The 448,864-nt window shown below is 71.9% G+C and carries 424 protein-coding genes, 2 tRNA genes, 4 pseudogenes and 3 riboswitches (2 of these 433 cut by a window edge); of the genes and pseudogenes, 232 read left to right on the forward strand and 198 right to left on the reverse strand.

All coding sequences use genetic code 11. From position 1 onward, the window contains the following. A protein-coding gene (locus ACWCSU_RS02435; RefSeq protein ID WP_449933020.1) for a class I SAM-dependent methyltransferase crosses the window boundary here: on the reverse strand, window positions 1-409 show its 5' portion. It extends 329 nt beyond the left edge of the window; only the first 409 of its 738 coding nucleotides appear in the window; its start codon is at window positions 407-409; the stop codon falls past the left edge of the window. A 34-nt stretch (window positions 410-443) separates the two neighbouring features. Between ACWCSU_RS02435 and ACWCSU_RS02440 the strand changes: the two genes are divergently transcribed. Then, window positions 444-2,267, forward strand: a complete 1,824-nt coding sequence (locus ACWCSU_RS02440) for an ArnT family glycosyltransferase (RefSeq protein ID WP_449933022.1) — start codon at window positions 444-446, stop codon at window positions 2,265-2,267. On the opposite strand, the gene ACWCSU_RS02445 is transcribed toward ACWCSU_RS02440, so the two are convergent. Then, window positions 2,210-3,457, reverse strand: a complete 1,248-nt coding sequence (locus tag ACWCSU_RS02445; protein WP_364086514.1) for an acyltransferase family protein — start codon at window positions 3,455-3,457, stop codon at window positions 2,210-2,212. The two genes, ACWCSU_RS02440 and ACWCSU_RS02445, sit on opposite strands and share 58 nt — an antisense overlap. A gap of 120 nt (window positions 3,458-3,577) precedes the next feature. Between ACWCSU_RS02445 and ACWCSU_RS02450 the strand changes: the two genes are divergently transcribed. The 6 genes from ACWCSU_RS02450 to ACWCSU_RS02475 all read left to right on the forward strand — a co-directional run bounded on the left by ACWCSU_RS02450 (window position 3,578) and on the right by ACWCSU_RS02475 (window position 9,554). Further along, window positions 3,578-4,498, forward strand: coding sequence for a DUF3068 domain-containing protein (locus ACWCSU_RS02450; protein WP_449933025.1), 921 nt, complete (start codon window positions 3,578-3,580; stop codon window positions 4,496-4,498). Further along, window positions 4,495-5,382, forward strand: coding sequence for a decaprenyl-phosphate phosphoribosyltransferase (locus ACWCSU_RS02455; RefSeq protein WP_449933027.1), 888 nt, complete (start codon window positions 4,495-4,497; stop codon window positions 5,380-5,382). The genes ACWCSU_RS02450 and ACWCSU_RS02455 overlap by 4 nt, the downstream gene beginning before the upstream one ends. Further along, the gene (locus ACWCSU_RS02460; protein WP_449933029.1) at window positions 5,379-6,728 is read left to right on the forward strand and encodes an FAD-binding protein; all 1,350 of its coding nucleotides are present in this window, start codon (window positions 5,379-5,381) and stop codon (window positions 6,726-6,728) included. Before ACWCSU_RS02455 ends, ACWCSU_RS02460 begins: the two co-directional genes overlap by 4 nt. A gap of 88 nt (window positions 6,729-6,816) precedes the next feature. Then, complete coding sequence (locus tag ACWCSU_RS02465) at window positions 6,817-7,557, forward strand: SDR family NAD(P)-dependent oxidoreductase (protein WP_364086522.1); 741 nt, start codon at window positions 6,817-6,819, stop codon at window positions 7,555-7,557. Window positions 7,558-7,646: 89 nt separating this feature from the next. Further along, a complete protein-coding gene (locus ACWCSU_RS02470; protein ID WP_357702936.1) occupies window positions 7,647-8,753 on the forward strand; it encodes an NAD(P)H-dependent flavin oxidoreductase in 1,107 nt (368 codons plus the stop codon). A 24-nt stretch (window positions 8,754-8,777) separates the two neighbouring features. Next, window positions 8,778-9,554, forward strand: coding sequence for an arginase family protein (locus tag ACWCSU_RS02475; RefSeq protein WP_449933032.1), 777 nt, complete (start codon window positions 8,778-8,780; stop codon window positions 9,552-9,554). A gap of 36 nt (window positions 9,555-9,590) precedes the next feature. Here ACWCSU_RS02475 and ACWCSU_RS02480 read toward each other — a convergent pair whose 3' ends face one another. Continuing rightward, the gene (locus ACWCSU_RS02480) at window positions 9,591-10,064 is read right to left on the reverse strand and encodes a carboxymuconolactone decarboxylase family protein (protein ID WP_357702933.1); all 474 of its coding nucleotides are present in this window, start codon (window positions 10,062-10,064) and stop codon (window positions 9,591-9,593) included. A gap of 103 nt (window positions 10,065-10,167) precedes the next feature. After that, window positions 10,168-10,977 (reverse strand): crotonase/enoyl-CoA hydratase family protein, encoded by an 810-nt coding sequence (locus tag ACWCSU_RS02485; protein WP_357702931.1) that lies wholly within the window; start codon window positions 10,975-10,977, stop codon window positions 10,168-10,170. A gap of 126 nt (window positions 10,978-11,103) precedes the next feature. Here ACWCSU_RS02485 and ACWCSU_RS02490 point away from each other — a divergent pair, with 126 nt between their 5' ends. Genes ACWCSU_RS02490 through ACWCSU_RS02510 form a run of 5 tightly spaced genes read left to right on the forward strand, consistent with a single transcriptional unit; the run spans window position 11,104 to window position 17,303 of the window. Continuing rightward, the gene (locus ACWCSU_RS02490; protein WP_357702929.1) at window positions 11,104-12,654 is read left to right on the forward strand and encodes an acyl-CoA synthetase; all 1,551 of its coding nucleotides are present in this window, start codon (window positions 11,104-11,106) and stop codon (window positions 12,652-12,654) included. Then, window positions 12,644-13,546 (forward strand): Zn-ribbon domain-containing OB-fold protein, encoded by a 903-nt coding sequence (locus tag ACWCSU_RS02495; protein WP_449933035.1) that lies wholly within the window; start codon window positions 12,644-12,646, stop codon window positions 13,544-13,546. The genes ACWCSU_RS02490 and ACWCSU_RS02495 overlap by 11 nt, the downstream gene beginning before the upstream one ends. Next, entirely contained in the window at window positions 13,543-14,562 is a 1,020-nt protein-coding gene (locus ACWCSU_RS02500) for a thiolase domain-containing protein (protein ID WP_449933037.1), read from the forward strand. Before ACWCSU_RS02495 ends, ACWCSU_RS02500 begins: the two co-directional genes overlap by 4 nt. 3 nt (window positions 14,563-14,565) lie before the next feature. After that, on the forward strand, window positions 14,566-15,714 hold the full coding sequence (locus ACWCSU_RS02505; protein WP_357702923.1) for a thiolase domain-containing protein: 1,149 nt from the start codon (window positions 14,566-14,568) through the stop codon (window positions 15,712-15,714). Beyond that, on the forward strand, window positions 15,714-17,303 hold the full coding sequence (locus tag ACWCSU_RS02510) for an acyl-CoA synthetase (RefSeq protein ID WP_449933039.1): 1,590 nt from the start codon (window positions 15,714-15,716) through the stop codon (window positions 17,301-17,303). Before ACWCSU_RS02505 ends, ACWCSU_RS02510 begins: the two co-directional genes overlap by 1 nt. A gap of 92 nt (window positions 17,304-17,395) precedes the next feature. Here the strand turns inward: ACWCSU_RS02510 and ACWCSU_RS02515 are convergent, their stop codons facing one another. From ACWCSU_RS02515 to ACWCSU_RS02525, 3 genes are all read right to left on the reverse strand, one after another. Continuing rightward, the gene (locus ACWCSU_RS02515; protein WP_449933041.1) at window positions 17,396-23,761 is read right to left on the reverse strand and encodes a hypothetical protein; all 6,366 of its coding nucleotides are present in this window, start codon (window positions 23,759-23,761) and stop codon (window positions 17,396-17,398) included. A gap of 84 nt (window positions 23,762-23,845) precedes the next feature. Then, complete coding sequence (locus ACWCSU_RS02520; RefSeq protein ID WP_449933043.1) at window positions 23,846-24,475, reverse strand: LysE family translocator; 630 nt, start codon at window positions 24,473-24,475, stop codon at window positions 23,846-23,848. A gap of 21 nt (window positions 24,476-24,496) precedes the next feature. Beyond that, window positions 24,497-25,378: a LysR family transcriptional regulator gene (locus ACWCSU_RS02525; protein ID WP_449933045.1), complete on the reverse strand. Its 882-nt coding sequence runs from the start codon at window positions 25,376-25,378 to the stop codon at window positions 24,497-24,499. Between the two features lie 117 nt (window positions 25,379-25,495). Here ACWCSU_RS02525 and ACWCSU_RS02530 point away from each other — a divergent pair, with 117 nt between their 5' ends. Then, entirely contained in the window at window positions 25,496-26,017 is a 522-nt protein-coding gene (locus ACWCSU_RS02530; RefSeq protein WP_357703067.1) for a cysteine dioxygenase family protein, read from the forward strand. Window positions 26,018-26,021: 4 nt separating this feature from the next. Here the strand turns inward: ACWCSU_RS02530 and ACWCSU_RS02535 are convergent, their stop codons facing one another. Genes ACWCSU_RS02535 through ACWCSU_RS02550 form a run of 4 tightly spaced genes read right to left on the reverse strand, consistent with a single transcriptional unit; the run spans window position 26,022 to window position 30,123 of the window. After that, a complete protein-coding gene (locus tag ACWCSU_RS02535) occupies window positions 26,022-26,588 on the reverse strand; it encodes a TetR/AcrR family transcriptional regulator (RefSeq protein ID WP_357702914.1) in 567 nt (188 codons plus the stop codon). Beyond that, on the reverse strand, window positions 26,585-28,840 hold the full coding sequence (locus ACWCSU_RS02540; protein WP_449933048.1) for a YhgE/Pip family protein: 2,256 nt from the start codon (window positions 28,838-28,840) through the stop codon (window positions 26,585-26,587). Before ACWCSU_RS02540 ends, ACWCSU_RS02535 begins: the two co-directional genes overlap by 4 nt. Further along, window positions 28,840-29,397 (reverse strand): ABC transporter ATP-binding protein, encoded by a 558-nt coding sequence (locus tag ACWCSU_RS02545; protein ID WP_449933050.1) that lies wholly within the window; start codon window positions 29,395-29,397, stop codon window positions 28,840-28,842. The genes ACWCSU_RS02540 and ACWCSU_RS02545 overlap by 1 nt, the downstream gene beginning before the upstream one ends. A 57-nt stretch (window positions 29,398-29,454) precedes the next feature. Beyond that, entirely contained in the window at window positions 29,455-30,123 is a 669-nt protein-coding gene (locus ACWCSU_RS02550) for an alpha/beta fold hydrolase (RefSeq protein ID WP_449933052.1), read from the reverse strand. A 114-nt stretch (window positions 30,124-30,237) separates the two neighbouring features. Here ACWCSU_RS02550 and ACWCSU_RS02555 point away from each other — a divergent pair, with 114 nt between their 5' ends. Continuing rightward, window positions 30,238-30,825, forward strand: a complete 588-nt coding sequence (locus ACWCSU_RS02555; RefSeq protein ID WP_357702906.1) for a winged helix-turn-helix domain-containing protein — start codon at window positions 30,238-30,240, stop codon at window positions 30,823-30,825. Between the two features lie 12 nt (window positions 30,826-30,837). Then, complete coding sequence (locus ACWCSU_RS02560) at window positions 30,838-31,041, forward strand: hypothetical protein (protein WP_449933055.1); 204 nt, start codon at window positions 30,838-30,840, stop codon at window positions 31,039-31,041. Between the two features lie 14 nt (window positions 31,042-31,055). On the opposite strand, the gene ACWCSU_RS02565 is transcribed toward ACWCSU_RS02560, so the two are convergent. Further along, entirely contained in the window at window positions 31,056-31,415 is a 360-nt protein-coding gene (locus ACWCSU_RS02565) for a phytanoyl-CoA dioxygenase family protein (RefSeq protein ID WP_449933057.1), read from the reverse strand. Window positions 31,416-31,623: 208 nt separating this feature from the next. Beyond that, window positions 31,624-32,979, reverse strand: coding sequence for a M20/M25/M40 family metallo-hydrolase (locus tag ACWCSU_RS02570; RefSeq protein ID WP_449933059.1), 1,356 nt, complete (start codon window positions 32,977-32,979; stop codon window positions 31,624-31,626). 231 nt (window positions 32,980-33,210) lie between these two features. Here ACWCSU_RS02570 and ACWCSU_RS02575 point away from each other — a divergent pair, with 231 nt between their 5' ends. Both ACWCSU_RS02575 and ald read left to right on the forward strand, forming a co-directional pair. Then, the gene (locus ACWCSU_RS02575) at window positions 33,211-34,593 is read left to right on the forward strand and encodes an aspartate aminotransferase family protein (RefSeq protein ID WP_449933061.1); all 1,383 of its coding nucleotides are present in this window, start codon (window positions 33,211-33,213) and stop codon (window positions 34,591-34,593) included. 54 nt (window positions 34,594-34,647) lie between these two features. Beyond that, on the forward strand, window positions 34,648-35,757 hold the full coding sequence (ald, locus tag ACWCSU_RS02580) for an alanine dehydrogenase (protein WP_357702896.1): 1,110 nt from the start codon (window positions 34,648-34,650) through the stop codon (window positions 35,755-35,757). Between the two features lie 34 nt (window positions 35,758-35,791). Here the strand turns inward: ald and ACWCSU_RS02585 are convergent, their stop codons facing one another. The 5 genes from ACWCSU_RS02585 to ACWCSU_RS02605 all read right to left on the reverse strand — a co-directional run bounded on the left by ACWCSU_RS02585 (window position 35,792) and on the right by ACWCSU_RS02605 (window position 39,720). Then, window positions 35,792-37,180 carry an SEL1-like repeat protein gene (locus tag ACWCSU_RS02585; RefSeq protein ID WP_357702894.1) on the reverse strand — a complete coding sequence of 463 codons (1,389 nt, stop codon included), beginning with the start codon at window positions 37,178-37,180 and terminating at the stop codon, window positions 35,792-35,794. A gap of 56 nt (window positions 37,181-37,236) precedes the next feature. After that, window positions 37,237-38,115: an urease accessory protein UreH domain-containing protein gene (locus ACWCSU_RS02590; protein WP_449933064.1), complete on the reverse strand. Its 879-nt coding sequence runs from the start codon at window positions 38,113-38,115 to the stop codon at window positions 37,237-37,239. A gap of 96 nt (window positions 38,116-38,211) precedes the next feature. Continuing rightward, entirely contained in the window at window positions 38,212-38,994 is a 783-nt protein-coding gene (locus ACWCSU_RS02595; RefSeq protein WP_449933066.1) for a class I SAM-dependent methyltransferase, read from the reverse strand. Window positions 38,995-39,052: 58 nt separating this feature from the next. Continuing rightward, window positions 39,053-39,526: a Clp protease N-terminal domain-containing protein gene (locus tag ACWCSU_RS02600; RefSeq protein WP_449933068.1), complete on the reverse strand. Its 474-nt coding sequence runs from the start codon at window positions 39,524-39,526 to the stop codon at window positions 39,053-39,055. Further along, entirely contained in the window at window positions 39,523-39,720 is a 198-nt protein-coding gene (locus tag ACWCSU_RS02605; protein WP_357703066.1) for a helix-turn-helix domain-containing protein, read from the reverse strand. The genes ACWCSU_RS02600 and ACWCSU_RS02605 overlap by 4 nt, the downstream gene beginning before the upstream one ends. Window positions 39,721-39,777: 57 nt before the next feature. Between ACWCSU_RS02605 and ACWCSU_RS02610 the strand changes: the two genes are divergently transcribed. Beyond that, a complete protein-coding gene (locus ACWCSU_RS02610) occupies window positions 39,778-41,250 on the forward strand; it encodes an FAD-dependent monooxygenase (protein WP_449933070.1) in 1,473 nt (490 codons plus the stop codon). On the opposite strand, the gene ACWCSU_RS02615 is transcribed toward ACWCSU_RS02610, so the two are convergent. After that, entirely contained in the window at window positions 41,231-41,878 is a 648-nt protein-coding gene (locus tag ACWCSU_RS02615) for a response regulator transcription factor (protein WP_357702885.1), read from the reverse strand. The genes ACWCSU_RS02610 and ACWCSU_RS02615 overlap by 20 nt on opposite strands. Next, entirely contained in the window at window positions 41,875-42,984 is a 1,110-nt protein-coding gene (locus ACWCSU_RS02620; RefSeq protein ID WP_364086570.1) for a sensor histidine kinase, read from the reverse strand. Before ACWCSU_RS02620 ends, ACWCSU_RS02615 begins: the two co-directional genes overlap by 4 nt. 104 nt (window positions 42,985-43,088) lie before the next feature. Here ACWCSU_RS02620 and ggt point away from each other — a divergent pair, with 104 nt between their 5' ends. After that, window positions 43,089-44,804, forward strand: coding sequence for a gamma-glutamyltransferase (ggt, locus tag ACWCSU_RS02625; RefSeq protein ID WP_449933073.1), 1,716 nt, complete (start codon window positions 43,089-43,091; stop codon window positions 44,802-44,804). Between the two features lie 254 nt (window positions 44,805-45,058). Next, window positions 45,059-45,730: a glycoside hydrolase family 25 protein gene (locus tag ACWCSU_RS02630; RefSeq protein ID WP_449933075.1), complete on the forward strand. Its 672-nt coding sequence runs from the start codon at window positions 45,059-45,061 to the stop codon at window positions 45,728-45,730. Between the two features lie 10 nt (window positions 45,731-45,740). On the opposite strand, the gene ACWCSU_RS02635 is transcribed toward ACWCSU_RS02630, so the two are convergent. After that, window positions 45,741-47,195 carry a flavin-containing monooxygenase gene (locus ACWCSU_RS02635; RefSeq protein WP_449933077.1) on the reverse strand — a complete coding sequence of 485 codons (1,455 nt, stop codon included), beginning with the start codon at window positions 47,193-47,195 and terminating at the stop codon, window positions 45,741-45,743. A 184-nt stretch (window positions 47,196-47,379) separates the two neighbouring features. Continuing rightward, window positions 47,380-47,553, reverse strand: a complete 174-nt coding sequence (locus ACWCSU_RS02640) for a hypothetical protein (RefSeq protein WP_357702875.1) — start codon at window positions 47,551-47,553, stop codon at window positions 47,380-47,382. A gap of 105 nt (window positions 47,554-47,658) precedes the next feature. Between ACWCSU_RS02640 and ACWCSU_RS02645 the strand changes: the two genes are divergently transcribed. Continuing rightward, entirely contained in the window at window positions 47,659-48,441 is a 783-nt protein-coding gene (locus ACWCSU_RS02645) for an SURF1 family protein (protein ID WP_357702873.1), read from the forward strand. Between the two features lie 2 nt (window positions 48,442-48,443). Further along, window positions 48,444-48,755: a DUF3817 domain-containing protein gene (locus ACWCSU_RS02650; RefSeq protein WP_357702871.1), complete on the forward strand. Its 312-nt coding sequence runs from the start codon at window positions 48,444-48,446 to the stop codon at window positions 48,753-48,755. A 28-nt stretch (window positions 48,756-48,783) separates the two neighbouring features. On the opposite strand, the gene ACWCSU_RS02655 is transcribed toward ACWCSU_RS02650, so the two are convergent. The 4 genes from ACWCSU_RS02655 to ACWCSU_RS02670 form a co-directional block, all read right to left on the reverse strand. Continuing rightward, window positions 48,784-48,975 carry a hypothetical protein gene (locus ACWCSU_RS02655; protein WP_352322643.1) on the reverse strand — a complete coding sequence of 64 codons (192 nt, stop codon included), beginning with the start codon at window positions 48,973-48,975 and terminating at the stop codon, window positions 48,784-48,786. Between the two features lie 105 nt (window positions 48,976-49,080). Then, window positions 49,081-50,505, reverse strand: a complete 1,425-nt coding sequence (locus ACWCSU_RS02660; RefSeq protein WP_449933080.1) for a glycosyltransferase family 39 protein — start codon at window positions 50,503-50,505, stop codon at window positions 49,081-49,083. Beyond that, window positions 50,502-51,569: a protein kinase domain-containing protein gene (locus ACWCSU_RS02665; protein ID WP_357702867.1), complete on the reverse strand. Its 1,068-nt coding sequence runs from the start codon at window positions 51,567-51,569 to the stop codon at window positions 50,502-50,504. The genes ACWCSU_RS02660 and ACWCSU_RS02665 overlap by 4 nt, the downstream gene beginning before the upstream one ends. 39 nt (window positions 51,570-51,608) lie before the next feature. Beyond that, the gene (locus ACWCSU_RS02670) at window positions 51,609-52,463 is read right to left on the reverse strand and encodes an arylamine N-acetyltransferase family protein (RefSeq protein ID WP_449933083.1); all 855 of its coding nucleotides are present in this window, start codon (window positions 52,461-52,463) and stop codon (window positions 51,609-51,611) included. A 72-nt stretch (window positions 52,464-52,535) separates the two neighbouring features. Between ACWCSU_RS02670 and ACWCSU_RS02675 the strand changes: the two genes are divergently transcribed. Genes ACWCSU_RS02675 through ACWCSU_RS02700 form a run of 6 tightly spaced genes read left to right on the forward strand, consistent with a single transcriptional unit; the run spans window position 52,536 to window position 60,611 of the window. Next, a complete protein-coding gene (locus ACWCSU_RS02675) occupies window positions 52,536-53,219 on the forward strand; it encodes a response regulator transcription factor (protein WP_449933085.1) in 684 nt (227 codons plus the stop codon). Beyond that, window positions 53,216-56,359 carry a DUF4153 domain-containing protein gene (locus ACWCSU_RS02680; RefSeq protein ID WP_449933087.1) on the forward strand — a complete coding sequence of 1,048 codons (3,144 nt, stop codon included), beginning with the start codon at window positions 53,216-53,218 and terminating at the stop codon, window positions 56,357-56,359. Before ACWCSU_RS02675 ends, ACWCSU_RS02680 begins: the two co-directional genes overlap by 4 nt. An 8-nt stretch (window positions 56,360-56,367) precedes the next feature. Next, window positions 56,368-57,897: an N-acyl-D-amino-acid deacylase family protein gene (locus tag ACWCSU_RS02685; RefSeq protein ID WP_449933089.1), complete on the forward strand. Its 1,530-nt coding sequence runs from the start codon at window positions 56,368-56,370 to the stop codon at window positions 57,895-57,897. A gap of 41 nt (window positions 57,898-57,938) precedes the next feature. Continuing rightward, on the forward strand, window positions 57,939-59,015 hold the full coding sequence (locus tag ACWCSU_RS02690; RefSeq protein WP_449933091.1) for an alanine racemase: 1,077 nt from the start codon (window positions 57,939-57,941) through the stop codon (window positions 59,013-59,015). A gap of 9 nt (window positions 59,016-59,024) precedes the next feature. Further along, window positions 59,025-59,405, forward strand: a complete 381-nt coding sequence (locus ACWCSU_RS02695; RefSeq protein ID WP_357702857.1) for a RidA family protein — start codon at window positions 59,025-59,027, stop codon at window positions 59,403-59,405. Window positions 59,406-59,414: 9 nt separating this feature from the next. Then, entirely contained in the window at window positions 59,415-60,611 is a 1,197-nt protein-coding gene (locus ACWCSU_RS02700; protein WP_449933093.1) for a hypothetical protein, read from the forward strand. Between the two features lie 10 nt (window positions 60,612-60,621). On the opposite strand, the gene ACWCSU_RS02705 is transcribed toward ACWCSU_RS02700, so the two are convergent. Next, window positions 60,622-61,161 (reverse strand): TetR/AcrR family transcriptional regulator, encoded by a 540-nt coding sequence (locus tag ACWCSU_RS02705; protein ID WP_357702853.1) that lies wholly within the window; start codon window positions 61,159-61,161, stop codon window positions 60,622-60,624. Window positions 61,162-61,164: 3 nt separating this feature from the next. After that, window positions 61,165-61,779 (reverse strand): LysE family translocator, encoded by a 615-nt coding sequence (locus tag ACWCSU_RS02710; RefSeq protein ID WP_449933095.1) that lies wholly within the window; start codon window positions 61,777-61,779, stop codon window positions 61,165-61,167. 102 nt (window positions 61,780-61,881) lie between these two features. Between ACWCSU_RS02710 and ACWCSU_RS02715 the strand changes: the two genes are divergently transcribed. From ACWCSU_RS02715 to ACWCSU_RS02735, 5 genes are all read left to right on the forward strand, one after another. Then, window positions 61,882-64,620 (forward strand): helix-turn-helix transcriptional regulator, encoded by a 2,739-nt coding sequence (locus ACWCSU_RS02715; protein ID WP_449933097.1) that lies wholly within the window; start codon window positions 61,882-61,884, stop codon window positions 64,618-64,620. Between the two features lie 322 nt (window positions 64,621-64,942). After that, entirely contained in the window at window positions 64,943-65,722 is a 780-nt protein-coding gene (locus ACWCSU_RS02720) for a hypothetical protein (RefSeq protein WP_449933099.1), read from the forward strand. Window positions 65,723-65,896: 174 nt separating this feature from the next. Beyond that, on the forward strand, window positions 65,897-67,189 hold the full coding sequence (locus ACWCSU_RS02725) for an ArsB/NhaD family transporter (protein WP_449933101.1): 1,293 nt from the start codon (window positions 65,897-65,899) through the stop codon (window positions 67,187-67,189). Window positions 67,190-67,246: 57 nt separating this feature from the next. Then, window positions 67,247-68,149, forward strand: coding sequence for an RNA polymerase sigma factor SigJ (gene sigJ / locus ACWCSU_RS02730; protein WP_449933103.1), 903 nt, complete (start codon window positions 67,247-67,249; stop codon window positions 68,147-68,149). Window positions 68,150-68,156: 7 nt separating this feature from the next. Further along, window positions 68,157-69,158 (forward strand): LacI family DNA-binding transcriptional regulator, encoded by a 1,002-nt coding sequence (locus ACWCSU_RS02735; RefSeq protein ID WP_449933105.1) that lies wholly within the window; start codon window positions 68,157-68,159, stop codon window positions 69,156-69,158. Here the strand turns inward: ACWCSU_RS02735 and ACWCSU_RS02740 are convergent. Further along, a complete protein-coding gene (locus ACWCSU_RS02740) occupies window positions 69,155-70,576 on the reverse strand; it encodes an MFS transporter (RefSeq protein WP_449933107.1) in 1,422 nt (473 codons plus the stop codon). The two genes, ACWCSU_RS02735 and ACWCSU_RS02740, sit on opposite strands and share 4 nt — an antisense overlap. Window positions 70,577-70,654: 78 nt before the next feature. Between ACWCSU_RS02740 and ACWCSU_RS02745 the strand changes: the two genes are divergently transcribed. Next, entirely contained in the window at window positions 70,655-71,143 is a 489-nt protein-coding gene (locus tag ACWCSU_RS02745) for a winged helix-turn-helix transcriptional regulator (protein ID WP_357702837.1), read from the forward strand. Between the two features lie 28 nt (window positions 71,144-71,171). Here ACWCSU_RS02745 and ACWCSU_RS02750 read toward each other — a convergent pair whose 3' ends face one another. Further along, complete coding sequence (locus tag ACWCSU_RS02750; RefSeq protein WP_449933110.1) at window positions 71,172-71,711, reverse strand: hypothetical protein; 540 nt, start codon at window positions 71,709-71,711, stop codon at window positions 71,172-71,174. A gap of 110 nt (window positions 71,712-71,821) precedes the next feature. Here ACWCSU_RS02750 and ACWCSU_RS02755 point away from each other — a divergent pair, with 110 nt between their 5' ends. The 20 genes from ACWCSU_RS02755 (at window position 71,822) to ACWCSU_RS02850 (ending at window position 92,760) form a co-directional block, all read left to right on the forward strand. Continuing rightward, window positions 71,822-73,162 carry a lanthionine synthetase LanC family protein gene (locus tag ACWCSU_RS02755; RefSeq protein ID WP_357702833.1) on the forward strand — a complete coding sequence of 447 codons (1,341 nt, stop codon included), beginning with the start codon at window positions 71,822-71,824 and terminating at the stop codon, window positions 73,160-73,162. A 349-nt stretch (window positions 73,163-73,511) separates the two neighbouring features. Then, complete coding sequence (locus tag ACWCSU_RS02760; RefSeq protein WP_357702831.1) at window positions 73,512-74,030, forward strand: flavin reductase family protein; 519 nt, start codon at window positions 73,512-73,514, stop codon at window positions 74,028-74,030. Further along, window positions 74,027-74,938, forward strand: coding sequence for a glutathione S-transferase C-terminal domain-containing protein (locus tag ACWCSU_RS02765; RefSeq protein ID WP_449933113.1), 912 nt, complete (start codon window positions 74,027-74,029; stop codon window positions 74,936-74,938). The genes ACWCSU_RS02760 and ACWCSU_RS02765 overlap by 4 nt, the downstream gene beginning before the upstream one ends. Next, window positions 74,935-76,257 carry an NtaA/DmoA family FMN-dependent monooxygenase gene (locus ACWCSU_RS02770; protein WP_449933115.1) on the forward strand — a complete coding sequence of 441 codons (1,323 nt, stop codon included), beginning with the start codon at window positions 74,935-74,937 and terminating at the stop codon, window positions 76,255-76,257. The genes ACWCSU_RS02765 and ACWCSU_RS02770 overlap by 4 nt, the downstream gene beginning before the upstream one ends. Further along, window positions 76,254-77,423 carry an LLM class flavin-dependent oxidoreductase gene (locus tag ACWCSU_RS02775; protein WP_357702825.1) on the forward strand — a complete coding sequence of 390 codons (1,170 nt, stop codon included), beginning with the start codon at window positions 76,254-76,256 and terminating at the stop codon, window positions 77,421-77,423. Before ACWCSU_RS02770 ends, ACWCSU_RS02775 begins: the two co-directional genes overlap by 4 nt. Beyond that, window positions 77,420-78,454, forward strand: coding sequence for an LLM class flavin-dependent oxidoreductase (locus ACWCSU_RS02780; RefSeq protein WP_449933117.1), 1,035 nt, complete (start codon window positions 77,420-77,422; stop codon window positions 78,452-78,454). The genes ACWCSU_RS02775 and ACWCSU_RS02780 overlap by 4 nt, the downstream gene beginning before the upstream one ends. Further along, a complete protein-coding gene (locus tag ACWCSU_RS02785) occupies window positions 78,451-79,539 on the forward strand; it encodes an LLM class flavin-dependent oxidoreductase (protein ID WP_397040727.1) in 1,089 nt (362 codons plus the stop codon). The genes ACWCSU_RS02780 and ACWCSU_RS02785 overlap by 4 nt, the downstream gene beginning before the upstream one ends. Continuing rightward, the gene (locus ACWCSU_RS02790; RefSeq protein ID WP_449933119.1) at window positions 79,536-81,137 is read left to right on the forward strand and encodes an ABC transporter substrate-binding protein; all 1,602 of its coding nucleotides are present in this window, start codon (window positions 79,536-79,538) and stop codon (window positions 81,135-81,137) included. Before ACWCSU_RS02785 ends, ACWCSU_RS02790 begins: the two co-directional genes overlap by 4 nt. Further along, window positions 81,134-82,039, forward strand: coding sequence for an ABC transporter permease (locus ACWCSU_RS02795; protein WP_449933121.1), 906 nt, complete (start codon window positions 81,134-81,136; stop codon window positions 82,037-82,039). Before ACWCSU_RS02790 ends, ACWCSU_RS02795 begins: the two co-directional genes overlap by 4 nt. A 6-nt stretch (window positions 82,040-82,045) precedes the next feature. Beyond that, window positions 82,046-82,903 (forward strand): ABC transporter permease, encoded by an 858-nt coding sequence (locus tag ACWCSU_RS02800; RefSeq protein WP_357702815.1) that lies wholly within the window; start codon window positions 82,046-82,048, stop codon window positions 82,901-82,903. Next, the gene (locus ACWCSU_RS02805; protein WP_449933124.1) at window positions 82,900-84,522 is read left to right on the forward strand and encodes a dipeptide ABC transporter ATP-binding protein; all 1,623 of its coding nucleotides are present in this window, start codon (window positions 82,900-82,902) and stop codon (window positions 84,520-84,522) included. The genes ACWCSU_RS02800 and ACWCSU_RS02805 overlap by 4 nt, the downstream gene beginning before the upstream one ends. A 47-nt stretch (window positions 84,523-84,569) precedes the next feature. Next, window positions 84,570-86,192 carry a TIGR04028 family ABC transporter substrate-binding protein gene (locus ACWCSU_RS02810; protein WP_364086634.1) on the forward strand — a complete coding sequence of 541 codons (1,623 nt, stop codon included), beginning with the start codon at window positions 84,570-84,572 and terminating at the stop codon, window positions 86,190-86,192. Continuing rightward, window positions 86,189-87,118, forward strand: coding sequence for an ABC transporter permease (locus ACWCSU_RS02815; protein WP_357702809.1), 930 nt, complete (start codon window positions 86,189-86,191; stop codon window positions 87,116-87,118). Before ACWCSU_RS02810 ends, ACWCSU_RS02815 begins: the two co-directional genes overlap by 4 nt. Beyond that, window positions 87,115-87,903: an ABC transporter permease gene (locus ACWCSU_RS02820; RefSeq protein ID WP_357702807.1), complete on the forward strand. Its 789-nt coding sequence runs from the start codon at window positions 87,115-87,117 to the stop codon at window positions 87,901-87,903. The genes ACWCSU_RS02815 and ACWCSU_RS02820 overlap by 4 nt, the downstream gene beginning before the upstream one ends. Beyond that, window positions 87,900-89,447, forward strand: coding sequence for a dipeptide ABC transporter ATP-binding protein (locus tag ACWCSU_RS02825; protein ID WP_449933127.1), 1,548 nt, complete (start codon window positions 87,900-87,902; stop codon window positions 89,445-89,447). Before ACWCSU_RS02820 ends, ACWCSU_RS02825 begins: the two co-directional genes overlap by 4 nt. Then, a complete protein-coding gene (locus ACWCSU_RS02830; protein ID WP_449933129.1) occupies window positions 89,444-90,436 on the forward strand; it encodes a putative FMN-dependent luciferase-like monooxygenase in 993 nt (330 codons plus the stop codon). The genes ACWCSU_RS02825 and ACWCSU_RS02830 overlap by 4 nt, the downstream gene beginning before the upstream one ends. Beyond that, window positions 90,433-91,017 (forward strand): CMD domain protein, encoded by a 585-nt coding sequence (locus tag ACWCSU_RS02835; RefSeq protein WP_449933131.1) that lies wholly within the window; start codon window positions 90,433-90,435, stop codon window positions 91,015-91,017. The genes ACWCSU_RS02830 and ACWCSU_RS02835 overlap by 4 nt, the downstream gene beginning before the upstream one ends. Further along, window positions 91,014-91,580, forward strand: a complete 567-nt coding sequence (locus ACWCSU_RS02840) for an alkylhydroperoxidase domain protein (RefSeq protein ID WP_449933132.1) — start codon at window positions 91,014-91,016, stop codon at window positions 91,578-91,580. Before ACWCSU_RS02835 ends, ACWCSU_RS02840 begins: the two co-directional genes overlap by 4 nt. Next, entirely contained in the window at window positions 91,577-92,197 is a 621-nt protein-coding gene (locus tag ACWCSU_RS02845) for a VOC family protein (protein WP_449933134.1), read from the forward strand. Before ACWCSU_RS02840 ends, ACWCSU_RS02845 begins: the two co-directional genes overlap by 4 nt. A 23-nt stretch (window positions 92,198-92,220) precedes the next feature. Next, window positions 92,221-92,760, forward strand: a complete 540-nt coding sequence (locus ACWCSU_RS02850) for an OsmC family protein (protein ID WP_449933136.1) — start codon at window positions 92,221-92,223, stop codon at window positions 92,758-92,760. Window positions 92,761-92,792: 32 nt separating this feature from the next. On the opposite strand, the gene ACWCSU_RS02855 is transcribed toward ACWCSU_RS02850, so the two are convergent. From ACWCSU_RS02855 to ACWCSU_RS02865, 3 genes are all read right to left on the reverse strand, one after another. Further along, a complete protein-coding gene (locus ACWCSU_RS02855; RefSeq protein WP_449933138.1) occupies window positions 92,793-93,884 on the reverse strand; it encodes a YeiH family protein in 1,092 nt (363 codons plus the stop codon). Continuing rightward, window positions 93,884-94,018, reverse strand: coding sequence for a hypothetical protein (locus tag ACWCSU_RS02860; protein WP_357702791.1), 135 nt, complete (start codon window positions 94,016-94,018; stop codon window positions 93,884-93,886). The genes ACWCSU_RS02855 and ACWCSU_RS02860 overlap by 1 nt, the downstream gene beginning before the upstream one ends. Before the next feature lie 172 nt (window positions 94,019-94,190). Next, window positions 94,191-95,096 (reverse strand): TauD/TfdA dioxygenase family protein, encoded by a 906-nt coding sequence (locus tag ACWCSU_RS02865; RefSeq protein ID WP_449933140.1) that lies wholly within the window; start codon window positions 95,094-95,096, stop codon window positions 94,191-94,193. Between the two features lie 122 nt (window positions 95,097-95,218). On the opposite strand from ACWCSU_RS02865, the gene ACWCSU_RS02870 reads away from it, so the two are divergent. From ACWCSU_RS02870 to ACWCSU_RS02910, 9 genes are all read left to right on the forward strand, one after another. Further along, window positions 95,219-96,391, forward strand: coding sequence for an LLM class flavin-dependent oxidoreductase (locus tag ACWCSU_RS02870; protein WP_449933142.1), 1,173 nt, complete (start codon window positions 95,219-95,221; stop codon window positions 96,389-96,391). Continuing rightward, window positions 96,378-97,250: an amino acid ABC transporter permease gene (locus ACWCSU_RS02875; RefSeq protein ID WP_449933145.1), complete on the forward strand. Its 873-nt coding sequence runs from the start codon at window positions 96,378-96,380 to the stop codon at window positions 97,248-97,250. The genes ACWCSU_RS02870 and ACWCSU_RS02875 overlap by 14 nt, the downstream gene beginning before the upstream one ends. Continuing rightward, the gene (locus tag ACWCSU_RS02880) at window positions 97,250-98,002 is read left to right on the forward strand and encodes an amino acid ABC transporter ATP-binding protein (protein ID WP_449933722.1); all 753 of its coding nucleotides are present in this window, start codon (window positions 97,250-97,252) and stop codon (window positions 98,000-98,002) included. The genes ACWCSU_RS02875 and ACWCSU_RS02880 overlap by 1 nt, the downstream gene beginning before the upstream one ends. A 15-nt stretch (window positions 98,003-98,017) precedes the next feature. Continuing rightward, a complete protein-coding gene (locus ACWCSU_RS02885) occupies window positions 98,018-98,998 on the forward strand; it encodes an ABC transporter substrate-binding protein (RefSeq protein ID WP_449933147.1) in 981 nt (326 codons plus the stop codon). Beyond that, on the forward strand, window positions 98,995-99,459 hold the full coding sequence (locus ACWCSU_RS02890; protein WP_357702779.1) for a GNAT family N-acetyltransferase: 465 nt from the start codon (window positions 98,995-98,997) through the stop codon (window positions 99,457-99,459). The genes ACWCSU_RS02885 and ACWCSU_RS02890 overlap by 4 nt, the downstream gene beginning before the upstream one ends. Window positions 99,460-99,542: 83 nt before the next feature. Next, window positions 99,543-100,607 carry an ABC transporter substrate-binding protein gene (locus ACWCSU_RS02895; protein WP_357702777.1) on the forward strand — a complete coding sequence of 355 codons (1,065 nt, stop codon included), beginning with the start codon at window positions 99,543-99,545 and terminating at the stop codon, window positions 100,605-100,607. A 12-nt stretch (window positions 100,608-100,619) separates the two neighbouring features. Further along, on the forward strand, window positions 100,620-101,426 hold the full coding sequence (locus tag ACWCSU_RS02900; RefSeq protein ID WP_357702776.1) for an ABC transporter ATP-binding protein: 807 nt from the start codon (window positions 100,620-100,622) through the stop codon (window positions 101,424-101,426). Next, entirely contained in the window at window positions 101,423-102,286 is an 864-nt protein-coding gene (locus tag ACWCSU_RS02905; RefSeq protein WP_357702775.1) for an ABC transporter permease, read from the forward strand. The genes ACWCSU_RS02900 and ACWCSU_RS02905 overlap by 4 nt, the downstream gene beginning before the upstream one ends. 13 nt (window positions 102,287-102,299) lie before the next feature. After that, entirely contained in the window at window positions 102,300-102,710 is a 411-nt protein-coding gene (locus ACWCSU_RS02910) for an RrF2 family transcriptional regulator (protein WP_357702773.1), read from the forward strand. A 16-nt stretch (window positions 102,711-102,726) separates the two neighbouring features. Here the strand turns inward: ACWCSU_RS02910 and ACWCSU_RS02915 are convergent, their stop codons facing one another. Beyond that, window positions 102,727-103,374 carry a response regulator gene (locus tag ACWCSU_RS02915; protein ID WP_449933150.1) on the reverse strand — a complete coding sequence of 216 codons (648 nt, stop codon included), beginning with the start codon at window positions 103,372-103,374 and terminating at the stop codon, window positions 102,727-102,729. Then, window positions 103,371-104,522 (reverse strand): sensor histidine kinase, encoded by a 1,152-nt coding sequence (locus tag ACWCSU_RS02920; protein WP_449933152.1) that lies wholly within the window; start codon window positions 104,520-104,522, stop codon window positions 103,371-103,373. Before ACWCSU_RS02920 ends, ACWCSU_RS02915 begins: the two co-directional genes overlap by 4 nt. A 172-nt stretch (window positions 104,523-104,694) precedes the next feature. Between ACWCSU_RS02920 and ACWCSU_RS02925 the strand changes: the two genes are divergently transcribed. From ACWCSU_RS02925 to ACWCSU_RS02935, 3 genes are all read left to right on the forward strand, one after another. Next, window positions 104,695-105,729 (forward strand): DUF418 domain-containing protein, encoded by a 1,035-nt coding sequence (locus tag ACWCSU_RS02925; protein WP_449933154.1) that lies wholly within the window; start codon window positions 104,695-104,697, stop codon window positions 105,727-105,729. Between the two features lie 82 nt (window positions 105,730-105,811). Then, entirely contained in the window at window positions 105,812-106,321 is a 510-nt protein-coding gene (locus ACWCSU_RS02930) for a SigE family RNA polymerase sigma factor (RefSeq protein WP_357702765.1), read from the forward strand. Then, entirely contained in the window at window positions 106,318-107,448 is a 1,131-nt protein-coding gene (locus ACWCSU_RS02935; protein WP_357702764.1) for a hypothetical protein, read from the forward strand. Before ACWCSU_RS02930 ends, ACWCSU_RS02935 begins: the two co-directional genes overlap by 4 nt. Here the strand turns inward: ACWCSU_RS02935 and ACWCSU_RS02940 are convergent. The 4 genes from ACWCSU_RS02940 to ACWCSU_RS02955 are packed head-to-tail and all read right to left on the reverse strand — an operon-like array spanning window position 107,443 to window position 111,359. After that, window positions 107,443-108,285 carry a sugar phosphate isomerase/epimerase family protein gene (locus ACWCSU_RS02940; RefSeq protein WP_449933157.1) on the reverse strand — a complete coding sequence of 281 codons (843 nt, stop codon included), beginning with the start codon at window positions 108,283-108,285 and terminating at the stop codon, window positions 107,443-107,445. The genes ACWCSU_RS02935 and ACWCSU_RS02940 overlap by 6 nt on opposite strands. A gap of 5 nt (window positions 108,286-108,290) precedes the next feature. Next, window positions 108,291-109,127 carry a carbohydrate ABC transporter permease gene (locus ACWCSU_RS02945; protein WP_364089505.1) on the reverse strand — a complete coding sequence of 279 codons (837 nt, stop codon included), beginning with the start codon at window positions 109,125-109,127 and terminating at the stop codon, window positions 108,291-108,293. Beyond that, entirely contained in the window at window positions 109,121-110,008 is an 888-nt protein-coding gene (locus tag ACWCSU_RS02950) for a carbohydrate ABC transporter permease (RefSeq protein WP_357702758.1), read from the reverse strand. Before ACWCSU_RS02950 ends, ACWCSU_RS02945 begins: the two co-directional genes overlap by 7 nt. 28 nt (window positions 110,009-110,036) lie before the next feature. Further along, on the reverse strand, window positions 110,037-111,359 hold the full coding sequence (locus ACWCSU_RS02955) for an ABC transporter substrate-binding protein (RefSeq protein WP_449933160.1): 1,323 nt from the start codon (window positions 111,357-111,359) through the stop codon (window positions 110,037-110,039). A 286-nt stretch (window positions 111,360-111,645) separates the two neighbouring features. Here ACWCSU_RS02955 and ACWCSU_RS02960 point away from each other — a divergent pair, with 286 nt between their 5' ends. The 3 genes from ACWCSU_RS02960 (at window position 111,646) to ACWCSU_RS02970 (ending at window position 114,738) form a co-directional block, all read left to right on the forward strand. After that, entirely contained in the window at window positions 111,646-112,647 is a 1,002-nt protein-coding gene (locus ACWCSU_RS02960; RefSeq protein ID WP_357702754.1) for an SIS domain-containing protein, read from the forward strand. A gap of 86 nt (window positions 112,648-112,733) precedes the next feature. Further along, window positions 112,734-113,606, forward strand: a complete 873-nt coding sequence (locus tag ACWCSU_RS02965) for a PfkB family carbohydrate kinase (protein WP_449933162.1) — start codon at window positions 112,734-112,736, stop codon at window positions 113,604-113,606. A gap of 43 nt (window positions 113,607-113,649) precedes the next feature. Further along, window positions 113,650-114,738: a LacI family DNA-binding transcriptional regulator gene (locus tag ACWCSU_RS02970; protein ID WP_449933164.1), complete on the forward strand. Its 1,089-nt coding sequence runs from the start codon at window positions 113,650-113,652 to the stop codon at window positions 114,736-114,738. A gap of 24 nt (window positions 114,739-114,762) precedes the next feature. On the opposite strand, the gene ACWCSU_RS02975 is transcribed toward ACWCSU_RS02970, so the two are convergent. Continuing rightward, window positions 114,763-115,050, reverse strand: coding sequence for a DUF3040 domain-containing protein (locus tag ACWCSU_RS02975; protein WP_357702748.1), 288 nt, complete (start codon window positions 115,048-115,050; stop codon window positions 114,763-114,765). Between the two features lie 358 nt (window positions 115,051-115,408). Beyond that, a complete protein-coding gene (locus tag ACWCSU_RS02980) occupies window positions 115,409-116,011 on the reverse strand; it encodes a Dps family protein (protein ID WP_357702746.1) in 603 nt (200 codons plus the stop codon). A gap of 190 nt (window positions 116,012-116,201) precedes the next feature. Here ACWCSU_RS02980 and ACWCSU_RS02985 point away from each other — a divergent pair, with 190 nt between their 5' ends. Then, window positions 116,202-116,336, forward strand: a complete 135-nt coding sequence (locus ACWCSU_RS02985) for a hypothetical protein (RefSeq protein WP_449933167.1) — start codon at window positions 116,202-116,204, stop codon at window positions 116,334-116,336. Between the two features lie 83 nt (window positions 116,337-116,419). Here ACWCSU_RS02985 and ACWCSU_RS02990 read toward each other — a convergent pair whose 3' ends face one another. Further along, window positions 116,420-116,860 carry a PPC domain-containing DNA-binding protein gene (locus tag ACWCSU_RS02990; protein WP_449933169.1) on the reverse strand — a complete coding sequence of 147 codons (441 nt, stop codon included), beginning with the start codon at window positions 116,858-116,860 and terminating at the stop codon, window positions 116,420-116,422. A 37-nt stretch (window positions 116,861-116,897) separates the two neighbouring features. After that, a complete protein-coding gene (locus ACWCSU_RS02995; RefSeq protein ID WP_357702740.1) occupies window positions 116,898-117,461 on the reverse strand; it encodes a hypothetical protein in 564 nt (187 codons plus the stop codon). A 75-nt stretch (window positions 117,462-117,536) separates the two neighbouring features. On the opposite strand from ACWCSU_RS02995, the gene ACWCSU_RS03000 reads away from it, so the two are divergent. After that, window positions 117,537-120,890, forward strand: a complete 3,354-nt coding sequence (locus ACWCSU_RS03000) for a WD40 repeat domain-containing serine/threonine-protein kinase (RefSeq protein ID WP_449933171.1) — start codon at window positions 117,537-117,539, stop codon at window positions 120,888-120,890. An 8-nt stretch (window positions 120,891-120,898) separates the two neighbouring features. Here ACWCSU_RS03000 and ACWCSU_RS03005 read toward each other — a convergent pair whose 3' ends face one another. From ACWCSU_RS03005 to ACWCSU_RS03015, 3 genes are all read right to left on the reverse strand, one after another. Continuing rightward, window positions 120,899-122,287, reverse strand: coding sequence for an FAD-dependent monooxygenase (locus tag ACWCSU_RS03005; RefSeq protein WP_449933173.1), 1,389 nt, complete (start codon window positions 122,285-122,287; stop codon window positions 120,899-120,901). Window positions 122,288-122,342: 55 nt separating this feature from the next. Continuing rightward, window positions 122,343-125,369: an nSTAND1 domain-containing NTPase gene (locus ACWCSU_RS03010; RefSeq protein ID WP_449933175.1), complete on the reverse strand. Its 3,027-nt coding sequence runs from the start codon at window positions 125,367-125,369 to the stop codon at window positions 122,343-122,345. 121 nt (window positions 125,370-125,490) lie between these two features. Next, window positions 125,491-126,273, reverse strand: coding sequence for an SAM-dependent methyltransferase (locus ACWCSU_RS03015; protein WP_357694691.1), 783 nt, complete (start codon window positions 126,271-126,273; stop codon window positions 125,491-125,493). A 98-nt stretch (window positions 126,274-126,371) separates the two neighbouring features. Here ACWCSU_RS03015 and ACWCSU_RS03020 point away from each other — a divergent pair, with 98 nt between their 5' ends. Then, window positions 126,372-126,980 (forward strand): hypothetical protein, encoded by a 609-nt coding sequence (locus ACWCSU_RS03020; RefSeq protein ID WP_357694693.1) that lies wholly within the window; start codon window positions 126,372-126,374, stop codon window positions 126,978-126,980. Between the two features lie 9 nt (window positions 126,981-126,989). Here ACWCSU_RS03020 and ACWCSU_RS03025 read toward each other — a convergent pair whose 3' ends face one another. Continuing rightward, on the reverse strand, window positions 126,990-127,589 hold the full coding sequence (locus tag ACWCSU_RS03025) for a TetR/AcrR family transcriptional regulator (RefSeq protein WP_357694695.1): 600 nt from the start codon (window positions 127,587-127,589) through the stop codon (window positions 126,990-126,992). Window positions 127,590-127,661: 72 nt separating this feature from the next. Between ACWCSU_RS03025 and ACWCSU_RS03030 the strand changes: the two genes are divergently transcribed. After that, the gene (locus ACWCSU_RS03030; protein ID WP_357694697.1) at window positions 127,662-128,465 is read left to right on the forward strand and encodes a class I SAM-dependent methyltransferase; all 804 of its coding nucleotides are present in this window, start codon (window positions 127,662-127,664) and stop codon (window positions 128,463-128,465) included. A 27-nt stretch (window positions 128,466-128,492) separates the two neighbouring features. On the opposite strand, the gene ACWCSU_RS03035 is transcribed toward ACWCSU_RS03030, so the two are convergent. The 5 genes from ACWCSU_RS03035 to ACWCSU_RS03055 form a co-directional block, all read right to left on the reverse strand. Further along, entirely contained in the window at window positions 128,493-129,932 is a 1,440-nt protein-coding gene (locus tag ACWCSU_RS03035; RefSeq protein WP_357694699.1) for a cation:proton antiporter, read from the reverse strand. 64 nt (window positions 129,933-129,996) lie between these two features. Next, window positions 129,997-131,205: an MFS transporter gene (locus tag ACWCSU_RS03040; protein WP_449933180.1), complete on the reverse strand. Its 1,209-nt coding sequence runs from the start codon at window positions 131,203-131,205 to the stop codon at window positions 129,997-129,999. A 71-nt stretch (window positions 131,206-131,276) separates the two neighbouring features. Continuing rightward, on the reverse strand, window positions 131,277-132,164 hold the full coding sequence (gene hisG, locus ACWCSU_RS03045) for an ATP phosphoribosyltransferase (RefSeq protein ID WP_357694703.1): 888 nt from the start codon (window positions 132,162-132,164) through the stop codon (window positions 131,277-131,279). 43 nt (window positions 132,165-132,207) lie between these two features. Beyond that, complete coding sequence (locus ACWCSU_RS03050) at window positions 132,208-132,912, reverse strand: SDR family oxidoreductase (RefSeq protein ID WP_357694705.1); 705 nt, start codon at window positions 132,910-132,912, stop codon at window positions 132,208-132,210. Beyond that, entirely contained in the window at window positions 132,899-133,618 is a 720-nt protein-coding gene (locus ACWCSU_RS03055; protein ID WP_357694707.1) for a phosphoribosylaminoimidazolesuccinocarboxamide synthase, read from the reverse strand. The genes ACWCSU_RS03050 and ACWCSU_RS03055 overlap by 14 nt, the downstream gene beginning before the upstream one ends. A gap of 225 nt (window positions 133,619-133,843) precedes the next feature. Here ACWCSU_RS03055 and ACWCSU_RS03060 point away from each other — a divergent pair, with 225 nt between their 5' ends. From ACWCSU_RS03060 to ACWCSU_RS03080, 5 genes are read left to right on the forward strand one after another with little or no spacing between them, the layout of a single operon-like run. Next, window positions 133,844-135,121, forward strand: coding sequence for an aminotransferase class III-fold pyridoxal phosphate-dependent enzyme (locus ACWCSU_RS03060; RefSeq protein ID WP_357694709.1), 1,278 nt, complete (start codon window positions 133,844-133,846; stop codon window positions 135,119-135,121). Beyond that, the gene (locus tag ACWCSU_RS03065) at window positions 135,114-136,169 is read left to right on the forward strand and encodes a Gfo/Idh/MocA family protein (RefSeq protein ID WP_449933184.1); all 1,056 of its coding nucleotides are present in this window, start codon (window positions 135,114-135,116) and stop codon (window positions 136,167-136,169) included. The genes ACWCSU_RS03060 and ACWCSU_RS03065 overlap by 8 nt, the downstream gene beginning before the upstream one ends. Before the next feature lie 29 nt (window positions 136,170-136,198). Continuing rightward, a complete protein-coding gene (locus tag ACWCSU_RS03070) occupies window positions 136,199-138,010 on the forward strand; it encodes an ABC transporter ATP-binding protein (protein ID WP_449933186.1) in 1,812 nt (603 codons plus the stop codon). Window positions 138,011-138,031: 21 nt separating this feature from the next. After that, window positions 138,032-139,810: an ABC transporter ATP-binding protein gene (locus ACWCSU_RS03075; RefSeq protein WP_449933188.1), complete on the forward strand. Its 1,779-nt coding sequence runs from the start codon at window positions 138,032-138,034 to the stop codon at window positions 139,808-139,810. After that, the gene (locus ACWCSU_RS03080; RefSeq protein WP_449933190.1) at window positions 139,807-140,292 is read left to right on the forward strand and encodes an NUDIX domain-containing protein; all 486 of its coding nucleotides are present in this window, start codon (window positions 139,807-139,809) and stop codon (window positions 140,290-140,292) included. Before ACWCSU_RS03075 ends, ACWCSU_RS03080 begins: the two co-directional genes overlap by 4 nt. On the opposite strand, the gene priA is transcribed toward ACWCSU_RS03080, so the two are convergent. Then, window positions 140,289-141,026, reverse strand: coding sequence for a bifunctional 1-(5-phosphoribosyl)-5-((5-phosphoribosylamino)methylideneamino)imidazole-4-carboxamide isomerase/phosphoribosylanthranilate isomerase PriA (priA, locus tag ACWCSU_RS03085; RefSeq protein WP_357694718.1), 738 nt, complete (start codon window positions 141,024-141,026; stop codon window positions 140,289-140,291). The genes ACWCSU_RS03080 and priA overlap by 4 nt on opposite strands. A 183-nt stretch (window positions 141,027-141,209) precedes the next feature. Here priA and hisG (ACWCSU_RS03090) point away from each other — a divergent pair, with 183 nt between their 5' ends. The 11 genes from hisG (ACWCSU_RS03090) to ACWCSU_RS03140 all read left to right on the forward strand — a co-directional run bounded on the left by hisG (ACWCSU_RS03090) (window position 141,210) and on the right by ACWCSU_RS03140 (window position 152,780). Then, window positions 141,210-142,076: an ATP phosphoribosyltransferase gene (gene hisG / locus ACWCSU_RS03090; protein WP_449933193.1), complete on the forward strand. Its 867-nt coding sequence runs from the start codon at window positions 141,210-141,212 to the stop codon at window positions 142,074-142,076. Further along, window positions 142,073-142,879 carry an HAD family hydrolase gene (locus tag ACWCSU_RS03095; RefSeq protein ID WP_449933195.1) on the forward strand — a complete coding sequence of 269 codons (807 nt, stop codon included), beginning with the start codon at window positions 142,073-142,075 and terminating at the stop codon, window positions 142,877-142,879. The genes hisG (ACWCSU_RS03090) and ACWCSU_RS03095 overlap by 4 nt, the downstream gene beginning before the upstream one ends. Before the next feature lie 124 nt (window positions 142,880-143,003). Further along, on the forward strand, window positions 143,004-144,059 hold the full coding sequence (locus ACWCSU_RS03100; protein WP_449933197.1) for a BMP family lipoprotein: 1,056 nt from the start codon (window positions 143,004-143,006) through the stop codon (window positions 144,057-144,059). Continuing rightward, window positions 144,056-145,147 carry an ABC transporter permease gene (locus tag ACWCSU_RS03105; protein WP_449933199.1) on the forward strand — a complete coding sequence of 364 codons (1,092 nt, stop codon included), beginning with the start codon at window positions 144,056-144,058 and terminating at the stop codon, window positions 145,145-145,147. The genes ACWCSU_RS03100 and ACWCSU_RS03105 overlap by 4 nt, the downstream gene beginning before the upstream one ends. Then, window positions 145,144-146,364 (forward strand): ABC transporter permease, encoded by a 1,221-nt coding sequence (locus tag ACWCSU_RS03110; RefSeq protein WP_449933201.1) that lies wholly within the window; start codon window positions 145,144-145,146, stop codon window positions 146,362-146,364. Before ACWCSU_RS03105 ends, ACWCSU_RS03110 begins: the two co-directional genes overlap by 4 nt. Further along, complete coding sequence (locus tag ACWCSU_RS03115) at window positions 146,364-148,457, forward strand: N,N-dimethylformamidase beta subunit family domain-containing protein (protein ID WP_449933203.1); 2,094 nt, start codon at window positions 146,364-146,366, stop codon at window positions 148,455-148,457. Before ACWCSU_RS03110 ends, ACWCSU_RS03115 begins: the two co-directional genes overlap by 1 nt. Before the next feature lie 12 nt (window positions 148,458-148,469). Then, window positions 148,470-149,381, forward strand: coding sequence for a 6-phosphogluconolactonase (locus tag ACWCSU_RS03120; protein ID WP_357694731.1), 912 nt, complete (start codon window positions 148,470-148,472; stop codon window positions 149,379-149,381). Next, window positions 149,378-150,307, forward strand: a complete 930-nt coding sequence (locus tag ACWCSU_RS03125) for a PfkB family carbohydrate kinase (protein ID WP_357694733.1) — start codon at window positions 149,378-149,380, stop codon at window positions 150,305-150,307. Before ACWCSU_RS03120 ends, ACWCSU_RS03125 begins: the two co-directional genes overlap by 4 nt. Beyond that, window positions 150,304-151,029 (forward strand): GntR family transcriptional regulator, encoded by a 726-nt coding sequence (locus ACWCSU_RS03130; RefSeq protein WP_357694735.1) that lies wholly within the window; start codon window positions 150,304-150,306, stop codon window positions 151,027-151,029. The genes ACWCSU_RS03125 and ACWCSU_RS03130 overlap by 4 nt, the downstream gene beginning before the upstream one ends. Window positions 151,030-151,104: 75 nt before the next feature. Continuing rightward, entirely contained in the window at window positions 151,105-151,800 is a 696-nt protein-coding gene (locus ACWCSU_RS03135) for a response regulator transcription factor (RefSeq protein ID WP_449933206.1), read from the forward strand. A 47-nt stretch (window positions 151,801-151,847) separates the two neighbouring features. Continuing rightward, window positions 151,848-152,780 (forward strand): isopenicillin N synthase family oxygenase, encoded by a 933-nt coding sequence (locus tag ACWCSU_RS03140; RefSeq protein ID WP_357694739.1) that lies wholly within the window; start codon window positions 151,848-151,850, stop codon window positions 152,778-152,780. A 41-nt stretch (window positions 152,781-152,821) separates the two neighbouring features. On the opposite strand, the gene ACWCSU_RS03145 is transcribed toward ACWCSU_RS03140, so the two are convergent. Then, window positions 152,822-153,544: an alpha/beta fold hydrolase gene (locus ACWCSU_RS03145; RefSeq protein WP_449933208.1), complete on the reverse strand. Its 723-nt coding sequence runs from the start codon at window positions 153,542-153,544 to the stop codon at window positions 152,822-152,824. 185 nt (window positions 153,545-153,729) lie between these two features. Here ACWCSU_RS03145 and ACWCSU_RS03150 point away from each other — a divergent pair, with 185 nt between their 5' ends. Together ACWCSU_RS03150 and ACWCSU_RS03155 are read left to right on the forward strand one after the other, a co-directional pair. After that, window positions 153,730-154,683, forward strand: a complete 954-nt coding sequence (locus ACWCSU_RS03150) for an alpha/beta hydrolase (protein WP_449933210.1) — start codon at window positions 153,730-153,732, stop codon at window positions 154,681-154,683. An 11-nt stretch (window positions 154,684-154,694) separates the two neighbouring features. After that, window positions 154,695-155,369, forward strand: a complete 675-nt coding sequence (locus tag ACWCSU_RS03155) for a prolyl oligopeptidase family serine peptidase (protein WP_449933212.1) — start codon at window positions 154,695-154,697, stop codon at window positions 155,367-155,369. Between the two features lie 21 nt (window positions 155,370-155,390). Here ACWCSU_RS03155 and ACWCSU_RS03160 read toward each other — a convergent pair whose 3' ends face one another. Beyond that, window positions 155,391-157,676 carry an ATP-binding protein gene (locus ACWCSU_RS03160; protein ID WP_449933214.1) on the reverse strand — a complete coding sequence of 762 codons (2,286 nt, stop codon included), beginning with the start codon at window positions 157,674-157,676 and terminating at the stop codon, window positions 155,391-155,393. A gap of 341 nt (window positions 157,677-158,017) precedes the next feature. On the opposite strand from ACWCSU_RS03160, the gene ACWCSU_RS03165 reads away from it, so the two are divergent. From ACWCSU_RS03165 to ACWCSU_RS03180, 4 genes are all read left to right on the forward strand, one after another. Next, window positions 158,018-158,350 (forward strand): YciI family protein, encoded by a 333-nt coding sequence (locus tag ACWCSU_RS03165; protein ID WP_449933724.1) that lies wholly within the window; start codon window positions 158,018-158,020, stop codon window positions 158,348-158,350. 33 nt (window positions 158,351-158,383) lie between these two features. Further along, window positions 158,384-159,628 (forward strand): RNA polymerase sigma factor, encoded by a 1,245-nt coding sequence (locus ACWCSU_RS03170; protein ID WP_449933216.1) that lies wholly within the window; start codon window positions 158,384-158,386, stop codon window positions 159,626-159,628. A 30-nt stretch (window positions 159,629-159,658) separates the two neighbouring features. Beyond that, the gene (locus ACWCSU_RS03175) at window positions 159,659-161,473 is read left to right on the forward strand and encodes a glycoside hydrolase family 15 protein (RefSeq protein WP_449933218.1); all 1,815 of its coding nucleotides are present in this window, start codon (window positions 159,659-159,661) and stop codon (window positions 161,471-161,473) included. A gap of 77 nt (window positions 161,474-161,550) precedes the next feature. Continuing rightward, complete coding sequence (locus ACWCSU_RS03180) at window positions 161,551-162,435, forward strand: alpha/beta fold hydrolase (RefSeq protein ID WP_449933220.1); 885 nt, start codon at window positions 161,551-161,553, stop codon at window positions 162,433-162,435. A gap of 12 nt (window positions 162,436-162,447) precedes the next feature. Here the strand turns inward: ACWCSU_RS03180 and ACWCSU_RS03185 are convergent, their stop codons facing one another. Then, entirely contained in the window at window positions 162,448-163,023 is a 576-nt protein-coding gene (locus ACWCSU_RS03185; protein WP_449933222.1) for a YbhB/YbcL family Raf kinase inhibitor-like protein, read from the reverse strand. A 267-nt stretch (window positions 163,024-163,290) separates the two neighbouring features. Between ACWCSU_RS03185 and ACWCSU_RS03190 the strand changes: the two genes are divergently transcribed. The 3 genes from ACWCSU_RS03190 (at window position 163,291) to helR (ending at window position 167,181) form a co-directional block, all read left to right on the forward strand. Next, window positions 163,291-163,563 (forward strand): GlsB/YeaQ/YmgE family stress response membrane protein, encoded by a 273-nt coding sequence (locus ACWCSU_RS03190; RefSeq protein WP_357694757.1) that lies wholly within the window; start codon window positions 163,291-163,293, stop codon window positions 163,561-163,563. A 180-nt stretch (window positions 163,564-163,743) separates the two neighbouring features. Beyond that, window positions 163,744-164,733, forward strand: coding sequence for a sporulation protein (locus ACWCSU_RS03195; RefSeq protein WP_357694758.1), 990 nt, complete (start codon window positions 163,744-163,746; stop codon window positions 164,731-164,733). A gap of 285 nt (window positions 164,734-165,018) precedes the next feature. Next, window positions 165,019-167,181, forward strand: a complete 2,163-nt coding sequence (helR, locus tag ACWCSU_RS03200) for an RNA polymerase recycling motor ATPase HelR (protein ID WP_449933224.1) — start codon at window positions 165,019-165,021, stop codon at window positions 167,179-167,181. Between the two features lie 98 nt (window positions 167,182-167,279). Here helR and ACWCSU_RS03205 read toward each other — a convergent pair whose 3' ends face one another. After that, window positions 167,280-168,500 carry an NAD(P)/FAD-dependent oxidoreductase gene (locus ACWCSU_RS03205; RefSeq protein ID WP_449933226.1) on the reverse strand — a complete coding sequence of 407 codons (1,221 nt, stop codon included), beginning with the start codon at window positions 168,498-168,500 and terminating at the stop codon, window positions 167,280-167,282. Between the two features lie 91 nt (window positions 168,501-168,591). Beyond that, window positions 168,592-169,539: an RNA polymerase sigma factor SigJ gene (sigJ, locus tag ACWCSU_RS03210; RefSeq protein ID WP_357694764.1), complete on the reverse strand. Its 948-nt coding sequence runs from the start codon at window positions 169,537-169,539 to the stop codon at window positions 168,592-168,594. Between the two features lie 126 nt (window positions 169,540-169,665). Between sigJ (ACWCSU_RS03210) and ACWCSU_RS03215 the strand changes: the two genes are divergently transcribed. After that, window positions 169,666-170,526, forward strand: a complete 861-nt coding sequence (locus ACWCSU_RS03215) for an alpha/beta fold hydrolase (protein ID WP_449933228.1) — start codon at window positions 169,666-169,668, stop codon at window positions 170,524-170,526. Window positions 170,527-170,571: 45 nt separating this feature from the next. On the opposite strand, the gene ACWCSU_RS03220 is transcribed toward ACWCSU_RS03215, so the two are convergent. Then, the gene (locus ACWCSU_RS03220; RefSeq protein WP_449933230.1) at window positions 170,572-173,688 is read right to left on the reverse strand and encodes a BTAD domain-containing putative transcriptional regulator; all 3,117 of its coding nucleotides are present in this window, start codon (window positions 173,686-173,688) and stop codon (window positions 170,572-170,574) included. A gap of 109 nt (window positions 173,689-173,797) precedes the next feature. Here ACWCSU_RS03220 and ACWCSU_RS03225 point away from each other — a divergent pair, with 109 nt between their 5' ends. Next, window positions 173,798-174,136: a transposase gene (locus tag ACWCSU_RS03225; protein ID WP_449933232.1), complete on the forward strand. Its 339-nt coding sequence runs from the start codon at window positions 173,798-173,800 to the stop codon at window positions 174,134-174,136. Between the two features lie 584 nt (window positions 174,137-174,720). Here the strand turns inward: ACWCSU_RS03225 and ACWCSU_RS03230 are convergent. Beyond that, a tRNA-Arg gene (locus ACWCSU_RS03230) sits at window positions 174,721-174,792 on the reverse strand. 114 nt (window positions 174,793-174,906) lie between these two features. Here ACWCSU_RS03230 and ACWCSU_RS03235 point away from each other — a divergent pair. The 4 genes from ACWCSU_RS03235 (at window position 174,907) to ACWCSU_RS03250 (ending at window position 177,137) form a co-directional block, all read left to right on the forward strand. After that, on the forward strand, window positions 174,907-175,293 hold the full coding sequence (locus ACWCSU_RS03235) for a response regulator transcription factor (protein WP_352349704.1): 387 nt from the start codon (window positions 174,907-174,909) through the stop codon (window positions 175,291-175,293). 121 nt (window positions 175,294-175,414) lie between these two features. Further along, window positions 175,415-176,080, forward strand: coding sequence for an AIM24 family protein (locus ACWCSU_RS03240; protein ID WP_357694780.1), 666 nt, complete (start codon window positions 175,415-175,417; stop codon window positions 176,078-176,080). A 255-nt stretch (window positions 176,081-176,335) separates the two neighbouring features. After that, window positions 176,336-176,635 (forward strand): ArsR/SmtB family transcription factor, encoded by a 300-nt coding sequence (locus tag ACWCSU_RS03245; protein WP_357694782.1) that lies wholly within the window; start codon window positions 176,336-176,338, stop codon window positions 176,633-176,635. Next, window positions 176,625-177,137: a YbaK/prolyl-tRNA synthetase associated domain-containing protein gene (locus ACWCSU_RS03250; protein ID WP_449933234.1), complete on the forward strand. Its 513-nt coding sequence runs from the start codon at window positions 176,625-176,627 to the stop codon at window positions 177,135-177,137. The genes ACWCSU_RS03245 and ACWCSU_RS03250 overlap by 11 nt, the downstream gene beginning before the upstream one ends. Before the next feature lie 63 nt (window positions 177,138-177,200). Here ACWCSU_RS03250 and ACWCSU_RS03255 read toward each other — a convergent pair whose 3' ends face one another. Both ACWCSU_RS03255 and ACWCSU_RS03260 read right to left on the reverse strand, forming a co-directional pair. Then, the gene (locus ACWCSU_RS03255; protein WP_449933236.1) at window positions 177,201-177,656 is read right to left on the reverse strand and encodes a cellulose binding domain-containing protein; all 456 of its coding nucleotides are present in this window, start codon (window positions 177,654-177,656) and stop codon (window positions 177,201-177,203) included. A gap of 49 nt (window positions 177,657-177,705) precedes the next feature. Then, a pseudogene (locus tag ACWCSU_RS03260) lies at window positions 177,706-177,807 on the reverse strand (hypothetical protein); the annotation flags it as partial. Window positions 177,808-177,866: 59 nt separating this feature from the next. Between ACWCSU_RS03260 and ACWCSU_RS03265 the strand changes: the two are divergent. After that, the gene (locus ACWCSU_RS03265) at window positions 177,867-177,995 is read left to right on the forward strand and encodes a hypothetical protein (protein WP_449933238.1); all 129 of its coding nucleotides are present in this window, start codon (window positions 177,867-177,869) and stop codon (window positions 177,993-177,995) included. A gap of 47 nt (window positions 177,996-178,042) precedes the next feature. Here the strand turns inward: ACWCSU_RS03265 and ACWCSU_RS03270 are convergent, their stop codons facing one another. Then, a complete protein-coding gene (locus ACWCSU_RS03270) occupies window positions 178,043-178,879 on the reverse strand; it encodes a universal stress protein (protein WP_357694788.1) in 837 nt (278 codons plus the stop codon). Window positions 178,880-178,881: 2 nt separating this feature from the next. Then, the gene (locus tag ACWCSU_RS03275; RefSeq protein ID WP_397039923.1) at window positions 178,882-179,232 is read right to left on the reverse strand and encodes a hypothetical protein; all 351 of its coding nucleotides are present in this window, start codon (window positions 179,230-179,232) and stop codon (window positions 178,882-178,884) included. A 59-nt stretch (window positions 179,233-179,291) separates the two neighbouring features. On the opposite strand from ACWCSU_RS03275, the gene ACWCSU_RS03280 reads away from it, so the two are divergent. Continuing rightward, entirely contained in the window at window positions 179,292-181,535 is a 2,244-nt protein-coding gene (locus ACWCSU_RS03280; protein ID WP_449933241.1) for a glycoside hydrolase family 95 protein, read from the forward strand. Here ACWCSU_RS03280 and ACWCSU_RS03285 read toward each other — a convergent pair. Next, window positions 181,495-182,115, reverse strand: a complete 621-nt coding sequence (locus ACWCSU_RS03285) for a class I SAM-dependent methyltransferase (RefSeq protein ID WP_449933243.1) — start codon at window positions 182,113-182,115, stop codon at window positions 181,495-181,497. The two genes, ACWCSU_RS03280 and ACWCSU_RS03285, sit on opposite strands and share 41 nt — an antisense overlap. A 35-nt stretch (window positions 182,116-182,150) precedes the next feature. Then, a riboswitch (TPP riboswitch) is annotated at window positions 182,151-182,263 on the forward strand. Between ACWCSU_RS03285 and thiC the strand changes: the two genes are divergently transcribed. Then, entirely contained in the window at window positions 182,256-183,734 is a 1,479-nt protein-coding gene (thiC, locus tag ACWCSU_RS03290) for a phosphomethylpyrimidine synthase ThiC (RefSeq protein WP_449933245.1), read from the forward strand. It overlaps the preceding riboswitch by 8 nt. A 10-nt stretch (window positions 183,735-183,744) precedes the next feature. Here thiC and ACWCSU_RS03295 read toward each other — a convergent pair whose 3' ends face one another. Next, window positions 183,745-184,596: an SDR family oxidoreductase gene (locus tag ACWCSU_RS03295; protein WP_449933247.1), complete on the reverse strand. Its 852-nt coding sequence runs from the start codon at window positions 184,594-184,596 to the stop codon at window positions 183,745-183,747. 52 nt (window positions 184,597-184,648) lie between these two features. Continuing rightward, on the reverse strand, window positions 184,649-187,033 hold the full coding sequence (locus ACWCSU_RS03300; protein ID WP_449933249.1) for a hypothetical protein: 2,385 nt from the start codon (window positions 187,031-187,033) through the stop codon (window positions 184,649-184,651). A 124-nt stretch (window positions 187,034-187,157) separates the two neighbouring features. Here ACWCSU_RS03300 and ACWCSU_RS03305 point away from each other — a divergent pair, with 124 nt between their 5' ends. The 6 genes from ACWCSU_RS03305 to ACWCSU_RS03330 all read left to right on the forward strand — a co-directional run bounded on the left by ACWCSU_RS03305 (window position 187,158) and on the right by ACWCSU_RS03330 (window position 192,193). Beyond that, window positions 187,158-188,321 (forward strand): hypothetical protein, encoded by a 1,164-nt coding sequence (locus ACWCSU_RS03305; protein ID WP_449933251.1) that lies wholly within the window; start codon window positions 187,158-187,160, stop codon window positions 188,319-188,321. A gap of 100 nt (window positions 188,322-188,421) precedes the next feature. Then, window positions 188,422-188,754: a hypothetical protein gene (locus tag ACWCSU_RS03310; RefSeq protein WP_449933253.1), complete on the forward strand. Its 333-nt coding sequence runs from the start codon at window positions 188,422-188,424 to the stop codon at window positions 188,752-188,754. A gap of 12 nt (window positions 188,755-188,766) precedes the next feature. After that, on the forward strand, window positions 188,767-190,164 hold the full coding sequence (locus ACWCSU_RS03315) for a sensor histidine kinase (protein ID WP_397039933.1): 1,398 nt from the start codon (window positions 188,767-188,769) through the stop codon (window positions 190,162-190,164). Next, complete coding sequence (locus ACWCSU_RS03320; RefSeq protein WP_357694807.1) at window positions 190,161-190,823, forward strand: response regulator transcription factor; 663 nt, start codon at window positions 190,161-190,163, stop codon at window positions 190,821-190,823. Before ACWCSU_RS03315 ends, ACWCSU_RS03320 begins: the two co-directional genes overlap by 4 nt. 87 nt (window positions 190,824-190,910) lie before the next feature. Further along, entirely contained in the window at window positions 190,911-191,441 is a 531-nt protein-coding gene (locus ACWCSU_RS03325; RefSeq protein WP_449933726.1) for a DUF4956 domain-containing protein, read from the forward strand. Beyond that, the gene (locus ACWCSU_RS03330; RefSeq protein ID WP_449933256.1) at window positions 191,438-192,193 is read left to right on the forward strand and encodes a polyphosphate polymerase domain-containing protein; all 756 of its coding nucleotides are present in this window, start codon (window positions 191,438-191,440) and stop codon (window positions 192,191-192,193) included. Before ACWCSU_RS03325 ends, ACWCSU_RS03330 begins: the two co-directional genes overlap by 4 nt. Here ACWCSU_RS03330 and ACWCSU_RS03335 read toward each other — a convergent pair. After that, window positions 192,188-193,411, reverse strand: a complete 1,224-nt coding sequence (locus ACWCSU_RS03335; RefSeq protein WP_449933258.1) for an acyl-CoA dehydrogenase family protein — start codon at window positions 193,409-193,411, stop codon at window positions 192,188-192,190. The genes ACWCSU_RS03330 and ACWCSU_RS03335 overlap by 6 nt on opposite strands. A 68-nt stretch (window positions 193,412-193,479) precedes the next feature. Here ACWCSU_RS03335 and ACWCSU_RS03340 point away from each other — a divergent pair. Next, window positions 193,480-193,656: pseudogene (locus ACWCSU_RS03340) on the forward strand (TetR family transcriptional regulator); the annotation flags it as partial. Window positions 193,657-194,103: 447 nt separating this feature from the next. Here ACWCSU_RS03340 and ACWCSU_RS03345 read toward each other — a convergent pair. From ACWCSU_RS03345 to ACWCSU_RS03365, 5 genes are all read right to left on the reverse strand, one after another. Beyond that, window positions 194,104-195,099, reverse strand: a complete 996-nt coding sequence (locus tag ACWCSU_RS03345) for an acyltransferase family protein (RefSeq protein ID WP_449933260.1) — start codon at window positions 195,097-195,099, stop codon at window positions 194,104-194,106. A gap of 111 nt (window positions 195,100-195,210) precedes the next feature. Continuing rightward, the gene (locus tag ACWCSU_RS03350) at window positions 195,211-197,151 is read right to left on the reverse strand and encodes a DUF6807 family protein (protein ID WP_449933262.1); all 1,941 of its coding nucleotides are present in this window, start codon (window positions 197,149-197,151) and stop codon (window positions 195,211-195,213) included. Then, a complete protein-coding gene (locus ACWCSU_RS03355; RefSeq protein ID WP_449933264.1) occupies window positions 197,142-198,191 on the reverse strand; it encodes a mandelate racemase/muconate lactonizing enzyme family protein in 1,050 nt (349 codons plus the stop codon). Before ACWCSU_RS03355 ends, ACWCSU_RS03350 begins: the two co-directional genes overlap by 10 nt. After that, window positions 198,188-199,060, reverse strand: a complete 873-nt coding sequence (locus ACWCSU_RS03360) for a 5-dehydro-4-deoxyglucarate dehydratase (RefSeq protein WP_357694819.1) — start codon at window positions 199,058-199,060, stop codon at window positions 198,188-198,190. Before ACWCSU_RS03360 ends, ACWCSU_RS03355 begins: the two co-directional genes overlap by 4 nt. Further along, window positions 199,057-199,947: an NAD-dependent epimerase/dehydratase family protein gene (locus ACWCSU_RS03365; RefSeq protein WP_449933266.1), complete on the reverse strand. Its 891-nt coding sequence runs from the start codon at window positions 199,945-199,947 to the stop codon at window positions 199,057-199,059. Before ACWCSU_RS03365 ends, ACWCSU_RS03360 begins: the two co-directional genes overlap by 4 nt. 192 nt (window positions 199,948-200,139) lie before the next feature. Between ACWCSU_RS03365 and ACWCSU_RS03370 the strand changes: the two genes are divergently transcribed. The 5 genes from ACWCSU_RS03370 to ACWCSU_RS03390 all read left to right on the forward strand — a co-directional run bounded on the left by ACWCSU_RS03370 (window position 200,140) and on the right by ACWCSU_RS03390 (window position 205,750). After that, window positions 200,140-201,093, forward strand: coding sequence for a LacI family DNA-binding transcriptional regulator (locus tag ACWCSU_RS03370; protein WP_449933268.1), 954 nt, complete (start codon window positions 200,140-200,142; stop codon window positions 201,091-201,093). Between the two features lie 194 nt (window positions 201,094-201,287). Next, window positions 201,288-202,259, forward strand: coding sequence for a carbohydrate ABC transporter permease (locus tag ACWCSU_RS03375; protein ID WP_449933270.1), 972 nt, complete (start codon window positions 201,288-201,290; stop codon window positions 202,257-202,259). Next, a complete protein-coding gene (locus ACWCSU_RS03380) occupies window positions 202,243-203,109 on the forward strand; it encodes a carbohydrate ABC transporter permease (protein ID WP_397039945.1) in 867 nt (288 codons plus the stop codon). The genes ACWCSU_RS03375 and ACWCSU_RS03380 overlap by 17 nt, the downstream gene beginning before the upstream one ends. A gap of 45 nt (window positions 203,110-203,154) precedes the next feature. Then, a complete protein-coding gene (locus tag ACWCSU_RS03385; protein WP_449933272.1) occupies window positions 203,155-204,435 on the forward strand; it encodes an ABC transporter substrate-binding protein in 1,281 nt (426 codons plus the stop codon). A gap of 10 nt (window positions 204,436-204,445) precedes the next feature. After that, window positions 204,446-205,750, forward strand: a complete 1,305-nt coding sequence (locus tag ACWCSU_RS03390; RefSeq protein ID WP_449933274.1) for a Gfo/Idh/MocA family protein — start codon at window positions 204,446-204,448, stop codon at window positions 205,748-205,750. Window positions 205,751-205,843: 93 nt separating this feature from the next. Here ACWCSU_RS03390 and ACWCSU_RS03395 read toward each other — a convergent pair whose 3' ends face one another. The 7 genes from ACWCSU_RS03395 to ACWCSU_RS03425 all read right to left on the reverse strand — a co-directional run bounded on the left by ACWCSU_RS03395 (window position 205,844) and on the right by ACWCSU_RS03425 (window position 212,439). After that, complete coding sequence (locus ACWCSU_RS03395; RefSeq protein WP_449933276.1) at window positions 205,844-207,625, reverse strand: ABC transporter substrate-binding protein; 1,782 nt, start codon at window positions 207,623-207,625, stop codon at window positions 205,844-205,846. 17 nt (window positions 207,626-207,642) lie between these two features. Further along, complete coding sequence (locus ACWCSU_RS03400; protein ID WP_364089556.1) at window positions 207,643-207,906, reverse strand: DUF2160 family membrane protein; 264 nt, start codon at window positions 207,904-207,906, stop codon at window positions 207,643-207,645. Between the two features lie 11 nt (window positions 207,907-207,917). Beyond that, the gene (locus tag ACWCSU_RS03405; protein WP_364089320.1) at window positions 207,918-208,727 is read right to left on the reverse strand and encodes a carbohydrate ABC transporter permease; all 810 of its coding nucleotides are present in this window, start codon (window positions 208,725-208,727) and stop codon (window positions 207,918-207,920) included. 5 nt (window positions 208,728-208,732) lie between these two features. Further along, window positions 208,733-209,707 carry a carbohydrate ABC transporter permease gene (locus ACWCSU_RS03410; protein ID WP_449933279.1) on the reverse strand — a complete coding sequence of 325 codons (975 nt, stop codon included), beginning with the start codon at window positions 209,705-209,707 and terminating at the stop codon, window positions 208,733-208,735. Next, window positions 209,704-210,810 carry an ABC transporter ATP-binding protein gene (locus tag ACWCSU_RS03415; protein WP_449933281.1) on the reverse strand — a complete coding sequence of 369 codons (1,107 nt, stop codon included), beginning with the start codon at window positions 210,808-210,810 and terminating at the stop codon, window positions 209,704-209,706. The genes ACWCSU_RS03410 and ACWCSU_RS03415 overlap by 4 nt, the downstream gene beginning before the upstream one ends. Beyond that, entirely contained in the window at window positions 210,803-211,894 is a 1,092-nt protein-coding gene (locus ACWCSU_RS03420; RefSeq protein WP_449933283.1) for an ABC transporter ATP-binding protein, read from the reverse strand. The genes ACWCSU_RS03415 and ACWCSU_RS03420 overlap by 8 nt, the downstream gene beginning before the upstream one ends. A 116-nt stretch (window positions 211,895-212,010) precedes the next feature. After that, complete coding sequence (locus tag ACWCSU_RS03425) at window positions 212,011-212,439, reverse strand: MarR family winged helix-turn-helix transcriptional regulator (protein WP_357694841.1); 429 nt, start codon at window positions 212,437-212,439, stop codon at window positions 212,011-212,013. Between the two features lie 64 nt (window positions 212,440-212,503). On the opposite strand from ACWCSU_RS03425, the gene ACWCSU_RS03430 reads away from it, so the two are divergent. Beyond that, the gene (locus tag ACWCSU_RS03430; RefSeq protein ID WP_357694843.1) at window positions 212,504-212,893 is read left to right on the forward strand and encodes a VOC family protein; all 390 of its coding nucleotides are present in this window, start codon (window positions 212,504-212,506) and stop codon (window positions 212,891-212,893) included. Between the two features lie 20 nt (window positions 212,894-212,913). On the opposite strand, the gene ACWCSU_RS03435 is transcribed toward ACWCSU_RS03430, so the two are convergent. After that, window positions 212,914-213,696 carry an SDR family NAD(P)-dependent oxidoreductase gene (locus ACWCSU_RS03435; RefSeq protein WP_449933728.1) on the reverse strand — a complete coding sequence of 261 codons (783 nt, stop codon included), beginning with the start codon at window positions 213,694-213,696 and terminating at the stop codon, window positions 212,914-212,916. 106 nt (window positions 213,697-213,802) lie between these two features. Between ACWCSU_RS03435 and ACWCSU_RS03440 the strand changes: the two genes are divergently transcribed. After that, a complete protein-coding gene (locus tag ACWCSU_RS03440; RefSeq protein WP_449933286.1) occupies window positions 213,803-215,377 on the forward strand; it encodes a DUF4434 domain-containing protein in 1,575 nt (524 codons plus the stop codon). Here the strand turns inward: ACWCSU_RS03440 and ACWCSU_RS03445 are convergent. Next, entirely contained in the window at window positions 215,374-216,021 is a 648-nt protein-coding gene (locus ACWCSU_RS03445) for a TetR/AcrR family transcriptional regulator (protein ID WP_449933288.1), read from the reverse strand. The genes ACWCSU_RS03440 and ACWCSU_RS03445 overlap by 4 nt on opposite strands. Before the next feature lie 83 nt (window positions 216,022-216,104). On the opposite strand from ACWCSU_RS03445, the gene ACWCSU_RS03450 reads away from it, so the two are divergent. Next, window positions 216,105-216,533, forward strand: coding sequence for a hypothetical protein (locus ACWCSU_RS03450; RefSeq protein ID WP_449933290.1), 429 nt, complete (start codon window positions 216,105-216,107; stop codon window positions 216,531-216,533). Continuing rightward, a complete protein-coding gene (locus ACWCSU_RS03455) occupies window positions 216,530-217,066 on the forward strand; it encodes a nitroreductase/quinone reductase family protein (protein ID WP_449933292.1) in 537 nt (178 codons plus the stop codon). The genes ACWCSU_RS03450 and ACWCSU_RS03455 overlap by 4 nt, the downstream gene beginning before the upstream one ends. On the opposite strand, the gene ACWCSU_RS03460 is transcribed toward ACWCSU_RS03455, so the two are convergent. Next, complete coding sequence (locus ACWCSU_RS03460; RefSeq protein ID WP_449933294.1) at window positions 217,052-217,933, reverse strand: arginase family protein; 882 nt, start codon at window positions 217,931-217,933, stop codon at window positions 217,052-217,054. The two genes, ACWCSU_RS03455 and ACWCSU_RS03460, sit on opposite strands and share 15 nt — an antisense overlap. A 28-nt stretch (window positions 217,934-217,961) precedes the next feature. On the opposite strand from ACWCSU_RS03460, the gene ACWCSU_RS03465 reads away from it, so the two are divergent. Beyond that, complete coding sequence (locus ACWCSU_RS03465) at window positions 217,962-218,519, forward strand: CGNR zinc finger domain-containing protein (protein ID WP_449933296.1); 558 nt, start codon at window positions 217,962-217,964, stop codon at window positions 218,517-218,519. Between the two features lie 19 nt (window positions 218,520-218,538). Here the strand turns inward: ACWCSU_RS03465 and efeB are convergent, their stop codons facing one another. The 7 genes from efeB to ACWCSU_RS03500 all read right to left on the reverse strand — a co-directional run bounded on the left by efeB (window position 218,539) and on the right by ACWCSU_RS03500 (window position 226,385). After that, a complete protein-coding gene (gene efeB, locus ACWCSU_RS03470) occupies window positions 218,539-219,801 on the reverse strand; it encodes an iron uptake transporter deferrochelatase/peroxidase subunit (protein ID WP_357694857.1) in 1,263 nt (420 codons plus the stop codon). Window positions 219,802-219,816: 15 nt separating this feature from the next. Then, the gene (efeO, locus tag ACWCSU_RS03475; RefSeq protein ID WP_449933298.1) at window positions 219,817-220,956 is read right to left on the reverse strand and encodes an iron uptake system protein EfeO; all 1,140 of its coding nucleotides are present in this window, start codon (window positions 220,954-220,956) and stop codon (window positions 219,817-219,819) included. 11 nt (window positions 220,957-220,967) lie between these two features. Then, entirely contained in the window at window positions 220,968-221,801 is an 834-nt protein-coding gene (gene efeU / locus ACWCSU_RS03480; protein ID WP_449933300.1) for an iron uptake transporter permease EfeU, read from the reverse strand. Between the two features lie 123 nt (window positions 221,802-221,924). Then, window positions 221,925-223,292, reverse strand: a complete 1,368-nt coding sequence (locus ACWCSU_RS03485; RefSeq protein ID WP_357695412.1) for a glycoside hydrolase family 5 protein — start codon at window positions 223,290-223,292, stop codon at window positions 221,925-221,927. Window positions 223,293-223,294: 2 nt separating this feature from the next. Beyond that, entirely contained in the window at window positions 223,295-224,140 is an 846-nt protein-coding gene (locus ACWCSU_RS03490; RefSeq protein ID WP_357694863.1) for a carbohydrate ABC transporter permease, read from the reverse strand. Then, window positions 224,137-225,096 carry a carbohydrate ABC transporter permease gene (locus ACWCSU_RS03495; RefSeq protein WP_449933303.1) on the reverse strand — a complete coding sequence of 320 codons (960 nt, stop codon included), beginning with the start codon at window positions 225,094-225,096 and terminating at the stop codon, window positions 224,137-224,139. The genes ACWCSU_RS03490 and ACWCSU_RS03495 overlap by 4 nt, the downstream gene beginning before the upstream one ends. Further along, a complete protein-coding gene (locus tag ACWCSU_RS03500; protein ID WP_449933305.1) occupies window positions 225,093-226,385 on the reverse strand; it encodes an extracellular solute-binding protein in 1,293 nt (430 codons plus the stop codon). The genes ACWCSU_RS03495 and ACWCSU_RS03500 overlap by 4 nt, the downstream gene beginning before the upstream one ends. A 152-nt stretch (window positions 226,386-226,537) precedes the next feature. Here ACWCSU_RS03500 and ACWCSU_RS03505 point away from each other — a divergent pair, with 152 nt between their 5' ends. Continuing rightward, window positions 226,538-227,548, forward strand: coding sequence for a LacI family DNA-binding transcriptional regulator (locus ACWCSU_RS03505; protein WP_357694869.1), 1,011 nt, complete (start codon window positions 226,538-226,540; stop codon window positions 227,546-227,548). A gap of 329 nt (window positions 227,549-227,877) precedes the next feature. Here ACWCSU_RS03505 and ACWCSU_RS03510 read toward each other — a convergent pair whose 3' ends face one another. Next, the gene (locus ACWCSU_RS03510) at window positions 227,878-229,254 is read right to left on the reverse strand and encodes an FAD-binding oxidoreductase (protein WP_449933307.1); all 1,377 of its coding nucleotides are present in this window, start codon (window positions 229,252-229,254) and stop codon (window positions 227,878-227,880) included. Window positions 229,255-229,301: 47 nt separating this feature from the next. Here ACWCSU_RS03510 and ACWCSU_RS03515 point away from each other — a divergent pair, with 47 nt between their 5' ends. Next, window positions 229,302-229,655: a nucleotide pyrophosphohydrolase gene (locus ACWCSU_RS03515; protein ID WP_357694879.1), complete on the forward strand. Its 354-nt coding sequence runs from the start codon at window positions 229,302-229,304 to the stop codon at window positions 229,653-229,655. A 74-nt stretch (window positions 229,656-229,729) separates the two neighbouring features. Here ACWCSU_RS03515 and ACWCSU_RS03520 read toward each other — a convergent pair whose 3' ends face one another. Beyond that, a complete protein-coding gene (locus ACWCSU_RS03520) occupies window positions 229,730-231,208 on the reverse strand; it encodes an MFS transporter (protein WP_449933309.1) in 1,479 nt (492 codons plus the stop codon). A 109-nt stretch (window positions 231,209-231,317) separates the two neighbouring features. On the opposite strand from ACWCSU_RS03520, the gene ACWCSU_RS03525 reads away from it, so the two are divergent. Further along, a complete protein-coding gene (locus ACWCSU_RS03525; RefSeq protein ID WP_449933311.1) occupies window positions 231,318-234,443 on the forward strand; it encodes a BTAD domain-containing putative transcriptional regulator in 3,126 nt (1,041 codons plus the stop codon). Between the two features lie 3 nt (window positions 234,444-234,446). On the opposite strand, the gene ACWCSU_RS03530 is transcribed toward ACWCSU_RS03525, so the two are convergent. Both ACWCSU_RS03530 and ACWCSU_RS03535 read right to left on the reverse strand, forming a co-directional pair. Next, complete coding sequence (locus ACWCSU_RS03530) at window positions 234,447-234,899, reverse strand: SRPBCC family protein (RefSeq protein ID WP_357694885.1); 453 nt, start codon at window positions 234,897-234,899, stop codon at window positions 234,447-234,449. Window positions 234,900-234,936: 37 nt separating this feature from the next. Further along, window positions 234,937-236,112 carry an MFS transporter gene (locus ACWCSU_RS03535; protein ID WP_357694887.1) on the reverse strand — a complete coding sequence of 392 codons (1,176 nt, stop codon included), beginning with the start codon at window positions 236,110-236,112 and terminating at the stop codon, window positions 234,937-234,939. 146 nt (window positions 236,113-236,258) lie between these two features. Between ACWCSU_RS03535 and ACWCSU_RS03540 the strand changes: the two genes are divergently transcribed. From ACWCSU_RS03540 to ACWCSU_RS03550, 3 genes are read left to right on the forward strand one after another with little or no spacing between them, the layout of a single operon-like run. Then, a complete protein-coding gene (locus tag ACWCSU_RS03540; RefSeq protein ID WP_449933314.1) occupies window positions 236,259-237,473 on the forward strand; it encodes an amidohydrolase family protein in 1,215 nt (404 codons plus the stop codon). A 28-nt stretch (window positions 237,474-237,501) separates the two neighbouring features. After that, window positions 237,502-238,536: an alpha/beta hydrolase-fold protein gene (locus tag ACWCSU_RS03545; RefSeq protein ID WP_449933316.1), complete on the forward strand. Its 1,035-nt coding sequence runs from the start codon at window positions 237,502-237,504 to the stop codon at window positions 238,534-238,536. A 28-nt stretch (window positions 238,537-238,564) separates the two neighbouring features. Next, window positions 238,565-239,257 (forward strand): helix-turn-helix domain-containing protein, encoded by a 693-nt coding sequence (locus ACWCSU_RS03550; protein WP_357694893.1) that lies wholly within the window; start codon window positions 238,565-238,567, stop codon window positions 239,255-239,257. On the opposite strand, the gene ACWCSU_RS03555 is transcribed toward ACWCSU_RS03550, so the two are convergent. From ACWCSU_RS03555 to ACWCSU_RS03570, 4 genes are read right to left on the reverse strand one after another with little or no spacing between them, the layout of a single operon-like run. Then, complete coding sequence (locus tag ACWCSU_RS03555; protein WP_449933731.1) at window positions 239,229-239,873, reverse strand: alpha-ketoglutarate-dependent dioxygenase AlkB family protein; 645 nt, start codon at window positions 239,871-239,873, stop codon at window positions 239,229-239,231. The genes ACWCSU_RS03550 and ACWCSU_RS03555 overlap by 29 nt on opposite strands. Continuing rightward, complete coding sequence (locus ACWCSU_RS03560; RefSeq protein ID WP_449933318.1) at window positions 239,867-240,310, reverse strand: hypothetical protein; 444 nt, start codon at window positions 240,308-240,310, stop codon at window positions 239,867-239,869. Before ACWCSU_RS03560 ends, ACWCSU_RS03555 begins: the two co-directional genes overlap by 7 nt. Beyond that, window positions 240,307-241,014 (reverse strand): 2OG-Fe(II) oxygenase, encoded by a 708-nt coding sequence (locus ACWCSU_RS03565; protein ID WP_449933320.1) that lies wholly within the window; start codon window positions 241,012-241,014, stop codon window positions 240,307-240,309. The genes ACWCSU_RS03560 and ACWCSU_RS03565 overlap by 4 nt, the downstream gene beginning before the upstream one ends. Continuing rightward, a complete protein-coding gene (locus ACWCSU_RS03570; protein WP_449933322.1) occupies window positions 241,011-241,499 on the reverse strand; it encodes a methylated-DNA--[protein]-cysteine S-methyltransferase in 489 nt (162 codons plus the stop codon). The genes ACWCSU_RS03565 and ACWCSU_RS03570 overlap by 4 nt, the downstream gene beginning before the upstream one ends. Window positions 241,500-241,571: 72 nt before the next feature. Here ACWCSU_RS03570 and ACWCSU_RS03575 point away from each other — a divergent pair, with 72 nt between their 5' ends. After that, entirely contained in the window at window positions 241,572-242,384 is an 813-nt protein-coding gene (locus tag ACWCSU_RS03575; RefSeq protein ID WP_449933324.1) for an alpha/beta hydrolase, read from the forward strand. Window positions 242,385-242,570: 186 nt separating this feature from the next. Here the strand turns inward: ACWCSU_RS03575 and ACWCSU_RS03580 are convergent, their stop codons facing one another. Further along, window positions 242,571-242,870 (reverse strand): hypothetical protein, encoded by a 300-nt coding sequence (locus tag ACWCSU_RS03580; protein WP_357694905.1) that lies wholly within the window; start codon window positions 242,868-242,870, stop codon window positions 242,571-242,573. Window positions 242,871-243,451: 581 nt separating this feature from the next. On the opposite strand from ACWCSU_RS03580, the gene ACWCSU_RS03585 reads away from it, so the two are divergent. After that, window positions 243,452-244,039, forward strand: coding sequence for a TIGR03086 family metal-binding protein (locus ACWCSU_RS03585; protein ID WP_357694907.1), 588 nt, complete (start codon window positions 243,452-243,454; stop codon window positions 244,037-244,039). A 196-nt stretch (window positions 244,040-244,235) separates the two neighbouring features. Here ACWCSU_RS03585 and recQ read toward each other — a convergent pair whose 3' ends face one another. Together recQ and ACWCSU_RS03595 are read right to left on the reverse strand one after the other, a co-directional pair. After that, window positions 244,236-246,071: a DNA helicase RecQ gene (gene recQ, locus ACWCSU_RS03590; protein ID WP_449933327.1), complete on the reverse strand. Its 1,836-nt coding sequence runs from the start codon at window positions 246,069-246,071 to the stop codon at window positions 244,236-244,238. A gap of 64 nt (window positions 246,072-246,135) precedes the next feature. Next, the gene (locus ACWCSU_RS03595) at window positions 246,136-247,356 is read right to left on the reverse strand and encodes an MFS transporter (RefSeq protein WP_449933329.1); all 1,221 of its coding nucleotides are present in this window, start codon (window positions 247,354-247,356) and stop codon (window positions 246,136-246,138) included. A gap of 75 nt (window positions 247,357-247,431) precedes the next feature. Here ACWCSU_RS03595 and ACWCSU_RS03600 point away from each other — a divergent pair, with 75 nt between their 5' ends. From ACWCSU_RS03600 to ACWCSU_RS03610, 3 genes are all read left to right on the forward strand, one after another. Further along, a complete protein-coding gene (locus tag ACWCSU_RS03600) occupies window positions 247,432-248,193 on the forward strand; it encodes an SDR family NAD(P)-dependent oxidoreductase (protein ID WP_449933331.1) in 762 nt (253 codons plus the stop codon). A gap of 28 nt (window positions 248,194-248,221) precedes the next feature. Then, complete coding sequence (locus ACWCSU_RS03605; RefSeq protein WP_357694915.1) at window positions 248,222-248,467, forward strand: type B 50S ribosomal protein L31; 246 nt, start codon at window positions 248,222-248,224, stop codon at window positions 248,465-248,467. A gap of 154 nt (window positions 248,468-248,621) precedes the next feature. Then, window positions 248,622-248,861, forward strand: coding sequence for a DUF3040 domain-containing protein (locus ACWCSU_RS03610; protein ID WP_364089222.1), 240 nt, complete (start codon window positions 248,622-248,624; stop codon window positions 248,859-248,861). Here the strand turns inward: ACWCSU_RS03610 and ACWCSU_RS03615 are convergent. The 4 genes from ACWCSU_RS03615 to ACWCSU_RS03630 all read right to left on the reverse strand — a co-directional run bounded on the left by ACWCSU_RS03615 (window position 248,769) and on the right by ACWCSU_RS03630 (window position 251,426). Beyond that, window positions 248,769-249,098, reverse strand: coding sequence for a DUF6343 family protein (locus tag ACWCSU_RS03615; RefSeq protein ID WP_449933334.1), 330 nt, complete (start codon window positions 249,096-249,098; stop codon window positions 248,769-248,771). The genes ACWCSU_RS03610 and ACWCSU_RS03615 overlap by 93 nt on opposite strands. A gap of 12 nt (window positions 249,099-249,110) precedes the next feature. Next, on the reverse strand, window positions 249,111-249,812 hold the full coding sequence (locus tag ACWCSU_RS03620) for a maleylpyruvate isomerase family mycothiol-dependent enzyme (protein ID WP_357694921.1): 702 nt from the start codon (window positions 249,810-249,812) through the stop codon (window positions 249,111-249,113). 16 nt (window positions 249,813-249,828) lie between these two features. Further along, the gene (locus ACWCSU_RS03625; protein ID WP_449933336.1) at window positions 249,829-250,512 is read right to left on the reverse strand and encodes a DUF4344 domain-containing metallopeptidase; all 684 of its coding nucleotides are present in this window, start codon (window positions 250,510-250,512) and stop codon (window positions 249,829-249,831) included. 173 nt (window positions 250,513-250,685) lie between these two features. After that, entirely contained in the window at window positions 250,686-251,426 is a 741-nt protein-coding gene (locus ACWCSU_RS03630) for a hypothetical protein (protein ID WP_364089212.1), read from the reverse strand. Between the two features lie 190 nt (window positions 251,427-251,616). Here ACWCSU_RS03630 and ACWCSU_RS03635 point away from each other — a divergent pair, with 190 nt between their 5' ends. The 3 genes from ACWCSU_RS03635 to ACWCSU_RS03645 all read left to right on the forward strand — a co-directional run bounded on the left by ACWCSU_RS03635 (window position 251,617) and on the right by ACWCSU_RS03645 (window position 254,376). Next, entirely contained in the window at window positions 251,617-252,489 is an 873-nt protein-coding gene (locus ACWCSU_RS03635) for a sugar kinase (RefSeq protein ID WP_449933338.1), read from the forward strand. 191 nt (window positions 252,490-252,680) lie between these two features. Beyond that, window positions 252,681-253,670, forward strand: coding sequence for a LacI family DNA-binding transcriptional regulator (locus ACWCSU_RS03640; RefSeq protein WP_449933340.1), 990 nt, complete (start codon window positions 252,681-252,683; stop codon window positions 253,668-253,670). 70 nt (window positions 253,671-253,740) lie between these two features. After that, window positions 253,741-254,376, forward strand: a complete 636-nt coding sequence (locus tag ACWCSU_RS03645) for a tetratricopeptide repeat protein (protein ID WP_357694931.1) — start codon at window positions 253,741-253,743, stop codon at window positions 254,374-254,376. A gap of 44 nt (window positions 254,377-254,420) precedes the next feature. On the opposite strand, the gene ACWCSU_RS03650 is transcribed toward ACWCSU_RS03645, so the two are convergent. From ACWCSU_RS03650 to ACWCSU_RS03675, 6 genes are read right to left on the reverse strand one after another with little or no spacing between them, the layout of a single operon-like run. Then, entirely contained in the window at window positions 254,421-255,332 is a 912-nt protein-coding gene (locus ACWCSU_RS03650; RefSeq protein WP_449933343.1) for a phosphotransferase, read from the reverse strand. Continuing rightward, entirely contained in the window at window positions 255,319-256,314 is a 996-nt protein-coding gene (locus ACWCSU_RS03655) for a LacI family DNA-binding transcriptional regulator (RefSeq protein ID WP_357694935.1), read from the reverse strand. Before ACWCSU_RS03655 ends, ACWCSU_RS03650 begins: the two co-directional genes overlap by 14 nt. A gap of 32 nt (window positions 256,315-256,346) precedes the next feature. Then, window positions 256,347-257,717: a GH1 family beta-glucosidase gene (locus ACWCSU_RS03660; RefSeq protein ID WP_449933345.1), complete on the reverse strand. Its 1,371-nt coding sequence runs from the start codon at window positions 257,715-257,717 to the stop codon at window positions 256,347-256,349. Next, on the reverse strand, window positions 257,714-258,517 hold the full coding sequence (locus ACWCSU_RS03665; protein WP_357694939.1) for a carbohydrate ABC transporter permease: 804 nt from the start codon (window positions 258,515-258,517) through the stop codon (window positions 257,714-257,716). Before ACWCSU_RS03665 ends, ACWCSU_RS03660 begins: the two co-directional genes overlap by 4 nt. Further along, the gene (locus ACWCSU_RS03670) at window positions 258,514-259,473 is read right to left on the reverse strand and encodes a carbohydrate ABC transporter permease (protein ID WP_357694941.1); all 960 of its coding nucleotides are present in this window, start codon (window positions 259,471-259,473) and stop codon (window positions 258,514-258,516) included. Before ACWCSU_RS03670 ends, ACWCSU_RS03665 begins: the two co-directional genes overlap by 4 nt. Beyond that, window positions 259,470-260,765, reverse strand: coding sequence for an ABC transporter substrate-binding protein (locus ACWCSU_RS03675; RefSeq protein WP_449933348.1), 1,296 nt, complete (start codon window positions 260,763-260,765; stop codon window positions 259,470-259,472). The genes ACWCSU_RS03670 and ACWCSU_RS03675 overlap by 4 nt, the downstream gene beginning before the upstream one ends. Window positions 260,766-260,952: 187 nt before the next feature. Between ACWCSU_RS03675 and ACWCSU_RS03680 the strand changes: the two genes are divergently transcribed. Continuing rightward, complete coding sequence (locus ACWCSU_RS03680; protein WP_449933350.1) at window positions 260,953-261,915, forward strand: alpha/beta fold hydrolase; 963 nt, start codon at window positions 260,953-260,955, stop codon at window positions 261,913-261,915. Here ACWCSU_RS03680 and ACWCSU_RS03685 read toward each other — a convergent pair. Beyond that, on the reverse strand, window positions 261,899-262,795 hold the full coding sequence (locus ACWCSU_RS03685) for a serine/threonine-protein kinase (RefSeq protein ID WP_357694947.1): 897 nt from the start codon (window positions 262,793-262,795) through the stop codon (window positions 261,899-261,901). The two genes, ACWCSU_RS03680 and ACWCSU_RS03685, sit on opposite strands and share 17 nt — an antisense overlap. A 38-nt stretch (window positions 262,796-262,833) precedes the next feature. Then, window positions 262,834-264,660, reverse strand: coding sequence for an HsdM family class I SAM-dependent methyltransferase (locus tag ACWCSU_RS03690; protein WP_449933352.1), 1,827 nt, complete (start codon window positions 264,658-264,660; stop codon window positions 262,834-262,836). A 76-nt stretch (window positions 264,661-264,736) separates the two neighbouring features. Between ACWCSU_RS03690 and ACWCSU_RS03695 the strand changes: the two genes are divergently transcribed. Then, the gene (locus tag ACWCSU_RS03695; RefSeq protein ID WP_357694950.1) at window positions 264,737-265,507 is read left to right on the forward strand and encodes a PP2C family protein-serine/threonine phosphatase; all 771 of its coding nucleotides are present in this window, start codon (window positions 264,737-264,739) and stop codon (window positions 265,505-265,507) included. Window positions 265,508-265,629: 122 nt separating this feature from the next. Next, window positions 265,630-266,589 (forward strand): CHAP domain-containing protein, encoded by a 960-nt coding sequence (locus ACWCSU_RS03700; RefSeq protein ID WP_449933354.1) that lies wholly within the window; start codon window positions 265,630-265,632, stop codon window positions 266,587-266,589. Window positions 266,590-266,648: 59 nt separating this feature from the next. Here the strand turns inward: ACWCSU_RS03700 and ACWCSU_RS03705 are convergent, their stop codons facing one another. Further along, window positions 266,649-267,701 carry a glucose 1-dehydrogenase gene (locus tag ACWCSU_RS03705; RefSeq protein WP_449933356.1) on the reverse strand — a complete coding sequence of 351 codons (1,053 nt, stop codon included), beginning with the start codon at window positions 267,699-267,701 and terminating at the stop codon, window positions 266,649-266,651. Window positions 267,702-267,828: 127 nt separating this feature from the next. Between ACWCSU_RS03705 and icmF the strand changes: the two genes are divergently transcribed. Together icmF and tpx are read left to right on the forward strand one after the other, a co-directional pair. Next, window positions 267,829-271,035, forward strand: a complete 3,207-nt coding sequence (gene icmF, locus ACWCSU_RS03710; protein ID WP_364089179.1) for a fused isobutyryl-CoA mutase/GTPase IcmF — start codon at window positions 267,829-267,831, stop codon at window positions 271,033-271,035. A gap of 145 nt (window positions 271,036-271,180) precedes the next feature. After that, a complete protein-coding gene (gene tpx, locus ACWCSU_RS03715) occupies window positions 271,181-271,681 on the forward strand; it encodes a thiol peroxidase (protein ID WP_357694957.1) in 501 nt (166 codons plus the stop codon). A 33-nt stretch (window positions 271,682-271,714) separates the two neighbouring features. On the opposite strand, the gene ACWCSU_RS03720 is transcribed toward tpx, so the two are convergent. After that, complete coding sequence (locus ACWCSU_RS03720; protein WP_449933359.1) at window positions 271,715-272,614, reverse strand: TIGR03619 family F420-dependent LLM class oxidoreductase; 900 nt, start codon at window positions 272,612-272,614, stop codon at window positions 271,715-271,717. Window positions 272,615-272,623: 9 nt separating this feature from the next. Then, window positions 272,624-273,430 carry an SAM-dependent methyltransferase gene (locus ACWCSU_RS03725; RefSeq protein ID WP_449933361.1) on the reverse strand — a complete coding sequence of 269 codons (807 nt, stop codon included), beginning with the start codon at window positions 273,428-273,430 and terminating at the stop codon, window positions 272,624-272,626. A 142-nt stretch (window positions 273,431-273,572) separates the two neighbouring features. Between ACWCSU_RS03725 and ACWCSU_RS03730 the strand changes: the two genes are divergently transcribed. Next, complete coding sequence (locus ACWCSU_RS03730) at window positions 273,573-274,298, forward strand: helical backbone metal receptor (RefSeq protein WP_449933363.1); 726 nt, start codon at window positions 273,573-273,575, stop codon at window positions 274,296-274,298. On the opposite strand, the gene ACWCSU_RS03735 is transcribed toward ACWCSU_RS03730, so the two are convergent. From ACWCSU_RS03735 to ACWCSU_RS03750, 4 genes are read right to left on the reverse strand one after another with little or no spacing between them, the layout of a single operon-like run. Continuing rightward, window positions 274,299-275,447, reverse strand: coding sequence for an ROK family transcriptional regulator (locus tag ACWCSU_RS03735; protein WP_449933365.1), 1,149 nt, complete (start codon window positions 275,445-275,447; stop codon window positions 274,299-274,301). 2 nt (window positions 275,448-275,449) lie between these two features. Next, complete coding sequence (locus ACWCSU_RS03740; RefSeq protein WP_449933367.1) at window positions 275,450-276,295, reverse strand: carbohydrate ABC transporter permease; 846 nt, start codon at window positions 276,293-276,295, stop codon at window positions 275,450-275,452. Next, window positions 276,282-277,196 (reverse strand): carbohydrate ABC transporter permease, encoded by a 915-nt coding sequence (locus tag ACWCSU_RS03745; RefSeq protein WP_357694969.1) that lies wholly within the window; start codon window positions 277,194-277,196, stop codon window positions 276,282-276,284. The genes ACWCSU_RS03740 and ACWCSU_RS03745 overlap by 14 nt, the downstream gene beginning before the upstream one ends. Further along, window positions 277,193-278,563, reverse strand: coding sequence for an ABC transporter substrate-binding protein (locus ACWCSU_RS03750; protein ID WP_449933370.1), 1,371 nt, complete (start codon window positions 278,561-278,563; stop codon window positions 277,193-277,195). The genes ACWCSU_RS03745 and ACWCSU_RS03750 overlap by 4 nt, the downstream gene beginning before the upstream one ends. A 350-nt stretch (window positions 278,564-278,913) precedes the next feature. Between ACWCSU_RS03750 and ACWCSU_RS03755 the strand changes: the two genes are divergently transcribed. The 3 genes and pseudogenes from ACWCSU_RS03755 to ACWCSU_RS03765 form a co-directional block, all read left to right on the forward strand. After that, on the forward strand, window positions 278,914-279,945 hold the full coding sequence (locus tag ACWCSU_RS03755) for a zinc-dependent alcohol dehydrogenase (protein WP_449933372.1): 1,032 nt from the start codon (window positions 278,914-278,916) through the stop codon (window positions 279,943-279,945). Beyond that, window positions 279,942-280,730, forward strand: a complete 789-nt coding sequence (locus ACWCSU_RS03760; protein ID WP_449933374.1) for a sugar phosphate isomerase/epimerase family protein — start codon at window positions 279,942-279,944, stop codon at window positions 280,728-280,730. The genes ACWCSU_RS03755 and ACWCSU_RS03760 overlap by 4 nt, the downstream gene beginning before the upstream one ends. After that, window positions 280,661-281,905 (forward strand): annotated as a pseudogene (locus tag ACWCSU_RS03765) (MGH1-like glycoside hydrolase domain-containing protein); the annotation flags it as partial. The gene ACWCSU_RS03760 and the pseudogene ACWCSU_RS03765, both read left to right, overlap by 70 nt. A 9-nt stretch (window positions 281,906-281,914) precedes the next feature. On the opposite strand, the gene ACWCSU_RS03770 reads toward ACWCSU_RS03765, so the two are convergent. Both ACWCSU_RS03770 and ACWCSU_RS03775 read right to left on the reverse strand, forming a co-directional pair. Next, window positions 281,915-283,021 (reverse strand): zinc-binding dehydrogenase, encoded by a 1,107-nt coding sequence (locus ACWCSU_RS03770; RefSeq protein WP_449933376.1) that lies wholly within the window; start codon window positions 283,019-283,021, stop codon window positions 281,915-281,917. Between the two features lie 4 nt (window positions 283,022-283,025). Continuing rightward, window positions 283,026-284,108 (reverse strand): Gfo/Idh/MocA family protein, encoded by a 1,083-nt coding sequence (locus tag ACWCSU_RS03775; protein WP_357694979.1) that lies wholly within the window; start codon window positions 284,106-284,108, stop codon window positions 283,026-283,028. On the opposite strand from ACWCSU_RS03775, the gene ACWCSU_RS03780 reads away from it, so the two are divergent. Further along, window positions 284,075-285,049: a glucosyl-3-phosphoglycerate synthase gene (locus ACWCSU_RS03780; protein WP_357694981.1), complete on the forward strand. Its 975-nt coding sequence runs from the start codon at window positions 284,075-284,077 to the stop codon at window positions 285,047-285,049. The two genes, ACWCSU_RS03775 and ACWCSU_RS03780, sit on opposite strands and share 34 nt — an antisense overlap. Continuing rightward, window positions 285,046-286,167, forward strand: a complete 1,122-nt coding sequence (locus tag ACWCSU_RS03785; protein ID WP_449933379.1) for a glycosyltransferase — start codon at window positions 285,046-285,048, stop codon at window positions 286,165-286,167. Before ACWCSU_RS03780 ends, ACWCSU_RS03785 begins: the two co-directional genes overlap by 4 nt. Here the strand turns inward: ACWCSU_RS03785 and ACWCSU_RS03790 are convergent. Together ACWCSU_RS03790 and ACWCSU_RS03795 are read right to left on the reverse strand one after the other, a co-directional pair. Then, entirely contained in the window at window positions 286,156-288,492 is a 2,337-nt protein-coding gene (locus ACWCSU_RS03790; RefSeq protein WP_449933733.1) for an FtsX-like permease family protein, read from the reverse strand. The genes ACWCSU_RS03785 and ACWCSU_RS03790 overlap by 12 nt on opposite strands. Beyond that, the gene (locus ACWCSU_RS03795) at window positions 288,489-289,223 is read right to left on the reverse strand and encodes an ABC transporter ATP-binding protein (RefSeq protein ID WP_357694985.1); all 735 of its coding nucleotides are present in this window, start codon (window positions 289,221-289,223) and stop codon (window positions 288,489-288,491) included. Before ACWCSU_RS03795 ends, ACWCSU_RS03790 begins: the two co-directional genes overlap by 4 nt. A 98-nt stretch (window positions 289,224-289,321) precedes the next feature. Here ACWCSU_RS03795 and ACWCSU_RS03800 point away from each other — a divergent pair, with 98 nt between their 5' ends. Further along, window positions 289,322-289,930, forward strand: coding sequence for a response regulator transcription factor (locus ACWCSU_RS03800; protein ID WP_357694987.1), 609 nt, complete (start codon window positions 289,322-289,324; stop codon window positions 289,928-289,930). On the opposite strand, the gene ACWCSU_RS03805 is transcribed toward ACWCSU_RS03800, so the two are convergent. Continuing rightward, window positions 289,871-291,973: a sensor histidine kinase gene (locus tag ACWCSU_RS03805; protein WP_449933382.1), complete on the reverse strand. Its 2,103-nt coding sequence runs from the start codon at window positions 291,971-291,973 to the stop codon at window positions 289,871-289,873. The genes ACWCSU_RS03800 and ACWCSU_RS03805 overlap by 60 nt on opposite strands. Before the next feature lie 10 nt (window positions 291,974-291,983). Continuing rightward, window positions 291,984-292,778, reverse strand: a complete 795-nt coding sequence (locus ACWCSU_RS03810) for a universal stress protein (protein ID WP_449933384.1) — start codon at window positions 292,776-292,778, stop codon at window positions 291,984-291,986. A gap of 79 nt (window positions 292,779-292,857) precedes the next feature. Between ACWCSU_RS03810 and ACWCSU_RS03815 the strand changes: the two genes are divergently transcribed. Both ACWCSU_RS03815 and ACWCSU_RS03820 read left to right on the forward strand, forming a co-directional pair. Continuing rightward, complete coding sequence (locus tag ACWCSU_RS03815) at window positions 292,858-293,160, forward strand: hypothetical protein (protein ID WP_364089137.1); 303 nt, start codon at window positions 292,858-292,860, stop codon at window positions 293,158-293,160. 86 nt (window positions 293,161-293,246) lie between these two features. Continuing rightward, window positions 293,247-293,795, forward strand: coding sequence for a phosphatase PAP2 family protein (locus tag ACWCSU_RS03820; RefSeq protein WP_357971010.1), 549 nt, complete (start codon window positions 293,247-293,249; stop codon window positions 293,793-293,795). Here the strand turns inward: ACWCSU_RS03820 and pip are convergent. Then, window positions 293,761-294,720, reverse strand: coding sequence for a prolyl aminopeptidase (gene pip, locus ACWCSU_RS03825; protein ID WP_357694997.1), 960 nt, complete (start codon window positions 294,718-294,720; stop codon window positions 293,761-293,763). The genes ACWCSU_RS03820 and pip overlap by 35 nt on opposite strands. A 67-nt stretch (window positions 294,721-294,787) precedes the next feature. Between pip and ACWCSU_RS03830 the strand changes: the two genes are divergently transcribed. After that, window positions 294,788-295,705, forward strand: a complete 918-nt coding sequence (locus ACWCSU_RS03830) for a threonine ammonia-lyase (protein WP_449933387.1) — start codon at window positions 294,788-294,790, stop codon at window positions 295,703-295,705. On the opposite strand, the gene ACWCSU_RS03835 is transcribed toward ACWCSU_RS03830, so the two are convergent. From ACWCSU_RS03835 to ACWCSU_RS03855, 5 genes are all read right to left on the reverse strand, one after another. After that, window positions 295,696-296,274: a hypothetical protein gene (locus ACWCSU_RS03835; RefSeq protein ID WP_449933389.1), complete on the reverse strand. Its 579-nt coding sequence runs from the start codon at window positions 296,272-296,274 to the stop codon at window positions 295,696-295,698. The two genes, ACWCSU_RS03830 and ACWCSU_RS03835, sit on opposite strands and share 10 nt — an antisense overlap. Before the next feature lie 67 nt (window positions 296,275-296,341). Continuing rightward, window positions 296,342-296,761, reverse strand: a complete 420-nt coding sequence (gene mscL, locus ACWCSU_RS03840) for a large conductance mechanosensitive channel protein MscL (protein ID WP_449933391.1) — start codon at window positions 296,759-296,761, stop codon at window positions 296,342-296,344. Between the two features lie 80 nt (window positions 296,762-296,841). Further along, window positions 296,842-297,057, reverse strand: a complete 216-nt coding sequence (locus ACWCSU_RS03845) for a DUF397 domain-containing protein (RefSeq protein ID WP_397040033.1) — start codon at window positions 297,055-297,057, stop codon at window positions 296,842-296,844. Between the two features lie 162 nt (window positions 297,058-297,219). Further along, on the reverse strand, window positions 297,220-297,420 hold the full coding sequence (locus tag ACWCSU_RS03850; RefSeq protein WP_357695007.1) for a DUF397 domain-containing protein: 201 nt from the start codon (window positions 297,418-297,420) through the stop codon (window positions 297,220-297,222). A gap of 566 nt (window positions 297,421-297,986) precedes the next feature. Continuing rightward, window positions 297,987-298,826, reverse strand: a complete 840-nt coding sequence (locus tag ACWCSU_RS03855) for a helix-turn-helix domain-containing protein (protein WP_357695009.1) — start codon at window positions 298,824-298,826, stop codon at window positions 297,987-297,989. Window positions 298,827-299,476: 650 nt separating this feature from the next. Between ACWCSU_RS03855 and glgX the strand changes: the two genes are divergently transcribed. From glgX to ACWCSU_RS03875, 4 genes are all read left to right on the forward strand, one after another. Then, on the forward strand, window positions 299,477-301,570 hold the full coding sequence (glgX, locus tag ACWCSU_RS03860) for a glycogen debranching protein GlgX (protein WP_357695011.1): 2,094 nt from the start codon (window positions 299,477-299,479) through the stop codon (window positions 301,568-301,570). Continuing rightward, complete coding sequence (treY, locus tag ACWCSU_RS03865; RefSeq protein ID WP_449933395.1) at window positions 301,563-303,713, forward strand: malto-oligosyltrehalose synthase; 2,151 nt, start codon at window positions 301,563-301,565, stop codon at window positions 303,711-303,713. The genes glgX and treY overlap by 8 nt, the downstream gene beginning before the upstream one ends. Continuing rightward, window positions 303,703-305,415, forward strand: a complete 1,713-nt coding sequence (treZ, locus tag ACWCSU_RS03870; RefSeq protein WP_449933397.1) for a malto-oligosyltrehalose trehalohydrolase — start codon at window positions 303,703-303,705, stop codon at window positions 305,413-305,415. Before treY ends, treZ begins: the two co-directional genes overlap by 11 nt. A gap of 120 nt (window positions 305,416-305,535) precedes the next feature. Beyond that, window positions 305,536-306,501, forward strand: a complete 966-nt coding sequence (locus ACWCSU_RS03875; RefSeq protein WP_449933399.1) for a hypothetical protein — start codon at window positions 305,536-305,538, stop codon at window positions 306,499-306,501. 57 nt (window positions 306,502-306,558) lie between these two features. Here the strand turns inward: ACWCSU_RS03875 and ACWCSU_RS03880 are convergent, their stop codons facing one another. The 9 genes from ACWCSU_RS03880 to ACWCSU_RS03920 all read right to left on the reverse strand — a co-directional run bounded on the left by ACWCSU_RS03880 (window position 306,559) and on the right by ACWCSU_RS03920 (window position 316,455). Next, the gene (locus tag ACWCSU_RS03880; protein ID WP_449933401.1) at window positions 306,559-308,160 is read right to left on the reverse strand and encodes an FAD-dependent monooxygenase; all 1,602 of its coding nucleotides are present in this window, start codon (window positions 308,158-308,160) and stop codon (window positions 306,559-306,561) included. 481 nt (window positions 308,161-308,641) lie between these two features. Then, window positions 308,642-308,932 (reverse strand): MTH1187 family thiamine-binding protein, encoded by a 291-nt coding sequence (locus ACWCSU_RS03885; protein WP_352320345.1) that lies wholly within the window; start codon window positions 308,930-308,932, stop codon window positions 308,642-308,644. A 109-nt stretch (window positions 308,933-309,041) separates the two neighbouring features. After that, window positions 309,042-309,371: a hypothetical protein gene (locus ACWCSU_RS03890; protein WP_357695023.1), complete on the reverse strand. Its 330-nt coding sequence runs from the start codon at window positions 309,369-309,371 to the stop codon at window positions 309,042-309,044. 10 nt (window positions 309,372-309,381) lie between these two features. Beyond that, window positions 309,382-310,059: a uracil-DNA glycosylase gene (locus ACWCSU_RS03895; protein WP_364089109.1), complete on the reverse strand. Its 678-nt coding sequence runs from the start codon at window positions 310,057-310,059 to the stop codon at window positions 309,382-309,384. Between the two features lie 69 nt (window positions 310,060-310,128). Beyond that, complete coding sequence (locus ACWCSU_RS03900; protein WP_449933404.1) at window positions 310,129-311,502, reverse strand: M1 family metallopeptidase; 1,374 nt, start codon at window positions 311,500-311,502, stop codon at window positions 310,129-310,131. Window positions 311,503-311,584: 82 nt separating this feature from the next. After that, entirely contained in the window at window positions 311,585-312,484 is a 900-nt protein-coding gene (locus ACWCSU_RS03905) for a carbohydrate ABC transporter permease (protein ID WP_357695029.1), read from the reverse strand. Further along, the gene (locus ACWCSU_RS03910) at window positions 312,481-313,857 is read right to left on the reverse strand and encodes an ABC transporter permease subunit (protein ID WP_364089103.1); all 1,377 of its coding nucleotides are present in this window, start codon (window positions 313,855-313,857) and stop codon (window positions 312,481-312,483) included. The genes ACWCSU_RS03905 and ACWCSU_RS03910 overlap by 4 nt, the downstream gene beginning before the upstream one ends. Before the next feature lie 12 nt (window positions 313,858-313,869). Then, complete coding sequence (locus tag ACWCSU_RS03915; RefSeq protein WP_357695033.1) at window positions 313,870-315,198, reverse strand: ABC transporter substrate-binding protein; 1,329 nt, start codon at window positions 315,196-315,198, stop codon at window positions 313,870-313,872. A gap of 9 nt (window positions 315,199-315,207) precedes the next feature. After that, a complete protein-coding gene (locus tag ACWCSU_RS03920) occupies window positions 315,208-316,455 on the reverse strand; it encodes an ABC transporter substrate-binding protein (RefSeq protein ID WP_357695035.1) in 1,248 nt (415 codons plus the stop codon). 130 nt (window positions 316,456-316,585) lie between these two features. Between ACWCSU_RS03920 and ACWCSU_RS03925 the strand changes: the two genes are divergently transcribed. The 3 genes from ACWCSU_RS03925 (at window position 316,586) to ACWCSU_RS03935 (ending at window position 320,161) form a co-directional block, all read left to right on the forward strand. Continuing rightward, the gene (locus ACWCSU_RS03925; RefSeq protein ID WP_357695037.1) at window positions 316,586-317,092 is read left to right on the forward strand and encodes a PadR family transcriptional regulator; all 507 of its coding nucleotides are present in this window, start codon (window positions 316,586-316,588) and stop codon (window positions 317,090-317,092) included. Beyond that, entirely contained in the window at window positions 317,089-317,817 is a 729-nt protein-coding gene (locus ACWCSU_RS03930; RefSeq protein ID WP_357695039.1) for an ABC transporter ATP-binding protein, read from the forward strand. The genes ACWCSU_RS03925 and ACWCSU_RS03930 overlap by 4 nt, the downstream gene beginning before the upstream one ends. Before the next feature lie 73 nt (window positions 317,818-317,890). Continuing rightward, entirely contained in the window at window positions 317,891-320,161 is a 2,271-nt protein-coding gene (locus tag ACWCSU_RS03935; protein WP_449933408.1) for an ABC transporter permease, read from the forward strand. On the opposite strand, the gene treS is transcribed toward ACWCSU_RS03935, so the two are convergent. Beyond that, window positions 320,148-321,854 (reverse strand): maltose alpha-D-glucosyltransferase, encoded by a 1,707-nt coding sequence (gene treS / locus ACWCSU_RS03940; RefSeq protein ID WP_357695043.1) that lies wholly within the window; start codon window positions 321,852-321,854, stop codon window positions 320,148-320,150. The genes ACWCSU_RS03935 and treS overlap by 14 nt on opposite strands. A 264-nt stretch (window positions 321,855-322,118) precedes the next feature. After that, window positions 322,119-323,741 carry an asparagine synthetase B family protein gene (locus ACWCSU_RS03945; protein ID WP_364089092.1) on the reverse strand — a complete coding sequence of 541 codons (1,623 nt, stop codon included), beginning with the start codon at window positions 323,739-323,741 and terminating at the stop codon, window positions 322,119-322,121. A gap of 116 nt (window positions 323,742-323,857) precedes the next feature. Between ACWCSU_RS03945 and ACWCSU_RS03950 the strand changes: the two genes are divergently transcribed. The 4 genes from ACWCSU_RS03950 to ACWCSU_RS03965 all read left to right on the forward strand — a co-directional run bounded on the left by ACWCSU_RS03950 (window position 323,858) and on the right by ACWCSU_RS03965 (window position 329,100). Next, on the forward strand, window positions 323,858-325,669 hold the full coding sequence (locus ACWCSU_RS03950) for a hypothetical protein (RefSeq protein ID WP_449933410.1): 1,812 nt from the start codon (window positions 323,858-323,860) through the stop codon (window positions 325,667-325,669). Between the two features lie 17 nt (window positions 325,670-325,686). Then, window positions 325,687-326,310, forward strand: coding sequence for an anticodon-binding protein (locus ACWCSU_RS03955; protein ID WP_357695049.1), 624 nt, complete (start codon window positions 325,687-325,689; stop codon window positions 326,308-326,310). Window positions 326,311-326,473: 163 nt separating this feature from the next. Beyond that, window positions 326,474-327,814: a diaminopimelate decarboxylase gene (gene lysA, locus ACWCSU_RS03960; protein ID WP_357695416.1), complete on the forward strand. Its 1,341-nt coding sequence runs from the start codon at window positions 326,474-326,476 to the stop codon at window positions 327,812-327,814. Beyond that, window positions 327,811-329,100, forward strand: a complete 1,290-nt coding sequence (locus tag ACWCSU_RS03965; RefSeq protein ID WP_357695051.1) for a homoserine dehydrogenase — start codon at window positions 327,811-327,813, stop codon at window positions 329,098-329,100. The genes lysA and ACWCSU_RS03965 overlap by 4 nt, the downstream gene beginning before the upstream one ends. Before the next feature lie 20 nt (window positions 329,101-329,120). On the opposite strand, the gene ACWCSU_RS03970 is transcribed toward ACWCSU_RS03965, so the two are convergent. The 4 genes from ACWCSU_RS03970 to ACWCSU_RS03985 are packed head-to-tail and all read right to left on the reverse strand — an operon-like array spanning window position 329,121 to window position 334,823. After that, complete coding sequence (locus tag ACWCSU_RS03970) at window positions 329,121-330,809, reverse strand: glycosyltransferase (protein WP_449933413.1); 1,689 nt, start codon at window positions 330,807-330,809, stop codon at window positions 329,121-329,123. Next, the gene (locus ACWCSU_RS03975) at window positions 330,806-332,848 is read right to left on the reverse strand and encodes a glycosyltransferase (RefSeq protein ID WP_449933415.1); all 2,043 of its coding nucleotides are present in this window, start codon (window positions 332,846-332,848) and stop codon (window positions 330,806-330,808) included. Before ACWCSU_RS03975 ends, ACWCSU_RS03970 begins: the two co-directional genes overlap by 4 nt. Further along, window positions 332,845-334,389 carry a glycosyltransferase gene (locus ACWCSU_RS03980; RefSeq protein WP_449933417.1) on the reverse strand — a complete coding sequence of 515 codons (1,545 nt, stop codon included), beginning with the start codon at window positions 334,387-334,389 and terminating at the stop codon, window positions 332,845-332,847. The genes ACWCSU_RS03975 and ACWCSU_RS03980 overlap by 4 nt, the downstream gene beginning before the upstream one ends. After that, on the reverse strand, window positions 334,386-334,823 hold the full coding sequence (locus tag ACWCSU_RS03985) for a hypothetical protein (protein ID WP_357695059.1): 438 nt from the start codon (window positions 334,821-334,823) through the stop codon (window positions 334,386-334,388). The genes ACWCSU_RS03980 and ACWCSU_RS03985 overlap by 4 nt, the downstream gene beginning before the upstream one ends. A 235-nt stretch (window positions 334,824-335,058) precedes the next feature. Between ACWCSU_RS03985 and ACWCSU_RS03990 the strand changes: the two genes are divergently transcribed. Continuing rightward, the gene (locus ACWCSU_RS03990; protein ID WP_449933419.1) at window positions 335,059-336,147 is read left to right on the forward strand and encodes a glycosyltransferase family 2 protein; all 1,089 of its coding nucleotides are present in this window, start codon (window positions 335,059-335,061) and stop codon (window positions 336,145-336,147) included. 106 nt (window positions 336,148-336,253) lie between these two features. Next, complete coding sequence (locus ACWCSU_RS03995) at window positions 336,254-337,903, forward strand: glycosyltransferase family 2 protein (protein ID WP_449933421.1); 1,650 nt, start codon at window positions 336,254-336,256, stop codon at window positions 337,901-337,903. A 125-nt stretch (window positions 337,904-338,028) separates the two neighbouring features. Here the strand turns inward: ACWCSU_RS03995 and ACWCSU_RS04000 are convergent, their stop codons facing one another. Beyond that, window positions 338,029-339,417: a glycosyltransferase gene (locus tag ACWCSU_RS04000; protein ID WP_449933423.1), complete on the reverse strand. Its 1,389-nt coding sequence runs from the start codon at window positions 339,415-339,417 to the stop codon at window positions 338,029-338,031. 236 nt (window positions 339,418-339,653) lie between these two features. Between ACWCSU_RS04000 and thrC the strand changes: the two genes are divergently transcribed. The 5 genes from thrC (at window position 339,654) to ACWCSU_RS04025 (ending at window position 346,166) form a co-directional block, all read left to right on the forward strand. Further along, window positions 339,654-340,712: a threonine synthase gene (gene thrC, locus ACWCSU_RS04005; protein WP_357695067.1), complete on the forward strand. Its 1,059-nt coding sequence runs from the start codon at window positions 339,654-339,656 to the stop codon at window positions 340,710-340,712. A gap of 44 nt (window positions 340,713-340,756) precedes the next feature. Continuing rightward, window positions 340,757-341,662, forward strand: coding sequence for a homoserine kinase (gene thrB / locus ACWCSU_RS04010; protein WP_449933426.1), 906 nt, complete (start codon window positions 340,757-340,759; stop codon window positions 341,660-341,662). A gap of 454 nt (window positions 341,663-342,116) precedes the next feature. Continuing rightward, on the forward strand, window positions 342,117-344,108 hold the full coding sequence (gene rho, locus ACWCSU_RS04015; RefSeq protein WP_449933428.1) for a transcription termination factor Rho: 1,992 nt from the start codon (window positions 342,117-342,119) through the stop codon (window positions 344,106-344,108). 146 nt (window positions 344,109-344,254) lie between these two features. Continuing rightward, window positions 344,255-345,520, forward strand: a complete 1,266-nt coding sequence (locus tag ACWCSU_RS04020) for a sensor histidine kinase (protein WP_449933430.1) — start codon at window positions 344,255-344,257, stop codon at window positions 345,518-345,520. A gap of 10 nt (window positions 345,521-345,530) precedes the next feature. Then, entirely contained in the window at window positions 345,531-346,166 is a 636-nt protein-coding gene (locus ACWCSU_RS04025; RefSeq protein WP_357695075.1) for a response regulator transcription factor, read from the forward strand. 40 nt (window positions 346,167-346,206) lie between these two features. Here the strand turns inward: ACWCSU_RS04025 and ACWCSU_RS04030 are convergent, their stop codons facing one another. Next, entirely contained in the window at window positions 346,207-347,292 is a 1,086-nt protein-coding gene (locus tag ACWCSU_RS04030; RefSeq protein ID WP_449933432.1) for a hypothetical protein, read from the reverse strand. Between the two features lie 220 nt (window positions 347,293-347,512). Between ACWCSU_RS04030 and rpmE the strand changes: the two genes are divergently transcribed. The 19 genes from rpmE (at window position 347,513) to ACWCSU_RS04125 (ending at window position 364,476) form a co-directional block, all read left to right on the forward strand. Next, window positions 347,513-347,731 (forward strand): 50S ribosomal protein L31, encoded by a 219-nt coding sequence (gene rpmE, locus ACWCSU_RS04035; RefSeq protein WP_352320396.1) that lies wholly within the window; start codon window positions 347,513-347,515, stop codon window positions 347,729-347,731. Between the two features lie 86 nt (window positions 347,732-347,817). Continuing rightward, window positions 347,818-348,870 (forward strand): peptide chain release factor 1, encoded by a 1,053-nt coding sequence (gene prfA / locus ACWCSU_RS04040; protein WP_357695079.1) that lies wholly within the window; start codon window positions 347,818-347,820, stop codon window positions 348,868-348,870. Beyond that, window positions 348,867-349,721 carry a peptide chain release factor N(5)-glutamine methyltransferase gene (prmC, locus tag ACWCSU_RS04045; protein ID WP_357695081.1) on the forward strand — a complete coding sequence of 285 codons (855 nt, stop codon included), beginning with the start codon at window positions 348,867-348,869 and terminating at the stop codon, window positions 349,719-349,721. The genes prfA and prmC overlap by 4 nt, the downstream gene beginning before the upstream one ends. A gap of 1 nt (window position 349,722) precedes the next feature. Then, window positions 349,723-350,379, forward strand: coding sequence for an L-threonylcarbamoyladenylate synthase (locus ACWCSU_RS04050; protein ID WP_357695083.1), 657 nt, complete (start codon window positions 349,723-349,725; stop codon window positions 350,377-350,379). Between the two features lie 88 nt (window positions 350,380-350,467). Then, window positions 350,468-352,843 carry a hypothetical protein gene (locus tag ACWCSU_RS04055; RefSeq protein WP_449933436.1) on the forward strand — a complete coding sequence of 792 codons (2,376 nt, stop codon included), beginning with the start codon at window positions 350,468-350,470 and terminating at the stop codon, window positions 352,841-352,843. After that, window positions 352,843-353,217, forward strand: a complete 375-nt coding sequence (locus ACWCSU_RS04060) for a hypothetical protein (RefSeq protein WP_449933438.1) — start codon at window positions 352,843-352,845, stop codon at window positions 353,215-353,217. The genes ACWCSU_RS04055 and ACWCSU_RS04060 overlap by 1 nt, the downstream gene beginning before the upstream one ends. Before the next feature lie 327 nt (window positions 353,218-353,544). Next, a complete protein-coding gene (locus tag ACWCSU_RS04065; RefSeq protein ID WP_449933440.1) occupies window positions 353,545-354,810 on the forward strand; it encodes a serine hydroxymethyltransferase in 1,266 nt (421 codons plus the stop codon). 57 nt (window positions 354,811-354,867) lie between these two features. Beyond that, on the forward strand, window positions 354,868-356,157 hold the full coding sequence (locus tag ACWCSU_RS04070) for a glycosyltransferase family 4 protein (protein WP_357695091.1): 1,290 nt from the start codon (window positions 354,868-354,870) through the stop codon (window positions 356,155-356,157). 131 nt (window positions 356,158-356,288) lie between these two features. Further along, window positions 356,289-356,711: a hypothetical protein gene (locus ACWCSU_RS04075; protein WP_357695093.1), complete on the forward strand. Its 423-nt coding sequence runs from the start codon at window positions 356,289-356,291 to the stop codon at window positions 356,709-356,711. A gap of 65 nt (window positions 356,712-356,776) precedes the next feature. Beyond that, window positions 356,777-356,992, forward strand: a complete 216-nt coding sequence (locus ACWCSU_RS04080; RefSeq protein ID WP_357695095.1) for an AtpZ/AtpI family protein — start codon at window positions 356,777-356,779, stop codon at window positions 356,990-356,992. 67 nt (window positions 356,993-357,059) lie between these two features. Then, entirely contained in the window at window positions 357,060-357,857 is a 798-nt protein-coding gene (gene atpB / locus ACWCSU_RS04085; RefSeq protein WP_449933444.1) for a F0F1 ATP synthase subunit A, read from the forward strand. Between the two features lie 69 nt (window positions 357,858-357,926). After that, complete coding sequence (atpE, locus tag ACWCSU_RS04090) at window positions 357,927-358,157, forward strand: ATP synthase F0 subunit C (RefSeq protein WP_138666586.1); 231 nt, start codon at window positions 357,927-357,929, stop codon at window positions 358,155-358,157. 32 nt (window positions 358,158-358,189) lie between these two features. Next, on the forward strand, window positions 358,190-358,741 hold the full coding sequence (locus ACWCSU_RS04095) for a F0F1 ATP synthase subunit B (RefSeq protein WP_357695099.1): 552 nt from the start codon (window positions 358,190-358,192) through the stop codon (window positions 358,739-358,741). Beyond that, window positions 358,741-359,550 carry a F0F1 ATP synthase subunit delta gene (locus ACWCSU_RS04100; protein WP_397040078.1) on the forward strand — a complete coding sequence of 270 codons (810 nt, stop codon included), beginning with the start codon at window positions 358,741-358,743 and terminating at the stop codon, window positions 359,548-359,550. Before ACWCSU_RS04095 ends, ACWCSU_RS04100 begins: the two co-directional genes overlap by 1 nt. Window positions 359,551-359,590: 40 nt before the next feature. Next, window positions 359,591-361,240 (forward strand): F0F1 ATP synthase subunit alpha, encoded by a 1,650-nt coding sequence (gene atpA / locus ACWCSU_RS04105; RefSeq protein ID WP_364089026.1) that lies wholly within the window; start codon window positions 359,591-359,593, stop codon window positions 361,238-361,240. A 3-nt stretch (window positions 361,241-361,243) separates the two neighbouring features. Beyond that, window positions 361,244-362,146: a F0F1 ATP synthase subunit gamma gene (locus tag ACWCSU_RS04110; protein ID WP_357695105.1), complete on the forward strand. Its 903-nt coding sequence runs from the start codon at window positions 361,244-361,246 to the stop codon at window positions 362,144-362,146. A 1-nt stretch (window position 362,147) separates the two neighbouring features. After that, window positions 362,148-363,596, forward strand: coding sequence for a F0F1 ATP synthase subunit beta (gene atpD / locus ACWCSU_RS04115; protein WP_357695107.1), 1,449 nt, complete (start codon window positions 362,148-362,150; stop codon window positions 363,594-363,596). 68 nt (window positions 363,597-363,664) lie between these two features. Next, entirely contained in the window at window positions 363,665-364,066 is a 402-nt protein-coding gene (locus tag ACWCSU_RS04120; RefSeq protein WP_080042501.1) for a F0F1 ATP synthase subunit epsilon, read from the forward strand. Window positions 364,067-364,095: 29 nt separating this feature from the next. Then, window positions 364,096-364,476 (forward strand): DUF2550 domain-containing protein, encoded by a 381-nt coding sequence (locus ACWCSU_RS04125; RefSeq protein WP_357695110.1) that lies wholly within the window; start codon window positions 364,096-364,098, stop codon window positions 364,474-364,476. Here the strand turns inward: ACWCSU_RS04125 and ACWCSU_RS04130 are convergent. Then, window positions 364,473-365,063, reverse strand: coding sequence for a cob(I)yrinic acid a,c-diamide adenosyltransferase (locus ACWCSU_RS04130; RefSeq protein WP_357695112.1), 591 nt, complete (start codon window positions 365,061-365,063; stop codon window positions 364,473-364,475). The two genes, ACWCSU_RS04125 and ACWCSU_RS04130, sit on opposite strands and share 4 nt — an antisense overlap. Window positions 365,064-365,190: 127 nt before the next feature. On the opposite strand from ACWCSU_RS04130, the gene ACWCSU_RS04135 reads away from it, so the two are divergent. The 4 genes from ACWCSU_RS04135 (at window position 365,191) to ACWCSU_RS04150 (ending at window position 368,744) form a co-directional block, all read left to right on the forward strand. Then, complete coding sequence (locus ACWCSU_RS04135; protein ID WP_357695114.1) at window positions 365,191-366,087, forward strand: ABC transporter ATP-binding protein; 897 nt, start codon at window positions 365,191-365,193, stop codon at window positions 366,085-366,087. Further along, window positions 366,084-367,193 (forward strand): ABC transporter permease, encoded by a 1,110-nt coding sequence (locus ACWCSU_RS04140; RefSeq protein ID WP_364089017.1) that lies wholly within the window; start codon window positions 366,084-366,086, stop codon window positions 367,191-367,193. The genes ACWCSU_RS04135 and ACWCSU_RS04140 overlap by 4 nt, the downstream gene beginning before the upstream one ends. Then, complete coding sequence (locus ACWCSU_RS04145; protein ID WP_449933448.1) at window positions 367,194-368,363, forward strand: histidine kinase; 1,170 nt, start codon at window positions 367,194-367,196, stop codon at window positions 368,361-368,363. Window positions 368,364-368,426: 63 nt separating this feature from the next. Further along, a complete protein-coding gene (locus ACWCSU_RS04150; RefSeq protein ID WP_352324282.1) occupies window positions 368,427-368,744 on the forward strand; it encodes an STAS domain-containing protein in 318 nt (105 codons plus the stop codon). A gap of 169 nt (window positions 368,745-368,913) precedes the next feature. On the opposite strand, the gene ACWCSU_RS04155 is transcribed toward ACWCSU_RS04150, so the two are convergent. The 5 genes from ACWCSU_RS04155 to nucS form a co-directional block, all read right to left on the reverse strand. Beyond that, the gene (locus ACWCSU_RS04155) at window positions 368,914-369,498 is read right to left on the reverse strand and encodes a TetR/AcrR family transcriptional regulator (protein WP_357695120.1); all 585 of its coding nucleotides are present in this window, start codon (window positions 369,496-369,498) and stop codon (window positions 368,914-368,916) included. Between the two features lie 102 nt (window positions 369,499-369,600). Next, window positions 369,601-371,073 (reverse strand): aldehyde dehydrogenase family protein, encoded by a 1,473-nt coding sequence (locus ACWCSU_RS04160; RefSeq protein ID WP_449933451.1) that lies wholly within the window; start codon window positions 371,071-371,073, stop codon window positions 369,601-369,603. A gap of 32 nt (window positions 371,074-371,105) precedes the next feature. Further along, window positions 371,106-371,663, reverse strand: a complete 558-nt coding sequence (locus ACWCSU_RS04165) for a GNAT family N-acetyltransferase (protein WP_364089005.1) — start codon at window positions 371,661-371,663, stop codon at window positions 371,106-371,108. Between the two features lie 2 nt (window positions 371,664-371,665). Then, window positions 371,666-372,967 (reverse strand): carotenoid oxygenase family protein, encoded by a 1,302-nt coding sequence (locus ACWCSU_RS04170; RefSeq protein WP_449933453.1) that lies wholly within the window; start codon window positions 372,965-372,967, stop codon window positions 371,666-371,668. A gap of 105 nt (window positions 372,968-373,072) precedes the next feature. Next, entirely contained in the window at window positions 373,073-373,735 is a 663-nt protein-coding gene (nucS, locus tag ACWCSU_RS04175; protein WP_357695128.1) for an endonuclease NucS, read from the reverse strand. A 36-nt stretch (window positions 373,736-373,771) separates the two neighbouring features. Between nucS and ACWCSU_RS04180 the strand changes: the two genes are divergently transcribed. From ACWCSU_RS04180 to ACWCSU_RS04190, 3 genes are read left to right on the forward strand one after another with little or no spacing between them, the layout of a single operon-like run. Next, window positions 373,772-375,220 carry a 3-hydroxyacyl-CoA dehydrogenase family protein gene (locus ACWCSU_RS04180; RefSeq protein WP_364088998.1) on the forward strand — a complete coding sequence of 483 codons (1,449 nt, stop codon included), beginning with the start codon at window positions 373,772-373,774 and terminating at the stop codon, window positions 375,218-375,220. Continuing rightward, entirely contained in the window at window positions 375,217-375,507 is a 291-nt protein-coding gene (locus tag ACWCSU_RS04185) for an ATP/GTP-binding protein (protein ID WP_357695132.1), read from the forward strand. The genes ACWCSU_RS04180 and ACWCSU_RS04185 overlap by 4 nt, the downstream gene beginning before the upstream one ends. A gap of 10 nt (window positions 375,508-375,517) precedes the next feature. Further along, entirely contained in the window at window positions 375,518-376,222 is a 705-nt protein-coding gene (locus tag ACWCSU_RS04190) for an alpha/beta hydrolase (RefSeq protein WP_357695134.1), read from the forward strand. Here ACWCSU_RS04190 and ACWCSU_RS04195 read toward each other — a convergent pair. Both ACWCSU_RS04195 and ACWCSU_RS04200 read right to left on the reverse strand, forming a co-directional pair. Then, on the reverse strand, window positions 376,185-377,306 hold the full coding sequence (locus ACWCSU_RS04195) for a sensor histidine kinase (protein WP_449933457.1): 1,122 nt from the start codon (window positions 377,304-377,306) through the stop codon (window positions 376,185-376,187). The two genes, ACWCSU_RS04190 and ACWCSU_RS04195, sit on opposite strands and share 38 nt — an antisense overlap. Window positions 377,307-377,350: 44 nt before the next feature. Beyond that, window positions 377,351-378,001 (reverse strand): annotated as a pseudogene (locus ACWCSU_RS04200) (response regulator transcription factor); the annotation flags it as partial. Between the two features lie 112 nt (window positions 378,002-378,113). Here ACWCSU_RS04200 and ACWCSU_RS04205 point away from each other — a divergent pair. The 3 genes from ACWCSU_RS04205 to ACWCSU_RS04215 all read left to right on the forward strand — a co-directional run bounded on the left by ACWCSU_RS04205 (window position 378,114) and on the right by ACWCSU_RS04215 (window position 380,182). Next, on the forward strand, window positions 378,114-378,461 hold the full coding sequence (locus tag ACWCSU_RS04205) for a hypothetical protein (protein ID WP_449933459.1): 348 nt from the start codon (window positions 378,114-378,116) through the stop codon (window positions 378,459-378,461). 75 nt (window positions 378,462-378,536) lie between these two features. Further along, the gene (locus ACWCSU_RS04210) at window positions 378,537-379,298 is read left to right on the forward strand and encodes an SDR family NAD(P)-dependent oxidoreductase (protein WP_397040101.1); all 762 of its coding nucleotides are present in this window, start codon (window positions 378,537-378,539) and stop codon (window positions 379,296-379,298) included. Window positions 379,299-379,429: 131 nt separating this feature from the next. Then, on the forward strand, window positions 379,430-380,182 hold the full coding sequence (locus tag ACWCSU_RS04215) for an alpha/beta fold hydrolase (RefSeq protein ID WP_364088982.1): 753 nt from the start codon (window positions 379,430-379,432) through the stop codon (window positions 380,180-380,182). On the opposite strand, the gene ACWCSU_RS04220 is transcribed toward ACWCSU_RS04215, so the two are convergent. The 3 genes from ACWCSU_RS04220 to mce form a co-directional block, all read right to left on the reverse strand. Beyond that, the gene (locus tag ACWCSU_RS04220) at window positions 380,142-381,263 is read right to left on the reverse strand and encodes an AI-2E family transporter (RefSeq protein ID WP_357695144.1); all 1,122 of its coding nucleotides are present in this window, start codon (window positions 381,261-381,263) and stop codon (window positions 380,142-380,144) included. The two genes, ACWCSU_RS04215 and ACWCSU_RS04220, sit on opposite strands and share 41 nt — an antisense overlap. A gap of 144 nt (window positions 381,264-381,407) precedes the next feature. Continuing rightward, window positions 381,408-382,697: a DivIVA domain-containing protein gene (locus ACWCSU_RS04225; protein WP_357695146.1), complete on the reverse strand. Its 1,290-nt coding sequence runs from the start codon at window positions 382,695-382,697 to the stop codon at window positions 381,408-381,410. Window positions 382,698-382,888: 191 nt separating this feature from the next. Next, entirely contained in the window at window positions 382,889-383,311 is a 423-nt protein-coding gene (mce, locus tag ACWCSU_RS04230; protein WP_357695148.1) for a methylmalonyl-CoA epimerase, read from the reverse strand. An 86-nt stretch (window positions 383,312-383,397) separates the two neighbouring features. Between mce and ACWCSU_RS04235 the strand changes: the two genes are divergently transcribed. Continuing rightward, window positions 383,398-384,579: an acetyl-CoA C-acetyltransferase gene (locus ACWCSU_RS04235; RefSeq protein WP_357695150.1), complete on the forward strand. Its 1,182-nt coding sequence runs from the start codon at window positions 383,398-383,400 to the stop codon at window positions 384,577-384,579. 168 nt (window positions 384,580-384,747) lie between these two features. Here ACWCSU_RS04235 and ACWCSU_RS04240 read toward each other — a convergent pair whose 3' ends face one another. The 6 genes from ACWCSU_RS04240 to ACWCSU_RS04265 all read right to left on the reverse strand — a co-directional run bounded on the left by ACWCSU_RS04240 (window position 384,748) and on the right by ACWCSU_RS04265 (window position 388,925). Further along, window positions 384,748-385,026 carry a hypothetical protein gene (locus ACWCSU_RS04240; protein WP_357695152.1) on the reverse strand — a complete coding sequence of 93 codons (279 nt, stop codon included), beginning with the start codon at window positions 385,024-385,026 and terminating at the stop codon, window positions 384,748-384,750. Next, the gene (locus ACWCSU_RS04245; RefSeq protein ID WP_449933463.1) at window positions 385,019-385,627 is read right to left on the reverse strand and encodes an RNA polymerase sigma factor; all 609 of its coding nucleotides are present in this window, start codon (window positions 385,625-385,627) and stop codon (window positions 385,019-385,021) included. Before ACWCSU_RS04245 ends, ACWCSU_RS04240 begins: the two co-directional genes overlap by 8 nt. 145 nt (window positions 385,628-385,772) lie before the next feature. Next, window positions 385,773-386,231 (reverse strand): hypothetical protein, encoded by a 459-nt coding sequence (locus ACWCSU_RS04250; protein ID WP_449933465.1) that lies wholly within the window; start codon window positions 386,229-386,231, stop codon window positions 385,773-385,775. Between the two features lie 248 nt (window positions 386,232-386,479). Then, a complete protein-coding gene (locus ACWCSU_RS04255) occupies window positions 386,480-386,632 on the reverse strand; it encodes a hypothetical protein (RefSeq protein ID WP_352324303.1) in 153 nt (50 codons plus the stop codon). 230 nt (window positions 386,633-386,862) lie between these two features. Next, a complete protein-coding gene (locus ACWCSU_RS04260; RefSeq protein WP_357695158.1) occupies window positions 386,863-387,534 on the reverse strand; it encodes a DUF4230 domain-containing protein in 672 nt (223 codons plus the stop codon). 59 nt (window positions 387,535-387,593) lie between these two features. After that, window positions 387,594-388,925: a hypothetical protein gene (locus ACWCSU_RS04265; protein WP_357695160.1), complete on the reverse strand. Its 1,332-nt coding sequence runs from the start codon at window positions 388,923-388,925 to the stop codon at window positions 387,594-387,596. 229 nt (window positions 388,926-389,154) lie between these two features. Between ACWCSU_RS04265 and ACWCSU_RS04270 the strand changes: the two genes are divergently transcribed. From ACWCSU_RS04270 to ACWCSU_RS04285, 4 genes are read left to right on the forward strand one after another with little or no spacing between them, the layout of a single operon-like run. After that, complete coding sequence (locus tag ACWCSU_RS04270) at window positions 389,155-389,706, forward strand: MarR family winged helix-turn-helix transcriptional regulator (RefSeq protein ID WP_357695162.1); 552 nt, start codon at window positions 389,155-389,157, stop codon at window positions 389,704-389,706. After that, the gene (locus ACWCSU_RS04275; protein ID WP_357695164.1) at window positions 389,690-390,628 is read left to right on the forward strand and encodes a tetratricopeptide repeat protein; all 939 of its coding nucleotides are present in this window, start codon (window positions 389,690-389,692) and stop codon (window positions 390,626-390,628) included. The genes ACWCSU_RS04270 and ACWCSU_RS04275 overlap by 17 nt, the downstream gene beginning before the upstream one ends. Before the next feature lie 9 nt (window positions 390,629-390,637). After that, a complete protein-coding gene (locus ACWCSU_RS04280) occupies window positions 390,638-391,267 on the forward strand; it encodes a cytidylate kinase-like family protein (protein ID WP_357695165.1) in 630 nt (209 codons plus the stop codon). 56 nt (window positions 391,268-391,323) lie between these two features. Next, a complete protein-coding gene (locus ACWCSU_RS04285) occupies window positions 391,324-392,733 on the forward strand; it encodes an NAD-dependent malic enzyme (RefSeq protein ID WP_357695167.1) in 1,410 nt (469 codons plus the stop codon). Between the two features lie 171 nt (window positions 392,734-392,904). On the opposite strand, the gene ACWCSU_RS04290 is transcribed toward ACWCSU_RS04285, so the two are convergent. The 5 genes from ACWCSU_RS04290 to ACWCSU_RS04310 all read right to left on the reverse strand — a co-directional run bounded on the left by ACWCSU_RS04290 (window position 392,905) and on the right by ACWCSU_RS04310 (window position 398,577). Then, window positions 392,905-393,390 carry a hypothetical protein gene (locus tag ACWCSU_RS04290; RefSeq protein ID WP_364088959.1) on the reverse strand — a complete coding sequence of 162 codons (486 nt, stop codon included), beginning with the start codon at window positions 393,388-393,390 and terminating at the stop codon, window positions 392,905-392,907. Window positions 393,391-393,461: 71 nt separating this feature from the next. Then, window positions 393,462-394,514, reverse strand: coding sequence for a glycosyltransferase family 4 protein (locus ACWCSU_RS04295; RefSeq protein ID WP_449933470.1), 1,053 nt, complete (start codon window positions 394,512-394,514; stop codon window positions 393,462-393,464). Window positions 394,515-394,716: 202 nt separating this feature from the next. Beyond that, window positions 394,717-396,267: a glycerol-3-phosphate dehydrogenase/oxidase gene (locus ACWCSU_RS04300; protein ID WP_357695173.1), complete on the reverse strand. Its 1,551-nt coding sequence runs from the start codon at window positions 396,265-396,267 to the stop codon at window positions 394,717-394,719. Window positions 396,268-396,281: 14 nt separating this feature from the next. Further along, entirely contained in the window at window positions 396,282-397,772 is a 1,491-nt protein-coding gene (glpK, locus tag ACWCSU_RS04305) for a glycerol kinase GlpK (RefSeq protein WP_449933472.1), read from the reverse strand. A gap of 52 nt (window positions 397,773-397,824) precedes the next feature. Continuing rightward, window positions 397,825-398,577 carry an IclR family transcriptional regulator gene (locus ACWCSU_RS04310; protein ID WP_357695177.1) on the reverse strand — a complete coding sequence of 251 codons (753 nt, stop codon included), beginning with the start codon at window positions 398,575-398,577 and terminating at the stop codon, window positions 397,825-397,827. 301 nt (window positions 398,578-398,878) lie between these two features. Here ACWCSU_RS04310 and ACWCSU_RS04315 point away from each other — a divergent pair, with 301 nt between their 5' ends. Then, window positions 398,879-399,499, forward strand: a complete 621-nt coding sequence (locus tag ACWCSU_RS04315) for a TetR/AcrR family transcriptional regulator (RefSeq protein WP_357695179.1) — start codon at window positions 398,879-398,881, stop codon at window positions 399,497-399,499. Between the two features lie 16 nt (window positions 399,500-399,515). On the opposite strand, the gene ACWCSU_RS04320 is transcribed toward ACWCSU_RS04315, so the two are convergent. Continuing rightward, window positions 399,516-400,040 carry a hypothetical protein gene (locus ACWCSU_RS04320; RefSeq protein WP_357695181.1) on the reverse strand — a complete coding sequence of 175 codons (525 nt, stop codon included), beginning with the start codon at window positions 400,038-400,040 and terminating at the stop codon, window positions 399,516-399,518. Between the two features lie 122 nt (window positions 400,041-400,162). Between ACWCSU_RS04320 and ACWCSU_RS04325 the strand changes: the two genes are divergently transcribed. Continuing rightward, window positions 400,163-400,741, forward strand: coding sequence for a YqgE/AlgH family protein (locus tag ACWCSU_RS04325; RefSeq protein ID WP_357695183.1), 579 nt, complete (start codon window positions 400,163-400,165; stop codon window positions 400,739-400,741). Here the strand turns inward: ACWCSU_RS04325 and ACWCSU_RS04330 are convergent. Further along, window positions 400,738-401,364 carry a TetR family transcriptional regulator gene (locus ACWCSU_RS04330; RefSeq protein ID WP_357695185.1) on the reverse strand — a complete coding sequence of 209 codons (627 nt, stop codon included), beginning with the start codon at window positions 401,362-401,364 and terminating at the stop codon, window positions 400,738-400,740. The two genes, ACWCSU_RS04325 and ACWCSU_RS04330, sit on opposite strands and share 4 nt — an antisense overlap. 149 nt (window positions 401,365-401,513) lie before the next feature. On the opposite strand from ACWCSU_RS04330, the gene ACWCSU_RS04335 reads away from it, so the two are divergent. Continuing rightward, entirely contained in the window at window positions 401,514-403,112 is a 1,599-nt protein-coding gene (locus ACWCSU_RS04335) for an MFS transporter (RefSeq protein ID WP_357695187.1), read from the forward strand. Window positions 403,113-403,190: 78 nt separating this feature from the next. Here ACWCSU_RS04335 and ACWCSU_RS04340 read toward each other — a convergent pair whose 3' ends face one another. After that, on the reverse strand, window positions 403,191-404,597 hold the full coding sequence (locus ACWCSU_RS04340; RefSeq protein WP_449933476.1) for a cellulase family glycosylhydrolase: 1,407 nt from the start codon (window positions 404,595-404,597) through the stop codon (window positions 403,191-403,193). 68 nt (window positions 404,598-404,665) lie between these two features. Between ACWCSU_RS04340 and ACWCSU_RS04345 the strand changes: the two genes are divergently transcribed. From ACWCSU_RS04345 to ACWCSU_RS04375, 7 genes are all read left to right on the forward strand, one after another. Beyond that, window positions 404,666-405,151, forward strand: a complete 486-nt coding sequence (locus ACWCSU_RS04345; protein WP_357695191.1) for a hypothetical protein — start codon at window positions 404,666-404,668, stop codon at window positions 405,149-405,151. Then, window positions 405,148-405,408, forward strand: coding sequence for a DUF3039 domain-containing protein (locus ACWCSU_RS04350; protein WP_357695193.1), 261 nt, complete (start codon window positions 405,148-405,150; stop codon window positions 405,406-405,408). Before ACWCSU_RS04345 ends, ACWCSU_RS04350 begins: the two co-directional genes overlap by 4 nt. A 78-nt stretch (window positions 405,409-405,486) precedes the next feature. Beyond that, window positions 405,487-406,407 (forward strand): zinc metalloprotease, encoded by a 921-nt coding sequence (locus ACWCSU_RS04355; protein ID WP_449933479.1) that lies wholly within the window; start codon window positions 405,487-405,489, stop codon window positions 406,405-406,407. Between the two features lie 24 nt (window positions 406,408-406,431). Further along, window positions 406,432-407,820 (forward strand): MFS transporter, encoded by a 1,389-nt coding sequence (locus ACWCSU_RS04360; RefSeq protein WP_357695195.1) that lies wholly within the window; start codon window positions 406,432-406,434, stop codon window positions 407,818-407,820. Between the two features lie 90 nt (window positions 407,821-407,910). Then, a complete protein-coding gene (locus tag ACWCSU_RS04365; RefSeq protein ID WP_449933481.1) occupies window positions 407,911-408,735 on the forward strand; it encodes a hypothetical protein in 825 nt (274 codons plus the stop codon). A gap of 124 nt (window positions 408,736-408,859) precedes the next feature. After that, entirely contained in the window at window positions 408,860-410,614 is a 1,755-nt protein-coding gene (locus ACWCSU_RS04370; protein WP_397040123.1) for a DEAD/DEAH box helicase, read from the forward strand. 151 nt (window positions 410,615-410,765) lie between these two features. Then, the gene (locus ACWCSU_RS04375) at window positions 410,766-411,143 is read left to right on the forward strand and encodes an STAS domain-containing protein (protein ID WP_357695200.1); all 378 of its coding nucleotides are present in this window, start codon (window positions 410,766-410,768) and stop codon (window positions 411,141-411,143) included. On the opposite strand, the gene ACWCSU_RS04380 is transcribed toward ACWCSU_RS04375, so the two are convergent. From ACWCSU_RS04380 to ACWCSU_RS04390, 3 genes are all read right to left on the reverse strand, one after another. Continuing rightward, on the reverse strand, window positions 411,140-411,661 hold the full coding sequence (locus ACWCSU_RS04380; protein ID WP_357695202.1) for a hypothetical protein: 522 nt from the start codon (window positions 411,659-411,661) through the stop codon (window positions 411,140-411,142). The two genes, ACWCSU_RS04375 and ACWCSU_RS04380, sit on opposite strands and share 4 nt — an antisense overlap. A gap of 172 nt (window positions 411,662-411,833) precedes the next feature. Next, on the reverse strand, window positions 411,834-412,403 hold the full coding sequence (locus ACWCSU_RS04385; RefSeq protein WP_364088915.1) for a nicotinamidase: 570 nt from the start codon (window positions 412,401-412,403) through the stop codon (window positions 411,834-411,836). Window positions 412,404-412,417: 14 nt separating this feature from the next. Next, window positions 412,418-413,701 (reverse strand): nicotinate phosphoribosyltransferase, encoded by a 1,284-nt coding sequence (locus tag ACWCSU_RS04390; protein ID WP_449933484.1) that lies wholly within the window; start codon window positions 413,699-413,701, stop codon window positions 412,418-412,420. A 46-nt stretch (window positions 413,702-413,747) separates the two neighbouring features. Between ACWCSU_RS04390 and clpS the strand changes: the two genes are divergently transcribed. From clpS to ACWCSU_RS04415, 5 genes are all read left to right on the forward strand, one after another. After that, on the forward strand, window positions 413,748-414,041 hold the full coding sequence (gene clpS / locus ACWCSU_RS04395) for an ATP-dependent Clp protease adapter ClpS (protein ID WP_352350112.1): 294 nt from the start codon (window positions 413,748-413,750) through the stop codon (window positions 414,039-414,041). A 10-nt stretch (window positions 414,042-414,051) separates the two neighbouring features. Further along, the gene (locus tag ACWCSU_RS04400; RefSeq protein WP_449933487.1) at window positions 414,052-414,576 is read left to right on the forward strand and encodes a DUF2017 domain-containing protein; all 525 of its coding nucleotides are present in this window, start codon (window positions 414,052-414,054) and stop codon (window positions 414,574-414,576) included. A gap of 9 nt (window positions 414,577-414,585) precedes the next feature. Further along, complete coding sequence (locus tag ACWCSU_RS04405; protein WP_357695210.1) at window positions 414,586-414,987, forward strand: M67 family metallopeptidase; 402 nt, start codon at window positions 414,586-414,588, stop codon at window positions 414,985-414,987. Window positions 414,988-415,127: 140 nt separating this feature from the next. After that, complete coding sequence (locus tag ACWCSU_RS04410) at window positions 415,128-415,400, forward strand: MoaD/ThiS family protein (RefSeq protein WP_357695212.1); 273 nt, start codon at window positions 415,128-415,130, stop codon at window positions 415,398-415,400. A gap of 1 nt (window position 415,401) precedes the next feature. Beyond that, on the forward strand, window positions 415,402-416,349 hold the full coding sequence (locus ACWCSU_RS04415; RefSeq protein WP_364088906.1) for a PLP-dependent cysteine synthase family protein: 948 nt from the start codon (window positions 415,402-415,404) through the stop codon (window positions 416,347-416,349). 60 nt (window positions 416,350-416,409) lie between these two features. Here the strand turns inward: ACWCSU_RS04415 and ACWCSU_RS04420 are convergent, their stop codons facing one another. Beyond that, on the reverse strand, window positions 416,410-418,221 hold the full coding sequence (locus tag ACWCSU_RS04420; protein ID WP_449933735.1) for a DUF3352 domain-containing protein: 1,812 nt from the start codon (window positions 418,219-418,221) through the stop codon (window positions 416,410-416,412). 85 nt (window positions 418,222-418,306) lie between these two features. Further along, window positions 418,307-418,633: a hypothetical protein gene (locus ACWCSU_RS04425; protein ID WP_357695216.1), complete on the reverse strand. Its 327-nt coding sequence runs from the start codon at window positions 418,631-418,633 to the stop codon at window positions 418,307-418,309. A 136-nt stretch (window positions 418,634-418,769) separates the two neighbouring features. On the opposite strand from ACWCSU_RS04425, the gene ACWCSU_RS04430 reads away from it, so the two are divergent. The 3 genes from ACWCSU_RS04430 (at window position 418,770) to ACWCSU_RS04440 (ending at window position 421,220) form a co-directional block, all read left to right on the forward strand. Next, entirely contained in the window at window positions 418,770-419,561 is a 792-nt protein-coding gene (locus ACWCSU_RS04430; protein WP_364088903.1) for a thioesterase family protein, read from the forward strand. An 85-nt stretch (window positions 419,562-419,646) separates the two neighbouring features. Next, a complete protein-coding gene (gene murI, locus ACWCSU_RS04435; RefSeq protein ID WP_449933490.1) occupies window positions 419,647-420,471 on the forward strand; it encodes a glutamate racemase in 825 nt (274 codons plus the stop codon). Then, complete coding sequence (locus ACWCSU_RS04440; RefSeq protein WP_357695222.1) at window positions 420,468-421,220, forward strand: MBL fold metallo-hydrolase; 753 nt, start codon at window positions 420,468-420,470, stop codon at window positions 421,218-421,220. Before murI ends, ACWCSU_RS04440 begins: the two co-directional genes overlap by 4 nt. Here ACWCSU_RS04440 and ACWCSU_RS04445 read toward each other — a convergent pair. After that, entirely contained in the window at window positions 421,205-422,458 is a 1,254-nt protein-coding gene (locus tag ACWCSU_RS04445; protein WP_357695224.1) for an MFS transporter, read from the reverse strand. The two genes, ACWCSU_RS04440 and ACWCSU_RS04445, sit on opposite strands and share 16 nt — an antisense overlap. A 53-nt stretch (window positions 422,459-422,511) precedes the next feature. On the opposite strand from ACWCSU_RS04445, the gene rph reads away from it, so the two are divergent. From rph to ACWCSU_RS04470, 5 genes are all read left to right on the forward strand, one after another. Next, entirely contained in the window at window positions 422,512-423,231 is a 720-nt protein-coding gene (gene rph / locus ACWCSU_RS04450; RefSeq protein WP_357695226.1) for a ribonuclease PH, read from the forward strand. After that, complete coding sequence (gene rdgB, locus ACWCSU_RS04455) at window positions 423,228-423,818, forward strand: RdgB/HAM1 family non-canonical purine NTP pyrophosphatase (protein ID WP_357695228.1); 591 nt, start codon at window positions 423,228-423,230, stop codon at window positions 423,816-423,818. The genes rph and rdgB overlap by 4 nt, the downstream gene beginning before the upstream one ends. Window positions 423,819-423,864: 46 nt before the next feature. Next, window positions 423,865-425,625: a molybdopterin-dependent oxidoreductase gene (locus ACWCSU_RS04460; protein WP_449933494.1), complete on the forward strand. Its 1,761-nt coding sequence runs from the start codon at window positions 423,865-423,867 to the stop codon at window positions 425,623-425,625. Between the two features lie 473 nt (window positions 425,626-426,098). Further along, on the forward strand, window positions 426,099-427,505 hold the full coding sequence (locus tag ACWCSU_RS04465) for a toxin glutamine deamidase domain-containing protein (protein WP_449933497.1): 1,407 nt from the start codon (window positions 426,099-426,101) through the stop codon (window positions 427,503-427,505). Beyond that, window positions 427,502-427,771, forward strand: a complete 270-nt coding sequence (locus ACWCSU_RS04470; RefSeq protein ID WP_357695232.1) for a hypothetical protein — start codon at window positions 427,502-427,504, stop codon at window positions 427,769-427,771. The genes ACWCSU_RS04465 and ACWCSU_RS04470 overlap by 4 nt, the downstream gene beginning before the upstream one ends. A gap of 264 nt (window positions 427,772-428,035) precedes the next feature. Here the strand turns inward: ACWCSU_RS04470 and ACWCSU_RS04475 are convergent, their stop codons facing one another. From ACWCSU_RS04475 to bcp, 6 genes are all read right to left on the reverse strand, one after another. After that, window positions 428,036-430,525, reverse strand: a complete 2,490-nt coding sequence (locus ACWCSU_RS04475) for an ABC transporter permease (RefSeq protein WP_449933499.1) — start codon at window positions 430,523-430,525, stop codon at window positions 428,036-428,038. A 1-nt stretch (window position 430,526) separates the two neighbouring features. After that, window positions 430,527-431,279, reverse strand: a complete 753-nt coding sequence (locus ACWCSU_RS04480) for an ABC transporter ATP-binding protein (protein ID WP_364088883.1) — start codon at window positions 431,277-431,279, stop codon at window positions 430,527-430,529. A 107-nt stretch (window positions 431,280-431,386) separates the two neighbouring features. Continuing rightward, entirely contained in the window at window positions 431,387-432,037 is a 651-nt protein-coding gene (locus tag ACWCSU_RS04485; RefSeq protein ID WP_357695238.1) for a response regulator transcription factor, read from the reverse strand. After that, window positions 432,037-433,206, reverse strand: coding sequence for a sensor histidine kinase (locus ACWCSU_RS04490; protein WP_449933502.1), 1,170 nt, complete (start codon window positions 433,204-433,206; stop codon window positions 432,037-432,039). Before ACWCSU_RS04490 ends, ACWCSU_RS04485 begins: the two co-directional genes overlap by 1 nt. Before the next feature lie 251 nt (window positions 433,207-433,457). Continuing rightward, window positions 433,458-433,540 (reverse strand) — tRNA-Leu (locus tag ACWCSU_RS04495). 104 nt (window positions 433,541-433,644) lie between these two features. Beyond that, window positions 433,645-434,118, reverse strand: coding sequence for a thioredoxin-dependent thiol peroxidase (gene bcp / locus ACWCSU_RS04500; protein ID WP_397352161.1), 474 nt, complete (start codon window positions 434,116-434,118; stop codon window positions 433,645-433,647). Window positions 434,119-434,269: 151 nt separating this feature from the next. On the opposite strand from bcp, the gene ACWCSU_RS04505 reads away from it, so the two are divergent. Further along, complete coding sequence (locus ACWCSU_RS04505) at window positions 434,270-434,602, forward strand: DUF3618 domain-containing protein (RefSeq protein ID WP_357695242.1); 333 nt, start codon at window positions 434,270-434,272, stop codon at window positions 434,600-434,602. A gap of 28 nt (window positions 434,603-434,630) precedes the next feature. Here ACWCSU_RS04505 and ACWCSU_RS04510 read toward each other — a convergent pair whose 3' ends face one another. Beyond that, window positions 434,631-435,824 carry an amino acid deaminase/aldolase gene (locus ACWCSU_RS04510; protein ID WP_449933505.1) on the reverse strand — a complete coding sequence of 398 codons (1,194 nt, stop codon included), beginning with the start codon at window positions 435,822-435,824 and terminating at the stop codon, window positions 434,631-434,633. 212 nt (window positions 435,825-436,036) lie between these two features. Between ACWCSU_RS04510 and ACWCSU_RS04515 the strand changes: the two genes are divergently transcribed. The 3 genes from ACWCSU_RS04515 to ACWCSU_RS04525 all read left to right on the forward strand — a co-directional run bounded on the left by ACWCSU_RS04515 (window position 436,037) and on the right by ACWCSU_RS04525 (window position 437,471). Next, entirely contained in the window at window positions 436,037-436,615 is a 579-nt protein-coding gene (locus ACWCSU_RS04515) for a DUF6286 domain-containing protein (protein WP_357695245.1), read from the forward strand. After that, a complete protein-coding gene (locus ACWCSU_RS04520) occupies window positions 436,615-437,127 on the forward strand; it encodes a hypothetical protein (RefSeq protein ID WP_357695247.1) in 513 nt (170 codons plus the stop codon). The genes ACWCSU_RS04515 and ACWCSU_RS04520 overlap by 1 nt, the downstream gene beginning before the upstream one ends. A 206-nt stretch (window positions 437,128-437,333) precedes the next feature. Then, window positions 437,334-437,471 (forward strand): hypothetical protein, encoded by a 138-nt coding sequence (locus ACWCSU_RS04525; RefSeq protein ID WP_449933508.1) that lies wholly within the window; start codon window positions 437,334-437,336, stop codon window positions 437,469-437,471. 99 nt (window positions 437,472-437,570) lie between these two features. Here the strand turns inward: ACWCSU_RS04525 and ACWCSU_RS04530 are convergent, their stop codons facing one another. The 11 genes from ACWCSU_RS04530 to ACWCSU_RS04580 form a co-directional block, all read right to left on the reverse strand. Then, complete coding sequence (locus ACWCSU_RS04530; protein WP_364088866.1) at window positions 437,571-437,828, reverse strand: Txe/YoeB family addiction module toxin; 258 nt, start codon at window positions 437,826-437,828, stop codon at window positions 437,571-437,573. Continuing rightward, window positions 437,825-438,085 (reverse strand): type II toxin-antitoxin system Phd/YefM family antitoxin, encoded by a 261-nt coding sequence (locus ACWCSU_RS04535; RefSeq protein ID WP_364088863.1) that lies wholly within the window; start codon window positions 438,083-438,085, stop codon window positions 437,825-437,827. The genes ACWCSU_RS04530 and ACWCSU_RS04535 overlap by 4 nt, the downstream gene beginning before the upstream one ends. A gap of 49 nt (window positions 438,086-438,134) precedes the next feature. Further along, window positions 438,135-439,511, reverse strand: a complete 1,377-nt coding sequence (locus tag ACWCSU_RS04540) for an L-serine ammonia-lyase (protein WP_449933511.1) — start codon at window positions 439,509-439,511, stop codon at window positions 438,135-438,137. Window positions 439,512-439,570: 59 nt separating this feature from the next. Beyond that, complete coding sequence (gcvH, locus tag ACWCSU_RS04545) at window positions 439,571-439,960, reverse strand: glycine cleavage system protein GcvH (RefSeq protein ID WP_357695253.1); 390 nt, start codon at window positions 439,958-439,960, stop codon at window positions 439,571-439,573. Beyond that, window positions 439,957-441,042, reverse strand: coding sequence for a glycine cleavage system aminomethyltransferase GcvT (gene gcvT, locus ACWCSU_RS04550; protein WP_449933513.1), 1,086 nt, complete (start codon window positions 441,040-441,042; stop codon window positions 439,957-439,959). Before gcvT ends, gcvH begins: the two co-directional genes overlap by 4 nt. A gap of 34 nt (window positions 441,043-441,076) precedes the next feature. Beyond that, a riboswitch (glycine riboswitch) is annotated at window positions 441,077-441,176 on the reverse strand. 20 nt (window positions 441,177-441,196) lie between these two features. Continuing rightward, window positions 441,197-441,294: riboswitch (glycine riboswitch) on the reverse strand. A gap of 213 nt (window positions 441,295-441,507) precedes the next feature. Then, on the reverse strand, window positions 441,508-442,881 hold the full coding sequence (locus tag ACWCSU_RS04555) for a M28 family peptidase (protein ID WP_357695257.1): 1,374 nt from the start codon (window positions 442,879-442,881) through the stop codon (window positions 441,508-441,510). A gap of 80 nt (window positions 442,882-442,961) precedes the next feature. Then, window positions 442,962-445,256, reverse strand: a complete 2,295-nt coding sequence (locus ACWCSU_RS04560) for a M4 family metallopeptidase (protein WP_364088855.1) — start codon at window positions 445,254-445,256, stop codon at window positions 442,962-442,964. Between the two features lie 222 nt (window positions 445,257-445,478). Then, a complete protein-coding gene (locus tag ACWCSU_RS04565; protein ID WP_357695261.1) occupies window positions 445,479-446,168 on the reverse strand; it encodes a gamma-glutamyl-gamma-aminobutyrate hydrolase family protein in 690 nt (229 codons plus the stop codon). After that, window positions 446,165-446,929 (reverse strand): 3-oxoacyl-ACP reductase, encoded by a 765-nt coding sequence (locus ACWCSU_RS04570; protein ID WP_397040156.1) that lies wholly within the window; start codon window positions 446,927-446,929, stop codon window positions 446,165-446,167. The genes ACWCSU_RS04565 and ACWCSU_RS04570 overlap by 4 nt, the downstream gene beginning before the upstream one ends. A gap of 96 nt (window positions 446,930-447,025) precedes the next feature. Further along, window positions 447,026-448,369 carry an aldehyde dehydrogenase family protein gene (locus tag ACWCSU_RS04575; protein ID WP_449933517.1) on the reverse strand — a complete coding sequence of 448 codons (1,344 nt, stop codon included), beginning with the start codon at window positions 448,367-448,369 and terminating at the stop codon, window positions 447,026-447,028. A gap of 8 nt (window positions 448,370-448,377) precedes the next feature. Next, window positions 448,378-448,864, reverse strand: partial view of a glutamine synthetase family protein gene (locus ACWCSU_RS04580; RefSeq protein ID WP_397040314.1) — the end only. The gene runs 857 nt beyond the window's last position; 487 of the gene's 1,344 nt are visible here — the last part of the coding sequence; its start codon lies beyond the right edge, outside the window; it ends in the stop codon at window positions 448,378-448,380.

Consider the following 448,864-nt stretch of genomic DNA (forward strand, 5'->3'; position numbering starts at 1 on the left):
GGGTCACCCGGACCATCTCGGAGGCCATCCGCAGCGGGTCGGGGACGTGCTCCAGCACGTTGGAGGAGAAGCACACGTCCACCGAGCCGTCGGCGAGCGGCAGGTCGAGCGCGCTGCCGAGCACGGCGTCGCGGGGCGGCACGCCGTCGCGCAGGCGCATCTCACCGGCGTCGCAGTCGACGCACAGGGGACGCGCGCCGACCGCGCGCAGGGCGTCGGCGAAGTAGCCGGGGCCGCCGCCGATGTCGGCCACGGTCGCGCCGGCCAGGTCGGTGTAGGTCGCGAGCTGGGCCACCGTGTCCCTGGCCAGGGTGCCGTAGAAGAAGTCGGGGTCGCTCTGCTCCAGGCGGAAGGCGCGCAGCAAACGGACGGATCTGCCGAGATCCGCTCGGAACGGTTCGGTGTCCACGGCGCGGAGCTTACTGCAGTGGAGGGATACGTCCATGGCTGAAGACCTCAAGCGAGCAGAGCCCTTCCAGATCACGATCCCGGCGGTGCGCACCGGGCCGGTCATCGGCGTGGGCCTGCTGATCATCGTGGTCTCGCTGGTGTTCCGGGCGAGCCTGCTCAGCAAGGCCTACTTCGTCGAGGACGACTTCCTCTTCGTGGCCGGGGCCGGCGACAGCGGGCCGACCTGGGAGTACCTGATGAGGGTGCACAAGGGGCACCTCATGCCGGGCGCGCTCGGCCTGGTGTGGCTGCTCACGTCGGTGGCGCCGTACAGCTGGGCGCTGGTGTCGTTCGTGACCGTCGCGATCCAGGGGGCCGCCTCGGTCATGTTCCTGGTGCTGCTGCGGCGGCTGTTCGGCGACCGGGCGGCCGTGCTCGCCGCGCTGACCGTCTACGCCTTCGCGCCGCTCACCGCGCCCGCCATGAGCTGGTGGTCGGCCGCGCTCAACGCCGTGCCGTTGCAGCTCGCGCTGGTCGCGGCGCTGGCCGCGCACGTCCGGTACGTCCGCGAGGGCAAGGGCCGCTGGCGGGCCCTGGCCTGGACCGCCGTCGGGATGGCCTTCTCCACCAAGGGGGTGTTCATCCCGTTCGTGGTGCTCGGGGTGAGCAGCGCCTACCTCGGCCGGGGCCTGTGGGCCCGCGCCCTGCTCGCCGAGCTGCGCAGGCCCGTCTGGTGGGCGCACGGCCTGCTGCTGGCCGGGTACGCCCTGCTCTACTGGCTGCGCCGCGACACCGCCGGGGCCGACGCGCTGACCGGCCCGAAGGCCGAGGTGGTCCCCGGGCTGCTGCGCAGGCTGCTGGGCGAGACCTTCCCCACCGGGGCCGTCGGCGGCCCGCTGCGCTGGGGCGGCGTCACCTCGACCGGCGGGCTGGCCGACCCGGCCCCGGTCACCGTGGTCGTGGCGTGGGCGGTGCTCGCGGCGCTGGTCGTGGTGACCTGCGTGTACCGCAGGCGGGCCTGGCGGGCGTGGGCGATCCTGGCGGCCTACGTGGTGGTCGCCGACGCGGTGCCCACCGTGATCGCGCGGGCCACCGCCTGGGACCTGGTCGGCGCCGAGACCCGGTACGTCGCCGACGCCGCCGTGCTCTTCGCGCTCTGCCTGGCGCTGGCCGTCATGCCGGTGGAGGACGAGCCCGACGTCGTCCGCAGGCCGGCGCCGTCGAGCATGCCGGCCGTCGGCGCCGGGCTGACCGCCGTGTTCCTCGTCGTGTCGCTGATCTCGATCAACACCTTCGGCGACACGCTCACCGGCGACCGGGTCAGGACGTACCTGGAGAACGCCAGGACCTCGCTGGCCGCGGCGGCCGGGGACGCCGACATCTACGCCCGTCCCGTGCCGCCGGAGATCGTCCTGCCGTGGAACGGGGAGCGCCGGATGACCTCGTACGTGCTGGCGCCGCTGGTCGACGCCGAGACCCGGGAGCGCATGCGCGACCCGCGGCCGTCGTCGGAGCCGTACGTGCTGGACGACACGGGCAAGCTCGTCCTGGTGGGACGGGTGGCGCCGTTCTTCGACGCGGTCAAGGGGCGCAGGTGTTACCCGGCGGGCAAGGAGTTCCCCGTCGAGTCCTTCGGCGGGGCCGGCGTGGTGGTGGCCATGTCGTACGTCAGCCCGCGGCCCGTGCAGGTCGTGGTGGAGGTCGGCGAGGCCCAGCGGGCGGCCACGCTGCCCGCGACCGGCGCCATGGGCGCGCTGTTCTACGTGCCGCACGACGGGCCGGGCAAGGGCATGCGGATCACCGCGGCCGGGGCGCAGGGTCAGGCGTTCTGCCTCAGGGCGGTGGCCTTCGGCGAGCCGGGTCCGGCGGCGCGCTGAGGCACCAGGCGGACGAGCCGCCTGGCGGGCTCCTCGACGTAGCGGTGGGTGAGCCCGGCCATGGTGACGGTGATGGCGGTGACGGCGACCAGGTTGACCAGGAGGTTGCCGGTCCACGGCTTCTGTCCGGTGAAGTCGTACCAGAGGTAGAGGATGACGAACTGCCACAGGAAGACGCCGTAGGAGATCTGGCCCAGGTAGCTCATCACCCGTCCGCCGAGCAGCTCGCGCACCCGCGTGGACCGTCCGGGCTCCAGCGCGGCCGGGGCGACCAGGCAGAAGGCGACGAGCGTGTACAGGCCCTGCTCGTAGAACGCGGTCCAGATGCTGCCCAGGCCGACCGCGCGCGGCCCGGTGACCGGCGTCGAGGCGATGAGGTACGCCAGGCCCGCGATGACCCACAGCGTGCCCCAGGAGGAGGCCAGCGCGGCGCTCAGCCGCCGTGCGCGGCCGTCCTCGGCCCTGGCCCAGACGGTCAGCACGGCCAGCGCCATGCCGGGCACGAAGAACGTCCAGGAGCGCGGCAGCCAGATGTTCATCCAGGGCCGGTAGTCGGGGAAGTACTCGAAGACCGTGTACACGTACGACAGCGCGCCGAAGGCGGCCAGGCCGACGAGCAGCCGCCGGCCCCTGGTCCGCAGGTCGGGGTCGCCGCGCAGGGCGAACCTGCGCAGCACGGCCGCCATCAGCGGGAGCGTGAGGTAGAAGGTCAGCTCGACCGCGAGGCTCCACATCTGGCCCAGCCCCTTGGGGCCGAGGCCGTACCACCAGGGGGTGATGTCGTAGGTGTGCACGAGGAACAACATCTGCGCCCACGTCCAGGGGTCGGCCCGGTGCGCCTCGCCCCACAGCAGCAGCGCCACGGCGACCACCAGCCAGTACGCCGGCATGATCCGGAAGAAGCGTTTCCACAGGTAGCGGCGGGTGTCCGGGGCCCGGTCGCCGAGCAGCACCTGCGCCGCCCACGGCCGGTACAGCAGCAGGCCGGAGAGCGTGAAGAAGATCGGCACGCCGATCTCGCCCCTGGACAGCACGCCGCCCAGGAACCCCGGGTCCAGGGCCGTCCCCGCCTCCATGGACACGTGGAAGAGCAGGACGGCGAAGGCGGCCACGGCGCGCACGCCGTCGAGCGAGGTCTGGTGTCCTGAGACCACCGGAACCCCGCTCGAAGTAGAACCTGTTTCGGTCACGTTTCCGCATCCCTGGTGACGTCGGTCACTCATCGCAATAACATACCGGCGAGTAGGTAGTTCGTTTCAGTACTTAACCACCCAAACAGGCGTCCGTGCACCTGCACACATGGAGGGTCCATGAACCGGGTCGTCGTTGGCAGCGTCCTCATCGCCGTCGGGGCATTCCTCATCGTTCTGGCTCCCCTGGTCCGTCTCCAGGTCGCGCCCGCCTTCATGGCCGCCAAGGGCGACCAGTACAGCATCAGCAAGCTGCACGCGACGGGCGCCCAGTACTTCAGCATCCCCGACGGCAAGGTGCTGACCGCCGACCTCGACATCATCGTGACCACCCGCGGTGACGTGAAGGAGGCCAGCGACGACCGCGTCGTCTGGGACGAGTTCACCGCCGTCAACGACGTCACCAACAGCAAGCCCGGCATCAACTTCAGCGAGCGGCGCAGCGCCTTCGACAAGCGCACCGGCGTCGGGCTCAACTGCTGCGGCGTCAGCATCGACAAGGCCCCCGTGCAGCTCCAGGGGCAGATCTACAAGTTCCCGTTCGACGTGGAGAAGAAGACCTACCTGGTGTTCAACGCCAGCGCGGGCAAGGCGTTCGACGCCAAGTTCGTCGGCGAGGAGCAGGTCGACGGGCTGGCCACGTACAAGTTCGAGCAGACCGTCCCCGAGACCAGGACGCAGACCCTGAACGCCCCCGCCGCCTGGTTCGGCATGGGCACCACGGGCGACGTGCAGCTGAACCGGTTCTACTCCGGCACCGTCACCTACTGGATCGAGCCCACCACCGGCGCGCCCGTCAAGCAGGAGCAGGTCCGCAACGAGGTGCTCAAGAGCCAGGACGGCATCGAGCGCTCCAAGGCGTTCGTGGCCACCGCCAAGATGACCGACGACACGGTCAAGAGCCTGGTCGACAGCGCCGCCGACGGCAAGAGCCAGATCAACCTGATCAGGACCACGCTGCCGATCGTGCTCGGCGTGGTCGGGGTCGTCCTGCTCCTGGGCGGCCTGCTGCTCGCCCTGCGCGGCCGCCGGTCCGCATGAGCCAGGGCGTGGTCGCCCGGCCCTGGTCGCCCGCGCCCGCGCTGGCCCTGGTCAGGGCGGCCCGGCCGCGCCAGTGGCTGAAGAACCTGCTCGTCCTGGCCGCCCCCATGGCGGCCGGGGTGCTCGGGCAGCCGGGCCGGCTGCTGTCGGCGCTGCTCGTCCTGGCCGCCTTCTGCCTGGCCGCCAGCGGCTCCTACCTGCTGAACGACGCCTCCGACGTCGAGGCCGACCGGCTGCACCCGCGCAAGCGCCGCCGTCCCGTCGCCTCCGGCGCGGTGTCGGTGCGCACGGCCCGGGTGGCGGGGGTCGTCCTGCTGGTCCTCGGGCCCGCGGTCGCCGCGCTCACCGGCGGCTGGCAGCCGCCCGCGGTCGTCGCCGGGTACGTCGCCCTGACCCTGGCCTACACGACGTGGCTCAAGCACCAGGAGGTCGTGGACCTCATCGCGGTCGCCGGCTGCCACGTGATCAGGGCCTACGCCGGGGCCGTCGCCGTCGGCGTGCCGGTGACCGGCTGGTTCCTCGTGGTCGTCTCGCTGGCCGCACTCCAGCTCGTGGCCGGCAAGCGCGAGGCCGAGCTGCGGTCGCGGGGCGTGTCGGGGACGCGGGCCACGCTCGCCGCGTACCCGGCCGCCTATCTGACGCAGGTGCGGGTCATGGCGTCCGGGGCGATGATCGTCACGTACTGCCTGTGGGCGCTGAACGCGCACGAGAACCTGTTCTACGGGCTCAGCATCGTCCCGTTCCTGCTCCTGGTGCTCCGGCACAACCTGCTCGTCGAGCGGGGCGCCGGGGAGGAGCCCGAGGAGCTGGTGATCCGCGACCGGCACACCCTCGTCTTCGCCGCCGCGCTGGTCGTCCTGGTGGGGCTCGGGATCTACGCGTGAGCACGTTCCTCACCGGCTGGGGCCGCACCGCGCCCACCCCCGCCGTGCTGCGCCGCCCGCGCTCCCTGGACGAGCTGCGCGACCTGGTCGTGGCCGCGCCGGGCCGCGGCGTCGTCGCCCGCGGGCTCGGCCGCTCGTACGGCGACGCCGCCCAGAACGCCGGCGGCCTCGTCCTGGACTGCACCGGCCTGGACACGTGGAGCTTCGACGAGCACACCGGCGTCGTGACCGCGGCGGGCGGGGTCAGCCTGCACGAGGTGATGACGGCGCTCGTGCCCCAGGGCTGGTTCGTGCCCGTGAGCCCCGGGACCAGGCACGTCACGGTCGGCGGGGCCGTCGCGGCCGACGTGCACGGCAAGAACCACCACCGCGACTCCTCCTTCGGCGCCCACGTCCGCTCGCTCACCCTGGTGACCGCCGACGGCGCCGCCAGGGTGCTGCGTCCCGGCGAACCGCTCTTCCGGGCGACCGTCGGCGGCATGGGGCTGACCGGGGTGGTGGCCGAGGCGACGTTCGGCTGCGTGCCCGTGGAGACGTCCCTGATGCGGGTGGACGTCCGGCGCACCGCCGACCTGGACGAGACCCTCGACGTCATGGCCCGCACCGACGACCGCTACCGCTACACGGTCGCCTGGATCGACCTGCTCGCCCGGGGACGCCGGATGGGCCGCAGCGTGCTGACCAGGGGCGACCACGCGCCGCGCGACCCGGAGAAGCCGCCGCCGGGCTTCGCGCCCGGCGGCGAGGACGCCCTGGCCTTCGCGCCGCGCGCGCGGCTGCACGCGCCGCCGTGGGCGCCGGACGGCCTGCTCAACGGGCTCAGCGTGCGGGCGTTCAACGAGCTCTGGTACCGCAGGGCGCCGCGGAGCGCGACCGTCACGCAGGGCCTCGCGCCGTTCTTCCATCCGCTCGACTTCGTCGAGGGCTGGAACCGCATGTACGGCTCGCGCGGCTTCGTCCAGTACCAGTTCGTCGTGCCGTTCGGCGCGGAGGAGACGCTGCGCGGCATCGTCGGGGCGTTGTCGGCGCACGGGACGGTGTCGTTCCTGACCGTGCTCAAGCGGTTCGGTCCCGGTTCGGGCGGTCTGCTGTCCTTCCCCGTGCCCGGCTGGACCCTGGCCCTGGACATCCCGGCCGGTCAGCGCGGCCTGAGCGGGCTCCTGCGCGGCTTCGACGAGCGTGTCGCGCAGGCCGGGGGACGGGTGTACCTGGCCAAGGACGCCCGCCTGCGCGCCGACATGATGGCGGCGATGTACCCCGAACTGGAACGATGGCGGAGCATCAGGGACGAGGCCGACCCGGAGGGCCTGTTCCGCTCGGACCTGTCCAGGAGACTACGACTGTGACCACCGCTTCGCCCTCGACGGCCGGCGCCGCGCTCGGGAGGGCCGCCGCTTCGCGCCCCGGGACCGTCGCTTCGGGCCGGAGGGCCTTGTGAGGAACGCGCTCGGGGCCGTGGACAGTGTGCTGCTGCTGGGCGGCCGGAGCGAGATCGGCCTGGAGATGGTCAGGCTGCTGGTCGGGCTGGGCGCGACCAGGGTCGTGCTGGCCGTCCGGGGCGAGCTCGCGCCGCCGGCCGACCTCGCCGCCGAGGTGCACGTCCTGCCGTTCGACGCGCTGGACGTGGGCTCGCACGCCGCCGTCCTCGACCGGGCCGTGGAGCTGGTGGGCGACCTCGACGTGGTGATCTCCGCGTTCGGCGTGCTCGGCAGCCAGGACGACTACGACGCCGACCCGGCCGCCGCCGCCGAGGCCGTCGCGGTCAACTACGGCGGCCACGTCTCGGTGGACCTGCACGCCGCCAGGGTCCTGCGTGAGCAGGGACACGGCACTCTCGTGGTGCTCTCGTCGGTGGCCGGCGCGCGGGTGCGCAAGGCCAACTTCGTCTACGGCTCGGCCAAGGCCGGGCTCGACGGGTTCGCGCAGGGGCTCGGCGACGCGCTGCACGGGTCGGGCGCGCGCGTGCTGATCGTCCGTCCCGGCTTCGTCGTCGGCCGGATGACCAAGGGGCTGCCGCCCGCCCCCCTGTCCTCGACGCCCCGCCAGGTGGCCCTGGCCGCCGTGCGCGCGCTGCGCGAGGGCGCGTCGTCGGTGTGGGTGCCGCGGGCGCTCGGCCCGGCGTTCGGCCTTCTGCGCCTGCTTCCGAGGCCGCTCTGGCGCCGGCTGCCGCGCTAGGACGCGTTCCACGCGTGGGGGCCGACCGACCAAAGGTTCTAGAGTAGAACGCGTTGCAGTTCGGCTGCGCCGCGGCTTATCGTCGGGCCATGCGGACACGTGTCACGGACATGTTCGGAATCGAGCTCCCGATCTTCGCGTTCAGCCACTGCCGGGACGTGGTCGCCGCGGTCAGCCGCGCGGGCGGCATGGGAGTGCTCGGCGCGCTCTACTTCACCCCGGAAGAGCTCGAAATGGAGCTCAAGTGGATCGACGACCACGTCGACGGCAAACCGTACGGGGTGGACGTGGTCATGCCCGCCTCCTACGAGGGCGCCGACTTCGCCCCCGAGGAACTGGTCGGCCGCCTGCAGGCGATGATCCCCGAGGGGCACCGCGCGTTCGTCGAGAACCTGCTGGGCAAGCACGGCGTCCCGGCGCTGTCGTCCGACGCCGATCCCGGCAGGGTCCTGCTCGGCTGGACCGACGCCACCGCCCGTCCCCAGGTCGAGGTCGCGCTCCGCCATCCCATCGCCCTGCTGGCCAACGCCCTCGGCCCGCCACCGGCCGACGTCGTGGACCTGGCCCACCGGCACGGCGTCAAGGTCGCCGCCCTCGCCTCGACCCCGCGCCACGCGCTCAAGCAGGTCGAGGTCGGCGTGGACGTCGTCGTCGCCCAGGGCACCGAGGCCGGCGGCCACACCGGCGAGATCTCGACCATGGTGCTCATCCCGCAGGTGGTGGACGCCGTGGACGTCCCCGTCCTCGCGGCGGGCGGCATCGGGAACGGCCGGCAGATGGCGGCCGGCCTGGCCCTGGGCGCGGAAGGCGTCTGGACCGGCTCCCTGTGGCTCACCGTCGAGGAGGCCGACACCCCCGAGATGGCGAAGCGCCGCATCCTGGAGGCCACCTCGCGCGACACCGTGCGCTCGCGAAGCTGGACCGGCAAGCCGGCCCGCCTGCTCAGGAACGAGTGGACCGAGGCGTGGGAGTCGCAGGAGTCGCCGGGCACGCTGCCGATGCCGCTGCAGTTCATGCTGGTCTCGGACGCGCTGCGCCGGATCGGCCGGTCGGACGCCTCCGAGCTGGCCACGTTCCCCGCCGGGCAGGTCATCGGCCTCACCAACCAGGTGCGCTCGACGAAGGACGTGGTGTTCGGGCTCGTGGAGGAGTACGCGGACGCCCTGGAACGCCTCGGCCGCATCACCGAGGACTGATCGTCCGGCTGTTACCGTGGGGACGTGTCGGTCTTATACGTGCCGTACCACCTCGATGAGCACCAGCCTGATCTCAACGTCCCGCTGCCCGGCGGCGTGCCCGTCGCCGAGTTCGCCGTGGAGCTGCCCGGACCGGACGTCTGGTCGCGGCTCGGGCGGCTCTACGACGCCGTCGCCACCACAGTCGAGCGGGCCGTGCGGGCGGGGGAGAGGCCCGTCGTGGTCTCCGGCGACTGCACGGTGTCGATCGGCATGACGGCGGGCCTGCAACGAGCCGGGCTCGACCCCTCGATCGTCTGGATCGACGCCCACGGCGACCTCCAGACGCTGGAGACGACCACGTCGGGCTATCTCGGCGGCATGGCGCTGCGCTTCCTCCTCGGCTACCGCCCCCGCGACGTGGCCGACCGCCTGGCCCTGCGTCCGCCGCCCGAGGACCGCGTGCTCCTCGTCGACGCCCGCGACCTCGACCCGCCCGAGGCCGGCTACCTGGCCTCGTCGGGCGTGACCCGGGCGGGCCTCGACGAGGTGACGCCCGAGAGCCTGCCGCCGGGCCCTCTCCTGCTCAACCTGGACCTGGACGTCCTCGACCCGTCCTGCCTGCCCGGCCTGCGCTACCCGGCGGCCGGCGGGCCCGACGTCCCGGCGCTGCTGCGGGCCGTACGGGTGGTGCTGGGCAGCGGCCGGCTCGCCGCGCTCAATCTCGCCTGCACGTGGCACCCGGGCCGGGACGACCCCGGCGGCGTCCGCGAGCGCCTGGTCGCGGCGATCCTCGCCGACCTGCGGGACAGCGCGGGCTGACCCCGCAGGGCGTGCCTCCCGGCGTGAGGTTCCCCGTCAGTCGAACATGCCGGGCACGTAGTCGCCCGCGGGCTGCTGGGTGACGACGTTCACCCGGTTGAAGGCGTTGATGAGGGCGATCAGGCACACGAGCGCCCCGAGCTGCTCCTCGTCGTAGTGCTTGGCGGCGTTCGCCCAGACCTCGTCCGGGACGCCGCCGGCGGCGTCGGCGATGCGGGTGCCGTGCTCGGCCAGCTCCAGCGCGGCCCGCTCGGCCTCGGTGAACACCTTGGCCTCCCGCCAGGCGGCGACCAGGTTGAGCCGGATCGGGGTCTCCCCGGCGTGCGCGGCGTCCTTGGTGTGCATGTCGGTGCAGAAGCCGCAGCCGTTGATCTGGCTGGCCCGGATCTTCACCAGCTCCTGCGTCGCGAGGGGGAGAGCCGAGTCCATGATCACCTTGTTGGACGTGATGAGGTGCTTGAGGACCTTGGCCGTGATCTGGTTCTGGAAGAGGTTCATGCGAGCTTCCATGACGCGCTCCTTGCCGTGGCTGATTGCTTCCACCTCTCCGACGGGACAGCCCGGCCGCACGTGACAGGAATGGATGTGACGTGTGTCTCTCCGTGTGCCGGGGTCAGTGGCCCTCGTACCGGGCGGGGCGCTTCTCGCGGAACGCCCGGGTGCCCTCCTTGGCGTCCTCCGAGCCGATCACCGGCCAGCCCAGCTCGTCCGACACCTTCAGGGCCTCCGGCTCCGGCATGCCCAGCGTGTCCCGGTACGTCCGCAGAATGGCCTGCACCGCCAACGGCCCGGAACCGGCGATGTCCTCGGCCAGCTCACGAGCCGTCGCCAGCGCCTGGCCGTCCGGCACGACCCGGTTGACCAGGCCCATCGCCAGGGCCTCGGCGGCGGTGACGGAACGGCCGGTGAGCAGCAGGTCCATCGCGTGGCAGTACGGGATCTGGCGCGGCAGCCGGATCGCGCTGCCGCCCATCGGGAAGAGCGCACGTTTGGCCTCGAAGAGCCCCAGGGTGGCCGATTCCGCCACCACTCTCAGATCGGTGCCGACCAGCAACTCCGTGCCACCGGCCACCGCGTGACCCTCGACGGCGCTGATGATCGGCTTCGTCGGCAGGTCCTCCCTCAGGAGCCCCTTCCAGTGGAAATTCGGGATCTGGGCGGCCCTTGCCTGGACGTCCGGATCGGTCGAGGGTTGGCCCATGGCCTTGAGGTCGGCCCCGGCGCAGAACGTCCCCTCCGCCCCGGTCAGGATCGCGACCCGGATCGAGGGCTCGGCCGACGCGTACGCCCAGGCCGAGGCCAGTCCGATCAGCATGTCCGAGGAGAGGGCGTTGCGGGCCTCCGGCCGGTTCATCGTGACGGTCAGGACGTGGCCGTCGCGTTCCACCCGGCAGTGCGGGGTGCTGATCGGCAGAAGCTCCATGTACGCCTCCCAAGTCCCAGAAGCTACAGAATCAAGCGCTTGCTACGGACTTTACCCGCGGGATACGCTCCGCACAGCAAACGAGAACAAGTTCCTGTTTTGCTACGCCTGAGCTGAGGAGATCAGATGGGCACGCTCGGTTTCTGGAGGCTGGCGCAGGCGGATCCCGAGTGGATCGCGGCCGTCGACCCCGACGGCACGGAGCACCGCGCGGGTGACCTCCTGGCCCGCTCGAACCGCCTCGTCCACGGATTACGCGAGCTCGGCCTCCAGCCGGGCGACGGCATCTGCGGCCTGGTGCCGAACGGCGCGGACGGCCTCGTCCTCTATCTGGCCGCGCTCCAGGCGGGCTGGTACTACACGCCGATCAACTGGCACCTGACCGGCCCGGAGATCGCCTACATCGTGTCCGACAGCGAGGCCAAGGCGTTCTTCGTCCATCCCCGGTTCCTCCAGGAGGGCGCCAGGGGAGCCGAGGCGATCGAGCCGCACCGCCGCTTCCTCCTCGGGGACGGCCGGCAGGACGGCTTCCGCCCGGCGGACGACCTGACCGGCGGGCAGCCGGACACCGCGCCGCCCGACCGCACGGCCGGCGCCACCATGCACTACACCTCGGGCACCACCGGCCGGCCCAAGGGCGTCAGGCGCACGCTGAGCGGCCTCGACCCCGACGACGGCGCCGAGCTGATGACCTTCCTGCTCGGCCTGTTCGGCATCACGGCCGGACCGCCCAACGCGCACCTGGTCACCTCGCCGAGCTACCACACCGCCGTCACCCAGTTCGGCGGCAGCGCCCTGCACATGGGCCACACCCTCGTCTACATGGACAAGTGGGACGCCGAGGAGACGCTCCGGCTGTGCGAGCGCTACCGCGTCACGAACTCCCACCTGGTCCCCACGCACTTCAAGCGCCTGCTCGCGCTCCCCGAGGCCACCAGGGCCAAGTACGACCTGTCCTCGCTCAAGTGGATGATCCACGCCGCCGCCCCCTGCCCGGTCCCGGTCAAATGGGCGATGTTCGAGTGGTGGGGCGACTGCATCTACGAGTACTACGCGGCCACCGAGGGCGGCGGCACCCTGGCCACGCCCGAGGGCTGGAAGTCGCACCCGGGCACGGTCGGCTCCGCCTGGCCCATCAGCGAGCTGCTGATCGCGGACGACCAGGGCGAACCCGTCCCGACCGGCACGCCAGGGACGATCTACATGAAGATGATGGGCGTGCCCTTCGAGTACAAGGGCGACCCCGCGAAGACCGCCGCGAACCGGCTCAAGGACTACTTCACGGTCGGCGACATCGGATACCTGGACGAGGACGGCTTCCTCTTCCTCTGCGACCGCAAGGCCGACATGATCATCTCCGGCGGGACGAACATCTACCCGGCCGAGATCGAGAACGAGCTCATGGTCCATCCCAAGGTCGCGGACGTGGCCGTGTTCGGCATCCCGGACGAGGAGTGGGGCGAGCAGATCAAGGCGGTCGTCGAGCCCGCGCCGGGCGTGCCGCCGGGGCCCGGGCTCGCCGCCGAGCTGATCGCCTCACTGGAGGGCCGCCTGGCCCGGATGAAGTGGCCCAAGAGCATCGACTTCATCGCCGAGATGCCCCGCGAGCCCAACGGCAAGCTGCTCAAACGCAAGCTCCGCGCACCGTACTGGGAGGGTCACGACCGTGCCATCTGACGACCCGCTGGTCGCCCAGCATGTCCTGGAGTTCCCCGGCGGCTACACCCGGACGACCGGGCCGGTGATCGGGCGTTTCCTCACCGAGCTACGTGGCCGCCGCATCGTCGGAGTGCGTACGAAAGAGGGCAAGGTCCTCGTACCGCCCCTCGAATACGACCCCGCCACCGGCGAACCCGTCACCTCCGAGTACGTCGAGGTCGGCCCGGCCGGCACGGTCACCTCCTGGGCCTGGGTGCCCGAGCCCCTGGCGAACCACCCGCTCGACCAGCCCTTCGCCTGGGCCACGATCCTGCTGGACGGCGCCGACACCGCGCTCGTGCACGCCGTCGCCGCCGACAATCCCAAGGCGTTGTCGAAGGGCTCCCGCGTCTGGCCGGTGTGGCGCGACCTGCCCACCGGCCACATCACCGACATCGCCCACTTCGCGCCCGAGGTCACGAAGATCGTGTCCAACGTCCGCGCCGAGTACCGCCTCCAGGCGGGCGGCTCGCTCCGCGTCTTCCTGGAGGGCGTCGAGCGCGGCGTCTTCCTCGGCGGACGCTGCGAGCAGTGCGACCAGGTGTACGTGCCCTACCGGATGTCCTGCCCCCAATGCGGAGGTCTCATCCCGGAGACGCTCGAACTCCCCGATACCGGGACGATCACCACGTTCGCCATCAACAACCTGCCGGATCCGCGCGCTCCGGAAGTGCCGTTCGTCTCCGCCTACATCCTGCTCGACCACGCCGACATCCCCATGATCGCGCTCATCGGCGACGTACCCGCGCACGAGGTGCGCCAGGGCATGCGGGTCAGGGCCGTCTGGGTGCCCGAGGAGGAGCGGAGCAAGTCCATGGCGAACATCCGCTGGTTCGCCCCCACCGGCGAGCCCGACGTGGAGCTGTCATGAGAGAGGTCGCGATCGTCGCGTTCGCGCAGACCGTCCACACCGACCACGACACCGGGCTCACCGAGCCCGAGCTGATCCTGCCCGTGATCAGCGAGGTCAAGGAGCGGACCGGGCTGACCAGGTTCGGCTTCACCTGCTCGGGAAGCTGCGACTACCTGGCCGGGGCCCCGTTCTCGTTCGTCAGCGCCCTCGACGCGCTCGGCGCCTGGCCGCCCGTCTCCGAGAGCCACGTCGAGATGGACGGCGCCTGGGCCCTGTACGAGGCGTGGGTCCGCCTCCAGCACGGTGACATCGACTCGGCCCTGGTCTACGGCTTCGGCAAGTCGTCGCTCGGCGACCTCCGCACGATCATGACCCTCCAGCTCGACCCCTACTACCTGGAACCCCTCGGTCTCGACCAGCTCTCCCTGGCCGCACTCCAGGCGAACGCGCTCGACGCGGACAGGAAGCACCTCGACGAGATCGTCCGCAGGTCCAGGGCGGACGGCAGAAGCAACCCGTACGCGCTCGACCTGCCCGAACCGGACGGCGAGGACGTCGCCGTCGAACCCCTCAGAAGAACGGACGTGCCGCCCATCACGGACGGCGCGGCGGCGATCGTGCTCGCCACGGACGAACTGGCCCGGCGGCTCACCAGCCGTCCCGCCTTCATCAGGGGCATCGCCCATCGCATCGAGCCCCACTACCTGGGCATGCGGGACCTGGCCCGCTCGGCCTCCGCCGCCGACGCCGCCCGAGCCGCCGGGGTCGGCAAGGGCCCGGTCGAGGTGGCCGAACTGCACGCCCAGTTCCCCCACGAGGAGCTGATCCTCCGATCGGCGCTCGAACTGGGCGGCGACACGGTGATCAACCCCTCCGGCGGCCCGCTCGCCGCCAACCCCGTCATGGCCACGGGGCTCATCCGCATCGGCGAGGCCGCGCAGCGCATCCTGGACGGCGGCGCGAGCCGCACCGTCGGGCACGCCGCCGGCGGCCCCTGCCTTCAGCACAACCTCGTCACGGTCCTGGAGGCGTGAATCATGGGCAACCGGTGCGCGGTGATCGGGGTCGGGCAGACGCACTACACCACCAAGCGCAGGGACGTCTCCATCGCGGGCCTGGTCCGCGAGGCGGCGCTGCGGGCCCTGGAGGACGCGGGGCTGACGTTCAAGGACATCGACGCCGTCGTGGTCGGCAAGGCGCCCGACCTGTTCGAGGGCGTGATGATGCCCGAGGCGTACCTGGCCGACGCGCTCGGCGCGGCGGGCAAGCCGATGATGCGGGTGCACACCGCGGGCAGCGTCGGCGGCTCGACGGCGCTGGTCGGCGCGAGCCTCATCCAGGGCGGCGTGCACGAACGGGTGCTCGTCGTGGCCTTCGAGAAGCAGTCGGAGTCCAACGCGACCTGGGCGCTCTCCACCCACCTGCCCTTCAGCGCCTCGCTCGTGGTCGGCGCGGGCGGCTACTTCGCGCCGCACATCCGCGAGTACATGCGCAGGTCGGGCGCGCCCGGCCACGTCGGCACGCTGGTCGCCGTCAAGGACCGGCTGAACGCGCTGAAGAACCCCTACGCCCACCTCAGGATCCCCGGCATCGACCAGAAGATGGTCGAGTCCACGCCGATGCTCTGGGAGCCGATCCGCTACCTGGAGACCTGCCCGTCCAGCGACGGCGCCTGCGCGATGGTCCTGGCCGCCGAGCACAAGGTCACCGGCACCCCCGCCTGGGTGCACGGAACCGCCATGCGCTCGGAGCCCATCTTCCGGGCCGGCCGCGACACCGTCAGCCCCCAGGGCGGCAAGGACTGCGCCGCCGACGTCTACCGCCAGGCCGGCGTCACCGACCCGCGCCGCGAGATCGACGTGGCCGAGGTGTACGTGCCCTTCTCCTGGTACGAGCCGATGTGGCTGGAGAACCTCGGGTTCGCGGCGGAAGGCGAGGGCTGGAAGCTGACCGAGTCCGGCGCCACCGCCCTCGACGGCGACATCCCGTGGAACGCCTCGGGCGGCGTGCTGTCCAGCAACCCGATCGGGGCCTCGGGGCTGATCAGGTTCGCCGAGGCCGCCCTCCAGGTCCGCGGCCAGGCCGGCGAGCACCAGGTGGACGGCGCCCGCACGGCGCTCGGCCACGCCTACGGCGGCGGAGCCCAGTTCTTCGCGATGTGGATCGTCGGACGGGAGAAGCCCTGATGGAGTTCAACCACGCGGACCTGTTCGAGGCGCTCGCCGACGCGATCGGGGACCGCACCGCCGTCATCTGCGGCGCCGACCGGCGCACCTACGCCGAGCTGGACGCCGAGGCCAACCGGCTCGCCCACTACCTGACCGACCTGGGCGTCGGGCCGGGCCAGCACGTCGGGCTGCACCTGTACAACGGCGTGGAGTACCTGGCCGGGCTGCTGGCCGCGCTCAAGATCCGGGCCGTGCCGATCAACGTCAACTACCGGTACGTCGAGGCCGAGCTGCTCTACCTCTACCAGGACGCCGACCTGCGCGCGCTGGTCTACGACGTCGAGTTCGACCCGCGCGTGGCCGCCGTCGCGCACCAGGCGCCGCTGCTGGACCATCTGATCGCGGTCGGGGGCGAGTCGTCGATCGCCTCCGCGGTGCCGTACGCGGCGGCGCTGGAGCGCGGCAAGCCGGAGCGCGGCTTCGCCCCGCGCACCGGCCAGGACGTCTACATCATCTACACCGGCGGCACCACCGGCATGCCCAAGGGCGCGATGTGGCACGTCGAGGACCTGTTCATGGCCTTCGGCGGCGGCAACCCGTACGGCGACCCGCGCGCCACGCCGCAGGAGGTCGTGGACGAAGCCGTCAAGGCCGGTCCGATGGTCATGATGGCCACCTCGCCGCTCATGCACGGGGCCGCGCAGATGGCCACGTTCATCAGCTGGTGGGCGGGCGGCACGATGGTGCTCGTCCCCAGGTTCGACGCCGAGGAGGTGTGGCGGGCGGTCGAGCGCGAGCGCGTGCTCACCGTCAGCATCACGGGCGACGCCATGGCCCGGCCGCTGGCCGAGGCGCTGGAGACGGGCACGTACGACCTGTCGTCGCTGTTCGTGGTCAGCTCGACCGGCGCGATCCTGAGCGGCGCGGTCCGCGACCGGCTCCAGAGCCTGCTGCCCGGCGTCATGATCGTGGACAGCTTCGGCTCGACGGAGTCCGGCTACACCGCCTCCGCGCTGCCCGGCTCCACGCCCGAGACCGGGCTGCGCTACCAGCCCAACCCGTCGGCGAGGATCAGCGTCCTGGACGAGCGGGGACGTCCCGTTCCGGCGGGTTCGGGGCAGATGGGGACGGTGGCCAGGTCGGGACGGGTGGCATTCGGCTACTACAACGACCCGGACAAGTCGGCACGCACGTTCGTCACCGACCCCGACGGCACCCGCTGGCTGCTCACCGGCGACCTGGCGACCGTGGACGCCGACGGCACCGTGCACGTGTTCGGCCGGGGCTCGCAGTGCATCAACACCGGGGGCGAGAAGGTGTTCCCGGAGGAGGTCGAGGCCGTGCTCAAGGGGCATCCGGCCGTGTTCGACGCGGTGGTGACCGGTGTGCCGGACGACCGGTGGGGGAGCAGGGTGGCGGCCGTGGTCGAGCCGCGCCCCGGCGTCGAGCTGACCGCCGCCGAGCTGGACGTCCACTGCCGGGCGTCGTTGTCGGGGTACAAGGTGCCGCGTTCGTACGCGTTCGTGGAGGAGATGGTGCGCTCCCCGGCCGGCAAGGCCGACTACCGCTGGGCCAGACAAACCGCCGAGTCCGCCACCACCCCCTGACCACCCCTCCCTAGGGCTCGGCGCCGCCACCCGCGGCCTGTCCTTCGCCGGGCGCGGTGCCGTCGCTGTGGGCGCGTTCCGCGCGGGGGCTGCTAGGTCGCTCGTAGCTCGGCAGCCACCTGGGACGCCTCCTCGCGCCTGCCGGACTTCTCCAGAAGCCCCAGCCGGCCGCGTAGCACGTCGCGGAGCAGCTCGGTCAGCTCGCGGTTCTCGTCGTGTTCGCGACCTTCGAGGTGTCCGTCGTTCGCGCCGGTGGTGGGGTCGCCTGTGGTCAGGAGGCCGCGTAGCAGGCCGTGGGCGACCCGGAGCGCGGTGTCGGCCGCGTCGTCCCTGCCCAGTTCCTGCTGGCAGAAGCCGAGCCGGGCGTGGGCGACGGCGGCGGCCGGCTCGTCGCCGATGACCTGGGCGCCGCGATGGAAGACCAGGCTCGCCTCCAGCGCCCGTCCCGACTCCATCAGGGCGTCGCCCAGCATGAGCATCGCCCGGGAAAGGATGCCGCCGAGCAGGGGGTTCGCGGGGGCATGGCGTTCGAGCACGGCGACGGCCTCGCGCAGCGGCCCCACCGCCTCCGCCGGCTGCTCGCGGAGCCGGAGCGCGGCGGCCAGCGTGAGCCCGGCGCCCGCCCGGCTGACGTGCAGCGCCTCCGCGTTCATGCCCGTGGTCAGCAGCTCGTCGTAGATCGCGATGGCCTCGCGGGCCCGCGCCTCGGCCTCCGCCGCCGCGCCGGGCCGCAGCAGGGGCAGCAGCTCCGAGCTCTGCGCCAGCGAATCGGCCAGGATCGCCCGGTACGTCAGGTCGCCCGGTGTCCGCCTGGCCAGCCGGATCAGCTCCTCGGCCAGCACGCCCGCCTCCCGCGCCTCGCCCAGCATCATGTGGCACCTGACCAGGCGCTGGGTGGCGAGGGCGTGCCTGAGCGTGCGCGGCGGATGGCCAGTGACGGCGATCCTGGCGTACTCGGCGGCCTCCTCGGGACGCCCGGCGGCCAGCAGGTCGTCGGCGATCGTCCCGGCCACCTCGGCCGCCGCCGCGGGCCGGGCGAGCCGGACGTGGAGCCGCATGGCCTCCGTCAGGTCGGCCAGCGCCTCCTGCGTCCTGCCGGACGCGCGCAGCACCTGCCCGCGCACCTGGATCGCCTGCGCGCGCACCCCGAGCAGCCCGGCCTCACCACCCCGTCCCTGCCCGCTCTCCTCCCGCGTGGCGCGTTCCTGTTCGGCCAGGGACCAGGTCACCGCCTCCAACGCGGCCTGCGGGCGGTCCAGGGCGGCCAGCGCCGCGCCGAGCTGGGCGTACGTGACGGCGGCGACGGCGGGCTCGTCCAGCTCGTCGCAGAGGTCGGCGGCGCGTTCGGCGTGGGCCAGCGCCTCCACGGCCCGACCGGCCTCCAGCAGTCTGACGGCGTACCTGTTCAGCGTCTCGGTCAGCGCCCTCCCGTCCTCGGACAGCAGGTCGACGGCCTGCTCCAAGGTGGCCAGGTCGGCGTCGCCGAGCGCGGCCAGCGCCAGGCCCAGGGAGCGCCGGTGGCGGGGGTCGATCGCGGCCAGCCCCTTGTGGACGCGTACGGCCGGGGCCGCCGTCCCGCCGCTCAGCATCAGGCAGCGGCCGAACCGTTCGTGGAGCAGCGGGTTCTCGCTGACCGGAGCCCAGTGCTCCAACGCCTCGGCGAACGCCGTGAGCTGCGGCAGCAGCCTGACAGCCGTCCTGGCGGTGGCCGTGCGCAGGTGGGCCGACAGCTCGTCCACGACTGTCGTGAGCACGTCGGGGCGAGGCAGCGGACGTACCCGGAGAAGCTGGGCGTACAGGTCGATCCCGGCGGACGGGCCGTGTCCGGTCACGCGGAGTCTGGCCAGGCGAGCCAGGGCCTGCACGTGCACGCCGGTCAGGTCACGGGTGAGCGGGCCGTCCTCGGCCGTCAGGGCGATGCCCTTGGCCAGCTCGTCGGCGGCGAGGTCACGTTCGTCCAGGTCTGCGTGGCACAGGCCGCTGAGCTCCAGGCAGGTGGCGGTCAGCAGGCGGGTGCGCTCGGGCGGCTCCGGGACGAGGATGTCCAGGGCGCGGGTGACCGATTGGAGCGCTCCTTCCACGTTCCCGCGCGACCGGCGGAGGCCGGCGTGCAGGCGCAGCGCGCCCGCCAGCGCGATCGGGGACTCCAGGCGCTCGGCCACCAGGCCCTCGCACACCGCGACCAGCCGTTCCGCCTCGGCGTCGGCGGCGTCCAGGTGGCCGGTGCGGTCCAGCGCGACGATCTCCAGGACGAGCAGCTTCGCCAGCTCCTGCTGCACCACGAAGCTGACCTCGGCCTGCGGCCCGTACGACTCGACGGCGGCCCGCAACCACGGCAACGCCTCCCGGTGACGCCCCAGCCCCACGAGCGCCCGCCCTAGCGCCCCCGCCACCACCCCACCCACCACACTCCCGCCCACCCCCGCACCACCCGCCACCGAACCCCCCGCCGTCGGACCACCCGTCTCGGGACGGCCCATCTCGGGACCGCTCGCCTCAGAGCTGATCGCCTTCGAGTCCCCCATGGTCGGGGCGCTCGTCACCTGGCCGTCCGTCACCCGGACGTCCGCCTTCGGGGCGTACGTGACCGGCGGCGGTCGGTGCAGCAGGTCGGTGGCCTGCGTCGCGAGCAGGAACCCGTCGCGGGGGCGTCCCGTGTCGGCCCAGGCGCGGGCCAGCGCCGCCTGGGCGGCGACGTACGCGTGCACCTGCGCGATCTCCGGCCCGTCCGCGCCCTCTGCGCCCTCTGCGCCCTCCGCGCTCTCCACGGCGGCGCGGCGTTCGGCGAGGTGTCGTTCGGCTCTGGCCACGTCGGGAGGCGGGGTGATCAGGGTCAGCATCCAGGGTTGCTCGGCCTCCCCGGTGGCGGTGGCGGGGTCGTCCGTCGATTCCCGCCAGGCCCGGACCTCGTCCCGGTGCCGCCGACAGGACGGGTCATCGGCGCTCAGAACGTCATAGAACCCGGCCGCCGCCTCCATGTGGGCACGGGCGTCGGCGGGACGGTCGAGCTCGGCCAGGCAGAGGCCGAGGAGGTGCCTGGAGCGGGCCCTGGCGGCCGTGTGCCGTGGTCCGTCCAGCGCGGCGGCGAGGATCGCGGCGTCCTGGAGCGGGTCGAGCGCCTCGTGCGGGCGGCCGTCGGTCAGCAGCAGCTCGCCCAGGTCCAGGAGCTGGGCGGCCAGGGACGGGCGGTGCTCGTCGGGTTCGAGCGCGACCAGCGCGCGCAGGCTGCGCACGGCCTCGGCGGCGAACCGTTCGGCCTGGTCCAGGTCGTCCAGGTCGCGGTGGAAGCCGGCCAGCAGGCCCGCGGCCTCGGCCAGCAGCTGCCGCAGGCCCGGCTCCTCGCCCGCCAGGCCGCGCAGCCGTACGACGGCCTCGGAGGCGGGGGCGACGGCCTCGGCCGCCCTGCCGTGCTCCCCGAGCCACGCGGCCAGCAGGCACAGCCGTTGAGCCAGGTCCCGATCGGTCGGAGCCGCCCCCGCCACGGCCGCCGTGGCCGCCACGACGAGACAGGCGGCCAGTTCGGCCATCGCCTCAGCATCGGGGCCGCCGAAGTCGAGGGGCGGGATGGGGGCGGGGGCCCGCCTGACGACACCGGGCATGGTGCCTGGCCCGAGGAGGCCGGGGGCGGAGGTCTGTCCGAAGATGCGGGGCGTGGGGGACTGTCCCATGGTGCCGGATTCGGGGGACTGGTCGAGGGCGCCAGGTGTAGGGGTCCGTCCGGGCACGCCGGGCGTGGAGGGCTGCCCAATGGCGGCGGATGTGGAGGTCTGTTCGAGGGCGCCGGATGTGGGGGGCTGTTCGTGGGGGTCGGGTGTCGGGGCTCGGACGGGAGTGGGTGGCTCGGGGAGGGGGAGCGTCGGGAAGACACTCACTGTGAGGACGCCCGCCAGAGCGGCGGCGACCTCGTCGTCCCCGCCCGCCGCCGCGAACGCCTCCACCGCCTCGCCCGTCCGCCCCGAGTCCAGGAGCGCGCACGTCAGGTTGTGGTACGCCCGAGCCGCCCGCGCCGCGTACCGGGGGTCGTCCTCGGCCAGGATGCGGAACCGGGTCGCCGCCTCCTGGGCGGGCCTGAGCGCGCTGCCGGACTCGCCCGCGAGCAGCAGGCACGCGCCCAGGACGAACAGCGCCTCCGCCTGACCGGCCGCCTCCTCGTACGGGGGCGCGGCGGCGAAGATCTCCACGGCCTCGGCGGCGGCCACCACCGCCTCACCCACCCGTCCCACGGCCGCCAGCCGGGCCGACAGCCGCGACAGCGCACCCGCCAGCGCGGTCCGCCCGCCCCCCTCCCGGAAATGCCGCACGGCCAGGTCGGCCAGCGTCACATCAAGAGCCCGCAGCCCGAGCGGCGCCCCCGCCCGCGCCGCATCCGGCAGCGCGGCCACCGCCGCGCCCGGCAGTGTGGCCACGGCCGCGACCGTCGCGTGGTCGTCCGGCAGCATCGTGAGTGCGGCGTTGAGGAGGTCGCCGAGCCGGGTGGCGGGGTTCGCCGCCGCCTCCGCGACCAGCGCCCCGATCCTGGACGTCACCAGCACCCGCAGCGCCCGCCCCACCTCCTCCCGCCCCGCGCCCAGCCGGAGCACGTCGAGCAGCCGCACCAGGTGCCCCGGCGAGCGCCGCTCGTGGTCGTGCACGGCCAGGACCAGCGCGTCCAGGTCCTCGGTCTCGGCGAGCGCCTGCTCGGCGACCAGGTCGGGCCCGAGCGGGCACAGCCGGTCCACGCCGGGGAAGACGCGCCCCAGCCAGTCGGCGACGACCTCCGCGGCATGGGGATCGCCGTGCAGGGCGGGCACGGCCGACAGCAGGCCGGGCAGCTCGGCGGGGGTGGGGGCGGTGAGCGTGAGCAGGGCGACGGCCTGCCGGGCGGTGACCTCGTCCACCTGTTCGCGGCCGGCGGGCCAGACGGTGGCCCACTGGTCGCGTTCGCGGTCGAGGAAGCGGCCGAGCAGTTCCTCGCCGGAGCCGGCCAACGGACGCGTCCGGGTCCCGCCCCGGCCGCCGGGACGGAAGGCGTTCCAGGGCTCCGGCGCCGTCCGGTAGGGCGGGGCGCCGAGGCCGCCGCCCGGCAGGGTGCCGGGGACGGCGGGCGCGGGCAGGACCTCCGTCTCGCCGCCGCGCAGCCGCAGCAGGGCCGCCAGGTGGACGCGGAGTGGCAGGCCGTACTCGGGGTCGTCCAGGCGCGGGGGAGTGGGCAGCGCGGCCCGGCTCGGCGCGAACGCCTTCATGGCCGTGAACGCGTGCTCGGTGCGCTCGTTCAAAGTGAGCGGATGCTGGTTGAGCTGCACGGTCGTGGTGTTGAGCCGGCGCAGCCAGCCGCCCGCCGCCGTGTCCAGCCGCCGCCACCACTCCGCGTCGCCGGGCTCGCGGGCCCGCAACAGCACCCGTACGCGGGGGTTGTGCCCGTGTTTGGCCAGCCGCCGTATCAGCTCGCCCACCAGCGGAGCGGACGGCTCCGGCGACTCCACGACGACGAGCGAGGGCCGTACCGCCTCCAGCGGCACGCCCTCGGGCCCGGACAGGGCGGCGAGCGCGGCGTCCAGGGCCAGGAAACCGGCGTCCCAGCCCGCTTCCCGCAGCTCCTCGCACAACTCCCCTGCCAGCCGGGTACGGCCCGTGCCGCTCCGCCCGGTCACCACCGCGACCGACAGCGCGGCCGGTTCCGCGGCCCAGGCGCGCAGGGCCGCGAGCTGCCCGCCACGCCCCGCGTACGGCACCACGGCGTGCCGCGGCAGCAGCAGCCGCCAGTCGGGGCAGTCGGACGGCAACGGCTCACGCGCCGGCAGCAGCAGCCCGGACAGGACCACCCGCCCGTCACCGGCGGAAACGCTCTCCAGCGGGCCCGGTGGCGTCCCGGTGAGCGCGCGGAACCGGTCGTCGCCCAGCAGCACGCGCACGGGCACCGCGTCGAGCCGCGTCCCGGCGGGCCCGGCGGCCGAGGCGACGACGACGGCGGCGACCTGCCCGGCGGGCTCGGCCAGCACCGCGGCCCCGGTCAGACCCGCCCGCACGTCCATGGGAGGCGAGGGGCTGAGCACGTCCATGGAGAGCGTCCGCGACGCCGGACCCGCGGGGGCGTCGGCCAGGCCGGACAGCACCCGGACGTCCCTGAACCCCGCCCTCCGCCGCGCCCGCGGGAACCCCATGGCCAGGCACGGCACCCGCTCCCCGGCCAGAACGGCCCACCGGACGTGCCCGATGCCGGGGACGTCGGCCCACGGCGGTCCGGGCACCCGCAGCAGCGCCGCGCCGTGCCCGCGCCAGACCTGCTCGGCCGCCGCCCACCGGGACGACCACGGCGGGCGCACGTGACAGGGCGCTCCGGGGGCCACCACCAGGGACGAGGTCAGCACGAGCTCCGGGCCGACCACATGGCCGGTTCCGGTCACGCCGACCACGTCGTCGTGACCCGAGTAGACCTCGACGACTCGTTCGAGGCCGAGGCGGTGCGGTGGCGCGTCCATGGGTCCGCCTAGCTGCTACGTCCCGGCTTTTCGTCCCCCGATTGATCTCACTATCGCATCATGGACGCAAAATTTCCCGGCTTGTCATGCCTTCTCAGTTGTGAGCCAGGCGGCCAGCCCGAGGTACACCAGGCCGCTGCTCACGTCCAGCCGCCGCCGGGCCCGTACGGACCCGCGCAGCCGCGCGGCCAGCACCGACGACAGCAGCGCGTACATGCCGTCGCTGGCCATCCCCAGCACCAGCCACAACGCGCCGAGCAGGAGGATCTGCGGCCCCACCGGCCCTGCCGCCGGGTCGGTGAACAGCGGCAGGAAGGTCAGGAAGAACAGGGCCGTCTTCGGGTTGAGCACGTTGACCACGAACCCCTCCCAGAACAGCCGCCGCCTGGACTGCACCTTCAGCTCGACGACCTCCTCGGACTCCCCGCCGCGCTTCATCAGCTTGCGCAGGCCGAGCCAGAGCAGGTACGCCACGCCCACGTACTTGACGACCGTGAACGCGGTCGCCGAGGCCGCGATCAGCGCGCTGATGCCGAGGGCCGCCGCGCCGATGTGGACCAGCGAGCCGGTGTGCACGCCCAGCACCGAGACCATCCCGGCCGACCGGCCCTGGGAGACGCTCCGGGTGACGATGTAGAGGACCGCCGGTCCGGGGACCAGCAGCAACCCGAGTGTGGCCGCGCAGAAGAGTGCGAGATGCGTGATGTCCGGCATGTGCTCATCGTAGGGACGTCGTCAACGATTTTCCCGGGCGGGTGACAGGCTTTCCGTCAGCGCTTCGAGCAGGGCGCCGGTGGCCGGCGGATGGGGCGGCTCGCCGTAGACGGCGGCGTAGACGTGCCTGGTGGAACCGGGCACCTGGGTCGCCTCGACGTCGGGGTTGCGGTGGGCGGTGAGCGCCAGGCCGGGCAGCACGGTCAGGCCCATGCCGGCCGCCACGAGCGCCTGCACGGCCACGATGTCGTCGCTGGTGAAGGAGATGCGCGGCTCGAAACCGGCCTTGGCGCAGATGTCGAGCAGGTGGCTGCGGCAGCGGTCGCAGCCGGCGATCCAGGGGGAGTCGGCATGGTCGGCCAGCTCGCCGCCGGGCCCGATGGAGACCAGGTAGCTGGGGTCGTCGAAGAGGTGGATCAGGTGCAGGCCGGGTTCTTCGGGGGCGGTGTCGTCGTACCGGAACATGACCGCGACGTCGACGCGGCCGGCGCGCAGCAGCCTGAGGGCCTCGGGCGGCTCGGTCTCGGTGAGCTGCATGCGCAGCCCCGGATGGGCGCCCGACAGGCGGCGGACGGCGGACGGGATGAACGTGCCCAGCGCTGACGGGAAGGCGGCCAGCCGGACGCGCCCCTCGCGCAGGCCCACGTGGGCGGCCAGCTCCTCGGCCGTGGCGTCGATCCGGCCGATGATGTCGGCGGCCCGGTCGGCGAGCAGCCGGCCCGCCTCCGTCAGCCGGATGCCGCGGCCCACCCGCTGGACGAGCTTGGCGCCGGTCTCGGCCTCCAGCCGGGCCAGGTGGTGGCTGATGGAGGGCTGGGAGTAGTGGAGCTCCTTGGCGGCCGCGGTGAGCGACCCCTTGCGGGCCACCGCGACGAGGACGCGGAGCCGGGCGACGTCGAGCATTCATCAATCGTATCTATCGATGGGCCAGAAGACTTCTGTTGGACCTATCGATTCACTTGAGACACCGTAGAGAGGGAGGACAAATTGCCACATTTTCCCTAGGGGGACACCGTGAACATGGTCGCGACCACCACCAGGCCAGGGCTCGACGTGCTGGTGTCCGGCATCTCCGAGATCGTGGCCAGAAAGCTCCCCGCCCGCGAGACCGCGTTCGCCGTGGCCGACCTGCTGCGCGACCGGCTGCCCGGCATGGACGTCCTCACCCCCGAGGAGCGCCTCGGCACGCCCGACCGCTACACCTCACACCTGCTGCACGCCCAGGACGAGTTCTCGATCGTGGCCGTCGTGTGGCGTCCCGGCCAGTACACGGTGATCCACGACCACGTCTCGTGGTGCACGTTCGGCATCCTCAGCGGCATCGAGCACGAGACCCTCTACCGCGACATGGGCGACCACCTGGTGGAGATCGGACGGGCCGACAACCGGCCGGGCGAGGTCAGCGGGTTCGCCCCTCCCGGCGACATCCACATGGTCCTCAACACCAGCGACGAGGTCGGGGTGTCGCTGCACGTGTACGGCGCGGACGTGGGCAAGCTCGGCAGCAGCGTGCGCCGCGTCTACGAGCTGCCGGTGCGCTGACGCCTCACCTGATGCGGCCGTGGAGCAGCTCGACCAGGGTCTGGTGGGTCTGCTCGATCGGCCGCTCGGGGTAGAGGGCGCGGCGTTCGATGGCGACCGTCAGGACCATGCCGAACAGGGCGGTCGCCGCCGTCTCCACGTCGAGGTCGGCGCGGATCTCGCCGCTCGCCGCCGCCCTGCGCAGGACGCCCGCGTACACGCCGAGCGCGCTCTCGCGCAGCCGGGCCACCGCCTCCTGCCAGGCGGTGCGCCACATCTCGGACAGCAGCACCCGGGCGAACGGCCCGTGCTCCTCGAAGAAGCGCAGCTGGCCCAGCACGACCGAGTCAAGGGCGGCCACGCCGCTCTCCCCGGTGTCGGCGGCGGCCAGCGCGCCCGCCAGCCGCTCGATCGAGTGGTCGAGCAGCGCGGAGAACAGGCCCTCCTTGCTGCCGAAGTTGTAGAACACGGTGCCCTTGGCCACCCCGGCGCGCTCGGCGATCGCGTCGACCGTGGTGGCCGCGTAGCCCTGCTCGGCGATCAGCTCGACCGCCGCCGTGAACACCTTCGCCCGGGTGTCCTGCCTGCTCACAGCGACAGCTCGGGGTGCAGGCGCTTCATGGACCAGACGCGGCCGCGCTCCACCGCGAGGGTGGTCAGCGCGAGCCCGAGCACGAGGAATGCGGACAGCACGCCGCAAGCCTGCCACACCACGGTCAGATCGCCGCCACTGATCAGCCTGCGCAGGGCCGAGACGACCCAGCTCATCGGCAACCATGGCGAGATCGTCTGGAAGAACCCGGGCGAGGTCTCGATCGGGTACGTCCCCGCCGCCGAGGTGAGCTGGAGCATCAGCAGCGCCAGCCCCACCACCCGGCCGGGCGGCCCGAGCAGCGCGTTGACCGCCTGCACCACCGCCAGGAACGCGGCCGCCGCCAGCAGCAGCAGCCCGATCACCCCGAGCCAGTGCGCCGCCTCCAGGCCGAGCGCGAACCGCAGCACCGCTGCCAGCACCCCGACCTGGGCCGCGCCCAGCGCCACCGCGGGCAGCCAGCCCGCCAGCGCGATGCGCACCCCGCCCTGCGTCCCGGCCAGCCGCCGCTGGTTCAACGGCTTGAGCACCATGAACGTGATCATCGCGCCCACCCAGAGCGCCAGCGGCAGGAAGAACGGCGCGAAGCCGGTGCCGTAGTTGGGGACCTCGTTGTCGACCGTCTTGGCCAGCCGCACCGGGTCGCTCATCACGTCGGCGCGGGCGGCCCGCTGCCGGGCGTCGTAGTCGGGGATCTTCTCCGCGCCCTCGCCGAGCCCGCCGGCCAGGTCCTTCGATCCCTTGGCGAGCTGGTCCATGCCCTTGTCGACCTGGCCCGCGCCGTCGTGCAGCCGGTCGACCCCGGCGTACAGGGTGCCGGCGCCGTCGCTCAGCTTGACCAGGCCGCCGCCGAGCTGCCCGAGCCCGCTGGTCACCTTGGCCGAGCCGTCGTGCAGCTTGGTCGCGCCCTGGTAGAGGGTGCCCGCGCCGGTGCCGGCCTTGGCCAGGCTCGCGTCCACGGTCGCCGCGCCGGCGGCCAGCTTGGCCAGGCCGTCGTCCAGGGCGTTCACCTGGCTCCTGACCTGGTCGACCTTGGGGCCGATCTGCGGGGCCACGGCCGCGATCTTCCGGGCGTTCCTGGCCAGCTCGCGGGCCTGGGCGGACAGGGCGGAGGCGCCGCCGGAACCGCCGGTGCCCGCCGAGCCGGCCTGCTCGGCGGCGCGTTCGGCGGCGTTCGCCGCGCTGCGCAGCAGGGAGCGCAGCTCGGGGTCGGCGTCCGCGCCGAGGCGGTCGAGAGCGGCCTGGGCCTGGGAGGCGGCCTCCCGGGCGCTGCCCGCGGCGCGGGTCGCGCCGGTGCCCGTGCCGGAGCCGTCCGCGAGCCGGTCGGCGGCGTCGGCCACCTGCTCGGCGGCGTCGGCGACCTTCGGGCCCCACTCGTCCAGCACCGGTACGTACTTGTCGGCGAGCTGGTTGACCGCGCGCGTCTGGGTGTGGACCTGGTCGGCCGCCTTGCGGGTGCCCTTGCGCAGCTCGGAGGTGCCCTCGCGGCGGAGCTTGGCCAGGCCGTCCCGCAGCTCGCCGATGCCCTGCTGCGCCTTGCCGATGCCGCCGGTGACCTGCGCCGAGCCGTCCCGGAGCTTGCCGGTGGCGGTGTTGGCGCTGTTCAGGCCGACCGAGAGCTGCTGGGCGCCGTTCTCGGCGGTGCCGAGGCCGGAGTTGAGCCGGGAGACGCCGTCGCCGGCCTTGACCGCGCCGTCGTGCAGCTTGCCGGCGCCGTCGGCGGCCTCGGTGGTGGCGTCGTGGATGTCGCCGATCGAGACGAAGACCTTGTCGAAGTAGTCGTGGACGGCCGTGCGCTCGGCGGCGGCGCGCACCTCGTTGAAGACCGCGTCGGAGATGCTGCCGACGATGTAGCTGCGGCCGGTGTCCACGCGCAGGCCGAGCTGGGCGGGGGTGGGGGTCGTCGTGTCGTCGGACGGCGAGGCCAGGCGGGCGCTGAAGTCGGCGGGCACGGTGAGCGACAGGTAGTAGCTGCCGTCGGCGACCCCGTCGGCCGCCTGCCGGGGCGTGGCCTCGTGCCAGGCGAACGTCCTGCGCTCGCGCAGCTCGTCGGCCAGGTCCTGGCCCGCGTGCAGGGTCTTGCCGTCGACCGTGGCCGGACGGTCCTCCATGACCAGCGCGACCGGGACCCGGTCCAGGTTGCCCTGGGGGTCCCAGAACGACCACAGGTACAGTCCGGCGTACAGGAGCGGCAGCACGATCACCGCCGCCAGCGCAGCCCGGGTCAACCGGGACCGCAGCATGCCCTTCATCACAGCTCCACGAGGTGGTCGTAGCGGGCGGGCGGGCGCACGCAGCTCGCGACCACGGCCGTGCCGAGGCCGCGCAGGAGGTCCCACAGCTCGCCCACGCGGTCGTCGGGCAGGCCCGCGTCCACGTTGTCGGCGAGGATCAGCGCGGGCTCGTCCAGCAGGGCCAGGGCGACGCCGAGGCGCACCTGCTGCTCGCGGTCCAGCTCGCTCACCGGCGTCGTGTCCGGCGCCGCGAGCCCCGCCCGCTTCAGGACTTCCTGGTACGGCTTGCGCCTGCGCTCGCGCAGGTGCTCCTTGACCGTCAGCGCCCTGTCGAGATCCGTCACGCCGTCCACCAGCGCGAGGGCCGCCACCTTGCGGATGGCCCGCGGCCTGGCGTGCCCGGCGACGGAGAGCGTGCCCGTCGTCGGCTTCATCCGCCCGGCCAGCGTGAGCAGCAGGCTCGTACGCCCGCTGCCCGCCGGCCCGGCGACCGCCGTGAGCGTCCCGGGGCCCGCCTTCAGCGAGACCGCCGGGTACACCCCCTCGATCGACAAGCCCTCCGCGACGATCACCACAACCCCATCTCTTGAACTGACTGGTCAGTACAAAAGATTACCTCGTGATGCGGTGCGTCACACTGTGAGATACGCCTCCAACCGCTCGGCCAGCTCCTTCGGCCGCGACAGCATGACCATGTGGCTGCCCCCGATCTCGTCGGGCACGACACCGAGCCGTTCCCGGACCACCCGCCGCACGAACTCGGGCGGGAAGAACCGGTCGTCCCGGCAGAGCAGGAATTTCGTCGGCACGTCCGGCCACGCCGCGCCCGGCCACGGCTCGACGGACGACTTCTCCGCCTGTGGACGCCCCCGGGTCAGCTCCTCCGCGGCCAGCTCCGCCGGGACGTCGTGCATGAACTGGGCGATCGTGTCCAGGTCTTCGGCGCTGCGGTGGCCGGTGTTGGCCCACCACTCGCCCGGCGGCTCGCCCGGCACCGGGATCATGGCCGTGACCAGCACGAGCAGCTTGACGGGCAGGCGGTCGCAGACCAGCGGCGCGACGAAGCCGCCCCACGAGTGGGCCACCACGACCAGCTCGTCCGCCTCGCCGACGGCCCGCGCCACGGCGTCGGCGTAGTCGGCCAGGCCGGCGGACTCGTCCTCGATCGGCAGGTCGACGGCCACCGTGCGGTGGCCCCTGGCGCGCAGCTCGGCCTCGACCAGGTGCCAGTCCCATGCCGAGCTGCCGCCGCCGTGGATCAGCGCGAACGTGGCCGGACGGCCCTGGGGCGCCTCGCTCATACTCTTGCTCCCTTCGTCGGTGGTGCGGAAGTAGTTCTACGCCCCGGGGCAGACAGAAAAGCGAAGTCCGCAACTTTTATTGCGCAATTTTTCTTTCGCATCTAGGATGGAGGCATGGCAAGGCACGAGCGGCAGCGCGTCCAGGACGTCGGCACCCTCAAGGCGCTGGCGCACCCGCTGCGCATGAAGCTGTACCGCGCGCTCAAGGTGGCCGGCTCGGCGACGGCCTCGCAGCTCGCCGAGCAGGTGGACGAAGCGGTCTCCCTGGTCAGCTACCACCTGCGCAAACTCGCCTCCCACGGCCTCATCGAGGAGGCGGAGAGCGGCCGGGGCGACGGTCGGGAGCGCTGGTGGCGGACGTCCGCGGAGAGCTTCTCCACCCGCAACTCCGACTTCCGCGACAACCCAGAGGGCGCCGTGGCCCACCAGGCGATCTCGCGCCTGCACGCCCGCCAGCTCACCGAGATGTACGACGGCTACCTCGACGCCCAGTGGGCCTGGAGCGAGGACTGGCAGGATTCCTCCTTCGGCTCGGAGTTCCTGCTCACACTGACCGCCGAGGAGTTGCGCGGCCTCAGGCAGGAGATCGACGACGTGGTCCTGAGGTGGACGGCCCGCGGCAAGGCGGCCGCCGAGGCGGGTGACGCCAAGGGCCGCGAGAACGTCGCCGTGCACCTGTACGGGTTCCCGTTCACGACGTGAGGAGAGAGCAGGATGTATCCCGACTTATACCTACTTGTAGAGCAGGTACGCGGCCAGGAGTTGCGCGCCGCGGCCCGGACCCCCCGACGGGCGCGCCGTCTAAGGGGCGCCCGCTCCTGGGAACGGCGGCTCGGCTGGGCCCTCGTGGAGACCGGGCTGCGCCTGGTGTGCCGCGGCGCGGCCAAGGGCCCCCGCCTGGTGGACCGCCACGCCTGACCCTCCCGCCGGGATCAGCCGCCGTTCAGGCCCTTCAGGACCGCGCGTTCCACCGGGGTGGGGGTGGTGCCGGTGAGGTCGAGCAGGTCGGTCGGCACCAGCGGCGGCTGGGCCATGAAGCGCGGCACGCTGCCGCGATGCGGCTGGGCGGCGTGGATCAGGAACGGGTGGCACAGGTAGACGTCCCCCGCCGAGCCGGTGACGGTGACCTCCCTGCGCCCCTCGCTGAGCGGCACCGCCTCCCCGCACAGCGGGAACCATTCACGCCCTTCGTCCCCGGAACCGGCGAGCAGAGCGGGCACGTCCAGATGTGAGCCGACCCGTACCCGGGTGGGGGCGTCGTCCGGGCCGACCTCGGAGAACAGGAACAGCATGAGCAGGGCACGGCCGCGCGAGCGCAGGCTCGGCCCGGCACTGGTCGACCGTCTCCCGGGGAACCGCGCCGGGCAACCGGACGAACCCGTCCTCGACGAACGACTCGACCTGCTCTTCGGTCAACATGCGCCGCCCTTCCTGACGGACTCCGGTGAACGCCGTGCAGTCTGGCGAACCGGGCCCCGGAAGGGCAACGCGTTTACCGGCTCAGATGCCGAGCGCCGACGGCAGGCTCAGCTCCTGCAGGAACAGCGCCTCGGCGGTGGCCACGCGGCGCAGCTCGTCGAGGTCGACCCGCTCGTTCGGGGCGTGGATGGCGGCGTCCTCGTCCTCGGCGCCGAACAGCAGGATCTCGGCCGCCGGGTACTGCTTGAGCAGCGTGTTCACCAGCGGGATCGAGCCGCCCGCGCCCACGTCGCGCGGCGGGCGGCCGAAGGCGCGCTCCATCGCCCGGTTGAGCGCCGCGCGAGCCTTGCCGCCGGAGTCGGCCTGGAAGCCGGACCCGACGGTGAAGTCGCCGAACGACACCTGCACGCCCCACGGCGCCACCTGGCGCAGGAACTCCACCACGGCGTTGACCGTGGTCTTCGGGTCGCCGGACGGAGGAATCCGGACGGTCACCCTGGCCCGCGCCGCGGGCTGGACCGCGTTCACGGCGCCCGACACGCTCGGCACGTCGAGGCCCGTGACGGTGATGGCGTACGACGCCCACAGCCGGTCGGCCAGCGAGCCGGACCCGACCAGCGACACGCCGTCCGCCACGCCGGCGGTCTTCCTGAACTCCTCCTCCGACGGGCCCTGGCCGAGGAAGCTGCCGCGCGGCAGGCCGGGGACGCGGATGTCGCCGTTCTCGTCGTGCAGCGCGGTCAGCATGCGCATGAGGGCGGCCAGCGCGTCGGGGGCGGCGCCGCCGAACGAGCCGCTGTGGACGGCCTCGCGCAGCGTGCGCACCTCGATGGTGAAGGCCGCCATGCCGCGCAGCGACGTCGTGATCGCCGGGTCGCCGACGCGCGGGTTGCCGCTGTCGGCCACCACGATCGCGTCGGCGCGCAGCAGGTCGGGGTTGCGCTCGACGAAGGACTCCAGGCGCTCGCCCGCGTACTCCTCCTGGCCCTCGATGATGACCTTGATGCCCACCGGGAACCGGCCCTGGAAGGCGCGCAGGGCGGTGACGTGCGAGATGATGCCCGACTTGTCGTCCGCGCAGCCTCGGCCGTACAGCTTGCCGTCGATCAGGGTCGGCTCGAACGGCGGCGTGCGCCAGGCGGCCAGGTCGCCGGCCGGCTGCACGTCGTAGTGCGCGTAGAGCAGGACCGTGGGCGCGCCGGGAGGGGCGGGGGCCTCGCCGTAGATCGCGGGGAAGCTGCCCTCGACGGCGACCTGCTGGACGTGCGGCAGGCCGGCCGAGCGGACGAGCTCCTCCGTCACCGACGCGGCGGCGAGGACCGGCTGGTCGGGGTGTCCCGGAAAGGCCACGGAAGGAATGGCGGCGAGCCGCTTGAGCTCCTCGATGGCCTGGGGCATCGCGGCGGCGACAGCGCTCTCGATCTGGTCAGGAGTCACGGGACGGTCCCCCGGGGGTCGTTCTCGACAGTTTGGTCTCATTGGATCACAGAACGTTCCACAGTACGGAAACAGGCATGACCCGCGCGTTAATCTACCTGCGGATTTCGTTGCTGTTACACAACGGTTCTGCGGATCTCGATTTTCTTGCATAGTGCTGCGACCGATTCGCTTGGCAAACCGCAGGTGAAGATGCAGACTGTGGGGAGTTCGACACAAGGGAAGATAACCATGACGCAGCCGGAAAACGACGTCCTGAAGGCCGCGCAGGACAACCTGTGGTTGCACTTCACGAGGCACAGCGCCTACCAGAAGAACGAGATCCCGACCATCGTGCGCGGTGAGGGGTCCTACATCTACGACATTCACGGCAAGCGTTACCTCGACGGCCTGGCCGGGCTGTTCGTCGTCCAGGTCGGGCACGGGCGTGGCGAGCTGGCCGAGGCCGCCGCCAAGCAGGCGCAGGAGCTGGCCTTCTTCCCCCTGTGGTCCTACGCGCACCCCAAGGCGGCCGAGCTGGCCGCCCGCCTGGCCGCCCAGGCGCCGGGCGAGCTGAACCGGGTCTTCTTCACCACCGGCGGCGGCGAGGCCGTCGAGACCGCGTGGAAGCTGGCCAAGCAGTACTACAAGCTCGTCGGCAAGCCGCTCAAGCACAAGGTCATCAGCCGCCAGATCGCCTACCACGGCACCCCGCAGGGCGCCCTGTCGATCACCGGCATCCCGGCGTTCAAGCAGATGTTCGAGCCTCTCGTGCCCGGTTCGGTGCGCGTTCCGAACACGAACTACTACCGCGCCGACGAAATCAGCGGCGTTCCCGGCATGTCGCCCGAGGAATACGGCATCTGGGCGGCCGACCGCGTGGCCCGCGCCATCGAGATGGAGGGCCCCGACACCGTGGCCGCCGTCTTCGCCGAGCCCGTCCAGAACGCCGGCGGCTGCTTCCCGCCGCCCCCCGGCTACTTCCAGCGCCTGCGCGAGATCTGCGACGAGTACGACGTGCTGCTCGTCTCCGACGAGGTCATCTGCGCCTTCGGCCGCCTCGGCACCATGTTCGGCGGCCAGAAGTTCGACTACGTGCCCGACATCATCACCTGCGCCAAGGGCCTGACCAGCGGCTACTCGCCCATCGGTGCGATGATCGCGCACGAGCGGCTGTTCGAGCCGTTCAAGGAGGGCGACACCATGTTCGCCCACGGCTACACCTTCGGCGGCCACCCCGTGTCCGCCGCCGTGGCCCTCGCCAACCTCGACATCTTCGAGCGCGAGGACCTGCTCGGCCACGTCACCAAGAACGAACCCCTCTTCCAGGCGGCCCTCGACGACCTGCGCGACCTGCCGATCGTCGGCGACGTGCGGGGCTCGGGCTACTTCTGGGGCATCGAGCTGGTCAAGGACAAGGCCACCAAGGAGACGTTCAACGCCGAGGAGTCCGAGCGGTTGCTGCGCGGGTTCCTGTCCAAGGCGCTGTACGACGCCGGACTCTACTGCCGGGCCGACGACCGCGGAGACCCCGTGATCCAGCTCGCGCCCCCGCTGATCGCGGGGCCAAGGGAGTTCGACGAGATCGGATCCATCCTGAGGGGCGTGCTCTCGGAAGCGTGGGCGCGCCTCTAACACCCTCCCCACCCGGTACGACGAAGTGCCGCGGTCTCCGAAAGGATCCCTACGATGAAGATCGGCGTCCCTGCCGAGGTCAAGAACCACGAATACCGTGTGGCGGTCACCCCCGCCGGTGTTCACGAGCTGGTGCGGAACGGTCACGACGTCACCGTCCAGCGGGGTGCCGGCCTCGGCTCACACATCACTGACGAGGAATACCTCGCCGCGGGCGCGAAGATCCTCGACAACGCCGACGCCGTATGGGCCAGGGCGGACATGGTCCTCAAGGTCAAGGAGCCCATCGCGGAGGAGTACCACCGCCTGCGCGAGGGCCTGGTCCTGTTCACCTACCTGCACCTGGCCGCCTCACGGCCGTGCACCGACGCCCTGCTCGCCGCCAGGACGACCGGCATCGCGTACGAGACCGTGCAGGTGGGCCACACGCTGCCGCTGCTCGCCCCGATGTCGGAGGTCGCGGGCCGGCTCGCGCCGCAGGTGGGCGCCTACAACCTCATGCGCTTCAACGGCGGCCGCGGCGTCCTGCCCGGCGGCGTGCCCGGCGTGGCCCCGGCCAGGATCGTCGTCATCGGCGGCGGCGTCTCGGGCCTGAACGCCGCCCAGATCGCCGTCGGCATGGGCGCGGACGTGACCGTGCTCGACACCAACATCGACCGGCTCCGCCAGATCGACGCCATCTACCAGGGCCGGCTCAAGACCCTCGTGTCCACCTCGTACGCGATCGAGCGGGAGGTCCTCCAGGCCGACCTGGTCATCGGCGCGGTGCTGATCCCCGGCGCCAAGGCCCCGACGCTGGTCTCCAACGACCTGGTCTCACGGATGAAGCCGGGCTCGGTGCTTGTGGACATCGCCATCGACCAGGGCGGCTGCTTCGAGGACTCGCGGCCGACCACGCACGCCGAGCCGACGTACAAGGTGCACGAGTCGATCTTCTACTGCGTGGCGAACATGCCCGGTTCGGTGGCCAACACCTCCACCTACGCCCTGACCAACGCGACGCTCCCGTACGCGGTCAAGCTGGCCAACCTGGGCTGGCGTGACGCGCTGAAGGCCGACCAGGGCCTCGCGGGCGGTCTGAACACCCATGACGGCCAGCTCACCAACGAGCCGGTCGCCCAGGCGCTGGGGCTGGCGTACACGCCGGTCGCCGACGTGCTCTGAAACCTCTGAAGGGGCGCGGCACGAGGTCGCGCCCCTAACTCACTCCCAGGCGGCGACGCAGGTCGCGCGCGGTGGCCAGGACGTGGTGGATCTCGCCCGTGCCCGGCCACGGCGCGCTGCCGGGACGCAGCAGCGTGCCGCGCACCGACGCCAGGTGCTCGACCGCGCTGCGGTGCACCCCGCTCCGCTCGACCAGCCAGCCGATCACGTCGGAGTGGTCGTGCAGCGGCCTGGTCACCAGGTCCCAGGTGCCCAGGACCTCGGTCAGGTCCGGCACGGACAGCGGCACGCCGCCCCGGCGGCCCGTGGCCGCGGCCGCCAGCTCGGCGCGGGCGGCCAGCTCCGGCTCGGCGGTGCGCGCCCACGCCGGAGGCGGCGGGTCGGCCAGCCACTCCTCGGCCTCGCCCAGCTCGCCGGCGACCGTCAGCAGCCCGCCCAGCTCGACCGCCGCGCCGTGGTGGCCCGCCCGCGCGGCCTGGCGGAACCAGTGGCGGCCGCCGGCCAGGTCGCCGAACTCGGCGATCAGCAGCAGGCCGTAGTTGAAGGCCGATTCGGCGTCGCCGCCCGCAGCCGCCCTGCCGAACCAGTGGCTGGCGGCCGGGGTGTCGCCGAGCTCCACGCAGACGAACCCGGCCATGCGCTGGTCCTCCAGCCGCCCGGCCGCGGCCGCCCGCTCGTACCAGGCGCGGGCCGTGCGCAGGTCGCCGCAGGACAGGGCGATGGCGCCGAGGCGGGAGGCGGCGCCCGGGTGCTCGTTCTTGGCGGCCAGCCGGTAGTAGGCCTCGGCGCCCTCGGGATCGCGGCTGGCGTGCAGGTAGAGGCCCATGCAGTGGGCGGAGTCGGCGTGGCCGCCCCTGGCGGCGTACTCCCACCAGCGCACGGTCTCCTCGTCCTCGCCGGCGGAGTAGGCCAGGAAGCCGAGGTCGTGGGCCGAGGTCATGTCGCCCTCGTCGGCCGCCCTGCGGTGCCACTCACGGGCCACGCCGGTCTCGCCGGTGTCCTCGCACAGCAGGGCCAGGCGGCGGGCCGCGGTGCGCGACCCGGCCAGGGCCGAGCGCTCGAACCAGGCCCTGGCGGCCCCGGCGTCGCCGCGCTGTTCGAGCAGGAGCGTGGCCAGGTTGGCGGCGGCCTCGGCGTCGCCGGTGGCCGCGGCGGTCTCGTACCAGCCGACCGCCTCCTCAAGGCTGCCGTGCTTCTCGTGCCAGACGCCCAGGTTGTAGGCGCTGTCGACGTTGCCTCCCGAGGCGGCCAGCTCCCACCAGAGCCGGGCCGCCGCGCGGTCGCCGTGCTGGGCGTAGAGCTTGCCGAGCCGGTGGGCCGCCTGGGCGTCGCCCTGCCGCGCGGCCGCCAGCAGCTCCGGCTCGTCCCCCGCCCGTGGCGCCGGAACGGCCGGTGTCGCCACCTCTCCCTGCCACCAGGCCATGGCGACAGACTGGCACGTGATCATACGATCGCGAACCGTAATCGCCGACAACGGGCCTAGGAGAACCTGATGAACCCCGAATACATCCCCATCCCGCACACGTAACGCAGCGAGCCGGGGCGGTGGGGCGGCAGCCGTACGGTGGCGGGCAGGGCCACGTCGCGCCCGTCGATGGTGACCGTGCTCGTGCAGCCCGGATCGACCAGTTTGAAGATGACCTCGACCGGTACGTTCGCGCGGGCGGACACAGTGGCGGGCCGGTAGCCGTCGCGGGTGGCGAAGACCGTGACGATCTGGGTGGCGGGTCCGGCGGCGGCCGGTGCGGCGTCCCCCGTCCAGCCGCCCAGGTTGAGCCCGGCCACGACGGTCCAGAGCCCGGCGGCCATGGCGACGACCCCGGCGAGCCTGGCCAGCCTGGTGCGGGAGATCCGCCGCAGCACGTACCCGAGCAGCGCGAACGCGGGCGCGGTGCCGAGTACGAAGCCTGCCATGGCCGCCGCGCCCGACAGCGGCGAGCCGCTGGACACGGCGAGCATCTCCATGCCGAGCGTCACCCCGCAGGGCACCAGGACGGTGGCCGCGCCCAGCAGCGGCGCCTTGTAACCGGACGTCCGGACGGGCTCGGCGCAGGCGTGGCCCCCGCCGCGCAGGAGCCGGATCGCGAACCCGATCACCGCGCAGCCCGCCGCGACCAGGAGCAGGGCCCGCGCCCGCGGCGGCAGGCCGACGGCCGAGCCGAGCAGCCCGAGCAACGCCCCCACCAGCGTGTACGAGGCCAACCGCCCGCCCAGGAACCAGGCCACCAGCGCGGGGTCGCCTCCGGGACGCCGGCCGACCAGGCCCACCAGCAGCCCGCCCTGCGCGGCGGTGCAGGACGCGGTGCCGCCCACCAGCCCGGCGGCCACGCCCCCGGCGAACAGGGTGACGGCCTCCACGTCCAGCCCCTCCCGGCTCTCTCGCGAAGCTCTGGGGGAAACGTAACGCGGCACGCCGGATGCGGCCAGTGACAGTTCTTGTACCCTTAGTGACGTTTAGGTGGTTGCGCCCGCAATCACGCCCCGGACGTCGGTACGCCGGGCCTCGATGAGGAACCTGGACGAATAGGCGACGAACGGCCCTTCGGCCTCGATGAGCTCGTGCAGCTCGCGCAACTTGGCGCCGTAGCGGCCGACCGAGAAGCCCGGCACGATCCAGATCACCTTGCGCAGGAAGTAGATCACCGCGCCGATGTCGCGGAACTCCATCCGCAGCCGCTCGACCCGCAGGTCGGCCACTTCGAGCCCGGCCGCCTCCGCCTCCGCCACGGCCTGGCGCGGGTCGCGGGCCGAGCCGTCCTGCGGGCCCATGAAGAACTCGGTCAGCTCGAACACGCTGCGCGGGCCGACCTGCTGCGAGAAGTACGCGCCCCCGGGACGCAGCACCCTGGCGATCTCCGCCCACCAGGTCTCCACCGGATGGCGGCTGACCACCAGGTCGAAGACGCCGTCGCGGAACGGCAGGCGCGGCTCGTCGTCGTCGGCCACCACCCGCGCCCCGCGCGGGCGCAGCCGGGCGGCGGCCAGTGCCAGGTTGGGCGGCCACGACTCGGTCGCCACCGTCACCTTCGGCAGTGTGGGCAGCCCGGCCAGGATCTCGCCGCCGCCGGTCTGGACGTCGAGCGCCGCCTCGGCCGCCGCCATCCGCCCGGCCAGCAGGCGGGAGTAGCCCCATGAGGGTCGTTCCTCGGTGGCCCTGCCCTCCAGCCAGGAGAAGTCCCAGCCGTCCACGGACACGGTGTCGGCCTCTTCGACCAGGTCATCGTACGTACGCCGCATCCTCCGACCATGTCAGCGCCCGGGGGTGGCTTCAACCGGATTTCTCCCGTGTCGCGGATCAGGCGATGCGGGCGCGCACGGCGGCGCGGTCGACGCCGAGCTGGTCGATCAGCCCGGCCACCGGGTCGTGGCGGTCCCGCTCCAGCAGGGCGAGCAGGAGGTGCCGGGGAACCTCCTGCCTGGTCTTGCGCCGCGTGGCGCCGATGGCGGCGTTGACCACCGCGCGGGCGCTCGACGTGAGCGAGGTGCCGGGGATTGGCGGGTGCCGGCGCGGCGTCGCGCGCGGTGCCTGGCCGAGGTCGAGGCCGATCGAGCGCAGCGCCTCCCGGTCGAGCTCGTCGAGCGCGGCCCGCGCCCCCGCCAGGTCCACGCCGAGCGCCCGCGCCGGGGCGGCGGCGGGGTCGTGCAGCAGGCCGAGCAGCAGGTGCTCGGTGCCGAGCCGCCGGTCGCCGCGCTGCCTGGCCTCGTCGAGCGCCGCGCTGACGACGGCCGCGAACGGGCTCTTCTCCTTGCCGAACATGGCGATCCTCACTTTCCGTATCGGGCGTGCACGGACTGCCGCGACATGCCGAGCGCGTCGCCGATCTGCTCCCAGGTCCAGCCCTGTTCCCTGGCCAGCGCCACCGACGTCGCCTCGACCTGCTCGGCCAGCCGGTGCAGCGCGCCCACGGCCCGCAGGCCGAGGGCGGGGTCGTTCGACCTGATGCGTTGAGACAGCTCTTCCATGTCCACGCCGTCAGGCTAGATTGACAGACGGGGTTTTGTCAATCTAGCCTGACAGGCATGGACGACGTGATGATCGTGGGAGCGGGCCCGGTCGGGCTCATGCTCGCGGGCGAACTGGCCCTGGCCGGATTACGCCCGATCGTGCTGGACAAACGCCCTGAACCGAGCGAACTGCCCAAGGCGAACGGGCTCGCGGGCCAGATCGTCGAGCTGCTCGACCACCGCGGCCTGCTCGGCCCCCTCTCCGAGGGCAGCGGCTTCGCGGGCCCCGCGCCGGGGTTCCCGTTCGGGCAGGTGCCGCTGCGGTTCGCCGGGCACGACGACATGCCGCTGCGGCTGCTGCTGATCCAGCAGCCGCGGCTGGAACGGCTGCTGGCCGAGCGGGCCGGACGGCTCGGAGCCGAGATCAGGCGGGGCCACGAGGTGCTCGGGCTCGTCCAGGACGAGGAGGGCGTCACGCTGGAGCTGTCCACCGGCCGGGCCCGCGCCCGCTACGCGGTGGGCTGCGACGGCGGGCACAGCACCGTGCGCGCGCTGACGGGCATCGGCTTCCCCGGCACCACCGACGACGAGGTGCTGCGGCTCGGCCACTTCGCCTGGGACGGGCAGGGCCCGTTCGAGGCGCCGCGGGCCGAGGGCCTGGGACCGGGCTGGAACCGCACCCCCGCCGGCCGCCTGCTGCTCACCTCGCTCCGGCCCGGCGTGCTCGTCGCGGGCGTGCGCGAGCGCGGCGCGGCGCCCGAGGGCCCGGTCACGCCGGAGGACTTCCGCGCCGCCGTGCGCCGCGTGATCGGGCGGGACCTGCCGCTCGGGGAGCCGCTCTGGCTGTCCGGCACGGTCGCGCAGGCCCGGCTCGCCGACCGCTACCGGGCCGGCCGGGTGTTCCTGGCCGGGGACGCCGCCCACCTGTTCCCGGCGGGCGGGACGGCGCTCAACGTCGGCATGACGGAGGCGGTCAACCTGGCCTGGAAGCTGGCCGCCGTGCTGCTCGGACGGGTGCCCGAGGGCCTGCTGGACACCTACGAGGAGGAACGCCGTCCGGTGGCCGGGCGGGCGCTGGCGCAGACCCGGGCCCAGGCGGCGCTGGAACGGGCCCCCGGCGAGGACGGCGACGCCCTGCGCGCGCTGCTCGCCGAGCTGTTCGCCCACGAGCAGCCGCTGCGCCACCTCGCCGCGATCCTGCACGGCTCCGACACCCGCTACGCGCCCGGCCCGGAGCACCCGCATCCGCTCGTCGGCCGGTTCGTCCCCGACCTGCGGCTGAGCACGGCGGAAGGGGAGCGGCGGGTGGCCGAACTGATGCGCGCCGGGCGGCCGGTGCTCCTCGACCTCCGCGACGAGACCGGCCCGGCGTCACCCGGCGGCGGCTGGATCGACGTGGTCAGGGCGCGGTGCGCCGAGCCGCCCGCCGACGTGCTGCTGATCCGCCCCGACGGGTACGTGGCCTGGGCCGGCACCGACGGCCTGGCCGGGGCCGCGCGGGCGTGGTTCGGCGCGGAGCCGCCCGCCGTCAGAGCCACCCCGGCTTGACCAGGCCCGACTCGTAGGCGATGACCACGAGCTGCGCGCGGTCGCGGGCGTGCAGCTTCATCATGGCCCGGCTGACGTGGGTCTTGGCGGTGGCCGGCGACATGAACAGCTTGGCGGCGATCTCGTCGTTGGTCATGCCCGTGCCGACCAGGGAGAGCACCTCGCGCTCGCGGTCGGTGAGCTGGTCGAGGCCCTGCGTGGCGACCGGTTCCTTGGCGCGCGAGGCGTACTCGGCGATCAGCCGCCGGGTCACGCTCGGCGACAGCAGCGCCTCGCCCGCCGCCACCACCCGTACGGCCTGGATGAGCTCGGCCGGCTCGGTGTCCTTGACCAGGAAGCCGGACGCGCCGCCGCGCAGCGCCTCGAAGACGTACTCGTCCAGCTCGAACGTGGTCAGGATGATGATGTGCGGGCCGGGCGGCATCAGGCGGGTGGCGGTCAGGCCGTCGGTGCCGGGCATGCGGATGTCCATCAGCACGACGTCCGGGGCGTGCTCGCCGGCCAGGCGCACCGCCTCCGCGCCGTCGGCCGCCTCGGCCACCACGGTCATGTCGGGCTGGGCGTCCAGCAACGCCTTGAAGCCCGCGCGGACCAGCGCCTGGTCGTCGGCGAGCAACACTTTGATCACGTTGGGTTCTCCTCGGGTAGGGGCAGACGGGCCTCGACCTGGAAGCCGTCGCCCGACGGGCCGGCGACGAGCGTGCCGCCCAGGGCGGAGGCGCGTTCGCGCATGCCGGGGATGCCGTTGCCGCTGCCCTCCTCCGACAGCACGGCGGGGGTCGTCGCCCCCGTGTCGGCGACCACGATGACGAGCTGCGCCGCGCCGTACTCCAGGCGCACCGTCACCCGCGAGCCGGGCGCGTGGCGGGCGGCGTTGGTGAGCGACTCCTGCACGATCCGGTACGCGGCCCGCTCGACCTGCGGCGGCAGCGGCCGCGAGCCCACCCGCCTGAGCGAGACCTCCATCCCCGAACGCTGGACGAGGTCGTCGAGGCGGTCGAGCCCGGCCGTCGGGGAACGCGGAGCGCCCTCGCGCAGCACGTTGAGCACCGAGCGCATCTCGCCCAGCACCTCCTTGGACGCCGTCTTGATCGTGGCCAGGGCCGAGCGGGCCTGCTCGGGGTTGGCGTCGATGAGGTGCAACGCGGTGCTGGCCTGCACGTGGATGAGCGAGATGTTGTGCGCGAGCACGTCGTGCAGCTCCTGGGCCATGGTCAGGCGCTCCTCGCTGGCCTGCCGCCTGGCCTCCTCCTCAAGGATGCGCTCGCGCTCGGCCCGGCGTTCCCTGACGATCCTGACCAGCTCGGCCACGACCATGAACAGCAGGATGAAGGCCAGGATCGACAGGCTGTGGAACAGGTCGCGGTTGCCCACCCACCAGGCGTAGCTGAGGAGCGAGGTCACCGTCATGGTCGCCATCGTCCAGGCCATCAGCCGTCTGCCCCCGGTGACCAGGAGGAACAGCAGGACGCCCGGGCTGAGGAAGGCGGGGCCGTAGGCGTAGCCGCCGATGAGGAACAGGTCCATCGCGGCGAGCGCGACGGAGACCGTCAGCAGCGGGAACCGCCTGCGGAAGAGGATGGCCAGCGGCCCGATCAGCAGCAACGCGTACGCGTACGGGTCGAGCTGCTCCCTGAGGAGACGCTGGCCCCACGTCGCGCCTTGGGCGATCACCAACTGGGCGACCGCCACGATCAGGGCGAGATAAGGGTCGAAACCGGACTTCCTGCGCACCCCACCACGCTAGGCCACCGGCGGAGGGCAGGACATCCTCCCCTCGTGCGAGGGGGCCCTACCACGACGGGCGTAGCTGGGTCATGGTGGACACCATGCGCCGTGTGATCTATTCCGCAGCAGCAGTCCTCATCTCCCTCCTGCCCGCCGCGCCCGCGTCCGCGGGCCCCCAGCAGAAGTCCCCGGTCGCCGAGGGGTACGGAGGCGCCGTCGCCACCGTCGACCTCGACGCCAGCAAGGCCGCGCTCTCCGTGCTGAGACGCGGCGGCAACGCCGTCGACGCGGCCGTGGCCGCCGGAGCCGTGCTCGGGGTCACCGAGCCGTACTCGGCCGGCCTGACCGGCGGCGGCTTCATGGTGTTGTACGACGCCAGGCAGCGCAAGGTGTTCACCATCGACGGCCGCGAGACGGCCCCGCGCGCCATGACCGCCACCAGCTTCGAGGGCATCCCGTTCGACGAGGGCGTCACCAGCGGCCTGTCGGCGGGCGTGCCCGGCACGCTGGCCCACTGGGACCTGGCCCTGCGCCGGTTCGGCACGCTCTCGCTCGGCCAGGCGCTCCAGCCGGCCATCGAGGTGGCCTCCCGTGGCTTCGTCGTGGACCAGACGTTCCACGACCAGACGGCCGCCAACGTCGACCGCTTCAAGGACATCGCCTCCACGGCCCGGCTCTACCTCCCGAACGGCGCGCCGCCGCCGGTCGGCTCGGTGTTCAGGAACCCGGAGCTGGCGAACACCTACCGGGAACTGGCCCGGCGCGGCCCCGGCTGGCTGTACGGCGGCCGGCTCGGCCAGGAGGTCGTGGCCACCGTCAAGAAGCCGCCGGTCACCCCCGGCAGCACCCGCAACGTGCGGCCCGGCCTGATGGAGCTGTCGGACCTGCGGGACTACCGCGCCCTCCTGCGCGAGCCCACCAAGATCTCCTACAACGGCATGGACGTGTACGGCATGGCGCCGCCGTCCTCGGGCGGCTCGACCGTCGGCGAGGCGCTCAACATCCTCGAAGCCCTGCCCAAGGTGGGCCTGCACGAGTACCTGGAGGCGTCGAGGCTGTCCTTCGCCGACCGCAACGCCTACGTCGGCGACCTGCCCGGCGTGCCGCTGCGCGAGCTGCTGTCCGACGGCTTCGCCAAGGAGCGGGCCTGCCTGATCGGCGACCGGGCCCTGAGCAGCCCGGCCGCCCCCGGCAGCCCCGACGGCACGTACGGCGCCTGCGCCACCCCGACCGGCAGCGCGACCCCGATCGCGGACGAGGGGCCGGAGACCACGCACCTGGTCGTCGCCGACCGCTGGGGCAACGTGGTCGCCTACAACCTCACCATCGAGTCGACCGGCGGCAACGGCATCGTGGTGCCGGGCCGCGGCGTGCTGCTCAACAACGAGCTGACCGACTTCACCTTCGGCCCCGCCCCCGGCGACCCCAACCTGCCCGGCCCCGGCAAGCGGCCGCGCTCGTCGATGGCGCCGACGCTGGTGTTCGACCACGGCAGGCCGGTGCTGGCCGCCGGCTCGCCGGGCGGCTCGACGATCATCACGACCGTGCTGCAGATCCTGGTCAACCGGTACGAGTTCGGCATGAGCCTGCCCGACGCGCTCGCCGCGCCGCGGGCCACCCAACGCAACACCGCCCAGACGCAGGCCGAGCAGGCGTTCCTCGACAAGTACCGGACCGAGCTGGAGGCCAAGGGGCACAGCTTCGTGCTGAACCCCGAGATCGGCGCGGCCACGGCCCTGGAACTGCGCGGCCACGGCCTCGTCCAGGCCGTCGCCGAGCCCGTACGGCGGGGCGGCGGCAGCGCCCTGGTGCTCGACCCGCGCTGAAACCCGCGCTGAGCGCGCACGGCGGCGGCCCCCGGCGGGCCGCCGCCCTCGCGGGGTGACCGAGGTCACGGCTTGACTGCCGCATGAGGGAATGTTTGCGCAGGTCACAGGGTTGTAACGGGCATCGCGACGGGTCGTGGCGCCGTGCCGCCGAGCGGAATCCGCCGGCCGCACCCTCATTCAGCCGCCGTCGTTCGAGCCGGATCCCGAGAGACACCCGTGGGCTGCCCCGGCCTGCCCTCAGGAGGAACCCTGTGAACGCCAAGAAGCTGTACGCGAGCGCCCTGCTGGCCGCCACCGCCGCCGTGTCGGCCCTCGGCCTGACGTCCGCCCCGGCCCACGCCGACGGCCTCACCTACGGCCAGGACGTCTCCAGCTACCAGCCGGACCACGACTGGGCCGCCAGCGGCGCCTCGTTCGGCATCGTCAAGGCCACCGAGGGCGCCACCCACGTGGACGCCTCCTTCGCCCGCCACTGGGCCGACCTGGGCACGAAGGGCAAGGTGCGGGGCGCCTACCACTACGGGCACCCGTCCAACGACCCGGTCGCCGAGGCCGACCACTTCCTGTCCGTGGTGAACCGGCAGCCGGCCGCCAAGGGCGACCTGCTCGCGCTCGACCTGGAGACCACCGACGGCCAATCCGTGACCGCGGTCAACGCCTGGGCCAAGAAGTGGCTGGCGCACGTCCAGGCCAGGACGGGCATCACGCCGCTGTTCTACAGCGGCTGGAACTTCGCCGACGAGTACGGCCACGGCCTGCAGCAGTACCCGCTGTGGGTGGCCCGCTACGGCCAGGGCCCCGGCCAGGTGGCCGCCCCCGCCGACTGGAAGACCTGGACCATCCACCAGTACGCCGACGCGCCGGTGGACCAGAACGTCTCCGCCCTCACCCCCGTCCAGCTCAAGGCGCTGGGCCGCAGGTGACCCGCCGTCCTCAGTAGATGAGCTCGTACGCCGCCGGGCGCACCTTCCGCGTACGGGCCCAGTACTCGAAGGTGAAGCCCGGCCAGATCGTCCGGTTCACTCCGTGCTCGTCCAGGTACCAGGAGGTGCAGCCGCCCGCGTTCCACACGAGCGGGTCCAGGCGGGCGCGCAGCCGGCGGTTGAAGGCGTCCTGGACGTCCTTCCTGACGTCCACCGCCCTGGCCCCGGTCCTGGACAGCAGGCGCAGGCACTCGACGACGTGGCGCACCTGCGACTCGATCATGAAGACGACCGAGTGGTGGCCGAGGCCGGTGTTCGGGCCGAGCAGGAAGAACAGGTTGGGGAAGCCGGAGGCCGTGATGCCGAGGTAGGTCTCGATGCCGTCCTGCCAGGCGTCCTGGAGCTTCAGGCCGTTCCGGCCGGTGATGCGCTGGGTCTGGAGGGCGTCCACGACCTTGAAGCCGGTGCCGTAGACGATCACGTCCACCTCGTGCTCCTCGCCGGTCGCGGTCACGATCGAGCTGGGCCGGATCTCGGCGATGCCGTCGGTGACGAGGGTGACGTCGGGCCTGGTCAGGGCCGGGTAGTAGTCGCTGGAGACGAGCAGGCGCTTGCAGCCGATCGTGTAGTCGGGCGTCAGCTTCCTGCGCAGGTCCGGATCGGGCACCTGGGCCGCCAGGTGCCTGAGCGCCAGCGACTCGTGCGGCTTCATCAGGCGCGGGTGCACCGCGAAGCCGAGCGCCCGGCTCTCCAGCGCCCAGTAGATGCCGCCGCGCAGGGCCCGGGCCATGCCGGGCAGGCGCAGGACGCGCCGGGCGGCGGGGGAGAAGGTGAGGTCGGGCTTGGGGTGGATCCACGGCGGCGTGCGCTGGAAGACGGTCAGCTCGCGTGCCTGGGGGGCGATCCGGGGGACGAACTGCACGGCGGAGGCGCCGGTGCCGATGACCGCGACGCGCTTGCCGGTGAGATCGACCGAGTGGTCCCATTCGGCGGAGTGGAAGGAGGGGCCGGCGAAGGACTCCCTCCCCACAATTGCCGGAAATTTCGGGATATGGAGGGCGCCGATGCCGGAGACGACCGCGTTCGTCCGGATGGTGGCGCCGTCGTCCGTGGTGACCGACCAGCCTCGGTGGTCGTCGTCGTACTCCAGGGCCGTGACGTGCTTGTTGTAGCGGATGTGGGGCGTTACTCCGTACTTGTCCGCGCACGTGCGCAGGTAGTCCCAGATCTCGGCCTGCGGGGCGAACATCCGCGACCATCCGGGATTCAGCTCGTACGAGTAGGAGTACATGTGCGACGGCACGTCGCACGCGCACCCGGGGTAGGTGTTGTCCCGCCAGGTGCCCCCGAGGTCGGCGGCCTTCTCCAGGATCACGAAGTCGTGGTAGCCCGCCTCCTTGAGCTTGATCGCCATGCCGATCCCGGCGAAGCCGGTGCCGACGATCACCAATCCTGGCTCGGCCACTGAACCTCCACGACGACCGCGACCAGCGCGGTCCGATGTATTGGACGTATCGTCCAATGTAGTCGGCCGGCCACCGCCGGTCCAGGGAGGCGGTACGCCCGGCCTGTGCGGAAACGACTGTGCGGAAACGACGAAGACCCGCCACGGCGTCGGGGCGGGTGGGTGGTCCGTATGGGGTTGTGTGCTAGCGGAGCAGCAGGAAGGCGGCGACGCCGATGATCACGATCACCACGGCGACCGCCAGGATCGGCAGCAGCGGCGACTTCTTGGGAGCCGCCTCGGCTTCCTGCTCCTGGCGCTGCGCGAAGGCGCGGAACTGCTGGGTGTTGCCCGCCGGGTCGATATGCTGGTCAGACATGGCCAGCAGCCTAGCGTGATGACATGGTCCATTTGCACCCTTTGCCACTATCTATAGGCATGGGCTGATGGGGGGACCACTCCACCCGGCGGATAGCTTTGAGTCATGCTCCGGACCCTGCTCTCACCCCGCGTCGTGGGGCTGCATCTGCTGACGATCGGGGTCCTGATCGCGTTCATCCTGCTCGGCCGCTGGCAGCTCGGTGTGTTCCAGGACTCCGGCAGGCCGCACGCCGCCGTCGACCCGGCCCCCGTGGGGGTCGCCACGCTGGCTCCCGTGGGCGGGCAGATGGAGGGCGAGGCCGTCGGCCGCAGGGTCACGGCTGAGGGCACGTACGAGGCCGCGCGCCAGCTCCTGGTTGCCGACCGTCGCCCCGACGTCGACGCCCCCGGTGGCAACGTCTCGCGCGACCACGGCTACTGGGTGCTCACCCCGATCAGGCTCGACGACGGCACGCTGATGCCGGTCGTGCGCGGCTGGGCGGCCAAGGCGGACGACCCGGGCGTTTCCGTCGTGCCCGAGGGCCGGGTCGCGGTGATCGGGCGGCTGCGCGGCCAGCAGGGCACCGACAGCGTCCAGCGGCGGGTGGAGGGGCTGCCTCCCGGTCAGGTCCAGACGGTGTCCACCGGAGAGCTGATCAACCTGTGGACCGGCCAGAAGCTGCGGACCGGCTTCATGGTGGCGCAGCCGCCGTCCGGCTCGCTCGGGCAGGTGAAGATCCGGCCGCCGGAGGTCGGTGGCACACTGACCTGGCGTAATCTGGCATATGCCGCAAACTGGTGGATCTTCGCTGGATTCGCCGTCTTCATGTGGTTCCACTTCGTACGCGACGCCGTACGGGCGGATCGGGACCGCGACAAGTCCCCCGAGATGGTTCTGGAAGGTTAACGGTGGAATCGGCTCTCAAGCCCTTCCGGGTGCTCGCCTACGTGGTCGGCGTCATGCTGCTCATCCTGTGCGTCGCCATGGTGCTGCGCTACGGCTTCGGCGCCGCGGAGATGTCCAAGATCATCGCGCCCATCCACGGCGGCCTCTACATGATCTACCTCATCACCGTGATGAACCTGGGCATGAAGGCGCGCTGGAGCTGGCCCTACATGCTCGGGGTCATGCTCGGCGGCACGATCCCGTTCCTGTCGTTCTACGTGGAGCGCCGGGTGCACAGCCGGGTGCGCACCGAGCTGAGCGCGGCGAGGGCCTGACGACGGCCCCCGCCGCGGCTCGCGGGCCTCAGCCGCCGATCCCGCGCCTGCGGGCCCGCTTGAGCCGCTCGCGCTGCGACGGGTCGAGCATGAGGTAGCCGACCACCGGCGCCGCGACCGCGCCGAGGACCACCAGCAGCGTGATCCAGCCCGGCAAGAAGATCAGCGAGAGCAGAACCGCGGCGCCTGCGCCGATGACGTACTTCTGAACTGGCGACATCCCTGGCTTCCTCCGAACGCGGAGCCCGTGCCCCGCCTCTCCCACATTCTGCGTCGCCCTTCCAACGAGTGGACCCGTGCCCTGGGTTCCAGGACGCGATGTATCTCAATTGTTGCGGGACCAGAGGGTCAGGTGGATCGAGCCGTACGTGCGTGTCTGTCCTGGTACGAGCGTTCTTTTCAGGGTGCGGTAGCGCTCGTCGTCGGCGTACTTCGTCCCGATCCTGGGGGAGATGAGCCAGACCCGGTCGACGCCCTTCAGCGCCGCGTCCAGTTCGTCGGCCGTCCGCGGGCCGGGCGCGCCGGGTGCGCGGGTCAGGTCCGTCAGGCGGTCGTACGGGGTGCCGTACACGGCCACGAACAGCCGGAAGCGCTGCGGCACGAACAACACCCGGTCCCCCGGACGCTCCTCCGCGGCCAGCGTGGCGGCCAGCGTGCGCAGGTCGTCGGGACGGGCGGCGGGCTGCCTCATCGCCACCTGCGCGGGCAGGACGAGCACGGCGTACAGGGCCAGCGCGGCGACCGCCACGGGACGCCACCGCACCCCGGCCAGGCCGATCCCGGCCGGCAGAGCGAGCAGCGGGACCGCGAAGAGCACGTAACGCGGATGGTAGACCGGCTGGACCTGGGAGATCGCGAACGAGAGCGCCACCGGCGACGCCGCCCACACCGCCACCGCCGGGGCGCGTACGGCCCCCCACAGGGCGGCGGCGAACAGCACGGCCGCGCCCGCCCCCGCGACCTCGCCGGGGAAGGCGGCCAGCTCGGCCCAGCCCGGTGACCTGAGCCAGAACACCTGGGCATCCCGCTGACCGGCGGCCAGGGCGAGGAGCGGGACGAGCGCCACCCCCGCCGCCGCCACGGCGACCAGCGAGCGCACGACGGCGGGCGCCGGGTTCGCGGCGAGCGTGCGGCGGAGCACCGGCAACCAGGCGGTGAGCAGGTGGGCGGGGACGAGGAGCAGCGCGTACAGGTGCAGCCAGCCGAGCAGGGCCACGCTCGCGCCGTAGGCCACGAGGGCGGCCCGGCCGGGACGGTCGAGCAGCCTGACCAGCAGCCACGTCGCCAGCACGGCGACCGCGCTCACCAGGGCGTACGAGCGGGCCTCCTGGGCGTACCGGGCGGCCATGGGGGTGAGGGCGTACAGGAGACCGGCGTACAGACCGGCGGCGGTGCCGGCCAGGCGGCGGCCCAGGGCCGCGACCCCGTAGGCGGCGGCCACGAAGGCGAGCACCGAGGGCAGGCGGACGGCGATCTCCGGCGGCCAGGGAAGGGCGGCGAAGGGCCGCAGGAGGAGGTAGTAGAGGGCGTGGACGGCGTCGAGGTCGGCGAGGAAGCGGCGCAGCTCGTCGAACGACATGCGCGCGACCAGCGTGCTGACCGACTCGTCCCGCCACAGCGACGGCACCGGGAGCCCCCAGAACCCGGCCACCGCGGCGACGAGCGCGGGCCCGGCGGGCCACCACCGGCCGGCGCCCCGCCCGGCGGCTCCGGCCTCGGCCGGACGCGGCAGGACGGTCGCGCCGGTCATCGGCGCGGGCCCATGACCGCGAGGAGCTGCTGACGGAGGGCCTCGGGGGTGGGACGGTCGGCCGGGACGCCGGACAGGAGGCGGACCAGGACGGGAGCCAGCGCCCCCGCCCGCGCCAGCGACGCCCCCGGCGCGGGCGGCACACCTTCCACGGCCATGAAGAGCGTCGCGCCCAGGGACCACAGGTCGGCGGCCGGGCCCGCGCCCCCCTCCGGAGCCGTGTACGCCGGGACGGTGGCCGACCGCAGCGGGGGGACCAGCGTGGCCCGCCCCTGGTCGGAGATGAGGATGCCGCCCGGCTGCACCGCCCCGTGGTGGCCGCCCCTGGCCTGGAGCTGGTCGAGCACGGCGAGCCCGATCTCGGCCACCTCGGCGGGCGGGAGCGGTCCAAGGGCGTGGACGACCTGGTCGAGCGGCTGGTCCACGGCCAGCCGCTCCAGCGTCTCGCGCACCACCTCCACCGGCGGCGATCCGGCGGGATGCAACATGGCCCGGATCAGCGACCTGAGCGGGTCGGCGCCCTCGGCGGGCACCTGGCCGGGCGGGCGGCCCTCCACGGCGAAGTGCAGCGTGGCCGCCAGCGACCACAGGTCGGCCGAGGGCCGCATGCTCAGGCTCGGCACCCCGAACCCGGTGAGCACCGCCCTTCCGGTGCTGGTCAGCAGCACGTTCCCGGGGCTGACCTGCCCATGGACGATCCCGGCCGCGTGCGCGGCGTCCAGCGCCGACAACACGCAGACGCCCATCCTGGCCACCTGGACGACGGGCAGCGGCTGCCGCCCGCGTACGGCCTGCTCCAGGGACACGCCCGAGACGAACTCCATGACCAGCCACGGCACCCGGTCCTCGACCAGCACGCCGAGCACCCGGGCGATGGAGGCGTGCCGCAGCCCGGCGGCCCTGCGCGCCTCGTGCAGGGCGGACTCGCGGAGCTCGGGCGGGATGCGCAGCTCCCTGACCGCGACGTCGCGGTGTTCCGTCTCGTCGAAGGCCAGCCGTACGGACCCCGCGCCCAGGGGGTTGAGCAGCCGATAGCGCCCGGCGAGCTTCCTGGTCTCAGCCATGTCGAGTGCACGATAGCGCTCGCCCGCACTGCCCGGCCATCATGCGGTCCGGCCGGTCAGCCACGCCTCGTGGGCGTCGTTCAGCCTGCTCCAGAGCCCTTCGGCGTCGTGGGGGCCCAGGTCGTCGAAGGTCAGCCGGAACACGTCGGCGAGCGCGGCGTAGTAGTCGCGCGCCGTGTCCAGGGTGATCGAGTGGCTGCCGGCGCCGACGCGGGACAGGACGAGCCCGCGCAGCGAGTCCACACCGGAGGCGTCCCGCCGTTGGACGACGGCCGTGCGCACGAACCCCGACGACGGTGACGTCGACAAATGGTTGTGCATATCAGCGAAGGCGGACATGTCTGTGGAGGTCCGCTCGAAATCCATGCCCACGAACGAACCACTCGGATCGTGGTCGAACCGCCACCCGCCGGGCGCGACCTCCGACGGCCGCAGGGCGTACGTGAACGGCCCCTGCCGGTACGCGCCCGCGACCAGCGGCAGCGGCTCGTGCAGGCCGTCCCCGAGCCCGAGGTCGGCCAGCCACTCGCCGCCCGGGTTGTCCTCGCTCGGCAGGCCGCGCACGGTCAGCACCAGGTGGTTGCCGGTGACGCCGGGCTCGCTGCCGGGGTTCTGCACGCCGCCGACGTGCCTGGTGACGTCGTAGCCGAGGTTCCTGATCAGCTCGGAGAAGGCGCCGTTCAGGTGGTAGCAGTAGCCGCCGCGCCCCCTGATGATGCGCTCGGCGGACTCGACGGGATCAAGGGAGGTGGGACGGTTCAGCCAGATCTCCAGCGCCTCGTAGGCGACCCTCTCGACGTGCGCGACGTGGAGCGCGCGCAGGCCCTCGGCGCTCGCGGGGGCGTCGATCAGGCGGGACAGGCCCAGACGGCTGAGGTAGCCAGCGGTGTTCACCGGCCAAGTCTGCACCAGATGTGCACAAATTATGGAGTGTCGTCTGCACGGCGCACTTCTACTCTTTCGTACGTGGCAGAGCAGCGGCGCGTCCTCGTGGTCGAGGACGATGTGACGATCGCCCTGGCCGTACGGAACAGGCTGGCCGCCGAGGGCTTCGACGTCCGGGTGGCGGGCGACGGGCACGACGCCCTGGTCCAGTACGGGAAGGCGGAGCCCGACCTGGTGATCCTCGACCGGCTGTTGCCCGGTCTGGACGGGCTGGAGGTGTGCCGCAGGATGCAGGCGGCGCGCCCGGTGCCCGTCCTCATGCTGACCGCGCTCGGCGAGGAGACCGACGTGCTGGTCGGGCTGGGGGTGGGGGCCGACGACTACCTGGCCAAGCCGTTCAGCATGCGCGAGCTGGTGGCCAGGATCCACGCGCTGCTGCGCCGGGTCGAGCGGGCCGCCCAGCTCGCGGTCGAGGACACGGTGATCAGGGTGGGCGAGGTGGAGATCGACACGGCCGCGCGCCGGGTGTTCGTCCGGGGGGTCGAGGCCCAGCTCACCAGGACCGAGTTCGACCTGCTGCGACGGCTGGCCGAGCGCCCCGGGCAGGTCTTCGAGCGCGACCGGCTGCTGTCGGACGTGTGGGGCTTCTCCGAGGCCGCCGCGACCAGGACCGTGGACAGCCACGTCCGCGCGCTGCGCCGCAAGCTGGGCTCCGACGTGGTGCGCACCGTCCACGGTGTGGGCTACGCCCTGGTCCGGCAATGAGGCCGCTCGACTTCCTCGGCCGCATCAAGGTCAAGCTCGGCATCGTCATCGTGCTGGCGGTGGGCACCGCGTTCGTGGTGAACGAGGTGGGGCTCAACGCCGGGTTCACCCGGGACGTTCGCATCGTGGTCGCGGTCATCCTCGCGTTGATCATGGTCCAGGTGCTGGCCATGGGCATGACCAAGCCGCTGCGCCAGATGGCCAGGGCCGCCCAGACCATCGCCAAGGGCAGCTACGGCCTGCGGGTCAGCGCCACCTCGCGGGACGAGGTGGGCGAGCTGGCCAGGGCGTTCAACGCGATGGCCGCCGACCTCGGCGCGGTGGACCGGCAGCGGCGCGAGCTCGTCGCGAACGTCAGCCACGAGCTGCGCACCCCCATCACCGGCCTGCGCGCGGTGCTGGAGAACGTCGTGGACGGCGTCTCCGCGCCCGACCCGGTCACCATGAGGACCGCGCTCGCCCAGACCGAACGGCTCGGCCGCCTGGTCGCCCAGCTCCTCGACCTGTCCAGGCTCGACTCGGGCGTACGGCTGATCGAGCCCGAGGTCGTCGAGCTGGCGCCGCTGGTCGAGCAGGCCGTGCGGGAGGCGTCGCTGGCGCGCGAGGACGTCACGATCACGGCGTCGGCGCCCGGCGGGCCGGCGGTGCGGGCCGATCCCGACCTGCTGGCGCAGGTGCTGGCGAACCTGCTGGACAACGCCGTACGGCACAGCCCTTCCGGGGGCGTGGTGACGGTGACGTGCTCGGCCGGGCGGGACGGGGCGCGGATGGTGGTGGCCGACCAGGGGCCGGGCATCCCGGAGGCGGCCAGGGGACGGGTGTTCGAACGGTTCTCCCGGCTGGACGCGGGGCGGGCGGCCGACTCCGGGGGCGCGGGGCTGGGGCTGGCGATCGTCAAGGAGATCGTGGAGCTGCACGGGGGGTCGATCCGCATCGACGACTGCGCGGGGTGCCGCATGGTCGTCGACTTACCAGGAAGGACGACGATGACGGAGACACCGTTCGACAAGGGGGCGAACAGGGTGCACGAGGGCCGTCCGGCGGACTCGCCTCCCCTGGGCGACGCGCTCCCCGCGGCCGAGGACGGCCCGCCTCCGCCCCCCGCGTCCCTTGGCACGGCGGGCCCTGGCACGGCGACCCCGGGCAGGGCGGGCCCGCAGCCGCCCGCCGGACCGGGCGCCGCCGGGGACCCGGCGCCGCTCCCCCCGGACGCGACGGCACCAGGGGCCGGCACCCTCGTGGGGACCGGGGCGACGGCACCAGGGGCCGGCACCCTCGTGGGGACCGGGGCGACGGCAGCGGGGGGCGGCACGCTTGTGGGGGCCGGGGCGATGGCGCCGGGGGTCGGCGCGTCCGTGGGGGCCGGGGCGGGGATGCCCGCGGGGGCCCCGGTTCCGCCCGTTACCCAGGCGGGGAGCGGGGGGCTCGCCAGGATGGTCGGGGGCGGGGTGCTCGGGGTCGTGGTCGGCTTCCTGGGCGGGCTGTTCGCGGCCGTGCTGGCCTCGGTGACCGTAGGCGACGGCCTCGCGCTCGTCACGCTGGTCATGGTGACCGCGCTGGGCGGCGCGCTCGGAATGGCGCTGGGGGCGGGGTCGGGGCGCAGGGCGGCGGCGTACCAGGCCGCGTACCAGGTGGCGGGGCGGGGGCCGGGCGGGGGCGGGCCGGCGTACGTGCCGCCGCCGCTCTTCCCCAGGCCCGAGCTGCCCGTCGCGCCGCGCTGGCTGCTGCCGGCCGCCGCGGGCGCGGGCGTGTTCGCCGCCGTGGCGCTGCCCGAGGCCCAGGTGGGGCTGGGGATCGTGCTCGTGGCCATGGTGCTCGGCGCGGCGGCGCTGCCGGCCGTGCTGCGCAGGATGACCCCCTGGACGCTGGCGTTCGGGGTGACGGCGTACTGGCTGATCTCCATGGCGGCCGTGCGCGACGCGGACTGGCTGGTCGCGATCCTGCTCGTGGCGGGGGCCGGGCTGGGCGCGCTGGCGGTGTCCGGCGCGGGGGCGGGATGGCTCGGCGTGATCAGGGGCGGCGTGTCCGTGGTGCTCGCGCTCGGTCCGGTGCCGTGGTTCCTCGCCGGGCCGATCAGGAAGCTGACCGCCAGGCGGCGGATCATGCCGGTGCTCGCGGGGCTCGGCATCACGGTCGTGCTGGTGCTGGTGTTCGGGCTGCTGTTCGCCTCGGCCGACGCGGTGTTCGCCGCGTACGTCGAGCGCCTGACCAGCACCCCGGCCTGGGCCGACTCGGTGCCTTCGCGGATCTTCGTCTTCGGGTTCGTCGCCGTGCTGCTGGCCGCCACGGTGCTGGTCGCGCTGCGGCCGGTGATCGACCCGGTCGGTCCCGCGCACAAGTTCGGCGTGAGCAGGAGCGTGTGGCTGGTGCCGCTGGTCTCGGTGAACCTGCTGTTCTCGGCGTTCGTGGCAGTCCAGATCAGGGCGCTGTTCGGCGGCGCCGACTGGGTGCTGCGGACGGCCGGCCTGACCTACGCCGAGTACGCCAGGCAGGGATTCTTCCAGCTCGTGGTGGTCAGCGTGTTCGTGCTCGGCATCGTCGCGGTGGCCGGGGGGCTGCTGCGGACCGAGCGCGGCGAGCGCTGGCTGCTGGCGGTCGTGCTCGGCGTGCTGTGCGGCCTGACCATGGTGGTGCTGGCCTCGGCCCTGCACCGGATGAACCTCTACACCGACGCCTACGGCCTGTCACGGTTGCGGATCTCCGTCCAGGCGACCGTGTGGTGGCTGGGCGCGCTGTTCGCGCTCGTGCTGCTGGCCGGCGCGGTACGCCTGGCGGGCCGCGGCTCCGGCTGGCTGCCGCGCACGGTCGTCCTGGTCACCGGGCTCGGCCTGGGCGTGTTCTCGCTGGTGAACCCCGACCTCCAGGTCGCGCAGACCCAGGTCGAGGTGCGCGGCGTGACCAACATGGACTCCGACTACCTGGGCGACCTCGGCGCGGAGGCCGTGCCCGCGCTCGACCGGCTGCCCGAGCCGCAGCGCAGTTGCGTGCTCGCCGACGTGGTGCGCGCCAACGGCCTCGACCGCGCCGACCCGTGGAACGGCTGGAACCTCGCCCGCGCCCGGGCCAGGGACCTGCTGGCCGAGCGGCCCGTCGACCGCTGGTCACCGTGCCCATCGGCGTCCTCGCGCGGCTCTGATTGAATCTTGGTGTGAGGTTCGACGTAGTCATCAGCGGCGGCCGGGTGCTCGACGGCACGGGCGCGCCGCCGTACCGGGCGGATGTGGGGATCGCGGGCGACGAGGTCGCGGCGGTCGGCAGGCTGGACGGCGGGCAGGCGGAGACGGTGATCGACGCGACCGGGCGTTTCGTCGCGCCCGGCTTCGTCGACTGCCACGCCCACGGCGACGCCGCCGTGTTCGACCCGGCCGTGCAGCTCGCGGCGCTGCGGCAGGGGGTGACCACGTTCGTCCTGGGACAGGATGGTCTGTCCTTCGCGCCGGGGTCGGCCGAGACCGTCGCCTACGCCTCCCGCTACTTCGCCGCCGTCAACGGCGCCCTGCACGAGGGCCCGCTGAGCGTGGCCGAGCTGCTCGACGGCTACGACCGCGTGGTGGCGCTGAACACGGCCTACCTGCTGCCGCACGGCACGATCCGCTACGACGTCCTGGGGGCCTCGCCGGAGCAGGCCTCGCGGGCGGAGCTGGCCGCGATGGTCGAGCGGGTCGAGCGCGGCCTGTCCGAGGGCGCGGTCGGGCTGTCCAGCGGGCTGGAGTACCTGCCGGGCCGCTACGCCGACGCCGCGGAGCTGGCCGCCCTGTGCGCGCCGCTCGGCGGCCTGCCGTACGTCACCCACATGCGGGCCTACGGCGTGAACGCCGGGGTCGGCATGGCGGAGGTCGTGGACATCGCCGGGCGTTCCGGCGCGGCCGTGCACGTCTCCCATCTGCACGGGCCGGCCGACGTGCTGCTGCCGCTGGTCGGCAGGGCCCACGACGAGGGCGTCGACCTCACCTTCGACACCTACCCCTACCTGCGCGGCAGCACGATCCTGGCCATGGTGGTGCTGCCGCCGTCCGTGCCGGGCGCCGAGACCGACGCGGCGCTGGAGATGATCACCTCGCCCGAGCTGGACGACTGGTGGGCCGGGCTCGGCGACGTCTACCCCCGGCTGACCGTCTCCCACGCGCCCGGCCTGGAATGGGCCGAGGGGCTCGCCCTGCCGGACGCCGCCGCGCGGGCCGGCATGACGCCCGCCGCGTTCTGCCGCCACCTGCTGGTGGAGACGCGGCTGGAGGCCGGGTGCGTCTCCGCGCGTCCTGACGAGGGCCCCGCGGGTGAGGAGTCGGTACGCCGGATCCTGCGCCATCCGTCCCACACCGGCGGCTCCGACGGCATCTACGTGGGCGGTCATCCGCATCCGCGCGGGTTCGGGGCCTTCGCCAGGTTCCTCGGCCGGCACGTCCGCGAGCTGGGCGACTGGACGTGGGAGCAGGCGGTCGTGCACCTGGCCTCCCACCCGGCCCGGCGGTTCGGGCTCGACCGGCGCGGGCTGGTGCGCGGCGGGTGCGTCGCCGACCTGGTGGTGTTCGACCCGCTCACGGTGTCCGACCGGGCGACGTACGCCGATCCGCGCAGCCCGGCGCACGGCGTCGACGACGTGCTCGTGTCCGGCGTACGGGTGCTGGCCGGGGGCGAGCTGACCGGGGCCCGTCCGGGACGGGCACTTCGATCACGCTGATCCCGCCTGGGATAAGGTCAGACGCGGATAAAGGGGGTGTCGTGCAGGTAATCCTTGGGCAGTCGGTCCTCGACGGCGAGCTCGGCTTTCCGCTGATGATCGTGCACCGCGACGCGCTGGAGCACAACGTGGCCACGATGGCGGCGTTCGCCCGCGACCACGGCATGGAGCTGGCTCCGCACGTCAAGACCCACATGTCGCCGGAGATCTCCGCCATGCAGCTCGAAGCGGGCGCGTGGGGGCTGACGGTCGCGACGACCCGGCAGGCCAGGATCGCCCGCGGCTACGGCGGCGACCGCATCATGGTGGCCAACCAGGTCGTCGACTCCGCCGGGCTGACATGGGCCGCCGGAGAGCTCGACCGCGACCCGGCCTTCGAGTTCCTCAGCTTCGTCGACTCCGAGGCCGGGGTGGACATTCTCGCCCGGCACGCCTCGACCCGCCCGTTCCGGGTGCTCGTGGAGCTCGGGCACGAAGGCGGACGAGCCGGCTGCCGCACCCTCGACGAGCTGCTGAAGGTGGCCGCCTACGTGCAGGAGACGCCCGGCGTCGAGCTGGCCGGCGTCGCCGGGTACGAGGGGGCGCTGAAGAGCGCGGACGAGGTCCGGCGTTACCTGGCAGGGCTTCAGGAGGCCGTCGAGCACGTCCGCGTCCGCAACCCGATCCTGACGATCGGCGGCAGCCAGTGGTTCGACGTGATCGGGCGCGAGCTGGTCACCACGCACGCCCGCATCCTGCTGCGCAGCGGCGCGTACGTCACCCACGACGACGGCTACTACCGCGAGCGCACGCCGTTCAACCGGATCGAGGGCGAGCTGCGACCGGCCCTTGAGGTGTGGGCGCACGTGCTGTCCACGCCCGAGCCGGGCCTCGCGGTCGTGGGCATGGGCAAGCGCGACGCGCCCTACGACGAGGGCCTGCCGGTGCCGCGCCGGAGCGGCGTCACGATCACGAAGATGCAGGACCAGCACACCGTCGTACGGGCCGACGGGCTCAAGCCGGGCGACCTGCTGGCCTTCGGGATCTCACATCCGTGCACCGCGTTCGACAAGTGGCGCGTTCTGCCGTTGGTGGACCGGGACTACCGTGTCGTCGGCACGATACACACCGATTTCTAGGGAGATTTCGTGAAGAAAGAGCTCAAGACCACCGAGGGTGCCGCTCCGGTCGGGGCCTACTCCCAGGGGCTCGTGGTGGGCGACTTCGTCTACACCTCCGGGATGGGCCCGCTCGACCCGCACACCGGCGAGATCGTCGGCGACGACGTCGCCACCCAGACCCACCAGGTCATGAAGAACCTCGGGGCCATCCTCGCCGCCCACGGCCTGGGCTTCGACGACGTCATCAAGTCGACGGTCCACCTCCAGAACGTCAAGGAGGACTTCGCCGCCTACAACGAGGTGTACAAGTCGTACTTCACCCAGCCGTACCCGGTGCGGACGACGGTGGGCTCGCAGCTCATGAACATCCTGGTGGAGATCGACTTCGTCGCGCACAAGAGCGCGTAAGGTCTGCACGTGGACAGTTCGGTATACGTCTTCGCCGAGGACCTGCACGGTGAGGGCGTCGAGCGGGTGCTCGACAGGGTCAGCGCGTACGGTGTGGGCGGGGTCACGGTCGGCGCCGTCCACCACGCCGCGCGCGACGTCACCCCGCACGGACTGTCCAGGCTGACCGTCAGGCACGACGGCGCCCACTTCACCCCGCCGGCCGGGCTGTTCGACGGGCTCCGGCTCGCTCCCGTGCCCGGCCACGTCCACGCCCTCGACGGGCTGCGCGAGGCGTGCGCCGGACGCGGCCTGAAGCTCCACGGCTGGACGGTCTTCCTGCGCAACGCCACGCTCGGCAACGAGCACCCCGACGTGACCGTCCGCGACTGCTTCGGCGACCGCGGCTCGCTGATCGACCTGTGCCCGGCCCATCCCGACGTGCGCGAGTACTCCGTCGCGCTGGCCAGGGCGGTGGCCAGGCTGGGCGTCGACAGCGTGGTCGCCGAGGCGCTGCACTTCACGCCGGTCGAGCCGCAGCGCTCCTTCGTGCAGCTCGGGCCCATGGACACGTACCTGTTCGGGCTCTGCTTCTGCGACTACTGCATGCGCCGGGCCACCGACCTGGGCGTGAACGCCGAGGTGGCGCGTGAGGAGTGCGCGCGGATCGTGGGCGGCGTCTTCGACGGCGACCCGGCCGCGCAGGGCGAGGTGACCAGGGCGGCGCTCACCGCCTACGCCGGGCCCGAGGTGGTGGCGTACGCGCGGGCGCGCTCCGAGACCGTCACCACGCTCGTCTCCGAGGTGTCGTCGGCGGTCGCCGAAGAGGGCTCCAGGCTGGTCTTCGTCGACTCGACCGGCGCGGTGAAGGGCTACCGGGACGGCCTGCCGACCCCGGGCCTGGCCGCCCACGACGCCTGGCAGCTCGGCGTGGACCTGGTGGCGCTGGGCGACCTGGTGCCCGCCTTCGGCGTGCTGGCGTACGCGCGGGACGCGGCGCGGGTGGCCGACGACGTGGGCGCGTACCTGCGGTCGGTGGGCAAGGACCGCGAGGTGCGGGCGGTGCTGCGGCCCGGCTACCCCGACAGCGACTCGACCGACCGCCTGGTGGCCAAGGCCAGGGGGGCGAAGGCGGCGGGCGCGCTGGCGGTCGACTTCTACGCCTACGGCCTGGTGCCGCACCCGGTGCTCGACCGCATCCCGGCCGCCCTCGCCGCCGCGGGCTGACCCCGCCCGTTCAGAAGGCGTCGAGCAGGGCTGAGACGGCCTTCTTCGCGAAGCCGTCGGGCAGGGGCATCCCGCGGAGGACCGTGCGCATCCACACGGCCCCCGCCAGCAGATCCATGATCAGCAACGGATCGGCCGACCCGCTCAGCTCACCCCGCCGCACCGCCCGCTCGAACACCACACGCTCCCGCGCGAACCGGTCGGCGAAGAACCGGCGGGCGTCGAGCTCGGGATGGCGCACGGCGGCGGCCAGCGCCGCGACCGCGATGTCGCTGCCGGGCGGCTCGGTGAGCAGCCGCTCGACCTGCTCGACCAGCGCCACCAGGTCACTCCGGAACGACCCGGTGTCCGGCGGCTCGAACGCCAGCACGTCGGACTCGACCAGCGCGGCCCCGAGCAGCGCCGCCTTCGACGGCCACCACCGGTAGATCGTCGTCTTGTTGACCCCGGACCGCTCGGCGACCCCCTCGACCGTCAGCCCGTCATAGCCCTTCTCCGCGACCATCCACAGCGTCGCGTCGAAGATCTCCTGCTGCTTCCTCGGCGCCATAGGTCATTTTCTCCCGGCGAACGCCATGGCGACGCCGAGCCCCAGGTAGACGACGCCGCTGACGTACCGCATCGCCTTGGCGGCCCTGGTCAGGCGGGTGCCGAGGGTGCCGGCGGTGAGGGCGTACACGATGTCCGAGGCCAACCCCAGGAGCAGCAGCGTCAGGCCGAGCATGACGATCTGGAGCGCCGGTGAGCCGGCGCCGGGGTTCACGAACTGCGGGAGGAACGCCACGAAGAACAGCGCCACCTTGGGGTTGAGCACGTTGACCAGGACCCCTTCGAGGAACACCTTGGACAGCGGCTGCACGGGCGGCGTCCCGGCCTGCGCGTCCTTGCCGGTGAAGGCGCGCACGCCCAGGTAGACGAGGTAGCCCACGCCCGCCCACTTGACGACCGCGAACAGCGTCGCCGACCGCGAGATGACGTAGGAGAGCCCGGCGGCGGCCGCGGCGATGTGCACCAGCGTGCCGGTCTCGACGCCGAGCGCGCTGGCCAGCCCGGCGGCCCTGCCCTGGGCCAGGCCCCTGGCGGCGATGTACAGGTGGTTGGGCCCGGGGACGACCACCAGGGTGAGCGAGGCCATCACGAAGAGGACGAAAGTCGTCAAGGAGATCACGAAAGAGCAGCGTAGAGTGACTTTGGTATGACGATGAGGGCCAATTCCGCGGCGGTCGGGCGGACCAATGGAATGTCGCAGGAGCGTGGCACACTTGCTGGCGTGAACGGTCTTCTCGTCGGGCGCTCGGCCGAGCTGTCCAAGCTCGTGCGTGTGCTGGAGTCCGCGGCCGGCGGCACGGCCGGGGTCGCGCTCATCGGCGGCGACGCGGGGATCGGCAAGACGCGTCTGGCCGGTGAGCTGGTGGCCGAGGCGCGCGAGCGCGGCTTCCACGTCATGGTCGGCCAGTGCGCCGAGCTGGGCGACGCGCTGCCCTACCTGCCGCTGGCCGACGCGCTGCGCGGGGCCGAGCCCGGCGTGCGCGAGGCGGTCGCCGCCCATCCCATGCTGGGCCAGCTCCTTCCGGGCCAGGAGAGCGGGGCGCCCTCGGCCGGGCTCACCCAGCAGCGGCTGTTCGGCTCGCTGCTCGGGCTGCTGGCCGACGTCCAGCCGGTGCTGTTCGTGATCGAAGACCTCCACTGGGCCGACCGCTCCACCCGCGACCTGCTGGTCTTCCTCAGCCGCATGCTCCAGAGCGAGCGCGTCTGCGTGGCCGGCACCTACCGCACCGACGACCTCCACCGCCGCCATCCGCTGCGCGGGGTGCTGGCCGAGCTGAAGCGGCTGCCATCGGTGACGAACGTGGAGCTGGGTCCGCTGGGGTCCGGCGAGATGTCGGACTATGTCACGACCTTGGGAGAGGTGGGGGCGCAGGAGCTCGGGGTCATCGTCTCGCGCGCCGACGGCAACCCGTTCTACGCCGAAGAGCTGTTCGCGGCCATGTCCGAGGGCGACAGCCTGCCCGACGGGCTGGCCAGCCTGCTGCTGTCGCGGGTCGAGGTGCTGTCCGAGGCCGGGCAGCGGGTGCTGCGCGCCGCCGCGGTGGCCGGCCGCCGGGTGGAGGACGAGCTGCTGCGCGAGGTCTCGGGGCTGCCGCTGGCCGAGTTCGAGGAGGCGGTCAGGGAGATCGTCTCGCGCGGCCTGCTCAAGGTGCAGGGCCACGGCTACACCTTTCGTCACGCCCTGCTGCAGGAGGCGGTCTACACCGATCTGCTGCCCGGCGAGCGCACGAGGCTCCACGCCGACTTCACCCGTCTGCTCACCTCGCCCGCCGAGCTGGCCCACCACCACCTCGCCAGCCACGACCTGGCCGGTGCGCTCGCCGCCTCGGCCCAGGCGGGCCGGGACGCCGAGCGGCTGGGCGCGCCCGCCGAGGCCCACAACCACTATGACCAGGCGCTCGCCCTGTGGGACCGCGTCGAGGGCGCCGACGAGCTGGCCGGGGAGAGCCGGGTCGCGCTGGCCTTCCGCAGCGCCGTCGCGGCGGCCGACAGCGGCGACAACCACCGGGCGGTCCACCGGTTGCGGGCGCTGCCGTCGTCCTCCGAGGTCGACGAGCGGCTGGCCTACTACCTCTTCGAGACCAACGACCCGCCCGGCGCCATCGCCGCCGCCGAGCGCGCGGTCGAGGAGGCCGGAGACCAGCCGAGCCTCGCCCGCGCCCTCGCCACCCAGGCCCGCACGCTGCTGTGGACCGCGCGCCACCACGAGGTCGAGCCGCTGACCGCGCGCGCCCTGGAGACGGCCCGCGCGTGCGGCGCCGTCGACGCCGAGGTGGGCGCGCTGCTCACGCTGGCCAGCTACGTCGAGCAGCGGGGTGATGTGGCGCGGGCCCATTCGCTGGTCGAGAGCGCCTCCGCCCGGGAGACGGGCGACCTGGCGATGGACCTGCGGGCCCGCTTCCACCACGCCCGCATCCACTACGAGCAGGGCCTGCTCGCCCAGGCCGCCGAGGTGGCCGACAACGGCATCGAGCTGGCCGTCAGCACCGGCCTCAACTGGAGCACCTACGGCACCGACCTGCGCTTCCTGCGCCTGCTCATCCACTACGTCGCCGGCGAGTGGGACGCCGCGGAGGCGGTGGCCGCCGGGTTCGGCGCGCGGGTGGGCACGCTGTCGGAGGCCATCCTGTCGTCGTTCGCCCTGTTCATCGAGGTGGGGCGAGGGTTGCCGGTGGTCGAGGAGCGGCTGGGGTGGCTGCGTCCGTTCTGGCGTGATCCGCTGGCGACGTACATGTCGCGGGGCATGGCCGCCGAGCACGCCCTGTGGAACGGCGACCCGGCCGCCGCGCTCGACCACGTCCACGCGGCCATGGCCACGCTCGACGAGGGCGAGTCCGGCGCGTTGCGGCTGGCCGCCGTCGGCCTGTGGGCGATGGCCGAGCTGGGCACCACGGAGGGGGCCGACGACCTGCTGGCCCGCGCCCGGTTCGCCGCCACCAAGGGGCCGACCGGCGAAGGTGGCCACCTCGGTCCCGAGGGCCAGGCCTGGACGCTGCGGGTGGAGGCCGACTGGCACCGCCTCCACGGGCGGCTCGACGTCGAGCTGTGGCGCGAGGTGGTCGCGGCCTTCGACTTCGGCTTCGTCTACGAGGTGGCCAGGGCGCGCTGGCGGCTGGCCGAGGCGCTGCTGGCGGCCGGCGAGCGGGAGGCGGCGCAGGCGGAGTGGGCCCTGGCCAAGGAGGCGGCCGGCAGCCTGCGGGCCTCGCCGCTGGAGGCCGCGCTGCTGGAGTTCGGCAGGCGGGCCCGGTTCGGCGGCGGGCAGCCCGAGGGTGGCCTGACCGCGCGCGAGGTCGAGGTGTTGCGGCTGGTCGCCGAGGGGCTGACCAACCGGGAGATCGCCGGGCGGCTGTTCATCGCGCAGAAGACGGTGAGCGTGCACGTCTCCAACATCCTGAGCAAGCTCGACGTCTCCACCCGTACCCAGGCGGCCGCCGCCGCCCGGACGCACGGGCTCGTGTGATCGCGGCGCTGAACGAGGCCGCGCGGTGGTCGGGCGTGGTGGTCGAGTTCTCCGGCAGGGGGGCCGATGGGCTACGGCACCTGGGCCGGGCCGAGCAGGCCCGTTGGCGGGACAGGCAGGGGTGAGTCCGTACATCTGGGACGCCACGTGCGGCCATTTGGGGCGACGTTTGCGTCTCGCCTCGTAGCGTCCGAGATCGGGACCTCTCACCGGAGAGCGATGGCGGGCCCGGCCGGCGGCTCGCGTCGACCTGTCCTGTCGTGACAGGTCGGCCCATCCCGTTGTGATGCGCCGACCCGTCCTGCCTCGAAAAGGAGCAGTCATGCCCACTCTCGCCACGTCACTGCCCGCTCTGGCCGCCGCCGGGTTGACCGTCCTGGCTCCGGTCGTCGTCCCGGGGGCCGCGCACGCCGCGGCCGCGATCTCGTGCACCGTGTCCGGCAAGGCCCAGTACCTGCCGGGGGCGGGCCGGCTCTCGCAGACGGAACGTTCCGACAGGGGCGCGTGGAACTGCGTGGACCGCAGCGGCTCCGGGGTCACGGCGGCCCAGCTCCACGCCACCTTCAACGGCGTGCACTCCAACTGCGACGGGAGCAGGGCGTTCACCTCAAGAGGGCGCCCGTCCGGCGGCGGCAACGCGTTCGACCAGGTGTTCGGCACCCGCGACTACGAGCGGCGCAACCTCGCCAACCGCATCATCTACGACCGCGAGGGCCACAACCTGGCCGACCGCATCATCCACGACCGCGACGAGCGCGAGATGGCCGACCGCATCGTCTACGACCGCGAGCGCTGGGGGGCCTCCGACGGGGTCGTCCGCGACCGCGCCGCCTCCGCCGGGAGCACCGCGCCCGGGGGCATCGGCACGGTCACCATCGACTGGACCATCAGGGGCACCAAGCAGACCAGCAGGGTCAGCGCGCGCATCGTCGACGTCGTGCACGACACGGCCAAGGTGTCCGGGACGATCCAGTCCGGGCCGTTCAGGGGCAAGACGTTCACGGGCCGGTTCGGCAGCCATCTGCTCGGCGGTTCGTGCGTCTCGGGCGCGTCCGGCAGCGTGCTGAACGCGGACTTCAGGGGCGAGTTCGAGGTCGCCTGACCGCCACTCCACAGGGTGCGACCGGCGCCTGGCCCCCGTACGGGCGGCCAGTCCGCCGGTCCCGCCCGATCGCGTCTGTTTGGTAAGTTGTCGTGAGGTGTGCCGGGAAGTCTGGTCGGCGATTCTGCCGTCGATCGTGGAGTTCTCCTTGAAGGCTTTCCCAGGTGGTCCGCCGTGACCGTCACCGCGTGGCTGGCGGTCGCCGTCTTCCTCGTCTCGTACACGCTGATCGCCACCGAGAAGGTGCACCGGGTCGCCGCGGCGCTCGGCGGCGCTGGGATCATGCTGGTGCTGCACGCCACCGACGGCGGCGCGGCCTTCTTCGACGAGCACACCGGCATCGACTGGAACGTCATCTTCCTGCTGCTCGGCATGATGATCATCGTCGGCGTGCTGAAACAGACGGGCGTCTTCGAATTCCTGGCCATCTGGGCCGCCAAACGGGCCAGGGGACGCCCGTTCCGGCTCATGGTGCTGCTGATCCTGATCACGGCGGGCGCGTCGGCGCTGCTGGACAACGTGACCACCGTGCTGCTGATCGCGCCGGTGACGTTCCTGGTCTGCGAGCGGCTGGCGCTGCCGGTGGCGCCGTTCCTCATCGCCGAGGCGATGGCCTCCAACATCGGCGGCACCGCCACCCTGGTCGGCGACCCGCCCAACATCATCATCGCCAGCCGCGGCGGGCTGACCTTCAACGACTTCCTCGTGCACCTGACCCCGCTGATCGTGGTGCTGATCGTCGTCTTCATCGGGTTGTGCCGGGTGATGTTCCGCCGGTCGTTCACCTACGATCCCGGGCTGGCGGCCGAGATCATGGCGCTCGACGAGCGGGAGGCCATCGCCGACCGCAGGCTGCTGTGGCAGTCGCTGACCGTGCTCGCGCTGGTGATGGCGGCGTTCGTGCTGCATCCCGTGCTGCACTACGAGCCGTCGGTGGTGGCGCTGCTCGGCGCCGGCGTGCTGGTGGCCCTCACCAAGGTGACCACCGAGGAGGCGATCGCCGAGGTCGAGTGGCCCACGCTGGTGTTCTTCGCGGGCCTGTTCGTCATGGTCGGGGCACTGGTGGAGACCGGGGTCATCGACCGGGTCTCCCAGGCCGCCGCGCGGGCCACGCACGGTGAGCTCGGGCTGACCGCGATGGTGCTGCTGTGGGCCTCGGCGGGCCTGTCCGCCATCGTGGACAACATCCCGTACGTGGCCACCATGAGCCCGATCGTGGCCGACCTCGTCCAGGCCAACGGCGGCAACGGACCGGCGCAGGTGTTGTGGTGGGCCCTGGCGCTCGGCGCCGACCTGGGCGGCAACGCCACCGCCGTGGGCGCGGCGGCGAACGTGGTCATCCTCGGCATCGCGGCCCGCAACGGCACCCCGATCAGCTTCTGGCAGTTCACGAAGTACGGCCTGGTCGTCACGGTGACGACGGTCGCGCTCGCCACGCCGTACCTGTGGCTGCGCTACCTGGTGTGACGCGGCTCATGTCACACCAGGGGGCCGCGAACGCTCTCAGAGGACATGATGCCTGGAATGACGGACGTTTTCGCCGGCCACAGGGAGCTGCTGTTCTCCATCGTCTACAACATGCTCGGCAGCGTCTCCGACACCGAGGACGTGCTCCAGGAGACCTGGCTGTCGTGGTCGTCGAGAGATCCGGACGAGATCGGGAACCCGCGCGCCTACCTGGTGCGCATCGCGGTGAACCAGGCGCTCGCCCACCAGTCGGCGCTGCGCCGCCGCCGCGAGACCTACGTCGGGCCATGGCTGCCCGAGCCGCTGGTCACCGCGGCTGACAGAGCCGCCGACAGGGCGGCCGACGGGGCGGCCGACGGGGCGGAGGAGGTGGTGCGGGGCGAGTCGGTGTCGCTGGCGCTGCTGGTGGTGCTGGAGACGCTGACCCCGCTGGAGCGGGCCGTGTTCATCCTGCACGAGGTGTTCGCCTTCCAGCACACCGAGATCGCCGGCATGCTCGGCCGCAGCCCCGCCGCCGTACGGCAGGTCGCGCACCGGGCCCGCGAGCACGTCCAGGCCAGACGGCCGCGCAACCGGGTGGACGCGCACGTCCAGCAGGAGGTGACCGAACGGTTCGTGGCCGCGGCGTTCGGCGGCGACCTCGACGCGCTGATGGAGCTGCTGGCGCCGGAGGTGACGTTGTGGGCCGACGGCGGCGGCAAGTCGGTGGTGGGCGGCCCGCGTCCGGTCCGGGGCCGGGACAAGGTGGCCCGGCTGCTCGTCGCGCGCACCGCCCAGCCGATGGAAGGGTTGGACATCCAGTACAGAGAGACCAACGGGGACCCCTCGGCGGTGGTGTTCGTGGCGAACGCGCCGTTCGCCGTCATGGTCGTGGACCTGACCCCCGACGGGTCGCAGGTGCGCGACATCTACACGGTCGCCAACCCCGACAAGCTCTCCAGGGTGCGGAAGGAGCCATGATCTAGGCGTGAGACCTACAGCCCGCCAGGTGGCCGAACTGGCGAACGTGTCCGTGGCGACCGTCTCCTACGTGCTCAGCGGCCGGGACCGTCCCGTCGGCGCGGAGACCAGGAAACGGGTGCTCGACGCCGCCAAACAGCTCGGCTACACCCCCAACCAGGCCGCCCGCAGCCTGCGCCGGCGCAGCACGCAGCGGGTCTGCCTGGTGCTCGGCTCGCTCGGCGGGGTGCCCGCCGACGAGCGGCTGGCCGCCGACCTGCACGACATGGCCGACGCCCGCGGCTACTCGGTGGTCACGCTGGCCGTCTACTCGCCGGCCCGCGCCCGTTCCGCGGTCGACGTGCTGCTCGGCGGCATCGCCGACGGCGCGCTGTTCAACGTCACCGGCGACCATCTCACCGGCGACCTGCTGGCCGAGCTGGCCGCCGCCGGGCTGCCCATGGTGGCGCTGCGCAACGAGGAGGTGCCCGAGGGCTGCGACGTCGTGCGCACCCCCGAGACGGAGGCGTGCGCCGAGGCGGTCGAGCACCTGGTGGCCGGGGGACGGCGGCGGATCGCGTTCATGGGCCAGCGTTACGAGCTCTACCGCGACCGGCCGGTCGGCCGCCTGCTGGGCTACACCAAGGCCCTCGACCGGCACGGCGTCTCCGACCGGATCATCACCTCCGGCGCGGACGACCGGGTCTCGGCCTACCAGACCGCCGCCGAGCTGCTGCGCTCGCCCGACCGTCCCGACGCGGTCTTCGCCGCCTCCGACCGGGCCGCGATCAGCGTCATCTGGGCCGCCCGGGACGCGGGGCTGCGCGTCCCCGAGGATCTGGCGGTGGTCGGCGTCGGCAACATCGACGAGGGGCTCATCAGCAACCCGCAGCTCAGCACCGTCGGCCCGCTCAGGCACGACTACACCGACGTCGTACGCCTGCTCTTCGACCGGCTCCAGGCCGAGGAGCCGCCACCCGGCCGGGAGATCGTCCGGCCGTGGCGGTTCCTGCGCAGGGGATCGTCCTAACCGACGGTCTCGGGCACCGGGCTCTCGACGGGCGCGGCGGCGGCGCGGGCCCGCAGGCCGCACGCGGTCACCAGCACGGCCACCACCGCGGCGGCCACCGGGACGACCAGCGCGATCCGGAGCGAGTCCAGGGTCGGCGCGGTGCCCCCGCCGAGCGCGGCCACGTTCACGGCGGTCACCGCCGACAGGCCGAGCGCGGTGCCGAACTGCATCGCCGTGTAGAGCAGGCCGCCGGCCAGGCCCTGCCGGTCCTCGTCCACGCCCTCGGTCGCGGCCATGGTCAGCGGGCCGTACGTCAGCGAGAAGGCCAGGCCGAGCAGGAGCATGGTGGGCAGCATGGCGGCGTACGTCCAGTCCGGGCCGACCGGCAGGAACAGCGCGTACGCCAGCGCCGACAGCACGATGCCGCCGAACAGCACCCGGGCGTTGCCGAACCTGTTCACCAGGCGCGGCGTGAGCGTGGGGGCCAGGACCGTGTCGATGCCGATCACCAGCATGGCCAGGCCGGTCTGGAGGGTGCTCCAGCCGCGCACCTCCTGGAGGTAGAGCGTGGCCAGGAACTGGAACCCGGCGAACGAGGCCAGGAACAGCAGCGCGCCCAGGTTGGCCCGGACCAGCGGCCCCGAGCGCAGGATGTCCAGCCGGACCAGCGGGTTGGCCGAGCGGCGTTCGATCAGCACGAACAGGGCGAGCAGCAGCAGCCCGGCGGCGAACGTCGCGAGCGTGACGCCGGAGCCGTCGGCGGGTGCCTCCAGGCGGACCACGCCGTACACGAGCAGCAACATCGAGCCGGTGATGGTCAGCGCCCCGGCCAGGTCGAACGAGCCCCGCGCCCGTTCGCCGGAGTCCTTGACCAGCGGGACGGCGGCCAGCAGGATCACCGCCGACAGCACCACGGGGGCGAAGAACACCCAGCGCCAGCCGATCGAGGCCAGCAGGCCGCCGGCGACCAGGCCGAGCGAGAAGCCGCCGGCCGCGGTCCCGGCGTAGACGCCGAGGGCCTTGGTGCGCTGCGGGCCCTCGGGGAAGGTACCGGTGACCAGCGCCAGCCCGGCGGGCGCCATGAACGCGGCGGCGACCCCCGTGACGAACCGGGCGAGCAGCAACATCCACCCCTCGGTCGCCAGGCCGCCCAGGCCGGAGAAGAGCAGGAACACCGTCATCCAGGTCAGGAACATGCGGCGGTGCCCGAGCAGGTCGGCGGCCCGTCCGCCCAGCAGCATGAACCCGCCGTAGCCCAGCACGTACGCGCTGACCACGCCGCTCAGCGTGCCGGTGGACAGGCCGAGGTCGGCGCGGATCGACGGCAGCGCCACGTTCAGCATGGCCACGTCGATGCCTTCCAGGAAGACGGCCCCCGCCAGGACGAACAGCGCGCTCCACGCGCGTGCGCCCATGCGCTCGTTCGAGGGAGACATGGGAGACATGATGCATTCCTTCCACAACAGTCGGTTCCTTCTTGTAACCAGCAGCATTTTTGGTGACTATTGGGACTCATGGAAGACGGAACTTCGATGTCACCCGGTCACTGCGGGGATACCGACTACGACGTGCTGCAATGGGACCAGCGGGAGGACTGCGAGGTCAGGCAGATCCTCGACCGGATCGCCGACAAGTGGTCGCTCCAGGTGATCGCGCTGCTCGACCGGCGCAGCCTGCGCTTCACCGAGCTGCGCCGCATGATCGACGGCGTGAGCCAGCGCATGCTGACCAGGACCCTGCGTCACCTGGAACGCGACGGCCTGGTGAGCCGTACGGTCCATGCGACCGTGCCGCCCCGCGTGGACTACGCGCTGACGCCTCTGGGCGGCACGTTGCACGCCACCATCCGCGCCCTGGTCACCTGGACCGAGGAGCATCAGGGCGAGATCGCCGCCGCCCGCGCCGCCTACGACGTGCGCGTGGCGGGCGAGCAGGAGGCGGCGGCGGAGGAGGCGGCCGAACGCGACGCCGTCGCGCGCGGCGTGCTCGCGGGCATGCGCTGACGGCCGTGGCGGTCGGCAGCCGTCAGCGTCAGTGGCCGGGTGAGTGCCGGGGAGCGTGCTTGGGCGCGTGTCCCGGCGCCGCCGGGGTGGTGGTGGTGGCCGGGCCGGCGGGGGGCTGGGACGCGTTCTGCTTCACCGGCACGATCACCCGCACGGCCCCCGCGTCGCGGAAGACGAAGGTCATGGGCACGGAGGGTCCGCGTACGCCGGTGACCGTGCCGAGGGGCTGCTCGTTGGCGCCCACGGGCTGGTCGGGCCGGATGTCGGTGGCGGCGCCGGAGAGCTGCACCGAGCCGCCGCCGTCGACGGTGATCTGCTGGAGCTGGTCGGGCTTGTGGCCGTCGTTGATCAGCACGGCGTAGAGGGTCTGCTCGGAGGCGGGCGAGACGGGCGAGGCCGCCTGGCCGGAGGCGGCCCGGAGGTGGGCGTTGCGCACGTGCAGGACGCCCTTGGCGTCGGCGTTCGCGCCGTCGTTCTGCGGCAGGTGCTGCCCCGTGTCGTATCCGGTGTTCGTGCAGCCCGTGGCGAGCAGGGCCAGGAGCGCGGCACAGCTGATGGGACGCTTCACGACGCCCTCCCCGTTCGGTACACACCGTCATCGTTCCGTTACCCGTCATGATGGAGGCGAACCCTTGGCAAAACACCAATTTTCCTACCGGAAGTGTGGGAGAATGGAGCATGGGATTGGACCGGACCCGCTCGCCGAGTGAGCGCGCCGAGACTCCGCTGACCGCCGCGATCATGGCGGGCCGCTGGATCCGCACCGCCGCCGTTGACGACGGCCGAGGCCGTCACTGGCGTGCCAACCCCGACCCCCGTGGCAGGTCGGCCGCCGCCGGCGACTCCGCCTCCCTGTACGCGGGCGCGGCCGGCATCGTGCTGTTCTTCCTGGAACTGGCCGCCGCGACCGGCCACGAGGCGTACCTGGACGACGCCCGCAGGGGCGCCCGCTACCTGGCCGCCACCTGGCGCGAACGCGCCGACCTGTCCCTCTACCACGGCCTGACCGGCACCCTCGTCGCGCTCATCGAGGCCGGCTGGGCCTTCGGCGACGGCGTCTTCGAGGAGGAGGCCGTCGCGGTGGCCGACGCGATCGTCCGGGCCGCGCGCCCGCTCGACGGCGGGCCCGGCTGGACGCGGGAGCCCGCACAGCGCGGCGACGGCGGGATCGTGCTGGGGCTGCTCCAGGCGTCGGCGGCGCTCGGCGTGCCGGGCTACGCGGAGACGGCCGTGGCGGCGGGCGAGCGCATCGCCGGGCTCGCCGTGCCCGGCCACCGCTTCGGCGACTGCGCCGACCTGCCCCTCGACGCCGTCACCCCGGGCTTTCTGTCCGGCACGGCGGGCACCGCCTTCCTGCTGGCCAGGCTCTTCGGCGTCACGGGGGAGCGGCGCTTCCTGGAGGCGGCCGCCCGTGGTGCGGGCTTCGTGCGCGAGGTGAGCGCGGTGGCGGGCAGGTGCGCGGTCGTCCCCCACCACGTGCCGCAGGGGCGTGAGCTGCACTACCTGGGCTTCTGCTCGGGCTCGGCGGGCGTGGCCCGGATGTTCTACGAGCTGTACCGGGTGACCGGCGACCCCGGTCACCTCGACTGGGTCGAACGGCTCGCGCACGGCGTCGTCGAGAGCGGCGCCCCCCACCGGCAGACCGACGGCTTCTGGAACGTGGCCTGCCAGTGTTGCGGCGCGGCCGGGCTGCTCGAACTGTTCGTCGGCCTGTGGGCGGCGACCGGCGACGAGGCCCGCCTTGAGCACGCCCGGGTGCTCGCCGAGCACCTCATCGGACGCGGCGACAACCACGACGGCCAGGGGTTCCGCTGGTACCAGGCGTACCGGCGGCTGCGTCCGGGCGAGGTGAGCGCGGACACCGGGTACATGGTCGGCGCGGCCGGCATCGGGGCCGCCCTGCTGCACCTCGACGCGGCCCTGCAGTCCCGGCAGGCGCGCCGGGTCATCCTGCTGCCGGACAACCCCTTCCCGGCGATCCCGGTGCCGTCCGCCAAACTTCGCGATTCATCCCAATAGGTATTCCCTTTAAAACCAGTAGGGAATATTGACTTCCGGCTTGCGGCGGCCTAGCGTCGTGGGCATGAGCCAGGGCACTCTCCTGACCAGGCGTCCACACGTGGACTTCGGCCACGTCGCCAGCGCCCAGTGTCGTTGATCACGGACCAGCAGCCGCCCGCCTTCCCCCGAGCGCTCCAGCGTGGCCGACGCCGTCCACGCCTCCGCTGACGAATCCCCCTCTCCGTGCCCCCTTCCCGGCGCTCCCGGCCCCGCCGCCGGGAGCGGCGTGAGCACGCCCTCTCTCCCGTGAGGAGCCTTCCGTGATCGCATTCCGACCTGTCCGCCCGTCCCGAGCGAGGGCCGGCGCATGACCGACACGCTGCCCGACCAGCAGGCCGTCGGCGCGGACGTGTTCCGCCAGGCGCTCGCCGTGCACGCCAGCGGAGTGGTGGTGATCACCGCGCAGAGCGACGGCATCCCCGTCGGGCTCACGGCCACCTCGTTCTCCTCGGTCAGCCTCGATCCGCCGCTCGTCTCCTTCTACGTCGACCAGTCCTCGACCACCTGGCCGTGGCTGCGCGGAGCCGACCACTTCGCGGTCAACATCCTGGCCAGCGACCAGGCCGAGCTGGCGGCGCGGTTCGCGCGCAAGGGGGTGGACCGGTTCGCCGCGCCCACGCGATGGCGGGCCGGGCCGCTGGGCGCGCCGCTGCTCCAGGACGTCTCCGCGCACCTGATCTGCCTGCCGTACGAGACCGTCGAGGTCGGCGACCACGTGCTGGTCGTCGGCCTGGTGGCCGAGGCGGCCACGCACAACGCCGGCCGTCCGCTCCTCTACCACCAGGGCCGGTTCGGCCGCTTCCTACCCCACCAGGAGAACCTGTGACCGCCACCACCGGCACGCCGGTCTACGCCGGCCCGCTCGACCGCACCGCCTACGGCCAGTACGGCCCCGGCCGCCTGCACCTGTCGTCCGGCTGGGACCGCCCGATCTACCCCTTCCAGGACCGCGTCACCGCCGACGGGACCAGCGGCTACCGCGCCGAGCCCGGCCGCTATCACCTCTACGTCGCCTGGACCTGCCCCTACGCCCAGCGCGCCGTGATCGTCCGCAAGCTCAAGCGCCTGGAGGACGTCGTCACGCTGTCGTACGTGGACGACGAGCGCGACGGCCGCGGCTGGGCCTTCAGGGAGCGCAGGGGCCCGGACCCGGTCAACGGGTTCACCCTGCTGGAGCAGGCGTACGACGCCACCGAGAAGGGCTACCCGGGCCACATCTCGGTGCCCGTGCTCTGGGACAGGGCGCGGCGCAGGATCGTCAGCAACAACTTCCCCGACATCACGATCGACCTGGCCACCCAGTTCGAGAAGTGGGCCGACACCTCGGTCGACCTCTACCCCGAGCACCTGCGCGCCGAGATCGACAAGCTGAACGGGTGGATCTACCACGACGTCAACACCGGCGTCACGCGGGTGGCCCCCGCCGGCACCGAGGCCGCCCGCGAGGAGGAGCGCCACCGCGTCGTCTCGGCCCTGGAACGCCTGGACGAACGCCTGGCCGAGCAGCGCTTCCTGACCGGTGACACGATCACCGAGGCGGACGTGCGGCTGTGGGTGACGCTGGCCAGGTTCGACGCGCTGCACAACCGCGACCACCTCGTCAGCGAGCGCGAGCTGCCCGACTTCGAGCACCTGTGGGGCTACGCCCGCGACCTCTACCAGCGCCCGGCGTTCGGCGAGACCATCGAGGGCCTGCCCGACGCCTGGCACACGCCGCACGGGCGGGGCCGGTGACGCGCAAGAGGCAGGTGCACCTCGCCGCGCACTTCCCCGGCGTGAACAACACCACCGTGTGGGCCGATCCCCGGTCGGGGAGCCAGATCGACTTCGCCTCGTTCGTCCACCTCGCCAGGACGGCCGAGCGCGGCACGTTCGACTTCTTCTTCCTGGCCGAGGGGCTGCGGCTGCGCGAGCTCAAGGGCCGCGTCCACGATCTGGACGTCGTGGGCAGGCCCGAGGCGCTGACCGTGCTCAGCGCCCTGGCCGCGGTGACCGGACGGCTCGGGCTCGCGGGCACCGTCAACGCCACCTTCAACGAGCCGTACGAGCTGGCCAGGCGGCTGTCCACGCTCGACCACCTGAGCGAGGGCCGGGCCGCCTGGAACGTGGTGACCACCTCCGACGCCTTCACCGGCGAGAACTTCCGCCGCGGCGGCTTCCTCGACCGCGCCGACCGGTACGAGCGGGCCGCGGAGTTCGTCCGGCTGTCGCGCGAGCTGTGGGACTCCTGGCAGCCGGACGCCGTGCTCGCCGACGCGGACACGGGCCGCTTCCTGAGGGAGGGCGCGATCGGCACGGTCAGCCATCGGGGCAGGCACTTCAACGTCGAGGGCCGGTTCACGCTGCCGCGCGCCCCGCAGGGACACCCGGTGATCATCCAGGCCGGCGACTCGGACGACGGCCGCGAGTTCGCCGCCGCCCACGCCGACGTGATCTTCACCCCGCACGGCAGGCTGGAGGACGGCAGGCGCTTCTACGCCGACGTCAAGGGCCGCCTGGCCAGGTACGGCCGCGAACCCCACCAGCTCAAGATCATGCCCGGCGTGACGTTCGCGCTGGGCGACACCGAGGAGGAGGCCACCGAGAACGCGGCCCTGATCCGGCGGCAGCAGGTCGGGCCGCAGACCGCGATCGCGTTCCTGGAGCAGGTGTGGGGGCGGGACATGTCGGCCTTCGACCCCGATGGACCGTTCCCCGACGTCGAGCCGGACCTGTCCGAAGGCGTCTCCCAGGGACGGGTGCCGATCAAGGACCGTGCCGAGGTGGCGGCCAAATGGCGGGCGCTGGCCGGGGAGAAGGGGCTGAGCATCCGCGAGCTGGTGATCGAGGTGACCGGACGGCAGACGTTCGTCGGCACCCCGCAGAGCGTGGCCCGGCAGATCGACGAGCACGTGCAGGCCGAGGCGGCCGACGGCTTCATCCTCGTCCCGCACCTGACCCCCGGCGGGCTGGACGAGTTCGTGGACCGCGTGGTGCCGGTGCTGCGGGAACGCGGCGTCTTCCGCACCGAGTACACCGGGACCACCCTGCGCGAACACCTGGAGCTGTCATGACACTGCACCTGGCCGTGGCGCTGGACGGCGCGGGCTGGCACCCCGCCGCCTGGCGCGAGACCCCCGGCGAGCGGCTCTTCTCGGCCGGCCACTGGGCGGGGCTGGTCGCCGAGGCCGAGCGCGGGCTGCTCGACTTCGTCACCGTCGAGGACGCCCTCGGACCGCAGTCCACCCTGCCCGACGGCCCCGACGACCGCACCGACCAGGTGCGCGGCCGGTTCGACGCGGTGCTGCTGGCGGCCCGGCTGGCGCCGCTCACCACCCGGATCGGCCTGGTGCCGACGGCCACCACCACGCACACCGAGCCGTTCCACGTGGCCATCGGCATCGCCACGCTCGACCACGTCAGCGGCGGCCGGGCGGGCTGGCGGCCGCAGATCTCGGCGCGGGCGAGCGAGGCCGCCCACTTCGGCCGCCGCCGGTTCCCCCCGATCGACCAGGTGCTGAACCGGCCCGGCGGCGTGGACCTGTCGGCCGACCCGCACGTGCGCGCCCTGTTCGCCGAGGCCGCCGACGCGGTGGAGGTGGCCCGGCGGCTCTGGGACAGCTGGGAGGACGACGCCGAGATCCGGGACGTGGCCACCGGCCGGTTCATCGACCGGGACAAACTCCACTACATCGACTTCGAAGGCGGGTTCTTCTCCGTGAAGGGGCCGTCCATCACGCCCAGGTCGCCTCAGGGGCAGCCGGTGGTGGCCGCGCTGGCCCACGCGCGGCTGCCGTACGAGTTCGCCGCGGCGAGCGCCGACGTCGTCTTCGTCACGCCGCGTTCGGCCGAGCACGCGCGGGACATCGTCGAGGAGGTCCGGGGCCTGTCCGGCACGATCAAGATCTTCGCCGACCTGGTCGTCTTCCTGGGCCCGGACGCGGCCCGGCGCAAGGCGCGGCTCGACGAGCTGGACGGCGCCGAACTGGCCTCCGACGCGGCGATCTTCACCGGGAGCGTGGCGGAGCTGGCCGGCCTGCTGCTGGAGTGGCGGCGGGCCGGGATCGAGGGGTTCCGGCTGCGGCCGGGGGCGGTGCCGTACGACCTGGAGCGGATCAGCCGGGAGCTGACGGCCGAGCTGCGCGGGCGCGGGGCCTTCAGGAGCAGGTACGAAGCCGGGACGTTACGCGGGCTCCTCGGCCTGCCGCGCCCGGCGAGCAGGTACGCGGAGGTGTCATGAAATTTCTCGGCATCACCTTGATCGTCCATAACGACGGCAGATCACCGACGGAACGTTTCCGCGAGGTCGTCGAGAACGCCGTGCTCTTCGAGGAACTCGGCTTCGACGGCTACGGCGTGGGCGAGCGGCACGAACGGCCCTTCATCTCCTCCTCGCCCCCGGTCGTGCTCAGCCACATCGCGGCCCGGACGTCCAGGATCAGGCTGTTCACCGCGGTCACCACGCTGAGCCTGCTCGACCCGGTCCGCGCCTACGAGGACTACGCCACGCTCGACCACCTGTCCGGCGGCCGGCTCGAACTGATCGTCGGCAAGGGTAACGGCGCGGCGCAGGCCAAGCTCTTCCACGTCACCACCGAGGACCAGTGGGAGCGCAACCGCGAGTCGTACGAGCTGTTCCGCCGGCTCTGGCGGGAGGACAAGGTCACCTGGGAGGGCAGGTTCCGACCCTCGCTGACCGACGCCGAGACCTGGCCGCGTCCGCTGCAGAAGCCGATCAGGGTCTGGCACGGCAGCGCGACCAGCAAGGAGTCGGTCGACCTGGCCGCCCGCTACGGCGACCCGCTGTTCTCGGCCAACGTCACCAACCCCATCGAGCCCTACGCCGAGCTGATCGACCACTACCGCGAACGCTGGGCGCACTACGGCCACGACCCCGCCGACGCGCTGGTCGGGGCGGGCACCGCGGGCTACTACGCGGCCCGCACCTCGCAGGAGGCCGTCGCCGTCTACCGGCCGATCTACGAAGCCCGCCTGGAGACGTTCCGGCGGGTCGGCGTGGAGCCGGTCTTCCCCACCCTGGAGGACGCCATCGAGCGCAGCTCGATCCTGGTCGGCAGCCCGCAGCAGATCATCGACAAGGTGCTGCGCTACCACAAGCGGTTCGGGCACGAGGTCATGCACCTGCAGGCCGACGCCGACGGCCTCACGCCGGGGCAGCACCGGGAGACGCTGGAGCTGTTCCAGGCCGAGATCGCGCCGGCGCTGCGCAAGGAGATCCCCAGCCGTCCGTTCCCGGGGAGCGCGTCATGAGCCTGTCCATCCTCGACCTGGCCCCCATCAGCTCGGGCGGCACCGCGGGCGAGGCGCTGCGCAACACGATCGACCTCGCCCGCCGCGCGGAGGAACTCGGCTACGTCCGTTACTGGCTGGCCGAGCACCACTTCGCCCGGGGCGTGGCCGGCTCGGCCCCCGCCGTGCTGATCGGCCTGGTGGCGGCGGCCACCGCGACGATCAGGGTCGGCTCGGGCGCCGTGCAGCTCGGTCACCAGACGCCGGTGTCGGTGGTCGAGCAGTTCGGGGTCATCGACGCGCTGCATCCGGGACGGCTCGATCTGGGGATCGGGCGGTCAGGGCAGCGCAGGACCGAGCCGGCCCCCGCGCGGCCGCCCGGCCAGGAGGCCAGGGTGGTGGACGGGCTGCTCATCCCGCCGCCCTTCGACTGGTCGCGGCTGGCCAAGGTGCCCCGCCTGGCCTTCCAGGCGAGCCTGCTCCAGCAGCCCGGAGCCGTGACGCCTGACTTCGCCGACCAGATCGACGAGGTGCTGGCGCTGCTCAAGGGGACCCACGAGGCGCACGTCGTGCCGGGCGAGGGAGCCGACCTGCGGGTGTGGATCCTCGGCAGCAGCGGCGGGCAGAGCGCCCAGGTCGCGGGGGAGCGCGGGTTGCCGTTCGCGGCGAACTACCACGTCAGCCCGTCCAGCGTGCTGGAGGCCGTGGAGGCGTACCGGGAGGCGTTCAAGCCGTCGGACGAGCTGGCCGAGCCGTACGTGATCGTGTCGGCCGACGCGGTGGTGGCCGAGGACGAGGCCAGAGCGCGCGAGCTGGCCTCGCCGTACGGGCTGTGGGTGCGCAGCATCAGGACCGGGGAGGGGGCGATGCCGTACCCGACGCCGGCGGAGGCGGCCCGGCACGTCTGGACCGACGCCGACCGCGCGCTGGTCAAGGACCGGATCGACACGCAGTTCGTCGGCACGCCGGAGACGGTGGCCGAGCGGCTGCGCGTGCTGCGCCGGGTCACCGGGGCCGACGAGCTGCTGGTCACCACCATCACCCACGACCACACCGACCGCGTGCGCTCCTACGAGCTGCTCGCCGAAGCCTGGGAACGCCCGTGAAGCGCCTGCCCGCCGTCCTGCTGGCACTCGCGCTGGCCGCGTGCGGCGCCCAGCGGCCCGCCGAGCAGGCCCCCGGCACCTCCCTGACCTGGGCGATCGAGACGCAGCCGATCACCCTCAACCCCCAGCAGTGGGCCCAGAACAAGGTCCGGCTGCTGGTGTTCAACCAGTTCGACGCGCTGCTCTCGCGGGCCGAGGACGGCACCTTCCGCCCCTGGCTGGCCACCTCGTGGAAGGCGTCGGACGACGGCCTGACCTACACCCTCGACCTGCGGCAGGACGTGACCTTCCACGACGGCACGCGCTTCGACGCCGCCGCGGTGAAGGCCAACCTCGACCAGTTCCGCGTGCCCGGCTACAACCCGGCCGTCTCGGCGATCCAGTTACGCGCCTTCGACCAGGCCGAGGTGGTCTCGCCGTACACGGTCAGGATCACGCTCAAGGAGCCCGACGGGCTGTTCCTCGACTTCCTCGCCTCCCCGTACGCCGGGCAGGTCTCGCCGGCCTCGCTCAAGCACGCCAAGGACCTCAAGTTCGGCGGCACGGACCTGGTCGGAACCGGGCCGTTCATCCTCGACCGGTACGTGCCCGGCCAGGAGATCCGCTACCGCCGCAACCCCGCCTACAAGTGGCCGCCCGCCGGGGCCGCGCACCAGGGCCCCGCCTACCTCTCCGAGCTCACCTACCGGTTCCTGCCGGAGGCGGCGGTCCGGGTGGGCGCGCTCACCTCGGGGCAGGTGCAGGTCATCGAGGGCGTCCCGGCCACCGACGTCGAACTGATCAAGAAGGACCCCGACCTGGCCCTGCGCACGTCGCTCAACTCCGGCACCTCCTTCTCCTACTACTTCAACACCGGCCGTGCCCCCTTCGACGACCAGCGCGTGCGCGAGGCCTTCCGCGAGGCCGTGGACGTGGACGCCGTCCTGAGGTCGGTCTACCAGGGCACCGCCACCAGGGCGTGGAGCGTCGTCGGCGAACGCAGCCCGTTCTACGACGCCACCCTGGAGAACGCCTACGCCGGCGACCCGGCCAGGGCGAACGCGCTGCTCGACGCGGCGGGCTGGCGGCAGCGCGACGCCGAGGGCTTCCGGGTCAAGGACGGCAGGCGGCTCACCGTGCGCACGGTCGCCTCGGCGCCGTTCGTCCGCGACCGCCGCGACATCCTCGCCCAGGCCGTTCAGGCCCAGGTCAAGCAGAGCGCGGGCATCGACTTCCAGGTCAAGATCGTCGATCAGGGCAGCGCGCAGAAGGCCGTGGAGGAGAACGAGTACGAGATCTTCGAGAACTCGCGCGGCGACTCCGACGTCGGCGCGGCGCTCAACCTCATCCTGCCGGGCCAGGGCGCGATCAACCGGACCCACTTCACCGACGAGCGCGTGGACAAGTGGCTCGCGCAGGCGTCGGCCAGCTCCGACCAGGCCAGGCGCAAGGAGCTCTACGCCAAGGTCCAGCAGGCGGTGGTGCGGGAGAAGGCGATCGTGTTCCCGCTCTACGTGCCCGCCGACCAGCTCGCCGCGCGCAGGAGCGTGCAGGGGCTCGGCTTCGATCCCGCGTCCGGCACGCCGGCCGGCGCCTACGACGTACGGATCGGGACGTGATCCGACGACTCGGGACCGGGCTCGCCGTCCTGTGGGCGGCGGCCACGGCCTCCTACCTCGCGCTGCTGCTCGCCCCCGGCGACACCGTGGACATCCTGATCGGCGACGGGGCCGACACGCCGGAGATCCGGGCGCGGATCGTCCAGGAATGGGGGCTCGACCGGCCGGAGGTCGTCCAGTACCTGTCCTATCTGTGGCGGTTGCTGCACGGCGACCTCGGGCGCTCGTACCGGCTCCAGCTCGGCGTCGGCGAGGTGCTGGCCACGCAGATCCTGCCGACCGCGCAGCTCACGCTCGCGGCGGCCGGGGTCGGCGTCGCGCTCGCCGGGGTGATCGCGATCGTCACCGCCGGGCGCGGGCGGCTGCCGCGCGGTGTGGCCTCGCTGGCCGAGCTGGTGTCGGTGTCGGTGCCGCCGTTCCTGATCGGGATCGTGCTGCTGTCGGTGTTCTCGTTCACGCTCGGCTGGTTCCCGGTGTCGGGGGCGGCGGGGCCGCTCGCGCTCGTGCTGCCCGCGCTCTCGCTGGGGCTGCCGATCGCGGGCGTGCTCGGCCAGGTGCTGCGCGGCGGGCTGGAACGGGCCCTGGAGCAGCCGTTCGCGGTCACCGCCAGGGCCCGCGGGCTGACCGAGCGGGCGCTGGTGGCCAGGCACGCGCTCAGGCACGCGCTGATCCCCGCCGTGACGCTGGCCGGCTGGTTCACCGGCACGCTGCTCGGCGGGACGGTGATCACCGAGGTGCTGTTCGGGCGTCCCGGGCTCGGGCGGGTGGCCATGGAGGCCGTCACGGGGCAGGACATGCCGGTGGTGATGGCCGTCGTGCTGCTGTCGGCGATCGCGTACGTGACCATCAGCACCCTGCTCGACCTGGCCTACCGCGTCATCGACCCGCGGATGAGGGGCTGAGCGGCGATGAGCGCGCCGGTTCTCGCGCTCCCGCGCCGCCGCCCGTCCGCCGCCGCGCTCCGGACGGCGGCGCCGGTCCTGCTGCCGCTCCTGCTGCTCGCCCTGCTCGCGCTGGCCGTGCTGGCGCCGGGGCTGCTCGCCGGGGCGGACCCGCTGGCCGCCGACCCGCTCGGCGCGCTGTCCCCGCCGGGCGGCGCGCACCCGCTCGGCACCGACCATCTCGGCCGGGACGTGCTCGCCCGCGTCGTCCACGGCGCCCGGCACTCGATCAGCATCGGCGTCGGGGCCACCCTGCTCGCGGTCGTGACGGGCGCGCTGCTCGGGCTGGCCGCCGGGCTGTCGCCGAAATGGCTGGACGAGGCCCTGGCCCGCTCGTTCGACGTGCTGTCCACGCTGCCCGAGCTGCTGCTCGCGCTGCTCGTCGTGGCGATCACCGGGCCGGGCACGGTCAACGTGATCCTCGCGATCGCCGTCGCGCAGATCCCCAACTACGCCCGCGTGGTCCGCGCCCAGACCTTCGTGGTGCGCCGATCGGGGTACGTGGAGCAGGCCCGCACGTCCGGTCGCCCGCCCGCGGCGATCACGTTCGGGCACGTGCTGCCGAACGTGCTCGGGCCCGTCCCCGTGCTGGCCACGATCGGGCTCGGCACGGCGGTCATCGCGGGCTCGGGGCTCAGCTTCCTCGGCATGGGGCCGCAACCGCCGGCCGCCGAATGGGGGGCGATGCTCTCCGAGGGCCGCAACTACCTGCGCGTCGCCTGGTGGGAGGCGCTGTTCCCGGGCCTGGCGATCACGCTGACCGTGGTCTGCCTGACCGTCGTCGGACGCCGGCTGCAACGCCGTTTCGAAGGGAGGACCCCATGACCGCCGTCCGGGACGAAGGCACCGCGCCCGCCGTGGCCCGGCCCGCCGGCTCCGCGCTGGTCGCCGTGGAGGACCTGCGGGTGAGCTTCGGCGACGCCGAGGTCGTCCACGGGATCTCGTTGTCGGTCGCGGCCGGGGAGTGCGTGGCGATCGTGGGGGAGTCGGGGTCGGGCAAGAGCGTCACCGCGCGCACCCTGCTGGGGCTGACCGGGCCGGGCTCGTCCGTGACGGCCTCGGCGTTCACGGTCGCCGGGCGGGACGCGCTCGCGTTCGGCGAGCGGGAGTGGCGGCGGCTGCGCGGCCGGTTCGCCGGGCTGGTGCTCCAGGACGCGCTGGTCTCGCTCGACCCGCTGCGCACCGTCGGCGCGGAGATCGCCGAGGTGCTGGCCACGCACGACGTCGTGCCCCGCGCCCGGCGCGCGGAGCGGGTGCTCGACCTGCTGGCGGCGGTCGGCGTGCCGGAGCCCGCCCTGCGGGCCGGGCAGCGGCCGCACCAGCTCTCGGGCGGGCTGCGGCAGCGCGTGCTGATCGCCTCGGCCATCGCGGCCGACCCCGAGCTGATCATCGCCGACGAGCCCACGACGGCGCTCGACGTCACCGTGCAGGCCCAGGTCCTGCGGCTGCTGGCCGAACGCAAGGCGGCCGGCACGGCGTTGCTGCTGATCAGCCATGATCTGGCGGTCGTGTCCTCGATCGCCGACCGCGTCCTGGTGATGAAGGAGGGCCGGGTCGTCGAGGAGGGCCGGACGCGGGACGTGCTGGGCACCCCGGCCCACCCGTACACGCGCACGCTGCTGGCCGCCGTGCCGTCGGCGGCCTCCCGGGGCTCCCGGCTCACCGCCGGCCCGCCCATCGCCGTACGCGAGCCGAACCCGTATGCCCGGGTGCTGGCCGGTACGGGCCTCACCCGCGCGTACGGGCGGCGGGTGGTGGTCGACCACGTCTCCTTCACCCTGCACGAGGGCGAGACGCTGGGCGTCGTCGGCGAGTCCGGCTCCGGCAAGAGCACGCTCGCCCGGCTGGTCCTGGCCCTGCTGGAGCCCGACGCGGGCCGGGTCAGCCTGCACGGACGCCCCTGGAGCGACCTGCCGGAGAGCCGCCGCCGCCCGCTGCGGCCCCGGATCCAGCTCGTCTCGCAGGACCCGCTGGGCTCCTTCGACCCCCGCCACACCGTGGGCCGCCTGGTCGCCGAGCCGTTGCGGCTGCCGCGCGGCGAACGCCGGGCCCGCGTGCTCGACCTGCTGGCCCGGGTCGGCCTGCCGCCGGGGACGGCCGACCGCCGTCCCCGCGAGCTGTCCGGCGGCCAGCGTCAGCGCGTGGCCATCGCGCGGGCCCTGGGGCCCCGCCCCGACGTGCTGGTCTGCGACGAGCCGGTCTCCGCGCTCGACGTCTCGATCCAGGCGCAGGTGCTCGACCTGCTCGCCGGGATCCAGGCCGAGGACGGCACGGCGATGGTGTTCATCTCCCACGACCTGGGCGTCGTGCACCACGTCAGCCACCGCGTGCTGGTCATGAAGGACGGCCAGGTCGTGGAGGAGGGCGAGGTCGGAGAGGTGTTCACCCGCCCGCGTCACGCCTACACCGAGGCCCTGGTGGCTTCGGTGCCGCGTTTGCTGTAGCCTTTTCCTACTTTTTAGGTATGTTTTGTCTGAAAGGCAGTACCCCCATGTCCTCATCCAACCTGCGCACCGCAGCCGTCATGCTCGCCGTCGTTGGGCTCCTCGGCGCCTGTGGTGGTCAAGGGGGTGCTGCCGGCGCGGCGCCGTCCAGCGATCAGCCGGTCTACGGCGGCACGCTGACCTACCTGGAGCACCAGCCGCCCACCTGCCTCTACCTGCCGGCCGCCGGCTTCTATCCCAACGGCGGCATCCTCAACCAGATCACCGACAAGCTGACCTGGCAGAACCCGCAGACCCTGGAGATCGAGCCCTGGATCGCCACCAAGTGGGAGGTGAACAAGGACGCCACCGAGTACACCTTCCACCTGCGCCAGGGCGTGACCTTCAGCGACGGCAGCCCCCTCGACGCCGCCGCCGTCGCCGCCAACTTCGACGTGTACGGCCTCGGGAACACCGAGCTCAAGCTGCCGGTCGCCGAGTTCGTCAACAACTACGAGCGCAGTGAGGTCGTCGACCCGCTGACCGTCAAGTTCCACTTCAAGAAGCCCTCGCCCGGGTTCCTCCAGGGCACCTCGGTCATCGGGGCCGGGCTGGTGTCGAAGAAGACGATCTCGCTGCCGTACGAGCAGCAGTGCCAGCTCAAGAACATCGTCGGCTCGGGCCCCTTCACGCTGAAGAACCAGATCGTCGACAAGGAGGTGGACCTGGCCGCGCGCAAGGACTACGACTGGGCGCCGCCCTCCTCCAAGCACCAGGGACGGGCGTACCTGGACGAGATCAAAATCATCGTGACGCCCGAGGACAACGTCCGGGTCGGCGCGCTGACCTCCGGCCAGGCCGACTTCGTGCGCTACGTCCAGGCCTACGACGAGAAGACGGTCAAGGACGCGGGCTTCCAGATCTACGCCGAGCCGACCAGGGGCGTGAACAACGGCCTGTACCTGCGGCCGTCCAACAGCATCCTGAAGGACCTCGACGTGCGCAAGGCGCTCCAGGCGGGCACCGACGTCAAGGAGGTCGTGGACACCCTGTTCACCGCGAGCTACCCGCGCGCCACCTCCGTGCTCAGCCACCTCGCCCAGGGCTACGTCGATCTGTCGAAGGACCTGGCCTACGACCCGGTCAAGGCCGGCGAGCTGCTCGACAAGGCCGGCTGGACCAAGGGCGCCGACGGCGTGCGCGAGAAGGGCGGCGTCAAGCTGCGGCTGGGCGTCTTCGTGGCCGGGCCGCAGCCGCTGTCCAAGCAGACGCTCGAACTCGTCGGCCAGCAGTGGGCCAAGCTCGGCGTGCAACTGGAGATCCGCCCCGCCGACGCCGGCACCCAGGCCGTCGACATCAAGGACGCCGAGAAGACCGCCGTCGCGCACAGCATGGTCGGCCGCGCCGACCAGGACGTCATCAAGAGCCACTTCCACAGCCAGAACCGCGACGTCATCCTCTCCAAGGACAAGAAGCTCGACACCCTGCTGGAGGAGGAGTCCGCCGAGCCCGACAACGCCGAGCGCAACGCCAAGGTCGCCGAGATCCAGCGCTACGTGATCGACCAGGGCTACGCCATCCCCCTGTTCGAGGAGCCCCAGGTGTACGGCGGCGCGCCGTACGTCAAGGGCGTGGCCTTCGAGGCGGTCGCCCGCCCGTGGTTCTACTCGGCCTGGAAGACGCAGCAATGACCAGGTACCTCCTGACGAGGGCCGGGCAGGCGGTGCTCGTGCTGTGGGCCGCCTTCACCGCGAGCTACGTGCTGCTGCAACTGCTGCCCGGCGACTCGATCCTGATCAAGTTCCAGAACCCTGAGCTCGGCCTGTCGCCGCAGCAGATCGCCGACATCCGGGCGTACTACAGCGGCGGCTCGCCGATCGGCGAGTACCTGCGCACCCTGTCCGGCTTCCTGACCGGCGGATTCGGCTACTCGATCGACACCGGCACCCCCGTGGTCGAGCGCCTGGGCGAGGCGCTGCCCGAGACGGCCCGGCTGGCCTCGGCGGCGTTCGCGCTGGCGGTGCTGCTCGCCGTGGTGATCGCCTTCGTGGCGAGCTACAGCAGGACGTCGTGGCTGCGCGGGGCGCTGCTGTCGGTGCCGTCGCTGTTCATCTCGGTCCCGGCGTTCTGGCTGGGGATCCTGCTGATCCAGGTCTTCTCCTTCCGGCTGCGGCTGGTGCCGGTCATCGGCGGCGGCGAGCTCCAGCAGCTCGTCCTGCCGGTGGTGACGCTGGCCGTGCCGATCTCGGCGCCCATCGCGCAGGTGCTGGCGCGCGGCATCGACCAGGTGTACGCGCAGCCGTTCGTGCCGGTGATCGCGGCCAAGGGCGCCACCCGCTGGTGGATCCTGTGGCGGCACGTGGCGCGCAACGCCGTGCTGCCGACGCTGACCGTGGCGGGCCTGACGTTCGGCGAGCTGATCGCGGGCTCGGTCGTGACGGAGACCGTCTTCGGCCGCAACGGCATCGGGCGGCTCACCGAGCAGGCCGTCACCGCCCAGGACACGCCGGTGATGCTGGCCGTCGTGGTGCTCGCCGCGGCGGTGTTCGTCCTGGTCAACCTGGTCGTGGACGTGTTGTTCCCGGTGCTCGACCCGCGGCTGAAGGCGGCGTCGTGAGGGCCGGCCTGATCCTGTCCTGGACGGTGATCGCCGTGGTGCTGCTGTGGGCGGTCGTCCCTGGCCTGTTCACCGGGTACGACCCGATCGCCGGCGTGCCGGTCGAGAAGCTCCAGGCCCCGAGCGGGCAGCACCTGTTCGGCACCGACGCCGTCGGGCGTGACGTGTTCGCGCGGGTGGTGCACGGAGCCGTGAACTCGCTGTCGGGGGCGTTCGTCGCCGTCGCGGTCGGCCTGCTGCTCGGCACGCTGCTCGGGCTGCTGGCCGGCTCGCTCGGCGGGGTGACCGACGCCGCCGTCATGCGGGTCGTGGACGTGCTGCTGTCGGTCCCCGGCCTGCTCCTGGCCCTGGTCGTGATCATCCTGCTCGGCCCGGGGACGGTGAACGTGGCCGTCGCGGTCGGCGTCGGCTCGGTCGCCGCGTTCGCCCGGCTGTCGCGCTCGGAGGTCGTCCGGGTGCGCCGCACCGACTACGTGGAGGCCGCCTTCGGCAGCGGCGGCCGGTTCACCGCCGTGCTGTGGCGGCACGTGCTGCCCAACTCGCTCGGTCCCGTCGTCGCGCTGGCCGCCCTGCAGTTCGGCGTGGCCATCCTGGCCATCTCGACGCTCGGCTTCCTCGGCTACGGCGCCGAGCCGCCCACCCCCGAGTGGGGGCTGCTCATCGCCGAGGGCCGCAACTACCTGGCCACGTCCTGGTGGCTGACCACGCTGCCCGGGGCCGTGGTGGTCGCGGTCGTGCTCGCCGCCGGCCGGATCAGCCGGTCCATCGCCAAGGAGTCCTCGTGAGCCTGCTCGACGTCCGCGACCTCGCGGTCTCCTACGACGGCCGCCCGGCGGTGCACGGCGTCTCCTTCACCGTCGAGCCGGGCGAGGTCGTCGCGGTCGTCGGCGAGTCGGGGTCCGGCAAGACCACGACCGCGCACTCGATCATCGGCCTGCTGCCGGGCAACGCCTCGCTGGAGCGCGGCAGCGTGCTGCTGGGCGAGAACGACCTGGCGACCTGGTCGCCGCGGCGGATGGAGTCCGTACGCGGGGCGCAGATCGGGCTGGTGCCGCAGGATCCGTCCAACTCCCTCGATCCGGTCAAGACGGTCGGGGCGCAGATCGCCGAGGTGCTGCGCATCCACAAGCGCGGCGACCGGGCCGCCGTCCGGCGCCGGGTGGTCGAACTGCTCACCCGCGTCGGCCTGCCCGACCCCGAGACGCGGGCCCGCCAGTACCCGCACGAGCTGTCCGGCGGCATGCGCCAGCGCGTGCTGATCGCCATCGCCGTCGCGCTCGAACCCCGGCTGATCATCGCCGACGAGCCCACCAGCGCCCTGGACGTCACCGTGCAGCGGCGCATCCTGGACCTCATCGACGACCTGCGCGCCGAGTTCGGCACGGCCGTGCTGCTGGTCACCCACGACCTCGGCGTGGCCGCGAGCCGCTCGGACCGGCTGGTCGTCATGAAGGACGGCCGCGTCGAGGAACAGGGCCCGACCAGGGAGATCCTGGCGGCGCCCGGCGCGGACTACACCCGGCGGCTGCTGCACGACGCCCCCGCGTTGTCGGCCCGTCCCTTCCGCGAGCCGGTGGCCGCCGAGCCCGCGATCGTGGTGCGCGACCTGGTCAAGGAGTTCCGTTCGGGCCGGCGGGCCTTCCGGGCCGTGGACGGCGTCTCGTTCGAGGTGCCGCGCGGCACCACGCACGCCCTGGTCGGGGAGTCGGGATCGGGCAAGACCACCACCGCGCGCATGGTGGTGCGCTTCGCCGAGCCCACGTCGGGAACGGTCACCGTCACCGGGGCCCCCGACGGCCGCGGATTCCGCCGTCACGTCCAGCTCGTCCACCAGAACCCGTACGGGTCGCTGGACCCGAGGCAGTCGATCGCCGACATCGTGGAGGAGCCGTTGCGCAACTTCGGGCTCGGCGACCGGGCCGCCCGCCGAGCCCGCGTCGCGGAACTCCTCGACCGGGTGGCGCTGCCCGCCGACGTGAGCTCCCGCAGGCCGCGCGAGCTGTCGGGCGGGCAGCGGCAGCGGGTGGCCATCGCCCGCGCGCTGGCCGCCGGACCGGAGGTGCTCGTGCTCGACGAGGCCGTCTCGGCGCTGGACGTCACCGTCCAGGCGCAGATCCTCGACCTGCTCGGACAGCTCCAGCGCGACCTCGGCCTGACCTACCTCTTCATCTCGCACGACCTGGCGGTGGTGCGGCAGATCTCACACACCGTCTCCGTCATGAACAAAGGACGCATCGTGGAATCAGGATCCACCCGGCGGGTCTTCACCGACCCGGCCGACGACTACACCCGCGAGCTGCTCGCCGCCATCCCGGAGCCGGTGCGATGAGGCTCGGCTTCTTCACCCGGGTTTTGGACGAGGCGCCTCCGGCCGAGCGCTACCGGCTGGCCGCCGAGCAGATCGCGCACGCGGAGTCGCTCGGGTTCGACACCGCCTGGGTGGCCCAGCACCACTTCGACGGCGAGGAGGGCGGGCTCCCCGCGCCGTTGGTGTTCCTCGCCCACGTGGCGGCCAGGACCAGCCGCATCCGTCTCGGCACCGGCATCATCACCCTCCCGCTGGAGCAGCCCGTCCGGGTGGCCGAGGACACCGCCGTGCTCGACCTGCTCACCGGCGGGCGGCTGGAGGTCGGGGTCGGCAGCGGCGGGACGCCATCGTCGTTCGGGCCGTTCGGGCACGACAGCGGCGACCGCGCCACCCTGTACGCCGAGCACCTGTCGATCCTGCTCAGGGCCTGGTCGGGCGAGGACCTGGGCGGCGGCAACCGGCTCTACCCGCCCGCGCCCCGGCTGGCCGGCGCCGTCTGGGAGGCGACGTTCTCGGTCTCCGGGGGAGCGCGGGCCGGCCGGGCGGGCAACGGGCTGATGCTCTCGCGCACGCAGCCGCGGCCGGCCGACGACCCGCAGGCGACGCTCGCCGACCTGCAACAGCCGATCGTGGACGCCTACCACGAGAACCTGCCGGCGGGCGCCGTCCCGCGCATCGTGGCCTCGCGGACCGCGTTCGTGGCCGACAACAGGGCCGAGGCGCTGCGCCTGGCCGAAGCGGGGCTCGGCCGCCGTCCGCTGCCGTGGGAGCTGCCCGGCGGCGACCTCGACAGCCGCATCGCCGCCTTCGACGTGCACGTGGGCACCCCCCAGGACGTCATCGACAGCCTGCGCGCCGACCCGACCCTCGAAGGGGTCACCGACCTGGTCTTCCAGGTGCACTCGGTGGACCCGCCGCATCCGCTCGTCCTCCGTTCGATCGAGCTGCTGGCGACCGAGGTCGCGCCCGCGCTCGGCTGGCTCCCCTCCACCGAAATGAGCTCCACATGATCAACGACGTCATCGACCACCTGGCCGGGATAAGACCGGGCTCCCGCCTGGACAAGCTGCGCGACCTGCGGCCCGCCGCCCGCGAGCACGCCCAGCGCGGCTTCGACGCCCTCTTCGTCCCCGACGAGGAGGGCGAGGTCACCCTCGTCGAACGGGACGCGGTCGCGGCCTTCGTGGCCGGGCTGCACCGCGACGCCGTCGTCGCCGGCTTCTACGCCGACCGGCTCGCCGAGCTGGCCCCCGGCCTGCTGAAGACCGTCGAGGCGGAGGTCGAGGCGGGCGTCACCACCGGCCCGTACGGGGTCTACGCCGCGCCGCTGGCCGCCGAGAGCGACGAGGGCCTGCGCTACCGGGTACGGAACCCGGACGAGCTGGGCGTCCGGCTCGCCGCCGCGTTCGAGCACGCGCACCTGCTGGTCTTCCGGCCGCGCGAGGCGAGCCGGCAGGCCCTGGACGCGCTGGCCGCGGCGGGCTGGAGCCCGACGGGCGTGGTGACGTTGTCGCAGCTCGTCGCCTTCCTCGCCTTCCAGGTCAGGGTGGTCGGCGGGCTCCGGCTGCTCGGCCAGGAGGTGGCCGCGTGAGCACCGGATTCACCCAGGAACAGCTCGGCTGGAAGCCCTGGCTGCCGCCGCTCGCGCCGGAGGAGCTGACCGAGACCCACCACGAAGCGCTGGTGGACCGGGCGCGGGCGTCGTCGCCGTACTTCCTGCTGCTGGCCCGCGACCCCGAGATCCTGCACGCGCGCACCAAGACCGACAACGACATCTTCTACAACGCCGACGGCGGGCTGCCGCGCGCCGAGCGCGAGCTGGCCGCGACCGCCACCTCGCGGCGCAACGGCTGCGTGTTCTGCGCGTCGGTGCACGCCCGCTTCGCCGCCCACCACTCCAAGCGCCCGCAGGACGTGCAGCGCCTGCTCGACGAGGGGGTGGACGCGCCGCAGGACGACACCTGGCGGGCGGTCGTCGACGCCTCGGTCGCGCTGGCCGCCACGCCCGTCGAGTTCGGGCCCGAGCACCTCGCGGCGCTGCGCGCGGCCGGGCTCGACGACCTGGCGATCAGCGACACCATCCACGCCGCCGCCTTCTTCAACTGGGCGAACCGGCTCATGCTCTCACTCGGCGAACCGGAGGACCACCGATGACCGACCGTCACCTCGACCACCTCGTCTATGCCGTTCCCGACCTGCTCAAGGGGGTTGAGGACTTCGCCGCGCGCACCGGCGTGCGGCCCGTCCGGGGCGGCAGCCATCCCGGGGGCACCGCGAACTACCTGGTGCGTTTCGGGCCGGACGCGTACCTGGAGATCATCGGGCCGGACCCGGAGTCGGAGGTGCGGCCGAGGGCGTTCGGGCTGGAGACGCTGACCGAACCCCGCCTGGCCGCCTGGGCCGTGCATCCGCGGGACCTCGACAAGACCGTGGAGCTGGCCCGCGAGCGTGGCTACGACCCCGGTGACGTGCAGCCGCTGTCCCGGCGCACCCCGTCCGGGGAGCTGCTGGAGTGGCGGCTCACCCGGCGCGAGGACCCGGCCGCGGTCCGGCCGGTGCCCTTCCTCATCGACTGGGGCTCGACCACCCATCCGGCCGCCACGGACCTGCCGCTGGTCGGCCTGGTCTCCTTCGCCGCCGTCCACCCCGACCCCGGCGCGCTCCGCCGCGACCTGGCCGCGCTCGACGTGACGCTCGACGTCACCGAGGGGCCCGAGCCCGCCCTGCGGGCCGTCATCGACACCCCGCTCGGCCACGTGACCCTGAGCTGACCCCCTTCCGGAGAGAAAGACCCATGAGCACCCTTCGCGAGTACCTGTCGCACAAGCGCGCCGCCCTGCTGGCCCGCTGGGAGGCCCCGGCGGGCGGCCCGGTGCCGCTGCACGCCCACGTCACGGCCGAGGGCCGCAGCGGGATCCGGCGCATCAGGATCAGGGACTTCCAGATCATCAGCGACAGCGGCCCCGACTTCGCCGGCTACGACCTCGGCCCCGGCTCGCCCGAGCTCCAGGCCGGCGTCCTGGGCAGCTGCGTGACGCACATCTTCCTGATCAAGGCGGCCGAGCTGGAGGTGCCGATCGACTCCCTGGAGGTGGACGTCCGCGCCGAGTACGACCCCAAGGCCCAGCTCCCGGGCGACCAGGGCGTCCCGGTGTCCCCGCACAACTTCACCTACGAGGTGCAGATCAGCTCGCCCGCCTCCGACGAGGAGCTGGCCGGGCTGCACGCCGAGGTCGAGCGGGTGTGCCCGATCCTCAACCTGATCCGCAACCCGCAGCAGATCAGCGGCTCGATCGTGCGGGTGGCGGACCCCGCCGAGCTGCCCGTCGCCTAGCGGGACGGCCCCGCCCCCGGGGGGCGGGGCTCTCAGCCGGCCGTGAAGCCGGAGAACAGCGCCAGGGCCAGGGCCAGCGCGACGACCACGTTGACCACCGTCGCGGCGGCGAACACGGCGACCGGCCTCCATCCGGCCTCACGCAGCGCCGACACCCGGAACTCCAGCCCGATGCTGACGAACGCCAGGATCAGGAACCAGGTCCGCAGGTCGTTGGCGACCCCGATGACCGCCTTGCCCTCGCCCGCGGCGACCGTCGTCAGCCACCAGGTGGCGACCACGGACGCGGCGACGAACCCGAGCACGAACTTCGGGAAGCGCCGCCACAACTCGATCAGGCCGGGCCGTTCGGCGTCGGCCCGCCGCTCGACCCGGAAGGCGAACCAGGCGGTCAGCGCGACCACGACGACGCCGATGAGCGCGTTCTGGGTGACCTTGACGATCGTGGCGATGGCGAGGGCGTCCTCGCCCGCGATCGTCCCGGCGGCGGTGACGGCGGCGGTGGTGTCGATGTTGCCGCCGATCCAGGCCCCCGCCACCTCGGGCGGGAGCCCGAGCAGCGAGGCCAGGGCGGGCAGGACGAAGATCGACGGCAGCGCGAACGCGATCACCAGGCTGGCGCTGTAGGCGAGCTGCTCCTTCCTGGCCTGGACGGCCCCCGCCGCCGCGATGGCCGCGCTGACCCCGCAGATCGACACGGCCGACGACAGCAGCGCGCGCAGCCGGTCGTCGAGCCCGAGCCGTCCGCCGAGCCACCAGGTGAACAGGAACACCGTGCTGATCAGCACGATCGCCTGGACCACGGCCGGTCCGGCGGCGGTCACGATCACCTTGAGGTTGATGGACGCGCCGAGCAGGACCAGCCCGGTCTTGATGAAGAACTCGGTGCGGAACCCGCCGGACAGCCGCTCCCGCAGCCCGGACGCGGTGAGCAGCGCGTTGCCGAGCAGCCCGAGCGCGATCGCGTAGACCGGGAACTCGACGGCCTTGGCCAGGCCGGACCCGGGGAACCAGCCGGGGACGCCCTTCTCCAGGACACGGGTGGCGGCGGCCAGCACGAGCACGACCAGGACGCCGAGCGCTGTCCCGTGCCAGGTGGCGCGGGTGTCGGTGACGGTGCTCATCAGGGCACCAGCCCGACGGGGATGACGCCGGTGAGGACGAGGACGAGCAGGACCAGGCCGACGGCCGTGGCGGCCCAGTCCTCGTTGACCGCGACGCGGCTCTCGCGCCCGGTGGGAGATTCGTCGGTGCTCATGTGCGTGCCTTTCACATCGGGGGGTGAGACGTGAAAGGCGTGGTCAGGTGCCTTTCACATCAGGGGTGGGACGTGCGGGCGGGGCCCAGCCAACCCCGCCCGCACTGGCTTCGGCCGATCCGCGAGGCCCCGGCCACGGCGACGTTCGTGGCCGGGGCGGCCCCGGGGAGGGTCAGGCGGCGATCGGCGAGTAGGTCGCGGCGTCGCCGCTCAGTGCGGTGCTGGTCCGGCCGTCCACGCCCACCGGCAGGTCGCCGGCGATCGTGACCCGGTGCAGGCGGCGGGGACGGTCGCCGAAGTCGTGCACCACGCGGTGCTGGGTGGCCCGGTTGTCCCAGATCGCCACGTCGCCGGGCGACCAGCGCCAGCGCACGGTGTTCTCCACCTCGGTGACGTGCTCCTGGACCAGCCGGATGATCGAGCCGGACGTGTGCCCCGACAGGCCGCTCAGCCGCTTGGCGAAGTCGCCGAGCAGGATCGAGCGCTCGCCGGTCTCCGGATGCACGCGCACGACCGGGTGCTCGGTCTCGAACAGGGTGGAGGTGAACGCCTCGGCGTGCTCGCGGGCCCGCTCGTCGACGGTGGCGGCGCGGACGTAGTCGTACTGGTTGGTGTGCACGGCGCGCAGCCGGTCGAGCAGGTCGCGCAGCTCGGCGGGCAGATTGTCGTACGCGCTGACGGTGTTGGCCCACAACGTGTCGCCGCCGGCCTCCGGCACGACGACCGCGCGCAGCACCGAGGCGAGCGGCGGCCGGTCCACGAAGGTCACGTCGGTGTGCCAGCGGTCGACCTTGTGGCCGTTGCTGTAGTCGAGGTCCAGGATGTGGGCGTTGCCGTGCAGCGCGGGCACGGTCGGGTGGGCGGCGGTCGGCTCGCCGAGCAGCCGGGCGAAGCCCACCTGGCCCTGCTCGTCGAGGTGCTCCTGACCGCGCAGGAAGATCACTTTGTGGGTGAGGAGGGCCTGGCGGAGCTCGGCCACGACGTCGGGGCGCAGGTCGGGGGCGAGCCGCACACCGGTGATCTCGGCTCCTATACGGCCGGCCACGGGGGTGATGGTGAGGGATGGCAGGGATGGCATGGCGTCCTTCCTTCCGTACGCCTCCACCGTAGATAAAAACCAACTAAATTGGTAGGGCTTGACGGAATACGATCACCGTGCTGGGCTGAAAGACGTTTCACGGACGCCAGAAAGGACTCGGCATGCCTGTGGAGTTTCTCGGTATCGGCGGCACCAACGACGGCTCGGAGACCTCACCCCGCTCGGGCCCGTCCTTCGACAAGCAGTACACGCTCCGGCTCGCGCGGGCCCACCAGGAGCACGGCTGGGACCGGGTGCTGTTCGCCTACGGCTCCGGCTCGCCCGACCCGGCCCAGGTGGCCGCGTACGTCGCGAGCAGGGTCGAGGACCTGGGGATCCTGCTGGCCCACCGGCCGAACGTGTCCTACCCGACGTACGCGCTCAAGACCTTCGCCACCCTCGACCAGATCAGCGACGGCCGCCTGACCGTGCACTTCATCACCGGCGGCAACGACCACGAGCAGGGCAGGGAGGGCGACCGCCTGACCAAGGACGAGCGGTACGCCAGGACCGGGGAGTACATCCGGATCGTCAAGAAGGGGTGGACCTCCAGGGAGCCGTTCGACCACGAGGGCGCCCACTACTCCTTCAGGGACTTCGTCTCCGACGTCTTCCCGGTCCAGCGGCCGCGGCCCCAGGTCTCCTTCGGCGGCTCGTCGCCCGCGGCGTACGCGGCGGGCGGGGCCGAGGCCGACGTCTACTGCCTGTGGGGCGAGCCGCTGGCCGAGACCGCGCAGCAGATCGCCTCGGTCAAGGAGGCGGCCCGCGCGGCCGGGCGGGCCGACGTGCCGCGCATCCAGGTGGCCTTCCGGCCGATCATCGCGCCCACCGAGGAACTGGCCTGGGAGAAGGCGCACCGGATCCTGGGCGAGCTGCGCCAGGGCGGGTCGAGCCCGCGGCGGCGTCCCTCGGGCCCGCCGCAGAACGCCGGGTCGCGGCGGCTGCTGGAGGTGGCCGCCAGGGGCGAGCGGCACGACCGCGCCCTGTGGACGCCCACCGCGGCGGCCACCGGCGGCGCGGGCAACTCCACCGCCCTCGTCGGCACCCCGGAGACGGTGGCGCGGGCCCTGCTCGACTACTACGACCTGGGCGTGGAGATCCTCTCGGCGCGCGGCTACGCGATCCTGGACGACGCCGTCGACTTCGGCCGGCACGTCATCCCGCTCGTCCGCGCGGAAGTGGCCAGACGCGACGCCGAGCGCGCCGCCCGCGACCAGGCCGCGCGCACCGACCACGACGAGGCCGCGCGCACCGGCCGCGGCGAAGCCGGGCGTGCGGACCATGACGCTGCATGACACGGCCGCGGCCGTGCCCGCCGCCGGGCGGCAGGAGGCCGCGCCGAAGGTCGTGACCGCCCGCCACCCGTTACGGGCGGCGGCCGCGCTCGGCGTCCTGGTGCTGCTGGCGATGGCGGCCAACGCCCTGGTCACCAACCCGGCGTGGGATTGGGACGTCGTCGGGACGTACCTGTTCGCGCCCTCGGTCGTGCGCTCGGTGCTGCTGACGCTGGAGCTGACCGGGCTGGGCATCGGGCTCGGGTTCGGGCTCGGCACCCTGCTCGCCCTCATGCGCCTGTCGTCCAACCGGCTGCTGTCGTCGGTGGCGTGGGGGTACGTGTGGTTGTTCCGCTCGGTGCCGCTGATCCTGCAACTGCTGTTCTGGTACAACCTGGCGCTGCTGTACCCGAGGTTGTCGTTCGGGGTGCCGTTCGGGCCCGCCTTCTTCGACGTCGGCACGATGGACCTGATCGGGCCGGTCACGGCCGCCGCGCTCGGGCTGGCGCTGCACCAGGCCGCCTACGCCGCCGAGATCGTCCGCGGCGGCCTGCTGTCGGTCGATCCGGGGCAGCGCCTGGCCGCGGCGGCGCTGGGCATCCCGAGGGTCCGCCGGATGTTCCGGATCATCCTTCCGCAGGCCATGCGGACGATCGTGCCGAACGCCGGGAACGAGATCGTCGGCCTGGTCAAGGGCACCTCGGTGGTCTACATCATGGCCCTGCCCGAGCTGTTCTACCAGGTGCAGGTGATCTACAACCGCAACGGCAGGGTGATGGCGCTGCTGCTGGTCGCGACCGTCTGGTACTTCGTCCTGACCACCACGCTCTCGGTCGTCCAGCACTTCCTGGAACGCCACTACGGCAGGGGCCGCTCATGATGGTGGAACTGGCCGGGGTGCACAAGAGCTTCGGCGCGCTGCACGTCCTCAAGGGCATCGACCTGCGCGTACGGCAGGGCGAGGTGGCGGTGGTGCTCGGCCCGTCCGGCTCGGGCAAGTCCACCCTGCTCCGCGTGATCAACCACCTGGAGAAGGTGGAACGCGGGACGGTCACGGTCGACGGCGAGCTGCTGGGCTACCGGCGGGCCGGCGACAGGCTGTACGAGCTGCCCGAACGCGAGATCCTCCGCCAGCGCACCAGCATCGGCTTCGTCTTCCAGAACTTCAACCTCTTCCCGCACCTGACCGTCAGCCAGAACGTCGCCGAGGCCCCGCTGTCGGCCCGGCGCCGGCCGCGCGGCGAGGTGGCCGAGCTGACCGCCCGCCTGCTCGACCGGGTCGGGCTGGCCGACAAGGCGGCGGCCTACCCGCGCACGCTCTCCGGCGGCCAGCAGCAGCGCGTCGCCATCGCCAGGGCGCTGGCCCTGGAGCCCAAGGTGGTGCTGTTCGACGAGCCCACCTCCGCCCTCGACCCCGAGCTCGTCGGCGAGGTCCTGGAGGTCATGAAGGACCTGGCCCGCAGCGGCACCACCATGATCGTCGTCACGCACGAGGTCGGCTTCGCCCGGGAGGTGGCCGACACCGTCGTGTTCATGGACGAAGGCCGCATCGTCGAGCGGGGCCCGGCCGCGCAGGTCCTCGACGCCCCGCGCCACGCGCGCACGCGCGCCTTCCTCGGCAAGGTCCTCTGATCACAAGGAACCCTCATGCGTCTGATCGCCGTGCCCGCCCTTTTGCTGCTCCTGTCCGCCACCGTTACCGCCTGCGCCGCCGAGCCCGCGCTGGTCCCGAAGGCCGGCCCGGGGGCCGCCGCCCCCGCGGGCGCCGGCCGCGTCATCGACACCGGCCCCGACCAGAAGCGGGTGCGCACCGGCAAGGTCGCGGGCATCGCCGCCCGGGTGCCCGCCGAGATCGCCCGGGACGGCCGGCTCACCGTCGGCTTCAGCGGCCAGGGCTCGCCGCCGCTGGTCTTCCCGGCCAGTGACGACACCACGCTGATCGGCGTGGAGACCGACCTCGCCCAGCTGGTGGCCGACGTGCTCGGCCTCGAACTGGCCCCGGAGAGCTCGTCCTGGGAGAACCTGTTCCTCGGCGCCAGGTCCGGCAAGTACGAGGTCGTGCTCAACAACGTCACCGTCACCGAGGAGCGCAAGGACGTCTACGACTTCGCGACGTACCGGATCGACCAGCTCGGCTGGCAGGTGCCCGCGTCCAGTCCGATCAGGAAGATCTCCCAGCCGGCCGACGTGGCCGGGCTGCGTGTCTCGGTCGGACCGGGCACCAACCAGGAGAAGATCCTGCTCGACTGGGACGCCCGGAACCGCAGGGCAGGCCTGAAACCGGTCGAGATCCTCTACTACCAGAAGTACGGCGACGTGCTGCTCGCTCTGCGGTCGGGGCGGGTGCAGGCGTATTTCGGCCCCAATCCGTCCATCGCCTACAACATCGCGGTCAGCGGCGGTTCCAGGATCGTGGGCACCGCCTCGGGCGCCGGGCCGGGCCTGCAGGGGCTCATCGCGGCGATGACGAAGAAGGGCAACGGCCTGGTCGGGCCGGTCCACGACGCGCTGAACACGGTGATCGGGAACGGCACGTACCGGCAGGTGCTCGACCGGTGGGGGCTGGGCAACGAGGCGGTCCCCGAGTCCAGGGTCAACCCGCCTGGCCTGCCGAGGCATAACGGTTGAGCGCGCCCGCCTTCGAGGTCCGCCTGGTCGCGCCGGACGATCCCGCCGTCCGGCCGCTGCTGGCGGACCTCGCGCTGGAGTACACGAGCCGGTACGGCGTCAACGACGAGCTGAGCCGGTACCCCGCCGAGGAGTTCGCGCCGCCGGACGGGGCCTTCCTCGTCCTGGTGGTGGGCGGCGAGACCGTGGCGGGAGGCGCGTTCCGCCGCTACGACGCGCACACGGCCGAGCTGAAGCGGGTGTGGACGCATCCCGGACACCGCAGGCGCGGCCTGGGCGCGGTGGTCGTGCGCGAGCTGGAACGCGAGGCTGCCCGCCGCGGCTACCTGCGGATCCACCTGAGCACCGGCCCCCGCCAGCCCGAGGCCGTCGCCCTGTACCTGGCCGGCGGCTACACCCCGCGGTTCGACCCGGACGACCGTCCGGAGCGCGGCCCGCTGCCTTTCGTGAAGAGTCTGTGACCCAGCGTGGGATTGACGGGCGCCCTCTCTTGCTCCTATAAACACTCTAAAGCCACTAAATAAGTGGGAAATAGGGAGAAGAGATGAACGCTCGCAGGGTTCGCGTATCGGTGGCCACCCTGGCCGCCCTGGCGCTCACGACCATGGCGGCCGCCTGTGGGGGCAGCGGCAGCCCTGCGGACAGCGGCGCGAAGAGCGGGGGAGCCGGCACGACGCAGGTGCGTCTTGGCTTCTTCCCCAACATCACCCACGCCACCGCCCTGGTCGGCGTGGAGAAGGGCATCTACGCCAAGCACCTCGGCACCGCGCCCAAGACCAGCACGTTCAACGCCGGCCCGGCCGCGATCGAGGCCGTGTTCTCCGGCGCCATCGACGCCACCTACGTCGGCCCCAACCCGGCCATCAACGCCTGGTCGAAGTCGAAGGGCCAGGCCATCAAGATCGTCGCCGGCGCGGCGTCCGGCGGCGTGTTCCTCGTGGTCAAGCCCGGGATCAACTCGGTGGAGGACCTCAAGGGCAAGAAGATCGCCACCCCGCAGCTCGGCAACACCCAGGACGTCGCGCTGCGCTACTGGCTGACCGAGAAGGGCATCAAGACCGACACCAAGGGCGGTGGCGAGGTCTCGATCGTGCCCCAGGAGAACTCCCAGACCATCCAGACCTTCGCCACCGGCGACATCGACGGCGCCTGGGTGCCCGAGCCGTTCGCCAGCCGCCTGATCAAGGAGAGCGGCGGCAAGGTGCTGGTCGACGAGCGCGACCTGTGGCCGAACAAGCAGTTCGTGATCACCCACCTCATCGTCCGCCAGGAGTGGGCCAAGGAGCACCCCGACCTGCTCAAGAAGCTGATCGAGGCGCACGTCGAAGCCAACGACGTCATCGCCAAGGACCCGGCCGGCGCCGCGCAGACCGCCAACGCCGCCCTGCAGAAGCTGACCGGCAAGCCGCTCAAGCCCGAGGTGCTGGACAGCGCGTTCAAGAACATCACCTTCACCAACGACCCGATCGCCTCGTCGCTGGTGGGCAGCGCCGAGCACGCGACGAAGGTCGGCCTCCTCGACCCGGTCGACCTGAACGGCATCTACGACCTCACGGTCCTCAACGAGGTCCTCGCCGCCAAGGGCCAGCAGGCCATTTCCGACAAGTAGGAGGCGCACGCGATGTCCGCTCCGCTCACGGAGCAGGCCACCGGCCGGGTCGAGGGGCAGAGCCCCGCGGTCCGGCTGGAGGCCGTCTCCAAGCTCTACGGTCAGGGCCGGACGGCCCTGCAGGCCCTCGACCAGGTCTCGCTGTCGGTGGCCCCCGGCGAGTTCGTCTGCCTGCTCGGCGCGTCCGGGTGCGGCAAGAGCACGCTGCTGTCGCTGGTGGCCGGGCTCGACCGGGTCTCGGCCGGCCGCATCGACGTGGACGACAGCCGCGTCGCGCTGATGTTCCAGGAGCCCGCGCTGTTCCCCTGGCTGACCGTCTCGGCCAACGTCGAGATGGCGCTGCGCGCCAAGGGCGTGGGCAAGCAGGAACGCCGGGACCGGGCCGCCGAGTTCCTCGACATCGTCCACCTGGGCGGGTTCGGCAAGAAGCGGCCGCACGAGCTGTCCGGCGGCATGCGCCAGCGCGTCGCCCTGGCCAGGGCGCTCGCCCAGGACGCCGACGTGCTGCTGATGGACGAGCCCTTCGGCGCCCTGGACGCGATGACCCGCGACCTGCTGCACGACGAGCTCGAACGCATCTGGCGGGAACGCTCCCTGTCGGTCCTGTTCGTCACCCACAACGTGCGCGAGGCCGTACGGCTCGGCGACCGGGTCGTCCTGCTGTCCAGCCGGCCGGGGCGGGTGGTGGAGGACTTCCCCGTCGAGCTGCCGCGGCCCCGCCGTACCGACTCGGGCGAGGTGGCCGAGCTGGCGGGGGAGATCACCGGCCGCCTCCGCCAGGAGGTCCTGCGCCACGCCCGTCAGGAGGAGCCCGCATGACGACGACGGACACCCACGCCCAGCAGCTCGCCGGGCTCGACGCGCTGGAGCTGGGCGCCGGCCACCGCGCCGGCCTGGCCTCCCGGCTGTGGGCGGGGCTGTGGCCGATCGCCTCGGCCGTGGTCATCGTGCTGGCCGTCTGGCAGGCGGTGGTGTGGGCGGGCTGGTGGCCCGAGTACGTCTTCGCCGGCCCGGTCACCACGCTCTCCGAACTCGGGCACCGCCTCGGCGACCCCGAGTTCTACACCGCGCTGACGGTCACCATGCGCCGCGCGGTCACCGGGTTCGCCCTGGCCATCGCCGTCGGACTGGTCGTCGGCGCGCTGGTCTCGCGGATCGGGCCGCTGCGCCGCGCCACGGGCTCGCTGATCACCGGGCTCCAGACGATGCCGTCCATCGCCTGGTTCCCGCTGGCCATCCTGCTGTTCGGGCTGTCGGAGAGCGCGATCCTGTTCGTGGTGGTGCTGGGCGCGGCGCCGTCCATCGCCAACGGCCTGATCACCGGGGTGGACTACACGCCGCCGATCCTGCTGCGCGCCGGGCACATGCTCGGCTTCCGCCGGATCGCGCTCTACCGGCACGTCATCCTGCCGGCCTCGCTGCCGTCGTTCCTGGCCGGGCTCAAGCAGGGCTGGGCCTTCGCCTGGCGCTCGCTGATGGCCGGTGAGCTGCTGGTCATCATCGCCAACCAGGCTTCGCTGGGCGAGCAGCTCCACTACGCCCGCGAGCTGGCCGACTCGCCCGGCCTGCTCGCCACCATGATCGTCATCCTGGTCATCGGCATCGTGGTGGACCGCGTCTTCGGCCTGGCGGACGACGCGTTGCGCCGCCGCTGGGGCCTGCACCAGGTGAGCGCCTGAGCAGTAGACGGTCATGCGGATCTCCGCCAGAACCCAGTACGCCCTGCGTGCCGCGGCCGAGTTGGCCGCGGCGCCGCCGGGCCCCATGCCCGCCGAGAAGATCGCCACGGCCCAGGGCATCCCCCGCAAGTTCCTCGACAACATCCTGCTGCAACTGCGCCGGGCGGGGCTGCTGCACAGCCAGCGCGGCCCCGACGGCGGCTACTGGCTGGCCAGGCCCGCCGGCGAGATCACCCTCGCGGACATCGTGGTGATCGTGGAGGGCGTCTCCGAGGGCGGCGACCACGGGGGGTATCCCGGGGTCGCCAGCCCGCTCGCCGAGGTGTGGAGCGCGCTGCGCGACCACGAGGAGATGATGCTGGCCGACATCACGCTGGCCGACATCGCCCGCGCGAGCGTCCGGCTGGGCGACGAGACGCGCTGAGTGCCGTACCCCGGAGCTAGCCCGCCACCCGGTTCTCCCAGGCCCACGCGATGATCTCGACCCGGTTGCGTATGCCCAGCTTGTCCAGGACGGCCGAGATGTGGCCCTTCACCGTGCTCAGCGAGATGTGCAGGGACGAGGCGATCTCCTGGTTGGTGCGTCCGGCGGCCACGGCGCGCACCACGTCGGTCTCCCGTTCCGACAGCGGGTGCACGGCGCCCTTCGCGCGCGGCGCCCGTCCGGCCAGCCGGCCCAGCAGGCGCGGGGTGATCGACGGCGAGATCAGCGCGTCCCCGGTGCTGGCCGCCCGGACGGCCTCGGCGAGCAGGGCCGGGCCGGCGTCCTTCAGCACGAAGCCGGCCGCGCCGCCGCGCAGCGCGTCGTAGACGTACTCGTCGAGGTCGAACGTGGTGACCACGACCACGGGCAGCGGGTCGGGCACGCCGGCGCCGGCCAGGGCGCGGGTGACCGCGATGCCGTCCATGCCGGGCATGAGGATGTCCACCAGGCACACGTCGGGGCGCAGCCGCCGGGCCAGCTCCACGGCCTCCTCGCCGTCCCGGGCCTCGGCCACCACGCGGATGTCGGGCTGGTCCTCAAGGATCAGCCGCAGGCCCCGGCGGACCATCGCCTGGTCGTCGGCCAGCAGCACGCCGATCGTCATCGCCGCCTCCCGAGCGGCCCCGTGAGAGGCAGGGTCGCGTGGACCGTCCAGCCGCCCTCCGGCCGGGGGCCCGCGCGCAGGGTGCCGTCGAGGGCCTCGACGCGTTCGCGCATGCCGAGCAGGCCGTAGCCGCCGCGGTTCCGGGACGTCGTCACCGGCGGGGCGTCGTCGGCGACCTCGACCACGACCGCGCCTTCCCCGCCGGTGACCTCCACGGTGACGTCGACGGTGACCGCGCGGGCGCGGGGGGCGTGCCGGGCGACGTTGGTCAGCGACTCCTGGACGATCCGGTAGACGGTGCTGGTCACCTCCGGCGGCCAGCTCTCCGCCTCGCCGGGGCCGCGCAGGGTCACGGGCGGGCCGTCGAAGCGGCCGACCAGGTCGGTGAGACGCCCGGGCGGGCCGGGGACGTCGTCGGCGGAGTCGCGGAGCAGGCCGACGACGCGGCGCAGCGCGGCCAGGGCCCCGGTGCTCGCGTCCTCGATGTCCTCCAGGGACTCCTCCAGCGGGCCGGACCCCCTGCGGGCCAGCAGCCGGGCGGCCTGGGCCTGGAGGACGATGCCGGTCATGTGGTGCGCGGCCACGTCGTGCAGCTCCCTGGCCAGCCTGCGGCGCTCGTCGTGGCGTACGCGCTCGGCGACCGCCAGGCGGCGCCCGGCCAGCAGCCTCAGGCCGCCGCCGACGGCCAGGGCGGCCAGCCAGCCGGCCACGTTGAGCGCCACCACGGAGGAGTTGTGCGCGGCAGGCACGCTCGCGGCGGCCACCGCGAGCCCACCGGCCGCGACGGCGCACGCGGGCCGCGCGGGAAGCGTCCTGACCGCCGATCCGACCAGCACGGACAGGCCCAGCGCCATGGCCGGCCCCGGCTCGCTCGGCAGGTCGGCCCACGCTGCGGCCAGGACGGCCGCCACCGCGACCGCCAGACCGGCCGCGGCCGTCCAGGCAGGGGCGAGGCGGCGCGCCAGGGCCAGCGCGCACACCGCCGCCCCCGCCGCGCAGTCGAGCACCCAGTAGCCGCCGCCCCAGCTGTCGGCGATCAGGCCGGCCCAGAAGACCAGCACGGCGACGGCCGCGCCCCCCAGCGCGACCTCCGCCGACACGGCCGCGGCCCGTCCGCCGGGCCAGGCGGGCGCAGCCCCGTCCCGCACGTTCACACCAACCGGGCCAGGCAGGCGGGCGCAGCCTCGTTCCGCACGTTCACGACATCCAGGCTAGGGAGGCGGGTCCGCCCGGCACACCGGCCGAAAGTACGGTCGCGGCGGTCCGAACCCTGCTTTCGACCCTCCCGGCGCCCCGCCGCCCGCCGCAGGATGAGGCCCCATGCCCTACGACGACACGCGGCCCGCCCGCCCCCTGCCCCATGACGAAACACCGCCCGCCGCTCCCCGGCGGTCGCGCATCATCGCGCTCGACGTCGTGCGCGGGTTCGCCCTGTGCGGGATCCTGCTCGCCAACGTCCAGCCGATCTCGCACGTCGGCATCGAGGCGGTCACCCAGCAGGAGGTGGTGCTCGACGACACCGCCCGCTGGCTGGGCCTGCTCGTCGAGCAGCGCTTCTTCCCGATCTTCTCGCTGCTGTTCGGCGTCGGGTTCTCGCTGCTGCTGGACTCCGCCTCGGCCCGCGTCCCCCACCCGCGGGCGCTGCTGCTGCGCAGGCTCCTCCTGCTGGCCTGCATGGGCCTGGTCCACATGTTCCTGCTGTGGCGCGGCGACATCCTGACCGTCTACGCGGTCGTCGGCCTGGTGGTGCTGCTGCCCTCGACGTGGCTGCCGCGCTGGACGGTGGCGGGGCTCGCCGCCGTGCTCGTCGTCGCGGCGATGGTCGTCTTCAGCGGCGGCACGATGCTGGTCCCCGGCCTGTTCCTGCTGGGCTCGGCCCTCACCAGGTACGGCGTGATCGACCGGATCGAGAGCTCCACCCGCGTCCCGGCGCTCCTGGCCCTGCTCTTCGCCGCGGCCACCGTCCCGGCCCTGTCGTGGCAGGCGGGCGCATCGGGCGTCCCCCTGCCGATGGCCACGTCCGGCCTGCTCATGGCCGGCCTGTACGTGTGCGTCCTGCTCGTCCTGCTCAGGACCCCGGTGCGCCCGCTGCTGCGGGCCGTCTTCGCCCCGCTGGGCCGCATGGCGCTGACCAACTACCTGAGCGCCACCGCCCTGGTCCTGGTCATCGGCAAGGTGGTCGGCGGCCGGTCGGAACACTGGTCGCTGGGCACGATCGTGGGGATCGCCGCCGTCATCCTGGCCGTCCAGTGGGTGTGGTCCACCCTCTGGCTGCGCCGGTACCGCTTCGGCCCGCTGGAGTGGCTGTGGCGCTGGGCCACCTGGGGACGCCGTCCCGCCCAGCGGGCCCGGTGATTTCGCAGAAAATTCCGGGACGAACCCTGCAACCCTCCGCCCGGCCGGCCGCGTTGGGAACGGGCGAAGGGAGAACACCACATTGGACGCTCACGACGGCTTCCGCGAGTTCGTCATCGCCCGGCAACAGGCGCTGATGCGGACCGCCTACCTCCTCGTGGGCGACCCCCACCTGGCCGAGGACCTGCTCCAGAGCGTGCTGGTCAAGGTCGTGCGGCACTGGCACAAGCTGGCGCGCGAGGGCAACCCCGAGGCGTACACGCGTAAGGCGCTGGTCAACCAGTACATCTCGTGGCGGCGCCGGCCGGACCCCGAGCTGCCCAGCGCCGACCCGCCCGAGCGCGCGGTCACCTACGACGACGACGCGCTCGACCGGATCGTGCTGCGGCAGGCGCTGGGCAAGCTGACGCGCAAGCAGCGGGCGGTGATCGTCCTGCGTTTCTGGGAGGACCTCACCGAGGCCCAGACCGCCGACGTGCTCGGCTGCGCGGTCGGCACGGTGAAGAGCCAGACCCACCACGCGCTGGCGCGCCTGCGCGAACTCGCTCCCGACCTCATGGACTCGCGAATCGCTCAGGAGGCGGCCCGATGACCAGACTGCGTGACGCACTGAACGGCTTGGCCGAGGAGGCTCCCCCGGCGAACCTGGCCGACCTGGCCGACCTGGCGGTGGTCGGGTACCGGCGCAGGCGACGGTCCACGGCGACGCTGGCGGCGGTCGCGACGATCGCGGTGCTGGCCGGGGTGACGGCGACCGTGCTGATGGCCGGGCCGCGGCGGACGCCGGCCGCCGCGCCGCAGGAGGCACCAGTGCCCGTGCTGCCGGCGGGCGAGGTGGGGACGCTCAGCCACGCCTACCTGGAGACCTGCCTGCCCCCCAAGGGAAAGGACCCGCTGCCCGACTGCGTGCCGGACGAGTGGCGGGTGGTCACGAGCGCGGGCAAGACGTACCGGGTGCCCCAGGCGCTCGGGACGACCACCCGGAACCGCCGCGTGCCCGTCGCCGTCAGCCGCGACGGGCGCATGTTCGCCTACTACGACAAAGACGCGGGGGCGCACGTCGTCCGCGACATGGTGACCGGCGTGGAGACGGTCTCCGCCGCGAAGGTGAAGGAGGAACGCCTCGGCGTCGGCTCCATGCTGGTGGTCTCCGACGACGGCCGCCACCTGGCCTTCGACCCGCGCGAGGGCACCAAGGACCCCGGCCTGCTGATCGACGTGCGGACCGGCGGGACGGTGCCCGTCCCCGGCGTGTACGAGCCGGTCGCCATCAAGGACGGCGTCGCCGAGCTGGTCCGCTACCGCAGGACCGACCTGCTGTTCATGCCGGTCACCGGCGGCGGCAGGCCGGTGCGCTTCGACGGCGTCTTCATCATGTTCAGCGAGCTCGCCCCGGACGGCCGCACGGTGGTCGCCTTCGAGTTCCCGCCCGGCAAGAAGGCCCAGCCCGAGTACGTCACCCGCAGGCTCACCGTGCTCGACACCAGGACCGGCCGCACCCTGCGGAAGGTCTCCGTGAAGGGCCTGCCGAAGAGGGCGGGCATCGACGACGCGACGATCTGGCAGAGCCCGTCGGAGGTCACGCTCGCCGTCGAGGTCGGGCCGGACACCCGGGCGTACGCGGTGGACGTCCGCACCGGCCGGGCCAGGCCGGTGGCCAAGTATCCCGGCCGGTCCTGGGGACAGCTGGTCCTGCCCGGAGCCGCCGGCGGGCTATGAGGCTCCCGGGAGCGCTGCCTGTACGGAGGCCAGGCAGCGCTCCACCACGGGACGCGGGTCGAAGGCGTAGTCCCCGGCCCCGAACAGCTCGAACGTCATCGCTCCCCGGTATCCCCTGCGGTCCAGCGCCGCCAGGTACGCGGTGAGCGGCAGCTCGCCGTCGCCCCAGGCCAGGTGCCCGGTGGGGGAGCCGTCGACCAGGTGCACGTGCCTGACCCGGTCGCCGAGGGCGTCGAAGTAGTCGTCCACGCCCTCCCCGGCCGCCGCCATCGCCACGGTGTCCAGCACCGCGCCCAGGTTGGGGGCGCCCACCTCGTCGATCATGCGGGCCAGCGTGGGCGCGTCGTTGACCAGGTTGGACTCCACCCGCTGCAACGCCTCCAGCACGCATGACACGCCGAGCGTCCCGGCGTACGCGCAGATCTCGCCGATCGCGTCGGCCGAGCGCCGCCAGGCGCCGGCGACCGGCTCGTCCTCGAAGCCCCGGCCGGGGGTCAGCAGCAGCAGCTCGGCCCCCAGCTCGGCGGCCAGTTCGGCGGCCCGGCGGAACATCGCCACGCTCCCGGCCCGCAGCCGGCTGTCCGGCGAGGCCAGGTTGACGGGGTAGGCCACCTGCTCGGGCGTCAGGCAGCGGACGGTGAGCCCGCGCCCGGCGGCGCTGCGGCGGATCGCCCGCGCCTCGGCGTCGCTCAGCCACGGGACGTGCAGCTGCGGCGCGACGCCCCACAGCTCCAGCCGCTCGCGCCCCAGCGCGGCGGCGTCGTCGAGGAAGCGGTCGAAGGGCAGGTGCTGGTAGGCGAAGTTGGAACCGGTGACCTGCCGCAGTGACAAAGACATCAGACTCACTTCCCGACCCCGTCGGCGAGGCCCTTGACGATGTAGCGCTGGCCGAGGAAGAACAGCAGCACCACGGGCAGCGCCGCGATCACCATCCCGGCGAAGACGACGGGAAAGTCCGTGCCGTGCTTGCTCATCAGGCTGGTCAGGCCGACCGGCAGCGTCTGCACGCCGGCGCCGCTGGTGAAGACCATCGCGAACAGGTACTCGTTCCAGGCGAACAGGATGTGCAGCAGCACGGTCGAGGTGAGGATCGGCTTGCACATCGGCAGGATGATCCGCCAGAACGCGGTCCACCGGCCGCAGCCGTCCATCTCGGCGGCCTCGTCCACCTCGCGGGGCAGGTCGATCATGTACGCCCGGATGAGGAACGTCGTGAACGGGACGCGGAACGCGGTGTAGAGGATCAGCAGCGCCCAGAAGCTGTTGTACAGCCCCATGGCCTGGAACATCTTGACCAGCGGCACGAGCGCCACGGTCGGCGCGAGCATGAGCCCGCCCAGGATGCCCATCGTGACGAACCGGTTCAACGGGAGGTTCACCCGGGTCAGCCCGTAGGCCGCCCACGCGCTGACGAACACGGTGGCGACCGTGGAGGTGAGCGTGACCAGCACACTCGTCGTCAGGTAGTCGCTCACCCCCCGGTTCCACGCCTTCTGGTAGCTCTCGAAGCTCCAGCTCGACGGCAGCGCGAACGGGTTGCCGAACAGCTCGCTGTTGGACTTGAACCCGTTGAGCACCATCCACAGCAGGGGATAGAGCACGACCACCGCGAGACAGAGCAGGAACGCCCAGAGGAACACGCGCGCGATCACGCCGAGAAAGCCACGGCGACTCACCATTCCACCCTTCTTCTACGGGTGACCCACATCTGTCCCACGGCGATGCCGAGCGTGATGACGAAGATCACTGTCGCGATGGCGGCGGCGTAGCCGAAGTTGTTGCGCACGAAGCCGCTGCGGTAGAGCCAGGTGCCCAGGACCTGGCTGGAGTTGTCGGGGCCGCCGCTGGTCATCACCATGACCTCGTTGAACACCTGGAAGGCGCCCGAGACGGTGACCATCATCATCAGCCCGGTCATCTCGCGCACGAGCGGCACGGTCACGTGGAAGAACCGCCGGACCGGGCCGGTGCCGTCGATGGCGGCGGCGCCGTAGATCTCGCGGGGGATGCGCTGGATCGCGACGGCGAACAGCAGCGTCGAGTAGCCGAATCCCTGCCACTGGCTCATCGCGATGATCGCCGACATGGCGGTGCTCTCCTGGCCCAGCCACGCCTGGGCCAGGCCGTCCAGGCCGATCGCCCTGAGCAGGTGGTTGAGCGGGCCCAGGTTGGGCTCGTAGATGAAGTAGAAGAGCAGGCCGGCGACGGTCATGGAGATCGCCGACGGGATGAAGTAGACCGCCCGCAGGCCGCGCTGCCACCGCTCGCTGCGCACGCCCTCGATCAGCGCGGCCAGCAGCAGCGCGCCGAACACCTGGAAGACGATCGAGACCACCGCGTACAGGACGTTGTTGCCCAGCGAGGACCAGAAGACCGGGTCGTCGACCAGCTTGCGGTAGTTGTCGAGCCCGACGTACTCCTGGGTGCCGCTGTAGATGTCCCACTTGAGGGTGCTGAACTGGAAGTTCTGCACCAGCGGCAGGTAGACGAACACCACGACCAGCGCGAGCGCGGGGGCCACCCACGCCAGGCCGAGCGCCCGTTGACGTATGGCACGCACCGGCATGCTCTCCCTCCGGCCGCCCGGCCTACTTCGCCGACTCCGACGCCTCGCGGACGCTCGCCAGCACCTTGTCGGGGGTCGAGCCGCCGCTGATCAGCGCCTCGCCGCCGGCCAGCCAGGCGTCGGCGACCTCGGGCACGGTGACGGTGTCGAGCCACGCGGCCAGCCGCGGCGCCTTGTTGACCTGCTCCATGCCCTCGTAGACGGCCTTGCTGGAGGTCTCGGCGGTGACCGCGCCGACGACCGTGCTGGGCTGCCCGTACGGGGGCGCCGACAGGGTCCTGGCGTTCTGCGTGGAGGTCACGAACTTCATGAAGTCGACGGCCAGCGCGGCCCGCGGCGACCTGGCGTTGATCAGGTAACCCTCGGGAGCGCCCTCGATGGTCTTGGGGTCGCCGGCCGCGTTCCGGGGGACCGGGAGCTGGAAGATGCCGAAGTCGTCCGGCTTGAGGCCGTTCTTGTCGGTGGCGTTGTCGAACTCTAGGACCTCCTGGTAGTACATGGCCGCCTTGCCGTCGTGGAAGGCCTGCTGGGCCGAGCTGTAGAGCACGCCGTTGGTGCCCTTGCCGGTGTCGGTGCAGGTGTCGACCAGGGTCTTGAACCGGTTGAGCGCGGTCACGTAACCCGGGTTGTCGAGCTTGGCCGTCTTCGGGCTGAAGTCGGCCTGCAGGACGTCGGCCGGCACGTCGTAGGCGAAGAGCTGCTGGAGGTAGTGCAGGGCGGGCCAGCCGTCCTTGTTGCCGAAGGCGATCGGCTCGTAGCCCGCCTTGCGCAGCGCCGCGCAGCTCCCGACCAGCTCCTCGAACGTGCCGGGCACCTTGACGCCGGCCTTGTCGAAGGCGGTCTTGTTGTAGCCCATGAACTTGCCGTTGCCGTACAGCGGGATGCCGTAGTACTTGCCGTCGTAGGCGAAGGCCGACAGGGAGCCGGGGCTGAACGTGCCGCCCCACTCGGTGCCGGGGCCGATCACCTTGCTCAGGTCGGCGGCCCGGCCGCCGCGCACGAAGTTCTCCGCCCAGTTGCCGCTCCAGGTGAAGAAGACGTCGGGCAGCGCGTCGGAGGCGGTCAGCGTCTTTGTCTTGTCCTTGACGCTCTGGTCGGTCTCCTGGATGAGCTCGACCTTCACTCCCGGGTGCTTCTTCTGGTACGCCGCGGCCAGGTCCTCGAAGTACGGCTGCAGCGGGTCGCCGGCGAACTTCGTGAGGACGCTCAGCGTGCCGGAGAAGTCGGGCGTGGCGGACAGGTCGGCGGCGGGGGCCTTGGCCGCTCCGTCGCCGCCGCCGGAACAGCCGGCCAGGGCGAGCGTCCCGAGGAGCGCCGCGAACGACGTCATTGCGCGAGGGCGCATGGGCTTCCTTTCTCTCGGAGGGAGAGGGGGACCTGCCGGTCCGCGGTGGGGGTGTTGGCTGACTGTACAGATGAACTGATACCGGTACCAGAGCGCAGAGGAAGATTTTCTTTCCAGGCGGCTCCCGGCGGGCCTTTCGCCCAGATGAAACAGCAGGCTGCTTCGGGTTCTCGCAGGTGGGGTGTTGACGCGTGGCCGGATCCTGTGCCACCGTGACCTCCGCGTGATACCGGTATCAGGCCGCTGGGCGGCGCCGGCCCGCAAGCATTCCCGAAAGGACGCGAAGATGCTCGGATTCAACGAGCCGGAATTCCTGTCGCAGCTGGCCAGCACCGTGGCCCTGCGCCCCCAGATCGAGGAACTCGTCGATCGGCTCGTGGACCAGGGGTTCGACACCCTCCTGCTCGTCGGCGCCGGCGGCACGTACGCCCAGATGTGGCCCTACGAGCACCTGGCCAGGCGGAGCTCGACGCTCGACGTCCGCGCCGCCGTCGCGGCCGAGCTGGTCGTCTCCGGCGACGCCCGCCTCGGCGAGCGCACGGTCGCGATCTTCACCTCGGTCTCCGGCACCACCGAGGACAGCCTGCGCGCGATCGAGTACGTCAAGGACAAGGGCGCCTACACGGTCGGCTTCACCGGCTACCCCGACTCGCCGATCGCCAAGGCCGTGGACGCCGTGCTCGTCTCCGAGCCGAAGGCATGGCCGTTCGACCAGCAGATGTTGCTGTTCATGGGCCGCCTGCTGTCGCGCCGCGGCGAGTTCGAGGGCTACGAGAAGCTGGCCGGCGAGCTGGCCGGGCTGCCCGGCGTGCTGCTGGAGGTCGCCCGGCAGGCCGATCCGGTGGCGTCCGCCTTCGCCGAGGCACACAAGGACACCGGCTACCACTTCCTCATCGGCGGCGGGAACCTGTGGGGATTCACCTACCTGTACTCGATGTGCATCCTTGAGGAGATGCAGTGGCTGCGCACCACCAGGGTGCACAGCGCAGAGTTCTTCCACGGCTCGCTGGAGCTGCTGGAGGAGGACACGAGCGTGCTGATCTTCCAGGGCGAGGACGAGACACGCCCGCTCACCGACCGCGCGGAGGCGTTCGCCCGGCGCGTCTCCAAGGACGTCACCGTCTTCGACACCCGTGACTACCCGCTCGACGGCATCAGCCCCGAGTTCCGCGGCCTGCTCGCGCCGCTCGTGCTCGACACGGTGATGGGCCGGGTCAGCAAGCACCTGGAACGGGTCCGCGACCACTCGCTCGACCTGCGCCGCTACTACCGGGTCATGGACTACTAGGCCACCGCCACGCCGCTCCGCTCCCGCCCGCCGGGACGGGAGCGGCCACGGCCTGCCCACCCCGAACCCCCCGGCACAGGAGAAACATGAGAGTCCTCGGCTTCGGCGACAACATCGTCGACCGGTTCGTCGATCGGGGCATCGACTATCCGGGCGGCAACAGCGTGAACGTCGCCGTCTACGCGGGCCGCCTCGGCGTCGAGGCCGCCTACCTCGGGGTCTTCGGCGACGACGACCTCGGCGGCTTCCTGCGCGAGGCCGTCGCCGCGCAGGGCGTCGCCGTCGACCGTTGCGTGGTGCGTCCCGGCGAGAGCGGCGTCTCCCGGCTGCGCGTCGACGACGGCGACCGGGTCTTCCTGGGCTGGAACGGCGGCGGCGTCACCGTGCGCGAGCCGCTGTCGCTGGCCGGCGACCTGCTGGCCTACGCCGGCTCGTTCGACCTGGTGCACTCCAGCGTCTACTCCGGCAGCGAGGACGAGCTGGCCGGGCTCGCCGGCCTGCGTCCCCTGGTCAGCTTCGACCTGTCCAGCGAGGACGACTACCGCGCCCCCGCCTACCTGGACCGCGTCTGCCCGCACGCCGACCTGGTGCTGTTGTCCTGCTCCCACCTGGACGAGGCGGGCACCCGCGACCTGCTGGCCCGGGTGGTGGCGAGCGGCGCCCGCCTGGCCCTCGGCACCAGGGGCGTGGACGGCGCGATGGCCTACGACGGCCGCGACCTGGTCGCCGCCCCCGCCCGGCTGGTCGAGGACCCGGGCAAGATCGTCGACACCATGGGCTGCGGGGACGCGTTCCTGGCCGGGTTCGCCGTCTCGCTGCTGCGCGACGGCTGGCGCAAGGGCGTGGCGCCCGGCTGCGGCAGGATCGAGCGGGCGCTGCTGGCCGGTGCGGAGACCGCCTACGAGCAGTGCTTCGTCGAAGGCGCGTTCGGCTTCGGCAGGCCCGCCCCGCGCGACTAGCATGGGCGTGCCCGCGACCCCCCAGAAACGAGGAACCCGTTCGATGGCAGCCGACCGGAGCCAGTCGGGCCGGCCGACGATCTCGGAGGTGGCCGCCGAGGCCGGCGTCGGCCGCGCCACCGCGGCCCGCACCCTCGGCGGCTACGGCTACGTCAGCCCCGAGCTGCGCGAACGGGTGCTGGCGGCGGCCGAGAAGCTCGGCTACCGCGCCAACGCCCTGGCCCGCAGCATGTCCACCGGGGTCAGTCACACCCTCGGCGTGATCCTGGCCGACATCGGCAACCCGTTCTTCGCGGGCGTCCTGCGCGGCATCTCCGACGCCTCGCGCGCCCGCGGGTTCGACACGATCGTGCTGAGCACGTACGAGCGGCTCGACGAGGAGGTGGCGGCCACCGACGTGCTCATCGACAAGCGGGTCGACGGCGTGATCATCGCCTCCGCGGCCGTGGGGCGCGACGAGGTCAAGCACATCAGGGCGGCCATGGGCCGGGGCATCCCGATCGTGCTCGTCGACCGCGCGGTCACGCCGCTCGACCTCGACACGGTCGTCATCGACAACCGCGGCGCGGCCCGCGAGGCGGTCGAGGTGATGATCGCGGCCGGCCACCGGCGCATCGGGTTCGTGTGGGGGCCGTCCTCGGTCGACCCGCCCGTGACCAGGCGGGCGCTGCTGGAGAAGGCGCGCAACGTGTGGACCGACGGCGAGCGCCTGCGCGGCTACCTCGACGCGCTCGACGACGCCCGCATCCCCTTCGACCCCGAGCTGGTCATGACCGGCCCGAAGACCGAGGAGTGGGCCACCCAGGAGGTGTCCCGGATGCTGGCGCTGCCCGACCGCACCACCGCCCTGTTCTGCACCGAGACCGACGCCGTGACCGGGGCGCTGCGGGCCGTACGCGCCGCCGGGCTGTCCTACCCGGCCGACATCTCGCTCATCGGCTTCGACGACAGCGCGTGGGCGGCGGTCATGGACCCGCCGCTGACGATGATCGAGCAGCCGGTCCACCAGCTCGGCGCGAAGGCGGCGGAGGTGCTGCTCGACGTGCTCGACGGCGGCGAGCCGCGGCACGACGTGCACACGCTGCGCTCGCGGCTGGTCACCCGCGCCTCGGTCGCCCCGCCGCCGTCCTGAGCGGCCCCGCCGTCGATCACCCGCTCAATGGTGGGTGACCTGTGGCGAGGTGGTCACCACCTCGCGCGTGGGGCGCGGCGCGGGCGGGGTGCGCGGACGGCCCGCCGCCACGAACACGACCGCCGACAGCAGCGTCATCGCGACCACGATGATCAGGATGAAGGCCATCTCCCGCCGCGTCACCGGACAGCGGCGGCGGCGGGCCGGTTTGGCGTTGAGCGCGTCGATGCGGCAGGCGAAGTCGCGGTCCTGCCAGCGCAGATCCTGCTCGATCTCGGCCAGGATGCGGCGTTCGCGGTCCGACAGGCTCATGGCCGCCGCTCCCGTCCCGCGACGCCGTGTGCGGGGGCGGGCCGTGAGGTCAGCGGTTCGGTCATGTCGTTCTCCGTCGCTCCCGGTCAGAAGTAGCCCCCGTCAGGGCGGCCCGGTCGGGGCCGGCCCTGGTCAGGGGGCGTCCCGCTGGTGAGGCGCGCTTTCGTGGCGGCGCGCTCTGGCGGGTCGCCGGCGGGCCCGAGGGCCCGCGATTCCTCCCGTACCCGGGGGCGCAGGCTCGATGCGGTGCCTTACCGCGCCCGGAATGAACTGTTACGCCCGTACGGCGATGTCCACCTAAATCCAGACATTTCCTTCACCTGCGATCGAGTCCCGGCTTACCGGGCCCGGCCCCCGGTCACCTGTCCGGCTTCTCCACCAGCGGGGTGTCCACCAGGTGCTCGATCAGGAACCAGGTCTGCAGCTCGTTCGTCCTGATGACGTCGGAGACCAGCAGGTCGTTGGTGCCGTCGTCGCCCATCTCCTGCGCCCGGTTGGCCGCGTCGTGGGCGGCCACCAGGATGGTCTCGTGCGCCTCGATCAGGCGCGAGAGCATGGCCGGCACCTCCTCGCAGCCGTTCGGCGGGCGCGGGATCACGGTGATCTCGGCCACGTGGCGCGGATCGCCCACCGCGACGCCGCCGAGGGTCTGCACGCGCTCGGCCATCTCGTCCACCAGCGCGATCTGCTCCGAGGCGTGCTTGTCCAGCAGCAGGTGGAGCTGGTAGAAGGTCGGGCCGCGCATCAGCCAGTGGTGCTTCTTGTAGAGGCTGTAGAGGATCTGGGTGTCGGCCAGGATCTGGTTGAGGCGCTGGCAGGAGTACTCGCGCGCGTCGCGGGAGAGGCCGAGCGGGAACATCCGCACGGTGCCGTACTCCTGGATCTCCACGCCGTTCACGTGCAGCCACGGCTGGCTGTCGGGCTTCGACCGGGTCGGCTTGGTGGAACGTTTGGTGGGCACGTACATCTCCTCAGAAAGGCGGAACAATCGCCCGGAAACCTCCCCATGGACGCGCCAAGGGCCCCCACGAGCCTGCACAAGAGCCGGTCAACATCCGATGTCGGCGCCCGTTTGCCCGCAGGTCGGAGGGGTAGCCGGAGGGGTGGGCGCGGGGGAGCCCCGCGCCTCGTCTTCCTGAGGGGGGATGACGATGCGACGCAAAGAGTCCGAGAACCAGGAGACGCCCGCGGCCGACCTCGAAGGCCCCGAGAACGACGAGCCCTACGACGAGGAGCGCGAGCGCTTCGAACGCCTCAAGGAACTGAACCCGGACGACTTCGAGTGACCGCCGGGCCGCCCCTGGACCGGCCACTACCGGACCGGCCACCACCGGACCGGCCACCGGCCGGTGGGCCGGGTCTGCCCGGGTCAGTCCGGGTCGATGAGGGCCAGGCCGGTGGCGGGGTCGTGGCGGCGCCTGAGGTAGCGCGGTGACTGCGTGACGATCACTTCCAGCGTCGGCCACACCTCGCCGCCCAGCAGGTGGCCGCCGCGGGTCGTGCCGTCCGGCAGGCCCACGACCACATGGGCGTGCAGGTGGGGCCCCACGTCGTCGTCGGGCATGGCGAAGTCGCCGATCAGGGAGAGCACCTCGGTCTGCCGGTCCACCGGGATCGGGTCGTAGCGGAGCGCCTCGGGGTCGAAGAAGCCCAGCGTGACCCGCCGGAACCCGCCGATGCCGGTCAGGCGGGCGGCGCGGATGCCGTTGCCGGCCGCCCACTCCGTCAGGCTCCGGACCACCTCGTCGCCGGGGTCGAGGACGACCGCGTACGTCTGCTCCTCGTTGGTCGAGAGCCGCTTGCTGCGCATGACGATCTCCTGCCCGCAGGGCGCGCGGGCAACCGGGTCACCGCCAGACGGCCTTGGCCAGGATGTCCCCGAGCCCGGGGGTCTTCCACTGGTCGACGACGAGCACCTTCTCCTTGCGCAGGTACCAGATGCGCTGGGTGTAGGCCACCGAGGTCGGCTTGCTGGTCTTCGTCTGGCAGGTCAGCTTCCACTCGGTGAAGCGGGCCGGATGCCCCTTCCCCACCTGTACGGTCGCGGCGCGCGAGGGCTTCAGGGGCGCGACGCCCTCCACGTAACGTTTGTCGGGAACGCACTCCATGACCCCGCTGCTGGGGTGGTACGGCTGCCCCGCCCGGTAGGGGCCGCCCTCGGAGGCGTAGGCGATGGCCTGCCGGCCGCCGATGGAGAAACCGGGGCATTCCATCGCCTGCTTCGAGCAGGCGCCGGTGACCACGTCGAGCCCTCCGACCGGGTCCTTCTTCACCTTCCATGAGACCGGTACCTGGATGGTGAAGCCCTGGAACGACACGGATTTGGTGGCCTGCGCGGGGGTTCCGGTGAGGACGAGCGCCGCGCTGAGCGTCAAGGTCATGAGCACGGCGGCGATCTTAGGTCCTGTCATCGAGGGAATGTCAAGGCCCGATAAATCGGAAAAAATGGTCACAACTTTCCGGACGATCACCGCATCCAACCGTCCGTGAACGTGCTGACCGCCGACGATCCCCAGCGCCTGGGCGGCTACTGGCTCGCCGGACGGCTGGGCGCCGGCGGCCAGGGCGTCGTCTACGAGGCCTACGCCGAGGACGGCGTCCGGGTCGCGATCAAGGTGCTGCACGGCGACGAGGCCGGACGGCTGGCCAAGGAGGCCGAGGCGGCCGGGCGGGTCGCCTCGTTCTGCACGGCCCGCGTGCTCGCCGCCGAGCTGGACGGCCCGCGTCCCTACATCGTCAGCGAGTACGTCGCCGGGCCCAGCCTGCGCCAGGCGATCGCCGCCGGACGCCGCTTCGCGGGCGGCGACCTGCACCGACTGGCCACGGCGGTGGCGACGGCGCTCACCGCCATCCACGAGGCCGGCGTGGTGCACCGCGACCTCAAACCGGACAACGTGCTGCTGGGCCCGGACGGCCCGCGGGTCATCGACTTCGGCATCGCGCGGACGGCCGAGATGTCGCTGACCGCGACCGGTCTGGTGACCGGCACGCCGACGTACATGGCGCCCGAGGTGTTCGGCGGGCAGCGGGCCGGCGCCCCCGCGGACGTGTTCGCCTGGGGCTGCGTCGTCCTGTACGCGGCCACGGGCGCCGACCCGTTCGAGGCCGAGAGCCTGGGCGGGGTGATGCACCGGGTGCTGTCGGCCACCCCCGACCTGGCCGCGCTGCCGGACTCGCTGCGCCCGCTGGTGTCGGCGGCCCTGAGCAAGGAGCCCGGCCGGCGTCCCGAAGCCCGTCAGCTCCTGCTCGCGCTGGTCAGCGGGGACGGCGGGCTCGACACCGCGCGGCTGCTCGAACGCGGGCGACAGGCCGCCCGCGTCGCCGAGGCCGCCGCGGACCCGGCGCTCGGCACGCTGGCCGAGGACTCCTACGCGCTGCTCGCCCCGGCGGAACGGGAGCTGGCGCCCGAGGTGTTCCTGCGCCTGTTCACCGTGGACGCGCAGGGCGAGCTGGCCACCCGGAAGGCCGCCCTGGACGAGCTGGTCGCCGGCAGGCCGGCGGCCGAGACGCCGGCGGTCACCAGGATCCTGGAGGTGTTCGCGTACCTGCTGGGCCGCGACGGGCGCGAGGTCTGGCTCGCCCGTCCGGCCCTGCCGCACGCCTGGCCGCGGCTGCGCCGCTGGATCGAGGCCAACAAGGAGGGGCTGGTCGTCCACGGCCCGATCCTGGCCGCCGTCCGGCGCTGGGACGAGGGCGGCCGCAGGGACGGCGGCCTGTTCCACGGCACGATGCTCGACGACGCCCTGAGCTGGGCCGCGACCGCCCGCCGCGACATCAGGCTGTCCCAGGCCGAGCGCGAGTTCCTGGAGTCCTCGGCGCGGCTGGCCAAGCGGCGGGCCCGCCGCGCCCGGCTCCTGACGCTGAGCCTGGCGGGGCTGCTGGTCGTCGCGCTGGTCGCGGGCGGCCTGGCGATCCAGCAGAGCAGGCTCGCCGCCGCCCGCGCCGACGAGTTGCAGGACCGCCTGATGACGTCGGAGTCCACCCGCCTGGCCGCCCGCGCCGAGGCGACCGGGCGCAGCGATCCCGTGCTCGCCGGGCTGCTCGCCGTGGCCGCCTGGCGGCTGCGGCCCACGCCGCAGGCCAGGGCGGCGATGACCGCCGCGCTCGCGCAGCGCGAGCGCGGCATGTTCCGCGACCCCGCCGCCGCCCGCAGCACCCTGCGGGCGCTGGGCGCCGACGGGCACACGCTGCTCAGCGTCGGCCAGGACCAGGCGCGGCTGTGGGACGTGCGCACGGGCCGCCGCATCGCGCTGATCTCCGGCCTGGGCCTCGGCGGCGGCCCGGTGTCCGACATCGGGCTGTCCCCCTCGGGCCGCACGCTGGTCGCCGCCACCGAGAGCCGCGCCCGCGCGTGGGACGCCCGGACCGGCCGGCCGGTCGGAACCTGGCCGGTTAACCGGGTCAAGGACCTGGTCGAAGGCTGGGAGAACGCCGTCCGCCGGCACGAGGGCCGCAAGGTGATCGTCGAGCCGGACAACAGCGAGCAGTGGACCGTCGCCGACGCCGCCGACCCCGCCGCCAGGCGCGGCACGCTGAGCCCCGACGGCCGGTGGCTGGCCACGTCGGGCGACGGCACCCTGACCCTGACCCAGACGAAGGAGGGCTGGACGGAGGAGATCGGCGAGGGCACGGAAGGCGCCTGGAACAAGGGCGATCCCGTCTTCGACCGCGGCGGACGGCTGCTGGCCACCGTCACCGACGCCACCGTGCAGTTCTGGCGCCTGCCCGACAGCCACCTGCTCAGCGTCGTCCCGGTGCGCGGCGACGGCGAGGCGGGCACCCGTCCGGCCGCCGCCTTCGACGGGACGACCTTCCGCTACCTCGTCGGCGACCAGGTGTTCGCCGTGGACGTCGCCGACCTGCTGAACGAGCCGAGCGAAGGGCCGCCGTACGAGCGGGCCGACCTCGGCGAGGACGGGCTGCACCTCGTCGTGGACGGCACCCTGCGCCAGGTCCAGGGCGGCACGTCCGGCCGCCTGCCCGCCGCGCAGGCGCTCGGCTTCAGCCGCGACGGGCACGACGTCGCGCTGGCGTCCGGCCACGACGTCACCGTCCTGGACACCACGACGCGGAAGCCCGTGGGCGGCTTCCCTGCCGGTACCGGGAAGGCGCAGCCCGAGCTCGTCCGCTTCAGCCCCGACGGCGGCCGGCTCGCGCTCGTGCTCGACGGCCCCGGAAACGGCGAGGACGCGGTCGAGCTCTGGGACTGGCGGGCCCGCCGCCGCCTGTGGAGCACGCGCGTGAGAGGGGTCGTGGACCTGGCGTTCGCGCCCGACGGCGGGCGGCTAGCGGTGACCGGCCTGGACGTCCGCCTGCTGCGGGCATCGGACGGCCGGGCCGCGGGCTCGCCGTTCGGCGTCTTCGGCAAGGACGTCCTGGGCGCCTGGGTGCGCTTCACCCACGCGGGGGACGGGGTGGTCGTGTTCGACTCGCGCGGGCGGTTGAGCACGTGGGACGCGGGCGGCCGGCGGCTGGTCGAGGACACCGAGGGGTTCTCCTTCGCCGGGACGGCGGCGTACTCGCCGGTCGAGGACCTGGTCGCGGCCGACGCCGGGCAGGGCCGCGTCCGCCTGATCGACCCGAGGACCGGCGTCGACCTCGGGCTGTCCGCGGACCCGGGCGGCGGCCTCGACCGCGACGAGGGCGAGCTGCTGTCGGTCGCCTTCACCCCCGACGGGTCGCACGTCCTGACGGTGGACGCCGGCGGGACCATCGGACGCGTCCCGGCCGTCGCCGAACTGGTGGCGCGGACGGTCTGCGCCCGCGCCGGGCGGGCGCTGACCGAGCGGGAATGGCGGACGTACGTGCCCGCGCTGCCCTACCGGCCCGTCTGCGGGTGATCGCGCCGTCACACCAGCGTCAGGTAGCCGGCCAGCTCGGCGGCGGAGTCCGTGGCGATCCCGACGTGGCCGTCCGGGCGCACGAGCGTGTGCCGCACCCCGCCGTACGGCTCGGCCGGGGCGTACGCCCGCACCTCGGGCCCGCCCGGCACGCGGGGCGCCGGGTCCGGTGACAGCAGCGTGAAGTGCGGGCCGCGCAGCAGGTCGAACATGCGCGCCCGGGAGCCGTCGGCCAGCCGCAGCGGCCCGTCGGGCACCCGTTCGCCGCCCGCGCGGGCCAGCGAGCCGCCCCGGTAGCCGACCTGGAGCTGGTAGGTCTCCGCGTCCCGCTTGTACGACTTCCTGTCGTGCAGGTCCGTGCTGAGGCCGAGCACGCGGGCGGCGACCGGGCGGCGCTCCTCCTCGTAGGTGTCCAGCAGCGACGCCGGCCCGCCGGTCAGCGCGCGGGCGAGCTTCCAGCCCAGGTTGTAGGCGTCCTGGACGCCGGTGTTGAGCCCCTGGCCGCCCGCCGGGGAGTGCACGTGGGCGGCGTCCCCGGCCAGGTGGACGCGTCCGGCGCGGTAGGCGTCGGCCAGCCGGATGTTGACCCGGTAGAGGGAGGACCACAGCAGCTCGGTGATGCGGACACCATGGGCACTGCGCAGCATCGAGCGTTCGGCGAAGAGCCGCTGGAAGCCGGCCGGTGTCAGGTCCGGCGTCGCGCCCGGCCTCAGCGGCGCCATGAACTGGAAGCAGTCGGTGCCGGCCATGGGGTAGAGCGCCACCATCCCCCTGCCCGGCCGCACCCAGGCGTGGATGTGCTCCCGGTCCAGTCCCTCGACGCGCACGTCCCCGAGGGCCATGCGCTCCTCCTCGCGGGTCTCGCCGGTGAAGCCGACGCCGAGCGCCTTGCGTACCGTGCTGCGGCCGCCGTCGGCGGCGACCAGGTATCCGGCCCGCAGCGTCGCGCCGGTGCCGAGCCGGGCCGTCACGCCCTCCGCGTCCTGCGCGAAGCCGGTCAGCTCGACGCCGTGCTCGACCTCGCCGCCCAGCTCGGCCAGCCGCTCCCGCAGCACCGCCTCGGTGCGCCACTGCGGGTGCATCCGCACCATCGGGTACGGCACCTCGTCGCTCGCCGCCGCCGGCCTGTGCATGCGGCCCTGGTAGACCGGCAGCCGCCCGATCCTGACCCGGATGGGCGGGTAGGGCGTCGTCCCGGCCAGGACCCGGTCGATGATCCCGAGATCGTCGAAGATCTCCTGCGTGCGCGGTTGCAGGCCCTTGCCCTTGGAGCCCGCCGAGGGCGCCGCCGCCCGCTCGACGACGCGGTGCGCGATCCCGCGCCTGGCCAGCTCCACGGCGAGGGTGAGGCCGGTGGGCCCGGCGCCGACGATGAGCACGTCCGTCCTGTCTGTCATGCGGCGACCGTGCCAGCGGCCGCTGCCGGATCTCTGTCACCGCCCTGCCACGGGGTCACAGGCAGGGCGGACGGTAGGGCAGGTCGTCGAAGTACCGCCGCCACTCGGCCCGCGTGAGCGGCATCCCGGCGGCCTCGCAGACCACCGCCGCCACCGCCTCCGGCCGCAGGTCCCACAGCCGCAGGTCGTGGCCGGCGGCCGAGACGAGGGTGTGGTCGTCGGCGTACAGGACGGTCCCGAGGTCGGGATGGGACAGCACGGCGATCGACCGGCGGGACCGCAGGTCCCACACGCGGGTGGTACGGGAGGCGTCCGTGGTGGCCAGGGCGGCGCCGTCGGGGCTGAACCCGGCGATCCGGACGGTGTCGTCGTGCCCGCGCAGGACCGCCGGACGGGGAACGCGGCGGAGGTCGGCGATCCTCCAGACCCGGGCGGTCCGGTCGTGGCCGGTGCTGACCAGCACGTCGCCCTTGGGGCCGAAGCGCACGGCGGCCACCGCGTCGGCGTGCTCCTCGTGGTGGGCGACCTGGTCGAGGGCGCGGCGGCGCACGTCCCACAGCCGTACGCCGCGGTCGGCGCCACCGCTGGCCAGCCGGCCGCCGTCGGGGCTGAAGTCGAGCGCGCCGACGTCGCCGAAGCCGTCGCGGGCGGCCAGGCGGCGCGGGGGGCCGGTGACGTCCCAGAGCAGCAGCCGCCCGCCGTGGTCGCCCGTCGCCAGGGTGCGGCCGTCGGGGCTGAGCGCGGCGACCGCCAGGCCGCGCACCGGCAGCCGGACGTGCCGGGCCGGGCGGTAGGGGTCGCGGATGTCCCACACGGTCACGGCCACGCCGCGCTCGACGGTGGCCAGGCGGCGGGCGTCGCCGCTCAGGGCCAGACCGGCGGCCCGTGGAACGTTCCAGCGTGACAGCAGCACGCGGTGCCGGGGATCGCGGACGTCCCACAGCGCGCCGCCGCGCGCGCCGGTCGTGGCCATCAGCGTCCGGTCCCGGCTCAGGGCCAGCTCGGTCACCGGGTCGGGCACGCGTACCGGATGGCGCCACTGGTAGAAGGCGCCGGCCGCGGACCCGGTGGCCAGCGCCTGACCGTCGGCGGTGAAGGCGAGGCCGAGCACGCGGTCGGGATGCGGGAACGAGGTGACCTCCGCGCGGGTGGCCAGGCTCCACAGCCGGACCGTGCGGTCGTCGCCCGCGGCGGCCAGGACGGTGCCGTCCGGGCTGAAGGCCAGGGCGCCGGCGGGGTCGCCGTACCGGGTGGGACGGTGGCAGCGCCGAGCGTCCAGGCGGCAGAGCCAGGTGCCGCGGTCGGGGGCGGACCAGGCCAGCGCGCTGCCGTCGGGGCTGATCGCGAGCGCGGCGGGGGCGTCCTGGAGGCCGGTCGCGATCGTGTCGGCGGGGGAGGCGGGGGCCGCCGGGTCCCACAGGCGCACGCTGCCGTCGTCGTGGCCGGTGACCACCGCGTCGTCGCCGACGGCGAAGCGGGTGACCTGGGCGGACGTGCGTACCGGGGGCAGGGGGACCGGCCGGCCGGCCAGCCGCCACCGCCGGACGCCGTGCGCCGCGGCGGCGAGCACCGTGCGGCCGTCCGGGGTGAACGCGGCCGTGGACGCGCCGGGCAGGGCGGCGACGTGCCGGGGGCGGGCCGGGTCCACGACGTTCCACACCTCGACGCCGTCCCGGGTGGCCGCCAGCAGGACGCGGTCCCCGCCGGACGGGCGGAAGGCGAGCGCGCCGACCGGCCCGGCGGTGCGCGGCAGGGTGGCGAGCGGGGTGCGGCGGCGCGAGTCGGCGGCGTCCCACAGCTCGACCACGCCGTTGTCGGCGCCGGTCGCGAGCAGGGCGTGGTCCTGGCTGTAGGCGATCGCGCGCAGGCGGTCGCCGGTGGAGCGCAGCCGGGTGGCGTACGGCTCGGCGGTGTCGAGCAGCGTGCCCCGGGTGCCCGGGGTGTCGGCCAGGCCCTGGGCGGCCACCGCCACCTGCATCGCCAGCGCCGGGTCCGTCGTCCGCAGCGCCCGCGCCTGGGCGGCGGCCCGTTCGGCGAGCGCGGTGACGCGGGCGTCGCTCGCCCGGCCGCTCTTCTGCCACGCCAGCCCGGCCCCCACCCCGGCGACCACGACCAGCACCACCAACGCCACCACCAGCCCCCGCACCCTCCGCCGGACCGGACACCCCCCGCCGCGGGCGGGCGAACCAGGCACCGGACCCGACGGTTCCCCGCCCCCACCCCCCTCCAGGGCCGGGGACGCCTCCACGAGAAGGCCCTCGGTGGGCCGCGCCGTTACGGAGAGGGCGTCGTCGGCAGGCGGTGGTGGTGGTGCGGTGGTGGTGGGGCGGTAGGCGTGGCGGGTGAGGGCGTCGCCGTCGCGGTGGTGCCAGGTGGCGCGCATCGCGTGGGAGAGGCGGGGCAGCGCGTCGGCCGCCGCCGGGGCGTCGTCGCGGGCCCCCAGGTCGTGCAGGATCGTCTCGGTCAGCCCCGGCTCCAGGGACAGGCCCGCGACCCGGGCCGGTCCGATGATCGCGCGGCGCAGCTCGGCGCCGGTCATCGGGCCGAGCGGCAGCGACCGTGCCCGCAACGCCTCCACCAGCGGTGGAAACCCCAGGCACCGCTCGTAGCAGCCGGCCCGCATCCCGATCACCACCGGCAGCCCGCCCGCCGCGAGCCGGCACAGCTCCTCGACGTACGCCGCCCGCTCGCTTTCGGCCCGAGCCGTGAACAGCTCCTCGAACCGGTCGACCACCAGCAGCGCGCACGACTCCACCGGCCGCCCGCCGCCCCCGACCGGCGAGCCCGGCGTACGCCACAACACCCCGGTGCCGCCCCCCGGCAGCGCCCCTTCCAGGACGGCCGGCACCAGCCCAGCCGCCAGCACCGACGTCTTCCCGACCCCGGCCGCCCCGGTCAGCACCACGGGATGGCCGGGACGGCCGGGGTCCGAGAGCAGCCCCACCAGCTCCGACACCACCCGCTCACGCCCGAAGAGCCACCTGGCGTCCCCGGCCGTGAACGGCCCGGAGGGCCAGGGGCACGGATCCCGCGCGCACCGGTCCCGCTCGCTCCCCAGCCCCGCGCCGAACCCGTCGTCCATCCCGCACCGCATCTCGTCACCCAGCGAAGTCGATCGGGGACTCAGGGTACGCGCGCCCGCCAGGCGGCGTACGCCGGTCCGGAAGGCGGCATCCACCGGACCGGTACGAAGCCGGGGAAGATCAGCCCTTGCGGCCGACGCCCGCGTAGTAGACGGCCTCGCGGTCGGCGTACAACGTCTCGGGGACGGGACGCCAGCGCGGCAGCGCCACCACGCCCGGCTCCAGCAGCTCCAGCCCGTCGAAGAAGCTCGTGACCTCGTCCAGGGTGCGCAGCGTCATGGGCGCGCCGCCGCTCTCGTTCCAGTGGCGGACGCCCTCTTCGAGCTGCCTGCCGACGAGCCCGTGGGAGACGGCCAGATGGCTGCCCGGCGCCATCGCGGCCAGCAGTTCGGCGATGATCGAGCGGGCCTGTCCGGTGTCGGGGATGAAGTCCACGACGCCGAGCAGGGTCAGCCCGATCGGCCGGTCGAAGTCGAGATGCTCGGCGGCGGCGGCCAGGATCTTGTCGGGCTCGCGCAGGTCGGCGTCGACGAAGGCGGTCGTGCCCGCGGGGGCGGCCCGCAGCAGCGCCCGCGCGTGGGCCAGGACCATGGGGTCGTTGTCGACGTACACGACGTGGCTGTCGGGGGCGACCGCCTGGGCGACCTGGTGGGTGTTGTCGGCTGTGGGGATGCCGGTGCCGATGTCCAGGAACTGCCGGATGCCCGCCTCCCCGGCCATGTACCGCACCGCGCGGCCGAGGAACTCCCGGTTCGTACGGGCCAGCACCGGCAGGTCGGGCACGGCGGCGAGGATCTGCGCGCTCACCATGCGGTCGATCTCGTAGTTGTCCTTGCCGCCCAGCCACAGGTCGTAGATGCGGGCGGGGCTCGGAACATCGGTGTTCAGCGAACGTTCGCTCATCGCGACGCCTTCCGGACGAAAGGGGGCTATGTGGGAGATCGTAGCCCCAAGATCCTTCCGCGGGCCACGCCCGCCCGGCCGGGTCTAAGGTTCCAGGGGTGAGCCGCCCACCTCTCGCCCATGCCAGGGCCGACGTGCACGTCACCTACCACTGCCTCCTGGTCGGCGAGCCGGGCCGCGACCATCCGGGAACCGTCCCCAACGGGCTGGTCGCCGCCGCACCCGGCGCCGCCGTGATCCGGACGGGCATCCACACCGGCGTCGTGGACGTGACCGTCCGGCTGGCCGAGACCGCGCCGCCCCCCGACCCCGAGGGCTGGGACGAGACCGAGGAGGTGGAGCTCGTCACCTTCACCGGCGAGGTACGCCTGTCCGGCATGATGCACTCCCCGCCGGACGCCCTGCCCGTCCTGACGCCCCAGGGGCCGGGCCGTTACGGCATGCGTGTGCAGGCCCGCGGCCGGGACATCGCCCCCGCCGCGGTGCCGAAGGTGCCGTTCGAGTTCTACCGGGTGACCGTCTGGCCGGTGGAGACCGGGCCGGACGCGGCGGCGAGGCTCGGCGTCGGAGTCGCGGACGAGACGGGACTGCCCGACAAGTCGTCGGAGATCCAGCGGTGGGCGCGCGAGCACAACAATCCGCAGACCGAGCGCGGTCGCCTGGCCTCGGGCCGGGACCAGCGGCCCGCGTCGCCGACACCGGCGTGAGGCGGGGGGTCAGAGCAGGCGGCGTTGTACCGCGTCGGCGATGGCCGTGGTCACGATCCACTCGACGGCGGTGGCGCCGGGCGGGTCGCCCTCGCTGCCGGCGAACAGCAGGTGGCCGCTGCCGATCAGGGTGAGCGCGAGGGCGTCGACGTCGGCGTCGACCGCGATGCGGCCCATCTCGCGCTCGGCGGTCAGGTAGGCGGCGATCATGGTCGTGGCCTCGGCCAGGAGCGGGATGCCCGACGACCCTGCCTGGCGCAGGCGGGCGCGCAGGCCGTCGCGGGAGATGACGAGGCCGACGACGGCCACGGCGACCGACCCGAACAGCTCCAGCAGCGCGAGGGTGAGGTTCCCGGCGACGGTGCCGGTGCCGGCGCTCTCGCGCAGGGCGGCGGACTGGGCCTCGACGCGGCGGATGCGGTCGGTCACCAGGTCGGCGAGGAAGGCGTCGAAGTCGGCGAAGTGGCGGTGGAGCACACCCTTGGCGCAGCCCGCCTCGGTGGTGACCGCCCGGCTGGTCAGAGCGTTGGGGCCGTCTCGGAGCAGGACGCGCTCGGCGGCGTCGAAGAGCTGCTCGCGTACGTCGCGGAGGGCTACGCCTGTGGGCACCGGGCCGGTCTCCTTCGTTCGCGAATCCCGTTCAGCGTAGACGAGTGGGCACATGCCCACTAGAGTGGGCGCATGCCCACTAACAGCTCCGAGAACGAGCCGCACCGCCATCGGGGGATGGCCGAGTCCTTCGGCGCGGACGCCGACCGCTACGACCGCACCCGCCCCCGCTACCCCGAGGAGATGATCGCCGGGATCGCCGCCGCCGCCCCCGGCCCGGACGTCCTCGACGTCGGCATCGGCACCGGCATCGCGGCCCGCCAGTTCCAGGCGGCCGGCTGCCGGGTGTCCGGCGTGGACGTCGACGCCCGCATGGCCGAGCTGGCCCGGCGCGACGGCATCGAGGTGGAGGTGTCCGCCTTCGAGTCCTGGGACCCGGCCGGGCGCACGTTCGACGCGGTCGTCGCCGGCCAGACCTGGCACTGGATCGACCCGGTCGCGGGCGCGGACAAGGCGGCCCGGGTGCTGCGGCCCGGCGGCGTGCTGGCGCTGTTCTGGAACGTCTTCCAGCCCCCGGACGTCCTGCGCGACGCCTTCGCCGAGGTCTACCGCCGCATCCTGCCCGACCTGCCGGCGCTCGGCCAGGCCGGTCCGGCGGTGGACCTGTACTCGTCGCTGCTCGACAAGATCACCGACGGCGTACGCGCGGCGGACGCGTTCGGCGAGCCCGAGCGCCGGCAGTACGCATGGGAGCGCGTCTACACCCGGGACGAGTGGCTGGAGCAGGTGCCCACGCACGGCCCGGCCACCGGGTTGCCGCCGGAGCGGCGCCGCGAACTGCTGGAGGGCGTCGGGGCCGCGATCGACGCGGTCGGCGGCGCCTTCACCGTCCACTACGACGTCCTGGTGCTCACCGCAGTTCGGAGGGCCGGGTAGCCGCCGCTGCCCGGCACGGTGGCCGGTTCAGGCCGGTTGCGGCGTCCGCGGCTCGGCCCTGGCCGGGGCGTAGAGGCCGAGCCGGCGCAGGGCCGGCGCCGTCATCATGGTGGTGACCAGGGCCATCAGCACGAGCACCGTGAACGTGCCGGGCGCGATCAGCCCCATGCCGAGCCCGGTGCTCAGCACGACGATCTCGGTGACGCCGCGGGCGTTCATCAGCACGCCGAGCCCGAGCGCGAGCCGTCCCGGCATGCCGCCCGCCCAGGCGATCACCCCGGCCGCCCCCAGCTTGCCGAGGACGGCGGCCACCAGCAGCACCGCCCCGCCCAGCAGCACCGCCGGGTGGCCGAAGGCCAGATGCACGTCGGTGCGCAGCCCGATCGAGGCGAAGAACACCGGCAGCAGCATCGCGCGGTTGAGCGAGCCGAGGCGTTCGGGCACCGCGCCGAGCACGGGCGCCTCCCGGGGGAAGGCGACCCCCGCCAGCAGCGCCCCGAAGATCGCGTGCACGCCGATGGCGTCGGTCGCCGCGGCCAGGGCGAAGATCAGGCCCAGGACGAGCGCGAGCGCGGCGGGGGCGGGCAGCCGCCGGTCGGCGTGCCGGGCCGCCAGGGCGGCGAGCGCGGGACGTACGGCGAGGGTCACGGCGAGCACCAGGGCGGCGGCCAGCGCCAGCGAGGTCAGGACGCCCGCCGGGGAGCCGGCGTGGGCGAGGGCGATCACCGCGGCCAGCGCGCACCAGGCGAGCACGTCGGCCAGCCCCGCGCAGAGGATCGCCAGCGAGCCCAGCCGGGTGACGGTCAGCCCGGCCTCCTGGAGGATCCTGGCCAGCACGGGGAACGCGGTGACGCTGAGCGCGGTCCCGACGAACAGCACGAACGCCGTGCCCGACGCCGACGGCCCGGCCAGCGCGTCGGCGAACGGGAGCGCCGCGACGGTCCCCAGGGCGAAGGGCACGGCCATCATGGCCAGCGCGGCGACGCCCACGACGGTGCGCTGCCGGCCGAGGGCGGCCGGGTCGAACTCCCGTCCCACCGTGAACATGAAGATCGCCAGCCCGGTCTGGGCCAGCAGTTCGAGCTGCGGCGCCACCCAGCCGGGCAGGATCAGCGCGGACACCCCCGGCGCCAGCGAGCCCAGCGCCGACGGCCCGAGCAGCAGCCCCGCCACCATCTGCCCCACCACGGACGGCTGGCCCGCCCGGCGCGCCAGGACGCCGCCCAGCGAGGCCAGCCCGCCGATGACCGCCACCGCGAGGAACAGGCGCAGGATCGACTGGGCGGGCGGCACTCCGGCGTGCGCGGCCGGCGCCGCCGGATGCCCCGGTTCCTGCGCGCCCGGCCCGAACACGAGCAGGAGTGACACGCCGGCCACGGCGATCAGCAGCAGCGCGACCGCCAGGCCCCGGGCCGGGAGGGGCAGCAGGGCCTGTTCGGTGTCGTCGAGCGGGTCGTCTCCGCGCATGGTCGCACCTTCCTGCGTACTCCGCGATGGGCTGCCCGGCCCTTCGCCGGCTCCGGCGGCCGGCTCAGTCCGCGGCCGGGAGCGGCCCTGCCGCCCGCCGGCCGATCAGCAGCAGGGCGCCGACGGCGGCGACGATGCCGACGGCGATGACGGGGATCAGTGCCGGGTAGCCGAAGTCGCTCGCCACCAGGCCGAACAGCGGGGGGCCGAGCAGGGAGCCGAGGCTGCCGGCCTGGGCGATGACGCCGTTGCCGACGTCGGCGTGGTCGAGGCGTTCCAGGATCAGGGGGAGCGCGGCGAAGACGAGGGCGCCCAGGAAGCCGTTCTCCATGGAGATGACGCCGGCGCCGGTGAGCGCGCCCGCGGAGGAGCCGCCGGAGTACAGGATCCAGGCGGCCGGCACGACGAGGAACCCCGACAGGGCCAGCACGCCGACCCGTACGCCCCTGCGCAGCAGGACGCCCACCGCCAGCCCGCCGGCCACGCCGAGCAGTGAGATCACCGAGGTCAGCGCGCCCGCGGCGGCGGCCGAGCGGCCGTACTGCTCGATGAGCAGGGTGGGCAGGAGCACGATCACCGGGATGGTCACCAGCGCTGTCAGGCAGAAGGCCGCGGCGAGCACGCCCGGCCAGGCCAGCGCCCGCGCCCGGGGGACCGGCCCGGCGGCCTGCGCCGCCGCGCCGCGCGGCAGCCGCGCCCACGTCACCACCGCGGTCAGCAGCGTCAGCCCGGCGATCAGCCCGGTCCAGCCGCGCCACCCCAGCGCGTCGCCGGCCGCGCCGCCGGCCAGCGTGCTGGCCCCCAGCCCGACCGGGACGAACGTCGCCCACACCGACAGGGCGGTGCCCCGGTCGCGCTCCTGGGCCAGGCGCAGGATCAGCGCCGGGCAGGAGATGGTGACCAGGACGTAGCCGACGCCCTCGACGCCGCGGGCGATGAGCAGCCAGGCGAAGTCGTCGGCGGCCATGCTCGCCGCGCCCGCCGCCGCTATCAGGGCCAGCCCGGTGACCAGCGACCGCCCGGTGCCGAAGCGGCGGACGAGGTAGCCCGCCGGCAGGCCGACCGCGGCCCCGACGCCGACCACCGCCGAGATCACCCAGCCCAGCTCCGACAGCGACAGCCCGAGCTGGGCGGCCACCGCCGGTCCGACCGAGGAGAACTTGCCGAGGCTCATCGCGGCGACGACCCCGCCGACGTAGACAATGAGGATCGTCAGCCAGGGGGAGCGTGGCGGGGACGCCTCCGTGATCTTCGCCGCCGACCGGGGGTCCATGAGTCTCCTTCGCACTGCGTTCCGCGGGCCAGGGTTCCCACGTCCGATCTTCGCCATGCCGGCGGCCTCGATCAACCCGCTTCTCCCGTGGCGAGGATGCCGATGGCCGACTCGGTGACGTCGACGGCCCCGGCCGACAGCAGCGCGTCGATCGTCTCGGGCACGTCCCGCCTGGGCAGGACGCCCTGGACGACGACCATGGCGCCGTCGGCCAGGTCGGGGCCCGAGCGCCAGGACCGGCCCGGCATCGCGGGCACCACCTCGGCCAGCCGGTCGGCGGGGGCGCGGACCGTCAGCAGCACGTGGGCCGGGCCCACCCAGGCGGCGCGCAGCAGCAGGGCGACGTTCCTGATCACGTCGCGCCTGGCCGGGTCGGCGTAGGCGGCCGGGTTGGCGACGAGCTGCGCGCCGCAGGTCCGGACGGTCTCGATGACGCGCAGGTCGTTCTGGCGGAGCGAGTGGCCGGTCTCCACGACGTCCATCAGGGCGTCGGCCAGCTCGGGGATCTTGGCCTCGGTCGCGCCGTAGGACACGACCACCTCGGCCCGCCGTCCCGCCTCGCGGAAGAAGCGGCGGCCGATGTTCGGGTACTCGGTGGCCACCCTGACCCCGTCGTCCAGGTCGGCCGCGCTGCGGGCGGGGTGGCCGGACGGCACCGCGAGCACCAGCCGCCACGGCCGCTCGGTGTTCCTGGAGTAGTCGAACGACTCCACCACCTCGACCTCGGCCCCGCTCTCCTCCACCCAGTCGGCGCCGGTCAGCCCGAGGTCGAAGGTGCCGTCCCCGACGACCAGGGGGATCTCGCGCGGCTTGTAGAAGGCCACGTGCGACACGCCGGAGTGGTCCACCGTGCCGCGGTAGGAGCGTTCGGAGCGCCGCCGTACGGGGAGCCCCGCGGTCGCGAAGAGCTCCAGGGCCCGCCGCTCCAGCGACCCCTTCGGCAGGGCGAGCGAGATCATGGTTCCTCCTTGCGAGCACGGCGGCGACGAGGGGGGCGCGGGGTCACACGTGCAGCAGCCGGTCGATGCCGACGACGGGCGGCTCGGGCAGGCTGGACGGCCGCACCTCGATCTCGCCCACCACGAGGTCGTCCGGCCAGGAGCCGACGATGGTGCCCACGCAGCGGGCCACCGAGCGGGTGCTCATCTTGTGCGGCGACCCGTCGCCGTCGAGGTTGGCGATGGCGCCCGGCGAGACCAGGCAGGCCCGCACCCCGTTGCGCCGCTCCTCCAGCAACAGCGTCTCGACCAGCGCCTTCAGCCCGGCCTTGGTGGCACTGTAGGCGGCCCCGCCCTCGAAGTACCGGGTCCCGGCGTGGCTGCCCATGGCGACGAACATCCCGCGGGCGGCCCGCAACGCCGGCAGGACGGCCTTGAGCAGGTGGAAGCAGGCGCTCAGGTTGATCGCGACCAGCCGCTCCCAGTCCTCCCCGCGCAGGTCGGCGATCGGGTCGAGCACCCGGTCCACCGCGTTGGACACGCAGACGTCGAGCCGGCCCGCCGCGCCGAGCACCTGGGCGGTCGCCTCCGCGATCTGCGCGGGGTCCGACAGGTCGCACTTGTGCTCGCCGAGCCAGTCCTCGCCGGCGAGCGAGCGGTTCAGGGAGAAGACGCGGTAGCCGCGCTCGCGCAGCTCCTCGGCGATGGCCAGCCCGCTGCCTCGGTTGCTGCCGGTGACCAGCGCGGCCGGGGTCTCATGTGATGACATCGAGGACGCGGCTCCACTGGTTCACGATCTCCTCGCCCGCCACGCCGTCCCGGAACAGGTCCTTGTCCAGCGGGGAGCCGTCCTGGTGGCGCAGGCGCATGCAGTCCTGGGAGATCTCGGAGATGACGGTCAGGCCGCCGTCGGCGGTCTGCCCGAAGATGAGGCAGAAGTCCCACACCTCCAGCGGGCGCAGCCAGGACCGCAGCACGTCGTTGACGGCGAGGGACAGCTCGCGCATCTCCTCCACCGGCAGGTCGAGCGCCCGCAGGTAGTCCTCGCCGATCGGCTGGTCCTCGGGGTCGGTCCGGTAGTCGAACTTCACGACCGGGCGCGGCAGCGGGGCGCCGTCCTCGAACAGGCCGGGGTATTTGCGGGTGGTCGATCCCGTGGCCCGGTTCTTCACGATCACCTCGAACGGCGGCGCCGGGCAGTAGTCGGCCACGTACGAGTCGGCCGAGACCCGTTCCCGGAACGCGCACGGCACCCCGGCGTCGGCCAGCCGGGCCGCCGCCCTTTCGTAGAAATCGAGCCGGAGCGGCCCGGTGCGTTCGACGATTTCATCGCGGTGGTACGTGAAACTGCGCAGGCTGGGGATTATCTGCACCAGGCAGCGCCCCTCCGGCAGCAGCCACAGACGCTTACTGCGCCCGACGATATCCGGCTCTCCGCGGCCGGCCGGACTTCCCGGTTCGGTTCCGTTATCCACGTGGCCTCCATCCGCCGACAATGGCCCACACAACTTGATATTGCGGGCACCTGATTGTCAAGGCGGTGTGACCCTGGAAAAAGGAGCACTTGACGTCCGTCTCGCGGTCTTGATATGTCGTCCGACCGTGCCCGGGGTCCTGGAAGAAAGAGTACTTGACGGGGCCCGGCGACCGGACGGTACTGTCTTCTGAAATTGAGAATTCCGATCTTAATTCAAATCCCAATGGGGGGAGGATCGTTGTCGGAATATGAGCGCATAGCTCACTCGAAGATCACGCGAAAGTTCAGGTCGGCGGGGCAGCAGCTCTTGTTCTCGCGGGGGCGGCGGGGCGAGGTGTCCGACGCGAACGGCGTACCGTACATCGATTTCGTCATGGGTTATGGGCCAGTGATAATCGGCCACGCGGACGCCCAGTTCAACGAAATTCTCTGCGGTTATCTCGGCAACGGCGTCATGCTGCCGGGCTACACCACGTTCCACCAGGAATACCTGAACAGGCTGCTCGGCGAGCGGCCCGGCGACCGCGGCGCGTTCTTCAAGACCGCCTCCGAGGCCGTCACCGCCGCCTTCCGGCTGGCCGCGATGCGCACCGGCAGGCTCGGCGTCATCCGCAGCGGCTACGTCGGCTGGCACGACGCCCAGATCGCCGACTCGCTCAAGTGGCACGAGCCGCTGCACTCGCCGCTGCGGGACAAGCTCCGCTACACCGACGCCATGCGCGGCGTCGGCGACTCCGAGCCGGTGGCCAACTGGGTGGACCTGCGCCTCGAATCCCTGGCCGAGCTGCTGGAACGGCACCGCGGCCGGCTGGGCTGCTTCGTCTTCGACGCATACCTGGCCTCCTTCACCACGGCCGACGTGCTGCGCCAGGCCGTCGCCATGTGCCGCGAGGCCGGCCTGCTCACCGTCTTCGACGAGACCAAGACCGGCGGCCGGATCTCGGCACTCGGCTACGACCACGACAACGCCCTCGGCTCCGACCTGATCGTGATCGGCAAGGCGCTGGCCAACGGCGCCCCGCTGAGCATCCTGGCCGGTGACGCGGACCTGCTCGCGCTGGCCGAGAAGGCCCGGCTGAGCGGCACCTTCTCCAAGGAGATGATCGCCGTCTACGCCGCGCTGGCCACCCGCGACGTCCTGGAGAAGCCCGTCGGAGACTCGCCCGACGGCTGGACGGAGATCGGGCGGATCGGCACGCAGGTGGCCGCCGCCTTCACCGCGGGCGCCGCGGACGCCGGGGTCGAGGCCCTGGTCGGCGCCCGTCCGGTGCTCGGCGGCGGCATGTTCGAGCTGGTCTACCACGACGTGGGGCTGCTGGGCGACAAGGAGCGGCGCGAGTCGCTGCTGGCCGAGCTCGCCGGGGTCGGCATCCTGCTGCTCGAAGGGCACCCGTCCTTCGTGTGCCTGGCCCACCGCGACCTCGACTGGGACGACCTGCGCGACCGGGCGCGGCAGGCGTTCGAGGCGTGGAGCGCGCCCGCGGAGGCCGGCCGTGGCTGACCTCCTCCGGCTCGCCCTGGTCGGCTGTGGCCGCCAGATGCAGCAGAACCTCTTCCCGTTCCTGCAACGCATCCGCGGCCACCAGGTCGTGGCCTGCGTCGACCCCGACCTGTCGCTGGCCGCCGACGTGCAGTCGCTGGCCGGCGGCGCGACCTGCGTCTCGTCGGTGGACGAGCTCGACCTGGAGATGGTGGACGCCGCCGTGCTGGCCGTCCCGCCGGAGCCGTCGTACCTGCTGGTCCGGCAGCTCGCCGAGCGCGGGGTCGACTGCTTCGTCGAGAAGCCGGCCGGGCCGTCCACGCCCTCGCTCCAGGATCTGGAGCACGTGGTGCGGCGCACCGGGCGGCACGTCCAGGTGGGCTTCAACTTCCGCTACGCCGAGACGCTGCAACGGCTGCACGAGTTGAGCGAGGAGATCCGGGCCACGCCGTGCTCGGTGACCATCGACTTCTACAGCCGCCACCCGTCCGCGCCGCAGTGGGGGGTGGACACCACCCTGGAGGCGTGGATCCGGCACAACGGGGTGCACGCCCTCGACCTGGCCCGCTGGTTCGTGCCGTCGCCGGTCGTCCAGGTGGACGCGCACGCCATCGCCAGTGACGCCGACCGGTTCCAGGTCAACCTGTTCCTGCGGCACCACGACGGCTCGCTGTCCACGCTGCGCATGGGCAACCACGTCAAGCGGTTCATGGTGGGCGTCACCGTGCAGGGCATGGACGGCAGCCGGTACAGCGCGCCGTCGCTGGAGCGGGTGACGCTCGAACTGTCCGACGGTGTGCCGTACGGCCAGGAGCTGCACAGCACCCGCAACCTGGACCACGGGTGGGCGCGCAGCGGTTTCGGGCCCGAGCTCCAGGCGTTCGTGGACGTCTGCGCGCAGCGGTCGGCCGAGGCCCGAACGGGCGCACGTCCCGCGGTCAAGGGCGTGCCGTCGGTCTCCGACGCGCTGGCCGCCTCCGCCCTGTGCGACCGGGTGATGGCGGAGCTGAACTCGGCCGCGACGAACGGCTTCGGCCTGCTGACCGGCTCCGTCCGGGCCTCGGCCTAGGCGGGGGCCGTTGACGAGGAGGGGGAGGCATGACTGAACGGGCGCGACCGGCCGCGGGCGGGCGGCCGGTCGCGTCGCACGATCAGGCCGACCGGCGGACCGGCCCAGGCACGCGCGAGGGGCGGCCGGTCGCGTCACGGGGGGTGGGCCGGTGGGTGGCCGGTCATCTGGGCCGGCACCGGCTCTCGCTGCTGCTGTTCACCCTGGCGGCCGTGGCGGCGAGCCTGTGCTCGACGCTCGTGCCCGTCCAGATCGGCACGGCGTTCGCCGAGGCCACCGGCCCCCGGCACGACCTCGGCGCGGTCGGGGTGGCGGCGCTGGCGGCCGCGCTGCTGGCGGCCGGCCGGTTCGTCGCCGACCTGCTGTCGAACGGCTCGATGGAGGTCGTCGCCCAGCGCGTCAAACGGGACGTACGCGACGAGCTGTACCGCAGCCTGCTGGCCAAGCGCATGGCCTTCCACGACCAGCAGCGCATCGGCGACATCCTGGCCCGCGCGATCAACGACGCCAGGCTGGTCGACTACATGCTCAGCCCGGGGGCGGCCACCGCCGCCAACGGCGTCCTGGCCCTGCTGGTGCCGATCCTGTTCATCGCCTCGCTGGACCCGCGGCTGCTGCTGGCCCCCGGCGTGCTGGTGCTGGTGTTCGCCTACGCGCTGCGCTACCACCTGCGCCGGCTCTACCCGCTGGTCATGCGCACCCGCGAGACCTTCGCCGACCTCAACGAACGCTTCTCCGCCACGCTGTCGGGCATCGCCACCGTCAAGGCCGCCACGCAGGAGGACTTCGAGCGGCGCGCCCTGCGGTCGGCCGCCGCCGCCTACCGGGACGCCTTCGTCCGGCGCGGCCGGGCGCAGGCGGTCTACCTGCCCGCGCTGAGCTTCGCGCTGGCCATGGTGACCGGCTCCCTGCACTCCCTCTACCTCTACTCGCAGGGGGAGCTGGCGCTGTCCCAGGTGGTGACCTACCTCGGCTGGCTGCTGCTGTTCGCGCAGCCCGTCACCATGTCCGAGCAGGCCGTGCCGGTGATCCAGGAGGGCTTCGCCGCCGCCGCGCGCATGCGGGAGATCATCGACGGCGCCCCCGGCGAGCGCGAGGACACGCGCGGCACGACGGCGGACGTCGAGGGCTCGATCACCTTCGACCGGGTCTCGCTCCGCCACGAGGGCAGGGACATCCTGCGCGAGGTCTCCTTCCACCTGCCCGCCGGCCGCACCCTGGCCGTCGTCGGCCCCACCGGCAGCGGCAAGAGCATGCTGATCAAACTGGTCAACCGCATGTACGACGCCACCGAGGGCCGCGTGCTGATCGACGGGCGTGACGTGCGCGAGTGGGAGCCGGGCGCGCTGCGCCGCCAGATCGGCCACGTGGACCAGGAGATCTTCCTGTTCTCCAAGAGCGTGCTGGACAACGTCGCCTTCGGCGCGCCGCACGCCGCCGGGTACGAGGACGTCCTGCGCGTCGCCAAGCAGGCGTGCGCGGACGAGTTCGTCCAGGGGATGGCCGACGGCTACGACACCGTGCTCAACGAGGGCGGCACGACGTTGTCCGGCGGGCAGCGGCAACGGCTGGCCATCGCCAGGGCCCTGCTGACCGACCCGCGCATCCTCACCCTCGACGACGCGACCAGCGCGGTGGACGCCCGTACCGAATCGGCCATCACCGAGGCCGTCGAGCGCGCGACGGCGGGCCGCACGACGGTGCTGGTCTCGCACCGCCCCGGCCAGATCCGCCGCGCCGACGTCATCCTGCTGCTGGACGGCGGCCAGGTCGTCGACCAGGGCTCGCACGACGAACTGATGGCGCGCTGCGCGCTCTACCGGGAGATCTACAGTGGATGACGCCCAGGATCGGCGGCGGCCGTGAGCGACCTGTTCGCCGGCCTGCACGCCGACGCCTACGACCGCGTGTACGGCAACCGCCGCCTGCTGGCCCGCATCCTGCGCCAGCTGCGCGCCCACCGCGCCGGCATGATCGGCTCGGCCCTGCTCGTCGCGGGCTCGGTGCTGCTGACCGCCTCGGTGCCGGTGGTCGTCTCCCGCCTGATCGACCAGGCCGGCGGCGGCAGCGGCCCCGGCCTGCTGCTGTGCCTGTTCGTGGTCGCGGCGGCGGTGCTGGCCTGGGCGATGAACTGGGCCCGCCAGGCGATCACCGCCCGGCTGGTCGGCGGCATGGTGTACCAATTGCAGTGCGAGGCCGCCGACGCCGCGCTCGCCAAGGACGTCGCCTTCTACGACGAGAACTCGGTCGGCAAGGTGCTCAGCCGGGTCACCGGCGACACCGAGGGCTTCGGCTCGGTGCTCACCCTCACCCTGAACCTGATCAGCCAGCTCTTCCTGGTGGTGCTGCTCGGCGGCGTGGTGTTCTGGATCGACCCGGGCCTCGGCCTGGTCATCGTGGCGGCGCTGCCGTTCCTGCTGGGCACGGCCCTGGCCTTCCGCCGGGTGGCCCGTACGGCGGCGGCGGCCACGCGGCGGGTGATGGCCAAGGTCAACGCCAACGTGCACGAGACCATGCTCGGCATCGCGGTCGCCAAGAGCTTCGGCCGCGAGCAGGCCGTCCATGGCGACTTCGACGACGTCAACCGGCTGTCGTACCGCGTCTACGTCCGGCAGGGCCTCATCTACGCGGTCATCCTGCCGGTCCTGACGTTGCTGGCCGGGCTGGCCACGGCGGTCGTGCTGTACCAGGGTGGGCGGTTCGCGGTGTTCGGCAGGCTTTCGGCGGGCGAGTGGTACTTCGCGCTCCAGGCGCTCGGCATGCTCTGGCAGCCGGTCACCCAGGCCGCCTCGTTCTGGAGCCTGTTCCAGCAGGGGCTGGCCGCCGCCGAGCGGGTGTTCGCGCTGATCGACAGTGATCATGCCGTCGTCCAGAGCGGGAACGCGCCGGTGACCGGGCTGACCGGCGCGATCGAGGCCCGCGGCCTGCACTTCCGGTACGGCTCCGGCGCCACCGTGTTCCGCGACTTCGACGTGCGCGTCGCGGCCCGCGAGACGGTGGCGGTCGTCGGGCACACCGGCGGCGGCAAGTCCACGCTGGCCAAGCTGATCGCCCGCGCCTACGACTTCCAGGGCGGCGAGCTGCTGGTCGACGGCCGGGACATCCGCGGCCTCGACCTGCTGGACTACCGGCGGCGGGTGGGGGTCGTCCCGCAGCACCCGTTCATCTTCGCCGGCACGCTCGCCGAGAACATCGCCTACGGCCGCCCCGGCGCCGGCCACGACGACGTCGTACGGGCCGTCGAGCGGATCGGCCACCGCGTGTGGGACCGCAGCATGCCGATGTCCCTGGACGACCGCCTGGCCGCGGGCGGTCAGGGCGTGTCGGTCGGGCAGCGGCAGCTCATCGCCCTGGCCCGCATGTTCGTCCGCGAACCGGACATCCTGCTGCTGGACGAGCCGACCGCCAGCGTCGACCCGCTGACCGAACGCGGCATCCAGGACGCCCTGTCGCGGCTGTGCGCCGACCGCACGGTGCTGGTGATCGCCCACCGGCTGTCCACCATCCGGCGCGCCGACCGCGTTCTGGTCCTGCACGGCGGGAGGATCGCCGAGCAGGGCCGGTTCGACGAGCTGCTGCGCCGCGACGGCCCGTTCGCCGCGCTCTACGCCACCTACTACGCCCACCAGGAGACCGCATGACCTGCGCACCCCATCCGCCGGAGTTCGAGCCGATCCAGCGGGAGGCGTCCGCGGCGGGCGTGCGCTGCGTGGTGGGCGCGGTGCTGGTCAACCCGGGCGGCGAGGTGTTCCTGCAGCGGCGGGCGGCCCACGTGCGGCTCTTCCCCGGCTGCTGGGACATCGTCGGCGGGCACGTCGAGCAGGACGAGACGTTGTGCGCGGCGCTGGCCAGGGAGATCGAGGAGGAGACCGGCTGGCGGCTGCTGCGGGTGGGCGGCCTGGTGGACGTCTTCGACTGGACCGGCGGCGACGGCGGCCTCCGGCGCGAGATCGACGTGCTGGCCACGGTCGAGGGCGACCTGACCCGGCCCCGGATCGAACAGGACAAGTTCGAGGAGTCCCGCTGGCTGGACGGCGACGCCCTGCGCCGCCTGGCCGCCGATTCCCCCGGCTCCGGCATGGTCGAGCTGGCCCTGCGCGCGCTGGCCATGCGGTCGGGTTAGGGCTCCGGCTTGCGTACCGCGTCCAGGGCCTGGCGCAGGGTGAACCTGCCGGCGTACAGCGCCTTGCCGACCACCGCGCCCTCGACGCCCAGCGAGGTCAGGGAGGAGATGGCGCGCAGGTCGTCCAGGCAGGAGATGCCGCCGGAGGCCACGACGGGGCTGCCGGTGGCGGCGCACACCTTGCGCAGCAGGTCGAGGTTGGGGCCGCCGAGCGTGCCGTCCCTGGCGATGTCGGTGACGACGTACCGGGCGCAGCCGGCGGCGTCCAGGCGGGCCAGGGTCTCGTACAACTCGCCGGCGTCGCGGGTCCAGCCGTGGCTGCGTACGGTGGTGCCCCAGACGTCCAGCTCGACGGCGACCCGGTCGCCGTGCCGGGCGATGACCTCGGCCACCCACGCCGGACGTTCCAGCGCGCCCGTGCCGAGCACCACCCGGCCGCAGCCGGTCGCCAGCGCGGCGGCCAGGCCCGCGTCGTCGCGCACGCCGCCGCACAGCTCGACCGGGATGTCCAGGGCACCGACGACCTCGGCGAGGCGGGCCCGGTTGGAGCCGGTGCCGAAGGCGGCGTCGAGGTCCACCAGGTGCACCCAGTCGGCGCCCGCGTCCTGCCAGGCCAGCGCCGCGTCGAGCGGGTCGCCGTACCAGGTCTCGGATCCGGACTCGCCGCGCACCAGGCGGACGGCCCGGCCGCCGCGCACGTCGACGGCGGGCAGGAGGGTCAGGCATGTGGACACTCGTCGTTTCCTCTCCCGTGTACCCCCCTTTTCCATCATCGCCAACAATGGTCAGAAATCGAAGTCAACCTTCGGCCACCACCATGGTTCACTTGCCGCCGCCCGGCCGGACGGGGACGCTTGCCGGTGCGCGCCGCACGCCCAGTCGCCGGGGGCCGGTCCCCCTGTTCCGAGGAGGACTGCATGGTCTCGCTCGCGCTGCCCAAGGGCACGTTCCTGGAGCGTCCCGTCCTCGACCTCTTCGCCGCCGCCGGGCTGGAGGTGCGCCGCCCGTCCGAGCGCGGCTACCGGGCCGCCATCGCCTACGACGGCGGCGTCGAGGTGGTCTTCCACAAACCGCGGGAGATCCCGCTCGCCGTGGAGAGAGGCGTCTTCGACTTCGGCGTGACCGGCACCGACTGGATCGAGGAGACCGGCGCGAAGGTCGAGCTCGTCGAGGTGAGCGGGTGCGTGCCCCCCTGGCGGCTCGTGCTCGCCGTCCCCGACGGGCATCCCGCCGTGGACGCCGCCGGCCTGCCGGCCGGGGCCCGGATCGCCACCGAGTACCCGAAGATCGTCAGGCAGTTCTTCCAGAGCGTGCCGCTGCCCGTACGGATCGTCCCGTCCTTCGGGGCCACGGAGGCCAAGGTCCCCGAGCTGGCCGACGCCGTCGTCGAGGCCGACGGGCCCGGCTCCGCCCTCGACGACCACGACCTGCGGGTCATCGCCACGTTACGAACGTGCTCCCCGCACCTCGTCGCGAGCCCGGCCGCCTGGCGGGACGCCGGCAGACGCGCCGCCATCCAGCGGATCGCCCGGCTGCTCACCTCGGTGGACGGGGGAGCGGCGCACGTGCTGCTGACCGTGCGCACCTCCCCGCGCGACCTGCCGCGCGTGGCCGGGTCGATGCCGGAGCGGTCCTGGCGGGCCGGCACCGGCCTGACCGAGGGCCTGGTGGTCGTGCAGGGGCTGGCCGCCCGGCGCGGCCTGGCCGAGACCATCGGCGGCCTCCTGGCCGCCGGGGCGCTCGACGTCATCGGGTCGGGCGTCGGGAAGGACGTCACCGCGTGAGCCGGCGGATGATCGTGTGCGACCTCGACGGGACGCTCCTCGACTCCCGCGGCCAGGTCTCGGAGCGCACCAGGACGGCCGTGCGCCGCGCCCGCGCCGCCGGGCACGTGTTCGTCATCGCGACCGCCCGGCCGGTGCGCGACACCCGTCCGGTGGCCGCGGCCCTGGACCACGCGGCCGTCGCCGTCTGCGGGAACGGCTCGATCACCTTCGACTTCGGCAGCGAGGAGGTGGTCGACTTCCGCCCGCTGGACCGGCAGCCGCTCGCCGCGGCGCTGTCGGTGCTGCGCGACCGCTTCCCCGGCGTGCGCCTGGGCGCCGAGTGCCGCCTTGAGCTGCTGCTGGAGGACGCCTTCCACCTGCCCGAGCCGCTGGCCCGCGACGCCCGGCGCGTCCCCCGCCTGGAGGGCGAGATCGGCCGGCACGACGTCGGCAAGCTCATGGTCCAGCTCGAAGGGGCCGCCCGCCAGTACTACGAGACCGTGCGCGGGCTCCTGACCGGCTGCGAGGTCACCATCTCGGCGGACGTGTTCTGCGAGGTGATGCGGGCCGGCGTCACCAAGGCGGCGGCCCTGAAGTCGATGGCGGCCCGGCTCGGCCTCGGCAGCGCCGACGTGATCGCCTTCGGCGACATGCCGAACGACCTCCCCATGCTGACCTGGGCCGGAACCGCGGTGGCGGTCGCCAACGCCCACCCCGCCGTGCTCGGCGCGGTCGGCGAGGTGACCTTCTCCCACGACGACGACGGGGTGGCCGCGTGGCTGGAAAGGCACGCCATGGCCGATTTCTCAGAGAAGTATTGACGCTTGTCTGACGAGTATTCATGATGGGCGCTGGAGCCGGGAACGCACCGGCCAGGATCGGCCTGCGGAGGCAGGCCGCCAGGGCCCGCGCCAGGCGCGGGCGTCCCGTCTGAGAGGTGCCCCAGTGCCCCGATTAGCCGCTGCCCCTGTGCTCGTCCGCGTCCTCGCCCTCTGCGCGGCGCTGTGCTCGCTCGCCGCCTGCACCGCCGTCGACTCCGCCGGCGGCCCCGCCGCCGGGACGAAGGGCGCCACCTCGGTCGGCGTCGCCTTCAGCCGCGGCGGACGCGGAGACAGGTCCTTCAACGACTCGGTGGGGGCCGGCGTCGACCGCGCGAAGGCCGAGCTGGGCGTCACCGCCAAGGAGCTCAGCCCCAACACCGCCGGGTCCGACCTGGAGGAGATCCTGCGGCTGCTGGCCCAGACCGGCCACAACCCGGTGCTGGCCGTCGGCTTCTTCTACGCCCAGCCGCTGGCGAAGGTCGCCCCCGCCTTCCCCCGCACCCAGTTCGTCATCATCGACGACGCCACCGTGAAGCTGCCCAACGTCACCAACGTGGTGTTCCGCGAGGAGCAGGCCAGCTACCTGGTCGGTGCGGCGGCCGCGCTCAAGTCCGCCACCGGGAGGATCGGCTTCGTCGGCGGGGTGCAGACGCCGCCGCAGGAGAAGTTCCTCGCCGGGTACGAGGCCGGCGCCCGCGCGGTGAAACCCGCGATCCAGCTCTCCAGCGTGTTCATGTCCCAGCCGCCCGACTTCAGCGGCTTCTCCGCGCCCGACAAGGCCCAGGAGGCGGCCCGCGGCATGTACGACGGCGGCGCCGACGTCGTCTACCACGCCGCCGGCGCGTCCGGGCTCGGCGTCTTCCAGGCGGCCAAGGCGGCCGGCAAGTGGGCGATCGGCGTCGACGTCGACCAGCGGAAGACGGTCGATCCGGGGCTCGCCGGGGTGATCCTCACCAGCGCCACCAAGCAGCTCGACGTCGCGGTGCTGAGCATCGTCCGGGACGCGGCGGCGGGCCGGCCGATCGCCGGGGTGCGCGAGTTCGGGCTCAAGGAGGGCGGCGTCGGCTACGCCACCAGCGGCGGCGAGCTCACCGACATCCAGCCGCGGCTGGAGGAGCTGCGTAAGCAGATCGTCTCGGGCCAGATCAAGGTGCCCGTCAGGCCGGCGGAGAGCCGGTGAGCCGGGCGCGGGCGGCGGGCCGGGAGGCGGTGGGCGTGCTCGCCGTGCCGGCGCTCGCGCTGCTGATCGCGCTCACGGTCGCCACCGCGCTGCTGGCCGCGGTGGGGGCCGCGCCGGGGCGGACGTACCTGACGATGCTGGAGTTCGGGGTCCGGCCGGACTCGCTCGTCTCGGCGGTGAACCGGGCGGCCGTCTACTTCTTCGCCGCCCTCGCCGTGGCCGTCACCTTCCGGATGAAGCTGTTCAACATCGGGGTCGAGGGCCAGTACCACGTGGCCGCGCTGTTCGCGGCGGTCGCCGGGACGGCCGTGCGGCTGCCGGGCCCGCTGCACCTGGCGTTCGTCTGCCTGGTCGCCGTGCTGGCCGGGGCCCTGTGGGCGGGGATCGCCGCGGTGCTCAAGGTGTGGCGCGGCGTCTCCGAGGTGCTGTCCACGCTGCTGCTGAACTACGTCGCCACCGCCGTCGTCGCCTACCTGCTGGCCGAGGTCTTCGCCGCCGGCAGCACCTCCGGTTCGACGCCGGAGCTGCCGCCGTCGGCCCGGCTGCCCCAGCTCACGCTGCCCTCGGGCGACCAGCTCGGCTCGGCCGCGCTCGCCGCGGTCGTGCTGGGGGTGGCCGTGCACCTGATGCTCACCCGCACCCGCTACGGCTACGAGCTGAAGGCCGGCGGCCTGAACCCGGTGGCGGCGCGCGTCCAGGGCATCGACCCGCGCCGGATGATCCTGGTGACGATGGTGTTGTCCGGCGGCCTGGCGGGCCTGGCCGGGCTGCCCGACCTGCTGGGCCAGACCTACCGGTACGGCATGGACTTCCCCTCCGGCGCGGGCTTCACCGGGATCGCCGTGGCCCTGCTCGGCCGCAACACGCCGGCGGGCATCGCGCTGGCCGCCCTGCTCTTCGGGTTCCTGGAACGGTCGGCGCTGATCCTCGACATCGAGGGCATCCCCAAGGAGATCGTCACGATCATGCAGGGCGTCATCGTGCTCAGCGTCGTGGTCGCCTACGAGGTGGCGCGGCGCGTGGAACGCAGACGCGCCGAGCGGCTCGTACGGGAGCAGGCCTCCCCGGCGCTGGAGCCGTCCGCGTGAGCGCGGCACGGTACCGGTGGTGGCGGGCCGCGCTCGTCCTGCTGCTGGTGATGTCGGCGGTCAGGGCGTTCACCGGCGCCGACGAGCTCACCGGGTCGGGCGTCATGGGGGCGGCGCTGCGGCTGGCGGTCCCCATCGGGCTCGCCGGGCTCAGCGGCCTGTGGAGCGAGCGCGCGGGCGTCGCCAACCTCGGCATCGAGGGCATGATGATCATCGGGACGGTCTGCGGCGCCTGGGCCGGGTACGCGTACGGCGTCTGGGCCGGGGTGCTGGCCGGCACGCTCGGCGGGGTCGCCGCGGGGCTGCTGCACGCGGTCGTCACCGTGACGTTCGGGGTCGACCAGGTCGTCTGCGGCATCGCGATCAACATCCTGGCCGTGGGCGTGGCCCGGTTCATGTCGGTCATCGCCTTCAGCGGCCTGCCGGGGGCGGGGGCCACCCAGTCGCCGCCGGTGCGCGGGTCGATCGGCACGGTGAGCGTGCCCGTCCTGGCGGGCGGCGGGGGCTCGCCCGATCTCCTGGGCGGGCTGGAGCGCGGCCGGTTCTTCCTGGTGTCCGACCTCGCCGGGATCGTGCGGGGGTTCCTGCACGAGGTCTCGCTGCTGACCGTGGTCGCCGTCGCGCTGGTCCCGCTGAGTTTCGTGCTGCTCTGGCGGACCGCGTTCGGGCTGCGGCTGCGTTCGGCGGGCGAGCATCCCGCGGCGGCGGACTCGCTCGGCGTCCCGGTGCTGCGGATGCGGTACTACGGCGTGCTGGTCTCCGGCGGGCTGGCCGGGCTCGGCGGGGCCTATCTGGTCACCGTCTCCTCGACCGTCTACCGCGAGGGCCAGACCGGCGGCCGGGGCTTCATCGGGCTGGCCGCCATGATCTTCGGCAACTGGCGCCCGACCGGCACGGCGGCGGGTGCCCTGCTGTTCGGCTACGCCGACGCGCTGCAACTGCGCCAGGCGAGCGCGGTGCACGTGCTGCTGCTCCTCGGGGCCGTGCTGGCCTGGGTCGCGGCGATCGTGCTCGTCCGTACGCGGCTGCGCCCGGCCGCGACGCTGGCGCTGCTCGGCGCCGCCGCCTTCGCGCTCTTCCAGGGCACCGACTCGGTCCCCACCCAGCTCGTGTACGCCACGCCGTACCTCACCACGCTCCTGGTGCTGGTCACGGTCGCCCAACGGCTCCGCATGCCGGCCTACGTCGGCATCCCCTACCGGCGAGGAGACGCGTGATGGCCATCGACCGGGAGCCTCGCCTGATGGGGTACGCCGACCGCTGGTCGGCCGCCCCCGGCGAGCGGCTGACCGTGCACGCCTCGGGCCCGTCCGGGGAGGCGGACGTCGCCCTCGTGGACCTCGTGCGGGAGGGCGACCTGACCCCGGCCGTGCCCGTGACGATCGAGCCCCGGCCGTTGCGGCCCGGCTCCCGGCTGGAGGCGGCCTCGGTGCCGACGCCTCCCAGGGGCGGCCTGGCCCTGTGGATCCGTCCCAAGCGGCTCGGGTCGCGCCAGGTCGTGGCCCGTCTGGGCGCCTCCGGCTGGCGGCTGCTGCTGGCGCTCGACGAGGAGGGCCGGCCGGAGGCGACCGTGCTGACGCCGTCCGGGAGCATGGGCTGCCGCCTGCGCGCGGCCGTCCCGGCGGGGGAGTGGTCGCTGCTGGCCGTGGCGTGGGACGCGGCGCCGCTGATGACCGTCCTGCACCTGAACGACTTCCGCACCCCGGGCGTGAGCGCCGGCCGGGCCCGCCTGCCGCTGCCGTCCACGTCCGGCGAGCTGCGGATCGGGGCCGGCGACGAGCACCCGTACGCGGGCCGGATCGCCCTCCCGATGGTGACGGACGGCCTGCTCACCGCCCGGGGACACGCCCCGCTGCGCGACCTGACCACCGCTCCCGAGCTGGTCAAACACCTCGGCCCCGACCTGCTGGCCCTCTGGGACCCCTCCGCCGGGCCCGGCGCCCCCGTCGTCCCGGACGTCAGCGGGAACGGGCGCCACGCGAACGCCGTCAACCGGCCGCTCGCCGGGCTGATCGGGCCGGGAGGCGTCGCCCGCACCGCGCTCCAGGTCAGCCCGGAGGACCTCGACGACGCCCGTTGGCCGGTGACGTGCGAGCTGACCGTCCCCGAGGACGCCGGCTCCACCGTGCTCGGCGTGCGCCTGCGCACCCGAGGCCAGTCGTGCGTCCTCCCCGTGGTGGTGCGCCCGGACGGGACGCGCAGGAGCCCGGTCGCGGTCGTCCTGCCCACGTTCACCTACCTCGCCTACGCCAACCACCGGCAGTCCAGCGAGGCCGAGTACTTCGGGGACTACAAGCGGGTCACCGACCGCGTGATCACGCTCTCCCCGGTGGACGCCTACCTCAACGAGCACCGCGAGCTCGGCCTGTCCCTGTACGACCAGCGGAGGGAGGGCGGTCACGTCACCCACTCCTCCAGACTCCGCCCGGTGCTCAACCTCACCCCCGGCTACCGCTGGTGGATGACCGGCGCGCCACGCCACTTCGCCGCCGACCTGCTGCTGCTGCGCTGGCTGCGTTCGGAGGGGTTCGCCTTCGACGTGCTGGCCGACGAGGACGTGCACGAAGGCGGCGCCGACCTGCTGTCCGCCTACCGCGTCGTCCTGACCGGCAGCCACCCCGAGTACGTCACCGCCCCCGGCCGCGCGGCCTTCGGCGCGTACGTGTCGGGCGGCGGCCGGCTCATGTACCTGGGCGGCAACGGGTTCTACTGGGTGACCGGCGTCGACCCCCGTCACCCGCACGCCATCGAGGTCCGCCGCGGCCACGTCGGCGACTGGTGGGACGACGAGCCCGGCGAGGACGTGCTGACCTCCACCGGCGAGCCGGGCGGCCTCTGGCGGCACCGCGGCCTCGCGCCGCAGGAGCTGCTCGGCGTCGGCTTCGCCGCCCAGGGGTGGGGGCCCGCACCCGGGTACACCCGGCTGCCCGACAGCCACCGGGAGGAGGCGTCCTGGGTCTTCGAGGGCGTCGGGACCGACCCGGTGGGCTGCTGCGGGCTCGCGCTCGGCGGGGCGGCCGGGGACGAGATCGACCGGGCCGCGCCCGAGCTCGGCACCCCACCGGACACCCTGCTGCTCGCGACCTCCGCGGGCGGCCACAGCCACCACTACCGGCCCCCTACCGAGGAGGCCGGAACCGGCGCGGAGACCGTACGCGCCGACATGACCCTGCGACGGCTCGGATCAGGCGGCGCGGTCTTCGCCGCCGGATCCGTCAACTGGGTGACCAGTCTCGCCTGCTGTGACGGTGACATCAGGCGAATCACCCGCAACGTCCTGTCCCGATTCCTGCTCTCCCGCAGCTTGTGAGTGAGGAGTGACGTGACCACCGCCAGCGCGAGGCACCTCGACTACCCCTATCCCCGCACGTCGGCCGAGTTGACCGACGAGCTGTTGTCCATGCCCGCCGAGGACGTGGCGGCCATCGCCCGCCACCCGCTGACCGTCTACCCCGACACGACCGAGCTCTACTACCGGCTGGCCCGCGAGATGGCCGACGAGTTACGCGCCCGCAACATGCGCGGCGAGCCCACCCGCTGGATCCTGCCCGTGGGACCGAAGGCGCAGTACCCGATCCTCGCGCGCATCTGCAACGAGGAGCGCATCAGCTGGGCCGACGTGTTCGCCTTCCACATGGACGAGTTCCTCGACTGGCAGGGCCGGCCGGTGGACCCCTCGCATCCCTTCAGCTTCCGCGGCTACTGCGACCGCAACCTCTACGAGCTCCTCGACCCCGACCTGCGGCCCCACCCCGACAACGTCGTCTTCCCCGACGTGTTCGACCCCGACGCGTTCGGCGAGCGCCTGCGCGGCGCGGGCGGCGCCGACACCTGCTTCGCGGGCTTCGGCTACCGGGGGCACCTGGCCTTCAACGAGCCGCCGTCCACGCGCTGGCACCAGTACACCGCCGAGGAGTTCGCCGCCTCGACCACGCGCGTCGTCCCCCTGCTCGACGACACGATCGTGGCCCACTCCCACCGTGTGACCGGCGGCTACACGCAGGCGATCCCGCGCATGGCGATCACCGTCGGCATGTCGGAGATCCTCTCCGCCCGCCGGCTGCACCTCGTCACCGACGGCGGCGCCTGGAAGCGTTACATCGTCCGGGTCCTCCTGCTCACCACCGAGCCGGACGTGCTGCTCCCGGTCACCTTCGCGCACCGCCACCCCGACGTGCGCGTGACCGTCGACGCCGACAGCATCGCGCCCTGCGCCCTGGGGCTGGGCTCGTGACCGTCGTCGCGATCGGCGCCTACATCGTCGACCTGTACATGTTCGGCGACCACCTGCCGGAGCCGGGCGAGAGCGTCAACGCCGCCGACTACGCCACCGCGCACGGCGGCAAGGCCGCGAACGTGGCCGTGGCCGCCGCGCGGCTGGGCGCACCGGCCCGGTTCGTCGGCTGCCTCGGCGACGACGCCGCCCGGCCGGTGGCGCTGGCCGAGCTGCGCGCCGAGGGCATCGAGGTCGGCGACTGCACCACGGCCGTCGGCGTGGCGACCGGGCGCAGCTTCGTCTACGTCGACTCCGGCGGCAGGCAGATGGTGATGACCTGGCCGGGGGCCGCCGACCTGCTGCCGCCCGCCCAGGCGGCCGCCGTCGCCGCCGGACTGCCCACCGGGTCCGTGCTCGTCCTCCAGGGCGAGATCCCGCTGGAGATCTCCTACGCCGCCGCGACGGCCGCCCCGGCGGGCGTGCGCGTCCTGCTCAATCCCAGCCCGGCGGGCCCGTTCCGCGAAGGGACCGGGAAGGAGCTGCTGGCCCGGGCCGACCTGCTGGTGCTCAACGAGGGCGAGCTGGCCGCCCTGGCCGGGCCGACCCCCGGCGACCTGGACGACCTGCGCGGCCGGACCAGGGGCCGCGCCGTCGTCGTCACCCGCGGCGAGCACGGCGCCGAGATCGCCGACGACGGCGGCACTATGCTGATCGACGTCCCCAGCGTGCGCGTTGTGGACACCACCGGCGCGGGTGACGCCTTCACCGGCGCCCTGGCGGCCGCCCTCTGCGCCGGCGCGGGCCTGGTGCGCGGCGTCCGGCTCGCCTGCCAGGTAGCGACCGTCTCGGTCACGCGCCGGTTCTGTGCCCCCAGCTACCCATCGGCCGCCGAGCTCGGCATCGCCCCGCTCCGCGGTCCGTCCGTGCAGGAGAGACCCGCGTGACACGACGTCATCCCACCCTGGCCATCCAGATCCGTGACCGGCTGCACGCCCTGATCGTCGAACAGGGGTTGCGCCCCGGTGACAGGCTGCCGTCGGAGAACGAGCTCATGACCCTGTTCGACGTCGGGCGCACCAGCATCAGGGAGGCGTTCAAGCTCCTGGAGCAGGAAGGGCTCATCCAGGCCAGGCACGGCGACGGCCGCTACCTCACCACCCAGCCCAGCCTGGACCGGCCGCTGACCCGCCTCGAAGGCGTGACCGAGATGCTGGCCAGCCGGGGGTTCACGGCCGACAACACCGTCCTCGACGTCGTGGCCACCGAGCCGGACCGCCACCAGCGCGAGCTGCTGCAACTCCCGCCCGGCGAGGCCATCGTCCGGCTGGAACGCCTGCGCCGGCACCGGGACGACGCGCTGCTGTACTCGATCGACCTGTTCCCGCGCTCCCTCATCGGCCGCCCCATGGACGAGGTGGACTGGACGGGGTCGCTGTTCCAGCTCCTCACCGAGTACGGCCACACCATCGCCTACGCCGTCGCCCAGGTCAGGGCGGTGACCCTCAGCCACGCCCAGGCCGAGCGCATCGGCACCCCCGAGGACGGCGGCGCCTGGCTGCTGCTGCTCCAGACCCACCACGACAGCGCCGGACGGCCGCTGCTGTATTCGCAGGACTACCACAGGGGCACCGACTTCTCCTTCCATCTGGTGAGACGCCGAGACTGACGAGTCCCCACGACCGAGAGAGCCGCCGCCGCGTACCGACCGACCGCCGTTCGCCGACGCAGAGAGGATCATGCGATGAGTGCCATCACGCTGGAGGCCGGCCAGCCGATCCCGGCCTCCCCTTCCAGCCTCCGTGCGAGGTGCTCCAGGCTGTCCGTCTTCTGGCTCGCCGAGGACGAGGTCTCCTTCTACGGGCTCCCGCCGCTGCTGATGAAGGTGTCGAACGTGGCCGGGGTCGCGGTCGTGCGCAGCTCGGCGGAGGCCAGGCTGCTGCTGGCCGGCGAGGACTTCGACGTGGCGGTGATCCCGCTCGCCGTCCTGGCGGACGTGCTCGGCGGACGCCCCTGCCGGGCCCGTCCGCGCATCCTGGCCATGGTGCGGCAGGGGGAGGAGCTCGCGCCCTGCGTCGCCCAGCGGTACGGCCTGGCCGGTTGCCTGCTGTGGGACGAGATCAATGTCGCGGGCTTGTCGGGCACCTTCGATCGGCTGCTGCGCGGCGACGCGCCCGCCCCGTCCAGAGGCGGCCCCGACCTGCTCGGACGCCTGACCGAACGCGAGCACATGGTCCTGGCGCTGCTGCTGCGCGGCATGAGCAACCACCAGATCGCCCGCGCGATGGGCATCTCCATCCACGGCGTCAAGCGCCACATCTCGAACCTGCTCGTCAAGTTCAACTGCTCCAACCGCACCGAGGTCGCCCTGGTCGCCCAGCGTCTCGGCCTCGACCCCGCCGCCCGCATCCCGAGCCACCTGAGCGGCACCGGCACGTAGCACGTACGACGAACCATCCCGATCGGTCATCGAGAAACGGAGTGACAATGGACGTCCCTCTCATGGAACTCAGCGGCCGCGCTCCCGTCGTCAGGCTGCACGACATCGAGGCGGACATGGCCGCCGCCACCGACGCCATCAGGTCGCAGCTGACCGGATGGGGCTTCATGGCCGCGGAGGTGCCCGGCATCGGCGAGCGCGTCGCGGCCATGATGAACGACTTCGCCGCGGCCTGCCGGGCGACCGGGCCCGCCCTGTCCGACTACGCCTACGACGTCGTCCCGCAGCTCGCCGTCGGCGGCACGCACGGGTTCTTCCCGTACAACTCGGAGATCCCGCGCCTGGCCAACGGCGTGCCCGACCCGAAGGAGTTCATCCACGTCAGCGGCGCCATGATCGGCGACCAGCCGCCCGGGGCGGGTGACGTGCTGCGGGCCTTCCCGGCGTTCGGCACCCGCGCCGCCGAGGTGTTCGACATCGCCTTCCGGCTGATCTCGCTCTTCGGCGAGGTCGTCCGGGGGATGATGCCGCCGGGCACGCCCGAGCTGGACCTGTCGCACGACGCGACGAACCTGCGGGTGATCCACTACCGGGACGTGGGCGACCGCCAGGTGCTGGCCCACGAGCACTCCGGCATCCAGATGCTCGGCCTCCAGCTTCCCCCGTCCGACCAGGGCCTGCAGTACGTGCTGCACGACGGCACCTGGGTCGAGCCGGTGATCGCCGGGACCGACGTCGTGCTCTGCAACATCGGCCGGATGCTCACCAGCGCCTCCGACGGGCGGTTCCGGCCGTCCACGCACCGGGTGCACACCAGGCCGATGCCCGCCGGCTACGAGCGCCTGTCGTCGGTGCTCTTCGCCTACCCGCAGCACAAGGCCCGCCAGTGGAAGATGGTGGACGGCGAGCTGATGACGCTGAACTCCACCTGGGGCGACTTCATCGAGAGCCGCTTCCAGGGCCTCGGCAAGCAGTCCTGACCACCCGGCCTCCACCCGCCTCCTGGCGGCCTTGGCTGCCGTCAGGAGGTGGCGCGGACGGCCGCGCGGATCACGTCGGCGACCTCCTTCGGCCGGGACACCGCGACCGCGTGCGAGGCGCCCGCGACCTCGACGGCGGTCGCGCCGGCCCGCTCGGCGCCGAACCGCTGCACGTCGGGGTTGATGGCCTGGTCGGCGTCCGCGACGACGGCCCACGACGGCTTGGCCCGCCAGGCCGTCGTGGCCGCCGGCTCGGTGAACGCCCCGGCCGCCAGCGGCCGCTGCGCCACCGCCAGGACGCGGGTGACGTCGGCGGGCACGTCCGCGGCGAAGACCTCGGGGAAGGCGTCGGCGGCGATGGTGAGCTCCACGGCGGTGCCGCCGCCGGCCAGCGGGTAGGACGCCTGCCGCAGGCTCGCGCCGAGCGGCGGCTCGGGGAAGCGTCCCTGGAGCTCGGCCAGGCTCTCGCCCTCCTCCAGGACGTACGCGGCGACGTAGACGAGGCCGACGACGTTGTCCGCCGTGCCGGCCACGGTGATGATCGCGCCGCCGTAGGAGTGGCCGACCAGCACGACCGGGCCCTCGATCTGGGCCGCCACGGAGGCGACGTAGGCGGCGTCGGAGGCCAGGCCGCGCAGCGGGTTGGGCGGCGCGACCACGGGGATGCCGTCCCGCTGGAGCTCGGCGATGACGCCGGTCCAGCTCGCCGCGTCGGCGAACGCGCCGTGCACGAGGACGACCGTCGGGGTGATGCTCTCCGTCATGGGAAGGGCTCCTTCTCTGGGCAAAGGGGACCGGTCGGCCCCGGTAGCGATCCAACAGCCCGGCCGCTCGCGCGCACGAGGCGGAAACGTACTTCTGCCTGTGGTTCCGCCTCGTCTTTCCCCGGGACGGTCGCTTTGATGGATGACGGCCCCCCTGCTTCCCGCCCCTTCTTCCTGGAGTGATCATGATCAAGCCTGTCCTGGAACCCGCCGCCCAGGCGTTCGCCGAGGCCACCGCCGAGCCGCCGTACCTGTTCCAGCTCCCGCCGGAGAAGGGCCGCAAGGCCGTGAACGAGGTCCAGTCCGGCCCGGTCGAGCTGCCCGCCGTGGACGAGGAGTGGGTGACGGTCCCCGGCGGCCCCACCGGCGAGGTCAGGGCCCGCATCGTGCGGCCCGCCGGCAGCACCACCGACCTTCCCGTGATCATCTACATCCACGGCGCGGGCTGGGTCTTCGGCAACGCCCACACCCACGACCGGCTGGTCCGCGAGCTGGCGACCGGCGCCGGCGCCGCCGTGGTCTTCCCCGAGTACGACCTGTCGCCCGAGCACCGCTACCCGGTCGCCATCGAGCAGAACTGGACGGTCGCCCGCTGGATCGTCACCGACGGCGCCTCCAAGGGCCTGGACGCCACGCGCCTGGCGGTGGCCGGCGACTCCGTCGGCGGCAACATGACCGCCGCGCTGACCATCATGGCCAAGCAGCGCGGCGGGCTGTCGCTGCGCGGGCAGGTGCTCTTCTACCCGGTGACCGACGCCTCCTTCGACACCGGCTCCTACCGGCAGTTCGCCGAGGGCTACTTCCTGCGCCGCGACGGCATGCAGTGGTTCTGGGACCAGTACACGACCTCGGCCGCCGAGCGCGCCGAGATCACCGCGTCCCCCCTGCGGGCCACCGTCGAGGAGCTGACCGGCCTGCCGCCGGCGCTGGTCATCACCGGCGAGGCGGACGTGCTGCGGGACGAGGGCGAGGCGTACGCCGCCAAGCTGCGCGAGGCCGGGGTGCCCGTGACCGCCGTGCGTTACCAGGGCATCATCCACGACTTCGTCATGCTCAACGCGCTGCGCGGCACGTACGCGGCCGAGTCGGCGATCGAGCTGGCCGTGGGCACGCTGCGCCGGGCCCTGCACGAGAGCTGACCCGCCGCGCCATGTCCTCCGCCTACGACCTCGACCAGGTACACCACGCCAACGCCACCGGCCGGGTCCCGGTCGTCTTCGTGCACGACCCGTGGCTGCTGGCCGAGAGCTGGGAGCCCTGGGCCGAGGTGTTCGGACAGGCGGGGTTCGTCCCCGTGATCCCGGCCTGGCCGGCGGACGGCGAGGCGGCGGGGCACTTCGCGGGGCTGGTCCGCGGGCTGACCCGCCGGCCCGCCGTCGTCGGCCACGCCGCCGGCGGCCTGGTCGCGCAGATCCTCGCCGGACGCGGGCTGGCCTGCGCCTGCGTGGCGATCAGCCCGGCGCCGTTCCGCGGGACGCTCACGTACGGGCGGTTCCGGCACGCCGTGGCCAACGCCGTCGGGGAGGAGGAGGCCAGGCGGCTGTACGAGACGTACGCCGTCCCGGCGGGGGAGGCGGCAGACCCGTGGAGCCTCGACGGCACGGCGCCGGACCGGGGGCCGCTGCTGCTGATCACCGGCGAGATGGACCGCAGGGTTCCGTGGGCCGCCGCGCACGCCTCCTACCTGCGCCAGGCGCGCAATCGGCACCACCTGACCGAGATCGTCGAGCTGCCGGGGCGCGGGCACTCGATGACCGTGGACAGCGGCTGGCGCGAGGTCTGCGGCACCGCCCTGACCTTCGTCGAACGCTTCGTGGAGCCCTGACCTGCGCGCGCCCGGCCTGGTTCAGCCGGTGGCCCCCGGGGTCGCGACCGGGCTGAGCCGGGCGAGCTCGGCGGCCACGCGGGCGGCGCGGACGGTGTCGGCGGAGGCTTCGTACAGCTCCTGGGCCTCCTGGAACGCCTCGCGGGCCTCCTCCAGCCGTCCCAGCTCGACCAGCGCCCGGCCCAGGTTCGTCAGCGTATGGGCCGTGGCCCGGTTGATCGGACGCTTGCGCAGCTCGACCAGCGCCTCGCGATAGTGGTCGGCGGCCTCCTGCCAGCGGCCGAGCGCGAAGTAGCCGTCGCTCAGCAGGTCCAGCGCCGCGCCGACGGCGTGGGCGACGATGACCGGCGTGCCGCCGAACGCCGGGTCGCGCAGCCGTTCCAGCACCTCCAGCCCGTGCCGTACGGCCTCCTCGATGCGGCCGAGCCTGCGCAGGCCGTTCCCGACGCTGAGCACGGCCTGGGCGTACCCTTCCGGGTCGCCGGCCAGGCGGAAGCACTCCGCCGCCCGCCGCGCGTGCTCCAGGCCGGTCTCCAGGGCGGGCCGGTCGTCGCGACCCCACAGCGCCCAGGTGGCGTAGGTCAGTGCCCAGCCCTGCTGGCGCACGTCGCCGACCTCGCGGGCCAGCTCCAGCGCGCGCAGCGCGGTGCGCTCGCCCTCGGCGTACCGGCCCTGGCAGTACGTCCGCGCCCAGGACAGGTAGTTGAGGTGCACCGCCTCCTGCGCGCGGTCGCCCGTCGCGCGGGCGGCCGCGGACGACAGCTCGAACACCTCGGGCCAGTGTCCCCAGTGCATCCACAGGTCGGAGAACCAGTGCATGGCCTCGGCCACCTCGACGACCCGCGCGTGCTCGCCGACGCGGGCCGCCTGCCGCAGCGCCGCCAGCCATGCCGTGCCCTCGGCCTGGAGCCATTCCTGCGCCTGCCGGGCGCTGTCCAGCTCGATCAGCGAGCTCCAGCCGGGCGGCGGCGCGCCGTAGTCCGGCTCGAACCAGCGTCCGGCGACGGTTGCCACCTCCAGCAGCCAGTCGTCCATCCGCCGCCGCGCCTGCCGCTGAGCCGACATGGACTCCTCCTCGGACAGCCGGGCGCGGGCGAACAGCCGTACGAGATCGTGGAAGCGGTAGCGGCCGGGATACGGCGACTGCAGCAGCCCCAGGTCGACCAGCTCCTCCAGGGCGTCCTCGGCGTCGTCCGGGCCGAGCTCGGCGAGGACCGCCGTCATCGGCACCCCGAAGTCCGGCGCGGCGGCCAGCGCCAGACGGCGGAAGGCGCGCCGCGCGGGCGCCGAGAGCTGCCGGTACGACAGCGCGAAGGCCGCCGCCACCGACAGGTCGCCGGCGGCCAGCGACTCCACCCGGCGTCCCTCGTCGCCGAGGCGGGCAGCCAGATTCCCGGGGGTCCAGCCGGGCCTGCTCTGCAGCCGGTTGCCGGCGATGCGCAGCGCCAGCGGCAGGTTCCCGCACAGGTCGGCCACCAGTGCCACCCCGTCCGGGTCGGCCTCGGCACGCTCGGCGCCGACGATCGCGCGCAGCAGCGCGGCCGACTCCCCGGCGGCCAGATGCGCCAGCGGCAGCTGGTGGACGCCTTCGAGCCCGGCCAGCGGGCGGCGGCTGGTCACCAGCGTCATCGCCGGGCCCTCCGCGGGCAGCAACGGGCGCACCTGGGCCTCGTGGGCGGCGTTGTCCAGGATGACCAGGCAGCGCCGTTCGCGCAGCAGGGCGCGGTAGTGGCCGGCGCGGTCCTCCTCGTCGGCCGGGATGCGTCGCTCGGCCACGCCCAGGGCGTTGAGCAGCCTGGACAGCGCCGTGCCCGGGTCCAGCGGGACCGGGTCCATGCCGCGCAGGTCCAGGTAGAAGCGGCCGTCGGGGAACAGGTCGGCCAGGTGCGCGGCGGCGCGTACGGCCAGCGCGGTCTTGCCGATGCCGGCGGTCCCCGAGACGGCGGCGACGACGGCGGGCGCGTCCTCGGCCGTCCGGGCGGCCAGGTCGCGCAGCAGGTCCAGCTCCCGTTCCCGGCCGGTGAAGTCGCCCACGCCGCGGGGCGGCTCGCAGGCGCCCGGCGCGGCGGCCTCCTGGCGGGGACGGCCGGCGCGGGCGGCGTCCGACAGCGCCGTCCGCCGCGGCTCGTCCAGCCGCAGCGCCTCGGCCAGGGCCTCGACGGTGCGCCGCTGGGGGCCCCGGCTGGCGCCGCGCTCCATGTCGCCGATGGCCCGCACGCTGACGCCGGAGGCGTGGGAGAGCTCCTCGATGGTCAGCCCGGCGGCGTGTCTCAGGCTCCTCAGCATCGTGCCGAACGATTCCGCCACCCGTCCCCCTCATGCTGGTGAGCGGCGAAATCCCCCGAAGCGCCGCATACCCACCTTATCTGCCGGAAAATGGGGTGAGGTGCTGGTCGCTCGCCCCGATGGTGGACGAGCCCCACCAGCCCCGGCACCTCACCGCGCTCCACGAACCCGCCCAGCACACCCCGCAGCCGCTGTTCCAGTACGCTCATCGGTCCTCCTGAAGTGACGTGTCCCGGCAATGACCGGCCGCCGTCGGAAAACTCATCGCCGCGACATGTCCATCCGGGCGGGTCCCGTTCGTGGTGATGGCGTACGGCGGCCCCGCCGTACGCCGACCGCGGAAAGGGAACACCGTGAAGTACATGCTGCTGATCAACTCCTGCACCTCCGACGAGCAGGAGCCGGGCGACTTCCAGGAGTGGGTGGCCTACGACAAGTCCGTCCGGGAGGCGGGCGTCCTGGTCTCCGGCGAGTCGCTGGCCGACCTGGTGACCGCCACCACCGTCCGGGTGAGCGGCGACGGCACGCCCACCGTGACCGACGGCCCGTACGCCGAGACGCACGAGGTCCTGGGCGGCTTCTACGTGATCGACGTGCCCGACCTCGACGCCGCCCTCGACTGGGCCGTCCGCTGCCCGGGGGCGCGCGGCGGCGGCTCGGTGGTGGTGCGCCCGGTCGCCGACTTCGACGCGTGAGTTCTCCGGTGCGTGAGCGCTTCGGGGTCTCCGGTGCGTGAGATCGAGGACGTCTTCCGTGAGGAGCGCGGCCGGTTGCTGGCCGCGCTCGTCCGCCGCTTCGGCGACCTCGACCTGGCCGAGGAGGTCACCTCCGACGCCGTCGAGGCGGCGCTGAGACACTGGCCGGCCGAGGGCGTGCCGCCCAATCCGGGCGCGTGGCTGATGACCACGGCCCGGCGCAGGGCGGTCGACCGGCTCAGGCGCGAGCAGGCGCTCGCCACCCGGCTGGCCGTCCTGGCGGCCGAGGCCGAGCGGGCCGGCCCCGAGGCCCCCGCAGGCGAGGACGGCGGCCTGCCCGACGAACGCCTGCGGCTCTTCTTCACCTGCGCCCACCCCGCGCTGCCCGCCGAGGACCGGGGCGCGCTGACGTTGCGCTGCCTGGCCGGCCTGACCACCCCCGAGGTGGCGCGGGCCTACCTGGTGCCGGCCCAGACGATGGCCAAGCGCATCGTCCGGGCCAAGAAGAAGATCCGGGAGGCGCGCGTCCCGTTCCGCGTGCCCGACGCCGACGAGCTGCCGGAACGGGTTCCCGGCGTGCTCCAGGTCATCTACTCGATCTTCACCGAGGGCTACGCGGCCAGCTCGGGCCCCCACCTCCAGCGGCTCGACCTGGCCGAGGAGGCGATCAGGCTGGCCCGGATCCTGCGCCGGCTGCTGCCCGCCGAGCGGGAGGTCGCCGGGCTGCTGGCGTTGCTGCTGCTGGTGCACGCGCGGCGCGAGGCCCGTACCGGGCCTGGGGGCGAGCCGGTGCTGCTCGCCGAGCAGGACCGCGGCCTCTGGGACCGGGCCATGATCGAGGAGGGGGCGGCGCTGGTGGTGACCGCGCTCAGCGGCGGCCCGCCGGGCCCGTACGCCGTCCAGGCCGCGATCGCGGCGCTCCACGACGAGGCCCCCGACCTGGCCACGACCGACTGGCCGCAGATCGTGGCCCTGTACGACGTGCTGCTCGCGCTCGACCCCTCCCCGGTGGTGGCGCTGAACCGGGCTGTCGCCGTGGCCATGCGCGACGGGCCCGAGGCCGGGCTGGCACTGCTGGAGGAGCTCGCGGGGGAGCGGCGGCTGCGCGACTACCACCCCTACCTGGTGGCCCGCGCCGACCTGCTGCACCGGCTCGGCCGCCTGCCCGAGGCCGCCGAGGCGTACCGGACGGCGCTGCGGGCGGCCACCAGCGAGCCCGGACGCGCCTACCTGCGCCGCCGCCTGGCCGCGGCGGAGGAAGCCGTGCCCGAGGTTTGAGTACCGCCCTGACCTGGGAGAACTGCTGCGATGGGTGGAGCAGACGGTGACCGCTACCTGCCGATCGCCGAGCACGGCCTCATCGGCGATCTGCGCAGCGTGGCCCTCGTCGGCACCAACGGGACCATCGACTGGTACTGCTGCCCGGCCTTCGACTCGCCCAGCGTCTTCGCCGCGATCCTCGACGCCGACCGGGGCGGGGCGTTCGAGCTGGCCACCGACGTGCCGGCGCGGACCAAGCAGTTCTACTTCCCTGACACCAACGTGCTCATCACCCGCTTCTTCACCGAGAGCGGAGTGGGCGAGATCCAGGACTTCATGCCGATCATCGGCGAGCCGGGCGGCCGCGGACGGCAGCGGCTGATCCGGCGGGTGCTCTGCGTGCGCGGCTCGCTGCCCTTCCACGCGCGGGTGGCCCCCCGCTTCGGCTACGGCGCCGACCCGCACACCGTCCGCGAGGCCGACGGCCTGACCGTCTTCGAGTCGGCCCACCTGACGCTCGCGCTGAGCGCCACCGTGCCGGTCGAGTCCGACGGCCGCGACGTGTGGGCGGCCTTCACCCTCGCGGAGGGCGAGTCGGAGGTGTTCGCGCTCGACCGGGTCGAGGCCGAGGTCCCGCCGCTCGGGTGCCCGCACGTCGAGGCGGAGGAGCAACTGACCGCCACGGTGACGTTCTGGCGCAAATGGCTGTCGGCCTCCCGCTACCGGGGCAGGTGGCGGGAGATGGTCCACCGCTCGGCGCTGACGCTCAAGCTGCTGACGTACGCGCCGACCGGCGCCATCGTCGCCGCGCCGACGACCAGCCTGCCCGAGCTGATCGGCGGCGAGCGCAACTGGGACTACCGCTACCTCTGGATCCGCGACGCCGCCTTCTGCGTCTACGCCCTGCTCCGGCTCGGCTTCACCGGCGAGGCGGAGGCGTTCATGTCGTTCCTGACCCGGTACGTCAGCCTGCGCGGCGCCGGACCCAACGGCCCCCTCCAGATCATGTACGGCATCGACGGCCGCACCGACCTGCCCGAACGGCAGCTCGATCACCTGGAGGGCTACCGCGGCTCGGCCCCCGTACGCGTCGGAAACGCCGCCGCCGACCAGCTCCAGCTCGACATCTACGGCGCCCTCCTCGACTCCGTCTACCTCTACGACAAATGGGGCAAGCCCATCTCCAGCGACCACTGGAACGCCGTCTGCGCCCTGGTCGACTGGGTCTGCGACAACTGGGACCAGCCCGACGAGGGCGTCTGGGAGACCAGGGGCGGGCGCAAGAAGTTCCTGTACTCCCGGCTGATGTGCTGGGTCGCCATCGAACGCGCCATGCGCATGGCCGCCCACCGGGGACTGCCCGCCGACATCCCCCACTGGCGCGCGGCCCGCGACGACCTCTACCGGCAGATCATGGCCCACGGCTGGTCCGACGTGCGGCAGGCGTTCGTCCAGCACGAGGACGACGACGTGCTCGACGCGGCGCTGCTGATGATGCCGCTGGCCAAGTTCGTCTCGCCCACCGACCCGAAATGGCTGTCCACCCTCGACGCGCTCACCGCCGACCTGGTGTCCGACTCGCTGGTCTACCGCTACGACCCCGACGCCAGCCCCGACGGCCTGCGCGGCCAGGAGGGCACGTTCTCCATCTGCTCCTTCTGGTACGTCGAGGCGCTGGTCCGCGCCGGCCGGGTGGAGGAGGCCCGCCTGGCCTTCGAGAAGATGCTGACCTACGCCAACCACCTCGGCCTGTACGCCGAGGAGATCGGCCGTACGGGCGAGCAGCAGGGCAACTTCCCGCAGGCGTTCACCCACCTGGCCCTGATCAGCGCCGCCTTCAACCTCGACCGCGCCCTCGGCTGACCTGCCAGCGTCCTGACAGCCGGGTACCAGTGCGGGCGGCCATGCTGCTGTCTCCACCGACGTGAAGGCAGGACGGGATGGGCGGCAGGATGGCGACGCAGTGGCAGCCGGCGGAAGTGACCTCGCGGGACGGGACGACGATCGCCCTGCTCAGCGCCGGGCGAGGCCCCGGGCTGCTGGTGATCCCCGGGAACAACCGGCGCGCCCACCACTACGGGGCCCTGGCGCGGGAGCTGTCCGGCGCACACAGCGTGCACGTGATCGAACGGCGCGGACGCGGCTCCAGCGGCCCGCAGGGCCCGGCCTACAGCGTGGAGACGGAGGTCGACGACGCCCTCGCCGTCATGAACCACACGGGTGCGCGCCTGGTCTTCGGGCACAGCTACGGCGGCCTCGTCGCCCTGCACCTCGGGCTGCGCCGGCGGGTGGACGCGCTCATGGTCCACGAACCCGGCGTGAGCATCGACGGTTCCTTCCCCGCCCACTGGGTGCCGGCGTTCAACCGCCTGCTGGAGGAGGGCAGGCGCACGGCGGCGATGGCGGCCTTCCTCAAGGGCACCCGCCTGACCCCCGTCGGCGACGCCCCGGCGCCGGTGTTCCACGCGCTGGCGTTCCTGCTGCTGCGCGGGCCCGAAGGGCGGGACGCGCGGGCGATGATGGCGACGACCCCGGCCGAGATCGGCGAGATCCTCCGGCTGGACTCCGACGGCGCCAGGTACACGGGCGTCGACTCCCCGACGCTGCTGCTCGGCGGCGGCAGGTCCCCCGGCTACCTCACCGGCGTGCTCGCCCGCCTGGCCCACGTCATGCCCGACGCCTGCCACGAGATCGTCGCCGGGCTCGACCACAACGCCCCCGACCTGAACGCCCCGGACGTCGTCGCCGAACGGATCCTGACCTTCGTGCGGTCCCGTCCCGCCCGCGGACACGAGCCGCCGGCGGGACGGATGACCTCCGCCTGATCCCCGAGGGGGTCAGGACTCGCCGGACAGCACGGCCGTCCCCAGGGACGCGCCGGAGATCACCCTCGCCGCGGTCGTCGTGGACGAGGAGGACGTCAGTTCCGACAGCACGGCCCGGTCGAGGGCGTGCACGGTGAACTGGTAGGTGTTGACCGACCAGGGCGAGCACGGCCCCTGGTAGCCGTACAGGCTCGCGCTGCCGCGGTAGTAGACCTGCCGGGCTCCGGCGGGGGTCGCCGGCCGGTAGGCGTGCTCGACGTTCTGCGGCAGCGAGGTCACGCCCGCCGGGATGTCGTAGATCACCCAGTGGATGAGGTTGTTGTTGTCGAGGTCTCTCATGACCAGGGCGTAGCCGCGGGTCCCGGCCGGGCCGCCGTTCCAGGTCAGGGGCGGGGACTCGTTGCGGCGGCCGGGGTCGGTCTGGCCGCCGCTGGTGCACTCGTGCACCTTCGGGATGAGGCCGCCCTCGGTGAAGGCGGCGCTGGTCAGGGTGAAGGCGGTGGCGGACGCCGGTGAGGCCGCGGTCGCGGCGGTCGCCGCGGTCGTCACGGCGAGCAGGGCGTGCAGCACGATTCGTCTGACGGTCACAAAGGGCTCCTGAGGGGGTTCGGTGCGCCGTTCGTTCGCGTCTGCTGTTCGTGGGGTGTGCCCGCAGTGTAGGCATCGGCGGCCCGTCCCGCCACCACCGTGAACGGCACAAACCCGTCGATCCTGTCCGCCATGAACCGATATCAGGCTGAGCCATCCGGTTTCTTTGAGATGAGGCAGGGAAGCAATGGCGCTGTCAGGCCGGGGGCCGCTCCTCCCCCCACGAGGGGCGGCGACACCCGGCGCGGCAGAACGGGAGCGTGCAGCGTGGAAGTCACCGGCATCATCTCCGCCCTCATCATCGGGCTTGTCATCGGCGTCCTCGGCCGGCTGGTCGTGCCGGGCCGTCAGAGCATTCCCATCTGGCTCACCATCGTGATCGGCATCGTCGCGGCCCTCATCGGCACCGCGGTCGCCGCCGCGGTCGGCGTCGCGGACACCCGCGGCATCGACTGGATCGAACTGGTCATCCAAGTGGTGCTCGCCGGTCTGGGGGTGGCCCTGGCGGCGGGCCTCTACGGCAGACGCGGCGTCAGGTAGACCGGGACACGTCGGGATCCCGGAGGGCGGCACACGCGCCGCGCTCCGGGATCCCGCCGTTCCCGCCCCTTCGCCGACGCCCCGGCATGCGTTTTCGCTATGTCCGGAACCGGGGCACGCCGGAGATCGTTGTGCGGGTCGGCTGCACACATTTCGATCTTCGACAGGGAGAACAAAGCCGTGGTCTTCAAACGCATGCTGGGTGCCTTCGGCGTCGGCGCGCCCTCCGTGGACACCGTCCTGGCGACCCCGCGCGTCCAGCCGGGCGGCACGCTGTCGGGCGAGGTACGGCTCAAGGGCGGCGACTTCGACGCCGAGATCGAGCACGTCACCCTCGGCCTGGTCGCCCGCGTGGAGTTCGAGCACGGCGACGGCGAGCACGCGGGGGCGGGGGAGTTCTCCCGCGTCCAGGTGTCCGGCCCGTTCGTGCTGCGCCAGGGCGAGGAGCGCACGATCCCCTTCGAGATCGGCGTGCCGTGGGAGGCGCCGATCAGCCGGATCGGCGGGCAGCCGCTGCACGGCATGGCGCTGGGCGTGCGCACCGAGCTCGCCATCGCCAAGGCGGTCGACAAGGGCGACCTCGACGAGGTCGCGGTCGAGCCGCTGCCCTCCCAGCTGCGCATCCTGGAGGCACTGCTGCAGCTCGGCTTCGCGTTCAAGTCCGCCGACCTGGAGGCCGGCCACCTGTACGGCGTGCACCAGACGCTGCCGTTCTACCAGGAGATCGAGTTCTACCCGGCCGGCCGGTACGCCGGCGTGCTCGGCGAGCTCGAAGTGACCTTCGTGGCCGACCCGTCGGGGCTGGAGGTGGTCCTGGAGGCCGACAAGCGCGCCGGCCGCTACTCCGGCGACGCGATCGGCCGCTTCACCGTCAGCCACGCCGACGCCCTGCGCACCGACTGGCCCGGCGAGCTCGACCGCTGGCTGTCCGGCCTGGCCTCCCACGCCCACTCGTCCTTCGGGCACGGCGACCACCACGGCTACGGCGACCATCACGGTCACGGCGACCACCACGGTTACGGCCACCACGAGGAGCACCGCGGCGGGCCGGGCTGGGGCACGGTGGCCGCGGCCGGCGCCGCCGGCGTGGTCGGCGGACTGGTGGCGGGCGAGATCGTCGAGGAGATCTTCGAGGGCGACGAGGACGAGGGCGGCGACGGCGACTGGTGATCCCGCGCCGGTGATCCGCCCGTCAGGGGCGGGTCACCGGCTTCCGCCGGTCACGCATCCTGGTGGACGCCCCACGCGTCGAGGCTCTGAGCCGTGCGTCGCCTTGTGGGGGATTGCTCCTGCATTGCGGAGCGGAAGTTGGAGAAAGGAGCTTCTACTCCTTTCCACTCTCAACGTATAGCGCACCCGGGGGCTTGCGGCAAGACCCCCGTCGTGGCGCAGAATCGTCCGCCGAGGCCAGAAGCCTTGCCATGCGAAGACCGACCTCGTTGCGGAGCCACAGATATGAATCCCCTGACCACCAGCGTGTTCGACCTGCCCGGCAACCTCGCCGCCAAGGCCGACCCGGCGCTGATCGCCGTCGACGAGCGGCACTTCGCGGCGCTCGCCGAGACCCTGGAGCAGTCGATCGCCGACCTGTCCGCCCGCCTCGACGCCGAACGCAAGAACCCCGGCGGCAAGGGCCGCCAGGCGCTCGACCGGGACCTGGAGATCCACCGGCTGGCCGCCCGCCTGCGTACGCTGCGCCGCTTCGGCCTGGACCTGTGCCTCGGCCACATGGTCACCCCCGACCACCCCGAACCGGTGTACGTCGGACGCCTCGGCCTCACCGACCGCGACGGACGCCGCCTGCTGCTCGACTGGCGTTCGCCCGCGGCCGAGCCGTTCTTCGGCGCCACCCACGCCAACCCCATGGGCCTGACCAGCCGCCGCAGATACCGCTGGACCCGCGGCCGGATCAGCGACTACTGGGACGAGGTGTTCACCGCCGACGGCTTCGAGGGCCACGCCGCCCTCGACGACCAGTCGGCCTTCATCGCCAGCCTGGGCGGCAACCGTTCGCCCAGGATGCGGGACGTGCTCGGCACCATCCAGGCCGACCAGGACGCCATCATCCGGGCCGGCTCCCGCGGCGCCCTCGTCGTGGACGGCGGCCCCGGCACGGGCAAGACCGTCGTCGCCCTCCACCGCTCGGCCTACCTGCTCTACTCCGACCCCCGGCTCGGCCATTCCCGGGGCGGCGTGCTGTTCGTCGGCCCGCACCAGCCCTACCTGGCCTACGTCGCCGACGTCCTGCCCAGCCTGGGGGAGGAGGGCGTGCGGACCTGCACCTTGCGGGACCTCGTGCCCGAGGGGGCGGCGGCGGCCCCCGAGCGGGACCTGGAGGTGGCCCGGCTGAAGGCGTCCGCGGACCTGGTGAAGGCGATCGAGCCGGCCGTCAGGTTCTACGAGAACCCGCCCGCCAAGGGTATGACGGTCACCACGCACTGGGCCGACGTCCGGCTGAGCGCCGAGGACTGGGCCGAGGCGTTCGAGGCCGCCGAACCCGGCACGCCGCACAACGAGGCGCGTGACCAGATCTGGGAGGAACTGCTCACGATCCTCATCGACAAGCACGACCTGTCCGACGAGGTCTCACCGGACCTGCTGCGCAGGTCGCTGCGGGCGAACCGGGAGCTGCTCGCCGCCTTCAACCGCGCCTGGCCGCTGATCGAGCCCACCGACCTCGTCGGCGACCTGTGGACGGTCCCCGCCTACCTGCGGCTGTGCGCCCCCTGGCTCGGCCCGGACGAGATCCGCCGGCTCCAGCGCGCCGACGCCCAGTCCTGGACCGTCTCCGACCTGCCCCTCCTGGACGCGGCCCGCCAGCGCCTCGGCGACCCGGAGGCGTCCCGCCGCATGCGCAGGCAGGAGGCCGCCCTCGCCGTGCAGCGCGAGCGCATGGCCCAGGTCGTGGACAACCTGATCGAGGCCGACGACGACGGCGAGGGCCTGGTGACGCAGCTGCGCCGGGCGGACCTCCAGCGGAACCTGGTGGACGAGTCCGAGCTGCCCACGGTGGAGCCGGACCTGCTCGCCGGGCCGTTCGCGCACATCGTCGTGGACGAGGCCCAGGAGCTGACCGACGCCGAATGGCAGATGTTGCTGCTGCGCTGCCCGTCCAGGAGTTTCACCATCGTCGGGGACCGCGCCCAGGCCAGGCACGGGTTCACCGAGTCGTGGGAGGAACGGCTCGGCCGGGTCGGCATCGACCGCGTCGAACTGGCCACCCTGAGCGTCAACTACCGGACCCCGGCGGAGATCATGGCCGAGGCCGAGCCGGTCATCCGGGCCGCGCTCCCGGACGCCAACGTGCCGAGCTCCATCCGGGAGAGCGGCGTCCCCGTCACGCGCGGGCCGGTCGCGGAGCTGGCGGCGATCCTCGACGCCTGGCTGGCCGCGAACGCCGAGGGGATCGCGTGCGTGATCGGGGACCCGGGCTTCCGGGAGCGGCCCCGGGTCCGGTCGCTGACGCCGGAGCTGTCGAAGGGGCTGGAGTTCGACCTGGTCGTCCTGGTCGATCCGGAGAGGTTCGGCGGGGGCGTCGAGGGCGTCGAAGGGGCGGTCGACCGTTATGTCGCGATGACCCGGGCGACCCGCCAACTCGTCATCCTCACCACCTCCTGACGCGCCCCCGCCCCTGTCCAGCCCCGCGCCTCGGCGCCGGGACCCGCCGCCGCGCTCTACGCCCGCGCTCTGTCGGCGGGACCCGCCGCCGTCGCGTTCTATGCCCGTGCCTTGGCGGCCGGGCCCGTCGTGGTGCTCGGGCGGGTGACCCGGCGGCGGCGGGCCGGGAGGCCCAGCATCGGGTTGGCGACCCCCCACGCCGCCCCCTTGCAGACCAGCTCCTTGTAGACGGCGGCGGTCCGCCCGGTCAGCACCGTGGGCACGGTGCGGTCGTCGGCGGTGACGAACTGGATCAGCCCGTTGTCCCGGCCCAGCGAGACGCACTGGTTGAAGTAGCGCAGCGGCGTGTTCGGCAGCTTCCCGCCGGTCAGCCGCGCCGCGATCGAGTCGGCGGCCTGCCAGGCGGTCGGGATGCCCGACGCGCACGACATCCGCAGGGGCTTGTCGCCGGGGCCCATCGCCATGGCGGCGTCGCCGACGGCGTACACGTCCGGGTGCGAGACCGAGCGCATCGTCCGGTCGACCACGATCTGGCCGCTTTCGGTGACCTCCAGCGTGGTCGCCCGCGGGATCGGGTGCACGGCGAAGCCGGCCGTCCAGACGGTCACCGCGGCCGGGATGGGCTCGCCGGCGGTGATGACGCGGTCGGCCTCGACCGCGGTGACGGTGGTGTGCTCGTGCACGCTCACCCCGAGCCCGGTCAGGACCTTCCGCACGTGCGCGCGGCCCTTCGGCGAGAGCCAGTCGCCGAGCCCGCCGCGGGCGGCCAGGGCGACGTCGAGGTCCGGACGGGCCTCGGCGATCTCGGCCACGGTCTCCAGCCCGGTGAGCCCGCCGCCGACGACGACCACGCTCTGCCCCGCGTCGAGCCCGGCCAGCCGCTCGCGCAGCCGCAGCGCCCCCGGACGGCCGGCGATGTCGTGGGCGTGCTCGGCGGTCCCGGGCACGGCCTCGGCGTCCCAGCCGCTGCCGAGCGCGTAGACCAGCGTGTCGTAGGCCAGCTCCTCGGCGCCGCCGGCGCTGCCGGTGCCCGTGCTGGTGCCCGTGCTGGTCACGGTGACGGTGCGGCGGTCGGCGTCGAGGCCGGTGACCGTCCCGAGCCGCAGCTCGACGCCGGTGCCCGCGAACATCTCGCGGAACGGCCGGGGCCTGAGGTCCTGGCCGGTGGCCACCTGGTGCATGCGGACGCGTTCGACGAAGTCGGGCTCGGCGTTGACGAGGGTGATGGCGACGTCCTCGTGGCGCAGCCGCCTGGCGAGACGGCCGGCGACGACGGCTCCGGTGTAGCCGGCTCCGAGGACGATGATGCGGTGCTGCATTTCCTCGCTCCTGTCTGACGCGGGTTCGCCACCTGAACCGGACGGCCCGCGCTTTCCTGACAGGATCACGATGTGAAGCGCGTCACACCTCTCACCAGGAGGCTCTGAGCAGCGGCTCCCCGTGGTCCGTGGCGGCCCACTGCGCGGTCGCGCGGGCGAGCTTGTCGGGGTTGACCTGGTTGCGGAACGCGGCGATGCCCTCGGTGGTGATCTCCATGCACATGACGCCGACGACCTGGCCGTCCACGACCGCGACGACGGCCGGCTCGCCGTTGGCCGTCCAGACGTGGATCTCGGGTGAGCCGCCGACCAGGGCGCGCTTGGCCTTGCCGGGCTTGAGCAGGCCCCACAGGAACTTCGCGACCGCGACGGCGCCTTCGAACGCCTTGGCGCGGGCCGGGACCTTGCCGCCGCCGTCGCCGATCGCGATGGCGTCCTGGGTGAGCAGGCGTACCAGCGGCTCGGTCTGCCCGTTGCCGGCGGCGGCCAGGAACTCCTCGACGATCCGCCGGGCGGTGGCCTCGTCGACCTCCGTACGGGCCCTGCCGTCGGCGACGTGCTTCTTGGCGCGGTGGAAGATCTGCTGGCTGGCCGCCTCGGTGAGGTCGAGGATCTCGGCGATCTCCCGGTGGGAGTGGTCGAAGGCCGTCCGCAGCACGTAGACCGCCCGCTCGTTGGGGGAGAGGCGTTCCATCAGGGTGAGGACGGCGTACGAGACCGACTCGCGCTGCTCGGCGGTGTCGGCCGGGCCGAGCATCGGGTCCCCGGCGAGCAGCGGCTCGGGCAGCCACTGGCCCACGTACGTCTCGCGGCGCGCCCGCGCGGAGCCGAGCTGGTTGAGGCACAGGTTGGTGAGCACCTTCGTCAGCCACGCCTCGGGAACCTCGACGCGCCCGGCGTCGGCGGCCTGCCAGCGCAGGAACGTCTCCTGCACGGCGTCCTCGGCCTCCGCGGCCGAGCCGAGCAGGCGATAGGCGATGGCCTCCAGGCGGGGTCTGGCGGTCACGAACCGGTCGACGTCGTCCGCGGTCAAAGGCATGGCCCGATCCTAGAACGTCCCCGTATGCGGCGGGTCGCCGGTTCGGCACCTGTGACCGTCCGTCGCTTGCCGGGCGTCGCGACCCGGGCCGCGTTGATCGGCGGCGGCCGTGGGTAGAGGCGGCCGATGTTCGACGACTTCGCGACCGGCATGATCGACGTGGGCGAGACTGAACTGTTCGTCCGGTACGGCGGCTCGGGCTCGCCCGTCCTGCTGCTCCACGGCCACCCCCGTACCCACGCGACCTGGCACCGCGTCGCCCCCCTCCTGGCCCCGCACCACACGGTGGTCTGCCCCGACCTGCGCGGGTACGGCCGCTCGGGCAAGCCGCCCACCACCCCCGACCACGCGCCCTACTCCAAGCGCGCGATGGCCCGCGACATGGTCGCCGTCATGCGCTCGCTGGGCCACGAACGGTTCGCCGTCGCCGGCCACGACCGCGGCGCCTACGTGGCCCACCGCCTGGCCGCCGACCACCCCGACGCCGTCACCCGCCTGGTCGTGATGGACGGCATCCCCATCGGCGAGGCGCTGGCCAGGGCCGACGCCCGGTTCGCCGCGTCCTGGTGGCACTGGTTCTTCCTCGGCCAGACCGCCAAGCCCGCCGAACGCGTCATCAACGCCGACCCCGACGCCTGGTACAAGGGCACCGCCGAGCAGATGGGCCAGGAGGCGTACGAGGACTACCGCCGGGCCGTCCACGACCCGGAGACCGTGCACGCGATGTGCGAGGACTACCGCGCCGGCCTGACCGTGGACCGCGCGGCCGACGACGCCGACCGCGCCGCCGCCCGCCGCCTCACCTGCCCGACCCTGTTCCTCTGGACGTCCAAGGACGACATGGAGGATCTGTACGGCGACCCGCTGGCGATCTGGCGCACCTGGGCCGACGACGTGACCGGCCACCCGATCGACAGCGGCCACCACGTGGCCGAAGAGGCCCCGGACGCCCTCGCCGCCTCCCTGCTGACCTTCCTGCACGAATGACGACCTCACGGACCCGCCTCCCCGCTCAACCCCGGACAGATCCGCTCAGCCCACGTCAACCCCCGACGGGTCTGCGCAGAGCGCCAGGAGCCGGTCCATCGCCTCCTGCCGCGGCAGGTCCGCGCCGCGCCGGTACGCCTCCAGGTAGCCTGCGTCACCGAGCCGCCCGGTCAGGACGGGAACCAGCCGGCCCAGATCGGGGTCGCCCTCGTCGAAGACGCCCCTGATCACATGGCTCATGCCGAGCGCCGTCGCGGCCCCCGCATGGTCGCCTTCCAGCCCGAGCAGCCTGGCCACCAGCTCCGCGCCCCGGGCCATGGCGTTGGCGTTGGTGTTCCCGAGCACGCCGCGCAGCGCCCGGGGCAGCAGCTCGCGCGCCCGCTCCGCGGCCCCCTCGGTCACCAGGACGGCCATCCGGGAGGACACGATCACGTCGCCGTTCAGCGCGGGCGGGCCGGGCAGCCGGTGGGCGACCGCCTCCAGCTCGTCCACGGCCTGATGGGCCCGGTCCAGGTCGCCGGCGTGGCGGTGCACCTCGGCGAGCGGGAACAGCATGCTGGCCTCCAGCCTCCGGTGGCCGTGCTCGCGTCCCTGGCGCCGCGCGGCGTGGACGTCGTGCAGCGCGCCGTCCAGGTCGCCGCCGCGCATGCGGTTCTGGGCGAGGTGCGACTTGGTGATGAAGAGGTGTTCCTCGGTGCCGAGCTCGGAGGCGATCGCGACGGCGCGCTCGCAGGCCGCGACCGCGCTGTCGTGCTCGCCGCGCAGGCCGTGGACGCGGCTCTGCCGCACCAGGCTCATCACCAGCCCCCAGCGGTCGCCGACCTGCTGGAACAGGCGCAACGCCGCCTCCCTGTGGCCGGCGCCGGTCTCCTGGTCGCCCTGTTCCGTGAGGCGGAAGTCGTAGGCCCAGTGGGCGCTGGCGCGCACCCAGGGGTCGGGGGAGTCCAGGGCCTCCAGGTCTCCGGCGTCCTGGGTGGTGAGCTTGGAGAGGCGGAGCAACGGCAGCGCGTTGTGGTACTTCGTCACCCCGGGACGGCTGAGGTTCTCGCGGACCTCCTGCCCGCCTCGCCGGCCCGCCGTCGACCGCACCACCTCGAAGGCGGTACGCGCGTCCGCCGGCAGCTCTTCGCCGAACGCCAGCACCTCGCCCAGGAACGCGTCGGACTCGGTGGACATCCCGCGCATGCCCCAGTACCAGATCATGGACCTGACGAACCGGGCGGACGTGGCCGCGTCGCCCGCCTCGATGGCCGTCCGCAGCACGGCGACCAGGTTGTCGTGCTCGGCGTCGAAGACCTCGACGGCCCGCAGCTGGTCCCGGGTACGCAGCAGCGGCTCGTTCTCCTCGGCCAGCGCCAGGAAGTAGTCGCGGAACCGGTCGTTGATCGGCTCGGCGAGCCGGTCCGCCGCGTAGGCGCGAACGGTCTCCAGCATCCAGTACCTGTCGCCGTCCTGCTGGATCATGGACTTCTCGACCAGTGCGCTCGCGACGTACACCATGTCGGCGGCGGACAGGGACGCGTCGGAGCAGATCTCCTCCAGCGCGGCCAGGTCGGCGCCGCCGGGGAAGGCGGCCAAGCGGGCGGCCAGCACCCGTTCGGGCTCCTCCAGCAGGTCCCAGCTCCACTCCACCAGCGCGAGCAGCGTGCGCTGACGTGGCAGCGCGGTCCTGCTCCCCGAGGTGAGCAGGCGGAACCGATCGTCCAGGCGCCGGGCGATCTGCGCCACGCTCATCGCCCGCAGCTTGGCCGCGGCCAGTTCGAGCGCCAGCGGCATGCCGTCCAGGCGGCGGCAGATCTCCACCGTGTGCCCCAGCGTGGCCTGGTCGAGCGCGAACCCCTGGCGCACCCTGCCCGCCCGCTCGACGAACAGCCGCACGGCGTCCGACTCGGCGGCCTCGGCCAGGTCCGCGTCCGCCACGGGCAGGTCGAGCGGGCCGAGGTGGCACAGGGCCTCGCCGTTGATCGCCAGCGCCTCCCTGCTGGTGGCCAGGACGCGCAGCTGCGGAAGCCGGCCGAGCAGCTGCTCGGCGAGCTGCGCGGCCGCCTCCACCAGGTGCTCGCAGTTGTCCAGCACCAGTACGGCCGGGCCGACGTCGAGCTGGGCCGCCAGCCGGGCCGTGGCGGGAGCCTGCGGCTTGAACCCGCCCTCGAACAGGCCGCCGCAGGCGCTGAGCACCGCGTCCGCGATCTGGTCCGGCTGGGTGACCCCGGCGAGCGAGACGAACCACGTGCGCTCCTCGACGTGGTCGGCGGCCTCCATCGCCAGCCTGGTCTTGCCCGCGCCACCCGGTCCGACGATCGTCACCAGCCGCGCGCCGGCCAGCAGCCGGGCGAGCTCGCCGAGCTCACGTTCCCGGCCGACGAAGGTGGTCAGCCTGGCCGGGAGCCGGCTGGGCGCGGACGGTGGCCGTACGGACGGACGGTTCAGCTCCCCGCGCAGCAGGGCGAGGTGGACCGCGCGCAGCTCGGGCGAGGGATCGACGCCCAGCTCGTCGCCGAGCCTGCCGCGGACCTCGTCGTACACCGCCAGCGCCTCCGACTGGCGCCCGGCGGCCGACAGGGCCCGGATACGCAGTTCGGCCAGGCGCTCGCTCAGCGGGCGGGCGACGGCCGCGACGCGCAGGTCGGCCAGCACCTCGGAGTGGCGACCGAGCCGCACCTCCGCGTCGAAGAAGTCCTCGGCGACGGCGGCGCGCAACTCCTCCAACCGGGCCGCCACATCACGGGCGAACGCGGCCTCCAGCACGTCCGCCAGCGCGTCGCCCCGCCATTGGTCCAGAGCGGTCCGGAGCAAGGTCGAGGCTTCCTCCGGCCTGCCGGCCGCGAGCTCCCGCCTGGCCTGCCCGGCAAGCTGCTCGAACCGATGCGTGTCCACGTCCTCGGGACGCACCGGCAACCGGTATCCACCGGCCACCAGCTCCACGGACTCCGGCCCGCCCAACATCCTGCGCAGCCGCGAGACCAGCCCGTGCAACGCGTTGGCGACCCCGGCCGGGGGCTCCTCGCCCCAGATGCAGTCGATCAGAACGTCCGCCGGCACCGGCCGTCCGGCCTCCAGCGCGAGCCGCGCCAGCAACATCCGCAGCCGCGCGCCGGGGAGGTCGATCGGGGAGGCGTCGTCGGACGTGGCCGCAACAGGACCAAGGAGGGAAATCTGCACCCGGCCACCTTCCCACCTGCCCCTCCCCGAACAACCGCCGCACCCCGCCTCACGGGACAGGCTCCCACAGGACGTAGCCATCGCCCCGATCGCGACCAGGGTGGACGGCGTGGTCCGCGCCGACAAGGCGTATTCCTCCCGCGCGATCCGGCAGCAGCTGCGCGCTCGCAAGATCCGGTGCTCCATTCCCGAACCGGCCGACCGCATCGCCGCCCGGCAACGGCGCGGCAGCCGCGGTGGACGTCCTCCGTCCTTCGATGCGGCCGACTACCGCGCCCGCTCAGCCGTCGAGTGCGGCATCAATCGGCTCAAACGCCATCGCGGCATCGCCACCGGTACAACAAACTCGCCGTCCGCTACGAAGCCACCGTCCACATCGCTGCCATCAACGACTGGCTCACGATCCTTTGAGACACGGCCTAGCCCCGGGCGCTCGCGGGGAAGTTGAGCCGAGCTGATCGTTCACATGAGAAACGTGCCTTTGAGCTGGGAGGACGGGGCTTGTCCAGAGTCCTGTCCACGCCAGATTAGAAGGCACCATTGGAGTGGAGACCATCGCGTCCCAGCGCAAGATCGTGGTGTCCGCAGACGGTTCGGGGCTCGCCTCCCACGCAGGCGCCCTGCAACTGCTCCGCACCCTCCGCGTCACCGGCCTGGACCAAGCGTTGTCCACCCGGCTGCAGCGCCGGCGACCTGCCCGGGGCCGTCCACGACCGCGGCAAGGTCATCGCCGACCTGGCCCTCAGCCTGGCTCTCGGCGGTATCTGCCTGGCCGACATCATACGGCTGCGCTCCCAGCCCGACCTGGTCGGGCACGTCGCCTCCGACCTCACCGTCTCCCGGCTGATCGACCGCCTCCCCGCCGTGTGCCCCTGTGCCAGCAAGGGGCTGACAGCTACCTGTCGTGGCCTACAACTGGCCCACAACCAGCTAGCGTCAACGAGAACGGGCGGGACTCCGTGAGACTGGAGGCCCGCCCGTTCCTGTGATGTTTGCGCTGGTCAGCGACCTGAGTCGCTGATCAAGATTGTGTGCCCCCTGTAGGATTCGAACCTACGCACCCGGCTCCGGAGGCCGGTGCTCTATCCCCTGAGCTAAGGGGGCGACGAGTGATAAGGCTATCAGCATCTGGAGACCACTCGGCACCAGATAACGCTCCCTGAACGCATCCCGCGAAAACCCCACGTGACCGCCCCGCTACGGGCTAACTTTGCGCCCGTGAGCGACGTTCTTGGCAAAGTACTGGTCGTGGATGACGACGAGGTCATCCGGCAGCTCATCGCGGTCAACCTGAACCTGGAGGGGTTCGAGGTGTCGACCGCCACCGATGGGCAGGACTGTCTGGATCGGGTGATGGACGTCATGCCGGACGTGATCACGCTGGACGTGATGATGCCCTGCCTGGACGGGTGGGCGACGGCGGAGAAGTTGCGTACGGAGGAGGCGACCAGTCACATCAAGGTCGTCCTGATCACGGCGCGGGCGCAGGACGATGACCGGAGGCGGGGGCTGGGGATCGGGGTCGACGCGTACCTGACCAAGCCGTTCGACCCGGCCGAGCTCATTCAGGTGGTACGGGAACTCGCTTCCGGGGCTCCGAGTTGATGGGGTTGTAGAAGGCGCTGGGGCGGAGTGCCGGAGGTGGTGGAGAGCGGCGGGGTGGCGCCGCTCGGGCCGCGTCCGGGTGCACGTCGGCGGCGACGACCATCGACGTGAGAGGTGCGACGTGCGTAGTTCGATCTTCGGCAACCTCGATGCCCAGCCGCTTCCCGGCGGGTTCGCGCTGGAGAACCGCAAGATGTTGCGGGTTCAGTTGCCGCACGAGGTGCTGGCCAAGCAGGGGTCCATGGTCGCCTTCCAGGGGCAGATGGACTTCGACTACGAGGGCGCCGGCGGGATCGGCCGGTTGCTCAAGAAGGCCGTGACGGGGGAGGGCACCTCCCTGATGCGGGTACGCGGCCAGGGGCTGCTCTATCTGGCGGACAATGCCGACGACATCCACCTTTTCTACCTGGAGAACGAGGGGCTGACGGTCAACGGGCGGAACCTGTTGGCGTTCGGGCCGGAGCTCAGGTGGGACATCCAGCGGGTTCAGGGGGCCGGGGTCGCGGCCGGCGGGTTGTTCAACACCACGGTGACCGGCACCGGGTGGGTGGCGGTGACCACGCACGGCACGCCGGTGCTGCTGGACGTGGCGAGGATGCCGACGTTCGTGGACGGGCAGGCGGCGGTGTGCTGGAGCACGGGGTTGCAGGTCGGGGTCAACCGCACGATGAAGGCGGGGGCGTTGATCGGGCGGGGGAGCGGGGAGGCCATGCAACTGGCGTTCCGGGGGCAGGGATTCGTGCTGGTGCAGGCCAGCGAAGGGGCGCCGGTGGTGCAGGCGTCGTGAGGCATGCGCGGCCGTGGTGCATGTCCGGCCGACGGTGGTGCAGTTGTCCGGCCGACTTGTACGGCTGCCGGGAAGCTTGTGCGGTTGCCGAGGAGGCAGTGGCCTGCGGCTGCCGGGACGCTTGTGCGGTTGCCGAGGAGGCAGTGGCCTGCGGCGGCAGGGGAGTGCGTGTGGGCGCCGAGGGCAGGTGCCGGTTCTACGTCAGGTGGCGGTTCGGGCGTGGACAGGTAATTAGCTAATTGCCATACTGGCTCGGTGGATGTGGATCTGGTCAAGGCGCTGGCCAGCGACAAACGGCTGCTCATCCTTGAGTGGCTGCGCGACCCCGAGCGGCACTTCCGCCCACAGCGCGACGGCGACCTCGTACGGGACGGCGTCTGTTCGCTGTTCATCGCCGAGAAGCTGGGCGTGAGCCAGCCCACCTGCGGCGAGCACCTCAAGGTGCTGGCCAAGGCGGGGCTGATCCGGGGCACGAAGATCAGGCAATGGGTCTTCTACCAGCGCGACGAGGACCGGATCGCCAAGGTCAAGGAGATGTTGAGCAGTGACTGGTGACTCGGCCGACGCCTACGAACGTCTGATCGCCGATCTCGATGCCGGCGGGGCACGCTACCGGGTGATCGACCATCCGGCGGAGGGCCGTACCGAGCTGGTGAGCGCCCTGCGGGGGCACGGTGTGGAGCAGGCGGCCAAGTGCCTGATCGTGATGGTCAAGGTGGGCAAGAAGGTGACCCGGCACGTGCTGGCCGTCGTGCCGGGGGATGCGCGGCTGGATCTGCAGGCGGTCAAGGGGCTGCTGGAGGGCACGTACGTGGCCTTCGCCGACAAGGACAGGGCGGAGGAGCTGGCGGGGAGCGTCAGCGGGACGGTGTTGCCGTTCAGCTTCGACCCTCGTCTTGAGCTGGTGGTCGATCCTTCGCTGCTGGAGCTGCCGGAGATCTACTTCAACGCCGCGCGGCTCGACCGGTCGCTGGTGCTGGCCACCGACGACTACGTCCGGCTGGCCGCGCCGCGCGTGGCCACCATCGTGGCGGCGCCGGTGCCGGCCGCCAACTGAGCCCCTGCGGGGGTACCGCCCGCCGACAAAGACCGCGTGTGGGTACCGGCAACCAACCGGGCCTCAAGCGCGGGCGCAGGTGGCGGTCGGTGGGGTGTTGGTGGTGGTCCAGGAGGAGAGGAAGCCGAAGGTGGTCGTGGCGCCGGGGGCGAGGGCGCCGTTCCAGGTCTCGTTCCTGACCTGCACGGACGAGCCCGTCTGCGTGAGCCGCCCACCCCACAGCCGGCTGACCGCCTGACCGTCGGCGAACGTCCAGCCGACGTCCCAGCCGGTCACCGGGGAGGCGCCGGTGTTCGTGACGGTCACCTCGCCCTGGAAACCGTCCTGCCACTGGCCGGTGATCCGGTAGGCCGCCGCGCAGTCACCGCTCCCCGAGGTGGGGGTGGGGGAGGAAGGCGCGGAGAGGGCGGCGGTCAGGGCCGGGTACCAGGCGTCGGACATCTTCTGGTCGCCGGAGGCGTTCGGGTGCACGCCGTCGTAGGTGTCGGTGCCCGTGCTGAAGCCCGTCCACTGGTCCACCGCAGGTGGGCGGGTTCATCGGGATGATCTTGGCGACGAGGATCTTCATGGCGGGGTTGCTCGCCCGCATCTGGTTCACCAGGGTGGTGAACGCGCCCAGGATCGTCGCGGGGGCGATGTTGCTCCACACGTCGTCGGTGCCGAGGTGCATGACGACGATGTCGGGCCTGGTGGCCGAGAGCCAGCCGGGTTGGTGGCCAGGTAGCCGCCGTGACCCTCGTTGTCACCGTCGTGGGCGACGTGGTGAGGACGAGCACCGCGCCGGCCAGTGCCGGCATCGCCGTCAGTAAGGCGCTGATCCTGCGCATGTCCCCGTCGCGTGGCCTGCGCAGATGGTAGGAGCGGGCGGGGGAGACGGGGAAGGCGGCGACCTGCGGGAACGTCCCCTACACCGATGTGACTTTCACGATCGCGAGCGGGCAGGGCCCGTGGTGCAGCATGCCCTGGCTGACCGAGCCGATGAGCATGCCCTTCAGCGTGCCGTGCCCCCGGCTGCCGACGACCAGCAGGTCGGCCCCGGACGCCGCCTCGCGCAGCACCTCGACGGGATGGCCGTGCACGACGTCCTCGATCACCTCCACGCCGGGATGGCACTGCCGGGGTATGGCGAGGAACGTCCGCAGGGCCTCGCGGGTCTCGCGTTCGGCCTCAGGATCGGCGGGTTCGAAGCCCGAAGCGCGCGGCCAGGCCCAGGCCTCCACTGCGCGCAGGCGGGCGCCGCGCAGCTCGGCCTCGGCGAAGGCGAACTTCAGCGCGCGCAGGCTCCCCTCGGAGCGGTCCACACCGACCACCAGTTCCCCGCGCGGAACGGCGGGCGGGTCGCGGACCAGGACGACGTCCGTGTGGGCGTGCGCGGCCACCCCGTGGGCGACCGAGCCGAGCAGCAGCCCACGGACGCCGCCCAGGCCACGACTGCCGACGACGAGCAGTTCGGCCTGCTCGGCGGTCTTGATGAGCGCGGCGCGGGGATCGCCGGGCACGAGTTCCGTGGTCACCTCGGCGCCCTGCTCGCGGGCGTGCCGCTCGGCGGCCGCGAGCACCTCCTTGGCGCCGTCGCGCATCCACTTGCCCACCTCCGCGTACCGGCCGGAGATCGGGTGGCAGACCCAGTCGGGCACCACGTGGGCCACGGTCAGCGACACCCCGCGCAGCACTGCCTCCTTGGCGGCCCAGTCGACGGACAGCAGTCCGGTCGGCGAGCCGTCGACACCTGCGACGATCATGGTCAGGCCACGTAACATTCCACTTCGGCGCGGCGGTACGCCAAGCCCTGTCTGGTGGACTCGTCGATGCACGCGCGCTCGGTCCTGCTGAGGAGTAGTTCGCCGCAGACCGTCACGCCGGAGTACGTCCGGCAGTCGAGTGAACGGTTGCGCCGGCCGATGCGGTAGTTCTCCTGGACCGCCTGCCTGCACTTGGCGCGCAGGGCCTGCGTGTCGGCGTAGCGGCACTGGGCGGTCAGGATCCGGTACTGCTGCTTGCTCACTTCCTGCTGCTCGATGCCGTCCCCAGAGGCGGCAGCCGGTCCGATCGTGGTCAGAGCCACGATCGCGGCCACAGCGGCGATCTTCATCATAGTTCCCCTGAGGGGGTCCGTACCGCCAGGGGCGATCGTCAAACCTTAGGCTGATCGCCATGCTGACGCTCCGGTACGACGAGCCCGCCCCCGACTGGGAAGGACACGTCCTTCCGATCGGCAACGGAGCGCTCGGCGCGTGCGTGTTCGGGACCCTCGGGACGGAACGCGTCCAACTCAACGAGAAGTCGTTGTGGACCGGCGGTCCGGGGAGCGCGGGGCCCGGCGCGTCGGGCAACTGGCCCGAGGAGCGGCCCGGCGCGCTGGACGCCGTGCGCCGGATGATCGACGAGCGGGGTTCGGCCTCGCCGGAGGAAGTGGCCGGAATCCTCGGAAACCCGTCCTACAGCACGGTGGGGCACATCCCCGGGTTCGGGGCGTACCAGAACTTCGGTGAGCTGCTGCTCGACGTGACCGGTGGTTTCTCGGGCGGCTACCGGCGCACGCTCGACCTGGAGACGGCGGTGGCCGCCGTGACGTACGAGGACGCCGACGGCGTGGTGCTCACCAGGGAATATTTCGCCTCGTACCCGGCGAAGGTCATCGTCGGACGGCTGACGGCGGCACGCCCGGGGCGGGTGGGGTTCACGTTACGGTTCGGCACAGCGCACCCGGGCGGGGAGGAAGTGACCGCCGAGGCGGGACGGCTGCGCGTCCGGGGTGTGCTGGCCGACAACGGCCTGGTGTACGAGGGCCAGGTCCAGGTGCTGACCGAGGGCGGCACCCGTACGGACGAGGGCGACCGCGTCGTCGTGACCGGCGCCGACAGCGCGGTGTTCGTGTTCTCGGCGGGCACCGACCACGCGCCCGTCCATCCCGGTTACCGGGGCCCGGACCCGGCGGCGCGGGTCACGGCGGCCGTGGACGCGGCGGCGCGCCGGCCGTACGGGGAGCTGAGGGCCGAGCACGAGGCCGACCACCGGGCGCTGTTCGGCCGGGTCCGCCTGGACCTCGGCCAGATCATGCCCGACCTGCCGACCGACCGCCTGCTGGCCGGCTACGAAGGGGTCGCGAGCCCGTCCGACAAGGCGCTGGAGACGCTGTACTTCCAGTACGGCCGGTACCTGCTGATCGCCTCCTCCCGACCCGGCTCGCTGCCGGCCAACCTCCAGGGGGTGTGGAACGCGTGCAACTCGCCGCCCTGGGAGTCCGACTACCACACCAACATCAACCTCCAGATGAACTACTGGCCCGCCGAGCCGGCGAACCTGGCCGAGACGGCGGTGCCGTACCAGGAGTTCGTGGCGGGGCTGCGCGCGCCCGGACGCGAGACCGCCAGGTCGATCTTCGGCACCGAGGGATGGGTGGTGCACTCCAACACCAACCCGTTCGGGTTCACGGGGGTGCACGACTGGCCCACGTCGTTCTGGATGCCGGACGCGGCCGGCTGGCTGGTGCGCCAGCTCTACGAGCGTTACCTGTTCGACGGCGACGAGGGTTACCTGCGCGGGCACGCCTACCCGGCGATGCGCGAGGCCGCCGAGTTCTGGCTGGCCAACCTGCGTCCCGACGTGCGCGACGGCAGCCTGGTCGTCTCGCCCGCCTACTCGCCCGAGCACGGCGACTTCACCGCGGGCGCGGCCATGCCGCAGCAGATCGTCCGGGACCTGTTCGCCTGCACGGCCGAGGCCGCGCGGACGCTCGGCGTGGACGCCGAGTTCGCCGGACGGCTGCGCACGGCGGCCGACCGGCTCGATCCCGGGCTGCGCGTCGGCTCCTGGGGGCAGCTCCAGGAATGGAAGGCCGACCTCGACGACCCCGCCGACCGGCACCGGCACGTCTCCCAGCTCTACGCCCTGCACCCCGGCACGCAGCTCACCGCTCCCGAGCACTTGGCGGCGGCGCGCACGACCCTCGAAGCCCGCGGCGACGGAGGCACGGGCTGGAGCATGGCCTGGAAGGTCAACTTCTGGGCCCGGCTCAAGGACGGCGACCACGCGCTGAGCATGCTGAGCGGGCAACTGCGGTCCAGCACGCTGCCGAACCTGTGGGACACGCATCCGCCGTTCCAGATCGACGGGAACCTCGGCGCGACCGCCGGGGTGGCCGAGATGCTGCTCCAGAGCCACGCCGGCGTCGTCGAGCTGCTGCCCGCGCTGCCGTCCGCCTGGCGCGCGGGCTCCTTCGACGGGCTGCGCGCCCGCGGCGGCTTCACGGTGGGCGCGACCTGGAGGGACGGCGTGCCGGCCGAGGTCAGGCTGACGTCGGCGCGCGGCGGGACCGCCCGGCTGCGCGGCCCCGGGTTCGCGCTCGACCTGGAGACTAGGGCAGGGGAGAGCTACGCGCTGTCGCCAGCACGCTGAACCAGGTGCGGTGGGTCACGCTCGACTCGTGCCAGGCGACCGCGAACCCGGCCGAGTCCAGCGCCGTGAGCAGGTCGCCGGCGTCGCGGTGGACGAACCAGCGCTCGTACTCGGTCCGGTAGGGCACCGGCTCCCACCCCTCGCCGTCGCCCAGGGCGGTGGTCAGCGCGAGCACCCCGCCGGGGCGCAGTGTCGCGTGCCAGGCGCGCAACGTCGACTCGGTCTGCTCGGACGGCACGTGCACGAGGGCCGCGGCCGACCAGATGCCGTCCAGGGACGCGGGCGCCAGCGGCGGGTGCCGCAGATCGCCCAGGACGGTGGGAACGCCTCGCCCGGCGGCGAGAGCGGCCATCCCGATCGACAGGTCCACGCCCACGGTGGACAGGCCGCGTCCGGTGAACCAGGCCGACTCGCGCCCGGGGCCGCACCCCAGGTCGGCGACCGTGGCTCCGGCGGGAAGGGATGAGGCGAACCGTTCGCGGAAGGCCGCGAACGAAGGAAGAGGGACGGTGAACCGCTCGTCGAACTGGTTCGCGATGACGTCGTAGGTGGCGGTCGTGTGCGCAATGGGATCAGACATCCCCTTGATCCTGCCACGCGCGAGGTTATGATCGCGGTGACCAACGCGGGAGCCCGGTGTGGACCGGGCTGAGAGGACGGCTGCCAGCCGCCGACCGCCAGAACCTGCTCCGGATAATGCCGGCGAAGGGAGTTTGCGCGATGAGCGACGCGCGCTTTTCCAAGATCCACATCGGTGACCTCCAGGTGCCCATGCGCGAGGTCAGGCTGTCGAACGGCACGTCGGTGCGGCTCTACGACACCTCAGGGCCGTCGCGTACCGACCGCTCGGCGTGGGGGTCCCCGGTCACCCAGCTCGGCGCCGCGCGGCGCGGGGTGGTCACCAAGGAGATGGAGTTCGTGGCCGTCCGGGAGGGCATGACGCCCGAGTTCGTACGGCAGGAGGTCGCGGCCGGCCGGGCGGTCATCCCCGCCAACGTCAACCATCCCGAGTCCGAGCCGATGGCCATCGGCAGGAACTTCCTGGTCAAGATCAACGCCAACATCGGCAACTCGGCCGTCACCTCCTCGATCGAGGAGGAGGTCGAGAAGATGACCTGGGCCACCCGCTGGGGCGCCGACACGGTCATGGACCTGTCCACCGGGCCGAACATCCACGAGACCCGCGAGCAGATCATCCGCAGCTCGCCCGTACCGGTCGGGACCGTGCCGATCTATCAGGCGCTGGAGAAGGTGGGCGGGCGTCCGGAGGCGCTGTCGTGGGAGGTCTACCGCGACACGCTGATCGAGCAGTGCGAGCAGGGCGTCGACTACGTGACGGTGCACGCGGGCGTGCGGCTGGCGCACGTGCCGCTGACCGTCCGCCGCAGGACCGGCATCGTCTCGCGGGGCGGTGCGATCATGGCCGCCTGGTGCCTGGCCCACCACCGCGAGAGCTTCCTGTACGAGCACTTCGACGAGATGTGCGCCCTGCTGGCCCGCTACGACGTGACGTTCTCGCTGGGCGACGGCCTGCGCCCGGGGTCGATCGCGGACGCCAACGACGAGGCCCAGTTCGCCGAGCTGCGCACCCTGGGCGAGCTGACCAAGGTCGCGCACGCGCACGACGTGCAGGTGATGATCGAGGGCCCCGGCCACGTGCCCATGCACAAGATCAAGGAGAACGTCGACCTGCAGCGCGAGCTCTGCGACGACGTGCCGTTCTACACCCTCGGCCCGCTCGTCACCGACATCGCACCCGGCTACGACCACATCACCTCGGGCATCGGCGCCGCCATGATCGCCTGGTACGGCACCGCCATGCTCTGCTACGTCACCCCCAAGGAGCACCTGGGCCTGCCGAACCGGGACGACGTCAAGACCGGCGTGATCACGTACAAGATCGCGGCGCACGCGGCGGACCTGGCCAAGGGCCACCCGCAGGCCCAGGCATGGGACGACGCGCTCTCGGAGGCCCGGTTCGAGTTCCGCTGGGAGGACCAGTTCGACCTGTCGCTCGACCCGGACACCGCCCGCGCCTTCCACGACGAGACCCTGCCCGCCGCGCCCGCCAAGACCGCGCACTTCTGCTCGATGTGCGGCCCGAAGTTCTGCTCGATGAAGCTCAGCCACGAGGTACGGGCGGGCATGGCCGACAAGGCGGCCGAGTTCACCCGGAAGGGCGGCACGATCTACCTGTAGCCCGCCGCGGTCAGCCGGGCAGCGTCTCGCCGCCGATCGGGGCCAGCACCTCACCCGTGTAGTACGAGGACAGCCGGTCGGCGGCGAAGAACACGTACGAAGGGGCGATCTCGTCGGGGTCGGCGGCCCGCTTCATGGGCACCTGCGCGCCGAACGTCTCCACCTTCTCCTCCGGCATCGTGGCCGGGATCAGCGGCGTCCAGACCGGGCCGGGGGCGACGGCGTTGATCCTGATGCCGCGTTCGACCAGGTTCTGGGCCATGGAGTAGGTGAAGGCGTTGATCGCGCCCTTCGTCGCGGCGTAGTCGATGAGATTCCTGTTGCCGCGCAGGCCGTTGATCGAGGAGGTGTTCACGATCGCGCAGCCCTCCCGCAGGTGCGGCAGCGCGGCCTTGGTGACGCGGTAGTAGCTGTGGATGTTGACCGCGAACGTGTGCTCCCACTGCTCGTCCGGCAGTTCCTCCAGGGAGTCCACCGGCGCCTGGTAGGCCACGTTGTTGACCAGCACGTCGAGGCCGCCGAGCTCGGCGACGGCCTGCTCCACGACCGCCACGCAGTGGTCGCGGTCGGCCAGGTCGCCGGGCAGCAGCACGCAGCGCCGCCCCTCCCGCTCGACCAGGCCGCGGGTGTGGTTGGCGTCGTCGTGCTCGTCGAGGTAGGCGATGGCGACGTCCGCGCCCTCCTTGGCGAACGCGACCGCCACCGCCCGGCCGATGCCCGAGTCACCACCGGTGATCAGCGTCCTCTTGCCCGCCAGCAGGTTCCTGCCCTCGTAGCCGCGCATCTCGTCGCGCGGCTCGGGGGACATGTCGCCCGTACGGCCCGGGTACGGCTGGGTCTGCGGTGGTGGTGTGTCTGACATGTCCGGCGGTCTTCCCCCGGCGGGGTATCGGTAACGTCACGGCTTGCCCAGGTCAGCCCTTTCTGAAGTCCTGAACCTCCTTCCACACCCGTTTGTGCTCGACCAGCCTGGTGTCGAAGACCTTCGTCCCGGCCTCCTTGGCGTACGTGGCCAGTTCGCCGCTCTTGGCGCGCTTGAGGAAGTCGGCCTGCTCCTTGAGCCGGGTGCGGACGGTCTCGACGGCGGTGGACAGCGTGTCGTCGTCCTCCCAGCGGTCCAGGTCGGCGGCGAGCAGGTCGCGCTCGGCCAGCAGCTTGTCCGCGACCGACTTCGCGTTCTTGACCAGTTCCTCCTGCTTGTGGTCGGCGGCCAGCTTCATCGCCGTCCGGTCGAACGTGACGTCCACCCCGCCGTCCTTCTTCTCCGCGTGGCCGCCGCGGTCGCCCTCGTTGACCGTCGCGAACGGCATGAGGTTGCGGAACGACAGGTAGGCCATCGCGGCCGTGGGCGCGTCGGAGGCGTTCAGCACCGCGGCGGCCTCGTCGAACATGCTCGCGAGCTGGCGTCCCTCGATCTGTTCGACGGGCAGCAGCGCGGCCAGCTCCATGATCCGCGACTGGAGGTCCTTGCGCACGGCCTCCTTCAGCGCCCTGACCGCCTGGGGGCCGGTGGTGGCGTCCGAGACGAGGTGGTTGGCGTGCTGTGTCTCGATCGCCCAGGCGGTGGTGTGGCAGCCCATCCCGGTGACGCCCGGCGGGGCGGGCGCGCGCCCGTTGATGACCAGGGACTCCTTCAGCGACGGGTCGAAGTCCACCACCAGGTTCGTGTCGGCGGCCTCCGACGCCCAGGTGGTGCGCTTCGGCTCGACGGTGATCGGCGGCTGGTCGGCCAGCCGCGCCGTGATGCTCTCGATCAGCGGCGGGAGCGCGTCCGGGACCGCCCTCTTGGGGAACAGCTCCGGGTACTCCTTGCGCAGCGCGCCCTCGAACTGCTTGACCATCATCTCCGCTGCCGCCCGGCCGAGCTTGCCGTCCACCGGCTCGGGCAGCCCGGCCGCGGTCACCGCGTGCGGGTAGGCGGCGGCCATCACCCGCAGGTGCCTGTCCAAGAGGTCGGACAGGACGACGACCGCGTACTCCGGCGCGCCGTCGCCGATCTTCTTCAGGTCCGTGGCGACCTGGCCGGCCTCGGCGAGGATGCGGGCGTTCCTGGCCGACGAGATCGCCTCCTTGGCGCTCGCCGCCCGGCGCGCGGTGTGCGGCTGCTGGAGCCGGGTGCGCGCGTCCTCCGCCTTGGCCCTGAGCGCGCCGGCCGCGCGGTGCATGCCCTGGTAGATCCCGGGTGCCTTCTGCACGTCCTCGATCCGGTCGAGGAGGGCCGGGATACCCTGCAACGCCGTGACCCGGTCCTTGTTGGTGGCGACCGCCGTCAGCGCCTTGTCCAGCTCGGTGTTGATCGACTGGAGCTCGGCGTACTGCTTGGCCACGTCCCCGTAGGACTGCGGGTTGAGCGCGTACTCGACGTACGACTCGCGCATCGACGCGTCGAACGCGAACATCTTCCACAGAGCCGTTCTCATCTCGTTCTGCTCGGACTGGCGGGGTTTGGAGGCGCCCGTGCCCTTCTCGGCGGCCAGCTTCGCCGCCTTGACCTCGTACGCCAGCAGAGCTCCCCGGTACGTGCCCTCACCCGACCCCGTCGAGCCCCTGGCCGAGGCGGGCGGGACCGTGCTGAACGGCAGGTGGTTCAGGAAGTTCAGATGCTGGGCCACCGCCGTGGCCAGCGCCTGGGCCGCCTTGCTCTCGTTCTTCTCGCTCAGGGCCAGGGCGCACTGCTCGGCGACCAGACGGGCGGAGTTCTCCAGAGGCTCGACCCGGCTGGTCGCGTCGTCGGCGTCGACCGCCTCCAGGCGCATCAGCAGGTCGCGTGCCGTGCCGTCCGGGTCGCTCACCTGGGCCTGCGCCGCGGCCTGCATCGACAGCAGCGCCGTGGCCGCCTCCTTGACGGTCAGGCCGTACAGCGAGGCGCGTACCGAGTCCACGACCCCCTGCCACGAGGTCGTGTGGTCGCCCATGCGGTTGCCGAAGGGGGAGGGCGTGCGCTGGAGCCGGCTGATGAGCACTCCGGCGATCTTCTTCGGTCCCGCGTCGCCCCGCAGGTCCACCAGGGGGCGCAGGTGCACGACGGCGCCCGCCGGGAGGTCGTGCTCCCGTGCCGCGAACGTGACCGCGCCCCAGACCTCGCTGCGCGGCTTGGAGATGGCGATGGTGCGCGGGCGCGCGTCGGTCTCCATGGCCTCGCCCCGGTCCAGGGACAGGACCGGCGCGCTCTTCCGCTTCTCCAGCCGGACGACGGGCGTGACCTCCTCCTCGGAGTCACCCTTGTTCTTCTTGCGTAAGTTCGTCTTGCTGCTCTCCGACTTCGTGCCGCCCTGCCCCTTGGACCGCTTCCGCTTCATCCCCACCCCTCCCCGTGCCACCGTCAGCCCGATGCTCCTCCTTGGGACGCCCCAACGGCAGTGCCCTGACCTCATCCGGCCACGTCCGGCGGATCTGTCGTAGGTGATCAATAGACTCGCCCGCGTGCCGACCGCCTGGGACGAGATCCGCGACCTCATCGACGCGCGCCACACCGACACGCTCGTCTCCCGCCTGCTCACCCTCGACGCCGACGAGCGCGAGCTCGTCGCCGGATCACTCCGCGAGCACGTCGCCCTCCGGCGCGACGACCTCGCCGACCCCGACTGGGAGGAGATCGGCGAGGTCGGCTGGACACCGCCCGCCGAGCTGCTGCGCCTGGCCGGGGCGGCCACCCTCGGCGCCGTCGGCGCCGTGGCCGCCTGGGTCAACCGCCGCGACCTCCAGTCCTGGTACGGCTTCTCCGCCCGTCCCCACTTCGGCGCCCCCGGGCCGATGGTGCGGCTGTTCGGTCACCGTCCCGCCGCCTGGCAGGCCGACCTCGCCGTACGCCTGGCCGCCAGGTTGCGCGGCCCCGCCGACCCGGGAGCCCCGCTGGCCCTGGCCATGCTCCGGCACACCCGGGCCGAGCCGCCCGCGCACGATCCCCTGGTGCTGGCCTGGATCTCCGACGGCGCGTTACGCCCCGCCGACCCGCTCTTCCCCGCCCTCCTGCCCAGGATCTTCGAGGCGGAAGGGGCCGGGCGGCTCCTGCGCGAGGCCCGTACCGACCCGCTGATCCGCGCGGCCGACCGCGGGATGCTGCTCGACGGCTGCGTACGCCGCTTCCTGCGCGGCGGGCCGCTCCACGACCTGCGCTTCTTCGTCCGGCTCCACGAAGCCCTCGACCCGGCCGCCGACGAGGTCGTTGCGCGCCGCCTCGACTACCTGCGCCTGCTGCCCGCCGCTCCCGGCCTGGTGGCCGAGCTGGCGCAGAGACGCGTCCGCCACCTGGACCACCCCGACCCCGCCGACGTGGTGGAGGCCGTGGAGGGGCTGGTGTTCCGCGCCGAGGTCAAGCTCGCCCGCGCCGGGCTGAGCTGGCTCGACGAGACCGTACGCGCGTCCCCCGCCCTGGCCGACGACCTGGCGGGGGCGTTGGTCCTGGGGTTCCAGCACGCGTCGTACGAGGTGCAGGGGAGGGCGGCGCAGCTCGTGCTCAAACATCGGGCGCGGTTCGGGGACGAGGCGGGCGGACGCATCCGCGACGGCCTGCCCGCCCTTCCCCCGTCCCTCGTGGCCCGCCTGAACCCCCACCTCCTGAGCGGTCCCACCTCTCTCAAGCGGTGACGGAGTCCGACATTCCGGTGGGGGAGGACGGCGCGGGGGATGAGAGGTTCCTCATCCGGGGCTCAGAGTGGTCTCCTCGGACGGGCGCACGCTCAACCTCATGAAACGCGTGATGCTCATTCTCGTGGCGCTGACGGCGGCGGGCTTCCTCTCGGCCGGATGGGTGCGGGCGGCCGACGACGGGCCCGATCTGGGCGACTCCGTCACGGTCTCGTCCTCGCCGGGGACGTCGGCCGGCGACGTACGGCCGGTCACGTCGCCGGGAACCGAGGCGGAACCCGTCAAGCCGCCCGCGCCGAAGCCCGGAGGCGGCGATGATGATGGCGACGACGACCCCCATCGCGCCTGGGCCGGCGAAGACGACGATGACGACGAAGACGACGCTCACGAAAGCGGCGACGACGATGATGATGACGACGACGAAGACGACTGAGCGGGGGGTCGGATGCGGGTGAGCGCCCGCGCCCGGATCGTGGGCTGGATGCTCGCCGTGGTCGGCCTGGCCCTGGCGGTCTCGATCTTCGCGACCTGGACCGTCCTGCTCGCCCGCCTCGACGACCGGATGAACCTGGAGTTCACCAACGAGGCCGAGAAGCTGCGCCGGTACGCCGCCACCGCCCACGATCCCCGCACCGGCCGGCCGGTCTCCGACGTGCGGGAACTGCTCACCGGCTACCTGGCGATCAACTCGCCCGACCGATGGGAGACCTTCTTCAGCATGGTGGACGGCAGGGCCGACCGGATCACCGCCGTCACGCCCCCGGCCCGGCTCGACACGGACGAGAAGCTGGTCAAGGTCCTGGCCGCGGCCACCAGACCGGCCTACGGCGACACCGAGAGCGTCGAGGGCACGGTCAGGTACGCCGTCATCCCGGTCAGGGTGGCGGCCGACCCCCGTCCCGGCCATTTCGTCGCCGCCGTCTTCTACGACCGCCACCGGGGCGAGATCGTGGACGCGGTCGGCGTGCTCGGGCTGTCGGCGCTGGCCGCGCTGGCCCTGGCGGGGGCGGCGGGATGGTTCGTGGCGGGGCGGGTGCTGGCCCCGGTGCGGCTGGTGAGCCAGACGGCCGAGCAGATCAGCGACTCGGCCGACCTCACGCGCCGGCTCAAGGTCACCGGCGACGACGACGTGGCCGCGCTGGCCGCCACGTTCAACCACATGCTCGACCGTTTGGAACGTTCCTTCGCCGTGCAGCGCACGTTCGTGGACGACGCCGGGCACGAGCTGCGTACCCCCATCACGGTCATCCGGGGGCATCTGGAGCTGATGGGGGACGATCCGGCCGAGCGGGCGGAGACGCTGGCCCTGGTCACCGACGAGCTGGACCGCATGAACCGGATTGTGGACGACCTGCTCACGTTGGCCAAGGCCGAGCAGCCCGGGTTCCTCGCGGTCGAGGAGGTCGAGCTGGCCGACCTCACGGTGAGCGTGGTGGCCAAGGCGCGGCCGCTGGGCGACCGGCGGTGGCGGGTGGACCAGGTGGCCGAGGCGCGGATCCCGGCCGACCGGCAGCGGCTCACGCAGGCGCTCATGCAGCTCGTGGTGAACGCCGTCCGCCACACCATGGACGACGATCTCATCGCGGTCGGGTCGGCCGTGCGGGACGGGCGGGCCGAGCTGTGGGTGCGGGACAGCGGGCCGGGCGTCGCGCCCGCCGACCGCGAGCGCATCTTCCGCCGGTTCGTCAGGGGCGCGGGACGGACGGGCGGGCACGACGGGGCAGGGCTGGGGCTGGCGATCGTCAGGTCGATCGCCGAGGCGCATGGAGGCGGTGTGAGAGTGGCGGACGTCCCGGCGGGGGGCGCTTGTTTCGTGATGACGTTGCCGCTGGCCAGGGCATGAACCGGATCCTGATCGCCGAGGACGAGAGCCGGATCGCGGCCTTCCTGGAGAAGGGCCTGCGCGGCAACGGCTTCGTCACGGCGGTGGTGACGGACGGCGTGGCGGCCTACGACCTGGCCAGTTCGGGCGGGTTCGACCTGCTCCTGCTCGACATCGGGCTGCCGCTCAGCGACGGGTTCACCGTGCTGCGGCGGCTGCGGGAGTCGAAGGTGGCCATCCCGGTGATCATCCTGACGGCCCGGGGCGGCGTGACCGACACGGTCGCCGGGCTCGAAGGGGGCGCCGACGACTACATCGCCAAGCCCTTCGCCTTCGAGGAGCTGCTCGCGCGGGTCAGGCTGCGGCTGCGGGCCGACCGCACGCCCGAGCCGACCGTCCTGCGCGTCCGGGACCTGGCACTCGACCTGCGGACCAGGCGGGCGCACGTCGGGGACCGCGTGGTGGACCTGTCCACCAGGGAGTTCGCGCTGGCGGAGATCTTCTGCCGGCATCCCGACCAGGTGCTGACCCGCGAGCAGCTCCTCAGCCACGTCTGGGGCTTCGACTTCGACCCCGGCTCGAACGTCGTGGACGTCTACGTCCGCTACCTGCGCAGGAAGATCGGCCCCGACCGCATCGAGACCGTGCGCGGCACGGGCTACCGGATGAGAGCCGCCTAATGGGCGGCTCACGGCTCCCTCACCGGCGGGCCGCAGGCTGGTGGACATGAGAACGAGGGGCAAGACACCGTGACGGCCGGACTGGCGATGGACCTGGCGGCGATCACCGTCCTGGCCTACGGCCTGTACTACCGGCGACATCACCGGCGCGACCTGCTGTTCGCCTACGTGGCGCTGAACCTGGGCATCTTCGCGGTGGTCTCCCTGCTGCTGGTCCAGCGGGTGGACCTGGCGGTCGGGTTCGGGCTGTTCGGGGTGTTGTCGATCATCCGGCTGCGGTCCAGCGAGATCACCCAGCAGGAGATCGCCTACTACTTCGTGGCGATCGTCCTCGGGCTGGTGAACGGCATCGCCTCGCAGCTCCCGCTGACCGCGCTCTTCCTGGACGGCGTGCTCCTGGCCGTCGTGTACGTCGCCGACCATCCCCGCCTGCTCGGCCGCACGCGGCAGCAGCTCGTGACGCTGGACGTCGTGCACGCCGACCCCGAGCTGCTCAGGGCCGACCTGGAGAGCCGGTTGCGCGGCCGCGTCCTGCACTGCGTCGTCACCCAGGTGGACTACGTGCGCGACGTGACCGTGGTGGACGTGCGCTTCCAGCTCGCCGAGGTGGCCCGATGAGGGACGCGAGCGCGCTGATGGCGGGTGTCGCCGCCGGGCTGCCGCCGGTCGGGCTGGACGAGGTGCCCGAGCTGATGAGCCGGACGGACCACAAGTACGTGGTCAGCGTCCCGGTCATGGCCAGGCTCGCGGCCGAGCTGGGCGACCGGTTCTCGGTGTTGCGGATCGGGGCCCTTCGCCAGTTCCGTTACACCTCGACCTACTTCGACACCCCCGACCTGCTGACCTTCCGCCACCACCGGCAGGACCGGCGACGCCGGTTCAAGCTGCGCACCCGTACGTACCTGGACGGCGGCGGCCGGTGGCTGGAGCTGAAGCTGAACGGCGCGCGCGGCAACACCGACAAACGCCGCATCCCCTACGATGCCGCCCCGGCCGGCGAGCTGACCACGGAGGCCATGGAGTTCGTCGGTGACACGCTGAGCAGAGAGCTGAGCGTCGCCGTGCCCGACGCGCTGGGGCCCGTGCTGTCCACCGACTACCAGCGGGTCACGCTCGTGGCCGGGCAGACCCGGCTGACCTGCGACACCGGCCTGCTCTGCCGCGACGGCGGCCGGAGCGTGCCCGCCCGCGGCGACCGGGTGCTGCTGGAGTCGAAGTCGGCCGACGGGCGGGCGCCGGTGGACCGGGTGCTGCGCGGGCTGGGGGTGCGGCCGGTCAGCGTGAGCAAGTACTGCCTGGGGGTGGCCGCGTTGAGGGGCGTCCCGGCCAACCGCTGGCACCCCGCCATGCGGGGATATTTCGCGTTATAGCGGCAGGCCGCCCGTCGCCGCGCTCGTCGAACCGGTCACCTGGTAGGCCGCGATCGTGCGCTCGGCGATGCGCATCTGGTGGATCTCGTCGGCGCCGTCGGCGAAACGGGCCCAGCGGGCGTGCTGGAACATGCTCGCCAGCGGAGTGTCGGTCGAGTAGCCGAGCGCGCCGTGCACCTGGATCGCCCGGTCCACGATCCGGTTGAGGCTGTTGGCCACGAAGTGCTTGGCCATCGACACCTCCGTACGGAAGTCCTCGCCCCTGTCGATCTTCGAGGCGGCGTGCAGGACCATCAGCTTGCACTGGTAGAGCTCCATGGCCGAGTCGGCGATCAGCCACTGCACGCCCTGCTTCTCGGCCAGCAGCGAGCCGTGGCTGTAGCGGTTGAGCGCCCGGTCCACCATCATGTCCAGCGCCGTCTCGGCCTGCGAGATCCACCGCATGCAGTGGGCGAGCCGCGCCGGGCCCAGCCGGTACTGGCCCAGCCGGTGGCCGTTGCCCCGGCCGCCCAGGACCGCGCTGTCGGGCACCCGGAGGTCCTCGATCACGATCTCGCTGTGGCCGGTCGAGCCGTGCATGGTCTCGACCTCGCGCACGTCCTTCCAGCCCGGATTGGGCAGGTCGACCAGGAAGGCCGTGTTCGCGCCGCGGGAGCCGTCGGGCACATCCTTCTCGGTGCGCGCGATGAGGATGGCGAAGCTCGCCCGGCGGGCGTTGGAGATGAACCACTTGTGGCCGTTGATCACCCACTCGTCGCCGTCCTTGACGGCCTCGGTGCGGATCAGGGTGGGGTCGGACCCGGCCACCTCGGGCTCGGTCATCGCGAAGCACGACATCTGGACGCCGTCCAGCAGCGGCCGCAGGTACTTCTCCTTCTGCTCGTCGTCCGCCCAGTGGAGCAGGGTGTGCATGTTGCCCTCGTCGGGGGCCTGACAGTTGAGCACCCACGGGCCGATGCGGGTCTTGGCCGCCTCCGACTGCACCATGGCCAGCTCGACGTGGCCGAGGCCCATGCCGCCCCACTCCTCGGGCATGTGCGGCAGCCACAGCCCCTCGTCCTTCGCCCGGCGGCGCAGCTCGAAGATCGTGCGGAGGTAGGCGTCCCGGTCGCCCTCCTCCACGCCGGACATCGTCGGGATCACGGTCTCCTGGATGAAGGACCTGACCCGCCCGCGGATCTCCTCGTGTTCGGGAGCGAGAGTGAAATCGATGGCCATGACTCTCCTTCGGCGATTTCACCGATAGTACTATCGGTGAAAGCACACACAAGTCCCGTGAGGCGATCGTGACCAGCACACCGCGCAGCAGAAGCGAGGCGAAGGACCTGACCCGGCGCAGGCTGATCAGGGCGGCCCTGACGCTCCTCGACGAGGAGGGCGAGGCCGGCCTGACCACCGGCAAGGTCGCCAAGGCCGCAGGAATCGCCCAGTCGAGCTTCTACGTGCACTTCAAGGACATGCAGGAGCTGCTGCGGGTGCTCGGCGAGGAGGGCGGCGACCGGCTGCGCCGGGCGATGCGGGAGGCGCGGCGCAGGGCCCGCGAGGCGCCCGACGACCTCGAACGCCACCGCGACACCTTCCGCATCCCGCTGGAGGCGATCTGCCGCCACCCCGAGCTGCTGCGCATCCAGCTGCGCGCGCGGCACGACCCGTCCTCCTCGCTGCGCGACTTCGCCGCCCGTACGGCCGCGGCCTACCGCGAGCACCACGCGGCCGACCTGGCCGCGCTCGGCTACACCGCCGGCGACGAGCGCGACCGGCGGCGCCTGGAGATGATCGCCGAGGGCGTCAACGCGGCCACGAACGCGCTGGCCATGGGCCACCTGGAGGGCCGCTACCCCGACCTGGACGAGTGCGCCGACATCCTGGTCGCGCTGTCCAGGGGCGCGCTGCGCCTGCTCAGGCACGAGTCAGCCGGGACGGCGCAGCGGGGTGAAGGCCCAGGTCATGCGGGGTTCGACGGCCCAGCGGAAGAGCCGGCGCACCCAGGGGGCGCACAGCAGGGTGGCGGTGACGACGCCCAGCAGGAGTGACAGCGGCAGGCCCAGGCCGAGCCGCTCGGCGCCCTTCACCACGAAGCCGTGCAGCAGGTACGCGTACATGGTGGCCGACCCCAGCCCGCTGAACCAGGTACGCCGGGACGGGGTGACCGCCAGGAACGCGGCCACCAGCACCGCCCCCGCCGCCAGCAGCGCCAGCCTGATCGCGGTGCCGGTGAGGTCGTCCACGCCGATGGCCGCGTTGGAGTGCCGCCACCTGATCCACTCGGTCGGCACCCGCTCGTGCACCAGCAGCGCGACCGCGAGCCCCAGCCCCAGCACGCAGGACCCGGCCAGCCGCATGGGAGGCCGCCGCAGCCACGCGAAGTGCTCGGGCCGCACCATCAGGCCGAGCACGTAGAACGGCAGCAGCGCGAACGTGCGGTTCATGGCCAGCTCGCCGGGCAACCGGTCGAGCCCGGTCAGCAGGGACAGCGCGACCGCGACCGCGAGCGGCCACTTGAGCTGCTGCCACACCGGCGTGGACAGCCGCCACAGGAACAGCGAGAGCAGGAACCAGGTGAGGTAGTAGGGGTCGAGCAGGCTCAGCTCGAACTTGCCGTACAGGATCGGGCGGGGGAGCGAGTAGGCCAGCTCGAAGATCAGGTAGGGGACGGCGAGCGTGGAGATGAGTTTGCGCGCCTTGCCCCCCGAAAACGTGAAATTTCGGGACAAATAGCCGCTTAGGACGATGAACAGCGGCATGTGGAAGACGTACACGTAGAAGTACAGCGCGTGGGCGAGCGGCGCGTCGCGCTGGTCCTCGATCAGGTGACCGCACACGACCAGCACGATGGCCAGGTACTTCGCGTTGTCGAAGAACGGGTCCCTGGCGGTGGCGGGGCGGGCGATGACGGGTGCGTTCACAGATTCCGCACCCTAGCCGCGGCCCGCCGAACCGCCGGGAAACCGGGAATGAGGGCTTACCGAAGAGCGGGTGTCAGGCGCGCTTCCCGATCACCGCCTCAGATCACCGCCTCAGATCATCGCCTCGACGGTGGCGGCCAGGGCCGACGCCGACGGCCCGTCGAGCCGCCCGTCGGCCACGACCGTGACCACCCGCCTGGTCAGCGCGTCCTCGACGACGAGCGGACGGTCCCACGCCAGCGCCTGCCCGACCCCCGGATACTCCGCCACCCGCACGAACCAGGGATCGTCGCCGGCCTGAACGAACACCAGCGTCCAGTCCCGCCCGTCCGGCTCGGTCCCGGCCATGGCCACCCACCGGCCCCGGCTGCCGTGCACGGACCCCTCGTCCCCGGGGAAGGTCACCCGGCCGGAGGAGGAGCCGGGCGCGCGCCAGAAGAACCCGCCGTAGCCCGCGCCGGGCCGGCCCTTCGTGGCCGAGCTGTTGACCTCCAGCGGCGAGCCGGTGAGGTTGGTCAGCGTGAACGTGAGGTCGAGGGCCCACGCGCCGCCGACCGGCCGGGCGGCGACCGTGCGCCGCTCGCGGGCGATCAGCCGGTCGCCGGGGCCGATCCACTCCAGCTCCTCGGTGAAGCCGTCGTCGTCCAGCCGGGTGAAGGCGACGTGCCGCTGCCTTCCGTGGTCGTCCAGCCAGGCCGGTCCCCGGCCCCTGACGTAGGTGCGGCCGCCCCAGAAGTTCGCGCCGCCCAGGTCGGCGATCGCCACGCCGGCGCCGAGGTGGTGCACGTGGTCGTCGGGGCGCACCTGGGTGACGGTGACGCCGCCGAGCGTGCGCACCGGATGCAGGTACGGCCGCGGTGAGTCGGTGACGGGCAGGTCGGGCCGCCACTCGTAGGCCGCGACCGGCGTGCCGGCCACCCGCAGCTCCACCTCCGTCCAGGGGGCCCGGAGCTCGGAGTAGAGCGCCAGCTCCTCGGCGCTGCGGGCGGTCAGCTCGGCGAGGCCCGGCAGGAATCGGTGGGTGACCTCGCCCGCGTCGTCGCGCTCCACGACCTGGTGCCGCGCGGCGATGGGCAGCGGCTCGGGGGCCAGCCGCACCGCGTCCAGGACCCGGGTGAACGTCTCCGTACGGGCCAGCGGGACGAGCAGCTCGGCCCCCGTGCGGATGTGCGCGACCAGGTTCTCCAGCAGCCCGGCGCGCTCGTGCACGGTGGTCTCGACCGAGCCGTCGGCCCGCTCGACCCGCAGCTCGTCCAGCGTGTACGTGAGCGTCGCCCGCCCCGCCTCCCCGTGCACCACCAGGTACGGCTCACTCCGGCCGGTCGCGCACAACGACACCGCGATCGTGATCACCGGCCCGCCCGCGATCCGGACGCGCAGGCAGGAGGTGTCGTCGGCCTCGATCGGGTGGGCGCGGTAGAGCTCGGTCTCGACCGTCTCGACCGGGCCGTCCACCAGGGCGAGCGCGGTCGCGACGGCGTGCGCGAAGGGGTTGGTGAGCGCGCCGTCCACCACGTCCACGCCGTCCAGCCGACGCCGTCCGGCCCAGGACGAGCGCGTGAAGTACGACGAGGGCCGCTCCCACGCGCCCGCGCCGCCGATGCCGCGGACACGGCCGAGCGCGCCGCTCGCCATCAGCTCCCGCAGCGCGGGGACGGCCCGCGAGCCGAGACTCTGGAAGCCGACCTGGCAGGCCAGCCCGGTCTCGGCCACCGCCGCGGCGATCCGCGCGTGCGCCTCGGGGCTCGCCGCGGGCGGCTTCTCCAGCAGCACGTGCGACCCGGCGCGCAGCGCCGTGACGGCAAGGTCGGCGTGCGTGTGGATCGGCGTGCAGACGATCGTGATCTCCGCGCCCGTGGCCGCGACGAGCTCGCCCAGGTCCGGCGACCAGGGCAGGGGGGCGCCGTCGAGCTCCACCGGCCGCACGTCGCAGATCCCGGCCGGCTCGACCAGCCCGGTGGCCGCGAGCCTGCGCAGGTCGTCCAGGTGATGCCGCCCGTGCCCGTGCGCCCCGGCCAGGACGACCTTGACGGGGTCCGTCCTCACGCCCATCGCAACCCCAGTCCCGCGTGGCCGCCCACGCGCAGCACGCCGTCCGCGATCTCCACCGGGTACGGCTCGGCCAGCAGCCCCAGCCTGCCGAACGAGGCGTCCTCGACGTCCTCGGCCAGCGGCGGCAGCGGCAGCGCCAGGGCGAGCTGCCCGGACACCTCGCTCAGCAGGTGCGGATGGACCGGCACGCCGAACGTCCTGGCCAGCTCCGCGATCCGCAGGAACGGCGTGACGCCGCCGACGCGCACGACGTTCGGCTGGACGATGTCGCAGGCGCCCGCGGTGAGCAGGTCGCGGAAGCCGTACACGGTGTAGACGTTCTCGCCCACCGCGACCGGCACGTCGGTCGAGCGGCGCAGCTCGACGTGCGCGGCCACGTCGTCGGCGGGCAGCGGCTCCTCGATCCAGTGGAGGTCGAACTCGCGCAGCGCGGCCAGGGCGCGCCTGGCCCGGTGGAGGTCCCACCGCTGGTTGGCGTCGATCATCAGCAGCCGGTCGGGCCCGATCACCTCGCGGACGGCCGCCACCCGGGCGACGTCCTCGGCCAGGTCGGGACGGCCCACCTTGATCTTGACGCCGCGGTACCCGGCGGCCACCCAGCGCCGCGCCTGCCCGGTCAGCTCCTCCAGGGAGTAGTGCAGGTTGACGCCGCTGCCGTAGGCCGGGACGTGCTCGCGCCGCCGGCCCAGCACGTCGGCCAGCCCGGTGTCGCCGCAGCGCAGATCCCACAGCGCCAGGTCGATCCCGGCCAGCGCGACCGTGGTGATCCCGCCGGGGCCGGCCTCGCGCAGGTGCCGCCACAGCCGGTCCCACACCAGCTCGGGGTGGGCGGGCAGCCCGATCAACGCCTCACGCAGGTCGTGCTCCAGCAGGGCCCGCACGGCATGCGCGCCGATCTGCGGCGTCCAGGAGAACCCGGTGCCGGTGCGGTCGTCCGCCAGCGTCACGTGGCAGACGATCACGTGGTTGGCCGGCACGTCCGGGCCCCACGGGCGGGGCAGGGGGACCGTCCGCAGCTCGGTCCGCAGGCCGGTGATCACGAGGCCGCCAGGGCGAGCCCGGACCTGATCAGCGCGTCCAGCTCGGCGAGGTGGTCCTCGGCCACGTCGACCAGCGGCGGGCGCACCGCGCCGACGTCGAGGCCGCGCAGCCGTACGCCGGCCTTGACCAGGGCCACCGGGTAGCCCGGCACCTTGTCGCGCAGGCGGACCAGCGGCGCGTAGAACTCGGTCAGCAGCCGCTCGTCGCCCTTCAGGTACGCCACGGCGATCTCGGGGGCGAAGGCGAAGACCGCGCTGGAGTACAGGTCGACGCCGATGCCGCGGTAGGCGGGCATGGTCAGCTCGGCCGTCGGCAGGCCGTTGAAGAACAGGAAGTCCGGGTGCTTCTCGCGCACCGCGAGGACGGTCCGCTGCATGCGGTCGATGTCGCCGAGCCCGTCCTTGAGCCCGATCACGCCGGGGACGCCGGCCAGCTCGACCACGGCGTCCGGAGCGAGCACGACCGCGCCGCGCTGGTAGACGATCACCGGCAGCTCGGCGGCGACGGCGGCCACGTACGCGGCGAAACCGCTGCCCGGCCCCTGAGTCAGGTACGGAGGCATGAGCAGCAGCCCGTCGGCGCCGGCCGCGCGGGCCGCCCGCGCCTGGTTCAGCGCCGCGCCGATCGGGCCGCCCGCCCCGGCGAACACCGGCACCCGCCCGCCCACGACCTCGGTGGCCACCCGGACGGCCCGCGCGTGCTCCGCCTCCGACAGGGCGGAGAACTCGCCGGTGCCGCAGGCCACGAACACGCCGCCGGGGCCGTGGGCCATGCCCTGCCGGATGTGCTCGGCCAGCACCTGCTCGGCGAGGGCGCCGTCGGCGTCGAAGGGGGTGACGGGGAAGAACAGCACACCGCTGAGATTCATTCGGATTCCTTGAGTTCGGTTCGCCAGCTTCGCTGGGGCTCCCAGCCGAGCAGGCGGCGCGCCTTGTCCGTCGAGAAGGCGGGAGCGCTGCCGGTGAGCCCGGCCGCCAGTTCCCCGGTGCCGGGCACGGCCTGCGGGAGCAGATCGGCCAGCGGCTCCCTGGCCAGGGCGTCGGCCGCGCCGGCGAAGAAGACCTCGCCGCCCGGCAGCTCGGGCAGCGCCGCGATCAGCACGGCGAACAGCTCGGCCGCGTCGCGCGCGTCGATGTAGTTGAACAGCGAGACGCCGCCGATCTCCGGCTGGTCGAGCCGTTCCCTGACGGTGTGGCCCGACTGCGTGGGCGCGCCCGCCCACTCCTCGGGCGGGATGACGAAGCACGGCCGGACGGCCGCCATCCTCGTCCGGCCCGCCCGCGCGAACGCCTTCATGGTCTGCTCGGCCACCTGTTTGGACAGGTTGTAGGCGTTCCAGGGCAGCGCCGGGTGCTCCTCGTCGATCGGCAGGTACGCCGGCGCCCAGCCGCCGGGCGCGCCGTACCCGATGACCGTGGGGCTGCTGGCCACCACCACGCCGGCCACGCCCAGCTCCACCGAGGCCGCGCAGACGTTGAACGCGAGCCGCGTGTTCACCTGGAAGATCACTGACTCCGGCCGGCTGAACGGCGTCGCGATGGCCGCCAGATGGATCACCGACTCCGGCCGGAACCGGGCGACGACCTCGTACGCCTGGCCGGTGTCGGTGAGGTCGGCCGGTGACGTCGCGGCGGCCTCGACCGGCGTGCCGGGGGCCTGGTCCACGCCGATCACCTCGTGCCCGGCGGCCGCGAGCGTGGTGACGACGCTGCGGCCGAGGCGTCCGGCGCTGCCGGTGACGAGCACTCTGCTCACCGTGGGGGACTCCTTCAGGACTGCAAACAGTTGCACTAAACCTATGGGTCACGCAGGGAGTGACGTCAAGAGCCGATTTCCGACAACACCATCTACCTGGGAATATGCCAGGTCGCCTGGAAGCGGCCTGGTCGGCAAGCGCTTTCATCCTCGCCCTGGTTCCTGCAAGCGGTTGCGTTAGGGTGGGCGACTGTGACAGTGACGATTCGTGATGTGGCCCGCGCTTCCGGTGTGCACGTATCGACCGTGTCGCGGACGTTCTCCGCGCCGCACATGGTGAACGCCGCCACCCGTACCAGGGTGCTGACGGTGGCCGAGGAGCTGGGATACCGGCCCAACAGGGCGGCGAGGGCGCTCACGACCGGGCGTACCCACAACCTGGGCCTGATCGTGGCCGACATCGCCAACCCGTTCTTCCCGCCGCTGATCAAGGCCGCGCACGCCGCGGCCCGGCAGCGCGACTACCACCTGTTCGTGGCAGACACCGACGAGGAGCCGGCCGCCGAGGAGGAGCTGATCCAGGCGTTCTCCAAGCAGGTGGACGGCGTGGTGCTGTGCAGCCCGCGCTCGTCGAACAAGGCGCTGGAGCGGCTGGCCGAGCGGGTGCCGTTCGTGGTGATCAACCGCCGGCTGCGCGGCGCGGCCACGGTCCTCATGGACGTCGGGCACGGCGCGCGGCTGGCGGTCGAGCACCTGGCCGCGCTCGGTCACCGCCGCGTCGCGCTGCTGTCGGGCCCGGCGGGCTCGTGGACGAGCGGCGAGATCCGGACGGCCGCCGAGCGGGTGGCGGGCGTCGACCTGGTCGTGATCGGGCCCAACGCACCCACCGAGCGGGGTGGCCTGGCCGCCGCGTCCGCGGTGCGCGAGGCCGGGGTGACCGGGGTGCTGGCCTACAACGACCTCATGGCGATCGGGCTCATCGAGGGGCTGGGCGAGCTCGGGCTCAGCGTGCCGGAGGACGTCAGCGTGGTGGGCATCGACGACATCGTCCCGGGGCGGCTGAACCGTCCCAAGCTCACCACGGTCGCCATGCCCACCGCGGCGGCCGGGCGGCTGGCGGTCGACCTGCTCATCCAGGAGGTGAGCGCCACGACCTCGCTGGAGACCAGGTTGGTGCTGCGGGAGTCGACGGCGCCGCCCCGATGACCTGCAAACGGTTGTACTAAATCGCAGCAATATTCGTCCTACCTCTGCGTGGTAAGCGCTTGTCACCAGGTAAAACACGATGTCGATATATCGATAACGGCGATGTAACGTCTGCAAAGGGTTGACGGAACTTTCCTGCCAGCTATAGGAAAGCGCTATCCGTTCACATCTCGCCGGAAGGTCCGTGATGACGAATGAGTTCCGTCATGGCTGACTCGGTGGCGGTGAGACCCCCGGACGCCGCGACCCCGCCCGAGCGCGGAGACCGCCGTGCGTCCAGACGTTCCCGCCGCGAGGCGCGGGCCGCCTACCTGTTCCTGGCGCCCTGGTTCGCCGGTCTGCTCGTCATCACGATCGGTCCCATCGTCGCCTCGCTCTACCTGTCGTTCACCGACTACAACCTCCTTGAGGAGGCCAAGTGGGTCGGGTTCGACAACTACGTCAAGATGTTCACCGAGGACCCCCGTTACCTGAACTCGCTGAAGGTGACGACGATCTACGTGGTCGTCTCGGTGCCGCTGCAACTGGCCTTCGCGCTCGTGCTGGCCCTGGTGCTCGACCGCGGGCTGCGCGGCCTGTCGCTCTACCGGTCGATCTTCTACCTGCCCTCGCTGCTGGGCGGCAGCGTGGCGATCGCGATCCTCTGGCGCAAGGTCTTCGGGGCCGAGGGCCTGGTCAACGCCGTGCTGTCGGTCTTCGGGATCCAGGGGCCCGGCTGGGTCAGCGACCCCGACACCGCCCTCGGCACGCTGATCATCCTGCACGTCTGGACGTTCGGCGCCCCGATGATCATCTTCCTGGCCGGGCTGCGGCAGATCCCCGCCAGCTACTACGAGGCCGCCTCGGTGGACGGCGCCGGCGCGTTCCGCCGGTTCCGCTCGATCACGCTGCCGCTGCTGACGCCGATCATCTTCTTCAACCTGGTGCTGGAGATCATCAAGTCGTTCCAGTCGTTCACGCAGTCGTTCATCGTGAGCGGCGGCTCGGGCGGACCGGCCGACTCCACGATGTTCAACACGCTCTACCTCTACCTCAAGGGCTTCAAGAGCTTCGACATGGGCTACGCGGCCGCCATGGCGTGGGTCCTGCTGCTCATCATCGCCGGTCTCACCGGGGTGAACTTCCTCGCGTCCAAGTATTGGGTCTTCTATGGCGACACCAAGTAGGCCGCTGCCCGTCCTGTTCCGCCCGCTCAAGGGCGGCCGGGTGGTCAAGCACGTGCTGCTGATCGGGTTCGGCCTGGTCATGCTCTATCCGCTGCTGTGGATGATCTCCAGCTCGCTCAAACCGGAGGAGCTGATCTTCCGGCAGCCCGGCCTGTGGCCCAGTGAGGTGACGCTGGAGAACTACACCGAGGGCTGGACCGCGCTCAAGCACCCGTTCGGCTACTACCTGTGGAACTCCGCGGTGATCACCGTGCTGTCGGTGGTGGCGAACCTGGTGGCCTGCTCGCTGGCCGCCTACGCCTTCGCCCGGCTGAACTTCCCGCTCAAGAAGCTGTGGTTCACCCTCATGCTGGGCACGATCATGCTGCCGCACCACGTGCTGATCGTGCCGCAGTACGTCATGTTCTCCAAGCTCGGGCTGATCAACACGATCTGGCCGCTGGTCATGCCGAAGGTGCTGGCCACGGACGCGTTCTTCGTGTTCCTGATGGTGCAGTTCATCCGCTCCCTTCCCCGGGAGCTGGACGAGGCCGCCGAGATCGACGGCGCCGGCTACTGGCGGACGTTCATCAGGGTGATCATCCCGCTCTGCACCCCGGCGCTGGCCACGACGGCGATCTTCACGTTCATCTGGACGTGGAACGACTTCCTCAGCCAGCTCCTCTACCTCAACAACCCGGACAACTTCACCGCTCCGGTGGCTCTGCGCACCTTCCTCGACGCCAGCAGCGACTCGTCCTGGGGCCCGATGTTCGCCATGTCGATCGTCGCGCTCGGGCCGATCTTCGGCTTCTTCCTGGCCGGTCAGAAGTACCTGATCCGTGGTGTGGCCACCACGGGCCTGAAGTAGTTCCCCCACCCCCCGACACAGAGAAATCCCACAGGAGGTAGAGCCGTGAGCTCTGGCAAGAAGATGTGGTCGGCGGCCCTGCTCGCCACCGCTGTGCTGGCGGTCACCGCGGCCTGCGGCAGCGGCGGCGACGAGGGCGCCGGCGGGAAGGTCAAGCTGCGCTTCTCCTACTGGGGCAGCGACGCTCGGCAGAAGATGACCGAGGAGGCCATCAAGAAGTTCGAGGCCAAGAATCCGGGCATCGACGTCGAGGGCGAGTTCTCCGACTTCGCCAGCTACTACGAGACGCTGTCCACGAAGGTGGCAGCCAGCGACGCCCCGGACGTCATCACGCTGGAGATCCGCGGCCTGCGCGAGTACGCCGACCGCGGCACGCTGGCCGACCTGACCGGCAAGGTCCAGACCGGCGACATCGACCCCAAGCTGCTCGGCACCGGCGGCATCGACGGCAAGCAGTTCGCCGTCCCCACCGGCGCGAACGTCTTCTCGGTGGTGCTCAACCCGTCCGTGGTGGAGGCGGCCGGGGAGAAGGTGCCCGACGACACCAAGTGGACCTGGAAGGACTACGTCGACCTCAGTTCGAAGATCACCGCCAAGGGCGGCGGCACGGTCTACGGCACCCAGCTCAACTGGAACCCCGCCTTCCTGCAGATCTTCGCCGCCCAGCGCGGCGAGCCCTTCTACCAGGGCAACAAGATCGCCGTCACGCCCGGGACGATCGTGGCCTGGTGGCAGGTCATGCTGGACACGATCAAGGCCAAGGGCAGCCCCGACGCCGCCAAGACCGCCGAGGTCGGCGCGACCAGCGTGGACCAGTCGCTGCTGGCCACCAACACCGGCGCGTCCGGCATGTGGTGGAGCAACCAGCTCGGCGCGGTCGTCAAGGCGTCGGGCAAGGAGATGAGCCTGCTGCGCCTGCCCAAGGCGGAGGGCGCCGGCAGCGGCGGCATGTTCCTCCAGCCGGCGATGTTCTACACCGCCTCCGCCAAGAGCGAGCACGCCGCCGAGGCCGCCAAGTTCATCGACTTCATGATCAACGACGCCGAGGTCGGCGGGATCATCCTCAGCGACCGCGGCCTGCCCGCCAGCTCGAAGGTCCTGGCCGCGGTCAAGGACAAGCTGCCGCCCGCGGACCAGAAGACGCTGGAGTTCGTCGACTCCATCAAGGGTGAGCTGTCCGACCCGCCCGCCGCGCCGCCGAAGGGCGCCAGCGCCCTGGAGGACATGCTCAAGCGGTACACCGAAGAGGTCATCTTCGGCCGGATGGCGCCCGACGCCGCCGCCCAGAAGTTCCTGACCGAGGCCAACGCCGCCCTCGGCGGCTGAGAGGACGACCATGAGGTACGCGTTCGTCGGGCTCGGGCACCGCGCGCAGCTGTACGTCGACGCCCTGCTCGGTGAGTGGCGCGACACCGGCACCGTCGTCGCCCTGTGCGACGGCAACCAGACCCGCATGGACTACTACGTCGAGCGGATCGGCCACGAGGTGCCCTGCTTCGCCCCCGCCGAGTTCGGCAAGGTGCTCGAACTCGCCGACGCGGTCGTGGTCGCGACCGTGGACGCCGCGCACGCCCGGTACGTGTGCGCGGCCCTGGACGCCGGCCGCGACGTCATCGTGGAGAAACCGCTCACCGTGGACGCCGAGAGCTGCGCGGCCATCGCCGAGTCGGCCCGGCGCAGCACCGGCAGGCTGATCGTCACCTTCAACTACCGGTACTCGCCGCGCAACTCGGCCGTGCGCCGCCTGCTCATGGACGGCGCCGTCGGCGAGGTGACGTCCGTGCACTTCGAGTGGACGCTCGACACCATCCACGGCGCGGACTACTTCCGCCGCTGGCACCGCGACCGGGGCAGCTCCGGCGGCCTGCTCGTGCACAAGTCCACCCACCACTTCGACCTGGTCAACTGGTGGCTCGGGGCGGCGCCGGAGACCGTCTTCGCGCAGACGTCGCTGCGGTTCTACGGCTCGGCCAACGCGCGGTCGCGGGGGCTGGCCGACCGTCCCGAACGCGGCCAGGGCGCGCCCGGCCTCGGCAGCGACCCGTTCATCCTGGACATCTCCGCCGATCCCCGGCTCAAGCGCCTCTACCTGGACGCCGAGCACGAGGACGGCTACGTCCGGGACCAGGACGTCTTCGGCGACGGCGTCACCATCGACGACAACATGGCGGTCCTGGTCCGGTACGACAGCGGGGCGCTGCTGACGTACTCGCTGAACGCCCACGCGCCCTTCGAGGGTTACCGGGTGGCGTTCAACGGGACGGCGGGACGGCTGGAGCTGGAGGTCGTCGAACGGGCGTGGACGCCGCCGCACGCGGCGATCGACCCGAGCGCCGCGTCCAAGGAGCACGCCGCCGGGGCCTGGGAGCGGCTCACCCTGCGCCCCCACTGGGAGGAGCCTCGGGAGGTGCCGATCGAGTCGGGCGCGGGCGGGCACGGTGGGGGGCACGGTGGCGGGCACGGCGGCGGCGACCGGCTGCTGCTGGACGACGTGTTCCGCGGCCCGGCCGACGACCCGCTGGCCCGGCAGGCGGGCTACCGGGACGGCATCCGCAGCGTCCTGACCGGCGTCGCCGCCAACCTGTCGGCCGCGTCAGGCGCCCCGGTACGCCTGTCGGACACCGGCACCCGCCTGGCCTGACGGCCCCGCACCGGCCCCGCGCCGGTGCGGGGGTTGGCGCGGGGAAGGTGTGGGGCCGGTGCGGGGCCGGTGCCGGGGCGGTGCGGGGGCTGGTCAGCCGCCGGCCTTCCACTGGGCAATGAGCTTGTCGTAGTCGAGCGTGGCGGGCTTGCCGCGCTCGTCCGCCAGCTTCGGCGCGGGCGCGCCGGGCTGGTCGAACCAGTACTGGGCCGGACGCTCGGGGTTCAGCTTGGGCGCGCACTGGCCGCCGTAGCCCTGGCGCTCGCGCGACAGGCGTTCCAGCCGGGCCAGGATCTCGTCCTGCTGCCTGGCCAGGTTGTCCATCGACTGCTGCGGGGTCGTCTCGCCGGTGACGGCGGTGGCCACGTTCTGCCACCAGAGCTGGGCGAGCTTGGGGTAGTCGGGCACGTTCGTGCCGGTCGGGGTCCACTGCTTGCGGGCGGGGGAGTTGTAGAACTCGATCAGACCGCCGTACTTGGCCGCGTTGTCCTTGAAGTAGTCGCTCTTGATGTCGGAGTCGCGGATGAAGGTCAGGCCGGTGATCGACTTCTTCAGCGACACCGTCTTGGAGGTGACGAACTGGGCGTAGAGCCAGGCCGCGGCCCTGCGGTCCTTGGGGGTGTTGTTCAGCAGCGTCCACGAGCCGGCGTCCTGGTAGCCGAGCTTGTTGCCGTCCTTCCAGTAGACGCCGTGCGGGCTGGGCGCGATGCGCCACTTGGGGGTGCCGTCGTCGTTGACGACCGGCAGGCCCTTCTTGGTCATGTCGGCCGTGAACGTGGTGTACCAGAAGATCTGCTGGGCGATGTTCCCCTGGGCCGGGACCGGGCCCGCCTCGCTGAAGTTCATGCCCGCGGCCTCGCGGGGCGCGTACTTCTTCAGCCAGTCCACGTACTTGGTGAGGGCGTACACCGAGGCCGGGCCGTTGGTGTCGCCGCCGCGGGTGACCGACGAGCCGACCGGGCGGCAGTTCTCCACCCGGATGCCCCAGTCGTCCACCGGCAGGCCGTTGGGGATGCCGGGGTCGCCGTTGCCCGCCATGGACAGCCACGCGTCGGTGAAACGCCAGCCCAGCGAGGGGTCCTTGCGGCCGTAGTCCATGTGGCCGTAGACCTTCTTGCCGTCGACGGTCCCGTCGCCGTTGACCTTGTTGCTGAAGAAGTCGGCGATGTCCTCGTAGGCCGCCCAGTTGACCGGCACGCCCAGGTCGTAGCCGTAGGCGTCCTTGAACTGCTTCTTGATCGCCGGGTCGGTGAACCAGTCGTAGCGGAACCAGTAGAGGTTCGCGAACTGCTGGTCGGGGAGCTGGTAGATCTTCTTGTCGGGGCCGGTGGTGAAGCTGATGCCGATGAAGTCGTTCAGGTCGAGGGTGGGGGAGGTGACGTTCCTGCCCTCTCCGGCCATGTAGTCCGACAGCGGGAACACGTACGTGCCGCGCGAGTGGGTGCCGATGAGGTCGGAGTCGTTGACGTAGGCGTCGTAGATGTTCTGGTCGCCCTGGATCTGCGTCTGGAGCTTCTCGATGACGTCGCCCTCCTGGATCAGGTCGTGCTTGATCCTGATCCCGGTGATCTCGGTGAACGCCTTGGCCAGCTTCTGGGACTCGTACTCGTGGGTGGTGATCGTCTCGGACACCACGTTGATCTGCATGCCCCGGTACGGCGCCGCCGCCTTGATGAACCAGTCCATCTCCGCCAGTTGCCGATCCTTCGACAACGTGCTCGGCGTGAACTCCTCCGCCACCCAGCGTTGCGCCGCCGCCCTGCCGTCGGCCTCCTTGAAGTCGCTCCTCGGCTTCTCCTCGCCGCTCGTGCAACCGGCCACCACCAGGGCCAGCGCCGCCGCGACCGCCGCCGCAGCACCCATCGCATGCCTCATCGCCTGGCTCCTTCCTCTCAGCCCCACATCCCGATCACGACCACGACCAGCAGCGCGACGCCGAGCGCCGCCCACATGGACAGGTCGGTGACTGCAATCCACAGGGCCAGCACGACGGCCGCGCTGATCAGGCCGATGTACAGCCGGTCGCCCCGGTCGGTCTCGATGCGCAGGAACCCGCGCCGGGCCACGGGCGGGGAGATCCGGGCCCACACGGCCATCCCGCACAGCAGCAGCGCCAGCCCGGCGAACACCAGGGCCGTGGGGGCGGTCCACACCATCCACTGCACGGTCAGACCCTCCCCAGGGCGAACCCCTTGGCGATGTAGTTGCGCACGAACCAGATGACGACGGCCCCGGGGACGATCGTCAGCACGCCGGCCGCGGCCAGCAGCCCCCAGTCCACGCCCGCCGCGCTCACCGTCCGCGTCATGGTGGCCGCGATGGGCTTGGCGTCCACGGACGTGATCGTCCGGGCGATCAGCAGCTCCACCCAGCTGAACATGAAGCAGAAGAACGCGGTGACGCCGAGCGCGGACCGGATCATCGGCAGGAAGATCCGGACGAAGAAGCGCGGCAGCGAGTACCCGTCGATCGCCGCGGTCTCGTCGATCTCCCGCGGGATCCCCGACATGAAGCCTTCGAGGATCCAGACCGCCAGCGGCACGTTGAAGAGCATGTGCGCGATCGCCACGCCCAGATGCGTGTCGAACAGCCCGACCGCCTGGTAGATCTGGAAGAACGGCAGCAGGAACACCGCGGGCGGCGCCATCCGGTTCGTCAGCAGCCAGAAGAACAGGTGCTTGTCCCCGGCGAAGCGGAACCGCGAGAACGCGTACGCCGCCGGCAGCGCCACCACCAGCGACATGACCGCGTTCATGGAGGTGTAGACGATCGAGTTCAGGTAGCTCGAATACCACGAAGGATCGGTGAAGAACGTGGCGTAGTTGTCGAAGGTCACGCGCTGCGGGATCAGCGAGAAGCTGCCCAGGATGTCCTCGTTCGGGCGGATGGACATGCCGAACATCCACAGCAGCGGCAACATCAGCGTGGCGGCGTACAGCCAGAAGACCGTGCGCGCCCACGGCAGCCGGTGGCGCATCGGGCTCACCTCCCCGCCCTGGTCAGCACGGTGAAGAAGACGTAACAGGCGACCTGGACGAGCAGGAAGTACAGCAGCGAGAACGCGCCCGCCGGGCCCAGGTCGAACTGGCCGACGGCGATCTTCGACAGCAGGATGCTCAGGAACGAGGTCGCGTTCCCCGGCCCGCCGCCGGTCACCACGAACGGCTCCGTGTAGATCATGAAGCTGTCCATGAACCGCAGCAGGATCGCGATCGTCAGCACGCCGCGCAGCCGCGGGAGCTGGATGTGCCGGAACGTCGCCCACGCCGAGGCGCCGTCGATCTGCGCGGCCTGGAAGTACGGCTCCGGGATCGACCGCAGCCCCGCGTAGGCCAGCAGCGCCACCAGCGGCGTCCAGTGCCACACGTCCATGACCAGGACGGTGATCCAGGCGTCGGCCGAGTCGAGCGTGTAGTTGAAGTTGACGTGCAGCACGTTGTTGACCGCCCAGCCGCCGAGCCCGATGTCGCCGCGGGCGAAGATCTGCCAGATCGTGCCCACGACGTTCCACGGGATGAGCAGCGGCAGCGCCACCAGCACCAGCGCCACCGACACCCAGAACCCGCGGCGCGGCATGCACACGGCGATGACCACGCCGAGCGGGATCTCCACCAGCAGCACCTGGGCCGAGAACAGCAGCGTGCGCACGAGCGCCGCGCGCACCTCGGGGTCGCGGGCGATCTGCCGGAACCAGTCCAGGCCGACGAACACCCGGTCCACCGGGCTGAAGACGTCCTGGACGGAGAAGTTCACGACGGTCATCAGCGGGATCACGGCGGTGAAGGCCACCGACACCACGACCGGCAGCACCAGCAGCCAGGCCCGGTTGTTCCGCGGACGGGGATCGGCCCGCGACCCGGCGGCCTCGGCCGGGGTCGCGGGCGCGGCGTCCGGGACGACCTCGCCGGCTGCTTCGCCGCCTGTCTGGCTGCCCGCGACGGCGGTCCGGTCGGTCATGCCTGGCCCCTTCCGTCCAGGGGTGCGAGCGAGCCGCACCTGACCTCGTCGCGGAACAGGAACGTGCGGTCCGCGGGGAAATGCAGGAACACGACCGTGCCCGGCGTCCAGGGAGAGCCGGCCTCGGTCCTGGCGATCAGCGGACGGCCGCCGATCTCGGCGCGCACCAGGTCGTGGGAGCCCATACGGTCGACCCCGGTCACCCTGCCCGCCGCGCCGGGGCCCCACGCCGGGCCGCCGACCTGGACGAACTCGGGCCGCACCCCGATCCGCACCGGCCCGGGCGGCAACCCACCCCCCATCGCGCCGGCCGCGCCGACCGCCGAGGGGCCGATCCTGACCACGCCGTCGCCGCCGATCTCGGCGGGCAGCACGTTCATGCCGGGCGAGCCGATGAAGTGGCCGACGAACTCGTGCGCGGGCGACAGGAACAGCTCCGCCGGCTCCCCGGCCTGCACGATCCGGCCGTCGTTGAGGACGACCACCTCGTCGGCGAAGGTCAGCGCCTCGGTCTGGTCGTGGGTGACGTAGACGAGGGTGTGGCCGGTGTCGCGGTGGATCTCCTTGAGCTTGCTGCGCAGCGTCCACTTCAGCGCCGGGTCCACCACGGTCAGCGGCTCGTCGAGCAGCACGGCCGCCACCTGCTCGCGTACCAGGCCGCGGCCCAGGCTGACGATCTGCTTGCGGCCCGGGTCGAGCCGGCGCGCCCGGCGGCGCAGCACGTCGTCCAGGCCCAGCATGGCCGAGACCCGCAGGACGCGCCGGTGGACCTCCTCGGCCGGGACCTTCCGGTTGCGCAGCGGGAAGGCCAGGTTGCCGTAGACGGACATCTCCTCGTACAGGACGGGGAACTGGAAGACCTGGGCGATGTCGCGGCCGGCCGTGGGGACCCCGGTCACCTCGCGGTCGTCGAACCAGATCCGGCCCACGGTGGGCGTGAGCAGTCCCGAGATGATGTTGAGCAGCGTCGTCTTGCCGCAGCCGCTCGGCCCGAGCAGGGCGTAGGCCCTGGCGCCGCGCCACGTCCAGGTCGTCGGCCTGAGCGCCCAGGTGCGGCCGCCGTCGTAGCTGTGGCCCACGCCTTCCAGGCGGATGTCAGCCATGCGGGCCGGTCCCCGCCGCCGGGACCGCCGGTAATCGGCCGCCGGCCTCGTCGAACACGAAGATGTGCCGCGGGTCCACGTACGCGGTGGTCGGCTCGCCCGGGGTGAACTGCCGGGTGCCCGGCAGGTGGGCGACCAGGTGCCGCCGTCCGTCCAGCAGCAGGTGCAGGAACGTCGCGCCGCCGGTCACCTCCGCCAGCCTGATCTCGGCGGGCAGCTCCAGCGCGCCGGGGCCGGTCCTGGTGATCGTGACCTGGTGGGGGCGGATGCCCAGCACGACGTCGTGGCCCGAGGCGGGGACGGGCGGCGCGGGGAAGGACGTGCCCAGGACCTCGATCCGGCCGTTCCGTACCGTGCCGGGCAGCAGGTTGAGCGGCGGGTCGCTGAGCGTGGCCGCGACGTCGAGCGTGGGCGGCTCGGCGTACATGGTGGCCGGGTCGCCGACGTGCCGCACCCGGCCCTCGCCGAGCACCACGGCGGGCGCGGCGAAGGTCAGGGCCTCGTTCGGGTCGGCCGTGGAGTACAGGACGACGCCAGGCGCGCCGGCGAACATGCGCTTGAGGTCCTCGCGCAACTGCTCGCGCAGCTTGAAGTCGAGGTTGGCCAGCGGCTCGTCGAGCAGCAGCACGTCCACGGGCCTGGCCAGCGCGCGGGCGATCGCCGTGCGCTGCTGCTGGCCGCCCGACAGCTCCGCGGGCCTGCGGTCCAGCAGGTCGCCGAGGCCCATGATCGCGGCCACCTCCCGCACCCGCCGGTCGATGTCGTCCTTCCGGTACGACCGGTCCAGCCGCAGCGGCGAGGCGATGTTCTGCCGGACGGTGAGGGACGGGTAATTGATGAATTGCTGATAGACGAAGGCGACCGAGCGCTTTCGCACGGAAATCGAGGTGACGTCATTTCCGTTGACCAGCACCCGCCCCGAATCAGGCGGCTGCAGCCCGGCGGCGACCCGCATGAGCGTGGTCTTTCCCGAGTTCATCGGGCCGACGAGAGTGGTCAGTCCGTTGGGTAGTTCCAGGTGGATGTCGTCGAGCCAGGTCTCCCCGCGCTGCCGTACGCGGACGCCATCGAGAATCAGCGTCACAATGCCCGGTCCTCTCTCCCGGAGCTTGCCCTCCATCTAACATGATCTGATTCTTTGTGCAAAGAGGGCAGTTGTTGTGACTGTTGTTATTCAGTTGACGTGGGTTATGGAATTTGTCAAGGGGAGAAGAGTTTTGTGACGAGAATGTGGAGGTGGCGGCGCTCGGCGTCCGTCAGCGGGGCGAGGGTCTCTCGTTCGACGTCCGCCACCACCGCGCGGGCCCGTTCGAGGGTGTCGCGGCCGGCGGCGGTCAGCGAGATCCGGTAGCGGCGGCGGTCGGCGGGGTCGCGCTCCCGGGCGGCCAGGCCCTCGTTCATGAGCCCGTCCATCAGGCGCACCATGTCGCTCGGGTCGAGGCCCAGCCGGTCGCCGACCTCCCGCTGGGCGGCCGGACCGAAGTCGTCGAGCGTGGCCAGCGCCGCGAACTCCCACAGGCTCAGCCCCGTGTCGGCGGTCAGCCGCGCGGCCAGGGCGCGCCGGTTGGCGACGCCGACCTTGTGCAGCACGAAGGTGGTCGTCCCGAGCAGGGTGGGTGGCAGTTCCATCTCATCCAGAAGTGTAGGTTGTTGCCAATAGTTGGTAGTCACCCATTAATATTGGAGGTCCAGGATGGACGCCCTCTACCCTCGGCTGCTGGTGCGCGACTTCCCGGCGAGCGTCGCCTTCTACCGGGCCGCCCTCGGCGTGGAGCCGGTCAAGGTGCTGACGGAGGCCGCCTACGCCAACTGGGACATCGACGGCCAGGCCGGTCTGGTGCTCTTCGGCCGCGACCGCGTCGCCGAGGTCGTCGGCACCGCCGGGCTGCCTGCGTCGGCCGCCCAGGACACGGTGATGCTGGTGATGAAGGTCGACGACGTGGACGGCGAGACCGACCGGCTCGTCCGGCTCGGGGCCACGGTCGCCGCGCCGCCCCAGGACCGTCCCGCCTGGGGGCCCGGCCTGCGCACGGCCCACCTGCGCGACCCGGAGGGCAACCTGATCGAGCTCCAGTCGTACTGAGCGCGGGCGGGCGGCCGGGATCAGGGCAGGATGGCGTCCACGTAGCCGCCGTCCACGCGCAGGGCGCCGCCCGTGGTCGCCGAGGCGAGCGGCGAGCTGAGGTAGACGACCATGTTGGCGATCTCCTCGGGCTCGATCAGCCGCTGGATGAGCGACTGCGGACGGTACTGGCGCATGAACGCCCGCTGCGCCTCCTCCCACGGCAGCTCCCGGTCCACGAGCTGGTAGACGAACTCCTCCACGCCGCCGGTGTGCGTGGGCCCGGCGATCACCGAGTTGACCGTCACCCCGCTCCCGGCGGCCTTCTTGGCGAACCCGCGCGAGACGGCCAGCAGCGCCGTCTTGCTCATGCCGTAGTGGATCATCTCGGCGGGCGTGACGATGGCCGAGTCGCTGGCGATGTACTGGATCCGGCCCCAGCCGCGCTCGATCATGCCCGGCAGGTAGGCGCGCGTCAGCCGCACCGCGGTCAGGACGTTGACCTCGAAGTACCGCCGCCACTCCGCGTCGTCGATCTCCATCGCGGGCCTGGCCCCGAAGATGCCCAGGTTGTTGACGAGGATGTCCACCCGCGGCAGCGAGCCGAGGATCCGCTGGAGCCCTTCGTCGGTGGAGACGTCGCCGGGCGCCGCCACCAGGTCGCCGTGGTCCATGCGCTCGATGGCGGCGGCCACCGAGCCCTCGCTGCGGCCGTTGACGCCGACCCGCGCGCCCGCCCCCGCCAGACCGGCCGCGATGGCCGCCCCGATGCCCTGGGTCGAGCCCGTGACCAGCGCTGTCTTCCCACTGAGGTCGATGCTCACCATGACTCCATTGTCCGTGCCGCCTCCCGGCCGCCCGGCACCGGGGCACGTACGGCCGCGGATCGGGTAGGTGCCTACTGTGGTCGGTACGTCGAGGGGAGCACGGGTGCGCCGGTTACGGTGGCTGGTCGTGGTGGCGGTCCTGGCGGTCTTCGTCGCGGTCCCGGCCGGGGCGGGCGCGGGCGACGACGGGTGCCCGCCCAGGGACACGCGGGCGGGCTCCCCGTACGCGATCACGGGCTACTGGGTCATGCCGCGGGCCGACGTGTGCGTGACGCGGCGGATGGTGGAGGCGATCCACTCGCTCGGCGGTGACACGCTCGTCACGTTCGGGCCCCGGTTCGAGGCCGGGCCGATGGAACCGGAGTTCGCCGCCTGCCGGGTGGACGGGCGGCCCTGCGCGCGGCTGCCGGGCAAGCGCGTCCGGCACGTGTACACGTACGTGACCAGCGAGGAGTTCGGGCGCTCGCTGCTGCGCTGTCCCGGCGTGGACCGCCGGATCGACGCCGGCGACCGCGTCTTCTACCGGGTGTCGCTGGCCGCGTCGTGCGCCGATCGCGTCCAGGACCTCGTGCTGGTCTCCACGGACGGCGACGGGGTGGGCAACCTGGTGGAGGAGGCGGCGGCGTACGGGATGAAGGTGTTCCCCGGGCTGCCCGCCGCGCCGCAGCGGCGCGGCAAGCCGTGGGAGCCGGACCTCGCGCACCTCGCCGCGCTGAACGCCTTCACCGCGCGGGTGCTGGCCGCCTACCGGGAGCGGTTCGGCGGGTCGTCGGCCTTCGGCGGGGTCTACCAGTCGTTCGAGCTGGCCATGCGCGAGCGGGGGCCGCGCGATCCCGTGCTCGCGCTGTACGCGGCCCAGCACGCCGTGGTCGCCGCCGCACTGCCCGGCAGGAAGATCCTGGTCAGCCCCTACATCGACGCCCGCAGGGGGCGCGGATTCCCGCCCGGCCAGGTGCCCGGCGGGCTCGCCGACATCGCCGCCACCCGCGCGGGCGCCCCCATGGCCGTCGCCGTGCAGGACGGGCGGGGCACCGGCAAGGTCCCCGTGCACGGGATCGAGGACGGCGCTTCCATGGTCGCCCCCAGGCTGGTGCCGGTGGTCGGCCGGGTGCGCAACGCCGACGGCTACTACGGGCCCACCAGGGACTACATCGAGGCGGCGGCCCGGAGCGTGCCCGCCGGGGTCGAGCTGTGGGTGAACGTCGAGGGCTTCGAGCCCGCCCCGGTGGACGGCGAGTGCGGCCGGGTCGAGCCGTTGCCGTTCCGAGGGCGTACCAGCAAGGCCCGGCTGGACCAGCAGATCATGGCGACCGGCGGGCTCGCCGCGAAGATCCTCTCCTACGGCTGGGACCCCTTCTTCACCTGCCAGGCGAGCCCGGCCACCCCCTCCCTGGCCGACGACATCGCCGACGGAAGGCGGCAGCCGATCATCGTGAACGCGTACCGGAAGAACCGGGACGGACGGCCCGGGGTCGTGGTCGAGGGCTACAACCTGCGCGGCGGCACCCTGCGCTTCACCTCGCCCGGCGGACGCGAGGTCGGCGTCGCCCAGCAGTGGCACGGACCGGGCCGCCCCGAGTCGGCGTGGGCCCCCTACGTCCCGCCCGGCCCCTGGACCTCCGTCACCGCCACGAACGCCGCCGGACAGACCAGCACGAGCGGGTACGTGTTCCGCTAGGGCTCACCGAAGCCGCGCAGCATGGCTTCGAGCGCGAAGACGAAGCGGGGGTCGGTGCCCGAGGACGGCTGGGCGCGCCGCGCCCGGGTGGCCTCGGCCAGCAGTGGGGTCTCCAGCAGGTCCGGTTCGGGGATGTCCCGCATCCCGTCGCCCGGCGCCGGCCCGCCACCGGCGGCCAGGAGGGCGACGTGGCCGACGACGAAGCCGGTCACGGCGTAGAGCATGTCCAGCGCGCGGTCCGGCGGCAGGCCCGCCGAGCGCAGCACGCGCAGCCCCTCCTCCATCAGGCGCAGGTTCTGGGGGGTGATCGCGGGCCGGCTGACCACCAGGGGCAGGACGTTCGGGTGCGCGAGCAGGACGCGCAGCAGCGTGTGGGCGTACTCGCGCAGGCCCTCCTGCCATGAGGCGGCCTCGGTCAGCAGCGGCGCGGCCTGCGTGACGAGCTGCTCGACCAGGCCGTCGAGCAGGTCGTCCTTGCTGCCTACGTGCTGGTAGAGGGACATGGCCTCGACGCCGAGCTCCTGGCCGATGCGGCGCATGGACAGCGCCTTCAGCCCTTCGCGGTCGGCCAGCGCCAGAGCCGCCCGCAGGATGGCCTGCCGGGTGAGGCCGGCGTTCTGGCCGCGGGTGCGCTTCGGGGACATGGTGCCCTTTCTCGATTCTTACCGCGTAAGTATAGTAGAAACATACGTTGTAAGAATGTTGTGCCGACGAAAGGACCCATGTCATGACAGGGAAGTCACGGGGCGCCCTCGCCCTGCTGTACGGCGGCGCCGCGCTCACGCTGCTCGTCACGCTCTTCGTGTTCGCCTACCGGTCCGGGCTGGCCGAACACCTCCGGACCGGCTACCCCGCGCTTGCTCCGGCGAAGATCGACGAGGGCGTCACCGCGTACACGGTGATCCTCGTCGTCATGGGGGCGCTCGGGCTGCTCGGCTGGCTCGTCACCGTCCTGGGGGCCCGTGCGGGCAAGGGGTGGGCCCGGTGGCTGGGGTCCGGGCTGTTCGTGGTGGCCCTGTGCTTGGTGCTGGCGGCGCTGACCGTCCGGGACACCAACGGCGAGGTCGGTCTCGTGCCGCTGCTGGGCTGGTCGCAGGTCCTTCCGCTGGTCCCGGGGCTCGCGGCGGTCGTGCTGTTGTGGAGGAGGGTGCGGTGACCCCGGCGTGGACGGGCGTCGTCCGGCGGCTGGCGGCGCTCAAACGCCTGATGTACCGGGGCGGGCGGCCCAACGCGCTCATGCGCGCGATGAACCGGCTCGACGCGCTGACGTACGCGTCCCGCTGGTTGCCGCTGCCCCAGGGGGCCGTGCTCCAGGTGGTGGGACGCCGTACCGGGGCCCGCACGTCGGTGCCCGTCGTGGTCGCGGGGCACGAGGGCGGCGAGTTCCTCGTGTCCATGCTGGGGCCGGAGGCGAACTGGGTGCGCAACGTCCGGGCCGCCGGTGGCCGGGCCGTGCTGTGCCGCCGCGGGCGGGGGGTGCCGATCAGGCTGGAGGAGGTGCCGGTCGAGCGCCGCCCCGAGATCCTGCGCCGCTACGCCGCCGTCGCGCCCGGCGCGCGCCCCCATCTCGGCCTCGGCCCGAAGGCGTCGCTGGACGGTTTCCGGCGGATCGCACCTCGCCATCCCGTCTTCCGCATCCTCAGGGCGGACGGCTCCGCCCCCGAAGGCCACGGGTCAGCTCAGGGCTGAGACAAGGATGTCGGTCAGGGTGGCCGCCTGGCTGCCGTCCTCGTCGAGGTCGGGGTCGAGGATGGTGATCTCGATCCCGGCCGCGCCGGGCAGCGCGACCAGCCCGCGGAGCAGGTCGGCGAGTTGCTCGCCGGTCAGGCCGCCGGGGGTGGGCGAGTCGACGGCCGACAGCACGGACGGGTCGAGCACGTCGGCGTCCACGTGGATCCAGAAGCCGTCCAGGTCGTCGCGTACGAGCACGCGCTCGGCGGCCTCCAGGGGGATGTCGGTCCCGGCGACGAAGGCGATGCCCTCGGCGGCGAGTTCCTGGACGTCGTCGTCGTCCCGGACGCCGAGCACGATGACGTCCTCGTCCCGGACGTACGGGCGCAGGCCGTCGATGTCGGTCAGGTAGTCGTCGCCGCGGCCGGTCACCAGGGCCAGGTCCTCGCCGGCCGCCGCGCCGACGTGGGGCGAGTTGCCGAGGTGGCGGAAGTCGGTGTGGGCGTCGAGGTAGGCCACCCCGTAGCGGCCCGTCCTGCGCAGGGCGAGCGCGGGGCCGAGCATGATCGAGCAGTCGCCGCCGAGCAGGACGGGGAACCCGCCGGACGCCCTGATCCCGGCCACGCGGTCGGCCAGCCGCCGGGTGTATGCGGCGATCGCCTCGCCGTTGCGCACGCCGTCGCCGGGCTTCCAGGTGGCCACGTAGCGGGGCGGGATCAGCGTGCCCGCGTCGGCCGCGCCGAGCCGGGCGACCAGCCCGTTGTTCCGCAGCGCCCAGGGGGCCTTGTAGCAGCCGGGGATGACATCCTCGGCGAGTGGGCGCAGGCCCAGGTTCGAGGGCGCGTCGAGGATGGTCAGGTTTCTGTCAGGGGTTATAGTGCTCATAGTCGTGACAGTAGCAGGAGGGTGAGGGATGCGCCAGTTCATCGAGACGGGTCTCGTGGCCGTCGATCTGGCCAACACGTGGGACGAGTACCTGGACGATCCCGAACGATTGCCCGACGTGGCGGAGCTGCACCGCTTCTGCCGCGAACTGGGCGAACCGGTCGAGAACGACCAGGCGCCGCGCGGTCAGGGCGGGGTCGGGGAGGAGGACCTGCGGCAGGTCAGGGAGGTGCGGGGGCGGTTGCGGGCGGTGCTGGCCGCCGAGCCCGGCGACCGGGCGCGGGTGCTGGCGGAGTGGGTGGCCGGGCTGCCCGCGCGGCCGGCGGTGACCGCGGCGGGCGGCGTGCCCCGGCTGCGGCTGGTCGCGCCGGACGGGGCGGCGCCGGCGGGACGGCTCGCCGTACGGGCCGTCACCGAGCTGCTGGAGATCGCCGCGTCCGGCGACTGGGAACGGCTGCGCCGATGCGCGGCCACGCCGTGCACCGACGCCTTCATCGACCGCAGCCGGCCGGGCAAGCGGCAGTTCTGCTCGACCCGCTGCGCCAACCGCGCCCACGCCCAGGCCTCCCGCGCCCGCCACCGCTGACGGCGGGCGCCGGGCAAGGTCAGGCGAACAGGGTGCGTCCCCAGTAGTCGCCCGCGTCCTGGACGCCGGGAGGGCAGGCGAACAGGCCGCTGGAGACGTGCTTGATGTACTCGTTGAGCGCGTCGTGCCGGGCCAGGTTCATCTGCACCGGCACGAACTGCCTGCGCGGGTCGCGCTGGTAGGCGATGAAGAACAGCCCGGCGTCCAGGCGGCCGAGCCCGTCGGAGCCGTCCACGAAGTTGTAGCCGCGGCGCAGCAGGTGGGCGTTGCCGTTGCTGGTCGGGTGGGCCAGCCTGACGTGCGCGTTCTCCTTGATCACCGGCTGCCCGTCGGGGCCCTTGGCGGCGAGGTCCACGGCGTCGAACTCGGCCTTCTTGCCCAGCGGCGCGCCCTCGCCCTTGTCCCGGCCGAAGATCTGCTCCTGCTCGGCGAGCGGGGCGCGGTCCCAGGTCTCGACCGTCATGCGGATCTTCCTGGTGACCATGTACGTGCCGCCCGCCATCCAGGCGGTGCCGTCCGAGCCGGCGGCCCACAGGTGGTCGCGCAGCAGGTCGGCGTCCTCCAGCTTCATGTTGTTGGTGCCGTCCTTGAAGCCCATGAGGTTGCGCGGCGTGGCCTGGGCCCGCGAGGTGGACGACGTACGGCCGAAGCCGAGCTGCGACCAGCGCACCGAGACCTTGCCGAACCCGATCCTGGCCAGGTTGCGGATGGCGTGCACGGCCACCTGGGGGTCGTGCGCGCAGGCCTGGACGCAGATGTCCCCGCCCGAGATCTCCGGGATGAGCTGTTCGCCGGGGAACTTCGGCAGGTCGGCGAGGGCGGCCGGACGCTTGCCCGCCAGCCCGAACCGGTCGTCGAACAGCGACGGGCCGAACCCGATCGTCAGCGTGAGCCCCGAGGCGGGCAGGCCCAGCGCCTCGCCGGTGTCGTCAGGGGCCGCCTCGGCCGCCCCGCCCACCGCGCCGAACGCCCCGGCCTCCTTGCCCTGCGTCAGCCGGGCCGCCGCGGCCGTCCACTCCTGGAGCAGGTCGACCAGTTCGGCCTTCTTGTCGGTGATGACGTCGAAGGCGACGAAGTGCAGCCGGTCCTGGGCGGGCGTGACGACGCCCGCCTGATGCCCGCCGTAGAACGGGTACGGATCGGACGTCGAGGCGGCGTGCGCGACCGGCGGCTCCTCCAGCAGCGACCTGGTCGTCACCGCCCCGGCCCCGAGCACGGCCGCCCCCGCGGCCCCCAGCCCGAACAGCTTGCGGCGGCTCATCCGCCCGCCGGCCTGCGACATCGCCCCCACCTCCCGTTACTTGGCGATGACCGGAGCGATCTTACTGATCGGCTCGGCCAGCGCGTTGATCGCGTCGGACAGCGCCTTCAGCTCGGCCTTGGACAGCTCGTCGTGCAGCTTCCAGCCGTCGCCCTTCCGGTGCGCGCCCAGCGCGGCGTCGGCGGCGGCGAACTTCTCGTCCAGCGTCTTGACCAGGTCGGGGGAGCGCTCCTCCAGCACCGGGCGGAGCGACTGCACGGCGGCCTTGGAGCCCTGGAGGTTGGCGTCGAAGTCCCACAGGTCGGTGTGCGACCAGATGTCCTCCTCGCCGGTGATCTTCCCGGAGGCCACCTCGTCGAGCAGCCCCTTGGCGCCGTTGGCCAGGTTGAGCGGGGTCAGCTCGGCGGTGTTGGACTTCTCGACGATGGTCTTGACGTCGGCGATCAGCTTGTCGGCGACCGGGCCGTCCTTGCTGACGTCCTTCTTGATCCACAGATCCTTCTCGATCCGGTGGAAACCGGTCCACTCCTCGCCGTCGGCCAGGTCCGCCTCGCGGGCGTCGATGGCCGGGTCGAGGTCGCCGAAGATCTCCGCGACGGGCTCGATGCGCTCCCAGTACGTCCGCGCGACCGGGTACAGCTCCTTGGCCTTGGCGATCTCACCGGCCTTGACGGCGTCCACGAACTCCTGGGTCTTGACCAGCAGCGTGTCGCTCTGCGACTTGATGTAGCGCTTGTAGCTGGTGACCGCGCCGGCGAGCTGCGCGTCGGAGCTGAGCGCCTTGTGCTCGCCGGTCACCTTCAGGGCGTTGCGGATGCCCTTGCCCACCATGCCGGGCTTGCACACGGTCTCGTACGCGCCGGCCGGCAGCTCGGCGACCAGCTCCCTGGTCAGGCCGGGCACGATGTTCTCGACCTCGGCCATGACCCGGTCACCGGGGGCGTACACGTAGAACTCGGTCACCTTGGACCCGCCGTTGGTGATCGTGAACGTGCTCGTGCCCGCTGTGATCTCCGCGGTCGCGACCTTGCACTCGGTGTCGGACGCGGCCACATTGATCTTGCCGGGCGCGGCGGCCGACCCCTTGCCGGTGTCCGTGGCGGTGGTGCCCGAGCCGCACGCGGTCAGGGTCGCCAGGGCGAGCGCGCCGAAGGACAGGCTGATGGCGGTACGCATGATGCTCCTGTTCAGGCCGCGGGTGCGGTGGCGGCGGGAGTGGTCTTCACCCGCTGGGGCAGCAGGAAGAAAAGGAGAGTGGGCACGAGGTAGACGATCCAGGCCACGGCCTCGACGACGCTCGGCTGGGGCGTGATGTTGAGCATGCCGGAAAGCAGTGCGCCGTACCAGGAATCGGCGGGCAGCGCGGCGCTGATGTCGAAGGCGTACGTGCTCAGCCCCGGCAGGATGTTGGCCTCCTGGAGGTCGTGCATGCCGTACTTGAAGATGCCGGCGGCGACCAGGATCAGCAGCAGGCCGGTCCAGGTGAAGAACTTGGTGAGGTTGATCTTCAACGCGCTCTTGTACAGCCCCCAGCCGATGACCACGGACGTGAGCAGGCCGAGCGCGATGCCGATCAGCGGCTCGGCGGTGGCGGTCGCGCCCCGGACGGCGGCGAAGAACAGCAGCGCCGTCTCCAGCCCCTCGCGGGCCACGGCCAGGAAGGCCATCACGACCACCGCGAGCGAGCCCATCTGGAGCGCGTCGGTGAGCTTGCCCCGCAGCTCACCGGAGAGCGCGCGGGCGGTGCGCCGCATCCAGAAGATCATCCAGGTGACGAACACGACGGCGAGCAGCGAGGTGATCGCGTCGAACAGCTCCTGCCCGGTGTGCCCGAGGTTGGCGGCGGTGAAGGTCAGCAGTGCGCCGAAGCCGACGGACAGGGCGATCGCCGCGGCGACTCCCGTCCAGACCTGGGGAAGTTTGTCCTTCCTGTCGCTCTTGACGAGGAAGGCGATGAGGACGGAGACGACGAGAGTCGCCTCCAGTCCCTCGCGCAGTCCGATGAGGTAGCTGGCGAACACCGTCACTCCCGCTCGCTGAGGAAAGGCTTACCTAAATTAGGGCAGCCGAAGCATACCTAGCGCAAGCAGTGATGGCGATAGTTTGCCCGGTGGTGTGACGCACCCGACTGTATGAGCGGTTTGTCACCCCATGAGATTGCCGGCCAGCAGGTCGAGCAGCGGCTCGCGCCGGACGCACCGCTCCAGCGCGAACGAGTCGGCCAGGGCGAGCAGCTCGTCGTCGCCGAGCCCCCTGAACAGCTCGGCGTACTCGGGCAGCAGGGCCTGGGCGAAGAGGATGTGCCTGATCAGGTCGTCGGTCTGGTAGCGGGCGCCCCACGGGTAGGGCTCCCAGCCCGGGAACTCGGTCTCGACCAGCCGGTGTAGCGGGCCGAGCACGTCGGCGCACTCCTCCATGGTCGAGCCCCACCGGTCCGCGCCGAGCCGCCGCTTCTTGGCGATGAACGCGCCGAACCGGTCCAGGTACGCCCCCGACGCGTGCACCAGCCCCTGGAGGCCCACGTCCTTGTACGTCCACAGCGACCAGCCCGCGTCATGGGCGTCGTAGATGTCGAGCTGGTCGCGCAGGACCTGGTAGCGCTGCGCGTCCCGCTCCGGGTCGCCGGTGTAGACCGGGCCGAACTCGCCCACCCACAACGGCGTGCCGGTCTCGCGCTGGAACTGCGACCGCCGGGCGAAGGTCTCCTCCAGCTGGCCCCGGTCACACCACTCGCCCCTGGTGAGCCCCGGATACGGACCGCCATGGGCGAACCCGGCCAGGGCGTAGTCATGCATGACGAACACCGTGTTCTCGTACATCTCCCGGAACATCGAGAAATCGGTGGCGTACGTGTTGCCGTCCAGGAACAGGACGTGGTCCGGGTCCGCGGCCCGTACGGCCTTGACCAGCCGGTCGTAGAACGGGCCGACCACCTTGCCCGAGACGTCGCCCGGCTCGTTCACCATGTTGTACCCGGCCACCCAGGGATGCCCCCGGTAGTGGTCGGCCAGCGCCTCCCACAGGTGCACGGCCCGGTCCTGGAAGTGGCGGTGCTGCCAGAACGCCGCCACGTGCGTCGGGTTGTCGCTGTGCCAGTGCTGGTTCTGGGAGCCGGGCAGGGCGTGCAGGTCGATGACGCTGTAGATGCCGCGCTCGCCCAGCAGGCCGATCACCCGGTCGAGGTGCCGGAAGCCCCTCGGGTCGATCTCCATGGGACGGGCGTCGGACTCCCAGTGGCGGTAGTTGACCGGGATGCGCACGCAGTTCATGCCCAGCTCGGCCAGCAGGCCGGCGTCGCCGCCGGTGAAGAACGAGGTGAGCAGCCGGTCGAAGAAGAGCTCGGCCCGCTCCTCGCCCAGCACGCCGCTCACGGCCGCGCGCATCGAGGTCTCGTTCGCGGGGTGGCCGGTGATGAAGTTCTCCATGTTCATCCAGCCCCCGAGACCCACCCCCCTGAGCCGTACCTGGGTGCCTTCGGGGGTGAGGAGCCGGCTTCCGGAGACGTGGAGCATGTTCACCCTTTCGTCGCACCTGCGGTGAGCCCACCGACCAGGTGACGTTCAGCGATGGCGTAGAACCCGAGCGCCGGCAGCATGGCCAGGATCAGGTAGGCGAGGATGCGTGCGGTGTCGGCGGCGTACTGGCCCTGGAACTGCTGGATGCCGAGCGGCAGCGTCCAGCTCGTCTCGTCGCTGAAGACCACCAGGGGCAGCATGAAGTTGTTCCAGCTGCCCACGACGGCCAGCACGGAGACCGTCGCCATGGCCGGGCGGGCCATCGGCAGCAGGATCCGCCAGAAGAACCCGAACGGCGAGCAGCCGTCGATGATCGCGGCCTCCTCGACCTCACCCGGGATGCTCCGGAAGAAGCCCCGCAGGATGATGATCGTCAGCGGCAGCCCGAAGGCGGCCTGTGTCAGGATCACGCCGAGCGGGTCGTCCAGCAGCCCGAACGTGCGCAGCAGCACGAAGATCGGCAGGATGGCCACCGCGAACGGGAACATCAGCCCGGCGGTGAACAGCGTGAACAGCGCCTCCCTGCCCCGGAAGGCGAACCTGGCGAAGACGAACGCGGCCAGCGCCGACAGCCCGACCATCACCACGGTCGTGGCGACCGCGATGAACGTGCTGTTCCACACCTGCCGCCAGAACGACCCCGAGCCGAGCACGTCGGTGTAGTTCGAGGTCACCCAGGGATCGGGCAGGCCGAAGGGGTTGCCGGAGAGCTGGCTGTTGCTCTTGAACCCGCCGAGCAGCGCGTACACGATCGGCACCAGGATGAACGCGCCGACGATCCAGGCGATCACGTGCAGGGGCAGGGTGGGACGGCGCCGCCGCGCGGGCGGCCTTCCGTGGTTCATCGTCGGCCTCCCATGGACGTGGTCGCGCCCTCCAGGTCCCGGCGCATCACCGCGCGCTGGTAGACGAGGGCGAAGACGAGGCTGAGCACGAACATCACGACGCTGATCGCGTTGGCGTAACCCACCTGGGAGCGCTTGAAGCCGAACTCCATCATGGTGACGGCCATCGTCTCCGAGGAGTGCGACGGGCCGCCGCCGGTGAGGATCCAGACCAGGTCGAACAGCTGGATGGTGTAGATGACCGACAGGAACACGCTGATCCTGATCGTCGGCCCGAGCAGCGGCAGCGTGACGTGCCGGAACGTCTCCCAGGGCGTCGCGCCGTCGATCTGCGCGGCCTCGATCAGCTCGTTCGGGATGCCCTGCCGTCCGGCCAGGTAGATCATCATGTGGAACCCGAAGTACTTCCAGGTCATGACCAGGAAGAGGGCGGGCATCACGGTGTCCGGGTCGGCCAGGAACTCCGACTCCAGCCCGAACACCGCCAGGAACTGGTTCGCCATCCCGCCGTCCGGGGCGAGGATCAGCGAGAACAGCACGCCCGTGATCACCTCGGACAGCACGTACGGCGCGAAGAACACCAGCCGGTAGACCGCCCGCCCGCGGATGCGCTGGTTCAGCAGCATCGCGACGGCCAGCGAGAACGGAAGCTGGATCACCACCGAGAACAGGACCAGGACCGCCAGGTGCGCCAGGTCGGTGGCGAAGATGTCGGAGGAGAAGAGCCTGGTGAAGTTGTCCAGCCCGACGAAGTCGGTGGGCAGCCCGCCGAATCCGTTCCACTTGAACGCGCTGGCGTAGCCGGCCACCAGGATCGGGGCCACCACCAGCAGCAGGAAGAGCACCAGCGCGGGCAGTAGGAACAGGGCGATCGTGACCGCCCGCCCGCGCCCCCGCCCCGCCGGGGCGGGGGCCGGAAGCGTGACCGCCTCCGGCCCTCGGGTCAGGGTCGTCATTCGCTCTTGGCCACTTCGCTGATGTCCTGGCCGATCTGTTCCGGCGTCTTGGTCCCGGCGATCAGCTCGGCCACGCTGTCGTTGACCTGCTGGCCGACCGCCGGCGGGTAGGCCTGGTCCAGGTAGAGCTGGTAGCCGGAGGCCCCGGCCAGCAGGGTCGCGACCTGCTTGAGGTTGGCGTCCTTGACCGCGTTCTCCTCGCCCTTGAGCGCCGGCAGCACGCCGCCGGCCGCCACGGCCTTGGTGTGCTGGTCCATCTGCGTCATGAACTTCACGAACTCCACGGCCTCCGGGGGCGCGTCCGCGCCCACCGACAGGCCGTTGCCGCCGCCGAAGGCGTCGCCGATCGCGCCCTTGCCGCCCTCGACCGCGGGGAAGGGGAAGAAGCCCAGGTCGTCGCCGAGGCCCTTGCCCGCGTCCTTCTGGACGGCGGGCGCCCACTGGCCCATGAGCTCGATGGCGGCCTTGCCGTTGGAGATCGTGGCCGCCTGTCCGTCGGGGGTGCCGTACCCCGCGCCGAGGAAGCCCTTCTGGAACGGCTGGAGGTCGGCCAGCGCCTTGACCTGCTGCCCGGCGGCCACGAAGTCGGGCTTGCTGAAGTCGTGGTCCACGCCTGCCTGCTGGAGCGCGGGCAGGCCGGCGATGCGCATGGCGAGGTAGGCCCAGTAGTAGTGGCCCGGCCACTTCTCCTTGCCCGCCAGCGCGATCGGGGTGACGCCGGACGCCTTCAGCTTCTTGACGTCGCCGAGGAACTCCGTCCAGGTGGCGGGCGGGGCCGAGATGCCCGCCTTGGCGAAAAGCTTCTTGTTGTACCAGAAGCCGACCAGCCCGATGTCCGTGGGCAGCCCGTACGTCTTCCCGTCGAACTGGTACGCGCTCAGCGCCGCCGGGGTGAACGTGTCCAGCACGGGGGCGACGTCGCCGGAGACGTCCTTGACCAGGCCGGCGTCGATCTGCTGCTTGAGCACGCCGCCGCCCCAGGTGACGAAGACGTCCGGGGCCTTGCCGGACTGGGTGATCGTGGTGAGCTTGGCCTTGTAGGCGTCGTTCTCCAGCACCGTCGCCTTGATGGTGACGTTCGGGTGCGCGGCCTCGAAGTCCTTGGCCCGCTGCGCCCACAGGGACTTCAGCGGCTCGGAGGTGGACAGGTGCCACCATTCCAGCGTCACCTTGGCGGGCTTCTGGCCCTGCTGCGAGCTGCCGGGCTGCGCGCCACTGCCGTCATTCCCGCCGCTGCCGCATCCGGCGACGAGTACGGCGGTGGCCATGAGGATCAGACCGCGTTTCATCCAGGGGTCCCTTCATCGGGCACGAGCGGTATGAAAGTTTCGTATATCCCCCGATAATTTCGTTGGTCGGAGCATAGGTATGTGCTGCCCAGGGCGTCAATAGCTGTCGTGGGAGCGATCCCAGTCCGAAACTTTCGGATACACTCCCGAACGTGTCAGCTAAGAGGCGCGTGACGATCGCACTGATCGCAGAAGAGGCCGGAGTCTCCATCCCGACGGTCTCCAAGGTCATCAACGGCCGGCCCGAGGTGGCGCCGGCGACCCGTCACAAGGTCGAACGGCTGCTCCAGGAGCACGGCTACCAGCGGCGCGTCAGCCAGGACGACAGCCCCGCCGGCCTGGTCGACCTGGTGTTCGCCGAGATCGAGTCGCCGTGGGCCATGGAGATCGTGCGCGGCGCGGAGAGCGCGGCCCACGAGGCCGGGGCCAGCGTCGTCATCTCGGTGCTGCACACCCACGCCGGCCCCGGACGCGACTGGCTCGAACGGCTGGCCGCCCGCCGTACCGACGGCGTGGTGATCGTCGCCTCCCGCCTGTCCACCGGCGTGCAGGCCCAGCTCAGCGCGCGGTCGCTGCCGTTCGTCGTGGTCGACCCCGAGGGCGAGCCGGCGCCCGGCGTCGTCTCGGTCGGCGCCACCAACTGGAACGGCGGCCTCGCCGCCACCCGCCACCTGCTCGAACTCGGCCACCGCCGCATCGGCATGATCAGCGGCCCCGCCGACATGCTCTGCAGCCAGGCCCGCGTGGACGGTTACCGGGCCGCCCTGGAGACGGCCGGCGTGCCGCTCGCCCCCGAGCTCATCCGGCGCGGCACCTTCCTCGTCGACTCCGGCCACGACCAGGGCCACGCGCTCCTGTCGCTGGACGAACCGCCCACGGCCATCTTCGCCGGCTGCGACCTGATGGCGTTCGGCGTGTTCGAGGCCGCCCGGCAGCGGGGGCTGCGCGTGCCCGAGGACCTGAGCGTCGTGGGGTTCGACGACCTGCCGCTGTCGAAGTCGGCCTGGCCGCCGCTGACGACGGTACGGCAGCCCTTGCAGGAGATGGCGGCGCTGGCCACCCGTACGGTGCTGGGCATGGGGAAGGGCGAGGTGCCGGAGACCAAGCGGGTGGAACTGGCCACGGAGTTGATCGTCCGGGAGAGCACGGCCGCTGTGGAATGACGGGAGCGGTAACCCCGGCCTGAACGGTCTTCGCCCTTCGGGCTCAGGCGTCCTTCCTTCGGTGCCTCCGGCGCACCCCCCCGCGCCTGCGGCGCCCTGGCTCCACCCCTGCGCGACGGCCGGCCCTCTACGCCCGCCTTTCCTGCCCAACCCCGCCCGCCAAATGACCTCGCGGGGCGTCGACGCCTGGCATCCAACAGCCCATGCGAGGCCCGGACGTCAGCACCCGGCTACATCTGAGGCAGCCCGTAACCCCGGTCGGCCGATCCCAGGCCGTAATGCCTTTCGGAGAACCGGCAAGCTCCCATTTCGAGTTCTTGGCGTCGCGGTCACAGGAACAGGTTGTGGGGGTCGTGGGTGGTCTTGAGGGAGGTGAGCCTGTTCCAGGTGGCTGGGGTGTACGCCTCGGCGGCCAAGGCCGGGGCTTCCGGGCCGGCCAGGAAGTTGCGGAAGCGGAGGCCCGTGCTGGACGGGTCGGCGAGGTCCAGGGGCGGTTTCGGGTTCGGGGCGGCGAAGACGTTCGGGGTGGTGAAGGTGTTCGGGGTGGTGAAGGCGGTCGTGGTGGCGGGTGCGATCGTGCTCAGGCTGTAGGCGGCCGTGCGGTGGTCGATCGCGTTCGGGACGTCCGGGGCGGCGGACAGGGCGCCGCCGAGCCGGCGGACCTCGACCATCGCGAAGCCCGGGTCGGCGTGGTCGAACAGGCCGGGGTCGAGGGTGTGCAGCATCAGGGAGAGCTCGTGATAGGCGGCGGGTTCCGTGGGGTCGTCGTGGACGGCGGCGATCTCGGTGCACGGGCGGTCCCTGACGGTGTCCTCGACCGGACGCAGAGCGCGAAGAGGGGCGATCAGGGTCTCGGGGGCCGGGTGCGAGGACGAGAGGGGCGAGAGGGCGGCGTGGGCCAGGCGGATGGCCACCAGGTGGGCGTGGGGCAGGCGGAGGAGGGCGATGGAGGTGTTCATCGTGTCGGGAAGGTCGCGGCTCCACTCCAGCCAGGCGGGCAGCAGCTCGGACGCGCGTTCGGCGGGAAAGCGCAGCATGCCGCCGTGGAAACGGGGGACGGCGGCCAGTTCCACTTCCATCGCGGTCACCACGCCGACGCCCGGCCGGCCGCCGCGCAGGGCCCAGAACAGGTCAGGGTTCTCGTACGGGCTCACCGTGCGCTGGGATCCGTCGGCCGTGACCAGGTCCAGCGACCTGACCCGGTCGGCGGCCCAGCCGAGCGTGCGGCCGAGCACGGGCAGGCCGCCGCCCAGCGTGTAGCCGATCGCGCCGACCAGAGGGGAGGAGCCGTTCGGCGGGGTGAGGCCGTGCTCGGCGGCGGCGTCGACGACCTGGCCCCAGCGCACTCCGGCCTCGACGCGGGCCGTGCGGGTGGCGGGGTCGACGGACAGGCCGGTCATCCGGCGGGTGTTGATGAGAAGGACGCCGTCCGTGGGGGTGGACAGGCCGTGGCCGGTCGCCTGGATCGCCACCCTGAGCCCTGCCGACCGCGCGTGGGCGATCGCCTTCCGGACGTCGGTCACGTCCCGTGCGCCGACGACCACGGCGGGGCGGGCGGGGGTGGCGACGGTGTTGAAGCGGGCGGTCTCGTCGTCGTATCCGGGGTCGCCGGGGATGAGTGCCGGTCCGCTGAGGTGGGAGATCATGGCGGCCAGTCGATCGCGGAAGCGGCGGGGGAACCAGATGGGGTTCGTCCGCACTGTCATCACCGGTGGTGATGAATCGGGGGGCGGGGCCAGTAGGGTCGGGTGGCGTGAGCGAGGAGCTGGAGGGGCTGGCCGTACGGCTGCGGGAGTTCGCGCGGGCCCGTGACTGGGAGAGGTTCCATACGCCGAAGAACCTGGCGATGGCGCTGGCGGGGGAGGCCGGGGAACTGGTCGCGGAGTTCCAGTGGCTGACCGCCGAGGAGTCCGCGAGCCCCGACGCCGACACACTCGCCCGCGTCCGTGCCGAGCTGGGCGACGTGACCCTGTACCTGGTCCGGCTGGCCGACGTCCTGGGGGTCGACCTGGTGGAGGCGGCGACGGCCAAGCTGGCGGACAACGAGCGCCGCTACGACGCGGCCGGCTACCGCGGCTCGGCCCGCAAGGCGCCGCCGTCCACCTGACCGGCGTACGGCCGGAACCCGCCGGAACCACGAAGGACCGCCGGCCGGGCCGGCGGTCCGAGGGGGAGGGGCGGTCAGGGTGTCGGGCGGTGGTCGCGGAGGGTGAGGAGGGCGAAGACGGCCAGCCCCGCGAAGACCACCGCGCTCACCGCCCCCACCGTGTTCAGCCCCGCCGTGAACGCCGCCCGCGCCAGGTCCAGCAGGTCGGGCAGGTCCTTGGCGGCGGTCACCGCCGCGCTGATGCTCTCCCGCACGGCCTCCACCGGCAGGTGCTCGGGGAGCCGGCCACGGTAGACGGCCGTGCCGAGGCTGCCGAGCGCGGCCACCCCCAGCGCCACCCCGAACTCGCCGCTCGTCTCGGTCAGGGACGCCGCAGACCCGGCCTTCTCGGCGGGCGCGGCCGTCATGATCACGCTGTTGCCCGCGCCCATCGGCAGCGCGATGCCCGCCGAGGCCAGGACCAGCCCGGTGACGACCAGCCCGGTCCCGCCGACGCTCGGGACCAGGGTGTGCAGGAACAGCCCGACGGCGCCCAGCGCCAGCCCGGCGGCCATCACGTACGCGGTGCCGATCCGGGCGGCGAGCCGCGGCGCGACCGTCAGGGCCACGATCATGGCCAGGTTCTGCGGCACCAGCCACAACCCGGCGCCCAGCGGCGACAGCGACTCCACGGTCTGCAGGTACTGGGTGGTCATGAGCGTGGTCCCGGCCATGACGATCCCGCCGAGCGACATGATCCCCAGCGTCGCCGCGAACGCGCGGTTGCCGAACAGCCGCAGGTCCAGCAGCGGGTTGGCGAGCTTGCGCTGCCGCCGGACGAACACCACGCCGAAGGCCGTCCCGGCGACGAGCGCGGCCACGGGCCCGGTCTGCCAGCCGCCGCGCGCGATCTCCTTGAGCCCGTAGACGGCCGGCAGGATGGTCGCCAGGGACAGGGCCACGCTGGCCAGGTCGAGGCGGCCGGCGTCCGGGTCGCGGTACTCGGGGAGCAGCAGCCGTCCGGCGACCAGCACCGCCGCCATGAACGGCACGCCCATCAGGAACGCCGACCCCCACCAGAAGTGCTCCAGCAGCAGCCCGCCCACCAGCGGGCCGACCGCCATGCCGAGCATGAAGCAGCCGTACCAGAGGCCGATCGCGGTCCCCATCTGCCGGCCGTCGGTGAACATCGTGCGGATCAGCGCCAGCGACGACGGCAGCAGCGTCGCCCCCGAGATGCCGAGCAGCGCCCTGGACACGATGAGCATCTCCGCGTTCACCGAGTACGCGGCGGCCACCGAGGCCGCGGCGAAGGCCACCGAGCCGATCAGCAGCAGCCTGCGCCGCCCGATCAGGTCGCCCAGCGTCCCCATGGTCACCAGGAAGCCGGCCAGCATGAACGAGTAGATGTCCAGGATCCACAACTGCTGCGGCGCGGAGGCCCCGAGACCGGCGCTCAGGTGCGGCAGCGCCAGGTAGAGCACGCTCAGGTCGATGGAGAGCAGCAGGGCCACCGAGGCCAGGACCGCGAGTCCGGTCCATTCACGCCGTCCCGCGAGGGTGCCGGTCTTCATGTCGTTTGCCCCTTCCATGGGCTTCACCGCTTTTCGATGGCTTCACGGTGCCGGAGGGCGCTTCAGGTGTGCTTCTCGCCGGCTTACGGCGGCACATAAGGTGACGGACATGCGTTTTGGGGTGCTGGGCTCGCTGGCCGTGTGGACCGACGCGGGGGAGCCCGTGACGATCCCCGGGCTCAAGGTACGGGCGCTGCTCGCCGACCTGCTCGTCCACGAGGGCCATCCGGTCTCGGCCGACCGGCTGGTCGACGACCTGTGGGGCGAGGAACCGCCGGGCAACCCGGCGGGCGCGCTCCAGGTGCGGGTCTCGCAGTTGCGTAAGGCGCTGGAGGACGCCGAGCCGGGCGGCAAGAACCTGGTGGTCTCGCGGGCGCCCGGCTACCTGCTGCGCACTGATCCGGGAGCGCTCGACGCGGCCCGCTTCGCCGACCTGCTGACCCGCGCCGAGGCCGCCGACAGCCCCCGGACCAGGGCGGGGCTGCTGGCCGACGCCCTGGCGCTGTGGCGGGGGGAGGCGTACGCGGACTTCGCCGACGAGGAGTACACCAGGTCGGCCATCGTCCGGCTGGAGGAGCAGCGGCTGACGGCGCTGGAGCAGCGCGCCGAGGCCCGGCTCGAACTGGGCGAGCACGGGCTGCTCGTGGGCGAGCTGGGCGACCTGGTGGCCCGGCATCCGCTGCGGGAACGGCTGCGCGCCGCCCACATGCGCGCCCTCTACCGGGCCGGACGTCAGAGCGACGCCCTGGCGGGCTTCGCCGAGCTGCGCGAGCGCCTGGCCGACGAACTGGGCCTCGACCCCGGCCCCGACCTGGTCGCGCTGCACCAGGCGATCCTGGGCCAGGACCCGGCGCTGAGCCTGCCCGCCGAGCGGCCCACGACGAACCTGCCCGCGTCCGTCAGCAGGCTCGTCGGCAGGGACGAGGCGCTGGCCGAGGTCTGCTCGCTGGTCACCGCCGAGCGGCTGGTCACGCTGACCGGCACCGGCGGCGTCGGCAAGACCAGGCTCGCTCTGGAGGCGGCGCACCGGCTGCTGGACGGGTTCGCCGACGGCGTCTGGCTGGTCGCGCTCGACCAGGCCACCCACTCGCCCGCCGAGGCGATCATGGCGGCGCTGGACATCCGCGAGGACCCGTCGGGCGGCGACGTCCACGAGCGGCTGGCCGCGGCGCTGCGGCCGAGGCGCGTGCTGCTCGTGCTGGACAACTGCGAGCACGTGATCGAGCAGGTCGCCGAGCTGGCCGAGGTGCTGCTGGCCGCCGCGCCGCGGCTGACCGTGCTGGCCACCAGCCGGGAGCCGCTCGGCGTGGACGGCGAGGTGTTGTGGAGCGTCCCGCCGCTCGGCCTGCCTACGGGCACGGACCTGACCGAGATGGCCCGCTCGGACGCGGTCCGCCTGTTCGTCGCCAGGGCCGCCGCCTCCGCCCGCGGGTTCGCCCTGGAGGCGGGCAACGCGCAGGCGGTGGCCCAGCTCTGCCGGCGGCTCGACGGCATCCCGCTGGCCCTGGAGCTGGCCGCGACGCGGGTGCGGGCGCTCGGCGTCCAGGGCGTGGTGGACCGGCTGGACGACCGGTTCAGGCTGCTGGCGTCCGGACGGCGGGGCGCGCCCGCCCGGCAGCAGACGCTCACCGCCGTGATCGACTGGAGCTGGGACCTGCTGTCGGACGAGGAGCGGGTGGTGCTGCGCCGCCTGGCCGTGCACGCCGACGGCTGCACCCTGGAGTCGGCCGAGGCGGTGTGCGCCGAGCCGGGCCTCGACGTGCTGGACCTGCTGGCCCGGCTGGTCGACCGCTCGCTCGTGGTCGTCGCCGAGGGCACGACCGGGGTCAGGTACCGGCTGCTGGAGTCGGTGTCAGAGTACTGCGCAGGCCGTCTCGCCGACGCCGGTGAGCTGGCCGGCGTCCGCCGCGCGCACCTGCGCCACTACCTGGACCTGGCGATCGAGTCCGAACCCGGCCTGTACGGCGGCGAGCAGCGGGACCGCCTGCTGCGCCTGGACGCCGAGTCGGCCAACATGCGGGCCGCGCTCGACACCGCGCTCGCCGAGGGGGCCGCCGACGCCGCCGCGCGCCTGGTCAACGCGCTGGCCTGGTACTGGTTCCTGCGCGGCCGGCTGGCCGAGGGCAGGCGCTCGCTGGGCGCGGCGCTGGCCGTCGAAGGTCCGGACGGCCCGGCCCGGCAGCGGGCCGCGGCCTGGCACGCCGGGTTCGCGCTCATCCTGGGCGAGCAGGTCGCGTGGGAGCCGCTGATCGACCGGATCGCCGACCCGGGCGAGCGCGCGAGGGCCGAGCTGTTCGTCGGCATGGGCGTGCCCGACATGGTCACCGGCCAGGAGCTGACCGGACGGGCGCTGGCGACCTGCCGCGAGCTCGGCGACACGTGGGGCGTCGCGGTCGCGCTGGCCAGGCAGGCGCGGGACGCGTTCACCACGCGGGACACCGAGGCGCTGGAGCGCGACGCGGGGGAGAGCGCGCGGCTGTTCGGCGAGCTGGGCGACCGCTGGGGCATGTTGCAGGCCACCGAGTGGCTGGCGGGCGCGGCCGAGATGGCCGGCGACCACGAGCGGGCGCGCCGGCTGTTCGCCGAGGGGCTGGGCATGGCCGAGGAGCTCGGCCTGTGGCCCGAGGTGGCCGGGCGCATCGCCTGGCTGGGCTGGACGGCGCTGCACAGCGGCGCGTACGACCAGGCCATGGAGCTGTGCGGACGGGCGATGAAGCTGGCGCTCGGCCAGGGCTACAAGATGGGCGAGACGATGGCCGAGATGGGCCTGGCGTTCGCCGCGCGCCGCGCAGGGCTGCTCGACCTGGCCGAGTCGCACCTGCACCACCTGCTGGAGGGCCTGCCGCGCGACCCCGGCGTCGAGCCCCCGCTGCACCTGCCCGACCTGCTGGTAGAGCTGGGCCACGTCACCGAGCTGCGCGGCGACCTGGCCGCGGCCATGGAACTGCACCGGGAGGCGCTGGCCGCGGCGGTCAGGATCGGCGACCCGCGCACGGCGGCGGCGTGCGTCGCGGGCGCGGCGTCGGCGGCCGGGCCGACCGAGCCGGCGGCGGTGCTGCTGGGCCTGGCCGCCGCGATCCGCGAGCAGATCCAGACCCCGGCGACCGCCTCCGAACGCGAGGAGGACGAGCGCGTCACGGCCCGGGTCCGCGACGCGCTCGGTGAGCGGGCCTTCGCCGAGGCGTACGAGCGGGGCGGCACGTACAAGCTGGACGACGCCCTGGGGCTGTTCTGACGGTCAGCGCCCGACATGCTCGGCCAGGCGGTCGAAGAACTCGTCCCAGCCGGCCCTGGCCTGGTCGGCGTGGGCCTGGTCGGTGTTGACGCCGAACTGGTGGAAGCGCATCTCGGTGCCGCCGTCCCGGTCGAGCAGGTCGAGCGTCACCACGGAGGCGGGGCCGTCGCCGGGGTTGTCGGGGTCGCCGGTCGTGAACACCAGCCGCGCGGGCGCCTGCACCTCGCGGTAGGAGCCCTCCAGCGTGGCCTCGAACCCGTCCTCGCCGACGAGCGTCGCACGCCACCGGCCGCCGGGGCGGGCGTCCAGGGTGATCCGGCCGACCGGCGTGGTCAGCATGCGGGGGCCGAACCAGCGCGAGAAGCGCTCGGGCTCGGTCCAGGCGGCGTAGACGTCCTCGCGGGGGGCGTCGAAGGTGCGGACGATCTCGTACTGTGCGGTCTGCGTCGTTGTCATGTCTCCACGATGCGCGGGCGGCCTTACGGTCCTCTTCTCACGGCCTTACGGTGATCTGCCGCACCGGCCGTACGGACAGCAGAACCAGGCAGCCGGCGACCGCGACCAGCGCGGAGAAGGCCAGCACCTCGCGGGAGCCCACGAGGGCGGCCACCGGCCCGGCCAGCGCCTGCCCGATCGGGAGCGACATGGTCGAGCCGCCGATCTCGTACGCGCTGACCCGGTTCAGCGCCTCAGCCGGCACCAGCGTCTGCACGCTCGTCGCCCACATCACCGACCAGAACGCCCATCCGGCCCCGCCCAGCACGTGACAGGCCATGATCACGCCGAGCGGCACGCCGGCCGCGAAGCTCAGCGGCTCCAGCGCGAACAGGAACATGCCGACGCCGCCCGCCGCCAGCGGCCTGGCCGGCCTGATCCGCAGCGCCACCAGCCCGCCCACGATCGTGCCCGCCCCGCTCGCCGACATGACCAGCCCGTACGCGGTCTCCCCGAACGCGTCGGTCACGATCACCGAGCCCAGCGGGATCAGCGGCCCGAACAGGGTGATCCCGAAGACCACCCAGATCATGATGACGCTCCACATCCACGTCCGGGACCGGAACTCCCGCCACCCCTCCCGCAGCCGCACGAGCACCGGCTCCTCACCCGAGCCGGCCACCCGCACCCGCATGAGCAGCAGGCAGGCCGCGCTGACGGCGAACCCGGCCGAGTCGGCGGCGAACACCACGCCCACCCCGGCCAGCCCGACCAGCGCGCCGGCCAGGCCCGGCCCGAGCAACTGCATGATCGCCTCGGACATGCGCAGGGTGGCGTTGGCCCGCTGCACGTCGGACGCGATCCGCGAGATCGTGCCCGCGACGCCCGGCGTGTACATGGCGGCCGCCGCCCCTGCCGCCGCCGACAGCGCCAGGACCTGCCACAACTCCGGCCGGCCCAGCCCGAACAGGACCGCCATGCCGGCCTGCGTCGCCGTCCTGGTGAGGTCGGCGCCGACCATCATGCGGCGGGGGGTGAAACGGTCCATGAGCACGCCGCCGAACAGGATGAGCCCGGCCATCGGCACCATCCAGGCGGCCAGCGCCAGGCCGACGCCGGTCGCGCCGTAACCGGCGTCGTGCATGCCGAGCGCGGTGGCCACCGGCATCATCGCCGAGCCGAGCATCGACACCGTGCGGGCGGTGAAGAAGAGCACGAAGTCGCGCGTCCACATGGACGGCCATCATGCCCTAATAAGGAAACCTTCCTATCAGAAGGGTTCCGGCGCGGGCCCACACCGGACCCCTTCGCCCCGCACGCGAGCGCGGTCGGAGCGGCGTGGGGTGGGCGGCGTCCAGGGTGTGTGACAGGGTGGAGGACATGCGGATCATCCGTGCCGGCACGGTGCTCACCGGGCGTCCCGGAGAGGTCATCACGGACGGCGAGGTGCTGATCGACGGCTCGCGCATCCTGTCTGTGGGCCCCCGCGGCAGCGCGGGCGACGCCCCCGAGACGCTCGACCTGCCCGGCCACACCCTCCTACCCGGCCTGGTCGACGCGCACGTGCACCTCGGCTTCGACGGCACTGTCGACCCGGTGACCGGCCGCAGCGCCGTGAGCGACGGCCACCTGCTGCTGCGCATGGCCGAGAACGCCCGCAAGCTCGTCTCCGCCGGCGTCACCACCGCCCGCGACCTGGGCGGACGCGGCTTCCTCGACCTCACCCTGCGCGACGCGATCGAGGGCGGCCTCGCCGTCGGCCCGCACCTGATCGCCGCGACCCGGCCGATCACGGTCACCGGCGGCCACTGCTGGTACATGGGCGGCGAGGCCGACGACGAGCCGTCCGTCCGACGGGTGGCCAGGGAGAACCTGCGGGCCGGCGCCGACTGCCTCAAGGTGATGGCCTCGGGAGGCGAGATGTCGCCCGGCTCGGTGCCGAGCTGGCGGGCCCAGTACCCGGCCGCGCTGATCAGGGCCGCGGTGGAGGAGGCGGCGACGCGCGGCAGGACCGTCGCGGCCCACGCCCACGCCCCCGAGTCGATCCGGAACGCGCTGGAGGCCGGGGTCACCACGATCGAGCACTGCACGTTCCACACCCCGGCGGGCCCGGCCTACGACGCGCGGCTGGCCGACCGCATCGCCGAGAGCGGCACGTACGTGTGCCCCACCGTCCACGGGCAGTTCTGGAACCTGCGCGCGCTCGTCGGCGCCGAGCCGATGGACCGCTGGCTGGGCAACCTGGCCGCCATGCGCGAGGCCGGGATCAGGCTCGTCGCCGGCACCGACACCGGGTTCGCCATCGCCGGGCTCGACAAGCGCACCGACGACTACGTGTCGGGGCTGGAGGTCTTCGCCGAGGCCGGGTTCGGCAACGCCGAGATCATCGAGCTGGCCACCGTACGCGCCGCCGACGCGTGCGGGGCCGGGGCCGAGACCGGCAGCCTGGAGGCCGGCAAGCGCGCCGACGTCATCGCGGTCCGCGGCAACCCGCTCGACCGGCTGGCCGACCTGCGCGCGCTCGAACTCGTCCTGGTGTCGGGGCGTTCGGTCTCCCAGAAGCACGTGGACACCGTGACCCCGTCGGTCGGCTGAGTCGGTCGGCTGAACCGAAGGAGAATTCATGCTGCCCTGGTCCGCCGAACTGGCCGGACGCCTCGACCACCACGTCGTCGACAGCGCCCTGCTGCGCGGCAACCCCCTGGGCGACCCGCACGAACGGCCACTCCTGGTGTACGTGCCGCCCGGCTACGACTCCGAACCCGACCGCCGCTACCCCTCCGTCTACGTGCTGCTCGGTTACACCGGGCACGTCGGCATGTGGCTCAACCGGACGCCGTTCCGTCAGCCGTACCCTGAGCTGGCCGACGCCGTGTTCGCCGCCGGGCAGGCGCCGCCCGCGATCGTCGTCTACGTCGACGCCTGGACCGCGCTCGGCGGCAGCCAGTACCTCGACTCGCCCGGCACCGGCCGCTACCACTCCTACCTGCGCGACGAGGTCGTCCCGTGGGTGGACGCCCGCTACCGGACGATCGCCGACCGCGACCACCGTGCCGTCACCGGCAAGTCGAGCGGCGGCTACGGGGCCATGGTCACCGCGATGCTGGCCCCCGACGTGTTCGGCGCGCTCGCCACGCACGCCGGCGACGCCCTGTTCGAGGTCGGCAACAGGAACGCGTTCCCGGGCCTGGCCCGCAGGTTGCGCGACATGTACGACGGCTCCTACGACACGTTCCTCGCCGACTTCCGCGGCCGTCTGGCCGGCACCAGGGAGGGCGACTTCGAGCTCCTGGAGATGTACGCCTACTCCGCGGCCTACTCGGCCGACGACGACGGCACCGTACACGTCCCGTTCGACGACACCGGGGCGGTGATCCCCGAGGTGTGGAGCCGCTGGCTGGCCCGCGACCCGGTGGTCATGGCCGCCGAGCCCCGCTACGCCGAGGCGCTGCGCTCGATGCGGGCGATCTGGGTGGACGCCGGCAGCCGCGACGAGTACTACCTGGACTTCGGGGCCACGGCGTTCCGCCGCGCGCTGGAGGCGGCGGGCGTACCGGACGAGCGGGTCTACTTCGAGCTCTTCGACGCCGGGCACGGCGCGATCGAGTACCGCTATCCCCTCGCCCTGGCGTGGCTCGCCCGCCGCCTGTCGGCCTGACGGGACGCCGGGCGCTAGGCTGCCGCGTGTGGAGTTGAAGGATCAGGTACGCGAGCTGCGCGCCCAGGGCAGGTCCCCCAAGGAGATCGCCCGGGCGCTCAAGGTGTCGCCGTCGGTCGTCGCGCCCCTCGTGCGCGCCATCGCCGCCGAGAACGTGACGACCGGCGAGGCCGAGGTGGTCGGCTGCTGGACGAACGTCGGCTGGAGCGCCGGGCTGGGCGTCGACCCGTCCAAGGGCTGGACCGACGAGGCCCCGGAGTCCGGCGCGGGCGGCATGGTGTGCGTGCTGGTCGCCCGGCGTCACACCTGGGACCGGATGACCGTCTGCGGCTACCTCGCCGACGTCTACTGCCTCGGCGTGAAGAACACCATCGGCCCCGACGTGCTCGACGACCGCGACCTGCGCAGGTTCCGCGAGTACTTCTTCGGCGAGTACGCGGGCTACCAGGAGGTGCCGATCGAGCTGGCCCAGAACCTGGTCTTCGGCTCGATGGACTACGCGCGCACGCTCGGCTTCGAGCCCCACGAGGACTTCTCGCCGGTCAGCGACCTGCTGGGCAAGTGGGAGGGCGGCTCGGCCATCACCTTCGGCCGCGAGGGCAAGCCCTTCTACGTGCCGGGCCCGCACGACGACCCCGGCAAGGTCCTGCGCATCCTGCGCCGCACCCTCACCGACGACCAGTTCGACTACTTCATCGAAGACCAGTCACCCGCATCGTGACGTTGAGGCGTCCGGCGGCCAGGCCCGTGGCGGGGTCGCCGGTGCCCGGATGGACCTTCGGCACGCCGTGATAGGCGAACCGGGACGCGCCGCCGAACACGAACAGGTCACCCGAGGCCAGCTCGACGTCCGTGTACGGCTTCCCGCGCGTCTCGGTGTTGCCGAAGCGGAACAGGCACGTGTCGCCGACGCTCAGGGACACCACCGGGGCGTCGGAGCGTTCGTCCTTGTCCTGGTGCATGCCCATCCTGGCCTGGCCGTCGTAGAAGTTGACCAGCGCGGTGTCCGGTTCGTAGCCGTCGTCCGGGCGGCCGTAGGCGTCGGCGATCGCGCGGCGGCCGAGGTCGCCGAGCCAGCCGGGGAACGCGGCCACCCGCTGCCCGTTCACGTCGTGGGCCAGCCGCGTGTACCGGTACGGCTGCCAGTGCCAGCCGACGCACACCGTCCGCACCGACATCACGCCGCCTCCGGGCAGCACGGTGTGCCGGATCGGCACCGGGCCGGCGGCCCAGGCGTGGCAGGCGCGCACCAGGTCCTGCTGCTCGCGGAGGGACAGCCAGCCGGGGACGTGCACCGCGCCGGGGGCGATCTCCCGCATGGGCAAAGGGATCACAATTCTTCCCGATATATCAGGTTTCGTCCTATTCGCCATGGTGTGCCGTCGGTGTCGGCTCCGCGCATGCCTTCCAGTGTCCCAGGGGCGGCCAGGGCGACCGCGCGGGCCGTGGCCGCGAAACCGTACGTCCGGTTCGGGTCCCAGTCGGTGCTGCGGCGCAGGCGCCCGCTCATCCCGGCCCATCCCGCCGGCGTGCCCGCGACCACCCAGGCGTCGGGGGCTCCCGCCGTGAACCGCCTGGCCTGACGCAACCACGACGCCGCCGTCTCCGGCCAGGCGACCACCGCGAGCACCGTCCCCTCCCAGGCGTCCGCGAACGCCTCGGCCAGGTGGACGCCGTCCCGGCCGTGGCCGATCACGACCGCCGCCGCCCTCGGACGCTGGGCCCGTACCAGCGCGAGCACCCCCTCCAACTCGGCGATCGGCTCGCCCGTCATGTCGCGTCGTGCAGGACGAGGCCGAGGGTGTGCCGCAGCCCGGAACGCACCGTGCTGACCCCGTGCCGCACCGGCGAGGCCGACCAGCCGCGCGAGGAGCGCACCGGCCGGTCGCGGGTGGTGAAGATCAGCCCGTGACCCTGCGGCAGGACGGTCACCGTGCCCCGCGACTGAGCCCGCGGCCGCTGCTCCACCAGCAGGAACTCGCCCCCGGTGTAGTCCTCGCCGGGCCGGTCGAGGCCGATCACGACCTGGAGCGGGAACACGAGGTCGCCGTACAGGTCGCGGTGGAGGGCGTTCCAGTCGTTCTCGCGGTAACGCAGCAGGATCGGGGTCGGCCTGGTCTGTCCCGCCGCGTGGCACATGTCCAGCCACTCGCCGAAGTCGTCCGGCCAGGGCGCCGGCTGGCCGAGCCGGGCCGCCCAGTCGCGGGCGATCGGCAACAGCCGGGGATAGAACGCCGCCCGCAACGCCTCGACCAGCGGCGGGAACGGCCGGCGGAAGTACCGGTACTGGCCGGAGCCGAACCGGTGGCGCGCCATGTCGATGGTGGCGCGGAACCGGCCCGGCTCGTCGTACAGGGCGGAGATCTCCGCGCACTCCGCCGGCGAGAGCAGCTGCGGCGTCAGCGCGCAGCCGTGGGCGTCGAGCTCCCCGGCCAGCCGCTTCCAGTCGGCCCCTTCGACCTGCGGGAACCCCGTCATGGCAGCACGCTCCACAGCTGCGGCTGGAGCACGCCTTCGAGGGTGAGCAGGTCGCACTTGCGTTCCAGGCCGCCCGCGTAGCCGGTCAGCGCGCCGTCCGCGGCGACCACCCGGTGGCAGGGGACCACGACGAGCAGCGGGTTCGCGCCGATCGCCGCGCCGACCGCGCGGATGCGGTCCCGTGCCGCGCTCGCGCGGGCGGTCAGCTCGCCGTAGCTCACGGTGGTCCCGTACGGCAGCGCCGCCACCTGCTCCCACACCTGCTGCTGGAACGCCGTCCCGTGGGCGGCCAGGGGCAGGTCGAAGACGGTACGCTCGCCCGCGAAGTACTCGCCGAGCTGCCGCTCCGCCTCCCTGAACGCGGCCGGCTCCCGGCGTCCGGGCGGCGCGCCCACGTCGAACGACACGCGGGTCAGACGCCCCTCGCCGTCGCCGGCGAGCAGAATCTCGCCCAGCGGGCTGTCGATGATGTTGTGGATGTCCATAGTCTCTACAACACCGGAGCGTCCGCGGAAGTCAGCGGTTTTCGGACGTCGTGGCTGGAGGAGAGGAAGTTCATGGCCGGATCGCGAGAGCACACCTTCACCGGGACGCGGGGGCCGAACGTCGTCCGCGAATGGCCGCACGCCCGGCCCCGCTACCTCGCCCTCCTGGTCCACGGGTACGGCGAGCACATCGGCCGCTACGAACACGTCGCCGACCGCCTCGTCCGGCACGGCGCGGCCGTCTACGGACTCGATCACATGGGCCACGGCAGGTCGGCGGGCGAACGCGTGCTCGTCGAGGACTTCGAGGACGTCGTCACCGACGTGCACGCCGTCGAGGAACGCGCCAGGGCCGACCATCCCGGCGTCCCGGTCGTGGTGATCGGCCACTCGATGGGCGGCATGATCGCCGCCCGGTACGCCCAGCGCTACGCCGAGGGCCTGACCGCGCTGGTGCTGTCGGGGCCGGTGATCGGCGAGTGGGAGGTCATCCCGGCGCTGATGGCGCTCGACGAGCTGCCCGACGTCCCCATCGACCCGGCCACGCTCTCCCGCGACCCGTCCGTGGGGGCGGCGTACGCGGAAGACCCGCTGGTCTGGCACGGGCCGTTCAAGCGGGCCACGGTGGAGGCGTTCGCCGCGATGCTGGACACGATCGCCAAGGGCGGCACGTTCGGCGACCTGCCCACGCTGTGGGTGCACGGCGACGACGACCAGCTCGTACCGCTGGCCGGGAGCCGGGCCGGGGTGGAGGCGGTCAAGGGCAGCGACCTGACCGAGCGGATCTACGCCGGAGCCCGTCACGAGGTGTTCAACGAAACCAACAAGAACGAGGTGCTCGCCGACGTCGAAGCATTCGTGGACCGCGCACTGAACCCCCACTGACCCGGCGCCACGCGACCAGCGTGTCGGTGGCCGGGTGCTGTGCGATCCGTATTTCGGTGGACGGTTGCTGCGTGGCCGACGCGTCAGTGGCCGGTTGTCGTGCGACCGGAGTTCCGGGGGGCGGAGGCGACGCGGCCGGTGTTTCGGTGGTCGGGTCCACGTGCACGGTGTTTCGGCGGTCGTGTGTCAGGCGACCGGTAGCCAGAGGTGGGCTGTGCCGTGGGTGCGGCTGAGGTCGATCCTCCAGCAGCCGCGTTCGGGGAAGACGAGCCCGGTGCCCCATTCGTCCCCCGGCCGGTGCCAGGTCGACCCGCCGTGCTCCTCGGGCCCCCAGGCGAGCCGGGCGGCGGTGCCGTCGGGAAGGGCCGCCTTGACCGTCAGCGGCCCCTCGCCGGTCATCCGCCACACGATCTTGACGGTCTCGCCCCGCGGCAGCGGCACCCCGGACACGAACAACAACCCCCACACCTCGACATCCCCCGACACCCCCCGCACCTCCGGAAACCCCTCCCCTTCCACCACAGGCGTCTCCGCACAACCCCCGCCGCCGCCCCCCTTAGACCCCGGCTTCCCACCAACCTTCAGACTCGGCCCCCCGCTCGGCCGCCCACCCGTCTCCGGGCTCGGCCCTCCGTCCGGCCGCCCACCCGTCTCCGGGCTCGGCCCTCCGTCCGGCCGCCCACCCGTCTCCGGGCTTCCACTCCCGCTCGGCGTGCTCCCGCTCGGGGTGAGCCCCGGGGATGAGCTCCCCTCGCCCCCGGACAGAGCCCCAACGCCACCACCACTCGCGACTGGCGACCCTCCGGAACCACCGCATCCCGCACACCCGCTCGCCAGCAGGAGCGCCACCACCGAAAACGTCGCTATCTTCCTCATGCCCTCACATACCCCGCCACCCGCCCAAAGGTTCCAGCGAAACAAGCGCCACCCACATCCCATCCAAGAGCCACCTGAGCCCCAAGCACCGGAAGGCCCGCGGCTCCCGGCGCTCCCGGCCCTCGGCTCCCGGCCTCGACGGCCGATGATTTTCCGCCATCCCCAAGGTCTGCATGGACCGAGGAGGCGACATGAACGAACGGGCACGGGCATTGACGGCAGGGGTGGCGCTGCTTGAGCGGGCCATCGACTACACCTTGGGCAGCCTCCGCATAGTCAGCCCCCACGTGCTGTGCCGCCCCACCCCGTGCTCCCGCTGGAGCCTCCAGGCGCTCCTGGACCACATGCACGACTCCTTCGAGGCCCTGAACGAGGCCGCGCTGGGCCACATCGCCCCCGCCCGCAGGCCCGTCACCGTCGGCGGCCCCGCGCCCGGCAACCCGGCCCTGCTGCTCAGGGACGGCGCGACCGAAGTGCTCGGCACCTGGACGGGTACGATCCAGGCCGAGATGATCTCCGTGGGGAACGTGCCGATGACGACGCCGATGGTCGCCGCGGCGGGCGCCATCGAGATCACCGTGCACGGCTGGGACATCGCGCGAGCCTGCGGCGAACACCGCCCGATCCCGCACGCCCTGGCGGAAGAACTGCTGGACCTGGCCCACCTGTTCGTCACCGACGAGGACCGCCCGTTCCGCTTCGCCGCCCGGCTCCGGCCGCCCCCGCTGGCCACCGCCCAGGAACACCTCCTCGCCTACCTCGGCCGCGCCCCGAACTGACGGCATGACCGGCCCCCCACTCGGTGGCGGCACCCCGTACGATCAAAGAGGGACACGGGGCCCGACAGCCGTCCGGCCGGTCGCGGGCCAGACACCTCGACCGGGCCGGCCCACGTGATGGCGACGACCGTTCTTCGTGCGGCCGTCGCCATCACCCCGAACCGCACCTCCACGGAGGCCGGAGGCGGAAACGGTGTCAGGCGTCTTCGGCGGCCGCCGCCCCGACGACCTCCAGAACCTGGTCACCGTATTTGGCGAGTTTGTTCTCCCCGACCCCGTTGACCCGGCTCAGCTCCGCCAGTGAGGACGGCGCCGACGTGGCGATCTCCCGCAGCGTGGCGTCGTGGAAGATGACGTACGCGGGCACGCCCTGTTCCTTGGCGACGGCGCCCCGCCAGGCCCGCAGCCGCTCGAACAGCGGCGCCGCCTCGGCGGAAAGCTCGGCGACCGGCTGCCCCTTCGCCCCGGACGCCCCGGACGACCTGGACGCCCGGGACGCCGGACGGGCGGTCTCCCGGCGCAGCGGCACCTCCCGCTGCCCGCGCAGCACGTCGGCGCTGGCATCGGTGAGCACCAGCGTGCCGTGGTCGGACTCCACCGCGAGCAGGCCCTGGGCCAGCAGTTGCCGCGCCACGCCGTGCCACTCGGCGTTGCCCAGGTCGGTGCCCACGCCGAACACGGTCAGTGAGTCGTGGCCGTGCTGGAGCACCTTGGCCGTCTTCTTGCCGAGCAGGATGTCGACCACCTGGCCGACGCCGAACTTCTGGCCGCGCTCCCGCTTGAGCCGGAGCACGGTGGACAAGACCTTCTGGGCGGCGATCGTGCCGTCCCAGGACTCGGGCGGGCTCTGGCAGGTGTCGCAGTTGCCGCAGGGCTCGGCGCCCTTCTGCCCGAAGTAGTCGAGCAGCATGACCCGGCGGCAGCCGGCCGTCTCGCACAGCGCCAGCATGGCGTCGAGGTGGAGGACCTGGCGGCGGCGGTGGGCGTCGTCGCCCTCCAGGGCCATGCGCCGGTGCTGGACGACGTCCTGGAGGCCGTAGGCCATCCAGGCGGTCGCGGGCAGGCCGTCGCGCCCGGCCCGGCCGGTCTCCTGGTAGTAGCCCTCGACCGACTTGGGCAGGTCGAGGTGGGCGACGAACCGCACGTCGGGCTTGTCGATGCCCATGCCGAACGCGATGGTGGCCACCACGATCAGCCCGTCCTCGCGCAGGAAGCGGGACTGGTGGGCGGCGCGGGTGCGGGCGTCGAGCCCCGCGTGGTACGGCACCGCCGCGATGCCGTGATCGGCCAGGAACGCGGCGATCTTCTCCACCGACGAGCGCGACAGACAGTAGACGATGCCGGAGTCGCCCGGGTGCTCGGTGCGCAGGAAGTCGAGGAGCTGCCGCTTGGGATCGCTCTTGGACGTGATGCGGTAGTGGATGTTGGGCCGGTCGAAGCCGGCCACGAAATGGCGGGCCTCGTCGAGGCCGAGCCGGGTGGAGATCTCGGCGTGGGTGGCCGGGGTGGCGGTGGCGGTCAGCGCGATGCGCGGCACCTGCGGCCAGCGCTCGCGCAGCTCCGACAGGGCCAGGTAGTCGGGGCGGAAGTCGTGGCCCCACTGCGACACGCAGTGGGCCTCGTCGATGGCGAACATCGAGATCTCGCCCTTGGCCAGCAGCCGCATCGTGGCCTCGACGCGCAGCCGCTCGGGCGCGAGGTAGAGCAGGTCGAGCTCGCCGGCCAGGAACTCGGCCTCCACGAGCTGGCGCTCGTCGAAGTCTTGGGTGGAGTTGAGGAAACCGGCCCGCACGCCGAGCGCGCGCAGCGCGTCGACCTGGTCCTGCATGAGCGCGATGAGCGGCGAGACGACGACCCCCACCCCGGGGCGCACGAGGGCCGGGATCTGGTAGCACAGGGACTTGCCGCCGCCGGTGGGCATGAGCACCAGCGCGTCGCCGCCGCCGACGACATGGTCGATGATCTCCTGCTGACCCGCCCTGAACGAGTCGTAACCGAAGACGCGGTGGAGAACCTCGGTGGGGGTATCCATGCGGCTACCTTACGTGGTCGTCGATCGACGTTCCGTCAGTTCCGCCGACGGCGGACCGCGGGTCTCAGGCCGGCTCGGCGGGCAGCGCGGCCTCCTGCTCCGGCGCCCGCCCGTACCGATCGTAGGCCACCAGCGAGAGCGCTCCGAGCACGCACGCCGCCGCCACGGAGGCCATCACCGCCGGATATCCGGCGATCTGCGCCACCGCCGCCGACAGCAGCGGGGCCACCGCCTTGGCCACCGTGACGGGCAGCGCGAGCGCGCCGCTCAGCGTCGCGTACGCGGTCGTGCCGTACCGGTCGGCCAGCAGCGCGGGACGGGCGATCGTGGCCACCCCGAACCCCAGCCCGAACAGCACCACCCCCGCGACCGCCCCCGCGACGCTGTCGCCCGCCAGCGGCAGCAGCAGCGCGGCCACCCCCTGGACGGCGAACATCGCCGCCGTGACCAGCGCCACCGGCCACCGGCTCCGCAGCCCCGTCGTCACCAGCCGCCCGGTCACCGACAGCACGCCGAGCAGCCCGGCCACGCTCGCCGCGAACACCGGCGGATGCCCGAGCGCGATCAGGTACGTCACCAGCAGCACCCCCATGACCGCCACCGCCCCCGTCTGGGCCAGGAAGGCGGCCACGAGCAGCCAGAACGGCCGTTCGCGCAGCGCGGAGCCGACGATCTCGCGCCGCCGGGCCCGCGGCGCGGACGCCCGCCGCCCCCGAAGGGCGAGAGCGTGCAGCGGCACGGCCGTCAGCGCGTACCCGGCGGCCAGGACGATCAGCGCCCGCCGCCATCCGTACCGGTCCACGAGGAGGCCCGTCAGCGGCAGGAAGATGCTGGAGGCGAACCCGGCCACCACCGTCACGGCCAGCAGCGCGCGCGCCCGCCGGGCCGCGTCGAACCAGGCGACGATCACCGCGAAGGCGGCCTCGTAGAGCACCATGGCGGAGGCGGCCCCGAGCACCGCGCACACCAGGTAGAGCTGCGTCACCGTGCGCACCTGCGACCACGCGAGCACCGCGAGCCCGCCCAGCAGGGACCCGGCCGTCATCAGCGCGCGACCGCCGTGCCGGTCGAGCCGGCGTCCGACGAGCGGCGCGAACAGGGCGGACACCAGCACCGCCACCGTGATCGCCCCGGTGAGCTGGGCGACCCCGGTCCGCAGGTCGCGGGCCATCGGCGGGATGAGCACCGAGAACGCGTAGTAGAGCACGCCGTAGCCGGCCGTCTGCGTGATCGCGAGCGCCCCGACCACGAAAGCCGGCGACCTCGGACCGGGTACGGCGATCACGCACTGGTTCGTTCCCGTTCACCAGCCGGAAATACGGTGACAAGGGTCACTCCGGGACCGAGTAGCGTCGGACGCATGAGTCTTTCCTACGTGGTGACCGGCGGCGGGCGTGGCATCGGGAAGGCCGTGGTCCAGCGGCTCCTGGGGGAGAAGGACACCGTCGTCGTCATCGACCGCGACGGCGGCTCGCTGTCCTGGACGGGCCCCCGCGTCATCCCCGTGGTGGGCGACGCGGCCGACGAGGAGCTGGCCGCCTGGGCCGCCGACCGGGCCCAGGAGGCCGGCACGCTGGCGGGCTGGGTCAACAACGCGGCGATCTTCCGTGACGCCTCCGTGCACGACGCCCCGATCGCCGAGGTCAGGGAGCTGGTCGCGGCCAACCTGGACCTGGCGCTGGTGGGCTGCGCGGTGGCCGTCCGGCGGTTCCTGGCGGCGGGCACGCCCGGGGCGATCGTCAACGTCACCTCGCACCAGGCCACGAGGGCGGTGCCCGGCAGCCTGCCCTACGCCACGGCGAAGGCCGCGACCGAGGGCCTGACCAGGTCGCTGGCCGTCGAGTACGGGCGGTACGGCATCAGGGTCAACGCCGTCGCGCCGGGTTCGGTGGCCACCGAACGCTACGAGGACTTCCTGGCCTCCAGGAGCGCGGACGAGGTCGTGGACGTCGAGCGCGAGATGGCCAGGGTGCACCCCCTGGGCCGGGTCGCCCACCCGGACGAGGTGGCCTCGGTCGTGGCGCACCTGCTCTCGCCGGACGCCTCCTTCGTCAACGGGGCGACGATCCCCGTGGACGGCGGCCGGACCGTCCTCGGAATCGACCCGGAAGCCAGGGAATGAAAACCATTGTCACCCGGTTGAGAGGGGCATGAAGAAGAACCTGCACCCCTCGTACCGTCCGGTCGTCTTCCGCGACCCGAGCGCCGGCTTCGCCATCCTCACCCGCTCGACCCTGACGAGCAGCAGGACCGTCGAGTGGGAGGACGGCAGGACCTACCCGGTCGTGGACGTCGACGTGTCGTCGGCCAGCCACCCGTTCTACACCGGCCGCAGCCGCGTCCTCGACACCGAGGGCCGCGTCGAGCGCTTCAACCAGCGCTACGGCAGGAAATGACAGCCGAAGCTTGACCCGCCCCTGTCCGCTCCCCGCCTTCCGGCCGGAGCGGCCGGGGGTTTCGGCATGTCGTGCCAAGGACGCGCGAGGCGGGCATGCTGGGGCTACTGGTGGGTACAAGGCTTTCACCGGCGTGGGAGCAATGGTGATCGCGATGGGTCTCTCTGGAAGGGAACGCCGCCTCCTCGCTGAGATCGAGCAGGGCCTCGAACGGGACGACCCCGAGCTGGCCCGGCGCGTGGCGGCGATCAACAGGATCGAGTCCGACGGAATCGACTATCCGCATGCCTGCGGTGACCGGCTACGAGTGTGGGCGCTGACCCATGTCTGGATTATCTTCGGAGTGGCCGCCGCCGTGATCCTGCTGCTCCTGCTGGCCGTGCTCACCACCTGACGGCCGGGCGCGGCGGCGTCTGAGCACCGCCAGGTCCACGGCGGCCACCACGGCCACCGCGGCGGCGATGGCGGCCTCCCAGACCCACACCTGCTGTCCCGTGGACATCGCGCGGGTCACGAAGAAGACCGCCGCGACCACGGCGACCACCAGGGCGATCCACGACAGGATGCGCCTGGCGCGCAGCGGACTGCGCGCGGTCACCGGCTCGGAGCCCTCGCGGTCACGCAGCCACATGCCGCTCTCCTCTCAGGCCAGGCACCGCAGCGCGGCGGCGACCCGCGGGTCGAGCCCGTCGGTCGGCAGCCGTCCCACGGTCGCCTCCACGAACTCCGGGTACGACAGCGACGCGCTGCCCTGGTCGACGCTCACCCAGATCTGCTCGGCCGTCTGCTCCACCTGCGCCTTCGAGTCCTGCTCGGCCAGCACGAACCGCCCGACGGCCACCCGCCAGAACGTCCGGTGGTCGATCTCCTCCTGCGAGACCGGCGCGCCGACGTCATCGGCGTGGGTGGCGTACTCGGAGTCGTAGTGGAAGGTCTGCAACCCCACCGGGTACGGGCCCGCCATCGTGTCGATCGTCGCGTCGCGGCCGAGTGCCCGCATGCGTTCGCGCGTCTCGCCGTTCTTGGTGCGCCACTCCTGGAGCACCGTCTCGACGGGCACGTCACGACGCTGCCGTACGGACCACTCGTTGAAGTCGTTGAACCCGGTCACCCCCTCGGCGGCCACCCGGGTCAGCAGCTCCTGCACGGTGCCGTCGAGGCAAGCGTGGTTGTACGCCTCCTCACCCGCCAGGTGGGCGAGCACGTCCCGGACCGACCACCCGGCACAGCGGGACGGACGCGCCCAGCCCGCCTCGTCGAGCCCGTCGAAGAACCGGTCGAGCCGGGCCGCCTCGGTGTCGAAGATGTCGAACGGGTCGAACTCTCGGAGCAGCTCCTCAGCCATACACCGGACGTACCCCTCACGCCTCGACTTTCACGGCCAGGGAGCCCAGAGCCGACCTGGCCTGCTCGTACTCGGCGCGGCAGGAAGGGGCGCGCTCGGCCGGAACCCAGCCGCCCTTGGCGATGCGGGCGTACTTGACGGGGTCGGCGCCGTACAGCAGGCAGGCGAAGGTGGCGGAGGCGGCCGTCCCCGACAGGTGGTCCGCGTCGGTGTGGGCGGCCAGCAGGTGGCGGGCCTCGGCGGCGGCCACCACGTGCCCGCCGTCGCGCGCGGCGAGCGTCAGCGCGGCGAACCGGTCGGCCTGCTGCTCGTCGGCGGGCAGGCCGTTGAGCGCGGCCAGGGCGTGGCCGAGCTCGTGGTGGTAGAGGGCGGCCAGCGCGCCGTCCACGCGGCCGGCGGTGGTGCGCCGGTCGGCCTCCTCGGTCTCGGAGATGCCGGTGAGCGTCCGGTCGATCTTGTTGACCAGGGAGTAGCAGATCGTGATCCGCCGCTTGCCGCCGTCCCAGCGGGCGCGGGGGGCGTCGCAGCCGCGGGCCACGACCTGGACCCCGCCGAGCCGGGGCCGCAGCGCGCCGCTGTCCTTCAGGAGCTTCCTGGCGTGTTGCTCGCGGGCCGTGCCGGCGGGTTCGTAACGCACCGAAGGCGCCGCCCCCAGCGTGCTCGTCAGGCTCAGGACGAGGGCGATCAGGGGGTTGGGCATATAAGGGCTCCTGTCGGATCGACGCGCTGTCCGTGAGGCGGCGTGCCGCCTCCTTTGCAAATGGGACAGTCCATGCGGCGATCCGGTGATCGATAAACCCCGGTGCGGGTAAAGGAATCCGGAAAAGCCGAAGGCCCGGCTCCCACCAGGGGAACCGGGCCTCAGACGATCAATTACCGGTGGTGCCAGGAACGGTAGACCTTGACGTAGTCGCGACGGCTCTCGGAGCCGTTGAGCTCGTCGTTGCCCTCGTAGACGGCCTTGAACGTGCCGCTCTTCCAGGCGCGGGTCTTGGCGGAGAACTTGCCGCCCCACTTGGTCGTGGTGGAGGCGACCCACTTCCAGCCGCTGGAGCCGTCGGCGCGGTAGTAGACGCTGACCTTCTCGCCGCGCAGGCCCTCCCAGCCTTCGTCATCGACCTGAAGGCGACCGGAGAAGTAGATCGAGCGGCCCTGACGGACCTTGTAGGGGTCGGCCGTGAAGCGCGAGACGCGGGTGTCGGCCTTGCCCTTCTGGATCTCGACGTTGAAGAACGCGGAGTCGGTGGCGACCTGCTTGTTGTCCTTGTCGAAGGCCACAGCGGTGGCCTTCCACTTGCCGGCGAAGTCGCCCTCGTTGAACGGGACGGCGAAGCGCCAGCCCTGAAGGTCCTTGACGTCCTTGGCGCGGAAGGTGCGGACGTCTCCCTCCGGCGCCACGCTCAGCGTGACCTTCTGGACGTCGGAGCTGGCCCCGATGTCGAAGTACGCGGTGGTCTCGCTGCCGGCCTTCACCACGACCGGGTTGGGGGTGATGTCACGGATCTTGAGCTCCGTGGCGTGCTTGGTCGCGGTGGCGGAGGCGGCGCCCGCGCCGGAAACCAACATGGCCCCGCCGACGAAGGCGGTGATGATTCCTACTGCGATCTTTCTCATGAGGGTGCTGATTCCTCTCCCCGTATCGACTCGAAGCCGGCACCGGGGCGCGCCGGCTTCCTCTACTACTTTGAGGCACGAGTTGGGAAAAAGGTTCGCTAAAGATACAGAAAATATTTGATCACGGTCCTAACCAGGACTTATGCAAAAAAATCATTCAGCACCGCCGTGACCAACTACAGTCTGGCCCATGACAGACGTCTACGCGCTGGGCGAGCCGCTCGGCGTCGTCTCCAGCGGCCGGGTGCGGCACGAGAACGATGCCAGGCTGGACGTCTGCGGTCCCGAGTTCACCCTGGTCATCGCCCTGTCCAGGCTGGGTCACCGCTGCGCGTACGCCGGCCGGGTGGGGGACGACGAGCTGGGCGCCAGGGCGCTGACCGTGCTCAAGGGCGAGGGCGTGGACGTCGGGGACGTGCGGGTGGTCGAAGGGGTGCGTACCGGGATGGTGCTCAGGGAGGTGCGCGTCGGCCGCGAGCCGGTGACGGCCCAGTACCGCACCCGTTCGGCCGGGTCGCGGCTGTCGCCTGGCAACGTGCCGGTGGACCGGGTGGGCGCGGCGAAGATGCTGCACGTGACCGGCGTCACGGCGGCCCTGGGCATGGACGCGCTCGACGCCGTGCACGCCGCCATGAGCGCGGCGCGGACGGCCGGCGTCATGATCTCCTTCTCCGTCGACTACGTGCCCGAGCTGTGGCCCTCCGTCCGGGAGGCCGAGGAGGTGCTCGGCGAGCTGGCCTGCCGCTCCCACCTGCTCTTCCTCGCCCAGGACGAGCTGGACCTGGTCAAACCCGCCCTCACCCCCGAGCGCGAGGTCGTCGTCAACCGGGGTGCGAAGGGCGCCAGCGTGCGCGCCGACCGCATGCGTTACGACGTGACCGTCCCGCAGGTTCCCGTGGTGGACATGGCGGGCTCGGGCGAGGCGTTCGCGGCCGGCTACATCAGCGCCGCGCTCGACGGTCTGACCCCGCAGGAGCGGTTGCAGCGAGGCGCGCTGCTGGGCGCGGCGGCGATGACGAGCGTGAGCGACTGGCAGGGTTTGCCGACCAGGGCGGAGCTGTGACGCAGAATTTCGCAACGGCTTGACGTGATTGCGCAAACATTTGACGGGCAATTGTCGTGCGGCACCCCGCATTTCGTCCGGCCGATACGCCGAAATTGCCGGGAAGGCCGTCCTGGGCGGGAGTGGGATCGCCGGGCGCGGGCTACGTAAGTGATCGCAAGCGCTTGCGTGGGAGGCCGTATAGTTTGCCCATGACGCGACGACTCGCAGAGGTGGCGAAGAAGGTCGGGGTGAGCGAGGCGACGGTCAGCCGCGTGCTCAACGGCAAGCCGGGTGTGTCCGATGCCACGCGCGAGGCCGTGCTGACCGCGCTCGACGTGCTCGGCTATGAGCGTCCCACCCAGTTGCGCGGCGACCGCGCCCGCCTGGTCGGCCTGGTGCTCCCCGAGCTGCAGAACCCGATCTTCCCCGCCTTCGCGGAGGTCGTCGGCGGCGCCCTGGCCCAGCAGGGCTTCACCTCGGTGCTGTGCACCCGCACGGTCGGCGGCGTCTCCGAGGCCGACTACGTCGACTTGTTGCTCCAGCAGCAGGTCAGCGGCGTGGTCTTCGCCGGCGGCCTCTACGCCCAGGCCGACGCCTCGCACGACCACTACGAGCTGCTGCACGAGCGCAAGCTGCCGACCGTCCTGGTCAACGCGGCCGTCGAGCGGCTGGGCTTCCCGCAGGTCTCCTGCGACGACGTGGTGGCCGCCGAGATGGCCCTGTCCCACCTGCGCGCGCTCGGCCACGAACGCGTCGGCATGGTGCTCGGCCCGAAGGACCACATGCCCTCCCGGCGCAAGCTGGAGACGTTCGAGGCCGGGGGCGGCGACCCGCGGCTCGTCGAGCACACGATGTTCTCCCTGGAAGGCGGGCACGCGGCCGCGGCCCGGCTGGTCAGGCAGGGGGTGACCGGCGTGATCTGCGCCAGCGACCTGCTCGCGCTCGGCACCGTCCGGGCGGCCAGGCGGGCCGGGCTCACCGTGCCGGGGGACGTCTCGGTCATCGGCTTCGACGACTCGGCGCTGATGAACTGCACCGAGCCGCCGCTGACCACGGTCCGCCAGCCGATCGACGCGATGGGCCGGGCCGCCGTCGACCTGCTGGTGGCGCAGATCGACAAGGCGGTCGTGCCCGCCGACGAGCTGCTGTTCGAGCCGGAGCTGGTGGTCAGGGCCTCGACGGCGCGGGCGCGCGGCTGACCGCTCCCGCGCTAGGCATATGCCCCGGATGTCGTTGTCTGCTGCGTCGGCCTCCATTAGGTTCGGGCAAATGTGGATCGAGCGGGCCCAGGAGCTCTACGAGCGTGGGATCTACGCCGGGGACGACGCGGCGCTCGCGACGTCCGACCGCGAGCTGGACGCGGTCGAGGCGGCGTTGTGCCTGGCCAGAGGCCGGGTCCTGCACGGGCGCGTGCTGCAAGGGGATGAGGCGGACCCGCGCGAGCTGCCGCTGTTCCAGCGGGCCACGACCCTGTTCAGGGCGCTCGGCGACCGGCGCGGGGAGGGCGAGGCGGCCTTCTGGGAGGGCTGCTTCCACCAGGTCGTCGAAGGCGACCTCGACCGGGCCGTTCCCCTGTTCGAGCGCGCCGGGGAGCTGGCCGCGGAGACGGGCGACCTCGCCACGCTCGCGGAGGTGCTCAGGCACCAGGGGATCGTCGCCCACCGGGCCGGGCGGCTCGACGAGGCGCGCGAGAGGCTGACGGAGTCGTCGCGGCTGCGGCGGGAGCTCGGGCATCCGGCGGGGGTCGCGTCCAACCAGGTCGGACTGATCCGCATCGCCGTCGCCCAGGGACGTCACGCCGAGGCGCTGGCGCTGGCCGACGAGGCCCGCGCGCTGGCCGAGTCGTGCGGCGCCGGCCGCATCGCCGCCCACGTCGAGGAGGCCCGCGCCATCATCCCCGCCTGACCACGCCCGGACCCGCCCCGGCCCCGCGGAGGGCGTGGTGCCGGTCAGCGGGTGCGGCGGGTGGGGTCGCGCAGCCATCCGTCGAGGGTGGCGCGGGCGGCGGCCCGCTCCTCGGGGAAGCGCAGCGCCCTGACCAGCGTCCACAGGACGGCCTGCAAGGTCCGCGCCTCCGTGAACACCGCCAGGGCCGGATCGTCGGGATCGGCGCCGTAGGCCCGCACGGCGGCGCGCCCGTCGAGCCGGACGGTCCTCAGCAGGCAGGCCAGGTCCCAGCCCGCGGGCGCGGACATGGTCTCCTCGAAGTCGTTCCACAGCGGGCCGCCGGGCGTGACCAGCAGGTTGCCCGGATGCGCGTCGCCGTGCACGGCCTGACCCCCGTCGGGCAGCCGGGCGGCCAGCCCGTCGCGGGCCTCGGCGAGCCGGGCCAGCACGTCCGGCTCCAGCTCGCCGGAGAGCAGCCCGAGCAGGTGCCGGGGCTCGTCGAGGACGGGCCCGAGGCGCGGCAGCGCGCCTGGAAAGCCGCGCAGCTCCTCGTGCAGCTCGCGCAGCGCCCGCCCGAACGCCTCGGGCGTCACCGCAGACCCGTCGTGCTCGACGTGTTCGGCGTGTTCGACGTACTGCCAGTACGACACCGGCGTCCCGCCGTGCTCGTGCACCCGCGCGGGCAGCAGGTCGCTCGGCGGCACGACCGGCGCCCCGCGCCCGTGCAGGAACGACACGACCGCCAGCTCCCGCCGCATCGCCTCCTCGGGCCGGAGCCGGGCCAGGGCGGTGACCGTGGGCACCCGCGCCACGACCGGCGCCGGCCGCAGGTGGATTCGGAGGTTGTAGGAGTCCGTCAGCACGACGGGCTCGCGCACCGTGATGCCGTGCTCCTCGGCCACCGCGACGGCGGCGGCCACGGCCTCGCCCGCGGAGATCGCCCGCGCGGCCCCGGCACGCTCAGGCCGACTCACGGACCACCAGCTCGGTCGGCAGGATCACCGGTTCCCGCGAGCCGCCCTCGAACAGCCCGAGCAGCAGCCGGACCATGGCCGCCGCCTGCTCGGCGATCGGATGCCGCAGCGTGGTCAGCGGCGGCTCGGTGTACTTGGCCGCCTCGATGTCGTCGAACCCCACCACCGCCACGTCGTCGGGCACCCGCCGCCCGGCCTGGCGCAACGCCTGGAGCGCACCGACGGCCATCAGGTCGTTGCCCACGAACACGGCGTCGAGCGCGGGGTCGTCGCCGAGGAGCTGGCGCATCGCGATCGCGCCCGACTCCCTGGTGAAGTCGCCCACGGCCACGATCGAGCGGCGGTCGGAGTCGCGCAGCACGTTGCGGTAGCCGGTCAGGCGGTCCTGGCCGGCGATCATGTCCTGCGGGCCGGCGATCGTGGCGATCCTGCGCCGCCCGGACTCGACCAGGTGCCGCACCCCCGCCTCGGCCCCGCCCACGTTGTCGTTGTCGACGAACGGGATGTCCACCGGCACGGCCGGCCGCCCGTACGAGACCACGGGGACGCGCAGCCGCGACAACGCGGACGGCAGCGGGTCGGCGCCGTGCATGGAGATCAGCATGACGCCGTCGACGTGGCCGCCCGAGATGTACCGCTCCACCCGGGCGTGGCTCTTGGGCGAGGAGGCCAGCATCAGCACGACCTGCTTGTTGACCGCCTCCAGCTCGTAGCTGGCCGACCTGATCGCCGTGGAGAACATCGGGTCCTCGGAGAAGACCCGGGTGCCCGGCTCGCTGACGACCAGGGCGATCGAGTCGGTGCGCTGGGTGACCAGGCTGCGCGCCGCCGAGTTGGGGATGTAGCCCAGCTCGTCGATCGCGCGCTGCACGGCGTCGCGGATGTGCGGCGCGACGGTCGTCTGGTTGTTGACGACCCTGGAGGCGGTCGCGCGGGAGACGCCCGCGCGGGCGGCGACCGCCTCCAGCGTCGGGCGTCTCATGACTGCACCAAGAGGGAGAGCACGGAAAAAATCTACAGGCCGTTCCTGCTGATCACGTCGCGGTACCACAGGGCGCTGTCCTTGGGCACCCGGGTCTGCGTCGCGTAGTCCACGTGCACGATGCCGAACCTGCGCCGGTAGCCCTCGGCCCACTCGAAGTTGTCGAGCAACGACCACACCAGGTATCCGCGCAGGTCGGCGCCCGCCTCGACGGCCCGGTGCACCTCGCGCAGATGCCCGTCCAGGTACGCCACGCGCTCGTCGTCGTGCACCCGCCCGTCCTCGACGCGGTCGTCGAAGGCTGCGCCGTTCTCGGTGACCATGAGCCCGACCTGCGGATAGTCCTTCGAGAGCCGGACGAGCAGCCGGGACAGGCCGTCGGGCACGATCGGCCAGCCCATCGCGGTGACCGGCGCGTCCGCCGTGGTGAAGCGCACGTCCTCCGAGCCCGGCCAGGCGGCGTCGGCGGGCAGCCCCGGGCCCGACTCGACCACGCACGGGTTGTAGTAGTTGACGCCGACCAGGTCGATCGGCGCGTTGATCAGCTCCAGGTCGCCGTCCTGGACGTGCGCGGTCCCGCCGTTGCGCGCCGCCGCCGCGAGGACCTCCTCCGGGTACGTGCCGTACACCGCCGGGTCGAGGAACTGCCTGGTCAGCAGGGCGTGGACGCGTTCTGCGGCGGCCGCGTCCGCCTCGCCGGCGACCGCCGCGGGGTCGTTGACCTGGGCCGGCGTGAGCACCGGCGCGGAGTTGACCACGAGCATGATGCTGCGCGCCCCGGCCGCCCGCAGCCGGCGCGCCGCCAGGCCGTGGCCGAGCATGAGGTGGTGGGCGGCGCGCATGGCCTCGCCGGGGTCGCGGCGGCCGGGGGCGTGGACGCCGTTGCCGTAGCCGAGGAAGGCCGACACCCAGGGCTCGTTGAGCGTCGTCCAGTGGGTCACCCGGTCGCCGAGCCGGTCGTGCACGGCCTGGGCGTAGTCGGCGAAGCGGTAGGCCGTGTCGCGGTCCGTCCAGCCGCCGTGGGCTTCGAGGGCTTGGGGGAGGTCCCAGTGGTAGAGGGTGACATAAGGCGAAATTTCGGCGGCTAGTAGTTCATCTACGAGTTTGTCGTAGAAGGCCAGGCCGCGCGGGTTGATCGGCCCCCTGCCGTCCGGCTGGACGCGCGGCCAGGCCACCGAGAACCGGTAGGCCCGCAGCCGCAGCTCGCGCATCAGTGCGACGTCGTCCTTGTACCGGTGGTAGTGGTCGCAGGCCATGTCGCCGGTGTCGCCGCCGGCCACTTTCCCGGGGGTGTGGGAGAAGGTGTCCCAGATCGACTGGCCCCGCCCGTCCTCCTTGACCGCCCCCTCGATCTGGTAGGACGCCGTGGCGGCTCCCCAGACGAATTCCTCGGGAAACTTCATCCCTTAACAGCTCCTTGCATGATTCCACCGATGATTTGCCTGCCGAACAGGGCGAAGACCGCCACGAGCGGCAGGACGCCGACCGCCGTGCCCGCCAGGCCCAGCACGTAGTCGTTGACGTATCCGCTGGCCAGCGTGGACAGGGCCACCTGGACGGTGGGGTTGTCCGGGTTCAGCACGACCAGCGGCCAGAAGTAGTCGTTCCAGGCCGACATGAACGTCAGCATGCCCAGCACGGCCGCCGCCGGCCGCGCGGCGGGCAGCACGACGTGCCAGAACAGGCCCCACGTCGTGCAGCCGTCCACCCGCCCGGCCTCCAGCAGCTCGTCGGGCAGCGCCCGGGTGAGGTACTGGGTCATGAAGAACACCCCGAACGCGTTGACCAGCGCCGGCACGATCAGCGCGTAGTCCGTGCCGGTCCACTCCAGCTTCACCATGAGCAGGTAGAGCGGGATGATGCCGAGCTGGGCCGGGACCATCATGGTGGCCACGGTGATCACCAGCATGGCGTTCCTGCCCCGGAACCGCAGCTTGGCGAAGGCGAACCCGGCCAGCGTCGAGAAGAACATCACCGCGACCGCGATCGAGCCCGCCACGATGACCGAGTTCAGCAGCGCCAGCCCGAAGGGCACGGTGTCGAACACGCGGGAGACGTTGGCCAGGAAGTTCCCGCCGGGCAGCAGCGGCGGCGGGACCTCGGCCAGCGCCGAGTTGTGCCGCGAGGCCACCACCACGCTGTAGTAGAGCGGGAAGGCGGAGAAGAAGGCGACCGCGATGAGGGTCAGGTAGCGCAGTCTCATGTCGTGCCGCCCTTCACCCGGCGGCTGATCAGGAAGTTGATCCCGGCGACGGCCACCACGACCAGGAACATCAGCCAGGACGCCGCCGAGGCGTACCCGAAGTCGAACTTGGTGAAGCCCTGCTCGTAGACGAACAGCGCGAGCGTCTGGTACTGGCGGTCCGGGCCGCCGCTGGCCGCGCCGCCGCCCGCGCCGCTGCTCTGGCCGAACAGCAGCGGCTCGGCGATGATCTGCATCGCGCCGATCGTGGAGACGATGACGACGAAGATGATCGTGGGCCGGATCATCGGGATGGTGATCCGGCGGAGCTGGGTGAAGCTGCTCGCGCCGTCGAGGGTGGCGGCCTCGTACAGCTCGCGCGGCACGGCCTGCATGGCGGCCAGGAAGATGAGCGCGTTGTAGCCGGTCCAGCGCCACATGATCATCACGGAGAGCGCGATGTGCGAGGTCGCGGTGCCGGCCGCCCAGTCGATGTTCCCGATGCCGAACCACGACAGCACCCAGTTGATCAGCCCGAAGTCGCGGCCGAAGAGCTGACTGAAGATCACCACCACGGCCACCACGCTGGTGACGTTGGGCAGCAGCATCGAGATGCGCAGCAGCGTCTGGAAGCGCAGCCGCCGGTTCAGCAGATGGGCCAGCCAGACGGCCAGCAGGAGCTGCGGCACGGTGGACAGCACGCCGATGGACAGCGTGTTGAACGTGGCGTTCCAGAAGTAGCCGTCGGCCAGCAGCGTCTGGAAGTTCTTCGCGCCGACGAAGGTGTGCTCCTCCGACAGCAGGGTCCAGTCGTGCAGGCTGACCCAGGCCGTGTAGATGAGCGGGAACAGCCCGAAGGCGCAGAACAGCAGGAAGAAGGGGGCGACGTAGGCGTACGGCGACACCCTCACGTCGAGGGTGTGCCGGACGCTACGCCGCCGGCGCCGGGTCGGCACCGACAGCGGGAGCGTGCTCATCTGATCTTCTGGACGTCCTGGAGAACCTGCGCCCACGCCTCTTCCGGCGTCTGCTTGCCCTGCTCGACCCGGCCGAGCCCGTTACCGATCGCCACCCGGACGTCGGCCTCCTTCGGGCCGAGGTGCTGCGGCTTGAGCGCCTTGGCGGCGTCGGAGTAGATCTTGCCGATGGGGGCGTCGCCGAAGAACGGCTTGGTGAAGTTCTGGATCGAGGGGTCGTCGTACAGCGCCGGGATCGACGGGAACGTGCCCTCCTCCTTGAACACCTTGGCCTGGTTCTCCTTGGAGGTCAGGAAGTCGATCAGCTCGGCCGCCTCCTTCGGGTGCTTGCTCTGCTTGGGCACCATCAGGTGGGAGCCGCCGCTGTTGCCCGAACCGCCCGGCACGGTCGCGATGTCCCACTTGCCGGAGGCGTCCTTGGCCTGCTCCTGGATGAACCCGGTCATCCAGGCCGGACAGATGATCGTGGCGAACGAGCCCTTGGCGAAACCGGTGTTCCACGGCGGGGTGAAGGCGGCCAGCTTGGCGGTCAGGCCCTCCTGGGTGAGCTGGTTGGACAGGTCCCACGCCTTCTTCACGTCGGGGTTGCTGTCCACGATGATCTTGTCCTGGGCGTCGTACAGGCCGACGGGGGCCTGGTTGACCATCGCGCGGAAGATCTCGCCGGGGGAGTCGACGAACTTGGCGTCGGCGACCTTCGCGGCGCCGAACTTCTTGCCGGTCTCGATGTACTGCTCCCAGGTGGGCCAGAGAGCGCTCACTTCGGCTCGTCCGCTCGGCAGCCCGGCCTTCTTGAACAGGTCCTTGCGGTAGCACATGGCCAGGCCGCCGACGTCGGTGCCGAGGCCGAGGAGCTGCTGCCCGTCCTTGCTGAGGCCCTGTTGCCACTTCCAGTCGAGGTAGTCGCCCTGGCGCTTGTCGAGCCCGTACTGCTTGAGGTCGACGAACTTGCCGGGCTGGGAGGTGAACGTGCTGATGTAGCCCACCTCGACGGCCTCGACGTCACCCGCGCCGGCGTTCGTGGCCAGGCGCTTGACCAGGTTGTTGTGGTGGTCGTTGAACTGGGTGACGGCCTCCACGACCTCGATGTTCGGGTGGGTCTTCTTGTATTCCTCGTAGAGCGGTTTGAAGCCGAAGTCCCCGAAGAGGCCGACGGACAGCTTGATCTTCTCGCCGGGCTTGGCGCTCGCCTCCGTGGCGGGGCTTCCGCCGCCGCTGCCGCAGGCCGTCGCCAGCGCGAGCAGGGACGCGGTGAGCACAGGCACGGCGAGCCGCCGGATACGAGGGGTCATGGAAACCCTCCTGGGTAGAACGGGGGATGTGAGAGAGCGCTCTCTCGCCAGATTCGCGGCCCCTGTGCCGCCCTGTCAACGGGGTCTGCATAACGATCGGTGTTACCAGGAGAGCGCGTTCAGGGCGGCCTGGAGGTGTGGGGTAGGGTGCTGCAACGTCTCCGACCGGACCGAGGAGCAGCCCGCCTTGACGAGCGACCTTCCGCCCGAGACCCTGCCGGTTCCGCTCCCGGGCGCGACCGTCACGCCCGTCGTCAGCCGGCTCGACGACGAGCACGACGCGGTCACGTTCCGGTGGCACGGCCCCGCCGGCGAGGTGCGCGTCCTGGCCGGCAGGCTGCGTCCCGACGGCGCCGACGCCCTGCTGGAGCTCGGGCCGGACCTGTGGAGCCGCACCTTCCGCGTGCGGCGCGGCTGGCGCGCCTCCTACCACCTCCAGGTGGACGGCGCGCAGGTCGCCGACCCGCTCAACCCCCGCCGGTGGCGCGGTTTCTCGATCGCCGAGACGACCCCGTCGTCACCGTGGCTGGTCCCCGGCCGGCGCCGTCACGAGCTCGTCCGCGAGCCCGCCGGGTTCCGGTACGAGCCCGCGCTCCCGCCGGTCGCCTCGCTGGTCGCGCTCGACGGCGAGGAGTGGACCGAGGACCTGCCCGTCGTCCTCGACAACCTCATCGCGGCCGGCCGCATCCCGCCGGTCCGGGCCTGGCTGGTCGAGTCGGGCCCCGACCGCGTGGCCCGGCTCACCTGCGATCCCGGCTTCGTGGACGCGCTGCCCCACGACGGCTTCACCGTGATCGCCGGTCAGAGCCTCGGCGGGCTCACCGCCGTCTACGCCGCCCACCGGCATCCCGACAGGTTCGCCGCGGCGGTGTCGCAGTCGGGCTCGTTCTGGTGGCCGGACGGCCCCGAGCCCGAATGGCTGACGGGCGAGCTGGCCAGGGGCCCGGTGCCACGCGTGCACCTCCAGCTCGGCAGCCTGGAGGACGACGCCATGCACGGCCCGACCGAACGGCTGCGAGCCGTCCTCGGCGCGGCGGCGGACTACCGGGAGTTCGCGGGCGGTCACGACCGCTACTGCTGGCGCGACCGCCTGGGGGACGCCCTGATCGCCGCCTTCGCCGGATTCCGGGGCCCTACGACCGGGGGCTGAGCACGCGGCCCACCATGCGGGCGTACATGCGGCCGGGGCTCGGCGCCTCGGTCAGGAAGCCGGGCAGCATCGGCAGCCCGACGGCGAAGGGGGCCAGCCGCTCGTACAGCTCGTCGGCGTCGGCGGGACGGTTCTCCGGCTGCTTCTCCAGCAGCTCGGCCAGGAGCGCGCCCAGCTTGTCGGGAAGGCCGGGGATGGCCGGCGGACGCTCCTTGACCTGCTGCTCGAACACCACGTAGTCGGTCGGCCCGGTGAACAGCTGCCGCCCGGTCAGCATCTCGTGCAGGACGCAGCCGAGCGAGTACAGGTCGCTGCGCGGCTCGGCCACACCGTGCTGGATCTGCTCGGGAGCCATGTACGCCGGCGTGCCGAGGATCTGGCCGATCCGGGTGAACGTGGTGACGTCGGCGTCCCGCAGCAGCGCGAGCCCGAAGTCGAGCACCTTGACGCTGCCGTCGGGGCAGAGCATGAGGTTGGTCGGCTTGAGGTCGCGGTGGCAGATCGCCAGGGCGTGGGCCGCCGACAGCACCGCGCACGCCTGGGCCGCGATGGCCGCCGCCCACGGCACCGGCAGCGGGCCGTGCTCGCTGACCACGTCGGCCACCGTGACGCCCTCGATGAACTGCATGACCTGGTAGAGCCGCTGCTCGTGGGTGCCGAAGTCGTACAGCACGGGCGCGCCCGGATGCTCCAGCCTGGCCAGGATGCGCGCCTCGCGGATGAACCGGCGTTCCAGCTCGTGGTCGGGGCCGCTCGGCAGCCTGAGCAGCTTCACCGCGACCCTGCGATCGAGGTGGCGGTCGTGGCCCGCGTAGACCGCGCCCATCCCGCCCTGCCCGAGGGGGAGGTCGTCGAGCTCATAGCGGTCGCCGATGACCATTCGCCCCTCCACGCAGCCTTTCGGGAAAAACTACACCGTCAGGACTGCGGGTGCAGATGGCCGTCGGCCAGCCCGTCGAGGCCGAGCCTGATCAGGGTACGGCCCAGCGTCGAGGTCTCGCGCAGCGCGTCCTCCAGCACGGCCAGTTGCCTGAACGCCTCCCCGTACGCCTTCTGCTCCTTCAGCGACAGCCTGGGCACGCGGGTGCGGCGCACGTCGAACCTGCTGGAGCCGGTGGTCACCCGGCCGCCCGCGGCCCGCAGGAACCCGGCCAGGAAGTCGGGATCGAGCCTGCGGGCGTCGACCCGGTAGAGGGTCAGGTGGGGGCCGAGCACCGCGCCGCCGTCGGCGATCACCCGCACCCCCGAGTAGGAGGCCACCACGTCGCCGGGACGGATCACGATCAGGCCCGGCTGCATGCCGGTCAGGCCGGAGGGCGCGCCGCCGGTCAGCACGTCGTCGGCCGTGAGCACGGCCACGTCGCCGCCGTCGGCGGCCATCTTGGGCGGCGCCTGCGACGTGCTCACCAGCCCCTCCTTGATCAGGTCGCCCAGCGTCGTGGACGGCTGGTCGAGCGGCTGGTCAAGCACCTTCAGGTCGGGCGGGACGGCGGCGGCGGCGAGGAAGCGGTCGCGCGCCTGCGCGAAGGCCCGGCCCACGTCGTCGCGGCGCTGGTGGCGGGCCGGGGTCATGTCGACCTCGTCGGCCAGCAGGTCGATGATCCGCACGGTCTGGTCGGAGCGGTCGTCGAGGTAGGCCAGCCAGGCGGGCTCGACCGGCGACAGGTCGGCCGTCGCGTCGAGGATGAGCACCTCCGACGGCGGCCGCTCGCCCGCCCTCGGCCGGCGCAGCAGCCACAGGTCGGAGCCCGGCAGCGCCACCACCGCGCGCAACGCTCCGGCGCGCAGCAGGTTGGCCCTGATCCGGCGGCCCGCCTTGCGGCTCGCGGCGGCCGGCGGCATGAGCACCGCGACCAGGCCGCCGGGCCTGACGTGGGTGAGGCAGTGCTGGACCCAGGCCAGCTCGGGCTCGCCGCGCGGCGGCAGGCCGTGCTCCCAGCGTGGGTCGCCGGTCAGCTCCTCGTAACCCCAGGCCCGCTCGTTGAACGGCGGATCGCACACCACGGCGTCGGCCTTGACCTCGGGGAAGCCGTCCAGCCGCATGGAGTCGCCGGCCACGATGTCGGCCTGGATGCCGCGCAGCCGCAGGCGGGCCGCGGTGATGGCGGCCGAGGTCTCGCTGAGCTCCTGCCCGAGGACGCGGGCGGGGCCGCCCCGGCCCGCGGGCGGGTCGCCGTCGGCGGGCGCGGGGTCGCCGGGAACGGCTTCGGCGCGTTCCGGCACGGCGGACGGCGGCAGGAGCAGGGTGCCGACCCCGCAGGCGGGATCGAGGACGGTGGCGCCGTCGGCCCGGACGAGCCGCAGCATCAGCTCGGCCACGTCGTCGCGGGTGACCGAGAGCTGGCGGGAGTGGGCCTCCAGGTAACGCTCGCAGAGGAACTCGTAGGCCGTCAGCGGGTCGTGCCGCTCGGCCAGCTCCGTCACGAGCCCGGCCAGCTCGGGCTCCAGCTCGCTCTCTCCGCTGGTCAGCAACGTTCCAGCCTGGGCGACCAGATGGCCCAGCCGCAGATCGCCGGCGGCTTTCAGGCGTTGCCACACCCGATCTGCCAGCGAGACCTGGTAGGACTTCCCATAGCGGCGCAGCCAGGACTCGACCTGCCGCAGCGAGAACAGCGGCTGGTTCGCGGTTCCGCCGACCGGTTGGGGGAAGTCGTCGTGGCGGCGGCGCCAGTTGCTCACCGCGGCACGCCCGACACCGGCGAGCCGGGCGATGTCCCCGGCGTTCACGGTCGGGTCGTGGCTCATGAAACCCACAGTAGTTCACAAGAGTCTTCAGCGCATCTGCTTGTGAAGTCTTTCAACCAATGATTTACTGCTGGGTATGAAGCACAACATCCGCTATGCCGCCGGATCAGACGTGGGCCGCCGCAGGGAGCAGAACGAGGACTCCGGCTATGCGAGTGGCCGGTTGCTCGTGGTTGCCGACGGCATGGGCGGGCACGCGGCCGGCGAGCTGGCGAGCTCGGCGGCGATCGCCGTCATGCGCGAGCTGGATGCCACGCTTCCCGAGACCGGCTCCGACCTGGAGGCGGCCCTGGAGGGCGCCGTGCACGAGGCGGCCCGCAGGCTGGTCGAGCTGGCCGACATCGACCCGGCCCGCCGGGGGATGGGAACCACGGTCACCGCCCTGCTGTGGGACGGCTACCGGTTCGCCCTTGCTCATCTCGGTGACTCCCGCGGATACCTGCTTCGTGATGGCGCGCTCTATCAGATGACCAAGGATCACACACTTGTGCAGTCGATGGTGGACGAAGGGCGGATAACGGAGGATCAGGCCGCCGTACATCCCCGGCGGTCCATGGTGCTGCGCGTCCTGGGCAGCGAGGGCAGGGCCGAGCCGGACATGGCGCTGCGCGAGGCCGAGCCTGATGATCGCTACCTCCTCTGCTCCGACGGGCTCACGACCGTGCTCGGGCCCGAGGTCCTGCACGAGGTGTTGACCACGGTGGCAGACCCGGCGGCCGCCGTCCAGCGGCTCATCGACCTGGCGAACGAGGGCGGCTCGCCCGACAACGTCACCGTGATCGTGGCCGACGTGGTGGCGCCGGGCGCGGGTGAGGTGAGCGTCTACCGCGTGGGCGCGGGGGCCTGACGGGCGATACCGCTCGTCACAGCAGTCACATGCGTCCCAATGCCGAAATTTGGGCCCATTGATAGACACTTTCTGAATGATTCGAGCAAATTCGCGATGGCGCTACTACAGTCCATCGTGATTTGTCGGTTTTTCGGGGAGGAGTCACCCTGGACCCGATCGCGGACGCGCTGCTGAAGCAGGTACGGCAGGAAGTCGGCTACAAGGAGAAGAGCGGCCAGAGCACCAAGTTCGGCCAGTGGTACGCGGATCGCGTCCAGGACACCCAATACCGCAACGCCCCCTGGTGTGACATGTTCATCGCCTGGGCAGCCGACAGAACCGGCCTCAGTCCGTACGTCGGGCAGTTCGCCTGGACGCCGTCCCACGCGGCCTGGTTCATCAAGCAGAAGGCCTGGGCGCAGCGGCCCGAGCCCGGCGCTCTGGTCTTCTACGACTGGAGCGGCGGCAAGAGCTACAAGGGCGTCGACCACGTCGGGATCGTGGAACGGGTCGAGGGCAAGAAGATCCACACCATCGAGGCCAACGTCGACCGTGTCTGGCTCAAGCGCAAGGTCAGGGACACCGACAAGGTCGTCGGCTACGGGCTTCCCCGGCTGGTCAAGGCCGGGGCCGACCAGGCGGCCGAGATCCGGTCGACCGAGCGTCCGTTCGTGCCCGCGCCGCGCACGGAGGTGGGGCGGTCCTCGCCTCTGGACGTCCTGGGGACGCCGCCCGCGCTGCTGGTCGCGATGGTGCTGGTGACCGTCGTGCTCTCCTTACGCGTGACGGGCCGCCGCCGCGGCACCCACCGCCGCTTCGGCTGGCCCCGCCCCTGGAACGCGCCAGAAGACCGCAGCGCCGGCCGCCCCGGCCTGGACGACCGCCGTACCGTTGATGGCCCACGTGCCGCGCGCATCGGGGATGGCGAGGACTGGGCGCCTCGCGTGACCGTCCTCGCGCCCGATCAGGCGCCGCAGGACGCCTCCCGCATCCGCGTGGGCACCACCCCGCCCCGGCAGCGGGTCGCGGCGGGCGCGGGACGCCCGGCGGCCGGCCGCACCCCCACCACCCGCCGCAAGCCCTACACCCCCAAGGACTGACCTCCCCGGGGACGGGCCCCTCCCAGGGGCGCAACCGTCGGGGCCGCCCTCGAAGTGGGTCAGGTGGTGAGGTCGAGGGTCACCTTGACGTCGCCCGGGTGGTGGACGAAGGCGTCCTTGGCCTGGCTGAGGGGGACGCGGCGGGTGATCAGGCGTTCGAGCCAGGTCCGGTCCGCCTGGGCCAGGGCGGTCGCGGCGTCCCGGAAGTGGCGGAGGTTGGCGTTGACCGTGCCGAAGATCGCGTCGTTCTCCAGGACGATGTCCCGGTTGATCTCGCTCACGTCCAGCCGGTGGGTGCGCCCGCCCGCAGCCAGCCCGGCCAGGCAGACGATCCCGGCCGCGGACGTGCAGGTCATGGACTCCATGACGAGCTGCCCCACCCCGGTCCCCTCGATGATGATGTCCGGTTTGGCGTTGGCGAAGGCGTCCAGGCTGCTGCCCACGTGGTACGTCGCCCCCAGGTCGGCCACCAGCGCGGGCTTGGCCCCGCCCGCCGTCCGGTCCAGGACGTGCACCTCCAGCCCCCGCTGCCGTCCCAGCAGCGCCGCCAGCAGCCCGATCGGCCCCGCGCCGGTCACCAGCACCGTGCGCGGCTCGAACCAGGCGCGCGAGCCGATCCGCTCGATGTGCTCCCACGCCTTGGCCACCACGGACGTCGGCTCGACGAGCATGCCCACGCTCTCCAGCGAGGGGTCGAGGCGCACGGCGTACCCGGCCTCGATGGTCCACCGCTCACCGGCGTAGCCGTCGATCTCCTTGATGCCGCGTTCGGTGTAGCGGCCGTTGCGGCACATGTCGAACTCGCCGCGCGCGCAGGCGCCGCACGGTTCGGGGTCGGGACGGCGTACCACGCCCACGACCAGGTCGCCGGGGGAGAAGGCGGACCCGTCGGGGACCTGGAGCACCCGGCCGAGCGACTCATGGCCGATGATCATGCGGCTACGGCCGGGCGGCGCCCAGCCGTACTCGCCGTCCGCCAGTTCCCGGTCGGTCCCGCAGACCCCCAGGGCCAGCCCCTGGACGAGCAGCTCCCCTGGGCCCGGTTCCGGATCGGGCACCTCTTCCACCTCAAGCGTCCCCGGCCGGCCCGGCTCGAATGTCAACGCGCGCATCGGCGTCACCCCCTGGGGCAGTCCTTACCCAGACCGGAAGGAGCTACGAGGACGTCCTACTATCGAAATAGTTGGACGTCCTAGTATCTTTCGCAGGAGGGGTCCCCTCACAAAGGAGTGATCAGGCGTGCACGTTCCGGCGTACCCTGTCCGTTTCGTGACCGCCGCGGCGCTGTTCGACGGCCATGACGCGGCGATCAACATCATGCGGCGCATCCTCCAGACGCAGGGGGCAGAGGTGATCCACCTCGGCCACAACCGGTCCGTGGACGAGATCGTCACGGCCGCCCTCCAGGAGGACGTCCAGGGCGTGGCCATCAGCTCCTACCAGGGCGGCCACGTGGAGTTCTTCACCTACCTGGTCGAGCTGCTGCGCGAGCGCGGCGCGGGCCACGTGAAGGTGTACGGCGGCGGTGGCGGCGTGATCGTCCCCGAGGAGATCGAGCTGCTGCACGAGCGGGGCGTCACGCGCATCTTCTCGCCGGAGGACGGCCAGCGGTACGGCCTGCCCGGCATGATCAACAAGCTGATCGAGGAGTGCGACCACGAGCTCGGCGACCCGCCGCCCCTGGAGGCCGTGCTCTCGGGCGACCAGGCGGCGCTGGCCCGCGCGATCACCTTCATGGAGTCCGGACGCGCCTCGGCCGAGCTGGTCGAGGGGCTGAAGGCCGCGGTGGCCGTCCAGGAGCGCCCGGCGCGCGTGCTCGGCATCACCGGGACGGGCGGTTCGGGCAAGTCGTCGCTCACCGACGAGCTGGTCCGCCGCTTCCGGGTGGACAACGACGACAAGCTGCGCATCGCCATCCTCGCCATCGACCCGACCCGCCGGCGCGGCGGCGGCGCGCTGCTCGGCGACCGCATCAGGATGAACAGCCTGGGCCCCCAGACGTACTTCCGCTCGCTGGCCACCCGCGGGGCCGCCAACGAGGTCCCGGCCTGCCTCGACGACGTGGTCACCGCCTGCCGCGCGGCCGGCTACGACCTGGTGATCGTGGAGACCCCGGGCATCGGCCAGGGCGACGCCGGCATCGTCCCGCACGTGGACGTGCCCATCTACGTCATGACCCCCGAGTTCGGCGCCGCCTCCCAGCTGGAGAAGATCGACATGCTCGACTTCGCCGAGGCCGTCGTCATCAACAAGTACGAGCGCCGCGGCGCCGAGGACGCCCTGCGCGACGTACGCCGCCAGCTCGTGCGCAACCGGGAGGCGTTCGGTCAGTCGCCTGAGGACATGCCGGTCTTCGGCACGATCGCCGCCCGCTACAACGACGCCGGCGTCACCGCCCTCTACCAGCACCTCAAGGGCCTGCTGCTGGAGGACGTCGGGCCGGGGCTGCTGCCCGTCGTGACCGAGCGCACCTCCAAGGCGGCCGCGGCGATCGTCCCGCCCGCCAGGGCCCGCTACCTGGCCGACATCGCCGAGTCCGTCCGGACCTACCACGCCGAGACGCTGGCCCAGGCGGAGGTCGCGCGCCGCCGTCAGCAGCTCGCCGCCGTACAGGAGCTCCTGGGCGGCGAGGACGCCCGGCTGGCCGGGCTCGCCGAGCAGGCCGAGGGGGAGCTGAGCGAGGAGAGCCGCCGCCTGCTCGACGGCTGGCCCGCGGTCAAGGAGGCGTACAGCAGCGACGAGCTGGTCGTGAAGATCCGCGACCGGGAGATCCACACTCCGCTCTGGCGCGAGACGCTGTCCGGCAATCGCATCCCGCGGGTGGCCCTGCCGCGCTTCAGCGACCACGGTGACCTGCTGAGGTTCCTGCGCTCGGAGAACCTGCCGGGGTCGTTCCCGTTCACCGCCGGGGTGTTCCCGTTCAAGCGCGACGACGAGGACCCGACCAGGATGTTCGCCGGGGAGGGCGACCCGTTCCGCACCAACCGGCGCTTCAAGCTCCTGTCGGAGGGCCAGCCCGCGACCCGGCTGTCCACGGCCTTCGACTCGGTCACCCTGTACGGCCACGACCCCGACCTGCGTCCCGACATCTACGGAAAGGTCGGGACCTCGGGGGTGTCCATCGCCACGCTCGACGACATGAAGGTGCTCTACGACGGGTTCGACCTGGCGGCGCCCAACACGTCGGTGTCCATGACGATCAACGGCCCGGCGCCCACCATCCTGGCCTTCTTCCTCAACGCCGCGATCGACCAGGCCCTCGACCGCTTCCGCGCCGAGCAGGGCCGCGAGCCCGGCGAGCAGGAGGCCCGCGACCTGCGCGCCCGTACGCTGGCCACGGTCAGGGGCACGGTCCAGGCCGACATCCTGAAGGAGGACCAGGGGCAGAACACCTGCATCTTCTCCACCGAGTTCTCGTTGCGGATGATGGCCGACATCCAGGAATGGTTCATCCAGAACGCGGTCAGGAACTTCTACTCGGTCTCGATCTCCGGCTACCACATCGCCGAGGCGGGGGCCAACCCGATCAGCCAGCTCGCGTTCACGCTGGCCAACGGGTTCACGTACGTGGAGGCGTACCTGGCCAGGGGGATGCGGGTCGACGACTTCGCGCCGAACCTGTCGTTCTTCTTCTCCAACGGCATGGACCCCGAGTACAGCGTGCTCGGACGGGTGGCGCGCCGGATCTGGGCGGTCGCCATGCGCGAGCGTTACGGCGCGGGTGAGCGCTCGCAGAAGCTCAAGTACCACATCCAGACCTCGGGCCGGTCGCTGCACGCGCAGGAGATGTCCTTCAACGACATCCGCACGACCCTCCAGGCCCTGATCGCCATCTACGACAACTGCAACAGCCTGCACACCAACGCCTTCGACGAGGCCGTCACCACCCCGTCGGCCGACTCGGTGCGCCGCGCGATGGCGATCCAGCTCATCATCAACCGCGAGTGGGGCCTGGCCAGGAACGAGAACCCGTTGCAGGGCTCGTTCATCATCGACGAGCTGACCGACCTGGTCGAGGAGGCGGTGCTGGCCGAGTTCGAGCGGCTGTCGGACCGCGGCGGCGTGCTCGGCGCGATGGAGACCGGTTACCAGCGCGGCAAGATCCAGGACGAGTCGATGCTGTACGAGATGCGCAAGCACGACGGCTCCCTGCCGATCATCGGCGTCAACACCTTCCGCAACCCCGGCGCCGAGCAGTCCGACCCGCACAAGCTGGAGCTGGCCAGGGGCACCGAGGAGGAGAAGCGCTCGCAGCTCGACCGCCTGCGCGACTTCCACGAGCGCAACCGGGCACAGGCGCCCGCGGAGCTGTCGCGGCTGCGCGAGGTCGCGATGTCCGACGGCAACGCGTTCGCGGTGCTGATGGACGCGGCCCGGGTCTGCTCGCTCGGGCAGATCACCGACGCCCTGTTCGAGGCGGGCGGCCAGTACCGGCGCAACGTCTAGCGATCACGCGCGGCCGGTACCGGTGATGCGCGGGCCCGGTACCGGCGTGACGTCGAGCGGTGCGTGGCGCCGGGCCGGGCTGCCTGGCGGGGGAGATCGCGCCGCTAGGATCGCGGTCGGGGAACATCGCTATCAGGAGGCTTTCATGTCCGACGTCACTTTCAAGGGCAACCCGATCACCGTGGGCGGCGCCTTCCCGAAGCCCGGCGACGCCGCGCCCGCCTTCACGCTGGTCGGCACCGACCTGTCCGACCGCACGCTGGCCGACTTCGCCGGCAAGACCAAGGTGCTCAACATCTTCCCGAGCGTCGACACCGGCGTCTGCGCGGCCTCGGTGCGCCGCTTCAACCAGGTCGCGTCCGAGCACCCCGACGCGGTCGTGCTCTGTGTCTCGGCCGACCTGCCCTTCGCCCAGAACCGGTTCTGCGGCGCCGAGGGCCTCGACAAGGTGACCATGCTGTCGCTCATGCGCGGGCGTGAGTTCCTCACGGACTACGGCGTGGCCCAGGAGTCCGGCCCGCTGGCCGGCCTGGCCGCGCGCGCGGTCGTCGTGCTCGACGCCGACGACAACGTGGTCTACTCCGAGCTGGTGCCCGAGATCACCCAGGAGCCCGACTACGAGGGCGCGCTCTCCGCGCTCAAGTAGCCGACGCTCAGGCAGCCGGCCGTGGCCCCGGGTTCAGGCGGCGCGAAGGCGCTCGCCGAACTCGGCGGCCAGCTCCAGCAGGTGGTCGACGTCGGCGGCGGTGTGCTGGAGGTCCAGGATGACCTCGTGGACCCCGGCTTCCGCCGCCTGCGACAGGTACGCCGCGATCTCGGCGACCGTGCCGCTCCTCGGCGGGCTGCCGTCGGCGGTGACGACCGGGTTGGAGCGCAGGATCATGCGCAGGGCGTCCGGGTCGCGTCCGGCCTGCTCGGCGCTCTTCCTGACCGTCTTCCACATCGCGAGGAGCGCGGGGATCGGCAGCGCGGCCGTCAGCCAGCCGTCGCCCCTGCGCCCGATCCTGGCCAGCGCCTCCGGGGCGAACCCGGCCAGCAGCAGCGGCGGGCGGCGGGCCGGCTTGGGGTCGATGTGGCTGGGCGCGATCGTCCACAGCTCGTGCTCGAACGTCACGGGGTCCTCGCCCCAGATCGCCTCCAGGGCGTCGAGGGTGGCGTCGTAGCGTTCGGCCCGGCCCTTCCAGGGCACGCCCACGGCGGCGTACTCGTCGGAGGACCAGCCCAGGCCGAGGCCCGCGGCCAGGCGCCCGCCGCTCAGGTGGTCGATCGTGGTGAGCGAGCGGGCCAGTACCGGCGGGGGATACCAGCAGGCGTTGAGCGCGCTGGTCCCCAGCCGCACGGACGACGTCACGGACGCGGCCACCGCCAGCACCGCGAACGGGTCGAGGAACACCCGATGGGCCTCGGGCACGCTGCCGTCGCCGCCGGGGTAGCGGTCCCTGGGGCGCAGCGGCGTCAGCAGCCGGTCGCCCGCCCACAGGGCGGCGAACCCCATCGCCTCTGCCTCGCGGGCCACCCGGGTCACGGCGGGCAGCGCGGCGAACCTGCCGTACTGCGGGACGGCGAGGCCGAGGTCCATGGGCGCGTCCTAGACCTTCCTGGCGACGCCGCACACGATGAGCGACGACTCCGGACGGTCCATGAAGTCGATCGTGTCCGTCTGGTCGGGATGCCACTCGGGCAGCCACACCAGGCCGGGCTCCAGCAGCTCGAAACCCTCGAACAGCTCCCTGATCCGGGCCCGGCTGCGCAGCGCCAGCCGCGAGGTGGCGTTGCGGTAGACCTCGGTGCCCGTGCTGACCGCGTCGGGACGGGCGTCGCTGGTGCCGTGGGACATGACCAGGTAACTACCCGGGGCCATGACCTCACGCAACGTCTTCAGGATCCCCTCGGGATCGTCGGACTCCTCGATGAAGTGCATGATCGCCACCAGCAGCACGGCGACCGGCCGGCTGAAGTCGATGGCCCGCAGCACCTCGGGGTCGCGCAGGATGTCGCCCGGATTGCGCAGGTCGCCCTCGACCACCGTGGTGTCGTCGCCGTGGCCGGTGAGCAGCGCCCTGGCGTGCACCAGCACCACGGGGTCACGGTCGACGTAGACGACGCGGGAGCCCGGCGCGATCTTGGCGGCCACCTCGTGCACGTTCCCCTGGGTCGGCAGCCCCGTGCCGATGTCGAGGAACTGCCTGATCCCGGCCTCGGCGAGGTGGCGTACGGCGCGGCCGAGGAAGGCGCGGTTGGCCCGCGCCGCCGCCCGTACCTCGGGCGCCACCGTGAGGATCCGCTCGGCCGCCTCCCGATCGACCGGGAAGTGATCCTTGCCGCCGAGGTAGTAGTCGTAGAGCCGTGCCACGTTCGGCGTGTTCGGATCGAAATCCGATGCCTCGTGCTCCAACCGTCGAGCCCCCGATCACAGAGTTTTAACGATCTTTACCGGGATTCTACGGATCTATACCGACATAAGAGTGGTGCTACGCATATTTCAGGAAAACGCAACCTAAGGTGGTGCCGTGGTCCACGATGACACAGGGGTGCCTGTGAAGGTACCCCGCGACGTCCGGCGGATCGTGTCGCTGGTGCCGTCGCTGACCGAGTCCGTGGCGGCGACCGTCCCGGAGGCGCTGGTCGGGGCGACGGACTGGTGCACGCACCCGGCCGGCCTGGACGTCGCCAGGGTCAGGGGCACCAAGAACCCCGATCTCGACGCCGTGCTCCGCCTGCGACCGGACGTCGTCCTGGCCAACGTCGAGGAGAACCGCGCGCCCGACGTCGAGGCCCTGCGCGAGGCGGGCGTCGCGGTCTGGGTGACCAGGATCGAGACGCTGGAGCAGGCGTTCGCCTCGCTGGAGCGCATGTTCGCGCACGCCTGCCGTACGGACCGCCCGGCCTGGCTGGAAACCGCCCGCGAGGCGTGGGGCGCCCCCGCGCCCGGCCCGCGCCGCACCGCGATCGTCCCGATCTGGCGCCGCCCCTGGATGGTCGTGGGCCGCGACACCTTCACCGGGGACGTGCTGCGGCACCTCGGCGTGGACAACCTGTACGCCGGCCACGCCGACCGCTACCCCAAGATCCCGCTGCCCAAGCTGACCGGCAACCGCCCCGACCTGGTCGTACTGCCCGACGAGCCCTACGCCTTCAGCGCGGACGACGGCCCCGAGGCGTTCCCCGGCCTGCCCTGCGCGCTGGTCAGCGGCCGCCTGCTGACCTGGTACGGCCCCTCGCTCACCGAGGCCGCCACCATCCTGCCCGCCGCCCTGGCCTGATCACCCGACGGCGGCGGCCAGCGCGCCGTCGACGGCCGCGGGCGAGAGCACGTGCTCCATGACGATCACCGCCATGCCGGTGATCCCGGCCCGGTCGCCGAGCCGGCTGGGGACGATCTCCAGGTTGCGCGTCGTGTACGGCAGGCTCCGCCGGTAGACGACCTCCCTGATCCCGGTCAGGTAGTGCTCCCGCGTCTGCGCCATGTCCCCGGCCAGCACCAGCACGCCGGGGTTGAGCAGGCTGACCGCGGTGGCCAGCACCACGCCCAGCGTGCGGCCCGCCTCCTGGGTGCGCGCGATGGCCGCCGGGTCGCCGGCCTGCACCAGGCGCACGACGTCGCGGCTGGTCTCCTGGCCGAGGTCGGCCGCGAGGGCGTGCCCGCTGGCCAGGGAGGCCACGCAGCCGCGGGAGCCGCAGGTGCACACCCGGTCGTCGGTCTCCCGGATGCGGACGTGCCCGATGTTCCCGGCGGCCTCCTCGACGCCCCGGTAGATCTGCCCGTCGAGGACGATGCCGGTGCCGATGCCGGTGGACACCTTCACCAGGATCAGCGAGTCCGTCTCCCGCCAGGACGACCACCACTCGCCGAGCGCCATCGCGTTGGCGTCGTTCTCCACCAGGATGGGCACGTCGTACGTGCGCCCGATCGCCTCCCTGATCGGATGGTCGTCCCAGCCCGGCATCAGGAACGACCTGATCATCCGCCCGCTGGTGTGGTCGACCGAGCCGGGCAGATCGAGCCCGATGCCGCACACCTCGCTCGCCGGCCGTCCGGCCCGGTCCAGCATGCGCTGGAACGCCTCGCACACCCACGTCAGCACGGCCTCGGGCCCGCGGTCGATGCGCATCTCGGCGCGTTCCTCGGCCAACGGCCGGGCGGCGAGGTCGGTGAGGGCCACCCTGGCGTGGGTGGCGCCCAGGTCGGCCACGAGCACCAGCCGCCGGGCGGCGTCGACGTCGAGCACGGAGGGCGGCCGGCCACCGCCCGAGGCGCCGACGCCGGACTCGTGCAGGTAGCCGGCGGCGATGAGCCGGTCGACCCGGTCGGTGATGGTCGACCGGGACAGGCCGGTGAACTCGATCAGCTCTTTGCGGGTACGGCAGGAGCCATCGCGGACGAGCTGGAGGACCTGCCCTGCCGTCAGCATGTCTATCCCTTCTCCGCGCCGGCCGTGAGGCCCTCCGTCAGCAGGCGTTCACTGGCGAAGAACACGATCACGATGGGCAGCGTCAGCACCACGGATCCTGCCATCAGCACCGTCGTGGGGATCTCTATGCTCCCCGCCAGCTGCGAGAGCCCCAGGGAGACCGTCCAGCTCTCCCGCCGCTCCACGAGGAACAGCAGGGCGAACAGGAACTCGTTCCACGCGATCATGAACGCGTAGAGTCCGGTCGCCATGAGCGCGGGCTTGGACAGGGGCAGCACCACCCGCCAGATGGTCGACAGCCGCGAGCAGCCGTCGATCGCGGCCGCCTCCTCCACGCTCCGTGGCACGGTCTCGAAGTAGTTGCGCAGCATGTATACCGTGACGGGCACGGTCTGCGCGATATAAACCAGGATCAGTCCGGCGAGAGATCCTCTGAGCCCCAGCATGGTGAACAGCACGAACAAGGGGATGGCTAGGACGATCGCCGGGAACAGGTAGACCGCCAGGAACAGGAAGTGCACCTGCCGCCGGCCGAAGAAGCGCAGCCGCGCGACGGCGTAGGCGCCCGGGATCGAGATCAGCAGCGTCGCGGCCACCGAGCCGGCCGCGACGACCGCGCTGTTCCTGATGAAGGTGAGGAACCCCTGCGTGGTGAGCACGTTCACGTACGTGTCCAGGGTGAGACGCCGCGGCCACACCGACCCCGGCTCCAGGATGAGCTCCTGGATGTCGCGCACGGACAACGTCACCATGTAGAGGAACGGCAGCGCGGTGACCGCGAGGAGGAACACGATCACCACGGGCTTGAGCGCCGCGAACAGCCCACGCTCGAACCTATCCCTGCTCACGATCGCCTCCCGAGAAGAAGCGCAGGTAGACGGTCAGGAAGACGACGAGGAAGACGGCCAGCACGATCGCCTGCGCGGCCGAGGCGCCGATGTCGTCGCGGGCGGTCAGGAAGTTGTAGACGCGCACGCTGACCACCTCGGTCCCGGCGCCGCCGCCGGTCAGCAGGTAGACGTCGTCGAACTTGGTGAAGGTGAACACGAACCGCAGCACCGCCAGCAGCGCCACGATGCGCCAGAGCTGCGGCATGATCACGTACCGGAAGCGCTGGGTGGGGGTGGCGCCGTCCACGACCGCGGCCTCCTCCAGGTCGGCGGGCAGCGCCTGCAACCGGGCCAGGATGAACAGGAACGCGAACGGGAAGTACCGCCACGCCTCGAACGCGATCACCGTGAGCAGCGCGACCGGCACCTTCAGGCCCAGGAAGTCGCCCTGGGCCTGGGTGAGGAAGGCGATCGGCTCCTTCAGCCAGGTGTTCACGATGCCGTACTGGGGGTTCAGCATGGTCTCCCACAGGAAGGCCACGGCCACGACCGGCGCCACGTACGGAATCAGGATCGAGGCTCTGACCAGGGTGCGGCCCCGGAACCTGTCGCGCAGGGCGAGCGCGGTCACCAGGCCGGCCGCGATCGACAGCGCCGTGCCGGCCACCGTGTAGACCAGGGTGTTGACCAGCGACGTCCAGAAACCCGGCTCGGAGATCACGTACGTGAAGTTCTGCAGCGTGTAGTGCCCGAAGACGCCGGCCCGGCGGATGTTGATCAGCCGGACGTCCTGGAAGGCCAGCATGATCGCCCACAGCAGCGGCAGCACCACCACGACCAGCGTGATGACCAGCGTGGGGGAGATCAACGCCAGGCCGGCCCGCCCTTCCCGCTGCCGCAGGGTCCGGGGTGCGCTCATTGCCGGATCCCGCGCTTGATGGTCTCCACGTCCTTCCTGGCCTGGGCGGCGGCGGCCTGCGGGGTCAGCGAGCCGTCGGCCACCTGGCTCAGGGCCTTGGGCACGGGCAGTTCGCCCATCGTGGCGCCGACGAGCTTGCCCTGGCCCTGCGGGATGCCCCAGCGGGCGAAGGTGTCCGGGCTCCTGCGCAGCGCGTCGAGCACGTCGGCCGGGTAGACCTCCGACAGCGGCTTCTTGGAGTCCACGCCCGCGGGCAGCTTGTTCCACTTGTCCGCGAAGCCCTCGCGGGTGGGAAACTTGCCCTCGGGGGCCATCCCGATCCAGCGCTCGTACCCCTCGTCCATCATGTAGGCGACGAACGTGGCGGCCGGGTCGGTGGCGGCGCCGCGGACGACCGCCCACGAGACGATCTCGCCGTACTGGGCGGGGGTGCTTCCGTCGGGGCCCTTCAGCGCCGTGACCACGCCGGTGTTCTTCGCCAGCCACTCGGGGTCGCCGCGGCACTCGGCGCAGCTCGGCAGCGCGTCCTTACGCAGCCCCGCCAGCTCGTCGAGGATGAACGACGACCAGATCATCATGGCCGCCTTCCCGGAGAAGTACGTGGCCCTGGTGGAGTCGACGTCCTGTTTGCCCTTGACTGAGTAGTTTTTCGCTAGTTTCGCGTAGAACTCGAAGGCTTTCACGCACTGTGGGCTGTCTAGCGCGACATTTCCGGAATTGTCGACTAGCTGGCAGCCGTTCGCCAGCGCCACGTGCTCGAAGCTCTGCGCGGTGAAGGAGTCCTTGGGCGCGATCGCCAGCGTGATGCCCGCCACCCCACCCGCGTTCAGCTTCGCCGCCGCCGCCTCCAGCGCCTCGTACGTGTCCGGCGGCGCCAGCCCGGCCTTGCCGAACAGGTCCTTGCGGTAGAGCAGGAGCTGCGCCCACCCGTCGCTGGGCACGGCCAGCAGCCTGCCGCCGGAGGAGTCCAGTTCGAGCGCGCGCGGCGAGAAGGAGTCCTTGCCGAGCCGATCGACGATCCGCCCCGGCGTCTCGGTGTCCAGCAGGTCGTTGGCCTCCAGTTCGCGGACGGAGGCGAGGGGCAGCGCGCCGATCACGTCCGGGAGGTCGTCCGCGGCGGCGGCGGCCGTCACGGTCTGGCTGAACTGGTCCTCCCCGACGCCGACCAGCTTGACCTTGATCCCGGTCTTCCTGGTGAACTCGGCGACGATCTGGTTCTGCACGGCCATCCGGTCGCCGAGGTTCTCCTCGGTCCAGACGGTGATCTGGTTCGGGCCGGACCGCTGCTCGCCGCCGTCGCCGCACGCCGCGAGGGAGGCCGAGGCCAGCAGGGCGACGGAGAGGACGGCGGTGACCTTCTTCGGCATGGCACGCTCCTCCAGTTGGGGGGATTTCGTAAAAGATTGGTCGGCATCGCGGCAAATCTTCCCCAGAACCGATCGCGGACACCCGTCGCGAAACGATCGGGTCTGATGTCATTTCGGTCATCCGGATGCTGCCCGGCCAAGCACTTCTGGCACTTCCGGACCAGGTGGACAGACGGGGCGGGATATGTCGATAAGATCTCTTTCCAGAACGCGCCCTGCCGGAAACCCGGATTCCATCGGCCGCGATCGACGGAAGTCGTAGACTTACGCGTGTTTCGAGCGCAACTATGGTGTGCAAACAAACACTAAATCTCTGACTTTTGTTTGATCAAAAAGCGTAAGTGTGGGGTATGCGCGTCATCACCTTCCAAGAGCCAGGCCGTGTCAGCGTCAGCCTGGAGTCGCCCGCCGAACTCGTCCCGGGCTCCGTCCGGGTGCGGACCCTGTATTCCGGGGTTTCCGCGGGCACCGAGCTGACCGCGTATCGCGGCACCAATCCCTACCTCACCCGTAAGTGGGACACCGAGCGCCGGATCTTCCTCGAAGGCCAGACGCACGCCTACCCCCTGTCCGGCTGGGGCTACCAGGAGGTGGGCGAGGTGGTGGAGGCGGCCCCCGACGTCGCCGAGCCGCCCGTCGGCAGCCTCGTCTGGGGCATCTGGGGCCACCGCGCCGAGGCGGTCGTCCCCGCCGAAAAGCTGGCCGGCCACATCCTGCCGCCGGGCGCCGACCCCGTCGCGGGCGTGTTCGCCCGGGTCGGGGCCATCGCGCTCAACGCCGTCCACGCCTCCGACGTGCACCTGGGCGACCAGGTCGTGATCTTCGGCCAGGGCGTCATCGGCCTGCTCGCCACCCGCATGGCGGTGCTCAGCGGCGCCCGGGTGGTCGCCGCCGACGCCATCCCCGACCGGCTCGAACTCGCCAGGAAGTTCGGCGCCGCCGAGACGTTCGACGTGCGCTCCGGCTCGGTGGCCGAGTTCCTGCGCAAGCGCATCGAGGGCGCCGACACCGCGATCGAGCTGAGCGGCAACCACCTGGGCCTCCAGGAGGCCATCAGGAGCGTGCGCAAGGGCGGCCGGGTCGTGGCGGCCGGCTTCTACCAGGGCGACGGCATCGGGCTGCGGCTGGGCGAGGAGTTCCACCACAACCAGGTGCAGCTCGTCTCCTCCCAGATCGGCGGCGTCGCCTCCTGGCTGGCCCACCGCTGGGACGTCGAACGCCTCCAGCGCACGTTCATGGAGCTCGTGCACCGGGGCGAGGTCGAGGTCGCCGACCTCGTCACCCATCGCGTGCCGGTCGAGCAGGCGGCCGAGGCGTTCGACCTGATCGACAAGCACCAGTCCGAGGTGCTCCAGCTCGTCTTCACCTTCGAGGAGTCATGATGAAGCTCGCCGCCCAGGAGCAGCTTCTGCCCGGCCGGAGCCTGCAGGAGAAGTTCGCGTTCGCGGTGGAGGCCGGGTTCGACGCCATCGAGCTGAGGGGCAAGGGCGACTTCCACTTCGCCGGCCGCCTGACCGAGCTCAAGCGGGCGCTGGCCGACGGCGTCGTCATGCCCACGGTGTGCGTCGAGATGCCGCACTTCATCGGCGACTTCGACCCCGCCAAGCGCAAGGACGCCATCCAGCAGCTCAGGTCGCAGCTCACGGTGATCGCCGAGCTGGGCGGCATCGGCGTCATGACCCCGGCCTCCTGGGGTCAGTTCTCGCTCAGGCTGCCGCCGTTCGAGCCGCCGCGCACCGCCGAGGAGGACCGCGAGGTGCTGGCCGAGGCGCTGGGCATCCTCGGCGAGCACGCCCAGCGCAACGGCGTGCTGATCATGCTCGAACCCCTCAACCGGTACGAGAACCACATGGTCAACACCCTGGCCGACGCGGTGTCGTACTGCTCGATGGACTCGATCAGGATCGTCGGCGACACCTACCACATGAACATCGAGGAGGACGACCCCTGCCAGGCCCTGGCGGAGGCGGCGCCGTACCTCGCGCACATGCAGATCAGCGAGTCCAACAGGAACCAGCCCGGCACCGGCCACCTCGACTGGGGCGCGCAGCTCGCCACGCTCGACGCCGTCGGCTTCGACGGCTACCTCGCCCTCGAATGCCGGTTGCGGGGCGAGCCCGAGATCGTGCTCCCGCAGACGGCGGCCTTCATCAGGAAATTCCTGTGATCCTCCGCGACGCCGTACGCGTGCTGGTCGCCAACTGGGACGGCAGCTACACGGTTCCCTCCCGTCGCCTGTACCCCCACCAGTGGAGCTGGGACTCCGCCTTCATCGCGATCGGCAACGCCCGCTGGTCGCCGCGGCGGGCCAGGGCGGAGCTGCTCTCGCTGTTCGGCGCCCAGTGGCGCGACGGCCGGGTGCCGCACATCGTGTTCAACCCCGTCGTGCCCGAGGGCGCCTACTTCCCCGGCCCGCAGTTCTGGGGCGCCCGCGCGCCGTCCGGCTCGGCGACCTCCGGCATCGTGCAGCCGCCCGTGCACGCGCTGGCGGCCTGGAAGGTGCACCAGGCCGAGCCCGACCCGGCGTTCCTGGCCAGGATCTATCCCAAGCTCGTCGCCCAGCAGGAGTTCCTGCGCGCCTCGCGGCGCTCGCCAGAGGGGCTGATCTCGATCGTCCACCCGTGGGAGTCGGGCATGGACAACAGCCCGGCCTGGGACCTCCCGCTGCGCGCGGTCGAGCCGGGCGTGACGGGCTTCGTCCGCAGAGACCTCAACACCGTCAGCGCCGACGAACGCCCCACCGACCGCGACTACGAGCGGTACGTCGCGCTCGCGAGCGCCTACCGTGACAGCGGCTACCAGCGGGCCGGCTCGTTCGAGATCGAGGACCCGCTGTTCAACACCGCGTACGGCGTGGCCGAGTCGGCGCTCGCCGAGATCGCCGAGGTGTGCGGCCAGGACCCCGGGCCCCACCGGCGCGAGGCCGCCGCCGTCACCGCCGCCATGGTCGACCACCTCTACCAGGACGGCCACTTCCGCCCCCGCGACCTGCGCACGGGCCGCCTGATCCGCTCGGGCAGCGCCGCCGGCCTGGTGCCGCTCATGCTGCCCGGGCTGCCGCCGGAGATCGCCGAGGCGCTGATCGGCACGGCCGTCGACAAGTTCTCGCTCAAGGACGGCGTGCTGCCCAGCCACGCCCCGGCCACGGCCGAGTTCGACCCGGCGCGCTACTGGCGCGGGCCGAGCTGGATCAACCTGACCTGGCTCGTCTGGCAGGGGCTCAGGGACCGCCGCCCCGACCTGGCCGACCTGCTCGCCGAGGGCATGATCCACGCCGTCGCCCACTCCGGCTTCCGCGAGTACTTCAACCCGTTCACGCTGCGCGGTCACGGGTGCGGGGACTTCAGCTGGTCAGCCGCCCTCATCCTCGACGTCGTCGCTGAGCACGGCCTGGACGGTCTGCCGCCGTCGGGCCGCGAGATCGGCCAGAAGTTCGGGGGCCTCCCCGAAGCCGACGACGTCGGTGACCACGTGCTCGCGTAGCAGCCTCCCGCGCTCCCTGAGCAGGCCGATCGTCTCGTACGAGAGGCGTTCGCGGTCCCAGGAGTGCGCGAGCCCGCGCGGCACCCGGCCGATCTGGGCGCAGCGCAGCGTCAGCCCGTTGTGGTGGAACTCCTCGCCGAGCCGCACCTCGTCGGCGCCCTGGGTGTAGAACGCCAGGTCGATCAGCGTGCCCTGCGGGCGCAGCAGCCTGAGCCCCAGGGCCAGCGCCCTCGGCTGACCGCGGCACTGGAAGACCAGGTCCGCGCCGCGGTCGTTGGGGGCGTGCCGCCAGCGGCGCTTCAACGTCACCGCGGGGTCGTCGTCGGTGGTGGCCAGGACCTGCGCGCCGATCGCCTCGGCGACCGCGAGCCTGGCCGGGGTCTCGTCCACGACCACGACCTCGGCGGCCCCGCAGGACAGGGCGAAGGACGCGGTCAGCAGGCCCACCACGCCCGCGCCGACCACCGCGACGCGCCGCCCGCGCACGCCGTCGCCCAGGTGCTGGACGGCCGGGCCGTGCAGGTCGGCGGCCGCGTGCAGGAGGCCGTTGGCGCAGATCGGGCCCATGTGGGCGACGTAGATGCCGAGCAGCGGGTCGAGGTCGCCGGGCAGCACGACGAACCGGTCGGTCATCGGGTCGGCCGCGTACGCGGTGCGGTGTCCGTACGCCATGGCGACCAGCGCGCCTTCGTCCACGGCCCGCGTACGGGTCTCGACCACCTGGCCCACCTGCATGTAGCCGATGCCGCGCACGGGATACCCCACCGACGGCGTGCCGGGCAGGAACAGGCCGAGTGCCGGGTCCCAGGTCGAGCTGAGGTAGGGGTTGGCGCCCTTGACGTAGGTCAGCTCGGTGCCCGCCGAGACGCCGCTGTGCGTGGTGGCGACCATGAACCCGCCGTCGGCCAGGCCCGGCAGCTCCTCCTCCACCATCCGCACCTCACCGGGCGCCTCGATACTGAGAATGGTGTTCACCGGCTCACTCATCGAGCATCACCGGCCGGCGTTCGGCGGCGGAGCGGGTGAGGGCGAGGGCCAGGCGGTGGGTTCGCAGGGCTTCGGCGTACGGCGCGCGCACGTCGGCGTCCTTCCCTCGTACCGCGTCGATGAACGCGCGGTCCACGAGGGTCTTGGCGTGCCCGGCGTCCTCGATCGACTCCTCGCCGTCCACGAGCAGCCGGGTCTCGCTGACCTCCAGGGCGATGCCGTCGGCGCACACCTCCAGCCCCACCCGGTGCTTGCGGGGCAGCAGGCAGGAGGTGGCCAGCAGGCCGGTGGCGCCGTCCGTGAAGCTCATGACGGCCGACGTGGCCCGGTCGATCTCGCCCTCCACCCGGTTCCCTGCCGGTACGGCGTGCACCATCGACACCTCGCCGACCAGCAGCCGGGCCAGGTCCAGGACGTGGACCGCCTGCTCCAGGATCTGGCCGCCCGACAGTCCGGCGTTCAGCCACCAGCCGACCGGGGGCACCTTGTCCAGCCAGTGCCCGAGCGCGAGCCGTACGGGCCGGCCGTCGAGCAGTTCCCTGGCCCTGTCGACGACGTCGAGGTAGCGCCAGTGGTGGCCGACGGCGGACGGGAGCCCTCTCCGTTCGATTTCGGCTGCGATGTTTTCTGCGGTTTTGAGATCCATGGAAAGGGGTTTTTCCACGAAAATCGGGAGATTGCAGGATAGGGCGTCGAACTCCGGTTTACCGTGCGCGAAAGGAGGCACACAGACGTAAACAGCGTCGAGACCGCCGGCCTCCAGCAGGCCGGCATGGTCGCCGTAGGCGGGGGAGCCGTACGCGGAGGCCAACGCCTCAGCCTTGTGGAGATCGGTGTCGGCCACCCCGGCGATCGTCACATCGGGGAAGCCGGCCAGGACATCTGCGTGGCGAGCGGCGACATTTCCGGCACCAATGATGCCGACACGGGTAATTGGGGACACAACCCGACATATGCCACGTCTAGGGGTTAACAAACAAAGATGTTCAGAGGCGCATAGATCGGGCAGGGGTCGTGGCCCTATGAGATGGGGCTGACTGCATGGATACAGATGTGCGAGCCTTGGCCAGGGCACAGGAGTGGTATGGCCCGCATTCCAGCACGGCGTCCGAATGGCCGGTGGACGCCTTAATCGCGGCCAAGGGCAACACGACGGTGAGCGTCGTCCTACCGGCGCGCGACGAAGAGCGCACAGTGGGGGACATCGTCACCGTCATCAGGCGTGAGCTGGTGGAGGAGTCGCCACTCGTCGACGAGATCCTCGTCGTCGACTCCAACTCCACCGACGCGACGGCGGAACGGGCCCGCGCGGCGGGCGCGCGGGTCGTGGCGCAGAACGAGGTGCTGCCCCACCTGCCGCGCATGACGGGCAAGGGGGAGGCGCTGTGGAAGGGCCTGGCCGCCTCCCACGGCGACATCGTCGCGTTCGTCGACTCGGACCTGCTCAACTTCGGCTCGCACTTCGTGTCGGGGCTGGTCGGTCCGCTGCTGGTGAACTCCGACACCCATTTCGTCAAGGCGACGTACGAGCGTCCCTTCACGGGCGAGGACGGCGTGCCGCGGCGCGGCGCGGGCGGACGGGTGACCGAGCTGGTGGCCAGGCCCCTGCTCAACATGTTCTGGCCGGAGCTGGCGGGCTTCGGCCAACCCCTCGGCGGCGAGTACGCCGCCCGGCGCGAAGTGCTCGAACAGGTGCCCTTCGTCACCGAGTACGGCGTGGAGCTCGGCCTCCTCGTCGACCTCCTCCACCTCGTGGGACTGGACGCGATGGCCCAGGTGGACCTGGGCTCCCGCGCGCACGGGCACCAGTCCGTGAACGCGCTCGGCCGGATGGCCGGGCAGATCATGCTCACCGCGTGGTCCCGGCTCGAACGCCAGGGCCGCGTGGTGTCGTCGCAGCCCCCGGGACACACGCTGCTGCAGTTCGGGCTCGACGGGCGGGCCGGTCTGGTGGACGTGGGCGTGGCGGAACGACCGCCGCTCGCCTCCCTCATGCTGGAGGAGGACGTCGCGTGAAGGTGCTGATCAACGCGGGACCGTGGCTGGCGGTCCCGCCTCCCGGCTACGGCGGGATCGAGAACGTCGTCGCGACGCTGGTGCCCGCGCTGCGCGAACGCGGCGTGCACATCGTGCTGGCCTCCGTGGCGTCGAGCACGCTGGAGGCCGACGAGCTGATCGCCGTCTACGACGAGGGCCGGTTCGCCGAGCTGCAGCAGCCGTACAACCAGGTCATGGGGATCGCGCACGCGCACCAGGCGCGGGTGGCGGACGAGCTGCGCGCCCGCGACGACATCGACCTCGTCCACGACCACCTGGAGGTCGTCGGGCCGGCGGTGCTGTCGGCGCTGGGCGGGCCGCCGGTGTTGCACACCCTCCACTGGGACCTGTGCAAACATCCGGCCTTCTACGGCGACTTCCCGGGGTCGATCGCGGTCAACGGGGTGTCGGAGTCGCAGCTGGCCCGCGCCCCCGAGGCGCTGCGCGCGGCCTCGCTCGGCGCCGTCTACCTGGCCACCCCGCTCGCGGACCAGGACGTCCGGGCCGAGCGGGGCGAGCACCTGGTGATCATGGGCCGGATCTGCGGGCTCAAGGGCCAGCACGTGGCCGCCGGGATCTGCCAGAAGCTCGGCCTGCCGCTGGTCGTGGCCGGGCCGGTCTGCGGCCGGGACAGCCAGGCCGAGCTGGACGTCGTCCTCCAGGACCCCCACCACCCGCTGCACGGCCACCCCGACGTGCGCTACCACCTCGACCAGTTGTCCCGCTACCTCGACGGCGACCTGATCAAGTGGGTCGGCGCGGTCGGCGGCCAGGCCAGGGACGAGCTGTACGCCTCGGCCCGCGCCGCGCTCTTCCCCATCCAGTGGGACGAGCCCGGCGGCACGGCCGTCGTCGAGGCCCTGGCGCTCGGGGTGCCGCCGGTGGGCCTGCGCCGCGGCTGCCTCCCCGAGATCATCGACCACGGCCGCACCGGCTTCCTCGCCGACACCGAGGAGGAGCTGGCCGAGTGGGTCCAGCGGGTGGACGAGATCGACCCGGAGGAGTGCCGCCGCGAGGCCCGGCGCCGCTTCTCGCCCGCCGTGATGGCCGACCGCTACCTGGAGCTGTACGGCCGGCTCCTGGGCTCAGACGGCTGACCGCAGCGCGAGCCGGGCCGGCAGAGCGGTGGCGACCAGGGACAGGACGGCCGCCGCCGCGATCACCCCGGCGAAGGCGGGCAGCGGGATGTGCGGCACCGCCGACCCGGTCATGCCCGCGCCGAACGCGGCCAGCGTCACCACGGCCACCGCCGACCCGAGCACCGAGGCGGCCAGCACCGCGCCCAGCGTCTCCAGCCGCAGGGTCCGCAGCACCTGCCGCCGGGTCGTGCCCGTCAGCCGCAGCGCGGCCAGCTCGCCGGACCGGGCCGAGGTCGCCATGGCCAGCGTGTTGACCACGGCGATGGCGGTGAAGGCGATGATCAGGCCCAGGGCCACGAAGGTGACCTGCGGGTTCGCGGTGCTCACCTCGGCCGCCGTGGCCCGGTCGAGCACGCTCGCCCCCGGCAGCGCCGCGGTCAGCGCGGTCCTCGGCACCTGCGGAGCCCGTACGAGCAGCGTGGCGGACGGGTCGTCCACGTGCCCGGCGACCAGCGCGTACGGCAGCGTCACGTCGCCGAAGCCGAGGCCGCGGGAGTAGACGGCGGCGACCGTGAGCGCGGCGGGGGTGCCGTCGCCCAGCGTGAGCTTCAGCGGGTCGCCGGGCCGCAGGCCGAGCAGGTCGGCGGCGGTCCGGCTGATCGCGGCCGAGCCGTCGGCGAAGCCGTCCATGGAACCGGCGACCACCCCCAGGTCGAGGGTGCCGGAGTGGTGGGCGACGGCCTGGGCGGAGAACTTGTCCAGGCCGACCCGCACCGACGTGCGCAGGACCTCGGTCACCGACAGCACGCCGGGCACCGCGCGGGCCGCCTGGCCGGAGGCCCCGGCCACCACGTAATCGGCGCGGGTGCCGGCGTCGGCCTGCTCCTGGGCGGCGTACCCCATCGTGGTCTGGACGAACAGGATCGTGCACGTCATCGCCACCATCAGGGTCAGAGGCGAGAGCACCGACGCCAGCGCCCCCGACCCGGCGCGCAGGTTGCGCGCGGCCAGGAAGCCGGCCACTCGCGAGATCCGCAGCGGGACCGACAGCAGCGCCGCCGTCACCCGCGCCACCAGGGGCCCGAGCAGCGTGAACGCCGTCGTCCAGACCAGCGTGGTCAGCAGGGTCACCGGCGTGGCCGCCGCCTCGGTGCGCAGGCCCGACAGGACCAGCGTCAGCACCACGGCCCCGGCCACCGCCACGAGCCCGGCCGCCAGCCGCCACCACGGCAGCCGCGGGCTGCCGAGAGCGGCCTCGCCCAGCGCCTCCACCGGACGGATCCGGGTCAGGCGGCGGGCCGACACCCGGGCCGCGACCCAGGCGGCTCCGACGGTGGCCGCCAGCGCGACCAGCGGCGGGAACGGGCTCACCACCAGGTGCAGGTTCGCCGGCACCGCCCCCAGCGAGACGAACTGCCCGCGCAGCCAGAAGCCCAGCCCGATGCCCGCCGCGGCCCCCAGCGTCCCGGCGGCGGCGCCCACCAGCAGCGCCTCGCCGCCGACCAGCCCGCGCACCTGCTTCGGCGTGGCCGCGATCGCCCGCAGCAGGGCCAGCTCCCGCTGCCGCTGCTGGACGGAGAGCGCGAACGTGCCCATCACGACGAGGATCGCGACCAGCAGCGAGGTGCCGGCCAGCGAGCCGCCCATGCTGATCAGCTTGATCCGGGCCTGCTCGGCGTCGAGGAACTCCAGCCTGCCGCGCTCGTCCCCGGTGTACAGCACGGTGCCCTCGGGAGCCCGGTCGAGGCCGGGGAAGACGCCGGCGGCGCTCACCCTGCCCGGGTGCCCGGCCAGGCGGCGGGCCTGCGCGGTGCTGAAGAACACGGTGTCCTGGCTCGGCAGCGCCTGCGCGGTGACCCCGACGACGCGGTATCCGCGCAGCCTGGCGCCCACGTCGAGCCCGGCACGGGCGTCCACCGCCACCTCGTCGTCGGCCCGCGGGGCGCGGCCCTTGGCGATCGTGAACGGGGTGAGCGCGGCCGACTCCCAGCCGTGCCCGGTGAAGCCGCCGAACGGGAACGTCACCTCGGTGACCACCTTGCGGCCGTCGCGGCGCAGCCCGGCCACGACGGACTCGGGCAGCCAGGCGCGCTCGCCCAGCGCCTTGGCCTTCGTCTTGACGTCGCCGTCGCCCTTGACGACGGTCTGGCGGACGAACTGGTCGGCCGCCACGACCGCGGGCGCGCCGGCGTACCGCTCGGGCAGGACGTCGCCGCGCAGACCGGTCTCCAGCAGCATCAGGCAGGCGCACACCAGCGCGGCGGCGCACAGCAGGGCGAAGAACGCGCCCGCGAAGGCGGCCACGCGGTGCCGCAGGGTCCTCAGGGCCAGCGAGATCATCATCGCGTCCACGCTCCCAGCCGGGTCATGCGCTCGGCGACCTTCTCGGCGGTCGGCGCGGTCATGGCGTCCACGATCCTGCCGTCGGCCAGGAACAGCACCTGGTCGGCGTAGGAGGCGGCCACCGGGTCGTGGGTCACCATCACCACGGTCTGGCCCATGCCGTCCACCACCTCGCGCAGCAGCCTGAGCACGTCGCGGGCGGTCATCGTGTCCAGAGCGCCCGTGGGCTCGTCGCCGAACACCACCTCCGGCCTGGTGACCAGCGCCCTGGCGATGGCCACCCGCTGCTGCTGGCCGCCGGACAGCTGCGCGGGCCGGTGCCCGGCCCTGCCCTCCAGACCGACCCGGCTCAGGATCTCGGTCAGCCAGGCCCGGTCCACGCGGGCCCCGGCCAGGCGCAGCGGGAGCGTGACGTTCTCGATCACGTCGAGCGCCGGGATCAGGTTGAACGCCTGGAAGACGAAACCGATCCGCTCCCGGCGCAGCTCGGTGAGGCGGGTCTCGTCCATGCCGGCCAGCTCCGTGCCGCCCAGCCGGACCGATCCGGAGGAGGGCACGTCCAGCCCCGCCGCGCAGTGCAGGAACGTGCTCTTGCCCGAGCCCGAGGGGCCCATCACCGCTGTGAAGGAGCCGCGCGGGATACCCACGGACACCTCGCGCAGGGCCGCCACCGCGCCCTGGCCCTTCCCGTACACCTTGCTCACCGCGTCCAACCGCACTACGTCCGTCATGGCTCCAAGCCTGCTGAACTGCGCGTACGCCCACCAGAGACACGATCACCGATGGCCCATGACGTCATCATGATTCGGACACTGATAGACATGTCCCCGTGATTCGCGTACTTCTGGCCGAGGATCAAGCCGTGATCAGGCACGCGCTCGCGACCCTGCTCGGCCTTGAGGCCGACTTCGAGATCGTGGCCGCCGTCGAGTCCGGGGACGCCGCCGTGGCCTCCGCCGCCGTGCACCGGCCGGACGTGGCCGTCCTGGACATCGACATGCCCGGCACCCTCGACGGGCTGGCCGCCGCCGCGGAGATCCGGGCCAGGGTGCCGTCGTGCCGCACGCTCATGCTCACCGCGTACGGCAAGCCCGGCCACCTCAAGCGGGCCCTGGCCGCCCAGGTGGACGGCTTCCTGCTGAAGACGGCCCCGCCGGAGGACCTGGTCTCGGCGATCAGGGAGGTCACGCGCGGCGGCCGGGTGCTCGACCCCTCGCTCGCCGTCACCGCCTGGGACCTGGCCGACAACCCGCTCACGCCGCGCGAGGCCGACGTGCTGCGCCTGGTGGCGGGCGGCGCGGAGGCCACCGACATCGCCCAGCGGCTGCACCTGACCGCCGGGACCGTGCGCAACTACCTGACGGCCATCGTGGCCAAGCTAAACGCGCGCAACCGCACCGACGCCGTGCGCATCGCCACCGAGGCCGGCTGGATCTAGCGGGGCGCGCGCGTCGAGCCGGAACCAGCCGTCCTCGGCGGCGGTGGTGAGCCGGCCGCCCAGCGTGGCCAGGCGGGTGGTGAGGTTGCCCAGGCCCGACGAGCCGCGACGGGGAGCCGCCGCGGCCGCGCCGTCGTTGCGGACGAGCAGCCCGACCTCGTCGCCCGTGGCGGACGTGGAGATCACGCAGGCGCGGGCGGCGCTGTGGCGCAGGACGTTCGTCACGGCCTCGCGCAGCACGGCGCTGAGCACGGTCTCGACCTCGGCCGGCAGCTCGGGGTGCGCGAGCCGTACGGTGACCTCGACCCCGGCCGCCGCCAGCACCTTCCCGGCCGACTCGGCCTCGGCGGCGAAGGACAGCTCGCGCTGCTCGCCGGTGACCGAGCGCAGGTCGTGATGGGCGTGCTCGGCCATGGTGACGACGTTCTCCAGCTCGGCAACGGGGTCGGGCAGGCGGCGGGCCAGCTCGCAGGTGAGCAGGATGGCGGCCAGGCTGTGGCCGAGCAGGTCGTGCAGGTCGCGGGCGGCACGCAGCCGCTCCTCCACCACGGCCGAGCGGGCCAGGCTCTCCCTGGCGGCGTGCAGCTCCTTGGCGAGCTGGGCCAGCCGGAGGAGGCTGTAGACGACCAGGCCGGTCGTCAGCGTGCTCACCGTGATGTTGACCCGGGCGGGCAGCGCGTACAGGGAGGCGACCGTCCAGACCGCGGCCAGGATCGCGGCCGTCAGGGGCCAGGCGGTACGCGGGCGGAAGGCGAGCAGCACCGGACCGGCGAGGAACCCCGCCGTCCCCAGCCAGATCGGCCCGAACACCGGGATCGGGGCGAAGGTGAGCGCCGCCATCACCCCCAGCGCCACCATGTGGCGGCCGGTGACCGACCGCAGCTGCATGACCACGATCACGGCCAGCGCCGCGACCGCGGGGGCCAGCAGGCCGACCGGGATCTGCAGCAGCGCCTTGACGCTGAACCCGACCAGCACGGCGGCCAGCAGGACCACCGAGACGTCGGGCGGCTCGCGCCGGGCGGCCGCGGGCGGGCGGGTCGTGGGCAGCACGGCCTCCACCGTGTAGCGGCCCCGCCCGGACAGGCCGCGGGTGAGCGTGCCGCCCGCCACCGCCACCTGGCGCGTGAGTCCGGCCGGGTCGCCGAGCCCGCCCAGGCCGTCGTCCTCGGCCGTACGGCGGCCGTCGTCGGCCACTCTCAGGCGTACCTGGGCTCCTTCGGGCTCCTCCCAGGTCTCGATCACGCACACCGTGGCCGTGCCGCGGCGGGCGACGTCCGTGACCGCCTCGCGCAGCACCGAGGCGAGCAGCGCGCCCGCCGGGCCCAGCGGCTCGGTGTGGGCGGCCCGCACCTCCACGCCGACGCCCGCCGCCTCCAGCAGGGCGCGGGCGGTCGTCAGCTCGGGGGCCAGGGACATCGCGCGGTAGCTCGCCGCCGCGGCGCGGGCGTCGGCCAGCGACAGCCGCGCCGTCGTGACCACCTCGCCGAGCAGTCGCGCCGCGTTCTGCGGCGCGGCCAGCGCCCGCCGCGCGCCCGCGCCGATCGCGGTCAGGCCGCGCCCGAGGCCGTCGCTCAGCTCGGCCGCGATGCGCAGCCGCTCCTCGGCCACCGCCGCCGCGGCCAGCGCCGGACGGGTGGCCTCCATCTCGGCCACCCGCTCGACCAGCCGGTTGAGGCCGAACACGACCAGCGCCATCAGGATCGTCGTGATCGCGAGGTCCGTCGTGGAGACCGCGTCACCGGCGTACCGCCAGTGGTGGATCACGACGCCGCTGAACGCCACCGCGGGCGCGACCGCCCACCAGCGCGTCACCAGCAGCGAGCCGGCGAGGAACCCCAGGATCGCCACGGACGCGCCCTGCCCCAGCGTCACCGCGTAGACCAGCACGCCCTGGACGGCGAGCAGCCACCCCTTCCTGACCCGCAGCGTGAAGGCGCACTGAGCGGCGAACACCGCCAGCGCCCCCCACGCGCCGGCCACCACGTAGACGCCGGCCAGGGAGGCCAGCACCACGACGACGATCAACCGGGCGACACGCACGCCCAGAAGCTTAGGAGAAACCCCTCGGCAGCACGGTGACCGGGCAGGACGACGACCTGAGCACCTTCATCGCCAGCTCGCCCAGGAACACCCGGTGGGGCTGGGCGTCCTCGCCCGCGGCGCACACCAGCAGCTCGCCGGGCAGCCACTCGACGTCCTTCAGCGCGGCCTGCACGTCGTGGCCCTCGGCCACCTCCGACTCGGCCTCGATGCCGGTGCTCTCCCAGGCCAGCCGCACGGCCAGGGCGAGGTCGTCGCGCAGCTTGCCCTGGTCCTCGGTGCGCAGGTCGAGGGTGATCAGCCGGAGCGGCACGTCGAGCCGCAGCGCGGCCTGCGCCACCCGCTCGACCGCCGCGTCGCACTGCGGCCGGTGGACGTAGGCGAGGGTGAGCCGGGCGGGCCCGTCGGGCGGCACGTAGCCCGAGGGCGCCAGCATCACCGCCTCCGGCGACAGGTGCAGCAGGTGGTCGGCGGTGCTGCCGACGGCGATGCGGCCGTACTGGCCGCCGCTCGCCGAGCCGACCACGATCAGGTCGGCCCTGATCCTGCTGGCCAGCACCGACAGCCCGCGCCCGGGGCCCCGGCTCTCGAACGCCATGTACTCGGCCGGGACGACGCCCAGCTCCTCGCCCGCGTGCGCCAGGTTGGCCTGGGCCTCCACGGCCAGCCCCGGGCTGCCCGGGGGATAGATCGACGCCACCGTGAGCTCGCCCCCGGTGAGCCGGGTGATGGCGGCCCCGAGCGCGAGCGCATCGCGCCCACCGGGGGCGTTGCTGTAGCCGACGATCACGTGCTCTCCGATCACGTTTGCCCTCTTACCCGCTCTGACCTGGGAATACGCGGTCTCTCTCGATGCGTTTGAAACGATTGGAGGCGTAAAAACAGTGAAGATCACCCTTGACACCCGTTTCAACGGGTCACTCGGCCCCGTCACCCTTCGTGAAGCGGTTCAGCAACTCAAAGAGCACGACCTGACGTGCACCGTCCCCGCCGGCGTCGTCGAGCAGAAGGTCACCGTCTTCTCCGACTGCGTGGAGCGCGGTTTCACCCCCTTGCGCAGCGAGATCATGGCCGCCTACTTCGTGGCCGAGCGGGACGCCACCTCCGAGGCGTTCGACCGCGGGCTCATCACCGAAGGCGAGCTGGAGCAGAAGCGCAGCCTGCTCGTACGCCAGTATCTTGCGTAAAACCCGGAATCCCCCTTTCGGTCGAAGCATTTGACGATCAAAGTTCATAAGGTCGTGTCCACTACCCGTTCACGGATTGGACACCTGTGTACCGCGACATCGTCGACTTCGCCCTGACCACGCCCGGGTGGTTGCACGCCCTCGCCGAGTTCGGCACGGACGCCGGCCTGTTCATCTTCGCGGCGTTGTTCCTCGTGTGCTGGTGGCGGGCGCGCCAGGCCCCCGCCCGCGACCTCGCGCTCGCCATCGCCGGGCCGGCCGGGGTGGTGGGCGCGTACATCGTGAGCGAGGGCGTGAAGCTGCTGGTCCGGGAGGACCGGCCGTGCCGTGGCGGGATCGCCACGATCGCGGCCTGCCCGCCCTCGACGGACTGGTCCTTCCCCAGCAACCACACCGTGATCGCCGCCGGGGCGGCGGGCACGCTCATCCTGGTCTGGCGCGCCCTGGCCTGGGTGGTGCTGCCGCTGGCCGCCCTGATGGGCTTCACCCGGGTGTTCGTCGGCGTGCACTACCCGCACGACGTGGCCGGCGGCTTCCTCCTCGGCCTGGTGCTCGCGCCGCTGTTCGCGCTGCTGCTGGTCGGCGCGGTCACGCCCGCGGTCAGGCTCGCGCGAAGCCGTCTGTCGCCGCGATGAGCCGGTCGACGATGCCGGGCTCGCTCGCCGCGTGCCCGGCGTCGTGCACGACCTGGAAGTCGGCCTCGGGCCACGCCTTGTGCAGGTCCCAGGCGGTGGCCATGGGCGTGCAGGCGTCGTAGCGGCCCTGGATGATCACGGCGGGGATGTGCCGGACGCGGTCGACGTCCCTGATGAGCTGCTCGGGCCCGAACCAGCCGCCGTGGTGGAAGTAGTGGTTCTCGATCCTGGCGAACGACACCGCCATCTTGTCCTCGCCGAACTCCGCCACCAGGCTCGGGTCGGGCAGCAGCGTGATCGTGGCGCCCTCCCACTGGGACCATGCCTTGGCCGCCGCGAGCCGGACCGCCTCGTCGTCGCCTTCGAGCCGGGCGCGGTAGGCGGCCATGAGGTCGTCGCGCTCCTCGGCGGGGATCGGCGCCACGTACGACTCCCACAGGTCGGGGAACAGGTAGCTCGCGCCCTCCTGGTAGAACCAGCGCAGCTCGTGCGGGCGCAGCGTGAAGATCCCGCGCAGCACCAGCTCGGTCGTACGGTCGGGGTGCGTCTGGGCGTAGGCCAGCGACAGCGCGCTGCCCCACGAGCCGCCGAACACCTGCCACCGCTCGATGCCCAGGTGCTCGCGCAGGCGTTCCATGTCGGCCACCAGGTTCCAGGTGGTGTTGGCGGCCAGCGACGTGCCCGGCTCGCTGGCGTGCGGCAGGCTGCGACCGCAGTTGCGCTGGTCGAACAGGACGATCCGGTACAGCTCGGGGTTCCACTGCCGGCGGTGATCGGCGCTGCACCCGGCGCCCGGCCCGCCGTGCAGCATGACGGCCGGCTTCCCGTCGGGATTGCCGCAGACCTCCCAGTAGATCTGGTTGCCGTCGCCCACGTCGAGCAGGCCGGACTCGTAGGGTTCGATGGGCGGGTACAGAGTTCTCATGTCTTGCGATCCTGCCATGGACCAGGCACTCGTCGAATTGTGCCGTTCTGAAGCCTAAAGTCATCACATGGACCTGGTGACGATCGACGACATCCGCACGGCGGCCGGGCGCATCAAGGGGATCGCGGTGCGCACCCCGCTCCTGCCGATGGGCGAGGCGTGGCTGAAGCCCGAGAGCCTGCAACCGGTCGGCTCGTTCAAGATCCGCGGCGCCTACAACGCGCTGGCCGCCCTGCGTCCCTCCGGAGTCGTCACGCACTCCTCCGGCAACCACGGCCAGGCGCTGGCGTTCGCGGCGGCCGAGTTCGGCGTGCCGTGCGTGGTCGTCGTGCCCGAGGGCACGCCCGCGGTCAAGGCGGCGGCGATCGAGGGGTGGGGCGCCGAGCTGGTGGTCGTGCCTCCCGACCAGCGCGAGGTGACGGCCGAGCGGCTGGCGGGCGAGCGCGGCCTGACGCTGGTGCCGCCCTACGACCACCGCGCGATCATCGCCGGGCAGGGCACGATCGGCCTGGAGATCGTCGAGGACCTGCCGGACGTCGAGGTGGTGCTCGTGCCGGTCAGCGGCGGCGGGCTGGCCGCGGGCGTCGCGGCGGCGGTCAAGGCGCTGCGGCCCGACGTTCGCGTGTACGGCGTGGAGCCCGAGCTGGCCGCCGACGCCGCCGAGAGCCTGGCGGCCGGGCACGTGGTGGCCTGGGAGACCACCCGCACGTTCCGGACCATCGCCGACGGGCTGCGAGTGAACAAGGTGTCCGAGCTCACCTTCGCCCACCTGCGCGAGCACCTCGAAGGCATCGTCACGGTGTCGGAGGAGGAGCTGCGGGCGGCGGTGCGGCACATCGCGCGCACGGCCCGGCTGGTGGCCGAGCCCAGCGGCGCGGCGACCACGGCCGCCCTGCTGTCGGGCCGCGTCCCCGCCGGGCGCACGGTGGCCGTGCTGTCCGGGGGGAACGTCGATCCGGAGCTGTTCGCCCAGGTCTACGCCTGAGCCCAGGTGTGGCGGGTCAGGAACCCGCGCTCGCCGGTGGCGTACTCGGTGAACGCCTGCCGCACCTCCTCCAGCTCGGGCACGACCGCCCGGACCATCGTGCCCTCCTTGTACTCCAGCTCGTAGCCGGGGGAGACCTGGAGGAAGTGGTGGCCGAAGTTCACCAGGGCCACGAACGGGTTCTGCGGCGACAGGGTGGCCAGGACGTCGTGGACCAGGCCGAGGTCGGGGTCGTGGACGACCATCCCGTCGCCGGTGTGGAGCTGCATGCCCTCGTACACGCCGAGCGGGGCCACGTTGTGCACCAGGTCGCGCTGGGGGTCGTAGCAGACCATGCCGTGCGCGCGGGCGGTGGTGAACACCTGGGCCGAGGTCTCGTCCATCGTGTCCAGGTCCATCGTCACCAGGACGTGCCCGGGGTACAGGGTGACCTCCCCGGGCAGCTCCTTGGCGACGTCGGGCACGTCCCCCTCGACGGGGTCGCTCCGCTTCACCGCCAGATACGTGGCCCGGGCCTGATCCCTGCTGATCGGCACGGGCTCGTCCCAGACCATCAACTCAACGCTCATCGGTCCATCTTGCCGAACGTCCACCATGCTGGCGCACCACTGGGGTCAAGAGTCCGTGATGTACGGTTCAGCGCGGTTTCTCGGACTCGGGCACCAGCTCGGCCGTGCAATGGGCGCACCGCCTGGCCTCGGACGGGATGTCGGACAGGCATTCGGGGCACTGCTTGGTCGTCGCGGCCTTGTCCCGGTCGAACAGGTGGATCAGCCGCGTCATGGGGGCCACGACCAGCCAGTAGACGACCGCCGCGATGACCATGAAGGTCACCAGGTGGTTGAGGAAGTCGCCGTACTTGAACTGGCTGCCGTTGATCGTGAAGGAGTACTCGGCGAAGTTCGGCTGCCGGCCGCCGGTCACCGCGCCGATGAGCGGGGTGATGAGGTCGGTGACCAGCGCCTGGACGAGCCCGCTGAAGGTCGCCCCGACGATCACGGCGACGGCCAGCTCGACGATGTTGCCACGGAGTAAGAACTTCTTGAAACCGCCCATGGAGTCGGCATATTGCCGGGGGCCGCGGCCTGAAACCCCGATGGCCCCCGACAGAGCTCGATCGAGAACGTCGTGGCCGGTCAGAGCCGGGGCGCGAGCCGTTCGAGATCGAAGAGGCCGCGTCGCACGCCGTCGAGGAACGCGTTCCACTCGTCGATGGTGAACGACAGGACGGCACCGCTGGCGTCCTGACTTCCCCGCACCCAGACCCGGTCGGAGAGCATGGTGACTTCGACGCATTCGCCGTTGTTGCAGCGATGCCACGCAACCTGGTCAAGGGCAGGTGGGCGTTTCATGCACTACCTCCTGGAGGTCGGCTGTAGAGGTATTGCGCCGATGTGATATTACCCCGATCGCCGGATGCCACTCGGGCCGCCGTCGCGCCCCCCGGATCATCCTGGACATGAAAAAAGGCGGACACCCGTGGGATGTCCGCCTCACACGGCCGGCCGGTCGGCTCAGCCGGCCTCCCGGATCTTCCCGATGAACGCATTCCATTCGGTGGCGTCGAAGGTGAGAACGGGACTGTTCGGATTCTTGTTGTCGCGGATGCCGATGGAATCACGCGAGAAATAGGCGACCTCTACGCAGTCGCCATTGTTGCAGCGCGACGAGGCGCGCCAGCGAGGAAATGCACCAAGGTCTTGTTCGTTCGACATTGTCGCTCCCTACGGGCCATCGGCGGCGCCGGGCGGACCGGCGTGCACAGGCGATGTGAGCTCGGCGCTGACGGTCTTGGTGGACCGTTTCACCCGAGGCCACGACCCTACACCCGGGAGCCTGCCGGTCTGGGCATCTCGCCGGGCGCGGGACGGTTCTCCCGCGGCGCGCCCACCGGGAGACCGCGGACCCGGGGGCCGGGGACGGGCGGCGCCGCCGGTGCCCGGTTCTCCTTCTCCGGCGATGCGCAGGGACGCGCTCTCCGGCCCGCCTGAATTTCGCCGGAATTACCGCGGGACGGGGTCGCCTCTTTTCCCGGACGGGAAGGGCGCCGGGAAACCCGGCCGTCGGCCATTCGGCTGCCGGACGCCAAGGGCGGGATCCGGATCGCCGCAGCCCTCGCGCCGACGTTCGACGCCTTTCTGGCCGATGGGTTTTTGGCCGGGTGTCCGTGTCATCAGGCGGGCGATATATAGGATATTTCGGGTTTATGGAGTGCCGGGCAAAGCGCTCGAACGGCAATTGCCAAAGGCGATTGCCGGAGGTCGCCCGGAGAGCGCGGCAACTAGGCGAATTTGCGTGCCATTTCGGCCAGCTGTTTCTTCGACTCCTGCGGGTTCAGGGCCTCGGCGCGGAGATGGTTGATCGTCTCCCTGAACGGCTCGACCTTGTCGCCTTCGAGGTAGAACAGGCCCATCTGATGCTCGACGAAGACGGTGTCGGCGATGCCCGACCTCTTGTCGAACTCCAGCAGCCGGAACGTGCTGTCGAACCCCATGTGCGCGCCCACCGTGAAGGGGATCACCTGGATGGTGACCTGCGGCAGCTCCGTGACGGTGAGGAGGTGGCGCAGCTGCTCCAGCATGGTCTGCCGGCCTCCGACGTGGCGGTGCAGCGCCGACTCGTCGAGCAGGACCCAGTAGTCGGGCGGCTCCCTGCCGGTCAGCAGCTCCTGGCGCTTCAGGCGGGCCAGCACCCGGTCCTGGAGGATGTCGTTGTCGATGCGCGGCAGGCAGCCCCGGATGACGGCTCGGGCGTAGTCCTCCGTCTGGAGCAGCCCGGGGATCGTGGTGATCTCGTATTCGGTGATGGCCACGCTGTCGGCCTCCAGCCCGATCATGGGCCGGAAGCTGCGGTTGTCGTAGTCCTGCCACCAGTGTTTCTGCCGGGCGTCCTTGGCCAGGGTCATCAGCTCCGAGGAGTCCTGGACGCCGTAGAGCCTGCACAGGTCGCGGACGTCGCGCAGGCTCACCCTGCGCTGGGCCGTCTCGATGCGGCTGATCTTGGCCGGGGAGCAGAGCAGGTGTTCGGCGACCTCGGCGATGCTCAGGCCCGCCTCGTGGCGCAGCTCGCGCAGCCGCATGGCGAGCTGTCGTTGCCGGAGCGTCGGATTGGGGACGGACATCGCCACGCTCCTTCGACCGTCGCGGCCTGCTGCTCTGGAGCGTACCCCCGCTGCATTCTTTCGAAGTCGTGAGCGGTAGGTAATCGTCACCGGCACGTTCCTATGGCAAGTGCCAAATAGAGGTGGGTTTCTGGCGTTGGAGGGTAAAAGTCAACCAAGCCGTAAGAGAGGGGGATGCCCAGGGCTGATCCACTCGAAACCGCCAGAGATCGAAATGCCGCGTTCATTCCCTGACGTGAAGGCTCACCAGAGGCCGTCCGTCACATAAGGCTGGGCCGATGTCGTCTCGTCGGCCCGGTTCCCCGATCTTTCGCTCCTGCCAGAGCGTGAGGATCGGTTCTCCATGATTGTCCGTCTCCGACGGGCAGGGCCGGCCGCTGCGCCCGTCCTGCCGAGGGGGATCGGGGACGCAGTGTCGCGTCACCCGATCGCGGGTGCGGATCCGGTGCGCAGGGGCCGCGCACCGGATCCGTGAACCCCGCCACACCCCCCACCGGGCCGAACACGTGGGCCGCCGTCGACACCGCGCTGTCGGAGGCGGCCCACTCACATTTCCGAGTATCTCGGACGGACGGGTGGGAAGGAACAGGGTGGCCTTGTCCGTCGGAGCAGGGGAACGGAACATGGGGAGAGACCGCAAGGGAGCCTCGATGATCGAGATCTGGCCTGGAGACCCCTACCCTCTGGGGGCGACGTACGACGGCGCGGGCACGAACTTCTCGCTCTACACCGAGGTGGCCCAGGCGGTGGAGCTGTGCCTGTTCGACGAGGACAACGTCGAGTCGCGGGTGCCGCTCGCGGAGGTCGACGGGTTCATCTGGCACGGCTACCTGCCGGGCATCGGCCCCGGCCAGCGCTACGGCTACCGGGTGCACGGGCCGTACGAGCCGGCGCGGGGGCTGCGCTGCAACCCCAGCAAGCTGCTGCTCGACCCGTACGCGATGGCGATCGAGGGCGGCGTCGACTGGCACGAGGCGGTCTACGGCTACCGGTTCGGCCAGCCGGACACGCGCAACGACGCCGACTCGTCCCCGTACGTGCCGCGGTCCATCGTGATCAACCCGTTCTTCGGGTGGGGGCACGACCGGCCGCCGGCGACGCCGTACCACGACACGGTGATCTACGAGGCGCACGTGCGCGGGCTGACGATAAGCCATCCCAAGATCCCCAAGCACCTGCGCGGCACGTACGCGGCGCTCGGCCACCCCGAGATCCTCGACCACCTCACCAAGCTGGGCGTGACGGCGCTGGAGCTGATGCCGGTGCACCAGTTCGTCACCGACCACATCCTGGAGCAGCGCGGCCTGTCCAACTACTGGGGCTACAACTCCATCGGCTTCTTCGCACCGCACAACCGCTACTCCAGCACCGGGCAGCGCGGCGGGCAGGTGCTGGAGTTCAAGGCGATGGTGCGCAGCCTGCACGAGGCGGGCATCGAGGTCATCCTCGACGTCGTCTACAACCACACCGCCGAGGGCAACCACCTGGGGCCGACGCTGGGGTTCCGGGGCATCGACAACAGCAACTACTACCGCCTGGTCGAGAACGACAAGCGCTACTACGTCGACACCACGGGCACGGGCAACAGCCTGCTCATGCGCTCCCCGCACGTCCTTCAGATGATCATGGACTCGCTCCGCTACTGGGTCATCGAGATGCACGTCGACGGGTTCCGCTTCGACCTCGCCTCCACCCTCGCCCGCGAGCTGCACGAGGTCGACCGGCTGAGCGCCTTCTTCGACCTGGTGCAGCAGGACCCGGTGCTGTCGCAGGTCAAGCTCATCGCCGAGCCTTGGGACGTCGGCCCCGGCGGCTACCAGGTCGGCAACTTCCCCTCGCGCTGGACCGAGTGGAACGGCCGCTACCGCGACACGATCCGCGACCTGTGGCGCGGGCAGGCCGCCACGCTGCCGGAGTTCGGCTCCCGCTTCACCGGGTCGAGCGACCTGTACAAGGACGACAGCCGCCGCCCGGCCGCCTCGATCAACTTCGTGACCTGCCACGACGGCTTCACCCTCCAGGACCTCGTGGCGTACAACAACAAGCACAACGAGGCGAACAAGGAGGGCAACCGCGACGGCACCGACGACAACAGGTCGTGGAACTGCGGCGAGGAGGGCCCGGCGAGCCTGGCCATCGAGTCGCTGCGCGAGCAGCAGAAGCGCAACTTCCTCACCACGCTGTTCCTGTCGCAGGGCGTGCCGATGCTCTCGCACGGCGACGAGCTGGGCCGCACCCAGAAGGGCAACAACAACGGCTACTGCCAGGACAACGAGCTGACCTGGGTCGACTGGTCCGACATCAGGGAGAACTGGCTGCTGCTGGAGTTCACCCAGGAGCTGGCGGCGCTGCGCAAGAAACATCCGGTCTTCCGGCGCAGGAGGTTCTTCTACGGCAAGCCGGTACGCGGGCTGAGCGACATCGCCTGGCTCACCCCGTCCGGGGAGGAGATGACCGACAGCGACTGGAACGTCGGCTACGCCAAGTCGCTGGCCGTCTTCCTCAACGGCGACGCCATCACCGAGCCCGACCGGCGTGGCCGGCCGATCAGGGACGACTCCTTCCTGGTGCTGTTCAACGCCCACCACGACACGATCAAGTTCACGATCCCCGAGGACTACGGCGAGATGTGGCACACCGAGATCGACACCGCGATGCCCATCAGACTCGACGTGCGGATGGTGCGCGCGGGCGAGGCGATCGAGGTCCCCGGACGCAGCGTTCGGGTGCTGCGCCGTGTCTAGGCCGGTCTCGACGTACCGGGTGCAGCTCACCCCCGACTTCGGTTTCGCGCAGGTCGCCGAGATCGCCGGTTACCTGCGCGACCTCGGCGTCAGCCACGTCTACCTGTCGCCGATCCTCCAGGCCACGCCCGAGTCGCGGCACGGCTACGACGTCGTCGACCACTCCAGGATCAGGGAGGAGTTCGGCGGGGCCACCGGCTTCCGCGAGATGGCCCGGCAACTGGCCGCCCAGGACCTGGGCATCGTCATCGACATCGTGCCCAACCACATGAACACGATGAACGCCCAGTTCTGGTCGGTGCTCAAGGACGGGCCCGCCTCGCCGTACGCGAACTGGTTCGACATCGAGTGGGTGGACGGGAAGGTGGCGCTGCCGGTGCTCGGCGACGACACCGAGCCCGTGGTGGACGGCGACGTCCTGCGCTACCACGAGCACGCCTTCCCCCACCCCGGCCACTACCGGCTGGTCGACTGGCGCGAGGGCCCCGGCTACCGGCGCTTCTTCGACGTGTCGTCGCTGATCGGGCTGCGCGTGGAGGACCCGTCGGTGCTGTCCGCCACGCACGAGGTGATCTTCTGGCTGTTCGACGAGGGCCTGGTCGACGGGTTGCGCATCGATCACCCCGACGGCCTGGCCGACCCCCGGGGCTACCTCGACCGGCTGCGCGAGCGGATCGGCGCCCCCTGGACGGTCGTGGAGAAGATCCTCATCGGCCCCGAGCGGCTGCAGCCCGACTGGGCCTGCGACGGCTCGACCGGCTACGAGGTGCTCAACCGGGTCAACGGCCTGTTCGTGGACCCTTCGGGCAAGGAACCGCTGGTCCGGCTGTTCAGTGAGCTGACCGGGCAGCCGGAGGAGTACCGTCCGGTCATGGTCGCGGCCAAGCGCGAGGTGCTCGACCTGTTCTTCGGCGCGGAGATCGACCGGCTGGCCAGGGTCACCGGCTGCGACCCCGCCGCCGTGTCGGAGCTGCTGGCTGCGATGCCCCTCTACCGCGCCTACCTGGTGCCGGGGGAGGAGCCGCCGCCCGAGTCGGTCGAGATCGTCGAGCTGGCCGCCGCCGAGTGCTCGCCCGCCGTGCGGCCGCTCGTCCAGGAGGTCCTGTACGGGTCGGCGGAGGCGATCGTCCGTTTCCAGCAGACGTGCGGGCCGGTCATGGCCAAGGGCGTGGAGGACACCGCGCTGTACCGGTGGTATCCGCTGTCCTGCCTCAACGAGGTGGGCGGCGAGCCCGACGCGTTCGGCGTCTCGGTGGAGGAGTTCCATGACTTCTGCGGGGAGATGTCCCCGTACACGATGACGACCCTGTCCACGCACGACACCAAGCGGTCGGAGGACGTGCGCGCCCGGCTGTCGGTGTTGTCGGAGATGCCCAGGGAGTGGGCGTCCGTGGTGGGCGAATGGTCGAGCGAGCTCTCCTTCGACCCCCACCTCGACTACCTGGCCTGGCAGAACCTCATGGCGGCCTGGCCGATCTCCGCAGAACGCTTCGCCGAATACCTGCTCAAGGCGGCTCGCGAGGCCAAGACCGCGATCTCGTGGGTGCGTCCGGACGCCGGCTACGAGCGGCGGCTGCGGGAGTTCGCGCAGGCCGCCGTGCGGTTGCCGGTGGAGGAGTTCACCGAGCGCATCGAGCCGTTCGCGATGTCGAACTCGCTCGGGGCCAAGCTGGTGCAGCTCATGATGCCCGGGGTGCCCGACGTGTACCAGGGCAACGAGACCACCGACTTCTCGCTGGTCGATCCGGACAACCGGCGGCCCGTGACGTATCCGCGCAAGCCCGAGACCTCCTGGGACGCGGCCAAGCTGCTGGTCACGACGCAGGCGTTGCGGCTGCGCAGGCGGCTCGGGGGCGCGGCGCCGTACCTGCCGCTGCGGGCCGAGGGGGAGGCGGCCGAGCACGCGATCGCCTTCGCCAGGGGCGAAGGCCCGCGGGCGGTGGCGGTCGCCACCAGGCTGCCGGTACGCCTCGCGCGCCGGTCCGCGGTCGCCGGCCACTCGGTGTGGGGCGACACCACCTTGACCCTGCCCGGCGGATCCTGGCGCGACCTGCTCACGGGCGAGCCGCATTCGGGGACGGTTCCGCTGGCCCGGCTGCTCGATCAGTACCCCGTCTCACTACTGGAGCGACATGATCTTTGAGGTCTGGGCACCGAGGGCCACGGCTGTCGAGGTCGACGTTCTGGACGGACGCCGGCCGATGTCCCCCAGGGAGAGAGGCTGGTGGTGGGCCGAGGTCGCCGAGGCCGGACACGGCACCAGGTACGCCTTCGTCCTCGACGGCGGCGGGCCCTACCCGGACCCGAGGTCCCGGCGGCAGCCGGAGGGGGTGTTCGGGCCGAGCGCGGTCTACGAGCACGCCCGCTTCACCTGGTCCGACCACGACTGGAAGGGCCGCGACCTGCGCGGTTCGGTGATCTACGAGCTGCACGTCGGCACGTTCACCGGCGAGGGCACGTTCGCCGCGGCGGTCGAGCGGCTGGAGCACCTGGTCGAGCTCTGCGTGGACTTCGTGGAGATCATGCCGGTCGCGCCCGTCCCCGGCGGGCGCAACTGGGGGTACGACGGGGTCGACCTCTACGCGGTCAACGAGACGTACGGCGGCCCCGACGGGCTGAAGTCGTTCGTGGACGCGTGCCACCGGGCCGGGATCGGCGTCATCCTGGACGTGGTCTACAACCATCTGGGGCCGTCGGGAAACTTCCTGCACCCCTTTGGTCCGTACTTTTCCGGCTTTGCTGGTAGTTATTGGGGTGAAGCCGTCAATCTGGACGGGCCCGGGTCCGACGAGGTGCGCCGGTACTTCATCGGCAACGCCGTCCAGTGGTTGCGCGACTACCACGTCGACGGCCTGCGCCTGGACGCCGTCCACGCGCTGCACGACAAACGCGCCCGTCACCTGCTGGCCGAGCTGTCGGAGGAGGTCGACGCGCTGGCCTGCTCGCTCGGACGGCCGCTGTCGCTGATCGCCGAGTCCGACCTCAACGACCCGCGCATGGTCCGTCCGCTGGAGGCCGGCGGCCTGGGGATGACCGCGCAGTGGAACGACGACGTCCACCACGCCCTGCACACCGCCGTGAGCGGCGAGAGCCACGGCTACTACGAGGACTTCGCCGACCCGTCGGCGCTGGCCAGGGTGCTGACCCAAGGGGTGCTGCACGACGGCGGCTACTCCAGCTTCCGCGACCGGGCCCACGGCCAGTCCTTCGCCGGCGTGCCCGGTCACCGGCTGGTCGCCTGCCTGCAGAACCACGACCAGATCGGCAACCGGCCCGGCGGCGACCGGCTGCCCTTGTCGGCGCTCAGGCTGGGGGCGGGGCTGCTGCTGACCTCGCCGTTCACGCCGATGTTGTTCATGGGGGAGGAGTGGGGTGCTCGCACGCCGTTCCTGTTCTTCTCCGACCACGTGGAGCCCGAGCTGCGGGAGAGCGAGGGGGCGCGGCGCGAGCGCGAGTTCGACGGCTTCGGGTACGCCTGGGACGCGCCCGACCCGTCCGACGAGGAGGCGTTCCTGCGGTCCAAGCTGGACTGGGGCGAACTGAAGGAGGAGGAGAACTGGTCCCTGCTGTGCTGGTACCGGGACCTGATCGCCCTCCGCAAGGCGCTGCCGGAGCTGTCGGACCCGAGGCTGGAGCGGGTGCGGGTGGAGGCGGACCCGGACGGGAAGTGGCTGGTCATGTGGCGCGGGACGGTGTGCGTCAGCGTCAACCTCTCCCCCGAGACGCTGACGTTGCCTCCGGCGGGCGCGGTCGTCCTGCTCGCCTCCGACGACCCGGTCTCCGCCGGGCCCGACGGCCTGCGCCTTCCCGGCCAGACCCTCGCCATCTCCCGTACCGTCCCCTAAGTCGTCCACAGGGTGGGGGCGGGGCGGCGGAGTTGTCCCCAGAACGGGGTTCGGCGGCATCGGGGGCGGTCGGGTTCCGGATTCTGGGTGCCTCACCACGTTCCGAAGGCGAGGCACCTCATGAAGATCGTTCTGCCGCTCCCCGCCACGCTGACCTCCCTGTTCGTCGTAGCCGTGGAGCATCTGCCGTTCGACGTCGGCACCTTCGTGCCCTGGCGGGTCCCCGGGCCGTACCGGAAGGCGGCCCGTGACGCGCTCGACACCCCGCCGGGCCTGACGGTCTCCCTCGAACCGGCCCCCTGGCGACCGGCCGGGCTCGCCCTCGCGGGCGACGAACGCCGGCGCCTGCGCCGGGCCGGGCAGCACGTCCTGGTGTCCACCGCGGCGCCGCCGCACCGCCTGCCGGGCAACGTCCAGACCGCCAGGGCCGTCGCCCGTGCCCTCGCCCTCCAGGGTGGCGGCCTGCTGATCGACCCGCTGACCGCCTCGGCCGTGCCCGCCTGCCCGAGGTGTCCGGGCGAGCCGCGCGACTTCCGCCTCGGCGACGACTGGCTCACCTGGGACGTGCGGATCCACGACGACGCCACCTGCCCGCCGTGGGACCCGTCCGAGACGGCGGCCTGCGACTGCCTGCGCGTCACCTCGCGCGGCCTGAGCCGCTTCGCGCTGCCGGAGATCACGCTCGACGGCGCCGCCTGCGCCCACAGCCTGTGCGCGACCGGCCTTCTGCGTTCGGTGGCCCACCGCCTGGTCACCGACCAGCTCGCCCACCTGAAGGCGCACCCGCTGGCCACCTGCCACGAGATCGACGACCTCCTGCGGATCCAGCCGTCCGGCGCCTTCCGGGGCGGCCCGCCGTTCGGCGTCCGGCTGACCCCGTGCGAGGCGGACCTCGGCGAGCCGGGCAGGGCGGGCGGTGTCCGCCATCTGAAGGTCGGTCCCGATCCCGGCTCGGGCCGGCTCACCTGCCTCAAGGTCGGGCCGCCTTCCGGCTTCACCGGCTCGCTCAACGACTGGCTCTGCACCACCCGGAGTGCCGACCTGACCAGCCTCGGCCCTGCCGCACGCCCGGCTCTCGCCGCCTGACCCCCGCCCCCGCGAGACGGCCAGACCCCCAGGAGAGGCAGGTGGTCCAGCGGCGGTCTAGCGGTGGAGGATCTGGGTGAGGGCCTGGTCGAGGGTGGACGTGGGGTCCGAGGTCGGGCGAGGGGCTCGCCAGGCCACGTACCCGTCGGGCCGTACCAGCACCGCGCCGCCTTCCCGCACGCCGTACCGCTCCCGCCAGCGGCCTTCCACGTCCACCAGCTCGTCGTCCACCAGGACGCGGGTGAGCTGCACGCCCAGACGCTCCTTGACCAGGCGGCCGGCGTCCATCCAGACCTGGCCGCCGCTCTTGTCGGCCAGCAGCACGAAGCCCGAGCCGAACAGGTCGATGGTCGAGATGCGCTGCCCCTCCCAGTCGAGCACGACGTGCGGGGCGCGGCTGCCGGGGCGGCCGTCGGGGCTGCGCGGGTCCTCCAGGAGCGAGCCGTCGTCGCCGGGCTCCTCCAGGACGGCGGTGGAGTGGTACCGGTAGCCGAGCATCGCCTGCAGGAAGTCCTCCAGGGGCTCGGGGTAGTCGGAGCGCTCGTCCACGGGCATCCGTACGCCGAGGTTGGCGAGCTGGGCGTCGGCGGTCAGGGCGCCGATCGGGCGGCGTTCGGCGTCGTAGGTGTCCAGGAAGCCGGGGCCGGCCTGCCCGCTGAGCACCAGCCAGAGGCGCCAGGCGATGTCGCAGCCGTCCTGGAGGGCGGTGCTGCCGCCCTGGCCGCCGGTGGGCGGCATGGTGTGGGCGGCGTCGCCGGCGAAGAAGACGCGTCCGGCGCGGAAGGTGTCGGCCACGACGTGCGCCAGGCTGAACGTCGCCGTGTCGAGCACCTGCACGTCCAGGTCCGGGATGCCGGTGCCGACGCGGATGAGCTCGATGCAGCGTTCCTCGGTGAGGTCGTCGACCCGGCCCTCCTCGGACGGGGGCTGATTGACGCCGAGCACGTGCGCGCCCACGCCCGTGCCGGTCACGATCACGCCGGTGAACGCGTCGTTGTGGAGGTACCAGACGATGACCTCGCGCTCGTTCACCAAGCCGGTCAGGTCGGCGTCGAACATGATCGAGCGCATCTGCACGAGGTCGCCCTTGCCGGAGGTGGGCACGGCCAGCCGCTCGCGCAACGGGCTCCGGTGGCCGTCGGCCGCCACCACGTAGTCGGCCCGTACGACGCTCTCGACCCCGTCGGCGGCGCGGATCACGGCGGTGACGCCGTCGTCGTCCTGGTCGAAAGAGATCAGCTCGGTGGAGAAGCGCAGGTCCGCTCCGAGCTCGTCGGCGTAGGCGCGGAGCACCCGCTCGACCTCCGACTGGGGGGCGCCCACGCGGGGCACGGGGGTGAGGCCGGCGAGGGCGTTGGACTCGTCCGATTCCTCGAAGATCATGTGGGGCTCGGGGTCGGCGAGGGTCTTGGCGATCGCGATGCGCATGGAGTCGCCGATGCCGGTCCAGATGTCGGCGAACGTCTGCTCAATGCCCGGCAGCGGGCGCAGCAGCTCGACCGCTCGCGGCCCCATGCCGAACGCCTTGGGCTGGATCGACGTGCTCGGGTGCCGTTCGACCAGCATGACGGGCACTTCGCGCCACGCCAGCAACGCGGCAGCGCTCAGGCCCGCGTACCCGCCGCCGACCACCAGCACGGGCACTCGCTCTTGTCTCATTGCCTCCACCTCCGGGCACGAGTAGTATCGCGTTTGTCGATCACGCAACACGATATGTCGCGTCTACGGAGATGGTCAAGACATGTCGCGAATCCCCGCATTCGTCGGACCTCTCCACCGGCGCCGCCGGGCCGGCCACGGGCCGAACCGCCTTCCTTAAAATGCAGGAGTAGTCGGCATCAAGCTTCTGGCCGCGAGAACGCCGCACGGGGAACCGAGCCGCGTGCCGGCGCGCGGCCGCCTGCCCCGCGGCTCAGGCTGGCGGAGACGGCTTTCTGAACCGTCCTGAAAGGCGCGCGTTATGCACGGCTGGACGGCCTCGCCCAGCGCGTGCCACACGGCGATGCGGCCCTGCATGGCGGCGGAGGGGGGCGTTCGTGCCAGGGGACGTGGCTCTGCCCTATTCGTGTGCCCGGTTCACGCCCCGATTGCTGTAGTAGCCCTCTGACCTGCTTCGTGGCTCATGGGAGCCGTCAGATGCTCAGGGGAGGTGGCGTTCGAGGCTTTGGAGTTTGGTGGTCATGCCGTCCGTCACGCCCGGGCGGAGGTCGGCTTTCAGGACCAGGCTGACTCGCGGGGCGACTTCGGAGACGGCGTCGACCGCGCGCCTGACGACGTCCATGACCTCGTCCCATTCGCCCTCGATGGTGGTGAACATCGCGTCCGTGCGGTTGGGCAGGCCGCTCTCGCGGACCACCTTGACGGCGCGGGCGACCGGCTCGGCGACCCCTTCGCCGACGCCCAGCGGGGTGATGGAGAAGGCCACGATCATGGCGACAGATCCCTCAGCAGACGGAAACAGCCCGGACGAACCGATCGTAGCCGGGGCGAAGAGCCACGACGCGGGTGGGGCGTCGTGGCTGATCGCCGTACGTCACACGTCACACGTGGTCGTGGTCGTGCTCTTCCTCGTCCTCGTCCTCGCTCGGCCCCTCGGACGGCTCCACCCCGAGAACGGCCTCACGCGGCTCGATCTCGGTGATGTGCTCCACGAGCTGCAGCACGTGGTCAGGCTCGATCAGCCACTGGAGCGCCGAGGCTCCGGTCTCGTCGGAGTTGACGAGGTCGGCCTGCTCGGAGCGCTCCTCGTCGCTGAGGTCGGCGTCGGGGTGCCTGATCTCGGCCAGCGCCGCCGCCTGCAGCGCGTTCACGTCGAGCACCTCCACGGTCAGTTCGACCGTAAGGCGCAGGTACTTCGGTTCATCACTCATGGCGACGATGCTAGGGCAGCTTCCACTCGACAGGTGCGGCGCCTTGCTGGGTGAGCAGCTCATTGGCGCGGCTGAACGGCCGCGAGCCGAAGAAGCCGCTGCGCGCCGACAACGGGGACGGATGCGCCGACTCGATGCGCGGCACGCTGCCCAGCATCGGGGCGAGGTTGCGGGCGTCGCGGCCCCACAGGATGGCCACCATCGGCTTGTCGCGGGCCACGAGGGCGCGGATGGCCTGCTCGGTGACCTGCTCCCAGCCCTTGCCCCGGTGGGAGGCGGGCTTGCCCGGCATGACCGTCAGAACCCTGTTGAGCAGCAGCACGCCCTGCTCGGCCCACGGGGTCAGGTCGCCGTTGGCGGGACGGGGGAGGCCGAGGTCGGACTCCATCTCCTTGTAGATGTTGAGCAGGCTCCCGGGTATCGGCCGCACCTCGGGCGCCACCGAGAACGACAGCCCGACGGGGTGGCCGGGCGTGGGGTAGGGGTCCTGGCCCACGATCAGCACCCTGACGTCGTCGAAGGGCTGGTTGAACGCGCGCAGGACGTTGGGACCCGCGGGCAGGTACTGCCTGCCCTCGGTGATCTCGTTGCGCAGGAACTCACCCATCAAGGAGATCTGCTCGGATACGGGCTCAAGAGCCTGAGCCCATCCGGCTTCGACGACTTCATGCAAAGGACGACCGGCCATGGCCGTGAAGCTTATCTAGGTCTGGTACGGCTTGCCGCCCAAACGGGCACGCAGGCCGTACCGGAATGATCACAACGACGGCTTTCCGGGCTGGAAGAGCCAGGCGTCGAAGAGGGCGTCGAGCCGCCTGCCGGACACGCGTTCGGACAGGGCGACGAAGGCGGCGGTGTCGGCGTTGCCGTACTTGTGCTCGCTCGCCCAGGTGCGCAGGATCGTGAAGAACGCGCTGTCGCCGACGGTCCGGCGCAGGACGTGCAGGGTCGCCGCGCCGCGGTCGTAGACGGGGTCGTGGAAGAGCGCGGCGGCGCCGCCGGGGTCGGCGGTGGGCGTCTGCCAGAACTCGTCGCCGGCGGGCCTGGCGTAGACGCCGTCGAAGGACGTCTGCACGGTACGGCTGCCGGTCTTCTCCAGCCAGAGCCATTCCGCGTACGTCGCGAAGCCCTCGTTCAGCCAGATGTCACGCCATAAGGTGGGCGTCACCGAGTCGCCGAACCACTGGTGGGCCAGCTCGTGGGCGAGCAGCGACTCGCTGGGCGCCACGGGGTAGATGGGCCGGGTCTGGGTCTCCAGGGCGTAGCCGACGTTCGGCTCGTGGTCGACGATCCCGCCGGTGGAGGAGAACGGGTACGGGCCGAAGAGCGAGCCGAAGTAGTCGAGGACGGGCGCGTGGCGGGCGGCGAAGTCCGTCGCCTTGCCGGCGAGCTTGGGGTCCACGGCGGTGATCACGCGGTAGCCGCCGATCCTGGCGTCGGTGAGCTGGAACTTGCCGATCGACACCGTGGTCAGGTAGCTCGCCATGGGTTCGCGGGCGTCCCACACGTACGTGGTCCGGCCGCCGGCCGACGTTCTGGCCACCAGGTCGCCGTTGGCCACCGCGACCCTCGTGCTGGGCACGGTCACGGTGAACCGGTACGTCGCCTTGTCCGACAGGTGGTGGTTGCCGGGGTACCAGGTCATCGCGCCCTGCGGCTCGTTGGCGTTGAAGACGCCGTCGCCGGTCCTGATCCAGCCGTCCCTGGAGCCGTCGGGGTCGAGGACGTGGGTGGGCCTGCCGTCGTACCGGACGACGACGGAGAAGCTCTGCCCGGAGGCCAGCGTGGCGGCGGGGGTGACGACCAGCTCGTCGCCGGCGCGCGTGACGGCGGCGGGCCTGCCGTCCACGGTGACCGAGCGCACGGACAGCGAGCCGGACAGGTCGAGGTCGAAGCGGCTCAGCGCCTGGGTGGCACGGGCGGCGACGGTGGCCACGCCGGTCAGGACGTTCGAGGACGGGTCGTAGTCCAGGGCGAGGTCGTAGTGGCCGGCGTCGTAGCCGCCGTTCCCCTGACCGGGGAAGTACGGATCACCCGCCCCGGGAGCGCCGGGGGTGCCGCCGAGCGCGGCGGCGGGGGCGAGGGGGAGGGAGATGAAGGCTGCTGCGGCGAGGGCGAGAAGACGCTTCATGAACAATCATCGGAGGTCCGCGAGCAGGTGTTACGGGCGCCCGCCTGCCCCCCTGGGGAGGCGGGCGCCCGCGGGGGACGGCCTACTTGACGGAACCGGCCATCATGCCCTGGACGAAGTACCGCTGGAAGGCGAAGAACAGCACCAGCGGGATGATCAGCGACAGGAACGCCCCGGAGGAGAGGATGTCGACGTTCGATCCGAACTGCCGCATCTGAGACTGCAGGGCCTTGGTCATCGGCTGGTTGTCGGTGTTGGCGAACACGAGCGCGATGAGCATGTCGTTCCACACCCACAGGAACTGGAAGATCCCCAGCGAGGCGATGGCCGGCTTGCCCAGCGGGAACACGACCTGGGCGAAGATCTTCCATTCGGGTGCGCCGTCCATCCTGGCCGCCTCCAGCAGCGACGACGGGATGCCGACGAAGAAGTTGCGCAGCAGGAAGATGGCGAACGGCAGGCCGAACGCCGTGTGGAACAGCACCACGCCGGGGATCGTGCCGAAGATCCCGACGCCGCCGTAGAAGGCCGCGACGGGGATCAGCGCGATCTGGATGGGCACGATCAGCAGCCCCACCACGACCAGGAACGCCGTGTCCCGCCCGCGGAACTCCATCCACGCGAACGCGTACGCCGCCATGGCCGCGATGCCGATCACCAGGATCGTGGTCGGCACGGTGATGAGCACCGTGTTCCAGAACGACGAGGTGAAGCCGCTGGCCAGCAGGTTCTTGTAGTTGGCGATGGTCAGCTCGGCGGGCTTGGTGAAGATCGTCCACCAGCCCTCGGCGTTGTTCACCTTCACCGTGCGCAGGGAGACGACCAGCAGGCCCAGCGTCGGCACCAGCCAGAACAGGCCGAGCACGATCATGACCACCTGGACGGCGCCGCCGCCGAGGCGGTCCACGATCCTGCTCGCCACGCCTCTGCGCGGCGCGCCCGACTCCAGTCCGTGAGGTGCGCTCACGCTCGCGGTCGTCATGTGTCTTCCCTTCTGAACCGGCGGATGTTCATGATCATGAAGGGCAGAACCAGGATGAGCAGGAACACCGCGAGTGCGCTGCCGAGCCCCTGGTTGTTCCCGCCGCCGAACGACACGCGCCACATCTCCAGCGCGACCACGTTCGACTGCGGCTGAACCGAGGCCGGCGCGATGATGTAGACCAGGTCGAAGACCTTGAGCGTATTGATGATCATCGTCACGAAGACGACGAGCAGCACCGGCGACAGCAGCGGCACGGTGATCCGCCGGAACACCTGCCACTCGGTCGCGCCGTCGATGCGGGCGGCCTCCAGGGCGTCCCGCGGGATGGCCGCGAGCCCGGCGGCGATCAGCACCATGGCGAACCCGGCCCACACCCAGACGAACGCGCCGATGATGGCCGGCGTGATGAGCGTCTGGCCGAGCCAGGTCAGGCCGCCGTAGCTGGCCTGGAAGTTCGACTGCGGCAGCCGTACGACGTAGGAGCCGGCCGGCAGGCCGGCGAAGCTGAAGCTGCCGTCGTCGGCGGTCGTGGCGGTGGCCGCGACCTGGCCGTCCTTGACCGCCTCGACGGTCACGCCGGGCAGCCCCTTCTCGGTCGGGTCCACGGCGCCGCTCTGGCCGCCGCCGCCCTGCGTGAAGTCGAACCACACCGTCCCCGACACCGCCGAGCCGCCGGTGGGGGCGTGGGCGGGCTGGGCGTTGGACGGCATGATCTGCGGCTTGACGCCGACGATCGGGATCAGCACCGGCGTGCCCGCCTGGACGGGCTGCTTGGTGACGACCGCGCCGTTCTGCTCGGTCACGGGAGACTGGTCGCCGCCGCGTGCCCGTGCCTCGGGGTAGCCCTGCGAGGAGGAGAACGTGTCGTGCACGGTGGTGAGCACCGCGTTGGCCAGGCCCTTGTCGGGGTCCTCCTCGTAGACGAGGCGGAAGATCACGCCGGCGGCCATCAGCGAGACGGCCATCGGCATGAACACGATCAGCTTGAAGGCCGTCGCCCACCGGATGCGCTCGGTCAGCACCGCGAAGATCAGGCCGATCGTGGTGACCACGATCGGGGCCACGACCACCCAGATGAGGTTGTTGCGGATCGTGACGAGCATGCCGTTGTCGCTGAAGATCGTGGTGTAGTTGCCCAGCCCCACGAACCCGCTGCCCGAGGCGTCGAACAGGCTGCGGAAGATGGAGTAGACGATGGGGTAGACCACCCAGACGCCGAGCAGCAGGGCCGCCGGCAGGAGGAAGGCGATGGCGACCGCCGGCGATGGGCCGAGGCGTCGTCTCGTACGGGGGGTTTCAGCCGGTCCTGCGGAGGGCCCGCCCGCGGTCTTCGCGGGCGGGGCCGCCGGGCCGTCCAACCGTTCGGTCACGGCCTTACCTCTTTACTTCCAGGCCTTCTTGGCCTCGGCCTCGAGCGCCGCCTGGGCGCCCTTGACGTCGCTGGGGTCGCGCAGGAAGTCCTGCAGCACCTTCCACTCGCCCTTGCCGTCCGTGCCGCCGAAGGCGCTCGGGGCCAGGTCCGACATGTCGTAGCGGACGGCGTCACCGGCGGAGACGATCGTCTGGCCGAGCTGCTTGGTCAGCTCGTCGGGGTAGTTGTCGGGGGAGACGTTCTTGTTGGGCGACAGGTAGCCGGGGAGCTTGGCCCAGATCTCGCCGCCCTCCTTGGAGGCCAGGAACTGCACCAGGGCCATCGCGCCGGGGGATTCCTTCATGACCACGGCCACGTCGCCGCCGAGCACGACCGGAGCGGTGTCGCCGGCCTTCGGGAACGGGAAGTACTTGGCGCCCTCGCCGACCTTGGCGCCGTCCTGGGTGGCCTGGGTGGCGACGAAGTCGGCCTCGATGACCATGGCGGCCTTCTTGTTGCCGTACACCTTGGTCACGCAGGTCGGGAAGTCGGTCTGCAGCGCGCCGGAGGCGCCGTCGAGCACGAACTCCTTCTTGCCCGCGATCTGCGCGATCTTCTCCAGGGCGGTGGCGACGCTGGGGTCGGTCCACGGGATCTCGTGCTTGGAGAGCTTGTCGTAGTTCTCCGGGCCGGCGCTGGACAGGTAGACGTTCTCGAACAGGTCGGTCAGCGTCCAGCCCGAGGCGCCGCAGAGGGAGAAGGGCGGGGTGCCGGAGTCGGCGATGGTCTGGCCGGCCTTGATCAGCTCGTCCCAGGTCGTCGGCACCTGGACGCCGGCCTCCTCGAAGGCGTCGGAGCGGTACCAGACCAGCGACTTGTGCGCGGCCTTGATCAGCACGCCGTACACCTTGCCGTCGGCGGAGCCCAGCTCCTTCCAGTACGGCGTGTAGTTGGTGTCGATCTCCTGGGTGACCTCGGCGGACAGCGGCTTGAGCGCGTCCTGCTTGGCGTACTGCTGCACCAGACCCGGCTGCGGCAGGATCGCGACGTCCGGCGGGTTCTTGCCCTGGATGCGCGGGCCGAGGTAGGCGCCGGTGTCCTCACCCGTGGAGGCGTAGGTGACCGTGGCGCCGGTCTTGTCGGAGAAGGCCTTGAGCACCTGCTCGAAGTTCTTCTGCTCGGCGCCGGTCCACTTGGCCGCCACCTCCAGCTTGACGCCTTCGAGGGTCTTGCCGCCGCCGGCGTTGCTGGCCGGCGCGGACTCCGAGGCGGTGGGGGTGGTCGTCGTCGGGGCGTTGCCGCAGGCGGCGACGGCGACCGCGAGCCCTGCCAGGACTACTGCTGCTCTGGCTTTACGCATGGCTTTGCCTCACTGGGTTCTGATGATCTCTTCGAGTTCTGACTTCATGGAGACCGCGACGTCGTCGGCGGACTCTTTCGAGGGAGCGGCCAGGGCCTTGGCGACCGAGCTGGCGATCACCAGGCTCACCTGGTTGTAGTTGGCGCTCACCGGCCGTGGTTTGGCGGCGAGGATGCTCTCCTTGAGCACGGGCAGGTACGGGAACCGCTTGATCAGGGCCGGGTCGTCGTACAGCTCGGTCCACACGGGCGGGAAGGAGCCCTCGGTGAGGACGCGGCGTTCGTTCTCCAGGCTGGTGAAGTAGCGGATGAACTGCTGTGCGGTCTGCTGGTGCTTGGAGTAGGCGCTGACGGCCAGGTTGATCCCGCCGAGGGAGCTGGATCCCTGACCGTTCAGGCCGGGCAGCCGGGTCACCGCGAAACGGTCACCCAGTTTGGCCCTGGCCGGGCCGTAGGCGTGCGGCCAGTTGCGGGCGAAGGCCAGCTTCCCGTCCTGGAAGGCCAGCCGGGTCTCCTCCTCCTTGAAGGTCAGGGAGTCGCCGGTGATCCAGCCCTCCCGCAGCCCTTGCATCAGGAAGTCGAGCGCGATCTTCCCCTTGGCCGGATCGAGGGTCACTTCCGTGCCGTCGTGGTTGAGAATCTGCCCGCCCGCCGACTGCACTGCCTCGGAGAAGTTCACCGTCAAGCCTTCGTAGGCCAGGAGTTGGGCCGCATAGCCTCCGATGTCACGCTTTTTCGTTATTTTTCGTGCTTCGTCGCGAAGTTCCGCCCAGGTCTGCGGCGGCTTCTTGACGAGATCGGTCCGGTAGTAGAGCAGTCCCGCGTTGCTGGTGTACGGGACGGCCCAGAGCTTGCCCTTGTAGACGGCCGTGTCCACGACGGGCGGCAGGAACCTGTCGAGCGGGAACAACCCGCGCTCCAGGGGGATGATCCAGCCGTTCTCCGCGAACTCGGCGGTCCACACCACGTCGAGCCCCAGCACGTCGTAGCGGTTGCTCTGGGCCTGGAGGTTGGCCACCATCTGGGCGCGTTGCTCGTCGGCGGCCTCGGGCAGCTCCAGCAGCGTCACCTTCTCGGCCGGGTGGGCCTGGTTCCAGCGGTCCAGCAAGGGTTGCAGGTACGCCGTGGTGTCGCGTCCGGTGGCGAAGGTGATCGGGCCTGTGCCGCCCATTCCCGTCTCGCCGCCGCCCTCGTCACCCGCCGCCGCGCATCCGGCCGCCAGCAGGACGACCAGAACGAACGAAAGCGGGCGCAGCACTCTGTTTCCTCCACATTCAGCGGGGTTACATACGTGTTAGGTAGATGCATTCATGTTATGCACACCTGTAATCTGATGGTCAACGGATACCTACGTAACGCTCACGTAACACAAAGCGGGGAGGTGAGGCGTGCGGCTTCACCTGCTGGCGCTCCTGGCCAAGGAACCGGCCCACGGCTACGAGCTCAAACAGGCCCTTGAACAGACGTTCGGCAGCGCCTACCCCTCCCCGAACATCGGGCAGATATACGTGACGCTCGGCCGGCTGGAGAAGGACGGGCTCGTCAGGGCCGTCGACGTCGAACAGTCCAACCGGCCGAACAAGAAGGTCTACTATCTGACCGCCAAGGGCCGCGACCTGCTCACCATCTGGGTCGACGAGCCCACCGAAGGTCCCCGGGTGCGCGACGAGTTCTTCATGAAGCTCGTGCTCGCGCCGCTCACCGGCATCGCCGACCGGATGGCGCTGATCAACCGCCAGCGCCGCCACTACCTGTCGCTCATGGGCGACCTCAATGAGCTGCTCTCCCGTACGGCGCCCACCGACCGGGTGGCGCTGCTGCTGATCGAAGGGGCCATGCTGCACCTGCAGGCCGATCTTGACTGGCTGGAGCGATGCCAGGAGGATCTGGCATGAGCTCGGTCCTAAAAACGGTCAATCTGGTTAAAATCTACCAAGACGGCGCGGTCCCGGTGCCGGCCGTGCGCGGGGTGGACCTCCAGGTCGAGCCGGGCGAGTTCGTCGCGATCATGGGGCCGTCCGGCTCCGGCAAGTCCACGCTCGTGCACATGCTCGGCGGCCTCGACGCGCGCACCAGCGGCGAGATCTGGCTCGACGGGCAGCGGGTCGACACCCTCTCCGAGAGCGCCTGGGCGCTGCTGCGGCGCAAGAAGGTCGGCTTCGTCTTCCAGTTCTTCAACCTGGTCGCCAACATGACCGTCGGCGACAACGTCGAGCTGCCCGCCCTGCTGGCCGGAGCCTCGCCCAAGGTGGCGCGCGAGCGGCGCGAGAGCCTGCTCGGCGCGCTCAACCTCGCCGACCGCGCCGGAGCCTCGCCCGCCCAGCTCTCCGGCGGCGAGCAGCAGCGCGTCGCGCTGGCCAGGGCCCTGGCCAACAAGCCCAGCCTGCTGCTGGCCGACGAGCCGACCGGCAACCTCGACAGCCGCAACACGCGCGACGTGCTGCGCCTGCTCAGCGACGTGCACAAAGAGGGGCAGACGATCGTCATGGTCACGCACGACGCCCGGGTGGCCGGCCTGGCCGACCGGCTGGTGTCGCTGTTCGACGGCGCCATCGTCGACGACGGCCGCATCGCCCGCCGCCGCACCCGCACCGCCGGCGAGGTGATCGACCTCCGATGAGCGCGAAGCGAACCCGACGCGGCGAGCGGACCGGAGGCCCGACCGGGGAGGGGCTCCGCGGAGTGAGCGACCAGTGAGCGCCGCTCTCGCCGGAAGCCGCTGGATCAAGGCCGACCTGCGGGCCAGGAAGGGCCAGGCGGTGCTCACCGTGCTGGTGGTGGCCGGGATCGTGGCCGCCCTGATCACCGCGGCGACCCTCCTGGAGGACGGCACCAACCCGTGGCGCAGCCTGTCGGCCCAGACCGACGGCGCCCACGTCTGGGTCTACACCGACGACGACCCGAACGTCACCCTGGGCGACATCGACGGCGTCACCGGCACCACCGGCCCCTACCGCTCGGCCCCCGTGACCGTGGCGCAGGAGGGCAAGAAGGAGCCCGCGTCGCTGCGCGCGATGCCCGCCGCGCCGCCCGCGGTGGCCCATCCCGTGCTGGCCGAGGGCAGGTGGCTCGACGGCACGCAGCCCGACGGCGTGGTCGTCGAGCACTCCTACGCCAGGTCGCTGGGCCTGGCGATCGGCTCGCCGTTCACGGTCATCGCGCTCAACGGCGAGCGCCACACCCTCTACGTACGCGGCATCGCCGACTCCGCCGACCAGGGCTTCTACCCCGAATGGACCCCGGGGCTGGCCTGGGTGCTGCCCGCCACGCTCGACCGCGTCGAGCCCATGCTGGGCCGCAGCGAATGGGTGACCGGGCTGCGCCTGGCCGACCCCGACGCCAGCCAGGTCGTGGCCCAGCGCGTCGTGGTGATGCTGGAGGACAAGCTCCAGCGCGTCTACACCTGGCGCGAGGTCAGGGCCGCGATGGAGCTGGACAACCGGCTGCTCGGCACCCTGCTCGCGCTGTTCGGCGTGGTCGGCATGGTCGCGGCGGCGCTCGCGCTGGCCAACGCGGCCGGCGGCCGGGTGCTCGGCCAGCTCCGCGACCTGGCCACGCTCAAGTCGATGGGCTTCACCGGCGGCCAGGTCGCCCTGCTGCTCCTGGTCGAGCACGGCGCGCTCGGGCTGCTCGGCGTCGCACTCGGCGCGCTGGCGGGCTGGGGGGCGACGGCGGTGGTGCTCGGCACGTACTCGGCCGCGCCGGTGCCGGTGCTGGCCATCGTGGCGGGCACGACGCTGGTGGTGCTGGGCGCGGTGGGGGTGCCCGCCTGGCGGGGCGCGCGCACGCCGCCGATCCCCGCCGTGCCGGCCTCGCCGCCGCGCGGCCACCTGTCCCGGCTGGCCCGGCTCGGCCTGCTCGTACGCCTCCCGCCCGCCCTGATCCTGGGCACCCGCGACGCCTTCACCAGGCGCGTTCCGGCGTTCCTGACGGCGTTCGGCCTGGCCGTGCCGATGATGATGATCACGATCGGCCTCGGCGTCTGGTCCACCATGGACAACTTCCTCAGCCACCCCGAGCAGGTCGGCCAGCACGCCAGCCTGTACGTCCGCCCCGGCAAGCTGATGGAGTCGGCCGAGGCCCAGCGCATCGCCGAACGCGACCGCGACGTGCGCTCGGTCTACCCGGGCACCGACGTGAACGCCCTGGCCCCGGGCGAGGCCCGTTCGGTCAGGGTACGGGCGGTCGGCAGCTCGGCCGATCCCTACCCGTTCCCCGTCGTGGAGGGCCGGAGCTACACCGAGCCCGGTGAGGCGGTCGCCGGGCAGGGCCTGCTCGACCTGCTGGGGGTCAGGATCGGCGACCGGGTGCGCCTGACCGTGGGCGGCTCGCCGCTGATCGTCCGGATCGTGGGCCGTACCGTCGAGCCCGACCTGGACGGCGAGGTGCTCTCGGTGGGCCTGGACAGCCTGGCCGCCAAGGACTCCGTGCCGCCCCAGTACTACGCGCTGGCCCTGCGGCCGGGCGCGGACAAGGCGGAGGTGCGGGCCCGGCTGCTGGCCGAGTCGGCGGAGGGCCTCGACGTGCAGGCCGCGGTCAACCCGGCCGACCGGCTGTCGATCATCAGAGTGGTGATCGTGGCGCTGATCGCCGTGCTGGCCCTGATCGGGCTGGCGAACCTGCTCACGGCGAGCGCGATCGGGCTGCGCGACCACGCCTTCGACCTGGCCGTGCTCAAGGCCATGGGGCTGACGCCACGCCAGGTCATGGCCACGCTGGTGACCGGCACGGGCCTGCTGGTCGTGCTCGGCGTCGGCGCCGGCACGGCGGTGGGGGCGTCGGTGGTGGTGGGGCTGATCGACCTGCAGGGTCACACGAGCGGCGTGGGCGCGGGCATCGGCCGCGCGCCCTCGCCGGTGACGCTGGCGGTGGCCGTGGTGACGGCCGTGGGCACGGCCCTCGCGGTGGCGATCATTCCCGCCCGCCGCGCGGCCCGTGCCCAGGTGCCCGTCACTTCGCGCTGATCTCCTCGGGCTTCAGCGCGAACCAGTAGAACCCGTGGCCCGGCAGGGTCAGCAGGTAGGGCAGCTCGCCGATGCGCGGGAAGCGCACCCCGCCGCGGGCCTCGACCGGCACCATGCCCTCGAACCTGCGCAGGTCCAGCTCGACGGGCTGCGGGAACTTCGACAGGTTGTTGACGCAGAGCATCACGTCGTCGCGGTCCTCGCGCACGTACGTGAGCACGCACGGGTTGGAGGACCACATTTCGGTGTAGGCGCCGAGGCCGAACACCGGGTGGTTCTTGCGGATCTCCAGCATGCGCCGGGTGAAGTGCAGCAGGGAGCCCTCGTGGCGCTGCTGGGCCTCCACGTTGACCGCCTGGAAGCCGTAGATCGGGTCCATGACGGCCGGCAGGTAGAGGCGGCCCGGGTCGGCCTGGGAGAACCCGGCGTTGCGGTCGGGGCTCCACTGCATCGGCGTGCGGACCGAGTCGCGGTCCTCCAGCCAGATGTTGTCGCCCATGCCGATCTCGTCGCCGTAGTACATGACCGGCGAGCCCGGCAGCGACAGCAGCAGCGCCGTGAACAGCTCGATCAGGTCCCGGTTGTTGTCCAGCAGGGGCGCCAGCCGCCGCCGGATGCCGAGGTAGGCCCGCATGCGCGGGTCCTTGGCGTACTCCTTGTGCATGTAGTCGCGCTCTTCCTCGGTCACCGTCTCGAGCGTGAGCTCGTCGTGGTTGCGCAGGAAGATGCCCCACTGGGCCGTGTCGGGCAGCTTGGGCGTGCGGGACATGATCTCGGAGATCGGCTCGCGGGTCTCCTTCTTCACCGCCATGTAGATGCGCGGCATCAGCGGGAAGTGGAAGGCCATGTGGCACTCGTCGCCGCCGACGGTGGGGTCGCCGAAGTACTCCACGACGTCCTCGGGCCAGCCGTTGGCCTCGGCCAGCAGCACCCGGTCGGGGTAGAGCCGGTCGACCTCCGCGCGGATCTTCTTCAGGTACGCGTGCGTCTCGGGCAGCCCGGAGCACGCCGTGCCCTCACGCTCGAACAGGTACGGCACCGCGTCGAGGCGGAAGCCGTCGATGCCCAGGTCGAGCCAGAACCGCAGCACCTCCAGCATGGCCTCCTGCACCGCCGGGTTGTCATAGTTCAGGTCCGGCTGGTGGTGGAAGAAACGGTGCCAGTAGTACTGCTTGCGCACCGGGTCGTACGTCCAGTTGGACTCCTCGGCGCCGATGAAGATGATGGGCGCGTCCGGATAGCCCGTGGGCTCGTCCGACCAGACGTAAAAGTCCCCGTAGGGACCCTCCGGGTCGTGCCGGGAGGCCTGGAACCACGGGTGTCTGTCGCTGGTGTGGTTCATGACCAGGTCGGTGATGATCCGAAGACCTCGCTCGTGCGCGGCCTCGATCAACTGGACAAAGTCTCCCAGATCGCCAAAATCCGGAAGGATCTTCATATAGTCCGAAATGTCATAACCGCCATCGCGCAGCGGGGACTCGTACAGCGGCAACAGCCAGAGGCAGTCGACGCCGAGCCATTCCAGGTACCCGAGCTTCTCGATGAGACCGCGCAGGTCCCCCGTGCCGTCACCGTTGGAGTCCTTGAACCCCCGGACGAGAACCTCGTAGAACACCGCCCGCTTGTACCATCGCGGATCTTCCGAGACGAAAGCCTCAGAGATCGACTCCGGTGATGGGGATGCGTTGATCATGATGTCGCTCACAGGAAGAGATGTGGGCAGGACGAAGTCACCGGTTACCCCGGCGTTCTTAGCTGGTGACCGCGCCGCGTGGAGTCGTCATCCCTGCGAACTCCATGCCCTCGAACGAGACCGGATTTGTGATCTGGTGCCCGTTTGTTGCGGCGCTTACGGGCCGAACACTACCAGCCCGGTGGCTTTCCGGAACCCGCTTCTGCTGTGCGACGTGTAATACCCGCGAGATCCGTATGTAATCGCCCTGTTACCCAGAGTTCACTAAAAAGGTGCCGTGACGTCCGTGAGGTCGTTCTCGAAGTCGTTCAGCCAGAGTCCGAAAAGCACCAGGCCGCGCACCCAGAACCGGTCGTTCCAGCCGTTGAACCGGGTCAGTGCGTCGGGTCCGCCGGCGATCACCTCGTGCAGCTCGTCGGAGAGCAGGCCGGGCACGCGCCCGGCCACGACTTCGAGCATGGCGTGGGAGTAGGCCCGCGCCGGGGCGGCCGTGGAGCGCAGCGGCACCCGCCGGAGCGGCTGCTTGACCACGTTCGTCGAGGGCAGCGCGGCCACCCTCGGATTGGCCGCGTGCAGCACCTCGCGATAGAAGCGGCCCTTGTCCTTGCGCGCGACGCCGACGCTGAGCGCGGCGTCGAAGAAGGCGGGATGGATGAACGGCGCCGCGAACGACGCCTCCGGGCCCACCAGGTTGACCGCCGACCGCGCGATGCCGCGCACGGTCCTGGTGTGCAGCACCGACAGCGGCAGCTCGGCCCGATGGCCGTGGAGCATCGAGGTGGCCGCCGCGAACTGGTCGCGCACGGTCTCCTCCATCCACTGCGCGGCGGCCTTGGACAGGAACGGCTGCGCGGGCGCGCCCAGCGACAACGAGCCCAGCAGCGCCGCCGACCGTTCGGCCTGCGTCCTGGCCTCCAGGGCGGCGCCGCTGACCATGAAGTTCTTCAGCAGCGGGCCGCCGGCCAGGCCGTCCACCAGGACGCGGCCCGAGCCGTGCACCTCCTTGGCGAAGGGCGCGTACCAGGCGTGGTGCGGCGTCAGGTACTCCAGCCTGCGGGCCACCTCGGCGGCGTCGCCGGGGTAGGCGGCGGCGTCCTGGGTGACGATCCGGTGCGGGATGCCCAGCTCGCGGGTGATCGCCTGGGCGAAGGCGATGTCGGTGTCGGTGCCGTCGTCGGGGCTGGTGGTCCACGACTCGACGTCGGCGCCGCGGGCCATGGCCACGCTCGCCAGCAGCCGCGAGTCGTAGCCGCCGCTGACCGGCACGAGCAGCCTGCGCCCGTCGTAGTCCTCGTAGACGTGGTGCAGCAGCTCGACGATCTCCTCGGGGCTCGTCCACGCCTCGTACGGCTCGGTGCGCAGCCAGCGCGGCAGCCGGCGCTCGGTGGCCAGGCGGCCGTGCTCGAACACCAGCGCGCTCGACCCCGGCAGCCGCCTGACCTCCCGGTACGGGGTCGCCTCGCCCAGCGGGAACGTCACCTGGATGATCGAGGCCCACGCGGCCCAGTCGATCTCGACGGGCACCAGGCTGAGCAGCGGCTGGATCAGCGAGGAGAAGTAGACGGCGTCGCCCTGGCGCACGTAGTAGACGTCGACCAGGCCGAGCGCGCCCGCGTGCAGCGTCACCCGCGCGTCGTCGCCGATCAGGCCGGGCGTCTCGTACGTCTCCGCGACCGTCATCCAGTCCTCGGCCGCGGCGGGCCTGCGCTCGCCCCACGAGAACGCGAACGCGCCGCCCGCCCGGTGGTAGGGCGGCAGCGGCGCGGAGCTGAACAGCGCGGCCTCGTCCGTCTGGAGCGCGGGCCGCACCTTGGGGCCCGCGGCGGTGAGTTTGCCCAGTATGGAGGTGTCGATCCGGCCGAGAGCGCCGCATACGTAGGGTCGCACGTTGAACTGCACCGGATCTCATCCCTTCGAGACGCTTCCTGCAAAAGAGTATCCTTTGCCGGGCTGAGAGAGCGGAGGTCCGGTTGTCTACCGAGCTGGAAAGCACGCGTCGGGCGTTGCGGGAAGCTGTCGCGCAGGCCGAGCGCGCGGCCGAACTGGCCAGGCTGCTGGACGCCGCGCAGTCCAGGCTGGCGGCCGCCGAGGAGAACGCCGAGGAGGTCAGGAAGCTGGCCGAGCGGCTCGACGAGGCCGAGGAGCGGCTGGAGACCGAGCGGGCCGCGGCCGACAAGCTGCGCAGGGAGCTGGCCGAGCAGCGGTTCCAGGCCGAGGTGGCCAACTGGAAGCTGTCCTCGATCAAGGTCGCCCGCTGGAACCGGCTGGGCGACGCCATCAAGAGCGGCAGGAACAACCCGATGCGCCTGGCCAAGGGGCTCAGGGGCGCGGCGAAGCCGGTCAAGCGGCCCAGCGCGCCCAAGCGCCGGCCGGTGGCCGTCCAGGGGGCCAAGGAGGCTCGTCCGGGGGCGTCGTTCCAGGCCACGAGCACGACCAGGACGCTGGGCGGGGCCTCGTTCAAGCTCAAGCCGTACCGGATCCCCACCGGGCCCAACACCCGCCCGCACCTGACCGCGGCCGTCGTCGCCGATCCGCACGTCGAGGCGCTGCTGCGTTACGAGTGGCGCCAGACGACCGGGTTCACGCCGCGCGACTTCGCCCGCGTGCTGCCGCTGGAGGTGCCCCACCTGCTCGTGGTGGAGTCCGTCACACAGGGGCCGTGGCTGGAGGAGCTGACCGGCGAGCCGGGTGAGGGGCTCAGGGCGCTGCTGGCCTGGTGCGCCGAGCGCGGCATCCGTACCGTCTTCTGGCACACCCAGGGTGACGTGGCCGACTACGCCGCCGCGGCCGAGCTGTTCGAGCACCGCTTCACCGGCGACACCACCGTCCCGTGGCCGCGCCTGCACTTCGGCGTGCAGCCGCGGGTGCACAACCCGCTGCCGCTGGCCGGCGGACGGGTCGACCGGGTGCTCACGCTCGACCAGCTCCTGCCGCCGCACCTGGCCTATCCCGACGTGCTCACCTCCTACCGCTGGCCCGCCGCGGCCGAGTGCCCGCCCGGCACGCCGCAGTGGCGGCTGGCCGAGATCGCCGCCTGCGGCACGCCGATCGGCACCGAGCCCGACTCGCGCCGGGCGCACGTGGCGCTGCGCCGGGCCTACAACATGGGGACGATGACCGAACGCGTGGACGAGCTGCTGGAGGCCGTCGGCCTGCCGAGCGCCCGCGCCACTCTCGACACCTCCGTGCTGCTGCCCATCCTCGACCCCTCGCTCATGGAGCACGCGCTGGCCCAGGTGGCCAGGCAGTCGGGCGTGGCCCAGGTGATCGTCATCGGCCCGCCCGAGGCCGAGCTGCGCGCCCGCGACGTGCTGACCGACGCCGAGGTCCTGTACCGGCGGCCCCACCCGGCCATGTCCGAGGGCGCGATGCTGGCCAAGGGCCTCGACCTGTGCGAGGCCGACCTCGTCGCGGTCATGGACCCGCGCGACGTCTACGGCCCGCACTACCTGACGGACCTGCGCCGGGCCTTCCTGTTCAGCACGGCCGACATCGTCGGCAAGGCGGCCTTCTACGCCCACCTGCGCAAGCCCCAGGCGACCCTGCTCAAGCAGCCCGAGGCCGAGTACGCCTACCTCCCCGAGATCGCCGGGTCCACCCTGCTCGCCCGCAGGAACGCCCTGCGCGAGGTGGGCTTCGCCGACCTCACCGAGGGCTGGGACGAGGTCATGATGCGCCAGTGCCGCACCGACGGCGTCAAGGTCTTCTCCGCCGACCGGTTCGGCTACGTACGGGTGCGCGACGAGGACCGCTGGCTGCTCGGCGCGGCCCACCTGGTCGAGTACGGCTCGGCCGAGCCGCACGCGCTGATCTGACGCCTACGCTGGGGCCCATGATCGACCTGCTGGCCGAGGTGCTGGGGGAGCCGCCGGTGCCCGAGGGCACGTGGGAGCGGGAGGCCGTCTACGTGTCGGCCGCCGCGCTCCGCCGCCGGATCCCCCCGTCCGGCCTGGCCGCGCGGGTGCGGGCCGTGGAAGGGGTGGCCGGGGCCGAGGCGCGGCCGAACGGCTTCCTGCGCATCGTCGTGGACGTGCCGGGACGGCTGGTCGAGTCGCCACAGGCCGTGCCGGACCTGCCCGACCCCGGCTGGCCCGACTTCCCGCGCACGTGGGACAACCCCGGCTTCGTCGTCCGGTACGGCCACGCCCGCGCCTGCGCGGTACGGCGGTGGGCGGGCGAGCTGGGGGTGCCGCTCACCGGGTTCCGGCCCGAGCTGCTCGACGGCCCCTACGACCGTGGGGTGCTGCGGGTGCTGGCCGAGCTGCCAGGGCGGGCCGTCAGCCGCGCCCCCGCCTGGGACAACTTCCTGGTCCGGCTGGCGCTGGCCTACCACGACGCCCACGAGCACGCGCCCGCCGTCCCGGTGGGGGACGAGCCGGTCCGGCCGGTGCACACGGCGCGGCTGCGGCTGGCGGAGGCCGTACGGGAGGTGCTGGTGGGACCGGAAAGATTGTGACGGCTCGTAAAATATCCGGCCAAACCGCGAAAAATCGTAAAAATATCCCTTGTGGACCTTGATCGCGTCTCGATACGTGGGCAGCGGTCCAAGAAGGGGCGGCGATTCCGATAGCCTCGATCGGGTGAGCTTCGTCCATCCAGCCGGGGACCGGCACGCCGAGATGCTGCCCCACGAGCGCCCCCCGATGGCGCCCGCCGACCTCAACCGGATCGACCCCGCGATCTGGCCCCGAACGTCGGCCCGGACCGACGGCACGCTCACGGTCGGCGGCGTCGACGTGCGCGACCTCGCCCGCGAGCACGGCACGCCGCTCTACGTGCTCGACGAGGCCGACGTGCGCTCACGTATGCGCGACTACGCCACGGCCTTCCAGGGCTCGGAGGTCCACTACGCGGGCAAGGCGTTCCTGTGCAAGGAAATCGTGCGCTGGCTGGCCGAGGAGGGCCTCGGGCTCGACGTCGCCAGCGGCGGCGAGCTGGCGGTGGCGCTCAGCGTCGGCTTCCCGCCCGAGCGCATCACCCTCCACGGCAACAACAAGTCCAAGGCCGAGCTGACCCGCGCCCTGGAGTGCGGCGTCGGGCACATCGTGGTCGACTCCTACGAGGAGATCGCCCGCCTCGGCTACCTCGCCGAACAGCTCGGCAAGCGGCCCAAGGTGATGATCCGGGTGACCACCGGGGTCGAGGCCCACACCCACGAGTTCATCGCCACGGCCCACGACGACCAGAAGTTCGGCCTGTCGCTCAACACCGGCGCCGCCGCCGAGGCCGTGCGCCGCATCCTCGCGCTGCCGCAGCTCGACCTGGTCGGCCTCCACTCCCACATCGGGTCGCAGATCGTCGACACCGCCGGGTTCGAGGTGGCCGCGCGGCGGCTGGCCTCGCTGCTCGTCCAGATCAAGGACGAGCACGACGTCGTCCTGCCCGAGCTCGACCTCGGCGGCGGCTACGGCATCGCCTACGTCGAGGGCGACGAGGCCCCCGACATCAAGGAGCTGGCCGACGGCCTGCGCGAGATCGTCACCAAGGTCTGCGTCGACGCCGGCCTGCCGGTGCCCCGCCTGACCGTCGAGCCGGGCCGCACCATCGTGGGCCCGGGCGGCATCACCCTCTACGAGGTCGGCACGGTCAAGGACGTCGAGGGGCTGCGCACGTACGTCAGCGTCGACGGCGGCATGAGCGACAACGTGCGCACCGCCCTCTACGGCGCCGAGTACACCGCCACCCTCGTCAGCCGGGCCAGCGACGCCGAGCCCATGCTCAGCCGCCTGGTCGGCAAGCACTGCGAGAGCGGCGACATCATCGTGCGCGACTGCCACCTGCCCGCCGACCTGGCGCCCGGCGACCTGGTCGCCGTGGCCGCGACCGGCGCCTACTGCCGCTCGCTGGCCAGCAACTACAACTACCTGCCCAGGCCCGCCGTGGTCGCCGTCGCCGACGGCGCGGCCCGGGTGATCGTGGCGGGCGAGACCGAGGACGACCTGTTGAGGGGGCAGCTGTGAAACCGCTGAAAGTGGCTCTGCTGGGCTGCGGCGTCGTCGGCTCGCAGGTCATCAGGCTCCTGCACGAGCAGGCCGACGACCTGGCCGCGCGCATCGGCGCCCCGCTCGAGCTGGCCGGCGTGGCCGTGCGCAGGCTCGGGCGCAAGCGCGACATCGAGGTCGACCCGGCGCTGCTGACCACCGACGCCGAGTCCCTGGTCACCCGCGACGACATCGACATCGTCGTCGAGGTGATCGGCGGCATCGAACCGGCCCGCACGCTCATCGTGGCCGCCCTCGAACGCGGCAAGTCGGTCGTCACGGCCAACAAGGCCCTGCTGGCGGAGGACGGCTCGGCCCTGCACGAGGCGGCCCGGCGCGGCGAGGGCGACCTCTACTTCGAGGCCAGCGTCGCCGGCGCCATCCCGCTGCTGCGCCCGCTGCGCGAGTCGCTGGCCGGCGACCACGTCAAGCGCGTGCTCGGCATCGTCAACGGCACCACCAACTACATCCTCGACAAGATGGACAGCACGGGCGCGTCCTTCACCGACGCCCTGGAGGAGGCCCAGACGCTCGGCTACGCCGAGGCCGACCCGACGGCCGACGTCGAGGGCTTCGACGCCGCCGCCAAGGCCGCCATCCTGGCCGGCCTGGCCTTCCACAGCCGGGTCACCGCCGACAAGGTGCACCGCGAGGGCATCACCGAGATCACCGCCACCGACGTCGCCTCCGCCAAGGCCATGGGCTACGTCATCAAGCTGCTGGCCATCTGCCAGCGCTCCGACGACGGCCGCTCGTTCGGCGTGCGGGTGCACCCGGCGATGATCCCGCGCACCCATCCGCTCGCGGGGGTGCGCGAGGCGTACAACGCGGTGTTCGTGGAGGCAGAGTCGGCCGGGCAGCTCATGTTCTACGGCAAGGGCGCCGGTGGCGCGCCCACGGCCTCGGCCGTGCTCGGCGACCTCGTGGCCGTCGGCCGCAACCGCCTGGCCGGCACCCACGGGCCCGAGGAGTCCACCTACGCCGACCTGGCCGTCCATCCGATGGGCGACACGGTCACGCGCTGCCACGTGGCGCTCGACGTGGCCGACAAGCCGGGCGTGCTGGCCCGGGTGGCCGACCTGTTCGCCCAGCACGACGTGTCCATCCAGACCGTCCGCCAGGAGGGCCACGGCGACGACGCCCAGCTCGTCATCGTCACCCACCGCGCCACCGACGCCGCCCTCACGGCGACCATGGAGGGGCTGCGCGGGCTCGACATCGTCCGGGCGGTCGCCAGTGTGATGCGCGTGGAGGGCGACGACTGACGCCTGCCCCCGCCCAGGTCTCAGTGGGTGGGGAAGGCCAGGTCGCGGACGCGGCGCACGGCCCGTTTCAGGACCGTGCGGTCCTGCTCGCGGGCCAGCCGCACCGCCTCGCGCCGCCAGCTCTCGGCCTTCTCCCGCCAGCGGGAGGCGTCCCTGCCGTTCTTGGCGGACTCCCGGCGGAGCTGGGCGATCTCGGCGCGCAGGGCGGCCACGCGCTTGCGGTGGAGGGTCAGGTCCTTCTCGTGGCGGGCGGCCAGCCGGGCGAGTTCCGCGACCGGCGGCCTGCCGGGCGGGTAGACGCCGGGGCGGCGGTGGAGGCCCCACGACGCGCCGTCCGCCCATTCCACGCCGTACAGGGCGTCGATCAGGTCGTCCGGGTGGTCGTCGGGGGTGGCGACCAGGGCGGCTCTGGACAGGGCGGCCGTACGGTCGAGGCGGGCGGCGACCACGCCGTGCCCGGTCTCGTCCAGGGCCAGGCAAAGGCTGCCGAGGTCGTGCTCCTCCAGGTGGGCGATCAGGCGTTCGAGCGTGCCGGGGGAGAGCGTCCAGCCGGGCGGCACGCTCAGCCGGAAGGGGGCCGTCGTGCCGGCGGGCGGACCAGGAGGCGGTTCGGTGGCCAGCCGGACCCGCGGGTCGTGCTCGAAGGTGGCCTTGACCAGGCGCAGGTCCAGGTCGGGGTCGTTCAGGGGGGACCGGCGTCCGGTGGGCAGCGCGGGCCACGGGCCCGTGAGGGTGAGGCGCACGTCGGGGATGGAGGAGGCGAGCAGGGCGTCCGCGGTGGCGCGGGTGTCCTCGTAGCCGCCCGCCGGCACCACCGCCTCCACGTACGGCACCAGCCACTGCCGCCCCGCCTCCGTACGCAGGTACCGCCGGTACGGAACCCGGTCGGCCACGTAGGGATCGTTGTACCGCTTCAACGCGGCCACGTCGCGCATCGCGGTCGGCAGGCCGACGTGCCAGGCCCGTGCCTCGGGGTCCGGGACGAAGACCGCCCCCGCCTGCGTGAGCCGGTACCCCAGCTCGGTGTCCTCGGCCAGCACCAGCGAGGTGTCCAGGCCGCCGATCGAGCGCAGCAACGCCGCCGGGTACGACGCCGTCGCCCCCACGTGGACGCGGGCGGCCGTCGCGCCGGACGCCGTGCGCAGGCCGTCGTGGTCGTGGATGATCTTCTCCGCCCAGTCGTGCCGGTGCGGTGACAGGGGGAACAGGCCGTCCTCGGCGCCGTCGTCCAGCGCCTGGACGACCTGGCCGGGCGTGGGCAGCTCGGCGGCCGAGGTGAAGTCGATCCAGCCGAGCACCACCACGTACGGGGCCAGGTGGTGCCACCGGAGCTGGGCCTCGACGTGCCGCCGGTGCGGGACCATGTCGGCGTCCAGCACGAGGACGACCTCGCCGGAGGCGGCGTCCAGGCCCGCCTGGACGGCCCAGGCGCGCCCCCAGCCGCCCGGCGGACCGGAGATCAGCTTGGTGCCGCCCGGGACGAGTTCGGGCAGGCGGATGGGGGTGGCGCTGCCGTCGTCCACCACGATCACGTCGAGCAGGTGGGCCGGGTAGCTCTGCGCGGACAGGGCGGCGAGCGTCAGGTCCAGGGTCTCCTGGCGGTCGTGCGCCGGGACGACGACCGTGACGGTGAGCTCCGGCTCCCAGGCCCCCAGCTCGGGAGGGTCCAGGACGCCGAAGTCGTTCCCGCGGATCCGGGGCACGGTCATGGGCGGCTGCTCCCCTCCAGCTCCATCAGGGCGTTCGGGCGGAACCCGCGCCACTGGCGTCTGTTGCGCCGCAGGAACGTGCCGATCGGCTCCTGCCAGGTGTGGGCGGAGGCCGGGCCCCGGCGCAGGATGTAGCCCAGGCCGTGGGTGCGGTAGATCTGGCCGCCCGCCGCCTGGAGGGCCTCCTGGAACTGGGTGTCCACCGAGCGGCGCAGCGGCCGGAAGCCGCCCACGGCCTGGAACGCCGAGCGCTCCACCAGAATCGTGCCGCCCGCCACGAAGCTGGTGATCTGCTCGGTGACCTGGCTGCGGTGCACGGTGACGTCGATCGAGGCCAGGTAGACGAACTCGGGCACCGTGCCGACGACCTGGGCCCCCGAGTAGGCGTGGGCGAGCAGCAGGTCGGCCAGGAAGTCGGGGCCGTACCAGTCGTCGTCGTCCATCTTCAGCAGGAACGAGCCGGAGGCCCTGGCGGCGGCCTCGTTCAGCACCTCGCCGAAGACGGCCCCGGGGTCGGCCTCGTACACGGTCAGCGGACCGTCGAAGGCGGCCAGGGCGGCGGCGACGTCCGGATGCTCCCGGGGCACGCCGTGCAGCGCGAGCACCACTTCCAGCTGGGCGTCGCGCTGGCGGGCGATCTGCCGCAGGGCGAACGGCACCATGTCCGCGCGCCGGGTGGCCAGCAGGACGGAGGTGAGCGGAGGAGCGGGGGCGGGCGCGCCGAGCTGCTCCCACCGCGCCGCCACGCCATGGGTACGCAGGGCGGCCCGGCGCAACCGGATGCTGTGCTCCTCGCGCCGCAGGTCGTCGGACAGGTCGGGCGCGGCGGGCAGGAGCGTGACCAGTTCGTCCCCGAGAGCCCCCGCCCAGCGCGGCACGGCCCCGGTCACCAGCGGCACCCCGGCGGCGGCCAGACCGGCCAGCACCCGTACGGCCGCCAGCGGGCCGCTGTGCGGATGGTGCCAGCTCACCTCGACGCCCCGGATCTGCCGCAGCCTGGCCACGTCGGCGTCGGTGACCCCGCCGGACTCGGCGAACGTCGTGACGACCTTGCCGTCCAGCAGCACCGACCAGCGGCCGTCGCGCTCGGCCAGCGCGGCCGTGCCCCGGGACGGCGTGGTCACGAAACCCTGGGGGTTGACCAGGCGCTCGTCCACGGGCGGGACCATCGACGGCTCGGCGAGCACGTCGGGATCGGCCAGCGGCGACCCGGCCCCACCGGGACGCCCGATGCTCTCCCAGCTCGCGGCCACGATCGTGGGCCGCTCGACGGGCGCCTGATCACCGGCCCAGCCGATCCCGCCCGGCTCTCCGGCCCCGCCCGGCGTCAGGGCCGGGGACGCGTCCGGGGCGCGGCCGTCGCCCGGCAGGCGCAGGGCGTCGCCGGCCAGGCCGCGGAGGGCGACGTCGCCCAGCGTGCGGAGCACGACGTCGCTGCCGGGGGCGCCGACGCGTTCCGGGACCGGGCCGGTGACCTCGGCGGGGGTCGCGTTCGGGTCGCCCGGACGCCAGTCGGCCGAGCCGATCCCGGCGATCCCGGCGGCCGGCGCGGCGATCACATCCAGCCGGTGCCCGGCGAAGGCCCGCGCGGTCGCGGTCACCGTACGGCCGGCGGGCGTCGCGGCGGAGAAACGGGCGTCCACCACCCACACCCGGCTCCTGGGCTGGTACACCCGCAGGTCCGTCAGCGACCGCCAGCGATGCGCCGGGGTCGGCGTGGGCACGGGGGCCGGATGCGAGGCCGGGGCGTCGAGCACGCACACCACCACCCGCCCGGCCAGCGGGAGCAGCTTGTGCAGGGTCGCCACCCTGCGCAGGTCGGCGGGCGTCCTGGCGAGCACGAGGACGTGGTCGGCCGACTCCGGCTCGGCGGGCGGCTCCAGCAGGTCCCGGTCCAGGTCCACGACGCCGCCCGTCCCGGTCTGCCCGGTCAGGAGGGACCGGCTCTCGATGCCGGCCAGGAACACCCGGGCGCCCGGCAGCTCCGCCAGCAGCGCGGCGACCGTCCGCCGCTCGGCGGGCGGCTGGTCAGCGATCATCCGGCGCTCCGCAGGTGGCGGATCAGGGAGCTCAGCGGCCCGGGTGCGGAGGGCTCCTCGTCCTGCGGGCCGGACAGGCGCTCGACCTCGGCGGCGAGCCGGTCGGCCGCGGCCCGCAACTCCTTGATCTCGGCCAGCCGCCGGGCCGCCAGCGCGCGCCACTTGGCCGGGTCGCCGCCCAGCGGCGGAGCCTCTTCGGCGGTGCCGAAGCCGTGCTCGCCGCCCTCGACCCACAGGACGCCGAACAGGTCGTCCACCAGGTCGTCGGCCCGGTCGTCGGCCCGGTCGTCGGCGGGGTGGTCGGGTTTGTCATCAGCGGCGCCGTCGAGGCGTGCGGCGCGGGCGAAGGCGGCCGTGCGCTCCAGCCGGGCGGCCACGACCTCCCCGCCGTCCTCGGCCAGCGCGATGCAGACCAGGCCGAGCAGGTCCTCGTCGGCCAGCCGGACGAGCCGGGCGAGGGTGTCGGCCCCCAGGACCCAGCCGGCGGGCAGCCGCAGCAGGAACGGCGTGGGGGCGGCCGAGACCGGTTCGCTTTCCGCGAACGTGACGCGTGGCTCGTGGGCGTACAGGTTGTGCAGCAGGCGCAGGTCGAGCAGCGGATCGTCGAGGCTGGACCGGCGTTCGCCGGTCAGCTCGTCCCAGGGGCCGACGACGGTGACGGCGGCGTCGGGCAGCGTGCCCGCGAGCGCCGCGTCCACGCTCGCCCGGGTCTCCTCGTACGTGGTCGCGCCCACCACGACCCGCACGTACGGCACCCGCCAGTGTCGCCGGGGATGGCCCCGCAGCCAGCGCAGATCCGGGACGAGGTCGCCCAGGTAGGACCAGTTGTGCCGGTGGACCTCCTTCTCCCGCAGCATCACCGTGGACGGCCCGACGTGCCACGCCCTGGCCTGCGGATCGGGCACGAACACCGCGCCCGCCTGGGCCAGCCGGTAGCCCAGCTCGGTGTCCTCGGCCATGTTGAGTGAGACGTCCACGCCGCCCGCCGCGCGCAGCAGCTCCGCGCGCACCGACGTGGAGGCCCCCGTGTGCAGCAGGTACGCGCTCGTGCCCGCGTCCTTGAGCATCCGGGTCGACTCCAGCGTCTTCCTCGTGTACTCCGGCCGCGTGCCCTCCTCGCCGGGCTCCGTCACGAACCGGATGTCGCCGATCACCACCACGTGGTCGAGCAGGTGGTGCCAGCGCATGTGCGCCTCAAGGTGGTCGGGGGCCAGGATCATGTCGGAGTCCAGCCAGTGGATCACCTCGCCGGTGGCGGCCAGTTGCCCGGTCTGCCGGGCCGCGCCGCGTCCCCAGCCGTCGGTCACCCGTACGACGCGGGCCCCCGGCAGCTCGACCGGCGGCGTGCTGCCGTCGTCGGCTACCACGATCTCGACGAGTTCGGCCGGGTACGTCTGTGCGGCCAGCGCGGACGCCGTACGCTCCAGCGCCTCCTGACAGTCGTAGGCCGGGATGACCACGGACACGCTCAGCGACGGCTCCCAGGCCCCGATCGCGGGCGGGCGCAGCACCCCGTAGTCGTTGTGCCGGACGCGGGTCATGCCAGGCCCTTGGCCAGCGCGCGAACCTCCTCGCGCAGTTCCTCGACCTCGCGGGCCCTGGTCATGGCGTGCACGCGGTCCTCGCCGAGCGAGGCCAGGATCGCCCCGATGTCGTCGGCGCGCCGTGCGGCCGACTCCTCGACGGCCTGGACCAGCAGCTCCACCCGGGATTCGAGGTTCCTGAGCGCGGTCGTGGCGCGGGCGAGCTCGGCCTCGTGCTTCTTCATCCGCAGGTCGATCCGGTGCGCCTTGCCGTCCACGCGGCGGACGGTGAGCAGCAGGAGGGCGAGGGCCGCCAGGGTGACCGCGAACGCCGCGACGGTCGCCGCCGCGCCGAGTGTGAGCAGGCCGGCCAGGACGAGGAGCACGAGCACCCCGGTGGCCACAACTGCGAGAAGTGCGGCGGTCGCGGCCAGTCGGCGGGGCGAGAGCATCCGCGCAAACCTTTCATAGTCACGACGAGTCGGGCATAGGAGTCGGAGCGGGATTATTGCCACCCTAATAAATCCTGGCCACTACCGTGCCATAAGTTCCTGGAGGAAAACTGGGAACCGGCTGCCCCACGGCCTGCGTCGCCCGCCATGCGAAAGCTGCCTGTCCGTCTACTGACGTGTAAAAACGGGCGTAAGGTAGGCGCCGATCCCGTCCCGACCGGAGGAGCGCCGTTCCATGTCCGTCACCCCCTGCGGCTTCACGCGTACGCCGGGCAAGGGGTTCGCCCGGCTGCACTGGGCGGGCGGATGGCAGGTCGACGGCGGGCCGCCCGAGGTGCCCGAGCTGCACTCGCGGCGCGGGCTGGAGATCGACTGGCCCGTCGCGCCGGTGCCGCTCGACGGCCTGACGGCCCTGGCCGGCGCGGGGATACCGCTGACCGCCAAGGACGCCCCCGCGTGGGTGCCGGGCGACCTGGCCGCGCTGCTCACCGACCGCGACTGGCTCGTCGAGCCCGACGGCACCGCGCGCTGCCTGGCCGACCTGCGGCGGGAGGAGCACAGCGTACGCCTGCGCCGCCTGGCGCACCGGCCGGCCCGCACGTCGGCCGGCCCGACGGTCAGTGTCGTCATGTCGACCAAGCGGCCCGCCCTGGTCGGCGCGGCGCTGGCGCAGATGGAGCGGCAGCGCGGCGTCGAGGCCGAGGTCCTGCTCGGGCTGCACGGGGTGGCCTTCGAGCAGGTACGCGCGGCCGTCGAGGCGTGCTCGCTGCCCGTGCGATGGGTCGAGGCGGAGCAGACGGTGCCGTTCGGCGAGGTGCTGAACCGGGCCGCCGCCCCGGCCTCGGGCGACCATCTCGCCAAGTGGGACGACGACGACTGGTACGGCCCCGACCACCTGGCCGACCTCCTCATGGCCCGGTCGTACGCGGGGGCCGACGTGGTGGGCACGACGGCCGAGTTCTTCTACCTGGAGCCGTTGCGCGCCACGATCCGGCGGACGACGTTCGCGAGCGGGGCGGCGTACCCCAGCGAGGTCTGGGCAGATCATGTGGCCGGAGGCACCATTTTGCTCGAAACGGCGAAATTTCGGGAAATTGGAGGATTTCCCGCACTGCCACGGGCGGTCGATCTGGAGTTCCTGAAAGCGGCGCAAAAGATCGGCGCGCGCACCTATCGCACGCACGGCCTCGGCTACGTGCTGCGCAGGGCGCTCACCGCCGAGCACACCTGGCAGCTGCCGCTGGCCCATTTCGTCAGGATCGCCACGAACCAATGGCACGGCTTCCGGCCGAGCCTGCTGATGGAACCGCATGAACTCGCATGAACCCGCACGTGCCTGTATGAACCCGCTGAACCCCCGCCCGATGGACCCCGCATGAACCCGTGCTCGATGGAAGCCGCATGAACCCGTGCCTGCCGATGGACCCCGCATGAAGCCCGGCCAGAACCCTCCGGTGCGCGGCAACGACTACCGCGTGCTGCGTCCGGGCGAGGACCTCACCCCGTCGCTCAAGGTCAGCGTGATCGTCCCGGCCTACGGTGGCCAGGACAAGCTGGACCTGGTGCTGGCCGCCCTCGCCCGCCAGACCTACCCGGCCGCGCTCACCGAGGTCATCGTCGTGGACAACGGCAGCTCACCGCCGCTGCGGCTGCCCGCCACCCGGCCCGAGGGCACCCGCCTGATCGTCTGCTCCCAGCCCGGCCGCGCGAACGCCCGCAACGCCGGCCTGGCCGAGGCCACCGGCGACGTGATCCACTGGCTCGACTCCGACGTCGTCCTCACCCCGGGCGCGATCGAGGCCCACATGCGCTGGCATCACGCGGCCCCGTACCTGGTGGTGACCGGCTACATCAGGTTCACCGACACGCCGGTCCCCGCCGAGCTGCCCGCCGACCTGGAGAATCACTTCGAGCCCGCCGAGCCGCACACCTGGATCGTCGACCTCGTCGAACGCACCGACGGCCTCACCGCCAACCCCCAGCGCCCCTTCAGCCTGCACGTCGGCGGCGCGACCTCCGTGGGCGCCCGCCTGATCGAGGCCGCCGGGCCCATGGACGACGAGCTGATCCTCGGCCAGGACACCGAGATGGGCTACCGGCTGGGCCAGGCCGGCGCGGTGTTCGTGCCCGAGCCGCGCGCCCGCGCCTACCATCTCGGCCCGACCATGCGCATGCGCGACAAGGAGTCCATCGACCGGGTGAGCCACGCGTTCGTGGCCGACCGCATCCCGGCGTACCGGTGGTTGCGCTCTCATCCGTCCAGGCACTGGAAGATCCCGTACGTCACCGCCGTCGTGGACGGCACGGCCGGCTACGACAGCGTGCGCGCGACGGTGGACGCGCTGCTCGCGGGCACCGTCCCCGACCTGTCGGTGCTCCTGCTCGGCCCCTGGGACGAGCTGGGCCGCGAACGCCGCTCCCCGCTCAAGGACCCCGACCTCGACCTGGCGCTGGTCCAGGGCCACTACCGGCACGAAGGCCGGGTGCGCCTGGCCGTCTCCGAGGAGGCCGCGCAGATCGATCCGGCCACGCCCTTCGTGCTGCGCCTGCCGCCCGGCTGGATCCCCGGCGAGGACACCGTCGCCGGCCTGCTCGACCTGGCCCGCGACGAGGGGCTCGGGCTGGTCTCCGTGCTGCTGCGGGAGTCGTCCCAAGGGGTCGTCGCGGCCCGCCTGGAACGCCGGTCGTCCTTCGCCAGGGCCCGCATGGTTGCCGCCGACGACCGCAGCGATCTGGACGACGTGGTGGACGCGGTGTCCGGCGTGTCCTGGGTCGAGGGCGAGACCTACGGGTTCACCACGGAGGCGGCGCCCCTGGTCGGGCGGCGCGGGGCGTACCGGGCGCGGATGGAGGCCCAGGCCGAGGCCGAACGGCTGACCAGGGAGGCCGACCGCCTGCGCGCCCAGGTGAGCAAGTGGAAGGACGAGGCCACACGGTGGCGCAAAACGGCCGTCGAGCTGCGGCGTGACGTGAGCACCCTGCGCCGCCAGCTCGCCGCCGCGAACCGCGCCCAGCAGAGCCTGCGCACACTGCTGTCCGCCACGATGAAACGAGCACTGGGCCGCCGCCTGCGCGGCTGACCCCCGACACAGCCAGGCCCCGGGGCGGCCGGTGACCTTCGACACGGCCAGGCCTCGGGGTCGTCGGTGACCTTCGACACGGCCAGGCTCCGGGGCCGCGCGGGCGCCCCCGGCGTCCAGGGAGGTCAGTTCGGGCGCAGGGCTGACTTCAGCCGTCGGAACAGGGTGTTCTCGGCGGACTCGGCCGGAACCGCCACCGTCGCGGGGATGGTGACCGGCTCCGGCTGCGGCGGCGCGGGCCAGTAGCGGTCCGGCGGCTCGTGGCGCACCCCGTGGGTGGTGTCGATGACGTCGTCGAGGTCGGCGCCGGGATCGGCGAGCAGCAGCGCCCGGCCCAGCGCCGAGGTGCGTTCGAGCCGGGCCGTGCGCCCGTCGGGCAGGTCCACGACGAGCACCCCCGCCAGGTCCTTCTGCACCGACTCGACCATGCGCTCAAGCGTCGCCCGGTGCAGCGGCACGTCCACCGGCCCCCGGTAGCGGAACGGCGTGGGCGCGGGCGTCGGCGCGGCCTCGTCGATGAGCCGGATGCGTTCGTCGTGCGCGAACAGGTCGCGCATGAGCCGCAGTTCGAAGCACGGGTCCGACAACACCGCGCGCCGTCCGTCGTCGAGCCTCGACCACGGGCCCACCAGCGTCAGCACGACGTCCTGGAGCTTGCCGTCCAGGGCCGCCGCCACCGCCCGCCGCACCACCGACTCGGAGGTGTCGGTGACGTCCAGCACGATCTCCACGTACGGCACCAGCCACCGCCGCCCCCGGTCCTTGCGCAGGTCCCGGCGGAGCGGGATCCGGTGCGCCAGGTACGGCTCCACCGCCCGCACGGCCCGCTCCCGGTCGCGATGCTGCGCCGGCAGCCCGAGATGCACGGCCTGGGCGGCCGGGTCCGGCACGAACACCACGCCGTGCATGGCCAGCCGGTAGGAGAACTCGGTGTCCTCGCCGCGCACCACGGTCGGGTCGAGGCCGCCCACGGCGTCGAAGACCTCGCGGGGGAGTGCGAAGGTCGGCCCGGTGCACACGTGGTACGGGTTGCGGCTCCTGCGCAGCCCGTCGGTCTTCTCGATCGTCGCCTCGGTCGAGCTCGACACGGCCCCGGCCAGGTCGAACACCTCGTCCAGGCGTCCGGCGCCGAAGACCTGGCGCGCGGTGACCGGCGGCGCGTCGACGAACTTCTTCATCCCGATGGTGACCAGGTAGTCGGTCACGTGGTGCCAGCGGGCCAGGGCCTCGATGTGCTCGCGGCAGGCGACCATGTCGGCGTCGAGCCGCTGGATGATCTCGCCGTCGGCGGCCTTCGCACCCGTGTTGACCGCGTTCGAGATGCCCCAGCCTTCGCGTACCGGGACAAGCCTGGTGTTGACCGGCCGGATCTCCGGCAACCGGACGGGCGGCGCGCTGCCGTCGTCCACGACCAGGACCTCCATCAGCTGGTCCGGGTACGTCTGCGCGGCCAGCGCGGCCAGCGCCAGATCGAGTTTGTCCTGCCCGCCGTGCGCCGGTATCACCACGCTCACGGACAACCCCGGCGACCAGGCCCCGAGCTCCGGCGGCACTACTGGTGAATAGTCGTTCTGCCTCAAAGCAGGACGCGCGTTCATGGTGACCCCCTGCCGAGACCTTATCGGGAGATGCTGAGAATTTCCTGAATAGTGCCGCTGTCCAACGACCTGTCCACACAGTGGACTCGGCTCCGCGTCACCGCCGCGCACCCCGTACACTCGGTGGCCAACACCGCAGGTAGGGAGTCATCATGGGCAGGTCATGGCGTGGCCTCATCGAGGAGTACCGAGAGCGTCTTCCGGTCACCACGAAGACGCCCGTCATCACGCTCCTGGAAGGCGGCACCCCGCTCGTCCCGGCGCACCGCGTGTCGGCGCTGACGGGCTGCGAGGTCTATCTGAAGGTCGAGGGGGCCAACCCGACCGGCAGCTTCAAGGACCGTGGCATGACCATGGCCATCAGCAAGGCGGTCGAAGAGGGCGCCAAGGCGGTCATCTGCGCCTCCACCGGCAACACCTCGGCCAGCGCGGCGGCCTACGCCGTACGCGCGGGGCTGACCTGCGCCGTGCTGGTGCCCAAGGGCAAGATCGCGATGGGCAAGCTGGCGCAGGCGCTCGTCCACGGGGCCACGCTGCTGCAGGTCGAAGGGTCGTTCGACGACTGCCTGGAGATGACCCGCAAGCTGTCCTCCAGCTACCCGATCGCGCTGGTCAACTCGGTCAACCCGTTCCGGTTGCAGGGCCAGAAGACGGCCGCGTTCGAGATCGTCGACACGCTCGGCGACGCGCCCGACATCCACTGCATCCCGGTGGGCAACGCGGGCAACATCTCGGCCTACTGGATGGGCTACCAGGAGTACGCCGCAGACGGGGTCTCGACGAAGCGTCCGCGCATGTTCGGCTTCCAGGCCAGCGGCTCCGCGCCGATCGTCGAGGGCGCTCCGGTGACCCATCCCCACACGATCGCCACCGCCATCCGCATCGGCAACCCGGCGTCCTGGGGCCTGGCCACGGCGGCGCGCGACGAGTCCGGCGGCGTCATCCAGGCGGTGACCGACCGGCAGATCGCGGCGGCGTACAAGCTGCTGGCCCAGGAAGAGGGCGTGTTCGTGGAGCTGGCCTCGGCGGCGAGCGTCGCGGGGCTGCTCCAGGCCCACTCCCAGGGGCTCGTGGAGCCCGGGCGGCGCATCGTGTGCACCGTCACCGGCAACGGCCTGAAGGACCCCGACTGGGCCATCGCGGGCGCGCCCGCCCCGGTGGTCATCCCGATCGACGTGCACGCCGCCGCCGCGGCGCTCAACCTCGCCTGAGGCCCGCACGGGCAGTGAGCGAACGACGAGGGAATCGTGAACCAATGACGACGGTGCGGATCCGCGTGCCGGCCACGTCGGCCAACCTGGGGCCCGGCTTCGACGCGCTGGGCCTCGCGCTCACCCTCTACGACGACGTGGAGGCCACGCTCACCGCCGAGCCGGGCGTGCGCGTGAGCGTGGAGGGCGAAGGCGCGGGCGAGGTGGACCTCGGCGAGGGACACCTCGTCATCAGGGCGATGCGCGAGGCGTACACCCGCATGGGAGCGCCGCAGCCCGAGGGCATCAGCCTGCGCTGCGTCAACCGCATCCCGCACGCCCGCGGCCTCGGCTCGTCCTCCGCGGCCGTCTGCGCCGGCATCCTGGCCGCCCGCGCGCTGAGCGACGCCGTCCTGTCCGACGACGACGTCTTCGCGCTGGCCACCGAGATGGAGGGCCACCCGGACAACGTCGCTCCGTGCCTGGCCGGGGGCCTGACGGTGGCCTGGACCGACCACGCCGGAGCGCCGCGTATGGTGAAGCTGGCCCCCGACGAGAGGGTCCGTCCGGTCGCCGTCGTCCCGACGATGCGGCTGGCCACGGAGACCGCTCGGGGGCTCTTGCCGAAGGACGTGCCCCACAAGGACGCCTCCTTCAACGCCGGCAGGGCCGCGTTGCTGATCGCCGCGCTGACCTCGCGACCGGAACCAGAGCTGTTGCTCGCCGCCACCGAAGACCGTCTCCACCAGCCCTACCGCGCGCCTGCCATGCCGGAGAGCGCACGTCTGGTAGAACGTCTGCGTGCAGTCGGCGTGCCCGCGGTCGTTTCGGGGGCGGGTCCCACGGTTCTTGCGTTTTCGTCACCGGATACGCAGGATTTGATCGCGCCAGAAGTGGGTAATGACTGGCACATCCAGCAAATGGACGTCGACCCGGTTGGTGCGAACGTTCAGTTCCCCGAGACACGCTGATGCCTCTTTAGACCTTCAGGGAATAGCCGTGTGCGCTGGTGATGTTAGGCTGATAGCCGCACCAGATGCCCCCTTGGTGGGTGCGTGCTTGTCAGCCATACATCGCTGCATCATGTTTCACGTCGCGAGGCGTGAGCAGCGCGGCTGTCTCCCCGGAATCCGTTGCCTCCGGTTGGCCCACACCCGGTTGGCTCAACGTGAGGCGGCGACGACGGGGACCTGCGCGTTCGACGCACATCGACATCTGGTTGGCGACAGCAATCTGGGGGGTGTCAGCCACGCGCCACGGTCCTGTGGCGGCCTGGACGAACCCCTCCCCAAGAGTGGCGGCCGTCCGCGACAGCCGAAGATCGCAACGTGCACCCCGACCCGGTCTGTCCCGCCGGGTCGCAAGCACCTCCGGGACGCCCGGCAGAACAAAACCGGCGCCCGACCCCTGGGAAGGACCTTTTAGTTGAGCGACACCACCGAACTCCTCTCCGACGCACCAGGCGTTCAGCCCGCGTCCGGCGACACCCCCACCCGCGCCGCGGCCAAGCCTCGTGCGCGTCGCTCCGGCACCGGCCTGTCCGCCAAGGTGCTGCCCGAGCTGCAGAAGATGGCCGCTGAGCTGGGCATCAGCGGCACCGGGCGCATGCGGAAGAGCCAGCTCATCGCGGCCATCCAGGAGAAGCAGGGTGGCGCCTCCGGAGACGGCGCTCCGGCGGCACCCGCGGTCGAGGCTGCGCCCGTCATGACGGAGGCGGCGCCTCCCGTGGCCGAGCGGCCCACCCGTACGCGCAGGGAACGTTCCCGCACCAAGCCCGCCGAGGAGGCCGCTCCGCAGGCCGCCGAGCCGGTGGCCGCGGCCCCCGAGCCCGTGGCCGCGCCGGCCGAGCCGGCCGTCGAGCAGCAGGCCCAGGTCGTGGACGCCGGTCAGGCCGACACGCGGGGCGAGCGTGAGAGCCGTCGCGAGCGGCGCAGCCGCGGCGAGCGCCGCGAGCGTGGCGAGCGCAGTGACCGTGGCGAGCGCAGTGACCGCGGCGAGCGCAGCGACCGCGGTGACCGTGCCGACCGCGGTGAGGGCGGCCGCGCCGAGAGCGGCCGTGGCGACCAGCGCGGTGACCAGCGTGGCGACCAGCGCGGTGACCAGCGCGGTGACCAGCGTGGCGACCAGCGCGGTGACCAGCGCGGTGACCAGCGCGGTGACCAGCGCGGCGGCGTCGACGACGACGGCAGCGGCCGTGGCCGCAGGGGCCGTTTCCGTGAGCGCAACCGCGGCCGCGGCCGTGACCGCTTCGACAGCACCGAGCCCGTCATCGGCGACGACGACGTGCTCATCCCGATCGCCGGCATCCTCGACATCCTCGACAACTACGCGTTCGTCAGGACCAGCGGCTACCTGCCGGGCAGCAACGACGTCTACGTCTCGCTGGCCCAGATCCGCCGCAACGGCCTGCGCAAGGGCGACGTCATCACCGGCGCGGTGCGCCAGCCGCGCGACGGCGAGCGCCGCGAGAAGTTCAACGCCCTGGTCCGCCTCGACACCGTCAACGGCATGGACCCGGAGCAGGCCCGCAACCGGCCCGACTTCAACAAGCTGACGCCGCTCTACCCGCAGGAGCGCCTGCGCCTGGAGACCGAGCACAACATCCTCACCACGCGGATCATCGACCTCGTCTCGCCGATCGGCAAGGGCCAGCGCGGTCTGATCGTCTCGCCGCCGAAGGCCGGCAAGACGATGGTGCTGCAGGCGATTGCCAACGCGATCACCCGCAACAACCCCGAGTGCCACCTGATGGTCGTGCTCGTGGACGAGCGTCCCGAAGAGGTCACCGACATGCAGCGGTCGGTCAAGGGCGAGGTCATCCACTCGACCTTCGACCGTCCGGCCGAGGACCACACCACGGTCGCGGAGCTGGCCATCGAGCGCGCCAAGCGCCTGGTGGAGCTGGGTCACGACGTGGTCGTCCTGCTCGACTCGATCACGCGACTCGGCCGTGCCTACAACCTGGCGGCCCCGGCCTCCGGTCGTATCCTGTCGGGTGGTGTCGACTCCACGGCGCTCTACCCGCCCAAGCGCTTCTTCGGCGCCGCCCGCAACATCGAGAACGGCGGCTCGCTGACGATCCTCGCCACGGCCCTGGTCGAGACCGGGTCCAAGATGGACGAGGTCATCTTCGAGGAGTTCAAGGGCACCGGCAACATGGAGCTCAAGCTCAACCGCTCCCTGGCCGACAAGCGCATCTTCCCCGCGGTCGACGTCGACGCGTCCGGCACGCGTAAGGAAGAGATCCTCATGGGCAAGGACGAGCTGCAGATCGTCTGGAAGCTGCGGCGGGTGCTGCACGCTCTGGACATGCAGCAGGCTCTGGAGCTTCTCCTGGAGAAGATGAAGGAGACCAAGTCCAACGCCGAGTTCCTCATGCAGGTCCAGAAGACCACGGTGAGCAACGACCGCGACTAGCGGCCGCGCGCCTTGAGGGGCGGTGGGGAGTTCTCCCCGCCGCCCCTTTCGCGTTCGCGCGGGGCCGAGGGGGTGGGGTTAACCCCACCCGTGGACCGGACGCCTGCTCCATTCACCCCGCCCGCGCCGCCGGGCAGGCTGGAGGCATGCGATCGGTGAGGCTGAAGGACAGGGTGCGGTTCGGGCCGATGGGGCCGTTAGGGGTGCTGGTGGACCCCATGACCTGGCGCGCGGCTCCGTACCTGCTGGTCAGCGCGGGGTTCGGGGTGGCCTGGTTCGTCGTCGTGGCCCTGGCGACGACGGTCGCGGTGCCGCTGGTGATCGTCTGGGTGGGGTTGCCGCTGACGATGGCGGCCGTGCTGATGTGGCGCGGCGGGGCGATGCTGGAGCGGCGGCTGATGGGGGCGGCGTTCGGGGTGCGGATCGCGGACCCGTACCGGAGCAGGCCCGAGGGCGGGCTGCTGGCGCACCTCACCTGGCTGCTGGGTGACAAGGCCACCTGGCAGGACCTCGGCTACCTCCTCATGCTGGTGCCGCTGGGCCTGGTCGAGTCCGCGTTGTCGGTCGCGTTGTGGACGGCCACGGGGATGCTGCTGCTCGCGCCCTTCGCACGCGTCCTGTACGTCCTGGGCGACGTGCGCAGCGGCCTGGTCATCGACGACTGGACGGGCGCGCTGGCGGCGGGCGCGTTCGGGGTGCTGCTGCTCGTCGTGACGGCCTATCTCGTACGGGGGATGGCCTGGCTGCACGGCACGCTCGCCACGGTGCTGCTCGGCGGCAGCGAGGAGGAGCGGCTGCGGGCCAGCAGGGCCAGGGGCATCGACGCGGCCGAGGCCGAACGCCGCAGGATCGAGCGTGACCTGCACGACGGCGCGCAGCAGCGGCTGCTGTCGGTGGCGGTGGACCTCGGACGGGCGCAGGCCAAGTTCGACACCGACCCGGAGGCGGCCAGGACGCTGATCGTGCAGGCCCACGCGGGCACGAAGGCGGCCATCGCCGAGCTGCGCAACCTCGCCCGCGGCATCCATCCGGCCATCCTCACCGACCGCGGGCTCGACGCGGCGCTGTCGGGGCTGGCCGCGCGGGCCCCGGTGCACGTGGACGTCTCCGTCGAGCTGTCCGAACGGCCGCCCGCGGCGGTGGAGAGCATCGCGTACTTCATCGTCGCCGAGGCCCTGACCAACCTGGCCAAGCACTCGGGCGCGACGGAGGCGTCGGTGGCGGTGTTCAGGGACGACCGCGGCGTGGTCGTGGACGTGTGGGACAACGGCATCGGCGGCGCCCTCGTCACGCCGGGCGGCGGCCTGTCGGGGCTGGCCGACCGGGCGGCCACCATCGACGGCGTGCTCGTGCTGCACAGCCCCGTCGGCGGGCCGACGATCGTGCGCGCGGAGCTGCCCTGCGAATGGTAGTCATGTGCTCATGCGCGTGGTCATCGCCGAGGATTCCGTACTGTTACGCGAGGGGCTGGCGCGGCTGCTCGCCGACGGCGGCTTCGAGACCGTGGCCGCCGTGTCCGACGGGCCGGCGCTGGTGGCCGCGGTCCTCGAACACGAGCCCGACCTGGCGATCGTCGACGTGCGCATGCCGCCCACCCACACCGACGAGGGGCTGAAGGCGGCGCTGAGGGTCCGCGCGGCCCGGCCCGACTTCCCGATCCTGGTGCTGTCCCAGTACGTCGAGGAGCGTTACGCGGGCGAGCTGATCGGCCGCGCCGTCGGCTACCTGCTGAAGGAGCGGGTGGCCGACGTGGCCGAGTTCATGGAGGCGGTGCGCCAGGTGGCGGCGGGCGGCACGGTCGTCGACCCGGAGGTCGTCGTGCAACTGCTCAGCCGCAGGCGCAGGGGCGCGCCGCTCGACCTGCTCTCCCCCCGGGAGCGCGAGGTCCTGGCCCTGATGGCCGAGGGCCGTTCGAACACCGCCATCGCCTCCAGGCTGGTCGTCACCGAAGGCGCGGTGGAGAAACACGTGTCCGGCATCTTCACCAAGCTGGCCCTCGGGCCGGCGCCCGAGGACCATCGGCGGGTACTCGCCGTCCTGACGTACCTGGGTCGCTGATACGGCCTGCACCCGGGGTTGGGGATGCGGGCCGTACCCGCTACCTGACGTCCACGAACTCCTGCGGCGACAGGGAGGTGCGCGTCTTGCTCGTGCCGGGCACCTTGACCTGGAAGTAGCCGTCCTTCTTGCCCTTGAACGTCTTGCTGTACTTGCCGGTCGAGGTGGCCTTGGCGTAACCCATGAACTTGTACGTCTTGGTGCCCTTGGTCTTGAAGTACACCTCGACGATCTTGCCCTTGTACGCCTTGGTGCCGCGGTAGACCTTGCCGTACACCTTGAACGCGCGGCCCTTGGTGACCTTGTTCGGGGCCGAGATCGTCACCCGGGTCTTGACCTTCTTCGACGCGCCGCCGGTCGGGGCGACGACCGAGAACGACGCCTCGCCCTTGAGCGTCTGGCCGCCGCGGGTGGCGTACACCTCAAGGGTCCAGGAGCCCTCGGTGGTGTCGTCGGTGAAGTACGTGACGCCCCGGTAGTAGGTGTCCGACTCCTTGGCCAGCTCACCGAGGTCGTAGTACTCGCTGGTGGTGTCGCTGACGAGCTTGGCCGAGACCGTGCCCGCGTCCTTCACCGACGCCTCGACCGTGACCTTGGTGTCCCTGCCCTTGACGAGCTGGACCGGGTCGGGCGTGACGTTCGCGCCGGAGATGCCCTGCTTGCCGGAGACCTTGACGGTGAAGGTGCTCGGGCTGCTCCCGCCCGACCGGGCGACGTTGACGGTGAGCTTCCAGTCGCCCGCCGGGTCGTCCTTGCCGATCGTCCACTTGCCGGTGATCGTCTTGTCCGCGACCGGGGACGGCGTGGTAGTCGGCGTGGCGGTGGGGGTGGACGTGCTCGGCGTGCTCGGCGTGAAGTCGAACGACACCGTCTTGGCCGTCTTGCCGGGCGGCTCGATGGTCCCGGTCACGGCGGTGACGGTGTCCGGGTTCTTGAGCTTGAGCGTGACGGTCGCGTCGACGTCCTTCTCCAGGGGGATGTACGCGTTCGCCGACGCGTCTCCCGTGAAGTCGTCCGCCAGCGCGTACGCCGAGGCCGACGCGCCGGTGGCCGAGAGACCGGCGCCTCCGAGGAGAACGGCGGCCCCCGTGGCGGCCGCGAGGAGCAGCCGCACCCTTCTCTTCATCAGTTGGGTGATCCTTTGGCTAAGTCCCATTTGAGGGGAAAGTGATAGTTTGTGCGTGGGAGCCTAGTGTGACGCGTGCGGCCGCGTCATGAAGATCGTGGGAATGCCTCATGGCCTGGGGAGGTTGCACGATCTGGCACACTGGTAGCTGACCATTTTGCGGTTCCGGTTCACGCCATGCGTGAAGGCGACCCGGCGGCCGCAGCCCGAAAGGACAGCCATGAAGCCCGACATCCACCCCGATTACCACGTGACGCAGGTCTCCTGCTCCTGCGGTAACACGTTCACGACCCGCAGCACCGCGAAGAACGGCGTCATCCACGCCGACGTGTGCTCCGCCTGCCACCCGTTCTACACGGGCAAGCAGAAGATCCTCGACACCGGCGGCCGGGTGGCTCGCTTCGAGAAGCGCTTCGGCAAGAAGGCCACGGGCAAGTAGCTTCACCAACGCCGACCCGGCCCGCACCACGTGCGCCGGGTCGGCGTTCTTGGTGAAACGGCATTCAAACCACTGAAGGACCCACGGTGAACCTCGACGAGTTGCTCAAGGAGTATTCCGAGCTGGAGCTGCAGCTTGCCGACCCCGCCGTGCACGCCGACCAGAACAAGGCCCGCACTTTCGGCCGGCGCTACAGCCAGCTCACCCCGATCGTCAGCACCTACCGCGAGCTCGACTCCGCCCGCGACGACCTGACCGCGGCCAAGGAACTGGCCGGCGAGGACGAGGCGTTCGCCGCCGAGGCGGCCGAGCTCGAAGAGCGCATCCCGCAGCTTGAGGAGAAGCTCAGGCACCTGCTCATCCCGCGCGACCCCAACGATGACAAAGACATCATCATGGAGATCAAGGCGGGCGAGGGCGGCGAGGAGTCCGCGCTGTTCGCCGGCGACCTGCTGCGCATGTACCTCCGGTACGCCGAGCGCCTGGGCTGGAAGACCGAGATCATCGACACCCAGCCCTCCGACCTCGGCGGCTACAAGGACGTCACGGTCGGCATCAAGGCCAAGGGCGACGAGGGCGTGTGGTCCAGGCTCAAGTTCGAGGGCGGCGTCCACCGCGTGCAGCGGGTGCCCGTCACCGAGTCCCAGGGCCGCATCCACACGAGCGCCGCGGGCGTGCTGGTCTACCCGGAGGCGGAGGAGGTCGAGGTCCAGATCGACCCTAACGACCTGCGCATCGACGTCTACCGCTCCAGCGGTCCCGGCGGCCAGAGTGTCAACACGACCGACTCGGCCGTCCGCATCACCCACCTGCCCACGGGCGTGGTCGTCTCCTGCCAGAACGAGAAGAGCCAGCTCCAGAACAAGGAGTCGGCGATGCGCATCCTGCGTGCCCGCCTGCTGGCCGTGGCCCAGGAGCAGGCCGACGCCGCGGCGCAGGCCGAGCGCAAGTCGCAGGTTCGCACGGTCGACCGTTCCGAGCGCATCCGCACGTACAACTTTCCCGAGAACCGGATTTCCGACCACCGCGTAGGCTTCAAGGCGTATAACCTCGACCAGGTTCTCGACGGCGAGCTCACCGCCGTCACCCAGGCACTCATCGACGCCGAGATGGCGGAGAAGCTCGCACAACACTCATGACATTTCTGCTGGACGAGATCGCTCTAGCCACCGCCCGGCTGGCCGAGGCAGGTGTGCCTTCGCCGCGCACCGACGCGGAGGAGATCGCGGCGTTCGTCCACGGCGTGCGCAGGAGCGAGCTCCACACGGTCAAGGACTCCGACTTCGACGCGCTGTTCTGGGAGGGCATCGCCCGGCGCGAGGCGCGTGAGCCGCTGCAGCACATCACCGGCCACGCCTACTTCCGCTACCTGGAACTGGCGGTCGGCCCCGGCGTGTTCGTGCCGCGGCCGGAGACCGAGGTCATGGCCGGGTGGGCGATCGAGACTCTGCGCGCCATGGACGTGACGGCCCCGCTCGTCGTCGACCTCGGCACCGGCTCGGGGGCCATCGCGCTGTCGATCGCCCAGGAGGTCGCGCTCGCCGAGGTGCACGCCGTCGAGGTCGACCCGGCGGCCTACACCTGGGCCAAGCGCAACATCTCCGAGCTGGGCCAGGGGCGTACGCACCTGCACCCGGAAGACCTCGCCGGAGCCCTTCCCGAGCTCAACGGCAAGGTCGACCTGGTGATCTCCAACCCGCCGTACATCCCGCCCGGCGCCATCCCGCGCGACCCCGAGGTCCGCGACTACGACCCCTCCAGGGCCCTGTACGGCTCCGGCGACGACGGGCTGGGCGAGGTGCGCGCGGTCGAACGCACCGCCCGCCGCCTGCTGCGCCCCGGCGGCTGGGTGGCCGTCGAACACGCCGACGAGCAGGGCAGGGCCGTCTACCTGACCTTCCCCGAGGACAACGGTTGGCGCGACGTCCGCCTGCGCCAGGACCTCACCCGAAGGGACCGCTTCGTCACGGCCAGACTCGGCCAGGACTAGGATGCACGCCGTGGGAAGACGCTTTGACTGCTCCGACCTCGACCAGCGCGCCGAGGGCCTGATCGAGGCCGCCACCGCCGTGCGCCGCGGCGAGCTGGTCGTGCTGCCGACCGACACCGTCTACGGCATCGGCGCCGACGCGTTCATGCCGCCGGCCGTCACCGCGCTGCTCGACGCCAAGGGGCGCGGCCGCGACATGCCTCCGCCCGTCCTCGTGGGCACCGTCAGAGCCGCCACAGCGCTCGTGGACGACCTCGGGCCCTATGGGCAGGATCTCATCGACGCCTTCTGGCCCGGGCCGCTCACGCTGGTCTGCAGGGCCAACAGGGCCCTTTCCTGGGACCTGGGGGACACCAAGGGCACGGTCGCGGTCCGCATGCCGCTCCACCCGGTCGCGCTCGACCTGCTCAAGGAGACCGGCCCGATGGCCGTCTCCAGCGCCAACCGCTCCGGCGCCCCCGCGGCGACGACGGCGGAGGAGGCCCAGGAGCAGCTCGGCGACTCGGTCGCGGTCTACCTCGACGGCGGCAAGACCACCGACAACACGCCCTCCACCATCCTCGACCTCACCACGGCGGTGCCCCGCCTGCTGCGCCGTGGCGCGATCCCGGTGGAGAAGCTGCGCGGCATCATCGGTTACGTCGCCACCGACGACTGACGTATACCGTCTTTTTATCCCGGCTGCGGCGGTGCCTCGGACACGATTACGGTGAGTCCCGGAACGGCGACACGTCCGGGAGTGGCCCATGGGCAAGTTCGACGGCATGGATCCGCAGCTGGTCCGTGACCTGCTGACCGAGGTCAAGCACGCGTCCTCGGTGCTGCGTACGGCCGAGGACCAGGTCAGAGCGGTGATGAGCCGTGCCGGGCTGTCCACGCGGAGCACCCATCGTCCGGTCCAGGTGGCCGACTCCGCCGATCACATGGTCAAGGACGTCAACGCGCGGCTGGCCGTCCTGGAGAAGCGCGCCGACGGGAAGCTGGGAGACACGTCGAAGACGGGCGGCGGCGGCAAGGACGACGAGCCCAAGGAACTGCCGGGCACCCGCAACGACAAGTACGACAACCCCCGCGCCGACGACCCGCCCCCTGCCATCCCCAAACACCCCGACGCCTCGAAGGACCACGACCCGAAACCCACCGAGCCACCTTCGAAGGCCCCCGACACCAAGCCCGCCGACCCACCCGCCCCGAAGGACCACGACCCGAAGCCCACGGAACCACCCACGCCGAAGGACCACGACACCAAGACGGGCGACGGGCACAAAGCGGGCGACAGCCCGAAGACCGGCGATGGCACCAAGACCGGCGACGACGCCAAGGCCGACGCTGACGGCAAGTCGTGCGACGACACCGACAAGGACACCGGGACCCGCACGAACGACCCTCGCGGAACCGACACCGGAACCGACACCCGGACCGACGGCGGGACCGGCGACACCTCGTCCGTCGACGATCCGAAGGCCGCCGACCAGGACAGCAGGCGCGACCGGGGAGCGGAAGCCGACACCGGCACGACCGACGTCCCCGCCGACGACCGACCGGCCGACGCGCACAAGCCCCAGGTCGTGGTGGTCGACGGCGTGAAGGTTCTCCAGGTCCCCATCGACCCGCCCACGGCCGAACAACTGGAGTCCCTGCTCAAGAACGTCGACAACGTGCAGCCCGCCGACATGCCGACGGTGCACGCCGATGGCGCCGGGGCGACGGCGGGCGGGGGCGAAGGGCTGTCGGTGCCGACAGGAGAGGGCGGCACCGACCCCTCGACCACCACCCCAGGCACCACCGGCCGCCACCCCTACGACACACCAGGACTCCCGGACACCCGCGTCGGCACATCAGAGGCCGCGGGCTCCCACGTCGGCACCGCAGGGGACACGGGCTCGCACGCCGGCACCGCAGGGGACACGGGCTCGCACGCCGGCACCGCAGGGGACACGGGCTCGCACGTCGGCACCGCAGCAGGCGAGAGCGGTCACTACGGCACTCCCGGAGACGCGGGCAACGCCCACGGCACCCACCCCGACGGCGCTTCCTCCACCCAAACCCGCCCCGACGCCACCACCGGCACTGGCACCCAGCCCATCGGCGACACCGGTCAAGCCGACGGCACAAATGGCCACACGGACCACGGCACGGGCCGAACCGACGGGTCCACCGGCGTCGCGAACAGCGACACCGGCCGCTCCGACGGCGGCACCGCGGACACCGGCCGCTCGGACGGCGGTACTACCGACACCGGTCGCTCCCATGGCGGCACAACGGACACTGGTCGCTCCGAGGGGGGCGCCGCGGGCACCGACCGCGCTGACGGCGGCGCCTGCGCGGACGGCAAGGACGCGAACGGCAGCCGTGACGCCGGTGGCGGCAACGCTGATGGCGCGCGTTCCGACGGGGCTCGGGCTGATGGCGGTGCTACGAACGTTGGTCGTGACGTCGGTGGGGGCTCCGGTGGCGCGGATGGCGGACGCGCCGATGGCGGGACTGGCGGCGGGGCAACCGATGCCGGTCGCTCTGATGGTGGCGCAGCGGATGCGGGCCGTTCTGATGGTGGTGCAGCGGACGGGCGTCGTGCTGATGGCGGCGTCGAGGCTGGTCGGGGCGGTGGTGGTACTGCCGATGGAGGTGGGGGTGGGCGTGGTGATGCTTCTACCGGGGTGCGGATTCCGCCTACGGCGCCGGGGGGAGGGGCGGCCGTACCTCCTGGAGGCGACGTACCGGCTGGGGGAGCAGGGGGCGCGAGCGCAGGTGGTGCGACGGCTACGGCGGCGGACGGTGGTGCGGGTGCTTACGGCGTGAATGCTCATCACGGTGCCAGCGGTCACGGTGCAACCGGTCATGGCGTCGGCGGTGGGGTGCAGGGGTTGGATGTCGGCGGCGGCGGCCATGGCGGGAAGTGGGTGAGTGTGGGTGACGGGGTTGTGGCGGTGGAGTTGCCCGACGCCGGGGAGGACGTGCTCAGGACGCTGATCCAGGACGCCCGCGGCATTCAGCCGCTCGACATGCCGTCCGTGGAGGTTCCGCCCGGCGAGTACGGCAAGGGCGAATGGATGCCCGAGGACATCAGGCCGGACGGTCCGACAGGTGAGATCGACTCCGGGACGCCGGGAAGGAGTGCGTGATGTACGTCGACCCGCCCGCCCCCAGGCCCAGGAGCAGGGACGAGATGCCCCCCGTCACCGCGGCGGGCCCGCTGGACAACCAGCCGCTGGCCTACGAGTTCAACCCGGACTACGAACGTCTCATCACCGCCTGGAACACCGTCATGCCCATGTTGGAGAAGCTCAGCACGGCCCTCGACAAGGCGTACACACTGGCCAAGAGCCCGCAGACCTGGGACGCCCCGGTCGGCGAGCGCTATGTGCAGGACATCCGGGAATGGCGGTCCAAGCTGGCCGTCTACCGCCACTCCGTGCTCACCGCGATCAGCGATGAGGCCGACGACACCCCGAGATGGATCCCCAGCCAGACCGGCGCACCGCACGCCTTCCCCTGACCCGCAGGCGCCCCCCGCAGGCGCCCGTCTCCGCGAACGACGGCCCTCCCAGATGACGGCTCCCATGGGCAACGGCCCTCACGGGTGAGGGTCCTCAAAGCCAAGGGTCCTCACGGGGAGCGCCCCGGAGAACGACCACCGCCACGCGCAACCACCCCTGGCGGACACCGACCGCCACGCGCAACCACTCCGGACGAGACACCGACCGCCACGCGCAACCACTCCGGACGAGACAACGACCGCCACGCGCAACCACTCCGGACGAGACAACGACCGCCACGGGCCTTCTACCTGGGCAAATCGGGCATGCGGTCGTACAGTGGAGGGATGGGTGGTGAGCCCTACTACGGTCCCGACTTCGGGCAGTTGCGGCGGCAGGATCCCGAGCTGGCGCAGGTGCTGCTCGACGAGCTCGCACGGGTCCGCGCCGGCATCCAGCTGATCGCCGGCGAGAACTTCACCTCCCCGGCCGTCATGGCCGCCCTGGGTTCCACCCTCACCAACAAGTACGCCGAGGGCTACCCCGGCAGGCGCTACTACGGCGGCTGCGAGGTGGTCGACCGGGCCGAACGCCTGGCCGTCGAGCGGGCGCGCAGGCTGTTCGGGGCCGAGCACGCCAACGTCCAGCCGCATTCCGGGGCCACCGCCAACCTGGCCGCCTACGCCGCGCTGCTCCAGCCGGGCGACACCATGCTCGCCATGGCGCTCCCGCACGGCGGCCACCTCACGCACGGCTCGAAGGTGAACTTCTCGGGGAGGTGGTTCGACGTCGCCTCCTACGGCGTGCGGCGCGACACCGAGCTCATCGACTACGACGAGGTGCGGGACCTGGCGCTGCGGGGGCGGCCCAAGGTGATCGTGTGCGGCGCGACCGCGTACCCGAGGCTGATCGACTTCTCGATCTTCCGCGGCATCGCCGACGAGGTGGGCGCGTGGCTGCTCGCCGACGTGGCGCACCCGATCGGGCTGATGGCGGGCGGGGTGATCCCGTCGGCGGTGCCGTACGCGGACGTCGTGACGCTGACCACCCACAAGGTGCTGCGCGGGCCGCGCGGCGGCGCGATCCTGTGCACGGAGGAACTGGCCGCGAAGATCGACCGGGCGGTGTTCCCGTTCGTGCAGGGAGGGCCGCTGATGCACGCCGTGGCGGCCAAGGCGGTGGCGTTCGGGGAGGCGCTGCGGCCGGAGTTCGCCGAGTACGCGGGCCGCGTCGTCGCCAATGCCCGTACGCTCGCCGACGCGCTGGCAGTGGAGGGCATGCGTCCGGTCACGGGCGGCACGGACACCCATCTGGCGTTGATCGACCTGCGTGAGCTGGGCGTGTCCGGGGCCGAGGCCGAACGGCGCTGCGCGGCCGCCGGGATCACGCTCAACCGCAACGTCATCCCGTACGATCCGGAGCCTGCGGCGGTCACCTCGGGGATCCGGGTGGGCACGCCGTGCGTGACCACGCAGGGCATGGGCCCGAGGGAGATGAAAGAGGTGGGAAGTCTGATCTCGCGCGCTGTGCGCGATCCGTCCGTCGCGCCCGAGGTCAGGGAAAGAGTGTCGGCGCTTCTCGCCATCCATCAGCCATATCTCAGCGAATATTAAGCTGGTCTGTGTCGGTTTCCGGTCACAGCTGGCCGGAGCATCCGGGAAACTAGGTCCGTGCGCGAATACCTGTTCATGGCGCTCATCTCGGCAGCGGTGACGTATCTGCTGGTCCCGCTGGTGCGCCGCTTCGCCATCCGCATCGGAGCCATGCCCGAGGTTCGCGAGCGCGACGTGCACACCACGCCGACGCCGAGGCTCGGCGGCCTGGCCATGTACGGCGGCCTGGTGGTCGGCCTGCTGGTCGCCACCCAGCTGAAACACACCGGCGAGGCGCTGTCGGAGTACAACCCCAAGGCGGTCACCGCGCTGATCGTCGCGGGCGGCCTGATCACGCTCACCGGCTTCCTCGACGACTGGTGGGGCATGGACGCCTTCATCAAGCTCGGCGGGCAGATCGCGGCGGCGGGCGTGCTGGTCTTTTTCGACCTGCGGCTGCTCTACATTCCGCTGCCCAAGGACTGGGGCGGCTCCACCAGCCTCGACTACACGCTGAGCACGATCATCACCATCATGATCGTGGTGGTCACCATCAACGCCGTGAACTTCGTCGACGGTCTCGACGGGCTCGCGGCCGGCATCGTGTGCATCGCCGCCATGGCCACGTGGGCGTACTCGATCCTGCTGGCCCAGAGCATGAGCGTGGGGAACATCACCACGACGGCGGCCATCGCGGCCGTCCTCATCGGCACGTGCCTGGGTTTCCTGCCGCACAACTTCCATCCCGCGAAGATCTTCATGGGCGACACCGGGGCGATGCTGATCGGGCTGGTGCTCGCCTCGTCGATCGTCACGGTCACGCCGCTCGACCCGGCCGCCATCGAGGACATGAACAAGGTCCCGGTGCTGCTGCCGCTGATGCTGCCGGCGGCGGTGCTGGTCCTGCCGCTGATCGACCTGATCACCGCCGTGGTCCGGCGCACGTCCCACGGCATGTCGCCGTTCGCCCCCGACCGGGGTCACCTGCACCACCGGCTGCTGGACATCGGCCACTCGCACCGCCGGTCGGTGCTGATCATGTACGCGTGGGCGTTCCTGTTCGCCTTCGGCTTGGTGGCGATGTCGCGCGAGGGTGTGCCGGTGCTGCTGTTCGTCGTGGTCATCGTGCTGGCGCTGGCGGTGCTCGTCCTGATGGCGGCGCCCCGCTGGCGGGGCAGGGGCGGCGCGCACTCGGCGGCGCGCAACAAGCAGCCCGACGACGACGGCCCGCCCACCGGCCCGATGCCGCCGATCCCGCCGGACACCGAGGTCAGGCGGCAGATGCCGCCGCAGAGCGGCCCGTCCTCGCAGGAACGCGCGAGCGCCGAGGGCAAACCGGTCATTCCTGCATTTCCGAGTCGTCCTTGATTGGGAACTAGAAACGGCAGGTAAAAGCGGTCTTCCGTGAGCTTGTGATATCTTTCACGAGCAGGGACCTCCAGACGCACATGTTCTGGAGGTAGCAAACGCTCGCTTGACAACATGCTGATGGAGCACCGATGCAGGCCAACGACGTGCGCGTACTCAAGAGCGCCGCTGTTCCGACCTTCGCGGTCGGGGTGGTCGCGGTCATCGTCGCTTTCCTCGTGGCGGGCGGCAAGGGAGCGCTCGGCGCGGCCCTCGGCACCTTGCTCGTCGGGGTTTTCTTCAGCGTCAGCGTGGTAGCGGTCTCCTATGCCGCCCGCGTCTCCCCGCAGATGATGGCGATCGCGGCCATGGTCAGCTACCTCGTCAAGGTCATCGCCATCATGGCGGTGCTCACCGCCTTCCGTGAGACCACCGCCTGGAACACCCAGGCCTTCGCGTGGTCCGTGGTCGGCTGCACGCTCGTCTGGACCGGGTTCGAGGTCCGCGCGTTCATGAAGACCAAGATGCTCTATGTCGACCCCGAAGCCTCGGTCCCCGGAAAGGGCGACTCATGAGGCAGGTAAAGGGATGGGGTCCGATATGACTAGTCCTCCACTCGCCTGCTATCGTCGGGGCCGCGATGAGCGCACAGGAACGCCGACCGGAACACGACGGTCGCGACTTCTCCGATGCCATGTGGTCAGTCCCCAGCTATCTGCTCGCCGGGATGGCGATCTATGGCGGTCTCGGGTGGTTGCTGGACCGGTGGCTCGACATGTCCGCGTTCTTCCCCATAGGCGTGGTCCTTGGGGTCGTGCTCGGCGGCTACGCGGTCTACCGGAAGTTCGGTCGCTAACCCGACGCAGCGATCGCCTCGCTGAGGAAACCCTTGTGATCCACTACGACGTTGAAGGGAACGCCGCGTGATTGCGCTGACGGTCCTCGCCCCCGAAGACAACTTCCGGGCGCCATCGCCCGATGAGCTGTTCAATTCGTTCACGCCGATCATCCCTGGGGTGACCTGGTTCACCAAGCCGGTCCTGCTGGCGATGCTCAGCGCGCTCGTGGTGATCGCGGTGTGCTGGGTGGCTTTCGCCAAGCCGAAGCTCGTGCCGAGGGGCACCCAGAACGTCGTCGAGTACGGCTACATGTTCGTCCGCGACCAGATCGCCCGGCCGTTCCTCGGCAAGGACGCCGATCGGTGGATGGGCCTGCTGATCACGCTCTTCTTCCTGGTCCTGTTCTGGAACGTCCTGGGTGTGATCCCGCTCGCGCAGTTCCCGGTCGCCTCGCACATCGCGTTCCCGGCCGTGCTCGCGATCTCGATCTACGTGATCAAGGTTTACCTGGGCGTCAAGCACCAGGGCGGCATCGGTTACTTCAAGAACATGATGTTCCCGCCCGGTCTGCCCAAGCCGATCTACTTCCTCCTGGCGCCGATCGAGTTCCTCTCGAACATGATCATCGCACCGTTCACGCACGCGGTCCGACTGTTCGCGAACATGTTCGCCGGTCACATGCTGCTCGCGTTCTTCAGCATGGTCGGCTTCTGGTTCCTGTTCGAGAAGCTGACCCCCTTGGGTGCTCCCGTCGGCGTGGTGGGTGTGATCATGACGATCATCCTGACCGGGTTCGAGCTGTTCATCCAGTTCCTGCAGGCTTTCCTGTTCGCGATGCTGGCGTCGATGTACATCGGCGGCGCGCTGCACCCAGATCACTGAGAACCACATACCGGAATATCCATGACCGGTGGGACTCCCTTCACCGGCCGTCCAGTAAAGGAAATAGCAATGAGCGTTCTCGCTGAGGTCTCCGGCAACGTCACCGCCATCGGTTACGGTCTCGCCGCCATCGGCCCCGGCATCGGCGTCGGCATCATCTTCGGTCAGGGCGTGCAGGCCATCGCGCGTCAGCCCGAGGCTTACGGCCTGATTCGCCAGAACATGCTCCTCGGCTTCGTCCTCACCGAGGCCCTCGCCCTGATCGGTCTGGTCGCGCCCTTCATCTTCCAGGGCATCTAGGACCAGAAGAATTCTGACGAAAGGCTGCACCCATGATTAAGGCAGCTACGCTCCTCGCGCAGGAAGAAGGGGCGAACCCGCTCCTTCCGCACACGTTCGAGCTCGTCGTCGGTATCTTCTCGTTCCTCGTCGTCCTCCTCGTCGTCGGCAAGATTCTCGTTCCGCGCATCCAGAAGACTCTGGCCGAGCGGACCGACGCGATCGAGGGTGGCATCAAGAGGGCTGAGGAGGCCCAGGCCGAGGCGCAGAACCTCCAGCGGCAGTACGCGCAGCAGCTTGAGGAGGCCCGCCGCGAAGCCGGCAGGCTCCGTGAAGAGGCTCGCGAGCAGGCCGCGCAGATCAAGGCGGAGCTCCGCGAGGAGGCGCAGGCCGAGGCCCGTCGTCTCGTCGAGGCCGCGCACGCCCAGATCGAGGCCGACCGTGCCGCCGCGTTCGCGCAGCTCCGCACGGAGATCGGCCGTCTGTCCACGGACCTCGCGGGCCGCATCGTCGGCGAGTCCCTCGAGGACGAGGCCCGCCAGAGCCGCATCGTGGACAGGTTCCTCGACGAGCTCGAGAGCAGCAACGCGCAGGCGGTGCGCTAATGCGAGGTCTGAGCAGGACCTCGCTGGCAGAGGTCGAGGAGCGCTTCAACGCGGTCGCGGGCAGCGCCGACCTCGGCGCGCTCTCCGACGAGTTGTTCGCCGTCGCGGATCTGCTCGACCGCGAGCACGGCCTGCGCCGCGCGCTGTCCGACCCGGCCAGGCCCGGCGAGCAGAAGGCGGGCACCATCCGCGCCCTGCTCGGCGGCAAGGTCTCCGAGGCGGCCATCGCCACGACCGAGGCCGCGGTCTCGGCCCGGTGGTCGCGCGCCGGAGACCTGGCCGACTCGCTCGAACGGCTCGGCGTCGTCGCCGCTGCCGCTGAGGCGGAGAGCCAGTCCCGGCTCGACGACGTCGAGGACGAGCTCTTCCGCTTCGGCCGCATCGTCGCCGCCAACCCCGACCTCCGCCGCGCGCTCGCGGACGCGGCCGCGCCCGGCGAGGGCAAGCGGCAGTTGCTGAGCGACCTGCTCGGCGGCAAGGTCGCCCCCACCAGCCTGCGCCTGATCACGCAGCTGGCGGTGCACCCGCGAGGGCGTAGCCTGGAAATGGGCTTGGAGGAGTTCGGCCAGCTCGTGGCCCAGCAGCGCCAGCGCCTGGTGGCGGTCGTGCGCAGCGCGGTCGAGCTGTCCGACGCGCAGAAGCAGCGACTGGCCGACTGGCTGCGCACCTCCTACGGTCGTGACGTGCACCTGAACGTCGAGGTGGACAAGCGAGTGCTCGGTGGGTTCTCGGTTCGCATCGGCGACGAGATGATCGACACCACGATCGTGGGACGAATTGAAGAAGTCCGCCGCCGGTTGGCCGGCTGAGGCGCAGTGAGCGCCGAATGAATAGGGAGACAGAGTAGAGATGGCGGAGCTTACGATCCGGCCGGACGAGATCCGGGACGCGCTTGAGCGCTTCGTCCAGGCGTACGAACCGGAAGGCGCCGCGCGCGAGGAGATCGGGACCGTCGTCGACGCCGGCGACGGCATTGCCCATGTCTCCGGCCTTCCCTCGGCGATGGCGAACGAGCTGCTCGAGTTCGAGGACGGCACGCGCGGCCTGGCCCTGAACCTCGACCCCCGAGAGATCGGCGTCGTGGTCCTGGGCGACTTCAGCAACATCGAGGAGGGCCAGACGGTCCGCCGGACGGGCGAGGTCCTGTCCGTGCCCGTCGGCGACAACTTCCTCGGCCGTGTGGTCGACCCGCTCGGCAACCCCCTCGACGGCAAGGGCGCGATCGAGTCCGAGGGCCTGCGCGCCCTCGAACTGCAGGCCCCCTCGGTCGTCCAGCGGCAGCCGGTGAAGCAGCCGCTGCAGACCGGCATCAAGGCGATCGACGCCATGACGCCGATCGGCCGCGGCCAGCGCCAGCTGATCATCGGTGACCGTGGCACGGGCAAGACGGCCGTCGCCGTGGACACCATCATCAACCAGCGCGACAACTGGCTCTCGGGCGACCCCGAGAAGCAGGTGCGCTGCGTCTACGTCGCGGTCGGCCAGAAGGGCTCGACGATCGCCCAGGTGCGTTCCCGTCTCGAAGAGGCCGGCGCCCTGGAGTACACCACGATCGTCGCCGCCCCGGCCTCCGACCCGGCCGGTTACAAGTACATCTCCCCTTACACCGGTTCGGCCATCGGCCAGCACTGGATGTACCAGGGCAAGCACGTCCTCATCATCTTCGACGACCTCACCAAGCAGGCCGACGCCTACCGCGCCGTCTCGCTGCTGCTTCGCCGCCCGCCGGGCCGCGAGGCGTTCCCCGGTGACGTCTTCTACCTCCACTCCCGTCTGCTGGAGCGCTGCGCCAAGCTCTCCGCCGACATGGGCGGCGGCTCGATGACCGGTCTTCCGATCATCGAGACCAAGGGCAACGACGTGTCGGCGTTCATCCCGACCAACGTCATCTCCATCACCGACGGCCAGTGCTTCCTGGAGACCGACTACTTCAACGCCGGTATCCGTCCCGCCATCAACGTCGGTATCTCGGTCTCCCGAGTCGGCGGCTCGGCGCAGATCAAGGCGATGCGCAAGGTGGCCGGCACGCTGCGTCTGTCGCTGTCGCAGTACCGCGACCTGGAGGCCTTCGCGGCCTTCGCCTCCGACCTGGACGCGGCCTCCCGCGCCCAGCTGGAGCGCGGTCAGCGCCTGACCGAGCTGCTCATCCAGCCGCAGTACTCGCCGTTCCCCGTGGAGCGGCAGGTCGTGTCGGTGTGGGCGGGCACGACGGGTGAGCTCGACGAGGTTCCGGTCGAGGACATCCGCCGCTTCGAGCAGGAGTTCCTCGACTACCTGCAGAGCAGCCACAAGGGCATCTTCGACAGCATCCGCGAGACCAACGAGCTGTCGGACGACGCGGTGACCAGCCTCAAGGACGCCGTCACGGAGTTCAAGAAGGGCTTCACCACCTCCTCGGGCGAGCTCCTGGTCAAGGACGAGCCGGTGGCGCCGCTCGAAGCCGGCGAGGTCGGCCAGGAGAAGATCAAGAAGGTCGTCCGTCCGGCGACGGAGAAGTAGCTCATGGGTGCCCAGCTAAGGCTGCTGCGGCGGCGGATCAAGTCGGTCAAGTCGACCGCCAAGATCACGCGTGCCCAGGAGCTCATCGCCTCCTCGCGGATCGTGAAGGCGCAGATGCGGATGCAGGCGGCGCTGCCGTACGAGCGTGAGATCACTCGCGCCGTCACCGGCGTCGTCAGCAACGCGGCCAGCGTCGACCATCCGTTGACCGTGGCGAAGGAGAACCCCGCCAAGGCGGGCGTCCTCATCGTCACCAGCGACAGCGGGTTCTGTGGCGGCTTCAACGCCAACGTCCTGCGCGAGGCCGAGGCCCTGCGCGGGCTGCTGGAGAGCCGCGGCCTGACGGTGGTGCCGTTCGTCACCGGCCGGAAGGGTGTCACCTGGCACACCTTCCGCAACCGTACGATGGGCGGCCAGTGGGTGGGCTTCTCCAGGAAGCCGGCCTACGCCGACGCCAAGGAGATCGCGCAGATCCTGATCGACTCCTTCAAGGAAGAGGCGGGGATCGACGAGATCCACATCGTCTCGACCGAGTTCGTCTCGATGCTGACCCAGAACGTCGTGGTCAAGCGCGTGCTGCCGCTGGAGGTCGAGGAGACCGAGGCGACGGCGAGCGAGACGATCCCGCCGTACTTCGAGTTCGAGCCCACCGCGGGCGACGTCCTCGAAACGCTGCTGCCGCGCTATGTGGAGTCCCGCATCTTCACGGCGCTGCTGCAGTCGGCTGCTTCGGAGGAGGCTGCGCGCCGCCGCGCCATGAAGTCCGCCACGGACAACGCCAACGAGCTGATCCGCGTGTTCACCATGCAGATGAACCAGGCTCGCCAGGCCGAGATCACCCAGGAAATCAGCGAGATCGTCGGTGGCGCCAACGCGCTGGCTGACGCCGCAGCGGGGAAAGAGTGAAATGACTGCAGAGGCTGTTGAGACTGTTGAGCCCACGTCGGCCGGTGCCGGTCGTGTGGCCAGCGTCAAGGGGCCCGTCGTCGACGTGGAGTTCCCCGTCGAGGCGATGCCCGACATCTACAACGCGCTCAACGTCGAGGTGACCCTCGGCGGCGAGACCAAGACCCTGACCATGGAGGTCGCCCAGCACCTGGGTGACAACCTGGTCCGCGCCATCTCCATGCAGCCCACCGACGGCCTGGTCCGCGGTACGGCCGTCACCGACTCCGGCCACCCGATCTCGGTGCCCGTCGGCGACGTCGTCAAGGGTCACGTGTGGAACACGCTCGGCGAGTCGCTCGACGTGCCGACCGCTTCGCTCCAGATCACCGAGAAGTGGGGCATCCACCGGCCGTCCCCGCCCTTCGACCAGCTCGAGTCCCGTACCGAGATGCTGGTCACGGGTATCAAGGTCATCGACCTGCTCACCCCGTACGTGCAGGGTGGCAAGATCGGCCTGTTCGGTGGCGCCGGTGTGGGCAAGACGGTTCTCATCCAGGAGATGATCCGCCGTGTCGCCCGCAACTTCGGTGGCACCTCGGTGTTCGCCGGCGTCGGCGAGCGCACCCGTGAGGGCAACGACCTCTGGCTGGAGATGGAGGAGGCGGACGTCCTCAAGGACACCGCGCTCGTCTTCGGCCAGATGGACGAGCCGCCGGGCACCCGTCTGCGGGTGGCCCTGTCCGCGCTGACGATGGCGGAGTACTTCCGCGACGTGCAGAAGCAGGACGTGCTGCTGTTCATCGACAACATCTTCCGCTTCACGCAGGCGGGCTCGGAGGTCTCCACCCTCCTCGGCCGCATGCCGTCCGCGGTGGGTTACCAGCCGACGCTGGCCGACGAGATGGGTGTGCTCCAGGAGCGCATCACCTCGACGCGCGGTCACTCGATCACCTCGATGCAGGCGATCTACGTGCCCGCCGACGACATCACCGACCCGGCCCCGCACAACGCGTTCGCGCACCTCGACGCGCAGACCGTTCTGTCCCGGCCGATCTCGGAGAAGGGCATCTACCCCGCGGTGGACCCGCTCGACTCCACCTCCCGGATCCTCGACCCGCAGGTCGTGGGCGAGGAGCACTACCGGGTGGCCCAGGAGACCAAGCGGATCCTGCAGAAGTACCGCGAGCTCCAGGACATCATCGCGATCCTCGGTATCGACGAGCTGTCCGAAGAGGACAAGGTCACCGTGCAGCGGGCCCGTCGGATCGAGCGGTTCCTGTCGCACCCGATGTACGCCGCCGAGGCGTTCACCGGCCAGCCGGGCGAGAACGTCCCGCTGGACGAGACGATCGCCTCCTTCAAGGGCCTGTGCGCCGGCGAGTACGACCACCTGCCCGAGCAGGCGTTCTTCATGGTCGGCGGCATCGACCAGGCCGTGGCCAAGGCCAAGGAACTCGAGCGTCGCTGATCGCCCTACGGTAGTGGCACGGGCGTGAGAACCCGTGCCGCTACCTGATCGGAAAGGAACCTACAGAAGTGGCGAAGCTACGCGTAGGGGTTGTCTCACCCGAGCGTGAGATCTGGTCGGGCGAGGCCGACATGGTGATTGCCAAGACCGTGGACGGCGAGATCGGTATTATGCCGCAACACGCACCTGTGCTCGGCGTTCTCGTCGAGGGCGGCGTGCTGCGCGTCAAGCGGGAAGGCGAGCCCGAGCTCGTCGCGGCCGTTCACGGGGGGTTCATCTCCGTGGCCGACGATGAGGTGTCGGTGCTCGCCGAGGTCGCCGAGCTCGGTTCCGAGGTCGACGTCGCGGCCGCCCGAGACGCTCTCGACCGGGCTCAGGCTTCGATCGAGGCCAACCAGGAGGACGCCGACGCGGCGATCGAGGCGAAGCGGGCCAGGGCCCGGCTGCGCGCGGCGGGCGAAGAGGTTTAATACATACAACGGGATTCAGGGGGGCGGCCATGGTGGCGACGGTTTCGGTTTTGTTGTTGCTGCTGGTCGCCCTCGTGGTCCTGCGAGGGATGACGCTGGCCCGCTCGCGCGGCAGCGTCCCCTGTCGGCTGAAAGTAGAGAGCCGGGGCTGGCAGAGCGGGGTAGCCCGCTACGCCGACGGTGAGCTCCACTGGATTCCGCTCATGAGCGTCCGTCTGAGGCCGCGCCACGCGATCGCGAGGCGCGGCCTCGTCGTTTCCGCCCGGCGTGAGATCGACGGCGGCCTCTACGCCGTCGACTGCGGCGGCACCACGCGCGGCCTGTCGCTGGCGATGAGCGCCGACGCGCTCACCGGGTTCCTGGCCTGGCTGGAGTCGGCGCCGCCCAGCGCGTACCTCGACGTCGCCTAGCGGGTGCCGCCGGGCTTCCAGAGGATCTCGTTGCCGCCGTGGGCGACCCGGCAGGCGATGAAGAGCAGGTCGGACAGCCTGTTGAGGTATTTGGCGGTCAGCGGGTTGACGTCGTCGTGGGCCTGGAGCGCCGCCCACGTGGTGCGCTCGGCCCTGCGTACGGTCACCCGGGCCAGGTGCAGCGCGGCCGTGGCCGGGTCGCCGCCGGGCAGGATGAAGCTGCGCAGCGGCTTGAGCTCGGCGTTGAGCCGGTCGCACTGCTCCTCCAGCCGGTCGATGTAGGACTGCTCCACCCGCAGCGGCGGGAACTCCGGATCGTCCACCACGGGCGTGGCCAGGTCGGCCCCCACGTCGAACAGCTCGTTCTGGATGCGCACGAGGACCGCCACGAGGTCGGCGGACAGGGTGCCGTGGGACAGGGCCAGGCCCAGGCAGGCGTTGGCCTCCTCGACGTCGGCGTACGCGGCCAGCCGGGTGTCGGTCTTGGCGGCGCGGCTCATGTCGCTCAGGTTGGTGGTGCCGTCGTCGCCCGTACGGGTGTAGATGCGGGAGAGGACGACGGGCTTGTCCTTGTCGGCACGCGTCATGGACCCAGCGTAATGACAAATGTCATCCGAGCGGGACGCGCTTTCCATGTCACCTCCATGATTTCCACGACTACCAGGACGAACGCCATCAAAGCCACTATTTACCCATGACGAGAGAGAGGGCCTGATGCTCGAGATCAGCGAGCTGCGCAAGCGCTTCGCGGGCGGTCCCGACAGCCCCGGTGGCAAGGTCGCGCTGGACGGGATCAGCTTCACGGTACGTCCGGGTGAGATGTACGGCTTCGTGGGCGCGAACGGCGCGGGCAAGACGACGACGATGCGCATCGTCATGGGCGTGCTCCAGGCCGATTCCGGATCGGTGCGCTGGCGGGACCGGCAGCTGGGCCACGACGACCGGACGCGCTTCGGCTACATGCCCGAGGAACGCGGGCTGTACCAGAAGATGCGGGTCGCCGAGCAGATCGAGTACTTCGGCCGGCTGCACGGGCTCGCCCCGGCGGCGGCGAAGAAGGCCGCCGACGACCTCATCGAGCGGCTGGGGCTGACCGAGCGCAGGGGCGACGCGGTGCAGGCGCTGTCGCTGGGCAACCAGCAGCGCGTGCAGCTGGCCGTGGCGCTGGTGCACGACCCCGAGGCGCTGATCCTGGACGAGCCGTTCTCCGGGCTCGACCCTCTCGCCGTGGACGCCCTGGCCGGGGCCCTCCAGGAGCGGTGCAGGAGCGGCGTGCCGGTGATCTTCTCCAGCCACCAGCTCGACCTGGTGGAGCGGCTGTGCGACTCGGTGGGCATCGTCTCCGGCGGCCGGATGGTCGCCACGGGCACGGTGGCCGAGCTGCGCGCCGCCGAGGGCGAGACGTTGCGCGTGGACGTCCGCGACCCCGCGCCGGGCTGGGCCGACGGCCTGCCGGGCACGGTGGCCGTCCACGGCGACCTGCACACCCTGCGGACGACCGAAGGCGACGACCAGGAGATCCTGCGCCGCGCCATGAAGGCGGGCCGCGTCGAGCACTTCGGCGTCGAGCAGCCGACCCTCACCGAGATCTTCAAGGAGGCCGTGGCGTGAACGGACTGATGCTGATCGCCCGCCGCGAGATCGTGACGCAGGTGCGCACGAAGACGTTCCTCGTCGGCCTGCTGGTGACCGTCATCCTGGTGGCGGCGGTGTCCTTCGCGCCCAAGATCATGGGCGGGAACGACTCGTACACGCTGGGCACGGTCAACTCCCAGCAGCTCCCGCTGAAGGCCGCCGCGCCGGAGGCCGAGTTCGAGTGGCGCACCTTCCCCGACGAGGCCGCGGCCAAGAAGGCCGTGCTGGCCGGCGACGTGGACGCGGTGCTGGTCAACGGCGACAAGGTGCTCACCGACGGCGAGGTCGACTCCAAGCTCGGCGTGCTCATGCAGAGCACCAACCGGGAGATGCGCCTCGGCGCGGCCGGGGTGACGATCCCGCCGCTGCAGATGGTCTCCGTGGGCGTGGACACCCGCTACCAGGCCGCCAAGACCGGGATCGCCGTGGTGCTGGTGCTCGTCCTGTTCATGCTGCTCATGGGCCAGGTCATGATGGTGGCCATGGGCGTGGTGGAGGAGAAGGGCAGCAGGATCGTGGAGATCCTGCTGGCGGCGGTGCGCCCGTGGCAGCTGCTCGCCGGGAAGATCGTCGGGCTGGGCGTGCTCGGGTTGATCAACCTACTCACGATCCTCGCCGTCGGCCTGATCGCCACCTCGGCGTCGGGCTTCGCCGCCGACTTCCCGCCGGGCATCCCGGGCCTGGTGGCCGCCGTGCTGGTCTGGTTCGTGCTCGGGTACGCGTTCTTCGCCACGCTCGCGGCGGCGTTCGCCTCGCTGGTCTCCCGCCAGGAGGAGGTGAGCAGCGTGATGTCGCCGCTGACGATGCTCATCATGGTCACGTACTTCGTGGCCTTCTACGCCACCAACGATCCCACGGGCACGCTGGCCACGGTCATGTCCTACATCCCGCCGTTCTCGTCGATGATCATGCCGGTCCGCATGGCGGCGGCCGACGTGCCGATGTGGCAGGTGGCGGCGTCCATGGCGGCGATGGCGGTGGCCGTGCTGGCGGTGCTGTCGTTCGGCGCCAAGGTCTACGAGCGGGCGGTACTGCGGACGGGCGCCCGGCTCAAGCTCGGCGACGTGCTGCGCGCGGGCTAGATGGACGCGATCACGCGGGCACGCCGCTCGACCCGCCGGATGCTGAACTCGACGCTCGCGATCATGTGGATCTTCCTGGTTGCCTCGGCGGTGTTCGGCCTCGGCGCCGGGTCGGTCGGCTGGCTGCGGCTCGTGCCCGCGACGGTCGCCGCGCTCGCCTTCACCTGGCTCTTCGTCCGGGTCGTGGCCTCGGTCCTGGAGCGCCGGTATCCCACGAGAGAGATCGTGTGGACCGGCGCTCTGGCGTTCCTGGCGGCGGTGCTGGGCGGGGCCGACCCGATGGGCTGGGGGTTCGTGCCCATGGTCTGGCTGTCGGTGGCGGTGATCGGGCTGCCGAGCCGCCGGGCGCTGGCTTTGGGGGTGGCGACGTGCGCGGTCTGCATCGGGCTCGGCGCGCTGGCCGTGCTGGGCGGGACGGGTCTGCTCGCGCAGAGCGGTGACACCTTCCTCGTCTCGCTGGTCATCATCGCCGCCCTCGACGTCCTGTGGGCCGCGGCGCTGCCCTGCACCAACCGGATGTGGGCCTGGATCTGGACCCTGGCCGTGCAGGCCCACGACGGCCGCGAGGCGCACACCCGGCTGGCCCTGGCCGAGGAGCGGCTGCGCTTCGCCAGGGACCTGCACGACCTGGTCGGCCACCAGCTCTCCGCCATCGCCGTCAAGACCGAGCTGGCCGTGCGCCTGGCCGACGCCGACGTCCGGGCGGCCAAGGACGAGATGGCGGAGGTGAACACGCTGACCCGCAAGGCCCTGCGTGAGCTGCGGCAGGCCGTGCGCGGCTACCGCGAACTTGACTTGACCGCTGAGCTGAATAGCGTGAGGGGAGTGCTCGAAGCGGCGGGCGTCCGCTGCGAGGTGCGTCTGCCGCACCGCGAGCTGCCCCCGGGGGTCGCGCCGGTGTTCGCCTACGCGGTGCGCGAGGCGGTCACCAACGTCCTGAAGCACAGCGCCGCGACCTTCTGCGACATCACCCTGCGCTTCACCGACCAGGAGGCGGAACTGGCGGTGCGCAACGACGGAGTGGCCCGCAGGCAGGCCGAGGACCTGGGCAGCGGGCTGATCGGCATGAGTGAGCGGATGGCCGCCGTGGGCGGGAGCATGACGGCCCTTCCCATCGGCGACGGACAGTTCCTGCTGACGGCGGTCGTGTCACTGCCGATAGCTGGGTAGAGGAGGAGAGCGGGGGTTTCGATCCCGGCGACCACACGCCGTGTGCGTGACTGAGGAGGTGGCATGCGCGTCCGGCGCAATCCACGAGGCCAGACGGTACGGATCGGTGCCCGGCTCGACGCCGGCACGTCGGCCGGCGTGCGCGAGCGGCTGCACGCCGCGCTCGACGCCGGCGAGGGCGACCTCATCCTCGACCTCTCCAAGCTGGAGATGATCGACGCCACCGGCCTCGGGGTGCTGGTCGGGGCACATCGGCGCGCGATCAGCGTGCAACGCCGCCTCGTACTTCGGGGGGTGCCCCCGCGGATCATGAGGATCCTGGCGGTGACCCGGCTGAATCGGGTCCTGCACGTCGAGGTTCCCGCGGCCGCGGTGGCCTGAGGTCACATATCGGGGCCGGGCGCCGATCAGCCGTCGCCCGCGCCCTTTCCGTGAGCCGAATATAGATGGAATGTAGATTTCGGGTCGGCCGCTATCATGGGCGTGGGCTCCGGGAAAGAACTTCGAAAGTGATTATTTCGTGACCCCATCACTGCGGGTAATCGGCGGGTCACGACGGACTCAGGCTGCGGATGAAGATGTGCACGGCCACCTCCACGAGTTCGTCGATGCCCGGCTGCTCCTCGGCCAGTATCCATTCGATCAGCAGCTCTTGTAGTGCGCCAATTACGCCAAGTGCCACCAGTCGCCGATTGAGCGTCGGGCCCTGCGGGAAATCCGCCGAGGCCTCCTCCACGAGCCGGGCGAAGGCGTCCACCGCCCGCTGACGCGAGGCTGTCAGGACGTCGCCCGATCTGCGCACCTCCAGGTGCATGATGCGGGCCCGCCGCCAGTCGGCGGCGGCGAACTCGATATAGGCGCGAATCCCCGCCTTGACTCTTCCGTCAAGCGTGCTCGGCGCCTCCTGTAACGCTTTGGCCACAACCGCGAGGCTTTCCTCGACGCACCGCTCGTGCAGTGCCTGGAGCAACTCCTCGCGGCCGCCGAAACATTCGTAGAAGGCGCGGTTGGAGATCCGCGCCTCCGAGCACAATCTTTCGATGGTCGTCGCCGCGAAACCTGGTTTCGCGTATAGCGTGTAGGCGGCCGTCATCAGCCGCTCGCGTCTGTCCGCCAGCCTTTGCTCGGCCGACATTCCCCGGTAAGACCGGTTCACATTCCACCCGTCCAACATGATCGTGGCCCCCAGAGCACACAATTATGGACGGATGATCGGATTTGGGAAAGAGCGCGATGATTATCTTTTACGTCGCCCGTGCAAGAACGTGACAAGCCTGATCAGTCGCTCAAGCTCATCCGGCCCCCTCCTGAACGAGGTCAGGTTCATGCCGGGCAGGGCGAAGCGCTGGCGGGAGACCGCCTTTGGCCTGGTGAACTCGCGTAGGCCGTCGGCGCCGTGGATGCGGCCGAACCCCGAGTCGCCGATTCCGCCGAACGGCAGCGCGGGCACCCCGGCGAAGGAGATCACCGAGTTGACGGCGGTCATCCCGGTACGCATCGCGCGCGCGAGCTGCGTCGCCCGGCGGGCGTTCCGCGAGAAGATCGTGCCCGCCAGCCCGTACGCCGAGGCGTTGGCCAGCTCCAGCGCCTCCTGCGCGTCGCGGGTGCGCCGGACGGTGATCGTCGGCCCGAACGTCTCCTCCCGCACGGCCGGTGAGTCCTCCGGCACGTCCGCCACGATCACCGGGTCCACGAACGGCGCCCGTACGGACTCGGGGCCGCCTGTCACTACTTTTCCGGACTTGGTGGCGTCGTCGATGTGCCGCCTGATGATGTCGAGCTGGGCGGGCATGGTGATCGGGCCGTAGTCCTGGCCTGCCTTGACCTTGGCGGCCCGCTCCGACAGCTCCCGCATGAACGGCTCGTACACCGCGTCCACCACGTAGACCCGCTCGACGCCCGCGCAGGTCTGGCCCGCGTTCGACATCGCGCCCCACAGGCAGGCGTCGGCCGCGGCGGGCAGGTCGGCGTCGGCGTCCACGATGAAGGCGTCCTTGCCGCCGCACTCGGCCACGATGGGCGTGAGGTTCTCCGCGCACGCCGCCATGACCCGCTTGGCGGTGGCGGTGGAACCGGTGAAGGCCACCTTCCGCACCCGGGGGTCGGCGGCCAGCGCCGCGCCGGTCTCGCCGAGCCCGGTCACCGTCTGCAGCACCGGCTGCTCGGGCACCGACTCGGCGAACAGCTCCGCCAGACGCACGCCGACCCCGGGGGTGAGCTCGCTGGGCTTGAACACGACGGCGTTGCCGGCCGCCAGCGCGTACGCGATGGAGCCCATCGGGGTGAACACCGGGTAGTTCCACGGGCCGATCACGCCGACCACGCCGAGCGGCAGGTATTCGAGCGTGGCGGCCAGGTTGAGCCCGAGCATGCCGGTGGCCACGCGGCGGCGGCCCAGCACCTTGGCGGCGTTGCGGGCCGCCCAGTCGAGGTGCGTGACGGCCAGCACGATCTCCAGCGTGGCGTCGCCGACGGGCTTGCCGGTCTCCTCGTGCACGAGCGCGGCCAGCTCCCGCAGCCGCCGCGTGATGACCGCCTTGTAGTCGAGCAGGCGGCGCCTGCGCTCCCCCGGAGGCAGGGCCGCCCACCACTCCGCGGCTGCCCCGGCCCTGGCCACCGCCTCGTGCACGGCCTGGGCGTCGTGTTTCGGGTGACTGCCGACGACCTCGCCGGTAGCCGGGTTCAGTGAGTCGAACGTCAGCGTGGACATGGCGTCACGATAAACCGGTAAGCCGTCGCTTACTAGCTCTGGGGTGGGCGCAGCATCCCCCAGACCGGCGGCCCGTCCGGCAGCGTGAACCGCTCGGTGACCACGAACCCGAACCGCTCGTAGAAGGGCACGTTGGACTCCTTGCTGCTCTCCAGGTAGACCGGCAGGCCGCCGCACCTGGCCAGGCCCGCGCGCATCAGCGCGCCGCCGACCCCGGTGCCCTGGAGCTCGGGCACCGTGCCGAGCTGGGCCAGGTACCAGTAGGGGCCGGCGGGCTTGTGCCGGGCGAACTCCGCCTCCAGCAGCAGGCCCTGGTGCACCCGGTCGCCCATGGCCTCGACCAGGCCGGGAATCGCCGCCTCGTCGTCGGGCCGGTGGCCCGGCGGGTCCCACAGCGCGACCCCCGCCACGGCGCCGCCCCCGCTGGGCGCCGTCTCGGTGATCGCGTGCGTGTGCCGGGCCAGCGTGGCGAACATCCCCGCCGCGCCCCGGTTGCCGGGCAGCAGCCACCCGATCACCGGATCGTCGTGGAAGGCCCTGGCCAGCGCCTGGCCCGCGGCGTCGAAGTCGTCCGACTCCCTGACGTCCACCGTCACCCCTCCGCGAACCACGAGCCGTGGAAGCCGGCCGGCACCCGCCTGGGCAGCCGCACCGACGCGACGTCGGACAGATCGCTCGCGTCCAGCACCACCAGCTCGGACGATTCCCCGGAGGTGACGATCGACAGCAGCCACCCCTCGTCCTCGCCCTTGGCTCCCTCGGCCGGCACGAAGACGGCCTCGCCGGTGCTGCCGCCGGTCCTCCTGACCTGGGCGGAGCCGTCGCGCTGGTCGTACTTGACGACGGCCTCGGCGCTCACCGTGTAGAGGTAGCGGCTGGGCCGTCCGAGCAGGTCCTCGTTGAACGTGGGGAACTCCACGCCGCGGTCGTCCAGCGCCTCCTCCTTGGCCGTGCCGTCGGCCGGGTCGAGGATCCAGCGGTGCAGGGCGGCGGCGCCGGCGGCCCCCGCGTGCCTGGCCGGGTCCGCCGCGCCGCCGATCTGGTCCCAGACGGTGGACCAGGCTTCGGGGGAGTAGCGGGCGGCGTTCAGGACGACACGTCCCCGCTCGTCCTCCCAGGCGTTGCCGACGTGGAACACGTAGCAGGGGTCGACGTCGAACCAGCGCGTCGGGCCGCCCGTCCGGGGGGTCACGCCGATCCTGGCGCCGTAGCCGTCCTCCCAGGCGTACGGCATGCCCTGGCGGTTGAGGTCGAACACCACGGGCAGGTCGAGCCAGACCAGGTGGTGCTCGGTGACGGCGAAGTCGTGCATCATCGTCGGCCTCGGCACCTCGATCTCCCTGCTCTCCACCAGCTCGCCGGCGGCCGAGAGCCGGTGGTAGGTGAGGAACGGCGGGAAGTACCCGTAGCCGAAGAAGTGCAGCTCACCGGTGAGCGGGTCCTGCTTGGGGTGGGCGGTCATCGCGGTGGTCAGCCGTCCGCCGAAGTCGCACGGGCCCACGGTGGCCAGCTCGGGCGTCACCTCGTGCGGCAGGCCGTTCTCCACCAGCGCCAGGATGCGCCCGGCGTGCCGGACGACGTGCGTGTTGGCCGTCACGGCGGCCCGATCGACCCCGGCGTCGGAGACGAACGGCGCGTCGTCGGTGAACTTGCTGGTCCGCACCCACCGGTTGCGGTACCACGCGGCCCGCCCGTCCCGCAGCCGGACGCCGTGCAGCATGCCGTGCCCGGCGAACCAGTGACCGGGGTCCTCGCCCGGCCGGGGGTTGGGCCCGTTGCGGAAGTAGCGCCCGGTCAGCTCGCCGGGGAGCACACCCGTGACCTCAAGGTCACGCGCCTCGATCTCGTCGGGCACGGGCGCCAGATCGCCGCTGAGGTACGAAGGAACGCTCATGAACACTCCAATCTCGATAGGTCGAAACTAGAATGTCCATGAGCGACCTGTCAACACAGGAATGTCAGGCCATGGGAAATCCCGGCCCGTTCGGGGCCGGGGGGGTCAGAAGAGGGTCGGGTTCTCCGGCTCGATGCCGCGCAGGGCGTCGTAGTCGAGGGTGACGCAGTCGATGCCCCGGTCGGTGGCGAGCACCCGCGCCTGCGGCTTGATCTCCTGCGCCGCGAACACCCCGCGCACCGGCGCGATCAGCGGGTCGCGGTTGAGCAGGTCCAGGTAGCGGGTGAGCTGCTCGACGCCGTCGATCTCGCCGCGCCGCTTGATCTCGATCGCCACCGTCGCGCCCAGCGCGTCACGGCAGAGGATGTCGACCGGGCCGATGGCCGTCATGTACTCGCGGCGGATCAGCGAGTAGCCCTCGCCCAGGGTCGTGATGTGCTCGGCCAGCAGCTCCTGGAGGTGGGCCTCCACACCGTCCTTGATCAGGCCGGGGTCGACGCCCAGCTCGTGGCTGGAGTCGTGGATGATCTCCTCCATCGTCAGGACCAGCTTCTCGCCGGTCTTGCCGTGGGTGACCGTCCAGGTGCCGCCGTCCTCCTTGAGCTTGCACGGCGGGTTCATCCAGTTGAGCGGTTTGAAGGCGCGGTCGTCGGCGTGGATGCTGACGCTCCCGTCCGCCTTGATGAGGACGAGCCTAGGCGCCATCGGCAGATGTGCCGTGAGCCGTCCGATGTAATCCACGCTGCATCGCGCGATGACCAGCCGCATGACGTCCCACCTTAGCGGCTCTGGAAAACTGGTCGCATGGCGTTTGAAACGGTGGGAGTTGTCGGGCTCGGCACGATGGGTGCCGGGATCGCCGAGGTCTTCGCGCGCGCCGGGCTGCGGGTGATCGGCGTCGAGGCCGACGTCGAGGCGCTGGCCCGAGGGCGCGGGCACGTCGAGCGCTCCACGGCCAGGGCGGCCGACCGGGGCAAGCTGACGGCCGAGCAGCGGGCCGCGATCCTGGGTCGCATCACGCTGACCACCTCGCGCGAGGACCTGCGCGAGGTCGACCTCGTGATCGAGGCGATCCCCGAGGTGCTCGACCACAAGATCTCGCTGTTCCAGGACCTCGACCGCATCTGCAAGCCCGAGACCGTCCTGGCCACCAACACCTCCTCGCTGCCGGTCACCGCCGTCGCCGCCGCCACGGGCCGGCCCGAGCGGGTCGTCGGCATGCATTTCTTCAACCCGGCGCCGGTCATGCGGCTGGTCGAGGTGGTGGGCACGGTGGTGACCGCGCCCGGGGTGGTCTCCGAGGTCTGCGAGCTGGCCGGGCGGCTGGGCAAGACGGCCGTCCCGGCGGGCGACCGGGCCGGGTTCGTGGTCAACCGGCTGCTCCTGCCCTACCTCAACCACGCCGCCGTCCTGCTGGAGCTGGGCATCGCCACGCGCGACGGCATCGACGACGCCATGCGGCTGGGCGTGGGGCTGCCGATGGGGCCGTTCGCGCTGCTCGACCTGATCGGGCTCGACACCGCGTACGAGGTGATGGAGGTGCTGTTCGACGAGACGCGCGACCGCCGGCACGCGCCCTCGCCGCTGCTGCGCGAGCTGGTCACCGCCGGGCTGCTCGGCCGCAAGACCGGCCACGGCTTCTACGGGCCGCAGGAGCCGCCCAAAGAGCCGGAGAAGTCGACGGTCATCACCTTCGGGATCGACGGGCCCGACGTCCACGGGCTCGGCGAGCGGCTGCGGGCGTCCGGATTCCGCCCGTCCGATTCGCCGGACACCGTGCTGCGGTGCACCGACCGTCCCGTGATCGAGTACGCCGCACGCCTGTCCGACCCCACCAGGATGGTCGGCGTGCACGTCGTCGGTGACAAGGTGGCCGAGCTGGCCGGCACCGCGCTCACCTCGCCCGCGGCCGCCAAGGCGGCGCGCGACCTGATGCGGGTGGCCGGTCTGGTGCCCGTCTCGTGCAAGGACCGGGCCGGGTTCGTGGCCGACGCCCTGCTCTTCCCCTACCTCAACGACGCCGTCCGCATGTACGACGCCGGCTACGCCTCCATCGCCGACATCGACGCCGCCATGCGGCTGGGCTGCGGCTACCCGGCCGGCCCGTTCGAGATGCTGGGCTACCTCGGCCTGGCCAGGGTCCGCGACGGCCTCAGGGCCCTCTACGCCGAATACCGCGAGCCCGCCTTCGCCCCCGCCCCCCTGCTCGACCAGCTCGTCACGGCCGGTGTGAGCGAGTTCCCCCGCTCATGAGCCCCCGCCGCGCCCGCCGGCGGGACGACTCCCGCCCTCTCGGCCTTCCCGCCGGCAACGACAAGGTGGAGGAATGGCCGGACGGCGACTGGAAGGTGCGCATGCTCACGGGCGCGTCCTCGACCAAGACCTACCGCTGCCCCGGCTGCGACCAGGAGATCCTGGGCGGCAGGCCGCACCTGGTCGCCTGGCCCGACTGGCCGGGCGGCGACGAGGAGCGCCGCCACTGGCACCCGACCTGCTGGCGCAAGAGACTCGACCGCGGCCCCGGCCGCAGCCGCTACTAGGAGGACCCCCGTGGAGATTCGCGCGGCCACCGTGCTGCCCGCCCGACGTGAACCGATCGAGCTGCAGACGGGCGACGGCCTGACCCTGGTCGGCGAGCTGGCCCAGCCCCTCGACCGGCCGCCCGTGGCCACCCTGGTCACCCTGCACCCGCTGCCCACCCACGGCGGGTTCATGGACAGCCACGTCTACAAGAAGGCCGCCAACCGGCTGCCCGCGCTCGCCGACCTCGCCGTGCTGCGCTTCAACACGCGCGGCACCGGCTCCGAGCGCGGCACCTCCGGCGGCACGTTCGACGGCGGCGAGGGCGAGCGGTTCGACGTGGCGGCGGCGCTGGAGTACGCCGAGTTCCACGACCTGCCGCGGGTGTGGGTGGTGGGCTGGTCCTTCGGCACCGAGCTGACTCTGAAGTGGGCCCACGACCCCCTGGTCGAGGGCGCGATCCTGCTCTCGCCCCCGCTCCACAGGGCCACCGACGACGACCTCGACGCGTGGGCCGGGTTCGGGCGGCCGCTGGTGGCGCTGGTGCCCGAGTTCGACGACTACCTGCGTCCCGAGGAGGCCCGGCGGCGGTTCGCCAGGGTGCCGCAGGCCGAGGTCATCGGCGTGGACGGCGCCAAGCACCTGTGGGTGGGCGAGCCCTACGTCCGGATCGTCCTGAACGAGATCGTCCGGCGGGTCAATCCGGAGGCGTACCCGCTGCCGACGGACATCTGACGGTCACCTCCAGCCCGCCCTCCGGCCGCGCCACCACCTCCAGCGTGCCGTGGTGGGCCCGGACGACGGCGGCGACGATCGACAGCCCCAGCCCCAGCCCGTCGCCGACCGCCCTGCGTCCGCTCTCCAGCCGCTGGAACGGCTGGAGCAGCGTCGCGACCCGGTCGGGCGGGATCACCGGGCCGCTGTTGGCGACGGTGAGCGTGGCCAGGCCCGCCCGCACGTCCGTGGCGACCGAGATCCACCCGTCCGGTACGTTGTGCCGCGCCGCGTTGTCCAGCAGGTTCGTGACCAGGCGTTCGAGCAGGGCGGGGTCGCCGGAGGCGGGCGCGGGCCGCAGCGCCGCCTCGACGCGCAGCGACGGGCCCGGCCGCCGGTCGAGCACCTGCCCGGCGACGGCGGCCAGGTCGAGCGGCTCCCGGTGGTCCAGGCCCTGCTCGCTCCTGGCCAGGACGAGCAGCGCCTCGATGAGCCGTTCCTGATGCCGGCCGGCCGCCAGCAGGCGGTCAAGGACGTGGCGCAGCGCCGCGGCGTCGGCGTCCGGGTCGGCCAGCGCGACCTCGGCCATGGCGCGCTGGAGGGTCAGCGGTGTGCGCAACTCGTGGGAGGCGTTGGCCACGAACCGCCGCTGCGCGGTGAAGGCGGCCTCCAGCCGATCCAGCAGGTCGTCGAAGGTGTCGGCCAGCTTCTTCAGCTCGTCGTCCGGGCCGGACGCGGCCAGCCGCCTGTCCAGCCGGTCGGCCGTGATGCGCCGGACGGTCGCCGTCATGTCGTGCAGCGGCCGCAGCACCCGTCCGGCCGTCAGCCATCCCAGCAACATCGACGCGAACGCCATGACCACGAGGGCGATCACCGAGTTGACCAGCAGCCTGCGCAGCCCGGCCGCCTGCTGCTCGGCCAGGTACGCCAGGTCCACCCGCGGCTCCGGCACGGCCGGCCCCCCAGGCAGGACGGGAGCGGTCGGCGCGCCGGGGAACGGCGAGTGCGCGACCAGCAGGTAGATCAGGGCGACCAGCAGCATGCCGGCGGCCAGGAACAGGCCGCTGTAGAGCAGCGTCAGCCGCAGCCGTACGGTCCGTCGCACGCCGGGGCACCTCCGCCCGTGTCCGAACCGGCTCCGGGCCCGGCCATCCGGTAGCCGGCCTGCGGGACGGTCTCGATCAGCGGTGGGTCGCCGAGCTTGCGGCGCAACCGGCTGACCGTCACCTTCACGGTCTGCGTGAACGGGTCGGCGAACTCGTCCCACCCGCGTTCGAGCAGCTGCTCGGCCGAGACCACCGCGCCGCCGGCCGACAGCAGCAGCTCCAGCACCGCGAACTCCTTCGGGCTGAGCGCCAGCCGGCGCCCGTCGCGGGTGGCGACCCGCGTGGACGGGTCCAGCCGCAGCCCGTCATGGACCAGCACCGGCGGCAGCGCCGGACGCGCCCGCCTGGCCAGCGCCCTGATCCTGGCCACCAGCTCGGCGAAGGCGAACGGCTTGGGCAGGTAGTCGTCGGCCCCGATGCCCAGCCCGCTCACCCGGTCGTCGATGGTCCCGGCGGCGGTGAGCATCAGCACGCGCGCCGGACGGCCGTCGGCGGTCAGGCTCCGGCACACGTCGTCGCCGTGCAGGCCGGGCAGGTCGCGGTCGAGCACGACCACGTCGTAGTCGTTGACGGAGGCGCGGTCCAGCCCGGTGTGCCCGTCCAGCGCCACGTCGACGGCCATGCCCTCGCGGCGCAGGCCGGCGGCCACGGTGTGGGCGAGCTCCTCGTGGTCTTCGACGATCAGCACCCTCATGGTCGCCCCAGCATGCCCAGAGCGGGGTTACAGCGGGGTAACCGCCCTCGTTCCCGGGTGGTAACCGGGGGCGGGGTTCGCTGTGAGCATCGGACGAAACGGAGGAGTCACCATGAAGGGTTCGACTGTCAGGCGAGTGGTCCTGGCCGCGCTGGTCTTCGCCGCCGTCGCGGGCGGCGCGGCGGCCTCGTACGGGGAGGCCGGGCCGGACGACGGCGGGAAGGCGTTCACGTCGTGCGTGCGCGCGCACGGGCTGCCGGACTTCCCCGGGGTCACCGTCTCGGAGGACGGCCTGGTCAATCTCAGCATCGGCGGCGAGCGGGTGGACGCGCTGTCGGAGAAGTACGGGGCGGCGGTCAAGGCGTGCGAGTCGCTGCTGCCGGAAGGGGCGGGGCTGCCGGGCAAGCCGCAGGCTCCCGCCGCGCCGGAAGCGCCGCGATTGCCGGTGGGTCCGTCCTGATTCGGGGTGGGACGGGCATGGCGCGGGCGGGCGAAGATTTGTAGAATCTTGTTCGGTTCCGAGCGGGGAGGCACTGTGGGCGCGTTCGACCTGTCCGGCAGGACGGCTCTGGTCACCGGGGCGTCGAAGGGCATCGGACGGGCCATCGCGCTCGCCTACGCCGCGGCGGGCGCCGACGTCGCCCTGGTCTCCAGGTCGGCCGAGACGCTGGCCGAGGTCGGCAAGGAGGTCGAGGCGCTCGGCAGGCGGGCCGTCGTGATCGCCGCCGACCTCACCGACCGCGAAGCCGCCGCCGCGGCCGTCGCCGCCTCGATCGACGGGCTCGGGCACCTCGACGTCGTCGTCAACAACGCCGGCGGCTCGAACTTCCTGGTCGAGTTCAAGGACCTGCGCCTGTCCGGCTGGGACAAGCTGATGCGGCTCAACCTGGACTCCGCCATGGCCGTCTGCCACGCCGTCGCGCCCCATCTGCTGGGCCGCGGCTCCGGCTCGGTGATCAACGTGGCGTCGGTGGCGGCGCGCGGCGCCCCGCTGCTCGCCCCGTACGCCGCCGCCAAGGCCGGGCTGGTGGCCCTGACCAAGACGCTGGCGGCCGAGTGGGCGTCGGCCGGCGTACGCGTCAACGCCCTGTGCCCCGGCTGGACGGCCACCGACCTCAACCGCAACCTGTGGGAGGACGAGGCCGCGAGCGCCGCCACGATCGCCGGCGTGCCCATGCGGCGGTGGGGGACGCCGGAGGAGATGGCCCAGCCGGCCGTGTTCCTCGCCGGGGAGGCGTCGGCGTACATGACGGGCCAGGTGCTGTTCGTGGACGGCGGGGCCACCGCGATCGGCTGAGCCCGCTCGGACGCCGGGCGGGCTTATCGCGGTATACCGGCATACGTCAATAAGTGAATGTCAACGTGAACCGGGCTACCGTGTGGTCCGTGCAGCTCTACACGAGATCGGCCGGGAGCGGACTCCCGGTTGTGCTGCTTCACGCGTTCCCGCTGTCGTCGGCGATGTGGCTGGCCCAACGCGAAGGGCTGTCGAAGGTCTGCCGGGTCGTCACCCCCGACCTGCGCGGTTTCGGCGGCTCCCGGCTGGGCGACGACGAGCCCTCCCTCGACCTGATGGCCGACGACGTCGTCAGGCTGCTCGACGAGGAAGGCATCGATCGGGCGGTGGTCGGCGGGTTGTCGATGGGCGGCTACGTGACCATGGCGCTCTGCCGGCGGCATCCCGACCGGGTGCTCGGCGTGATCCTGGCCGACACCAAGGCCAGCCCCGACCCGCCCGCGGCCAGGGAGAACCGGGAGCGCATCGCGCAGGCCGTGCTGGCCGAGGGGAGCGAGGTGCTGGTCGGCGAGGTGCTGCCGGCGCTCATCGGTCCCACGACCAAGGAACGCAGGGCCATGGTCTTCGGCCGGGTCAAGGGCCTGGTGCAGTCGGCCCCGCCGGGAGCCGTGGCCTGGGCGCAACGGGCCATGGCCGCCCGTCCCGACTCCTTCGGCACGCTGAGCGAGCTGAAGGTGCCCCTGCTGATCGTCGTGGGGGAGGAGGACGAGCTGTCGCCGCCCGCCGACGCCGAGGCCATGGCACGGGCCGCGCCCGAGGGCAGGCTGGAGGTCATCCCCAAGGCCGGTCACCTGAGCGCGGTCGAGCAGCCGGAGGCGTTCAACGCGGCGGTGACCGAGTTCCTCAGGACCGAGCTTGGCGGGGCAGCACGATCTCCCGGATGATCAGCGCGATGGCGGCGGCCACCGGGATCGCCAGCAACGCTCCGACGATGCCGAGCAGGGCGCCGCCGAACAGCGCGGCGATCACCGTCACGGCGGGCGTCACGTCCACCGAGCGTTTCATCACCCTGGGGTAGATGAAGTAGTTCTCGATCTGCTGGTAGACCACGAAGAAGATCGCGCAGGCGATGCCGGCGGGCAGCGACTGCAACAGCGCGACCCCGGTGACGAGCACCGCGCCGATCGTGGCGCCCACCAGCGGGATCAGGTCGGTCAGCGCCACGACGAGGGCGAGCGCGAGCGCGTACTGCACCCCGGCGATCGACAGGAAGATCCACGTCAGCACGCCCGCGATGACCGAGATGAGGACGTTGCCCGCGACGTAGCCGCCGATGCCGGTGAGGATCTGCTCGGTGATGGCCGACGTGCGCGGCCGGCGCGAGGCCGGGACGAGCTTGAGCAGGTACTCCTTGATCGTGTGCAGCGAGCCGAGGAAGTACAGCATGAGCACCAGCAGCGTCACCGTGGTGAACACGCCGTTGAGCACCACCAGCCCCGCGCCCATGATGCCGCTGGCCAGCGCGGGCCCGAGCGTGCTGGTCACGAACTGGCGCACCTGCGCGAGCACGTGATACTCGGCCTCGATCTGGCGGACCGTCGGATGGTTGCTCAGGTCGGTGATGTAACCGGGCACGGCCGCGATGAACTCCGACAACTGCTGGCTGACCGGCGGCACGATGGCCAGGCCGAACAGCGTGAACGCCACGATCACCCCGGTGAACACGATCGAGATCGCCAGCCGCCTGGCCAGCCCGCGCCGCTGTAACGCCTCGACCGCCGGGTTGAGGCCCACGGCCAGGAACATCGCGACGACAATGAGGATGATCGTGCTGAGCGACTTCTCGATCATCTGCGCGAGCGCGATGGCCGTCAGCACGCCCAGCCCGCCCACCAGCCCGAACAGGAACGGCCCGCGGGCGAACGGCTTGCCCGGCAGCCCGTACGGCGCCTGCTCCTCGGACGGCCCGGCCTCCTGGGGCGCCTTGGCCTCCTCGGCGGTCCTGGGCTCGGTTTCTGCGGACACGGAGGGCTCCTAGGCTCCTAGGGGGACGGGGGGTGTCGGTGGAACGCTTGTCGTGAAACAGGAAGAGAGCCTAGCGACCCAAGGTCACCAGGCTCTCTTCCAGCCGTGTACAGCCCCCGTGTGCGGTCTCCGTCTAGCCCGCCGTCACTCCTGCCACCACTCCGCGTCGTCCTCGCTCCTGGCCTCGACCTTGGGAGCGGGGGTCGTGGGCGGCGCGGCCGGCTCGGCGGCCGGGGCCGCGATGGCCGGCTTGGCCGGGGCCGCGGCGACCGCGGGCTCCGGCTCCAGGCCCGGCAGGGCGGCGCCGCCGAGGAGCTGGCGCAGCTGGGCCAGGTGGCTGGTGATGCTGTCGCGCTGCCTGGTCAGCTCGTCGACCTGGCGCTGCATCGTCGTACGGGTGCGCTCGGCGTCGTTCTTCGCCTCGGTGACGATCGTCTCGGCGCTGGACTTGGCCTCCGCCATGACCGTCTCGGAGCTCTTGCGGGCGTTCGCGACGAGCTGCTTGGCGTGCAGGTCGGCCTCGCGGCGCGTCTGCTCGGCCTGCTGGGTGGCCTTCGTGGCGCGCGACTCGGCCGTGGCGGCCCGCTGCTCGGCCTCGGCGACCATCTTCTGCGTGTTGGCCTGGGCGGTGGCGTGGCGCTCGGCCTCCTGGCGCTCGGCCTCCTCCCGGCGGGAGGCGAGCTGGATCTCGAACTCGGCCTCGTCCTGGGCCCGCTTGGCCTCCGACTCCTCCAGCACCCGCTGAGCCTGCGCGCGCATCTCGTCGGCCTGCCGCTTGGCGGTGGTCAGCACCTCGTCGCGCTCACGCTTGGTCGAGGCGCGCAGCTGCGCCACCTCGCGCTCGGTGGTGGTGCGGAGCTTGGCGATCTCGCGCTCGGCGTCGGCCCGCTTCTCGGCCACCTCGTGGTCGGCGGTGGCCCGCAGCTTGGCGGCCTCGCGCTCGGTGGTGTTGGTCAGCTCGTCGGCCTCGCGGCGGGCGGTGGAGCGGATCTCCTCGGCGTCCCGCTCGGCGGTGGAGCGCATGTCGTCGCTCTCCCGCGTGGCCTGGGCCCGCTTCTCGGCGGCCTCGGCCTCGGCGGCTGCCCGCAGGTCGGCCGCCTCGACCTTGGCGGCGGCCTTGATCTCGTTGGCCTCGGTCCGGGCGGCCTGCACGAGCTCGGTGGCCTGCTCCTCGGCCAGGCGCAGCAACTGCTCGATGCGGGCGCCGAGACCGGAGTACGTCGGACGCTCCTGCTCCTGCAACTGGCGCTGGGAGTCGGACAGATCGCGCTGCAGGTTGGTGACCTGCTCCCTCGACTGGCGTAGCTCCAGGTCGAGCTGCTTGAGGTGGTCGTGTACCTGGTGCCGGTCGTAGCCCCTGAGCACGACGTCGAACTCGCGTGCCGGGGCGTCCTCGAAGAAGTTGTTGAGCTGGGCGTCGATGTCGGACTGCATGGAGGCTCGATCCTGGGTTGTCGAGACGGCTACACGGGCCGGACGGGGGGTTCGGCGCAGCCGAGCCAGGAGCCTGTGCCTCGCGGCAGGCTCCCTGTCCGGTGGGAAGCCAGCGTACTCCGCTGGTGCCACCTTCGGGCCCCGTCCAGCTTTCTGCGTGACTAGTTACTTATGTACGAAATATCTGTTTGCTAGCGCGAGGCCGCTTGGACCAACTCGGTGAGCATTCCCCCCACATCTTTGGGATGCAAGAACGCGATCTGCGACCCCATGGAACCGTGACGCGGACGTTCGTCGAGCACCCTCACGCCCTTCTCGTTGATCTTAGTCATGGCCTCGGCGACGTCGGAAACCCCAAATGCCACATGGTGGACACCTTCGCCCCGTTTGGCGAGGAATTTTCCTACGGGGGAGTCGTCGGAGAGCGGTTCCAGCAGCTGGATGTAGGAGCCCCCGCCCTCGCCGTCGGCGATGTGCAGCATGGCCTCCTTGACGCCCTGCGCCTCGTTGACCTCGCGTGCCACGACGGTGAGTGCGAACGTCTCCGAGAAGAACGCGATCTTCTCCTCCAGGTCGTGGCAGGCGATCCCGATGTGGTCGATGCGCATGAACATTGTGTGGCCTACCTCCATAGCGGGCGAGCTCCTACTCGTGGGTATGGTGTCAAAGAACCCCTCATGAGCACAGGAGGCCGCCGCCAATGTCCAGTTCCGTCATCGTCGCCGGAGCTCGTACCCCCATCGGCAAGCTGCTCGGCGCCCTGTCCGGGCTGTCCGGCGTGGAGCTGGGCGGCATCGCCATCAAGGCCGCGCTGGAACGTGCCGGAGTGGCCCCCGAGGCCGTCGAGTACGTGATCATGGGCCAGGTGCTCCAGGCGGGCGCCGGCCAGATCCCCTCCCGCCAGGCCGCCGTCAAGGCCGGCATCCCGATGACCGTGCCCTCGCTGACCGTCAACAAGGTCTGCCTGTCGGGCCTCGACGCCATCGCCCTGGCCGACCAGCTCATCCGCGCCGGCGAGTTCGACATCGTGGTCGCGGGCGGCATGGAGTCCATGACCAACGCGCCCCACCTGCTGCCCGGACTGCGCAAGGGCGTCAAGTACGGCGGCTCCGACGTGGTCGACTCGATGGCCCACGACGGACTGTTCTGCGCCTTCGACCAGTGCGCGATGGGGGAGTCGACCGAGCGGTACAACGCCAGGCTCGGCATCGGCCGCGAGGAGCAGGACGCCGTGTCGGCCCGCTCCCACCAGCTCGCCGCCGCCGCGACCAAGAACGGCGTCTTCGGGGAGGAGATCGTCCCGGTCGAGATCCCGCAGCGGCGTGGCGAGCCGGTGGTCGTCCTGGAGGACGAGGGCGTACGCGGGGACACCACCGTCGAGACGCTGGCCAAGCTGCGCCCGGCCTTCGCCGCCGACGGCACCATCACCGCCGGGTCGGCCTCGCAGATCTCCGACGGGGCGTGCGCCGTGGTGGTCATGTCGAAGGCCAAGGCGGAGGAGCTGGGGCTGCCGTGGCTGGCGGAGATCGGACGGCACGGCAACGTGGCCGGGCCCGACGCGTCCCTGCAGTCGCAGCCGGCCAACGCCATCAAGCACGCGCTGTCCAAGCAGGGGCTCACCGCCGACGACCTTGACCTGGTCGAGATCAACGAGGCCTTCGCCAGCGTCGTGCTGCAGTCGGCCAAGGAGCTCGGGGTGCCGCTGGACAAGGTGAACGTCAACGGCGGCGGCATCGCGCTGGGGCACCCGATCGGGGCCTCGGGGGCGCGGATCGTGCTGACGCTGGCGTACGAGCTGAAGCGGCGGGGCGGCGGCCTGGGTGCGGCGGGGCTGTGCGGCGGTGGCGGGCAGGGCGACGCGCTCATCATCCGCGTTCCCTGACCTTCTTCCAGGCCCACCCGTCGCCTGGTCACCGGGTGGGCCTGTCGGGACGGCGCCTGTGGTCCACCCGGCCCGTTGCCTGGTCACCGGGTGCGGGCCCCGACGCCAAGCCGCTCACACCCCCGCCCGGCACAGACCGCAAGGCCGCCCCGCGAAGGCAGCCCCTCGCTAATGCCCCTTCCCCGTATGCCGCCCGCCCGCCGGGACCAGCTCGCACACGCCGTCGGTGCAGGTCCGCTGCATGCGTCCCATCGAGACGAGCTGCACCAGCGCCATCACCCAGCACGCCGGGCACCCGCGCAGGGCGATCGCGCCGACGACGGCGAGCACGAGGCTGACGGGGCCGGTCCACGGGATCAGCGCGACCGAGGCGATCAGCGCGCCGAAGCCCAGCGCGCCGCGGGCCAAATGACGGGGCAGTGACGTCCCCGCGGTGGGCTCAGTCATGGAGGGCTCCTTGGGACAGCAGGCCGTGCACGGTCGCACGGGCGCGGTGCAGGCGGGACTTCATCGCGGGCACGCTCAGCCCGAGGGCGTCGGCGACCATGCGGCCGCTGAGCCCCTGGACGTCCCGCATGATGAGCACCCGCCGCTGGTCGGCGGGGAGTGCCGCGATGGCCTCGGCCACCCGCGCGGCCTCCAGCCGTTCGAACATCTCCTCCTCGGCCGACTGCGCGGCGGCCGAGGGGGGTACGGGCGGCCCGGGGCGCAGCATCAGGCGGGCCCGCCTGATGCATTCGTTGCGGATGATCCGGAACATCCACGAGGCCAGCGCTCCGGACGCCCGCAGGGTGCCGATCTTGCGGTACAGGACGATCAGCGCCTCCTGGGCGGCGTCCTCGGCGTCCTCGGGCGTGGCGCACAGCGTGTGGGCGAAGCGCCGCACATGCGGGTGGGCGCCCGACACCAGCGCGGCGATCGAGTCGGCGTCGCCGGCGCGGGCCGCGTTGATCAGCTGCTCGTCCGACCAGGCGCGCCCGCCGCCGGCCGGCTCCGGTGCCACGGCACCGGAGCCGGCGGCCGCGCCGAGGCGCTGCGGGTCAGCCACGTTCCTTGCTCCTTCGCCGCAGTACGACCACGCACGTGCAGATCAGTACGGCCGCAGCCCCGGCCGCGATGGCAATCACCATGATGGTCTCCCATTGTCTCGTTGCGTTGTACGGACATGAGAGGCATCGACCCCCGAAAAGGATTCAGGAGGAACGGGTGAAGTCGGCGATCCAGTTCGTCTCCCAGGTGGCCCCGCCGTCGGGCGAGAACCGCTGTTCCCAGCGGGCCGACTCACCGGTGATGTCCGACCAGATGTAGGCGACCTTGATCGGCCGGCCGTCGTACACGTCGTCGCAGGTGAAGACCCCGCGCCCGGTGTCGTCGAAGCGGCCCACGACGGGCGGCAGTGACATGCCGGTGGCGCTGCCGGCCCAGTAGAGCGCCCATTCGTCGGCCGCCTCGTCGTACAGACGTAAGGTCACCCCGGCGGACCCCTCGCTGGGGAAGATGACCTCGTCGATGTTGCCCGTCCCGTCCAGGACGCTCCAGCACCTGGTGTGGCCGGTGAACTCGTACCATTCGTCGCTGCCGGCGAGTGCCTTGCGCAGCCGTCGCTGCCGCGAGGTCCAGGTGCCGACGAAGAAGTCGAAGTTGTTGTCCATGCCCGGACGGTAAGCGCCCATCCCTGACATCTTCCGTCAGTGTCCCGGCGGCGGTGCGTTCACGCCGTACGAGCCCCCGCGACGTACGGCGTGAACGCGCGACACCCCGGTCCCACCAGGAACGGGAACCGGGGTGTCGCAGACGCTGCGCTCGGGCCGGCCAGGAATCCGGCGCCGGACGCGCCCCCCCTAAGGGGGCATTTCAGCCCGGCCGCGAGGGAGGATGCGGCCGGGCTGCTTGTGGGACGTCATGAAGCCAGGAACTTGGCGAAGACCGAGCGGTGGCGACGCTCGGAACGCTGTCCCTTCAGTGCTTCCCGTACGCGCCGCTGCTCGGCGGCGGCCCGACGGAGTTCGGCGGCGTGGTGCTGCATGACGCTGTATTCGAGTTCGGCGTTCATCCGAGTGCTCCTGCTGTTCGTGTTCCTTGTTCCCTGCACTTTTAAGACTCCTCCTAAGGCCCCTCCCGCCACATCGGGCGGATGTCCTATCTGCCGGGGTTCGGGCAGGTAGGGAGGTACTTAGGCGGGCGCGTCCGTGGACTAAGCACGTACCGGGATACCTAGGCGGGAACGCGGACGGGCCGCCCCACCCGAGGTGAGGCGGCCCGCCGGCAGGACGAACAGGCAGGTCAGAGCTCGTCCGTGAACTTGACGGTGACCTTGGAGAAGCCCAGCGACTTCAGCATGCCCGTGAGCATCGACTTGGTGTTGGCGTCCGCCCGCGCCCGCAGGTCGCTGGCCACGGCCGCCTCCGTGATCTTCTTCTCCGCCAGCAGGTAGAGCTCGCGCTGGTCGCCAGGGGAGCCCGACAGGAAGTCCTGGACGCGGTCGAGCAGGCCGCGCTGCTGGGCGAACACGTACGAGCGGCTGTTGTCCAGGTTGGGCTTCTCCAACTGGGCGCGCGGGAGCCGGACGGTGGCCTCGGTGCGGTCCTTGTTCACGGTCACCGCGCCCGCCGCCATGGCCGAGAAGTCCACGTACGCGTCGACGCCGCCGGCGCCCACGAACAGCGTGCGGGTGCCCTTGACCGCGTCGGGCAGGAAGTTGGCGTCCTTCTCCAGGTCGACGACGACCTGGAAGGTGCCCGTCGCCGCCTCGAACCGGCTGAGGTCCTTGATGGACTGCAGCAGCACCGGCTGACTGCGGTCGACGGTCTGCTCTCCGAACGGGTTGAGCCACGTCCAGGCCAGCCGGCCGCCCACCACGAGCAGGACCGCCAGGACGAGGAACCCCGCCGCATATCGCCACCTGCGGCGCCGCCGGGGAGCCAGGTCCGGCGGCGTCGTCTGGGAAGTCGTCATGGGGCATGACTACCCGCCAGGCGATCATCAGTGCCAGCCGTATGGTGACATCTTCGTCGTCAGCCTGAGGTGCCCGCGGTGCCGGGGTCGGGGTAGACCGGGTAGACGTGGCTGCTCTCGGGCGTGACGCCGGAGGGCGGCGTCAGGACCGCGGTGGGAGCCGGGCCGCCGCCGAAGTGCGTGCTGGACAGGCGGCAGGACTGGAAGTCGCTGTAGAACATGCGCAGCCACTCCCTGCGCTGGTGCTCGTCGAGGCCGGAGAACCAGGACGCGGCGTACTGGTGCTCGGGCAGCGGGCCGCCGGGCAGCGGCTCGCCGCGCAGCCAGGCCATCACGATCTCCCGGTAACCGTCGGCCGGCGTGCCGGGGCAGCGGGCGGCCAGCGCGTCGATGTACTCGTAGGCCGCCTCCTCGGCGAACCCCGCCGACAGGTCGGGCACGTGGATGGGCGCCAGGCCGTTGGAGGGCTTCAGCGGCTCGTCCAGCGGCCGCTGCTCCACCCGCGTGAACGCGGCCGGCGTGCCGGCCAGGCGCGAGGCGATCTGCGTGAACACCGCGCCCAGCTCGGTCTGCCCGGCCCGCATCCCGGGGTGCAGGCAGACCGTGATCGGCCATTCCTGGCAGGCGTAGGCGATGTCCTCGGCCGCGGCCGGCTTGGGGTGGGCCAGCATCCGCGACACGCCCATGCCCGCCGCCAGCACGGCCAGCAGCGCGCACGCCAGCACCAGGGCCTGCCTGGTCACCAGCGCCGCCCAGCCGAGCAGCAGCGCGCAGGTGATGCCGAGCAGCCAGATCGTCTGGTCGAAGAACGGCGCCCCGCCCAGCCCCTGGAACAGGTCGTACGGCTCGCCCGTGCCCGGCACCAGCCGGTCGGCCAGCCCCCGGTCGTCGGCCAGCCACGAGAAGGCGACGTAACAGGCCAGCCCCGCGATCGGCGGCGTGAGCGCCTTGGGCACGACCCAGCCGGCCACCCACCCGATCACCGCGTAGAGCGCCAGGCCCGCCATGCCCATGCCGAGGCCGGACAGGCTCAGCCGCCCCGCCTGGTCGGTGAGCACGGTCTTGACCGCCAGCACCAGCACCGTCGCGCCGAACGAGCCCAGCACCACCACCACGATGGCCAGCGGCGCCTTGAGCGCCCGCCACGTGGTGAGCGAACGCCCGCGCAGCGCGCGCCGCTTGCGCAGCGCCACCCACGCGGCGAACGCGGCCGCCACGGGCCCGGTCATCCGCAGCGAGCCGATGACCGCCGCCAGGATGTTCTCCCACGCGTCGACGCCAGGTATCAGGACGTTCCACGCCGCGACCAGGCCGAGAGCGAGCAGCACCGCCACTGTCACGGCCGCGCTGTGCTTCAGCTCCTCGCGTGTAACGCCCGCGTGCTCACGCACCCTGTATCCCGTTGCTGTTCACCAAGCACCCCCCGTGCCCCTGGCAATGCGGAAGAATGTCAGCCCAGATCCGTCCCCACGGCAGTTGGACTTGGCTTCCGCGTCACCTTACGTAAGAGAACCATAACGGAGCGTGATGATTGACGGTCGGATTCTTGGTCAAGCGGTGAAGCCTGTCGCTCCAGGTAGCCCGACGAAACCGGGACGAGAGGCGCGCTAACGTAGCGCTGTGTCCCAGCCGAAGCCGCTCAATCTGCCGTTCGATCCCATCGACCGCGCCGCGGAGAGCTGGCGTGCCCGCTTCGGGCCTTCCTCCGCGATGGCAGCGGTCACCTCGATCATGAGAGCACAGCAGATCCTGCTGTCACAGCTCGACTCCCTCCTCAAGCCCCACGATCTCACCTTCGCCCGCTACGAGGCCCTGGTGCTGCTGACCTTCAGCCACACCGGCTCGCTGCCGCTGTGGAAGATCGGCGAGCGGCTCATGGTCCATCCCACCAGCGTCACGAACACGGTGGACAGGCTGGAGAAGTCCGGGTTCGTCTGCCGCCTGCCCAACCCCCGCGACGGCCGCGGCGTGCTCGCCGAGATCACCGACCAGGGCAGGGAGGTCGTGCGCCGGGCAACGGACGACCTGATGGCCGCCGAGTTCGGCCTGACGATGTACGCCGAGGACGAACTCCAGCAGATCTTCGACCAGCTCCGCACGCTGAGGGTGGCGGCGGGTGACTTCTCCGGCCCGTCCATGCGGCAAGATGAGGAGCATGGCGGACTTCTCTAGGCCCGGGTCGCTCTACGGAGCTGTGGACCTGGGCGCGCGCAAACAGGCACTGGATGCCCAGGCCCGGCGGGAGGCCGCCGGTCCCCAGGGGGCCACCTCGTCCTCGGTCGTCGACGTGACCGAGGAGACGTTCACGACGGACGTCATCGACCGTTCGATGACCGTGCCGGTGGTGCTCGACCTGTGGTCGCCCCGGTCGCCGGGCAGCGCCCAGCTCAGCCCCGTGCTGGAGAAGGTGGTCGGCGACATGGGCGGCCGGGCCGTGCTGGCCAAGGTCAACGTCGATGCCAGCCCCCAGATCGCGCAGGCGCTGCGGGTGCAGGCCGTGCCCACCGTGCTGGCCATCTTCCAGGGGCAGGCCGTCACCGGCTTCCAGCAGGTGCTGCCCGAGCAGGAGGTGCGCCGCTGGCTCGACGAGCTGATGGGCGCGGTCGAGCAGTTCTACCAGGCCAACCCCGACGCCCGGCCGCCCGCGGCCGAGGAGGGGGAGGAGGCGCCCGCCGGGCCGCCCGCCGACCCCGACCTGGTGGCCGCCGAGCAGGCCATCGACGCCGGAGACCTCGACGCGGCCGAGGCGGCCTACCAGCGCCTGCTGGCCCGCATCCCGGGCGACGAGGACGCCAAGATGGGCCTGGCGGGCGTCGGCCTGATCAAGCGCACCTCCGAGGCCGACCCGGCCGACGTGCAGCGGCGCCTCCAGGACCCGTCCGACATCGACGCGCAGCTGCTCGCCGCCGACCTGGAGATGCTCTCCGGCGCGGTCGACGAGGCGTTCGAGCGCGTCGTGGCCGTGGTCAAGCGCACTTCGGGCGACGACCGCGACCGGGCCAGGAAGCATTTGCTCGGGCTTTTCGACGCATTGCCGTCAGACGACCCATCCTTGGCGAAAGCGCGTAGAGCATTGGCGAACGCCCTGTTCTAACCTGGAGGTATGCGGGTCGTCACGATCTCCGCGGCCTACGGCACGGCCGGCAGCCACATCGGCCCGGCCGTCGCCGAACGGCTCGGCGTGCCCTTCGTCGACCGTGCCATCCCCAGCGCGGTGGCCAAGGAGCTCGGCTGCACGCTGGAGGAGGCGCTGGCCCACGACGACCGCGCCGAGCACGGCCTCGGCAGGCTCCTGTCCGGCGCGATCAGGCTGCCCACGGTCACCTTCGGCGGGGTGGACATGTACGTCCCGGGCGCGATGCCCCTGCCGCCGGAGGAGTTCGTCCGGCGCACCGAGCGCATGCTGAAGGAGATGGCGCTCACCCAGGGCGGCGTCTTCCTGGGCCGTGCCGGGGCCCTGGTGCTGGCCGACCATCCGGGCGCGCTGCACGTCAGGCTCGACGCGCCGCTCAAGCGCCGGATCCGCCAGACGGCCACGCTGAGCGGGATGAGCGAGCGGGAGGCGAAGGCCGTCATCGAGGACAACGACCGGGCCAGGACGGCGTACGTCCGCCATTTCTACCGGGCGGATCCGGGCGATCCGTGCCACTATCACCTTGTGCTCGACAGCACCACGATCCCCGTCCCCGCGTGTGTCGAACTCATCGTCACCGCTGCGACGGCACTGGGTTGACCTGATGCCCCCTATCCTGGGATGACTTCTTGGTCAGTCCCGAAGGAGCGATTGACGTGGCGACCGTCCCGAGTGTGTCGTACTCCATAACCGTGCGTCTTGAGGTGCCCGCAGGCGGCAAGGCCGTGAGCCAGCTCACCCACGCCGTAGAGTCGGCCGGAGGCGTGGTGACCGCACTCGACGTCACCAACGCGGGCCACGAGAAGCTCCGCATCGACGTCACCTGCGCCGCGCGTGACACCGACCACGCGCAGGCCATCGTCGACCAGCTGGAGGCGGTCGAGGGCGTCGTCATCCACAAGGTCTCCGACCGCACGTTCCTCATGCACCTCGGCGGCAAGATCGAGATGAAGTCGAAGGTGCCGCTGCGCAACCGCGACGAGCTGTCGATGGCCTACACCCCGGGTGTGGCGCGCGTGTCGATGGCCATCGCCAGGAACAAGGAGGACGCCCGCCGCCTGACCATCAAGCGCAACTCGGTGGCCGTGGTCACCGACGGGTCGGCGGTGCTCGGGCTGGGCAACATCGGGCCGGAGGCCGCGCTGCCGGTCATGGAGGGCAAGGCGGCCCTGTTCAAGCGGTTCGCGGGCATCGACGCCTGGCCGATCTGCCTCGACACCCAGGACGTCGACGAGATCGTCCGCACGGTGCAGTTGATCGCGCCCGGGTTCGGCGGCATCAACCTGGAGGACATCGGCGCGCCGCGCTGCTTCGAGGTCGAGCGCCGGCTGCGCGAGCTGCTGGACATCCCGGTCTTCCACGACGACCAGCACGGCACGGCCATCTGCGTGCTGGCGGCCCTGACCAACGCGCTGCGCGTGGTGAACAAGTCCATCGAGAACGTCAAGATCACGATGGCGGGCGCCGGCGCGGCCGGGAACGCGGTGCTGCGGCTGCTGCTGGCCGCGGGGGCGCGCAACGTGGTGGTCTGCGACTACCTGGGCGCCGTGCACAAGGGCCGCGACGACCTCGACGAGTCGCTGCGCTGGATCGCCGAGCACACCAACGCCGAGGGCTACGCGGGCGACCTGCGCGGCGCGGTCAAGGACGCCGACGTGTTCGTGGGCGTGTCCGCGCCCGGCATCCTGACCGGCGACGACATCGCCACGATGGCCAAGGACTCCGTGGTGTTCGCGCTGGCCAACCCCGAGCCCGAGGTGTCGCCCGACGACGCTCGTGAGCACGCCGCGGTGGTCGCGACCGGGCGCTCCGACTACCCCAACCAGATCAACAACGTGCTGGCGTTCCCGGGCGTGTTCCGGGGGCTGCTCGACGCGCAGGCCGGCGGGGTGACCCAGGAGATGCTGCTGGCCGCGGCGGGCGCGCTGGCGGCGGTGGTGACGCCGGAGGAGCTGGGCCCCAACTACATCGTGCCGAGCGTGTTCCACCCCGACGTGGCGACGGCGGTGGCGGCCGCGGTGCGCGAGAGCGCCGGCGGCCGGGCCAGGGGCTTCACCGAGGCGTGATCCGCCAGGGGCCGATCCGTCCGGTTCGGCCCCTGCGTGCTTTCCACCCGGGCGGCCCACAGAGCGAGCCGGTGAAGGGTCAGAGGGCGTGACCTGGAAGGCCGTCAGCCGAAGTACGGCGGGTGGGGTGACCACGCGAAGCCGTGAAGACAAAAGGCGGCTGGTTGTCGTCTACGTGTGGGTGACGGCGGGGATGAGGCGGTAGCTTTCCTGGAAGACGAGGTTGTGGGCGTCGGCGGCGGCGATGGCGCGCAGGGTCGTGAGCTGGCCCGCCGCGTCCGAGTGGTCGAAGACGTTCAGCGGCCAGTCGCCCACCGTGTTGCCGCGTAGGTGCGGGTGGTGGAAGTCGGCGCCGTAGTGGGCCACGATCGCGATCGGCAGGATGTCCTTGTCGCGCTGTTCCGGCCAGGTGAGCGACCACATGGCGTTCAGCCCGCCCTCCTGAGATCTGGTGAGCCCGCTGGACACCACCTGCCCGGTGCCGAGGAGCAGGTCGGCGTTGAACTCGTCCAGCGTCGCCCGCGCCACCGGGTCGAGCAGCTCGACCGCCGTGGCGAACAGGCGTTCCTTGTCCTCCCGCGCGGTGACGCCGCCGTGGACGCCGTCGCGCAGGTCGGTGAAATGCCTGATCAGAGCCTCGTTCATGGCAGTGCGCATGCCTACCCTCTTCCCCCGGGACGGCGGCGACACCCCGTGCGGCGGCGATCCGCCGCACGGGAACGCGCAGGTCAGGCGGCGAAGGGCGCCGGACGCCGATCGCGGACGCTCAGTTCGTAGATCTTCTCGTAGCCCATGGCCATGCCGAGCGCGTCGAAGTTGCGCTTGACGTGCATGCGGCAGTCGGCCGGGTTCAGGCCGCCCGCGGCTTCGACGGCCTCGGCCAGGTCGGCGGGCTCGTCGCAGATGTAACCGGTGACACCGTCGACCAGGACCTCGCCCACGGCGCCGCCGCGCAGCGCGACCACCGGGGTGCCGCTCGCCATGGCCTCGGTCATCACCATCCCGAAGGACTCCTCCCGGCGGCTGGGGAAGAGCAGGCAGTGCGCGTTCGCCAGCAGCTCGCGCTTGCGCGGGCCGTCGGCCTCGCCGACGTGGACGGCGTCGTCGCCGAGCCGGGGGCGGATGTGGGTGTCGAAGTACTCGTGCTCGGACGGCTCGTTCATCCCGCCGGCGAGCAGGATGCGCCGTCCGGCCTTCCGGGCGGCGTCGATGGCCAGGTGGGCGCCCTTGTCGGGGCTGAACCGGCCGAGGAAGAGCGTGTAGTCCTCCTTGCGCTCGCGGAAGGGGAAGCTCTTCAGGTCCACACCGTTGTGCACGGTGCCCACCCAGTTGAGGTCGGGGGCCTGCATGCGCTGGAACGTCGAGGTGGACACCAGGCCGATGGAGTCGCCGAGCCGGCGGAGCCGCTCGGCCTGCTCGCCCGAGGCCGGGCCGTGCACGGTCGTCACCGTCGGGATCCGGGGGTTCAGGGCGGTCAGCGGGCCCGCCGGGGAGTGGTCGTGGACGACGTCCACGTCCAGGTCCTCCAGCCGGACGTCGGGGACCGCCGTTCCAGGGACGGGTTCGTCCAGCGGGTGGGAAGGGGGTTCGGAGTAGGCGGCGAGGAAGTGGGCGGCGGCGCCGGGGCGGCCGGCTCCGATCAAGGTGACCTGGTGACCCAGTCTGAGCAGGGATCGCGCGAGGTCGTCCATCATGACCCTGACACCGCCGTACGAGCGGGACGGGTTCTCGAACCTCGGGGGAGCCACCAGCGCGATGTGCAGCCGGGACTGGGCGGACATGACGTCACCTCCATGGGGGCGGCAGAAAGGGGTTCAGCCGGTCGGCGGCCCGCCGCCTCGGTGCGGCCGCGTGGGGTTCCCGGCGGTCCTCGGCGACGGATGCGACGGTGGAGATGCCCAGAATCAGCCGACATGAACCTCTGATCTGCGGTGACGGCCGTCACCCCGGCCGCGGCGGCACAGGCCGCGGCCGGGGTGAGAGTCAGCCGAGGAGCTGCTCGATCCGGGTGCGGACGTCGGGCGTGTCGAGCCCGCGCACCGTGAGCGTGGTACGGCGGCGCACGACGTCGTCCACGGTGGCCGCCCACTCGTGATCGCGGGCGTAGACGGCCTGGGCCCAGATGTCGGGCCCGTCGGGGTGGATGCGCTCGCCGAGCGAGGGGTCCTCGCGGATGAGCCGGGCCACGTCGAAGGCGATCGTGCCGTAGTGGGTGGCCAGGTTGCGGGCGACCAGCGGGTCCATGCGGGCGCCCGGCTCCCGTTCGGTCCACAGGCGCATGGCGACGGCGTCGGGGCTGGCCAGGCCCGGCAGCGGCACGGCCGGCAGGATGGCCGCCAGGTCGTCGCCGAGCGGCCTTCCGGGCAGGCGGGCGAGGGTCTCCAGGACGTGCCTGCCGATGTGGCGGTAGGTGGTCCACTTGCCGCCCGCGACCGACAACATGCCGCCCGCGCCCCTGGTCACCACGGTCTCCCGCTTGGCGGCCGACACCTGGGCGGGCCCGCCGGGAAGCACGCGCAACCCGGCGAAGGCGTAGGTGATGTCCTCGCGGCGGAGCTGGCAGTCGCGTACGGAGTGGCCGGCCTCGTCGAGGATCTGGGTGATGTCGGCGTCGGTGGCGCGCACGTCGGCAGGGTCGCCCTCGTACGCCTCGTCGGTGGTGCCGAGCAGCAGGTGGTCCTCCCACGGGATGGCGAAGGAGACCCGGTACTTGTCGATCGGCGTGGTGAGCGCGGCCTTCCACGGGTCGTGGCGGCGCATGACCAGGTGGGCGCCCTTGGACAGCCGGATGCTCGGCGCGGCGTTCGGGTCCTCCATCCGCCGCAGGTGGTCCACCCACGGGCCGGTGGCGTTGAGGACGAGCCGGGCGTTCACCCCGAACTCGGTGCCGTCGAGGCGGTCGCGCAGCTCCGCTCCGGTCACGTTGCCGCCCGACTTGCGCAGGCCGACGACCTCGGCGTGGTTGAGCACGACCGCGCCCGCGTCCACGGCGGCGCGCACGGTCATGACGGCGACGCGGCTGTCGTTCATCTGGTGGTCGCCGTAGACGGCGGCGGCGCGCAGGCCCTCGCTGCGCAGCGCGGGCACCCGGCTCATGGCCTGGTGCGGCGTGATGACCCTGCCCATGCCGTCGCCGAACACCGACAGCGCGGAGTACAGGAAGACGCCGGCGCCGAGCTTGGCCGCGCCGTGCGGGCCGCCCTTGTAGATCGGCACCAGGAAGGTGAGCGGTTTGACCAGGTGGGGTGCGATGTCGCCGGCCAGGGCGCGGCGTTCGCGGTGGTTCTCGGCGACCAGTTTGACGTTGCCGGTCTGCAGGTAGCGCAGGCCGCCGTGGACCAGCTTGGACGACGCGCTGGAGGTGGCCCCGGCGAAGTCGCCGGCCTCGACCATCGCCACCCGCAGCCCGGCCTGCGCGGCCATCCAGGTGACGGAGGTGCCGAGGATGCCGCCGCCGATCACCAGCAGGTCGTACGTGGCGCGGGAGAGCTCGTCCCGGATCTCGGCCCTGTCGGCGCCGATGGCGATGTTCATGACGTGCTCCAGTCCTACTTTTCGACCCAGTCGAGGGTGCGGGCCACGGCCTTCTTCCAATTGCGGTACTCCCGCGCGCGGACCTGTTCGTCGATCTCCGGCCGCCACTCCGACGCCTTGTGCCAATTGGCGCGCAGGCTGTCGAGGTCGGGCCAGTAGCCGATGGCCAGGCCGGCGGCGTACGCGGCGCCGAGCGCGGTGGTTTCGGCGACCATCGGCCTGATCACGGGGACGGCCAGCACGTCGGCCAGCGTCTGCATGAGCAGGTTGTCGGCCGTCATGCCCCCGTCGGCGCGCAGCGTGGTCAGGTCGAGCCCGGAGTCGGCGTTCATCGCGTCGACGACCTCGCGGGTCTGCCAGGCGGTGGCCTCCAGGACGGCGCGGGCGATGTGTCCCTTGGTGACGAACCCGGTCAGCCCGGCGATCACGCCACGGGCGTCGGAGCGCCAGTGGGGCGCGAACAGCCCCGAGAAGGCCGGGACGAAGTAGCAGCCGCCGTTGTCGTCGACGGTCTTGGCCAGCGTCTCGATCTCGGCGGCGCTGGAGATCAGGCCCAGGTTGTCGCGCAGCCACTGCACCAGCGAGCCGGTGACGGCGATCGCGCCTTCGAGCGCGTACGTGGCCGGGCCGTCGCCGATCTGGTAGCCGACCGTGGTGAGCAGGCCGTGCCGGGAGACGACGGGCTCCTGGCCGGTGTTCATCAGCAGGAAGCTGCCCGAGCCGTAGGTGCTCTTGGTCTCGCCGGGTTCGAAGCAGGTCTGGCCGAACAGCGCCGCCTGCTGGTCGCCGAGCGCGGAGGCCACCGGCACGCCGGCCGCGGTGTGGCCGTAGACCTCGGCGGACGGGCGGATCTCCGGCAGCATCGCGCGCGGCACGCCGAGGGCGGCGAGCAGGTCGTCGTCCCAGCTCAGCGTGTGGATGTTCATCAGCATCGTGCGGCTGGCGTTGGTCACGTCGGTGAGGTGGCGGCCGGTCAGGTTCCACAGCAGCCAGCTGTCCATCGTGCCGAACAGCACCTCGCCGCGCTCGGCCCGCTCCCGCAGCTCGTACGCGTCGAGCAGCCAGCGGATCTTCGGCCCGGAGAAGTACGTGGTCAGCGGCAGCCCCGCCTTCTCCTTGAACAGCGCCTCGTGCTCGGCGAGCGTCTGGGTGAGCGCGTCGGTGCGGGTGTCCTGCCACACGATCGCGGGGCAGACGGGACGCCCGGTCTCCCGGTCCCACAGGACGGTGGTCTCGCGCTGGTTGGTGATGCCCAGCGCGGCGATGTCGAGCCCCTCGGTGGCCTCGGCCATGACGGTCCGGACCGACTGCCAGATCTCCTCGGCGTCGTGCTCGACCCAGCCCGGCTTGGGGAAGATCTGGCGGTGCTCGCGCTGGGCGACGGTGACGATGTTGCCGGCCTGGTCGAAGACGATGCACCGGCTGGACGTGGTGCCCTGGTCAATGGCTGCGATGTAGTGCGGTCGAGGCACGAGGTTCCTCGCTTGGGAGTCGGGGTTCGACATTGTCGAACGATGTGAGCGATGTTACGTGTTTGCCCCGGTGTTGTTCAACCGGTCATCTGGCCAGATCGCGGGTGATCGCGCGGGCGGCGTCGCGGACGTAGGAGACGTACTCCATGGTCAGGGCGCCGTCGGCGGTCAGCCGTTCGACCGCGCCCCGGATGCCGATGGCGCCCACCACGAGGCCGCGCGGGTCCTTGATCGGAGCCGCGATGGCGACCTCGCCCTCGGTCAGCTCCTCCATCTCGGCCGCCCACCCCCTGGTCCGGACCTGTTCCAGGTCCTCCTCCAGCTTGGCGGTGTCGACCAGCGTCCGGTCCGTGTACGCCGGCAGCGGCGGCGCCGTGAGCGACTCCCCGTAGGGGTCGTAGGCGAGCAGCACCTTGCCGAGCGCGCTGGCGTGCGTCGGCAAGTAGGTGCCGACCTGGAGGGTCTGCATGCTGTCGTCGGGGCGGAACACGTGGTGGATCACCAGCACGTGGCCCTCGTGCAGGGTGCCGATCCAGGCGCTCTCCCTGCTCCGCCCGGCCAGGGCGTCGGCCCAGTTGATCGAGCGGGTGCGCAGCTCGTTGACGTCGAGGTAGCTGCTGCCCAGGTGGAGCAGCGTGGCCCCGAGCCGGTACTTGCCGGTCGCCGCGTCCTGCTCGACGAAGCCGACCCGGACCAGAGTGCGCAGGATGCCGTGGAGCGTGCCCTTGGGCAGGCCCAGCGCCCTGGCCAGCTCGGCCACGCCGAGCTGGCGGGGGCCGGAGGCGAGCAGGCGCAGGATCGCGGCCGCCCGCTCCACCGATTGAATCGTCTCTCCCACGGCGGCAACCATAGCGCAGATCGGTTCGACATTGCCGAACGCTTTCACGGAATCAGCGCTCCCGCGACGGTCGGCGCGGCGTTGACGGACGCCGCCACGCTCACCCCCTGAAGGACGGCCTCCACCGCTCGCCGTGGCCATGGCGAGCATCAACCGGAAGCCCGGCAAACGCGCGGGAACCAGCCGCTGTGCGGACGTCGTCCGATCGGAGGGGCCGGTCGAAAAATACGATCACGACAGCTCCTTAATGGGACAAGTGATCCATTAAGCATGCCATGACGTCAGCATGAAAGGGGAGTTGATGGAACAAGAGTCCCGTTTGGCGGGGACTGTGCGGCCGGGGGGCCGCACCGCGCGCGTGCGCGCGGCCGTGCTGGAGGCCACTCAGGACGAGCTGGTCGAGCACGGCTTCCATGGGCTGACCATGGATCAGGTGGCGGCCAGGGCCGGCGTGGGCAAGACCACGGTCTACCGGCGCTGGGGGAGCAGGGCGGGGCTGGTCACGGATCTGATGATCGAGCTGGCCGAGCAGTCGTCACCACACGCCGACACGGGATCCGTCGAGGACGACCTGCTGGCCAACGCCATGGCCGTGGTGGGCGCGGTCACCGACCACCGGCTCGGGGCCACCTTCCAGGCGGTGATCGCGGCGGGCACGTCCGACGCGCAGGCCGTCCAGGCGTTGCGGGCCTTCTATCTGCGGCGCATCGAGGAATGGGCCAAGGTCGTCGACCTCGCGGTGAAGCGGGGGGAGCTGCCCGAGGGCACTGACGGGATGGAGGTGATCCGGGCGATCTCCGCGCCGCTCTACTACCGCCTGCTGGTCACCAAGGAACCGGTGGACCAGGGGGTCGCCACGGACGCGGCGCTGCGCACGCTGGCGGCGGCGCGGGCGGGCGCGTTCGTCCCACGGGACGCCTGACACCGTACGGGCGGGGTCACAGGGGGCCGTCGGGGACCGAACGGGGCCAGACGGAGCCGTACCACCACATGATCCCGCCCATCACCACGAGCCCGCCGCCCGTGGCCAGCTTGCCCCACAGGTCGGAGGGCGGCCCGGTGTAGGGCAGGCGGCCGTGTCCCCGGCCGTGCCCCCGCCCCCAGGCGCAGTCGTTGCGCACCCGGGTGGAGTCGATGAGCGTGTCGGGGTGGGTGTCGGTGACGGAGAAGGCCTCGATCTCGCGGGTGGCGCCCCGGTCGATCTTGACCGTCCTGACCACCTGCTTGCGGGCCGGGATCGAGCCGGTCGCCACGCTGGTCGCGTCCACCCGCAGGTCGAACCGGGCGAGCTGGGGGGTCTGGTTGCGCAACGTGACCCGTACGGACCCCGACCCGCACCCGAGCTTGTCGGTCGTCATCGTGAACGGATCGCCCCGGTCGGGCCATGCCTCGGCGGGCGACGGCAGCAGCAGGACCGCGCCCACGGGAAGGGCGGCCAGGACGAGGCGGGTACCGATGCGCATGTGCTCCTCCCGAGCCTTCCGCAAGCATGATCTTTGCTACGGATCGTGCCCATAAGACCACAGAAAGTAACATGGCCGGGCCGGGGGAGCGGAAAGCCTGTCACACCCTTCATGATGGAGGTATGGCGGAAGCGATCTACGTCGGCGGTTTGTTGGTGGCGACGCCGCTTCTCGACGACCCCAACTTCCGGCGTAGCGTCGTGCTGATCCTCGAACACGACCACGACGGCGGCACTCTCGGCGTGGTGCTCAACCGGCCGAGCGACATCTCGGTCACCCAGGTGCTCCCGGTCTGGGACCCGCTGGTCACCGGGCCGCCGGTGCTGTTCGAGGGCGGTCCCGTGCAGACCGACAGCGCCCTCGCCCTGGCGGCGGTCCCGAGCGGGCAGGAGCCGCTCGGCTGGCGCAGGCTGCACGCCGGCACCCCGGCCGTCTCCCGGCTGGGCACGGTCGACCTCGACGCGCCCCCCGAGATCCTCCAGGGCGAGATCGCGCAGATGCGGATCTTCGCCGGATACGCCGGCTGGACCTCCGGCCAGTTGGAGAGCGAGATCGCCGAGGGCGCCTGGTACGTCGTCGACTCCGAGGCCGGCGACACCTTCCACGGCGACCCCGGCTCGCTCTGGCGGCACGTGCTGCGGCGTCAGCCGGGCGAGCTGGCCTTCGTGGCGACCTGCCCCGACGACCCCACGATGAACTAGGCCGGGCGGGTGTCCCAGCCGGGCCGCAGCGACTCCTCGGCCAGCGTGACCGCCTCGGCGATGCGCGTGACGATCTCCGGCATGGTGGTCTCCCTGCGGGGGCACTCGAAGCCGATGCGCATGGTGGACATCGCGAACGCCACGATCAGGTGCGTCAGCTGATCGTCCTCGGGGTCGACGCCCCGGCGGGCGGCGACGGCCTCGGCCAGGCGGCTCTCGGTCAAGGCGCCCCGGGCGACGGACTGCCCCACCAAGTGCGGATATTTATCGAAAAGTTGCCGCAGCTTCAGGAACCTCTCGGTGTCCTCCGGCGTTGACCCCTGCATGTCCTCCACCATGGCCCGCAGGCCGTGCATGAGCGACGTGAACGGGGGCTCGTCCTCCGGGCGGCCGGCGAAGGCCTCCATCAGGACCTCCTCGCCGTGGTCGTGGAACCACAGCACGAGATGGTCCTTGCCGGTGAAGTAGCGGAAGAAGGTGCGGGGGGAGACTTCGACGACCCCCGCTATCTGCTCGATCGTGGTGGACTCGTATCCTTGTTCGAGGAACAGGTCGAGCGCCGCGTCGAGGAGCGCGAGGCGCGTCTTCTCCTTCTTGCGTTCCCGTAGACCCACTGCGGACACCCCTTCGCCACCTTTCTGTCACAGTGTGCCAGAAGTCATGCGGCGTCTTTTTAAAATCGTTTGTCATAAGTCATGGCCTGACATACTCTACCTGAGGCTTACGAGACCTATGCCGCTTGTTGAGGCGGTATGTAACTGAGGGGGACCTTATGGCTAACGCGAAGGCGGTCGCCGAACCGTCGTCGCCCGGCCTCGGCAAGACGGGGACGGGTGGCGGGAACCCATGGCTGGTGCTGCTGGCGGTCAGCCTCGGCGTCATCATGGTGATGCTGGACGGCACGGTGGTGGGCATCGCCAACCCCGTCATCCAGGTGGAATTGAAGGCGTCGCTGTCCGACCTGCAGTGGGTGACCAGCGGCTACCTGCTCGCGCTGGCCGTCTTCCTGATCACCGCGGGCAAGCTCGGTGACCTGTTCGGGCACAAGCGCGTCTTCCTGATCGGTGTGGCCGGCTTCGCTCTGTCCTCGGTGGGCATCGGTCTCAGCCAGGAGCTGGCCGACGTCGTCCCCGGCCTGTCGCCGGTGGGCGCGCTGATCGGCCTGCGGGTGCTGCAGGGCCTCTTCGGCGCCCTGCTCCAGCCGGCCGCCCTGGCGCTGCTGCGTGGCGCCTTCCCCGGTGAGAAGCTGAACCAGGCGATGGGGGCCTGGGGTGCGATCATCGGCCTCTCCAGCGCCGCCGGTCCGATCGTGGGCGGCGTGCTGGTGGAGAAGGTGAGCTGGGAGTCGGTCTTCTTCATCAACGCCCCGGTGGGCATCATCGCGTTGATCATGGGCTTCCTGCTGATCAAGGAGAACCGCGTCCAGACGTTCGCCCGCATCGACTGGCTCGGCGTGGTGCTGCTGTCCGGCGCGATGTTCTCGCTGGTCTGGACGATCATCAAGGCCCCCGAGTGGGGTTGGGGCGACTCGACGACGCTGACCTTCATCGTCGCGTTCGTGGTGCTCATCGGCCTGTTCATCTTCTGGCAGAGCAGGGCCAAGCAGCCGCTGGTGCCGCTGTCGCTGTTCAGGAACGTCTCGATCTCGATCGGCACCCTGCTGATGATGATGGTCGCGTTCGCGATGTTCGGCGCGATGTTCTTCCTGGGCTTCTTCTTCCAGGGCGTGCACGGCCTGACCCCGCTCGACGCCGGCCTGCGGATGCTGCCGATGAGCGCGGGCATGATCGTGGCCTCGCCCCTGGCCGGCATGGCGATCGGCAAGCTCGGGCCGAAGATCACGATGGCCGCCGGTCTGCTGATCACCGCGTCCTCGATGTTCCTCATGTCGCGTCTCAGCATCGACGCCTCGTTCATCGAGAGCGGCCTGCCGTTCGTGCTGCTGGCCTTTGGCCTCTCGCCGGTGTTCGTCGGCGCGACCGAGATCATCGTGGGCAACGCGCCGGTCGAGCTGAGCGGTGTCGCGGGTGGCCTTCAGCAGTCGGCCATGCAGGTCGGCGGCGCGCTCGGCACCGCGATCCTGGGCGCCGTGATGGCCGGCGAGATCGCCGACACGCTGCCCGGCTACCTCGGCCCGGCGGCGCAGGCGATCCCGCCGGGGCAGCTCACGCTGCTGGAGAAGGCCGCCGCGTTCGGCGCGACCCCGCCGGGGCTGCCGCAGGTGGTCACGGACGCCGTGCACAACTCGTTCATGGACGGCATGCACCTCGCCTTCCTGGTCAGCACCGGTGTCGCGGTGCTGACGGCCCTGCTGACGCTGTTCGTCAGGGCCGGTCGCAAGAGCGAGGGCGCGCCGGTCCACATGGGCTGACCGCTTCCCGCCGGAACGGCCCCCGCCATCGTGGCGGGGGCCGTTCCGCTGTCCGGGGCCCCTCTGTCGCGGGGGCCGCTATTTGGCGGTGACGGTCAGGATGACGCGGCCCGAGGTCTTGGTGGTGACCGTCAGGATGCGCCGGGCGGCGTTCCAGACGGCCGTGCCGCCGTCCACCTGGGCGCCGTTCGGGAAGCCGCGCTCGGGCAGGTAGATCTCGGTGGGGCCGGTCTCGTTGGCTTCGAAGACCACCTGGAGGCGGTTCTCGCCGTACGTGACGCCGACCGGGACGCCGCCGATCGCCCTCGGGTACGCCCTGACGTACACGCCCGGCAGCGGAGTGGCCTTCCCCTTCGCGTCGTACGGCCCCCAGGCGTCGGCGTCCCGCGACCAGTACGCCATGCCCGTGCCCACCTGGTCGCTCACCCCCTGCACCTTCCGCACCAGGTCGGAAGCGCCCGGCCTGGTCATGTCCAGCCCGAACTCGCCCAGCAGGACCGGCGCCCGCATGCGCTCGGCCGTCCGCGCGATGTTCTCGCGCCACCAGCCGAGCGTGCGGTCGGTCCACTCCTTGGAGCCGGCGGCGTAGTCGTCGCCGAGGTCCAGGGGCAGCGGGTAGAGGTGCGGGGCGAAGGCGATGCGCGGCGGGCCGCCGCGCGGGTCGTCGAAGCGCGGCAGCGCCGACGGCAGGCCCCAGTTGACGCCCACGGCCTGCGGCTCCAGGAAGATCCAGCGGTCGGGGTCGACCTCCCTGATCCGGGCGATGGTCCTGCGGTAGAGGGTGGCCAGGGGGCCGGTCTCGAACGTCGCGCCCTGCACCGAGCCGCCCCACGGCTCGTTCATCAGGTCGTACCCGAGAACGCCCGGCACGTCCTTGAAGCGGGCCGCGACCGCCGCCCACGCCTTGGCGTAGCGGTCCATCAGGTCGGGGTGGTCGCCGGTGGTGTTCCAGAAGTGGTCGAAGGCCCGGATGACGCCGGGTTCCAGGTAGTACATCTCCCAGGTGAACTGCTCGGTGGCCACCGGCAGGCCGTCGGTGTGGGTGGCCCAGGCGGGCGCGCCGTTGCCGGCGACGCCGGTGGGGGTGATGGCGTTGCCCCACAGGTCCTGGTGCATGTCGAGCATGACCTGGTAGCCGCGGTCGGAGTACCACCGCACCCGCTCAGCCACCTTGTCCAGATATTTCATGTCATAGGTGCCGGGGGAGGGCTCCACGGCCCGCCACAGGATGAGGAAGCGCACGAAGTTCGTGCCCATGTCCCGGTATTCGCGGTCGATGTCGTCCGGGGTCAGCTCCGGGAGCGCGTCCGGGGCGCCCTTGGCGCTGCCCGCCGTGTTGAACCCGTGCAGGATCAGCGCCCGGCCGCGGTCGTCGGTGACGTAGCGGGGGGTGGACGGAGGAGCGTCCCTGGTCGCGGCGGCGACAGCGCCTCCGGCCAGCAGGACGAGCACGGCTGTCGTCGCGAGCAACCTGGCACGCTTCATCTGATCTCCGCGGATGCCGGGAAATAGGGTCTTCCATCAGAATCATGGACGCGGCTAGCCTGCCGAACATGAGCCTTGTTCGCAATAGCCTGCCGGCGATCGTCACCTTGTTGATCGTCGTGGGGTTCGGTCTGTTCGGCGCGGTCCTGGTCACGAGGGTCGGCTACCTGGCCGTGCCGTCCGCGGTCGGGGCCCCGTACGCGCTGCCGGGCCTGCGCGTCGTCCCCCTGGGCGAGACGACCTGGCTGCTCACGCTCGCCGACACGGTCCTCGCACTCGCCCTGGTCGGCGCGGTGGCGTCCACGCGCGGCGGACTCTGGCGCACCTGGGGCAGGTTCCTGGTCGCCGCGGTCGCGGTGAACCTGGTGCGCGCCGCCCTGCTCGCCACCGTCGCCGAGGCCGGGATCGGCGCCTACCTCGGCTATCTCGGCGGTGGCCTGGTCGCGGGCCTGATCTGGGGAATCGTCCTCGGCTGGCTCCCCGGGCTCGCCGCGCTGCCGCGCCGGTCCGGAACGCGGGACCGGTCGCCGGCGGGCATAAACTCGATGGGGTGAGCACGAAGATCCTCCCTGAGCAGGAGACCACTCCGCGCACCTCTCACGGTGACGGCGACCACGAGCGGTTCGCCCACTACGCGGACAAGCACAAGATCACCGAGAGCATGGTGACGGGCACGCCCATCCGCGCGCTCTGCGGCAAGATCTGGGTGCCCAGCCGTGACCCGAAGAAATACCCGGTCTGCCCGGAGTGCAAGGAGATCTACGAAGGTCTCCCGCCCGGCGGTGGTGGCGATGACGACAAGAAGCAGTGAGTGTTGCTGAAGCCCATTCCCCCCGGGTAAGGCTACGGTCGGTAATCTGACCAGCCCATACCGTCACGGGGGGATCGTATGGCCCGGCGCGCGACCGCCGTCTCGTTGGCATGCCTGCTCGCGGCCGGGCTCGCCCCGCCGTTCCCGCTCGGCGCCATGCCGCTCCCGGTCGGCGCCGAGCCGGCGTCCGCGTGCGTCCCGTCGGCTGCGCGCCTGGCCGCCCCGCGCGCGCCGGCCGGGACCGGCCCGCGCTCGCCGCTCCCCGAAGACGTCGCCAGGATCTCGGCCGAGCTGAAGACCCGGTTGCGGGGGTTGACCGTGCCCACGCGCATCACCGTGCCGACCCGGGTGGTCGTCCTCACCGACGGCCGGCGCAAGATCTCCGAGCAGCTGGTCAGAACCCAGATCGACGTGCTCAACGCCGCCTACGCCGGCCGCAACGGCGGCGTGGACACCGGCCTGCGCTTCAAGCTGGAGTCCGTCTCCGTCAAGGAGAACGCCACCTGGTTCGCCGACCCGGTCGGCGGCGAGAAGGCCATGAAGACCCGCCTGCACCAGGGCGGCGCCCAGACGCTCAACCTCTACATCGCCCAGCTCAGCGAGCTCATGCTGGGCTTCGCCAGCTACCCCTACTGGTACGCCGGCGCCCCCGCCCTCGACGGCGTCGTGATCGACTGGCGCAGCCTGCCCGGCGGCGCGATGACCAACTACGACAAGGGCTTCACCGTCGTCCACGAGATCGGCCACTGGCTCGGCCTGTTCCACACCTTCGAGAACGGCTGCGACGAGCCGGGCGACGGCATCGCCGACACCGCCCCCGAGGCCCGCGCCACCGAGGGCTGTCCCGAGAGTAAGGACACCTGCCCCAACACCGGCACCGACCCGATGCACAACTACATGGACTATGCCCATGACCGGTGCATGTCGGAGTTCACCCAGGGCCAGGCCGACCGCATGCACGAGATGTGGACGGTGTACCGACGCAGCGCAGATGCGTAGATTCGACGCATTTACCATGTGTAGGTGACAGCACCGAAGGCAATCGACGCTCCCGACATCTCACCCCGGATCCTAGGACCGGCGTACCGCACGGCCACTTTGGGGATCGTCCTCGTGGTCACCCTGATCGCCTTCGAGGGGATGTCGGTCGGCGTCGTGATGCCGGAGGTCTCCCGCGACCTCGACGCGCTCAACCTCTACGGCATCAGCTTCTCCGCCTTCCTCATCGCCAGCCTGTTCGCCAACGTGGTCGCCGGGCTCTGGTCGGACCGGCGCGGCTACCCGCTGCCGTTCCTGGCCGGGGTGGTGCTGTTCGTCGCCGGGATGGCGCTGGCCGGCACGGCGGACGCCAAGGAGCTGTTCCTGATCGCGCGGGCCGTCCAGGGATTGGGGGCCGGAGCCTCGATCGTGGCGCTGTACGTGATGATCGCCCGGGTCTACCCGGCGGACCTGCGGCCCAAGGTCTTCGCGGCACTGTCGGCCGCCTGGGTCGTGCCCTCGATGGTCGGGCCCGCCGTGGCGGGGGCCGTCGCCGAGCAGTGGGGCTGGCGTTACGTCTTCTACGGGATCATCCCGCTGGTGGTGCCCGCGCTGGTGATGCTCGTCCCCGCGCTCCGGATGGCCGGGCCCGAGCAGGCCGAGGAGGGCCCGCGCGGGCCGCGTTCGCAGCCGCTGGCGATGACGCTGGCCGCCACCTCCGCCGCCGGCGGCGCGGGCGTGCTGCTGTGGGGCGTGGACGAGCTGCACAAACAGCCGCTGGTCGGCACGGCCGCCACGCTCGGCGGGCTGGGCTTCCTGATCTACGGCCTGTACCGGCTGCTGCCGCCGGGCGCGCTGCGGTTCGGCCGCGGGCTGCCCACCACCGTGCTGCTGCGCGGGTTCTTCTCGGCGGCCTTCTTCGGCGTCAACTCCTTCATCCCGCTGGTGCTGACGTCGGTCAAGTTCTTCGACGCCAGGGCCGCCGGGATCGCGCTGACCACGGGCGCGCTCGGCTGGTCGGCGGGCTCCTTCCTGCAGAGCAGGCGGACCGCCGAGCCGCACCGGCGGATCAGGCTCGGTGCGGTGTGCGTCACGGTCGGGATCGTGATCGCGCTGTTCGCGGCGCTGCCCGCGGTGAGCGGGTGGATCGCGGTGCCGGCCTGGATCGCGGCCGGGTTCGGGATGGGCCTCGGCATGACCACGGTCAGCGTCACCGCGCTCAGGCAGTCGCCGGTCAGCGAGCAGGGCGCCAACTCGGCGGCGCTGTCGGTCACCGACATGCTGGGCTCCGCGCTGACCGTCGGCCTGGGCGGCGCGGTGATCAACTTCATCGGCCACGAGTCCGGGCAGATCGCCACCGGGTTCGTGGTGATCTCGGTCATGATGGCGCTCATCGGGCTCGCCACCACGTTCCTGGCCGCCCGTACGCGCTGATCGTGCGATTCTGCCCCTCCCGCCACAGTGATCACGGATCGCCAGATCTTCGTCCCGAGGAGTGATAGGACAACGGGACGAGGAGGTGTCATGGAGGATGATCACCGGGTCTGGCCCCCCGCTTCCGGGCCCCGGCACCGCCGCACTCCTCCCCAGGACGCGGACCCCCCGGACGACCCCGACGAGGACGCGGAGGAGGCCCCCTGGCCGCCCCGCCGCGGGCGCGACCCGTACGAGCGGGAGACGGCGTGGAACCCGCGGATCCGCAGGACCGCCCCGCTCGACCCGCCGGCCGCCTCCGAGCCGCTGCCGCCCTCGGCGCGGTTCTACGGCACCCCGGCCGACCCCGGGCCGCTGGAGGAGCCCCCGAGGCGCGGACGGCGCGTGGCCGGGGCCCTGGTCGCCGTGGCGGCGGTGGCGGCGGTGGCGGGGCTGGTCGCGGGGGTGAGTACGGTGGCGTCCCGGTTCACCGCGCCGCCGCCGGAGTCCGACCGGCTCAGCGACGCCGTGGCGGGCGTGTCACTGCGGCTGCCGCCCGGCTGGAGCGCCGGCACGATCCCGCCGGTCACCGGCTTCACGTCGGTCGCCAGGGACGGGAACGGCGCGCTGGTCATGGCCATGCGGGTGCCCGACCCCGTGCCGAACGCCAAGAAGGCCGCCGGGGAGGCCGCCGAGCTGTACTCCAGGCTGCTGCTCAAGGGCGACAAGGTCACGGTCGTCGACGACCGCGACATCCCGCAGGGGCACACCAGGGCGCTGCGGGCCGAGTACCAGGACGTCGTCAACCGGCCCGCCTTCCTGCGCGTGATGCTTCTCACCCGCGCGGGCCGCGCGGTACTGCTCCTCGGGCTGCTCCAGCCCGAGGCGACCACCGGCAGACAGGCGCTGGACGCGGTGATGACGAGCTTCAGATAAGCCACATAGCACGTAGGGAAGACCTTGGCCAGAATCCTCGGTGCACGGCACGTCTTGTCGGTGAGCCCGATTACCCTTGGGTCACTGTGAGAGAGCGAAGCACACGAACCCCAGAGGTGATGCGGTGAGCACCTTCGCCGCGTCCCACCTTTCGCCTTCCTATCCAGACCGCGCCGCGTGGGGCACCGCGCCCAAGCTGCGCGCCTGGCAGCAGCAGGCGTTCGACCTGTACTTCAGGCGCGAGCCGCGTGACTTCCTCACCGTGGCCACCCCCGGCGCGGGCAAGACGACCTACGCCCTGCGCATCGCCAGCGAGCTGCTGGCCAACGGTGTGATCAGGGCCGTCACCGTCGTCACGCCCACCGAGCACCTCAAGCGCCAGTGGGCCGACGCCGCCGCCCGGGTCGGCATCGGCATCGACCCCGAGTTCAAGAACAGCCAGGGCACCACCTCGCGCGACTACACCGGGGTGGCGGTGACGTACGCGCAGGTCGCGATGCACCCCGCGCTCCACCGGGCGCGCACCGAGGCCCGCAAGACCCTGGTCATCTTCGACGAGATCCACCACGCGGGCGACGCCAAGTCGTGGGGCGACGGCGTGCGCGAGGCGTTCGAGCCCGCCACCCGCCGGCTCCAGCTCACCGGCACGCCGTTCAGGTCCGACGACAACCCGATCCCGTTCGTCGGCTACGAGGAGGACGCCGAGGGCGTCAAGCGCAGCGTCTCCGACTTCTCCTACGGCTACGGCCCGGCGCTCGACGACGGCGTCGTGCGTCCGGTGATCTTCCTGGCCTACTCCGGCGAGATGAAGTGGCGCACCCGCGCGGGCGACGAGATCGCCGCGACGCTCGGCACCCCGCTCACCAAGGACCAGCTCTCCCAGGCGTGGCGGGCCGCGCTCGACCCCAAGGGCGACTGGATCCGCCAGGTCATGCAGGCCGCCGACCGCCGCCTGACCGAGGTCCGCCGGGGCGTGCCCGACGCGGGCGGCCTGGTGATCGCCACCGACCACGAGACCGCCCGGGCCTACTCCCGCCACCTGCGCAACATCACCGGCGAGGGCGCGACGGTCGTCCTGTCCGACGACCCGGGGGCGTCCAAGAAGATCAAGCAGTTCGCCGCCTCCGAAGACCGCTGGCTGGTGGCCGTCCGCATGGTGTCCGAGGGCGTCGACATCCCGCGCCTGTGCGTGGGCGTCTACGCCACCTCGACCTCGACCCCGCTCTTCTTCGCCCAGGCCGTGGGCCGCTTCGTCCGCGCCCGCAAGCGCGGCGAGACGGCCTCGGTCTTCCTCCCCTCGGTGCCCACCCTCATGGGGCTGGCCAACGAGATGGAGGTCGAGCGCGACCACGTGCTCAACAGGAAGCCTCCGGAGGACGGCCTCGACGACAGCCTGCTGGAGCAGGCCAACCGTCAGAAGGACAACCCCGACGTCCTGGGCGACGAGCTGCCGTTCGAGACGATGGAGACCTCGGCCACCTTCGACCGGGTGCTCTTCGACGGCGGCGAGTTCGGCACCGGCGCGGAGATCGGCTCGGCCGAGGAGGAGGACTTCCTGGGCCTGCCCGGCCTCCTTGAGCCCGACCAGGTGGCCACCCTGCTCCGCAAGCGCCAGTCCGACCAGCAGGCCGCCAAGCGCAGGCAGGGCCCGGCCGAGCAGCCCAAGGAGACCTTGGCCCCCCACGAGCAGATCGCCGAGCTGCGCCGCGAGCTCAACGGCCTGGTGGGCGCCTGGAACCACCGCACGGGCCAGCCCCACGGGGTCATCCACGCCGAGCTGCGCCGCACGTGCGGCGGCCCGCCGATCGCGCAGGCAACGTCCGAGCAGATCCAGGAACGCATCGACGCCATCCGCCGCTGGGCCACCCAGCGACGCTAGCCGCACCCCCTTCGCCGGTTCCCGCGAACCGGCGAAGGGCCGGTGGGGGACCCTGCACATTTGGACACAGAGCAGTGACCTTCCGTTAGAAGGCCGGCCAGAACGGCAAGAACCCTCTTGGCTGTCTCGGGATACCAGAAGGATCTTGCCCATGTCGTCTGAGGCCCCCGGCAAGTCGACGCTGACCGTCACCTCCGGCCTCTCCCGGAACGCCGTCATCGTCCGGCTCGAAGGGGAGCTCGACGTCTACGCCATCCCGATCCTGCGCGAGCACCTGCTGCGCATCTGGGAGCTGCCCGCCAAGCCGTTCCTGATCCTGGACCTCGGCGAGGTCGCCTTCTGCGACTCGATGGGCATGAACGAGCTCGTCGAGGTCATGCAGCGGTGCGAGTCGAGGGGCACCCGGCTGCTGCTCGCGGGGGTGCACGGGGTGATGGCTCGGGTGTTGTCGATCACCGGGTTGCGGCACGCGTTCGAGGTGTTCGCCAGGTTCGACGACGCCCTGCGGCTGGCCGTCGCGACTCTCTAGAGGCGCGCGGGGGCCGGGATGCGCCTGCCGGAGCGGCCGTCCACCGGAATGTACCGCTCGTCGGCCGGGAGCGGGACCGTCAGCGCGGCCCGGCCGTCCTTGACGCGGACGGGAAGGACGCGTACGCCCTCATGGTCGCCGCTCAGTGGACCCTCGTGCACCCACACCAGCAACCGGCGGCCCTCGGGACGGGCGATCACCTTGGCCGTCGCGCACTCGTGCGGCGCGGCCGTCCACGACAGCACGAGCCGCCGGCCGACGTGCCCGCCGACCGTGGCCCACTGGGGGATCGGGGTGCGCTCGTCGCACGCGGGCAGCGCCGGCGCGGGCGGCATGTCATGGGCCACGACCGTGGGGCCACGGCCGGCGGGCACGTCGCTCATCGCGACCGTCGCGACCTCCAGCAGCGCCAGTGTCACGACCGCCCCCACCCGCGCCCCCGGACGGCCCTTGACGAGCACCCAGAGGGCGAGAGGGGTGAGGAGCAGCCAGGCCGCGCCCAGGGAGATGGCAAGCATTGAGGAACCTCGCACAGGATGAAGAGATATGACTCTACGTACTACTTCGACTGCGGAGGGGTTAGGTCATCCTTGGATATCACATGACCGCAGGGTTGCGCACTGTGTACCGTCCGTGATCAGTGCGGGCATGGCGAAGTCCCGGCGGTGGCCGGTGAGGTCAAGGGGCCGGTCAGCCTTCCTTGGGGGCGCCCGTCAGCGTCACGCCCGCGGCCTCCATCTGGGCCATGGCCGACTGCGTGGTGGCCGGGGAGACGCCCGCGGTGAGGTCGAGCAGCACGCGTACGGCCAGCCCGTTGGCCACCGCGTCGAGCGCGGTGGCGCGGACGCAGTGGTCGGTGGCGATGCCCACCACGTCGACCTCGGTCACCCCGTGCTCGCGCAGCCAGTCGGCCAGCGGCGCGCCGTCGCCCGAGGTGCCCTCGAAGCCGCTGTAGGCGGCCGCGTAGGAGCCCTTGCTGAAGACCTCCTCCACCTCCGAGACGTCGAAGGAGGGGTGGAAGTCGGCGCCGGGGGTGCCGGCCACGCAGTGGGCGGGCCAGGTCGTGACGTAGTCGGGGGTGTCCGAGAAGTGGGTGCCGGGCTCGACGTGGTGGTCACGGGTGGCCACGACGTGGTCGTAGCCGTGCTCGCTGAGATGGCGGGTGATCTCGGCGGCCACCTCGGAGCCGCCGGCCACGGCCAGGCTCCCACCCTCGCAGAAGTCGTTCTGCACATCGACGATGATCAACGCGGTGCCCATAAGAGCACGATACGTCAGACGAACTCCGTGGGGATCGCCGCATACCCCCTGCCGAGGTGCAGCGCCTCCTGGGGGAGCAGCGCGACGGCCTCGGCGTGGCGGTCGCGGGCGGCCGAGAGGGGTTCCCGGCCGACGATCTCGCCGTCGCGCACCAGCTCGTGCAGCAGGGGGATGCCGCCGTCGGGGACGACGCCGCCGGTGGTGATCAGCTCGGTCTCGATGTGCCCGCCCGCGTCGAGCAGCCGGTACGCCTCCTTGCGCCCGCCGCGCGACGGCTTGCCGACCGAGCGCTTGGCCACGGCCTCCAGCCGGCCCGCCCCGGTCTCCCGCGCCACCAGCTTGTACACCAGGGCCGCCGTGGGGACGCCGGACCCGGTCACGAGGGAGGTGCCCACGCCGTAGCCGTCCACGGGGGCGGCGGCGAGCGCGGCGATGGCGTACTCGTCGAGGTCGGAGGTGACCACGATGCGGGTGTCGAAGGCGCCGAGCGAGTCGAGCAGCTCGCGCACCTCCTGCGCGGCGGCGGCCAGGTCGCCGGAGTCGATGCGGACCGCGCCCAGCTTGTTCCCGGCCAGCTCGACCGCCGTGCGCACCGCCTGCTGCACGTCGTAGGTGTCCACCAGCAGCGTCGTCTCCGCGCCGAGTGAGGCGATCTGGGCCTCGAACGCGTCGCGCTCGGAGTCGTGCAGCAGGGTGAAGGCGTGTGCGGCCGTGCCCGCGGTGGGGACCCCGTACCGGTGGCCGGCCATGAGGTTGGAGGTGGAGGCGAATCCGGCGATGTAGGCGGCGCGGGCGGCGGCGACGGCGGCGTACTCGTGCGTGCGGCGCGAGCCCATCTCGATCAGCGGGCGCTTGCCGGCGGCGTTGGTCATGCGGGAGGCGGCCGAGGCGATGGCGCAGTCGTGGTTGAGGATCGACAGCGTCAGCGTCTCCAGCAGCACGGCCTCGGCGAAGGTGCCCTCGACGATCATGATCGGGGAGGCGGGGAAGTAGAGGTCGCCCTCGCGGTAGCCGTAGACGTTCCCGGAAAACCGGTAATCGGCGAGAAACGCCAGAGTCGATTCGTCGACCACCTCCTGCTCGCGGAGAAAAGTGAGTTCTTCGTCACCGAAACGGAAGCGTTCGAGCTCGTCCAGGATGCGTCCTACGCCGGCCACGACCCCGTACCGGCGCCCGCCCGGCAGATGCCGGGCGAACACCTCGAAGACCGCGCGCCGGTGCGCGGCACCGCTGCGCAGCGCCGCCTGGAGCATCGTCAGCTCATAGTGATCTGTGAGCAACGCAGTGCTCATGGTCATTCTCACGACTCGAAGACTACGGCCCAGATAGGGCAGACTCGGGGATGTGGGTAGCACCGCTCCAATCACCGTCGAGCGTCCGTCATCGGACGTCCGGCCCGATCTGCCATGGGTGACCATCGTCTGGAACGACCCGGTCAACCTCATGTCCTACGTGACCTATGTCTTCCAAACCGTCTTCGGCTATACCAAGGAGAAGGCGGAGAAACTGATGCTGGACGTCCACCAAAAGGGCAAGGCGGTCGTGTCCAGTGGCACGCGCGAAGAGATGGAACGCGATGTGCAGATTCTTCACTCCTACGGCCTGTGGGCGACGGTCCAGCCGGATTCGGTCAAGTGAGGCGGCGGCGGTGAGTTCGGGGTTCTCGGCCGGGCAGGACGGCTCGGTCATCGCGCGGTTCGAGGCGGCGGAGGTCTCGCTGCTGCGCTCGCTCGTCTCGATGTTGCTCGGCCTGGTGTCGCCGGGCGAGACCAGCGACGATCCGCTGGAGCGGGCGCTCGGCATCGGGGCGGCCCAGGCGCCGACCGATCCGGTGCTGGCCCGGCTGTTCCCCTCGGCGTACGAGGACGAGAAGGAGGCCACGGAGTTCCGCCGCTACACCGAGGCCACGCTGCGCGACGGCAAGCGCGCCGACGCCCGGACCGTCCTGGAGACCGCGCGCTCAGGTCGCGCCGACCTGACGCCCGAGCAGGCCCAGGCGTGGCTGCGCTCGCTCAACGACGTCCGCCTGACGCTCGGCACCAAGCTCGACGTGACCGAGGAGGTCCACGACGAGATCGCCACGATGTCCGAGGACGACCCCCGCTACCCGGCCTACGTCACCTACGACTGGCTGACCTACCTCCAAGACAGCCTGGTACGCGCCCTCTGGTAGCTTCCGGGCATGCTCACGATCTCGCAGGAACTGGTGGACAAGATCGTCGCGCACGCGCGGGCCGACCATCCCGACGAGGCGTGCGGTGTGATCGCGGGTAGGAACGGCGTTCCCGAGCGGTTCGTCCCGATGGAGAACGCCGAGCGTTCGCCCACGTTCTACCGGTTCGACTCCATGGAGCAGTTCCGCGTCTGGCGGGAGATGGACGACCGCGACGAGGAGCCCGTCGTGATCTACCACTCCCACACCGCCACCGAGGCGTACCCGTCGCGCACCGACGTGTCCTACGCCTCCGAGCCGCAGGCCCACTACGTCCTGGTCTCGACCAGGGACGAGAACGAGGTCGAGTTCCGCTCCTACCGGATCCTCGACGGAGTGATCGAGGAGGAAGAGGTAAGATTCCTCCCATGATGGTCCGGCCGGTGCAGAGCTACCTCTTCGCGCACACTCCGGCCGTCGTCGTCTACGACTGTCGCTGATCTGGAATCCGTACCCAGCCCTCGGTGTTGGCGCCGATGGGACGACGACCAGATAAGAGGAGAATGACCGCGATGGCCATCGAGGTTCGCATTCCCACCATCCTGCGTAACTACACCGACGGCGCCAAGGCCGTCGACGCCGAGGGCGCCACTCTCGACGAGCTGATCAGCAACCTTGAGTCCCGGCACCCCGGCATCAAGGCCCGCCTGGTCGACGAGGGCAGCCTGCGCCGCTTTGTCAACGTCTACCTCAACGACGAGGACGTGCGCTTCCTCGGCGGCCTCGGCACCCCGGTGTCCGACGGCGACACGGTCACCGTGCTGCCCGCCGTCGCCGGCGGGTGACATGCGGTTCGACTCGCTGATCGACTCGGTCGGGCGCACGCCGCTCGTCGGGCTGCCCCGGCTGTCGCCCTCGCCCGAGGTGCGCGTCTGGGCCAAGCTCGAAGACCGCAACCCGACCGGGTCGATCAAGGACCGGCCGGCGCTGTGGATGATCGAGCAGGCCGAGAAGGACGGCCTGCTCACGCCCGGCTGCACGATCCTTGAGCCCACCAGCGGCAACACCGGCATCTCGCTGGCGATGTCGGCCAGGCTCAAGGGCTACAAGCTGATCTGCGTGATGCCGGAGAACACCTCCGAGGAGCGCCGGCAGCTCCTGCGCATGTGGGGCGCGGAGATCATCTCCTCGCCCGCCGCGGGCGGTTCCAACGAGGCCGTGCGCGTGGCCAAGGGCCTGGCCGCGGAGAACCCGTCCTGGGTGATGCTCTACCAGTACGGAAACCCGGCCAACTGGCGCTCCCACTACGAGACCACCGGCCCGGAGATCCTGGCCGACCTGCCCACGATCACCCATTTCGTGGCCGGGCTCGGCACCACGGGCACGCTGATGGGCGTCGGCCGGTTCCTGCGCGAGCACGTGCCCGGCGTGCAGATCGTCGCCGCCGAGCCGCGCTACGGCGAGCTGGTCTACGGCCTGCGCAACGTCGACGAGGGCTTCATCCCGGAGCTCTACGACGAGTCCGTGCTGACCACCCGCTTCTCGGTCGGCTCGGCCGACGCGCTGCGGCGCACCCGCGAGCTGCTGGCCGCCGAGGGCATCTTCGCCGGGGTCTCGACCGGCGCCGCGCTGCACGCCGCGCTGGGCGTGGCCAGGAAGGCGGTCAAGGCGGGCGAGCGCGCCGACGTCGCCTTCGTGGTGGCCGACGGCGGCTGGAAGTACCTGTCCACGGGCGCCTACGAGGGCACCCTGGAGGAGGCCGAAGAACGCCTGGAAGGGCAGCTCTGGGCCTGACGACATGAGAAGGGGGCGGCCGGTCCGGCCGCCCCCTTCTTCCAGGTCAGTTCGACATGGTCAGTTGAACAGGACCCGCAGCGAGAAGTCCGCCTCGGTGGCGCTCTGCTTGCCGCTCAGGCCGACCGCCCGCAGGACCTGCGCGTTGGCCTTGTCGTCGCCGTCCATGCTCTGCAGGTACAGGTGCTCGACCTTGTCGAGGTCCACGAACAGCGCGAAGGTGGCCTCGCCGGCGTTGGGGATCGCGGTCTGGAACGTCTCGGAGTCGCCCAGCGTGCCCTCCTCGGCCAGCTTCTTGGCGTACTCCTCGCTCGTCGCCGCCGTGAAGACGCCGTCACCGGGGACCTTGGCGATCTGCGGAGCGGGCTGCCCGCTCGCCGCCAGCGCCTTCTCGATCTTGGCGACGACGGCCTGGGCCTTCGCCGGGTCGGTGACGACGCGGACGCCGGCCTTGATCTGGTCGCCGTCCAGACCCTGGCTGTCCACCGCGACCGTGAAGTTCTTGCCGAGCACCGTGGCGAGGTCGCCCGGCAGGTCGAGGCCGAACTTGGTCTTGGCCTGTTCGAGGAGCTGCTGCACCTCGGCGCCGCCGCTGGCCGCGGCCGACTTCTGGATCTGGGCCCACTGCTTGGTGATCATCTGGTCCATGCCGGAGACCGACACGGCGCCGGCCGTGCCCGCGGGCAGCGTGCCCAGGGACGCGGGCTGGAGGTCGTCCGCGGTCACGCCCTTGGCGCCCCTGACCAGGCCGGCCAGCTCGACGTACGCGCTGTCGAAGCGCAGCGCGCCGGCGAAGCGGGCGTCCTTGATGGGCTCGATGCTCGCGGCCTGCTCGGCGGGGATGGGGGTGAGCTTGGCCAGCCCGCCCATGTCCGCCCAGAATGACAGCACGCCCTGCTCGCCGACGTCGCCCATGTCGTCGCTGAACTCGTTGTTGTCGGCGAGGGTGGCCTCCCCCTGCGCGAACTTGTCGGCCAGCGCCTGCGTCGAGGACAGCAGCGCGTAGTCGTCGCGGAAGGCGATGCCGTACTTGTCGCCGTCCATGAGCTTGGCGATGCCCGCCTTGGCCTGCGTCTGGTCCTTGACCTGGACGGCGACCGCGAAGTCGGGCTCGGACTTGCCCGAGGGCACGGCGGCGAAGCCGACCCTGCTGCCCAGCCACGGGTCCACGTCCTTGCCGAAGTCGATCTTCTTGTCGCCGCTCTCGTTGACCAGGTTGAACAGGGCCTGGCGCGGGTCCTCGCCGGTGAAGGAGCCCTTGGTGACCGTGAACTTCCTGGCGAGCTGGAACAGCGCCAGCTTCTGGTTGGCGGCCGGGTCGAGGTCGAGGCGGGCGTAGGCGATCGCGTTGGCGGGCAGGACCTCGTCCGGCTGCGTGCCGCCGCCGCCGATCGCGCCCACGGCCCACACCGCGCCGCCGCCGAGCAGCACCACCGCGAGCGCCGCCGCGCCGGCGATCAGCCAGCCCTTGCGGCCGCCCTTCTTCGCCGGTTGCGGCGGGCCGAAGCCGTCGGGGCCCTGCTGCTGCCAACCCTGCTGGTCCTGCTGTTGCCAACCTTGCTGGGCGTACTGGTCCTGTTGCTGCCAGCCCTGCTGCTGCTGCGCGTACTGGTCCTGTGGCGGCCAGGTCTGCTGCTGTTGCTGCTGCCAGTTCTGCTGGTTCTGCTGCGCCTGGCCGCCGTACGGGGCGCCGTAGGCGGGCTGCTGGCCGTAGGCGGACTGGGGGCTGTATGCCGGCTGCCCCGGCTGGGGGGGCTGCTGACCATAGGGCTGCTGGTACGGCTGCTGCGGCTCCTGCGGCTGCTCCCAGCCGCCTCGGTACGCCGTGGTGCGGTCGGGATCATCGCCGTAAGGGGGATTATTCGCAGACATCACTCAACTCACAATGTGGACTTTTGACCACAGAGAAGGTAGCTGATGTTGCTAGATGGCCGCTTGCAATGTGCTGAAGTCGGGATTAGGCCCGATTCAACTCCTTTTTCAGCACATCGAGGTGAACCTCGCCGCCTGTCCAGTCCGTCACGTAGGCCCAGGGGACGAACGTGCTCCCGACGTACACCGTCCGCGCCAGCGTCCTGGACAGCCAGGGGGAGCGGCCATGGCGGTCACGCGTGAGCCCGAGCAGGACGGGCGCGCGCCGCCCCGAGACGACCAGCCCGTAGACCGTCTGGCTCTGCTGGAGCTCGCCCTTGTGCTTGTGGACGCGGAGGTCGACGACGTGACCGACCCACACCCCGTTCGAGTCCCACACCGAGTGACCGATGAGTTCGGTGACAGTTGCCATGATCGAACTGTTCCATCCTGAGGGTGTTTTCCCAGGTAGGCGCGCTGATATGGGATCGGCGTGGTGCGAACGCCGCAGCCCCGCGTAAAGTGGGGGACTACTAGAATATAGTTCCGTACGGTGAAGGCAGGGCGGGATGACCAAGTTCGACGAGGCCACACAGGCGATCAGGGTCGACGAGACCACCTATGACGTGTGCCTCGACCCCGGATACTCCATCGGCGGCCCGCTCAACGGCGGTTACCTGATGGCCGTGGTCCTGCGCGCCGCCGTGGACGCCTCGCCGTTCGAGCACCCGGTGAGCACCACCTCGCAGTTCCTCAGGTCACCGGTCGCCGGCCCCGCCCAGGTCAGGGTCGAGCCGCTGAAGTCGGGCCGCACGGCCGCGTTCGCCAGGGCCACGCTCGTCCAGGACGGCGTGCCGCAGATCGAGAGCCTGATCACCACCGCCACCCTGACCGGCGCCGATCCCGTCTACACCGACGCGCCCTCGGTCGTCATGCCGCAGGTCGAGGAGTGCGTCAAGCTCCCCGATCCCAAGCCCGAGAACAACATGACGCTCAACGCCCAGATGGACATGCGCTTCGACCCGCCCACCATCGCCTGGCTGAAGGGCGACCCCACGGGCCGGCCGGAGTCGCGGGCGTACTTCAGGATGGCCGAGCCGCAGGACGCCGACCCGTACGTGCTGGCCCTGGCCGTGGACGCGCTGCCGCCCGTGGTGTTCTCCGCCGGCGCCCGCGGCTGGGCGCCAACCGTCGAGCTGACCTGGCATTTGCGCGCCCTGCCCGCCCCCGGCTGGCTCACCCTGATCGGCGGCGGCCGTCTCATCGCGGACGGCTGGTTCGACGAGGAGGTCGAGGTGTGGGACTCCACGGGCCGCCTGGTCGCCCAGTCGCGCCAGCTCGCCAGGGTCGGAAGGGGCTGATGTGAGCAACACAACAGTCCCGCCTTCACCAGGTGTGAGCATTCTTACGCAGTGTTGATCGCGCAGGTCGCCTACCCTCTAGAACGTGCCGGACGCGAGTATTGGGATCTTCGACAGCGGGGTGGGCGGCCTGACGGTCGCACGCGCGATCATCGACCAGCTGCCCCACGAGTCGATCACCTACGTGGCGGACACGGCCCGCCAGCCGTACGGGCCGAAGCCCATCGCCGAGCTGCGCGCCTACGCCCTTGAGGTGATGGACCACCTCGTCGGCCAGGACGTCAAGATGCTCGTCATCGCCTGCAACAGCGCCAGCGCCGCCGTGCTGCGCGACGCCCGCGAACGCTACGACGTGCCGGTCGTCGAGGTGATCCAGCCCGCCACCAGGCGCGCGGTCCGCGCCACCCGCACCGGCCGGGTCGGCGTGATCGCCACCCAGGCCACCATCACGTCGCTGGCCTACCACGACGCCTTCACCGCGGCCCCCGACGTGCAGCTCACCGGCGTGGCCGCCCCACGCCTGGTGGAGTACGTCGAGCGGGGCGAGACGATGAGCAAGGAGCTCATCGACGTCCTGCGCGGCTACCTGGAGCCCATCAGCGCGGCCGGCTGCGACACGCTCATCCTCGGCTGCACCCATTACCCGCTGCTCACCGGCGCGATCTCCTACGTCGTCGGAGACGGCGTCACGCTGGTCTCCAGCGCCGACGAGACGGCCAAGGACGTCTACCGGATCCTGCACGACCGCGGACTGGCGGCGGGAGGCGAGTCCACCCCCCGGCACCGCTTCCGCGCCACCGGCGACTCCCGGCTCTTCGCCCGCCTGGGCAGGCGATTCCTGGGCCCGGAGATCGACGTGGTCGAAGTCGCGCCAGTGGGGGGTACTACCCTTAGCGGGAGGCCCACATGAAGGTGACCATCGTCGGATGCTCGGGCAGCTACCCCGGCCCCGACAGCCCCGCGTCCTGCTATCTCGTCGAGGCCGAGGGGTTCAGGATGCTGCTCGACCTCGGCAACGGGTCGCTCGGCGCGCTCCAGCGCCACATCGGCCTCTACGACGTGGACGCCATCTGCCTGTCCCATCTGCATGCCGACCACTGCCTCGACGTCTGCGGCTACCACGTGGCCCGCACGTACGGGCCCGACGCGCCGTACCCGCCCGTGCCGGTCTACGCGCCCGAGGGGGCGCCGGCGCGGCTGGCGGCGGCGTACGGGATGCCGGACGAGCCCGGCCTGGAGACCGCCTTCGACTTCACGGTGTTGTCGCCCGGCTCGTTCGAGGTGGGGCCGTTCATCGTCACGGCCGGCCTGGTGAACCATCCGGTCGAGGCGTACGGGTTCAGGGTGGCCACCGACGACGTGTGCGTGGCGTACTCGGGGGACACCGGGGAGTCGGCGGAGCTGGTCAGGCTGGCCACGGGGGCCGATCTCATGCTGTGCGAGGCGTCGTTCGTCGAAGGCCCCGACCTGCCTCCCGACCTGCACCTGACCGGCCGTCAGGCGGCCGAGCACGCGGCCAAGGCGAACGCCGGCAAACTCGTGCTCACCCATCTCGTGCCGTGGAACGACAACGCCAGGGTGCTGGAGGACGCGTCGAAGGGCGGCTATGCCGGGCCCATCGAGCTGGCGCGCAGCGGCGCGGTCTACGAGCTGGCCTGAGTCTGGTCGAAGTCGCGTAATCGGGGCAGCGGCGAGAACAGCAGCGGCACGAACGACACGACCCGCCCGCACATCAGCACCCACAAGGCCGTCCGGACGCCGAGATGCTGGGCGATGATCCCGCCGAGCAACGCGCCCAGCGGGACCGACCCCCACATCAACGACCGGAACGAGGCGTTGACCCGGCCCAGCAGATGCTCGGGCACCGTCGTCTGCCGGTAGGTGATCTGGCCGACGGTGCTCAGCGCCGCGCTCCACGACAGCGCGATCGAGGTGACGGCGAAGAACGCCACCCGCCAGTCGGACTGGGTCATCGGCAGCAGCAGGGCGAAGGGCGCCGGCACGGTGACGGAGAGCCAGGTCATCCTGGCCGTGCCGATCCGCCTCGACAGCAGGGCGCCGAGCAGGCCCGCGGCCACGCCGCCGAACCCGCCGGACATGAGCAGCATGCCGATGAGACCGGGCGCCAGCCCCACCTCGTCGGCCAGGAACAGCACCGACAGGCCGAGCACGCCGCCGACCGTGACGTTCGTCACCACCGAGGACGCGGCGAACATGCGCAGCAGGCCGTCGCGCCACACGTAGCGCAGGCCCGCGCCGATGCCGCGCAGGAGCGGCTCGCGTTCGCCCGATGCCGGCGGCTTGTCGGGGGTCTTGATGCTGCCGAGGAACAGCACCGACGCCAGCGAGCCCAGCGCGGTGGCGACCAGCGTCCGCGGTGCGCCGATGAGCTGCACCAGCAGGCCGCCGACGCCCGGCCCGGCCAGGAAGCTGCCCGAGCGCACGACCTCCAGCTTGGAGTTGCCGTCGCTGAGCTGCGGCGTGCTCACCAGGCTGGGCAGGTACGTCTGGTCGGCGACGTCGTTGAACACCTGCGCCACGCCGGCCAGGAAGGCGACCGCGAACATCATCTCGATCGACAGCACGCCCAGCTGCGCCGCCAGCGGAATGGTCGCCAGCAGGAGGAACCTGGCCGAGTCGGAGACCATCATCACGCGGCGCCGGCGCATCCGGTCGACCCACACCCCCGCGGGCAGGCCGAGCAGGAGGAACGCGGTGGTCTGGAGCGCGGACAGCAGGGCCACCTGGGCCGGTTGCGCGTGCAGCGTGACGACCGCAACGAGCGGGAGGGCCACGCGCGAGATATTCGCTCCCAGTTCGTTCCCCACATGTGAAGTCAGGAACCGGAGGAAGTCAGGGTTTCGCAACACCCCCGTTGTCATTGCGTAAGGATCCATGTGTCGGACACATTTGGTCAAGAGTGTCGTGCCACGGAGATAGGGTGATCTGCATGTCCCGACAGGATGGCCGCAACCCCGACCAGCTCCGCCCCATCACCATCACCCGGCAGTGGCTGGCGCACGCCGAGGGTTCGGTCCTGGTCGAGTTCGGCGGCACGAGGGTGTTGTGCGCGGCGTCGGTGCAGGACAGCGTGCCGCGCTGGCGCAGGGGCAGCGGCCAGGGCTGGGTTACGGCCGAATACGCCATGCTCCCTCGGGCGACCAATACCCGTAATGATCGTGAATCGGTCCGCGGCAAAATCGGCGGGCGCACCCACGAGATTTCCCGGTTGATCGGAAGATCACTTCGCGCCTGCGTCGATTACAAGGCCCTGGGCGAAAACTCCATTCTGCTCGACTGCGACGTGCTCCAGGCCGACGGCGGCACCAGGACCGCCGCGATCACCGGCGCGTACGTCGCGCTCGCCGACGCCGTCTCCTGGATGAAGGCGCGCAAGATGTGCCCGGGAGACCCGCTGATCGGCTCGGTCGCGGCCGTGTCCGTCGGCGTCGTCGGCTCGGTCCCCATGCTCGACCTGTGCTACACCGAAGACGTCGCCGCCGAGACCGACATGAACGTCGTGATGACCGGTGAGGGCGCCTTCGTCGAGGTGCAGGGCACCGCCGAGGGCGTGCCCTTCGACCGCGCGGCCCTCGACCAGCTGCTCGACCTGGCAGCCGCCGGGTGCGAGGAGCTCACCCTGATCCAGCAGGAGGCGCTGGGCGCATGAAGATCGTGCTCGCCACCCGCAACCCGGGCAAGATCGCGGAGCTGCGGCGCATCCTCGTCGGGTTCGAGATCGTCGGGCTGGAGGAGTTCCCCGAGATCGGCGAGGTCGCCGAGACCGGCGTCACCTTCGAGGAGAACGCGCTGCTCAAGGCGCACGCCGTCGCCAACGGCTCCGGGCTGCCGGCCGTGGCCGACGACTCCGGGCTCTGCGTCGACGTGCTCAACGGCATGCCCGGCGTCTTCTCGGCCCGCTGGTCCGGCCGTCACGGCGACGACCAGGCCAACCTCGACCTGCTGCTGGCCCAGCTCTCCGACGTGCCCGCCGAGAAGTTGTCCGCGCACTTCGCCTGCGCCGCCGCGCTCGCGCTGCCGTCCGGGGAGCACCGGGTGGTGGAGGGCACGCTGCCCGGTCACCTGATCACCACCCCGCGGGGCACCAACGGCTTCGGCTACGACCCGATCCTGGTGCCGCTCGGCCACGACCGCACCACCGCCGAGCTGTCTCCCGACGAGAAGGACGCCATCAGCCACCGGGGCCGCGCCTTCCGTGCGCTGGCGCCGATCGTGCGCGACATCGTCGGCTCGTAACCACCGCGTAAGAACCTCCTGACCGTGGGCGACGTAACGTCGTACCGTGCAGAAGAACGAGACGGTACCCGCCTGGGCCGGCGCCCTGGCGGGGCTGACGGCGGGCGCGCTGGCGCTCGGGATCGCGCAGCTCGTCGCCGGGTTCGCGGGGCCTGAGACCTTTCCGGTGGTGGCGGTGGGGGACACCGCCGTCGATCTGACGCCCGCGCCGGTCAAGGATTTCGCGATCAACACGTTCGGGGAGAACGACAAGACCGTCCTCGTCGGGGGCGTGCTGGTGGTGCTCGCCGGGATCGCGGCCGTCATCGGGGTGCTGGCACGGCGGCGGCTCCTGTATGGGTATGTCGGGCTGGCCGGGTTCGGGGTGGTGGGTGCCGTCGCGGTGCTCACCCGCCCGGGGGCGGGCGCGGTTGACGTGCTGCCGACGGTGGTGGGGGTCGTGTGCGGGGGGCTGGCCTTGGGCTGGCTGCTCCGGCGCGCCGGAGGCGGGCTCGCCGTTCCGGCTTCCGGGACGGTTCCGGCTCCTGAGCCGGGTGCGGCTGCGCGGCCCGAGGTCTCCGGGGCTGAGATCTCCCGGGCTGAGGTTCCCCCGGCCGACACTTCCCGGGGCGAGACTTCCCCGCCTGAGGTTCCCGAGGCTGGGGTGTCCGGGGCCGAGGGTGAGGAGGTCGGGGGCGGCGAGCGGGTCGTGGAGCGGCCGGCCGTGATGCGGGCCGGGGGTGCCACGGTGGTGGAGCGCGGTTTCGACCGGCGGCGGCTGATCACCGGGGTGGCGGGCGGGATCGTGGTGGCCGGGGCGGCCGCCGTGCTGGGGCGGCAGCTCGGCGGGCGGCGGGAGCTGGACACAGTGCGGGGCAACCTGGCACTGCCCACGCCCGCGAGGCCCGCCCCACCACTCCCGGCCGGTACAGACTTCCACATCCCCGGCCTGTCATCCTTCACCACGAAAAATCAGGACTTCTATCGGGTTGATACGGCCATCGTCGTCCCCCAGGTGGACCCGCGTGCCTGGACGCTTCGCATCCACGGCATGGTGGACAAGCCGGTCGAGCTCACCTACGCCGAGCTGCTGAACCTGCCGCTCACCGAGGCCGACATCACCCTGACCTGCGTCTCGAACGAGGTGGGCGGCCCGTACGTCGGCAACGCCCGCTGGCTGGGCGTACGCATGGCGGACGTGCTGCGCCGGGCCGGGCTCCAGCCGGGTGCCGACATGCTGCTGTCCACGTCCGAGGACGGCTTCACCTGCGGCACCCCCGTGGACGTCGTGATGGACGGCCGCGAGGCGCTCTTCGCCGTCGCCATGAACGGCGAGGCGCTCCCCTTCGAGCACGGTTTCCCGGTACGCCAGGTCGTGCCCGGTCTGTACGGCTACGTGTCGGCCACCAAGTGGGTGGTGGACGTCAAGGTGACCAGGTTCGACCAGGACGAGGCGTACTGGACGCCGCGCGGTTGGGCCGCCAAGGCGCCGATCAAGACGCAGTCGCGCATCGACGTACCGAAGACCGGGGACTCCCTGAAGGCCGGTCGCACGGCGATCGCCGGGGTGGCGTGGGCGCAGCACACCGGGGTGGAGGCCGTCGAGGTGCGGGTCGACGGCGGCGAGTGGCGGCAGGCGCGGCTGGCCGCCGTGCCGGGGCCGGACACCTGGCGGCAGTGGGCGCTCGACTGGGACGCCACCCCCGGGCAGCACACGATCGAGGCGCGGACGACGGACGCGGCGGGACGTACCCAGACCGAGCGCCAGGCGCCCCCCGCCCCCGACGGCGCCACCGGATGGCCGGCGGTGACGGTCCAGGTGGCCTGATTCGCGGACGTTTGCGCAGGTAAAGCCGACGGCCCGAACGGATAATCTTCCCCACTTCACCTTCCGGGACGCGACGACCGCTCTACGATCGGTCGTCCAAGCAGGACAGGAGGCAGGACGTGTTCCGCGAACGCAAGTCGAGCGTCCGAGGGGTCCTTCCGGAGGGGCAGTACAACCCGGTGGTGGGGGAGGGGGTCCGGTGGCTCGACTACGAACGTGCCGCCGAGGACGTCCCCGGCGACACGCCCGCCACCACCGAGTTCCCCTCCTCCCGTGAGGGCTCGGCCCCGTTAGCGCCCTGCCCCTCCCGCGCCGGCCACAGCCCCGCGGAGGGACCCACCCCACCGCCCGGCCTCCCCGAGCCGCCTCCCTCCCACCCGGCCCCCGCCCGAGCAACGGGCACGCCCTCCACGTCGGACGCGGCTTCTGCTCGCGGTGTGACCCCGGCTTGGGAGCCGGCCTCCCCTTGCGACGTGACCTCCACCTCGGACGAGGCTGTGGTTTCCGACCTGACCACGGCGTCGGACACGGGCTCCGCCCCCGGCGTGGCCTCGGCGCTGGACGTGCTCACCGGCCTCGCCACCCGTCCAGGGCCACCGCCCGGCCCGTCCCGCACTGAGACGCCGTACGGCCTGACGTTCAGCCTGGACGCCCTGAACCGTCTCGCCGCACGTCCGAAGGCACACCCCGACCCCGCGAACGGCCTGACGCCGGACCTCGACGGGCTGACCGCCTTGAGCGGCGCTGAGGTGATCACCCCACAGGCCCCCGCCGACGTGCCGTCCATCGGGGACGCGCGAACCAGCGCGCCTGGCCATCGGGAAGCGCCGACGGGCACGCCCGACGGCCGAGAGGTCGCCGGCGAGGAGGCGCCTGGCCCGATGCCCCACTCGGGCGCGGCTCCCGTCCCGAACGGAAGCGCGCCGGGCGGCCTCCACAAGGCTGAACTGCGCGGGACCGCCTCCGGGGCAGGCGATCCAGGGGACGATCCAGGGGACGTCGAGGTGCGTGGGGATCGTCAGCCGGGAGCCGATGCCTGGGAAGCCGGGCCGGGTGGGGACGCGGCACCGGGGGCCGGGCCGCATCGGGGTGAGCCGGGGGCGGCGACGCCGCGGGGGTTCGGAGCGGCCGTCAGCGGGATGCGGCGGTTGGATCTCGGAAGCAGTGATCGGCTCGCGGGTTCCGGAGGTACGGGACGTACGGGGGATGGGCGGCATCCGCTGGAGGTCCGGATCGATCGGGCGAGGAACAGGGCCGGCGCGGACTGGTTCGAGGGGGAGCGGAGGCCGCCGAGACTGGTCGAGTCCCGTCCGTACGGGCTGCCGGGCGGCCTGGCACAGCCGGACCCGCAGGTCGAGCGGGATCTGAGGCAGGCGCTGGAGTTCGGGACCAGGTTCCCCGACCCGCGCGGCACCTGGGTCAGGCTGATCAACGGTGGCGGCCCGGCGGACGACCCGTTCCGGGCCTCCAACGCCGCCGACTGCGCCCTGGCCGTGTTGTCCACCTGGCACGGCGAGCCCGCCACCGCCGCCCCCCGGCTCCCCGAGTACGACCGGATCGGCCGGCCGCTGCTCACCGGCGAGCAAGGGGGAGCGGCCAGGATCGAGCGGTGGACCGGCCAGAAGTTCCAGTACGCGGGCCAGGGCCGGCACGCCTATCCCATGGTCGCGCGTCGGCTGCTGGAGGCGGGGCACGGTGCCGGCGCGGTCATCGTGGTGCGCTGGCCCGGCGGCGGCTCGCACGTCTGGAACGCGGTCAACTCCGGCAGCGAGGTGATCTGGATCGACGCCCAGCGGGGGCACATGTCGGTCGAGCCGCCGTACGCGACGGTGACGGGGGTGTTCTGCATGATCTTCGATCGGCAGGGACGGCCGCGATGAACATGGACCAGGCCAGGGCGCTGGCGGAGGAGTACTTCAACGGGACCCGCCCGCCGGACGAGCCGCTGTCGGTGGGCCTGTACGGCTTCCATGACGGGTATGTCGCTTGGGTCCGGGAGCTCGACCCCGACGATCCCACCACCCTGCCGGACACGGTCGGCGGGGCCTGCATCGTGATCGACAAGGCGTCGGGGGAGGTCGTCGTCCGGCCCCTGCTCGACCCCGAAACCGTCGCCGAACTCTGGCCCGGCCGCACCCCACGCTGACCCCGGAAAGGCAGGGGTCGGGGGCGGGGCAGCGCCTGGAAAGGCGAGGGTAGAGGGGGCGGGCGACGGCGGGCGACGCCCCGGAAGGTCGGGCGCCGCCCCCCATGAGGCGCGCGAGGTCGGGCGCCGCCCCCATGAGGCGCCCGACCCGTTGGCATGGGCGTGGCCGCGCGGGCCTCCCACGACACCCGCCGTGGGAGGCCCGCGCTGCCCCTGCGCGTACCCTCTATCCTGATTTTTCGCTTTTATTCGGTTTTATCGGGATCACCCCGTGGCCAACGACCCCACGATCGACGCCCGGGCCGCGCGCCGCGCCGGCACCACGGCGGCCAGCACGCCCGCCAGCCCCGACAGCACCACGAACAGCGCGATCTGCCCGAGCGGCGCGGAGAAGACCGCCCCGGGCAACATCGCCTGGACCGCGGCCCAGCCGAACACGCCGCCGAGCACCACGCCGACCAGCGCCCCGATCAGGCCGAGCATCGCGGCCTCGACCGAGAGCATCCGCCGCAGCTGCGGCCGGGTCAGCCCGAGCGCCCGCAGCAGCGCCGACTCCCTGGTGCGCTCGTGCACCGACAACGACAGGGTGTTGGCGATGCCGAGCAGCGAGATCAGGATCGCCAGCCCGAGCAGCCCGGTGACGATCATGAGCAGCATGTCCAGGGTCTCGTCGAACTGACCGCGTACCTCGGTCGAGCTCGCCATCTGGACGGTGGGATAAGGCGCGATCGCGGCCCTGACCACCTGCCGGGCCTGGTCGGCCGCCACGCCGTCGCGAATGTTGATCATCACGCGGGAGTCCGGCACCCGGTCGTAGTAGGTGTCGAACGGCCGCTCGGCGACGGTGAGCGGCGGCAGGGTGGAGTTCGTCCCGGCGAGGACGGCCACGACCTTCAGCGGCACCGACCCGGCCCGCTGGGTCCTGACCGTGACCGTGTCGCCGACCTTGACGCCCAGGGCGGAGGCCGCGTAGTCGAGCAGCGCGACCTGCCCGGCCGACAGGCCCGCCATCGAGCCGGAGAGCACCTCGGGGCTGACGGTCCCGTGGTAGGTGCCGATGTCCAAGCGCCGGTCGCCCACCTTGCCGGGGGTCTCGCGGATCTGCAGCACCGAGGCCAGCTCCGGCCGGCCGCGCAGCTTCTCGGCCACCGACCGGGGCACCCCGCTGTCCTGCACCTGGCCGGCCAGCATGTAGTCGACGGGGAACTGCTCGTCGAGCTTGTTCCAGACGGTCAGCCGGGTGGAGGCGCTGAGCACCGAGATCAGCGTCATCAGCGTGACGCCGATGGTGAGCGCCACCGTGGTGGTCGCGGCACGCCGCGGGTTGCGCGCCGAGTTGTCCAGCGCCAGGCGTCCGGGCACGCCGAACAGCTTGGCCGGGACCCAGCCCACCATCGCGCTCAGCGGCCTGACCAGCACCGGCCCGAGGATCAGCACGGCCAGGAAGACCAGCGCGCCGCCGGCCATCACGACGAACAGCGTGCCCGGCTCGCCCGCCGGCAGCGCCGCCACGCCGAAGGCGGTCGTACCGGCCCCGGCCAGCAGGAACAGCCCGGCGAACACCCAGCGCAGCAGGCCGGTGCGGAAGTCCTGCTCCTCCGGCTGGGCGCGCAGCGCCGCGACCGGCGGCACGCGGGTGGCCGCCCGCGCGGGCAGCAGGGCCGCGAACATGGTGACCAGCAGGCCGACGGCCAGGCCGATCCCGACGGTGGCCGGGGTCAGCGCGACCGCCGCGTCCGTGGGCATGGGGGCGTCGAACGCGGCCAGCAGCGTCAGGGCGAGCACGGCCAGCCCGTACCCGGCGAGCAGGCCGAGCGCGGAGGCGAGCAGCCCGACCACGGACGACTCCAGCACGATCGAGCCGAACACCTGCCCGCGCGTCGCGCCGATGCAGCGCAGCAGCGCCATCTCCCGGGTGCGCTGCGCGACGAGGATGGTGAAGGTGTTGTAGATGACCAGCGCGGCCACCATCATCGCCACGGCCCCGAACAGCAGCAGGCCGACGGTCAGCGTGCGCATCGACAGCCCGGCCGAGGCCGCCAGGTCGTCGGCCAGCTCCGCGCCGGACTTGACCTCGTACGCGTTGCCGAGCGCCGCCGCGACGGCCTGCTTCAGCCCGGGGCCCGAACCGGCGACGTCGATCTCGCGGTAGCCCTTGGCGCCGGTCATGCGCTGCGCGGTGGCCGCGGTGAAGCCCACCGCGCCGGTGAAGGAGAGCTCCTGGTCCACGCCGGGGTCGAGCAGGCCGACCAGCCGGAACTGCTGCGGGGCCTGCCTGCGGTCGAGCACGGTGATCGTGTCGCCGAGCCGCAGGCCCTGCGACTTGGCGGTGTTCTTGTCCAGCACGGCTGCCTGGTCGTCGCTGCCGGGGCCGGTGCCCGCGACGATCGAGGTGCGGTCCAGCGGGCCGGGGACGATGGACAGGGCCGTGGTCGGGCTGCTGCCGACCGCCCTGCCGTCCTTGCCGAGCAGCGGCGCGGGGTCGCGGATCAGGCCCTGCGCCTCGGTCACGCCGGCGAGGGCGCGCACCCGTTCGAGGGCCTTCTCCGGCAGGACGCCGTCGCGCTCCTTGGGCAGGACGGCCACGTCCACCTTGTCGGCGTCGGCGGTGACGCGCTGGGAGAAGCCCGCCTGGATGGTGTCGTTCAGCACGAACGTGCCCGCGATGAAGCCCACGCCCAGCGTGATCGCCAGCGAGGTGAGCAGCAGCCTGAGCTTGTGCGCGCGCAGCCCGGCCAGCGCCGTCTTCAGCACCTCAGCCCTCCAGCTTCATGAGCGTGTCGAGGACCGCCTGCGGCGACGGCGAACCGATCTCGGTGACCAGCTCGCCGTCGCGCAGGAACACCACCCGGTCGGCGTACGCCGCCGCGACCGGGTCGTGCGTGACCATGACGATGGTCTGGCCCAGCTCGCGGACCGAGGTGCGCAGGAAGGAGAGGATCTCCGAGCCGCTGCGCGAGTCGAGGTTGCCCGTGGGCTCGTCGGCGAAGATCACCTGCGGCTTGCTGATCAGGGCCCGCGCGACGGCCACGCGCTGCTGCTGTCCCCCGGACAGCTCCGTCGGCCGGTGCCCGAGGCGGTCGCGCAGGCCGACGGTGTCGATGACCCGGGCGAACAGCTCCTCGTCCGCCTGCCGGGCGGAGATGTCCAGGGGCAGCCTGATGTTCTGCTCGGCGGTCAGCGTGGGCAGCAGGTTGAACGCCTGGAAGATGAAGCCGATCCGCTCCCGGCGCAGCAGCGTGAGCTGCCGGTCGGCCAGGCCGGTCAGCTCCACGTCGCCGATGTGCACCGTGCCCGAGCTGGCGGTGTCGAGCCCGGCCAGGCAGTGCATGAGCGTCGACTTGCCGGAACCGGACGGGCCCATGATCGCCGTGAAGGCGCCGGTCGCGAAGGCCACGTCCACGCCGCGAAGGGCGTGGACCTGGGCGTCGCCCTGGCCGTACACCTTGGTCAGGGCCTTGGCCACCACCGCGGGCGGGGCCGCGCGCCGGGAATCGGTGAGGGTCACTTTCACTCCTTGTCGCAATTTCTCGTCGCGACCAACGCTAGGAGTGGAAAGGTCAGGATTTGTGGGCCCTGAGGAGGGACTTCGTGTAGGACCTCAGACGACCCCCGTCAGCCTTTCGGCCGATGCGAGGGGACGACGAGCCCCGCCTCGTACGCGTACACGACCACCTGGGCCCGGTCGCGCAGCCCCAGTTTGGCCAGCACCCGGCCCAGATGCGTCTTCACGGTGGCCTCGGCGACCTCAAGGCGGTTCGCGATCTCCATGTTGGACAGGCCGCGGGCCACCATGAGCAGCACCTCCCGCTCGCGCGGGGTCAGCTCGGTCGCCGCGGGCAGCTCCTCCACCGGCAACTGGGCGGCGAACCGGTCCAGCATCCTGCGCAGCGTGCGCGGCGAGACCACCGCGTCGCCCGCGTGCACCTGCCTGATGGCGTTGACCAGGTCGGCGGGCGGCACGTCCTTCAGCAGGAACCCGGCCGCGCCCGCCTTGATCGCGGCCAGGGCGTACTCGTCGAGGTCGAACGTGGTCAGGATGAGCACCTTCGGCCCGTCGATGTGCCTGGTGGCCTCGACGCCGTCCATGCGCGGCATGCGGACGTCCATCAGCACGACGTCCACCTCGACGCGTTCCAGCAGCTCCAGGGCCGCCACGCCGTCGCCGGCCTCGGCCACCACGTCGATGTCCGGCTGGGCGCCGAGCACCATCCTGAACCCGGCCCGCAGCAGTTCCTGGTCGTCGACCAGCATGACCCTGATCATCACGCCGCCCTCGCCGTCGGGAGCCGGGCCAGCACCTCGAAGCCGCCGCCGGTCAGGGGGCCCGCCGAGACCGCGCCGCCGTACATGCCGACGCGTTCGCGCATGCCGATCAGGCCGTGCCCGTCGGGGCTGCGCGGCGCGGCGGCGCCCCGGCCGTCGTCGGTCACCCGGACGACCAGCTCGGGGCCGCCGTAGTCGATCTCGACCCGCGCGTGGACGTGCGGGCCGCCGTGCTTGAGCGCGTTCGTCAGCGCCTCCTGGACGATGCGGTAGACGGCCAGCTGCTGTCCCTCGGGAAGCTCGCCGGGCACGCCGCCGATGCGCAGGCTGGCCGGGACGCCGGCGCCGCGCACCAGGTCTTCGAGCTGTCCCAGGCCGGGTTGCGGGGTGTAGTCGGTGTCGTCGTCCTCGCTCTCGCGCAGCACGCCCACCATCCTGCGCATCTCGGCCAGGGCCGCCCGCCCGGTCTTGGAGATGTTCCGTACGGCCAGCCGGGCCTGCTCGGGGTCTCTGTCGAGGGCGAAGCCGGCGCCGTCGGCCTGCACCACCATCACGCTGACGTTGTGGGCCACCACGTCGTGCAGCTCCCTGGCGATCCTGGTCCGCTCGGCCGCCGCGGCCATCCTGGCCTGCTGGTCGCGTTCGCGCTCGGCGCGTTCCGCGCGTTCCTCCAGCCCTTCGAGATAGCGACGGCGGGTGTTGGCGTACAGGCCGGCGAGCCAGATGGTGATGACGAAGATCGAGCCGCTGAAGAACATGCCGAAGGTGGTCGCGGACCAGTTCACCAGCGCCAGGAAGATCCCCAGCTCGGCCACCAGCCCGGCCGCCAGGGCCCACCGGAAGGGGCGCTCGGAGGCGACCGTCCAGAGCGCGACCATGACCGCGAGGTTGGCGGGCAACGGGTCGATGTGGGCCAGCCACTGCCCGAAGGAGATCAGCGTGATCGCCGCGTACGCCTCCAGCGGCCTGCGCCGCCACAACAGCGGCGCCAGCAGCAGCACCGAGAGCGCCACGTAGCCCGGCACGCCCAGGTACCTGCTGCCCTCCACCGGGGTGAGCGAGGCGTAGGGAATCGCCAGGAGCAAGCTGAAGACGGCGAGGGGGGCGACCCGAAGGACGCTCACCAGCCCGCCATGGCGCGTCGACCACGCCCGTACCCTGCCGAACACATCATCACGATATGTAAGCCCCGCCCGGGGTTTGTCCGCCTCAAGGGGGAAGTCGTCGTACGACCCAGGTCTTACATGGGTCTTACGGGGGACACGGCATGGTGGTTCATGGGAGCGCCCCTCGCGGGCGGTAAAGGGAGATCGTGATGGCGGATCATGATCGAGACGCGGGTCGCGCGGTGAAGAGGAAGCACCGCGCGACCCGGCCTCCCGGGCAGCGCGACCTTCTGAGCCATCGCCGCTGGTGCGTGTGCGGGCGGGGGGACTCGAACCCCCACAGTGTCTCCACCAACAGGACCTAAACCTGCCGCGTATGCCATTTCGCCACGCCCGCGATCCCGCCGAGGCGGGCTGGGAACAGCTTAGCGCTCCGGCCGTGGCCGGGCAGCCTTCCGCGACGACCGCGGGCCCCTTGCGCGCGGGGCCCGCGGGACGGTCTCAGGCCAGGCCGAGCTTCTTCTTGAGCGAGGCCACGTGCCCGGTGGCCTTCACGTTGTAGAGCGCCTGCTCGATCTTCCCGTCGGCGTCGATCACGAACGTCGAGCGGATCACGCCGATCATCTCCTTGCCGTAGAGCTTCTTCGGGCCGTACGCGCCGTACGCCTGGTGGACGGCCAGCTCGGGGTCCGACAGCAAGGGGAAGGTCAGGGCGTCGCGGGCGACGAACTTGGCCAGCTTCTCGGGCTTGTCCTTCGACACGCCGAGGACGGCGAAACCCTCGCCGGTCAGCTGGCTCAGGTTGTCGCGGAAGTCGCAGGCCTGCTTGGTGCAGCCGGGCGTCATCGCGGCGGGGTAGAAATAGAGGATCACCCTCTTGCCGCGAAGGCTGTCGAGGGAGACGGTGCCGCCGTCGGCGGTGGGTAGCGTGAACTCGGGCGCGGCGTCGCCGGGCGCGAGCTTGGTCTCTGTCATGGGCCCTCCTGAGTTCTCCCGGCAAACCTACCGGCCTGGCCGCTGTGCCGTACGGCACGCCGACCTGACAGACTGATCACGACCAGAACGGACGGAGCTCGCGACGGACCGCGTAGCGGGCGCGACCACGCGTACGGTCGGAAGGAGAGCCATGGCTGACACCGATCCAGACGAGTTGGAGCGGCGGATCGCGCGCACGCGCGCGGAGTTGGCGCAGACGGTCGACGCCATCGCCGACCGGGTGAGCCCCAAGCGGGTCGCCGAGCGTACGGTCGCCGATGTCAAGACCAGGGCGGGCCACTTCGTGGCGTCCGTGGGGGACGCCCTCGGGGTGACCGCCCGCCCGGTCGACTACGGCGACAAGCCCGAAGGGGTGTGGGACGACGAGCAGCCCAACCTGGCGCCGGTGCTCATCGGCGTGGGCGCGGTGCTGGTCGTCGGCGCGGCGATCGTCCTGTTCCGGCGCAGGCGCCGCCGGCGCTGACGTCCCGGGGCAAGGGCCGGGGACGGGGTCAGAGGAACGTCCTGCCCTCGCCCCGGTACGTGGGCACCGACTCGATCACGGTGTCGCCGTCCACGAGGTGGAGGGTGTCGAAGCGCTCGCACATCTCGCCCGCCTTGGCGTGCCTGAACCACACCCGGTCCCCGACCCGCAGCTCCTGGGCCGCCTGGCCCAGCAGCGGGGTCTGCACCTCGCCCGCGCCCTCGTCCTGCGCGTACCGCAGGCCGGCGGGCAGGTACGGCTGAGGCAGGCGGCTCGGCCCGGGAGGGCCTGAGGCGAGGTAGCCCCCGCCCAGCACCGTCACCGTGTCCGGCCCCGGGCGGCGGACGACCGGCAGCGCGAACAGGGCCGCCGGACGGCCGCTGAAACGCCGGTAGAAGTCGAACAGCCGCGGGTGGAAGAAGCCCGAGCCGGCGGCGACCTCGGTGACCGCCTTCTCCCTGACCGTCGTCTCGATCGAGCCGGTGCCGCCGCCGTTGACGAACTCCAGGTCGGCGATCTGGCGTACGGCGTGCACGATGCGGCCGCGGCGGACGATCAGCTCGCGGGCTGAGCGGGCCTGCATGAGCCGTACGACGCGGGCGAAGGCGGCGTTGCCCGGCGGGTCGTCGCCGACCCCGGCGATCTGCGCCTCGTAGGCCATGACGCCCACCAGCCGGAGCCCGGGACGCTTGGCGATGGCCGTGGCCAGGTCGGCGGCCTGGTGGGGCTCGCGTACGGGGGAGCGGAGCGCGCCGGCCCGGAACTTGCCGCCGAGCGCGACGTAGCCGGCGTCCACGTCGAGGGAGAGCCGCAGCTCGGCCCTGGGGTGCACGCCGGACACGGCCTTCTCGACGAAGTCGAGCTGCTCGCGGGAGTCGACGGTGATCGCGATCTCGGCGGCGGCCCGCGGGTCGGCGGCCAGGGCGGCGAGCGCGTGCCGGTCGGCCGTCGGGTAGGCGACCAGGATGTCGGTGAAGCCCTGCCCGGCCAGCCAGAGGGCCTCGGGGAGGGTGAAGGCCATGATGCCGCGGAAGCCGTCCATGGCCAGGATGCGTTCGAGGACGGCGCGGCTGCGCACGGACTTGCTGGCCACCCGGATCGGCTTGCCCGCGGCGCGGCGTACCAGGTCGGCCGCGTTGGCCCGCATGGCCGCCAGGTCGAGGATCGCGAAGGGCGGTTCGAGCGCCGCGGTGGCGCGGTCGTAGCGCTGGCGGTCATCCATGGCAGCAGGGTAACGGCATATCGGGCGAATGAATATGAGGGGGGTTCATATTCATTGGCGGCCCGGTGCGGCATGGGCGGGGGCCCGGACGGCCGGGGAGGTTCACATTCCTTGGTGCGGCCGTAATGATCGGGCAAATGGGCGGCGAGGGCGCGGACGTGGGCCCGGCGGACCCATGTACGTCTGTCGTTGTGATGACCACGCTTCAGCAGATGGTGCCCGCAGCCATCACCGCCCAGCACACCGGGCTGCGCAGGGCGAGAAGGGCGCTCAGACCGGCCCGTACGCTGCCGGGCGCCCTCGTCGCCCTCTTCCTGGCCGCCGTGCTCGGCGCCACGACCGCCGAGGTCGTGACGTCGCTGCTCGGCAAACCGCTCGGCTGGGTCCCGGTGAACGAGGCGATCGAGCTGGCCGGCGCGCGGACGTGGCCGCAGGTCTCCTTCGCCGCCCTGCTCACCGCCGGGGCCGGGCTGCTGATGTTGCTGCTCGCGATCGTGCCGGGACGTTCCAGGACGGTCCCGGTCGAGACGTCCGACCCGCTGATCGTCATCGGCATCACCCGCGCCGGGCTGCGCCGGACCCTGCGCTCGGCCGCCCAGAAGGTCAACGGGGTGGAGCGGGCCCGCGTACGGCTGCGCCGGCGCACCATCGAGGTCACCGTCGTGACCGGGCCGGAGAGCTCCGGCACGATGCTCCGGCAGGTCGGCACGGCGGTCGGCGACCGGCTGGCCGGCGTCGGCACGCTCGGCACCGGCGAGGTCGTCGTCCGGCTGCGCAGGAAGGGCGTGTGATGCGGCAGTACACGGGCAACCGCGTCGGCCTGGCCCTGGTCGGGCTCACCCTGCTCGGCGCGGGCGGCTACGGCTGGCTGCGCGCCAAGGGACTGCTCTTCGACCTGCCGCGCAACGCCAAGGTCCTGCCCGCCGAGTTCGCCCGTACGCTGGCGGCCGACCCCTGGACGTTGTGGCTGCTGGCCTTCGCCCTGCTGATCCTGTCCATGCTCGCGGTGCGCTGGCTGGTGCTCAGCCTGGGCTGGGGCCGCCGGGGCGCGGCCAGCGGCACCGGCACGGCCATGTTGTGCGTGGGCCTCAAAGGCGTGGACGGCCTGGGCCGGGCGGGCGTACGGGCCGCCGACAACGGCCTGCGCGTCGCCCTGACCTGCCCCTCCGACGCGGACGTCGGCGCGGTGGTGACCAAGCTCGACCAGGACATCGTCGGCCGCATCCGCCGCGAGGTACGCGACGACGAGACGCCGGCGGTCGTCCGCGTCCACGTCCGCCGCCAACCGGCCGAGCGCCGCTGACCACTCAGCCGGCTGCTCGTCCTTGCGGGAAAAGCTCGTCCCTGCAGAAAAGGAAGGCGCGGACCAGCGCCTTCGTCGTCGAATCCGATCGGGAGGTCGTCATTCACCGCATCATCGGCGCTTTCGCCGCCGCAGCTCTCGTACTCGCCCTCGGCGCGCCCGCCGCCCACGCGGAATCTGCCGACGGCTTCCCGCTGATCCCCTGCATGACCGGGGCGGACGGCCAGATGCACTGCGTGGGCGAACACCTGCCCGGCCTGCTGGCCCAGGCCCTCAGTCCCGCGTTCGGCCTGATCTGCGTGAACGGGCACACCACCACGGTGGTCTGCCGCTCGTCCGCCTGAGACACGGTTGGAGACAGGCCCGGGGCCCCTCCCACGCGGAGGGCCCCGGCGCGTCAGCACTCGATCACGTTGACGGCCAGGCCGCCGCGTGAGGTCTCTCTACTCGTAGTGGTAGCGAGCCTGGAGGACGACGATCTCGTCGTGTGCGACGAGGTACACCAGGCGATGCTCGTCGGTGATGCGCCGGGACCAGGCGCCCGCCAGCGCGTACTTGAGCGGCTCGGGTTTGCCGATGCCCTCGTACGGATCACGCAGGACGTCTTCGATGAGCCGGTTGACGCGCTTCAGGGTCTGCCGGTCGGCTGTCTGCCAGTGGACGTAGTCCTCCCACCCCTGGCTCGTGAACGCCACTTTCACCGATCAGCCTCGTCGCCCGTCAACTCGTGCCGCTCGTGACGCCCTTGGACGGCCTCCTGGTAGGACTCGATCAGCCGGCGCGCGTTGGCCGGGGAACGCAGCAGGTAGGCGGTCTCCCGAAGGGCCTCGTACTCTTCGGCCGCCACAAGGTAGGCGCTGCCGTTCTTGGAGACGATCTCCACGGCGTTGCGGTCGTTGTTGACCTCTTCGATGAGGGGGAACAGACGACGGCGAGCTTCGCTGGCGGTGATGGACATGGTCGCCTCCTCCGAGTGGTACAACTCTACGGTACCACTCGGAGGCGCGTCAGCACTCGATCACGTTGACGGCCAGGCCGCCGCGTGAGGTCTCCTTGTACTTGTCCAGCATGTCGCGGCCGGTGTCGCGCATGGTCTTGATGGCCTTGTCCAGGGCCACGAAGTGGCGGCCGTCGCCGCGCAGCGCGATCCTGGCGGCCGTGATGGCCTTGTTGGAGGCCACGGCGTTGCGCTCGATGCACGGGATCTGCACCAGCCCGCCGATCGGGTCGCAGGTCAGCCCCAAGTTGTGCTCGATGCCGATCTCGGCGGCGTTCTCCACCTGCTCGGGGGTGCCGCCCATGACCTCGGTGAGCCCGGCGGAGGCCATCGAGCAGGCCGAGCCCACCTCGCCCTGGCAGCCGACCTCGGCGCCGGAGATCGAGGCGTTCTCCTTGAACAGCACGCCGATCGCGGCCGCCGTGAGCAGGAAACGCACCACGCCGTCGTCGTCGGCGCGAGGGACGAACCTGGTGTAGTACGTCAGCACGGCCGGGATGATGCCGGCGGCGCCGTTGGTGGGGGCGGTGACGATGCGGCCGCCGGCGGCGTTCTCCTCGTTGACGGCCAGGGCGAACAGCGCCACCCAGTCCATCGCCTGCAGCGGGTCCTTCTCGGCCGACTCGGACTGAAGCCGCCGGTGGAGCTGGTTGGCCCTGCGCTTGACCTTCAGGCCGCCGGGCAGCACGCCCTCCTTGGTGATGCCGCGCCGCACGCACTCCGACATCACACGCCAGAGGTCGAGGATGCCCGAGCGGATCTCCTCCTCGGTGCGCCCGAACGCCTTCTCGTTCTCCAGCATCAGCGCGGAGATCGACAGGCCGGTGTTCGAGCAGTGCTTGAGCAGCTCCTCGCCCGAGGCGAACGGGTAGGGCAGGACGGTGTCGTCGGGCTTGATGCGGTCGGCGCCCGTGGCCTTCTCGTCCACGACGAAGCCGCCGCCGACGGAGAAGTAGACCTTCTCGCGCAGGGTCTCGCCGTGCTCGTCGCGGGCGGTGAAGCGCATGCCGTTGGGGTGCTCGGGCAGGGAGATCTTGCGTTCGAAGACGAGGTCCTGGCCCACGACGAAGGGGATCTCACGGGTGCCGAACAGCGTGACCGTGCCCGAGGCGCGCATCTCGGCCAGGCGGGCGTCGATGGAGTCGACGTCGACCAGCTCGGGCTTCTCGCCGGACAGGCCCAGCAGCACCGCCTTGTCGCTGCCGTGGCCCTTGCCGGTCAGGCCGAGCGAGCCGTACAGGATGACCTCGACGCGGGCCACGCGGGGGAGCAGGCCGTCGTCGTGCAGACCACGGGCGAACTTGTGCGCGGCGGCCATCGGGCCGCCGGTGTGGGAGCTGGACGGTCCGATGCCGATCTTGAAGAGGTCGAAGACGCTGATCGCCATTGATGGGCGCCCTTCAGTTCAGGAAGTGCCGGGGCCCGCCGCGGGCCCCGGCGTTGGTGTCAGGACTCGCCTGAGGTGAGCGCGGTGTACTCCTCGGCGGACAGCAGGTCCTCCGCGTCGCCTTCCATGCGCACGCGGAACATCCAGCCGTCGCCGTACGGGTCGCTGTTGGCCAGGGACGGGTCGTCGACCACGGCCTGGTTCACCTCGACGATCTCGCCGCCGACGGGCGAGTAGATCTCGCTCACCGACTTGGTGGACTCGACCTCGCCGACCGAGTCACCCGTCTCGACGGTCGAACCGACCTCGGGGAGCTGCACGAAGACGACGTCACCAAGAGCCTCGGCGGCGAAGGCCGTGATGCCGACGGTCACGGTGATGCCGTCGTCCACGCCCGACACCCACTCGTGCTCCTTGGTGTAGTTCAGGTCGTCAGGGATGTTGCTCACTTGTTCCTCCTGTAGAAGGGCAGCTCGACCAGGTCCATAGGTTCTTGGCTGCCCCGGATGTCCACGGCCAGACCTGTGTCGACCCCGGCGTCCACGTAGGCCATCGCGATGGGCTTCCCCAGGGTCTGGGAGGGCGCACCGCTGGTGACCTCGCCGACGACGGCGCCGTCGCGGGTGACCGGGTAACCGTGACGCGGCACCCGGCGGCCCTGGGCGACCAGGCCGACGAGGCGGCGGCGGGGCTGGTCGTCCTTGACCGCCTCCAGCGCCGCCCGGCCGACGAAGTCACCGGGCTTGTCGAATTTCACCACTCTGCCCAGCCCCGCGTCGAACGGGGTCAGGTCGGAGCTCAGCTCGTTGCCGTAGAGCGGCATGCCGGCCTCCAGCCTGAGGGTGTCGCGGCTGGACAGACCGGCGGCCTTGAGCCCGTGCGGCTCGCCGGCCGCCTCCAGGGCGCGCCATAGCGGCACGGCGTCCTGGTTGGCGACGAACAGCTCGAAGCCGTCCTCGCCGGTGTAGCCGGTACGGGCGATGAGCGCCTGGCGGCCGTCGACCTGGCCGGGCAGGCCCGCGTAGTACTTGAGGCCGTCGAGGTCGGCGTCGGTGAGCGTGGCCAGGATCTCCTGGGCCCTCGGGCCCTGGATGGCGATGAGGGCGTACTGCTGGGAGCGGTCATCGACCACCGCGTCATACGACTTCGTACGATTTTTCAGCTCTTCTAGGACCTTGTCGGAGTTCGAGGCGTTGGCCACCACCATGAACTCCTCGTCCGCCAGCCGGTAGACGATCAGGTCGTCGAGCACCCCGCCGCGCTCGTCCACGATCATCGTGTACCTGGCCCGGCCGCGCGCGAGCGCCGACAGGTGGCCGACCAGCGCGTAGTCGAGGGCGTCTGCGGCCTGCGGCCCGGTCAGGAAGATCTCGCCCATGTGCGAGAGGTCGAACAGCCCGGCCGCCTCGCGTACGGCTTTGTGCTCCGCCGACTCGCTGCCGTACCGGAGCGGCATGAGCCACCCGGCGAAGTCGGTCAGCGTGGCGCCTAGGGCCTCGTGGACGTCTCGTAGCGGCGTAGGTCGGGACATTTGTCGCACCTCAGGACAGGATTGGATGCCAGCATCCTCCCCCTCTGTCATGGATGCCTGAGAGCTTCGCCCGAGTTTTACCGGACTTTCACCTTCGGCGAGGCCCCCAGGGCCTGCTTTCCAGAGGTCACCTCCCCGTAAGAACGCCTTACAGGGCTGCCGCGCGGTCCTTTGCCTTGAGAGGTTCGCGGGGAGGGCTTGCTCCTTCAGGGACCCTGACCGGATGTCAGAGTGCTCTCCCGCACGGTTTCGCCGGTGATGTCCGTCAGCCTAGTGCCGACATGGGGGTGTTGTCGCGCTTCGCCCCTGGATCTCGCCGGCACACCGCACGCAGCGAAAAGCGGCCGCGGCCCCGGAGAGGCGGGGCCGCGGCCGCGTTGGTGGCCGCGCGCGAGCCGGTCATGGCAGGTCAGCTCGCACGCGGCAGCCTGGACGCGGGCCGGCGCGAACCGGCCCGCGTGGGGATCAGGCGCGCGCCCAGAGGGCGGGCACGTTCGGCGGCTCCCAGCCCGGCAGGCTGGTGTGCGCCTGGAGGCAGCGGTAGCTGACCCCCTGGTAAGTGACGACGTCTCCGGCCGTGTACGACTTGTAAGCCGTCCAGGTGGTGCCCTGGCCGTCCCCTCCGACGGTCAGGGTGAAGGAGGCGGAGTGGTCCGCCGTCGCCCCGTCGCCGTTGATCCCTATGGTGTACGTCCCCGCCGCGGCGCCGCCGGTGGTGGCGACCGTGACGGTGGACGACTGGCCCGCCTGGATCGTGGACGGGCTGAAGGAGACGGTGACCCCGCTCGGCACATTCCCGGCGGAGAGCGCGACGCTCTGCGCCTGGCCGGACGTGACCTGGGTACTGACCGCCGCGGTAGCCGACTGACCGGCCTGGACCGATGCCGACGACGGGGTCACCGAGATCGAGTAGTCGTTCTCCGTGGGCGTGCTGGTGCCCACGGCGAGCTTCCATATGGCGTACGCGATGGCGTCGGAGTTGCGGTCGAGCGCCGTGGTGTTGATGGCGCTCGGGTAGCTGTCGCACGCGCTGTGGTAGCAGCGGTCGAACGCCTGCCCGGCCGAGCCGCCCCACTTGGCGGCCTGAGCCGAGCTCTTGACCGCCCCGGCCCCCGTGGCCAGGCCGCCGACCCGGACACCGGCGCTCTTGAAGGAGGCGTGGTCGCTGCGGCCGTCGCCTTCCCTGTCACCCTCGGTCTGCAGGCCGATGGTGGCGAAGTAGTCGTTGAAGGTCCGCTGGATCGCCGCGTCGTCGTCGTAGACGAAGTAACCGGCGTTGGTCGAGGCGATCATGTCGAAGTTCAGGTACACCTCGACGCCGCTCGCGCCGCCGTTCTGCACGTAGTACCTGGACCCGACCATGCCCGCCTCTTCGGCGCCCCACCAGCCGAACCGCACGTGCTTGGTGAGCGTGGGCCTGCGGGCGGCGAGGGTGAGGGCGTTCTCCAGGAGCGCGGCCGAGCCGGAACCGTTGTCGTTGATCCCGGGGCCGGCCGCGACGCTGTCGAGGTGGGCGCCGAGCATCACGGTCTGGTTGGCCGGGCCGCCCGGCCAGTCGGCGATCAGATTGCTGCCGCCGCTGAAGCTCTGCACCCGGGTGGTGAACCCGGCCGCGTCGAGCTTGCCCTTGATGTAGTTGATCGAGGCGGTGAAGCCCGGCCTGCCCGAGGCGCGGTTGCCGCCGTTGCTCGTGGCGATGGACTGCAACTGGCTCAGATGCGCCGTGACGTTCGAGACGGGGATGTCAGGCGGGGGGTCGGCGGCGGCGCCGGCCGGTCCGGCCGGCGAGGTGAGGGTCAGGGCCAGCGCGGCGGTGGCCGCGGCGCCCAACCTGAGCATGGCGTTCACGATCTGTGGCTCCTGAAGGGGCTCAAGGGGGCTGGGCGGCCACCCCGGCGTGGCCGCCCAGGTCGTGCGACTTAGACCGGCTGCCAGAGGGCAGGGGTGTTGGGCGGCTCCCAGCCCGGCAGGCTGGTGTGCGCCTGGAGGCAGCGGTAGCTGACGCCCTGGTAGGTGACGGTCTGCCCGGCCGTGTAGGCCGTGTAGGTCTGCCACGTGGTGCCCTGGCCGCCGCCCACCGTCAGGCTGAAGGAGGCCGAGTGGTCGGCGCTCGCGCCGTCGGCGTTCAGGCTGATCGTGTACGTGCTGGGCGTCACACCGCTCGTGGTCGCGAACGTCACCGTGGACGACTGCCCGGCGGTGATCGTGGACGGGCTGAAGCTGACCGTCACGCCCGAGGGCACGTTGCTCGCCGACAGGGCGATGCTCTGCGCCTGACCGGCGGTGACCTGCGTGCTGACCGTGGCGGTGGCCGACTGACCGGCCTGGACCGAGGCCGACGACGGGGTCACGCCGAAGGAGTAGTCGTTCGGCGAGCTCTGCCCGATCTGCAGGTTGTAGGTGGCCTGCCGGTCGACGTCGGTGCCGTCGGCCGTGATCGCGATGGAGTGGCTGCCCTGCGGGCTGCTCGCCGAGGTGCTGATCGTCAGCGTGGAGCTCTGACCGGCGGTGATCGTGGCCGGGCTGAACGAGGCGGTCACGCCGGCCGGCAGGGTGCCGGTCCGCAGGGTGATCGACTGCGCCGAGCCGCCGGTCACGGTGGTGCTGACCGTGGTCGTGGTGCTCTGGCCCGGAGTGACGCTGCCGGAGGCCGGGTTCAGGTTGACCGAGAAGTCGTTGCTGCCCTGGGTGCAGGTCGGCTCGCCGGACTGGGCCCGGACGCTGACGCCGTCCCAGGCGTTCTTGACCACGTTGAACTCGGTGCAGCTGCCCGGGTACAGGGTCTTGGCGGCCTGGAGGGTGGCGACCCTGGCCTTGGCGTGCGTCCACGGCTGGGTCTTGTTGTTCAGCGCGGACATGAACACCTCACCGGCCTTGCGGATGCCGATGCCGGTGATCGCGGCGCCGTTGTCGCAGCGGGTGCTCGCGGGCTTGCCCGAGGGGTTGGTGCCCTCGGCCACGAGGTAGAACCAGTGGTTCTGCGGGCCGGCCGCCGCGTGCACCTCGGTGTTCGGGATGGAGGTGCTGTAGCAGTTGGGGTGGCTCAGGGCCGACGGGTTGTACATGTTGCGGATCGGCCCGGACCCGGAGAGGTTGACCTCCTCGCCGACCAGGTAGTCCGGCGGGTCGTTCGGGTTGTTGGCGTACGCCTCGGTCAGCGCGCCGAAGATGTCGCCGGTGGACTCGTTCATGCCGCCGGTCTCGTTGCCGCTGCCGGAGCCGCCGCTGGTGAACTGGAAGATGCCGTGGCCGAACTCGTGGCCGACGACGTCCATCGACGTGAGCTGCTGGGAGTTGGCGGAGTTGTGGCCGAAGGAGCCGTACTGGCCGTTCCAGTAGGCGTTGACGTCGGCCAGGCCGACGCGGGCCGGGTAACCGCCGCCCTGGCCGTTGATGCCGTTGCGGCCGAGCCAGGCGCTCAGCATGTCCCATTCGCGCTGCGCGGCGTACAGGGCGTCGACGCAGGCGGTCTCCAGGTTCGTGCCCGAGCCGTTGCCCCAGGTGTCGGTGGTCTTCGTGTACGGCGAGCCGTTCTGGCCGCCGCACGCCACGCCGCTCCTGCGGGGGTCGCGCATCGTGTACGAGGGGCTGGTGTCGATGGTCACGGTGCCGACGTAGTAGCTGTTGCCGGTGCCGTCGCGCACCTCGTCCCACTCGTCGATGACCTTGCCGGTGAGGGCGTCCACGTAGACGTGGAGCTTGCTCTCGTGGCCGGTGGCGTTGGCGCCGGTGACCAGGACCTCCCAGGCCAGGCGCGGGGTCGTCGTGGTGGCGTGGACGGACAGCACGGGCGTGGCGACGGTCTCGACCCTGGCCACCTTGGCCCTGGCCGTCACCGCGGCCTGGGCGGCGGTCACCTTCGCCTTCGTGCCGATCCCGATCTTCGTGCGCTGTCCGGTGGTGACCGTGTCGACCACCGCGCCGGACGCGTCCGTGGTGACGACCACTTCGCCGCCGTACACGGGCAGGCCCGCGTGCTTACGGGCGTAGGTCAGGTACTGCAGACCGCGGACGCCTTCGACGGTCGACGTCAGCGTGAACGTGTCCTGCTCGGATGCCAGCAATGCCGCCGAGTCGGCCTGGATCGCGTTGTGTGCGGTGGCGATCGCGTTCCTGCGGTCGTCGGCGGTGGGAGGATCGGCCACCTGCGACGCTTGGGCTGTGGCGCTCGTGGCGCCCACCAGCGAGCTGGTGGTCAGGGCTAGCGCGAGCATTGCGGCAGCCCCCAACCTGAGTTTGGGGTTCACTCTCTGGCTCCTCAGGGGGGTGTGGAGTGGAAGAGCCCCGGCCGGCTGGGGATGAACACAGGGTGACACCGGGATGGCGCGGCCCGGTACCCAACAAATTTCCTATAACACGGTGATATGGCCCCCTGAGCTGGGATTTCGTGCCGTTTCAGGCCGCAGAAAAGGTAAAGAAGCTTTCCAGTAAGGGGCTCAGCAGGCCGCCGTGAACGCCTCGAAGAGCGCCAGGCCGTCGCCCGCCTCCGGATGCCACTGGACCGCCACCGCGAACCCCTCGGAGCCGAGCTCCACCGCCTCGATCGTCCCGTCGCCGGCCGTGGCGGTGACCGTGAGCCCGGGGGCGAGATCGTCGACGGCCTGGTGGTGGTAGTGCGGGACCGTCACCGGGTCCGTGCCGAGCGCCTCGGCCAGGCGGCTGCCGGGGACGGGCGTGACCGGCAGGTGGCCGAATTCCCCGGGCGTGGGGGCGTGGCCGGTGTGCCCGGTCACGTCGGGCAGGTGCTGGTGCAGGGTGCCGCCGAGCAGCACGTTGAGCACCTGGAGGCCCCGGCAGATGCCCAGGAACGGCAGCCCCGCCTCCAGGGCCGCCGACAGGAGGGCGAACTCGGCCTCGTCCCGGAACTCCCGGACGTAGCCGGTGCGCTCGTGCGGGGCCCGGCCGTACCTGGCGGGGTCCACGTCGCCGCCGCCGGCCAGGACGAGACCGTCGAGCCGGCCCACGACCTGGGCGGGGTCGCCGGCCGGCGGCAGCAGCACGGGCTGTCCGCCGGCCTGGACGACCTTCTCGACGTACATGTACGGCAGGAGCGCGACGGGCAGGTCCCACACGGTGAACCGGGCGGGCTCCACGTACGTCGTGATCCCGATGACCGGACGGGTCACAGCGGCGTCACGTACGCGCCGGAGATGCCGCCGTCCACCAGGAACTCGGCCCCCGTGATGAAGGAGGCGTCGTCGCTGGCCAGGAACGCCACGGCGGCGGCGATCTCCGACGCCTCGGCGAAGCGGCCCACGGGGACGTGCACCAGCCGCCGCTGGGCCCGCTCGGGGTCCTTGGCGAACAGCTCCTGCAGCAGCGGCGTGTTCACCGGCCCCGGGCACAGCGCGTTGACCCGGATGCCCTCGCGGGCGAACTGCACGCCCAGCTCGCGCGACATCGCCAGCACGCCGCCCTTGGAGGCCGTGTACGAGATCTGCGACGTGGCCGACCCCATCACCGCCACGAACGACGCGGTGTTGATGATCGAGCCCTTGCCCTGCCGCCGCATGTACGGGATGGCGTGCTTGCAGCACAGGTAGACGCTGGTCAGGTTGACCTCCTGGACGCGGCGCCAGGCGTCGAGGCCGGTCTCCAGGATCGAGTCGTCGTCGGGCGGCGAGATGCCGGCGTTGTTGAAGGCGATGTCCACGCTGCCGTAGGTCTCGTGGGCCGTGGCGAACATCCGGACGACGTCGTCCTCGCTGGTCACGTCGGCCTTGACGAAGAGGCCGCCGACCTCGCCGGCCGCCTTGGCGCCCGCGTCCTCGTCGATGTCGACGCAGACGACCTTCGCGCCCTCCTGCGCGAACCTGCGCGCCGTGGCCAGCCCGATGCCACTGCCCGCCCCGGTGATGACGGCCACCCGGTCCTGCAATCGCTGCACTGTGTTCACTTCCTGTCCGATTGGTCGTTCACCTTCCTCATTCGCTTCGCGAAGTGCTTCGTTCCTCAGCCCTTCACTCCGCTCACTGCGTCAGGTTCACTCCCATGAGATGAAGACGTTCTTGGTCTCGGTGAAGGCCGTCAGGGCGTCCGGGCCGAGCTCGCGGCCGAGTCCGGACTGCTTGAAGCCGCCGAACGGGGTCCAGTAGCGCACGGAGGAGTGCGAGTTCACCGACAGGGCACCCGACTCGACCGCGCGGGCCACCCGCAGCGCCCGCCCGACGTCGCGCGTCCAGATGGACCCGCTCAGCCCGTACGGGGTGTCGTTGGCGATGCGCACGGCCTCGGCCTCGTCGGCGAACGGCACCACCGACACGACCGGGCCGAAGATCTCCTCGGTGAAGGCGCGGTCGGTGACCTTCGAGGTCAGCACGGTCGGCGGGAACCAGTAGCCCTTGCCCCGCGGGCAGTCGCCCTGGAGGTAGGGCGTGCCCTCGACGAAGCCCCGGACCCGTTCCAGGTGATCGGCGCTGATCAGCGGGCCCATCTCGGTGGACTCGTCGAGCGGGTCGCCGACCTTGACGCCGCGCACCGCCGCCGACAGGCGTTCCAGGAACTCGTCGTACACCTCGGCCTGGACGAGGATGCGCGAGCGGGCGCAGCAGTCCTGGCCGGAGTTGTCGAAGACCGCATAAGGAGCAGTTTTTGCCGCTTTTTCGAGATCCGAGTCAGCAAAGACGATATTTGCGGACTTGCCGCCCAGTTCCAGCGTCACCCGCTTGACCTGCGCCGCCGCCTTCGCGGCGATCTCCTTGCCCACCTCGGTCGACCCGGTGAACACGATCTTGGCCACGCCGGGATGCTCGACCAGCCGCGCCCCGGCGACCTCTCCCTCGCCGGGCAGCACCTGGAGCACCCCCTCGGGCAGGCCCGCCGCCAGGGCCAGCTCGGCCAGCCTCAGCGCCGTGAGCGGGGTCCACTCCGCCGGCTTGACGATCACCGTGTTGCCCGCCGCCAGCGCCGGGGCGACGCCCCACGACATGATCAGCATCGGGAAGTTCCACGGCACGATCACGCCCACCACGCCCAGCGGCTCCTGGAAGGTGATGTCCACGCCGCCGGGCACGGGGATCTGCTTGCCGTGGTTGCGCTCGGGGGCGGCGGCGTAGAAGTGCAGCACGTCGCGGACGGCCCCGGCCGCCCAGCGCGCGTTGCCGATCGGGTGCCCGGCGTTGTCCAGCTCCAGCCGGGCCAGCTCCTCGCCGTGGGCGTCCACCAGGTCGGCGAAGCGGCGCAGCAACCGCGCCCGGTCGCCCGGCGCCACCTCCCGCCAGCTCCGGTACGCCTTCGCGGCCCGCTCCACCGCCCGGTCGACCTCGGCCGCGTCGGCCATCTCGACCTCGGCGACGACTTCTTCCGTCGCCGGATTAACGATCCTCATGCCTGCCGTCACATTCGCTCGAAACCACGGAACAGCTCCCAGTCCGTCACCGCCGCGTCGAAGGCGGCCAGCTCCACGCGCGCGTTGTTCGCGTAGTGCTCGACCACGTCGTCGCCGAACGACTCCCTGGCCAGCTTCGACCCCTCGAACAGCGCGAGCGCGTCCCGCAGCGTGTGCGGCACGGTCTCGGCGCCGGAGTCGTAGGCGTTGCCCTCGAAGGCGTCCTCCAGCGTGAGCTCCCGGTCGATGCCGTCCAGCCCGGCCGCGATCAGCGCCGCCACCGCCAGGTACGGGTTGACGTCCCCGCCCGGCACCCGGTTCTCCACCCGCAGCGACGGGCCGTGGCCCACCAGCCGCAGGGAGCAGGTGCGGTTGTCGACGCCCCACTTGACGGCGGTCGGCGCGAAGCTGCCCGGCACGTAACGCTTGTAGGAGTTGACGTTGGGCGCGTACAGCAGGGTGAGTTCGCGCAGGTGGGCGAGCTGCCCGGCGATG

The organism is Nonomuraea sp. NPDC001699 (assembly GCF_053596455.1).

Excerpts from the sequence above, each read along its gene's own strand:
- ACWCSU_RS02440 (WP_449933022.1), top strand. The coding sequence starts at position 444 with ATGGCTGAAGACCTCAAGCGAGCAGAGCCCTTCCAGATCACGATCCCG.
- ACWCSU_RS02450 (WP_449933025.1), top strand. The coding sequence starts at position 3,578 with ATGAACCGGGTCGTCGTTGGCAGCGTCCTCATCGCCGTCGGGGCATTC.
- ACWCSU_RS02455 (WP_449933027.1), top strand. The coding sequence starts at position 4,495 with ATGAGCCAGGGCGTGGTCGCCCGGCCCTGGTCGCCCGCGCCCGCGCTG.
- ACWCSU_RS02470 (WP_357702936.1), top strand. The coding sequence starts at position 7,647 with ATGCGGACACGTGTCACGGACATGTTCGGAATCGAGCTCCCGATCTTC.
- ACWCSU_RS02480 (WP_357702933.1), bottom strand. The coding sequence starts at position 10,064 with ATGGAAGCTCGCATGAACCTCTTCCAGAACCAGATCACGGCCAAGGTC.
- ACWCSU_RS02485 (WP_357702931.1), bottom strand. The coding sequence starts at position 10,977 with ATGGAGCTTCTGCCGATCAGCACCCCGCACTGCCGGGTGGAACGCGAC.
- ACWCSU_RS02490 (WP_357702929.1), top strand. The coding sequence starts at position 11,104 with ATGGGCACGCTCGGTTTCTGGAGGCTGGCGCAGGCGGATCCCGAGTGG.
- ACWCSU_RS02500 (WP_449933037.1), top strand. The coding sequence starts at position 13,543 with ATGAGAGAGGTCGCGATCGTCGCGTTCGCGCAGACCGTCCACACCGAC.
- ACWCSU_RS02505 (WP_357702923.1), top strand. The coding sequence starts at position 14,566 with ATGGGCAACCGGTGCGCGGTGATCGGGGTCGGGCAGACGCACTACACC.
- ACWCSU_RS02510 (WP_449933039.1), top strand. The coding sequence starts at position 15,714 with ATGGAGTTCAACCACGCGGACCTGTTCGAGGCGCTCGCCGACGCGATC.
- ACWCSU_RS02515 (WP_449933041.1), bottom strand. The coding sequence starts at position 23,761 with ATGGACGCGCCACCGCACCGCCTCGGCCTCGAACGAGTCGTCGAGGTC.
- ACWCSU_RS02520 (WP_449933043.1), bottom strand. The coding sequence starts at position 24,475 with ATGCCGGACATCACGCATCTCGCACTCTTCTGCGCGGCCACACTCGGG.
- ACWCSU_RS02525 (WP_449933045.1), bottom strand. The coding sequence starts at position 25,378 with ATGCTCGACGTCGCCCGGCTCCGCGTCCTCGTCGCGGTGGCCCGCAAG.
- ACWCSU_RS02530 (WP_357703067.1), top strand. The coding sequence starts at position 25,496 with ATGGTCGCGACCACCACCAGGCCAGGGCTCGACGTGCTGGTGTCCGGC.
- ACWCSU_RS02540 (WP_449933048.1), bottom strand. The coding sequence starts at position 28,840 with ATGAAGGGCATGCTGCGGTCCCGGTTGACCCGGGCTGCGCTGGCGGCG.
- ACWCSU_RS02550 (WP_449933052.1), bottom strand. The coding sequence starts at position 30,123 with ATGAGCGAGGCGCCCCAGGGCCGTCCGGCCACGTTCGCGCTGATCCAC.
- ACWCSU_RS02555 (WP_357702906.1), top strand. The coding sequence starts at position 30,238 with ATGGCAAGGCACGAGCGGCAGCGCGTCCAGGACGTCGGCACCCTCAAG.
- ACWCSU_RS02560 (WP_449933055.1), top strand. The coding sequence starts at position 30,838 with ATGTATCCCGACTTATACCTACTTGTAGAGCAGGTACGCGGCCAGGAG.
- ACWCSU_RS02565 (WP_449933057.1), bottom strand. The coding sequence starts at position 31,415 with ATGCTGTTCCTGTTCTCCGAGGTCGGCCCGGACGACGCCCCCACCCGG.
- ACWCSU_RS02575 (WP_449933061.1), top strand. The coding sequence starts at position 33,211 with ATGACGCAGCCGGAAAACGACGTCCTGAAGGCCGCGCAGGACAACCTG.
- ald (WP_357702896.1), top strand. The coding sequence starts at position 34,648 with ATGAAGATCGGCGTCCCTGCCGAGGTCAAGAACCACGAATACCGTGTG.
- ACWCSU_RS02585 (WP_357702894.1), bottom strand. The coding sequence starts at position 37,180 with ATGGCCTGGTGGCAGGGAGAGGTGGCGACACCGGCCGTTCCGGCGCCA.
- ACWCSU_RS02595 (WP_449933066.1), bottom strand. The coding sequence starts at position 38,994 with ATGCGGCGTACGTACGATGACCTGGTCGAAGAGGCCGACACCGTGTCC.
- ACWCSU_RS02605 (WP_357703066.1), bottom strand. The coding sequence starts at position 39,720 with ATGGAAGAGCTGTCTCAACGCATCAGGTCGAACGACCCCGCCCTCGGC.
- ACWCSU_RS02610 (WP_449933070.1), top strand. The coding sequence starts at position 39,778 with ATGGACGACGTGATGATCGTGGGAGCGGGCCCGGTCGGGCTCATGCTC.
- ACWCSU_RS02640 (WP_357702875.1), bottom strand. The coding sequence starts at position 47,553 with ATGTCTGACCAGCATATCGACCCGGCGGGCAACACCCAGCAGTTCCGC.
- ACWCSU_RS02645 (WP_357702873.1), top strand. The coding sequence starts at position 47,659 with ATGCTCCGGACCCTGCTCTCACCCCGCGTCGTGGGGCTGCATCTGCTG.
- ACWCSU_RS02655 (WP_352322643.1), bottom strand. The coding sequence starts at position 48,975 with ATGTCGCCAGTTCAGAAGTACGTCATCGGCGCAGGCGCCGCGGTTCTG.
- ACWCSU_RS02660 (WP_449933080.1), bottom strand. The coding sequence starts at position 50,505 with ATGACCGGCGCGACCGTCCTGCCGCGTCCGGCCGAGGCCGGAGCCGCC.
- ACWCSU_RS02665 (WP_357702867.1), bottom strand. The coding sequence starts at position 51,569 with ATGGCTGAGACCAGGAAGCTCGCCGGGCGCTATCGGCTGCTCAACCCC.
- ACWCSU_RS02680 (WP_449933087.1), top strand. The coding sequence starts at position 53,216 with ATGAGGCCGCTCGACTTCCTCGGCCGCATCAAGGTCAAGCTCGGCATC.
- ACWCSU_RS02705 (WP_357702853.1), bottom strand. The coding sequence starts at position 61,161 with ATGGCGCCGAGGAAGCAGCAGGAGATCTTCGACGCGACGCTGTGGATG.
- ACWCSU_RS02720 (WP_449933099.1), top strand. The coding sequence starts at position 64,943 with ATGCCCACTCTCGCCACGTCACTGCCCGCTCTGGCCGCCGCCGGGTTG.
- sigJ (WP_449933103.1), top strand. The coding sequence starts at position 67,247 with ATGACGGACGTTTTCGCCGGCCACAGGGAGCTGCTGTTCTCCATCGTC.
- ACWCSU_RS02740 (WP_449933107.1), bottom strand. The coding sequence starts at position 70,576 with ATGTCTCCCTCGAACGAGCGCATGGGCGCACGCGCGTGGAGCGCGCTG.
- ACWCSU_RS02745 (WP_357702837.1), top strand. The coding sequence starts at position 70,655 with ATGGAAGACGGAACTTCGATGTCACCCGGTCACTGCGGGGATACCGAC.
- ACWCSU_RS02755 (WP_357702833.1), top strand. The coding sequence starts at position 71,822 with ATGGGATTGGACCGGACCCGCTCGCCGAGTGAGCGCGCCGAGACTCCG.
- ACWCSU_RS02760 (WP_357702831.1), top strand. The coding sequence starts at position 73,512 with ATGACCGACACGCTGCCCGACCAGCAGGCCGTCGGCGCGGACGTGTTC.
- ACWCSU_RS02775 (WP_357702825.1), top strand. The coding sequence starts at position 76,254 with ATGACACTGCACCTGGCCGTGGCGCTGGACGGCGCGGGCTGGCACCCC.
- ACWCSU_RS02780 (WP_449933117.1), top strand. The coding sequence starts at position 77,420 with ATGAAATTTCTCGGCATCACCTTGATCGTCCATAACGACGGCAGATCA.
- ACWCSU_RS02785 (WP_397040727.1), top strand. The coding sequence starts at position 78,451 with ATGAGCCTGTCCATCCTCGACCTGGCCCCCATCAGCTCGGGCGGCACC.
- ACWCSU_RS02800 (WP_357702815.1), top strand. The coding sequence starts at position 82,046 with ATGAGCGCGCCGGTTCTCGCGCTCCCGCGCCGCCGCCCGTCCGCCGCC.
- ACWCSU_RS02805 (WP_449933124.1), top strand. The coding sequence starts at position 82,900 with ATGACCGCCGTCCGGGACGAAGGCACCGCGCCCGCCGTGGCCCGGCCC.
- ACWCSU_RS02810 (WP_364086634.1), top strand. The coding sequence starts at position 84,570 with ATGTCCTCATCCAACCTGCGCACCGCAGCCGTCATGCTCGCCGTCGTT.
- ACWCSU_RS02815 (WP_357702809.1), top strand. The coding sequence starts at position 86,189 with ATGACCAGGTACCTCCTGACGAGGGCCGGGCAGGCGGTGCTCGTGCTG.
- ACWCSU_RS02830 (WP_449933129.1), top strand. The coding sequence starts at position 89,444 with ATGAGGCTCGGCTTCTTCACCCGGGTTTTGGACGAGGCGCCTCCGGCC.
- ACWCSU_RS02835 (WP_449933131.1), top strand. The coding sequence starts at position 90,433 with ATGATCAACGACGTCATCGACCACCTGGCCGGGATAAGACCGGGCTCC.
- ACWCSU_RS02845 (WP_449933134.1), top strand. The coding sequence starts at position 91,577 with ATGACCGACCGTCACCTCGACCACCTCGTCTATGCCGTTCCCGACCTG.
- ACWCSU_RS02850 (WP_449933136.1), top strand. The coding sequence starts at position 92,221 with ATGAGCACCCTTCGCGAGTACCTGTCGCACAAGCGCGCCGCCCTGCTG.
- ACWCSU_RS02855 (WP_449933138.1), bottom strand. The coding sequence starts at position 93,884 with ATGAGCACCGTCACCGACACCCGCGCCACCTGGCACGGGACAGCGCTC.
- ACWCSU_RS02860 (WP_357702791.1), bottom strand. The coding sequence starts at position 94,018 with ATGAGCACCGACGAATCTCCCACCGGGCGCGAGAGCCGCGTCGCGGTC.
- ACWCSU_RS02865 (WP_449933140.1), bottom strand. The coding sequence starts at position 95,096 with ATGCCATCCCTGCCATCCCTCACCATCACCCCCGTGGCCGGCCGTATA.
- ACWCSU_RS02870 (WP_449933142.1), top strand. The coding sequence starts at position 95,219 with ATGCCTGTGGAGTTTCTCGGTATCGGCGGCACCAACGACGGCTCGGAG.
- ACWCSU_RS02875 (WP_449933145.1), top strand. The coding sequence starts at position 96,378 with ATGACGCTGCATGACACGGCCGCGGCCGTGCCCGCCGCCGGGCGGCAG.
- ACWCSU_RS02880 (WP_449933722.1), top strand. The coding sequence starts at position 97,250 with ATGGTGGAACTGGCCGGGGTGCACAAGAGCTTCGGCGCGCTGCACGTC.
- ACWCSU_RS02885 (WP_449933147.1), top strand. The coding sequence starts at position 98,018 with ATGCGTCTGATCGCCGTGCCCGCCCTTTTGCTGCTCCTGTCCGCCACC.
- ACWCSU_RS02895 (WP_357702777.1), top strand. The coding sequence starts at position 99,543 with ATGAACGCTCGCAGGGTTCGCGTATCGGTGGCCACCCTGGCCGCCCTG.
- ACWCSU_RS02900 (WP_357702776.1), top strand. The coding sequence starts at position 100,620 with ATGTCCGCTCCGCTCACGGAGCAGGCCACCGGCCGGGTCGAGGGGCAG.
- ACWCSU_RS02905 (WP_357702775.1), top strand. The coding sequence starts at position 101,423 with ATGACGACGACGGACACCCACGCCCAGCAGCTCGCCGGGCTCGACGCG.
- ACWCSU_RS02910 (WP_357702773.1), top strand. The coding sequence starts at position 102,300 with ATGCGGATCTCCGCCAGAACCCAGTACGCCCTGCGTGCCGCGGCCGAG.
- ACWCSU_RS02915 (WP_449933150.1), bottom strand. The coding sequence starts at position 103,374 with ATGACGATCGGCGTGCTGCTGGCCGACGACCAGGCGATGGTCCGCCGG.
- ACWCSU_RS02925 (WP_449933154.1), top strand. The coding sequence starts at position 104,695 with ATGCCCTACGACGACACGCGGCCCGCCCGCCCCCTGCCCCATGACGAA.
- ACWCSU_RS02935 (WP_357702764.1), top strand. The coding sequence starts at position 106,318 with ATGACCAGACTGCGTGACGCACTGAACGGCTTGGCCGAGGAGGCTCCC.
- ACWCSU_RS02940 (WP_449933157.1), bottom strand. The coding sequence starts at position 108,285 with ATGTCTTTGTCACTGCGGCAGGTCACCGGTTCCAACTTCGCCTACCAG.
- ACWCSU_RS02945 (WP_364089505.1), bottom strand. The coding sequence starts at position 109,127 with ATGGTGAGTCGCCGTGGCTTTCTCGGCGTGATCGCGCGCGTGTTCCTC.
- ACWCSU_RS02955 (WP_449933160.1), bottom strand. The coding sequence starts at position 111,359 with ATGCGCCCTCGCGCAATGACGTCGTTCGCGGCGCTCCTCGGGACGCTC.
- ACWCSU_RS02960 (WP_357702754.1), top strand. The coding sequence starts at position 111,646 with ATGCTCGGATTCAACGAGCCGGAATTCCTGTCGCAGCTGGCCAGCACC.
- ACWCSU_RS02965 (WP_449933162.1), top strand. The coding sequence starts at position 112,734 with ATGAGAGTCCTCGGCTTCGGCGACAACATCGTCGACCGGTTCGTCGAT.
- ACWCSU_RS02970 (WP_449933164.1), top strand. The coding sequence starts at position 113,650 with ATGGCAGCCGACCGGAGCCAGTCGGGCCGGCCGACGATCTCGGAGGTG.
- ACWCSU_RS02975 (WP_357702748.1), bottom strand. The coding sequence starts at position 115,050 with ATGAGCCTGTCGGACCGCGAACGCCGCATCCTGGCCGAGATCGAGCAG.
- ACWCSU_RS02985 (WP_449933167.1), top strand. The coding sequence starts at position 116,202 with ATGCGACGCAAAGAGTCCGAGAACCAGGAGACGCCCGCGGCCGACCTC.
- ACWCSU_RS02990 (WP_449933169.1), bottom strand. The coding sequence starts at position 116,860 with ATGCGCAGCAAGCGGCTCTCGACCAACGAGGAGCAGACGTACGCGGTC.
- ACWCSU_RS02995 (WP_357702740.1), bottom strand. The coding sequence starts at position 117,461 with ATGACAGGACCTAAGATCGCCGCCGTGCTCATGACCTTGACGCTCAGC.
- ACWCSU_RS03005 (WP_449933173.1), bottom strand. The coding sequence starts at position 122,287 with ATGACAGACAGGACGGACGTGCTCATCGTCGGCGCCGGGCCCACCGGC.
- ACWCSU_RS03010 (WP_449933175.1), bottom strand. The coding sequence starts at position 125,369 with ATGGACGACGGGTTCGGCGCGGGGCTGGGGAGCGAGCGGGACCGGTGC.
- ACWCSU_RS03015 (WP_357694691.1), bottom strand. The coding sequence starts at position 126,273 with ATGAGCGAACGTTCGCTGAACACCGATGTTCCGAGCCCCGCCCGCATC.
- ACWCSU_RS03030 (WP_357694697.1), top strand. The coding sequence starts at position 127,662 with ATGCCCACTAACAGCTCCGAGAACGAGCCGCACCGCCATCGGGGGATG.
- ACWCSU_RS03035 (WP_357694699.1), bottom strand. The coding sequence starts at position 129,932 with ATGCGCGGAGACGACCCGCTCGACGACACCGAACAGGCCCTGCTGCCC.
- ACWCSU_RS03040 (WP_449933180.1), bottom strand. The coding sequence starts at position 131,205 with ATGGACCCCCGGTCGGCGGCGAAGATCACGGAGGCGTCCCCGCCACGC.
- hisG (WP_357694703.1), bottom strand. The coding sequence starts at position 132,164 with ATGATCTCGCTCGCCCTGCCGAAGGGGTCGCTGGAGCGGCGGGCCCTG.
- ACWCSU_RS03050 (WP_357694705.1), bottom strand. The coding sequence starts at position 132,912 with ATGTCATCACATGAGACCCCGGCCGCGCTGGTCACCGGCAGCAACCGA.
- ACWCSU_RS03060 (WP_357694709.1), top strand. The coding sequence starts at position 133,844 with ATGGGGGGAGGATCGTTGTCGGAATATGAGCGCATAGCTCACTCGAAG.
- ACWCSU_RS03070 (WP_449933186.1), top strand. The coding sequence starts at position 136,199 with ATGACTGAACGGGCGCGACCGGCCGCGGGCGGGCGGCCGGTCGCGTCG.
- ACWCSU_RS03080 (WP_449933190.1), top strand. The coding sequence starts at position 139,807 with ATGACCTGCGCACCCCATCCGCCGGAGTTCGAGCCGATCCAGCGGGAG.
- hisG (WP_449933193.1), top strand. The coding sequence starts at position 141,210 with ATGGTCTCGCTCGCGCTGCCCAAGGGCACGTTCCTGGAGCGTCCCGTC.
- ACWCSU_RS03115 (WP_449933203.1), top strand. The coding sequence starts at position 146,364 with ATGGCCATCGACCGGGAGCCTCGCCTGATGGGGTACGCCGACCGCTGG.
- ACWCSU_RS03135 (WP_449933206.1), top strand. The coding sequence starts at position 151,105 with ATGAGTGCCATCACGCTGGAGGCCGGCCAGCCGATCCCGGCCTCCCCT.
- ACWCSU_RS03140 (WP_357694739.1), top strand. The coding sequence starts at position 151,848 with ATGGACGTCCCTCTCATGGAACTCAGCGGCCGCGCTCCCGTCGTCAGG.
- ACWCSU_RS03145 (WP_449933208.1), bottom strand. The coding sequence starts at position 153,544 with ATGACGGAGAGCATCACCCCGACGGTCGTCCTCGTGCACGGCGCGTTC.
- ACWCSU_RS03150 (WP_449933210.1), top strand. The coding sequence starts at position 153,730 with ATGATCAAGCCTGTCCTGGAACCCGCCGCCCAGGCGTTCGCCGAGGCC.
- ACWCSU_RS03155 (WP_449933212.1), top strand. The coding sequence starts at position 154,695 with ATGTCCTCCGCCTACGACCTCGACCAGGTACACCACGCCAACGCCACC.
- ACWCSU_RS03165 (WP_449933724.1), top strand. The coding sequence starts at position 158,018 with ATGCTGCTGATCAACTCCTGCACCTCCGACGAGCAGGAGCCGGGCGAC.
- ACWCSU_RS03175 (WP_449933218.1), top strand. The coding sequence starts at position 159,659 with ATGGGTGGAGCAGACGGTGACCGCTACCTGCCGATCGCCGAGCACGGC.
- ACWCSU_RS03180 (WP_449933220.1), top strand. The coding sequence starts at position 161,551 with ATGGGCGGCAGGATGGCGACGCAGTGGCAGCCGGCGGAAGTGACCTCG.
- helR (WP_449933224.1), top strand. The coding sequence starts at position 165,019 with ATGAATCCCCTGACCACCAGCGTGTTCGACCTGCCCGGCAACCTCGCC.
- ACWCSU_RS03205 (WP_449933226.1), bottom strand. The coding sequence starts at position 168,500 with ATGCAGCACCGCATCATCGTCCTCGGAGCCGGCTACACCGGAGCCGTC.
- sigJ (WP_357694764.1), bottom strand. The coding sequence starts at position 169,539 with ATGCCTTTGACCGCGGACGACGTCGACCGGTTCGTGACCGCCAGACCC.
- ACWCSU_RS03215 (WP_449933228.1), top strand. The coding sequence starts at position 169,666 with ATGTTCGACGACTTCGCGACCGGCATGATCGACGTGGGCGAGACTGAA.
- ACWCSU_RS03270 (WP_357694788.1), bottom strand. The coding sequence starts at position 178,879 with ATGATCGTCGCAGGTGTCGACGGCTCGCCGACCGGACTGCTGTCCGTC.
- ACWCSU_RS03275 (WP_397039923.1), bottom strand. The coding sequence starts at position 179,232 with ATGATGAAGATCGCCGCTGTGGCCGCGATCGTGGCTCTGACCACGATC.
- ACWCSU_RS03280 (WP_449933241.1), top strand. The coding sequence starts at position 179,292 with ATGCTGACGCTCCGGTACGACGAGCCCGCCCCCGACTGGGAAGGACAC.
- ACWCSU_RS03285 (WP_449933243.1), bottom strand. The coding sequence starts at position 182,115 with ATGTCTGATCCCATTGCGCACACGACCGCCACCTACGACGTCATCGCG.
- thiC (WP_449933245.1), top strand. The coding sequence starts at position 182,256 with ATGAGCGACGCGCGCTTTTCCAAGATCCACATCGGTGACCTCCAGGTG.
- ACWCSU_RS03295 (WP_449933247.1), bottom strand. The coding sequence starts at position 184,596 with ATGTCAGACACACCACCACCGCAGACCCAGCCGTACCCGGGCCGTACG.
- ACWCSU_RS03300 (WP_449933249.1), bottom strand. The coding sequence starts at position 187,033 with ATGAAGCGGAAGCGGTCCAAGGGGCAGGGCGGCACGAAGTCGGAGAGC.
- ACWCSU_RS03310 (WP_449933253.1), top strand. The coding sequence starts at position 188,422 with ATGAAACGCGTGATGCTCATTCTCGTGGCGCTGACGGCGGCGGGCTTC.
- ACWCSU_RS03315 (WP_397039933.1), top strand. The coding sequence starts at position 188,767 with ATGCGGGTGAGCGCCCGCGCCCGGATCGTGGGCTGGATGCTCGCCGTG.
- ACWCSU_RS03320 (WP_357694807.1), top strand. The coding sequence starts at position 190,161 with ATGAACCGGATCCTGATCGCCGAGGACGAGAGCCGGATCGCGGCCTTC.
- ACWCSU_RS03325 (WP_449933726.1), top strand. The coding sequence starts at position 190,911 with ATGGACCTGGCGGCGATCACCGTCCTGGCCTACGGCCTGTACTACCGG.
- ACWCSU_RS03330 (WP_449933256.1), top strand. The coding sequence starts at position 191,438 with ATGAGGGACGCGAGCGCGCTGATGGCGGGTGTCGCCGCCGGGCTGCCG.
- ACWCSU_RS03335 (WP_449933258.1), bottom strand. The coding sequence starts at position 193,411 with ATGGCCATCGATTTCACTCTCGCTCCCGAACACGAGGAGATCCGCGGG.
- ACWCSU_RS03350 (WP_449933262.1), bottom strand. The coding sequence starts at position 197,151 with ATGGGCGTGAGGACGGACCCCGTCAAGGTCGTCCTGGCCGGGGCGCAC.
- ACWCSU_RS03360 (WP_357694819.1), bottom strand. The coding sequence starts at position 199,060 with ATGAATCTCAGCGGTGTGCTGTTCTTCCCCGTCACCCCCTTCGACGCC.
- ACWCSU_RS03375 (WP_449933270.1), top strand. The coding sequence starts at position 201,288 with ATGAGTTCCGTCATGGCTGACTCGGTGGCGGTGAGACCCCCGGACGCC.
- ACWCSU_RS03380 (WP_397039945.1), top strand. The coding sequence starts at position 202,243 with ATGGCGACACCAAGTAGGCCGCTGCCCGTCCTGTTCCGCCCGCTCAAG.
- ACWCSU_RS03390 (WP_449933274.1), top strand. The coding sequence starts at position 204,446 with ATGAGGTACGCGTTCGTCGGGCTCGGGCACCGCGCGCAGCTGTACGTC.
- ACWCSU_RS03395 (WP_449933276.1), bottom strand. The coding sequence starts at position 207,625 with ATGAGGCATGCGATGGGTGCTGCGGCGGCGGTCGCGGCGGCGCTGGCC.
- ACWCSU_RS03400 (WP_364089556.1), bottom strand. The coding sequence starts at position 207,906 with ATGGTGTGGACCGCCCCCACGGCCCTGGTGTTCGCCGGGCTGGCGCTG.
- ACWCSU_RS03405 (WP_364089320.1), bottom strand. The coding sequence starts at position 208,727 with ATGCGCCACCGGCTGCCGTGGGCGCGCACGGTCTTCTGGCTGTACGCC.
- ACWCSU_RS03410 (WP_449933279.1), bottom strand. The coding sequence starts at position 209,707 with ATGACCGACCGGACCGCCGTCGCGGGCAGCCAGACAGGCGGCGAAGCA.
- ACWCSU_RS03415 (WP_449933281.1), bottom strand. The coding sequence starts at position 210,810 with ATGGCTGACATCCGCCTGGAAGGCGTGGGCCACAGCTACGACGGCGGC.
- ACWCSU_RS03425 (WP_357694841.1), bottom strand. The coding sequence starts at position 212,439 with ATGGAACTGCCACCCACCCTGCTCGGGACGACCACCTTCGTGCTGCAC.
- ACWCSU_RS03430 (WP_357694843.1), top strand. The coding sequence starts at position 212,504 with ATGGACGCCCTCTACCCTCGGCTGCTGGTGCGCGACTTCCCGGCGAGC.
- ACWCSU_RS03445 (WP_449933288.1), bottom strand. The coding sequence starts at position 216,021 with ATGTCCCCGAAGCGCACCCGCGGCCAGAACGCCGGCCTCACCCGGCAG.
- ACWCSU_RS03450 (WP_449933290.1), top strand. The coding sequence starts at position 216,105 with ATGACAGGGAAGTCACGGGGCGCCCTCGCCCTGCTGTACGGCGGCGCC.
- ACWCSU_RS03460 (WP_449933294.1), bottom strand. The coding sequence starts at position 217,933 with ATGAGCACTATAACCCCTGACAGAAACCTGACCATCCTCGACGCGCCC.
- ACWCSU_RS03465 (WP_449933296.1), top strand. The coding sequence starts at position 217,962 with ATGCGCCAGTTCATCGAGACGGGTCTCGTGGCCGTCGATCTGGCCAAC.
- efeB (WP_357694857.1), bottom strand. The coding sequence starts at position 219,801 with ATGTCGCAGGCCGGCGGGCGGATGAGCCGCCGCAAGCTGTTCGGGCTG.
- efeO (WP_449933298.1), bottom strand. The coding sequence starts at position 220,956 with ATGCGTACCGCCATCAGCCTGTCCTTCGGCGCGCTCGCCCTGGCGACC.
- ACWCSU_RS03485 (WP_357695412.1), bottom strand. The coding sequence starts at position 223,292 with ATGCTCCACGTCTCCGGAAGCCGGCTCCTCACCCCCGAAGGCACCCAG.
- ACWCSU_RS03490 (WP_357694863.1), bottom strand. The coding sequence starts at position 224,140 with ATGAACCACGGAAGGCCGCCCGCGCGGCGGCGCCGTCCCACCCTGCCC.
- ACWCSU_RS03495 (WP_449933303.1), bottom strand. The coding sequence starts at position 225,096 with ATGACGACCCTGACCCGAGGGCCGGAGGCGGTCACGCTTCCGGCCCCC.
- ACWCSU_RS03500 (WP_449933305.1), bottom strand. The coding sequence starts at position 226,385 with ATGAAACGCGGTCTGATCCTCATGGCCACCGCCGTACTCGTCGCCGGA.
- ACWCSU_RS03510 (WP_449933307.1), bottom strand. The coding sequence starts at position 229,254 with ATGACAGTGCGGACGAACCCCATCTGGTTCCCCCGCCGCTTCCGCGAT.
- ACWCSU_RS03520 (WP_449933309.1), bottom strand. The coding sequence starts at position 231,208 with ATGAAGACCGGCACCCTCGCGGGACGGCGTGAATGGACCGGACTCGCG.
- ACWCSU_RS03525 (WP_449933311.1), top strand. The coding sequence starts at position 231,318 with ATGCGTTTTGGGGTGCTGGGCTCGCTGGCCGTGTGGACCGACGCGGGG.
- ACWCSU_RS03530 (WP_357694885.1), bottom strand. The coding sequence starts at position 234,899 with ATGACAACGACGCAGACCGCACAGTACGAGATCGTCCGCACCTTCGAC.
- ACWCSU_RS03535 (WP_357694887.1), bottom strand. The coding sequence starts at position 236,112 with ATGTGGACGCGCGACTTCGTGCTCTTCTTCACCGCCCGCACGGTGTCG.
- ACWCSU_RS03540 (WP_449933314.1), top strand. The coding sequence starts at position 236,259 with ATGCGGATCATCCGTGCCGGCACGGTGCTCACCGGGCGTCCCGGAGAG.
- ACWCSU_RS03545 (WP_449933316.1), top strand. The coding sequence starts at position 237,502 with ATGCTGCCCTGGTCCGCCGAACTGGCCGGACGCCTCGACCACCACGTC.
- ACWCSU_RS03560 (WP_449933318.1), bottom strand. The coding sequence starts at position 240,310 with ATGACGGGCGAGCCGATCGCCGAGTTGGAGGGGGTGCTCGCGCTGGTA.
- ACWCSU_RS03565 (WP_449933320.1), bottom strand. The coding sequence starts at position 241,014 with ATGACGGGGTTCCCGCAGGTCGAAGGGGCCGACTGGAAGCGGCTGGCC.
- ACWCSU_RS03570 (WP_449933322.1), bottom strand. The coding sequence starts at position 241,499 with ATGGACATCCACAACATCATCGACAGCCCGCTGGGCGAGATTCTGCTC.
- ACWCSU_RS03575 (WP_449933324.1), top strand. The coding sequence starts at position 241,572 with ATGGCCGGATCGCGAGAGCACACCTTCACCGGGACGCGGGGGCCGAAC.
- ACWCSU_RS03585 (WP_357694907.1), top strand. The coding sequence starts at position 243,452 with ATGAACGAACGGGCACGGGCATTGACGGCAGGGGTGGCGCTGCTTGAG.
- recQ (WP_449933327.1), bottom strand. The coding sequence starts at position 246,071 with ATGGATACCCCCACCGAGGTTCTCCACCGCGTCTTCGGTTACGACTCG.
- ACWCSU_RS03600 (WP_449933331.1), top strand. The coding sequence starts at position 247,432 with ATGAGTCTTTCCTACGTGGTGACCGGCGGCGGGCGTGGCATCGGGAAG.
- ACWCSU_RS03605 (WP_357694915.1), top strand. The coding sequence starts at position 248,222 with ATGAAGAAGAACCTGCACCCCTCGTACCGTCCGGTCGTCTTCCGCGAC.
- ACWCSU_RS03610 (WP_364089222.1), top strand. The coding sequence starts at position 248,622 with ATGGGTCTCTCTGGAAGGGAACGCCGCCTCCTCGCTGAGATCGAGCAG.
- ACWCSU_RS03615 (WP_449933334.1), bottom strand. The coding sequence starts at position 249,098 with ATGTGGCTGCGTGACCGCGAGGGCTCCGAGCCGGTGACCGCGCGCAGT.
- ACWCSU_RS03620 (WP_357694921.1), bottom strand. The coding sequence starts at position 249,812 with ATGGCTGAGGAGCTGCTCCGAGAGTTCGACCCGTTCGACATCTTCGAC.
- ACWCSU_RS03625 (WP_449933336.1), bottom strand. The coding sequence starts at position 250,512 with ATGCCCAACCCCCTGATCGCCCTCGTCCTGAGCCTGACGAGCACGCTG.
- ACWCSU_RS03630 (WP_364089212.1), bottom strand. The coding sequence starts at position 251,426 with ATGAGAAAGATCGCAGTAGGAATCATCACCGCCTTCGTCGGCGGGGCC.
- ACWCSU_RS03635 (WP_449933338.1), top strand. The coding sequence starts at position 251,617 with ATGACAGACGTCTACGCGCTGGGCGAGCCGCTCGGCGTCGTCTCCAGC.
- ACWCSU_RS03640 (WP_449933340.1), top strand. The coding sequence starts at position 252,681 with ATGACGCGACGACTCGCAGAGGTGGCGAAGAAGGTCGGGGTGAGCGAG.
- ACWCSU_RS03645 (WP_357694931.1), top strand. The coding sequence starts at position 253,741 with ATGTGGATCGAGCGGGCCCAGGAGCTCTACGAGCGTGGGATCTACGCC.
- ACWCSU_RS03655 (WP_357694935.1), bottom strand. The coding sequence starts at position 256,314 with ATGAGACGCCCGACGCTGGAGGCGGTCGCCGCCCGCGCGGGCGTCTCC.
- ACWCSU_RS03660 (WP_449933345.1), bottom strand. The coding sequence starts at position 257,717 with ATGAAGTTTCCCGAGGAATTCGTCTGGGGAGCCGCCACGGCGTCCTAC.
- ACWCSU_RS03665 (WP_357694939.1), bottom strand. The coding sequence starts at position 258,517 with ATGAGACTGCGCTACCTGACCCTCATCGCGGTCGCCTTCTTCTCCGCC.
- ACWCSU_RS03670 (WP_357694941.1), bottom strand. The coding sequence starts at position 259,473 with ATGAGCACGCTCCCGCTGTCGGTGCCGACCCGGCGCCGGCGGCGTAGC.
- ACWCSU_RS03675 (WP_449933348.1), bottom strand. The coding sequence starts at position 260,765 with ATGACCCCTCGTATCCGGCGGCTCGCCGTGCCTGTGCTCACCGCGTCC.
- ACWCSU_RS03685 (WP_357694947.1), bottom strand. The coding sequence starts at position 262,795 with ATGGTCATCGGCGACCGCTATGAGCTCGACGACCTCCCCCTCGGGCAG.
- ACWCSU_RS03690 (WP_449933352.1), bottom strand. The coding sequence starts at position 264,660 with ATGAGCCACGACCCGACCGTGAACGCCGGGGACATCGCCCGGCTCGCC.
- ACWCSU_RS03695 (WP_357694950.1), top strand. The coding sequence starts at position 264,737 with ATGAAGCACAACATCCGCTATGCCGCCGGATCAGACGTGGGCCGCCGC.
- ACWCSU_RS03705 (WP_449933356.1), bottom strand. The coding sequence starts at position 267,701 with ATGCGCGCGTTGACATTCGAGCCGGGCCGGCCGGGGACGCTTGAGGTG.
- tpx (WP_357694957.1), top strand. The coding sequence starts at position 271,181 with ATGTCCGACGTCACTTTCAAGGGCAACCCGATCACCGTGGGCGGCGCC.
- ACWCSU_RS03720 (WP_449933359.1), bottom strand. The coding sequence starts at position 272,614 with ATGGACCTCGGCCTCGCCGTCCCGCAGTACGGCAGGTTCGCCGCGCTG.
- ACWCSU_RS03735 (WP_449933365.1), bottom strand. The coding sequence starts at position 275,447 with ATGCTGACGGCAGGGCAGGTCCTCCAGCTCGTCCGCGATGGCTCCTGC.
- ACWCSU_RS03745 (WP_357694969.1), bottom strand. The coding sequence starts at position 277,196 with ATGAGCGCACCCCGGACCCTGCGGCAGCGGGAAGGGCGGGCCGGCCTG.
- ACWCSU_RS03750 (WP_449933370.1), bottom strand. The coding sequence starts at position 278,563 with ATGCCGAAGAAGGTCACCGCCGTCCTCTCCGTCGCCCTGCTGGCCTCG.
- ACWCSU_RS03755 (WP_449933372.1), top strand. The coding sequence starts at position 278,914 with ATGCGCGTCATCACCTTCCAAGAGCCAGGCCGTGTCAGCGTCAGCCTG.
- ACWCSU_RS03760 (WP_449933374.1), top strand. The coding sequence starts at position 279,942 with ATGATGAAGCTCGCCGCCCAGGAGCAGCTTCTGCCCGGCCGGAGCCTG.
- ACWCSU_RS03780 (WP_357694981.1), top strand. The coding sequence starts at position 284,075 with ATGGATACAGATGTGCGAGCCTTGGCCAGGGCACAGGAGTGGTATGGC.
- ACWCSU_RS03790 (WP_449933733.1), bottom strand. The coding sequence starts at position 288,492 with ATGATGATCTCGCTGGCCCTGAGGACCCTGCGGCACCGCGTGGCCGCC.
- ACWCSU_RS03795 (WP_357694985.1), bottom strand. The coding sequence starts at position 289,223 with ATGACGGACGTAGTGCGGTTGGACGCGGTGAGCAAGGTGTACGGGAAG.
- pip (WP_357694997.1), bottom strand. The coding sequence starts at position 294,720 with ATGAGAACTCTGTACCCGCCCATCGAACCCTACGAGTCCGGCCTGCTC.
- ACWCSU_RS03830 (WP_449933387.1), top strand. The coding sequence starts at position 294,788 with ATGGACCTGGTGACGATCGACGACATCCGCACGGCGGCCGGGCGCATC.
- ACWCSU_RS03835 (WP_449933389.1), bottom strand. The coding sequence starts at position 296,274 with ATGAGCGTTGAGTTGATGGTCTGGGACGAGCCCGTGCCGATCAGCAGG.
- mscL (WP_449933391.1), bottom strand. The coding sequence starts at position 296,761 with ATGGGCGGTTTCAAGAAGTTCTTACTCCGTGGCAACATCGTCGAGCTG.
- ACWCSU_RS03845 (WP_397040033.1), bottom strand. The coding sequence starts at position 297,057 with ATGAAACGCCCACCTGCCCTTGACCAGGTTGCGTGGCATCGCTGCAAC.
- ACWCSU_RS03850 (WP_357695007.1), bottom strand. The coding sequence starts at position 297,420 with ATGTCGAACGAACAAGACCTTGGTGCATTTCCTCGCTGGCGCGCCTCG.
- ACWCSU_RS03855 (WP_357695009.1), bottom strand. The coding sequence starts at position 298,826 with ATGTCCGTCCCCAATCCGACGCTCCGGCAACGACAGCTCGCCATGCGG.
- glgX (WP_357695011.1), top strand. The coding sequence starts at position 299,477 with ATGATCGAGATCTGGCCTGGAGACCCCTACCCTCTGGGGGCGACGTAC.
- treZ (WP_449933397.1), top strand. The coding sequence starts at position 303,703 with ATGATCTTTGAGGTCTGGGCACCGAGGGCCACGGCTGTCGAGGTCGAC.
- ACWCSU_RS03875 (WP_449933399.1), top strand. The coding sequence starts at position 305,536 with ATGAAGATCGTTCTGCCGCTCCCCGCCACGCTGACCTCCCTGTTCGTC.
- ACWCSU_RS03880 (WP_449933401.1), bottom strand. The coding sequence starts at position 308,160 with ATGAGACAAGAGCGAGTGCCCGTGCTGGTGGTCGGCGGCGGGTACGCG.
- ACWCSU_RS03885 (WP_352320345.1), bottom strand. The coding sequence starts at position 308,932 with ATGATCGTGGCCTTCTCCATCACCCCGCTGGGCGTCGGCGAAGGGGTC.
- ACWCSU_RS03890 (WP_357695023.1), bottom strand. The coding sequence starts at position 309,371 with ATGAGTGATGAACCGAAGTACCTGCGCCTTACGGTCGAACTGACCGTG.
- ACWCSU_RS03895 (WP_364089109.1), bottom strand. The coding sequence starts at position 310,059 with ATGGCCGGTCGTCCTTTGCATGAAGTCGTCGAAGCCGGATGGGCTCAG.
- ACWCSU_RS03900 (WP_449933404.1), bottom strand. The coding sequence starts at position 311,502 with ATGAAGCGTCTTCTCGCCCTCGCCGCAGCAGCCTTCATCTCCCTCCCC.
- ACWCSU_RS03905 (WP_357695029.1), bottom strand. The coding sequence starts at position 312,484 with ATGACGACCGCGAGCGTGAGCGCACCTCACGGACTGGAGTCGGGCGCG.
- ACWCSU_RS03915 (WP_357695033.1), bottom strand. The coding sequence starts at position 315,198 with ATGCGTAAAGCCAGAGCAGCAGTAGTCCTGGCAGGGCTCGCGGTCGCC.
- ACWCSU_RS03930 (WP_357695039.1), top strand. The coding sequence starts at position 317,089 with ATGAGCTCGGTCCTAAAAACGGTCAATCTGGTTAAAATCTACCAAGAC.
- treS (WP_357695043.1), bottom strand. The coding sequence starts at position 321,854 with ATGATCAACGCATCCCCATCACCGGAGTCGATCTCTGAGGCTTTCGTC.
- ACWCSU_RS03955 (WP_357695049.1), top strand. The coding sequence starts at position 325,687 with ATGATCGACCTGCTGGCCGAGGTGCTGGGGGAGCCGCCGGTGCCCGAG.
- lysA (WP_357695416.1), top strand. The coding sequence starts at position 326,474 with ATGCTGCCCCACGAGCGCCCCCCGATGGCGCCCGCCGACCTCAACCGG.
- ACWCSU_RS03970 (WP_449933413.1), bottom strand. The coding sequence starts at position 330,809 with ATGACCGTGCCCCGGATCCGCGGGAACGACTTCGGCGTCCTGGACCCT.
- ACWCSU_RS03975 (WP_449933415.1), bottom strand. The coding sequence starts at position 332,848 with ATGATCGCTGACCAGCCGCCCGCCGAGCGGCGGACGGTCGCCGCGCTG.
- ACWCSU_RS03980 (WP_449933417.1), bottom strand. The coding sequence starts at position 334,389 with ATGACCCGCGTCCGGCACAACGACTACGGGGTGCTGCGCCCGCCCGCG.
- ACWCSU_RS03985 (WP_357695059.1), bottom strand. The coding sequence starts at position 334,823 with ATGCTCTCGCCCCGCCGACTGGCCGCGACCGCCGCACTTCTCGCAGTT.
- ACWCSU_RS03990 (WP_449933419.1), top strand. The coding sequence starts at position 335,059 with ATGTCCGTCACCCCCTGCGGCTTCACGCGTACGCCGGGCAAGGGGTTC.
- ACWCSU_RS03995 (WP_449933421.1), top strand. The coding sequence starts at position 336,254 with ATGAAGCCCGGCCAGAACCCTCCGGTGCGCGGCAACGACTACCGCGTG.
- thrC (WP_357695067.1), top strand. The coding sequence starts at position 339,654 with ATGGGCAGGTCATGGCGTGGCCTCATCGAGGAGTACCGAGAGCGTCTT.
- thrB (WP_449933426.1), top strand. The coding sequence starts at position 340,757 with ATGACGACGGTGCGGATCCGCGTGCCGGCCACGTCGGCCAACCTGGGG.
- ACWCSU_RS04020 (WP_449933430.1), top strand. The coding sequence starts at position 344,255 with ATGCGATCGGTGAGGCTGAAGGACAGGGTGCGGTTCGGGCCGATGGGG.
- ACWCSU_RS04025 (WP_357695075.1), top strand. The coding sequence starts at position 345,531 with ATGCGCGTGGTCATCGCCGAGGATTCCGTACTGTTACGCGAGGGGCTG.
- ACWCSU_RS04030 (WP_449933432.1), bottom strand. The coding sequence starts at position 347,292 with ATGAAGAGAAGGGTGCGGCTGCTCCTCGCGGCCGCCACGGGGGCCGCC.
- rpmE (WP_352320396.1), top strand. The coding sequence starts at position 347,513 with ATGAAGCCCGACATCCACCCCGATTACCACGTGACGCAGGTCTCCTGC.
- prmC (WP_357695081.1), top strand. The coding sequence starts at position 348,867 with ATGACATTTCTGCTGGACGAGATCGCTCTAGCCACCGCCCGGCTGGCC.
- ACWCSU_RS04050 (WP_357695083.1), top strand. The coding sequence starts at position 349,723 with ATGCACGCCGTGGGAAGACGCTTTGACTGCTCCGACCTCGACCAGCGC.
- ACWCSU_RS04055 (WP_449933436.1), top strand. The coding sequence starts at position 350,468 with ATGGGCAAGTTCGACGGCATGGATCCGCAGCTGGTCCGTGACCTGCTG.
- ACWCSU_RS04060 (WP_449933438.1), top strand. The coding sequence starts at position 352,843 with ATGTACGTCGACCCGCCCGCCCCCAGGCCCAGGAGCAGGGACGAGATG.
- ACWCSU_RS04065 (WP_449933440.1), top strand. The coding sequence starts at position 353,545 with ATGGGTGGTGAGCCCTACTACGGTCCCGACTTCGGGCAGTTGCGGCGG.
- ACWCSU_RS04075 (WP_357695093.1), top strand. The coding sequence starts at position 356,289 with ATGCAGGCCAACGACGTGCGCGTACTCAAGAGCGCCGCTGTTCCGACC.
- ACWCSU_RS04080 (WP_357695095.1), top strand. The coding sequence starts at position 356,777 with ATGAGCGCACAGGAACGCCGACCGGAACACGACGGTCGCGACTTCTCC.
- atpE (WP_138666586.1), top strand. The coding sequence starts at position 357,927 with ATGAGCGTTCTCGCTGAGGTCTCCGGCAACGTCACCGCCATCGGTTAC.
- ACWCSU_RS04095 (WP_357695099.1), top strand. The coding sequence starts at position 358,190 with ATGATTAAGGCAGCTACGCTCCTCGCGCAGGAAGAAGGGGCGAACCCG.
- ACWCSU_RS04100 (WP_397040078.1), top strand. The coding sequence starts at position 358,741 with ATGCGAGGTCTGAGCAGGACCTCGCTGGCAGAGGTCGAGGAGCGCTTC.
- atpA (WP_364089026.1), top strand. The coding sequence starts at position 359,591 with ATGGCGGAGCTTACGATCCGGCCGGACGAGATCCGGGACGCGCTTGAG.
- ACWCSU_RS04110 (WP_357695105.1), top strand. The coding sequence starts at position 361,244 with ATGGGTGCCCAGCTAAGGCTGCTGCGGCGGCGGATCAAGTCGGTCAAG.
- atpD (WP_357695107.1), top strand. The coding sequence starts at position 362,148 with ATGACTGCAGAGGCTGTTGAGACTGTTGAGCCCACGTCGGCCGGTGCC.
- ACWCSU_RS04125 (WP_357695110.1), top strand. The coding sequence starts at position 364,096 with ATGGTGGCGACGGTTTCGGTTTTGTTGTTGCTGCTGGTCGCCCTCGTG.
- ACWCSU_RS04130 (WP_357695112.1), bottom strand. The coding sequence starts at position 365,063 with ATGACGCGTGCCGACAAGGACAAGCCCGTCGTCCTCTCCCGCATCTAC.
- ACWCSU_RS04135 (WP_357695114.1), top strand. The coding sequence starts at position 365,191 with ATGCTCGAGATCAGCGAGCTGCGCAAGCGCTTCGCGGGCGGTCCCGAC.
- ACWCSU_RS04145 (WP_449933448.1), top strand. The coding sequence starts at position 367,194 with ATGGACGCGATCACGCGGGCACGCCGCTCGACCCGCCGGATGCTGAAC.
- ACWCSU_RS04150 (WP_352324282.1), top strand. The coding sequence starts at position 368,427 with ATGCGCGTCCGGCGCAATCCACGAGGCCAGACGGTACGGATCGGTGCC.
- ACWCSU_RS04155 (WP_357695120.1), bottom strand. The coding sequence starts at position 369,498 with ATGTCGGCCGAGCAAAGGCTGGCGGACAGACGCGAGCGGCTGATGACG.
- ACWCSU_RS04160 (WP_449933451.1), bottom strand. The coding sequence starts at position 371,073 with ATGTCCACGCTGACGTTCGACTCACTGAACCCGGCTACCGGCGAGGTC.
- ACWCSU_RS04170 (WP_449933453.1), bottom strand. The coding sequence starts at position 372,967 with ATGAGCGTTCCTTCGTACCTCAGCGGCGATCTGGCGCCCGTGCCCGAC.
- nucS (WP_357695128.1), bottom strand. The coding sequence starts at position 373,735 with ATGCGGCTGGTCATCGCGCGATGCAGCGTGGATTACATCGGACGGCTC.
- ACWCSU_RS04180 (WP_364088998.1), top strand. The coding sequence starts at position 373,772 with ATGGCGTTTGAAACGGTGGGAGTTGTCGGGCTCGGCACGATGGGTGCC.
- ACWCSU_RS04185 (WP_357695132.1), top strand. The coding sequence starts at position 375,217 with ATGAGCCCCCGCCGCGCCCGCCGGCGGGACGACTCCCGCCCTCTCGGC.
- ACWCSU_RS04205 (WP_449933459.1), top strand. The coding sequence starts at position 378,114 with ATGAAGGGTTCGACTGTCAGGCGAGTGGTCCTGGCCGCGCTGGTCTTC.
- ACWCSU_RS04225 (WP_357695146.1), bottom strand. The coding sequence starts at position 382,697 with ATGCAGTCCGACATCGACGCCCAGCTCAACAACTTCTTCGAGGACGCC.
- mce (WP_357695148.1), bottom strand. The coding sequence starts at position 383,311 with ATGTTCATGCGCATCGACCACATCGGGATCGCCTGCCACGACCTGGAG.
- ACWCSU_RS04235 (WP_357695150.1), top strand. The coding sequence starts at position 383,398 with ATGTCCAGTTCCGTCATCGTCGCCGGAGCTCGTACCCCCATCGGCAAG.
- ACWCSU_RS04240 (WP_357695152.1), bottom strand. The coding sequence starts at position 385,026 with ATGACTGAGCCCACCGCGGGGACGTCACTGCCCCGTCATTTGGCCCGC.
- ACWCSU_RS04250 (WP_449933465.1), bottom strand. The coding sequence starts at position 386,231 with ATGGACAACAACTTCGACTTCTTCGTCGGCACCTGGACCTCGCGGCAG.
- ACWCSU_RS04255 (WP_352324303.1), bottom strand. The coding sequence starts at position 386,632 with ATGAACGCCGAACTCGAATACAGCGTCATGCAGCACCACGCCGCCGAA.
- ACWCSU_RS04260 (WP_357695158.1), bottom strand. The coding sequence starts at position 387,534 with ATGACGACTTCCCAGACGACGCCGCCGGACCTGGCTCCCCGGCGGCGC.
- ACWCSU_RS04275 (WP_357695164.1), top strand. The coding sequence starts at position 389,690 with ATGGCGGACTTCTCTAGGCCCGGGTCGCTCTACGGAGCTGTGGACCTG.
- ACWCSU_RS04280 (WP_357695165.1), top strand. The coding sequence starts at position 390,638 with ATGCGGGTCGTCACGATCTCCGCGGCCTACGGCACGGCCGGCAGCCAC.
- ACWCSU_RS04290 (WP_364088959.1), bottom strand. The coding sequence starts at position 393,390 with ATGCGCACTGCCATGAACGAGGCTCTGATCAGGCATTTCACCGACCTG.
- ACWCSU_RS04295 (WP_449933470.1), bottom strand. The coding sequence starts at position 394,514 with ATGTCCGCCCAGTCCCGGCTGCACATCGCGCTGGTGGCTCCCCCGAGG.
- ACWCSU_RS04300 (WP_357695173.1), bottom strand. The coding sequence starts at position 396,267 with ATGAACATCGCCATCGGCGCCGACAGGGCCGAGATCCGGGACGAGCTC.
- glpK (WP_449933472.1), bottom strand. The coding sequence starts at position 397,772 with ATGTCGAACCCCGACTCCCAAGCGAGGAACCTCGTGCCTCGACCGCAC.
- ACWCSU_RS04315 (WP_357695179.1), top strand. The coding sequence starts at position 398,879 with ATGGAACAAGAGTCCCGTTTGGCGGGGACTGTGCGGCCGGGGGGCCGC.
- ACWCSU_RS04320 (WP_357695181.1), bottom strand. The coding sequence starts at position 400,040 with ATGCGCATCGGTACCCGCCTCGTCCTGGCCGCCCTTCCCGTGGGCGCG.
- ACWCSU_RS04325 (WP_357695183.1), top strand. The coding sequence starts at position 400,163 with ATGGCGGAAGCGATCTACGTCGGCGGTTTGTTGGTGGCGACGCCGCTT.
- ACWCSU_RS04335 (WP_357695187.1), top strand. The coding sequence starts at position 401,514 with ATGGCTAACGCGAAGGCGGTCGCCGAACCGTCGTCGCCCGGCCTCGGC.
- ACWCSU_RS04340 (WP_449933476.1), bottom strand. The coding sequence starts at position 404,597 with ATGAAGCGTGCCAGGTTGCTCGCGACGACAGCCGTGCTCGTCCTGCTG.
- ACWCSU_RS04345 (WP_357695191.1), top strand. The coding sequence starts at position 404,666 with ATGAGCCTTGTTCGCAATAGCCTGCCGGCGATCGTCACCTTGTTGATC.
- ACWCSU_RS04355 (WP_449933479.1), top strand. The coding sequence starts at position 405,487 with ATGGCCCGGCGCGCGACCGCCGTCTCGTTGGCATGCCTGCTCGCGGCC.
- ACWCSU_RS04365 (WP_449933481.1), top strand. The coding sequence starts at position 407,911 with ATGGAGGATGATCACCGGGTCTGGCCCCCCGCTTCCGGGCCCCGGCAC.
- ACWCSU_RS04375 (WP_357695200.1), top strand. The coding sequence starts at position 410,766 with ATGTCGTCTGAGGCCCCCGGCAAGTCGACGCTGACCGTCACCTCCGGC.
- ACWCSU_RS04380 (WP_357695202.1), bottom strand. The coding sequence starts at position 411,661 with ATGCTTGCCATCTCCCTGGGCGCGGCCTGGCTGCTCCTCACCCCTCTC.
- ACWCSU_RS04385 (WP_364088915.1), bottom strand. The coding sequence starts at position 412,403 with ATGGGCACCGCGTTGATCATCGTCGATGTGCAGAACGACTTCTGCGAG.
- ACWCSU_RS04390 (WP_449933484.1), bottom strand. The coding sequence starts at position 413,701 with ATGACCATGAGCACTGCGTTGCTCACAGATCACTATGAGCTGACGATG.
- ACWCSU_RS04405 (WP_357695210.1), top strand. The coding sequence starts at position 414,586 with ATGCTCACGATCTCGCAGGAACTGGTGGACAAGATCGTCGCGCACGCG.
- ACWCSU_RS04410 (WP_357695212.1), top strand. The coding sequence starts at position 415,128 with ATGGCCATCGAGGTTCGCATTCCCACCATCCTGCGTAACTACACCGAC.
- ACWCSU_RS04415 (WP_364088906.1), top strand. The coding sequence starts at position 415,402 with ATGCGGTTCGACTCGCTGATCGACTCGGTCGGGCGCACGCCGCTCGTC.
- ACWCSU_RS04420 (WP_449933735.1), bottom strand. The coding sequence starts at position 418,221 with ATGTCTGCGAATAATCCCCCTTACGGCGATGATCCCGACCGCACCACG.
- ACWCSU_RS04425 (WP_357695216.1), bottom strand. The coding sequence starts at position 418,633 with ATGGCAACTGTCACCGAACTCATCGGTCACTCGGTGTGGGACTCGAAC.
- ACWCSU_RS04430 (WP_364088903.1), top strand. The coding sequence starts at position 418,770 with ATGACCAAGTTCGACGAGGCCACACAGGCGATCAGGGTCGACGAGACC.
- ACWCSU_RS04440 (WP_357695222.1), top strand. The coding sequence starts at position 420,468 with ATGAAGGTGACCATCGTCGGATGCTCGGGCAGCTACCCCGGCCCCGAC.
- ACWCSU_RS04445 (WP_357695224.1), bottom strand. The coding sequence starts at position 422,458 with ATGGATCCTTACGCAATGACAACGGGGGTGTTGCGAAACCCTGACTTC.
- rph (WP_357695226.1), top strand. The coding sequence starts at position 422,512 with ATGTCCCGACAGGATGGCCGCAACCCCGACCAGCTCCGCCCCATCACC.
- rdgB (WP_357695228.1), top strand. The coding sequence starts at position 423,228 with ATGAAGATCGTGCTCGCCACCCGCAACCCGGGCAAGATCGCGGAGCTG.
- ACWCSU_RS04470 (WP_357695232.1), top strand. The coding sequence starts at position 427,502 with ATGAACATGGACCAGGCCAGGGCGCTGGCGGAGGAGTACTTCAACGGG.
- ACWCSU_RS04485 (WP_357695238.1), bottom strand. The coding sequence starts at position 432,037 with ATGATCAGGGTCATGCTGGTCGACGACCAGGAACTGCTGCGGGCCGGG.
- bcp (WP_397352161.1), bottom strand. The coding sequence starts at position 434,118 with ATGACAGAGACCAAGCTCGCGCCCGGCGACGCCGCGCCCGAGTTCACG.
- ACWCSU_RS04505 (WP_357695242.1), top strand. The coding sequence starts at position 434,270 with ATGGCTGACACCGATCCAGACGAGTTGGAGCGGCGGATCGCGCGCACG.
- ACWCSU_RS04510 (WP_449933505.1), bottom strand. The coding sequence starts at position 435,824 with ATGGATGACCGCCAGCGCTACGACCGCGCCACCGCGGCGCTCGAACCG.
- ACWCSU_RS04515 (WP_357695245.1), top strand. The coding sequence starts at position 436,037 with ATGGTGCCCGCAGCCATCACCGCCCAGCACACCGGGCTGCGCAGGGCG.
- ACWCSU_RS04520 (WP_357695247.1), top strand. The coding sequence starts at position 436,615 with ATGCGGCAGTACACGGGCAACCGCGTCGGCCTGGCCCTGGTCGGGCTC.
- ACWCSU_RS04525 (WP_449933508.1), top strand. The coding sequence starts at position 437,334 with ATGACCGGGGCGGACGGCCAGATGCACTGCGTGGGCGAACACCTGCCC.
- ACWCSU_RS04535 (WP_364088863.1), bottom strand. The coding sequence starts at position 438,085 with ATGTCCATCACCGCCAGCGAAGCTCGCCGTCGTCTGTTCCCCCTCATC.
- ACWCSU_RS04540 (WP_449933511.1), bottom strand. The coding sequence starts at position 439,511 with ATGGCGATCAGCGTCTTCGACCTCTTCAAGATCGGCATCGGACCGTCC.
- gcvT (WP_449933513.1), bottom strand. The coding sequence starts at position 441,042 with ATGTCCCGACCTACGCCGCTACGAGACGTCCACGAGGCCCTAGGCGCC.
- ACWCSU_RS04555 (WP_357695257.1), bottom strand. The coding sequence starts at position 442,881 with ATGCTCAGGTTGGGCGCCGCGGCCACCGCCGCGCTGGCCCTGACCCTC.
- ACWCSU_RS04560 (WP_364088855.1), bottom strand. The coding sequence starts at position 445,256 with ATGCTCGCGCTAGCCCTGACCACCAGCTCGCTGGTGGGCGCCACGAGC.
- ACWCSU_RS04575 (WP_449933517.1), bottom strand. The coding sequence starts at position 448,369 with ATGAGGATCGTTAATCCGGCGACGGAAGAAGTCGTCGCCGAGGTCGAG.